The following is a 458,529-nucleotide window of genomic DNA, read 5'->3' on the forward strand; positions in this document are numbered from 1 at the left end:
GTGAGCTCGTCGTGCGGCAGAGGACACAGCTGGGGAATATGCTCCGCGGACTGCTGGCGGAGTTCGGGATCACCCTGCCGCAAGGCCTGGAGAAGGCGACGGGCTTTGCTAGGGATGTCCTGGGCGGGTCTGCGCCGGACATCCCCGAGATCGGGCAGGACGTCATCCGCGTCCTGTGCCGGCAGCTCCTGTCGACCGACTATCTCGTGCGTTGGCATGATCTGCGGCTGCAGGCCGTGGCGCGGGCGGACCATCGGATGAAGCTGCTGCAGACCATTCCAGGCGTCGGACCGGTCACGGCCTCGGCGATCGTCGCGACCATCGGCAGCGGCCGTCAGTTCCGCAACGGACGTGAGTTTGCTGCATGGCTGGGGCTGACACCAAGGAACAATTCCAGCGGCGGCAAGGAGAGGCTGGGCAGGATCACGAAGATGGGGGATCAGTACCTCCGAAAACTCCTCGTGGTCGGTATGACCTCCCGCGCCATCCAGGTGAAGGTCCGACCGGACAAGGGGGACCCGTGGCTGAGACAACTGCTGGAGAGAAAGCCCTTCCGACTGGCAACCATCGCTATGGCCAACAAGACGGCCAGGATCATCTGGGCCGTCCTGACACGGGAAGAGGCCTGGTCGCCGCGACCTGCCTGATGCGGCAAGCCCGGCACATAGAATAGCAAGACCGACGATATGATGGAGACACCCACAGCCGCAATCCCGGGAGACCCCGCCGAAAGTCCGGGGCGTAATCGCCCGCATACCTGACAGGGACCCGGGACGCGGAAGCCATCAGGGCCAGCGGCCGAAATGCCGCGCGAACAGGCCGGACACACGACCGCTTCTGAATGGGTGAATTAAAGTCATTTCCCGCTTGCTATGCAGGAGCCATCCACACAGGACCTTCATGGCACCGTGCAGCATGGTCTGGAATACCAAGGTCGGCATTGCGGGACCAAGCGCCACTTGAGGAATGTCGATTCAACATATTGCCATATGGAGCGCTAGCTCTTGTCGTCCGCTTGCGGACCTTGTTCAGTGAACCGGGTCACACTAGCGCCCGCTGTGTCGCGATTAAGAACAGGTGCGGCGGGCCTTGGGGCTTCGGACGGATGGAATGACGATGGACGAGCGCACATGAGCGAGACGGAACGCCCCGCCGCCGGAAAACGGCGCCTGCGCCTGCGCACACTGACCGAATTGCGGATCGCCCAGGCCCGGCTTGCGCAGACGTTGCGCCTGAGCGACTGGTTCCCGCAGGTGCCTCTGGCTATGGCGATCGGGCTGGCGGGGCTCTTGCAGCTGTTGCCGGTTTTCGGCTCGCTCCAGAAGCTGATCGCGATCATCCCGGTGCCCGCGCGTGATCTCAGCGGGATCTCGGATGGTTTCAAGACATTGGCGATCCGCGGCGTGTCGCAGGAGCTCGTTGGCGGCCTGTTGATCCTGCTGTCGGTCGGGCTTTTGTGGCGCTCGCGTCTGGCGTGGGTGCTGACAGTGCTGATGACTGCGGCGTCGCTTGCGCTGCAAATCGCGGTACCGTCGACGGGGAGCAAGGTGCTGATCGGCTACGGCCTGATCCTGCTGGTCTCGCTTATGGCGGCACGAAGCCGCTTTCACCGCGCGAGCCTTGCCATCGGCACCCTGTTCGCGCTGGTGGGCGTGCTGCTGACCATGGGCTATGGCGTGCTTGGCGGCTATGTCCTGGGCAAAGGCTTCACGCCTGCAATCGGCAATTTCAGCGACGCGCTCTATTTCACCGTCGTCACCATGTCGACGGTCGGCTATGGCGACATCACACCCAAGACGCCTGATGCTCGGCTGTTCACTGCCTCGCTGATCGTGCTGGGGCTGGTAGTCTTTGCCACCTCGCTCACCACCATCGCGGGGCCGGTGATTCACAGCCGGATGATAAACCTGCTGCAACCGAGGAGAAGGCGGATGAAACGCTCGAACCATATCATCGTGGCGGGAAATAATCCGCTGGCCCGCAATGTCATCAAGTCGCTTGAAAACCGTGGCATTCAGGTCACCGCGATCTGGAGTGCTGCTCCGCCGGCTGGGGCCGAGGCGCCCGAGGAGCTCATCGTCGGAGACGCGACCGACATGGAGGTGCTCGAAAGCGCCGGAGTCAAGCAGGCGCGCGCGGTGCTCGCACTGCAAGACAGCGATTCCGACAATGCTTTTGTGTCCCTTGCAGCCAAGGACGCCAACCCCGATCTCAAGACACTTCTGGCTGTCAATGACGCCCATAACATGGACCGGATGCGCAGGGTAAAGCCCGATGCGGTGCTCGCCCTGCCGGTGATCGGGGCTGAGCTCGTGGCGATGGCGTTGAGCGGTGAAGAGATCAAAACCGACCACCTGTTGGAACAATTGCTGCGCCTCGGCTGAGCGGATGAACCGAACGATCAAGAAGGCCACCGTCAAGCGTTTCCACTATGAAAGCCACGACCAACTCCGCACCCACGTCGCGGACGTCATCGCTGTCTAAAACTTCGGCCGCAGGTTCAAGACGCTCAGCGGGCTCACGCCCTACGAAGACATCTGCAAAATCTGGACATCATAGCCAGACAGATTCATCATTGATCCGATCCACCAAATGCCGGCACTGAACACCTGGCGCGTTTAGCAACATCAGGCCTAACACGTACTGCGGCTACGTATTATCGCCGGAATGGCAATTAAGGGCTCTCAGCCGCTACGTCGTGACCGGCCCTGACCAGACGTTCGCCTGGACCACCAACGCCGCTGCGCAGCTTCTCCAAACCGGACTTTCACAGGACCGCGCAGCATGGTCCAAGGGCACGAGGTCCACAGTGCGGGACGAAACGGACCTTTATGCGGCTCGCCAGCCCCTGCTCATCTACAACTGGAAAAGACCCAAGGCGCTCAACACATCCCGCTTTGTTGCCTCAGTGCGCTCGCGCGCCCGTGCCGTGCCTTCTTTGATTACCTCAAGAATGTAGCCTCGGTCTTCGGCGAGCTGTGCCCTACGCTGGCGAATTGGGGCTATGAACTCCTGAAGGATCGCTTCCAGACGCGCCTTGATCTTGCCATCGCCAAGCCCGCCGCGCTGATAATGTGCCTTGAGCTCGGCAAGCTCGTCCTGGTTCTGATCGAAGGCGTCAAGGTAGGTGAAGACGACATTGCCCTCAATGCAGCCCGGGTCTTCAACGCGAAGGTGGTTCGGATCGGTGAACATCGCCCTAACAGCGCTTCGGATTTGCTCCGACGACGCGGACAAAGCGATGGCGTTGCCGCCGGATTTCGACATCTTGGCCTTGCCGTCGATACCGGGCAACCGGCCCGCCTTTGGGATGATCGCCCGCGCCTCGGGCAGCACGGTGCTGCCTGCTGTTGCGTTGATGCGCCGCACGATCTCGTTCGTTTGCTCGATCAGCGGGGCCTGATCCTCGCCGACCGGCACGATGGTCGCCCTGAAGGCCGTGATATCCGCCGCCTGCGCCGCCGGGTAGCACAGAAATCCGGCGGGAATATCGCGCCCGAACCCGCGCGCACGGATCTCGTCTTTGATCGTCGGATTCCGTTCCAGCCGCGCGACCGTGACAAAGTTCAGGTAGAGCATCGACAATTCGGCCAGCGCCGGCAGGTGCGATTGCAGACAGATGGTCGTGCGCGCGGGATCAATGCCCACGGCAAGATAATCCAGTGCGACCTCGATCACGCTGCGCCGCACCTTCTCCGGATCATGAGCATTGTCGGTTAGGGCCTGAGTATCCGCCAGCAACAGGAATTGTTCATGGCTGTCCTGATAGCGCAGCCTGTTTGCAAGCGAGCCTGCATAATGCCCGATGTGAAGCGGCCCCGTTGTGCGGTCGCCGGTCAGAATGGTTGGTCTGTTCATTTGCGTCTTCCCCTGAAACGAGAGGCGGCGCATCGGGAAGCTCGGAAAACAAAAGGCCACCCATGCGGCGGCCTCGGAATGCGTTTGGTCATCCGGCCACCCTGTCAGGAGGCCAGCCACCAATTCATTGCGGTGATGATCGTGTTTTCCATGGAATACTAGCTATCGCCGGGAAGATCGCGCGTCAAACAAATGGTAGTAAGGGCTCGAAGCGGCCATGCGGCGGCGCGGCGGCCGACTCGCCCTGGTGAGACGGTCTGCCCGGCGGACACGGCCCTTTGCGCATGGGGCGGATGGCTCCCGCTCCCGGCGTCGCAATGCGCCATACTGCAGGTGTCAGAATCTGCGATCGAGAGGAGCCAACCCATGCAAGTTATCACTGTCGGCCTCGACCTGGCCAAGAACATCTTTCATGTCCGCGGAGTTACCGAGACCGGAGAGGTCGCCTTCAGAGACACAGGCGATGGGCTCCAAACACGGGATCATCCGGTTGCGGGAAGTGACTTTCGGAAAAGCGTGGGCGAAACCCCGGAATGCCGGCGGAATGCGCGGGCGAAATGCTGCGGGTTTTCGTATCCCACTGCCATCGCGATGTCGATGATCCTGACCGATCGATCGACAAGCATCTCACGCGCGAGATCGAACCTGGCGTCCTGCACAATCTCTGAATAGCTCTGGCCACATTCGCGGATCCGGCGCTGCAGGGTTCGTTCGCTCATTCGGAAGGTCTCTGCCATCTGTGGCAGGGAGGGATAACCGTCAGCCAGATAGGGCCGGATGACCGCCCTGAGTGCCGCGACCGTGTTCCAGCGGAACGGGTCCTCTTCCGGAAGGGTATCGGCCGCCAGGACTGACCGGGCAGCCACATCACCGCCACATGACACACCGCGCCTGGCAAGGACATCGCCATCGACAAGGATGGACGTACAGGGCTGCCCCATCCGGAAATGCGTGTTCGGAAATGCCTCCTGTACCGCGGGCGGCAGGCGATGGCGGGAAACGAATGTCATCTCTTTCGGACACCAGCGTGGACCTGCCACGCTTCGGATAATCGAGATCAGGGCATGGAGGTCGATCCATTCACCAATTGCGATGGATGGATCGGCGGTGAACCCTGCCATGGTGCTGATCACCCGTATCCGATCCCCCTCGGCCTGCATTCGGAGGGACAGAACGTTGTCCTCAAGTGCGGCGTATCGGGTGAGTGCCTGAAGACGCGCTATCCCGGTGGGCGCGGCGAGGATCGCGCGATGAACAGGCGCGCCGAGGGACGCCAGAGATTCGCGCCTTGCGGACCGGAACCCGAATTCCATGAGTTCGACATCGCGACTGCAACTGCCTAGCCACTCAAGGCAATGCGCGAAACTCACATAGGTATCCGGTTCCTCCAGCGCCTTTCCAGGGAGACGCGACCGGGCCCATGCCTTTTCCACCGGCACGCCGATTTCCCTGAGTTCGTCGATGTACACCTGCAAATGCGCGGCACGGACGATTGCGACTTCTGCCATCTCATCACTCCTGTTGGCGCGAAAAGGGCGGATTGGGCCGTCAATTTTTGCCATGCTACGAGTCTTCCGACAGGTTTAGCCACATGATCCTTGATGACAAAGGTCTTTCCATCGATCCCGCACGGGTCCGGGCCCTGGCGCGGGATCTTGTGCTGACAGGCCCGGTAACCGTCGAAGACCTTGCGAACCGCCTCGGCACCAGCACACGGACGCTGCAGCGTCACCTGGCGTGTCAGGGCATCAGCCTGCGCGGGCTGGTTCTGGAGAGCCGGATGGACGCCGCCTGCGTGCTGCTGCGCAAGACCGAGCTTGACGTGCAGGAGATCGCAGGTCGCGTCGGCTACAGCACCCCCAGCAGCTTTGCCCGTGCCTTCGCACGCTGGACCGGAAGTTCGCCACGCACCTACCGGAAGGCCGCAGAGCGAGGCGGCAATCAAGGTTGAGATGTGGCGTAAGATGGGCAGAACGGCTGTCCCGAGGGGTGTAGCATCAATGCCGATGTGGGCGCAGCGGGCGTTCGTGCATCCAACCAGGAGACCAACGATGATCCGGCGACCTCTTTTGAGCGGCCTCGTCCTTGCGGCATGCGCCAGCGCGGGCTGGGCCGACATACCGAAGGCGGTGACGACACCTGACGTGGTAAAGACCTCCCACGGTACGTTCGAGTTCAGGGACGGCGTGCCGACAGAAGCGACGGCGCAGGCGCTCTATGATCAGCACGACTTCACATTCGCCTACCGCGCCTATCTCGACACGATGCGCGGCGTCAGCATCCGCGCGCTGCGCCGCGGCATGGAAGACATGGGCGTCAGGAAGAACGAGGTCATGGTCTTCTCTGAGTTGATGGATTCGAAGTCGCTGTTCCTGACCCCGAACGCCGATACAATCTATGTCATGGGCTGGATCGACCTCACCGACGGCCCGGTCGTGCTCGAATCTCCGCCCGGCTTCCTTGGCATCGTGCAGGACGCCTGGTTTCACTGGGTGACCGATATGGGCGCCCCGGGGCCCGACCGCGGTGTTGGCGGCAAGTACCTTATCGTCCCGCCCGGCTATGACGGCGCATTGCCCGAAGGAGGCTACTTCACCGCCCATGCGAAGACGACCGGCATCCTTTGGTTCGGCCGCTCTTTTCTCAAGGACGGAAGCGATCCGAAGCCTTCGGTCGACGTGATCAAGGCGCATACCAGGGTCTATCCCTATGTCCCGGGCGGGTACGGCACCTCGATCGCGGAATTCCTCACCGGCGACGCGCATCTGGGCAAGATCACCGAGCCGCCGGAGACGGTCTTTCACGAGGGCACCGGCAAGGTGATGAACACGCTCCCGCCGAGCGATTACAGCTATTTCGAGCTTCTGAACCAGGTCGTGCAGGAGGAACCCGCAACTTCACTTGATGTCGAGCTGATGGGGCCTCTTGCGTCCCTCGGCATCGTGAAGGGCAAGCCGTTCGCGCCGGACGAGCGCCTGAAAGGGATCATGACTGACGCGGTCGCGGTGGCGAACGCCGCCTCGCGCAACCTTCTGATGAACCCGCGGGACCCCGACTGGTTCTATTATCCGGACTCGTCCTGGTTCAACATGCTGTTCGAAAGTGGCTACGAGTTCGAGACGCCGATCCCCGAGATCACGCAGGACGGCGCCAAACCGTTCCCGCCGACCGGTTACCGGCAGATGGACGCGCGCACGGCCTTCTTCTACGGCATCACCGGGATCACGCCGGCGATGGCGATGCGGCTGACTGGGGTCGGCTCGCAGTACCTCATAGCGGCGCGCGACGCGGACAAGGCATACTTCGACGGGTCGAAGACCTACAAGGTCACGCTGCCGAAGGGCATCCCGGAGGCGAATTTCTGGTCACTGACGGTCTATGACAACCAGACCCGTTCGATGCTCGACACACCCCAGCGTTACCCACGTGCGGGCAGCCAGAGCTATCCGACGCCCGCGGCGGAGGCGAGTGCAGACGGTACGACCACGATCTGGTTCTCTCCGACCCAACCCGAGGGGGTCGGCCGGGGCAACTGGATCCAGACAGTCCCGGACAAGGGCTGGTTCATTGCGCTCCGCCTCTACAGTCCGCTCGAACCGTTCTTTGACAAGAGCTGGCGTATCGGCGAGATCGAACGCGTCGAATGAAACCAACGGCGAAGCGGCACACAGTCGCTTCGCCATGCATCGGGTTTCCTGACGATGAGGCTCGGCATGCATAAGGCAGGAGCCCGAGCGTGCAACGAGATCCTGCGGACGTCAAAGCATCTTGCGCCCAACGTCCGCTTGTGCCAGCGGTCGGCTTCGTCGAAACCTTCCTGACTTCTGATCGCCTCGAGATCCCGTCGCTGTTTCACTCCGATCCTCTTCGGCGGCGTATCCTCATCGCGCTGAACATCGATCTCGTGGTTCAGCACGTGTTGCGCAATGTCACCCAGCAGAACAGGGAATCCCTGACGCCGGTACACGACGGGGAAAACCCGATCGGTGCAACCGGCCAGATGCGCACCTGGTACACGACCAAGCCGTGCTTCCCCACGATCAAGTCGCATATCAGCCATGTGGTGGGAGATTCCGCCTGGGAGGGCCACGCCACCAACGTTTTCGAACAGCGCGCAGACGTTCGTGCCTATGCCAAGAACGATCATCTCGGTTTCCAGATCTACTACATGTGGGCGGCGTCGCGGCGTCGTTACCTCCCGGACTTCCTGGTGCGCCTTGCCGGGGGTACGATCCTAGCGCTTGAATCAAGGGCACCGACAGCCCTCAGAACAAGGCCAAGCGGGACGCGCTGAATGAATGGGTGCATGCGATCAATTCAGCAGGTGGTTTCGAACGCTGGGCTTGGGATGTCGCGTTCCAACCAGCCGAGGTGCAGGACATCATCTCGAAACATGCAGCCGTTGCCGAACCCGTAACTTAGCCGAGCGAGGGCTGAACGCTGAAACCTGCTGTCGCACTTTGCCGATCTCGATTTCGAAGCCCCGATTCTTCCGCGTGTTGTCGTTGCCCCCGATTCCGACTGCCTCTGCCAGTTCAGCCTGGGACATCTGGGAACCGCAGGCGAACGCGCTGGATGGGACGCGGACGCGCGAAGGCGACAGCCAGGTTCAATGAACTGCCGCGCACTTCGCACTTTTTCCGTAAGGCATTGAAAAATATGGTGGGCGATGACGGGCTCGAACCGCCGACATCTTCGGTGTAAACGAAGCGCTCTACCAACTGAGCTAATCGCCCGCGACGGACGCCATAGCGCGAATTGCCGGTCCATTTCAATGCCCAAAGCGCAGACCAAGGGCCACCCTTCCACCAATCCGGATCGGCGCCCCCGACTTCTTTGGTCTTCAAATACCTCGGGGGAGTCGCGCCAAAGGCGCGGCGGGGGCAGGGCCCCCGAAAACCTTTAACGAAGGCGCAACCCTCAGAAGGGTCCGTCCTCCAGTACCCCGTCTGCGCTCATCTGCGCATAAAGCAGTCCTTCCCGCAGACCGCGATCCGCAACGGACAGGCGGTCCGTGGGCCAGATCCGCAGCAGCGCCTGCAGGATCGCCGATCCCGACATGATCAGCGCATGACGGTCCTCGCCGATCCTGGGATCCGACCGCCGCCCCTGGGGCCCCATGTCGAGGTAGCCCCGGATCACCCGGTCGATCTGGTCCGACGTCATCCGCAGCCCGTCCACCTTGGTCCGGTCGTATCGCGAAAGGCCCAGATGCGACGCCGCAACGGTGGTGACGGTGCCCGAAGTGCCGACGATCTGGAACCGTTCCCGCGCATGGTCCCGCCGGTAGGGAGAGAAGGTGGCCAGGTTCTCTTCGAAGAACCAGCTCATCAGCGCGAAACGGGCAGCATCGTCCTGCACGTCCTGGAACTGGTCGCGCAGCGTGGCAACCCCCAGCGGCACGGAAATCCAGTCGACCACCTTCGCTGCCGGGAACGGGCTTTCCGGCGGGTGGAACCCGGCGTGCAGCCGCATGATCGCCCGGGGCCGGTCCCGGTGGGGGACCGAAGTGATGTCGATCCACACCAGTTCGGTCGATCCGCCGCCGATATCGACGACCAGCAGATGATCGGTCTTGGTCGACACCAGCGGGGCACAGGAGATGACGGCCAGCCGGGCCTCTTCCTCGGGTTCGATGATCTCCAGGTTCAGGCCGGTCTCGCGCCGGACCTGGGCGATGAAGTCGCGGGCGTTGCGGGCGCGCCGGCAAGCCTCGGTCGCGACCAGCCGCATGCGGCGGACGCGGTTTCGCTTCAGCTTCTGCTGGCAGATCCGCAAAGCCTGGATGGTGCGCGCCATCGACGACCGCGACAGGCGGCCGGTATGTTCAAGCCCGGCCCCCAACTGGACCGACTTGCTGAAACTGTCGACGACGTGAAAGCCGCTGCCCTTGGGCTGGGCAATCAGCATCCGACAGCTGTTCGTTCCCAGATCCAGGGCCGCATAGAGTTCGGCCGGATCTGGCGGAGCGGGCGCCGGCTGCTCGACCACCTTGGGGAGCAGACCCGCGCCGCTTGGACGCCTGGGCGCCATGACCACGCCCTCCGGAATATCGAGTTAACTCTCAAGCTAGGCGGAAAGCCGGCCGCCCGCAAGGGAGATGGGGGCGGGCGCCGGGCGCGACGTCGGGCAACCTTGTGGAAAGATGCCCCGGTCGGACTGGCCGCGCCCCGGCCCGACGATCTGCATCACGAACTCCACGAGCATTTCAGGAACAGCCAGGTGCACGGGGGCGGTGGCGGTTTCGCCCTGTCGCGTCTAGGGTCGCTGCGCATCTGCGGAATGTCGAAAACAGCCCGCAGGTCGGATTCGGATTGGCATAGACCTGAAAACTCAGGTCAGGCCGCAAAGAGGGAATCGGTCATGCCCGAAGTCACCATCGTCTACTGGCGCGACATCCCCGCCCAGGTCATCGTCGGCAAGGGCCGCCGGGGCACCAAGAAGGTGCTGCCGGAACGGTTCGAGCAGGCCATCGACCGGGCCGCGATGAAGGCAGGGGCGCGGGATACCGATGCCTATCTGGCCGACTGGCGCAAGGCGCCCGGTCCCGCGGCAGAGGGCGACCCGGCCGAGGTGGCAGAAGCGGCAGCCGCACGACTGGACGCGGAATACGGTCCCGAACGGATCCGGACCCTGATCGACAATGGCGGATGGGCGTGAGCCCGGGTGACAGCGCGGGCAAGGGCCCGCACCGGTTATGGGAGACGGCAATGGCCCTTCTGAACTTCAAGCGGCGCGACGCAGGCAATGAACCGGGCATTCCCGGCAATCCGGACGTCGAACGCTTCCTGCAGGGCTATTCCATCGAGGTGATGCCCCGCACCGCCGAGAAGGTGGAGAGCTTCGCCGACATCCTGCCAGCCGGCACCCGGGTCTACATCGCCCATATCGCCGGCACCCCGATCGAGGACATGGTCGCCACCGCGCGCCGGATCTCGGCCGAGGGCTTTTCCGTCATGCCGCATTTCCCGGCCCGGATCATCGCCGACAAGGCGACGCTGGCCGACTGGCTGGCCCGCTATCAGGGCGAGGCCGGGGTGGAACAGGGTCTCTTGCTGGCGGGCGGCGTGGCCGACCCGGTGGGCGAGTTCGACAGCTCCATGCAACTGATGGAAACGGGGCTCTTCGACAAGGCGGGCTTCAAGCGTCTGCACGTGGCCGGTCACCCGGAAGGCAACCGCGACATCGACCCCGACGGCGGCCGCCGCAACGTCGACGCGGCGCTGCAATGGAAACAGGGCTTTTCCGAACGCACCGACGCCGAAATGGCCATCGCCACCCAGTTCGCCTTCGAGGCAGAGCCGATCATCGAATGGGCGGATGCGCTGAAGGCCGCCGGCATCACCATCCCGATCCATATAGGCATCGCGGGCCCCGCCAAGCTGCAGACGCTGATCAAGTTCGCCATCGCCTGCGGTGTCGGTCCGTCGCTGAAGGTCCTGCAGAAGCGCGCCATGGACGTGACCAAGCTGATGCTGCCCTATGAACCCACCGAGGTGATCGCGAAACTGGCCGCCCACAAGGCCGCGAACCCCGACTTCAATATCGAACGGGTGCATTTCTTCCCGCTGGGCGGTATCAAGACCAATGCCACCTGGGCCACCGAAAACGGTGGTGCGGCGGCGAAACCGGTCAACGGCTGACCACAGTCGGTGCAGGTCCCGCGCGCTGTCGGGCGCGGGGTGGCCCGCCGGTTCAACGGAACTCTCGAAAGACGACCCTGAAAGGGCTGACATGACCCGCACCGTGCTGGAAAGCAAATCCAAGACCGCCATCATCGGCTTCGATCAACCCTTCTGCGTGATCGGCGAGCGGATCAATCCGACCGGCCGCAAGAAACTGGCGGCCGAGCTGGAGGCCGGCGATTTCTCGACCGTCGAGAAGGACGCGCTGGCCCAGGTCGCGGCCGGGGCCACCGTGCTCGATATCAACGCGGGCGTCGTCTACAATTCGAACCCCAACCCGAACGAGACCGAACCGCCACTGATGCGCAAGATCGTCGAGCTGGTGCAGGGGCTGGTGGACGTGCCGCTTTGCATCGACAGCTCGGTTCCCGGGGCGCTGGAGGCGGGGCTGGAGATCTGCGAGGGCCGGCCCCTGGTGAATTCCGTCACGGGCGAGGAGGAACGGATGGAATTCGTCCTGCCGCTGGTCAAGAAGTACAACGTGCCGGTGGTGGCGATTTCGAACGACGACACCGGCATTTCCGAAGATCCGGACGTGCGCTTTGCCGTCGCCAAGCGGATCGTGGAACGGGCCGCGGATTACGGCATTCCGGCCCATGACATCGTGGTCGATCCGCTGGTGATGCCGGTGGGTGCCATGGGCACTGCCGGTGTGCAGGTCTTCACCCTGGTCCGGCGCCTGCGCGAGGAACTGGGCGTGAACACGACCTGCGGGGCGTCCAACATCTCGTTCGGACTGCCGAACCGGCACGGGATCAACAATGCCTTCCTGCCGATGGCGATGGGTGCGGGCATGACCTCTGCCATCATGAACCCGGTGGCGCTGCCGGTCACACAGGCCAAGATCGCCGAAAAGAAAGCAGAGCTGGAAGCGTTGGGGATCTCGGTCCCGGAAGGGATCGACGACGAAACCTTCGTGACCGTCTTCGGCATGGGATCGACCCAGTCGCGCCCGGGCAAGGAAATGGAGGCGATCCGCGCCGCCAATTTCCTGTCGAACCACGATCCCCACGGTGCCAACTGGATCGCCTTCAACAAGCCCCCGGGCGAGGCCGGAGAGGGACGCCGCGGCGGGCGGGGCGGCGGCGGACGTCGGCGCCGCGGCTGAGCTTTTGCCGGGTCCAGGGCCCTTTGAACGGGCCCTGGCAAGAGCATTCGAAATGCACTTCGCAAGCCGCTTGACGGCGGCTTCGCGTTCGGGCCGCGGCCCGAAGTCCCTTCGCGTTGTGGCCCCGTCCGGTCTATCCTGCCGGGACCAGTGACGCAGCGCCGAAGGATTCCCCCATGACTGACACTGCCGACGGCCCGCGGATCGAGCGCCGTGCGCTTGTCCTTGCGATGTGGGGCAATCTCTTCATGGGTGTGACCGGCGTCCTGTGCGCGATCCTTTCCCATTCCAACGCGATCCTGGTCGACGGCCTGTTCTCGACCATCGGCTTCACCGCCGCCATCGCCGGGCGCCGCATCTCGGCCCGGGCCGAGGACGGGCCCGACCGTCTGCGCCCCTTCGGCTATGCCGCGGACGAGGCGATCTTCACCACCTTCCGCGCGCTTTCGCTTCTGGGGCTGATGCTTTTCGCCATGGCCTCGGCGTTGTCCAACATCTGGTCCTATCTCCGCGGCCACCCGCCCGAGGAACTGGTTTTCGGCATCGTTGTCGTCTACTTCGTCGTCATCGGTGCGACTTGCCTCGCGCTCTGGTATTCCCACCGCAAGTCCTGGATCGCCGGCGGCCGGCGCAGCGAAATCCTGAGGATGGAAGCCAACGGCGCCGCCTTCGACGGAATCCTGACCGCCGCCGCAGGTATGGGCCTGGCAGTGGTGCACGTGTTCCGGAACGGGATCCTGGCGCCCGTGGCCCCGGTGGGCGACTCGATCATCGTGCTGGTCCTCTGTGCGGCCGTCGTCGGCCGCTATGTCTTCGACTTCCGCGCGGGGCTGAAGGAACTGGCCGGCGTCACCGCAGGCCCGGCCGAGGTCGCGCTGGTCCGCCGCGCCCTGCGGCCCCTGCTGGTCGCGGATGGCGGGCGGCTGGTCGACATGTCCGTCAGCAAGCTGGGCCGCAGCTACATGGTCGCCGCCTATTACAATCCGCGCCGAAAGATGACAGCCGCCGAAGTCGACACCCTGGCCCTGGCGCTGGACAGGGCGGCGCAGGACGTTCTGCGCGGGTCGATGGTGATCCTGATCGTCACCGAATACGGCCGCGCCTGGCCCGAGGCCCTGGTCCGCGATTTCCGCACGCCCACCAGCCTGGACGACCCCGAGGATTTCACCCCGTCGCCCGACGCGCCCGACTGACACCGTTCCGGGCGGTCCCGCTCTGGCCTCCGGGCCGCCCTCCGTGCCATGTTCGCGCCGAAAACGCACGAACCGCAGGAAGGCATCCGCCCATGAGCTTCACCACCAGACCCGAGATCCAGGGCACCTTCGGTGTCGTCACCTCGACCCACTGGATTGCCAGCGCGGTCGGGATGGCCATGCTGGAACGCGGCGGCAATGCCTTCGACGCCGCTGTCGCCGCCGGTTTCGTCCTGCAGGTGGTCGAGCCGCACCTGAACGGCCCCGCCGGAGAATTCCCCGCCATATTCCGTTCGGCCGCCACGGGTCAGACCCAGGTGCTGTGCGCCCAAGGCACTGCCCCGGCCGGCGCCACCATCGACCATTACCGCGGGCAGGGCCTGTCGCAAATCCCGGGCTCTGGCATGCTGGCGACCGTCACCCCCGGCGCCTTCGACGGCTGGATGATGCTGCTGCGTGACCACGGCACAATGCCGCTTCGGACGGTTCTGGAACCCGCGATCCACTATGCCCGCGCCGGCCATCCGATCCTGACGCGGGCCGCGGCGACCATCGCGGGCCTGGCGGACTTCTATACAACCCACTGGCCCACCTCTGCCGCAACCTGGATGCCCGGCGGCCATGCGCCCGCGGGCGGGGCGCTGTTTGCCAACCCGGTCCTGGCCGACACCTGGGACCGGATCCTGACCGAGGCCGAAGCGGTCCCCGGCCGCGACGCCCAGATCGAGGCCGCCCGCCGTGCGTGGTCGCAGGGTTTCGTGGCCGAGGCTGTCGATGCCTTCGTCCGCCGGACCGAAGTCATGGATGCATCGGGCGCGCCGCACCGGGGCGTGCTGACGGCCGACGACATGGCCGGCTGGCAGGCCAGTTACGAGGCGCCCCTGTCGGGCGACTATCGCTGCTGGCAGGTCCTGAAGACGGGGCCCTGGGGGCAGGGGCCTGTCCTGCTGCAAAGCCTGGCGCTGCTGGAAGGCTTCGACCTGGGCGCGATGGATCCGGACGGGGCCGCGTTCATCCACCTGGTGATCGAGGCGCAGAAACTCGCCTTCGCGGATCGCGAGGCCTATTATGGGGATCCCGCCTTCGTCGACGTGCCGCTGGACACGCTGCTGTCAGCGGCGAACACCACCGCCCGGCAGACCCAGATCGGCGCCATTGCCTCGATGGAGCAACGGCCCAGCCTGCTGGACGGCTACGAGGCGCTGACCCGGGGTGTGGTGGACCGTGCCGTGCGCCTGACCGGCGACCGCGACGCGGCCGAGCCCACGATGGCCCACCTGTCGGAAAAGCGGGGGGATACGGTCCATCTGGACGTGATCGACAAGCTGGGTAACATGATCTCTGTTACGCCGTCGGGCGGCTGGCTGCAATCCAGTCCTGTGATCCCTGAACTTGGCTTCTGCCTGAATTCCCGTGCACAGATGTTCTGGCTGGAGGACGGGCTGAACCAGTCCCTGCGTCCCGGCGCGCGGCCGCGAACGACGCTGACCCCCAGCCTGGCCTTCGGGCCGGAAGGGCAGGCGCTGGCCTTCGGCACCCCGGGCGGCGATCAGCAGGACCAGTGGCAGCTTGTCTGGTTCCTGCACCACGTCCACCACGGCATGAACCTGCAGGAGGCGATCGACGCCCCACTGTTCCATTCACAGCATTTCACCGGATCTTTCTACCCGCGATCCGCCCTGCCGGGGCAGATGATGATCGAGGAAAGTGTCGGCGCCTCGGTCATTTCCGAACTTCGGGCCCGGGGTCATGTGGTAAATGTCACCCCGGAATGGACGGCCGGCCGCTTGACGGCAGCTTCCATCTCGCCGGACGGCATCCTGCGTGCAGCGGCCACCCCGCGGCTGATGCAGGCCTATGCAGTGGGGCGGTGATCCGGCGCTGCGGCGGTCACCAAGGTTTCGTTTCGGCTGAACGTTGCGGCGTTGGAGGGAAGGCCGTTTGAACGGCCTTGCCCCGGACAGGACGTCAGGCGCGGAATCATGGATCAAGGCCCTTTGGCCCGCGGCAGCGTAGCGCCCATCCAGGTCGTCGGGAGGTGGCGAACGCTACGGCCCACGGCAAGGCCCTTTGAAAGGGCCTTGCCGTGGGCGGGACGTCGAGCGCCGGTCGAAACCGTCAGCTGCGCCGACGGCGGCGGCGACCGCTGCCATCCTCGCCCGAGCCATGGGTATTGAAGGACACGTCCGGCAGCGACACGATCTTCGACAGTTCCGGAAAGGGATCGGTCTTGTGCGGGATCGCGTTGGCGGCCACGAAATGGTCCTGAAACTTGGGCTCGATCGCCGTTTCGACCTTGGTGATCTGGCGCACGGTCGCCTCGATCTCGGCCCTGGCGTCGATATTGCACAGCGCGATCCGCGCGCCGGTCCCTGCGGCGTTCCCGGCCGAGGTCACCTTGTCCAGCGGCACGTCCGGGATCATGCCCAGTACCATCGCGTGCTTGGGCGAAATATGCGCGCCGAAGGCTCCGGCCAGCACCACGCGGTCGACCTTGTCGACGTTCCGCTCATCCATCAAAAGCCGTGCCCCGGCATAAAGTGCCGACTTGGCCAGCTGGATCGCCCTTATGTCGCCTTGGGTGACCGAAATCAGCGGTCCTCCGGCCTCGGTCCCGTCCCAGATGACATAGGCCTGCGTGCGCCCGTCCGGGATGCAGCGCGGGGTCCCGGTCTGCGCGGCAGAGCCGATCAGGCCGGACCCGTCCAGAAGGCCGGCCATCCGCATCTCGGCCACCGCCTCGATGATGCCGGACCCGCAGATGCCGGTGATCCCGGTCTTGCCGGCCGCCTCGGTAAATCCGTCCTCGTCCGACCACAGGTCGACCCCGATCACGCGGAAGCGGGGTTCCTTCGTCGCCGGGTCGATCTCGATCCTCTCGATGGCGCCGGGGGCGGCCCGCTGGCCGGAACTGATCTGCGCGCCCTCGAAGGCCGGCCCGGTGGGCGAGGAGCAGGCCAGCACGCGGCTGGTATCGCCCAGCAGGATTTCCGCATTGGTGCCCACATCGACGACCAGCACCAGGTCTTGCGACCGGCCGGGCTGTTCCGACAGCGCCACGGCCGCAGCATCGGCGCCGACATGGCCGGCGATACAGGGCAGGACATAGATCCGTGCGCGCGGGTTCAGGCCCCGAAGCCCCAGATCCGACGCGGCCAGCGTTATGGCGTTCGAGGTCACCAGCGCAAAGGGTGCCTGGCCCAGTTCCACGGGATCGAAGCCCAGCAGCAGGTGATGCATCACGGGGTTGCAGACAAAGACTGTCTCGACGATCCGCTCCGCCTCGATGCCCGCCTCGGCGGCCAGTTTCCCGGCCAGTTGCCCGATGGCTTCGCGCACGGCCGCCGTCATCTCGGCATCGCCGCCGGGGTTCATCATGGCATAGGAGACCCGGCTCATCAGGTCCTCGCCAAAGCGGATCTGCGGGTTCATCGCCCCGGCCGAGGCGGTGACGGCTCCCGTCGCAAGGTCCGTCAGATGCGCCGCGATGGTGGTGGATCCCAGGTCGATCGCCAGCCCGTAGAGCGGCCCTTCCTGCAGTCCCGGCCAGATCTCTACGATCCGCGGTGAGGCGCCTGTGTGATCGTGGTAAAGCGCCACGGTCACCTGCCAGCTACCCTTGCGCAAGACAGGTTGCAGCCGCGCCAGCAGCGACAGATCGGCGGTGACGCCCTCGACCTGCCATTGCTCTTTCAGCGCGCGGGCCAGCCGTTCGAAATCGCCGCTGGGCACGTGCATGTCGGGTTCTTCGACCTCGACCAGAACCAGCCGCGTGGCGGGGTTCATGGCGATATCGCGCATGGTGGCGGCCTTGCGGACGACCTGCTTGTGAACCTGGCTTTCGGGCGGCACGTCGATGACGATATCGCCCTGGATCTGCGCCTGGCAGCCCAGGCGGCGCCCCTTGGGCAGGCCGCGGATCCGGTCGTACCGCTCCTCGACCGCGTTCCATTCCGACAGCGCATCCGCGCCCGCATGGACCCCGTGCTTGGCGAAATCGCCATAGGCCGGTGCCACCTGGCACTTGGAACAGATCCCGCGTCCGCCGCAGACCGAATCCAGGTCGACGCCCAACTTCCGCGCGGCCGCCAGCACCGGCGTGCCGCGCGCGACGCGCCCGCGCTTGCCCGAGGGCGTGAAGACGACAAGGGGATCGGTGGTCGCGTCGGTCATGATGTGGCCTTCGTTACAGTTTGGCGCGCAGGATAGAGCTTCTCCGGCCCGAAGAAAGGGCGGCGGAACGGAAAAGGACTCATGTCGATCTGCCTATCCCGTTCCACCGCACAGGCTGTTCCCGCGGCGACCTGCACAAGGCTGGCAGCGTCACGCGAGGCCAGGCTCTCCATGGGTACTCCCGCCTGTCACGGTTGAATTGAGTATTTCTAAAGAGAAGAAGGGCAGGACGCGCTACATCCTGGAGAGTGCGCCCGCTTCTTTGATCTTCAAATACCTCAGGGGTGTGGGGACAGCGTCCCCACGCGTCAATGGCCAATGGGCGCGCCCGCCGGGAGCGTCCGGACCGCAAGACATGCACCCGAAGCATAGCGGCTTGCCGCAGGGGCCAGTCCAAGATTTGGTGGAACCTCTTCCGTCTGCCGACTAACCGTGCGATAGGCTACGCGCCAAACGCCATTCTGCCGCGGGGGACCAAGATGCAGATTCGTGAGGCTCTCACATTCGACGACGTATTGCTGGTTCCGGGGGCCTCCTCGGTCCTGCCGGCACAGGCTGACACCCGCACAAGGGTCACCCGCGACATCGCGATGAACATCCCGCTGCTGTCCAGTGCGATGGACACGGTGACCGAGGCCCGGATGGCCATCGCCATGGCGCAGGCAGGGGGGATCGGCGTGATCCACCGAAACCTGGATATCGAGACGCAGGCACAGGAAGTGCGCCGGGTGAAACGGTTCGAAAGCGGGATCGTCTACAACCCGATCACCCTGACCGCCAACCAGACCCTGGCCGATGCCAAGGCGCTGCGCGAACGCTACAACGTGTCGGGCTTTCCGGTGGTGGACGAGGACGGCCGCGTTGTCGGCATCGTCACCAACCGTGACATGCGTTTCGCCACCTCGGACGATACGCCCGTCCGCGTGATGATGACCGGCAAGGATCTGGCCATCCTTCACGAACCGGCGGACCGGGACGAGGCGATCAGCCTGATGAAGGCGCGCCGGATCGAGAAGCTTCTGGTCACCGACGGGTCCGGCAAGCTGACGGGTCTGCTGACGTTGAAGGACACCGAACAGGCCGTGCTGAACCCGACTGCCTGCAAGGACGAGCTGGGCCGGCTGAGGGTCGCGGCGGCCTCGACCGTGGGGGACGCGGGCTTTGAACGAGCCGAGGCGCTGGTCGACGCGGGCGTCGACCTGATCGTGATCGACACGGCGCACGGCCATTCGGAAGGCGTCGCGCGCGCCGTGGAACGGGCCAAGCGGCTGTCGAACGAAGTGCAGGTGATCGCCGGCAACGTGGCCACCGGCGAAGCCGTGCGGGCGCTGATCGGCGCCGGCGCCGACGCGATCAAGGTGGGCATCGGGCCGGGGTCCATCTGCACGACACGGATGGTCGCGGGCGTGGGCGTGCCGCAGCTGACGGCCGTCATGGATTGCGCCGCCGCAGCCGGCGACACGCCGATCATCGCCGATGGCGGCATCAAGTATTCGGGCGATTTCGCCAAGGCCATCGCCGCTGGTGCCTCCTGTGCCATGGTGGGTTCGATGATCGCCGGCACCGACGAGGCGCCGGGCGAGGTGATCCTGTACCAGGGCCGCAGCTTCAAGAGCTATCGCGGCATGGGCAGCCTGGGCGCCATGGCCCGCGGGTCCGCCGACCGGTATTTCCAGAAGGACGCGGCGTCGGACAAGCTGGTGCCCGAAGGGGTTGAAGGCCAGGTGCCCTACAAGGGCGCTGCCTCGGCCGTGATCCACCAGTTGGTGGGCGGTCTGCGCGCGGCCATGGGCTATACCGGCTGCGCCACCGTGGACGAGATGCGCAAGAACTGCGAGTTCGTGCGGATTTCCAACGCCGGTCTGTCCGAAAGCCACGTGCATGACGTGCAGATCACCCGGGAAAGCCCGAACTACCGGATCATGTAAGCCATGACTCCGGCCGCGCGGGCCCAGACCGCCATCCAGATCCTGGACGAGGTTCTGGCGGGAGCAGCCGCCGAACAGGCGCTGACTGCCTGGGCGCGGCGCAGCCGCTATGCCGGGTCCGGCGACCGGGCGGCGGTGCGCGATCTGGTCTTCGATGCGCTGCGGTGCCTGCGGTCCTGTGCGGCAGCCGGGGGGCGGCCGGCCGGCGGGCTGGGACCCGAGACGACGGGCCGGGCGCTGATCCTGGGCCAGTTGCGCCTCTGCGGGACAGATCCGGACACCATCTTCACCGGCGAGCGTCATGCGCCCGAGGTGCTGACTGCCGCTGAACGCGAGAGCGGGGCATCATCGCTCGACGAGCTGCCGGCCGCGGAGCGCCGCGACCTGCCGGACTGGGTCTGGCCCGAAGTGACCCGCAGTGCGCGCGGCGCGGCCGAGGAGACGGCACAGGCGCTGCGCCACCGCGCGCAGGTGCACCTGCGCGTGAACCGCGCCCGTGCGGATCTGCAATCAGCAATCGGCCTGCTTGCCGCCGACGGGATTACGGCCGTGGCCCATCCTGCGGCACCGATGGCGTTGCTGGTCACCGGCGGGGCCCGCAGGATCCGCAATTCCGCCGCCTATCGCGACGGGGTGGTAGAGCTTCAGGATGCCGCCAGCCAGGCGATCTGCGCCACGCTGCCCCTGAAGGACGGGATGAGGGTGCTGGACTATTGCGCGGGCGGGGGCGGCAAGACGCTGGCGATGGCGGCCGAGGCGAAACTGGATCTGTTCGCCCACGATGCCCAGCCCCAGCGGATGCGCGACCTGGCCGACCGTGCCGACCGCGCCGGTGTCGTCGTGACCCGGCTGGCGACCGGGGACCTGGCGCGTCAGGGGCCTTTCGACCTGGTCCTGTGCGACGTGCCCTGTTCCGGTAGCGGGGCCTGGAGGCGGGCGCCCGAGGGCAAGTGGCGCCTGACGCCGGACCGCCTGGCCGAGATCCGCCGGATCCAGGCCGCCATCCTGGCCTCCGCGGCCGCGCTGGTGCGTCCGGGCGGCACGCTGGCCTATGCCACCTGTTCGATCTTCCGCTGCGAGAATACCGAACAAATTTCAGAATTTGTCGAAAGGAATAGCCCCTGGAAGGCTGAAACCGAACGACATTGGGCGCTTTCGTCCGGATTGAGTGGCACGGACACACCGGAAACGGACGGATTTTACTTGTCAATGATTGAGCGCAGTTGACGCAGATCGCCTAATTTGGTGACAGTCTCCGAACGAATTTTCATACACGGTCTCCTTGTTGCTCCGTGCGTGGTTCACCGATCGTTAACCGGTGCCGCGTGATATGTCCCAAAGTCCCATCGGACGGAGGCAACGGTGTACAACGACACAGCTTTTCCCGTGCCCGACCTGCGCATTGTCGCGCTGTCCCCAATCCGGTTTGTACTGGCCCTGCTGGTATCGTCTGCCTGTATCGTGGCCGGCATCGCAAGCGAGCTGCCTCATCTTCTGGCACTTCTCATGTTTTGCGCCGGGGTGACGGGCATCGTCATCGTGGCGTTGGTGGCGTTGCGGGCGCGCATCCGGGTCCGGGAACACCAGGTGGCGATGGCCACGCTGGACAGCTTCATCCAGCACGACGCGGCCCCGGCCTTTGTCACCGACGAAACCGGCGCGATCTGTACGTGCAATGCCGCGGCCCTGCGGCAGCACCCGCAGGATGGAGGCGACGCGCAGCCGCTGTCCACGGTGCTGCGGGGGCTTTTCGCCAATCCGGCGGCGGTGCTGGTGCGGCTGCAAAGCCAGGCGCGGACCGACGGAACAGCACACGAGGATGTTCTGACCAGTCGCGGGCATGTCCGGTTGTCGGCGCAGGCCATCGGCGACAGCGGCTATCTTTGGCGGCTGCACGATATCGCCCGGTCGGGGCAGCTGTCGGGCCCCGACCAGTACCGCCTCCCGGTCCTTACCGTCGGCCGCGGCGGCGCGATCCTGGCCATGAACCAGCAGGCGCGCAAGCTGGTGGGGACTCAGGCCTCCAGCATCGACCAGATCTTCCGCCAAGCCCCGCGCAACAATGCCCTGAACCGTGTCGACGGGTCCGACGGGCCTACGGATGTCGCTGTCGCGCGGCTGGGTGGCCCGGCCGGGCGCGAGGACTGGCTGATGGTCCCCGTGGGCGAAAGCGCCACCGGGCCTGCCGGGCTAGATACGTTGCCGGTGCCGCTGGTCGAGGTCGACGCCGACGGGCGGGTCGTGCAGGCCAACTGGCTGGCCGCGGCGCTGCTGTTGATGGAGCCGGGGGAAAAGGTCCATATCGAAGATCTGATGCAGGGCCTCAGCCGTCCGGTGACGGACTGGATCCGGGACGCAGCCCATGGCCTGACCTCCAAGAACACCGAATTCCTGAAGCTGAAACGCCCCGAGCGCGAAGTCTTCGTCCAGGGCTCGCTGAACCGCGTGGGTCAGGGCGAAAGCGCGCGGCTGGTGGCGGTCCTGAACGACGCAACAGAGCTGAAGACGCTGGAAGCGCAGTTCGTGCAAAGCCAGAAGATGCAGGCCATAGGCCAGCTGGCCGGCGGCGTGGCCCATGATTTCAACAACCTCCTGACCGCCATTTCCGGCCATTGCGACCTGTTGTTGCTGCGCCACGACCCGGGCGACCAGGACTATGGCGATCTGGTGCAGATCGTGCAGAACGCGAACCGCGCGGCCTCGCTTGTGGGGCAGTTGCTGGCGTTTTCGCGGAAACAGACGCTGCGGCCGGAATCTCTCGACCTGCGGGACACGCTGGCCGACCTGACCCATCTGCTGAACCGGCTGGTGGGGGAACGGGTGACACTGACCCTGTCCCATGATCCGATCCTGAAATCGATCCGCGCCGACAAGAGGCAGCTGGAACAGGTACTGATGAACCTTGTGGTGAACGCCCGCGATGCCATGCCCGACGGCGGTGAGATCCGGATCGAAACCGAGGTGGTGAGCCTGGACGAACCGCTGGTCCGAGACCGTGCCACGGTGCCGCCCGGCGAATACGTGACCTTGCGGGTGTCGGACGAAGGCATGGGCATCGGCGCCGACAAGCTGACCAAAGTGTTCGAGCCGTTCTACACCACCAAGCGCACCGGCGAAGGCACCGGCCTGGGCCTGTCGACGGCCTATGGGATCGTGAAACAATCCGGCGGCTTCATCTTTGTCGACAGCGTCGAAGGGCAGGGCACGGTCTTCACGCTGTACTTCCCGTCCTACAAGGCATCGTCCGATGCGCCGGAAGTTCCGTTGCCGGCCGAACCCGCTGCCGCGCCGCGGCAGGGCGAAGGCGTGGTCCTGCTGGTCGAGGACGAGCCGCCGGTCCGGGCCTTTGCCTCGCGCGCGCTGCGCCTGCGCGGCTATACCGTGCTGGAGGCGGAATCGGGAGAGGATGCGCTGCGCCAGCTGGAGGATCCGGACCTGGCGGTCGATGTCTTCGTGACCGACGTGGTCATGCCGGGGCTGGACGGTCCCAGCTGGGTGCGGAAGGCGATGCAGAATCGCCCCGACGTCCGCGTCGTCTTCGTGTCGGGCTATGCCGAGGACGCGTTTGGCGACAACGGTCCCAGCCTGCCCAATTCGGTCTTCCTGCCAAAGCCGTTTTCGCTGAACCAGCTGACAGAGACGGTCTACCAGCAGCTGGCGTGACGAAATCTGCATCGTGACACTGTCCCGGCCGCAGGTTGGTAACCTTGCGTTAACCCAATTCGTAAAAAATGATTTCAGGCTTCGGGAGGTTGCTTTCCCGGCCGCGCGGTTCCCCCAGCCGTGACCGGCGCATCCGGCGCCAGATCGCGCCCGGCTCTCCCCCCTCTGAGCCGGCGCGATCAGCACCGGCTGGTCCCGGTGCGTCCGGGTGCGCCTTGCCTGCCTCTGGCAGGTCCCGCGACTCATCTCCCTTAGGCACCCGTGCGAAGGGGAGATTTCAATTGAAATGTTCTCCTTTTGGTCCTATTGAGAACAAGAGGCGAACGAAGCAGCAATTGCCGCCCCCCGACGGGTGTGACAATAAGAGAAGGACCGATAGGCAATGGCGGATCTCCTGACGATGGGCAGCAAATCGAACCCCGACAAGCAGAAGGCGCTGGACAGCGCCCTGGCCCAGATCGAACGGCAGTTCGGCAAGGGCTCGATCATGAAGCTGGGCGGTGAAAACCCGATCCAGGAAATCGAAGCGACGTCTACCGGCTCGCTGGGTCTGGACATTGCGCTGGGGATCGGTGGGTTGCCGATGGGCCGCATCATCGAGATCTACGGGCCGGAAAGCTCGGGCAAGACGACGCTGACGCTGCACTGCGTGGCCGAACAGCAGAAGAAGGGTGGCATCTGCGCCTTCGTCGATGCCGAACACGCGCTGGATCCGCTTTACGCGCGCAAGCTGGGCGTCGATCTGGATGAACTGCTGATCTCGCAGCCGGACACGGGCGAACAGGCGCTGGAAATCACCGACACGCTGGTGCGGTCGGGGGCGGTGAACCTGGTCGTGGTCGATTCGGTGGCCGCCCTGACGCCCAAGTCCGAGCTGGAAGGCGACATGGGTGATTCCAGCGTCGGCGTCCATGCCCGCCTGATGAGCCAGGCCATGCGGAAACTGACCGGTTCGATTTCCAAGTCGAAGTGCATGGTTATCTTCATCAACCAGATCAGGATGAAGATCGGTGTCATGTTCGGCAGCCCGGAAACCACGACAGGCGGCAACGCGCTGAAATTCTATTCCTCGGTCCGGCTGGATATCCGCCGCATCGGGTCGATCAAGGACCGGGACGAGGTGGTGGGCAATTCGACCCGCGTGAAGGTCGTCAAGAACAAGGTCGCGCCGCCGTTCAAGCAGGTGGAATTCGACATCATGTATGGCGAAGGCATCTCCAAGACCGGCGAACTTCTGGACCTGGGCGTGCAGGCCGGCGTGGTGAACAAGTCCGGCGCCTGGTTCAGCTATGGCGACGAACGGATCGGGCAGGGGCGCGAGAACGCCAAGCAGTTCCTGCGCGAGAACAAGTCCATCGCGCTGGAGATCGAGGACAAGATCCGCGCGGCACATGGGCTGGAGTTCGACTATTCCGAAGGCGACGCCGAGGACGGAGACATCCTCGAAGCGTGATCCCCGGATGCGGCCGCCTACCGGGGCGGCCGTTTTCCCGGGGCGTGGCCTGATCGCCCCGGGGGTCACGCGCCCGGTGGACAGGCCCTGACAGGGCGGATATGTGGAACGACACCCAGACATCCGCGCCGAAGGTCAGCCCGCACATGCCCACCGTCAACGACATCCGGTCCGCTTTCCTGAACTACTTTGCCAAGAACGATCACGCGGTCGTTCCGTCGAGCCCGCTCGTCCCCCGGAACGACCCGACACTGATGTTCGTCAACTCGGGCATGGTTCAGTTCAAGAACGTCTTTACGGGCGTGGAAACGCGTGACTATTCCCGCGCGACCACCGCGCAGAAATGCGTCCGCGCCGGCGGCAAGCACAACGACCTGGACAACGTCGGTTACACCGCGCGTCACCACACCTTCTTCGAGATGATGGGGAACTTTTCCTTCGGGGACTATTTCAAGGAACAGGCGATCCCCTTCGCCTGGGAGATGGTCACCAAGGAACTGGACATCCCGGCCGACAAGCTGCTGGTCACCGTCTTCCATACGGATGACGAGGCCGCGGACCTGTGGAAGAAGGTCGCGGGCCTGCCGGACGAGCGTATCATCCGCATCCCTACCAGCGACAATTTCTGGATGATGGGCCCGACCGGCCCCTGCGGTCCCTGTTCCGAAATCTTCTATGACCACGGCGATCACATCTGGGGTGGCCCTCCGGGTAGCCCGGAAGAAGACGGCGACCGGTTCGTCGAGATCTGGAACCTCGTCTTCATGCAGCACGAGCAGTTCGAGGACGGCACCCGCACCGACCTGCCGCGCCCGTCGATCGACACCGGCATGGGGATCGAACGCGTGGCGGCCCTGCTGCAGGGCACCAACGACAATTATGGCACCGACCTGATGCGCTCGCTGATCCTGGCCAGCGCGGATGCCACCAGCACCGATCCCGACGGAACCGGCCGCGTGCATCACCGGGTCATCGCCGATCACCTGCGGTCGACGTCCTTCCTGCTGGCCGATGGCGTGATGCCGTCGAATGACGGCCGCGGCTACGTCCTGCGCCGGATCATGCGTCGCGCCATGCGGCATGCGCACCTTCTGGGCGCCAAGGACCCGTTGATGTATCGCCTGGTGCCGGCGCTGGTTCGCCAGATGGGCGCCGCCTATCCGGAACTGACCCGGGCGCAAGCCTTGATCGAGGAAACGCTGAAGCTGGAGGAAACCCGCTTCAAGCAGACGCTCGACCGTGGGCTGAAGCTGCTGGACGACGAACTGGATCTTCTGCCCGATGGCGCAAACCTGCCGGGCGAGGCTGCGTTCAAGCTGTACGACACCTATGGTTTCCCGCTGGACCTGACGCAGGATGCTCTGCGAGAGAAAGGCCGGGCGGTCGACACCGACGGTTTCGACAAGGCCATGGAAGAACAGAAGGCCAAGGCGCGCGCCGCCTGGGCCGGTTCTGGCGAAACGGCGGATGCGACCGTCTGGTTCGACGTGGCCGACAAGCACGGTGCCACCGATTTCCTGGGCTATGAAACCGAAACGGCCGAAGGCCAGATCGTGGCGCTGGTCGAAGGCGGCGCACTGGTCGACAAGGCCCAGAAGGGCGCAACGGTCCAGATCGCCCTGAACCAGACGCCTTTCTACGGCGAAAGCGGCGGTCAGGTCGGCGATACCGGTATCATTCGGACCGAAGGCGGCGTGGCGAAGGTCACAGACACGCGCAAGACTGCCGGTGTCTTCATCCACTTCGCCGAAGTGACCGAGGGCTCGATCGCCACGGGCGATGCCGCGGCGCTGGAGGTCGACCACGCCCGCCGGACCGCGATCCGCGCCAACCACTCGGCCACGCACCTGCTGCACGAAGCCCTGCGCGAGGCGCTTGGCGATCACGTCGCGCAGCGCGGGTCCCTGAACGCGGCCGACCGGCTGCGCTTCGACTTCTCGCACACCAGGGCAGTGACGGCCGAGGAACTGGCCCGGGTCGAACGCGATGTGAACGCCTTCATCCGCCAGAACGCTCCGGTGGAAACGCGGATCATGGCGCCCGACGATGCCCGGGAACTCGGGGCGCAGGCGCTCTTCGGCGAGAAATACGGCGACGAGGTCCGCGTCGTGTCCATGGGTATCCTGCCGGGATCCGGAAAGGGCGCGGACAAGCAGACCTATTCGCTGGAACTCTGCGGCGGCACGCATGTCAGGCAGACTGGCGACATCGGTGCCTTTGTGGCGCTGGGGGACAGCGCATCCTCGGCCGGCGTCCGCCGGATCGAGGCACTGACCGGACAGGCGGCGCTGGACTATCTGGCCGGTCAGGGTGCGAAACTGGCCGAAACGGCCTCGGTCCTGAAATCTTCGGTCGCCGAGGTGCCCGAGCGGGTGAAGGCCCTGATGGACGAACGCAAGGCGCTGGCGGCCGAGGTCGCGCAACTCAGGCGTGAGCTGGCCATGTCGGGCGGAGGCGCGGCTGCGCCCGAGGCGAAGGAGATCGGTGGCGTGCCGTTCCTCGCGCAGGTGCTGACCGGCGTCACGGGCAAGGACCTGCCGCCACTGGTCGACGAACACAAGACGCGCCTGGGGACGGGCGCGGTGCTGCTGATCGCGGATGTCGACGGCAAGGCGGCCGTGGCGGCCGGCGTGACCGCCGACCTGAAAGGCAAGGTCTCTGCGGTTGACCTCGTTCGCGCCGCGGTCGAGAAACTGGGCGGCAAGGGCGGTGGCGGCCGTCCGGACATGGCACAGGGCGGTGGACCCGATGCCTCGGCCGCGCCCGAAGCCATTGCGGCAGCGGAATCAATCCTGGGAGAGAAATGATGGGTGCACTCTGGATCGCCAATGTCCATGTGACGGACGAAGAGGCCTATGGCAAATATGCCAAGCTGGCCGGACCGGCCATCGCCAAGCACGGCGGCAAGTTCCTGGCCCGGGGCGGGCGCTGCGAGCAGCTGGAAGGCCGGGCGCGCGCGCGCAACGTGGTGGCCCGGTTCGACAGCGTCGAGGCGGCCGTGGCCTGTTACAACTCGCCCGAATACCAGGAGGCGCTGAGCCACGCCCGGGATGCCTCCGAACGCGACCTCGTGGTCGTCGAAATGGTCGACTAGGACTTCGAATAGGGGTCCTTGGGCCCCCGGTCTTCGGACAACGTCCCTTGCCGGCGCAGAACCAGACCTTCGATGGCGTCGGCAAGGTGCACTTCGGCGATATTGTAGTCGCCCCGTTCGACGCGCAGCTTATGCGCTTCGATCATCACATCCGCATGGGTATGGCCGACGGGCGGTTCGAACTTGTAGGTCGCCAGTTCGATCAGCAGACCCATCGGATCCTTGAAATATATCGAATCCATGAAGCCGCGGTCCTTGACCCCGGAATGGCCGATCCCCCGTTCATCGAGGCGTGTCACCGCCTGCGAGAAACTCGCGCGCGACACGTTGAAGGCCAGGTGATGCACGCAGCCGGGTTCGGTCGGCGTACGGCGCGGGTCCGGGGTGCGGGTCTCGTTGGTGAAGACGGTGATCAGGCGCCCGTCGCCCGGATCGAAGTACAGGTGGCCTTCGTCCGGATTGTCGAGATTCGGCTGGTCGAAGACGAAGGGCATGCCTAAAAGCCCCTCCCAGAAATCGATGGACGTCTGCCGGTCGGTGCCGGTCAGCGTGATATGGTGCACGCCCTGGGCCTGGATCTTGCGCATGTCGGATCTCCCTCTCCATGGGTGAGGATAGCACGTTCTCCAGGCGGCGCATGCGACGCGGGCGGAGAAGGGTGCTCTGGTCACCACGGAGATAGGCCCGCCATTCCCGCGGATCCACCATCGCCTCTGTGCCTGAGCGATCAGGATCTCTGCATCAAGGGCAAGCCGCGCGTGCCGCGCGGGGCTGGCGCCCCCTTGACACAGAGCTCCCGACCGCTCTGACAGGCACCGGCGACGGTGGCTCCGCGGAGATGGCTTTCAGGCGATGTGGAGGAGCCCCAAGGTTTCGGGCGGGGGAAAGGCCCGTGAAGAGGGCGCCACGGTGGCGCCTTCTTCTTTTCACAAATACTCCCCGCCGGAGGCACCCGCCGAAGCGCGGCGCCGGACCGGCCGGACGGTTCAGGCGCTGGCCTTGGCAGCGCGCTTGCGTTCGTGCGGGTCCAGGAAGCGCTTGCGCAGGCGGATCGCGCTCGGTGTGACTTCGACCAGTTCGTCATCGTCGATATAGGCGATGGCCTCTTCCAGCGACATGGTCACCGGGGTGGTCAGGCGCACCGCCTCGTCCGTGCCGGAGGCGCGGACGTTGGTCAGCTTCTTGCCCTTCAGCGGGTTCACTTCCAGGTCGTTGTCCCGGCTGTGTTCGCCGATGATCATGCCGGTATAGACCGGGGCCTGCGCGCCCAGGAACAGCTTGCCGCGCTCTTCCAGGTTCCACAGCGCATAGGCCACCGTCTCGCCGTTTTCCATCGAGATCAGGACGCCCTGGCGCCGGCCCGGGATCGCGCCCTTGTAGGGCACCCAGCCGTGGAACACGCGGTTCAGCACGCCGGTGCCGCGTGTGTCGGTCAGGAACTCGCCGTGATAGCCGATCAGGCCGCGCGACGGCACGTGTGCGATGATCCGGGTCTTGCCCGCGCCCGCCGGCTTCATTTCCACCAGTTCGCCCTTGCGGACGCCGGTCAGCTTCTCGATCACGACGCCCGAATATTCGTCGTCGACGTCGATGGTGGCTTCCTCGATCGGCTCTTCCCGGCCGCTCGGCCCGTCGCGCAGGATCACCTGCGGGCGAGAGATCGACAGTTCGAACCCTTCGCGGCGCATGTTCTCGATCAGGACGCCCATCTGAAGTTCGCCGCGGCCCGACACCTCGAAGGCTTCGCCGCCGGGCGTGTCCGCGACCTTGATCGCGACGTTGGATTCGGCTTCCTTCAGCAGCCGCTCGCGGATCACGCGGGACTGGACCTTCTTGCCGTCGCGGCCCGCCAGCGGAGAATCGTTGATGCCGAAGGTCACGGTGATCGTCGGCGGATCGATCGGCTGGGCGGGCAGGGCGCCTTCGACCTGGGGCGCGACAAGGCTGTCGGCCACGGTGGCCTTGGTCATGCCGGCGATGCTGACGATGTCGCCGGCTTCTGCCACGTCGATCGGCTGTTGCGACAGGCCCCGGAAGGCCAGGATCTTGGACGCACGGAAGTTTTCGATCATCTTGCCGTCGCGGGCCAGGGCCTTCAGCGCGTCGCCGGTCTTCAGCGTGCCACTTTCGACGCGGCCTGTCAGGATGCGGCCCAGGAACGGGTCGGCGCCCAGGGTCACGGCCAGCATGCGAAAGGGTTCGTCCTTGTGGGCGGCCTGCTTCGGCGCCGGCACGTGCTTGACCACCATGTCGAAGAGCGCCGACAGGTCCTTTCGCGGACCGTCCAGTTCCATGTCGGCCCAGCCGTTCCGGCCCGAAGCATACATGGTGGGGAAGTCCAGCTGGTCGTCATCGGCGCCGAGGTTGGCGAAGAGGTCGAAACACTCGTCCAGCGCGCGGTCGGGTTCGGCGTCGGGCTTGTCGACCTTGTTCAGCACCACGATGGGCCGCAGGCCCAGGGCCAGCGCCTTCGAGGTCACGAACTTGGTTTGCGGCATCGGGCCTTCGGCCGCGTCGACCAGCAGCACAACGCCGTCGACCATCGACAGGATCCGTTCGACCTCGCCGCCGAAATCGGCGTGGCCGGGGGTGTCGACGATGTTGATCCGGGTGCCTTTCCATTCGACCGATGTCGCCTTGGCCAGGATGGTGATCCCGCGTTCGCGTTCCAGGTCGTTCGAATCCATCGCGCGTTCGGCCACGGCCTGGTTTTCGCGGAAGGCGCCAGACTGTTTCAGCAGTTCGTCGACGAGGGTGGTCTTGCCATGGTCCACGTGGGCGATGATGGCGATGTTGCGAAGATCCATATGGGGGTGCGTCCGGCTGTGTCTCTGGGTTGGGGCGCCCTTACCGTGCCGCGGTGCAGAAAGCCAGAGCCAATCGGTCCCGGCCCCTGTCCCGCAGCGTCCTAGTGGGTGCCCGCCTTCGAGAAGAGGTTGATCACAACTATCCCCGCCACGATCAGCGACAGGCCGATCTGCGCGGCCAGATCTAGCTTCTGGCCATAAACGAAGTAACCCATGCCGGCGATCAGGACGATCCCGGCACCCGACCAGATGGCGTAGACAATGCCGATCTGCATCGTCCGGAAGGCGAAGGACATCGAATAGAAGGAGATCGTGTAGGACACGACGACGACGATGGCGGGCATCAGGCGCGTCATCTCGTTGCTGGCCTTCAGGGCGGTGGTGCCGATGACCTCGGACACAATGGCGATGGCAAGGAAGACATAGTGCATGACGGGCCTGCGGCTGTTCCGGGTGCTGGCCCGTCCATGGCGTGTCGTGCGGGCCGCCGCAAGGGCGATCCGGGGGCGGCGTGCGACGCTCCCGGTGCCCGGATCAGCCGGCCAGCGCCTTGTTCAGGTTCTCGTCGATCTTTTCCAGGAAGCCCATGGTTGTCAGCCAGCCCTGGTCCGGGCCGACCAGAAGGGCCAGGTCCTTGGTCATGAAGCCGGATTCGACCGTCTGGACGATCACCTTTTCAAGCGTGTCGGCGAAGGTCATCAGCGCCGCGTTTTCGTCTAGCTTGGCCCGGTGCTTCAGGCCGCCGGTCCACGCGAAGATCGAGGCAATCGAGTTGGTCGAGGTCTGCTCGCCCTTCTGGTGCTGGCGATAGTGGCGGGTGACGGTGCCATGTGCGGCCTCTGCCTCGACGATCTTGCCGTCGGGGGTCAGAAGTTGCGAGGTCATCAGGCCCAAAGAACCGAAGCCCTGTGCAACCGTGTCGGACTGCACGTCGCCGTCGTAATTCTTGCACGCCCAGACATAGCCGCCGGACCATTTCATGGCCGAGGCCACCATGTCGTCGATCAGCCGGTGTTCGTACCAGATGTTCTTGGCCTTGAACTGGTCGGCGAACTCGGCGTCGTAGATTTCCTGGAACAGGTCCTTGAAGCGGCCGTCATAGGCCTTCAGAATCGTATTCTTGGTGGACAGGTAGACCGGCCAGCCCAGCGACAGGCCATAGTTAAAGGACGCGCGGGCGAAATCGGCGATCGACTGGTCCAGGTTGTACATCCCCATCGCCACGCCGGCGCCGGGGGACTGGTACACCTCCTTCTCGATCACGGTGCCGTCGTCGCCGGTGAATTTCATCGTCAGCGTGCCGGGCCCGGGCATCAGGAAGTCGGTGGCCTTGTACTGATCGCCAAAGGCGTGGCGGCCGATGACGATGGGCCTGGTCCAGCCCGGCACCAGACGCGGCACGTTCTTGCAGATGATCGGCGCGCGGAAGACGACGCCGCCCAGGATGTTGCGGATCGTGCCGTTCGGCGACTTCCACATCTGCTTCAGGCCGAATTCCTCGACTCGCGCTTCGTCAGGGGTGATCGTGGCACATTTCACGCCGACGCCGACCTCCTTGATCTTCAGGGCGGCGTCGATCGTGATCTGGTCCCCGGTCCGGTCGCGTTCCTCGATCCCCAGGTCGTAATAGAGCAGATCCACGTCCAGATAGGGCAGGATCAGCTTCTTCTTGATGAAGTGCCAGATGATGCGGGTCATCTCGTCCCCGTCGAGTTCCACGACGGGGTTCTCTACCTTGATCTTGGTCACGGGCACGCCCTTTGATCGGAGTGAGTCGGATGGTCTGGGGTCTACCCCATTCTGTGTTACGAATAGATGGGTATGCAATGGTATACAAACTGCCATCGCGTCGCATGGCGCAGATTTCGGCGCTCGCGGGGCAGGTCGACCCGTTCCTTTGCAGCGTGTGGGCGATGCGGTCAGCGGACGCCGATACGGTGTGACGGTGACGCCGGCGAAGGTGCAGGCGGTCATTCCGCCGTCTCTTGTCCGGGACGTCCGGAGGGACCCCCGGTTTGCGGAATAAGGGTAGTGCCGCGCCGTTGAGCGGCGCAATGTCGCCTCGACCGCCGGCATTGGCGTCAAATGGTTAAGTTGCTATGAGACGGTCATCGGCCGGGCGTATTGTCTGCGGGTCGGCCAAAGGTAAAACTTAGCGTAATCCGACCTGTCAGGAGTCCACCAGTGCGTACCCCGGTTTCCACCCTTTCCGTCCTTTTCCTGTCCACCGGCCTGGCGGCCCCGGCGCTGGCCCAAAGCGACTGGAACTACGCCGTGTCGTTCTATGCCTTCGCGCCCGAGACGACGACGACGATCCGGTCGCGGACGGCCAAGCTGAGCTTCAGCGACGCGTTGGAAAACCTCGACTTCGCCTATATGGGCTATGCCTCTGCCTCCAACGGAACGTGGAGCTTCTTTGGCGACTATGTCTATACCGACCTGCAGTACACCGCGGCGGTGGGTGCGCGGGGCGGTCTGAAAGCGGTCAACAAGACCCAGTACCTGAGCGGTTACGCGGCCTATCGGATCTACCGGGCGCCCAGGGCTTACGTCGATCTGGCCGGCGGTTTCCGCTGGTTCAAGACCGATACCTCGCTGCAGCCGCAGTTCGACGGCCAGTCCGTGGGCCGCAAGCTGGAGGCGGTGGACGACTGGATCGACCCGGTCGTGGGCCTGCGCGCGCATGTCAACCTGACGGAAAAGTGGAGCATGATGGCCCTGGCGGACTATGGCGGCTTCACTTCAGACAGCACGACCTGGCAGGTCACGGCCAACGTCGGCTATGCGTTCAACGACAACTGGATGGCCTGGCTGGGCTATCGCGAGGTGAGTTTCGACCACACTCTGAACGGACAACCCTTCAAGTACGAACAAAGCGGCCCGCTGTTCGGCGTGACCTACAAATTCTAGATCGCGTCCGCGGGGGCAGATCCACAGGTCCCAGGCGGTGCGACGACCCAAAGAAAAAGGCAGCCGTCCGGACCCGGACGGCTGCCTTTTGAATGTCACGCTGCCGAAGAACTGTCAGCGGGTCGTTTCGGTCAGGCGGCGTTTGACGTAGGTGGTCACGTTCTCCATCAGGATATCCATGTTGTCGTCCTGAAAGAAGTGATCGGCGCCTTCGACCTCCTTGTGGGTGATCGTGATGCCCTTCTGTTCGTGCAGCTTGTTCACCAGCGAGGTCGTGTCCGCGGGCGGGGCCACGCGGTCGGCCGAGCCGTTGATGATCAGGCCCGAAGACGGGCAGGGCGCCAGGAACGAAAAGTCGTACATGTTCGCCGGGGGCGAGACCGAGATGAAGCCGGTGATTTCCGGACGGCGCATCAGAAGCTGCATGCCGATCCAAGCGCCGAAGGAAAAGCCGGCGACCCAGCAGTGCTTCGAGTTGTTGTTCATCGACTGCAGGTAATCCAGTGCCGACGCGGCATCGGACAATTCGCCGATGCCCTGGTCGTATTCGCCCTGGCTGCGGCCGACGCCGCGGAAATTGAACCGCAACACGGTGAAGCCCATGTTGTAGAACGCATAATGCAGGTTGTAGACGACCTTGTTGTTCATCGTCCCGCCGAACTGCGGATGCGGATGCAGCACGATGGCAATCGGCGCGTCACGTTCCTTTTGCGGGTGATAACGGCCTTCAAGGCGGCCTTCAGGTCCGGGAAAAATGACCTCGGGCATGGGAGGAGGAGTCCTGTCTGTCCATCGTTCGGGTCTGTCCGGCGGGTGGCCTCGGTTTCTTGACGAAAACCCTTGGCTACCTTAGAACGCTTCTAATCGCAGGGACCACGGCCCTGCAACGTCAGCAGGACTTAGGCGCTGGTGGCGAAAAGGTCAACGATGCATGACATTTGTCGATGCAACGAAGCGAAAGGGAGGAGCGGACGGTGAAATTGTCCACCAAGGGCCGCTATGCCATGGTCGCGCTGGCCGACATCGCGCTGCAGCCGGCCGACAAGCTGGTGACGCTGAACGAGATCGCCAACCGGCAAAGCATATCGCTGCCTTATCTCGAACAGCTGTTTGTGAAGCTGCGCCGGGCAAAGCTGGTGGCTTCGGTGCGGGGGCCGGGCGGCGGCTACAAGCTGGCGCGTCCCGCCTCTGAAATCCGCGTGATCGAGATCCTGGCGGCCGTGGACGAGACCATCGACGCGATGCATACCGGGGCCGGGGCGTCGGGCGGGCTGTCGGGCAGCCGGGCGCAGTCGCTGACCAACCGGCTGTGGCAGGGCCTGTCGGCCCATGTCTATGTCTTCCTGCATCAGACCCGCCTGTCGGACGTGATCTCCAACGACCTTGCGCCCTGTCCCGCGGTCCCGTCGCTGCTGTCGGTCGTCGACGAATGACGCGCGCCTATCTCGACTGGAACGCCACCGCGCCGCTGAGGCCGGAGGCGCGGGACGCCATGCTTGGCGCGATGGAGCTGGTGGGCAATCCGTCCTCGGTCCATGCCGAGGGGCGGGCCGCCAAGGGGCTGGTCGAGAAGGCAAGGGCACAGATCGCGCAGGCCTTCGGGGCGGACGGGGCCGATATCGTCTTCACCTCCGGCGCGACCGAGGCTGCGGCGCTGGCCATGGGCTGGATCGCCCCGGGCGCCCAGCCCGAAAGGCGGGCTGTCATCGCATCACCCGTCGAACACGATTGCATCGAAGCCCATGCCGGCGATGCGCCGCGTCTACCGCTGGACCCGACAGGCCTGGTGCAACTGGACGGCTGGTCGGGGCTTCAGGACTGGACCGATGGCGGCCACGTCTTCGCGATCCAGTCGGCCAACAGCGAAACCGGCGTCCTGCAGGACACCGCGGCGCTGTGGGGGCAGGTGAAGGCGGTGGACGACAGCCGCACCTTCTGCCTGACGGATGCGACGCAAAGCTTCGGCAAGGTGCCCTTTGCCTTTCACTGGTGCGGTGCAGACGCGGCCATCATCTCGGCCCACAAGCTGGGCGGGCCCAAGGGGATCGGTGCGCTGGTCTTCAGGCGCGGCACCGATCTGGCCGCCCGGATCACCGGCGGCGGGCAGGAAATGGGACGGCGGTCCGGCACCGAAAACATCGTCGGAATCGCCGGTTTTGCAGCGGCTGCGGAAGCCGCGCAGCGCGATTTGACCGATGGCGCGTGGGAGCGCGCTGGTGTACTTAGAGATATTCTAGAAAAGGCTCTTGTGGCCGACGAAAACAAGACTATTTTTGTCGGAAATAGGGTGGCCCGATTGCCGAACACTTCGTGTATCGCGACACCCGGCTGGAAGGCGGAAACGCAGGTGATGCAGATGGATCTGGCGGGTTTTGCCATCAGCGCGGGGTCGGCCTGTTCCAGCGGAAAGGTACGGGTCAGCCGGGTGCTGACGGCGATGGGACACGATGCGGATACCGCGGCTTCGGCCATCCGGGTGTCGATCGGGCCGGAAACCGCGGAAGACGATGTGCTGCGCTTCGCAGAAGCGTGGTGCGCGCGCCGCAAGAAACATTTCGCCCGCGTGGCCTGACGCCCGACGGGGGCCTGGCCAGCAATGCGGACAAAGACACAGACAATGCCGGAGAGATCCGGACCAGATGGAGGGGCCCCGATGGCCGACACGACCCAGGCAACGCCCAACCTCAAGGCCACCGTCAAGGAAGGTGTCGATCAGGAAACCGTGGACGCCGTCCGCGAAGCCGGCAGCTACAAGTACGGCTGGCAGACCGAGATCGAGACCGAATATGCCCCCAAGGGCCTGACGCCGGACATCGTGCGGCTGATCTCGTCCAAGAACGGGGAACCGCAGTGGATGACCGACTGGCGGCTGGCCGCTTACGACCGCTGGCTGCAGAAGGAAGAGCCCGACTGGGCGATGGTCGACTATCCGGAAATCGATTTCCAGGACCAGTTCTACTATGCCCGGCCCAAGTCGATGGAGACCAAGCCCAAGTCGCTGGACGACGTCGACCCCAAGCTTCTGGCGACCTATGAAAAGCTGGGCATCCCGCTGAAGGAACAGATGATCCTGGCGGGCGTCGAAGGGGCCGAGAACATGCCGGCCGAAGGCCGCAAGGTGGCCGTCGATGCCGTGTTTGATTCCGTGTCCGTCGGCACGACCTTCCAGGCGGAACTGAAGAAGGCCGGTGTCATCTTCTGTTCGATTTCCGAAGCGATCCGCGAACATCCGGAACTGGTGAAAAAATACCTCGGCTCGGTCGTTCCGGTGTCGGACAATTTCTACGCCACGCTGAATTCGGCCGTGTTCTCCGACGGGTCCTTCGTCTACGTCCCGCCCAACACGCGCTGCCCGATGGAATTGTCGACCTATTTCCGGATCAACGCGGAAAACACGGGCCAGTTCGAACGCACGCTGATCATCGCCGACAAGGGCAGCTATGTGTCCTATCTGGAAGGCTGCACGGCACCCCAGCGCGACACCTCGCAGCTGCACGCGGCGGTGGTGGAAATCATCGCCGAGGAAGACGCCGAGGTGAAGTACTCCACGGTCCAGAACTGGTATCCGGGGGACGAGAACGGCAAGGGCGGGATCTACAACTTCGTGACCAAGCGCGCCGATTGCCGGGGCGACCGGTCCAAGGTGATGTGGACCCAGGTCGAAACCGGGTCCGCGGTGACGTGGAAATACCCGTCCTGCATCCTGCGCGGCGACGACAGCCAGGGCGAATTCTATTCGATCGCCATCACCAACAACTACCAGCAGGCCGATACCGGCACCAAGATGATCCATCTGGGCAAGAACACGAAGTCTCGGATCGTGTCCAAGGGCATTTCCGCCGGCCATGCGCAGAACACCTATCGGGGCCTCGTGTCGATGCACCCGAAGGCCACGAACAGCCGCAACTATACCCAGTGCGACAGCCTGCTGATCGGCTCCACCTGCGGGGCCCACACGGTGCCCTATATCGAGGTCAAGAACAACTCGAGCCGGGTGGAGCACGAGGCGACCACGTCCAAGGTGGACGAAGATCAGCTGTTCTATTGCCGCGCCCGCGGCATGGACGAGGAAGAGGCGGTGGCGCTGGTCGTCAACGGCTTCTGCAAGGACGTTCTGCAGGCGCTGCCGATGGAATTTGCCATGGAAGCGCAACAGCTGGTCGCGATCTCGCTGGAAGGTTCGGTGGGCTGAACTGAAAGGGATTCCGGGATGAGCATTGAAGGTGCCAAGGGGCTGTTGCGTGCATCGGGGCTGCCGCCGCTCGAGATTGTCGATGTCGGCGCCAATCCGATCGAGGGGGATGCTCCTTACAAGGCCATGCTGGACAACGGTCTGGCGCGGGTAACCGGGTTCGAACCCAATGCCGAGGCTTTCAACAAGCTGCAGGCGCGCAAGTCCGAGGCCGAAACCTATCTGCCCCATGCTCTGGGCGATGGCCAGCCGGCGACGCTGCACCTGTTCCAGCATTCCGGCTTTACCTCGCTTTTTCCGATCGACACGACTGCCGCCCAGCGGCTGGGATTCGGCAAGTCCGCGGAACCGCGCGGATCGTTGCAGATTGACACGAGCCGCCTGGACGACCTGGATGACGTTCCGCTGGCATCGCTGCTGAAAATTGATGTTCAGGGCGCCGAAACCATGATCATCGGGAACGGTCGCAACAAGCTTTCGCGCGCGATGGCTATCTGGACCGAAGTGCGCCTTGTCCCGCTTTACCAGGGCGAGCCGACTTTTGGCGACCTTGACGCGGAACTGCGCAGCCAGGGGTTCATGTTCCACGATTTCGCCTTCCTGAAACGCGTGCCATTGGGCGGGCGCACCTCGCGCCGCGCGATGCGCAAACGGTTCTTCCGGCAGGTCGTCGATGGCGATGCGATCTATATCCGCGATCCCGAAGGTCCGGGTATCGACAATGCCCAGGTCGTGGCGCTGGCCGTGTTGGCGGCAGGCGTGCTTTTGAGTGCCGAGCTTGCCTTCCACTGCGCCGACATCCTGGTCCGCAATGGCGCGCTGAACGAGGCGGACCATGCGGCCTTCGTGGCGGCCTTGCCCGCCGGCAGCGTCAGAGCGGAACAAGCGCTTTGACCTCCTGCATCGGAATTCGCACCAACAGCTGGGGCCCCGCCGAAGAGGCGATGGCCGCCCATCTGACGCTGGTCTTCGGCGAAGCGGTGCACGCAATCTATCACGACCGGCCTCAGGGGGTCGAACTTTCGGTGCCGGTCATCGATCTGACGACCGACTGGGCCTTGTCGCAGGGCCTGCGCTGCGTGGGCGACTGGGGATGGCGGTGCGGCGACTATGCACATTATGCGCAGCGGCAGGCCTTTCCGGACTTCGACCATTACTGGCTGATCGAATCCGATGTCCGCCTGTTCGGCGACGTGGCCGACCTGTTCGCGCGTCTGGACGGGGTGACGGCGGATGCCCTGGCCTTCGGCATCGGGCTCAACCCCCGGACCGACGCCAGATTCGTCAAGGGCTGGCGCGCCTTTTCGGACATGCCTGCCTATCAGGGCCTGTTCCCGATGACCCGGTTTTCCGCCCGCGCGCTGGACCATCTGTTGCCGGCGCGGGTCGCCTATGGTCAATGCGGCGTGTCGGACTGGCGCTATACGAATGACGAGGTGTTCTCGCTCTCGGTGCTGGCCGGCGAGGGGACGATGCAGCTGGTCCCGCTGGAACAGGTCGTCCCGGACTGGTTCGACCTGTCGCTGTTCCGGACCGATCCCGATTTCCTGGAACAAGAGGTGGTCGATCTGGTCGGCGACCGAAACCAGATCTGCCATTCGGTGCGCAGCATCGAAAGCTACCAGAAATCCCTGGCTGCGCGCATGGCCGGCAATGTCGAGCAGTTCGCCCGCAACACCGGGCCCGCGCTGCGCTACATGTCGGAAGAGGACGTCGATCACCTGGCCGCGATGGCCACGACCCACATCCGCAAGACGCTGATGCAGGCGCGCAAGCGGCAGATCCGCCGGGCCAGGGGGTCGTGACGATGGAGGCCGTCTTCTTCGATACTGGCGCGGACAGGACGGGCGCGCCCCGGGCATGCAGGAGTGACCGTGCGTGAGCGTAGGAACATATCTGCCCTGGCTGGCACCGATCGTGCTTCTGATCCTGTCGAACGTGTTCATGACCTTTGCCTGGTACGGGCATCTGGGGAACATGGCGACGCCGCTGTGGATCGCCGTCTTCACCAGCTGGGGGATCGCGTTCTTCGAATACTGGCTGGCGGTGCCGGCCAACCGGATCGGCCATTCGGTCTATTCGGCGGCACAGTTGAAGACGATTCAGGAGGTGATCACGCTGATCATCTTCGCGGGTTTCTCGGCCTTCTGGCTGAAGGAGTCGATCAGCCTGAACACGGTGATCGGCTTCGGGTTGATCGCGGCGGGTGCCGCTTTCGTGTTCAGGGGATGACATGGGCAACGGACCGTGGGAACACCGCAGCGCAGCGCCAACAGATGGGGGCAAGGGAATGATCATCACGACCACCAACAGCGTCGAAGGCCATCCGATCACCGAATACAAGGGGATCGTCGTGGGCGAGACGATCATGGGCGCCAATGTCTTCCGGGACTTCCTGGCCGGTGTCACCGACGTGATCGGCGGCCGGTCGGGCGCCTATGAAAGCAAGATGAACGAGGCCCGGCAGGTGGCCCTGCGCGAGATGGAAGACCATGCCCGCGCATTGGGGGCCAATGCCATCGTGGGCGTCGATCTCGATTACGAAGTGGTCCGCGAAGGCATGTTGATGGTGTCCGCTTCGGGCACGGCCGTCATCGTGTCGTAGGGATCCGACAAACTGAATCAGACAAGTCCGGCCGCGATACGCGTGGCCGGCCCGCCATGAAGGAACGAACCGATGCTGAAGATCGAAGATCTCCATGTCAGCCTCGAAGCCGAGGACAAAGAAATCCTGAAGGGCGTCAACCTGGAGGTTGGCCCCGGGACCGTGCATGCGATCATGGGGCCCAACGGGTCCGGCAAGTCGACGCTCAGCTACGTGCTGTCCGGCAAGGACGGGTATCGGGTGACGCAGGGAGACGCGACGCTGGACGGCGACAGCCTGCTGGAGATGGAGCCCGAGGACCGCGCCGCGGCGGGCTTGTTCCTGGCGTTCCAGTACCCGGTGGAAATCCCCGGCGTCGGCAACATGACCTTTCTGAGGACCGCCGTGAACGCGCAACGCAAGGCGCGCGGGGAAGAGGAGATGTCGGCCACCGAGTTCCTGAAGAAAGTCCGTGAAAAGGCCAAGGCGCTGAAGATCGACGCCGAGATGCTGAAGCGTCCGGTGAATGTCGGATTCTCGGGCGGCGAGAAGAAGCGCAACGAGGTGCTTCAGATGGCGATGCTGGAGCCCAGGATGTGCATCCTGGATGAAACCGACTCTGGCCTTGACGTCGACGCGATGAAACTGGTCGCCGACGGCGTGAACGCGCTGCGCAGCGAAGGCCGGGGATTCCTGGTGATCACGCACTACCAGCGGCTTCTGGATCACATCAAGCCGGACGTGGTGCACATCATGGCCAATGGCCGTATCATCAAATCCGGAGGCCCCGAACTGGCCCTCGAGGTCGAGAACAACGGCTATGCCGACATCCTGGCCGAGGTGGCCTGATGGCACTGGAAAATCCAAGACAGACCGCGACCGAGGCGCGGCTGGCCGCGCTGACCGTGCCGCAAGGCGGCTGGACCGGTCCGGCCCGTCAGAATGCGCTGGCCCGCCTGACCAAGATGGGCTTGCCGCTGCGCCGCGACGAATACTGGTCCTTCACCCGCCCGGATTCGCTGATGGCACCGGATGTGCCCGTGGCGAAGGTCTTCGATACCGGTGAAGAATCCCATCTCTTTGCCGCACGGGACCGGCTGCGCATCGTCTTCGTCGACGGGGTCTTCGATGCCGAAGCCTCGGACGAGCTGGCGCTGGACGGGATCGAGATCGGCCTGTTGTCGCGCGAAGCCAATGCGGACATCCACTGGGCCCGCGATCTTTACGGCGTGCTGGAAACCGCGGGGCAGGACCCCGTCGCCCGGCCTTTCGCCGCGTTGAACACGGCGGCGGCGACCGAAGGCGTTCTGATCCGCGTGACCAAGACGCCTTCGAAGCCGGTGAGCCTGGTCTATTACCACGCCTCCGAAACCTCGGACGCGGTGATGCACCATGTGGTGCGGGTCGAATCCGGGGCGGAACTGACGCTGCTGGAAAACGGGCCTGCCGCTGCGCGTTTCAACAAGGTGACCGAGGTCGACGTCGCCGATGGCGCGAAGCTGCACCATGTCCGGGCGCAGGGCCGCGACCATGATCGCCGCGCGGTGACCCATATCTTTGCCCGGCTGGGCCGGGAGTCGGTCCTGAAAAGCTTTACCATGACCGCCAATGGCCGGCTGACCCGGAACGAGGTCGTGGTCGACCTGAAGGGCGACGATGCCGTCGTCCACGTGGCCGGCGCCTGTGTCGGCGATGGCGCCAATGTCGGCGAATTCCACCACGACGATACCGTCTTCATCACCCACGACGCGCAGGGCTGCGAAAGCCGGCAGGTGTTCAAGAAGGTGCTGCGGAACGGGGCCACGGGCGTCTTCCAGGGCAAGATCCTTGTGAAGGCCGGTGCGCAGAAGACCGACGGCTACCAGAAAAGCCAGTCGCTGCTGCTGGACGGCGACAGCCAGTTTCTGGCCAAGCCGGAGCTGGAAATCTATGCTGACGACGTCGCCTGCTCCCACGGATCGACCTCAGGCGCGATCGACGAGGGGGCGCTGTTCTACCTGCGTGCGCGCGGCGTGCCACATGGGGAAGCCACCGACCTTCTGACCCTGGCCTTCTTGGGCGAGGCGATGGACGAGATCGAGGACCCGGACATCGCGGCCGAACTTCTGGCCCGGGTCGAGGCTTGGCTGGCCCGCCGGCGCTGACATGACGATCTCGCGCGATATCGTGGCCACCTACCGGGGGCCCGGCACGGTTTTCCGCCGCATTCTTGCAGCGGCGACCGAGGCACGGGCGCTGGTCTACCTGATGGCGGGCTGCGGGCTGGTCTTCGTGGCGCAGTTGCCGCGGCTGGCCCGTCAGGCGCATCTGACCGGGGAAGACCTGAACCCGCTGATGGGCGGCAGCCTGATGGCGTGGCTCTTCATCGCGCCGCTGATCTTCTACCTGATCGCCACGCTCAGCCACGTCGTGGCGAAGGTGTTGGGCGGGCAGGGCGATTTCTTCGGGGCGCGGGTGGCGTTGTTCTGGGCGCTGCTGGCCTCCAGCCCGCTGATGCTGCTGAACGGTCTGGTCGCGGGCTTCATCGGCCCGGGCACGCCGCTGCAACTGGTCGGCATCGCCTGGCTTGCCGTTTTCCTGTGGTTCTGGTTTGCAGGTCTCAGGCAGGCGGAACGGGCAGGAGAAGCGAAATGATGACCGGCGCGGACTTCAGACAGCTGATCTGGACCTCGATCGTCAATCCGGCAGAAGGCGCAGAGCAGGTGGCGGCGCTGCGGCCCGGACGCGACGTGCTGTGGATGGCGCTGGTCCTGATGGCCGCGCTGAACACGGTTCTTCTGATCTTGGCCAACTTCCTGGTGCCGGGCCCCTGGCCCTTGCCGGGCATTCTGGCCAATCCGCTGGTCTACATGGGCGTGCTGGCCGCATTCCTTGCGCTGTCGGCCTGGCTTTTGTTCTGGGTCGGACGGCTGCTGGGCGGGCAGGGCAGTTTCGAGGACCTGCTGGGCACCCTGATCTGGCTTCAGGTCCTGCGGGTGGCGGTGCAGGCGGCCTCGCTGATCGTCCTGATCGTCTCGCCACTGCTGGCCGGGGTCTTCGGGATCGCCGCCGCGGTCTACGGCATCTATGTGGGTCTGCATTTCGTGAATGTGGCCCATCGCTTCTATTCTCTGGGCCGGGCCGGGCTGGCGCTGGTCGGCGCCGCGGTGGCGTTGATCCTCGTGCTGTCGCTGTTGCTCTCGGTCTTTGGCATCCCCGGCATGGAGGCCGCCTATGTATGACGTCGAAAAGATCCGCGCGGATTTCCCGATCCTGGCGCGCGAGGTCAACGGCCAGAAGCTGACCTATCTCGACAACGGGGCCTCGGCCCAGAAACCGCAGGTCGTGATCGATGCGATCACGCAGGCCTATTCCATGGAATATGCCAACGTGCACCGGGGTCTGCATTACCTGTCCAACCTTGCGACCGAGAAATACGAGGCCGTGCGCGGCACCATCGCCCGCTTCCTGGGCGTGAAGAACGAGGACGAGATCGTCTTCAACTCTGGCACGACGGAAGGCATCAACCTGGTGGCCTATGGCTGGGCCATGCCCCGGATGCAGGCGGGGGATGAAATCGTCCTGTCGGTGATGGAACACCATGCCAATATCGTACCCTGGCATTTCCTGCGCGAACGGCAGGGCGTGGTTCTGAAATGGGTGGATACCGAACCCGACGGCAGCCTGGATCCGCAGAAGGTGATCGACGCCATCGGGCCCAGGACGAAATTGGTCGCGGTCACTCATATGTCGAACGTGTTGGGCACGGTGACTGACATCAAGGCCATCGCCACGGGCGCGCAGGCCGCCGGCGTGCCGGTGCTGGTCGACGGGTCCCAGGCGGCTGTCCACATGCCGCTGCACCTCGACAGTCTGGGCGTCGATTTCTATGCGATCACCGGGCACAAGATCTATGGACCCTCGGGATCGGGCGCGATCTGGATCAGGTCCGACCGCATGGCCGAGATGCGCCCCTTCATGGGCGGTGGCGACATGATACGCGAGGTCCACAAGGACGCCGTCAGCTATGCCGATCCGCCGATGAAATTCGAGGCCGGGACCCCCGGCATCGTCCAGACCATCGGGTTCGGCGCGGCGCTGGAATACGTGATGGCCGTCGGGATGAAGAGCATCGCGGCGCACGAGGCGGGCCTGCGGGATTACGCGATTTCTCGCTTGGGCGGGCTGAACTGGCTGAACGTGCAGGGGCAGGCGCCGGGCAAGGGGGCGATCTTCTCGTTCACCATGGACGGGGCGGCCCATGCGCACGACATCTCGACCATTCTCGACAAGAAGGGGGTCGCGGTACGCGCCGGACATCACTGCGCGGGGCCGTTGATGGATCACCTTGGGCTGACCGCGACCTGCCGGGCATCCTTCGCGATGTACAATACCACGGCCGAAGTCGACAAACTGGTCGAGGCGCTGGAACTGGCCCACGACCTCTTTGCCTGATCGTCCCACGGCGGGGGGCAGGGTGAACCTTGTGCCAAGCGCCGTAGCAAAGTTTTCGGCCTGGGCGTGCGGCGGCGGATTTTCCCGTTGCGGGGGTCTTTCCGGAACGGTATAGCCTGCCCCTACACAGGCGCCCGGATGCTTCGGACACCGGGCCTTGCGTTGCGCGCCGGATGGCAGCAGTGCTTCGAAGGCGGACGTTGTGGATTGCCTGTGTAAAGTCGAGTGAATGTAAATGTTTCAGATCAGTGGCTTGCGGGGGCTTCGATCGTGGCTTTAATCCCGCGTAGAATTGAAGTAAGTACTGCGTCAGCAGTTTGCACCCATAGCTCAGCTGGATAGAGTGTCGCCCTCCGAAGGCGAAGGTCGTAGGTTCGAATCCTACTGGGTGCGCCATTAACCTCGAAATTCTAAGATGTTAAGCTGTGAGCCGGATTGTCCATGCGCAGCTGGGCTTGCCGCGCGCTTTCGCTCATCCAGTGATCGGTTGGATGGATTGATCCTGAATATATTTTTATAATCAATACACTAATAGTTCAGCTTGTGTGCCAAGTACCAAATTTTTCGCGGATGCCTTTTGTGAAGATCGAGGCGACGGCATCTTAGGGCTAGCCTAAGTTTGCCCTGCTGCACCTTCAAGGCCACCGCGGCGTTGTTGCGGAAAGGTGGCTTGAGGTGTGACGGCCCCTTTAACGGTCTTTGTCAGGCGATGCAGACGGTCCCGGCGGTGCCGTGGGACGATAAGTGGTTCATCAGTGCAACGCGGATCTGGATTTCGGCAGTCTGGCGGCCTGGGTCTCTAGCGGTAATGCGTTCTCCGAAGGCTTTCAGGCAGCGCATTCTTGCCTCGATCCGGCTCCGTCCAGTCCAGGTCCACCATCTTCAACAGGCTGGCCACCATACCGGTCTCTTGCCGTGACGGCAACAGGGCCTGCGTCGCGACCGCCCTTTACCGTTGCAAGATCGAGGGCAAGCTGGCGCCATTCCCTTATCTGATCCAAATGGAGGACTACGGGATGAAGCTGTTTAGTGGACTGGATGTGTCGCCTGAGAAGACCGCAATTTGCGTGATCAGCGAGCACGGGAAGGCCCAAGCGACAGCAGGGCGCGACGGAACTCAGGCTCGCTCAGCACCACCTCGCCGGCGCCGAGCGCCTTCGCGTGGCTGAGTGCACGGGCGGTGAGGGTCTGCGCCATCTCGACGGCGCGGGGCAGGGGCAGGCCCCGCCCGATCCCGGCGAGCACCAGCCCGGCGAAGAGATCGCCGGTGCCGGGCAGGGCAATGGGCAGGCGTTCGGTCGGGTGGCGGCTGATGCCGTCGGGGCCAAGGATGACCGTTTCAAGCTGACCTTCGGCGGTGTCGTCGAGCACGCAGCCGGTGGCGACCAGATGCGCTTCGGGTGCGATGTGCAGCGCCTCGCGCGCGGCCTGAAGATCGGCCGACGTGTGGATCTGCTGCCCGGTGAGCCAGGCGAGTTCGAATGGGTTCGGCGTGGCGATGTCGGCCATCGGCAGCAGCCGGTCGCGCATCACGCCGGCGATGGCTTCTGGTACATAGAGGCCGGGACCGGTGTCGCCCATCACCGGGTCGCAGATGTAGCACAGGCGCGGGTTCGCGGCCTTCGCCTCGGCCACGAAATCGGCCACCATCTCGGCCACGTCGAGCGAGCCGATATAGCCGGTGAGGATATAATCCGCCCGCTCGGGCAGACCGCGTTCGCGCGCGCCTTGCAGCAGGTCGGAGAAGAATTCGGGCGGCAGGGCGCGGCCGCGCAGGGTCGGGTAGTCGGGGGTGTTCGAGAAGACCACCGTGGGGATCGCCGCCACCTCCAGCCCCGCCGCCTGCATCGGGAAGAGCGCCGCGGAATTGCCGACATGGCCGAAGACCACCTGGCTCTGGATCGAAATGACGAAAGGGGGGCGTTTCATGCGGTGCCGTCCAGTCTTGCGCTCCAGTCCTCGACCCGGCGGCTTTCCAACCGTCGGACTGCGTATTTGCGCCAGCCCTCGGCCAGGACATCGAGCGCGGCGATGCCTTCAAGTTCCACAAGGTTCATCCGGTCCACATAGAGCGCGTGCCAGAGCCGCCGCAAGGTCCAGTCCGGGGCCAGACGGCCGATCAGCTCCAGCCGGTCGCCGGGCGCGACTGTGCCGGTCTGGAGCACCCGGTAATACCACCCGGTGCGTCCGGTCTGCTGCACGCGCCGCGCCATGTCGGGCACGCCGAAGCGGTGGTTGAGCTTCCAGCAGGGCTGGCGCCCCTGCGAGACCTGGATCAGCGCGCCGCCCAGCCGGAAAGTGTCGCCGACGGCGACCTCCACTTCGGTGAGCCCGGCGGTCGAGATGTTCTCGCCGAACCCGCCGGGAGCGGTCAGCACCGGAAGGTCACCGAATTCCGCGCGCCAGTCGGTGTAGTGTTCGAGCGGATAATGATGGACAGCCTTCTCGATGCCGCCATGCACCCGCCGGTCGGCCTGTTCGTCGCCTTCGAACCCCTGCGCGCCAAGCGTCAGCGGGTGGGTGACCGGCGTCTTGCCGATTCCGCTCAGCGTGTCGCTTCCGGGCAGGGGAGCGGCGCGACCTGTCAGGAATGTGACGGGCCTCATTCTTCCAGCTCCCGCAGCCATTGCTCCAGCATGGCCTGGCCGGCGGTCCGCAGGGCCGGGCCATGCGCCCTGGCATCCTGCCGCAGGGCCTCCGGGGCAATCCCCGCCTGCGCCAGTTCTGCGCTATGGCCGATCAGCCAGCGTTCGAAGTCCGGCAGCATCCCGGCCTCGGGATGGAATTGCAGGCCGAGAATGTTGCGGCCCCGGGCGAAGCCCTGTGTTTCGCAGGCGGGGGTCGCGGCGAGGCGCTCTGCTCCGGCAGGCAGTTCGAATCCCTCGCCGTGCCAGTGCAGCACCGGAATGTCCGAGAGGTGGACTAGCGGGCCGGCCCGGCCGGGCGCGGTTAGGGTCAGGGGCGCGAAGCCGATCTCCTTCTCGGCAATGGGCGCGACACGGGCTCCGAGGGCCGCGGCCATGAGCTGTGCGCCGAGGCAAATGCCGAGGGTCGGGCGATCCGCCGCCAGCCTCATGGCCAGCCAGTTCCGCTCCTCTGTCACGCAAGGATAGGCGGCGCCGTCGTTCACGCCGATCGGGCCACCCAGCACCACGACCAGATCCGGTCCCAGCGGGTCGGGCAGTGGGTCCACCGCCGCCTCGATGTCTCGGAGCTGGTAGCCGGCTCCCCTCAGAACCGGGGCAAAGGTCCCGAGGTCTTCAAAGGCCAGGTGGCGCAGGATCAGGGCGGATTTCATCGTCGAAGCCTCTTGCGTTTCTCGCCTCTGTGGCAAAACACTGGCCTATTCAAAAGTGCCAGTATGAAAGATTGAGATAGGCCGGTTTTAGACATGCGCGAGCCTCTTGCCCTCGAGATGGAGCCGGACCATGGCGGCCCGCTGTTCCTAGCCATTGCCGAGGCCATCACCCGTGACATTACCCGCGGGCGGCTGCGGCCAGGGGCGCGGCTGCCCGGCACGCGGGCACTGGCGCGCGAACTGGGGGTGCATCGCAACACGGTGGATGCGGCCTATCAGGAGCTGCTGACCCAAGGCTGGCTGCAGGTGGAACCGGCGCGAGGTACCTTCGTCGCGCAGGATCTGCCGCAGGGGATGCTGGTCCGCAGGCCCGCGCCCGTGCCGATGGACCCGGTGGCGCCACGCGCGGGGCTTGCCTTCTCTGATGGTGCGCCGGACCCCAAGCTGGTGCCCGACAAGGCGCTGGCCCGGGCCTTTCGCCGGGCGCTGCTGTCGCCCGCCTTCCGCGCGGGGGCGGATTACGGCGATGTGCGCGGCACGTCCTCACTACGCGAGGCACTTGCAGGCTATCTCGCCACGGACCGGGGCGTGGTGGCGGAGCCATCGCGGCTGCTGATCACGCGGGGCAGCCAGATGGCGCTGTTCCTGGCCGTGCGGGCGGCGCTGTCGCCGGGCGAGGTCATCGCGGTGGAGGAACCGGGCTATCCGCTGGCATGGGAGGCGTTCCGCGCGGCGGGGGCAGAGGTGCGGGGCGTGCCGGTGGATGGCGGCGGCCTCAGGATCGACGCGCTGGAGGCCACGCTGGCCCGCGATCCGCGAATCAGGGCGGTCTGCGTCACGCCACATCACCAGTATCCGACCACGGTGACCATGGGCGCGGCGCGGCGGTTGCAACTGCTGGAGATGGCGCAGCGCCATGGGCTCACGCTGATCGAGGACGACTATGACCACGAGTACCGGTTCGAAGGCCGCCCCGTGCTGCCGCTGGCCGCCCGTGCGCCTGAAGGCCTGCCGCTGATCTATGTGGGTTCGCTGTCCAAGCTGCTCTCGCCGGGCATCCGGCTGGGCTATGCGCTGGCGCCCGAGCCGTTGCTGCGGCGGATGGCCGAGGCGCGGGCCGCCATCGACCGGCAGGGCGACGCGCCGCTGGAGGCGGCGCTGGCGGAACTGATCCGCGATGGCGATCTGGGCCGTCACGCCCGCAAGGCGCGGCGGGTCTACCGGGCACGGCGGGATCTGCTGGCGGCGCTGCTGGGCGAACACCTCGCCGGGCGGGCGACATTCGACTTGCCCGCCGGAGGGTTGGCTCTGTGGCTGCGTTGCGAGGGGTCAGCCGAGGATTGGGCCGAAGCCGCGGGGCAGGCGGGTCTGGCCCTGCTGCCGGGCACGCGCTTCGCGCTGGAGGGCCCGGCGCCGCAGGCCTTCCGCCTGGGCTATGCGGCGCTGGACGAGGCGCAGATTGCCCGGGCGGTGGAAATCCTCGCCCAGAGCGTTCCGGGCTGACCCTATTCCGCCGCGACCCGGGGCCGGGCCTGCGCGGGGGCGACATGCATCCCCAGTCGGGTCAGCAGGTCCTGATCCTTCCATGCCGCCGGGTTGCCGGTGGTCAGCAGCTGGTCTCCGACGAAGATCGAATTCGCCCCGGCGAGAAAGCACAGCGCCTGCAACTCGTCACTCATCCCCGTGCGCCCGGCCGACAGCCGCACGACAGAGGCGGGCATCAGGATGCGGGCCAGCGCCACGATGCGCACCAGCGCGAAGGGATCGACCGACTGGGCCCGCGCCTGCACCGGCACGCCCTCGATCTCGTTCCACAGGTTCACCGGCACGCTGTCGTGATGCGCGGGCAGCGTGGCCATCTGCGACAGCCAGGAACGTCCTCTGAACCTGTTCGTAACGGGAAGTCAAGTTAGCGACTACATCGGCGCGCGGGCGCTTAGTGACAGCCTGCCGGATGTCGATTGACCACTCGGAGATCGCGGCTATGATGCCCACTGGTTCCGGGAAAAGTTGAAAGACAAGGGGATACGCGCCTGCATCCCCGGCCGGAAACAGCGGAAGACACCGGTGAAGTATGACGACATGCGCCGCTACAAACGCCGAAATCGCCCCTCTCGTGACATTGCTTCCCAATGCACTGCCGGGCAGTGATAGAGATCATGTTCCGCAGGCTGAAGGATTGCCGACGGGTCGCCACGAGCTACGACCGGTGCCCCAAGGTCTTCCTCTCGGCCATCGCTCTCGCGGCTGCCGGCATCTACTAGCTATGAGCCCTGACACTTGTAGGTCTTGCTGCTTGCCAGATTTCTCAATGAAATCAATGGCAAGTGGCGGAGAGACAGGGATTCGAACCCTGGGTGGGCTTGCACCCACAACGGTTTTCGAGACCGCCCCGTTCGACCACTCCGGCACCTCTCCGCGGGGGTCTGGGAGGTCCGTTTAGCGATGATCTCGGGGGGGCGCAAGCGCCTATTGAAGCCAAAATGCGCCGTTTCCGCCGGGGACACCAAGAATTGCGTTGCCGGCCCCCGCCAGTCCGCTAGATTTGAGCCATCATGCGCTACTCCAAAGCTCTTTCGCCCCTGTTTCAGGGTGCTTCGCGGGTCCTCTCCGCGGTCGTGTTGTCCGTCGGCCTGTCGCTGGGCGCGGCCCCTCCGGTCGCGGCCTTCGAACATGTCAGCCGGGACGGGATCGAAACGTTCCTGGACGTCACCGGATTCGACGTGGCGCTGGATTCGGTCGCCCAGGCGGCAGATTCGGCGCCCGGCATGCTGGGACTGGACCCGACCGACCTGGGCCCGGCCTGGACCCTGACCACGCGTGAGGTCTTCGCCCCCGAACGCCTGCACGGCATGGCGCTGGAATTCCTGGAGGCGACGCTGAGCGCGGAACAGGCGAAACACGCGCAGGACTTCTATGGCAGCGAACTGGGCCGGAAGCTGGTCGAACTTGAAAATGCGTCGCACGTCATGGAGGACGACGAGGCCAAGTCGGCCGAGGGCGAGGAACTGGTGGCAGAGATGGTGCGCGACGGATCGCCCCGGCTGCAGATCCTGAAGCGCATGAACAAGGCCATCGATGCCTCGGGCAGTTCAGTCACCGCGATGCAGGAAGTGCAGATGCGCTTTCTGCTGGCGGCCAGTGCCGCGGGGCTGATCGATCTGGACCTGGACGCGGATATGCTGGCCGACATGCAGAAGGCTCAGGAGGGCGAGATGCGGCGGTCGATGCAGACATCGGCGCTGGCCAATGCCGCCTATACCTATCGTGAACTGTCGGACGCCGAGCTGGAACAATATGCCGAAGCCCTGGAACAGCCGTTGATGCAGGAGGTCTATGCCCTGCTGAATGCGATCCAGTTCGAGATCATGGCCAACCGCTTCGAGGTGCTGGCCGGCCGCATGTCGGACATGGCGCCGGGACAGGATATCTGAGCGGCTCCCGGACCGTGACAAATGCCCGCAAAAACGGGCGCCAACGCGCTTGACATCCGTACGGCTTCACCGGATAAGGCGCGCTCCGGAAGCGGGTCGTCCGCTTGCGGTTTTCATCGTCATGACGCCCGTTGAAGGGCGCGCTGTCCGCGGTGGCCGGGGCCCGAGGGTCCATATGGCCGCAAACGCCCGCAAGGGGACCACAGGACGCGGGAAAGTAAGAAGGAACACGCGATGTTCGCGGTATTCAAGACCGGCGGCAAGCAATACAAGGTTCGCGCCGGCGACAAGCTGGAAGTCGAGCGCCTGTCTGCCAATGCTGGTGAAACGGTCCAGTTCAACGACGTGCTGATGCTGGGCGGCGACTCGCCCGTGCTGGGTGCTCCCTTGGTCGACGGCGCAGCCGTTCAGGCCGAAGTGGTCGAGCAGATCCGCGGCGAGAAGGTGATCCACTATGTTCGCCGTCGTCGTAAGCATTCGTCGAAGCGCACCAAGGGCCACCGGCAGCACCTGACCGTGCTGACCGTGACCGAGATCCTGGCCTCGGGCGGCGCAGACACCGGCGTGAAAGCTGCCATCGGAACCGGCAAGGCGCCGATGCCCGAAGCAGCTGCCGCTCCGGCCGCCAAGAAGGCGAAGAAGGCAGCCCCGGCCGCCGACGCGCCCGTCGCCGAGGCCGCAGCCCCCGCTGCCGGCGCCGACGATCTGAAGAAGCTGTCGGGTGTCGGCCCGGCGCTGGAGAAGAAGCTGCTTGCCGCAGGCATCACCAGCTTCGCTCAGATTGCAGCATGGACCGAAGAGGACATCGCTGCTATTGACGAGCAACTTTCGTTCAAGGGTCGGATCGAGCGTGAAGGCTGGGTCGAACAGGCCAAAACCCTGGCTGGCGCAAGCTGAGCCTGTCGAGGTTAAGGAGAAACCCAAATGGCACACAAGAAAGCAGGCGGCTCTTCGCGTAACGGACGCGATTCTGCAGGCCGTCGTCTCGGCGTGAAACTCTATGGCGGCCAGAAGGCCGTGCCGGGCAACATCATCGTGCGGCAGCGTGGCAACAAGTTCTGGCCCGGCGAAGGCGTCGGCCAGGGCAAGGACCACACCCTGTTTGCAACCGTCGAAGGCGCCATCAGCTTCCGCAAGGGGCTGAAGGGTCGTACCTTCATTTCGGTCCTGCCAGTGGCGGAGGCCGCAGAGTAAGCCGAACCCGACGGGTTATGACATTGTTCAGGGGGATCGGCGCAACCGCCGGTCCCCCTTTGCAGTTCCGCCATATCGTTCCCCTAGGATCGGGCGGAGGAAGGGCCAGGGGATGGCGTCTGGCGAGGCCCGTTCCTCGCACCAGTTCGGAGGAGAGCCCGAATGATACACGACCAGATCGTTCCGCAGGCGATCATCGAGACGGAACGTTTCACGCTGCGTCCCCTGCGCAAGTCGGACAAAGGGCTGATCGAGCTCTATGCCAGCGATATCCGCGTGGCGCAGATGACGACGTCGATCCCGCACCCGCTGCCCCCCGGCACCACCGAGGCCTATATCACCCGTGCGCTGGCCGCGGACCGGACCGAGGATATCTGGGCCATCGACGGCACCCAGGCGAACGGGTCCGAAATCATGGGCGTGATCTCTCTCGACCGGCAGGGCGGGAACCAGTCGGAAGTGGGCTACTGGATTGCGCCGCCATTCTGGAATACGGGTCTGGCAAGCCAGGCGGTCGAGGCGCTTGTCGCGGCCAACCCGCTGGGCGACCGGACCTTTTTTGCTTCGGTCTTCCAGGACAACCCGGCATCCGCCCGGGTTCTGATCCATGCCGGATTCGAGTATCTGGGGGACGCGGAAAATTTCTCGGTGTCGCGCGGCAAGGTCGTGCCCACCTGGACCTATAGTCGAAAACTCTGACCCCGACCGGACGAACCGGCTGAGGGGCGCAAGTCTTGGGAACGTGACATGAAATTCCTCGATCTTACTAAGGTTCATGTCCGCTCCGGGGCGGGCGGCAACGGGTGCGTCAGCTTCCGCCGCGAGAAGTTCATCGAATACGGTGGCCCCGACGGCGGCGATGGCGGCAAGGGCGGGTCGGTCTGGGCCGAGGCGGTCGAGGGGCTGAACACCCTCATCGACTTCCGCTATCAGCAGCATCACTTCGCCAAGAACGGACAGCCCGGCATGGGCCGCCAGCGCACCGGCAAGGACGGCGACGACATCGTGCTGCGCGTGCCTGTGGGGACCGAAATCCTGGAAGAGGACGAGGAAACCGTCGTGGCCGACCTGACCGCGCCCGGCGACCGGGTGCTGCTGGCCAAGGGCGGCAATGGCGGCTTCGGCAACCTGCATTTCAAGAGCGCGACGAACCAGGCGCCGCGGCGGGCGAATTCCGGGCAGGACGGCGTGGACCGCACGCTGTGGCTGCGGCTGAAGCTGATCGCCGATGCCGGTCTTCTGGGCCTGCCCAATGCGGGCAAGTCGACCTTCCTGGCTGCGACATCCAATGCCCGGCCCAAGATCGCCGATTATCCGTTCACGACGCTGCACCCGAACCTGGGCGTGGTCGGCGTGGACAATGCCGAAATGGTCATCGCCGACATTCCCGGCCTGATCGAAGGCGCCAGCGAAGGCAAGGGCATCGGCGACCGGTTCCTGGGCCATGTCGAACGCTGCTCGGTCCTTTTGCACCTGGTCGACGGGATCACCGACGACGTGCTGGGCGATTATGAAACCATCATCGGCGAGCTGGAGGCCTATGGCGGCCATCTGGCGCAGAAGCCCCGGGTGACGGCGCTGAACAAGGTGGATTCCATGGATCCCGACGCCCGGGCCGAGGCGCTGGCAGCGCTGGAAAAGGCGTCCGGCGGCAAGGTTTACGCCATGTCCGGCGTATCGGGCGAAGGGGTGCAGGACGTGCTGCGGGCGCTCAAGGCGGAAATCGACGCCGACCGCATCGCCCAGTCCCCCGTGACGGAGGACGAGACGTGGAAGCCCTGAGCGTGACCCGCGAACGCCCCGGCCTTGCCAGTGCGGCGCGGGTGGTGGTCAAGATCGGATCTGCCCTTCTGGTTGACCGGGACACGGGCGCGCTGCGCCGGGACTGGCTGCAATCCCTGGCGGACGATGTCGCGGCACTTCGGCGGGCGGGGTGCGACGTTGTGCTGGTATCGTCGGGATCGATCGCGCTGGGGCGCGGCGTGCTGGGCCTGCCGATGACGGCGCTGGCGCTGGAACAAAGCCAGGCGGCAGCGGCCGTGGGTCAGATCCGGCTGGCGCGCGCCTATGAAGAGGCGCTGGACAGGCACGGCATCACCGCCGCCCAGGTTCTTGTGACGCTGGAAGACAGCGCCGACCGCCGCCGTTACCTGAACACCCGCGCGACACTGGAGATGCTTCTGTCGCTGGGCACCGTTCCCATCGTGAACGAGAACGATACCGTCGCTACGGACGAGATCCGGTATGGCGACAACGACCGGCTGGCGGCGCAGATGGCCGTGACGGTGGGCGCCGACCGGCTGATTCTTCTGTCCGATGTCGACGGTCTTTATACGGCGAACCCGGCACAGGATCCTACGGCGCGCCGCTTCGACGTGATCGACCAGATCACACCGGACATCGAGGCGATGGCCGGCGATGCCGGATCTGGCCTGTCCAAGGGGGGCATGAAGACCAAGGTCATGGCCGCGCGGACGGCGACGGCCGCGGGTTGTGCCATGGCGATCTGCAAGGGCGCCGACATGAACCCGCTGAAGCGGCTTGAGGACGGTGCGCCGGCGACGTGGTTCACGGCGCTGACCGACCCGCAGACGGCGCGCAAGCGCTGGATCGGGGCGATGAAGGCGCAGGGCGAAATCCGGATCGATGCCGGCGCGGCCACGGCGCTGTCTGCCGGGAAAAGCCTGTTGCCCGTCGGTGTGACGGCGGTCAGCGGCGAGTTCGGCCGGGGCGAGCCTGTTGTGATCGTCGGTCCCGATGGCGCGCGGCTTGGGCAGGGGCTGACGCGGTATACCGCCGAGGAGGCCGGCCTGATCCGCGGGCGTAAACTGGCCGAGGTGGAAGAGTTGCTGGGCCATCCGGGCCGGTCCGTCCTGATCCACCGGGACGACATGGCGCTTTGACGTCACGCGGCCGGCGCGCGCCCATGACGGCCCGCCCGCCCAACCCGACCACCGTCACGGGCGCATACCGCCGGACGGAAGTTCACGGGGCCTTGAGGGCCTGAAGTTGGTGAAGAAGGAGAGAGAGATGAAGGATCTCGACGATATCCAGACGGTAATGGCCCGCATCGGTGCCAGGGCCCGCGCAGCGGCAACCGAACTGGCTTTCACCGACCCAGAGCACAAATACGCGGCCCTTGTCGGCGCCGCCCACGCCGTATGGGACCGTCGGCAGGAAATCCTCGACGCAAATTGCGAGGATCTGGTCTATGGCGAGGAGAAGGGGCTGAGCCCTGCGATGATGGACCGCCTGACCCTGGACGAGGGCCGCATTCGCGGCATCGTCGACGGGTTGCGTGCCGTGGCGGAACAAACCGATCCGGTGGGTCAGGTGATGACGGAATGGGACCGGCCTTCGGGCCTTCATATCCGCCGGGTCCGCACGCCCCTGGGCGTGGTTGGCGTGATCTATGAAAGCCGTCCCAACGTGACCGCCGATGCGGGCGGACTGTGCCTGAAATCCGGGAACGCGGTGATCCTGCGGGGCGGATCGGAAAGCTTCCATTCCTCGACCGCGATTCATTCGTGCCTGGTTGACGGTCTGAAACAGGCGCATCTGCCGGAAGACGCGATCCAGCTGGTGCCGACCCGCGACCGCGAGGCGGTGACCTGCATGCTGAAGGACACGGCCAATATCGACGTGATCGTGCCCCGCGGCGGCAAGGGCCTGGTGGGCCTGGTCCAGCGCGAGGCGCGGGTGCCGGTCTTTGCCCACCTGGAAGGCATCTGCCACGTCTATATCGACAAATGGGCCGATCCCGAGATGGCGGAAAAGATCGTGGTCAACGCCAAGACCCGGCGTACCGGGATCTGCGGTGCCGCCGAATGCCTGCTGATCGACTGGAAGTACTATACCGAACACGGGCCCCGGCTGATCGAGGCGCTGCTGGAAAAGGGTGTCGAGGTCCGCGCCGACAAGGAACTGTCCAAGATCCCGGGCACGGTGCCGGCCAAGGACGACGACTGGGGCCGCGAATACCTGGACAAGATCATCGCCGTGAAACTGGTCGATGGTGTGGACGATGCGATGGCCCATATCCGCAAGTACGGCTCGCAGCACACCGATGCCATCGTGACGCGGGACCAGCCGACGGCCGACCGGTTCTTCCAGCGACTGGATAGCGCGATCCTGATGCACAATGCGTCCACCCAGTTCGCCGATGGTGGCGAATTCGGCATGGGGGCGGAAATCGGGATTGCCACGGGCAAGATGCATGCCCGCGGGCCGGTGGGCGCCGAACAGCTGACCAGCTTCAAGTACCTGGTCAGCGGGAACGGGGCTGTGCGGCCGTAGGGGACTGCGCTGAACCCTTGCCTATCGGTCCGTCCGAGCGGGACGTCGGGCGTTTTGGCAAGAAGGGCACCGGCCGCCCACCCATTTCAATGGGGCGGGGGCATGTCGGTCGCTGCCCGGCGCGCCTCCGGGTGGGACGCCCGGTCAGCAAGGTTGCCTAGAACCGCAGCCGCAAGGTCGACAGATCCCGTTCCTGTCCTATGGTCCGGCCCAGTTCGCTGGCCGCCAGCGGCAGCAGCAGGAACTGGACCTGCGCCGGGGTGACAGTGCCGGCCCCGGCAGCCGGGCTGCCGGGGCCGGCACCCAGCAGATCCCACAGCTCGGCATTGACGTTCAGCTTTTCGCCCGATCCGGTGATGGTCCAGCCGCCGTCGTCATGGACCACGCGGACGGTGCCGCCATAGGGCAGGGCGGTCTCGAAACAGAGGATCGCCAGGAAGGCCAGGCGGACCTGGTCGCGGGGCAGGTTTTCCATCGGGTCCCAGTGGACGGCGACGCGGGCGTTCTTGCCCATGTCCTTCAGGACCGACACGATTTCCGACCGGCCGAGCGGATGGTCCGAGGAGGCACCGAAGGCGATGCGGAAGAACTGGATCCGCGCCCCGGCATTGCCGACGCTGTCGGCGATCAGTGTCATCTCCGGCCCTTTCGGGACCCCGGACATTTCCAGCAGTTCCAGCCCGTTCTGGATCGCACCGACGGGACTGATCAGGTCATGGCAGATGCGCGATCCGATCAGCGCCGCCAGGTCGTTCTTTGCATCCCCCATCGTACTCCTCCCCTTCGTGTCACATACGGGGCCCTGCGCCACCGCCCATGCCGACCTGCGGCCCCTGTTCGATGGCCCCTGTTCATCGGCCCCTGTTCATCGGCCAATGTCGCTGATATCCACGAAGCGGCCCAACAGCGGAGCGCGTCATGAGCGACCTCAACGGTTTTCTGACCCCGGGGATGTTCGTCCGACATCCCGATCACCCGGAATGGGGCACGGGCCAGGTCCAGTCGAATGTGGGCGGCAAGGTGACCGTCAACTTCCGTGATACCGGAAAAGTTGTTCTTGACGGAACCCGGATCGCCCTTCTTCCCGTTGTTGATCCCTGAAACTGGTTACGGAAAGGTTAACCTTTCTGGCCGGAACCGGGCGGTCGCGGGCTGTTGCCGGGCACCGGGTCTTTACGGTATCACCGGCCACCATTACCGACCAAGGCCCGACCGATGAGCGTTACGCGCCCCGACATCCACGCCGAGGAAGCGATCCGTATCAAGATCGCCGATACGCCGGGCGAACTGCGCGCGGCACAGGCCCTGCGCTACGATGTCTTCGTGCGCGAGCTGGGCGGCGGCGGCGAGATGGTCGACCACGCCGCCGGGCTGGAGCAGGACGCCTTCGATCCGTTCTTCGATCACATGATCGCCACCGACACGGCCACGGGGCAGGTGGTGGGCGTCTATCGCCTGCTGCCGCCGGAAAAGGCCGCCGCGATGGGGCGCTATTATTCCGAAGACGAATACGACCTGTCGGTGCTGAAGGCCTCCGGTCGGCGGCTTCTGGAGTTGGGGCGGTCGTGCCTTCATCGCGACTATCGCGGGGGCGCGGTGATGTACCACCTGTGGACCGCGCTGGCCGATTACGTGGCCCAGCACCGGATCGAGATCCTGTTCGGCGTGGCTTCGTTCCATGGCACGGACGTGCAGGCGCTGGCGCAGCCCCTGTCGATGCTGCATCATAACCACCTGGCGCCGGAAGGCCTGCGGCCGCGGGCGCTGCCGGAACACTGCCAGCCGATGGATCTTGTGCCCGCGGACCAGATCGACCGGAAGGCCGCGATGCGGGCGATCCCGGCGCTGATCAAGGCCTATCTTCGTCTGGGCGGTTTCGTCGGCGACGGCGCCTTCATCGACCGGGCCTTCAACACGACCGACATCTGCCTGGTACTGGACACCGAAAAGCTGAACGCGCGGCAGAGCAAGATCTACACCGAACGCCGCGGATGATCGCCGGGCCATGAGCGTCACACGATGAGCGTTACCTGGGGCACCGATATCGAACCGCCGAAGAGTCGCGTCACCTGGGCGGGCCGGATCCTGCTGGTGATCCGCGGCCTGTCGCTGATCCTGCTGATGCTGGTGGCGTTGGTCGTCAACATGGTGCTGCGGGGGATCGAATACCCGTTCACCGGGATCAGCCGGCCGCTGTCGGGATGGGTTCCGCATCTGACCAGCCGGTTTGCGTTGATGCTTCTGGGGATCGGCCTGACCGTCCGCGGCAAGCCAATGCGCCATGCGGGCGCCCTGGTGGCCAATCACAGTTCCTGGCTGGACATCTTCACGCTGAACGCCGGGGCGCGGGCCTTCTTCGTCGCCAAGGCCGAGGTGTCGGGCTGGCCCGGGATCGGGACCATTGCCAGGGCGGCCGGGACGCTCTTCATCGAACGCAGGTCCAGCGAGGCGCGCCGTCAGCAGGCCCTGTTCGAAAGCCGCTTCGACGCCGGACACCGCCTGCTGTTCTTCCCTGAAGGCACCTCCAGCGACGCGGTCCGGGTGCTGCCGTTCAAGACGACGCTCTTTGCCGCCTTCTTTGCCGATCACCTGCGGGATACGATCTGGGTCCAGCCGGTAACGGTCGTCTATCATGCCCCCAAGGGCGAGGATCCGCGCTATTACGGGTGGTGGGGCGACATGGAATTCGGATCCGACCTGATCAAGGTGCTGGCCACGGTTCCTCAGGGACGGGTAGAGCTGATCTATCACCCGCCCGTAGCCCCGAAGGATTTCCCGAACCGGAAAGCACTGGCGCGGCATTGCGAAATGCAGGTCCGGTCCGGACTTCGGGCCGCGCTTGGACCGGACGCCGCGACGGACTGAACGACCGCGACGCGACGGCAGACGGCTCGCCGATGGCCCGCAAGCGGCGGCCGTGATAGGGGCAGGGGATGACATCCCAATCCGTCGACCAGGCCGGCGCCCCGGTCCCCCAGGCCCTGGCAGCGGCGGGCGTCCTGTTCGCGTCCATCTGTTTCGGCATCGTGCCCTATTTCGCCCGCGGCCTGGCAGAGCAGGGGCTGGCTCCGCAGGCCGTCGCCTTTTATCGCTATGTCATCACCGGCCTGGTCCTTTGCCCGGTGCTGGTCCACCAGCGCCGGCACTGGCGCGCGATCCTGTGGGGGCTCGCGGGCGGCGCCGTGATGGGGCTGGGCTGGACCGGCTATGCCGCGGCGATCCGGGTGGTCCCGGCCTCGACCGTCGGCGTGCTTTACATGACCTACCCGGTCTTCACCGTGGCCATCGCATGGATCATGTTCGGCGACCGGCCGACGGGACGGGCGCTGATCGCCGCGGCGCTGGTCCTGCTGGCCGCCATCGTCGCGGGCAATCCCCAGGCCGTGCCGGTGGACCAGATTCCCGCGCTGATCCTAGCGCTGACGGCGCCCCTGGGCTTCGGCTTCGGGATCTGCGTGCTGGTCTTCCGCCTGTCCCGCATTCCGCCCCTGGCGCGCATCGCCTCGGCCACGCTGGGCGCGGTGATCGCGCTGGCGCCGATGATCGTGACGTCGGACGCCGCGGCGGTCATTCCGGCCAACCTGGACGTCTGGCTGATGGTCGCGGGCCTGGCGCTGGGATCGGCGCTGGTGCCGCAGCTGGTCTATACCGTCTGCACGCCCATCGTCGGTGCGTCCCGCGCGGCGGTCTTCGGCAGCATAGAGCTTCCGACCATGTTCGCCGTCAGTGTCTTCGCCCTGGGCGAACCCCTGACCTGGCCGCAGATCGTGGCCTGCATCCTGATCGTGTCCGCCATCGCCCTGACCAATGCCCGGGCGACGCGGAACGTAACGACCAATCAGACCCGCTCCTGATCCGGGGGCAGAGGTCCGGGCCGGAAAGCCGGACAAACGGGTTGCACATCCGTCCGGGTTGACGTATGGCCCCCGCATTCAATCCCGCAGGTGGGGTTGGGCCCTCGGGAGAGACATCCCCGAACGGTCCGCCGGTGGAGCGCAAGCTCTATTCCCCGCCGAGGCTAACCGGAAAGGAAAAGCAAAGCATGGCTCTGCCTGATTTCTCCATGCGTCAGCTCCTGGAAGCTGGCGTTCACTTCGGCCACCAGACGCAGCGCTGGAACCCGCGCATGGCACCGTTCATCTACGGTCAGCGCAACGGCATCCACATCATCGACCTGACGCAGACCGTCCCGATGCTGGATCAGGCGCTGCAAGTCGTGCGTGAAACCGTCGCCAAAGGCGGCCGTGTGCTGTTCGTCGGCACCAAGCGTCAGGCCGCGGCTCCCGTCGCCGAAGCTGCCGAGAAGTCGGCCCAGTACTACATGAACCACCGCTGGCTGGGTGGCACGCTGACCAACTGGAAGACCGTGTCGCAGTCGATCGACCGTCTGCGCCAGATCGACGAAGCGATCGAGCACGGTGCCGATGGCCTGACCAAGAAAGAGCGTCTGAACATGGAACGCTCGCAGGGCAAGCTGCAGGCGTCCCTGGGCGGCATCCGCGACATGGGCGGCACGCCGGACCTTCTGTTCGTCATCGACGTCAAGAAGGAAGCACTGGCCATCGCCGAAGCCAACAAGCTGGGTATCCCGGTCGTGGCCGTCGTCGACACCAACTGCTCGCCCGATGGCGTGGACTACATCATCCCGGGCAACGATGACGCCGCACGCGCCATCTCGCTCTACTGCGATCTCGTCAGCCGCGCCGCTCTGGACGGCATGACCGCACAGCTGGGCGCCGCCGGCGTCGACCTGGGCGAGCTGGAAGAGACGATGGTGGAAGAGGTCCTGGTGGAAGAAACCGCCGAGCCCGCAGCCGCCGAAGAAACCGCCGCACAGGCGTAAGATTCAGGGCTCCGCCGGGTATGATCCAGGGCGGGGCCGTCACGGAATTGACACGCAATTGACATGGGGGGCGGGTTAGTGCTGCCCCCGAATGCGAACACGTCTAGGAGACCGACAATGGCGATTACGGCTGCTATGGTGAAAGAACTGCGCGACAGCACCGGCGCAGGCATGATGGACGCCAAGAAGGCGCTGACCGAAACCGACGGCGACATGGAAGCCGCGGTCGACTGGCTGCGCACGAAGGGTCTGGCGAAGGCTGCCAAGAAGTCCGGCCGTACCGCGGCCGAAGGCCTGGTGGTCGTGGCCGTCGAAGGCGGCAAGGGCGTTGCGGTCGAGGTGAATGCCGAAACCGACTTCGTCGCCAAAAATGCCGAATTCCAGGAAATGGTTGCCTCGATCGGTCAGGCTGCCCTGGGTGTTGCCGATGTCGAGGCCCTGAAAGAGGCCAAGGTGAACGGCAAGACCGTGGCCGACATGGTCACCGACAAGATCGCCACCATCGGCGAGAACATGTCGGTGCGTCGGATGTCGACCGTCGAAGGCGAAACCGTCGTGACCTATGTCCATAACGCGGCAGCGCCGTCGATGGGCAAGATCGGCGTTCTGGTCGCGATGACCGGCGCGGATGAGGCATTCGGCCGTCAGGTCGCGATGCACATTGCCGCTGTGAACCCTGCAGCCCTGAACGAAGACGCGCTGGATCCGGCCGTCGTCGAGAAGGAAAAGCAGATCCAGATGGACATCGCCCGTGAAAGCGGCAAGCCGGAAGCGGTGATCGAGAAGATGATCATCGGCCGGATGAAGAAGTACATGGCCGAAGTGACACTGCTGAGCCAGCAGTTCGTGGTGAACCCCGACCTGACCGTCGGCGCCGCTGCCAAGGAAGCCGGCGTGGAAATCACCGGCTTCGTGCGCCTTGAAGTGGGCGAAGGCATCGAGAAGGTGGTCGAAGATTTCGCCGCCGAGGTCGCAAAGACCGCCCAGGGCTAAGCCCGGGTTCCCGGTTCCAAACGGACCTTGGGCCTCGCGCAGAATGCGCGGGGCCCTTTTCGTTTGCGGGGGGAGCTGTGGTGACCGCCCGCACCTCAGCATCCGCTCGGCGGCAAGACGCTCCGGCGATGCCTTGGGCCAGTGATCGGCCGGCGTGTAGTGCTCGGGCATCGCACCGCGGCTTCGGGTCCCTTAACCCGGACCTGTTTCGTCGCGGTGTGGATGTGGACATCCGGCGGCATGTGGTCCGGATCGTCCAGTGTTCCGACCCAGAGGAAACTGCATCCGTTCCCGCAGACCGCCGACCTGTCAATTGTTCCGGACTGTCGTGCGGCTGGACGGGCCGAGGACCAAGATCCGGGTCCGATCCGGCGGGTATGGCGGTTCGGTCGTCAGGATAGCGCCTTGCATCAGGTCGGTCCGGTCGACTTCGAACATCGCATTCCGTGCGAAGACAGCCCCGCTTCGGCTTTGGCGGCGGGTGCAGTGGCCGCACTGTCCGATCAACGGCCCTCCGGGCGCGATGGCGGACCTGTTCGCAGAGACGTCCGGCCTCGGTCGTGTCGGTCTGGCTGGTCATGATGCCCTCGTCTCTGACCCCAGGCTCGCCCGTTTTGCGCCCGCCGACGCTGCCGGAAAACGCGTCGTGACGGATCCGTGCTGCGGCAGGGCTTTAACTCTGGCCGAAACCGTGGCAACTCCCTTCCAACGAACCCATGCGAGGCATCTGATGAGCGGAAAGCGCAGCATCTTCGAGGAAGTGGGCGAGGCCGAGACGACGCGCCCGGCCGTGCAGCCCGGGGCCATCGACCGCGGCCGCGGCGGCAAGGGCCGGACGGCGATCCGGATCTGGCTGGCCGTGCTGTTCCTGCTGGTCCTGGCGATGATCGCCGTGGGCGGTATGACGCGGCTGACCGACAGTGGCCTGTCCATCACCGAATGGAAGCCGATCACCGGCGCCCTTCCGCCCATGACCGAAGCGCACTGGCAGGCCGAATTCGACCTTTACCAGACCATCGACGAATTCCAGCTGGTCAACAGCTGGATGACGCTGGCCGATTTCAAGTACATCTACTGGTGGGAATGGAGCCACCGCCAGCTGGGCCGCATCGTGGGCCTGGTCTGGGCCGTGGGTTTCCTGGCCTTCCTGGCGCTGAAGATGATCCCCCGGGGCTGGGGCGTGCGACTGGCGGCACCTGGCATACTGGGCGGGGTCCAGGGCGCCATCGGCTGGTGGATGGTCTCCTCGGGCGTGACGTCGGGTGAAGGCATGGTCGACGTGGCCAGTTATCGCCTGGCGACCCATCTGGGGCTGGCCTTCGTCATCCTTGGCCTGCTGGCCTGGGACTACATGCTGATCGCCCGCGACGACCGGGTGCTGATGCAGGCCCGGCGGCTGCGGGAGCCGGGGCTGGTGAACTGGACCACCGTCCTGCTGGTCGTGGCCTTCATTCAGATCCTGCTGGGTGCGCTGGTGGCCGGCATCGACGCCGGCCGCAGCTATCCCGACTGGCCGCTGATGGGCGGACAATTCTTCCCCGAAGATGCCCTGACGGCAGATCCCTTCTGGCGCAACTTCTTTGAAAGCGCAGGGCTGGTACAGTTCATTCACCGCTGCACCGCCTACCTGCTGCTGCTGCTGACGGTGCTGGCCTTCGCATCGTCCCGGCGCAGTGCACATCCCCGCAGCCGGCATGTCTTTTCCACGGTCCTGGCCGTTGTGATCCTGCAGGCCGGGCTTGGGATCATGACGCTTCTGTACTTCGTGCCGCTGCACCTGGCGCTGACCCACCAGTTGGGCGCCGTCCTTGTCCTGACCATGATCCTGCGCGCCCGCGTGCAGGTCAGCTATCCCGTCACCGCCTCTATCCGGGGAGATCGCAAATGACCGCCTATGACGACCTGATGACCTACCAGCGCGATACCGAGGCGCTGAAGCTGGTGTCCATGCGGCTGGGCTGGGACCAGGAAACGGTGATGCCCCGCGGCGCCGCCACCCAGCGCGGGGCCGAGATGGCCGCGATGGAAAGCGTCCTGCACGCCCGCCGCGCCGCGCCCGAAGTGGCCGAGTGGCTGGAGGTCGCCAAGGCCCCCGACATGGTCGGCGAAGCGCAACTGCGCGAGATCCGCCGCGCCTTTGACCGGGCGACCAAGGTGCCGTCGAAACTGGCCGCGACGCTGGCGGAAAAGACGTCCGTCGCGCAAGGGATCTGGGCCGAGGCGCGGTCGAAACAGGACGTGGCGGCCTTTCTGCCGGTCCTGACAGAGATCATCGCCCTTCGGCAGGAAGAAGGGGCCGCGCTGGCACAGGGGACCAACCTCTCGGTCTATGACGCGTTGCTGTCGGATTACGAACCCGGCACCTCGGCGGAGGAGATCGCGACGATCTTCGACGCCATGCGCACTCGGCTTGTCGCCCTGCGGTCGGCCATCCTTGAAAAGCCTGCACCGGCGGAACTGAAGGGCAGTTTCGACGGGGAAGTGCAGATGGCGTTCTCGAACCAGGTTGCGGCAGCCTTCGGATATGACTTCAACCGCGGGCGGATCGACCGGGCGGTGCATCCGTTCAGCTCGGGCTCCGGCAACGATGTGCGGATCACCACGCGCACCCAGGGCGAAGACCCGTTGGAAAGCGTCTATTCGACCGTGCATGAAACCGGCCACGCGACCTATGAAATGTCGATCGATCCGGCCTATCTGCTGACGCCCTTGGGGCAGGGCGTGTCGATGGGTGTCCACGAAAGCCAAAGCCGGATCTATGAAAACCAGCTGGGCCGCAGCCGCGCCTTCTCCGGCTGGCTGTTCGAGCGCATGGGCGCTACCTTCGGCGATCTGGGTGTGGCGGATGCCGATGCCTTCTATGCCGCCGCTAACCGCGTCGGATCGGGCTATATCCGCACCGCGGCGGACGAGGTGCAGTACAACCTGCACATCATGCTGCGTTTCGACCTGGAACGCGCGCTGATCGCGGGCGACCTGAAGCCGGCGGACCTGGAAGCCGCCTGGAACGACCGTTTCCTGGCCGATTTCGGTTTCGCGGTCGACAAGCCGTCGAACGGGTTCATGCAGGACGTCCACTGGTCGGTGGGCCTGTTCGGGTACTTCCCGACCTATTCGCTGGGCAATGTCTATGCCGGCTGCCTGCACGCGGCGCTGCGCAAGTCGGTCCCGAACCTGGACGCGGAACTGGCGCAGGGCGACACCTCGTCCGCGCGCGCCTGGCTGAAGGAACACGTGCAGCAGCACGGCGGCCTTTACGAACCGCGCGACCTGATCACCCGGGCGACGGGGGCCGCACCGACCGAAGGCCCGCTACTGGACTATCTGGAAGCGAAGTTCGGCGCGCTCTACGGGCTGTAATCCCCTGTCAAGGACGCCGTTTTTCCTCCATCCTTGGCCAGGGCCATGGATGGAGGCGCGGATGGCACAGATATTCGTCGAAAGCCGCGGGCCGGATGACTGGAAGTCGGGCCTGGCCGATCCCCACGTCAATGGAAGGCCGGCTTTTCCGCCATGGAGACGGCCCGATCATGGGAGGTGGCCCAGGGATTGCCGCCCGAGATCGCGGCGGTTCTTGGCCCGGAGGCCGAGCTTCTGCTGGCGATCCCGGAATACAAGGTCGCCTTGCCCGGAGGAGGGCGCCAGACGCAATGCGATGTCTTTGCTCTGGTTCGGATCGGGGGTGACACCTGCGCGGTCAGCATCGAAGCCAAGGTGGCCGAACCCTTTGGCCCGACGGTTGGTCAGTGGATGGCGGATGCGTCCGCGGGCAAGGCCAGACGCCTTGCATTCCTTGCCGCCCTTCTGGGGCTGTCCGACATTCCGCGGGATATCCGTTATCAGTTGCTGCACAGGACCGCGGCTGCGGTTCTCGAGGCTGAGCGTTTCAAGACCGACAGTGCAGCGATGATAGTGCAGTCGTTCTCGCCGGACGCGCGGTGGTTCCCGGATTATCACCGCTTCGTCCAGCTGTTCGGCAAGACGACCGAACCGGATCGAAGGGTGGACGTCGCGCTGCCATCGGGGCGGCCACTGATCCTGGGCTGGGCCTGCGCAGAAGTGGTGGGCTGAGGCCGGGGATTGCCCTGCGCGACAATTGTCTTCGCACAGGGCTATCCTTGATCGTCTGCTTGCCGACGACGCCAAAGCGGGGCATGTCAGTCGGGTCTTCGACATCGGTCGCGAAGGTATGCAGGACGCCGCGGGCGCCGAACCAGGCCTCGTATTCCTCAAGCGAACCCGCGAAGGCCTGGTAGTCGCGCTGCTCTGCCTCTTCCTGGGTGTTCAGGTGATAGAGATTGCCGAAGAATTCGTCGAAGCCGTGGGCAGTGGGCAGGTGTTCGTTCCGGTCGCCCAGGTGGTTCTTGCCGAATTGCCCGGTACGATAATAGCCTTCTGCCTTCAGCAGCTCTGCCAGCGAGGGGCTGGCGGCCTGAAGTCCCGGGGGCGCGCCGGGCTGGCCCGTTATGAAGGCCGCACGCCCCGCGGTGCAGGACGGTTGGGCATAGTGGTCCGTGAACAGTCCGACTTCCGAGCGCGGTTCCCCTGCCGCCCATGCCATGAACGGACTACAAAAAACCGGCCGCGCCGATGGCGCGACCGGTCCTGTTCGACCCCCGCAAGGGGATTGGCTTAGCCGACGACGTTGTAGCCGCGGCCGCGCATGCAGTTGCGCACGATAACTTCGCGCTGCTGGCTGCTTTCCAGTGCGGTCGCGGCAGCACCGGCCAGCGCGCCGACGGCGGCTGCGTTGCGCACGTTGTGGCCCTTGTTCGAAACGATCGCAGTGCCGGCAGCGGCCAGGCCTGCGCCCGTGGCGACGTTCCGGCCAGCGCCGGCGGTCGCGTTCTGCGTCTTGGCCAGCGCCTGGCACTGCTGCAGGTCGGCGGTATAGTTCGGACCGGCGCCGTCGACGACAGGCGCATAGTTCGCACCGCTGTCGCAGGCCGCGGCAAGGAACACCAGGGGAACGAGAGAGAATTTAGCAAGACGAAGCATTTGGAATCCTTCTTTCCAACTTGATCGGTCAGACCGACCACCGGTGCCGGCATTTGGCGATGGACCTTCTTGGCCCTGGCACCCGGACCTTCCGTTAAGATACCGGCCTGCGAAAGGCGGTACCACACACAATTGTAGCGCGGCAAATACCTACGGCAACACGTCGTGGCAAGCGGTCAAGCCGAAGCGTGGCATAACGGCAGAAGACCGCGCAACTGCAATGCCGCGCGGCCGTATTCCGTTGCGGGTCACTCTTCCGCGACGACGTCCTCGTCGCCCTGGTCGGCGATCCACGCGACCGAAACGACATGTTCGCCCTTGGCGGTCGAGAAGACCTTTACGCCCCCGGCCGAGCGCGACCGGAACGAGATCCCGTCGACCGGCACCCGGATCGACTGGCCGGTCGAGGTGGCCAGCATGATCTGGTCGTCGATCTCCACCGGGAAGGACGCCACGACGGCGCCACCGCGCATCGCACGATCCATCGCCGCAACGCCCTGGCCTCCGCGACCGCGGACCGGATAGTCGTGGGACGACGACAGCTTGCCCGATCCGCCGGCGGTCAGCGTCAGGATCAGGTTTTCGGCCGCCGACATCTCGGCATAGCGGTCCTGGCTGATCGTGGCCATGGCATCGGTTTCCTCGTCGTCGGCACCGGTTTCGGTGTCGTCGGCCAGGCCCGCCACGGCGCGGCGCATCTTCAGGTAGGCGGCCCGTTCGTCCGGTGTCGCCTCGAAATGGCGGATTACGGACATCGACACGACACGGTCGTCGCCCGACAGCCGGATGCCCCGGACCCCGGTCGAATCCCGCCCCTTGAAGACGCGGACATCGGTGGTCGGGAAACGGATCGCCCGGCCAGAGGCGGTGACCAGCATGACATCGTCTTCTTCGGTCGCGATGCGGGCATTCACCAGTTCAACCCCTTCGGGCAGCTTCATGGCGATCTTGCCGTTCCGCTTCACATTGGTGAAATCGTCCAGCGCGTTCCGCCGCACGTCCCCGGCCGAGGTGGCAAAGACGATCTGAAGATCGCCCCATTCCTCCTCGTCCCGGTCCACAGGCATGATCGCCGCGATGGAAACCCCGGTCGGAATGGGCAGGATATTGACGATGGCCTTGCCCTTCGCCGTCCGGCCGCCGGCTGGCAGACGCCAGGTCTTCAGCTTGTAGGCCATCCCGTCCGTTGTGAAGAACAGAAGCTGGGTATGGGTATTGGCGACGAACAGCGTGGTGACCACGTCCTCTTCGCCCGTCGACATGCCCGACAGACCCTTGCCGCCACGCTTCTGGGCCCGGAAATCGGCCAGCGGCGTGCGCTTGATCCAGCCGCGAGAGGTGACGGTCACCACCATGTCCTCGCGCTCGATCAGGTCCTCGTCTTCCATGTCGCCCGACCAGTCCACGATTTCGGTCCGGCGGGGGACGGCGAAAAGTTCTTTCACCTCGTTCAGTTCGTTCACGATGATTTCCAGGATCCGCTCTCGCGAGCCCAGGATTTCAAGGTATTCCTTGATCTTGCCGGCCAGTTCTTCCAGCTCGTCCGTGACTTCCTTGACCCCGAGCTGGGTCAGGCGCTGCAGGCGCAGTTCAAGGATCGCGCGGGCCTGGACCTCGGACAGGTTATAGGTCCCGTCGTCGTTCATCTTGTGCAGCGGATCGTCGATCAGGCGCAGGTAGCCTTCGATCTCGGCCGCGGGCCAGCGACGTTCCATAAGCTTGACCCGTGCCTCGGCCGCGTCGGACGATGCGCGGATCGTTGCGACGACTTCGTCCACGTTCGACACCGCAACGGCCAGGCCGCACAGGATATGGCTGCGTTCGCGCGCCTTGCGCAGCTCGAATGCGGTGCGGCGGGCCACCACTTCCTCGCGGAAGTCGATGAAGGCCTGCAGGAAGCCGTAAAGCGTCAGCTGCTCGGGCCGGCCGCCGTTCAGCGCCAGCATGTTGCACCCGAAGGACGTCTGCATGGGCGAAAAGCGGTAAAGCTGGTTCAGCACCACGTCGGGCGTGGCATCGCGCTTCAGCTCGATTACCACGCGCACGCCTTCGCGGTCGCTTTCGTCCTGGACATGGGCCACGCCTTCGATCCGCTTCTCGCGGACCCCTTCGGCGATCTTCTCGATCATCGCGGCCTTGTTCACCTGGTAGGGGATCTCGTCCACGACGATGGCGTAACGGTCCTTGCGGATCTCCTCGACCCGGGTCTTGGCCCGGATGATGACCGACCCGCGGCCTTCAAGGTACGCTTTTCGCGCGCCCGACCGGCCCAACAGCAGGCCGCCCGTGGGGAAGTCAGGGCCGGGGATGTATTCGATCAGCCGTTCCGACGACAGGTCCGGATTTTCGATCAGCGCCAGCGTGGCGTCCACCACCTCGCCCAGGTTGTGGGGCGGGATGTTGGTGGCCATGCCGACGGCGATACCGCCCGCACCGTTGACCAGCATGTTGGGGAACCGGGCCGGCAGGACCGACGGTTCGCGGTCCTTGCCGTCATAGTTGTCCTGGAAGTCGACGGTGTCTTTTTCGATATCCGCCAGCATGAAGGCGGCGGGCTTGGCCATCCGCACCTCGGTATAGCGCATGGCGGCGGCGTTATCGCCGTCCATCGACCCGAAGTTGCCCTGACCGTCCAGCAGCGGCAGCGACATGGAAAAGTCCTGTGCCATCCGGACCAAGGCATCATAGATGGCCGAGTCGCCGTGGGGGTGGTATTTCCCCATCACGTCGCCCACGGGACGTGCCGACTTGCGGTACGGTTTGTCGTGAGTGTTGCCGGTTTCATGCATCGCGAACAGAATCCGCCTATGCACCGGCTTCAGCCCGTCGCGCAGGTCCGGGATGGCCCGGGCCACGATGACCGACATCGCATAGTCGAGGTACGAGGTCCGCATCTCGGCTTCGATGGAGATCGAAGGCCCGTCATAGGCTGGCCGCTCGGGCGGGGTTTCCTCGGGAATTTCAGGGGGTTGCGTGCTGTCGGTCAACGTGCTCGGGCCCGGTTCTTTTGCATTGTTTCGCGGGTGCCATCCAGCTTTCGCCGAAGATTTGGGCAGCCCTATATCTTGTGGCAGGACTGTATCAGACCGCGCATATCGGGTGCAATGGCTACCCGACGGCCATTTTGGCAGCCGCCAGTGTTATCTGCTAACACACTGTGATTATTGATTATTAATCGGCGCCCTGCATCATCGATTCACTGATCCCAGTCAAGTGGAAAGGATGGGGCAAAGAATGCAGCAATCCGAGACCGAACTGATGCTGAAGGGCTATGGACTGACCACGGCGGAATTCTTCTACCGCATGCCCGATTTCACCAATGTCCTCAACAGCTACATCTGGCAGGACTACGACATCGCGCCGGATCATCCGCGGCTGTTCAAGTTCGTGGAGTTCTGGCAGCGCGAGATCGAGGGACCATTGCATTCGGTCAGGTTCACCCACAGGCGGCTATTGTCTTCCGGCGAATGGCGGCACGTTGTGGGCGAGTTCACGTTGCACTGACCGCCCGCCGGTCCGGCGAGCCGGTCTGCGTGCCTGCGCGCGATCGGGCCGTGTGCTGTGAACCCAGATCGTGCGGAAGGCGTGCGGCAATCCCCTGTGGCCTCCGATCCTTCCGCATACCTCCCGACCTCATGGGAAATCGCCATGAGGCAGCCGTCGCCATATCCCGGTCCGACAGTCGACGAGTCCTGCATCGCACGAAAACGTCATCCTGCGCCGCCGGGCCGTACCACTTTGACTGGATGTCCCCTCGACACGCGAAGCAGGGCGTGTTTGTGCGGACGACTCCATCTTTCCGTGTGGTCAAGTGAGGGGCGTCGGTGTTAGGACTTTGATAATTTAAACAAAAGCTCGGCTTCTGCAGATCACAGAGCTTTTTGACTGGGGGGGGTGACATGACACTCATAATGCGCACGTGGCTGACGAATAGGGTCGTTCTGACCGGGAACGACGACCTGTTCATCTCCGAAGGATACGGGGTCGAAACCAAGCGCGGCAAAGCCGTGTCCGCCACCGAGGGAGACCACAAGATTGTGGTGGACGGGTCCATCGTGTCCGGCGGCATCGCGGTGTCCATGACTGAAGACGTGGGATCGATCGAACTGCTGATCAACAAGACCGGTGTGATCCGCGGCTTCGACAAGGCCATCGTCATCGACGGGGAAGGCGCGAATGTTGCCAACGCAGGCAGCATCTACGGCAGCATCCGGTTCCGCCACGAAGCCGAGGATGCGGAAGCGACCGAGTTCATCAACACCGGCACGATCACCGCCGACGGTGTCTCGATCTCCGGCAAGTCCGAGATCGACGTGATCAACTTCGGCACCATCCTGGGCGAAGTGAAGCTGAGCAGCGCAGACGATTCTTTCGCCGCGATGGAAGGCAGCCTGGTGGCCTTCGTTTCGGGCGGGAAGGGCGACGACGACTATATCACCCAGGTCGAGTATCTGGCGATCGAGGAAAGGAAGGACGGCGGCCACGACACGGTCCAGAGCTTCGTCGACTTCCGCCTGCCGCGCTTCGTGGAAGAGCTTCAGTTGGTCGGGTCGGGCGATACCGCCGGGGTCGGCAACGGCATGGTCAACACCATCGGCGGCAATGCCGGCGACAACTTCCTGGATGGCCGGGGCGGCGACGACTTGATTCTGGGTCGGGGCGGCGACGATTACATCGACGGCGGCACGGGCGACGACAAGCTGAACGGCGGCGCGGGCGACGACATCGCCTATGGCGGGATGGGCGAAGACGAGCTTTACGGTAGGCAGGGCCGCGACCAGCTGTTCGGCGGCGGCGGCGAAGACGTCCTTGTCGGCGGCGGCGGGGCCGACCTGCTGGAAGGTGGCGTGGGCGACGACATCCTGAACGGGCAGGCCGGGAACGACGTGCTGGAAGGCAACCAGGGCAGTGACGTCATGCTGGGCCGCAATGGCTCCGACATCCTGATCGGAGGCCTGGGCGGCGACACGATGTTCGGCGGCTCCGGGGCGGACAGCTTCGTCTACATGCGCCAGGCGGATTCGCTGAGGTCGGACATGGACGATATCCGCGACTTCACCAGTGGCAAGGACGTCCTGGATTTCAGCGACTTCGCGGTCGAGATCCTGGCGGTCGAGATCGGCGGCGGTTCTTCTGCCGATCCGGTTCTGGGGCCCAGCATCGGCACGACATCCAAAGGCGGAAACACCATCGTATTCGTCGACACCGACGGCGACGGCCAGCGGGACGACATGGCGATCTTCCTGGACGGCACCGCATCGGTCAGTGTCAGCGATTTCGTCCTCGTCTGACCCCGTCCCATCCTTGAAAGGGCCCCGGATCGAACGACGTCGTCCGGGGCCTTTTTGTGGATCTAGGGTTTCAGCCCGCGCAGCTGGCGCCGCCCAGGACGCAGAACTTGGCGCAATGCGGATGGTTCAGCGACACAGGCCGCAACGATCCCGCCAGCGTCGGCCCAAGGTCGAAATCGGGCTCGAAGGGCAGAAGCGTACAGGCAGTCACGGTGGCGCGCGCCTCGCCCTTGCGGTGGACGACCATGCGGCTGTCGGCGCACATGACCGAATCCGGCGACTTGTCCAGGATCCCCCAGCAGGCGGTCGTGATCTCGGGCACGTCGGTCTTGCCGTCCATTTCCGGGAACAGAACCGTCTGTGCCGGGTGGGTCGCGTCGATGTTGAACCCTTCGCGGGCAAAAAGCCCGGCAAAGCCAGCGCGGGCCTGTTCCTGGGTTTCGCCCCACTTGCTGCGGCCGGCAACGGTCATCGTGAACCCTGCGCCGGCCAGCCAGCGCATCCCTTCCAGCGTCCGTTCGAAGCTGCCCTTGCCCCGTTCCTGATCGTGGTGGGCCGAGGAATAGTGATCCAGCGACACCCGCAGGGTCAGCCGGTCGCCATGGGCGTCCAGCAGGTCGATCAGCCCGGCCATGATCGGCGGTCGCATCATCGGCCGCATCGCATTGGTCAGGATCAGCACCCGGAGGCCCCGGTCCAGCGCCGCACCGGCCATAGTCAGGATGTCCGGGTTCAGGAAGGGTTCACCCCCTGTAAAGCCGATTTCCCCGACCGGCAGGCGGGCTTCGGCGATTTCGCCCAGATAGGATTGCACCTCGGCCGCGGTCAGGTAGATCAGCGCGTCGTTGGTGGGGCTGCTGTCGATATAGCAGGTGGCGCATTCGATGTTGCACAGCGTCCCGGTGTTGAACCAGACGGTGCTCAGCCGCGCCGGCGCCACATGGGCGCGTCTCTGGCCGTCGGCCGTCAACTCCGGATCGCGAAACTTGGCCGACGTGCCGGTCAGGGCAAGATCTTTCATTCGGGTAAACACCTTGGGGACAAAGACGTGCTAGGTTGTGGAAAGGGTAGCCCGAAAGCGCAAGGATTGGACAGTCCCTGCGACCGAAGTGTGACGGGTTGTGAAGTTTGGTCACGGCGCCGTTGACCTGTGTTCCACGCTAGGCTCTGTCAGGGACGCCGCAATTCATGCAGAAGGCAGGACGACAGATGGTATCGCGTGTCATTCCGGTAGACCCGTTCGACCTCGTGATCTTCGGGGGTACGGGCGATCTTGCGCGGCGCAAGATCCTTCCGGCGCTGTACCGGCGCTTCTGCGCGGGTCAGATACTCGACTGCTGCCAGATCATCGGCGCCGCCCGGTCGGAGCTGAGCAATGACGGCTATCGCCAGATGGCGGCCGAGGCGCTTCGGGAATTCGCCGATGTGTCCGATATCGACGCCGTCGAAGTGCAGGAGTTCCTGGCCCGGCTGCATTATGTCCAGCTGGACGCGCGGGGCGAGGATGGCTGGCAGGAACTGGCGCGTCTTCTGTCCGAGGACCGTATCCACGCATTCTATCTGTCGGTGGCGCCATCGCTCTTCGGCGACCTGGCGGAACGGATCGCGGGCCACGGCCTGGCCCGGGGAGAGGCACGTGTCGTCGTGGAAAAGCCCTTCGGTCATGATCTGACCAGTGCCAAGGCGCTGAACCAGTCCCTGGCCAACCATTTTGACGAAAGCCAGATCTACCGGATCGACCATTACCTGGGCAAGGAAACCGTCCAGAACCTGATGGCGATCCGCTTCGGCAACCTGCTGTTCGAGCCGCTCTGGAATTCGCGCTATGTCGATCACATCCAGATCACGGTGGCCGAAACCGTGGGGGTTGGCGGACGCGGCGAATACTACGACCGGGCCGGCGCCATGCGCGACATGGTCCAGAACCACATGATGCAGCTTCTGTGCCTGATCGCAATGGAGCCGCCCGCGCGCTTCGAACCCGACGCGGTCCGGGACGAGAAGCTGAAGGTGATCCGCGCGCTGAAGCCCGTGGCGGCCCATGACGTGGTCCGCGGGCAATACGCGGCCTTCATCAAGGACGGCACGGAATATCCCAGCTACCGCGACGCGGTCCACGATCCGGCGTCGACCACGGAAAGCTATGTCGGGCTGAAGGTCGAAATCGAGAACTGGCGCTGGATCGGCACGCCGTTCTATCTGCGGACAGGCAAGCGGCTGGCCGCGCGGTCCTCGGTGATCGAGGTGGTGTTCAAGGACACGCCCTATTCGATCTTCGGGGCGGATGCGGGCGATAAAGCCAATATCCTGTCGATCCGGCTGCAGCCCAACGAAGGCATCACGCTGGAGGTCACAATCAAGGAACCGGGTCCGGGCGGGATGCGGCTGATCAACGTGCCGCTGGACATGTCGTTTTCGACGGCGCTGGGGGACAACGAACCGGTGGCCGATGCCTATGAACGGCTGATCATGGACGTGATCCGCGGCAACCAGACATTGTTCATGCGCGGTGACGAGGTCGAGGCCGCCTGGGCCTGGACCGATCCGATCATCGACGGCTGGGAAATCCGTGGCGACCGGCCCGAAGTCTATCCCGGCGGATCTACAGGCCCGACCGGGGCCGATGCCCTTGTCGCCCGCGATGGCCGCGTCTGGCGGACGATCCGTCCGTGATGGATCTTCGGATCGCCCCCGACCGCGAAACGGCGGTGGCCCGGTTGGCCGACGAAATGGCGGCGGCGCTCCATTTGGCGATTTCGACCGAAGGGCGGGCGACCCTGGCGGTGGCGGGAGGCACGACGCCCGGGCCGGTCTTCGACCGGCTGTCGACGGCGGGCATTGCGTGGCCCCGGGTCACGGTGATGCCCACCGACGAACGGTGGGTTCCCGAAGACGACCCGCGGTCCAACGCCGGGCTGATCCGGGACCGGCTGCTGATCGGCCCGGCCTCGGTCGCGCGATACCAGTCGCTTTATGCCCCGTCGCCAGCGCCGGAAAGCGTGCTGCCGCGCCTGTCGGCCGAGGTGGCCGGGGTGCTGCCGGTGTCGGTCATGCTGCTGGGGATGGGGGCGGATATGCACACCGCCTCGCTCTTTCCCGGCGCGCCCGGACTGGCCAATGCGCTGGCAGCGGACGCGCCGGCCGTGGTTGCCGTCCGCCCCGCAGACCAGCCCGAGGTCCGCGTCAGCCTCAGCGCGCCGGTCCTGCGGGGCGCGCGCGCCCTGCACATCCTGATCTACGGCGATGACAAGCGTGCGGCATTGGAACGCGCGTCGGACCTTTCCCCGGAACAGGCGCCCGTCCGGATCGTTCTGGACAAGGCCATCGTCCACTGGGCGCCATGATGCGTTCCGTGCTGGGTCATCAATCTGTTGCGAACCTGCGCCAATGGCTGCGGGCAGATACCAAGGAGAGTATTTCGTGTGGTATGACCTGAAGGTCTGTGCGGCCGGGATCGGCGAACGGCGGATTGCCGATCTGTTCGAGGCCGATCCGAAACGGGCAAAACGGTTCAGCGCCCGCGCGGGCGAGATGCTGTTCGACTATTCCAAGACCAATATCGACGACGCGACGCTGAAGGCGTTGCTGACACTGTACGAGGCCAGCGGTGCCGCCGCCAAGCGCGAGGCGATGTTCACCGGAGAAACGATCAACGTCACCGAAGACCGGTCGGTTCTGCACACCGCGCTGCGCAATCCGAACAAGGGACCGGTCATGGTGGATGGCGCCGACGTCATGCCCGACGTGCGCGAAACGCTGGGCCGGATGCATGCCTTTGCGGATGCAGTCCGCTCTGGCGCGATCCAGGGGGCAGGGGGCAGCATCACCGATGTGGTGAACATCGGCATCGGCGGGTCCGACCTGGGCCCCGTCATGGCGGTGCTTGCGTTGGCGCCCTGGGGCGATGGCCCGCGCTGCCACTTCGTGTCGAACGTGGACGGGGCGCACCTGGCCGACACGATCCGCGACCTGGACCCGACCCGCACGCTGGTGATCGTGGCATCGAAGACCTTCACCACAATCGAGACGATGACTAACGCCTATTCCATCCGCCGTTGGCTGGAGGCGGGCGGCGGGTCCACGCGGGACCAGTTCGTAGGCCTGTCCTCGTCGCTGGAGAAGACGGCCGAATTTGGCATTCCTGACGACAGCGTTTTCGGCTTCGCCGACTGGGTCGGCGGGCGCTATTCGGTCTGGGGGCCGATTGGCCTGTCGCTGATGCTGGCCATAGGGTCCGATGATTTCGACGACTTCCTGGCCGGCGCGGCCGAAATGGACGACCATTTCCGCACCGCCGCGCCCGCGGAAAATCTGCCGGTCCTGCTGGCCCTTGTCGGCATGTGGCACCGGCAGGTCCTGGGCTATGGCACCCGCGCGGTTCTGCCCTACGATCAGCGGTTGCAACGCCTGCCTGCCTATCTTCAGCAGCTGGAGATGGAATCGAACGGCAAGCGCGTGACCATCGACGGCAATCCGCTGGAAATTCCATCGGGCCCCGTCGTCTGGGGCGAACCTGGCACCAACGGGCAGCACGCCTTCTATCAGCTAATCCACCAGGGCACCGACATCGTGCCCTGCGAATTCATGATCGCCGCCGAAGGGCACGAACCGGACCTGGGCGTCCATCACAAGTTGCTGATCGCCAATTGCCTGGCTCAGGCCCAGGCGCTGATGAATGGCCGCAGCTTCGAGACCGCGCGCGAGATGATGGCGGCCAAGGGTCTTTCCGGCGACGAGATGGACGCGGCCGCGCGTCACCGGGTGTTCCCGGGCAACCGGCCATCGACCATGCTGGCCTATCCGAAACTGACGCCCCACGTGCTGGGCATGATCCTGGCGCTGTATGAACACCGCGTCTTTGTCGAAGGGGCGATCCTGAACATCAACTCCTACGACCAGTTCGGGGTGGAACTGGGCAAGGAACTGGCGACCTCGCTGGGGCCGGTTCTGGACGGGACTGCGCCGATGGATGCGCTGGACGGGTCGACGCGGGCGCTGATCGGTTTTCTGAAGGGCCACGTATCGCCCGGGGGTTGGGGCGCGGCCTGATCGCCGCGGCCCGCGACTGCCATTCACGGAAACGAAAAACGGCCCCGGAAGGGGCCGTCCTCTCATCGAACCGGATGATGGGCACCCGGTTCCGATCTGATCGTCAAAGCGTTCAGGCGCCCCAGCTGCGGACCGGGCCGCAGTCCATGTGGACGAAGTCCGACCGCGAATACCGACCGACACCGCCGGCATGGCAGGCCAGAGCTGCCTTTGCCATCTGGTTTACCGACCGCGAGTTCAGCCGCAGGTCGGCCGCCTGACCCTTCATGTGGAGCGAGTTCTTGGCCACGCCCCGCGACCGCGAGCGAAGCATCGCGTTGGTCTGCGGGCTGCGATAGCCGGAGAGGAGCATGTAAGGCTCGTTCACGTCCATCAGATTGTGCGCCGCGGCCATGATATCCAGCGTCCGCAGGTCGATCGACTTGATCTGATCGGTGCGCCAGTCCCGCATGAAATGGTGGATTTCCTTGACCGAGTCCTTGATGTACTCGCCATCGATCCAATATATCATGTCAAGACGCTCACCCGTGCGCCCGGAATACATCCGGAGACGCCGGATGTCGCCACCACCGCGCAGGAAACCCGCTGCGTTGGCATAATTTGGTGCTGCTACGACTGCACTGGCCGCGAACGCTTTGAGAATCCCCCGCCGGGAAAAACCCGGCATTCCCGTGACTTCATGCATATTCTGCGCCGTCCTGTACGCTGTTGTTCTGCCTAGGCGCGATTTTCGCGCTTATTTTTTTATCCACACCCAGATCCCGGCAAAGATATGACACAGCGGGAATCTTGGGCCAAGTGTCGATTCACAAGATCGCATTTGGTTCCTAAAAATCGGCAAAAAATTGCGCACTTTTACGTGAGAGTCCGGGTTTCCACCATTGCCAATCGTCCAGGGCCCTCTGCCGCCGGTTGATTTTCCGGGCGCTGGTGCTGATCGGCCACGCTGGCTGAATTGTGATGTCACATCAATCCCATAACCGGCATTCTTCTGGCAGAGTGGGGAACACGAGAGGGCCTGCGGCGTTGCCATGCAGGCAGAACTGGAGCACGGGACCATGACACTGATGACGCGAACCGGTCTGGCGGCACCGGCACGGGCGAAAAGGCGCCTTCGGGCCGCGACTATCGTGCTTGCCGCAGTGTCAACCCTGGCCCTGATGCCGATGATGTCGCGTCCTGCGGAAGCGCAGGTCACCGCATTCAAGCAGGGCGTGGCCGAATCTGCCTATGGCCAGGACGGTGTCGCCACCTTCTATCGCGAACGGAATTACGAGCCGCTCTGGACCGCCGACACCCAGGCGGGGCAGGCGCGCCGTGCCGCGCTGATCCAGGCGCTGCGCACTGCCGACCGGCACGGGCTGCCGCTGTCGCGCTACAATCCCGATGGGCTGATTGCCCAGATGCAACAGGCCCAGACCGCCCGCCAGATGGGCGCGCTGGAAATCGCGCTGAGCGACGCGTATCTCGGCTATGCCCGCGACGTGCAGTCGGGGATCCTGGTGCCCCGGAAGATCGACAGCCAGATCGTGCGCGAGGTGAACTATCGCAATCCGGACGAGCTTCTGGAGATGCTTGCCGCCGACGATCCCGACCGGATCCGCTCTGCCGTGGCAGCGCTTCCGCCCCAGACAACCGAATATCGCAACCTGATGAAGGCCCGCCTTGTGCTGGCCGATGCGGCGCGGGACGGGCTGTGGGGTCCGACCGTGCCAGAGCGCAAGATGGAGCGTGGCGACCAGGGGCCGGACGTGCTGAAGCTGCGCGACCGGCTGGTGCGGATGGGATACCTGTCGCCCAGCCCTGCCGGCATCTACACTCAGGAGGTCGAAAGCGCCGTCCGCCAGGTCCAGATGGACAACGGGCTGGAGGCCGACGGCGTCGCCGGGCCGGAAACCATCCGCCAGCTGAACGTGTCGGCCCAGGATCGCCTGCAATCGGTTCTGGTCGCGATGGAACGGGAACGCTGGCTGAACCAGGACCTGGGCGCGCGCCATATCTGGGTGAACCTGACCGACTTCACGGCCCGGATCATGCAGGACGGCGATATCGCATTCGAGACCCGGTCGGTCGTGGGGGCCAACCGCGACGGACGCCGGACGCCGGAATTTTCCGATGCCATGGAATACATGATGATCAACCCCAGCTGGTACGTGCCGCGGTCGATCGTCACCAAGGAATACCTGCCGAAGCTGCGCGCCAACCCGAATGCCGTCAGCCATATCGAGATCACGGACAGCCGGGGCCGTGTGGTCAACCGCAGCGCCGCAAATTTCGCACAATATTCGGCCGCGTCCTTTCCCTACGCCATGCGCCAGCCGCCGTCGCCGCGGAATGCGCTGGGTCTGGTGAAGTTCATGTTCCCGAACCCCTACAACATCTACCTGCACGACACGCCGCAGAAGAACCTGTTCGACCGCAATGTCCGCGCCTACAGCCACGGCTGTATCCGTCTGGCGGACCCGTTCGACTTTGCCTATGCGCTGCTGTCGGCCCAGACCGACACGCCCGAGGAAGATTTCCAGCGGATCCTGAAGACCGGGCGCGAAACGCGGGTGAACCTGGAACAGCCGGTGCCGGTCCACCTGGACTATCGCACGGCCTTCACGGACCAGCGCGGCCACCTGCAGTTCCGCCGCGACATCTATGGCCGGGACGCCAGGATCTGGCAGGCGCTGTCGAACGCAGGGGTGGCGCTGGACACGGTTCGCAGTTAAGCCTCCCCCGGTTGCCACTGATCGGGAGCAATGACCCATGGAGTTCAGCATCGGCGCCCTGGCCCAGTCGCTTGGGCTGAAGGCGGACGGCGATCTTGACCTGACCATCCTTGCCGCGTCCGAACCGGCCGATGCCGGGCCGGACGACTTGGCGGTTGCGATGTCGCCGAAATATGCCGGGGATCTGGGCAAGGGCCAGGCTCGGGCGGCGATCCTTTGGGACGGGGCCGACTGGAAGGCGATGGGACTGAGCGCTGCGATCTTTGCCCCGCGTCCTCGTCTGGCCATGTCGGGCCTGACCCGGCAGATGGATCTGGGACAGGGCTATGCCGCCGGCATCCATCCGTCGGCCGTCGTCGATCCTGCGGCGGTGATCGGCGAAGGCGTGTCGATCGGACCGATGAGCGTGGTCATGGCCGGTGCGCGCATCGGCGACGGCACGGTGCTGGGGCCGCAGACCTTCGTCGGCATGAACGCGACATTGGGGCAGAACTGTTTCCTTAGGGAACATGCCAGCATCGGCGCGCGGGTGACCGTCGGCGACCGGGTGATCCTGCAACCGGGCGCGCGGCTGGGTGGCGACGGCTTTTCCTATGTCACGCCCGAAGTCTCGGCGGTGGAAAACGTGCGCCACACGCTGGGCGATGCGGGCGATGCCAAGGCCCAGGCCTGGGTCCGTATCCATTCGTTGGGCAGTGTCCGCATCGGCAACGACGTGGAAATCGGGGCCAATGCCACAATCGACAACGGCACTATCCGGGACACGACCGTGGGCGACGGGACCAAGATCGACAACCTGGTGACGCTGGGCCACAACGTGATCGTGGGAAAGGACTGCCTGCTGTGCGGTCAGGTCGGCATCGCCGGTTCGACCCATATCGGCAACAATGTCGTGATGGGCGGGCAGGCCGGGTCCACTGACAACATCTTCATCGGTGACAATGCGGTGATCGGCGGCAAGGCCGGGCTTTTGACCAATGTGCCCGCGGGGCGCGTCATGATGGGCTATCCGGCAGTAAAAATGGAACTTCACACGGAAATCTACAAGGCGCAGCGCCGCTTGCCGCGGCTGCTGAAGGACGTGGCCGACCTTAAGAAGGCTGTTTTCAACGGGGACCCGAACGGGTAAACCCGCGCCAGATCAAGGCAGGCCCGTGGAGGGGATCATGAGCGTCAAGGACCGGGTCATCGCGATCATCGCCGAACAGGCCGTTCTGGAGCCGTCCGACGTGACGATGGACAGCACGCTGGAGGATCTTGGCATCGACAGCCTGGGGCTGGTGGAAAGCATCTTTGCGATCGAGGAAGAGTTCGACATCGCGGTCCCGTTCAACGCAAACGAACCGACCGAAAGCGATTTCGACATCTCCAACGTCGCGGCCATCGTGGCCGGCATCGAGAAGCTGGTGGCCGAACAGGCATGAGCCGCACCCTGACGGCCGCTGGGAGGCGGTGCATCCCATGAAACGCGTTGTCATCACCGGGGCGGGCACGATCAACGCGCTCGGCCATTCGGTTCCAGCCACGCTGGAGGCGATGCGCGAAGGGCGTTGCGGCATCGGCGAGCTGGAGTTCCGGGACGTCGACCGCCTGGCCATCCGGATCGGCGCGCAGGTCCGCAATTTCGATCCCGAAACAGTCTTCAACCGGCAGCAGATGGCGCTTTATGACCGGTTCACCCAGTTCACCCTGATCGCCGCGCGCGAGGCCATCGCCCAGTCGGGCTTGGTCTTCGAAGGCGAACTGGCGGCACGGTCCGGCGTGGTGCTGGGCACTGCCGGCGGCGGCGTGTCGACCTGGGACGACAATTACCGGTCCGTCTATGAAGACGGCAAGAACCGGGTCCATCCCTTTGTCGTGCCCAAGCTGATGAACAACGCGGCCGCCAGCCACCTGTCGATGGAGTTCAACCTGAAGGGCCCGACCTTCACCGTATCGACCGCCTGCGCGTCGTCGAACCACGCGATGAGTCAGGCCTTCGCCATGGTCCGGTCGGGCATGGCGCCGGCGATGGTGACGGGCGGTTCGGAATCGATGTTGTGCTTCGGGGGCGTCAAGGCCTGGGAAGGGCTGCGGGTCATGTCCAAGGATGCGTGCCGCCCGTTCTCGCTGGGGCGGAACGGCATGGTCCAGGGCGAAGGCGCGGGCGTCTTCGTCTTCGAGGAATACGAACGCGCCACGGCCCGCGGGGCCGAGATCCTGTGCGAGGTGATCGGTTTCGCCATGTCTTCGGACGCGTCAGATATCGTGATGCCGTCGAAACAGGGCGCGTCGCGTGCGATCGCGGGCGCGCTGGCCGATGCGCAGATCAACCGCGACGAGGTGGGCTATATCAACGCCCATGGCACGGGGACGGCAGCCAACGACAAGACCGAATGCGCCGCGGTGGCGGATGTGTTCGGTCACCATGCCGACCGGCTGATGATCTCGTCCACAAAGTCGATGCACGCCCACCTGATCGGCGGCACCGGCGCCGTCGAGCTTCTGGCCTGCATCATGGCCGTCCGGGACGGGGTGATCGCGCCCACCATCGGCTACGAGGAACCGGACCCGGAATGCGCGCTGGACGTCGTCCCGAACGAGGCGCGCGATGCCGACGTATCGGTCGCGCTGTCGAACGCTTTTGCCTTCGGCGGCCTGAACGCCGTGCTGGCGGTGCGCCGGGTCTGACGACCCGGCTTCCCTGATCACGGCCCAAGAAAAAAGGCGCCGCCCCGACAGGGACGGCGCCTTTTTCGGTCCGTGAACCGGATCAGTTGTTGCTAACGACGTCCACGAGGTCATAGCCGGCGGTGAAGCCTGCCAGCGACATTTCCAGTTCGACCACCTGATCGGGGGCCGGGGCTGGCACCAGCGAGATCTTGGCGACACTGCCCTTCTTGAACGCGGCGATGTCGTCGGCGGTCAGTCCGATCTGGGCATAGCAGCCCACCGGGTTGCAGAAGTTGTAGTTGTAGCGCTTGCCCTTGTTGCCATCGACGGCAATGGTCAGCTGCGCAGGCAGAAGGGTTTCCAGCGGCACGATGACCGTCGCGGCGGCCACGGCCTGGCCCGCGCCTTCCAGTCGGAACAACGAGATTTCGGCGACGGAATTGCCCGACTTGTCGTTCAGGATCTGCATGATCGAGCAGGGATCGGTTTCCAGATCGGTCTTGATGCAGGCCAGGCTCCAGTCGCCGATGGTCTCTTTCAGATAGCGTTCGCCGTTCTGGGGCGCGTCGTTGACCGGCTGACCCAGGTCAAGGCCGCTGTCCGCCGTCTGCGACGGGGTTTCGGATGCGGTCGAATCCGTGCTGTCCTGCGCCAGGGCGGGCAGGGTGCCCAGACAAAGCGCGGCGGCCAGAAGCGGTGTCAGATATCGAACCATGGGACTCTCGCAGAATGATGTATTGTTCCGCGTCCTTAGCACGCGCGCGCGCGGCTGTCAGGGGGCGATCACGGGCTGGTCCCGAACTTGTGCACGGCAGGCGCAATGCGGCGCAGGGCATGTCCCGAAATCCGTCGCAAGTATACAGGTCCCGGGCATGAAACGGACCGGGAAACGGTCTTGCCGCGGGGCGTTCCTGCGGTTTCAGTCCGGATGCTTAACAACACATGTTTAAGATAAGCGAAAAGGGGACCGTGCGGCCCCCTTCTGCAGTCTTTCTCCCCGTCGGACCGGCCGACTTAGTATTGTTCGCGACGTTACGAAACAACCTGCGTGCGGTCAACAGTCCTGCGTTGAATTGTGATCGGCGCGACGAAGAAAAAAAATGCTGCAGAAGCATAACTTATGCGGAAAAAAGCCGTGCCCGAAGGCACGGCCAGTCTGACAGGGAGGAAGAAGTCCGCCACGCCGGAGAGACGCCGGCGGACTGGCTTAAAATGACAGCAAAGTCCTAACGAAAGCTATCCGAAGAGAACGAATTCTTCGGAAATTTCGCTAAAGCAGAATGTAGCTATTTTTCTGGTATCAACCCACGCGGGAAAAACCGAAGGACCAGAAGCAGGACCAGACCCATGGTCAGCATCCGCATATGGGCCGCACTGTCCAACAGATTGGCCTTGATGGCGCTGTCGTCGGCCATGCCGGACGTGACCAGCGACATCAGGACATGGCCCATCGGCTCGACCTCGACCCAGAGGAACCAGATCAGGAAGCCCCCCAGGACCGACCCGAAATTGTTGCCAGATCCGCCCACGATCACCATGACCCAGATCAGGAAGGTAAAGCGCAAGGGTTGATAGGTGCCAGGCGTAAGCTGGGCGTCCAGGGTCGTCATCATCGCGCCTGCCACGCCCACGACGGCGGACCCCAGCACGAAGATCTGCAGATGGCGCCTGGTAACGTCCTTGCCCATCGCCTCGGCCGCGGTTTCGTTGTCGCGGATGGCGCGCATCATGCGGCCCCAAGGGCTTTTCAGCGCAAGCTGGGCACCGACCAGCACCACGACCAGCACGGCCGTGAACAGCGCGGCATAAGCCAGTTTCACCACCAGGGCCGAGGCGATGACCGGATCCATCCCGAAATCGGCGGCCGCCTGAACGAAGCCTTCGCTGGCCTGCAGGTCGACCTCGTAAGGGACCGGACGGGGCAGGCCCACCACGTTTTTCACGCCGCGTGCCAGCCAGTCCTCGTTCTTCAGGACAGAGATCGTGATTTCGGCAATGCCCAGCGTCGCGATGGCCAGGTAATCCGATCGCAGGCCCAGCGCCGTCTTGCCCACCAGCCAGGCCGCGCCGGCCGCCAGAAGACCGCCCACCGGCCAGCCGATGATCACCGGCAGGCCCAGACCGCCCAGATACCCCGTGCCGGCGGGGTTCACCGCCTCGACCGCGGACGTTGCCGGGTCGAACACGCTCCGGTAGAGAAAAAAACCGCCGATCAGGATCACCAGCATCGCCAGAAGGCGCAGCGGTCCCTTGGGCATGCGCAACCGGACCAGGACGGCCAGGACCACGGTCGCGGCGCCCAGCAGCAACGCCACGATGACGCCCAGACCGCCGGCGGCCCAGGCCTCTGTCGTGGGGGGCATGGCGATCAGCACGGCGGCCAGACCGCCAAGCGCGACAAAGCCCATAACCCCGATGTTGAAAAGCCCGGCAAAACCCCATTGCAGGTTCACGCCAATGGCCATGATGGCCGAAATCAGGCCCATGTTCACGATCAGAAGCGCCGTATTGGCGCCCTGGATCACGCCGGCTCCCACGATCAGCAGGGCCACCGCCCCGAACAGCAGCGAATTGCGCAGACCGTCCGACATCAATGCGCCCTCCCGTCGAAAAGGCCCGTCGGCTTGAACAGCAGGACGATCAGCAGGATCACGAAGGACACCGCGAACTTGTAATCGGTGCTCAGAAGCTGGACCAACCCGTCGGGCGCCAGGCTTTCCGGCAGCAGATAACCCAGCACCTTCTTCAGCGGATAGGTGATCGCGACCTCGGCAAAGGCGATCAGGTAGCCGCCGGCGATTGCCCCCAGCGGGTTGCCCAGGCCGCCCACAATGGCGGACGCGAAGATCGGCAGCAACAGCTGGAAATAGACGAAGGGCTTGAAGCTCTTGTCCAGGCCGTAAAGCGTGCCGGCAATGGTGGCCAGCGCCGCCACGATGATCCAGGTCACCATCACCACGCGTTCGGGGTTGATGCCGGACAGCAGCGCCAGATCCTCGTTGTCGGAATAGGCGCGCATCGACTTGCCTGTGCGGGTCCGGCCCAGGAACCAGAACAGAAGCGCCACCACGATCACGGCGGTCACGACGGTGATGCCCTGGGTCGTGCGGATCGCCAGGGGCTCGGCCAGGCCGCTCCACTCCTTGAAGTCGCGGGCCGAGACGATGAAGCGTTCGCCATCGGCAAAGCGTTGGTCGCCGGGGCCAATGATGAAGCGGACGATGCCGTTCATGATGAACATCACACCCATCGAGACGATGACCAGGATCACCGGCTTGGCCTTCTGGGCGCGATAAAAGCGATAGACCAGCCGGTCGGTGATCAGCACAAGCACGATAGTGCCCAAGATCCCGAACGGGATCGCCAGCAGCGCGGTGGGAAGCGGGTCGATGGACACGCCCGCGCCCTGCAGGCCCCAGGTCACCAAGACGACGATCATGGCGCCGAAGGCCATCGTGTCGCCATGGGCGAAGTTGGAAAACCGCAGGATGCCATAGACCAGCGTCACCCCCAGCGCGCCCAGCGCCAGCTGGCTGCCATAGGCCACTGCCGGCACGATCACGAAATTGGTGAGCGCCACGAGGGCGTTCAGAGCGTCCATGCGGCCCCCGGAAGGTTGCGTCGGTTGATATCGCCCGGCCGGGCGCCCGTTGGCGGACGCGCGTACAGCGCGCGGTTCCCATGTCGGATCGGGTAACTCATCCTCATCCCCCCAGGAAACTGCGCCGGACCTCGGGGTCCGCCAGCAGATCCTGTCCGGTCCCGGAATGAGCATTGCAACCCTGCACCAGAACATAGCCCTTGTCCGCGATCTCCAGCGCCTGGCGGGCGTTCTGTTCCACCATCAGAATCGGGATGCCGGTGCGGGCGACTTCGATGATCCGGTCGAAAAGCTCGTCCATCACGATGGGACTGACACCGGCGGTGGGTTCGTCCAGCATCAGGACCTTGGGCCGGGTCATCAGCGCGCGGCCCACGGCCACCTGCTGACGCTGCCCGCCCGACAGCTCGCCCGCTTTCTGGCGCCGCTTCTCCTTCAGGATCGGGAACAGGTCATAGACCTGCTCCATCGTGCCGCGGAAGTCGTCTTTGCGGATGAAGGCACCCATTTCCAGGTTCTCCTCCACCGTCATGGTGGTGAAGATGTTTTGGGTCTGGGGCACGAAACCCATGCCCTTCACGACCCGTGCCTGGGGCGACAGGCTGGCGATGCTCTCGCCGTCCAGCCGGACGTCGCCGCCCCGAAGGTCCAGCATGCCGAAGACTGCCTTCATCGCGGTCGACTTGCCGGCGCCGTTCGGGCCCACGATCACCGCGATTTCGCCCTTTTCGACGGCGATGGTGCAATCATGCAGGATGTCCGGGCCCTTGCCGTAGCCGCCGGTCATGGCGGAGCCGATCAGGAACGGCTCGTCCGACGCGGCCGGACCCGGCTGGCCCGAATAGCGGCCTGCCTGCAGCGTGCTGCTGCCGCCCTTCGTGATCGAGCGGTCCTTGTTGCCGCGGTCGCCGTAGGGGTCGCTCATCCTGCCGATCCTTGCGCGTCCCGGGCCGGAAAGGGGGGCTCTGCCCCCCACGACCCTGCGGGCCGTTCCCCCCGGAGGATTTGGAAAGAGAAGAAGTCAGGGGCGCGCGCCGCCCACGCCAGGCCCGGCATCCGGAAGGCGCGTGCGCGCGGTGCCAGCTTCTCCTCTTTGCAAATACTCACACTTGCGACGCCCGCTGTCCCGCTCATACCGCCACCTTGTTCTTGAGACCGGTGCCCAGATAGGCCTCGATGACGTGCTCGTTGGCCTTGATCTCGGCCAGGGTGCCTTCGGCCAGGACCTTGCCTTCGGCCATGCAGATCACCGGATCGCAGAGGCGTTCGATGAAGTCCATGTCGTGTTCGATCACCACGAAGGTATAGCCGCGTTCCTGGTTCAGCCGCAGGATAGCGTCGCCGATCGTGTTCAGAAGCGTGCGATTCACGCCGGCGCCGACCTCGTCCAGAAAGACGACCTTGGCATCGACCATCATGGTGCGGCCCAGCTCCAGCAATTTCTTCTGGCCGCCGGAGATCTGGCCGGCCTTCTGATCGGCGAGGTGCGAGATGGTCAGGAAGTCCAGCACCTCGTCCGCCCTGGCCCGAAGGGCGCGTTCCTCCTCGGCAATCCGTTTGCGGCCGAACCAGGTGTTCCACAACGTCTCTCCCGATTGGCCGCCGGGGACCATCATCAGGTTCTCGCGGCAGGTCATGGACGAGAATTCGTGTGCAATCTGAAAGGTGCGCAGGAGGCCTTTGGAGAAAAGCTCGTGCGGGGGCAGGCCGGTGATGTCCTCACCATCCATGGTGACGGTGCCCGAGCTGGGCGGCAGCACGCCCGCGATCACGTTGAAAAGCGTCGTCTTGCCCGCGCCATTCGGGCCGATCAGCCCGGTCACCGATCCGCGGCGGATCGAGAGCGTGGCCCCATCGACCGCGTGGAAGCCGCCGAAATGCTTGTGCACCCCGTCGACGACGATCATCGCGTTCCCTGTTGGCACCGTGAATGGTCCCCTGTTCGGTATCGACCCACTGCGGGGCCTTTTCGATTGTTCCGCCGATCCATCCACGACGGGCTGCGGATGGCAAGAGGAAGAGGCGGAGAATTTCATCATTCGACATCATTTGCTACGCAAATCGCCCGTTGACGTGGCGGAGGCGGCGTTCAGCCTTGGGTTGTTATTTGTGACCTGCCTTCAATTGAGTGACGATGAGCTGGCCGTGTTCCGGGGATGTCGCCATGGTTTTCGACGTCGTGCTTTTCCTCAATGTCGTTTGCGCCAGTGTCATCATCGGCACCGGAAGCACCATTCTGGTGATCATCTTCCTGGCGCACCGCACCGCGGATCCGGTGCTGGTGGCTCATGCCGCGGCCAGCGCGGTTCAGGCGGCGGTGGCCCTCGTGGTCCCGGCCGCGTTCCTTCAGTTCCTGACGGGCATGGCGCTGACCCTGCAGGCCGGGCAGGGCCAGTTCGGCACCTGGATGGTTGCGGCTATGCTTCTCAATGCGCTGGTGGGGGCGGTCTGCCTAGTCAACGTGGTATTGCAGGTCTGGATGCGGAACGTGGCGGCGCTGGCCCGCGATACGGGCGGCGGGTTGCCGCGGATCTATCGCCGTGCCTATCGCATCTGGGTGGTCTTTGGCGTGCCCGGACTGGGCGGGGCGGTGGCCATCCTGGGCATTCTGGCGACAGGCATCGCGCTCTGATCTTGGATCACGTTTTGATGAGACGGTTCGACCGGCGGGACACGTCCCCTAGAACGTGAGGGGAGCCGAAACTGCCGGAGTCCAAGCCATGCGCCTATTGATCAGCCTGATCCTGTTTCTGGAATGGACGGGTCCGGCCCAGGCGGAACCCGTGGACACCAGCGCGGGCCGCGTGCGGATCGACGCAGTCCTGCAGGGGCTGGAGGAACCCTGGGGCATCGGACTGCTGCCAGGCGGCGGCGTCCTGGTGACCGAACGCGGCGGACGCCTTCTGCACGTTCGGGACGGTCGCAGCACGCCGGTCTCGGGCCTGCCACGGGTTTGGGCGAACGGGCAGGGCGGCCTTTTGGACGTCACGGTCCCGCGCGATTTTGCCAGGAGCAGGGAGATCCTGCTGACCTTCTCCAGTCCCCAGCCGCAGGGCGCAGGCACCGCACTGGCGGCGGCCAGGCTGGGCCCCGATTGCCGGCGGCTGCGCGATGTCCGTGTGCTGTTCGAGGCGGCGCCGGTGGGTCGCACCAACCGGCATTTCGGTTCGCGCGTCGTCGAGGCATGGGACGGCACGTTGTTCCTGACTGTGGGCGAACGGGGCGACCGGCCGTCGGCGCAGGACCTGTCGAACCACAATGGCACGGTCCTGCGGCTGAACCGCGACGGGACGGTGCCGGCCGACAACCCTTTCGTGGGCCAGGCAGGGCATCGGCCCGAGATCTGGAGCTATGGCCACCGCAACCCGCAAGGTGCGGACCTGGATCTGCAGGGCCGGCTGTGGGTGTCCGAACACGGCGCGCAAGGTGGCGACGAGGTGAACCTGATCCGCAAGGGCGCCAATTACGGCTGGCCGGTGATTTCCTACGGGCGGCACTATTCCGGCGCCAGGATCGGCGAAGGCACGGCCAAGGCGGGGATGGAGCAGCCGGAGTTCTATTGGGATCCGTCGATCGCGCCGTCGGGGTTGCTGGTCTATTCCGGCAAGCTCTGGCCCGAATGGCGGGGCGACATCTTCGTGGGGTCGCTGAAATTCAACCACATCGCGCGTCTGGACGGTCGGCCATTGCGGGAACGCGAGAGGATCGAAAGCGCAGAGACCGGACGCGTGCGGGATATCGTCGAGGGCGAGGACGGGTCGATCTGGTTCTTGTCGGTGACGGATGGCGCATTGTACCGGATGGTGCCCGACTGATATCGGATTGAGGTATGCCTACCGCCGCGCGCGGGCCTGGAAATCCAGCGCAGGGCGGAAGACCGGCGATGTCAGGCAGGCGACGAACAGGCCCGCAACGGCGCCCGCGCCGGCCCCCAGCAGCCCGACATGCCACAGCGGCCAGTCCGCGCCTGGAATCGCGGCCGCGACCGCCAGAACGGCGGCAGCGGGCGCCCAGCCAGAAAGGTTGGCCAGCGCCCAGCTGGCGCGCGACATGGTGAATGGCAGGGCGACCAGCTGGACCAGTCCCATCAACAGGCCCAGGCCGGCCCCCATGGCCGCACCCATCCCGGCCAGCATCGCGATGTCCGGCCGGACCATCGGGTCGACGGCAACCGTCGGGTCCGCGGCAGTACCCATACCCGCAAGGATCGACAGGCCATAGCTGGCCGTGGCGGCCAGAACCGTCACGGGTGTCCAGGCGCGGGCGGGATATCCCAGGCGGCGCAGGCGGTGGCGCTGAACCGTGCCCAGAAGCAGCCCCTGCAGCGCGCCGGCCGCAAGGATCCACGCCGGATATGCCAGGATGCCCCGGACCAGTGCGGCATAGATCAGCGCGATAAGGGCAATCGCCATGGCCTCTGCCAGGACCATCTGGACCAGATAACGCGTCACACCGGACCTCCTGCAAGGAGGTTAACACGTTCCGGACCAGGAAAAGGATCCTCTTTCCGCCGGGGCATGTCCTAGACGGACAGCCGCGTCGTCTGGTTTCCGCGTGCGCCCCGCTCGCGATATGGTGTGGTCTGGTAGTGGGCGCGGTAACATTTCGAGAAATGCGAGGGCGAGGCGAAGCCGCAGGCCAGTGCCACGTTGATCACGCTCATGTCCGTCTGCATCAGTAGGTTCCGCGCCTTCTGAAGCCGCAGTTCCATGTAGTACCGCTTGGGCGAACGGTTCAGGTAGCGGCGGAACAGGCGTTCCAGCTGGCGCGTCGACATACCGACCTCTGCCGCCAGGATCGCGGGGCTGATCGGTTCCTCGATATTGGCTTCCATCATCTGGATGACCAGCGACAGTTTCGGATGCCGCACGCCGATCCGCGTCGGCACCGACAGGCGCTGGGTGTCCTGGTCGGTCCGGATCGAGGAATAGATCATCTGGTCGGCGACGGCATTGGCCAGTTCCTCTCCATGGTCGTCGGCAATCAGCTTCAGCATCAGGTCGATGGAGGAGGTTCCGCCGGCCGTGGACAGCCGGTTGCCATCGACGACGAAGACCGATTTGGTCAGGCGCACGTCCTCGAATTCCTCGGAGAAGCTGTCCTGGTTTTCCCAGTGGATCGTCGCCCGGCGCCCGTCCAGAAGGCCGGCACGGGCCAGCGAATAGGACGCGGTGCACAGACCGCCCATGGCCAGGCCCTTGCGCGCCTCGCGCCGCAGCCAGTTCATCAATGTGCGCGTCGTGGCGGTCTGGATGTCCAATCCGCCGCACAGAAGCACCGTGTCGTCCCGCGACAGGACGCCCAGGTCATTGTCCAGCTTGAAGGCGGTGCCGGCGGAACACTGCACCGTGTCGCCGCCTTCGCCCACCAGTGTCCAGGTGTAGAGCGTGGCCTTCGACATCCGGTTGGCGATCCGCAGGCATTCCAGCGCGGAAGAGAAGGACAGGAGGCTGAACTTGTCGAGCAGCACGAAAACGAAACGGCGCGACTTGGTCGCGCCCTGATCTGCGGAAAGGAAGGATCGGTGCTCGGTCATGTCTGGCGTTTCGGTATGGCGCATGCGCGACGCATTTTATCCGGAAAGCATGGTCAGAGCTTGCGGCTCAGGTCAAGGGTCGCCGGCACCTCTCTGGGGCCCGGTCCTGTGCCCGCCGGCGTTGAAAGACGCGGACCGTTGCGTCGGGTGCAATGTGCCGATGCCGCCGGGTGGCACGGTCGTCACGCGGGCGTATCCCCGGATAGGCCCGGATCACACCGTCCCGCGGTGCGCGCGGCCAAGCCCAACTGCCGGGAAAAGCAGCGAAACGCTCTTTGTTGTGCAGGACCCGGGCAGCGGTCGAAAACTGTGGCCATGGGGACCCTACGGGTCTATAGAGGCCGCCTTACGCCTTTTCGGAACGGAGGAAAGACGATGGGCGAGTGGCAAAAGACGGCATGGCGCAGCAAACCCCGCGTGCAGATGCCGGATTATACCGACGCGGCAGCCCTGGCTGCAGCCGAAGCTCAACTCGCCAAGTATCCCCCGCTGGTTTTTGCAGGGGAAGCTCGGCGCCTGAAATCGCTTCTGGGCTCGGCCGCCCGGGGCGAGGCATTTCTGCTGCAAGGCGGAGATTGCGCTGAAAGCTTCGACCAGTTTTCGGCCGACGCGATCCGCGACACCTTCAAGGTGATGCTGCAGATGGCGATGGTGCTGACCTATGGCGCCAAGGTTCCGGTGATCAAGGTGGGCCGCATGGCCGGCCAGTTCGCCAAACCGCGCAGCGCGCCGACCGAGGTGATCGACGGCGTCGAACTGCCGTCCTATCGCGGCGACATCATCAACGATCTGGCGGCCACGCCCGAAGCACGGATCCCGGATCCGCAGCGGATGCTGCAGGCTTATACGCAGGCAGCGGCGACGCTGAACCTGATCCGCGCCTTTTCAACCGGCGGCTATGCCGACGTGAACCGTGTCCACGGCTGGACGCTGGGTTTCACCGAAGGCGAAAAGGCCGAACGCTTCCGCGAGATGGCGAACCGGATTTCCGACACGCTGGACTTCATGCGGGCGGCGGGCGTGACCCGCGAAAGCGCGCACACCCTGTCGACCGTGGAATTCTATACCAGCCATGAAGGGCTGCTGCTGGAATACGAAGAGGCGCTGACCCGTCTCGATTCGACCTCCGGCAAGTGGCTGGCTGGCTCGGGCCATCTGATCTGGATCGGCGACCGCACGCGGCAGCCGGACGGTGCCCATGTGGAATTCTGCAGCGGCGTCCTGAACCCGATCGGCCTGAAATGCGGCCCGTCGATGACGACGGACGATCTGAAGAAGCTGATGGCCAAGCTGAATCCGGAAAACGAGGCCGGCCGGCTGACCCTGATCTCGCGTTTCGGTGCGGGCAAGGTGGGCGACCACCTGCCCAAGCTGATCCGCGCGGTGCAGGAGGAAGGCGCGAACGTGCTGTGGGTCTGCGACCCGATGCACGGCAACACGATCAAGTCCTCATCGGGCTACAAGACCCGGCCGTTCGAAAGCGTCCTGCGCGAGGTGCGCGAGTTCTTCGCCGTCTGCGCAGCCGAAGGTGCGAACCCCGGCGGCGTGCATTTCGAGATGACGGGCCAGGACGTGACCGAATGCACCGGCGGCGTCCACGCCGTGACGGATGCGGACCTGTCGGACCGGTATCACACGGCCTGCGACCCGCGCCTGAACGCTTCCCAGTCGCTGGAACTGGCCTTCCTGGTCGCGGAAGAACTGACCGCGTTGCGCAGCCAGAACAACGGGCAGAATTCCGGCCCGTCGATGATGGGCGCATTCTGAACTCGGGCGGCCCCGCCCATGCGGCGGGGCGGCTTTCCGGCCGGCGGCTGGGGTTCCTAATGGGCCCCCGATCAGGCCCCGTCAGGCCCCCGGCGTGACGATACGCCAGTAGCCATTCCCATAGAGCACCACGCAGGACGACGACGTGATCGGCGGCATCTTGTCGTTCAGCGCCGGCGGGACCGACGCGCGGACAGCATCGCTGCACCGCGGTAGCGACAGGGGAGCATAGCCCCGCTTCATCATGCACTGATCGGTCAGCCGCGACCGCAGGGGCGCATTGGGATCATAGGTCTCGACCCCGCCATCCACCCAGTAGCCGGGCGTGGTATAGCAGTTCTGCCCACCGGCACCGTTGGGATAGCACTGAGTATAGCCAGGCCAGAACACGGGCGGCAGCTGCCGGACCTGCATGGCCGCAGGCGCATCCTTCAGCGCGCTGACCTGGCAGGCGTTGATGTCGTCCACCGTCCGCGTGCCGCTGACGCCCTGCTGATAGTAGACCGAAACCGGGCCGCATCCAGCCAGGGCACCCAGCCCCAGGAGGCCGAGAAGAAGTTTGGTTTTGCGGCCTTTGCGCCGGGTCATGTCGATACTCTGCACCAGATCACACCTGTCGCCGGATATTCTATCGCGGCCGCGGGCGAAGTCCATCCAATGCCGGATTTCGATGGACGGGCCATATGTTGGCCGGTGAGTCGACAGGTGTGGCGACAATTGAATTGACCCCACAGCGGCGACCTGTCAGACAGCGAAACTGGCAGCAAGCCGGGAGCGCGAAGGCCCATGAAGGTCATCATTTGCGGCGCCGGTCAGGTCGGTTGGCAGATTGCCCGCCACCTGTCGGGCGAGCAGAACGACGTCACGGTCGTCGACAACAACCCCGATCTGGTCCGCCGGGCCACGGATACGCTGGACGTCGCGGGCATTGCCGGCTTCGCCTCGCACCCCGATGTCCTGGACCGGGCAGGGGCACGCGATGCGGACATGGTCATCGCCGCCACCTATTCCGACGAAGTGAACATGGTCATCTGCCAGGTGGCCCATTCGGTCTTCGGCATCCGGCGCAAGATCGCCCGCCTTCGGGCGCAAAGCTATCTGAACGTCATCTATTCCGACCTCTATCGGCGCGATCACCTGCCCATCGACGTCGTGATCTCGCCCGAGAAGGAAGTGGCGGCGGCCGCGCTGCAGCGCCTGTCGGCGCCCGCGGCCTTCGACACCGAAACCTTCATGGGTGGCAAGGCGCAGCTTCTGGGCATTGCGCTGGACGATTCCTGCCCGGTGGTGAACACGCCGCTGCGCCAGCTGACCGACCTGTTTTCCACGCTGCGCGCCCGGGTGGTGGGAATCCGCCGCGAGGGGACGCTGTTCGCGCCCGAGTCCAACGACCAGCTGTTCGTCGGGGACGAGATCTATGTCTTCGTCCATTCGGCCGATGTCAGCCGCACGCTGGAAGTCTTCGGCAAGCAGCACGGGAAACAGGACCGCGTCGTCATCGCCGGCGGCGGGAACGTGGGGCTGGCCGTCGCGCTGGAGCTGGAACGCAACAAGGAAGGCCGGATCCGCGCCAAGGTCATCGAACGGGACCGCGCCAAGGCCGAACGTGCCGCCGACCGCCTGGAGCGGACGATCGTGCTGCACGGCGACGGGCTGGATGCCGCGCTGCTGTCCGAGGCCGGGATCGAACGCGCCGACGCGCTGCTGGCGGTGACCGATGACGACAAGACCAACATGCTGGTGGCCGTGCGCGCCAAGGCCAGTGGCTGTCCACTGGCCATCGCGCTGATCAACGATCCCACGCTGATCCCGCTGATGGGACCGCTGGGCATCGACGCTTATATCAACCCGCGGGCAACGACCGTGTCGTCGATCCTGCGCCACATCCGCCACGGCCGCGTCCGCGAGGTCTATTCCATCGGCGATGCCGAAGCCGAGGTGATCGAAGCCGAGGTTCTGTCGACCTCGCCGATGGCGGGCCAGAAGATCCGCGATATCGATTTCCCCGAAGGCGTGCTGGTCGGGGCGGTGATGCGCAAGGGCGAGCTGCTGAAGACCTCGGGCGAGATCCGGATCGAGGAGGGCGATGTCGTCGCCATCTTCGCGATGGCTGACGACGTGAAGGAAGTGGAACGTCTGATGCAGGTCTCGATCGACTTCTTCTGATTTGGAAATAGTGCGCAACTTTCTGATCTTGCAGGAGAACCCCGCCGATGCCGCCCCCCGTCGACCCGCCGAACCGATTGCCTGACGGCCCCGGCCGCCGCGGCGCGGGCCGGATCGGCTCTCCTGGGGTCACGCCGCGGGGGCGCCGGCCGGGGAACCTGGCCGCGGGGCCGCTGCCGCCGGGAACGTCGCAAAGGAGCGGGCAGGCGACCGGGTTGATGCGCCTGCCGCTTTTCGTGCTGATCTGGGCCGTTGCCGCGGCATCGATGTACATTCCCGCGATCCACGCCCTGGCGCTTTACGACTACGACATCTCGCGCGTGTTCTTCTATGGCGGGACGATGGGGCTGTTCGTCGTGGCACTGGTGTCGCTGGCGGTGATCAACCATCCGGCAAAGAACGGCACGCTGGGCCAGCTTCTGTCGCTTTTCGCGACCTTCTCGGTACTGCCTGTCTTCCTGGCAGTGCCGCTGCAGGAATCGATGCGCAACACCACGTTCCTGAACGCTTATTTCGACATGGTCAGCGCCCTGACCACGACCGGGGCGGACCTGTTCGCCGACCCGAACCGCCTGGCGCCTTCGCTGCACCTGTGGCGCGCGCAGGTGGCCTGGCTGGGCGGCTTCCTGATGTGGGTGGCCGCCGCCGCCGTCCTGGCCCCGCTGTCGCTGGGCGGGTTCGAGATCACGGCCCGCGGCGAGGTCGGCCATGCCAACCATGTGGGCGGGGCCATGCGGCAGGACCGGATCGACCCGCAGACACGCCTGTGGCGGACGACCAAGATGCTGGCGCCGATCTATGCCGGGCTGACGCTGGCCTGCTGGGTGCTGCAGCTGATGCTGGGCGAGGCGACGCTGACCGCGCTGATCCATTCCATGTCGGTCATGTCGACCTCGGGCATCTCTCCGGTGGGTGGGATCGACGGCGGTGTCGCGGGCCGCGCGGGCGAGGCGGTGATGCTCTGCTTCATGGTTTTTGCCCTGTCGCGGATCACCTTCAGCAGCGACACCGTTCTGCCCGGCACCCGCCGCATCGTCCAGGACCCGGAGGTCCGGATGGGCCTGGCCCTGGTCGGCGGCGTAACGGTGCTGCTTTTCCTGCGTCACTGGGTGGCCGCGCTGGACTTCATGGATGGAGAGAACCTGCGCGCTGCCATGCGGGCGCTGTGGGGCACGCTGTTCACCGTCATGTCCTTCCTGACGACAACCGGTTTCGAAAGCGCCGACTGGCAGCTGGCGCGGAACTGGTCGGGTATCGGCACGCCCGGTCTGATCCTGCTGGGCCTGTCGCTGATCGGCGGCGGGGTTGCCACCACTGCGGGCGGCGTCAAGCTGCTGCGGGTCTTCGCCCTGTACCTGACCGGCGTGCGAGAGATGGAGCGGCTGGTCTATCCGTCCTCGGTCAGCGGGGCCGGCGCGCGGAACCGGCGGATCCAGAAGGACGGCGCCTTCATCGCCTGGGTGTTCTTCATGCTTTACGCGATGTCGCTGGCGCTGGTCTCGGCCGTGCTGGCGGCCCTGGGGTCGGATTTCGAACAGGCCATCGTGCTGGCCATCGCGTCGCTGTCGACGACAGGCCCGCTGATCGAATTCGCGCCCGAAGTTCCGATTCGCCTGGTCGAGCTTGGACCATGGACCAAGGGCGTGATCTGCGCCGCCATGATTCTGGGCCGGCTGGAGGCGCTGGCCATCATTGCATTGCTGTCACCGGATCTTTGGCGCAGCTGAAGGCATGTCACAGGCGCATGGCTGCTGTGCGGGTGGACGCAAAGCACAGTGATTTATGACCAAATGGTCAGGCATTTCGGGCTGGAATCTCCCCGGAACGCCCTTCATACTCTGGCCGAAGCACGCAACGCATGGCGATGTGCCACAAGAAAAAAGGCGAGACTTCGGCAATATGGCATCGGACAGACAAAACCTGCAGGACGCGTTTCTCAATCACGTCAGAAAAACCAAGGTTCCTGTAACCATCTTCCTTATCAATGGCGTCAAACTGCAGGGCGTCATCACCTGGTTCGACAATTTCTGCGTGCTCCTGCGCCGCGACGGACAGTCGCAGCTGGTCTACAAGCACGCGATTTCGACCATCATGCCGGCACAGCCGATCAACCTTTACGACGGTGACGAAGGATCTTGAGCGAAGAACATCGCGACATCCTGAACGACGCGACCCCGCTGGGCGAGGAACCGGCCGGGCGCGACACGCCCACCAGAGCTTGGGTCCTGCACCCCGAGATCACATCAGACAGGGACCGCCGCGCCGCAGGGCCGGCGCTGGAAGAGGCCGTGGCGCTGGCCGCGGCGCTGCCGCATCTGGAGGTGATGGGCAGCGATATTGTGCGCCTGCCGAAGCCCCATCCTGGCGAATTGTTCGGATCCGGCAAGATCGAGGAGCTGAGGGCCACCTTCAAGGCCGCCGATGTGGAACTGGTGCTGATCGACGGATCGCTTAGCCCGGTGCAGCAGAGGAACCTGGAAAAGGTCTGGAAGGTCAAGATTCTGGACCGGACCGGGCTGATCCTGGAAATCTTTTCCGACCGTGCCCGCACGCGGGAAGGCGTGCTGCAGGTGGAAATGGCGGCGCTCAGCTATCAGCGCACCCGGCTGGTCCGCGCCTGGACCCACCTGGAGCGGCAGCGGGGCGGGCTTGGCTTTGTCGGCGGCCCTGGGGAAACCCAGATCGAGGCCGACCGCCGTGCCATCGACACGCAGCTGGTGCGCCTGCGCCGGCAGCTGGAAAAGGTCGTGAAGACCCGCGCGCTGCACCGCGCGGCGCGGGCCAAGGTGCCTTATCCGATCGTGGCCCTTGTGGGTTATACCAACGCCGGAAAGTCCACGCTGTTTAACCGGTTGACGGGTGCGGACGTGATGGCGAAGGACATGCTTTTCGCCACGCTGGACCCGACCATGCGCCGCGTGCAGCTGCCTGACGGCCCCGAGGTCATCATGTCTGACACGGTGGGGTTCATTTCGGACCTGCCGACGGAACTGGTCGCGGCCTTCCGCGCCACGCTGGAAGAGGTGCTGGCCGCCGATCTGATCCTGCACGTCCACGACGCCAGCGCGGAAGAAGCGGACATGCAGGCCCGGGATGTGGAAACGATCCTGACCTCGCTGGGTGTGGAAAACGACCGGCCGCGGCTGCAGGTCTTCAATAAGATCGACCGCCTGCCGGAAGACGAGGCCGCGGCGCTGCGCGCCCGTGCCGAACGGATGGAGGAGGTCTTTCCGATCTCGGCCATCACCGGCGAAGGGCTGGAGGCGTTGCTGGAGGCGGTGGCCGTCAGGCTGCAGGGCCGGCGGGAACGGGTAGAGCTGCACCTGTCCTATGCCGACGGGCGTCGCCGCGCGTGGCTCTTCGAACGGGATCTGGTGGAGACCGAGACCCAGACCGAGGACGGGTACGACATCACCGTTCGCTGGACCGAACGTCAGCGCGACCAGTTCGCGGCACTTTAGGAAACGACGCGGGGCAACAGGCTGCCCCGCGGTTTTCACCGACCTTCCCCAAAGATCAGCGGATCAGCTTCGACGGCACGATGCGTCTGGCAAAGCCGTGCACGGTCTGGGCCAGCGCCGCTTCGCCCGGGCACGACGGGATAGAGGCAATCGTGCCATCCAGCGTCTTCTTCAGCCGTGCCATGGCGCCTTCGACGCCAAGGTCGTGGACGGCGTTGGGACGGCCGAGTTTCTCGTCCTGGCCGACGGGCTTGCCCAGCGCGCCGGCGTCGCCCAGCGCGTCGCGCAGGTCGTCGGCGATCTGGAAGGCCTCGCCGATGCGCGCGCCCAGTTCGCCCCACGGCGCCGGATCCTGTCCGGCGGCAATGGCGCCCATCTGGGTCGCTGCCATGAACAGCGCTCCGGTCTTGGCGCAATGATAGGCCGACAGGTCGATCTGGTCTTCGCTTTCCCAGCCCTGGCCGGCACAGATGCCCCCGGGCATGCCGGTGCGCGCGGCCAGCACCTGGACCAGCGCCGGCAGCCGCATCGCGCTGTCGCCGGTGGCCCCCTTGGCCAGCACGGCAAAGGCCAGCACAATCAGGCTGTCGCCGGTCAGAACGGCCAGCGGTTCGGAAAAGGATCGGTGCAGCGACGGGCGCCCGCGCCGCGTTTCCGCGTTGTCAAAGGACGGCAGGTCATCATGGACCAGACTGGCACAGTGGATCAGTTCCAGCGCAACGGCCGCGGCTTCCGAAAGCGCAGGCCGATCCTCGCCGCAGGCGGCGGCCACAGACAGCAGGATCGTCGGCCGGATCCGGGCGCCGCCCGGGTTCACGGCATAATCGATGGCGCGGGCCAGCTTTTCAGGCGCAGGGGCCGCCTGTGCCCCGGCGATGGCGGTGGCCAGACCCTGTTCGATCCGGGCGCTGATGCGGTCGAGATCCGGCACCGCACGCAGATCATCATAGCCGCCCGTGGCGGAGAAGACCCGCTCAGGCTGGGCGGAGGAGTGAGGAGCCAATCCGGAATCTCCAGTCCGTAGGGACGCGGGGCAATGCCAGCGCCAGTTTCAACACCTACGGGCCGCGTCCCGTGTTGGCAATGGCGGGGCAGCCCGCAGGGTTAAACCGCCGGCCGGATCATGCCGGGCGTATCCAAGGCGCAACGCAAGTGCACCGGCCCCTGCCGCCGGTTGAAAGGGGCCGGCCCGCGGCCGGATCGATGCGAACGGGACCCGATTGCCGAGGAGGGCACGGCTCCGGCCGGGGACAGGGACAGCGACAGGCCGGGGTTCCGACCCGACACATGGAAAATGCACGACCGGGCCGGACAGGTCAGAGAGCCTTGAAATGGCAAGGGTCAGTCCCCGATGTTCCCAGGCCAAAGCCACCACTCACGGAACACCGAAAGGTTCGCAAAAGGTCGTTAATTTTGGAAGTGTTGGATTCGTGACTGGTCAGGCCCTTGCCGAATCGATTCGGGGCCTCATGCCTCGACGACGTACATCTGGTTCAGAAGCGACGCCTTCATCACCGCCTGGGCCGTGGTTTCAACCGACAGCGTTTCGCGTGCCAGCCGCAGGTGCTTTTCCACGGTGGCGGCCGTCAGGCCCATCAGCAGCGCGATATCCTGCGTTGTCTTGCCGTCGCCGACCCATTGCAGCGCCTCGCGCTGGCGGCGGGTCAGGCTGCGGTTCGGGGGCGAATAGGGCAGGGTCAGGACCTTCAGGTGCATGACCTGGTTCATCAGGTGAATGTCATCGCCGCGTTCCGCCCAGATATCGTCGATTTCGCCCTGGCTAAGGCCGTTCCTGGCGCACAGCGACAGGGCGCCTTTGGACCGACCGGAAATCGACTTGAAGCTGATCGTGTAGCCAACGGTCACGCCCATCTTCTGATTGAACTCGAAAACCCGCTTCAGATCCTTGCTGGTGCTGTATTTGGCGATCATGTCCGGGATCAACCGCCAGCTGGCCGCCCCTTCGTTTTCCAGCGCCCACTGGAACATCGGCGCGTGGTAATAGCGGCCTGCATGCAGGAAGCCGTCGACATAGGCGGAATCGTGGTTCGTCAGGATGACGAAGTCGTCGGGATCGCCCAGAGAGGTTTCAGTTCGATACCGGGTGCAGCCATAGAATAGCCGGTCGAAACCGAAATCTTCCATCTGGCTTGTATGGGCGTCCCACAGCTCTTCCAGCGTGCGGGCATTCACGACATAGGACAGGTAATCGCGTAGGGTCATCGTTCGGTCCGTGGCCTGGGAAAACACCAGATGCAGTCACGGCAGAACGGAAATAGGTCCGCTCCGGCAAATTCGGAGCGGCGTTCTGTGAAGCCCCAGTGTTAACAAACGGACAATGCAACGCTTGTCCGGCTAAAACAAGGTTTTAGGGATCTTTCGCGGCAAAGCCGATCATTCCGCAGGCGGAAAGATCGTCAGGCCCAGCCATTCGGCCACCAGCGCCGGGGTTTCCTCGCCTTCGATTTCCACCGTGAAAAGGTTCGTGCGAAGGATTTCGTTCGGCTTTCGCTTCTTGATCGATTGCAGGACGAAACGACCGCGGACCCGCGATCCCGACTTGACCGGGTTCAGAAAGCGGACCTTGTCGAACCCGTAATTCAGGCTCATCAATTGCCCGGGCATCGGTGTCGCGCATTCATAGGCCATGGTCGAGCCAAGCGAGAGTGTCAGGAACCCGTGCGCGATCGTGGTGCCGAAGGGCGTCTCCTTCTTCGCGCGTTCCACATCGACATGGATCCATTGGTGGTCGTCGGTACATTCGGCGAAGGTGTCAATCATGGTCTGATCGACGGTGCGCCACTCGGTGACGCCGGTTTCCTTGCCGATCAGCGGCTCGCTGGCTGCGAGCACGTCGTCGATTGCTGCCATCTCTGGGTCTCCTTATTGGGGTCTTTCGGGGTGTCTTGTTCAGGCAGGATCCGGGGCAACCCGGACCATCCGCTTGCCGCGGTTTTCGCCAGCCAGCAGGCCGATAAGGGCTGCGGGTGCGTTTTCCAGACCCTCGACGATGTCTTCCACGACCTTGACCTGGCCGCTGTCGGTCCAGGTCTTCAGCGCCTTCACGGCAGCGGCGTCGTTCTGGGCAAAGTCCATGACGATGAAGCCTTCCATCCGCAGGCGCTTCACCACGACCATGCCGGGCACGTTGCGCGGGCCGGCGGGGGCCGCGCTGTCATACTGGCTGACGGCGCCGCAGCAGGCGATGCGGCCCTTTTCGTTCATCTGGAACAGGACAGTTTCCAGGACCTTGCCGCCTACATTGTCGAAATAGACGTCGATCCCATCCGGGGCTGCCTTCTTCAAGGCCTTGAAAAAGCTGGGATCTCGATAGTCGACGCAGGCATCGAAGCCCAGTTCGCTGACGACCCAGTCGCATTTATCGGCCCCGCCGGCGATGCCCACGGCGCGGCAGCCGATCGCCTTGGCGATCTGGCCCACGAACATGCCGACCGACCCGGCCGCAGCAGAGACGACGACGGTTTCCCCGGGCAGCGGCCGACCCACGCCTATCAGCCCGTGGAACGCCGTCTTGCCGGCGATGCCATAGGCGGAGTGAAGATGTGAAAGGGGGCGTACATCCGGTTGTTTTACAAGGGTTTTCGCGGGGCGCACGACATAGTCCGCCCAGCGGCTTTCGGCGGCCACGATGTCACCCGGCCGAAACCTGTCCGACTTGCTTTCGACCACCTCGCTGACCGCATAGGTGTGCATTGCGTCGCCGGCCAGAACCGGCTCGCGATAGGTGGCGCCCTGCATCCATGCGCGGTTGGCCGCGTCGATGGACATCAGGATCGTCTTCAGCAGCACCTCACCGTCTCCGGGGACCGGCATCTCGGTCTCTTCCAGCCGGAAATGTTCGGGCGTCAGCGCGCCTTTCGGCAGTTCAGCGATCACCACCTGGCGATTTTTCATACTCTATCTCCTCCCATGCGCGATCGGGCGATCCCGCAATCACGTTGTCAAATCGGCTGCCTTGCGGCTAGGTGCGGGCAACCGGATCCATCCGAATGACCGAGGGAGCGCGCCGCATGTCCGACACCAAGACCGAGACCAAGGAATACCATCAGACGAAATATGCCCCGCCTGCAGGGGCTTGCGACATGCTGTTGATTCGTCATGGCCGCACCATGCCGGCCATTCCCGGCGAAAGCTTCGAAACCATCGACGGCCACGGCAACCCGCTGCTGCACCCCGAGGGCGAGGAACAGGCGGTGAAGGTGGGCGAACGGCTGAAACACATGCCGATTTCCGCCATCTACGTCACCACGCTGACCCGCACCCACCAGACGGCGGCCCCGCTGGCCGGTCACCTGGGCCTGACGCCCAGGGTCGAAGGCGACCTGCGGGAGATCTTCCTGGGCGACTGGGACGCAGGGCTTTATCGCATCATGGCGGCCGAACGGCACCCGGCCATCCTGCGCGCCCATGAAAACCATGAATACGGCGAAATCCCGGGGGCCGAGACCACCGCCGATTTCCATGGTCGCGTCCGCGCCGGCCTTCTGCGGATCGCCCAGGCGCATCCCGACGAACTGGTCGCCGTGGTGGTCCATGGCGGCGTGATCGGTGCCGCCATGTCCATCGCGTCGGAATCCCGGCCGTTTTCCTTCCGCGGTGCGGAAAACGGATCGATCTCGCGCCTGGTGATCCAGGGCGAGACGATGACGATCCGTGGCTACAACGACATCGGGCATCTGGACTGATCCGGGCCTCGTGCTCACTCGGTGGTGAGCACGACCTTGCCCAGAACCTTGCGGTCCATGAACAATTGCAGCGCTTCGCCTGCCTTTTCCAAAGGCAGGGTCGCACTGATCCGCGGCTTGATCTTGCCTTCGGCATGCATGGCGAACAGGTCCTTCACGTTCTGTTCGTGCAGGTCGGGTTCGATCTTCGTGTGCGCGCCCCAGAAGACGCCGACGATCTGGCAGCCCTTCAGCAGGGTCAGGTTCAGCGGGATTTTCGGGATGCCGGCAGGGAAACCCACGACCAGGAACCGGCCCTTCCAGTTCAGCGCGCGGACCGCGGGTTCGGCATAGGCGCCGCCCACGGCGTCATAGACGACATCGACGCCCCCGCCCGAAACCTTCTTGATCTGGTCGGAAAACGCCTTCTGCCCGTCCTTGTCGAGGTCGCGGTCATAGATGATGACCTCGTCCGCGCCCAGTTCCTTGCAGAAATCCGCCTTGTCCTGAGACGACACGGCCGCGATCACGGTGGCGCCCATGGCCTTGCCCAGTTCGATCGCTGCCGTGCCTACGCCACCGGCTGCGCCCAGAATCAGCAGCTTCTCGCCCGGCTGCAATTCGGCCCGGTCCTTCAGCGCGTGATAGGAGGTGCCGTAGGTCAGGGTCAGACATGACGCATCGTCATATGGCATCGTCTCGGGGATCTTGGCCAGGCGCTCTGCCTCGACGTTCAGATGGGTGGCGAAACCGCCATGCCCGGTCATCCCAAGTACCCGGTCTCCAACGGAAAAACCCGTCACGCCGTCGCCGACGGCCAGCACTTCGCCGGCGATTTCCCCGCCCGGGGCGAAGGGGCGTTCCGGCTTGAACTGATACAGGTCCCGGATGATCAGCGTATCGGGAAAGTTGACCCCGGCCGCGTGAACCCGCACAGTAACCTGACCTTTGTCAGGTGTGGGATCCGGGAGTTCCGTCAGCTCGAGTGTTTCGGGGCCGCCGGGGGCGGTGCTCAGCATCGCTTTCATGATGTCCTCCTCCTTCCGGCACGTCCTGTGCCAGAGCGTTGACGGGACTGTCCCGCTGGACTACCACGTTGTCAATCAGATTTCGGAATGCAATTTTGCACTGCGAAACAGTCAGGGGATTCCCGTAGAAAAGTCGGGGGGAGGAAAAATGTTGGACGATCTGGACCAGTTCCGGTCCGAAACGCGCGCGTGGCTGGAAGAAAACTGCCCGCCCGAGATGCGCGATGGCGGCCGCACCGAGGACAGCATCTGCTGGGGCGGGCGCAATTGGGTCTTCACATCTGACGCGCAGAAAACCTGGCTGGACCGGTGCGCGGCCAAAGGCCTGACGGTGCCGACCTGGCCCGTGGAATATGGCGGGGCCGGCTATAGCCGTGAACAGGAAAAGGTTTTCCTGGAAGAACTTGCAGCCATCGACGGCCGGGTGCCGCTGCGCAGCTTCGGCATCTGGATGCTTGGCCCGGCGCTGCTGAAATTTGGCACCCACGACCAGAAACTCGAGTTCCTGCCCCCCATCGCACGGGGCGAGATTCGCTGGTGCCAGGGCTATTCCGAACCCGGTGCAGGGTCGGACCTGGCGAGCGTCCAGACCAAGTGCGAAGACAAGGGCGATCATTACCTGGTGAACGGCCAGAAGATCTGGACCTCCTATGCCGATCAGGCCGACGCGATCTTTGCGCTGGTCCGCACCGACAAGGACGCGCCCAAGCACCTGGGCATCACCTTCCTGCTGATCGACATGGAAACGCCGGGCGTCACCACCCGTCCGATCCGCCTTATCTCCGGCAAGTCCCCGTTCTGCGAGACTTTCTTCGACGACGTGGTCGTGCCGAAGGAAGGTCGTGTCGTGGGCACCGTGAACCGGGGCTGGGACGTGGCGAAGTACCTGTTGACCCATGAACGCACCATGATCTCGGGCGGCGGTGGCGGCATCACCGGGGGCGGCCGCAGCCTTGGCGCCGTGCTTGCGGAAGAAGGCGACGCACTGGACGATCCGGTGCTGCGGACCTCGGCCATGAAGACGGAACTCGACACGCTGGCCATCGGACTGACGATCGAGCGTTACAAGGACATGGCCAAGGCCGGGCAGGGCACGGGCGATGCTTCTGCCATGCTGAAATACATGGGCACCGAGCTGAACAAGAACCGGTTGGAGCTTATGATGAGCGTCGGCGGATCCGACGCGCTGGAATGGGACGGGCCCACGGGGTCGCGCCCTGCAGACTGGCTGCGGACCAAGGCCAATTCCATCGAGGGCGGCACGTCCGAGGTGATGCTGGGCATCATTTCCCGCCGTGTTCTGGGACTTCCGGGGTAAGACGACATGGCAACGCTTGTGAAGACCGAAGAGGAACAGATGCTGGCCGACAGCGCCCGCGGGTTCCTGGACGAAAAGGCGCCCGTAGGCCACCTGCGCGCGCTGCGCGACGCGGGCAAGACCCACGATCCGGCGCTGTGGAAGGACATGGCCGAAATGGGCTGGGCTGGGATCCTGGTTCCGGAGGAGGCCGGCGGAGCCGACATGGGCATGGCCGCGGCCTGCATCCTGGCCGAGGAAATGGGCAAGACGCTGGTGACAAGCCCGTTCCTGTCCTCGGCCGTGATCGCGGCCACGGCGCTGAAGCATGTGTCTGACGACCGCGCGAAAGCTGCCCTGTCGGCCATTGCATCGGGCGAGCTGACCTATGCTCTGGCGGTGGACGAAGGCCGCAAGTTCGCGCCCGAGAAGATCGAGACCGAAGCGCGCCGCGATGGCAACGGCTTCCGCCTGTCGGGGACGAAGACCTTCGTTGTCGATGGCGGTTTTGCCGACCGGCTGCTGGTCTTGGCCAAGACCGAAGGCGGGCTGACGCTGTTTGACATCCCGGCGGATCGTGCAGGTATCACGAAGACGGCGCGCAGCATGGTCGACAGCCGCGACGCGGCCGAGATCGTCCTGGCGGATGTCGAAGCCACGGGCGAGGACGTGCTGGGCCAGGTCGACGACGCTATGGCGGTGCTGAAGCCCGCGCTGGAAGCGGGCCAGGCGGCGCTGGCGGCCGAGATGACGGGCCTTGCGGCCGGCGCCTTCGGCATGACCACGACCTACCTGAAGGAGCGCAAGCAGTTCGGGCAGCTGATCGGGTCCTTCCAGGTCCTGCAGCACCGCGCCGCGCATCTGTGGTGCGAGATGGAAGTCACCGCCTCGGCCATCGCCCATGCGGGTCGCAAGCTGGACGAGGATCCGGCGAATGCGGCGCTGGCGGTGTCGCTGGCCAAGGCCCGCGCGGCTGAGACGGCGAAACTGGCTGTGATCGAGGGCGTGCAGATGCATGGCGGGATCGGCATGACCGATGCTTTCGACATGGGCTTCTTCATGAAACGCGCCCGCGCGGCCACCGAATGGCTGGGCGACTACGGTTACCACGCGGCCCAGGTGGCGCGGCTGCGCGGCTTCTGACAGGGTCGGACCGCCGGGTCCGGGTACGCCCCGGACCCGGCGGTCCGACGTTCGAACGTTCCGGCAACGGTTGCCGGCAAGGAGGATGAATGAGCATCAGGTTTGACGGCCGCGTGGCTATCGTGACGGGGGCGGGCGCCGGTTTGGGCCGCGCCCACGCGCTGGGTCTGGCAGAACGCGGGGCGAAGGTCGTGGTGAACGACCTTGGCGTGGCACGGGACGGCGAAGGCCGGGCGGCCACGGCGGCCGAGGCCGTGGCGGAAGAGATCCGCGCCGCCGGTGGCGAGGCCATCGCCCATGGCGCCGACGTGTCGAATGCCGAGGAAGTGGCGGACATGATCGCCAAGACGATGGAGGCCTGGGGCCGCATCGACATCCTGATCAACAATGCCGGCATCCTGCGCGACAAGACCTTTGCCAAGATGACGATGGACGACTTCCGTAAGGTGGTCGATGTCCACCTGATCGGGTCGGCCAATGTCACCCACATGGTCTGGCCGATCATGCGGGAACAGAAATACGGGCGGATCGTGCTGACGGCCTCGTCCTCCGGCCTTTACGGGAACTTCGGCCAGTCGAACTATGGCGCTGCCAAGGCCGCCATGATGGGCCTGATGAACGTCCTGCACCTGGAAGGCCTGCGCGACGACATCCGCGTGAACACGCTGGCCCCCACGGCCGCGACCCGCATGACGGAAGAGCTGCTGCCGCCCGAAGCGGCCGAACTGCTGAAGCCCGAGACCATCACCCCGGGCGTCCTGTACCTGGTCAGCGAAAACGGCCCCAACCGCGTCATCCTGGGCGCCGGTGGCGGCGCCTTTGCGCAGACCCGCGTCTATGAAACGCCGGGTGTCTGCCTGACGGGCGACGACCTGTCGCCGGAAGGCGTGGCCGCGGCCTTTGACAGGATCACCGATGCCGAAGGCCAGCAAGAGCTGACGCAGGCCTTCATGCAGACCAGGAAATTCGCCCAGATGGCAGCCGAGGCACGTGGCCTCAAGCTGGACTGGGCCTGAGAATCATCAAGGGAGGAAGACCCCAATGCGTGACGCCGTAATCGTCTCGACCGCGCGCACCCCGATCGGCAAGGCCTATCGGGGCGCGTTCAACGCCACCACCCCGCAGGCGCTTGGCGCCCATGCCGTGAAGAACGCCGTCGAGCGCGCCGGGATCGACCCCGGCGAGGTGCAGGACACCGTCTTCGGTTCCGCCCTGCAGCAGGGCTATCAGGGCGGCAACATCGCCCGCCAGGTCGCCATCCGCGCCGGTCTGCCGGTGACGGTGGGTGGCATGTCGCTGGACCGCCAGTGCGCGTCCGGCATGATGGCGATCGCCACCGCGGCCAAGCAGGTCATCACCGATGGCATGGAGGTCGTCGTCGGCGGCGGCGTGGACTCGATCTCGCTTGTCCAGACGCCCGATATGCGCGTGAACCGCGATCCCTGGCTGGTCGAGCACAAGCCGGAAATCTACATGTCCATGCTGGAAACGGCCGAAACGGTCGCCGAACGCTATGGCATCAGCCGCGAGGCGCAGGACGAATACGCCTTTAACTCGCAGCAGAAGACGGCCGCCGGTCAGCGGGACGGCAAGTTCGACGACGAAATCGTGCCGGTGTCCACCGTCATGAAGTTCCAGGACAAGGCCACCAAGGAAATCAGCGAGATCGAGATCACGCTGGACAAGGACGAGGGCAACCGGCCGTCGACCACGCTGGAAAGCCTTCTGGGCCTGCAGCCGGTCTTCAAGGACGGGATCCACATCAAGGAAGGCAAGTACATCACCGCCGGCAATGCTTCGCAGCTGTCGGACGGGTCGTCTGCTGCCGTGATCATGGAAGCCAAGCTGGCCGAGAAGAAGGGCCTGCAACCCCTTGGCCGCTATGTCGGCGTGATGGCCGCTGGTTGCGAGCCGGACGAGATGGGCATCGGCCCCGTCTTCGCCGTCCCGAAGCTTCTGGAAGCGCATGGCCTGAAGATGGACGACATCGGCCTGTGGGAACTGAACGAGGCCTTCGCGGTCCAGGTCCTGTACTGCCGTGACAAGCTGGGCATCCCGGACGAACTGCTGAACGTGAATGGTGGCGCGATTTCCATCGGCCACCCCTATGGCATGTCGGGCGCCCGCATGGTCGGCCACGCGCTGATCGAGGGCAAGCGCCGCGGGGCCAAATACGTCGTCTGCACCATGTGCGTCGGCGGCGGCATGGGTGCTGCGGGCCTGTTCGAGGTCTTCTGATCCTCGCCCAAGAACGACAGGCCGCCGGGGGATAGCTCCCGGCGGCCCAACCATGGAACATGACAGGGAAGACATGGCCGAACTCCTCGTTGTCCGGCACGGGCAGGCGTCCTTCGGGACGGACAATTACGACAAGCTGTCAGAGCTGGGACACGAACAGGCGCGCCTGACGGGCGAGGCCCTGCGCGGCGCCGGCTGGATCCCGGACCGCACCATCACCGGGACGCTGGTCCGCCAGAAGGAAACGCTGGAGTCGATGGGCTTTGGCGGCGCGGCCGAGGAACATTCCGGCCTGAACGAATACGATTTCCACGACATCCTGAACGCGCGCTTCGGCGGCGACGTGCCCCATGACGTGCGCAAGGATCGCAAGACCCATTACCAGACCCTGCGCGACACCATCCTGGAGTGGCAGGAAGGCGGGATCGGGACGGCCGCCGAAAGCTGGCTGGACTTTTCGGGCCGCGTCGAAGCTGCGCGCAAGTTCGCTGTGGATACCGATGCGCGCCGCGTGCTGGTCGTGTCCTCGGGCGGGGTGATCGGCCAACTGGTCGCGTCCGCTGTCGGCGCGCCAAACCCGATTATGATGACGTTGAACCTGCAGGCCAAGAACACCGGGATGACCAAGTTCATCTTCAACAAGTCGGTCTTCTACCTGCACGAATTCAACGCGACGCCGCAATTCGCCACTGCGGAAAAGGCGAAACTTCTGACCTACAGCTAGGGAGGGCCTGGTCATGAGCACGGATACGCAGACGCTCGATACGGACGCGGTCGCGGCATACCTGACGAAGGTGCTGCCGGATTTCGAAGGTCCGATCGAGGCGCAAAAATTCAATGTCGGCCAGTCGAATCCGACATTTCTTTTGAAGACACCGAAGAAGAACTATGTCCTGCGGCGCAAGCCCCCGGGGATCCTGCTGAAGTCGGCCCATGCGGTCGACCGGGAATTTCGGGTGCAATCAGCGCTTTACGGGACGGATGTACCGGTCGCCAGGATGCATGTCCTGTGCGAGGACGACGATGTCATCGGTTCGGCATTCTACGTCATGGACCACATCGACGGCCGAAATATCGGCCAGCCGGCGATGGAAGGTGCAAGCCCCGAAGAACGCGGCGCGGTGATAGACGAGATGAACCGCGTGCTGGCCGCGCTCCACAGTGTCGACGTCGACGCGGTGGGTCTGTCGGACTATGGCCCGCCCGGCAATTATTACGAACGCCAGATCGGACGGTGGACAAAGCAGTACCGGGCGTCCGAAACCGACGACATCGCGGCGATGAACACGCTGATCGCGGAACTGCCCGCGCGGATGCCGGACGTGACCGAACGGCGCCTGGTCCATGGCGACTACCGCATCGACAACATGATGTTCGAACGGAACGGCCCCCGCTGCCTGGCGGTGCTGGACTGGGAATTATCGACGATCGGCCACCCGCTGGCGGACCTGGCGGCGGTCATCATGCAGTGGCAGATGCCGGCCACCGCCGAAGCCAGGGGCTTGGCGGGCATCGACCGCAAGGCGCTGGGTCTGCCCACTGACGAAGAATTCGTGGCAAAGTACTGCGAGCGCAGGGGCTTGGACGGGATCGACGATTTCGGTTTCTATCTGGCATTCTGCTTTTTCCGCATGGCCGGGATCATCCAGGGCGTCTACAAGCGGGCGCTGGATGGCAATGCATCGAACCCGGAACGCGCGATGCGCATGGGCCAGAGCGTGACCCTCTTTGCCGAGAAAGGTCTCGAAGCTCTGGAAGGCTGAGGGATCCGACAACTCCGCGGCCCGGAAGGAGCCGGCCCAATGACCGATATCGACATGGCATCATCGGAGGAAGAGGCGAAGGACCGTAACTTCGTCACCGCGCTGGCGCGCGGGCTGGATGTGCTGCGCGCCTTCCAGCCCGGTGAATCCCAGTTGTCGAACACCGATATCGCGGAACGAACCGGCTTGCCCAAGCCCACGATCTCGCGCCTGACGCATACGCTTTGCAAGCTCGACTACCTGGTGGCCGATGCCAGTTCCGGAAATTACCGGCTGGGGGCAGGGGTGCTGCGGCTGGGCTTCGGCGTCCTGTCGGGGCTGGAAATGGCGGACCGCGCCGCAGACCTGTTGAAGTCGTTGATAGAGGGGCCGAATTCCTATGTCACCGCGGCGCTGGGGGAACGGCATCGTCTGGAAGTGCTCTATGTCGCCGTGCAACGGTCCAGAGAGAACGTGACGCTCGCCATGCATGTCGGATCGCGGTTGCCACTTTTCGAATCCGCGATGGGACGGGCTATTCTGGTGGCCATGTCGGAAGAGGAACGCGCCTCGGTCTTTGCCGATGCCCGCGCCGAAGAGCCGGAACTGTTCGACGTGCGAATGGAGATGTACCGCGCGGCCGAGGCGGAGTTCCGCGCCCATGGCTTCTGCAGTGGCTATGGCGACTGGCGTAAGGACGTGAACGGGATTTCAGTCCCGGTGCATGCGCTGGACGACCGTCGGATCTTTGCCGTCAATGTCGGCGGACCGTCCTTCCACGTGAAAAAGAAGCAGCTGGAAACCCAGTATGCCGAGAAACTGATCGAGGTCTCGGACATGCTGAGTTCACGCCAAGGTCGCCCGGAACGGGAATCGGGTCCGACGTCGGATTAGCGTTCCGTACAGCAAAACTGCCTGTGGATATCGCAGCCGGCCCCGGGGCCGGCTGCAGTCGTTTTCGGGCACCGGAACGACCAAAGGTGACGCAAGGTCAGTCTTGGATTGATGCCTAACAAAATTGCGATCCATTCACCCAATCCGAACTATTCGGTCGCGCACTAAAATTTCGCCTGCTGAAACAAGCGTGAAAGTGCGTCATATTTATCGTATTTAAATCAGTGAGTTGCGGCTCATCCTTCGAGCTTACACGTTTTGTTTTGAACCTCTTCCTGAAATTTGTCAGGAATCCGAACCTATTGAATGTCAGGTATTGAAACTTACCGCATGGTCAACGCTGAAATAGTGACCTTTGGGGCGTCCTTGGGGTGCTTGACTTCGTGGGCGGTTGTGCAAGGGTTTGCTTACGCTGGCGCGACAAATGCCAAAGGCAGGTCGCGCTTCGTGCTATGGGAGGAAATCATGCACTACACCGCAAGGTGCGGCCTCGGGGCCGCCATGGCCCTTTTTTTGGGGACCACCGCTGCTTTCGCCGATAACGTGAAGATCGCGTTCATCGATCCGTTGTCGGGCGCCTTCGCCGCCACCGGGACCAATGGCCTGAACCAGTTCGAGTTCGCCGCGCAGACCCTTGTCAACGACAAGGGCGGCGTCCTGGATGGCGACATGTTCGAGATCGTGGCCTTCGACAACAAGGTCAGCCCCAAGGAATCGCTGATCCAGCTGCAGGTCGCCATCGACCAGGGCATCCACTATGTCGTGCAGGGCAACAGCTCGGGCGTTGCCAACGCGCTGACCGAGGCAATCGACAAGCACAACCGCCGCAATCCCGAGAACCAGGTCCTGTTCCTGAACTATTCCGCCGTCGACCCCGCGCTGACGAACGAGAAGTGCAACTTCTGGCACTTCCGCTTCGACGCCAATGCCGACATGAAGATGGACACCCTGACCGACGCGATCGCCGCCGATCCGAACATCAAGAAGGTGTACATCATCGGGCAGGACTACAGTTTCGGTAAGGCGGTTTCGGCCGCGGCGAACCAGATGCTGGCCGAGAAGCGCCCGGATATCGAGGTCGTGGGCGACGAACTGCACCCGATCGGCAAGGTGAAGGACTTCACCCCCTATGCCCGCAAGATCCAGTCCTCGGGCGCGGATGCGGTCATCACCGGCAACTGGGGCGCCGACATGTTCGGCCTGGGCAAGTCCATCCTGGACAACGGCTTTACCGGCCCGATCTACACCTACTACGCGGCTGCCGACGGCATGACCGCGGCCTTCGGGGAAACCGGCGACGGCCATATCCGGCTGGTGTCGGAAGGCGCGTCGAACCCGCCGCCCACTCCGGAAGCCGCTGCCTATATCGAGGCGTTCAAGACTAAGTATCCCGATGGCAACGTGTCCCAGAGCCGGATCACCAACACCATCGAGATGCTGGCCGCAGCCATCAACGAGGCTGGTACTGCGACCGACGTGGTCAAGGTGGCAAACGCGCTGGAAGGCATGGAGCACAAGAACATGTGGGGCGGCACCGTTTACATGCGGCCCGAAGATCACCAGGGCATCCAGGACCTGCATGTGTTCGTGCACACCAATGACGGCATCACATATGACTACGACAACTCGGGCTACGGCATGTTGACCGAGACGACTGTCCAGAATGCCGGCATGGATTCTCCGACGACCTGCGACATGAAGCGTCCGTAACACGGAACGGCATGGCTGGCCGGAACGGGTCTTCCCGTTCCGGCCGGTTTGCAGACGGCCCGGGTGGGGCCGCAACGAAATAGACAAATCGCAAAGGGGAGGGCGCATGGACCTCGTACTCGTCAACCTGATCGACGGGCTGGTGACTGGACTCTTGCTGTTCATGCTGTCGGCCGGTCTCACGCTCATCTTCTCGATGATGGGCGTGCTGAACTTCGCGCACGCCAGTTTCTACATGCTGGGCGCCTATTTCGCCTATCAGATCAGTGTGTATCTTGGGTTCTGGGTCGGCCTTCTGCTGGCGCCACCGCTGGTCGGTGTCCTGGGGGCACTGGTCGAACGATACGGCCTGCGCCGCGTGCACCAGTACGGTCACGTGCCAGAGCTGATCTTCACCTTCGGCCTTGCCTTGATGATCGAGGAACTGGTCCAGTTCATCTGGGGCCGGAACGCCGTGAATTACGTTTCTCCCGAGATCCTGAACTTCACCGCCTTCTCCATCGCCGGAAACGCGATCCCGGCTTACAAGGTCTTCATGATCTTCATCTCGCTGGGGATCTTCATCGCGCTGCTTTACGTGCTGACCAAGACACGCGTCGGCATGATCATCCAGGCGGCGCTCAGCTATCCTCGCACGGTCGAGGCGCTGGGGCACAATGTGCCGCTGATCTTCATGGGCGTCTTCGGCGTGGGCACCGCCCTGGCCGGCGTGGCCGGTGTGATCGCAGGACCAGTCCTTTCGACATTCCCGGGCATGGCCATCGTCCTTGGCTCCATCGTCTTCGTGACCATCGTCATCGGCGGTCTGGGATCGCTCGGGGGTGCGCTGGTTGCGTCGCTGCTGATCGGGTGGCTGACGACCTTCGCCAAGGCCTACAACATCCGCATGGAAGACATCCTGACGGGCGTGGGCTTTTCCAAGCCCGAACCGATCTGGGACAGCATGTGGCAGGACCTTTGGACGATCACCTCGCCGCAGATCGCCGACATCCTGCCGTATCTCCTGATGGTGCTGATCCTCGTCTTCCGTCCCTACGGCCTTTTCGGGAAGCGTGACGCATGACCGATCTTACACAGAAAACCGCACACGTGCCCCCCGCGGTCACGCTGGGCAACACCCTGCCCTGGATCCTGTCGATCGCCTTTCTGGCCATCGCACCGCAGATCTTCAGCTCGAACTCGGCCATCACCATCATGAACCAGATGGGGATCACGATCGTCTTCGCGCTGGCCTACAACATGCTGCTGGGCCAGGGCGGCATGCTGTCCTTCGGTCACGCGGTCTATATGGGCGTCGGCGGCTTTGCCTGCGTCCACATCATGAACATGGAGACGTTCTTTTCCTACCTGCCGCTGCCGTTCCTACCGATCTTCGGCGGTGTCGTGGGCATGCTGCTGGCCGTGATCGTCGGGTCCTTCTCGACCCGCCGGGCGGGTACCGTGTTTGCCATGATTTCGCTGGGCGTGGGCGAACTGATCGCTGCCTGTTCGGTGATCATCGTCGTCTTCTTCGGCGGCGAGGAAGGGATTTCCGGCGACCGGACCTATGGCATGCCGTTCTTCGGGATCGAGTTCCTGCAGCATATCGAGGTCTATTACCTGACCGCCTTCTGGCTGCTTCTGTCGGCCTTCCTGATGTTCATGTTCTCGCGCACGCCGGTGGGCCGGATGGCCAACGCGGTCCGCGACAACCCGGAACGGGCGGAATTCCTGGGCTATTCCTCGCGCTGGGTGCGGTTCTACAGCTTCGTGGCCTCGGGCTTCTTCTGCGGGATCGCAGGCGGGCTTTTCGCCATCAACTATGAAATCCTGACGGAAGAGAACCTGAACCTCGCCACTTCGGGCGGCATCCTTCTGATGACCTTCCTGGGCGGCGCCGGCTTCTTCTTCGGACCGGTGATCGGGGCCGTGGTCTTCATTCTGCTGCAGACGGTGCTGGGACTTCAGACCGATCTTTGGGCGCTGTATGTAGGCGCGCTGTTCCTGGCGACGGTGATGTTCTTCCCCGGCGGTTTCGCGGGCTTGCTGATGATGCATGTCACGCCGATCCGGCTGGGCAAGATGCACGTTCTCTATGTGCCGTACCTGAAGACCTTCATCCCGGGCATCCTTGCCGTGCTGGGCATCTGTTCGGTGATCGAGATCGTGTTCCACGCCCGCCATGCGCCGTTGGGGGACGAGGACATGACCATCTTCTGGACCACCTTCAACAGCCATTCCATCGTGGCCTGGATCGTGGCCATAGCTATTGCCGTGATCGGGGTCTGGCTGACCAAGAAGGCAGCGCCGGGCCTGGTCGAGGCCTGGCACGAAGCCAACACGCCGGACAAGGGAGCCTCGGCATGAACGCGATGACCAAGACCGGCGTGGCAGCCCTGAAGCTTGACGACCTGCGCAAGAATTTCGGCAAGTCCGAGATCATCCGCGGCATCGACCTGGAGATCGGCGATGGCGAACGCCATGCCGTGATCGGGCCGAACGGGGCGGGCAAGTCGACGCTGTTCAACCTGATCACCGGGCGGTTCCCGCCGACCAGCGGCAAGGTCTACCTTCACGGGCAGGACCTGGCCGGCAAGGCACCGTACGAGATCAACCGGATGGGCCTGTCGCGGTCGTTCCAGATCACCAACATCTTCCCCAAGATGACGGTGTTCGAAAACGTGCGCTGCTCGCTTCTCTGGTCGGAAGGGTACAGGTATTCCTTCTGGAACATCGTCAACCGTGCCCAGCACCTGACGGAAGAGGCCGACCGGATCCTGGAGCAGATCAACCTGACCGAACGACGCGAACTGCCGGCGGGGGTCCTGTCCTATGCCGAACAGCGCGCGCTGGAGATCGGGATCACGATGGCCGGAGGCGCCGACGTGATCATGCTGGACGAACCCACCGCCGGCATGAGCCATTCCGAGACCGATTACATCGTCGACCTGATCCGCAAGGTGACGGAAAAAAAGACGCTGATCATGGTCGAACACGACATGGGCGTGGTGTTCGGCCTGGCGGACCGGATTTCCGTCCTGGTCTATGGCGAGATCATCGCGACCGGTAAACCCGAGGAGGTGCGCGCCAATGCGCGCGTGCAGGAGGCCTATCTGGGCGCGGCACTGGAGGCCGAACACTGATGCTGGACGTTACCGATCTGCATGCCTTCTATGGCAAGTCGCACATCCTGCAGGGCGTGAACATGACGATCCGCGAAGGCGAGATCGTGGCGCTTCTGGGCCGCAACGGCGTGGGCCGGTCCACCACCTGCAAGGCGGTGATGGGCGAGGTCCAGCCGCAGGGGTCCGTCATGTTCAAGGGGAAGGAGATCGCGGGCAAGAAGGCCTACGAGATCGCGAACCTCGGCATCGGCTACGTGCCGGAAAACCGCGACATCTTTCCGGGGCTGACGACGCGGCAAAACCTGATCCTGGGCCTGAAGCCGGGCCAGAAGGAAGGACAGGGGCGCTGGTCGATGCAGAACATGTTCGACATGTTCGAGAACCTGCAGCGCCGCGCGGATGTCGAGGCCTCGGTCCTGTCGGGCGGAGAGCAGCAGATGCTGACCATGTGCCGTACGCTGATGGGGGATCCGGATTTCGTCATGATCGACGAACCGACGGAAGGCCTGTCGCCCCAGATGGTGCAGCGCGTGGCCGAGCTTCTGAAGGAGATCGCCTCGCGCGGGATCGCCACGCTGCTGGTGGAACAGAAGCTGTCCATCGCGCTGGATATTGCCGACCGGGTCTATGTCATGGGACACGGGCACATGGTGTTCGAAGGCACGCCGGAAGAGCTGAAGGAGCGCGAGGACGTCCGCAAGGAGTGGCTGGAGGTCTGATCCTTCCGGCCGGTCGCCGGCAACGCGCGGCGGATGCCTCCGGCGGGAGGTATTTGGGAAGAGAAGAAGGGGCGCGGCCTGCCGGTTGCGCCCCTTTCTTCGTCCGGCCGCAGGGTTGCGTGGCCTCCACGCACTGCCCCGGAATTGGCCCTGCTTTCAGCCGCGGGACAGGCCTGCGTGGTGGCGCGCCAGAGTGTGGCGGTCGTCGAGCGACGACAGGAGCACTGCGATCACGATGGCGATGCCTGCGCCCACCAGCGTGTCGACGATGCGTTCGGGGACCATGGCGGTGCCGGCCGCGGGGCCCGCGGCTAGGCGGCTCATCAACAGGGCCATCGGCGTGACCAGGATCAGGCCCAGGCCGTAGTTCGAACCGATGACCAGTTCGGTCCCGAATTGCAGCAGAACCAGAAGACCGATGATCTCCCAGGGCGACGGATCGAGAGCGAGGAGCGCCCAGGCAAGGAGCGCGCCCAGGACGGTGCCGGTCAGCCGCTGGAGCGCGCGATTCATCGAGATGTGAAGATGCGTGCCCTGCAGCACCGCCATCGCGCCCATGCAGGCCCAAACCGGATGCGCGGCGCCCATCGCATGGCTGACAAGGCCGGCGATGGCGGCGCCGACCGTGATCCGCAGGGCCACGGTCACGCGGTCGGGCGCCGGCAGGACGGGCTCGACCGGCAGAGGGCGCTCCGCCGATGGGGTGATGCGGAAGATCTCGGTCGCCGCACAAAGGGCCACGGCCAGGACGGCCACGGCCGCAGTGGCGGCGGTGCGGGACAGGACCATGTCGAAAGTGGGAACCGCGCTCATCGAGGCGCCGGCGGCGAAGACGAAGACCAGTGCGCCCGGGCCACCGAAGCGGCCGGTCATGGCAATGTAGAAGAAGATCCCGCAGCAGAGCGCGACGGCCAGAAGCAGGCCCATTGCCGGCATTCCGGCCCAGGCGAGCGTGGACATGGTCAAGACCGCCATGACCTGGCAGAGGGCGGCAGCGATCAGGACCTTCATCCGGGCGCCGGTCGGGGCGAAGCGGCCAAAGAGCGCCGCCAGCGCCCCCAGGGCGGCATAGCCCACGAGGTCCGGCCAGGGGGACAGCATCACCAGCGGCAGGGCAATCGCCATTGTCAGCGCCGTCTGCACCGCCGTCAGGACAGAATTCCCGATCGCCGTCTGGCGCCGGATGTGCAGACTGTCACGGACATGGCCGGGATGGATCAGTTGCCGGGCCGCCGTGATGCGGCCGGGATGGGGCGTGGTCATTCCGGTTGCTCCTTGCTTGTGGCCCGGTCCAGCGTGTCGAGGCCCCGATCGATCCGCGCGAAGCCCGTCAGCATCGTGGTGATGTCCGTGTCCGACAGGTCGGCCAGAATGGTCTTTTCCACCCGGGCGAGTTCCCTGCGGATCTCGGCCACGCGGGCTTCGCCGGCCAGGGTGAGGTGGATCAGCCGGGTTCGGCCGTCGGTCCGGTCGCGGCGACGTTCGACCAGACCGTCCCGGGACAGGATGTCGAGCACGCGCACCAAGCTGGAGCCGTCGACGCCCACAAGCATCGCCAGGCTTTTCTGCGAGATGCCGCCGCCGGTTTCCTGAAGGTGAACCAGCGGCACCCAGGTGGCGTCCGTCAGGCCGGAGGCCGCAAGATGCGCGTCCAGCGCGCGGCGCCAGCGCCGGGCAAGCAGCGAGAAGCGGATGCCGAAGCGCAGCTTGGGGGACTCGGGGGGTGTGTTCATGACGCCTGCATATCGGATCTAAATTGATTTGCAATTCAAATTATATTGCAGTGCAGCGAACACTTTTCCATCGGATGCAGCATATGCCGGAGGGCGTATTGCACGCCGTCCGGCACATCGGGGCGCGGGGCAGATGACCCGGCGCCGGCGTCGGGGTCACGTCGTCAGTTCGCGAAGAGATCGCGGAAGACATAGCGCGGGATGTCCTCGCGCGTCAGACCCATCTGGGCGAGTTGTTCGTCGCTTTTCTCGAAAAGCTGTTCCATCTGGCCGATGTGGTCATTGGTGGTCAGGTAGGCGTTGAAGCCCTGGCCGATGCTGGCAAAGAACATGTCCAGCGCGGCCGTGACACGAGTGCCGATGTTCTGCTGGTGGCTGTGCGAGCTGGTTTGGTCCGTCATTTGGAAACCTCTGTCGGTCCTTGTTTCGGTTTCCTCCCACGAGTGGACACATAGAATTGCTGCGGTGCAGCAACAACGCATTCTGCCGTAAAGCCCCTATGACCGGACTGCATGGCTGGGCCGGAGACGTGCGCCGGATGCATGGCCCGCCGCCGGATCGAACGGGTAGGGTGGGCGGTTCCCCACGCACCGCTGGCTCAGGCGCTTTCAGCTATGAAATGTTCCAGCTCGGTCAGGCTGTCCTTGCCGAAGAACATCTCGTCGCCCACGAACATGGTAGGGGCGCCGAAGACACCGCGGCCAACGGCGGCTTCGGTCGCGTCGATCAGGGCCTTCTTGACGGCCGGGTCCTGGACTGCCGCGATGATGTCGTCAACCGGCAGGCCGGCTTCGGCCAGGACGGCGCCTATGACGGCCGGGTCGTCCATCTTCCTGCCGTCGCGCCAGACGGCGGCCCACATGGCGGCGGTGTAGTCCGCCTCCCACGGCTTGCCTTGTGCGTATAACGCACCGCGCATCAGGTTCAGCGTGTTGACCGGAAAATGCGGGTTCTGGTTCTGGGCGATGCCGTGCCGTTTGGCATAGCGCTGCATCTCGTGCCAGGTATAGGCCAGCTTCAGCGGGACGCCTTCGTCCTTCTCGATCGGGCTGCGGTTACCGGACAGCTTGAAGACGCCGCCGATCAGAACCGGGCGGTTGACCAGCGTCGCCCCGGTGCGCTCGGCAATGCCGGACAGGACGTGATAGGCCAGATGGCTGTAGGGACTGCCGAAATCGTAGTAGAATTCTATGGTAGTCATGACCAGCTTTCTCCGTAGGGGCGAAGGTCCATCTCAAAGGTCCAGGCATCGCGGGTCTGGTTGTGAAGTGTCCAGTAGGCTTCGCCCACAGAGGCCGGGTTCATAAGCGTGTCCGGGGGCAGGCTGTCTGGGTCTTTGCCCATCTTGGTCCACAGATCGCGGACAAAGGCCGTGTCGACGCCCGCGTCGATCACCAGGTGGGCGACATGGATGTTCTTGGGCCCCAGTTCCTTGGCCATCGACTGGGCCAGCGCGCGCAGGCCCGCCTTGCCGGCGGAAAAGGCCGCATACCCGCTGTTCCCCCGCAGGGAGGCCGAGGCGCCGGTAAAGAAGATCGACCCCCGGCCCCGCGGCACCATGTAGCGCGCGGCCTCGCGTCCCGTGAAGAAACCGGCAAAGCACGACATTTCCCACACCTTGCGGAACACGCGGGATGTGGTGTCGAGGATCGGGAAACGGACATTGCCGCCGACATTGAATATCACGACCTCCAGCGGGCCGACCTCGGCTTCGATCCGGGCGAAGACCTCGGCCACGACGTCCTCGCTGCGGGCGTCGAGGGCGTAGGCGTGGGCGGTAGCGCCCATCGCTTCGATCTCGGCCACCAGTGGCGCCAGCTTGTCGGCGTTGCGGCGGCCCAGGCAGACGGTATAGCCGCCGGCGGCAAAGCGTTTCGCGATGGCGGCGCCGATATAGTCTCCGGCGCCTACCACCAGTGCCACTGGTGCATCTGTCACAGAGTGTCGGCCTTCTGGAATGCGGGCCGGGCCGCCAGACGGTCGGCATAGGCATCGACATTGGGCTTGTCCGACAGGTCGGCGCCCAGCCGTTTGGCCATCATGCAGGCGTGGCCCGTCATGATGTCGGCGCCGGAGAAATCACCGGCCAGGTACTCACGGCCTTCCATGTGCAGGTCGACGGCGTGCAGCATCTGCGACAAGAGCTTCACCGCGCGCTTTGCGTGGACCTCCGACCGGCGGTCGGGGGGCAGAAGCTTGGTTTCGACGACGATCTGATTCATCGGCGGCATGATCATGCCTTCGGCATAGTGCAGCCATTGCAGGTAGGTCGGGAAATCGGGCGATTCCACCGCCGGCTGCATCCGCCCGCCGCCATGGCGCGCGAGAACGTACTGGACGATGGCCCCGGATTCGAAAAGGCGGACATCGCCGTCTTCCAGCACCGGCACGCGGCCCATCGGGTGCACGGCGCGGTATTCCGCCGACCGCATCGCCGGCTCGCCCAGTTCGTACTTCTCGATCACGTAGTCGAGGCCCAGTTCTTCCAGCAGCCAAGCAATCCGGACTGCACGACTGGCTTGTGCATAGTATAGTTTCATCGGGAACCTCGTCTCTCCTCCGCGGCGTGCTTATCTGTATGATGTTGCAAGCCTTCGGGGAAAGGCTAGCTTCCGTATTTGAAGGGAGTCAACATGAGCCGAAATGACCTTGCGTCCTCTGCCTGTTCTGTCGCGCGCAGCATCGAGAAGGTCGGCGATACCTGGTCCCTGATGCTTTTGCGGGAATTCTTTCTGGGCACCCGCCGGTTCGAGGCGCTGCACAAGAACACCAGCATTTCGCCCCATGTGCTTAGCGGCCGGCTGAAGGCCATGTGCGAGGAAGGCGTGATCGAGAAGCGCCAGTATTCCGAACATCCGCCCCGCGACGAATACGTGCTGACCCAGAAGGGCCGCGACCTGTGGCCCGTGGTGCTGGCGCTGAAGGCCTGGGGCGACCGCTGGCTGGACGGACCCCAGGCGGTGACGTTGCGGCACCGCAGCTGCGGCCAGGTCATGCAGCCGGTCATCACGTGCCAGGCCTGCGGCCAGGCCGTGACCCCGCGCGATGTCGTCACCGAAATCGGCGAGGAATTCGCAGGCGAGCGTTGCACTTGCCGCAGCGAAGGCTAGGATCGCGCTTGGCCCTGACCGCTGTCAGGGCCGAGATGTGTCGCCAGCGGTGGGGGGAGGAACCATGGCCGAGGACATGATCCTTGTAAGGCAAGAAGGCGCGGTCGTTGAACTGGTTCTGAACCGGCCCGATCGCATGAACGCTTTGTCGCGCGCACTGATCGCGCGGCTGATCGAGATTTTCGAAGATCTGGCCGACGACCCCCAGGTCAGGGCCGTGGTGCTGACCGGGGCCGGCAAGGCGTTCACCGTCGGGGTCGACCTGAAGGAACTGGGCGCGGCCGACGATGTCGGCACCTTCTTTCACGGGCAGGCCAATCCGCTGTTCGAAACCGTCCGCGGGGCAGGGATCCCGGTGATCGCCGCCGTGAACGGCTTTGCCATCACCGGCGGCCTGGAACTGGCTCTGATGGCGGACATGATTCTGGCGGCCGACACCGCCGTCTTCGCCGATACACACGCCCGCGTGGGCATCACGCCGTCCTGGGGGATGACCCAGATTCTGCCGCGGCTGATCGGACCCAACCGTGCCCGGCAAATGAGTCTGACGGGCGAATTCGTCCCGGCCGCCACTGCCGAACGCTGGGGTCTGGTGAACGAGGTGACGGCACCGGCCGACCTGCTGCCCCGCGCCCATGCGCTGGCGGCCCAGATCGCCGAAACCGATCCCGTCACGATGACCCGCGTCCGCGGCCTCATCGCGACGTCGCAGGAGGTGTCGCTGGCCGAAGGCCTGGCCGCGGAACGCACCGTCTTTGCCGAGCATATCGCCACCGTCACCCCCGACGCTGTTTCCGCAAATCGCGACAAGGTCGTGGCACGGGGCCGCGCGCTGAACAGCGGCTGACGAAACGGCGCCCGCCCGGACAGAACACGGGGCCCCGAGGCCCGACAGACGACCGCCAGAAAGGACAGCTTCATGCTTGCTGCACGCCCCCAGGACATGGGATTCGATCCCGACCGACTGACCCGCATCGCCGACTGGCAGGACCGCTATGTCGCCGAAGGCAAGTACCCGGGGTCCAGTGTCCTGATCACCCGCATGGGACGCGAGGTCTATTTCAACGCCACGGGCAAGCGGAACATCGAGGCGGATCTGCCCTTCGAACGTGACACCGTCGCGCGCATTTTCTCGATGACGAAGCCCATCACTTCGGCCGCTGTCATGATGCTGATGGAAAAGGGGCTGTTCCACCTGGATACGCCGGTTTCCGAATTCATCCCCGGTTTCGCCGACTGCACCGCGCTGGTCCCCGGTGCCACCGGGATCGAGCAGACCGAACCCTGCCGGCCGCCCACGGTGATGGAGCTTCTGACCCATACCTCGGGCCTGACCTATGGCTTCAACCCCGGGCTCGTGGGGAAGGAAATGAACGCCAGGCGGATTTCCTTCCCGGCGCGCACGGGCGTGCTGGGCGAAGCCTGCGACCGGCTGGCCGAACTGCCGCTGGCCTTCAAGCCGGGCACGGCCTGGGAATATTCCGTGGCGATCGACGTTCTGGGCCGCATCGTCGAGGTCGTGTCGGGCAAGACGCTGGACCTCTTCTTTGCCGAGGAGATCTTTGCCCCGCTGGGCATGACGAAGACCGGATTCACCGTTCCGGAAGGCACCGGAGACCGTTTCGCTGCCTGCTATTCCTCGCTGCCGGAGGGAGAGCTGACGCTGGATACGTCGGGGCGCGAGGGCATCGTCATGCGCCTGGAAGACGCGCCGGAAGGATCCCGCTATCACCAGACGACGCTGTTTTCCGGCGGCGGCGGGCTTGTCGGCACCATCGACGATTACATGAAGTTCTGCGAGATGATCCGCACCGGCGGCATGGGGGACGGAACGCGGCTGCTGTCGCCGTCGACCGTGCGGCAGATGATGTCGAACCACCTGCAGGGCGACATCGCATCCATGGGGCAGAACAGTTTTTCGGAAACGCCGATGACCGGCACCGGTTTTGGCCTGGGCGGCTCGGTCATCCTGGACCCGGCGGTCGCGCATCTGGCCGGCAGCGTCGGCGATTTCGGCTGGGGCGGGCTGGCGTCGACCGTCTTCTGGGTCGATCCGGTCTACGAGATGTGCGTGGTCTTCTTTACCCAGCTGATGCCGTCCTCGACCTATCCCTCGCGCCCGGAACTGCGCGCGCTGGTGCACGGAGCGCTGGTGGAATGACCGAAGCCAACCCGATCCTGTGGCAACCGACGGCCGAACGCGCGGCGGCGTCCACCATGGCCACCTTCCTGCGTTGGGTGGAAGAAGCGAACGGCGTGACCTTCGCCGACTACAACGAGGCCTGGGAATGGAGCGTCAGCGACCTTGAAGGCTTCTGGCAGGCGATCTGGGATTACTTCCAGATCCCGCATTCGAAGCCCCACAGCACGGTGCTGGCCGACCGCAAGATGCCTGGCGCCGTGTGGTTCCCGGGAGCCGAGCTCAACTATGCCCAGTCGATCCTGGAGGGGCCCGGCAAGGAGGACGCAAAGCCCGCGCTGATCGTCCAGTCGGAAACCTTCGGCCGCACCGAGCTGGGCTGGGCGGACCTGCGGGCGCGGGTCGCCAGCGTTGCGGCAAAGCTGAAGGCGCTGGGGATCGGGCAGGGCGACCGGGTGGTCGCGGTCCTGCCCAACACGGAAACCGCCGTGATCGCCATGCTGGCCACCGCCAGCATCGGGGCCGTCTGGTCAATCTGCGCGCCCGATATGGGGCACGTGGCGATCCTGGACCGGTTCCAGCAGATCGAACCCAAGGTCCTGATCGTGCAGGACGGGTATGTCCACGCGGGCAAGACCGTCGACAAGCGCCCGGTGCTGGACACGATCATCAAGGACCTGCCGACGCTGACCCACACCGTCTGGCTGCCGGTGGTGGGCGCGGTGCCGGACGGCGGCACCCCCTGGGCCGACATGATCGCCGAACCGGCCGATCTGACCTTCACCCAGGTGCCCTTCGATCAGCCGCTCTGGATCGTCTATTCCTCGGGCACCACGGGCAACCCCAAGCCCATCGTTCACGGCCATGGCGGCATCATGGTCGAAATGGCGAAACAGTCGCTGCACCAGGACGTCACGGCCAGGGATCGCTTCAGCTGGCTGACGTCCTCCGGCTGGATCATGTGGAATTCGCAACTGGCGGCCCTTGCCCAGGGCGCGACCGTCGCGATGTTCGACGGCGCGCCGAACTTTCCCGACATGAACGTCGTGTGGGACTTCGTGGCGCGCGAGAAGCTGACCTATTTCGGCGCAGGTGCCGCCTATTACGAAGGCTGCCTGAAGTCCGGCATCGCCCCGGGCGAGACGAAGGACCTGTCCAACTTGCGGTCCATGGGCGCGACGGGGTCGCCGCTGTCGGCCGACGGTTATGCCTGGATCTATTCGAAGGTGAAGCCCGATATCTGGCTGGCGCCGATTTCCGGCGGCACCGACCTGGCCGGCGCCTTTGTCGGCGGCAATCCGATGCTGCCCGTCCGCGCGGGCGAGATGCAATGCCGTTTCCTGGGCAATGCCGTGCGCGCCTATGACGATCAGGGCAACCCGCTGATCGGCGAGGTGGGCGAACTGGTCTGCACCGAACCCCTGCCGTCCATGCCGCTTTATTTCTGGGGCGATACCGACGGAACGCGGTTCTTCGAAAGCTATTTCGACACCTATCCCGGCATCTGGCGTCATGGCGACTGGATCGAGATCACGGCCGAAGGCGGCGCCATCATCTATGGCCGGTCCGACGCCACGATCAACCGAAAGGGCCTGCGGCTCGGCTCGTCCGAGATCTACCGCGCGGTCGAAGGGCTGGAAGAGGTGCGCGACAGCCTTGTCGTCGATCTGGAATTCCTGGGCCGCGAAAGCTTCATGCCGCTGTTCGTCGTGCCGGCCGAAGGAGTGGCCTTCGACGATGCCCTGAAGGACAAGATCAACATGGCGATCCGCGAGACCGTCAGTGCCCGCTTCATCCCGAACGAGATCGTCCAGATCGCCGAGGTGCCGCGGACGTTGTCAGGCAAGAAGCTGGAAGTGCCGGTCAAGAAGCTGCTGCTGGGCGGTGACCCGGCCAAGGTGGTGAACCGCGACAGCATGGCCAACCCCAATGCCTTCGATGCCTTCCTGGACTATGCTGCGGCGCGAAACCACGCTGCGGACAAGGACTGAACCATGACTGACGACAATTCGAGCCTGATCGACCTGCTGAAGGTCGAACAGCTGGAACTCGACCTGTTCCGCGGCATCGGCAGCGGTGGCGAAACCGCGCAGCGGATCTATGGCGGGCAGGTGATTTCCCAGGCGCTGGCCGCGGCCTGCAAGACGGTGACGGATCGCCCCTGCCATTCGCTGCACGCCTATTTCATCCGTCCGGGCGACCCCTCGATCCCGGTGATCTACGAGGTCGACCGATCCCGCGACGGGGGGTCCTTCACCACGCGGCGGGTGGTGGCGATCCAGCATGGGAAACAGATCCTGAACATGTCGGCGTCTTTCCATGTCGACGAAGCGGGCTGGGACCACCAGCACGTGATGCCCAATGTGCCGGGGCCCGAAGGCTTCCTGACCCGCGAAGAGGCGCGGCTGGAGATCGCCGAGAAGATCCCCGAAAAGCACCGCGAAGAATGGACCCGCCCGCGCCCCTATGACATGCGCGAAGTGGACGGTAACAGCCTGATCGACCCGCGGGTCATGGACGACCGCAATCATGTCTGGGTCCGGGTCGAGGCCGCCCGGGGCACGTCGCAAGTGATGCAGAAACTGCTGCTGACCTATGTGTCGGACCTTCAGCTTCTGGGATCTTCGCTGCGTCCGCACGGTCTGTCGTGGCTGAAGGGCGAAGTCATGACGGCAAGCCTGGACCACGCGATGTGGTTCCATGCGCCAGTGCGTCTGGAGGAGTGGCATCTTTATGTCATGGACGCGCCGTTCACCGGCAAGGGTCGCGGGCTGAACCGCGGTTCGTTCTACAGACAGGACGGGACGCTTGTCGCCAGCGTGGCACAGGAGGGGCTGATACGGCCCGTGCGACCGAAGACCTGAGGGAGGAACTTCATGACCCAACTCTGGCAACCGGGGATGGAACGACGCGACGACTGGCTGGCGCAGGTCAGCGAAGACATCGTGGACCCGGAGCGCGAGATCGTCGATCCGCATCACCACCTGTGGCAGCGGGGCGGCCCCGGCTACATGCTGGAAGACCTGTGGGCCGACACCGATACCGGCCACAACGTGGTCCAGACGATCTATATCGAGTGCCGGTCGTTCTATGACGAAGATGCGGCGCCCGAACTGCAATCCGTGGCCGAGACGCGGACCGTGGCCGGTATCTGCCGGGCCTCGGAAGAGGCGCCTGACAAGGCCCATATCGCCGGTATCGTCGCCCACGCGGACCTGAGCCGCGAGGACCTGCCCGCACTTCTGGACGCGCATCTGGAGGCAGCGGGGGATTACCTTGTGGGCTTTCGCCATTCCGGCGCACGGGATGCCGAGCCCGAAAACCTTTATATCCCGGGTCGGGGATACGAAGGGCAGTACACCGATCCCGCCTTCCAGCGCGGGGTGCAGTTGCTGGGCGAACGCGGGCTGACCTATGATACCTGGCACTATCATCACCAGGCCGACGATTATCTGGCGCTGGCCAGGTCCGCGCCGGAAACGGTGATGGTGCTTGACCATTTCTCGACCCCGCTGGGCGGCGGCCGGTTTGCCGGTCAACGCGACGCCATCTTCGCGACGTGGCAGAAGGATATGGAAACATTGGCGAAATGCCCCAATGTCCGGGCCAAGCTGGGCGGGCTGGCAATGCCCGACAACGGCTGGGGCTGGCTGGAGCGCGAGGTTCCGGTAACCTCGGACGAATTCGTCGAGGCGCAGGGCAAGTGGTACACCCACATGATCGACCTGTTCGGGCCCGAACGCTGCATGTTCGAAAGCAATTTCCCGGTTGATCGGACGGCGATTTCCTACCCGGTGCTGTGGAATGCCTTCAAGAAGATCGCCGCCGCCTATCCGGAAGAGGCGCAGGCGCAGATGTGCGCCGGCACCGCGAGGTCTGTGTACGGATTGCCTCAGCCTGCAGGCTAAGCAACCAAAACCGCGGTTCGGGTGTTGCACTTGAACCGCGGCCCGGCAAGATCGGGCCTGAACGGAGTCGTCCGGAAAGGCTTATCCCCATGCGAAAGATCGTCGTCTACGTTGCATTGTGCCTTGGCCTTTTGAGCCTTGCCGCCTGTCAGGAAGAAGGCATCGTTTCGCCCGACAACATCTTCGTCAGTTCCGATGTGCGTCAGGCCTGTGCCGCCCAGAACGGTGTCCTGGTGCACGGATCGCAGCCCGGAACGGTGGTCTGCGCCGAGAAGCTGCCGGATGCGGGCAAGACCTGCCGCTATTCCGGCGAATGCGCCGGCGTCTGCATGGCCAGCGAACTGACACCCACCGCCACGACCGGCATGTGCCAGCCGGCCAGGCCGTATTACGGCTGCGTGACCATGGTGGGCCTTGTCGAGGAAAACAAGCGCGTCTGCCTGGGCGGCTGACGCGTCGCACATCAGGTGAAAAGGCCCGCCGCGATCTCTCGCGGCGGGCCTTTTTTTTATTCAGTAACTTGTCAGGCTTCGTTGAAGCGCGGGAACTTGCGGTTCAGCTTGCGCATGCCGCCGATCCAGCGGTCATAGTTGTCGGTCTTGTTCTTCATGTAGGTCTCGACCTCCTTGTGCGGCAGCACCAGGAAGGTTTCGGCCCGGATCGTTTCCACACAGGCGTCCGCGACCGCATCCGGTTCCAGCATCCCGTTGATCGAGGCGACGCCGTCCTCGTTCCCGCGGGTCATGTCCGTGCGGACCGCCTGCGGGCACAGGACCGATACCTTGATCCCGTCGTCGCCATGGGTCAGCGCCAGCCATTCGGCCAGGCCCACCGCGGCGTGCTTGGTCACGCCATAGGGGGCCGACCCCACCTGGTTCAGCAAACCCGCGGCCGAGGCGGTGTTCAGCAGGTAGCCGCCGCCGCGTGCCTTCATCAGCGGAACCAGATGACGCGCAGCCCAGACATGGGCCATAACGTTGATGTCCCAGATCCGCTGCCAGTCGTCGTCCGGCACCTCGGCCCCGCCGACCACGAAGATGCCGGCGTTCGAACAGAAGAGGTCGATCGGGCCGACCTCTGCCTCGGTCCGGTCGATCAGGGCCTTGATGTCCTCCTCGCGCGCCACATTCACCTCGACGGCGATGCCATCGATCATGTCCGCGGTTTCCTGCGCGCCGGCCAGGTTCAGGTCGGCACAGACGACCTTCTTTGCCCCTTCGGCCGCATAGCGGATCGCCATGGCCCGACCGATGCCGCCTGCGGCACCGGTCACGACGATGATCTTGTCCTTCAGTTCCATGGTCTCAGGTCCACATCACGCTGCCACCGTCGACCGTGAAGGCCTGCCCGGTGATGTAACGGCTGGCGGGCGCCGCAAGAAAGACCGCAAGGCCTGCCAGATCCTCTGGATTGCCAAGGCGGCGCAACGGAATTTCCTTTTCCGCCCGTTCCTTGGCGGCCGGATTGTTCCAAAGCTCCTTCGCGAAGTCGGTCTTGATCAGGCCCGGACAGATCGCGTTGACCCGGATGCCCTTGGGCCCCAGTTCCAGCGCCAGGTTCCGGATCAGCCCGATCAGGGCCAGCTTCGACATGCCGTAGACGCCCAGCATGCTGGACGGCTTGAACGCCCCGATGGACGACGTGAACGCCATCGAGCCTTCGCCCTTTTCGATCATGTCGGGGGCCACCGCATTGGCCAGCCACAGGTCCGACTGGACGTTGGCCTGCATGGTCTTTTCATAGGCCTCGTCGGGAATATCCAGGATCGACCCGTAATAGGGGTTCACCCCGGCATTGCCGATCACCACGTCGATGGGCCCGGCATCGGAACGGGTCTTGGCGACCAGCGCCTCGATCTGTTCGCGATAGCCGATATTGCAGGCGACGCCCGACACCAGATCCTTGCCCACGGCGGCGTTGATCACCGCTGCGGCCTCGTCCAGCTGGTCCTGCTTGCGGGCGGAAATCACCACCCGCGCGCCGTGTTCGGCCAGGGCCGTGGCCATGGCCAGCCCCATGCCCTTGGAGGCGCCGGTCAACAGCGCCACCTTGCCGGTCAGATCAAACATCTTGCTCATGTTCTTACGGCCCCTGGAATTTCTGTCCGCCGACAACCAGTCCGGTGATCGCCGACTGCCGGTCGTTGGAGCTTTCGAACGCCTTGCGTTCGGCGCGAGCGACGACGGCATGGTGCACCTCGTCCGGGCCATCGGCCAGGCGCAGCGTGCGCTGGCTGGTGTACATGCCGGCCAGAGGGGTCCACTGGGAAATGCCGGTCGCGCCATGAACCTGGATCGCCTGGTCGATGATCTGGCATGTCTTTTCCGGCACCATCGCCTTGATCATCGACACCCAGACGCGGGCTTCCTTGTTGCCGAGCGTATCCATGGCCTTGGCGGCCTTCAGCACCATCAGGCGCATCGCCTCGATCTCGATCCGCGCGCGGCTGATCGTTTCCATGTTCTTGCCCAGGTCGATGATCTTCTTGCCGAAGGCCTCGCGGCTGATGCCCCGCGCGATCATCAGGTCCAGCGCCTTTTCGGCCTGACCGATCGAGCGCATGCAGTGGTGGATCCTCCCCGGCCCAAGCCGCAGCTGAGAGATTTCGAACCCGCGGCCTTCACCCCACAGGATGTTCTCCTGCGGCACGCGCACGTTGGTAAAGCGGATGTGCATGTGGCCGTGGGGCGCGTCGTCCTCGCCGAAGACCTGCATGCCTTCCAGCACCTCGACCCCGGGCGTGTCCATCGGCACCAGGATCTGGCTTTGCTGGCGGAAGGGTTCCGCGTCAGGCGACGTCTTGACCATGGTGATCATGATCTTGCACCGCGGATCGCCCGCGCCGGAGATGTAGTACTTGTCCCCGTTGATCACCCATTCGCCGTTTTCCAGAACCGCGCTGGTCGAGATGTTGCGCGCATCCGACGAGGCATGATCCGGTTCAGTCATGGCAAAGGCCGACCGGATTTCGCCCGCCAGAAGCGGTTTCAGCCACTGTTCCTTCTGTTCCGGCGTGCCGACCCGTTCCAGCACTTCCATGTTGCCGGTATCCGGCGCCGAACAGTTCATGGTCTGAGAGGCGAGGGGGTTCTTACCCAGTTCCACCGCGATATAGGCATAGTCGAGGTTCGACAGGCCTTCGCCGGTTTCCGCATTGGGCAGGAAGAAATTCCACAGGCCCGCCTCGCGCGCCTTGTCCTTCATCTGCTCCAGCAGCGCCAGTTGTTCCGGCGTATGTTCCCAGCGGTTCGGGCGGTTTTCGCCCAGGCGGTAGAATTCCTCGGTATAGGGATCCACGTTGTCGCGGATATGCCGGATCACCTTCTCGAGAAGCGGCTTCGCCTTCTCCGACATCTCGAGGTTCATCATGTCGAACGTACTTTCCATGTTCACTCCTTCAGGGCGTATCAGTGCCCGACCCATTTGGGCGCGCGTTTCTCGACAAAGGCGGTGACGCCTTCCTTGAAATCATCGGTGTGCCGCAGGTCCATGATGACCTCGCGGCTGTATTCGATGCTTTCGGCAAAGCTGTGTTCGGTATCGAGCGCGTTCAGCACGCGCTTCGATGCCTTGATGGCAGAGGGCGAGACACTGGTAATCTCGGCCGCCTTGGCCATGGCGGCATCCATCAGCCCCGACTGCGGGACGACGGCGTTCACGATCCCGATCTCCTTCGCCTCGGCCGCACTGATGTGACGGCCGGTCAGGATCATCTCGTTCGCGATCTTGCGCGGCACGAAACGGGTTAGCATCTGGACGCCGCCCGCGGCTGCAAAGAAGCCGACCTTGACCTCTGGCAACGCAAAGGTCGCGTTTTCAGCCGCGATCAGGATATCGCAGGCCATCGCCGTTTCGAACCCGCCTCCCATGGCAAAGCCGTTCACAGCGGCGATGATCGGCTTTTCCCGGGTGAAGTTGCTGGTCAGCCCGGCGAAGCCACTGTCGGGGCCCTTCATCTTGCCACCCGAGGCCGTGTATTTCAGGTCGTTTCCGGCCGAAAACGCCTTTTCGCCCGCGCCGGTCAGGATCGCGCACCACAAGCTGTCGTCGGCCGCGTATTCCTCCCACGCCCCGTGCATTTCGTGATGCATCGGCGGGTGAACGGCGTTGTAGACTTCGGGGCGGTTCATCGTGACGATGAAGACGTTGCCCCGGCGTTCGGTCGTGATGAATTCGGTCATGCTGCCCCCTTGCCGGTCTTCAGACCGCCCGTGTCGATTTCCGTGAATTTTCCGCCACTTGCTGCAAGGTCCCGAAGCGTTTTCGTGGGCTGCAACTCGGGGTCGTCGGAGTTCAGCGCCTCCATCGTGGCCAGCACGGCTTTTGCACCGACCATGTCGCCATAGAACATCGGCCCGCCCTTGTCGGCCGGCCAGCCATAGCCGTTCAGCCAGACCACATCGATGTCGGATGCACGCTGGGCCTTGTTTTCCTCCATGATCCGGACGGCGGTATTGATCATCGGATAGACCAGCGTCTCGATGATCTCGTCCTGGCTCATGGTGGTCGGCTCGGCGCCGGTGATCTCGCGGATGATCTGCGCGGTCACCTCGGACGGCACGCCCTTGCGGTCATCGCCATAGTCATAGAAACCCGCCTTGGTCTTCTGGCCGCGGCGGTCCATTTCGCACAGCGCGTCCCGGATCGGGTTCTGCGTCTTGGCGCCCTTGGACCAGCCGATATCCAACCCGGCCAGGTCCGCCATTTGGAACGGTCCCATCTTAAAGCCAAAGGCATTCAGCGCGCTGTCGACGTCCCAGGGCAAGACACCCTTGTAGACCAGCGCATTCGCCATTTCCTGACGAGACCGCAGGATGCGGTTGCCCACGAAACCCGGGCAGACACCGACCAGGACGGCGATCTTGTGGATCTCTTTCGCCAGATCCATCGTCGTGGCCACGACATCGTCCGCAGTGTGGTCGGCACGTACGATTTCCAGCAATTTCATGATGTTGGCAGGCGAAAAGAAATGCAACCCGATCACGTCCTGCGGCCGGCTCGTGACGGACGCGATCTCGTCGATGTCCAGTGCCGAGGTATTCGTCGCCAGGATCGCGCCCGGTTTCACGATGCGATCCAGTTCGGTGAAGATCTGCTTTTTCAGGTCCATGTTCTCGAACACGGCCTCGATCACCAGATCGCAGTCGGCCAGCGCCTCCATCGACAGGGCGCCGGTATATCGGCCCATGCGCTCGTCCACTTCCTCGACCGGGAAGCGTCCGCGTTCGGCAGAACGTTGGTAGTTCGTGCGCACGACGCCCAGGCCGCGGTCCAGCGCGTCCTGCTTCGTCTCCACGATGGTCACAGGATACCCGACAGAGGCGAAGTTCATCGAGATACCGCCACCCATGGTACCGGCCCCGATGATGCCCACGGTCTTGATCGGTCGGCGCGGGACGGATGCATCGATGCCCGGGACGTCCCAGGCAGCGGCACCGGCCTTTGCGATATAGGCACCGATCTCGGCGTCGCTCGGCGTGGTGGTCATGTCGTTTCCTCCTCCTTCAAGGTGGACAGGCAGGCGGCGCGCAAGGAACGCCGGTCGTATTTGTCAGTGGCGATGCGGGGCAGGGGCTCCGCCTGAAGCCAGATGCGATCCGGCACCTTGTAACGTGCGATGTGGTCCTTCAGGAACGCGCGCAATGCGTCCTCCGTCAGGGTCGAACCCGGACGCAGTTGCACACCGGCGCCCACTGTTTCGCCCAGACGTTCGTCGGGCATCGAAAAGGCACAGGCCTCCAGCACGTCGGGGTGCCGGTGCAGTGCGCCTTCAACATCCAGACAAGCGATGTTCTCGCCGCCGCGGATGATGATGTTCTTCTTGCGGTCGACGATGGTGACGATCTCGTCCTCGTCGATGAACCCCAGATCGCCGGTGTGCATGAAGCCGTCCTTCAGCACCTCGGCCGTGGCTTCCGGCTTATTCAGGTAACACCGCATATTGCAGACGCTTTTGACAGCGATCTCGCCGATCTGGCCGACCGGCAGCGGGTTGCCGGCATCATCGACGATGCGAAGCTCCTGCAGGGGCCGGTGCAGCCGTCCCGCGGCGCCTGGGTGTTCCAGGTATTCAGGACCCGCAAGACCGATCCCGATCGAGCTTGTTTCGGTCATGCCCCAGCCGGTGGCGATGGACGCGCTGGGAAAGGCCGTGGCCAACGGCTCGACCTGCGCCGCGGGTCGCTTGGCACCGCCCGACGCGATAAAACGCAGCGAGTCCAGCGTGACGTCCATGGATCGCGCGGCTTCCACCAGTTCGGCAGTCTGGGTCGGCACACCGACCAGCTTGGTGATGCTTTCCGCCTGGATCACGCGCACTGCCTCGGCGGCATCCCACTTGTACATCAGGGCGATCTTCGATCCGCCAGGCAGGCTGCCGAAGAAGGCCGCATGGGTCGCGGTGACGTGGAACAAGGGTGTCACGATCAGGGCGGCGGGCCGCGGTGCAGGTGGCGCATCCGGATCCGGCGGCGTTACCAAAGGTGCCGCAACCAGCTGGAAATAATGCGAATACCCGGAATGGACCGCACCCCGATGGGTCAAGACGACGCCCTTGGGGTGGCCCGTGGTGCCGGACGAATACATGACGGCGAAATCGTCGTCCGGGTGAATCTCAACCGCCGGCGCCCCGGTTGCCGTTTCCGCCGCGCAAAGCGCCGAATAGCCCAGATCGGCCAGCGCTTCGCCTTCGCGCACACCAACCAGCGTCAGGCCGCTTTCGGCCGCGATGGGCCGGATCCGCTCGATCCGCTGGCCGTCCGCGAAGACCAGCCTGGCGCCGCTGTCCTTCAGGGCATAATCCATCTCCTCTGTCGTCCACCACGCGTTCAGGAAGACGACGACGCCACCTGCAGCGGCGATTGCGCACATCAGGATCAGGATTTCAGGGTAGTTGCGCATCCCAAGCGCCACCGGCGTCCCCTTGGTGACGCCCAGGCGGCTCACCATGACATGGGCCATCCGGTCCACATCGCCCAGGAATTCATCAAAGGTCCAGCGTTCGTCCTGGTAAACCAGGAAATCCGCGGCACCGTTGTCCATCGCCGGGCGGCACGCATCCAGAAAGGCGCGCAGATGCGGCGGCGCGTTCTTGAAGGCCGGATAGGTCACACCACGGACCGTCACCGTTTCCAGTGCAAAGGCGGGCTCCGTCTCGGTCAGGTGCCGGACGGCCTCATCCCGGGTCATGCCGGTGGACGGCACCATGGTCATGCAGAAACCCCCGGGTCTTCCGGGTGCTCCACGCAAGGGCTGCGCATTTCGAATGTCCTCCCATAGTCGCGGTTGTCAAAAGCCACCGCGACTCTTCCTCCGGCAGGATGTTAGTCCGGAACGAACAAGCTGCCAATACCGCATGACGGAACGGAATTTCGCAGAAAGGCGTGCCATCCTGACAAGTGCCAGCCAATTCTTGGCATGGGTTGCCACGAAGCGCAACGGGGTGATCGCGGGTGCACTGGGCCGAATGTCATGCACCGCCGGTGGGAAGACGGGAATCCGATCATGCCACCGAACTGCGGTCCACTGCCGGGACCGTTGCCAAGGTCGTCTCTGCCTCCAGTACGCCTGGTGCGACGCGGCCGGTGACACCTTTCATCCGATGTGGAAAACTGTGTACGAAACTGTGTGGAAGATGTTTGGATACATCATTTTGTTAAATCATTACGAATAGTTGCTTAGCATACCGCAAGCGGGGAACTGCCTGTGGACATCGGCGGTCCGGACAGATTCCTGCCATCCATCATGTCACTATTTATTCATAATACGGATTACGGGATCAATCGATGTGACTGCAAAGGTAGAATGTCCCACATGTGCAAAGTTGAAGTGTGACACTTCCCTGTAGGTGCAGGACTGGAGCGTGGCGGTGGGATGGATTGCGATGAGCGAGCGCGTTGAACCGGATCGAGGTATTGAGCCGGGTAACGCAGGACCAGATGACGACGGTCGCGGCTGCGAATGTGCTCGGACTGAACCGTCATCGGGCGCGCGGTATCAGGCGCACCGAACGGACGGCGCAATACCGAGGGCTGGAACTCCCGACTGGTCCGCCGCGCCAAAGGTGACACTTCTACTTTGCGAAACCGGCGACATTTCTATTTAGGTGCGACAATCGACAGGCCCGCGCCGTGGCCTAGCCGGCCGAAGCCCGCAAGCTCTGGATCGCGTCGTCCTGCGTCGCGAAAACCTGCCCGCTAAGCGTGGTCAGGAAATCGCTGCGGGCCAGCCGGTCGCGAACCTCGCCCTTCATTTCCGTCAGGTGCAGCGCGACGCCCATGTGCTGCAATCGCTGGTCAATCACGGTCAGCGAGTCGAGCGCGCTGAGGTCGACATCGTTGATCCCGGCGAACATCAGCAACACGTGCTTCACCCCCGGCCGGTTGTGCACGTGCTCCATCACCATGTCCTCCATCCAGCGGGCGTTGGTGAAGTACAGGCTGGAGTCGACCCGCAGGCTCAGGATTTCAGGATCGATGATCACCTCCTGCCGTTCGCGGTTGCGATAGAGGCGCGTGCCCGGAACTTGCCCAATCTCGGCGACATGCGGGTGCGAAAACTTCAACGCCAGCAAGACAATTGACAGAACAATGCCCGATCCCAGGCCCAGTTCGACCCCCGCGATCAGTGTCATGACCATAGTCGCGGCCACGGCCAGGAAATCGTCGCGGGAATAGGTCCAGCTGCGCGTCAGGACCTGGATATCGATCAGGCGCAGGATCGAGACGATGATCAGCCCGGCCAGCACGGCCAAGGGCAGATAGTGGAGCAACGGCGTCAGGAACATCGCAGCCAGAAGAATGATCGCCCCGGTCATCGCCCCCGCGGCTGGCGTGCGCGCGCCGGCGTCGAAGTTGACGCTGGTCCGCGCGAACCCTCCCGCCAGCGGGTATCCCCCGGCGATGCCGGCGGCCAGATTGGCAGATCCCAGTCCGATCAACTCCTGATTGGGAGAAATCTTGGCGCCGCTTTTCGCTGCAAAGGTCTGTGCAAGCGAGATATTTTCGACATACCCCACCAGAGCCAGCATGATCGCGGGCCCCAACAGGGCCTGCAGGTGCGACAGTTGCATATGCGGGATGCCGATGGGTGGCAGCCCCTGTGGCACCTTGCCGACGATCTGGACGCCCAGATCGGCCAGGTTCCAGTGCCAAGCGGCGAATGTGCCGGCCGCAACGGCGAAGATCGGCGCAATCCGGGTCAGCGTGGTCGCAACGACGGCCCCCATGCCCAGGCTCTGCAGCAGCTCTGCCAGGTAGCGACGGACCAGCACAAGAAACAGGATCGTCCCCAGCCCGATGACGACCGAGGGCGCATTGACCTGCCTCAGCTTCGGCGCAATGCTGGCCACCAGTTCCGGCAGCGTGTGGCCTTCGGTGTGGATGCCAAGGATGTGCTGCAACTGGCTGGTGGCAATCACTATGGCCGACGCCGAAACGAAGCCCGACACTACGGGATGGCTGAGGAAATTGGCCAGCACCCCCAGCCGCAGCACACCCATCAACAACAGGATGCCGGCGGTCATAAGTGCCAGCACTCCGGCCGCAGTCACCTGCGCGGTGACCGTATCCAGTTGCAGGTGCCCAAGGGCCGAGGCAGTCATAAGCGACAGCAGCGCCGCCGGGCCGATGCCAAGAAACGGGCTCGTGCCGAAGATCGCATAGAGAAACAGCGGGAAAATCCCGCAATAGAGGCCCATGTAGGCGGGCAGTTCCGCCAGCAGCGCATAGGCCAGGGATTGGGGGATCAGAAGAACTGCAACGATGACCGCCGCGGTCAGGTCGCCGCCCAGTTCGGCCCGGCCATAGCGGGGCCCCCAATCCAGGATCGGCAGCAGACGCGCCAGACCCGATGCCCGCGCGCCTGCCATGCTTCCTCAGACGTCCAGCGCGGGCGCTGTCATCCGGTACAGGTTCTCGCTGCGTGCGCCGGAACGGCAGAACAGCAGAACCGGCTTCGGAAGCTCGTCCCACATTGCCTGCAGCGCGGCGGCGTGGTCCGGGATCGGGCCCGTCGCGCCGGAAACCGGCAGATAGCGCGCCTCGATCGTGCAGTTGGCCGCGGCCTTCTCGATATCGGCAAAGAGCGGCTGGTCGCCGGCTTCGCCATCGGGACGATTGCAGACCACCGACTTGAAGCCCATGGCGTGAACCTGCGGCATGTCGGTGGGCAGGATCTGTCCCGCGACCGAAACGGTTTCGGTGATCTTCTTTGTCTGCATGGTGCGGTGTCCCCTCAGGCGGTCCCAGATGCGTCGCATGTTCAATCCAACATATTCAGGATCGGGCGGATGTGAAGCCCCGGCCGAACGGGGCGTATCGCCGCCCTGCCCGGCCCGAGCCCGATGCGTTCCGGTCAGAAGAAGGCCTGCAGGCCGGTCTGGGCGCGGCCCAGGATCAGCGCGTGCACGTCGTGGGTGCCTTCATAGGTGTTCACCGTTTCCAGGTTCACCATGTGCCGGATCACCTGGAATTCCAGACTGATGCCGTTGCCGCCATGCATGTCGCGGGCCTGCCGCGCGATATCCAGCGCCTTGCCACAGTTGTTGCGCTTCATGATCGAAATCATCTCGGGCGCGGCCTTGGCCTCGTCCATCAGGCGCCCCACGCGCAGAGATCCCTGCAGGCCCAGCGTGATCTCGGTCTGCATATCGGCCAGCTTTTTCTGGAACAGCTGCGTCTGCGCAAGCGGACGGCCGAACTGGTGCCGGTCCAGACCGTACTGGCGCGCGGCGTGCCAGCAGAATTCTGCCGCGCCCATCGCACCCCAGCTGATGCCATAGCGCGCGCGGTTCAGACAGCCGAACGGACCTTTCAGGCCTTCGACATTGGGCAGCAGCGCATCTTCCGGCACCTCGACATTGTCCAGCACGATTTCCCCGGTGACCGAGGCGCGCAGCGAGAGCTTGTTCTGGATCTTCGGCGCGGTCAGGCCCTTCATACCCTTTTCCAGGATGAAGCCGCGGATCTTGCCACCGTGCGCTTCGGACTTGGCCCAGACGACGAAGACATCGGCGATGGGCGCGTTCGAAATCCACATCTTGGCGCCGTTCAGGACGTAACCGCCCTGCACCTTCGCCGCACGGGTCTTCATGCCGCCCGGATCGGAACCGGCATCCGGCTCGGTCAGGCCGAAACAGCCGATCCACTCGCCCGACGCCAATTTGGGCAGGTACTTCTTCCGCTGCTCTTCCGAGCCGTAGGCATAGATCGGGTAGATCACGAGGCTGGACTGGACCGACATCATCGAGCGATATCCGCTGTCCACACGCTCCACTTCGCGGGCGACCAGGCCATAGGTGACGTAACCGGCACCCAGCCCGCCGTATTCTTCCGGCAGCGTGGTGCCCAGAAGGCCCATCTCGCCCATCTCGGCGAAGATGCCGGGTTCGACGCCTTCTTCCTCGAAGGCCTGGGTGATGCGCGGCTGCAGCTTTTCCTGCGCATAGGAGCGGGCGGACGACATCACCATGCGTTCGTCTTCGGTCAGCTGGTCTTCCAGGCGGAACGGATCGGTCCAGTCGACAGTGCCCAGATCGGGCGCATCCTTGGCGCGAAGCGTCGGGCGCGGGGCGGTCTCGGTCATGGGGGTAATCCTTCCGTTCGGCTGATGGATGTCAGATCCATAAAGGAACCGGATCCGAATGCAATATGCGCAGCACCCCTGCCCCGACCGGCACCTGGGGGGGCGCTGCCCCCGCCCGCCCGTTCCGGGCGGCCTCCCCCGGAGGTATTTGGAAAATGGAGAAAGCAGGGGCGCGCGCGCTGGCTTCTTCTCTTCCCAAATACTCCCGCCGGAGGCACCCGACGGCGCGGCCAATGACCGGGCGTGGATATGGCAGGAGATCCTCGCGGGTCAGCCCAGTGCGTAACCGGCGCCGCGGACGGTACGAACGGGATCGGGCCCGCCATACTGAGTCAGTGCCTTCCGCAGGCGGCCGATATGGACATCCACGGTGCGCGTGTCGACATAGATGTCGCGACCCCAGACCCGGTCAAGAAGCTGTTCGCGGCTCCAGACCCGGCCTGGCTTTTCCATGAAGGTCGACAGCAGGCGAAATTCTGTGGGGCCAAGCTTCAGCGGCTGGTCGGACCGGCTGACCTTGTGGGTTTCGGCATCCAGCACGATGTCGTCGAATTCCAGGCGCAAGCCCACGGTCGACGGCCGCACACGGCGCAACTGGGTCCGCACGCGGGCCATCAATTCGATCACCGAATAGGGTTTCACGACATAATCGTCGGCGCCGGTTTCCAGGCCGCGGACCTTGTCCACCTCTTCCGACCGGGCCGACAGCATGATGATCGGGATCGAGCGCGTTTCCGGCCGTGTCTTCAGCCGGCGACAGACCTCGATGCCCGACAGGTTCGGCATCATCCAGTCCAGCACGATTATGTCCGGCACATCCTCGTCCACCAGCAGCAGCGCCTCGTCGCCATTGCCGGCCTTCAGGACGCGGAACCCTTCGGCTTCCAGGTTGTAGGACAGCACTTCGCGTTGGGCCAGTTCGTCTTCAACGACCAGGACCGTGGGTTGATCGACAGACATGGGGTCTTCTCCTAGGACGTCACCGACGTGGTATCGGCCTTGGGCCGGTTGTCATCCGGCCGGTCGCCCGACACGAGATAGACGACCTGTTCGGCAATCGCCGTGACATGGTCGCCCATCCGTTCGATGTTCTTGGCAATGAAGTGCAGGTGCATGCAGGGCGTGATCGACCGCGGGTCTTCCATCATGAAGGTCAGGAATTCGCGGAACAGCGCGTTGTACATCTGGTCGACTTCCAGATCGCGCTCGATCACGTCGCGGGCCAGTTCCTGGTCCCGCATGATATAGGCGTCCAGCGCATCGCGCAGCATCAGCTCGACCTCGCGCGCCATCCGGCGCAGCGCCGACGCACTGTCCGACACCGACGGCACCTGCACCAGGACCGTCGTCCGCTTCGCGATGTTCTTCGCGTAATCGCCGATCCGTTCGAGATTTCCGGAAATCTTCATCACCGTCAGGATCACCCGCAAGTCGACGGCCGTCGGGCCTCTGAGCGCGATCAGGCGAGAGGTTTCTTCCTGGATCATCTCTTCCAGGCCATCGATGGCCAGGTCGCCCTTGCGGACGCGTTCGGCCAGTTCCTCGTCGCGCATTTCCAGCGAAAGGGCGCTGTCCATGATCGCGGCCTCGACAAGGCCGCCCATCTTCATGATGCGGGCCTGCACGGTCTCCAGCTCGCGGTCGAAGGACGACACGATGTGCTGTTCGTTCGGTTTGTCGGCCAGGGTCGGCCGGGTCGGGGTTCCGGCCCCTGCGGTCGTACCACCCTGCCCGCTGTGTTCAGCGGCGGCGGGTGTGACCTTCGGGTCCTGATCTTCGGGGCGGTCGGGCATGTCTTTTCGCGCTCCCATGGGCGCCGGGCTCAGCCGATGCGGCCGGTGATGTAGCTTTCAGTCCGGGGATCGACCGGATTGGTGAAGATCTGGCCCGTCTCGCCGTATTCGACAAGGTGGCCCAGGTGGAAGAAGGCGGTCTTCTGGCTGACGCGTGCCGCCTGCTGCATCGAGTGCGTGACGATCACGACCGAAAAGTTCTGCCGCAGTTCGTCGATCAGTTCCTCGACCTGGGCGGTGGCAATCGGGTCAAGCGCCGAACAGGGTTCGTCCATCAGCAGGACTTCCGGTTCGGTCGCGACTGCGCGGGCGATGCACAGGCGCTGCTGCTGACCGCCCGAGAGGCCGGTGCCGGGGGCCGACAGGCGGTCCTTGACCTCTTCCCAAAGGGCGGCGCGGCGCAGGGATTTTTCGACGATCTCGGCCAGTTCGGTCTTGTTGCGGGCGAGGCCATGGATCTTGGGCCCGTAGGCCACGTTGTCGAAGATCGACTTGGGGAACGGGTTCGGCTTCTGGAACACCATGCCCACGCGGGCGCGCAGCTGCACCGGGTCGACCTTGCTGTCATAGATGTCCTGCCCGTCCAGCTTGATCGAACCCTTGACGCGGCAGACGTCGATGGTGTCGTTCATGCGGTTCAGACAGCGCAGGAAGGTCGATTTCCCGCAGCCCGAGGGGCCGATGAAGGCGGTCACGGTGTTGTCTTCGATATCGACGTCCACGTCCTTGATGGCGTGGGTGTCGCCATAGAACACCTGAACTTCGCGGGCAGAGATCTTCACGGTTCCGGTTGTCACTTTGCGATCCATCAGCGTCATGTCATTCATTTTCATTGCTCCCGTTACCAGCGACGTTCGAACCGGCGACGCAGGATGATCGCCAAGGTGTTCATCAGGACGAGAAAGACCAGCAGCACGATAATGGCACCGGAGGCGCGTTCCACAAAAGCAGGGTCCGACCGCTGGGTCCAGTTGTAGACCTGCACCGGCAGCGCCGAGGCGGGATCCAGCAGGCCGGCGGGCGGTGCTTCGGGAAAGTCGCGGACGAAGGCCACCATGCCGATCAGCATCAGCGGCGCGGTTTCGCCAAGCGCCTGCGCCAGGCCGATGATCGTGCCGGTCAGGATGCCCGGCATGGCCAGCGGCAGGACGTGGTGAAAGACGGCCTGGGTCTTCGACGCCCCCAGCCCCAGTGCCGCGTCGCGCAGGGACGGCGGCACCGCCTTCAGCGCGGCCCGGGTCGAGATGATGATCGTCGGCAGTGTCATCAACGTCAGGACCAGACCGCCCACCAGCGGCGCCGATTGCGGCAGGCCGGCCCAGTTGATGAAGATCGCCAGACCCAGGATCCCGAAGACGATGGACGGCACGGCCGCCAGGTTCGAGATGTTCACCTCGATCAGGTCGGTCCAGCGGTTCTGCTTGGCAAATTCTTCAAGGTAGATCGAGGCTGCGACCCCGATGGGCAGCGCCAGCACCAGCACCACCATCATCATGTAGAGCGACCCGATGATCGCCACGCCCATGCCCGCCGCTTCCGGACGGTTGTCCGAGGCATCGGGCCCGGTGATGAACCGCCAGTTGAATTTCTTCTGTACCAGACCAGCCGCGCGCAGCTTGTCGACCAGCTGCAGCTGCTGGGGAGAGATGTTGCTGTCCAGCGCGGCGCTCTCCATCGTCACCCGGCCCTTCAGGTAGCCGTCGACGCGGCCGTTCGCCAGGAAACGGAATTCGATCGTCTCGCCCAGCTTCTTGGGATGGGCCAGGACATAGTCGCGCAGCTGCGCGGCGGCGCCCTTCGACACCAGCGCCGCGACCTCCTTGGCGGTCACGCCTTCCTTGTCCAGCCCGCGCTTGACCAGATCGGCCTGCAGGCCCGCGGCGATCAGGGGGCTGTAGCCGAAGGTCAGGACCTTCTTCATCTCTTCCGGGTCGCGGTTGCCGTCGGGGTCCAGCTTGGCCGGGTCCAGATAGACCGGCACGTCGATGAAGGTCTGGCTGAAGGCCGGCAGGCCCTGCTTCAGGACCGACCCCACCAGGACGACCAGCGCCAGCACACCGATGCCGACGGCGATCATGCCGAAGGTGCGGAACCGGCGTTCCTTTGCGTGACGACGGCGGATCTTGGGGTCCGGTTCGATCAGGGACGGGCGGACGGGCTTGGAAGTCGGCGGTACGCCGCTTCCCGGCGGCAGGCCAAGCGTGCTGTCGCTCATTCGTACTGCTCCCGGTACTTGCGGACAATGATCAGGGCCAGGACGTTCAGTCCCAGCGTGACGACGAAAAGGGTCAGGCCAAGTGCAAAGGCCACCAGCGTCTCGGGCGAGGAAAAGTCGGTATCGCCGGTCAGCTGGCTGACGATCTTCACGGTGACAGTGGTCATCGCCTCGAACGGGTTCATGTCCATTCGGGCCGCAGCCCCTGCCCCAAGGACGACGATCATGGTCTCGCCGATGGCGCGGGATGCGGCCAGAAGGATGGCGCCGATGATGCCCGGCAGCGCCGCCGGAATGACGACCTGGCGGATGGTTTCCGAAGAGGTGGCGCCAAGGCCCAGCGACCCGTCACGCAAGGATTGCGGCACGGCGTTGATGATGTCGTCGGACAGCGAAGACACGAAGGGGATCAGCATGATCCCCATGACCAGGCCCGCCGTCGCGACAGAGTTGGCGCTGTTGCCCAGGCCCATCGGCTGGGCGAAGTAGTCGCGTAGCAGCGGGCCCACGGTGGTCAGTGCGAACAGGCCATAGACGATGGTCGGGATGCCGGCCAGGATCTCGATCAGGGGTTTGGCCACCGCGCGGACCCTGGGACCTGCATATTCCGACAGGTAGATGGCGGCGAACAGCCCCACCGGAACCGCGACCACGAGTGCGATCAGCGAGACATAAGCCGTGCCCCACAGCAGAGGCAGGATCCCAAGGTCGGAATCGCCGCGGAAGTTGGGCGACCAGGTGGTGCCGAAGAAGAACTTGTACCACGGGTACTGCGAGAAGAAGGACCGCGACTCGAACACCAGGGACAGGACGATGCCGACGGTGGTCAGGATGGCGATGCCGGCCGCCATGATCAGCAGGATCTTCAGGCCGCCCTCGACATATTTCCGGGCGCGGAAATCCCGGCCGGTCAACCAGTAGGCGACGCCGAAGCCGCCGATGGCCAGGCCCAGAACAACCACGCTCATCAGCATGCGGCCGGTCGCGGCGATGCCCCGGAAGGATTGCGCGGCATCCAGGACGGCGGGGTCGACATCGGCGGCCAGCGGGACGCCGACCTCTGCCAGGCGGGCGCGGATGTCGGTTTCCTCGGTGCGGATTGTGTCGGCGAATTCGGACGTCATGGCCCCCTGCGACACGGCACGGTCCAGCCCTTCGGCGATCCTGTGCACGTCGCTCATCACCAGGTTCAGAGCGCCGACCTTCTCGACGACCGAGTCGGGCACCTGCTTGGACACCATGCTCTCGATCACCAGCGGCTGGGCAAGCTGCCAGACCAGAAGGACGACCAGTGCCGGTACGGCGGCAGCCATGGCCACGTTCAGGCCGTAATAGATGGGCAGCGAATGAAGCTTGCGGATGTCGCCGTCGGCGTCATGCATCGCCCGGGCGCGGCCGATGAAGAAACCGGCAACGGCCAAGACAAGGATCACCGCGAATAGCCAGGTGGCGGACATGTTTCCTCCCGCTCGGGATCCGGTCGCGTTGTGGCCAGGGCCAGGACGACCGTGCGGAAAAGGGGGACCATCTTAGGTCCGGAGTAGAGGAAGGGCGGCACCTCCAGACGGCGCCGCCCCGGGATCGTGTCAGAGATCAGGCAATCCGGAGATTACGAGTTCGAACCCATGGTTTCTTCGTCGGCCACGGCCTTCTGGGTCTTTGCCAGTTCCGGATCCGGCACCAGGCCATAGTTCGACAGCGGACCGCCATTGCCGGCCATCGCGTCGGACACGAAGAACTCGGCATATTCCTTCAGGCCCGGGATGATGCCGATATGCTGCTTCTTGACGTAGAAGTACAGTGGGCGCGACACCGGGTATTCGCCCGACGCGATCGAAGCGACGGTCGGGGTGACGTCGCTCATGGTGGCGACGGTCAGCTTGTCGGTGTTGTTTTCATAGAACGCCAGGCCGAAGACGCCGATGGCATCCTTGTCGTTGTTCAGCTTGGCCAGCGTTTCCGTGTAGTCGCCGTCGATGTCGACCGACACGCCATCGGTACGGATCGCCATGCAGGACTTCTCGGCCGCTTTCTTGTCTCCGCCGGCATCGGCCTTGAACTTCTCGAAATCTCCCGAGGCTTCGCAGCCGGCCAGGATGACCTTCTCTTCAAAGACTTCGCGGGTGCCGTGCTTGGTGCCCGGGATCAGCGCCAGGATGGTCTGGTCGGCCAGCGCCGGGTTCACGTCTTTCCACGACTTGTTCGGGTTCGCCACGGCAGCACCGTCGACATAGACGTTGGCGGCCAGCGCCTTGTACCAGTCTTCCGGGGTGAAGGCGAAGCTGGGACCATTGATGTCCGAAGCGAAGACGATGCCGTCATAGCCGATGCGGACTTCCATGATCTCGGTCACGCCGTTGTCGGCGCAGGCCTGAATTTCCTTGTCGCGGATCTTGCGCGATGCATTGGCCACGTCGATCGTGTTGTCGCCGGTGCCTTCGCAGAAGTTTTTCAGGCCCACCGACGAACCGCCGCCCTGGACAACCGGGCTCGGGAAATCGAAGTTTTCGCCGAAAGCTTCGGTGACGATCTGTGCGTAGGGCAGAACGGTCGACGAGCCGGCGATCTGGATTTGATCGCGCGCGGCGGCGGCAGTCGCGGAAACAGCGGCGACGGCCAGTGCCGAAGCGGTCGCGGTCAAAATACGCATTGTGTTCTCCATGTGTCTTTCAATCCACCGGGCTTCGCCCCGGGTTCGGGACGGGTCCTATCGGCTGCGCGCGATGCTCTTGTGACACTTACGTAACCGTTTTGTGACGATCCTCGCTGCAGAGCAGAAATTTCCCGGATTCAGGCTGAATTTTTTATCAACTGGTCAAAATTTCCCGGAAAACGTGTCGATTTTCGGGGGTCGATCTCTTCTGAATTGCAGATTCCTTGGAAAAACCGCGATTCTTCCGCGTTTCACGAATCTGTCGCCCGACCGTCACGGCGCGGGTGAACTCCCTGCAATGAAGGAATGTGACGGAACGCCTGTCCGTCAGATCGGCAGGATTACCGTGAAGGTTGCACCCTTGCCCGGTTCGCTTTCGACCCTCAGCCGGCCGCGGTGGCGGTTGATGATGTGCTTGACGATGGCCAGGCCCAGCCCGGTTCCGCCCAGCTCGCGGCTGCGATGGCTGTCGGCACGATAGAAGCGTTCCGTCAGACGCGGGATATGAACCGGATCGATACCCGGCCCCTTGTCGACTACCTGCACCCGCGCCGCGGCCGCGCGTACAGCCGGATCCCGGTCTGACACGGACAGCACCACATCGACCACTCCGCCCGATCCGCCATATTTGATCGCGTTCTCGATCAGATTGGTAAAGACCTGCTGCAACTGGTCGGCGTCGCCAGTGACCATCACCGGGTCCTCCGGGCTGCTCAGCGTCAGTTTGACACCTGCGTCCTCGGCCAGCGGCCGGATGGACCGCAGCGTCGATTCCAGTTGTCCGGTCAGGTCGACCAGGCCCTTGGGGCGGACCCGCTCCTCGCTCTCTACGCGGCTGAGGGACAGAAGATCGCCGACCAGCCGGTTCATGCGGTTCGCCTCGCCGTCCATGATGGTCAGGAACCGTTCGCGGGCGATGCTGTCGTCCCTGGCGGGCCCCCGCAGCGTTTCGATGAAACCCATCAATGCCGTCAGGGGCGTGCGCAGTTCGTGGCTGACATTTGCGACGAAATCCCGACGCATCTGGCCCGCCTGTTCCATGTAGGTGACGTCCTGGAAGGTCACCAGGACCGCCCCACCCTGCACCGCGCCGATACCCCGGACAAAGCGGCAGTAGACCTCGTAGATGATGTCCTGCGCGCCGTCGCCCGCGATGTGGCGGGCCTTGCGCGGATTGCCGTCGTGCAGCCCCGACTCGATCACGTCGATCACCTGGGGCTGGCGCAGGATCGTGGCATAGTGCCGGCCGACAATGCGCCGGCCCAGAAGACCAAGCGCGTCGTCGTTGGCGGCCATGATGCGCTCGGTCTGGTCGACCAGAAGCGCCGGCAGCGGCATGGCACTCAGGAACTGGAAAATCAGCTCGTCAGGCATGGGATGGTCCCGGCCGGCCGTCAACCGGCCCTGTTCGCGGCATCTACGGCGGCGGTGATAACTTCGATCAGCGCCTCCGTCTCCTCCAATCCGACCGACAGCCGGAAGAAACCTTCCGAGATGCCAAGGGCACCGCGTTCCTCGGGCGTCAGTGCCCGGTGCGACGACGATGCCGGGTGCGAGATCGTGGTGCCGACATCCCCCAGCGTGGGCGCAAAGTTCAGCCCCCGGGCCGCCGCGGTAAAGGCATTGGCTGCCGCCCGCCCGCCGGTCAGTTCGAAGCTGAGCATGTTGCCGCCCTGCCCGCCCACCAGCGCCGCGGCGCGGTTGGCATCCGGGTGATCGGGCCGCCCGGGATAGATCACGCGGGCCATGCCCGGCAGGTCCACCATCGCCTCGGCCAGTGCCCTGGCGTTTGCCTGCGCCTTTTCGAACCGCAGCGGGAAGGTCAGCATACCGCGTTCCGCCAGCCAGCAGTCGAAGGGGCTGGGCGTCAGCCCGGCGGTGACGGCAAAGACATCCAGACGCTGGGCGATCGCCGCGTCCCTGGCGCCGACCCAGCCCAGCATGACGTCGGAATGCCCGGCCAGCAGCTTCGTCAGCGAGTGGATGACGATATCCGCGCCATGCTCGAAGGGCCTGAGCGCGCGCGGCGTCGTGAAGGTATTGTCCACGACCAGCAGAACGCCCGCCTCGCGGCAGACCCTCGCGATTCCATCCAGGTCGGCAATCCGCAAGGTGGGGTTGGCCACGACCTCGATCAGCACGGCCCTGGTTTCGGGCCGGATCGCGGCCTTCACCGCGTCAGCATCGCCGGCATCGACGAGGCTGACACCGAAGCCCAGCCGCGGCAGGTCTTCCTTCATCATGCGCAGGGACCGGCCGTAAAGCTGGTTCCCCCCGATGACGTGATCGCCCGACTTGAACAGCCCCATCAGCACAGCGGTCACCGCGCCCATGCCGGACCCGGTCAGCGTACCGCCTTCGATCCCTTCCATGGCGCCCACCAGGTTCGCCACGACATCCGCGTTCGGATGGCCTTCGCGCGAGTAGGTATAGCCCGACACCCGGCCTTCGTACTGCGCGTCCAGCGCATCCGGGGTTTCGGAGGCATAGACGACCGACGGATAGATCGGCGTGACAACCGGCCAGCTGGCACTGCCAGGCGCCGGAAAAGGCCGCATCAGCGAGCCCCCAAGAGGACCCTTGTCTTTCGTCATCTGCCGACCTCTGTCAGTTCCGCGCGGAAGCGGCGCATGTTTTCCTGATAGTGCAACGCACTCATCCGCAGCCGTTCGATCGCGGACTCGTCGAGTTGGCGCACGACCTTGCCAGGTGATCCCATAACCAGCGAACCGTCGGGGATTTCCTTGCCTTCGGTGATCAGCGCACCGGCGCCGATCAGGCAATTCCTACCGATCTTCGCACCGTTCAGAAGCGTTGCCCCCATGCCGATCAGCGTGTTCTCACCGATGGTGCAGCCGTGCAGCATGACCTTGTGGCCGATGGTGCAACCCGGCCCGATGGTCAGCGGAAAACCCTTGTCGGTATGGCAGACGGTATTTTCCTGCACATTCGACCCGGCGCCGACACGGATTTCCTCGTTGTCGCCGCGCAGCGTGCAGCCGAACCAGACAGAAGCGCCTTCTTCCAGGACGATGTTGCCGACCAGGTTGGCGTCGGGCGCCACCCAGGTATCGGCGTGAAGCTGGGGCGCAACGCTGCCCAGGGCATATATGGTCATGTCATCTCCTCGAATTCGGCCTGCAGCTTGCGCACATGCGCCAGAAGGCCGGGTTGCTGGGTCCGGCGCAGGCGCGTGGCCTCGATCACCGTCCGCAGCTGTCGTTCCGTCTTGTCCAGATCCTCGTTCACCAGGACAAAGTCGTAATAGCCCCAGTGACTGATCTCGGCCCAGCTCTTCTCCATCCGGCCGGCGATCGTTTCCACGCTGTCCTTGCCCCGGGCGATCAGGCGGTTGCGCAGTTCCGGGATCGATGGCGGCAGCAGAAAGATCGACAGGGCATGGGGCGCCAGGTCGGAATTCCGGATCTGCAGTTCCCCCTGCCAATCGACATCGAACAGGACATCGCGCCCCGCCTCGATCGCGGCCTGCACCGGCGCCTTGGGCGAGCCATAGAAGTTTCCGAAGACATGCGCATGTTCCAGCATCTCGCCCTGCGCGACATGCCGTTTGAATGTCTCGTGGCTCATGAAGTAATAGTCTTCGCCATCCACCTCGCCCTCGCGCGGGGGACGCGTGGTCGCCGACACCGAAAAGGTGATCGACGGATCCCACTTCCGCAGCTTGCCGGCGAGTGTCGATTTGCCCGCGCCCGAGGGCGAAGACAGGATGATCAGAAGGCCGCGCCGATCTGTCATGATGTCCGTCCTTTGAAAGGCTTATTCGACGTTCTGGACCTGTTCGCGCATCTGGTCAATGACCGCCTTCAGCTCCAGTCCGATCTCTGTCAGGGCCACCGACTGTGCCTTGGAACACAGCGTGTTGGCCTCGCGATTGAATTCCTGCATCAGGAAATCCAGCTTGCGCCCCGCGGGGCTGCCCGCCTCGATCAGCGCGCGCGCCGCGTCAACATGCGCGCGCAGGCGGTCGATCTCCTCGGTCACGTCGGCCTTGACCGCCAGCAACGCCAGTTCCTGCGCCACCCGGTCGGGATCGGCGCCATCGGTGGCCTCCAGCACGCGGGCAAGGTTTGTACGAAGCGTCTCGGCCACCGTCTCCTTGCGCGCCTCGGCCCGTTTCGCGGCCTCTTCCGTCAGCGCCGCGATCTGGCCCAGTTGCCCCGCCAGCACGGCCTGCAATGCCGCGCCTTCCTGGGCCCGCATCCCGTCGAAGGCCCGGGCCAGGGATGCACAGTCGGCCTTCAGTTGCTTCAGCAGCGGCGCATGATCCTCTGCCTCCGTCGCCTGGACCATCACGCCCGACACATGCAGCAGGTCCGCGGCCTTTGTCGGCGCCAGCGTTACGCCCTTGTCGGCAGCCAGCGACTCGATCTGGCGGATCGCAGCCAGCGCGGCGTCCAGCGCCGACGAATTGATCGCCAGGGACGCGGTCCCGTCACTGCGGGTCACACGCAGACTCAAGGTAACGTTTCCCCGAGTCACCGTCTTCGAAAGTTCGGCCCGGACGGCGGCTTCCAGCCCGTCGATCCAGTCGGGAACCCGCAGGCGCAGGTCCAGACCCTTGCCGTTCACGCTGCGCAGATCCCAGCCCCAGCTATAGCGGCCCAGTTCGCCCTTGGCGGCCGCAAATCCCGTCATCGATTTCAGCATGGGGCGCCTTTCGATTAAAATTTTCTTTGCCATGGCGGCACATAGGATGCTGCGCTGCCGCATGGGCCGCACCTAATGCCAAGGACTGCCTGAGGGCAAGGCCCCCGCCGGGGACGCCGGAATCGGTCGTGGCCCGCATACACCGCGCGGTAAGATTCAGTTAAGGTGAACGCCGCGTTAACCAGATCTTATCAATTCTATCCAAAATCAGTCTAATTGGTGGCAATTTAGTATAGTCATCACGCCCCAGAGGACAGGTGTCCATACCGAAGAACCCGGTCTTTGGCGAACAGATGGACGCGTTTTCCCGCTATAAGAAAGCGGCCTGGACTCGCCCAAGTGACAATAGAGACGCGAATTCTTCTTCGGACCTGAGAGGTAGAGATGTCCAAGCGCACGACGGGAAGCGAAACACTGAATTTCAGGGCTGCCGCCTCGAAGGTGGTCCCGCTGTTCCGTTCGGGCGGCGGTCCGGGCCTGACACCCCTTCGCCAGGCCGAGGCCTATTGGGCCGCGCTGCGCGAAGATGGCGGCGTGCCCCGTCGCTCGCAGATTTCACCGCGCGGGCTGTCGAGCCTTCTGCCTGACACCTTCATCCTGGAACGGGTGGCCCAGGGCGAGGCACGGTTCCGCATCGCCGGCTCGCGCTTCACCGAATATGCCGGGACCGAACTGCGCGGCCTGCCGATGACCGCGCTTTTCTCGGCGGTCGCCCGTCGCCAGATGGCCGCCGTGCTGGAGGAGGTCTTCTCGGCCCCTGCGGTCGTGGAACTGCACCTGTCCTGCCGCCCGGCGGCGACGCTGCGGGGCAAGCTGGCCGCGTCCTTTACCGGCACTGTCGAAGCGCGCGCGATCCTGCTGCCGCTGAAAAGCGACCTGGGAGAGGTCACGCGCTGCATGGGCGTGATCCTGTTCGACAAGAAGCCGGTCGCGCCGCTGCGGCTGGATGTCGACACCGTGTCGATCCGGTCCGTCACCGGCCGTCCGGGGGACGAGGACATGGTCCGCAAGCCCCAGACCGTCTTCGAACCGGCGCCTGCGGCCGAACCGCCCCAGCGCGACCAGCGCCCGCCGCTGCGACCGGCTGCACCGGCCGTCCCCGTGGCACCCAAGGCCGCCGCGGAACCGGCGGGCATGGCCGAGCCTACAAGCGGTTTCGCAACCCGTCAGGCCCCGTATCTGCGGCTTGTCAGTTCCAGGGACACGCTGGAACGCAGCTGACCCCGCGGCATTGACGTCCCCACCAAAGGTGGGGGCTTGCCGAACGCTGCCGGCGGCGCCACATCCGGCGCATGGCCCGCAAACGTGACACTGTCGTTCTTGCCCGCCGGTCTGTCCTGACCGGCGGTCTGGCTCTTGCGGCGACCCGGTCCGTCTGGGCGCAGGGCTTTGCCGGATTGTCGGACGACGCCGACGGTTTTGCGCTGCCCGATCCCGCCTATCAGCTGATCTTCCCCCACGATCACGGGGCACATCCCGAATTCCGCACCGAATGGTGGTATCTGACAGCGACGCTGGTCGATGCCTCGGGCCGCCATTGCGGTGTCCAGTGGACCTTGTTCCGGTCCGCCCTGGAACCGGTCGAGGCCAAGGGCTGGACCAGCCCGCAGATCTGGATGGGCCATGCGGCGCTGACCTCTTCCACCGTCCATCGCTTTGCCGAACGCTTTGCCCGTGGCGGCATCGGCCAGGCCGGCGTCACGGCCGATCCCTTTGCCGCCTGGATCGACGACTGGACCATGAAAGGCCGCGCCGGAGAGGGGCTGAGCCACCTGGACCTGACGGCGCGCGGCGATGATTTCGCCTATAATCTGACGCTTTCGGCGGACGGCCCGCTGGTCCTGCACGGTCAGAACGGCTTTTCCGAAAAGGCACTGGACGGGCGCGCCAGCCATTACTATTCGCAGCCCGCTTTCACGGCACGCGGGGTCGTGACCTTCCCGGGCGAAGATCCGGTGGCGGTGACCGGGCGTGCCTGGCTGGACCGCGAATGGTCCTCGGCCCCCATGGCGGTCGACCAGAAGGGCTGGGACTGGTTCGCGCTGGATTTCACCGATGGGACGCAGCTGATGGCGGCGCGAATGCGCGGGACCGGTACGCCCTTCACCGCAGCCACCTGGATCGGCGCCGACGGCAAACCCGATCCCTACCCCGACGGCGCGCTGAAGCTGACACCGGGCCAGAAGGCCAGTGTGGCCGGCCGCGAGGTGCCCGTCGAATGGCATCTGGCCCTGCCCGCCCGCGGCATCGACGTGACCGTCCGGGCGCTGAACCCGGACGCATGGATGGGGACCGCCTTCGCCTATTGGGAAGGACCAGTCGAGATCACCGACCGCCGGTCCGGCGAGGCGCTGGGCCGCGGATATCTGGAGATGACGGGCTACGACTAGGGTCCGGGCAATGCGGGTATATTCCACCCGACGCTCCCTGAACCCGGACGTCTGACGCGGCAGTTCTGGTACACAGCAAGAAGGGTTCGGCCGCAAACCGGCCCGGGGACCGGCGGGGCGGTACCGAAGTGTGTGCATTCATTCCGAAACCCGTTGCAAACATGTTTGCACAAGAGTTCCCGCTAAAGCTGTGCTAGCACTATGGCGAACGGCCCGCACGGGCGGGTGTTCACCAGTACTGCAAAGGGGGACAAATGCGCCTATTGATTTCGACCGTAATCGCCGCGGCCCTGTCCGCGACCCTGGCCTTTGCCGATCCGCTGCCCTCGTGGGAACCCGGCGCCTCGAAGACCGCAATCCTGGATTTCGTAGCCACCGTGACCGACCCGGCGTCAGACGATTTCGTACCGGTCGAGGACCGCATCGCCACTTTCGACAACGACGGCACGCTCTGGGCCGAACAGCCGGTTTATTTCCAGCTGCTCTTCGCGATCAACCGTCTGCAGGCCATGGCCAAGGACGATCCCAGCATCCTGAAGGACGACGTCCTGACCGCCGCCGCCAAGGGCGACATGAAGGCGCTTGCCGCCTCGGGCGAAAAAGGCCTGCTGGAGGTCATCGGCGCCACCCATTCCGGCCTGTCGGTGGACGAGTTCAAGACCTATGCGCGCGAGTTCCTGACGACCCAGAAGCACCCGGAAAAGGACATGCTCTATATCGACATGACCTATCAGCCGATGATCGAGCTTCTGACCTATCTGCGCGACCAGGGCTTTTCGACCTATATCGTGTCGGGCGGGGGTATCGACTTCATGCGGTCGATCACGCAGACGGCCTACAACATCCCGACGCAACAGGTGATCGGATCGTCATCCAAGTCGACCTATACCGTTGCGGGCGACAAGCCGGTGATCATGAAGGAACCCGGCATCCTGTTCATCGACGACAAGACGGGCAAGCCCGTGGGCATCGAATCCCATATCGGCAAGCGGCCGATCCTGGCGGTGGGCAATTCCGACGGCGATTACCAGATGCTGCAATGGACCACGTCCGGCGACGGCAAACGGCTGGGCATGATCGTGCACCATACGGACGCGGCGAGGGAATGGGCCTATGATCGCGACAGCCACGTGGGCACGCTGAACAAGGCGATGGACGATGCGCCGAAATTCGGCTGGGTCCTGATCGACATGAAGGACGATTGGTCCCGGATCTGGTCCGGCGGCAACGAGTAGGGCTTACTCGCCGCGTTCCTTCCAGCGCACCATCTGGCGCATCACGCCGTGCAGCATCTGCACATCGGCGCGAGTCAGCGGCATTCGGGACCAGAGGTTGCGCAGGTTGATCTTCATCCCCTCCGCCTTGTGCTCGGGGAAGAAGAAACCCGCGTGGCCCAGCCGGTCCTCGTAGTGCTCGGCCAGCTTTTCGATCTCCAGGCCGGTGGCCCATTCGCTGCCGGCCAGTTCGACGGTCGACGCCACGATCGTTTCCGTGGCACGGCGCCATTCATAGGCGGTCAGAAGGGTGCATTGCGCCAGGTTCAGCGACGGGAAATCCGGGTTCACCGGCACCGACAGGATCGCGTTCGCCCGGGCGATGTCGTCGTTTTCAAGGCCCGCGCGTTCCGGGCCGAATACCACCGCGACGCGGCCGCCTTCGTTGATCTTTTCCGCCCCTTCGGTCATCGCCTGTTCGGGCGACACGACAGGCTTCGTCAGCCCGCGCTGCCGCGCGGTGGCAGCATAGACATAGGTACAGTCGGCCAGCGCCTCGGCCGTCGTTTCGAACACCTGCGCCTCTTCCAGCAGGCGCCCGGCACCGGAGGACATGGCGACGGCCTTCGGGTTCGGCCAGCCGTCCCGCGGCGCCACGATCCGCATCCGGTCCAGGCCGAAATTCCACATCGCCCGGGCCGCGGCACCGATGTTCTCGCCCATCTGGGGACGGACCAGCACGAAAACGGGTTGTGGGCGGTCGGTGGGCATGGGCTCTCTCTGTCGGTGGATCGGGCCGCCTTAGCGGTGTGCGAGGCGAAGGACAAGCGCCCTGCCCCATTTCCAAGCGCCCGCCAATCGGATAAGCCCCGCGGAACCCATTTCCAGGAGACGGCCATGGACGCGCCCGAGACCCCGCAGATCTATCTGATCACCCCGCCGGCCTTCGACCTGCACGTGTTCCCGGATCTTCTGGCCCGGGTCATGGACCGAGTCGAGATCGGCTGCCTGCGCCTGACGCTGTCGACCCGTGACGCGGACGAGATTTCGCGCGCCGCCGACAGCTTGCGTGAAACGGCCCATGCCCGCGACATAGCGCTGGTGCTGACCGACCATATCCAGATCGCCCAGCGGCTGGGCCTGGACGGTGTCCACCTGAGCGACGCCGCCCGCTCTGTTCGCGCCGCCCGCAAGGAACTGGAGCCCGATTCCATTGTCGGAAGCTATTGCGGCACCTCGCGCCACGACGGGATGTCGGCGGGCGAAGCTGGGGCGGATTACATCAGCTTTGGCCCCGTGACGGCGGGCGGTCTGGGTGACGGATCGATCGTCGAGGACGAGCTTTTCGGCTGGTGGTCGGAAATGATCGAACTGCCGGTCGTGGCCGAAGGTGCCCTGACGCCTGCACGGGCCGCCGAACTGGCGCCCTTCGTCGATTTCTTCGGGATCGGGGACGAGATCTGGTCGGCCGAGGATCCGGCAGATGCACTCGCCGAACTGGCAGCGGTGTTCAAGTAGAGCCCCTGGCCGGATCGGGGCAGGACGGGCGGCGCCCGACACCCGGGCCTGCCACCGAAGCGGCCGCGGGTCGGCGATGAAGAATGACAGCCCCGGCATGACAACCCTGAACCTCGGGCGGGGCCGGACCGTGCGGTCACGGTCCACCGCGACGGACGTCCCGGTGCCTTTCTGGGCCGGTTACGGGTCGAGACCAGACAGGAATGCCTTGGCCAGCGAACGGATGTCGACAGCGATCATCCTTTCCGGGATCCAAAGACCGGCCGGCCGGCGGTGGTACTGCGCACCGGTCTTACTCTGGCATCAGGGCCGGCCAAAGGCTTGACACCGGCCCGGTGACACGCAGGGTGTGGGCAATTCTCAGTGGAGCGCGTTTCATGGCCATCGTCCCTGTCACAGACTGCCTGCCCCGGCGTGCGTCGGCCGGCCCGGTCTGGACCGGACACGGCCCCGTGACGCCGGCCACCGCATGACGCCTCAGGTTCTCTGCATCGGTGCGCTTCACTGGGACAATATCGCCATGGCGTCCGAGGTTCCGGCGCCCGGCGCCGACCTGCCCGGCCGCATCGTGCGCCGCCCGGGCGGCGTGGCCTTCAACGTGGCGCGGGCGCTGGTCGGGCACGGCATTCCCACCTCGTTGCTGGCCGCGCTGGGCGGCGACACCGATGGCGAGGCCCTGCAGACCGCCGCGATCGAGGCCGGGATCGGCACGCAAGGTCTTGTCCGCCTGCCGGGCAAGCGTACCGATGCCTACCTGGCCATCGAATCCCCGGCCGGTCTGCTGGCGGCCGTGGCCGATACCTCCACTCTGGAAATCGCGGGCCCGGCCCTGGCCGCGCCCCTGTCGAACGGCCGGCTGTCCGCACCCTGGCCCGGCATGGCGGTGATCGATGCCAACCTGCCCCGGGAAACGCTGACCGCGGTCATCCACTCGCCGGGGCTGGCGGATGTGCCCTTGTGTCTCGTGCCCGCCTCGCCCGCCAAGGCGCCGCGCTTCCTGCCGCATATCGCCCGGCCCCGCACCACGCTTTACGTCAACCGGGCCGAGGCCGGCGCGCTTCTTGGCGATCCGCACGTCACCGCCCCCGATGCCGCCCGCCGCCTGCGCGAGGCGGGTGTTGAAACCGTTGTCGTCACCGACGGCGCGGCCCCGGTGACGGATGCAGCCCCCGAAGGCACCCTGTCCATGGCCCCGCCCGTCGTGTCGGCCCGGCAGGTGACCGGCGCAGGCGACCTGTTCCTGGCCGCCCATATCGCCTCGCTCATCCGCGGGAATGACCGTAAGACCGCCCTGAAAGCGGCGCTCGACGCCGCCGCCCGCCACGTATCCGGAGCAGCCCCGACATGATCACTCCCGTCCTTTCCGCCGAAGTGCAGGCCGCCAGGGCCGCAGGCACCCCTGTCGTCGCGCTGGAAAGCACGATCATCACCCACGGCATGCCCTATCCCCAGAACATCCAGACGGCCCGCACAGTCGAGGAGGATATTCGCACCGAAGGCGCCTGCCCCGCGACTATCGCGGTGCTGGATGGCCGGCTGCATGTCGGACTGGACCCCGATCAGCTGGACCGGCTGGGACAGGCCCGGAACGTCGCAAAGCTGTCGCGCGCCGACATGGCCGTCTGTCTGGCCGAAAGCGGCACCGGTGCCACCACGGTGGCCGCCACGATGATCGCCGCCCGGCTGGCGGGGATCGAGGTCTTTGCCACCGGCGGCATCGGCGGCGTCCACAAGGGCGCGGAACTCAGCTTCGATATCTCGGCCGACCTGCAGGAACTGGCGCAGACGCCGGTCACCGTTGTCTGCGCAGGGGCCAAGGCGATCCTCGACCTGCCCAAGACGCTGGAGGTGCTGGAAACCCTGGGCGTGCCCGTCATCGCCTATGGCCAGGACGAATTGCCGGCCTTCTGGTCCCGGACCTCGGGCCTGAAGGCGCCGCTGCGGCTGGACAGCCCCGATGCCATCGCCCGCGCACAGCGGATGCGGGCCGCGCTGGGACTGCCCGGCGGGCAGCTGATCGCGAACCCGATCCCGGCCGAGGATGAAATCGAGCTGTCGACGCTTCAGCCGATCATCGACGCGGCCCAGGCGGCGGCCGATGCGGACGGCGTCGCCGCCAAGGCGGTCACGCCCTTCCTGCTGCAGAAGATCTTCGAACTCAGCGAAGGGCGATCGCTGGTGGCCAATATCGCACTGGTCCGCAACAATGCCCGGCTGGCGGCACGGATCGCCCAAGCCTTGGGCGGGATCGACGGATGAGCCGTCGCCGTCGCGCTTCATGCAGCGCCGCCGCATTGTGGCCGGGCGACCGACTGCTTACCTTTGCATCGTGACAATTCAGGACGTGCCATGACGACGCCCTTCGAAGACGACAAGCGACGTCGCGGCCTTCTGGCCGCACTGCGCTCTTCCTTCCTGACCGGCATCGTCGTGATCATGCCGGTCGCCATGACCATCTGGCTGCTGTGGACACTGGCCGGCTGGGTCGATGGCGTCGTACTTCCGCTGGTGCCGTCGCGGTTCAGCCCCGAGGAGTATATCGGCATCAACCTGCGCGGCGTGGGCGTGATCATATTCCTGGTGTTCACGGTCATCGTCGGCTGGATCGCCAAGGGCCTGATCGGCCGGTCGCTGATCCGTTTCGCCGAAAGCCTGGTCGACCGTATGCCGGTCGTCCGTTCGATCTATTCCGGGATCAAGCAGATTTCCGAAACCGTCTTTGCCCAGTCGGAACGCAGTTTCGAAAAGGCCGTGCTGGTGGAATATCCACGCCGCGGCATCTGGGCCATCGGCTTCATCTCGACCGAGGCCAGGGGCGAAATCGTGGCCCGCGCCCATACCGGGGGCAAGCTTCTGTCGGTCTTCGTGCCGACAACGCCGAACCCGACATCCGGCTTTCTGCTGTATTTCCCGGCCGAGGACGTGATCGAACTGGACATGAGCCTGGAGGATGCCGCGAAGCTCGTGATCTCTGCCGGGCTGGTCTATCCCCCCGAATCCGCAGAGCCGGAGGATGTGCCCCATGTGCGCCGGCGCCGGCTGCGCCGCGGGGGGGACGACGCGAATGGCGAAACGCCGCCCGCCAACGGCGCCGCCCGCATGGCCGCCGGCCGGATCGAGTAACCCGGCCCGCAGGCCCCCAGACCGGAAAATTCAGGGACACCGGGTCCCGACCGTCACAGGCGGGTGGACCGGGCGCCGGACAGGATCCGGCCCCCGAAGCCCGGATCAGGCGAACATGGTCCGCAGGTTGATGGTGCTGCGTTCGCCGATATCGTCCTTGTGACGCTTCAGGAAGGATCCGGCCGACTCACGCCCGGCCGCCTTCAGCTTGCTCAGCACCACCGGGTTCGGCACCAGCTTCGTCGCCACCGACAGCGTGTTCATCAGCGCATCGTCGGAAATCATGTGGACCAGCACCCGCGACATCCGCCCCTTTTCCAGGGTCCCGTCCAGGATCAGCCGCTGCACAAGGTCGATGGCACGCAATTCGCGCAGAAGCGACGAGTTGAAGCTGATCTCGTTGATCCGGTTCTGGATCTGGTGCGCCGTGACCGGGATCACCTCGCGCTCCATCGGGTTGATGTTCACGATGACGATGTCGTCGGGGTATTGCGGTTCGAACATCGGGAAGAGCGCGGGATTGCCGGTAAAGCCCCCGTCCCAGAAGGCCTCTATCCGTCCGGTCTGGCTGTCGTGGATCTTCACCGCCTGAAACACCGTCGGCAGGCAGGCGGATGCCATGATCGCCTGCGCCGTGATCTCCTCGCCCTGGAAGACGCGGATCTTGCCGTTGCGCACCCGGGTGGCACAGATGAACAGCGCCGGCCCCGACTCGTGGGCCACACAGTCGAAATCGAACTTGGCCAGGATCGGTTCAAGCGGATTGCGGTAGAACGGGCCATAGCTGTAGGGCGACACCGCCCGGCTCCAGAAATCGGCTATGGCGAAGCCAGGGGAATACTCGATCGCCTGGGCCATCGACCACAGGTCGACGCCTTCCATCCAGGCTTCCATCCTTGTGTCGTTTACGGCGCCGACCTCGCTCCAGACCCAGTCCAGCATGTCCTTGGCGCCCTGACGGCCGTCCTTGGCATAGCCCGCCTTGAAGGCCGACGCGTTGAGCGCACCGGCCGAGGTTCCGGAGAGGGCGGCGACCTCCACATCCTCTTCTTCCAGGATCCGGTCCAGGACACCCCAGGTGAAGGCGCCGTGCGCCCCGCCGCCCTGAAGGGCGAGATTGATCTTCTTCGTCGTCTTGGCCATCACCGATTGTCCCTGTTATCCGGACCTCGTCCGATGCCCTCCCCGCACCGGACCGAAGCGCCAATTCCTATTTGGTCTGCACGTCTGCGGGGGCCGCGATGCGGTCACCACGGCCCCCGATCATTCCTCTTCCGTCAGCGCCCCGGTCAGAGCGCGGTCCAGCCCCCGTCGACGCTGATCGTCGTGCCGGTGATCTGGTCCGCCGCCGGCGAACACAGGAACGTCGCAACGCCGCCCAGCTGTTCCACGGTGGCGAATTCCTTCGACGGCTGGCGGTCCAGAAGGACGTTCTTCACGACCTCGTCGCGGGTCATGTTGTATTGCTTCATCGTGTCGGGGATCTGTGCCTCGACCAGCGGGGTCAGGACGTAGCCGGGGCAGATCGCATTGGCGGTGATCGGTTCCTGCGCGGTTTCCACGGCCACGACCTTGGTCATACCGACAATGCCGTGCTTGGCCGAAACATAGGCCGACTTGAACGGCGACGCGACCAGACCGTGGGCCGATGCGATGTTGATCACCCGGCCCCAGCCGGCCTTGCGCATCATCGGCAGCGCCGCTGCCGTGGTGTGGAAGGCAGAACTCAGGTTGATCGCGATGATCGCGTTCCACTTGTCGACCGGGAACTCGTCGATGGGCGCCACGTGCTGGATGCCGGCATTGTTCACCAGGACATCGCAAGACCCGGCCTTTTCGATCAGTGCGCGGCAGTCTTCGCCGTTCGACATGTCAGCCTGGATATAGCGCGCGGTGACCCCGAACTCCTTGCCGATCTCCTCGGCCAGGGCGTGATCCTCGTCGCGGTCGGTGAACGAATTCAGGACGACATTCGCGCCGTCCTTGGCCAGTTCGCGGGCGATCCCCAACCCGATCCCCGAATTCGACCCCGTCACGATGGCGGTTTTTCCTGACAACGACATGGCAAACCTCTGCACTTTGTTGCGTTACGGTCCGTACCGACACGGAGCCCGTGTCAGCGGTAACACGCTAAGGTATCAGGCGTATTGCGCTGCCGCAGCAAGAGCTATTTTGACAATCAGCCAATTCGGGCCCGTTCTCGCCCTGCGTGCCTCGAAGGCAGGCAGACCGGTCCTTGGCAAGGATCCGCCCATGCGCGCCCCCCGCCCAAGATCGCCCCTCGCATCCCGGCGGAAACTGGGCCAAAAAAAACGCCCGCACGAAGCGGGCGTTAAGTTATTGAGGCAGGTTTCATACAGGCAAGAAACCTATCGAGCAGTGACCTCTTTATAAGCAATCTGCCGCCATCGTCCAACCGAAAAGTTTGAAATCGCGCCGGAACGCGGATAGCTTTGCGGTCAACAAAACAAGGCCGAACTGGGATTGTTGCTTCTGTGCCCCCTGATTTTTTCCAAAACTTGCGGGCGGCGGCAACGCTTGGCCTGTGCCTCCTGACCCTCTCAGCCGGGGCGATTCCCGCTGCCGCAGAATCGGCCCATGGCATCGCTCTTTATGGTGAACCTGCGCTGCCGGAAGGGTTTACGCACCTTCCTTATGCCAACCCGGATGCGCCCAAGGGCGGCCGGGTGGTGTTCGGAAACTCTGGCAGCTTCGACAGCCTGAACCCCTTCGTCGCCAAGGGCCGCGTGCCGTGGCAGATGTCGTTCTGGGGCTATGAAAGCCTGATGGGCCGATCCTGGGACGAACCCTTCACGCTTTACGGACTTCTGGCCGAAAGCGTCGATACTCCCGACGACCGGTCCTGGGTCGAATTCACCTTGCGCCCGGAGGCGCGGTTTTCCGACGGCACACCGGTCACTGTCGACGACGTGATCTGGTCGTTCGAAACGCTCGGCCGCGAAGGCCATCCCCGCTACATGGGATTTGCCAGCAAGATCGAAAGTATAGAACCGACGGGCCCCCACAGCGTCCGGATCGCCTTCAACGAGGACAACCGCGAACTGGCGATGATCGCCGGCCTGCGCCCGATCCTGCAAAAGGCCCAATGGGAAGGACGAAGCATCGCCGATGGCGGGATACAGGACATTCCCGTCGGCACCGGACCGTATGTCGTGGCAGATTACGACATCGGCCGGTCGGTCACCTTTCGCCGCAATCCCGACTACTGGGGCCGCGATCTGCCCTTCCGCGCCGGCAGCTCCAATTACGACGAGCTGCGGATCGAGTATTTCGGCGACGAAACCGCCTTGTTCGAGGCCTTCAAGGCCGGAGAGATTTCTGCCGTCCGCGAATTCAACGCCGAGAAGTGGGATACCCAGTACGATTTCCCCGCCGTCCAGCGCGGCGACATCGTCAAATCCGAAATCCCGCATCGCAAACCGTCGGGCATCACCGGCTTTGCGATGAACACGCGGCGCCCGCCCTTCGACGACTGGCGCGTGCGCGAGGCGATGCTGCAGGCGTTCAATTTCGAATTCATCAACGACACGATGACCGGCGGCGGGCAGAAGCGGATCACCTCCTATTTCTCGGGCTCGGATCTGGCGATGCGGCACGGCCCTGCCGATCCTGCGGTGCGCGCCCTGCTGGACCCCTTTGCCGACACGCTGCTGCCCGGCGCGCTGGACGGGTACGACCTGCCCGTGGGCGATGGCACCGCGCGCAATCGCGGCAACCTGCGGCAGGCTGCACGGATGCTGGCCCAGGCCGGCTGGACGGTCGACCAGGGCCGCCTGGTCGATGCCGAAGGCCGACCCTTCCAGTTCACCGTTCTGCTGCGCCAGGCGGACCAGTCCATGGCGCGCGTGCTCGACATCTATACCCAGGCGCTGGACAAGCTGGGGATACAGGTGCGGGTCGACCGGGTCGATGACGCCCAGTTCGTCCAGCGCGAGGCCGGGCTGGATTTCGACATGATCCCGATCCGTCGAGAGCTGTCGCTGTCGCCCGGCAACGAACAGCGGTTCTATTGGGGATCGGGCGGGGCGAATGCCGAAGGCACGCGCAACCTGCCGGGAATCGCCTCTCCCGCTGCCGACGCCATGATTGAACAACTGGTGCAGGTCACGACCCCCGAGGCGTTTTCTAACGCAGTGCATGCATTGGATCGTGTTCTTACAACCGGACGTTACGTGATTCCGATATGGCGGTACGAGGTCGGACGAATCGCACATGTCCGGCAAATGAAGTTTGGCCATCCGCTGCCAATTTACGGCGACGGGCCCTATTTCATGCCCGATTTTTGGTGGTGGGAAGACAGCTGAACCTGTTAATATCCTGACCAGCGCGGACCTCGGCCCGCGCTGCCTCGCCGCGCCTATGGTTGAATTGTCTCTGCGCCGTTAGCGCGATGGCATCGCCATGGGCGTTGACTTCGGTAACGATTTCTATATTTCGAGAAACATGAAAACGTCTCTTCATAACAAGTTCGCTGCGCTGTCGCATCCCAACCGGCTCGATATCTTCCGACTGCTGATGCGCCGTTTCCCCGACGCCCTTCCCGCCGGGCAGATCGCCCAAGTGCTGGACTTTCCGGCCAGTACGACGTCGACCTACCTGGCAGCCCTGCGGCAGGCCGGGCTGATCGACCAGTACCGGGCCGGGACGTCGCTTCAGTACCGGGCCGCCCTGCCGGCGATCCGCAGCTTCTTCGATCACATGGTGTCCGACTGCTGCCAGAACCGGCCCGATCTTTGCCTGGCGCCGGGCGGTCTTGACCTGCCGCTGATCGCGGAAACCGGCGGCCGGATGAACGTCCTGTTCGTGTGCACCGCCAATGCCGGCCGATCCCTGATGGCCGAGGCGATCCTGCGCACGGCCGCCGGCGACCGCTTCAACGTCTTCTCTGCAGGCACCCATCCCGCGCCGGCCCCCCATGCCGACGCGGTGGCGACACTGGCCAGCCACGACATTCCGGCCGAAGGCCTGACCCCAAAGACCATCGCGACCTTCCTGAGCGACCAGGCGCCGAAGATGGACCTGGTGATCACGGTCTGCGACATGGCCGCGAACGAAGACGTTTGCGCCTGGCCCGGCCGTCCGCTCTGCGCGCACTGGAGCATGGAGGACCCGGACGCCGTGAAAGGCAACGCCACAGCCCGCCGGAACGCCTTCCGCCATGCCTTCGATCTGCTGGATGCCCGCATCCGCGTCTTTGCCGCCCTGCCGCTGGAACGGCTGGACCGGGTCGATCTGCAGCACCGCCTGGACGACCTTGCCGGCCTCCGGACCGAAATTCCCGCCTAGCACCGCCTGAACGCCATCCGTCCCCAGCCCCGGCCATCTACACCATGAACATCCTGGTTCTTTGCACGGGCAATTCCGCCCGCTCCATCATGCTGGAAGCGATCCTGAACGCCCTTGGTCAGGGCCGTGTGCAGGCCTGGTCCGCCGGGTCCTGCCCGACAGGCCGCGTCCATCCCCAGGCTCTGCGCCAGATCGCGGCCGCGGGCATGGCGGCGGGGACGGCCCGGTCCAAAAGCTGGGACGAGTTCGCCCGGGCGGATGCACCGCAAATGGACATGGTGATCACCGTCTGCGCCTCGGCCGCGGGGGAAACCTGCCCGATCTGGCCCGGCACCCCGGTCCGCGCCCATTGGGGCGTGGACGACCCGGCCGCCGCGCCGGAAGACGCGTGGGAGCCCGCCTTCCGCACCGCCTTCGAGACGCTGCACGCCCGGGCCCGGGCCTTCCTGGCCCAACCGGTCGAGGCCCTGGACCGGGCCACCCTGGCACGCGTCGCCGCGGACGTGGCGGAACCGGCATGATCCCCCGGACGCTGGCGGCCGAAGGGCTGGGCACCGCGATGCTTCTGATCGGCGTCGTGGGGTCCGGCATCATGGCCGACACGCTGTCCGGCGGAAACGTCGCGCTGGCACTTCTGGGCAATGCGGTGGCCACCGGCTGCATGCTGGTGACGATCATCACGGTACTGGGTCCGATCTCGGGCGCCCATTTCAACCCGGCGGTGACGCTAGCCTTCTACCTTCAGGGCGGGATCGGCCGGCGCGACGCCGTGCTCTATACACTGGTCCAGATCGCCGGCGGCCTGATCGGCGTCTGGGCCACGCATTTCATGTTCGATCTGCCCATTTTCGAAACCGCTGCCACGATGCACCGCACCGGCCCGTCCCAGTGGTTCTCGGAGCTCCTCGCCACGCTGGGCCTGCTCTTCGTGATCTTCGGCGGTCTTCGCGCCCGTCCCGACGCGGTGCCGGCGCTGGTGGGCCTCTACATCACCGGTGCCTATTTCTTCACGTCCTCGACCAGCTTCGCCAACCCGGCCGTGACTATCGCCCGCAGCTTCACCGACACCTTCGCCGGCATCTCTCCCGGCCACGCGCCGATGTTCATCGTGATGCAGATCTCTGCCGTCTTCCTGGGCTACCTGACCCTCCGCCCTCTCTTCGACGACTGACCCCACCGCCACCTCCAAAGCCATCTTCGCGGAGCCACCGTCGCGCTGCCGTCCCGGAGGTATCCCGGCGCCTGCGTCAGGGCGGCGTCAGCCCCGCACGGCACGCGCGACTTGCCCTTGATGCGGAGGGCGGATGTCTCAGGCAGCACAAGCGATGGCGGGTTCGTGAAGATGGCGGGCCCATCTTCGCGGTGGGACCAGAGCATGCCCCCCGAACGCTTACACCAGGGACGTCACCCAAAGGATCGTCGCATCCTCGACCGATACGGACACGACATTGTGGCCCATGGCCGCATCGTAATAGGCACTGTCCCCGCGCCGCATCTCCAGCGGTTCGTAGAATTCCGTGTAAAGCCGGATGACCCCGGTCAGGACGTACAGGAACTCTTCCCCATCATGGCGGACCCAGCCATCGAATTCGTCCATCGACCGCGCCCGGATCCGCGCGCGATAGGGCAGCATGTTCTTCCTTGTCAGGCCTTCGGCCAACAGGTCGTGTTCATAGGTCGCCGTCGCGAGCGCCGTGCCCTCGCCCGCGCGGGTGTTCACCATCCGACCGTTCACCTGGCCACGCTTGGGCGGCGTGAACAGCTGCGGCACCGAAATCTCCAGCCCGACGGCCAGCTTCTTCAGGGCGTCATAGGTGGGCGACATCTGCCCGTTCTCGATCTTCGACAGGGTCGACCGGGCCAGCCCGGCCTGGCTGGCCGCCTGTTCCAGCGTCCAGTTCCGGGCCTTGCGCAGGTCGCGCACCCGCTGGCCCAGGTCCAGCGGCTCTCCGAAATGCTCCTCGCCGCTGCCGCGGGCAATGCGCAGGATGGCGGGCTGGTCGCTGTCGTCTTCGGGCTTGGCTGGGTGCAATGTCGGGGTCCTCATCTGCCGGCGGCTACGGCGTATCCGGGCGCAGGACTGATTGCCATGGAAACGCAGTCCGTTCAACTCGGGCCGCACCGGCACGGGAACTCTCACAGGTGGTCCCTCACATAGGGACCGTCATCCGGGAGGCCTTCATCCGGCTTGCATCGGTTGCATCCTCGCGCTAGCCGGGGGCGCATGGTGTCCCTCTACGATCGCGGCGCCCCGGCGCCCTGCCCCGCTTCCTTCAACATGGCCGCTCATGTGCTGGGCCGTGCCGCCTCTGTCCCCGACAAGACGGCGCTTGCCGTGCTTGGCCCCGACGGGGCCCGGACCTGGACCTATGCAGCGCTGGAAGCGGCCGTCCGCGGCACCGGCACGGGCCTCTTGCAGGCAGGCCTTGCCCCCGGCGACATCGTCCTGATGCGGCTGGGCAATACGGTCGACTTCCCCATCGCCTATCTGGGCGCGCTGGCCGCCGGCCTGGTGCCGGTCCCCACCTCGTCTCAGCTGACAACGCCGGAAGTCGCCAAGATGCTGGCCGACCTGTCCCCCGCCGCCGTGCTGCACGCGCCCGAGGCCGCGACGGCCCCCCACGACCGGACCATCCCGCTGGACCAATTGCAGGCCATGCGCGCGCTGCCGCCCTGCGACTGGCAGATGGGGGATCCGGACCGGCTGGGCTATATCGTCTATACCTCCGGCACCTCGGGCAAGCCGCGGGCCGTGGGCCACGCGCACCGTGCGATCTGGGCGCGCCGGATGATGATCGACGGCTGGTACGGCCTGACGGGCGAAGACCGACTGCTCCATGCCGGCGCCTTCAACTGGACCTTCACGCTGGGCACCGGGCTGATGGATCCCTGGACCATGGGCGCCACGGCGCTGATCCCGGAACCCGGCACCGATCTTGGCGCGCTGCCCGATCTTCTGGCGCAGCACCAGGCCACGATCTTTGCCGCGGCCCCCGGGGTTTACCGCAAGATCCTGACGGGCCGCGACCGGATCCCGCTGCCCGCGCTGCGCCATGGTCTGACGGCCGGCGAAAAGCTGTCGAAGCCGCTCCACATGGCGTGGAAGACCGCCACGGGGACCGAGCTTTACGAGGCTTACGGCATGTCGGAGTGTTCGACCTTCATCTCGTCCAGCCCATCGCACCCGGTGCGGGGCGACACGCTGGGCCGGCCGCAGAAGGGGCGTCGCGTGGCGATCCTGAAGGCCGGCGACACCGACGACACCCAGCCCCTTCCCAATGCCAGCGAGGGTGTGATCGCCATCCACCGGTCGGATCCGGGGTTGATGCTGGGCTATCTGAATGCGCCGGAAGACACCGCCGCCCGCTTCCGCGGCGACTGGTTCGTCACCGGCGATCTGGGCGCGATGGCGGAAGACGGAGAGATTTCCTATCTGGGCCGGGCGGACGACATGATGAATGCCGGCGGCTTCCGGGTGTCCCCGCTGGAGGTAGAGGCCGCGCTGGCGCCCCATCCGGGCATCACGGCCGTCGGCGTCACGGATGTGGAGGTCAAGGCCGACACAAGGATCATCGTCGCCTTCTATACCGGTCCCGAACCGCTGGACGAGTCAGCCCTTGCAGCTTATGCTGAGGAACGGATCGCGCGGTACAAGCTGCCGCGCGCCTTCGTGCACCTGTCGGAATTGCCGGCAGGCGCCAATGGCAAACTCTCGCGTCGTGCCTTGCGTGGACTGTTCCCCAAACGCACCTGATCTGACGAGACCCGGCCGACTGCACCGGCAAGGCATAAGTGTGCCCTGACGGGGAAACGGAGCATGATGAGCGACCAGACCGACACCGTGGAGACCGCCGACGGCACCGGACCGTCCGTCCCGCCCGTGCGCCTGGACATCCTGTCGGACCCGATCTGCCCGTGGTGTTTCATCGGCAAGACGATGCTGGACCAGGCCCTGGCGCAGGTGCCGGACCATCCGTTCACCATCGAATGGCATCCGTTCCAGCTGAACCCCGATATGCCCGCCGGCGGCATGGACCGCCGCGACTATCTGGAAGCCAAGTTCGGCGGCCAGCAGGGCGCGGTGAAGGCCTATCTGCCCGTCGTCGAAAAGGCGGCCGAGGCCGGGCTGACCATCGACTTCGAAGCGATGGAACGCACGCCCAACACGCTGGACGCGCACCGGCTGATCCACTGGGCCGGGATCGAGGGCCACCAGCAGGAAGCCGTCGATGCCCTGTTCCGCGCCTATTTCCAGGAAGGACGCGACATCGGCGACCACGAGGTGCTGGGCGACATCGCCGACACGATCGGGCTGGACGCGGCCGTCGTGCGCAGGCTCCTCGATTCGGACGCGGACAAGGACGACATCCGCGCGCGCGATGCCCACAGCCGCAAGATGGGCGTGACATCCGTCCCGACCTTCATCGTGGCAGGCAAGCATGCCGTGCCCGGCGCCCAGCCGGCAGAGCTGTGGGTCAAGGTGATCGAGGAACTGAAGTCCGGCGCCCTGGCCTGAGGTCGCGGCCGGGCCACGGGCCCGGCTTCACAAAGGTTTCGCGCCGACCATCCGAATATTTCGCGCGGGCCGTCCGCTGTCTGGTCGTCACACGCGGACCCGGCCTGCCGAATGCGCACAGATGTCCCGAGCATTCCCGAAATGCTGCTGTGCAGAATTGCGCAGATGCATCAACTTCGTTGATAGTGGTGTCGTAACGGCCGCCGTGCTACCGCCAATGGCAATGTGAAAGGCTTTCCAATGAACGTCGGTATTTCTCGTGTCGAGCTGGTCGCTCTGCTGGCGGTGATGTTCGCGTCCATCGCGTTTTCGATCGATGCCATGCTGCCGGCCCTGCCGGACATCGGCGCCGAGCTGAGCGCCGGGCACACCAACCGGGCGCCGCTGATCCTGAACATTTTCGTCATCGGTCTTGGACTGGGAACGCTGATCGTGGGACCGGTGTCCGACGCCATCGGGCGGCGCACGACGATCACGATTGGGATCCTGATCTATATCGTGGGCGCGGTGCTGTCCTGGCAGGCGCAGTCGCTGGAAATGCTGCTGGTTGCGCGTCTTCTGCAGGGTGCGGGCGCTGCGGCCCCGCGCGTGGTGGGAACCGCCGTCCTGCGCGACCTGTTCCACGGGCGCGAGATGGCCAAGCTGATCTCGATCGTCATGATGATCTTCGTGCTGTTCCCGGCCTTCGCGCCGCTGATCGGCACCGCCATCATCTCGGTCGCGGGCTGGCGCGGGATCTTCCTGGGCTTCGTGATCTTCGCCGTCGTCCAGCTGATCTGGGTCCGCATCCGCCTGCCGGAAACGCTGCCCCCCGAACGCCGCCGCCCGATGCGCCGGCACGAGATCGCGGCCGCCGTCCGCGAACTGGCGTCGAACCCGACCGTGCGGCTGTCGACCGTGGTGCAGGCACTGGCCATGGGCACCATGTTCACCATGCTGATGATGGTTCAGCCGGTCTTCTTCGACCTGTTCGACATGGCGGAAAGCTTTCCCCGCTGGTTTGCCATGGTGGCCCTGTTCTCGGGCGCGGCCAGCCTGCTGAACGCCAGTCTGGTCGTTCGGCTGGGCATGCGCCGGCTGGTCATCGTGTCGATGTCCGGACAGGTGGTCGTCGGCACGGTCATCGCGATCTATGCCGCCTACAACCCGACCATGACGGGGGCCTTCCCGCTATACCTGCTGTGGATGTGTTCGGTCTTTGCCATGGTCGGCCTGACCGTCGGCAACCTGAACGCCATCGCCCTGGAACCGGTCGGCCATATCGCGGGCACCGCGGCATCTGTCGTGGCGGCGCTGTCGACGATCACGGCGTCGGTCCTGGCGATCCCCGTGGGCATGACCTTTAACGGCTGGCTGACACCGCCCGCGATCGGCATCGTCATCATGTGCGCCGTCGGCGTCTGGCTGATGCGGGTCATGGAACGGTCCGAAGGCCGGCTGGGCGGCGCCCCCAGCGCGGCGCACCACCCACACTGAACGTGTTGCGACCGCGACCCCTGACCGGGCCGCGGCGTTTGCGCCCAGCGGAGGACATTCCGCCAGCGGGCAGAGTGCGCTAGGTTTCCCGTACTCACGAGGGAGCGCGCCCATGTCCGGCTATGACTACGATCTTGGCACCTACAGCTGTCCCGTCACCACGACCTCGGTCGAGGCGCAGGCCTGGTTCGACCGCGGCCTGATCTGGACCTATGGCTACAACCATGGCGAGGCGGTGAAGTGCTTCCGGCGCGCGCTGGAACACGACCACGACTGTGCGATGGCGCATTGGGGCGTGGCCTATGCCTCGGGCCCCAATTACAACATGCCTTGGAAGCGTTACGACGACGCCGGCCGGGCCGCGGCGCTGGCGGAATGCCGTGCAGCGACCAAGGCGGCGCTGGGCGCCATGGCCCGGCGACAGGTGACCCCGGTCGAGGCCGCGCTGATCGATGCCCTGCCCGCCCGCTATCCGCAGTCGACGCCCGAACCCCACATGCACGACTGGGACCACGATTTCGCCGACGCGATGCGGCAGGCCTTCGCGGCCCATCCCGATCACATGGACCTTCGCACGGTCTATGTGGAAGCCCTGCTGAACCTGACACCCTGGCAGATGTGGAACCTGCCCAAGGCGGCGCCCGCCGACGGTGCCGCGACCCTGGAAGCGCAGAAGGTGCTGGAAGATGCCTTTGCCAGTGTGCCCGGCGCCATGGCGCATCCGGGGCTGCTGCACCTTTATGTCCACCTGATGGAAATGTCGCCCTTCCCGGAAAAGGCGCTGAAGGCGTCGGACGTTCTGCGCACGCTGGTGCCCGATGCCGGGCACCTGGTCCACATGGGCACCCATATCGACGTGCTGTGCGGCCACTATCATAATGTCGTCCACTGGAACCAGGTGGCCGCCGCGGCGGACCGCAAGTACTTCGACCGCGAAGGCGCCTACAACATCTATTCCGGCTACCGGATGCACGACTATCACTTCATCATCTACGGCGCGATGTTCCTGGGCCAGTTCCAGCCCGCGATCGATGCCATCCGCGAAATGTGGGAAACGGTGCCGGAGGAGATGATCCGCATCGTTTCGCCCCCCATGGCCGACTATTACGAAAGCTACCTGGCGATGGAGCCGCATATCCACGTTCGCTTTGGCCGCTGGGAAGACGCCATCGCCATGAAGCTGCCCGAGGATCCCGAGCTCTACTGCACCCTGACGGCCTATACCCACTATGCCCGGACCGTTGGCTATGCCGCAACCGGACGCGTGGCCGAAGCGGAACTGGAGGAGCAGAAGTTCCTCGACGCCTGCGCGCGGGTGCCGGAAAGCCGCCTGATGCACAACAACCGCGTCGTCGACCTGCTGGCCGTGGCCCGGGAAATGGCCCGGGGCGAGATCGAGTATCGCAAGGGGAACTATGACGAAGCCTGGGCCGCTCTGCGCCGGTCGGTCGCGCTGGACGATGCGCTGCCCTATGACGAGCCCTGGGGCTGGATGCAGCCCACCCGCCATGCGCTGGGCGCACTGATGTTCGAACAAGGCCTCGTGGCCGAGGCCGAGGCGGTCTATCGCGAGGATCTGGGACTGGGCGGGCAGCTGTCCCGCGCGACCGTGCACCCTGATAACGTCTGGAGCCTGCGGGGCCTTTACGACTGCCTGAAGGCGCGCGGCGAAACCGTGGAGCTCGTACAGATCCGGCAGCGGCTGGACCTGGCGCTGGCCCGGGCCGACCGGGCGGTTGCGGCGTCTTGTTTCTGTGCACAGGCCGCGATGAAGGTCGCGGCACCGGCCTGCTGCGCCAGCTGAAGCATTCCGAATACTGGCCGGCCTACGCCGACCGGATCGGCGCAGGACCGGGCGTGGCCCTAGCGGGCCAGCCCCTGCCGGAAGGTGCGATAGAACGGGGTCCAGTCCAGCAACTGCTTGGCCCGCACATTCGACAGCCGGAACGACGGCAGCGTTTCCGCCCCGCCTTCCCGCATGCCGATGTGACCCGAGGATTCCATCACGTGGTGGAACAGCGTCCGCCATGTGACCGGTTCATCGTCGCAGACGATCATCGTGCCGCCCGCGGGCCAGAGTTTCAGCGCCGCCGCGGCCGCATTGGCCATGTCGGCGACATGGACCAGCGAGACATAGCCGCTGCCGTCGCCCGGCAACTTCATCCGGCCGCGGGCGGCCTGTTCGAACCAGTGATCGTCCTTGCCGGTGCCGGGGCCATAGAACAGCCCGCCCCGCAGGATCAGCCATTCCAGGCCGGAACTGCGCACGCGGTCTTCCATCGTTAGGGCCGCGGCAAAGGCACGGGTCGCCACGGTATCCTCGTTCGACTGGTAATACTGGTCCTCGTCGCCCCAGCGATCGTCGCCGGTGGCGTTGACCATGCCGATGCTGTGCTGAAGCATCCGGGTGGTGCCGGCGCGGCGGCAGGCCTCGATCAGCGACAGCGTGCCCTTTTCCCGCAGGATGTCGTTGGCGGCAAAGTTGCCGCGCCCCGACGGGCCCGGCAGGGCCGAGGTCAGGTTGACCACCGTGTTGCAGCCTTCGATCGCATAGGCCACGGCGTCGGTGTCGAAGATGTCGGCAGTCCGGATTTCGCACCCGCACGCACGGGCGGTGCCCGCGGCATCGGGGCGGCGGACGATGGCCCTGACGGAATGACCGGCATCGCAGAGCACCGGGATCAGGTGCCGGGCAAAGACGCCGTTGGCGCCCAGGATTGCAATGGTTTCGGTCATCGGCAGCACTTTCCCCGGGTCCGAACTCTTTTTCAGCCTTGCTGTCCAGCCTGTCGGCCGGGCGCGCAAAAGGTATGGCGACGGTTGAGTTCTGCCCGCCGTCGCCTTTCCGTGTCCTCTCGAAGCGTCACCCGTCCCGATGCCGCCTGGGCCCCGCCGGTCATGCCGGCAGCGCCAGTCACCTCACCTGTGCAACCGCACCCAATGCGGCCGCCGATGTCCCTTGCCGGTTGCCCGGTGACAGAAGATCTCCACCCCTTCTGCGGGGACCAGGTTCGGTATGGATCCGGGCACCGGGGCGGCGGGGTCGTCCCGCCGGCCGCGGCCGGCCGGATCCGTCAGTATAGTCCGCCGGAACTGATCGTTCCGACACTGGCCCGAGGACCGACATAGGCCTTCTTGCCAGATGTGCTTTCTACCGTCCCGCCCTGACGACCGGCCAGCACCTCGTCAAAGAGACGCGTATTGGCCGTCATCGCGAAGCCGCCATCGTAAGTCCGGCCGAAGATCGTGTTGACCCCGTCGCGGAAGTATTCGGCCACGACGTAATCGCCTTCGGCATTGTCGGCCATCTGCTCGCCGGTGATGCGGTTGATCTTAATGAAGTGGCCGCCCGGCGGCACCTCGAATTCGCCGCCGCCGTATTTCTTCACGGCTTCGGTCATGAACGCCTGGAATACCGGGCCGCACATGCCGCCGCCGGATGCGCCCCGTCCCATCGAATGCGGAGAATCGTACCCGATATAGCAGCCCGCGACGATGTTCGACGTGAAGCCGATGAACCAGACGTCGCGCGCATCGTTGGTGGTGCCCGTCTTGCCCGCGGTGGGCACCGGCAGGTTTACCGTGCGCGAGGCGGTTCCGCGTTCCACCACCCCCTGCATCATCGAGGTCAGCTGGTAGGCGGTGATCGGGTCCATCACGCGTTCGCGGTCCGACACGATCCGGGGCGCTTTGCCGCCGTCCAGTTCGACCATCTGGCATTCCAGGCACTGGCGCTTGTCGTGGCGATAGATCGTGCGACCATACCGGTCCTGGATCCGGTCGACCAGCGTGGGCTCCACACGTTCGCCGCCGTTGGCGAACATCGCATAGGCCGCAACCATGCGGTACAGCGTCGTCTCCTCGGACCCCAGTGCGGAGGCCAGGTAACCGCCCATCTTGTCGTAGACACCGAATTTTTCAGCATAGCCCGCGACGATGGGCATGCCCACCTCCTGCGCCAGACGGACGGTCATCAGGTTCCGCGACCGTTCGATGCCGGTCCGCAGCGGCGCGGGCCCGTAATACTTGTTCGATGCGTTCTTCGGACGCCACAGGCCCTGGGGCGTGTTCACCTCGATCGGCGCATCGACGACGATGGTCGCGGGCGTATAGCCGGAATCCAGCGCCGCGGCATAGACGAAGGGCTTGAACGACGATCCCGGCTGACGCATCGCCTGTGTCGCGCGGTTATAGACCGAATCCTGGTACGAGAAACCGCCCTGCATCGCCAGAACGCGGCCGGTGTTGACATCCATCGCCATGAACGCGCCCTGCACCCGCGGGATCTGCCGCAGCGTCCAGCGGATGAACTCGCCCGTGTTGTCGTCGGTCATCCGCCGGACATAGACGACATCGCCGACGTCCAGCAGATCGCCCGCCACCTTGGCCTGCCGGCCGCGAGAGCCGTCCTTGTTGACCTTGCGTGCCCACTGCACGTCCTTGGCGGGGATCCAGTTTCCGCCTTCGGCATTCGGCACGCCTTCGATCCCGATGCGCGCGTCGGAACTTCCGACCTCCAGGACCACGGCGGGGAACCAAGGCCCTTCGGAGGTGTCGATGTCGCGCGGGATATCCGCGGCGGCCAGCGCCTCGCGCCAGTCACCGGCCAGCTCCTCGGGCGTCAGGGTCGCTTCGGTCCCGTGCCACAGGCCCAGGCTGCGGTCGTATTTTTCCAGCCCGTCCCGCAGCGCATAGGCGGCCTTGACCTGCATTTCCTCGTCGATGGTGGCGCGCACCGTCAGACCGCCGGTAAAGAACTCGCCCTCTCCGAACGTGTCGGTGACCTGGCGCCGGATTTCGTCCGTGAAATAGTCCCGCGGCGGCAGAGCCATGCGGAAGCTTTCGAAATCGCCGTTCTGCACCGATTGCAGCGGCGCGGCACGCTCGACCTCGTATTCTTCCTTGGTCAGGTAGCCGTTCTGGTACATTTCGCGCAGCACGTAGTTGCGGCGCGCCAGCAGGCGCTCCTTGCGGCGGACCGGGTGATAGTCCGACGGCGCCTTGGGCATCGAGGCCAGCATAGCCGCCTCGTGCGGGGCCAGTTCCGCCAGCGTCTTGTTGAAATAGGTCTGCGAGGCGGCGGCCACGCCATAGGAGTTCTGACCCAGGAAGATCTCGTTCAGATAGAGCTCCAGGATCTGGTCCTTGGTCAGCGTGTTCTCCAGCCGTGCGGCCAGGATGATTTCCTTGATCTTCCGTTCCGCTTGCCGGTCGCCGGACAGAAGGAAGTTCTTCACCACCTGTTGCGGGATGGTCGAGGCGCCCCGCACGTTCTGGCCGCGGGACTTCACCGCGTCGAACATGGCCGACAGGATGCCCCGCGGGTCATAGCCGGCGTGGTGATAGAAATTCTTGTCCTCGGCCGAGATGAAGGCCTGCTTCACAAGGTCGGGAATTTCGTCGGCAGAAGCGAAAAGGCGCCGTTCGCGGGCGAATTCGTCGATCAGGTTCCCTTCGCCCGAATAAATCCGGCTGATCGTGGGCGGCTGGTACTGGGCCAGCGATTCGTGGCTGGGCAGGTCGCGGGCATACATCCAGAAGATGCCGCCGATGGTCAGCGCGACCATCAGAATGCCCAAGGCAACGAAGGAAAAGATCCCTCCGAAAAAAGACAAGACGAACCGTGTCACGAAAGCTGCTGCGCCTCTCAGGGAGACCCCGAGCACAAGGGGTCGGAACCTCATTGTATAAAGCCGCAGGCACGAAGGGTCAAAACCGTTCCTTGCCCGTTTCGGCCGGATTATTCCGCACTGCGGTATCGGAGCGTTCTACTGTCCCTGCCCATCCGGCCGCAACCCGATACAGCCGGTTGTATAGCGCCACGCCAGACACCCCTGCGTGATCGCATCGTGTTGCACCGGCAGCATGGGCCCGACAAGAGCCGGACGCGGCCGATCTCACGCCACGTTTACCGTGATGGTGACCCAGGGGGCTGAAGATCGGATTAACGTAGCGTCCTGCCCTATTGGCGGACCAGCGAATGCCGGGCGGCGTCCTGGACGCGCCAGGAGTCCAGCCCGCGCCGGATGCCGCGGGCCAGTCCAAGGCGCCAGTTCGGGTCCTGCAGGTTGCGGAAATCCCGCGGGCTGGACATGAAGCCGATTTCGATCAGGACGGACGGGACATCGGCCGATTTCAGAACCGAAAAGGCGGCCGACCGCAGCGGGCGGCGGTTCATCGGCCCGCCCGCCTGGCTCATGCCGCTGACAAGGTTCTGAGCCAGGGCCCGCGACCTGGGCTGCGTTTCCTGCCGGGCCAGATCCAGAAGGATCCCTGTCACTTCGTCATCCGTGCGGGTCAGGTCGCTGCCCGAAAGGATATCGCCCCGGTCATGCCGTTCCGCCAGCGTGGCACTGGCGATGTCGGATGCGTCCTCCGACAGGACATGCACCGTCGCCCCGTGGGCCAGGCCGTCCGAAAGCGCATCGGCGTGGAGAGAGATGAACACGTCCGCCCCCGCCGCCCGCGCCATCGAGACGCGCGTTTCCAGCGAGACGAAGCGGTCGTCGTTTCGGGTCAGGATCACCTTGTAGCCACCCGCGCGCAGAAGCTCCTCCTGCAGTTCGCGGGCGAAGGCCAGCATCAGGGACTTTTCCTGAAGCTGCCCGGCCTCGGCCCCAGGATCGATGCCGCCATGGCCCGGATCCAGCACCACCACCAGGGGCGCGTCCGGGTCCCTGGGCGGCATGGGCGACAGGCTTACCGGCGGCAGGTCCCAGCGCGGATCCTGCGGCACCCCAGCGGACGCTGCGAAGGCCGGCGACGACGTTTCTTCCAGAAGAACGGTCAGGGTGGCCGCTCCGGTCGTGTCGTCGACCGTCATCTGGGCCGTCTCGACCGCCAGGGGCGTGGCCAGTTCGGCCACCAGCCGCGACCAGCCGGGGATATAGGTCCCGGCATGGACAGCGGCGATGCGGCCCGGTTCCAGAAGGTCGGACGGGCGGATGCCGGACCAGTCGAGCTTGCGGAAGTCGATCACCAGCCGGGGCGGCGCGGTCAAGGTAAAGATCCGGTACGGCACGGGCCGGGCCAGGTGCAGCACGATTTCCGCCCGGCCGCGGGACAGGTCCCGCAGGTGCGAGCCATCCGAGTCCACGACTGCAGACGCCGTTGGCGTCGTCGGCGCGGTCGTGCCCTGTGCCGGCACGACGCCGGCCGCCGCCAGCGCCAGCACCGCCGCCAGCGCCAGTGCGCGCATCACAATGCGGGGATAACCCTGCGATCCGGTTGAGTTTCCCATGCCCATCTTTCAATGTGCGGCCATGTTTATCGACCGCGCCTTTTGGCCGCCGACACTCCTGCCTCTCCGGGCGAAGGTCAACGGGGCCCGCTGCATCGCACTGGGTTTCCTTGCCCTTCTGTGCGTTCTTTGCGCCCGTCCGGCCCAGGCCGTCACGCTGTTGCGTGATGCCGGCATGGAATATGGGCTTGGCCAGATCTCAGCCCCGATCCTGCAGGCCGCGGGGCTTAGCCCCAATCGCGTGCGGGTCCTGATCATCGACGATTCCAGCTTCAATGCCTTCGTCATCGACCGGTCCACCATCTTCATCCATTCCGGCCTGATCGCGAAATCCAAGGATGTCGAGGTGCTTCAGGCCGTCATCGCGCACGAGGCCGGGCATATCGCCAACGGCCATATCGTGAGGCGCAACCTGAACATGGCCAATGCCCGGACCGTGGCGGGCCTGGGCTCGGCGCTGGGATTGATCGCGGCGACAGCCGGCGGCGGGGAGGCCGCCGCAGGCCTGGCCATCGGCATCCAGTCTTCTGCCACGCGGTCCTTCCTGGGCCACACCCGGGCCGAGGAATCTGCCGCGGACCGGGCCGCGGCGGATTACCTGCGCCGGGCCGGTATCGGCGCGCAGGGGCTGATCAACCTGCACGAGACGTTCAAGGGTCAGGAAGTGTTAAGCGTGGGGCGGCAGGATCCCTACATGCAGTCGCACCCCCTGACCCGTGACCGGATTCGCGCGGCCGAGGCCTATGTCGCCGCCAATGGCGCGGGCCCCGGGCCCAGCGATAACGACCGTTATTGGTTCGCACGCGTCAAGGGCACGCTGACCGCCTTCGACCGTTCCCCGAAATGGACGCTGGCCCGCGCGGCCGAGGAACCCTGGCCCGATGTCACCAAGCTGCGCGAGGCGATCGCTTGGCACCAGAACCGCAACCTGCCCAAGGCGCTGGCCGCCATCGACGCCGCCATCGCCATCCGCCCGCAGGATCCCTTCTATCGCGATCTGAAGGGCCAGATCCTGCTGGAAAACCGGCAGTGGTCCGCCGCGCTGGCCGCATACGGCAAGGCGGTGAACCTGGATCCCGGCGATGCGCTGCTGCGCGGCGACTATGGCCGTGCGCTGCTGGCCAACAAGCAATACAAGGACGCCCAGATCCAGCTGGAAAAGTCGGTGTCGCTGGATCCCCGCAACCCGCCTGTCCTGCGCGATCTGGGACAGGCCTATTCCCGGCTGGGCCAGAATGGCATGGCCTCGCTGGTGACCGCCGAACGCTATGCCCTGGCCGGGCGCCTGGACGATGCCGAAATCCATGCCCGCCGGGCCTATGACCTGCTTCCCAAAGGCTCGGCCGCATCGCGGCGGGCCGACGACATTCTGATTGCCGCCAAACAGAGCAAGAAAAGGAAATGACGATGATGCGCCACCTGCGTCCCGGCCTGATGGCCCTGACGACCGCCGGCCTGCTGGCCGGCCCGGCCCTGGCCTTCGACCCCGTCGACATGACGCCCGCGGAACGCGATGCCTTCCGGGCCGAAATCCGCGCCTACCTGCTGGAAAACCCCGAAGTGATCTTCGAGGCGGTCAGCGTCCTGGAAAACCGCCAGGCACAGGAACAGGCGCAAGCCGATTTCGATCTGGTGTCCGATAACGCACAGGAAATCTTCGACGACGGCTTCTCGTGGGTTGGCGGCAATCCCGACGGCGACATCACGCTGGTCGAATTCATGGACTATCGCTGCGGTTACTGCCGCAAGGCAGTGCCCGAAGTGGCCCAGCTTCTGCAAAGCGACGGCAATATCCGCTTCGTTGTCAAGGAATTCCCGATCCTGGGCCCGGCTTCGCTGGTGTCCTCGCGCTTTGCCATCGCGACCAAGCAGGTCGCCGGGGACGAGGCCTATGGCCAGATCCACGACGCACTGATGGAGTTCGGCGGCGAACCGGACGAGGTGACGCTGGCGCGCATGGCCGAAGGGCTGGGCCTGGATCCGCAGCCGATCCTCGATCACATGAACAGCGACGAAGTCAGCCTGGAAATCGCCAAGACCCGCGCGCTGGCGCAGAAGCTGAACATCAGCGGCACGCCGACCTTCGTGCTGGGCGATGAACTGGTCCGCGGCTATGTGCCGGTCGACCGGCTGCAGGACCTGGTGGCCGAAAAACGCGGCTGACATTCGCTGACAACCGATCTCGAGAGGGGGCGTTGTCATGTGCCCCCTCTGGCCGCAGACCGCCACCGAGCATATATTAACCCTGTAAGGTCGTGCGGACGCCGCGACCGGAAAGGGCTTCTGGACCATGCGCAGCCGGCTGGCGGTAATCCTCGTTGCGGACGTGGTGGGCTATACCCGTCTGATGGCGGAAGACGAGGCGCGCGCCATTGCCGCCGTCACCTCCCTGCGGGACAGTCATCTTGAACCCCGGGTCGAAACCCATGGCGGCGAAGTGCTGAAGCGGCTGGGCGACGGCTGGATCCTGGCTTTCGGGTCGGTCACGGCGGCCGTCAAATGCGCCCGCGACGTGCAGGAAGCGCTGGCCGCCGACCCGTCCCTGACCCTGCGCATCGGCGGCCATCTGGGAGAGATCGTCGAGGACGAGTCGGACTTCTACGGTGCCGGCGTGAACCTGGCGCAACGTCTGCAGAACGAGGCGCCGCCGGGCGGCATCATGGTCAGCCAGGACCTAGTGCGGCAGATGACCGGCGACCTGGCCCACGGGTTCGAGGACGCCGGCAGCTTCGAATTGAAGAACATCCCCTTTCCCGTGCAGGCCTATCAATGGCGCCCGGCCCCCGCCAACCGCAAACAGGCACCGGATTCGGTGCCCAAGATTGCCATCGGCCAGATCGACTGTGCCCCCGACACGGCGGATGCGCAGGCCGCGGCGCAGGATCTGCACGACCAGATCGTGCTGCTGGTCTCGCGCAGGACCGGTGTCCAGGTCGTCGATGAAAAAGCCGACCCCGATTACCTGGTCCGCGGCCGCCTGCGGCTGGCGGGCACCCGCGGGCGGCTGACGCTGTCGCTGCTGGTGGGGGCCGAGGAACGCACTGCCTTTTCAAGAAATTACGAGGGCGACACGTCGGATCCCTTCGCCTTCTGCGACGAGATCGCGGGCTTGGCCGCATCGGACCTGCGCATGCAGACCAGCCGGCTGGACGCTGACCGCGCTGCCCAGATGCCACTGGAACAGATGAGTGTATCGGAGCTGCGCGCGCGTGCCGTCGGCCACATCTATCAGGCGTCGGTCGAAGGGTTCATGGACGCGCGCAACGTCATCGAACGCGCGCTGGAACTCAGCCCCCGGGACCCGGTGTCGCTGGCCATGCGTGCCGGCGCCACCCAGTGGCTGCAGGCCGCCGGCTATGCCGACGTGTCGGACGAGGAATGGGAAGCTTTCGCCGAAGACGTGGCCATCGCGCTGGATGGGGCCCCGAACAGCGACTTTGTCCTGCACACGATGTCGGTGATCAAGATTGTCCACGACCGCGACGCGGCGGCGGCAAAGCACTTTGCCGAACGGTCGCTGGCGATCAGCCCGAAATACATGCTGGGGCAGATGAGCCTGGCCTGGGCCCACCTTCTGGGCGGCGAGATGGAGGCCGGGATCGAGGTGCTGAAACGTGTCGCCGAGCAACTGGAAAACGATCCCTTCCAAGTGAAGATCCTGTTCCAGCTGGCCGCCGCGCAATACTGCCATGGCGACTATGCCCAGGCGCTGGAAACGATTGACCGGGTGATCACGGTGAAGCCGCGGAACCCGCCCTATCACAGGTTCCGCGCGCTGTGTTTCGAGGCAATGGGGGACGAGGCCGGCGCCGCCCGCGCGCGCGAGGCTGCGCGGAACGCCAGGTCCGACCAGATGGAACACTGCGTGCTGCCGCCCCTGCCCGGCCCCTTCGCAGAGCTTCAGGCCAAGATCGGCCCGTCACGCCAGAGCCGCATGTCGCAGGTCCGCGGGCAGGTCATCGATCTGCCCCCGCGCGAAGCCGTCTGACGGAAAAGGGCCGGTCTTGTGCCGGCCCGGCTGACCTATTCGGCAGCTTTCGGCGCTGCGTCGAGTTCCGCGGCCTTCTTCTCGACCTCTTCCACGATGTGATCGATCATCTTCTCGTTCGACATCTTGTGGCTGGCCTTGCCCGCCAGATAGACCATGCCGTGCCCGGCGCCGCCGCCGGTAAAGCCGACGTCAGTCATCAGCGCCTCTCCCGGGCCGTTCACGACGCAGCCGATGATCGACAACGACATCGGCGTCTTGATGTGTTCCAGCCTCTTTTCAAGGGCTTCCACGGTCTTGATGACGTCGAATCCCTGTCGGGCGCAGGACGGGCAGGAAATGATGTTGACCCCGCGATGGCGCAGGCCAAGGCCTTTCAGGATCTCGTAGCCGACCTTGACCTCTTCCACCGGATCGGCGGACAGGCTGACCCGGATCGTGTCGCCGATCCCCATCCACAGCAGGTTGCCAAGGCCGATGGCCGATTTGATCGTGCCGGATGTCAGGCCCCCGGCTTCGGTGATGCCCAGATGGATCGGCGCGTCGGTCGCGTCGGCGATGCCCTGATAGGCGGCAGCGGCCAGAAAGACGTCGGACGCCTTCACGCTGATCTTGTAGTCGCGGAAATCGTTGTCTTCCAGGATCCGGATGTGGTCCAGGCCGCTTTCGACCATCGCCTCGGGGCAGGGTTCGCCATATTTTTCAAGCAGGTGCTTTTCAAGGCTGCCGGCATTCACGCCGATGCGGATGGAACAGCCATGGTCCCGCGCCGCCGCGATCACCTCGCGCACGCGGTCGGGGCTGCCGATGTTGCCCGGGTTGATGCGCAGGCAGGCTGCACCTGCCGCCGCCGCTTCGATGCCCCGGCGGTAGTGAAAGTGGATGTCGGCCACGATCGGAACCGGGCTTTCCGGCACGATTTCCTTCAGCGCCCGCGCCGATGCCTCGTCCGGAACCGAGATGCGGACGATGTCCGCGCCGGCTTCGGCCGCGCGCTGGACCTGCGCCACGGTGGCGGCGACATCGGTCGTGGGCGTGTTGGTCATGGTTTGCACCGAAATCGGCGCGTCGCCACCCACGGGGACATTGCCCACCATGATCTGCCGCGACTTTCGCCGCTCGATATTGCGCCAGGGTCGGACGGGATTATGCGTCATGCGCCAGCCTCCTTGGAGGATCGGGTGAGCGTTGGCGCCTACATAGAACGCCAAGGGGCGCGCCGCAATGCGGGCGCGCCCCTGTTCGCGGCCTGATGCCGGTCGGAATAGTTTATTCGCCGTCGGCGGTGCGAAGCTGCTGGGCCATGGCGTATTGCTTCAGGTCGGCGTCCCGGTTCGGATTGGCCGGGCTGTAGCGTTCCTGCACATCGGCGACGGTCAGGTTCACATCGCTGACCACGGTGCCATTGCCCACGGGGCCGTAAAGCGTGCCTGCGATTTCGAAATAGGCGCCATCGCTGGCCCCCGTCCGCAGCTTCGGCGTGCCTTCGAACGGCGGCAGGTCGAAATGATCGCCCCGCTTCAGCGTGGCCGAAAACAGGACCGATCCATCCGGCGCGGTGATCCGCATCCAGGCATCCCGGACCGCCACGATGCGCAAACCTTCTGGCGCGGCTTCAACAACCTGAGGCTGAGTGACCGGCGGCGGCAGGCCGTCTTCTGTCCGGGCCACCTTGGCCGGGTCGAACATCGAAGAGGTGGACGCGACAGGCGGCAGGCCACTGCCCCGGAAGGTGCCCACGGCGTTCGGATCCAGCGAGGCAATCGGCGCATCGCGCGATACCAGGACCGGCACATCCAGCGCCTGCGGGCGGTAGATCCGGCTAAGCTTTTCCTCGTCCACCGCACGATCGCGTCCGGCCATGGCCTGGGCGCCTGCCCGGTCGATGGCGCCGTTCAGCGGGTCCAGGTCAGTCAGCACAACCGGCGCCTGATCCAGCGGCGCCAGCTGAACCTGCTGGACCTGACGCAGCAGCGTCCAGCCGCCGAAGACCAGCCCACCGATCAGCGTCAACAGAACGACGCTTGACCCGATGGCCCGGAAATCAATGTGGTCGCGCATCTGGCTGCGGCCGCCGCCAAGCCCCGCAAAGGGCTTGTCGGGATCGCCGAAAGGATCACGGTCCTTGCGCATCGTCCCTTGCCGGCTGATCCCGTCCTGCAGGCCCGCCTTGGCGCTGGACGCCCGTTCGGACATGCCGTGGGACACGCTGAAGCCGCTTTCCTTGCAGAATTGCTGGAAAGCATAGTCAGGATCCAGATCCAGATAGCGCGCATAGGATCGCACGTAGCCGGCGATGAAGCCGGGCGTGTCAAAGGCCGAAGGGTCGGCATTCTCGACCGCGGCGATATAGGTCGCCTTGATCCTCAGTTCGCGCTGAACGTCGAGAAGCGACTTCCCGCGGGTCGCGCGTTCGCCGCGCATTACGTCGCCAATCCGGAAGTCATAGTCGTCGAAGCCCTTGGGGCCCTCGACCACTTGGTCATCCGACTCGCGTACAGGTTTACGCCTGATCATCCCAACCAGTTCCTGCGCCCCGCCCCAGTTTCACCCAAACATGCGGCCCGTGACGGGCTTTTTCGCCCTGAAACCACGCTGCCACGTGCACTTAACATTAACAGATTGAATCACTCAGTGATTCCAATTCACTGCCTTTGCAGGTTTTTAGTAGCACAGGCACAGGGCTTTGCACACCGGTCGATACAGGGGACCGCGGGTCCCCGCCTATTCTTGCAGCTTAGCCCGCAAGCTCGGCACGGTTGAGCGCGCAATGCGACCATAGGTTGTCCATGGCATGGACCAGCGCGTCGATTTCGTCCGGACCGTGGACCGGCGACGGGGTGAAGCGCAGCCGTTCCGTGCCCCGCGGGACGGTCGGGAAATTGATCGGCTGGACATAGATGCCGAAGTCTTCCAGCAGCATGTCCGAGATCATCTTGGTATGGACCGGGTCGCCCACGATGACCGGCACGATGTGGCTGCCGTGGTCGATGATCGGCAGGCCCAGCCCCTTCAGGCGGGTCTTCAGGATCTTGGCCTGGGTCTGATGAACCTCGCGGATTTCCGGCGACCGCTTCAGCACGGCAACGGACGTCGCAGCCCCCGCCGCCACCGCCGGCGGCAGAGAGGTGGTAAAGATGAAACCCGGCGCGTAGGATCGCACTGCGTCGCACATCTTTTCGGACGCCGCGATATAGCCGCCCATCACGCCATAGGCCTTGGCGAGCGTCCCGTTGATGATGTCCAGCCGGTGCATCAGCCGGTCCCGTTCCGCCACGCCGCCGCCCCGCGGGCCGTACATGCCCACGGCATGCACCTCGTCGATATAGGTCAGCGCGCCGAATTCGTCGGCCAGGTCGCAGATCGCCTCAATCGGGCCGAAGTCGCCATCCATGGAATAGACGGATTCGAAGGCGATCAACTTCGGCGCCTTCGGATCGTCGGCTGCCAGAAGTGCGCGCAGGTGGTCGGTATCGTTGTGCCGGAAGATCCGCTTGGCCCCGCCATTGCGGCGCACGCCCTCGATCATCGAGGCATGGTTCAGTTCGTCCGAATAGATGATCAGGCCCGGGAACAGCTTCGGCAGCGTCGACAGCGTCGCGTCGTTCGCGATGTAGGCCGAGGTAAAGAGCAGCGCCGATTCCTTGCCGTGCAGGTCGGCCAGCTCTGCCTCCAGCCGCTTGTGATAGACGGTGGTTCCGGAAATGTTGCGCGTGCCGCCCGACCCGGCGCCGGTTGCATCGAGAGCCTCGTGCATCGCCTCCAGGACAGCCGGATGCTGGCCCATGCCCAGGTAGTCGTTGCCGCACCAGACGGTGATCGGACGTTTCGTGCCGTCGGCCCGAGTCCAGGTCGCATGTGGGAACTGGCCGCGATCACGCTCGATATCGATGAAGGTGCGATAGCGGCCCTCGGTGTGGAGTTGCTGAAGTGCGTTGTCGAGCTGGGCAGTGTAATCCACCTGTCGTCTCCGTTCCTGGCCGCGCAGTTTGGCGCGGCGTCCCGTCTTGTGCAGCAACCTAGCCGTATTCAACTTTATGAATTATTAGTTTCAGCCAGATCCCGCAACCTGCGATATGCGGCGGACCCGCCATTGCTTCCTTGACGTCGATCAAATTTGACCCGTCGCGTGGGCGCCAGACTTGCCCCGCAGTGATACGGAAATCAAGTTTGGAACGGAAAAGTGACCGGTCCGTGCGAAAAAGGGTGCCCCGGTCCCTGCCCGCAGCCGACGGGGCGACGTTGCGGCACCGGGCCCTATCCCGGCGGGCGCTGGACACTGCCCTTCCGCCTGCTAGGCTCCGCCGCGACCGCCGGCAGCGGCATCGGCGACCTGCCCACCGCGCCTCCGGCCCAAGGCCCATCATCCCTGAACAGGAGATCCCGCATGACCCTAGACAACGTCCTGTCCCAGATCGACGCCGACCTTCCCCAGGCGCTTGATCGCCTGATGGAACTTCTCCGGATCCCCTCGATCTCGACCGACACCGCCTACAAGGCCGACTGCGACCGAGCCGCCGACTGGCTGGTCGAAGACCTGAAATCCCTGGGCGTCGACGCCGAAAAGCGCGCCACGCCGGGCCATCCGATGGTGGTGGGCCATATCGACGGGCCCGGGCCGCATGTCCTCTTCTACGGCCATTACGACGTGCAGCCGGTCGATCCGCTGAACCTCTGGGACCGCGATCCCTTCGATCCGGAAATTCAGGACACGGCCAAGGGCCGCGTCATCCGTGGCCGCGGTTCGGCCGACGACAAGGGCCAGCTGATGACCTTTGTCGAGGCCTGTCGCGCGTGGAAGGCAATCCACGGATCGCTGCCCTGCAAGATCACCTTCTTCTTCGAAGGAGAAGAGGAATCGGGTTCGCCCTCGCTCGTTCCCTTCATGAAGGAAAACGCGGCCGAGCTGAAAGCCGACATGGCCCTGATCTGTGACACCGGCCTGTTCGAAAGCCGGGTGCCCGCGATCACCACCATGCTGCGCGGCCTTCTGGGCGAGGAACTGACGATCAAGGCAGCCGACAAGGACCTGCATTCCGGCTATTTCGGGGGCGCGGCGGCGAACCCGATCCGGGTCCTGTCGAACGTCATATCGGCGCTTCACGACGAGAACGGCAAGATCACGGTCCCCGGATTCTATGACGGCGTGCCCGAGGTGTCGAATTCCATGCGCGCGCAATGGGACGGCCTGGGCTTCGATGCCGAGGCCTTCCTGGGCGGCGTCGGCCTCTCGGTCCCCGCGGGCGAAAAGGGCCGCTCGGTCCTGGAAATGATCTGGTCGCGCCCCACCTGCGAGGTCAACGGCATCTGGGGCGGCTATACCGGCGACGGCTTCAAGACCGTGATCGCGTCGGAAGCCCACGCCAAGATCAGCTTCCGCCTGGTCGGCGACCAGGACCCGCACGCGATCCGCGAAAGCTTCCGCACCTTTGTCGAAGGCATGCTGCCGGCGGATTGCGCGGTCGAATGGCACGCCCATGGCGCATCGAAGGCGGGCCGTTTCGACACCGACAACCCGGCCTACGAGGCCGCGCGGCAGGCGCTCAGCGACGAATGGCCCGACACGGCCGCCTATATCGGCTGCGGCGGCTCGATTCCCATCGCCGGCCATTTCCAGAACCTGCTGGCCACGCCTCCGGTGCTGATCGGTTTCGGCAAGGACGACGACCAGATCCACTCGCCGAACGAGAAATACGACCTGGAGAGCTTCCACAAGGGCACCCGCAGCTGGGCCCGTATCCTGGCGGCACTGCAACAGGCCGGCTGAACATTTTCGTGGCGGCGGGGCAATCCCCGCCCTACGGGATGCGTCAGCGCCGGCATTGTGGGTTCTGCGGGGGCTCTGCCCCGCCCGCGCGTTGCGCGGACTCCCCCGGAGTATTTGAGAAAAGGAGAAGCCCGGGAGGCGCCTGCCTTCTTCTCTTTCCAAGTACCTCCGGGGGAGACGCGCGCGCGCCCCGCGTGCGCGGCGGGGGCAGCGCCCCCATGCCGGCGGTGGCGAAAACCCCGGGCCGGGATCTGCTCCCAGGGCTTGGGCCCGACACTGGAAAGCGATCGGCCGACACGACACTGCCCCTGAGTATTCAAGGTCGGCACACATCCTTGACGACTCGTGTCACGGCCAATTCCCGAAGAAACCGGCAGGACACGATTACGGTCCAAGCTATTGAAATGAAAGAAAGGCCCGGGGCGGGGGCTAGGCCCCCGTCTCCGGCATTTCGTGAACCGATGTCCATGAAATCAAGCAGCAGTGGCGCGGTTGACGGGGCTCGAACCCGCGACCCCCGGCGTGACAGGCCGGTACTCTAACCAACTGAGCTACAACCGCCCGCTGCTTGCTTCGGTGTCTGCCGTGGCGTCCGTCCGAAGCGTTGGGGTGTATTATTGTCAGCCCCCTGCCCCGTCAAGCGCGTTTTGCCGGAAAAATCATCCACGCGCGATTTTCTCGATTTGACGTTTGGGCAACCTCGGAGTCCCGCCGTTACCCGCATTCCGCCAGAAGCCCGGCAATCGCCTGGTTCGACCCACCCAGCGGCGTTTCCAGCGCCGCCCCGCCGGCAGGCGCTGCCACCAGCGCCCGTCCCCGCCGCAAGGCATAGACCAGCGGATCGGTCGGCCGGACCACGGTCTCGACCGCGCAAAGGCTGCTGGCTTCGTCGAAACTGGCGGTGCCCAGGCGCGGGAAGGAATCGGAATCGACCCGGAACAGGATCTCGACCGCCGCGGGACACGACACGCCGGTGGCCGGCAGGGATGCCGCCGGCGCGATGCGGACGCCGCCCGGTACGCAAGCCAACACCAGCCGCGCCTGGGCAGAGGCGCAGTCGGCGCAGTCTGCCAGCATGATCGATGTTCCGCCGGCCGGGTCCGGCATCCACAGCGGCTCCTCCGCCATCGCGGGGCCCGCCAGTGCCAGCCCGGCCAGTACCGGCACGGCGAATGCCGGGACCGTCAGTCCCGCCAGGATCCGAAACATTGCCTCTACCCCCGATACCCTGTGCTCCGGGCATGCTAGCGCCGGTGCGGCGGCGCCGTCCATGGGCACCGTGTGACAAGGGCGAGAGGGACGCGCGGCGGGGCGTACCCCGCGCTACAGCCGCAGGTCCGAAGCGCCGGGGGGAAGAATCGATTTCAGATCATAGAGAACGTGTTCCTGGGTGCCATAGGCACGGATGCCTTCGACCCCTTGCGCCAGATAATCGGCATGGGCCACGGCCACGATCACACCGTCATAGGTGCGGGGCGCAGGCCTCTCCGTCAGGGTCAGGCCATATTCCAGCTGCGCCTCGGCCGGATCGGCCAGTGGATCGTGGACGTCGACCCGGATGCCATAGTCCTGCAGCTCCCTCACTACGTCGATGACGCGGGTGTTGCGCAGGTCGGGGCAGTTCTCCTTGAAGGTCAGGCCCAGCACCAGCACCCTGGCGCCGTTCACCTGGATCTTCCGCTTCAGCATCGCCTTGATCATCTGGCCCGCCACATAGCCGCCCATCTGGTCGTTGATCCGACGCCCCGCCAGGATCACCTGCGGGTCATAGCCCATCTCCAGCGCCTTGTAGGTCAGGTAGTACGGGTCCACCCCGATACAGTGCCCGCCCACCAGGCCGGGCCGGAACGGCAGGAAGTTCCATTTGGTTCCCGCCGCTTTCAGCACCGCCTCGGTATCGATTCCCATCCGGTTGAAGATGATCGCCAGTTCGTTGATCAGCGCGATGTTCAGGTCACGCTGCGTGTTCTCGATCACCTTCGACGCCTCGGCCACGCGGATGCTTTCCGCCTTGTAGGTTCCCGCCGTGATGATCGCGGCATAAAGCGCATCGACCCTCTCGGCCGCCTCGGGGGTCGAGCCGGACGTCACCTTGCGGATCGACGGCAGCCGGTGCCCCTTGTCGCCGGGATTGATCCGTTCGGGGCTGTAGCCGCAATGGAAGTCGCGGTTGAAGACCAGGCCCGATTCCGCCTCCAGAACCGGCACGCAGACCTCCTCGGTCGCGCCCGGGAAGACGGTGCTTTCATAGATGACCAGGTCGCCGGGCTTAAGCACCCGACCCACGGTTTCCGAGGCGGCGCGCAGTGGCCCCAGATCCGGCCGCTTGTCGGCATGAATCGGCGTGGGCACGGTAACGATATAGATCGTGGCATGCGCCAGATCTGCCGGGTCCGCACTGAACCGCAGACCTCTGGCTGCGGCCAGGTCTTCCGGCTCCACCTCTCGCGTCTCGTCATGGCCGGCCTGCAGCGCGGCGATCCGGGGCGCCTTGATGTCGAACCCCAGCACGGGACGGATCTTGCCGAACTCCACCGCCAGCGGCAGGCCGACATAACCCAGCCCGATCACGGCGATCAGCGGTTCCTGGTTCGACATGGGTCACCTCCTGTTACCGATGGGGCCCGAAAACCCGGTCCGCCGGGGCGGACCATAGGCGGGCGATCCCGGAAAGCGAAGGCCCCGCGCCCGCCAAAACGCGGCCTTCAGGACTGCACGGAAACCGGACCCGTGCCACCCGGGCGGCAGGCCCTGAACCGCCGAGATGATTTCCATTGTTTTCCCGGGGATTTCCGCCTTGCAAAGCGCGCGACGATACGGCAAATATCCGCGCCACGGAGAGGTGGCCGAGTGGTCGAAGGCGCACGCCTGGAAAGTGTGTAGGCGGGAAACCGTCTCCAGGGTTCGAATCCCTGTCTCTCCGCCACCTTGGTATAAAACCGGGAACGCCGGTTGCCGCCGATTTCCCTCCTTTTGTGGCTACCAGCGTCCGTAGCTGGGTGTTTTTATTGCCCTTGATGTAGATCGCGTCGTCGGCGACCTCGACGCGCTGGGCGAAGGCCAGGACGTGTTCCCGCCGATAGCCGCCCCTTCCGAGACGCAATCTGCGGCGTGCTTCGTCTGCCAATTCGCGCACGGCTGCGCCGGTGAGGCGCTGAAGGGTCGAGCTTGCCAGCATGGCTTCGATCCGCGTTGCATCGGCGTGGGCCTGATCGCGTAGCGCCGTGAGGCCCGCTATGCGCTCGCCCAGGGCAGATTCGGATGGATCGAGTGAACTGGATTCGATGGCGTCGTGGAGCCGCTTGAGGCGCATGTCGGCCTCGGCCGCACGTTGGTTCAGCTCGGCGATGTGCTGGCTGCGGCGTTCGACGCCTTCCTGGCGGCGGTCCAGCAATGATGCCAGCACATCCTCGATCCGCTCCGGGTCCAGCAGGCGTTCCTCGATATGGTTCACCACCATCCTGTCGAGCTTGTCCATCGGGATCGCGCGGCCCTTGCAGCCGGTCGCGCCCTGTCGCGCCCGGATCGAACAGGCGTAGTAGCGGTAGCGGCCACTCTTGCCGGTGCGCAGCGTCATGGCGCCGCCGCAATTGCCGCAATAGCAGATGCCGGTCAGCAGATTCGGGCCGCTGACCACGCGCGGCGGCGTGACCTTGGGGTTGTTCGCCTGCAGGCGGCTCTGCACGGCGTCGAAGGTCTCGCGGTCGATCAGCGGTGGCACGGGGGCGGTGACGACCTCCTTCTCCGTCTTCACCTCGCCCCGCTTGTAGCGTTTGTTGCACTGATGCTCGCCCATATAGGTGCGCCGGGTCAGGACGCGGTGAAGCTGGCCGATACCCCAGCGGCCCCCATTGCGGGTGTAGATATGATTGCCGTTCAGGTGATTGACGATGGCTTTCACGCCCATCGGCCCGGACATGCCGTCGGGGCCGGGTTCGCCGTGGGCGTTCCCATCATCGGCGCATGGGGCCGGTTGCTGAACAGTTCCGCCAGCCCCGAGTCTTTCATCGCCTTCCGCGCACCCGATCCGCCCTCCAGACGGATACCGCCCTGCTGGGACTGGGCGACGGGCGTCGGCAAGCTGGCCGGAATCATAGCCGATAAGCCAGGATCGCTTGCGGATTGGTTGGCTCCGACAGCCGAAGCACCCACCACGCACGGCTCGCAGGCGTAACCGCCTACGACGAACGACATTTCGTGACGTATCTGCGGCTGCTGGACGACACGGCCGAGGGTGCGGACTGGCAGGACGTTGCTCAAATCGTCCTGCATCGCGACCCGGCTACCGATGAACGGCGAACCTACCGCTGCTGGCAAAGCCATCTCGAACGCGCGCAATGGCTTTCACGCGAGGGGTATCGGCGGATATTGGAACAGGGCGTTGCCAAGCGAATTTAGACTATTGATTGCTCTGCCGTCGCCACGACCGGACAGCGCTATCGGTTCCACCCAAAGGCTCTGCATCACGCCAGCGATCCCAGAAATCAACAGTTGCACTGTTCGGCTTGAATCTTGGTTCCGCAACCACCACCCGTGTAGGAAGTAGGCTCGCGTCGCCAACAACTAACGCCTCGCCAATGTCAAGAACGGGCAAAAGATCGCCAAAACCACCAAGGCTGTCGGCCAACAGGCGCTTAATGACGGACTGGTCATCCCCATTCGTCAGTCGCATGGCCATTACGTTGTTGCACTGGCTGAGAACAGTCCGATTGACCTCGGAGGGCCTTTGACTGATTACTACCAATCCAACACCGTATTTGCGACCTTCCTTGGCGATGCGTTCGAAAATTCCAACCGAAATTTCGTCTGATGAATCTGACGATACACGTCCAAGAATATACAAATGGGCTTCATCACAGAAAAGCGCGATTGGATGTCGATTTTCTGGCGCAGTCCATTGGCTCACCGTAAAGACTAGCCGCGCTATTAGGCTTACCATGAGCGGTGGAATATCCGACGGAACTTCTGAAAAACTGATAATCTTAATGCCGCCGTTCTTATCCTCTTGTGACCCGCGACCACCAATTAAAAGGTGTGTGACCTCGCAATTAAAAGGTGTGTGACCTCGGACAACCAAGCCATGTCCATACATGTAGCCTGCGGCTGAAATATAAACTCGAGCCGTCTATCATCCCGCTTGGCTTCAAACCGAGCGATCAAACGACTTAATTTGTCAAAGTATGGCCCTTTCTTTTCTCGATTGTTTGCTCCTGGAGCCATTTGTTCATTTAATTTGGCGAGCTCCTGGTGGACACCATCAATGTCAAATGACACCGGACTGTCTATAGTGAAGTTTGCCAGGATGTCTGCGTGATGCGCCGGATCAAGCATCGCCCGCTGTACATCAGTGATGCAGCGCGTCATTAACATCTCTTGATTTGGCGCATTTTGATCGGAGCGAACTACAAATAGTGAAACCAGGGCCTCATACCCAGGCAACCAGAATGGCAAGTGCAGTACGCCGTCTGCGAGACCTTTATCTTGTCCGATATCTCCCGGCCCCGCGATTCGCAGATTTCGAAACTCATCACTATCCAAGTCTTGGCATTCGCCATGGATGTAAAACAGGATAACATTGGCCTCCGGAAGTTCGGCAATTTGATCGAGAAGGCGGGCAATTGTGAAGGATGTTCCACTTCCTGTACTGCCCACGACGATGGCATGACGTTGAAACAGGCGGTTGCCGTTCAGCAATGCCCGCGCATCTTCGTCCAAAGCATACCGACCAAGGTCAAGCTGCGGCCCATTGCCGGCAACCTGTGAGATAACCTGCATGAAGTCTGTAAGGCGCTGGCCTTCCGTTGAAAAGCAATCGGCATCAATCTCAGGAACAGTTTCAAGCGTTCGCTTGAACACGTTCTCCTTGAGACCTTCCTTGTCTACGAGTGTTCCGATCAAGGCGATTCGAACAAGATTGTTTTCGGGTAGTACAGCCTCCGGGTCTCCTTCAGCACCTTCACCTGCAACCTCGTCTCCCGCCTTTCGTGTGATGCGCGATACGATTCCAATCAAATGCTGACCGGCCTTGGAACTTCTTAGCGCCGTCAGCCTGTACACTTGGATTCTTTTCAGGCGTTCCAACTCGTCCACTCGGACAGTTACGGTCGCGGTATCAACGGCAATAATTTTGCCCAGGCTTTCTTCGTCCTGGAAGTCAAGAATGCTCAGTACTCGCCCCTAATACCCAATAAGTTCAAGTAGTGATGGTAGCTCCCAGTAGCTTGCACCTTCAATAGCTACGCCGCCTGGGTATTCGACGTTATATATCATGGTTCCATTTTCATGATATTCGAGTGTAAGATAGCGCCGTCCGGCGTTATTTTTCAAAAAGTCTTTCGCCTCGGGAGTCAGCGTTCGCGCTGCCACTAGAATCGGCGTATCATGCACACGACAGCGCGTTACAAGTTTTGGGTAAATGTGGCTGTCGCGGAAACCGTACCAATGCGGATAAACGCATCGGCGGATGCTTAGAACGCGATCAGCGCCCTGTATGGCACTTAGAATAGGCTCATCGTGGGTTCGCTGATATTTGCTCACTCCTGGGGTAACAATAAGCGGAACAAGCCCATCGGGAAGTTCACTGGTCATTGGAAGCGACATCACGCCGCCATGAGGGTCAGAGAACCAATCTAGCGAGCCGCGGACCTTCCAGACCGTGACGGTCCGTGCAAGGTTGTTTCCTTGCTTAAAGATCATATTTTCTGCGCCATCTGCGCGCCGCACGTTTCCGGGAAGAAAACCCGTGTTATGAATGTACCCGCCTGTATCAGCCGCATATTCAACAACCCGATCATAGTTGGTAGTGACAACATGAATGTTGCGATTGGTGCTGTGGAATAGTCCTGCGAACATTGATCGCGGTGGGAAGGCTATATTCTCGGTGATTGCCGACTTTAACAGGCTGTAGTCATCCTGTGCAATAAAATCCCACGTGGATCGAACAATCTTCACTACCAGTGAATCGGGCAAGGCTCTCCCTTCCAGCGCCGCTTCTAGGTGGTCGCCTGCCACGAGCGCCGTTCGAACCAAAGCCCAAGCATCAACCTCTGATTCATCAGCGGGTTGCACGTTTTCACGAAGCCAGTTCGCTAAGTCGTCCATGCCGCGAATGCCGTGGGGAATAGATGCACCACTGCCAAGAACAATTACAGGTTTTTTTGTGCGCAGCCTTGGCATTGATTGCGAGGTCTTCGAGTTCCGTTTCCGTTAAAGTCTTTATGTCTTGATCGCACCGGTGAGCCGCATGACGTTGGCACAATACAGGATGACCTGCAATTAAGTGGTTGGATTTTCTGCTTTTCCCATCAAGGCTTCTCACAGCGTTCCAGCACTCTGCACTTTGATTGGATAGTGCAGCAATAGACGATAACCACCGCGCATCATCTTGACGCCATGTGCGACCAGTCGGCGAGCCTTGTTCTTGCGCGGGGCCACCTCGAAATCCTCCTTTGCACCGCGAAACCCCAGCAGCGTTTCGGCGATGGAGCGATAGCTTTCACCGTGCTGCTGGGCATCCGGAGCCCGTAACGATAGCATGTGCCATTGCCTGCGTTGGGGTGGAAGGGCGCGGAAATCAGGACCGGGCTTGCGGCCGTTGAGGGATCGCCAGAAGCGGCGGGCTGCGTGAGCGCGCAGTTCCAGAAACGTATCAATCGGCAGAATAACGGCGTAGAACGCGCTAGCGTCCGGTGTCGTGCCAGGCAACCAGAATTGATGCGTGGTGCCTTCCACCTGCCAGATGCCGTGCCAGCCATCGGGGGCACGGCGCAGATCGAGGCCATCAAGATGCGCCAGCGACATGACAGGCTGTGTAGCGCTCCGTTTGTGTTCGGTCGGGGACAACATCACGGCCTGCGGTTGAAGGTCGGGACTCCAGATGGGGATTGTCGGTCAGGCGGGGCGTCGGGGTCGCACGGGAAATCGCAAGCCCCTGAGATCTGCGAAGGCTTCAAGTATGGAACCGCCCGGCCGCCGGGTTGCCGCGACGGCCTGAAAGTCACGCCGATAATCGTCATTCCGGCGCAGGTATTCCCAGGCGAAACCGGCGGCCGGGATGTGCTTCGCATGTCGGTATGCCGCCGGTGAACGCCAGTCGATGCCTTTCAGCATGGCGTCACCTCTCAAACCGGAGCGGATGGAACGCGCCCCGACTGGAGATCGTGAAAGGCTGACTGGAACAACGGAAGTTACTGAAATCAGATAGCCTGATCGGCTAACCCGATCATATTTGGTTACTTTTTTTGCATCATTTCGAGGATTCCGCCATATGCCTGCCCGCTTCTTCGCGGGCAGGCGGCGCCGTTTCACCTACTGGAAGACACATGCACCTCGTCATAGCTGGTCTCGACAGTGAAAAACTCGCCGTTCAGTTCGGCGTCGCGGGCCATCGCCTTCCAGTCGATATAATCCAGTCGATATAATAGCGCAGGGCTTCGGGGATGGTGATGCAGTCGGATGTCAGCTCTTCCATGTAGTCCGCAAGGCTGGTGAACTGGCCATGATAGCAATCTTGCAAAGCGGTTTCGGCCTGTTCGATGTCGTCGTCCAGCTCCGCCAGCACGCCAGCGCCGAGCGCGCCATGTTTGCCAATGAAAGCCGCCATGCGCGCGACAGTTTCGATCCTCGAATATTCGTGGATGGTGACGCCCTCAAAGCCTTCATAATCGTGGATCGCGTGTTCCTCGGCGCCCTTGATGGGGGACCGCGCCAGCATCGCGGCAATCTCGTCCCTGATCGAACCGGCGTCCTGGTCCGCGTCGATCCAGACGCCATGCAGATAGCCACTATTGTAAGCCGCCAGACAGGCAACATAGATGCGGGGGCTCGTGTCGGAATGGTTGGTCATGTCTCTGATCCTCGGGTCTGAAGGTCAGCGAAGCGGAACGCCGCGCCTGACCTTCTGGCCGTCGCCGAGACTGGGGTAGCAACGAGCAAGGGCGACCGGGGTGGTGGGGGATCACCCGGCCTGCACAAGCCCCCTGGGGCGCGGAAGGCTGGGGAAACCACCCCGGACGGTTCCACTTCCCTTGCTGGGCGCGAGGGCAACGCCCTTACAAGTCTATGAAGGGAAACGTGTGGCGATAGCTGCGTACCGCTGGTAGTTAAAAATGACGATATGAATCTGAATTCTCGAATGAACGGCGCTCGAACGAGGTAAAGAATTTATGGCGGAAAGACCTTACTTCAAGAAGTCAATAGCAGAGCTGGAGGCGGTATTTGCGAACAGTCGAAGCAGCAGTGAAATACTACACCGACTCTTGCATGAGCTAGAATTCCGCAACACGCAACGCGCCATTGCTCTCAAAGACAAAGTTCTTGCTGCCAACGACAGCAAAAATCTGGGCCCGGCTCCGCCCCCACTTTCCCGTAAAACGGTCGACTTGAAACCAAAGATGATTGACAAACCTGCCCGGAATGATGGGCTGGTATTTCCTTCTGGCCCAGAGCAACCAATAGCAAAGCCCGGTGCCAATCCGCCGGTCACAAACGATCCGCAGAACATTCTACGCACCTGGACGGCACTTGAGGTGCTGTCGCCACAAGGCTATCGCCGCGAAACCGATCTGGTGGCCGGCGACAGGTCGCGGATCGCACGATTTGAAGATGCTGAACTGCCATGGAAAGCGGGCGAGCGCTCACGTCCGAAAAAGCGGCTTTACTACGAGTTGATGTTGGGGGCTGTTGCCCTTGGCCCAGCGGTTGAAAGCCTGCTTAAGGTCTATGCCGACAAACGCCCTGATAAGCCGAGCATGAGGGGATACTGCCCGGTTGCCAGCATTCTTCTAGACAAAGAAGGCAGGCCGCTCGAAGAAGAAAACAGTTTGGCCATTTCCAGCTTCGCCTGGGGCGCGCCGATTGCACTGAAGGGCGATCTGAAGGCATTGGCGGAATGGCCTTGCCATGAAAGGAGCCTCAAGGAGGCGCTCCGCAAAATCCTAATCCGGCGCGGCCGTCAGGATGAAGTTCTCCCGCTGACGAAAAAACATATTGATGAGCTTTTCGCGTTTCTTGTCGATGTGATGGGCTTGGCCGCACTTGAGGTGAAGTCACCATATTTTGCGCTGCGTCGCTATGAGTTCTTTGCCAGAAAAAACCCGCCCGAACCCGGCTTGCTCAACTCGTTCTTCCTGGAAGACCTGGCAGCGGCGCGAACCCACGCGCAAAAAGGGAGCCTTCCGCACGCCCTGAAGCACTACTTGGGGGTCGAGAAACCGCCTCACAAAACCGATCTTCTTCAGGATGATGCTGGCTTGCAGCATTTGCTCCAGCCTGCCCTGACGCCCCTTGGGCGATGGCCGGGCAATGGGCGTTTCCCGCTGGCTTTGTTGCAGCAAGCCGCTATGAACGCGACGGCGCCCATCTTAATGAAGACCGGGATACTGGCGGTGAATGGTCCGCCGGGCACAGGTAAAACGACACTTTTACGGGATGTGGTCGCCGCCCGCGTCGTTGAACGTGCCGAGGTGATGTGTACCTATAAGCGTCCCGCTGATGCGTTTTCACCCACATCTCAAAGCCTACAAAGAAGCGGCGCGAAAATCACCCTTCACAAGCTTGATGAGAAGTTGAAGGGCTTTGAGATGATCGTGACCTCTTCTAACAACAAGGCGGTCGAGAATGTAAGTACTGAACTTCCGGCGCTGGACGCCATTGCTGGAGATGCACCGGACCTGCGTTACTTCAAGACAGTTTCTGACAATTTGCTGGAACGCGAGACCTGGGGGGCAATCGCGGCTGTTCTTGGAAATGCCACCAACCGCTATGTGTTTTCGCAAAATTTCTGGCGTGATGACGAAAACGGCCTATCCACCTACCTGAACCATGCCAGCGGCATCCCGCAGATCGTTTCGGAGCCGCAGAAGGACGGCCTGCCGCTTAGACGCAACCGAGAAATCGTTGATCGGGAACGCCCCCCGGCAAACGCTAGGGAAGCAGCTGTTCGTTGGGAAAAGGCCCGCACAGATTTTCTGCAAGCTTTGAAGACATCCGGGGAGAACCAGAAGAGATTGCAATCGCTTCACGTCCAGCTTTTGCGTCTGGTCGCGGTCTCTGCCGAGATCACTGACATTCAATCAAGGCAACCAGAACTTCAGGATGAAGTGGCTGCGCTTCAGCTCAGGCTATCAGAAGCCCAAGGGGGGATTCAGTGCGCGGAATCTGCTGCGGCTTCAAGCCGCCAGCGGAAGGAGTCTCATTTCGCCATACGACCGGGACTTCTAGCCCGTTTGTTCCAGACGCGGCGTTTCAAAGACTGGTTGACCGGGTTCCGCACCCTGGAGAACCAGGAGAGAGAAACCGCCGGAGCATACGCCGCCTCAAAACGGAATTTCGATACACTCCATTCTGGCCTGGCAGCAAAGCAAAACCTGATTGAACAATCGGTCCAACAGATCAAGGCATTGGAGACTGAGAAAGAACGAATTGAAGCGCAGACGGCTGAGGCATGCCGACAGTTAAAAGCTTCAGTGCCCGATGCCGCATTTTTCGCCAGCGCACATGAGGATATTCAGACGGCCCATGTCTGGTTCGATCAAGCCGCCAGAATCCTGCGCGATGATGTGTTTGAAGCGGCCATTCATCTGCACCGCGCCTTTATTGACGGCGCTGCCGATCCGCTGCGGCAAAACCTGTCTGTCTTTGTCGAATCATTCGGAACACGTTCCCTCGGCACACCGCAAAAGGATGATTTGATCGCCGACCTTTGGTCGTCGTTCTTTCTGGTGGTGCCGGTCGTTTCCACGACATTCGCGTCCGTCAACAGGATGTTCTCGCGTCTTGCTCCGGAAGCTCTCGGGTGGCTGCTGGTGGACGAAGCTGGCCAAGCAGTTCCGCAGGCCGCTGTTGGAGCAATGCTGCGCACAAAACATGCAGTTGTTGTTGGTGATCCGCTCCAGATTGAACCTGTGGTCACATTGCCGAACAGTCTGACAGAAGAGGTCTGCGCTTTCTTCGGGATCGATCCTCTCAAATACAATGCACCGGAAGCCTCCGTGCAGACGGTGGCCGATGCGGCCAGTATTTATTGCGCCCGCTTCCCTATCGGCAGCGGTCACCGGGACGTGGGTGCTCCCCTTCTTGTGCATCGGCGCTGCGATAGCCCGATGTTCGATATCTCAAACGAGATCGCCTATTCGAACCTGATGGTGCAGGCCAAGAAGCCCACTCCGGAGAATCCCATCCTTGGCTCGTCCGCTTGGATCGACGTTCAAGGAAAACCGGGACCGGATAAATGGTGTGCCGATGAAGCCGCTGTCCTGATTGACATGATACAAAAACTGAAAAGCGGCGGGGTGGATGCCGACCTCTATGTCGTGACGCCTTTCGTGATCGTTCAGGACAATCTGCGCCGAGAAATCGTTCAGAGCCGTGTTTTGGATGGATGGGTTGACAATCCGAACGCTTGGGTTTCGGAACATGTCGGGACGGTTCATACCGTTCAGGGCCGGGAAGCCGGAATCGTGTTCTTTGTTCTGGGGGCGCAGATGTCTTCGCAAAACGGAGCGCGCGCCTGGGCTGGGAGAAGGCCAAACTTAGTCAACGTGGCCGTTACCCGCGCAAAAGCTTCCTTGTACGTGATTGGCAATAGGCAGCTCTGGAAATCCGCAGGCGTGTTCGCTGTGTTGGATCGGTATCTTCCCGACGGCAAAAGCCTCCGAGCGCCAGAATGAACGAAAGCTGGCTGTGGGTCACTCAGAACTTTAACAACCGTGAAATTGTGGGAGCCGCTTGGGTCGTTCTGATCCTTGGCCTTGTCTCGATAAAGAAAGACGTGCGCAAATCGCTGTTCGGGGTCGTCCGAGCGTTAGCGGACAGAAAATTGCCGGTTATCTTCGGATCGTTTGTCGGTTGGATCGGCTTTCTTGCATGGTTCGGGAGCAGGACCGGGCTTTGGACATCCAGCCAAATCGCGCCGACGGCTGTCTGGTACTTTGTCGGCGGCCTACCATTGTTGTTTCGCGCATTCGAAGCCAAAGAGGGAACGCAGCATTTTCGTGGATATGCTACAGCCGTTCTCAGCGGGGCGACTTTGATCGAGTTCATATATGTTGCGAAGACATTTAGTCTGCCCACCCAGTTCATCCTGACACCTGTTGTCACATTCATCGCGCTACTTGCTGTCTTCTCGGAGCGCGATCCTGAGCACGCTGCGGTCAAAAAACTGCTTACATGGGTACTGGTCATCGCGGCTTTGACCGTTCTGTGGCATCCCGTCTCTCAAATCTGGGCGGAGCCGGAGACATTCTTCACGATAGAAACAGCACGAAACTTTATCCTGCCAATCTACCTCACAGTATTTTCCATCCCATTTTTCTATGCACTTCATTGCTATTCTCACATTAAAGGCGCTCGTATCCAGATAGACCAGAAGACTTTTCACTCTGATGAGTTGAAGGCTTACGCCAGGAAACGCTTCATTCTGACGTTCCTAGCGCGACCGTGGTTGTTGAGACGAGCCATCAGGCAATTCCACATCATGCCAGCCAGAGTCGCGGCTGATGTCGATAAAATTATCCTGGATATCCTTCACTATGAGCGGCAGGAGGAAAATCCCCCCGAAGTTGATGACTTAAAAGGCTGGAGTCCTTTTCCGCGCGAGAATTTCTTGCAGATGAAGGTCTTCGAACGAACGACTATCATGCAAGCGGCGACGGAGAGGAATGGTGGTCAGGTGTAGCAGCCCGCCATCTGGATGAAGGCATCCTTCCCAGTATTGGTAACTACTCGTTTTCGGGCATCGAAGGAGCTGTAAAGCAGATCAAGTTTCGCGGACATTTTGTCGACCAATATCTCGCCGACGAAGCGTTGGCTGAATTTAGAAGGCTTGCTTTGGAACTTTCCAATAAGGCTTTGAAAGGAAATTCCGGCGTCATTCAGGAACAGCTTGCGCGGTGCGAACCTTTTGAAATGAGTATTGGTGAAACGAAAGTAAAGCTAATGCTTGATAGGTTTAGCAGCGATAAAGGGTTTGAATCAAGACTATCTTTGATGAGGTAAAGACTTCTGCCATCACTAAGCGCGCAAAATGCGGCGCGTGCGCGGGAGAGCGTGACGCACCGAGTTTCGCTGAAGGCACGGCGACCTGGGAAGTTTTCCACGTTTACAAGAGATCAGCGTGACGAAAGGGCTTTATCTACTTTGTAGGGTTATAGCGTAGGTGTAGTTCTCGGTTTCACCGTCTTCGGCCCGCCACTTGTCTTGGATTTCATTGAGAAATCTGGCAATTCTCTAAATATATTGATGCTCTATTACACTTTTTCAGCCGGTGTTTATGCCGGTTTGAAGGTGTAAGTTGTACGTTGGCATTTGGCTCCACTCTACGTTTGGTTAATCGCGAGATCTCTCGCACAATGCGAGTTTGTAATGCGACGCTACAGTTCGGCTCCCGAAGACAACGTTTTCAACAAAGGGGCGATTGGTTTGCCACGCAGAACGCCTGGAAGAATAAGCTAGGTGTTCATAAGGGCCCGCGACGGTGGGGCGGTCAGCGAGCGGCAATGCCCGCAGGGACATCGCCTCTTTCACAGAGTGGGCGGCGGAAGGATCGGCGGGGTCGGCACAGGGTTGAAGGGCGCCCCTGCCGGCATCACGCCGGACAAGGTTCCCCATGCGCTGGACCTGCCGCGTCCGAAGGCCCTGCGGGACGAACCCCAGGATGCCGGCTGCCATCCCCGTCGTCGCGGCATCCGTTATGGCCCGGTCAGCACCCATATGGTCAGGCTCGAAGCCGGCAACCGCAATCTTGCGCCCCGTGTCCATTGCCAGTTCCGGCTGTCTGGGCCATGAGGTCCATGACAATTCCGTCTCGCCGGTCACCGGCAACGTGCGAAGGCACTGCCCCGACCCTGCACCATTTCCTTTGCCCGGGGAGGGCCGATCCCATGTCCGATTTTGCCGATGTCGAAGCTGTCCTGTGGGACTATCTTGACGGTCTCTATGAAGGAGACGTCGACCGTATCGCCTCGGCCTTCCTGCCGGAGGCCAACCTGTACGCCGTAAAGGACGGCGCGCTGAGCGTCCTGTCGCGCGAGGACTGGCTGAACGCAGTCCGGGGGCGGACATCGGCACGGGACAACGGACATCCGTCCACGAACAAGGTGGCCTGGATCGACATTGCCGGGACGACGGCGGTGGCGCGGGTGCTGTGTTCCTTCCCGCCCAATGCCTTCACCGACACGCTGAGCCTGCTGAAGACCTCGGACGGCTGGAAGATCATCGCCAAGACCTACCACGTCGCGCCCGTGTAACTGTCCTGACCGGCTTTGCCGGCCCAAAGGCACCGCGCAAGGTTTGCGCCCTGCCCATGGGCAGGCGCGAAGATGTCGGATGTCCTGGTACGTCGCAACGCTTTTCCCGTCGCGCGCGCAGTTGGGGGCCGGTCTGGTCCAGACGGATCGCGTCGGGGACTACCGGGCACGCGACCCAGAAGCAGCCCGACCAGAGGTGACACCATGAAAGTGCCCCTGCCTGCCGCCCTCCTCGACCACATCGCCGTCTTCCCGGCCGATGCGGCAGGCACAAGTCCCGGACGGCGCGGACGTTAGTCCGCCCCCCCCGCCCGTGACTTCGTCAACGACCGACGATCAGTCCAGACCAAAGCTGGTGGGGTTCACCGCCTTGCCGCCCGCCACACGGGTGGCCGCGATGCGGGATCCGGTCACGGAATCGCGCAGGTACACTGCGCCGCCTGTCCGTTCGACCGCATAGGTCGCAGCGCCCACTTTCACGCTATCCGACTGGGCGGAAAACGTCACCGGCGAGCCGCCGACGGTTTCCATGCGGTACATGACGACGGGCATGTTTGCGTCCAAGACCCAGGGCTTGCCCAGGTTCGACAACACGTCACCGTCGCTGTCGCGCAGATAATCCGAAGCCATTGCCGGACCGGCGGCCAGGGCCGCGATTGCGGCCAGAACCTTGAAACCGAAGATGTTCATTCTCGTCATCCCTCTCATGCCGCAAACAGCGTCACACTCAGAATCTGGCCAGCGTCACCGCGATGGAACCCGTCAATCGAGGACCGTCGCCGGAGTAATCCGTCAAGTCGCGCACACCCAACCTAAACGATACTGGCGTATCAGGGAATACCGTTGCGACCCCCATGGTCAGATTGCGACCGTTCCAGTCGGCGATGACATTGAACCGGTCGCTGACTTCCCAGGCCAGGGCCCCGAAAAGCATCGTTGCATCGTCGTTGCGGCCTTCAGCGCGGTCCCGTTCTGTCTGCTCCGCAAAGCGGCCCGTCCCGATACCCAGCGTTGCGACACCGTTGAAGGGCATCGCGCCACGGTCGAAGGCCCAGGATCCGACGAAGTAATAGCTCTGATCGCCATCGGTTTCCTGCACGAACAGGTTTTCGCCCCCCATGGCTATGGACAGGCCGTCCCACAGATAGCGGCTGACCTCGATACTGCCGGATATCCGGTCTGTATTGCCGGGATCAGAAAGGTCGTTCAGCGAAATTCCCACCGAAACGCCGACGGTTTCAAACGCGTTGCCAAAGCCTATGCCCAGCCCCACGCCACCATCGGGATCGTCGGTATAGGGCACCCGGCTGACGCCGCCCACGCCCAGGCCCACGGTCACGCCGCCGTCCTGGTTGGAAAAGATCGCGGGCCCGTAGCCCGACGGGATCGTCATTACATGGGCCACGCCATTGGGCAGCGGCACCTTGTTGGCACGGTAAAGATCGCGCACCGCCCGCGGGTCGGACAGGCTCTGCCCCCGCAGCGCGCGCCGCAGTATCCGTTCGGACGTGACCGACGGCCCGAAGGAAAACCGCTGACGGTCGGGGTCGAACCGCAGGGTGCCATTGGCCAGCAGCGTTTCGACATCCTGAACCGGCACCAGAAAGCCCGCGATCTCGACCGTTTCGTAGGCACCGCCGCCGCTGAGGTCGGGCGCCTGCGCGCCGGCCCCCTGCGGAAGGACGGCAATCAGGCCAAGCGCCAGCCCCGTCATCGTGATGCGCGGCACCAGCGCCTCCCCACCTGAAATCGCCCCGGCAGGGTATGAACCCACCGGGGGTCAGGCAAGTTTGACGAAGACAGCGCCGCGATACAACCGGCCGGTGTGGGGAACCGGCCGCAGAACGGGGCGTGCGGGGTCGGCTTACTTCGCTTCGAAGACCGACACGACCATGTCGTCGGGGTGCCCGATGCAGCTGTCCAGGACGGTATCGGTCAGTTTGGCGATGGCATCGACGTCGGCCTTGCGGGTGCCGGCGGAACCGGCCTTGTAGCCGTGCATGTAAATCAGCGTGAAGTCGCGGTCTTCCGGGGACATCCGCAGAAGTGCGCGGCAGGAGATCGAGTCGATGTCGAAGACCATGCTGTCGGCGGCAAAGGCGGCGGGTGCTGCAACGGCAAGGCCCGCGGCCAGGATCAGGGCATTTTTCATGATGTCAGTTCCACTTGTTAAAAGGATCTACAGGGTTGGAAAGGGTCACAGACGGCCGGCCATGCAGGCATCGTAAACCGTGGTATAGTCGGTGCCGCGGCGGGCGGCGCCGCCCACGGCCCCGATGGTCGCGCCGATGCCGGCCCCGCGATGACGACTGCCGGGCGTGTCGACAATGGCGCCCAGGACGGCGCCCCTTGCCGCACCGCGCGCGGCCGTTGCCGTCGCACCGGTGCCCACGGTCACCGACCGGGCATAATTCTGGCAATAGGCAGCGGTATATTGGGCGCGGGCCACGGACGGCATGGCGACGCCGGCCACACAAAGGAAAAGGCCGCCCAGGGCGACCTGTCGGATGACATGTTTCATACTCGCTAACTCCCGTACAACGGCCCCGGGACAGATCCGCAAACCCCTGCGGCACAGCACCCGAAGCTGTCTTTCCTTCCAGCAGGTCGGCATGGTCGCTGTCAAGTGCCAGATGCGCCCGCGCCCGGTGGCATGAGCGGTCGGCAACCGGGAGGGTGCGGAAGGCCCCTACCCTTCGGAACTTCCACACGGTATCGCACAGGCCCTGTGGCCAGGGTGCCGTCCGGCCGTATCGGGCGCGACGATGGCAACTGCGTAAGACGGAACACAGCCGGGACAGGAGCGACATGAACCCCATCGAAACGGACCGCCTGATCCTCCGCCCCTTCCGCGAGGGCGATGCGGAGGGTCTATTTGCCTATCTGCGCGCGCCGACGGCATCGTGTTTCTTTTCGCTTCGGCTTGCGGATCTGGCAGCGGCAGAGGCAGAGGTCGCAAAACGCGCGCAGGACGACGGTGCCCTCGCGATCTGCCTGAAAGAAACCGGGCAGGTCATCGGCGATCTGTTCGGCGGCGCCGGCGCGCATGAAGAGGATGAAACGGCCTCTGTGGGCTGGCACCTCAACCCGTGCTTCGGCGGACAGGGATACGCGTTCGAAGCCGCCAGGGCCCTGTTCGACCATCTTTTTCGCGACCGGGGCTTTCGCCGCCTCTATGCCTATGTCGAGGATCACAACACGCCCTCGTGGCGGCTGTGCGAAAAGCTGGGCATGCGGCGCGAAGGCGTCTTTGTCGAATTCGTGTCCTTCACCAGGGACGACGCGGGCAACCCGATCTACGAAAACACCATGCAATATGCCATCCTGCGCCGGGAATGGATGCCCGACGCCACCTGATACCCGCCTGCCAGGCCGAGGAACGGGCATCCCGCCGTCAGCGCTGTTCCGCCGCCAGGAAGCGCGCCACAGCGGCCTTGTTCTCAGGGTCGATCAGCCGCGCGCCGTCGGCCACAAGATCCTGGACGGTCTGGGCCTTCAGGGCATCGCGCCAGACCTGTTCGGCGGCCAGCATCCGCGTCTTGATGAAGCAATCGGTCTTGTAGACGCAGGGATCCTGCCCCTTGCCCGGCCCGCGCCGGCGGATCTCGCGGCAGACGAAGGCGGGTTCGGGCCCGTCTATCGCTTCCACGATGTCGAGCAAGGTGATCAGGGCTGGCGCACGCGCCAGCCGGTAGCCCCCGCGGGGTCCAGGCACCGCGTCGACGACGCCCGCTGCGGCCAGGGCACGCAGATGTTTCAGCAGGTAGGATTCCGAAACGCCGTGCAGCGCCGCAAGACTGCGGCCTGTCAGCACACGTCCGTCCGGCAGGCCCGCCAGAACCAGCGTACAATGCAGTGCGGCCTCTACCCCGTCGCTCATCCTGCGCACCGGTATCTCCCCTTCTCGATCGACCTTGCCCCGCTCAATCATGGATATATATTATCCATGATTCTGTGCAAGCCACCTATAGGAACGACGACCATGTCAGCCCGGATGAACATCGCCCGCCTCGCCCCCGACCTTTACCAAGCTGTCCGCGCCCTGGACGCCGCGGTGACGGCTGCAGGGCTCGACAGCCGTCTCTTGCATCTGGTCAAGCTGCGCGCCTCGCAGATCAACGGCTGCGGCTATTGCGTCGATCTGCACGTGAAGGAGGCGCTGGCCGACGGCATCGACGCACAGGTCCTTCACCTTGTCGCCGTCTGGCGCGAGTCGCCGTTCTTCGATGCGCGCGACCGGGCGGTGCTGGAATGGACGGAAAGCGTGACGCGGGTGGCCGACACGGGCATTCCCGATGCGGCCTACGACGCGGTCCGTTCACAGTTCACCGAAGGCGAAATCGCCCGACTGGCCATCGCCATCGGAACGATCAATATCTGGAACCGCATCGCCGTCAGTTCCCGGATGCAGCATCCGGTCCAGGGGCGCTAGATCTCGGGCCGACGCCACAAGACCGGCAAACGGCGGTTGGAAACACCCTGCCTCGCCTCATTATCGCTCCGGTAACTTCGCCCGGGACCACCTGGCCAGTCAGGCACAGGCGCGGCAGATCGAAAGAAAGGCGGCGCGAGATGACGAAGACTACATCCACCCGGATCGTCGCGGCGGCAGAGGCACTATTCTACGAACACGGGCTTCGCAGCGTCGGTGTCGATGCGATCGCCGAAAGGGCCGGGGTGACGAAACGCACCCTCTACAATCATTTCCAGAGCAAGGATGCCCTGATCGCGGCCTATCTGGACGCGCGCGACACCGCGACGGTGGAACGGTATCGCGGCTGGCTGGGCGATCCGTCCCGGCCGATGGAGGAGCGGATGGCGGGCCTCTTTGCCGCGCTTGCGGATCACGCCGCCCAGCCCAGATGGCGCGGTTGCGGCTTCACCCGCGCGGCGGTCGAACTGGCCGGGCAGCCGGGACACCCCGCGGTCCGGATGGCCGCGCGCCACAAGAAACGCTTTGCCGAATGGCTGGAGCAGGAACTACGTGACGGCGGTGCGACCGATCCGGCGCACCTTGCCCGGCATATCTCGCTGCTGATCGAGGGGGCGATCGCCCAGATGCTGATCCACGGCGACACGTCCTATGCACTGTCGGCCGGGGACGCGGCCGTGACACTCGTGGCCGCGGACAGGGCCCTCGCGCCCCCCCAGCCGGGCAGCGCCGCCGCGTCCCCGGAACGGGCAGCCTAGGATCAGACCCTGGGCCGCCGACAGCAGGTATACCCAGGAGTGAATGTCCAATTTTCCGCAGATGCCTAGGATCGGCAATCCAACAAGCTGGAATGCACGATGCCGACATCTTCCCGCGGGGACTGGACCCCTGCGCTTCTGATCTCACTCGTCGCGGCAGGTACGATTCTGTCGCTCTCCATGGGGCTGCGCCAGAGCCTGGGTCTCTTCATGGACCCCATGGCCCGCGGCAGCGTCGTGACCGTCGCAACCTTCGGCTTTGCCATGGCCCTCCAGAATCTCGCCTGGGGCATCGGACAGCCCTTCATGGGGGCGATCTGCGACCGGTTCGGCGGCCGCCTTGTGGTGATCGCGGCAGCCCTGTTCTATTGTGCCGGGCTGGGATTGATGGCCGCGGGCGGGGCCATTGGCCTCTATCTTGGCGGCGGCCTGCTGATCGGGCTTGCCGTCGCGGCGACATCGCACGGCGTGCTGGTCGGCATCGTCTCGCGGCTGGCCTCACCGGCTGTCCGGGCCACTGCCGTCTCGATCCTCGCCGCTGTCGGCTCGCTGGGAACCTTCGTCGTCGCGCCCGCCGCGCAGGCGATGATCGAACGCTGGACCTGGCAGGGCGCGCTTGCGGGCCTTGCACTGCTGGCGGCCTCGATGACAGCGGTCGCACTTTTGTTTCGCCGCGCGGCGCCGCAGGGCGAAGGCGGGACGCCGCGCCCCGACGCCCGGCGGGCAATTGCCTTTGCCCTGTCGGACCGCCGCTTCGTGATCGCGACGCTGGCCTTCTTTGCCTGTGGCTTCCAGCTGATCTTCATCGCCACGCATCTGCCGAATTTCATTGCCATCTGCGGCCTTCCCCCGTCGGTCGGCGCCAATGCGCTTGCGCTGATTGGCATCTGCAACGCAGTCGGCACGCTGATTGCGGGATATCTCTGCCAGCGTTGGGGAAACGAGATTGTGCTGGCGCTGATCTACCTGCTGCGGACCCTGTCCATCGCGCTGTTCTTCTCCCTGCCCGTCACGGTCGAGACGACGCTGGTGTTCGCCGCCGCGATGGGCTTTCTGTGGCTCAGCGTGGTGCCGCCGGTCAGCGGGATGATCAACAGCCAGTTCGGGCCTGCGAATTTCGGCACGCTTTTCGGCGTGATGTTCCTGAGCCACCAGGTCGGCGCCTTCCTGGGCGCCTGGCTTGGCGGGCTGAGCTTTCAGATCAGCGGCACCTATTCCATCGGCTGGCTGGCGCTGATCGCGGTGGGCACGGCGGCCGCAGCCCTGCAGTTCTGGAGCGGGACGCAGCGCCCGGCAGAATCATGATCCAAAGGCCCTGCCCCACTGCGTCCCGTGGTAAGGGGGAGTCCTCCGTTCGGCAGGGGCGTCTCGCCGGGTCCGTCATCCCGCGCTTCAAACGGCCGCGGCCGACCGCGCCAGGAAAATGGCCCCGGCGCGCCCAGGTCTTTGGGGACTTACACACTGTATCCGCCGCTCTGCAGCACAAGTGCTGGAGCGCGGCATGCGGCCGAAGATCTGTTCGCCCGACGTTATCCGGGCGCGGTTGACCGACCCGCCGAGCCGACCGGAGCCGACCGGAGCCGACGCTTGCCGCGCAATTTGGCCGCCGCGCAATAGGCGCCGGACGTCCCATAGGTTCTCACGAAACCCGCCGAGTGCCGCAGCCCGGCGGCCATCGTCTGACCGCCGCTGCGGCGCCAAGACCGACTTGGTCGCAGGCGCAGGCGATCAGGACCGCCTGACCATCAGGTGCCTCAACGGCCGCCCTTTTGCCTCTCGACTTCAGCCTTGCGCAACAAAAAGCGCTGGATCTTCCCGCTTGGCGTCTTAGGCAAATCGTCGACAAAGTCGATGACGCGCGGATAGGCATGGGCCGAAAGCCGCTTCTTGACGTATTGCGTCAGTTCTTCCCTCAGCTCGGGCGTCCCGTCATGGCCCTTGCCAAGAACCACGAAGGCCTTGACGATCTCGGTGCGCTCCGGGTCCGGCACGCCGATGACGGCGGCTTCCGTCACCGCGGCGTGTTCAAGCAACGCGGATTCCACGTCGAAGGGCCCGATCCGGTAGCCGGAAGAGGTGATCACGTCGTCGTCGCGGCCGACAAAGCTGATAGACCCGTCGGGTTCCATCTCGACCATGTCGCCGGTGCGATAGTAGCCGCCCGCAATCGCCTTGGTTTCGGTCTGGTGATACCCGTTGAACCAAAGAAGCGGAGAATTCGCCATGTCCACCGCCAGGACGCCGGCCTCGTGGACACCCAGTTCGTTGTCCTGGGCATCCAGAACCGCGACCCGGTATCCCGGCATCGCCAGCCCGGCGGATCCGGGACGCACGGGATGTTCCAGACCGTGGTGGTTGTTCACGCACATGCCCAGTTCGGTCTGGCCATAGTGGTCGTGGATCGCGACGTCCAGATGCTCGGCAAACCACCGGATGACCTCGGGGTTCAGCGGCTCGCCGGCCGAGGACACGACTCGCAGCCTGCCCTTGATCGACGATGTCGCCTCGGGGCCTGCAGCGATCAGCAGCCGGAAAGCCGTCGGGGAACCGGCAAGGCTGGTCACCCCCAGTTCGTTGATGATGCGGCAGGTGCTTTCGACGCCGAAGCCGCCTTCGAAAAAGGTCGTGGCCGCGCCCAGCAACAGGGGCCCGGTCACCGCATAGTAAAGGCCATAGGCCCAGCCCGGGTCCGCGATGTTCCAGAACACGTCATCGGGCCGCAGATCGATGGCGTGGCGCATGTAGCTTGAGAAGGACAGAAGCGCCCTCAGCGGCACCGGCACCCCCTTGGGCAGGCCGGTCGTGCCGGAGGTCGACATCATCAGGAACAGGTCATCCCCCTTGCGCATCACCGGTTCGAACGTGTCGGCCGCCTGACGGCACTTGGCCCGCAAATCGATGTCGCCAGGCGCGATGGCCTGGCCGTCGGCGGCGACCACGGCAACAGGGGGGCAGCCCGCAACGGTATCCAGCTTTTCGCGATTGGCCGGATCGGTGACCACCAGCGCGGCTTGCGACATGTTCAGGCGATGTTCGATGGCTTTCGGGCCGAAGGCGGTGAACAGCGGCTGGTACACCGCCCCGATCCGCCAAGTCCCCAAGATCAGCGCGACCAGATCGACGGTCCGCGGCAGAAGCCCGGCGACCGCATCCCCCGGACCGACGCCCTCATCCCGCAGGACATTGGCAACCCGGGCGGACATATCGCGCAGGTCCTCGAAAGTGTAGGTCGTCAGGGTTTCCTGCGCATCGATGCAACGCAGGGCGATCCGGTCGGACCCGCAGTGCCGGTCGCAGCATTCGACACAGGCATTGACCGAAGATGCGATATCGCCGGCAAGGCGCTGTTCTTCCTCGGCAAGGACGAACCCCGCTGCGACGTCCGAATAGGCGGGACGCAGGTCTGTTTGTTCAGTCATTCTTACACTCCTCCCAGGATTGGCCCGACAGCGACACGGATGGGGGCCGCACTGGTCATTGTTATTCAGGCGGGACGGCCGACCGCCCCGCCCGCCTGTCACTTGCCGTCAGGCATCACTCCCCCGCCAGGGCGGCGTAGACGGCGCTTTCGAAATCCATGTACCCGGAAAACGAGATACCGTCCGCGAAGGGCAGGATCTGGGTCGCCCAGTAGCCGCCGACACCGTTCTTCCGGTCGATCCAGAAATAGCTGTTGGCCAGCCCGGCCCACCCGAGAGATCCCGCAGGCCGGCCCGTCGGCGCATCTTCCGTGTTGACCATGAATGTGTAGGACCAGTCCTTGCCCTGACCGGGAAAGAACTCGGCGTCGTTCGACAACGTCGGGATGGTGCTTTTCAGCATCGTGACCTTCTGCGGCGGCACCAGCGCGCCCTTGGCCGCCCAGTCCACCGTTTCCGCCTTCAGCACCCGGCCGTTCGGCCCGGCACCGTCGTTCAGCCACATGCGGATGAACTTCATGTAGTCGGGAACCGTGCCGTAAAGGCCCTGACCGCCCATGTCGACTTCGGGGTTGTCCTGCAGTTCGAAACTGTCCACCGGGTTCAGGCTGCCATCTGCGCCCCGCGCATGGATCGTCGCGGTGCGTTCCTTCATGGCGGGTGTCCGGGTGAAGGCAGTATCCGTCATGCCCAAGGGATCGAAGATCCGCTCCTTCATGACCGCACCCAGCCGTTTGCCGCGGATGCCTTCGACCACCTGGCCGACCCAGTCGATATTGGTGCCGTATTCCCAGCGCGTGCCCGGGTCGAACAGCAGCGGCGTGCGGATGCAGGCGTGGCTGGCGGTGGTGATCGGCGCCTGGCCATGTTCGTGGGTCAGGCGCTTGTAGACCTCGTTGAAGAAGTCATAGCCGAACCCCGCCGTGTGCAGCATCAGCTGGCGCGTCGTGACATCGGTCTTCGGGGCCCGCAGCTTGGGCTTGCCCTCGTCATCGAAGCCGTCGATCACCTGAAGTTCGCCGATGGCGGGCGCGTATTCCTTCGCCGGTGCATCGAGGTCGAGCAGCCCCTCCTCGACGCATTGCAGCGCCGTGGTGCCCGCGATGGCCTTGGTGGTCGAAAAGATGGCAAAGACCGTGTCTTCGGTCATCGGCTCGCCGTCCAGGCGCCGCTCTCCTTCGGCGCCGGAATAGATGTCGCGGTCGCGGTCGGTCACCATCGCGACCACCCCGGGCACGCGGGACGGACCGGAGGACAGGTTCCTGAGGATGCTGTCGCACCGGGATTTCAGATCGTTCGTGTCGAGGTCTTTCATTGGTTCCTCCCTTGAAGACATCCAGACGAAGATGACATAGCCGCGGCCGCCGCGCTGTCCGGAATCGGCACAGTCTGTCCGAAATCGGAAGCGGATTTAAGCGCCGCCAAATGCCCCGGTGCAGCGGGCCCGCGTCTGCGACGGCGTTTCGCCGAACCGTTTTCGATATCGGCCGGCCAGTGCCCCGAAGTTGGAAAACCCCCAGTCCGCCGCGATCCCGGTGACGGTCTGGTCGTTCGGCCGCGTTTCAAGATCGGTCCGAAACCCTTCCAGCCGCCGCGCGATCAGGAACGCGCGTGGCGGGGTTCCCCGGAACTTCTGGAATCCGCCGGACAGGGTGCGGGCCGATACGCCGACCCTCTGCGCGATGTCGCCTATGGTCGGCGCCTCTCTCGCCTCGGCCTCCATGATCTCTTCGGCCGCACGCACATAGCCGGGCGCCGCGCTGCGTGCACCGGTTTCAAGGCTGAAACCCGCGGCTGCCGCCCATTGGCGCAGCAGTTCGACGCAAAGCAGCTCCTCGATATGTCGCGACAGAAGGTCGTCCGCTGCGATGGTCCCGTCCCGGGTCAGGGCACGCGTCGCATAATCCAAAAGCGCAAGCCAGGCCGAGTTGGGTCCACCGATTTTCACCCGGCTTGTCCACAACCGGTCGTCCGGCACGAACCCGAACCACCGTTCCGCCGTATCGGCCACCAGCTGGTGCGAAATCGTCAGGTTCAGCTGCAAGTGGTCGGGATCCCCCGTGAGCCAGTAGTCGGCCCGCGAACAGTCCACGACGTAACTCTCACCCGCGCCAGTCCCAACGGACCCACCATCGGCCGAATGATCCAGAGCGCCCCGCAACGTGGTCAGGACAAGGATCTTTCCCGCATCCGGATCGAACCGGTCCAGATGAATGCCGGTGCCATAGGAAAACCGGGTCATGGTAATTCCCCCGGCCGGGGCCGGGATCATCGTGGCATCCGGGCACGCCAGCCTGTCCAGCGGACGCACACGGAACGGCATGTAGTTCGACCGGCAGAATTCCTCGACCTCGTCCCAGTCGGCCGACCATGTCTTGCGGCCGTGCCGGATCGGTGCCCCAAGCGCATCGAGAACAAGCGCATGTTCCAACAAGACCCCGCTCCTCCCCCTGGCTTCCGACGGGGATCTTAGCACCATCCGGTCCGGTGTGAAGCGACCCGTTTTCCCCGAGCGGGCAGACCCGGGAAAGCCGCTCTTCTGTCGTTCTGTCATGTGCATCGGCCTGATGACAATCCGATGCGGCAGCCATTTATGCGTTTCCCACCAAGAGTTGGAAGACGTCAGGCAACCCGGCGATCCGAATTCCGATGACATCGGCCCCCGGGCGCAGGAAAGCACCGCTCCGCAAGGGCCTGTGGCCCATCGCGTGGCCGGGGTGAGCGATCGACGAGGAGCAGGCGACACGGACTTCGAAGTTCAAGGCAGGGAGCTCCAGCCATGTGGACGTGGGCACCGCACCGGGCCATTTGCGGGCAAATCGCAATTCCCATTATCTGACCAGCCTTGCGGGCAAGCATGTCACGATCTCGGTTCAGGCAGATGGCTTCGCCGCCGCTCAGGGAACCGTGGAGAAGGACCCGGGCGGTATCGAAACCGCGGACCGATCATCTGGGCATTGAAGAAGAAGCCGTCGTCCAACAAAATAGCGACGCGGCCGATGATATTTGCGGCTCGCAGAAGAGAGGCGCGGACGCCGATCTGATCGGCTTCGCGACCCGACCACACCAGATCCCAGAAGACGGAGGGCTCATGCATGACGGATGAAACTGGCGAACACCCTTATCACGTGAGAGCTGGTCGGCATTTCAATTGGCCGACGCACCACGCCTCTTCAGTCTTCGGCGATGGTTGGTTCGGAAAACGCGCCGAAACTTTTGCGCGCTTCTTCGGAACTCCTGTCTTCCTCATTGCGCAAACTGCCATCGTCGGCGCATGGATACTCATCAACATTGGGGGATGGACCAAGTTCGATCCTTATCCCTTCATCCTTTTGAACCTCATGTTCAGCCTGCAGGCCGCCTATGCTGCTCCGCTCATCCTTCTGGCCCAGACACGCCAGGCGGATCGGGACAAGCTGGACGCAGCTGCCGATGCACAGCACCGCGAGGATTTGGCTGCCGCAACAGAGCAGCGCCAGATCATTGCCGCGCAGCAGGCAGCCCACCTTGTCGAGCTGATGAAACAGAATACCGAATTGACCCAACTTACCCGTGACCTCAGCGAGCGCATCGAAAAGATGACGAGCGAGATGCACGGAAAGGTTATCTCCGGCAGGGTGTAACGTACTTGCCGCCCCGAAAGCCCGAACCGCCCGTCACCAGATAGCGCCTGCGGACACGCGCGCCCGCGGCTGCCTCGCCCTGCGCGTACACCGGGCGTTCCTCAGTTCCTGACGTCGTTACCTGCAGCTTGCCTTGTCGACCTGGGCGCCCATACCCGCCAGCCAATCCCCCTCTCGGGACCTTGCTTCGCAAGGCCCTGCCGGGCAAGGCACGGCGCGGGGCTTCATCTACCTTGCTGCCGTGGTCGACTGGGCCACGCGCCGCATCTTGGCCTGGCGGGTATCGATTACGCTGGACGCCGGCTTTTGCATCGAGGCCTTGGCCCGGCACGGTCAGCCCGAAATCTTCAAAAGCGATCAGGGCAGTCAGTTCACATCTACCGACTTCGTCAAGGTTCTGGCTTCGCGCCAGATCAAGATCAGCATGGATGGGAACGGAGCGTGGCGCGACAACGTCTTCGTCGAGCGCCTGTGCCGGAGCATCAAGTACGAGGAAGTCTACCTGCGAGCCTATGCCAGTGTATCCGAAGCCCGCGCTGGGATCGGGCGTTACATCGGCTTCTACAAAGGGCGCCGCCCCCATTCATAGCTTGACGGCAGGGACGCCCGATCAAGCCTACTTCAACCCACTACTGCCCAATCTGGCAGCGGCGTAACCGAGGCGGAAAACCACTTAGAAGACGCTCGGAAACTGTTCAGACAAACCGAACCGCCTCACGGGTGCACTGATGGACTGCTACGACGAAGCGATGCCGATAGCTGCGCGCCAGGACATATCGCGTGAACGTGCCCGGACAGCTCTCCAGGCCGAATTGTAAGAACCCGCCCCCGGCAGTTGCGCCGGGCACGGGTCCAGTCATTCGGGGGGTACGGCCCTTGTTTGGGCCGACCCTGCGATCAGAAGATGAAATCGTTCGCCGACAGGTCGTCCAGGCTGGTATGCAGCAGGACGATGACGTTTTCTCCGTCGCCGTCCACGTCATAGATCACGCGGCCGTTCTTCTCGGTCGCGGCATCCATGAACGCATCGAAGCTGGTCGCCTCTCCCGCGAAATCAGAGAAGTCCAGTTTGTCCTTCCCGCCGAAGTCGGTGATCGTGGTCTTCTTGAAGTCTTCCGAGAAGACGAAGGTATCGGCGCCCTTGCCGCCCGTCACCTTGTTCCTGCCGGCGCCGGCATCGATCGTGTCCTTGCTGCCGCCGCCATCGATGGTGTCGTTGCCGTTGCCGCCGAAGATCGTGTCGGGACCCTTGCCGCCAAAAATGGTGTCCTTGCCATTCCCGCCGTAGATCGTGTCGTGGCCCTTGCCACCGTAAATGGTGTCCTTGCCGTTCCCGCCGTACAGCGTGTCGTGGCCGTTCCCGCCATAGATGGTGTCCTTGCCGTTTTCGCCATAAAGCATGTCGTGGCCGGCACCGCCCTTCAGCGCGTCGCCGCCGTCGCCACCATGCAACGTGTCGCCGCCGCCCTTGCCCACCAGCACATCGGAATAGGAGGTGCCGGTGAACGTGTCGTCGCCGCCGGCGCCATAGAAGGCCACATCGCCCGGGATCAGCAGGTCGATCATGGCGTCGATTTCGGCATCCGTAGCTTTGCCCATGTCCAGCAAGCCATAGATCAGTTCGACCGCCGCGTCGCCGTCCAGTTCCGGCGACAGTTCGACCTTGTAGTCCAGGTTGGCCAGCGAAAGGTTGGTGCCGTCCTCGGTCGCCGTCAGGCCCGAGCCGAAGTCGACAGAGGTGACCTGACCGTTCAGCGTGTGGCTGGTCATGTCGTAGACGATATTGTCGCGCATCACGAAGCCCAGCGATTCCAGGTCCGGCGTCTCGGTGATTGCGGTTTCGGAGGATCCGTAATCGCCCATGATCCCATTCGAGAACATGCCGCGGCCCGACGGATCGAATGCGTCGTTGAAGCTTTGAAGATAGGCGACGAAGTTGGTGCTGCTGTTGTTGCCTGTGGTGATCGTGGTGGTCATGACGTCTCCTGTCGTGCCTTGCCCGCCCGGGTCGGCATTTGCCAAGGACAGCCGCCGACAGCGGTTCCGCCGGGCGCCTGTGCTGGAATTGAAATGTCGGCTGGGGTCGTGGAACGGCCAAGGATCCGTCGCGTTGGCGCCCCTTCCGACCGCATGTCGGCGCGGGGCAACCGCCTAGCTGCGTGCTTGCTAGAAAATCCGATTGAAACTGTCAAGAATTTCGGAGGCGGAAGTCCCGCCTGTCACGCAAGAATGTTGCGCCCGACCTTCCACCTTTCCGGAAGAAGGGCCCGCGCATCGACGAGATGCCCACGGCCCAGGCACCACCGTCGCAGGGTGCGCGGTGTCCACGCACCGCAGCCCAACCGGCCCGGGCCTGGGCCTATCGCCGCCGCGCCATCCACACGGCCAGCACCACCGACAGCGCCAGCAGGATCAGCGCCACGGGATGCTGCACCAGATTCTTCGGATCGCCGTTCAGGATCGACAGCGACTGGGACAAGGCCGTCTCGAACCGGCGGCCCAGGAAGAAGGCGATCAGCAGGACCACGACGGGGATCCCTGCCCCGGTCAGGACCAGCGATACCGCGGCCGAAATGAACATGACCGCGACGCCGAAAAGCCCGCCGGAAGACAGGTAGACGCCCGCGATGCAGAAGATCAGCGCGCCCGGAAAGATCAGCGAGGCCGGCGCCTTCACCGCCGTCGTCCAGGCCCGCAAGGACAGGTGCCCCACCAGAAGGTTGCAGAGGTTGGCCATCAGCATCGCACCGAACAGGCCATAGATCAGCTCTCCCTGGGTGCGGAACAGCAGGGGCCCCGGCTGGATCCCGTGAATCACGAAGGCCGAAATCAGCAGCGCCGCGGACACCGACCCCGGAATGCCGATCCCCAGCAGCGGGATCAGGTTCGCCCCCATCACGGCGGAATTCGCGCTTTCAGTCGCGGCGATGCCCTTCAGGTTGCCCTGCCCATAGGGCACCCCGCCCGGATCGGTGCGCTTGGTTGCGGCATAGCTCATGAAGGCCGCGGCGGTCGACCCGATGCCAGGCAACGCGCCAAGGGCTGTCCCGATCAGCGCGCCGCGCGCCATGGCGCCGCGGCAGGACCAGTATTCGGCCCAGCTGACGGTCTTGGCCGCGCGCGTGTCGATCTGCGGCGTCGCGGCCGGCATCGGCGGGCCGCCCGCGGTCGCGATGCGGCGCACGATTTCCGCCACGGCCAGCATGCCCACGGCCACGGCCACCAGGTCCAGCCCGTCGTAAAGCTGGAAATACCCAAAGTCGAACCGGGGCGAAAACTGCTCGGGATCCAGCCGGATCGTCGACATCAGCAGGCCCAGGAAGGCGGCCACAAGCCCCTTCAGCAGGGAATCCCCCACCAGCCCGGCGATGACGGCGAAGGCCAGGATCATGACGGCGCAGATCTCGACCGGGCCAAGCTTCAGGGCCAGCACCGCGATAGGGGCCGAGGCCACGATCAGAACGAGGTCGGAAAACGTGTCCCCCGTGACCGAGGCATAAAGCGCCATCTTCGCGGCCTTGCGCGGCTTGCCGCTGGCGGCCAGCGGATAACCGTCAAAGGCGGTGGCAGCCGCGTCGGGCGTGCCGGGCGTGTTGATCAGCACCGCCGGGATCGCCCCACCGAAGAGGCCGCCCTTGTTGATGCCGACAAGGAAGGAGATTGCGACCAGCGGGCTGAGCGAGAAGGTGAAGGGAATGGCGATGGCCATAGCCATCACGGGGCCGATGCCCGGGATCGCGCCCACGAACTGGCCGATGGCCACGCCCATGATGACGAAGGCCAGGTTCAGAACAGTGAAGGCATCGGCAAAGCCGGCTAGGATGGTTTCTATCGGGGGCATGGATCGGTCTCAGGGAAGGGCGCGGCCCAGAAGAGGTTCGACCACCAGCCAGATCGCCAGCGGCAGGGCCAGGGTGGCGATGGCCAGCCAGAACAGGCGGCGTTCGCCAAGGCCAAGCGCCAGGATCAGCGCCAGCACGGGGGCCACGATCAGGAACCCCCAGTAGCCCATGGCCCAGACGGCCAGACTGCACAGCGCTAGGACACCGGCGCCGCGCAGCACCTCTCGGGGGTCGGACCGGCCCATTTGGCCGCCGGGGAACAGGACCAGCAGCGCGCCGCAGATGCCGATGCCGCCGGCACAGATGAGGGGCAGCGTCTGGGGCCGCATGAAGCCCTGGTCGTAGAATTCGATCTGCGCGGGGATCAACCCGAACCAGAGAAGACCTGCAAGGCACAGCACCGCCAGCCCGACCAGACGGCCGGCTGCGGGCGACAGCGAAGCGGCGGCCGGATCGCGGCCGCCGTCCATCTCACTTGCCGAAGAGCGTTTTGACATTCGCAAGGCCCGCTTCCATCATTGCCCTAGTTTCGGCCGGGCCCTTGAAGACCGGTTCGGTGTGCATCGTGTTTTCGATCGCGGTCTTCACCGTGTCGCTGTCAAGCGCTGCCTTCAGCGCGTCGCCGATCGCGGTCTGCGCCTCTTCCGGCAGACCCTTGGGCGCGGCGATATAGTACCACGGATCGACATAGACGCCGAAACCCGCCTCTTCGACCGTTGGCGTGTCGGGGGAATAGCTGGGCCGGGTTTCGTTGGCACCGGCGATCATCTTCAACTCGCCCGTCTCCAGATAGGGAATGTGCGACCCGGCGTTGAAGGCCGCGGTCACGTGACCGCCCAGCAGGTTCTGCACCGCCTCGGCCGAGCTTTCCATGGACACCAGCCGCATGTCGGCGCCGGACTGTGCATTGACCACGTCGACCAGCAATTTTTGTGGCGGCGCGTCAAAGCCGATGGTGGCCCCGCCGTTGGCCTTGGAAAACTCGATCAGCCCTGCCAGGTCGTCGAAGGGGGCGTCGGCCGGGGCCACGATGGCCAGTTCGGCCAGCGCCACGGTGCCGATATAGGTGAAGCTGTCCAGCGTGAACGGCACCTCGTCCGGGCGGATGGTCAGGTTGACCAGCACCGGCATCGTGACGCCCATGCCCAGGAACTGGCCCGTGGGCGGCATCTTGTTCAGTTGCGTGAACATGGCCATACCGCCGCCGCCCGGCTTGTTGTCGACGACGATGTTCCAGCCGGTGCTCTGCTTCATTTCCTCGGCCACCAGGCGGCCCAGCGTGTCCGTCTCTCCCCCGGCGCCGAATCCGATGTAGAGGTTGATCGGGCCCTTGGGTGACCAATCGGCCAGGGCAGGGGCTGCGGTCAGCGCCAGGGCGGCAAGCCCGGCAAGCAGTCGTTTCATGTCAGTTCTCCCTGTTTCACTCTGTTCATCTGCACCCGGCCGGGCGCCGGCCGCGCCGCGGGAAGGTCGGGATCGGCGGGCCGTCCCAAGATCTGCCCCGCCGCAATCCACGCCGGCACCGGGGGTCGTCTGTACGCCGTAACCGCCCTGCCCGACCAGCCCGAAGACCTCGGGCACGGCGAGATTTACGCCCGTGACCTGCGCCCGGTCAGCCACAAAGTGGCGCAGGCCCGCCCGGCCGGACCGGAACCGGCGGACGCCGCCCCGGAAAACGACCACGACCCGGCCCGCGACATTGGCACGTCGACCCAGCGCGGCAGGCCAGTGAAGCACGACAGGGTCGGTTTCGCCAGGCGCCGGATCGGGCCGTTCCGATCATACTGCGCCAGGATCGCGGCGGCACTTCCGTCCCGACCGCCGCACGCCGCATCGCACAGGCCCGTGCCGCGACGTTGTACAGGCCAGCAATTTTGCCCCCGACTTTTCCCCCGCCAGCGACGATTTCGCAAGACTCGCTCATGCCTGGCAGGCTACGGCACTTTTCCAATCGGAAAAAGAGCTTATATTGGGCCCCCAGGAAGGGGCCGGCGACCGGCCCGGAGGCCAAGATGACGACACCGGCAAAGACCCTGACCGAAAGCCGCGCCGCGCTGGCCAGACGTGCGAAGGACCTGCGGCACAGAAAGGGCCTGACCCTTCAGGACGTGGCCGACCGGTCGAAACTGGCGGTGTCGACAGTCTCAAAGATCGAACGCGGCCTGATCTCTCCGACCTACGACCGATTCTCGATGCTGGCCGAAGGGCTGGAGGTCGATGTCAGCGAACTTTTCGCCGAGGCGGGCAGCGCCTTTGCCCAGGGCGAACTGGCGGTCAGCCGGCCGGGCGACGAAGGCTATCTGGAGACTGAAAACTATACCTACGAGATGCTGTTCCCCCATGTCCGCGGCAAGACCATGGTGCCGATGCTTGGTACGCTGAAACCGCTGGAACAGATGCGTTTCGACCGGATGGTGCGCCATCCGGGACAGGAGTTTTTTCACGTCCTGGAAGGCCGCGTTCTGGTCCAGCTGGACGGGGCCGACGACGTGGTGCTGGAAGCCGGCGAAAGCCTCTATTTCGACAGCCGGCGGGGGCACCTTTATGCGTCGGCCACGGACGGGAACGCCCGGATCCTTGTCGTCTGCACAGAAATCGATCCTGCCCCCACCCGGAAAGACTGACCCGTCACGGCGGTAGGGGCTTTTCACCCGGCGCGGATCGGGATCTAGTCGCGGCGTTTCCGGTTTCGAAAGGGTCTGCCCGTGCTGATTGCCCACCTCTCCGATCCCCACCTGCGCGAGGCGGGGGTTCTGTATCAGGGACTTGTCGATTCGAACGCAATGTTCGACCGGGCGCTGGAGACGCTGGCGGCACTGGACCCCGCGCCCGACATCGTGATCATCGGCGGCGACCTGGTGGACGAAGGCCGTCCCGCGGAATATGCCAGCGTCATCAAAGCGTTGAGCCGGCTCCGCCAGCCCGTCTTCGCGATCCCCGGCAACCACGATGAACGCGTGGCCTTCCGGTCCGCCCTGGGCGATTTCGTCCCCGTGACCGACAGCGGCCCGCTGCACTTCGACACCGGGACCGAACGGCCGGTCCGCATCCTGGGCTGGGACATCACCGTGCCGGGCGACCATCACGGCCAGATCGACGAGGACGCTATAGCCTGGCTGGAAACCCGGCTGGCCGAAGCGCCGGACCAGCCGACCGCGATCCTGATGCACCAGCCGCCGGTGAACACGGGCATCCACTTCATCGATGCCTACCGCTGTTTCGGAGAGTCGCGCCTGGGCGCCCTTTTGCCGCTGTTTCCCAATGTGGAACGGATCCTGTGCGGCCATGTCCACAGGTCGATCCAGACGCGCTTTGCCGGCGTTCCGCTGACCATCGCGCCCAGCACCTCGTCCTCGATCGCGTTGCGCCTGGCCGAGGATGCGGAACCTGCGTCCTATGTCGAACCGCCGGCCTTCCTGCTGCACGACTGGCGCGGCCACGGGCCCATGGTCACCCATTGGGTGCCGGTAGGCCAGCACCGCGGACCCCTGCCCTATTTCTGACGCTCAGCCCGGCAGCGGCCCTGCCGGTCCACGATACTTGGACAACAGCTCGTCCGGCGTGCCTTCGTCTCCGTAAAGACCCAGCAGGATCCCCCGCCGCATGGCCCCGCCGCGACGCGCCAGGATCTGTGTGTCGGAAATGGCAGTCCGCTGCGACATCCGGCGCGCCCATTCGAACAGGCGGTCGTACATGGCCTCGATCTCCTGCGCATGATCGGGACTGTCGCCCAGGTCGACCAGTTCGTCCGGATCGTTCACAAGATCGAAGAGCATGGGCCGGAACCCGCCTTCGGCGTGCATCAGTTTCCATTCCTTCGTGGCGACCATGAACAGCCGGCAATCCTTCGGCGGCAGGCCCATGGCAACGCCCGCGCCATGGCCGGAATAGTCGTATTCGCTGACGACGTAATCCCGCCGCTCCGGGCTTTCCCCACGCAGGCACGGCAGCAGAGAATGCCCCTCCAGAATATGGCCTGCAGGCGCGCCACCGGCCCATTCGACGAAGCTGGGGGCCAGATCGATGGCTTCGACCGGTGCGTCGCAGACGGTGCCGCGGGTGGCGTCGGCCTCGGCCCGGGGGTCGACGACGATCATGGGGATCCGGGCGGAAGCGTCGTGGAACAGGTCCTTTTCGCCCAGCCAGTGGTCGCCCAGATAATCGCCATGGTCCGAGGTCAGGACCAGAACGGTGTCCTTGTCGCGCCCCGTCTCCTCCAACCAGTCCAGAAGCCGGCCCAGCTGGTCGTCGCATTGCGCGATCAGGCCCATATAGGCGGGTATCACGGCCTGGCGCACCTCTTCCCGGCTGAAGCCGCGGCCGATCTGGCCCTGCATGAAAGCCTTGTAGACCGGGTGCGGGTCCTGCCGTTCGCAGTCGGATTTCACCGCCGGAACGATGTCGTCGGTCCCGTACATGTCGTGGTACGGCGCCGGCACGATATAGGGCCAGTGCGGCTTGATATAGGACAGGTGGCACAGCCAGGGTGCATCCCCCTGCGCCTCGATGAACTTCATCGCTTCGGACGTCAGCCAAGGGGTTTCGCTGTCCTCTTCCCGGATATGCGCCGGATAGACCGCGTTCTGCATCAGGAATCCGGACGCGATTTCCCCGTCCACGTCGGCCGCATTGGCATTGTCGTGCCAGGGGTTTTCGGACGCGTACCCCTTCGACTTCAGGTATTCGTTATAGGGTGAGCGGCGCTGGTCATAGAACCCGGCCGGCCCCTCCGCCCACAAGCCGTCGTCCCGCGCCCAGACGTCGAAGCCGCATTCTGCCAGACGCGCGCCGATGATCCCGTCGCGGGCGATACCCAGACGTTCCATGCCGGGAAGGTCCGCCTCCATATGCGTCTTGCCGACCAGCCAGGTGCCCATGCCCAGCGGGCGCAGGTGATCGCCCAGGGTCATCTCTCCGACCTTCAGGGGATAGCCGTTCCAACTGGCCCCGTGGGACGACACGTAGCGCCCGGTATAGAAGCTCATCCTGCTGGCACCGCAGACGGGCGACTGGCAATAGGCGCGGCTGAAACGGACGCCCCTGGCCGCCAGCCGGTCCATGTTGGGTGTTCTGATGGTCGGGTGACCGGCGCAGGATAGGTAGTCGGCGCGCAGCTGGTCGTACATGATGAAGAGTATGTTCATGGGTCCAGTTACGGCCAGCCTGCGCGCTTGGGCAAGACGCGATTGGCCATCCGCCTCCCGGGCCGGGCAAGGCCCGGGCCCGCCACTCCGGACTTGCCGCAAGGTCAAACGGATGCTCTCATGACCCCGGGGGGCCAACGGACACGGCATGCGGACACCTTGGAGAGGATGCCGCAACGGAGGAGCGTACCATGGCCACAGTCAAGCTGAAGGCAAGTTTCGATGGCGTCACCGACGTGGCGCGGCTGGACGGGCAATCGGCCGTGGGCTGGGACGACCGGTCCATGGGCCATTACAGCGTGTGGGAGACGGACCCGACCGCCGCGCTGGTGGCCGACGTCACCTTCAAGGACGGCGGCTGGTCCATCAAGACCATGCACTTTGGCGGTGCAGGGCTGGACAACCTGACCCGGATCCGCGACGCCGACGCGAAACCGAACCGCAAGATCGACTACCTGGACCTGGGCTACAACTCGGACGTCGTGCTGAAGGCGACCCGGGTTCTGAACCTTTACGGCGGCGATGGCGATGCCCATGTCGTGAGCCTGGCCGAAAGCCTGATCGAGTCCGTCTATTCCATCGTCCTCTTCGCCGCCCGGAACACGGTGACGACCGGCGGTGGCTGGGTGTCCAACGTCTTTACCGGGTCCCGGAATGGCGATGGCGATACGATCATCGTGGGATCGGGCGGGGTGAATTCGATCCTGACCGGACAGGGCGATGACAAGGTCGTCGTCAATGCGGGCGGCCCTACCGGGCTGATCACCACCGGCGACGGGCATGACAGAGTCACGGTCGGTAACGGCTATGTCGGGCAGATCGACACCGGCAAGGGCAAGGATACGGTCAAGACCGGCGCACAATGGGTGGAATCCGTCCTGACCGGCGACGGTAAGGATCACGTCACCCTGGGCAGCGCCGGCGTCACGCGCGTGGGCACCGGGGGCGACCGGGACGTCGTTGTCACCGGCACCGGTGGTGCGGGCTACATCACCCTGGACGCGGGCAACGACCTACTGAAGGTGGCGCCAACCGTCGGTGGGCGGGGCGTTAGGGCCCAGGGCAGCGACGGGACGGACACCATCAATTTCACCCTGATCAGGTCTACCGGCGTCGACATCTCGCTGGAGCGGGTCGGCACATGGCAGCTGCTGGGACAGGGCGACGATCATGTCGGCGCAGTGTCCATCGGCCAGTTCGAGAACACCGTGGGCACGAGGCGCAGCGACACGCTGACCGGCGATGACGGGGACAACACACTGACCGGCAAGGGCGGCCGTGACGTGCTGACCGGCAAGGGCGGCGACGACCTGCTGATCGGGAACGGCGGGCGTGATGTCTTCGTCTTCGGACCGCACGGCGGCAACGATGCCATCAGGGGGTTCAAGGACGGCAAGGACCGGATCAAGATCGTCGGCACTGGCGAGAGTTTCGCAAGCCTGACCATCGAAAAGGACGCCGGCGACCTGTTGATCGACTACGATGGCGGTACGATCACACTTTTGGGCGACGCCGCAACGACGCTGACCGCGTCCGATTTCATCTTCGCCTGAAGGGGTGCGGACCCGGTCCTGCCCCGGATCCGCGATATGCCTTAACCGACGCGGTTCGACACGTAGCTGCCGGGCGATGCCGGGAAGACCACAGTCTTTTCACCGTTCAGGAACACGCGGCGATGGATATGGGCGTGGACCGCGCGGTGCAGCACCTGGGTTTCAACGTCACGCCCCAGCGAAACGTAGTCTTCCGCGCTTTGGGCATGGGTCACGCGGACCGTATCCTGTTCGATGATCGGGCCTTCGTCCAGATCGGCGGTGACATAGTGTGCCGTGGCCCCGATCAGCTTCACCCCCCGCTTGAAGGCCTGGCGATAGGGGTTCGCCCCCTTGAAGGACGGCAGGAAGGAATGGTGAATGTTGATGATCCGGCCCGACATCTTCTTGCACAGCTCGTCCGACAGGATCTGCATGTAGCGGGCCAGTACGACCAGATCGGCGCCGGTATCCTCCACCACATCCATCATCCGCTTCTCGGCCTCGGGCTTGTTCTCCGGGGTGACCTTGATGCAGTGGAACGGGATGTCGTGATTGACCACCAGTTTCTGGAAATCCATGTGATTGGAAATCACCGCCACGATGTCGATGGGCAGCGCACCGATCCGCCAGCGATACAGGATGTCGTTCAGGCAGTGGCCGAAGCGGCTGACCATGATGACCGTCTTCATCTTCTCGGCCTCGTCATGGATGGCGTATTCCATGCCGAAGGGACCGGCCAGCGGTGCGAAATCGCGATCGATCTCTTCCGGCGGCACGTCGTTTTCGGACACGAAGCTGATGCGCATGAAGAACTTGCCCGTCTCGATATCGTCGAACTGCGAGGCGTCGATGATGTTGCAGCCCTTGTCGGCGAGATAGGTCGACACGGCGGCCACGATTCCGCGCGTCGAGGGGCAGGCCACGGTCAGGCAGTATTTGGTCATGAAGGTGAGTCCTTGGCGCATGTCGGCATTTGCGCCTTTATCTGGGCGTCGCGGACCCAAGGATATCCAGTAGGCGGCTATTGGCGGCAGCAAATGTCGCTTCCAAGCCATTTTCGTTGCCGGCGGTGTCGGATCGGATCGTGATTCCACGCATCGGCTCCATCTGTGTCAGCCTGCGTCGACCGCGCCTTCGCTGACGATGACCAGCGGACGGGCGTCGTCGGGCAGGTCCCCGGCCAGCGCCGCTGCCACCCCGGCCACGCCCGACGGCGTGCTGGCCAGCCCAGCCGATGCCAGTTTCGCCGCCGTCGCTTCCGCCACCGCGTCCGAGACGGTGACGAATTCGTCCGCCGTCCGCGTCAGGATGTCGAAGGCCAGCATCGACGGCACCTTGCAGTCAAGTCTGCCCATGGAAGATACCGGCCCTTCTACCTCGACCACCTTGCCCGCCCGATGGCTGGCGCCCAGGCAGGGCGCGGCCTCGGGCTCCACCACCACGATCCGCGGCTGGACGGGCCAGGACGCGCGAATCCGGTCGGCAACCGCGGCGGCCAGCCCGCCGACACCGGCCTGAAGGAAGACATGGGTGGGCCATTCGCCGCCTTCGAATTCCGCCGCCAGTTCCGAGGCAATGACGGTATAGCCTTCCATCACCAGAAGCGGCGGACGTGTGTAGCCGGGCCAGGATCCGTCGGCCAGGTGGATGGCACCCGTGCTCTCGGCGTCCTCAATCGCGGCGGCGACGCTTTCCTCGTAGATGGCCCCCCGCCGGGCGACTTCTGCCCCCCTTGCGCGCAGGCGGTCGGCGAAGGCCTCGGGCACCGGGTCCGCCAGGATCACCCGCGCCTTCGCCCCGAAGAGCCGCGCCCCCGCCGCCACCGCCATGCCGTGATTGCCCGCCGAGGCACAGACAAAGGTCAGATCCCCCGCCCTGGCGCGCAGGGCGTCAATGAAAGCCATATCGGGCGTGACCTTGACCCCCGTCGCCTCGGCTGCCAGCCGGGCCACGGCATAAACGCCGCCAAGCGCCTTGAACGCGCCCAGCCCCATCCGCCGTGTTTCGTCCTTGACGCTCAGCACGCGGCCCGCCAGCGCCATGTCGACCAGCGGCGACGGCCGGTAGACCGGGCAGGCCCGGATCAGCGAAAGCGGCAGATCCGGATCGAAGGCAGACGTGTAGGTCATGGGGCGGTTCTCCTCCGGGCTCTGCCCCCTTCATGCCATCCGCCCGGTGCAAATGGAAAGGGCCGGTCGCCCGGCCCCCATTTTCAGCTGCCGTCAGCGCATCCGCGCCAGCAGGTTCGTCTTCCACCAGAACTGGTGCACCGCCACGGCCGCGACATGCAGGATCACCAGCGCCAGCAGGGCATTCGTCAGAACTTCGTGCACTTCGGCCACGTTGCCCACCTTGCCGAACCAAGCGATCAGGCCGGTCACCGGCAGGACCAGCATCAGCAGGTAGATCGCGGCATGCGCCAGTTTAGACACTTTGCGCAGCGCCTCCGGCTCGGCCTCGGGCGCCGCAGGCGCCCCATGACGGGCCCGCAGGACCAGGCGCCAGAGCGCGAAGACCAGCACGGCCAGGCCGATGGCGATATGGGCGATGACGGTGGTGGTATAGGTCGCGACACCATCCATCAGTTGGTGGAACGGGCGGCCCATCCCGTCGAAAACGAAAAACTGGAAGCCCAGCAACACGACGACGGCCCAGTGCAGGGCCTTCTGCACTGGCGTGAAGGCGGCGGATTTTTTGGAAAGGCCCATGGCGAAACTCCTGGCTTGGTCCTGGTTCCCTGATACGCCCATTGCCCGCCGGATCCGTCGCGGAACCGCTGCGTCAGGCTGTCACGGTCTAGAACAGGATGCCTGCACCGACCCCGAACAGCACCTGGTCCCGCGCGCCGCGCATGCTGACGATCGGGCTGTCCTGCGCGTCGCCCAGGATCCGGTCGTAGAGGACGCCGGCCCCGACAAAGAACTTCTCGGACAGGGGCTGGATGAAAACCGCCGACAATCGCACGTCCCGCAGCCCCGCGCCCGCCTGATAGGCCGGCAGGCCCGTCGTCGCCGACCCCTGCGGCGTGACCGAGAAATAGGTGTCCATATAGTTTCCCGACCCATAGGTCGTGGCCACCGACAGCCCCACGGCGGAATAGCGGAACACCGGCAGCCAGCGGTTCACGGACAGACCCACGGTATAGCCGTCATGGACCCCGCCCACGTCATAGGTGATGTTGCCGCCGATCCGCAGCCGGTCGCGCACGTCTTCGCTGGGCCGGTAGACCCGGGCCAGGAAAACGCCCAGTTCGGTCGTGTCGTCGATTTCCGGCAGGCCGTTGACCACCTCGTCGATCACGTCGTCCCGTCCGAAGCGATAGACCAGCGCCGGCCCCGCCCGCCAGTGCGGATGGTCCAGGACGTTCGCGCTCAGGTAATTGCCGACCAGGTCGACATAGCGCCGCCCCCAGCTCAGATGCACGCCCGGCGCCGCCCCGGCCTTATAATCCGAGGACCCGAAATAGTCCGGCGTGGCCCCGACGCCGATGCCCGCGAAGTTCGGCGCATAGCCCGGCGCGATCACCAGCGGAGAGGTCTGGGCCATTGCCGCCACCGGAAAACTGCCCGCAACAGCCACGGCCAACCTGCCGAAAAGGTTCCGAATACCCACCGCCGACCTACTCCGCTACAGTACAATTCCTGGCCCCGGACGCTGACGCCCCGGATGCCGGCTACCATGTGGCACGGTGCAACCTCCGCGGTCCAGACCTCCGCGGCCGAAAGTCGCGAAACCTTGCCCGGCGCACACCCGATCCATCCTTCCTGGGCCCCGGATCGCCGGTTCCGCACATCCGCGCGCGCACAACTTCTTTGGTCTTCAAATACCTCGGGGGGAGTCCGCCTCAAAAGGCGGACGGGGGGCAGCGCCCCCCTGCCCGATCAACCGATCAAAGCCGCCGCAGAAGATCCAGCGACGGATCCCCGTTAACCGGCAGCCCGTTGACCCGCTGGAAGTCTTCGATCGCCGACACGGTCTTCTTGCCGATCACCCCGTCTGGCGTCCCGGCATCGAAACCCTTGGCATTCAGCCCCGCCTGCAAAGCCTTCCGGTCGTCGATCGACAGGCCGTACTGATCGTCCGGGAACTCTGTCCTCAGCTTCGATCCGCCCTTCAGCCGGTCCGACAGGTGCCCTACGCCGATGACATAGTTCACGGCGTTGTTGTAGCGTGCCAGCACCTCGAAGTTCCGGAACACCAGGAAAGCCGGCCCGCTGGGTCCTTGCGGGATCAGAAGCGATGCGGACCCGTAATCCGGCACCGCCCCGCCACCTGCCAGCCGCACGCCCAAAGACGCCCAGGACGCAACGCTGCGGTTCTTGCCGCGCCCCGCCAGCCCGGTGTTGAAACCGCCGGGCAGCGCCACCTCGACACCCCAGGGCTGACCCGTGCGCCAGCCCGCCTTGGCCAGGTAATTCGCGGTGGACGCCAGCGCATCGGCCGGATTGCTGTCCCAGATGTCGCGCCGCCCGTCGCCGGTGAAGTCCACTGCATAAGCCAGGTAGGAGGTCGGGATGAACTGGGTATGGCCCATGGCACCCGCCCAGCTGCCCTTCATCTTGGCGGGGGTCGTGTCGCCCGCCTGCAGGATCTTCAGCGCGCCCATCAGCTGGCTTTCGAAGAACTCGCCCCGCCGCCCGTCATAGGCCAGCGTCGACAGGGCGGAAATCACGGGGGCGGACCCCATGCGCGTGCCGTACTGGCTTTCCACGCCCCAGATCGCCGCCACGACCGCCTTGTCAACGCCATAGCGCGCCTGGATCGCGTCCAGCGTCCGGCTTTCCCGGCCCATGGCCTGGCGGCCCATCGCCACGCGCTGGTCGTTGGCGGTGATGGCCAGGTAATCCTCCAGCGTGCGGGAAAATTCGGCCTGGTTCCGGTCGCGCTCGATCACGCCGGGAAGGTAGCCCGCGCTGCGCAGCGCCGGGTCCAGCGTCGCCGCGTTGATCCCCCGGGCCGAAGCGCGGGCGCGGAACCCCTGCAGCCAGGCGTCATAGCCGCTGTTGGGCACCGCCTGCCACGCAGGTTCTGCCACCGGGGCCGGACCCCCGCCGCCCACGCCGCAGGCCGAAAGACCTGCCGTTGTCATCAGCGCCGCCATCCCGGCCAGCGCCCGTCGTCTGTCAATCTGAATGCTCATGCCTCGTCCCGTTCTGCGACAGGGTTTTTGTTGCCCCGACCCTACAGCCATTCGCGTTCCGGTGGAAGCATTGCCCGCTTGCCGTGGTCCATCTGCCGACCCATATCTTGCACATGCTGAAGCTGACCCCGATCCTTCTCGCCGTGCTTTACGGTCTGGCCTACTACCGCTTCTCGGTCTGGCGCACCCATCGCGAGCTTGACCAGCGGTCTACCCCGCTGGCCGATCCACGCCTGAAGGTGCTGACCGACCGGCTGGCGCGCGCGCTGGACCTGGACCGGATCCCGGTTCACATCTACGAGATCGAGCCGGTCAACGGCCTGGCCGCCCCCGACGGGCGGATCTTCCTGACCCGTGGATTCTACGAGAAATACCGCACCGGTGCGGTGACGGGCGAAGAGATGGCCAGCGTCATCGCGCACGAGCTGGGTCATGTCGCCCTAGGCCATTCGCGCCGGCGGATGATCGACTTTTCCGGGCAGAACGCGATCCGCACGGCGCTGATGATGGTGCTGGGCCGGCTGATCCCGGGGGTTGGCATCATGGTCGCCACCCTTCTGACCTCGCTTCTGTCTGCGCGCCTGTCACGCGGCGACGAATACGAGGCCGACGCCTATGCCGCGGCCCTGCTGACCAAGGCCGGGATCGGTATCGAGCATCAAAAGTCGCTGTTTCGCAAACTGGACGGGCTGACCGCCAACATGGGTGGCGCGCCGGCCTGGCTGCTGAGCCACCCGAAGACCGACGAACGCATTGCGGCGCTGGACGCGCTTGAAGCCCGCTGGCAGGCCTAGGGTCAGGCCCCTGGACCCGTCAGGGCCTTGCCAAAGCGCGGCAGGCGCGCCTTCTTCATCAGCGCGCGCATCTCCCACGACCGGCCGGACAGGCGGTTGGCCTCGTCCAGAACGGCCCGGGCCGCCTGCCGCATCTCGTCAGGATATTGGCCGAAGGCATCCAGCAGCAGCGCATCGGGATCGATCCGCAGCAGGCCTTCCTCTGCCAGGATGTTGCGGGGGAAATCCTTGGCATTGACCGTGACGATCCCATCGGCCGAACCAGTGACCGCCACCGCCAGAACGTGAAGATCCGCAGGGTCCGGCAGCCACAGCCGCGCCTCCAGCCCCGGGGCCGGTGCGATCAGCGCACCGGGCCAGTTGGCCCGCAGCAGGGCGATTTCGCCCTCGGCCTGCATCGTGCCGGTGGGTCCGTGCTTGGCCGCGGCGCGGACCCATTCGCCCAGGATCCGGTCGGACCAAAGCGGCACGAAGGAGCCCGCGCGCGCGGCCCCCAGCAACAGGCCTCGCATCGCGGTCGGGAACAGGACGCAGGTATCCAGGACCAGCCGCATCAGGGCAGCCGGTAGAAGACCGCTTTCAGGTACCCTGTCTCTGCCAGTTGCGGCAGCTGCGGGTGGTCGGCCCCGGCAAAGCCGGTATGGATCATCTGCGCCGTCCGTCCCGCCCGGCCCAAGCCCCGGGCCGAGGCCTGCCGGAACGCTGTCAGGTCTACCGCATGGGAACAGGAACACAGGCCCAGGTAACCGCCCGGCTTGACCAGCGGCGCGGCCAGCCGCGCCACGCGTTCATAGGCCCGAAGGCCCGCCTCGAGCGCCTGCTTCGACGGCGCGAAGGCCGGCGGATCGCAGATCACCAGGTCGAACTGCAGCCCGTCTTCGTAAAGCTGGTTCATCGCCTCGAACGCATCGCCGGTGCGCGTCGCAAAGCGATCCGCCACGCCAGAGGCCTGCGCGCCCTCTTCCGCCAGGCTGAGGGCGGCGGCAGAGCCGTCGACCGCCAGCGCCCGGTCCGCGCCTGCGGCCAGTGCCGCAAGGGCGAAACCGCCGACATGCGAGAAGACGTCCAGCACCTTGGCCCCGCGCGCCAGGCGCGCGGCAAAGGCATGGTTCGGACGCTGGTCATAGAACAGGCCCGTCTTCTGGCCGCCGGTCAGGTCGGCCATGTATGTGGCACCGTTCATCGGCACCTTGACCGGCCATTCCGGCGCCGAGCCGGCCAGGACCGTGCTGACATCGTCCAGACCTTCCAGCTTGCGGGTCCGGCCGGATGCGTTCTTCAGCACGTTGGTGCAGCCCGTCACCTCGATCAGCGCGCGGGTCAGCGGCTCCAGCAGGCGGTCGGCCCAGGCGGCATTCGGCTGGATCACGGCGGTGTCGCCGAAGCGGTCGACGATGACGCCGGGCAGGCCGTCGGCCTCGGCATGGACCAGGCGGTAGAACGGCGCCTCGTAAAGCCGGGTGCGCAGCGATTGCGCCAGCGCCAGGCGGTCGGCAAACCAGGCCACGCCGATCTGAGCCAGGGGATCGCGGTCCAGCATCCGGCAGGCGATCCGCGACTGGGTGTTGACGGACACCAGGCCCAGCGGCTCGCGCCCTGCATCCTCCAGCACCGCAAGGGTGCCGGGGGCCAGGTTCTTGGTCCGCCGGTCGATCACCAGTTCGTTGTCGAAGGCCCAGGGGCTGCCATGCCGGATCGCGCGGGCATTGGCCTTGGGCTTCAGACGCACCACGGGACGGCTGGTCCCATTGGTCGTCACGGCATCGTCGGCCGCGCTGTCGGAAAAATCGTCGCTCATGCGCGCGCTCCTACTAGGATCGGCGGGGGTGCGAAAGGAAAACTATTCCGGGTGCCGCGCACGATAGCCGCCGCGCCGCTTCGCCTTTTCCGCCGTTTCCGTACCGGCGCGCAGCACGCCCGTCATCGGATGGTCCGGTGCCTGACGGTCGTAATGCGCCAGCAACTGCGCCGACGCGTGCTGCATCGGCACATCGTCCTTCAGGCTAAGCGCCCAGTCGAGGAAGATGGTCCGGCATTCCGGTTCGGTGATGCCATCGATCCGGTAGGCCTCGGCGATCAGGCGCCGCGGGTCCAAATCTTCGATGCTGTCTTCGGTCTCGCTCATGCGGGTGCCCCTTCGCCGACGATGGCCTCGATGGCGTCGGCTACTGCGTCATACCGGTCTTGCAGCGCCTGTTCCAGTTCCTCCATCGACTCGAAGCCGGTGCTGCGGGTCAGGAAGGCGGCCCCGCCTTCGCCCAATTCGTCTGCGGTCAGCGGCACATCGGAAATCAGGCGCATCGCCATGCGCACCGCCCAGAACAGGTTGAAGCTGACCGTCAGCCTTTCACGGGTGGCGGTGGGCATCCAGCCCGCGGCCTCGGCCGCGCGCAGTCCCGCGGGCACGTCGCGGTCGGGCAGGCCCGCCAGCAGCGTCCCGGCCTGGGCGATCAGTTCGATATCCTGCAGGCGGCCCGGCCCGGTCTTCAGGTCCAGAAGTCCCCCCGGCCCCCGCGCCTGGGCGATCCGGGCGCGCATGTCGCGCACCTCGTCCAGGACGGTCCTGACCTCGCGTTTGCGGGACAGGATCCGGGTCCGGAAGTCCTCGACATCGATGGCCAGTCCCGGATCGCCCGCGATCACCCGCGCACGGGTCAGGGCCAGGTGTTCCCAGGTCCAGGCATCGTTTTCCTGATAGTGGCGGAAGCTGGGCCAGCTGGTCGCCACGGGCCCCTGGCTGCCCGACGGACGCAACCGCATGTCGACCTCGTAAAGGCGCCCGCGCGCCATCGGTGCCGTCAGCGCGGTGATCAGCGCCTGGGTCCAGCGGGCGTAGTAAGTCCGCGGCGCCAGGGGCTTCGGCCCGTCCGAGCTGTCCGCCTCGGCCGGGTCGTAGACGACGATCAGGTCCAGGTCCGAGGTCGAGGCCAGCTGCCGCGCGCCCAGGGACCCCATGCCCAGAATCGCCGCCCCGCGCCCCGGCGGCGGCCCGTGCCGGATGGCGAACTGGTCGGTCACCACCGGCACCAGCGCCCGGATCGTGGCATCGGCCAGGTCGGCATATTGTTCACCGGCCGTATTCGCGTCGATCAGCCCCCGCAGGAAATGCACGCCAACCCGGAAGCGCCATTCCCGCGACCAGCCGCGTACCGCGTCCAGCTGGGCTTCGTAATCGGCCTCGCGCAACAGCATGTCCTGCAGGCCCGCCACCAGCCGGTCGCAGCCCGGCCAGTCGCTGAAGAAGTCGCCACCGATCACCCCGTCGAAAACGGCAGAGTTGTTCGCCAGATACCCCGCCAGCGCCGGCGAGGTGCCGACGATGTCGACCAGCAGATCGATCAGCTGGGGATTGGCTTCGAACATGGAAAAGATCTGAACGCCCGCGGGCAGCCCGGCCAGAAAACGGTCCAGGGCGATCAGCGCCTCTTCCTTCTTGGCGGTGCGGGACAGGCGGGTCAGCAGGTCGGGCTTGATCCGTTCGAAAATCCGCACGGCACGTTCGGTGCGGAAGGCCGGATAGGTGCTCCACCTCCGCAGGATTTCCTCGTCGAATTCGAAATCGGGCAGTTCGGCGGCCGCCGGGGGCACGAGGTCGGGGGCAAAGAAATCTTCGGTCAGCCCGTGCACCTCTGTCAGGCGGTGGTGCAGGTCTTTGACCAGCGCCGGCACGTCGGTGCCCATCAGGCAGGCGATACGCTCGATCTCCTCGGGGGACTTGGGCATGGTGTGGGTCTGGGCGTCGTGGACCATCTGGATGCGGTGTTCGACGTCGCGCAGTGCACGATAGTGGATGCCCAGGCGGCCGGCCGTCTCGATCGGGATCCAGCCCTTGGACGCCAGCGCCCGCAGAGCCGGAACCGTGGCCCGGATCCGCAGTTCGGGATCGCGGCCGCCGGCGATCAGCTGGCCGGTCTGGGTGAAAAACTCGATCTCGCGGATGCCGCCGCGGCCCAGCTTGATGTCGTGCCCCGGGATAGAGATCGGCCCGTGCGAACGCTTCGATTCCCGGATCCGCTGCAGCATGCGGTGCGCGTCCTCGATCGCGGCGAAGTCCAGATGTCGACGCCAGATGAAGGGGCGGATGTTTTCCAGGAACCGGTCCCCGGCCGCCAGGTCCCCCGCCGCCGGGCGCGCCTTGACATAGGCGGCCCGTTCCCAGCCGCGGCCCAGGCTTTCATAATACTGTTCGGCCGCCGCGAAGGACAGGCAGACCGGGGTGACCGAGGGATCGGGCCGCAGGCGCAGGTCCGTCCGGAAGACATATCCGTCCGACGTCCGGTCCGACAGCATCGCGCTGACCGAACGGGTGATGCGGACCATGGCCTGCCGCGCCTCCTGGAAATCGTCGGGGTCGTACCGGGTTTCGTCGAAAAGCGAGATCAGGTCGATATCCGAGGAATAGTTCAGTTCATGCGCGCCCATCTTGCCCATTGCCAGCATGACCAGGCCCGCGCCGGTGGCGACGTCGTCGACGGTCTGGCCCGGCAGCTTGCCGCGGCGGACCAGTTCTCCCACCTGGGCGCGGATCGCGACCGTCAGGGCCAGGTCGGCGAAGTCGGTCAGCGTGCCGGTCACCGTTTCCAGCGACCAGGCGCCGGAGAGATCGGCCATCGCCGTCAGCAGCGCCACCCGCCGCTTGGCCTGCCGCAACCCCTTCGGCACCACATCGGGCGCCAGTTCGTGCAAGTCGGCCGACATGCGCTGCAGTGCCGCGGCCGTATCCTCGGCCGCCTCGACGAACCAGGCGCCCTCCTTCTCGACCAGGCTTTTCAGAAAGCTGCTGGACCCGCCGGCACCGCGCACCAGTTCGGCCATGTCGCCCGACAGTTGCGGCACTGCGTTCGCGGCATCCTGACCAAGGTCGGCATCGAAGGCGCGGGGCAACCGGGTGATGCGATAGGCCAGGGTGTGGGTCTGCGGCATGGGTCGTCCATCCTGAGCAAGACCGGCATTCGCGTCACGCGAACGAACCGGCCGTTACGGGCGCACAGCTTGTGCGCATTCGAAAGCTTTTCGTCAACGCTTGTAGAATACCAATGGTTACGGGAAGACCAATGCCGGCTTGCCTTTGTCTTGTCCCGGCGCCATGGTCCGGCGCCATGAGCAAGAGCCTGAAACGCGTTCGTGCCGCGCTGGAAACTGCCGGCATCGACCCCGATATCCGCGAAACCGCGCTGGCGCGCACGGCGGCCGATGCCGCCGCGGCGCTGGATTGTGACGTAGACCAGATCGCCAAGTCGATCATCTTTGCCGGGAAGACCAGCGGACAGGCGATCCTGTTCCTGACCGCCGGCGCCCACAAGGTGGACCCCGAAGCGGCCGCCGCCCTTGCAGGCGAGCCGCTGGGCAAGGCCGACGCGGCACTGGTCCGGTCCCAGACAGGCTTTGCCATCGGCGGCGTCAGCCCGGTGGGCCACCTGACGCAGCCCCGCGCCTTCTTCGACCGGCGCCTGACGCAATATGACGTTGTCTGGGCCGCCGCCGGTACGCCGCATCACGTCTTCCCGGCCGAACCGAACAAGCTGGCCCAGATCGCGGGCGCGGAACTGGCCGACTTCTCGGTGCCCTAGGGCCATTCTTCGGGTCTGCCTTGACCGCAGGATCGACCCGGCCGCAGGCCGGGAAGCGACCGCCCCCGCCGTTTGACTAGGAGGTCGCGGCCCCCGGGTCGGCCGTCGCCCTTATCGCTTTGTCGACGGCCCTCCGGTCCCGGAAACAGCCTGTAGCGCCGACAGTCGACGCCCCCCCCGGGCGCTCTCCCTCTTGACCGGCGCCGCGGAAGGCGTACATGCGCCCGGCGGGCCCGGTGGCGGCCCGTCCTGCCCCGGGCCCCACATGATTCCCGTTTCGATGTCGTCCGGCGACCTGCTCGCCGACCGCCGTGCCGACTATGCCGAAGGGCTGTTGCCCGGCGATCCCGCGGCCGCCGCCGATCTGTATGCACAGGCGCTGGAACGTGCCCCCGATTGGGCCGCCGGCTGGTTCCGGCTGGGCGAGATCCGGGCCCAGGCCGCCCTGCCCGGCGCCGATACCGCATTCGAGGCCGCCTTGCAGGCCGATCCCGCCGACCGGCTGGGCGCAAGCCTTCAGCTGGACCTGCTGCGCGACCGCTCACTGACCGACACGATGCCGCCCGCCTTCGTCGAAACGCTTTTCGACCAATACGCCCCTGAATTCGAAACAGCCCTGGTCGACCGGCTGGACTATCGTGCGCCCGCGCTGCTGAAAGCCGGGCTGGTGGCGCCGCTTGGCCGGGTGCTGGACCTGGGCTGCGGCACCGGACTGATGGGGCACGACCTGCGGGACGGCGCCAGTTGGCTGGAAGGCTGGGACATATCGGCCGAGATGCTGCGGATCGCGGGCGACAAGGGCCTCTACGACCGCCTCGACAAACGCGACCTGACGGCGCTGGAGCCGCAGGCCGAAGCCTGGGACCTGATCACGGCGGCCGATGTCTTTGCCTATCTGGGGGCGCTGGAAAACATCGTGGGCTGGGTGGCGCGCGCCCTACGGCCCGGCGGGCGTTTCGCCTTCACCGTCGAAGGCCATGACGGGGCCCAGGCCTATGTGCTGCGGGACAGCCGTCGTTATGCCCATGCCCGCCCTTATCTGGAAGCGTTGATGGACCAGGCGGGATTCGACGCGAAGATCGGTCAGGACGTCCTGCGCCAGGACCGGGGTGCTCCGATCCGGGGGTTCATCGTCCACGCCGTGAAACGTGCAGCCCCCGGGGGACCGGCCGACCGCGACGGTACGCGGCGGGAACCGGCCCTCCTCTGAGGCGCTGCCCTAGTCGACCGTTTCGGCCGATGTATCGACGCGGGCCACCCGGGCCCCCGACTTGGACGAGGTCACGACGCCAAGCGACTTCAGCTTGCGGTGGAGCGCAGAGCGTTCCATCCCGACGAAAGAGGCCGTCCGGCTGATATTGCCGCCGAAGCGGTTGATCTGGGTCAGCAGGTATTCGCGTTCGAACGCCTCGCGCGCCTCGCGCAGGGGCAGCGTCGCCAGCGCACCGGTCAGCACCACGCGGCCGTCATCGGTGGGCCGCGCCTCGTCGCCCGGAAGCTCTCGCGCCTCGATCGGGCCGGTGCCGTCGCCCAGGATCAGCACTCGTTCCACCAGGTTCTTCAGCTGACGCACGTTGCCCGGCCAGATCATCGTCTGCATCAGCGCGATGGCCTCGTCGCTCAGGGACCGCTTCGGCAGGCCCTGGGCTTCGTGGCACTGGGTGATGAAATGTTCCGCCAGAAGCGGAATATCCTCGCGCCGTTCCTCGAGCGAGGGCACGGCAATCGGCACCACGTTCAGGCGATGATAGAGTTCCTCGCGGAACCGTCCGGCGGCGATTTCCGATTCCAGGTTGCGGCTGGTCGACGAGATCACGCGCAGGTCGACCCGCACCTTGTCCGTTCCGCCCACACGCTGGAATTGCTGGTCCACCAGCACCCGCAGGATCTTGGACTGGGTGCCCAGCGGCATGTCCGCGACCTCGTCGAAATAGACGACGCCGCCATGGGCCTGTTCCAGCAGGCCCGGTTCGACCCCGCGGGCCGCGGTTTCCCGACCGAACAGAACCTCTTCCATCCTCTCGGGTTCCACGGTTGCGCAATTGACCGAGATGAAGGGGCCCCGCGCCCGGTTCGACCGCGCATGGACATAACGCGCCGCGATTTCCTTGCCGCAGCCGGCCGGGCCCGACAGCATCACGCGGCCGTTCGACTTCGTCACCTTGTCCAGTTGCCCGATCAGCCCGCGATAGGCCGGGGACGACCCGATCATGTCGGCTGTAGAGACACCGCGCCGCTTCAGCGCCGAATTCTCCCGCCGCAGGCGCGAGGCTTCCATGGCGCGCTTGATCACCACCATCAGCTGGTCGATGTTGAACGGCTTCTCGATGAAATCGTAGGCGCCCTGCTTGATGGCGGCGACCGCGATCTCGATGTTGCCGTGGCCCGAGATGATGACGACCGGCACATCCGGGTTGTCGCGCTTCACCGTCTTCAGGATGTCGATGCCGTCCATCCGGCTGTCCTTCAGCCAGATGTCCAGAATCAGCAGCGCCGGCGGTTCGGTGTTGATCGCCGCCATGCAGTCGTCGGAATTGCCGGCCAGGCGCGTGGCATAGCCTTCGTCTTCCAGGATATCGGACACCAGTTCCCGGATGTCCCTTTCGTCGTCGACAATCAGAATATCGCTCATATCGGTCCTGCTCTCGCTGTTGTCGGTCTGTTATTGCACCCCGGGAAGGGGCAGACGGATGACGGCCATCGCCCCGCGATGGGGCTGGTCGTCCTGCAAGGGCGGCGCGTCCTCCAGGGTCAGCGTGCCGCCATGTTCCTCGATGATCTTCTTCACGATGGGCAGGCCCAGGCCGGTGCCGGCATCGCGGGTGGTGACATAGGGTTCGAACAGCCGGGCGCGGTCCTCGGGCAGGCCCACGCCATTATCCGCAATCGTGATTTCGGCGCTGCCGAAATGGCCGTCGTCGATCCGGCGCAGGGTCACGCGGATCCGCGGGACATGGCCTTCGGGCGCGCCCTTCTGCTTCAGCGTCTCGATCGCCTCGCCCGCGTTCTTGATCAGGTTGGTCAGCGCCTGCGACAGCATCGTGGCATCGACATCGGCAACGATGGACCCGCCCGGCAGATCCGCCGAAATCTCGACCCCCGGCTGGCCGTGCTGCTGCAGCAAAACCGCAGCCTCAACCAGCGCCTTCACGTCCTCGCTGCGGCGGTCCGGTTCCGGCATCCGCGCGAATTTCGAAAACTCGTCGACGATCCGGCGCAAGTCGCCAGTCTGGCGCACGATCACATCGGTCATGGCTTCCAGCCGGTCCGAATCCTCGCCCACCATCGGCGCGAACTTGCGCTTGATCCGTTCCGCCGACAGTTGAATCGGCGTCAGCGGATTCTTGATCTCGTGCGCGATGCGGCGGGCGACATCGCCCCAGGCCGCCATCCGCTGGGCACTGACCAGATCGGTCACATCGTCGAAGGCCACCACGTAACCGTCCAGATCGCCCCCGGCGCCGCGCCTCACGGCGACCCGGACCAGCAGGTTTTCCAGCCGTCCGGCCCGTGTCACCTTGACCGAGCCCTGCACGCTTTCCGCGCGGTCAGCCTTCATGTTTTCGAACAGCGGCCCGAATTCCGGAACCGCCACGGCCAGCGACGTCGCATGATCCGCGCCGTCCCAGTCCAGCAGGCGCCGGGCGGACCGGTTCACGAAGGTCACCCGCCCGTCGCTGTCCAGCCCCACGACGCCCGAGGTCACGGAGGAAAGCACCGAATCGAACAACCGGCGCCGGTCCTCGATCTGGCGGGTGTTGTCCAGAAGGGTCTGCCGCTGGGCCTTCAGCTGCCGCGTCATCTGGTTGAAGTACCGCCCCAGCATCGAAATCTCGTCGTCGCCGGATTCTTCCGGCACGCGGACGTCCAGATCGCCCGCACCGACCTTCTGCGCGGCATCCGTCAGGCGGCCCACGGGCCGCGACAGCCGTTCGGCGAACCACAGGCCCAGCCAGACCGCGGCCAGGATCAGGATCAGCGCGAAACCCACGTACAGCAGGCCGAAATTGAACAGGACCCGCCCGCGTTCCTGTTCAAGCTGCTGGTACAGCCGGACCGTTTCCTGCGTTTCGTCCAGAAGATTCAGGATCTGCCCGTCCACCGTCCGGCTGATGTACAGGAACCGGTCGACAAAGGCCGTCAGCCGCACCAGCGCGCGGAATTCGTTGTTGTTCCAGTCCTCGATGATCACCAGGCCTTCGTCCCGGGCGATATCGATATCTGCGCGGCTGGGGCGTTCGAAATCGAAAAGATAGGAACCTTCGCCCCGCGCCCGTACCTCGCCCGCGCTGTCGATGACAAAGGCCTCTTTCAGGCCGCGCTGGACCAGGTTCTGACCGGTGCCCAGAAGCTGCCGGATCCGGCCCGAATCCATGAAGAAGGTGCGCGACCGTTCACGGTCGAGGAAATTGGCCAGGGCCTGCGCGTCTTCGGACAGGCCGTCCGTCAGCTCGGACTTGTAGGCCTGGGCCGCAGCCAGGGACGAGCCCACCACATTGCGTACCCGGTCGGAAAACCAGCCTTCCAGCCCGATGTTGATCGTCAGCCCGGCAAAGACGGCGACCGTGATGGTCGGGATCAGCGCCAGAAGGGTGAAGACCCCGATCAGCCGCAGGTGCAGGCGCGACCCGGCAGACTGTGCACGGCGGGCGATCAGCAGGCGGCCCACCTGGCCCAGCACCAGCGCGGCAACCACCAGCACATAGACCAAATCGGCAAGCAGCACCGCCCGCTGCAGCAGCGCGGACCCTACCCCGCCGCCGTTGAACGGACCGATGACCAGGAAGGTCGCGAAAGCCAGGACCGGTCCCAGAACGACCAGCCCCAACGTCGCAAAGGTCTGGGCGCGGCGGGTGTTCCACCAGCGCCGGACGACCGGCAGCGTTCCTGATTGTGACAGACTTGCCACTCGACGACCTCATTCATGATGCGTCGGCTGGCTTGCCAGACGCCACATGTCGTGGCTGGCCCCTCTAACGGGGACTCTGCGCCACGCTTCTGTGGCGCATTTACATCATCTTGCGCCGCCGTGTCACGTGAATATCGAGGTTCGTGATCTTCTTTCTCAGCGTGTTCCGGTTGATACCCAGCAATTCGGCACATTTTGCCTGGTTGCCGCCGGTTGCTTCCAACGCAATCTCGATCAGAGGTGTCTCTACCTCTTTCAGGATGCGGCCGTAAAGCCCCGGAGGTGGCAACATATTGCCGTGCAAGTCAAAATACCGCCGAAGGTGCCCCATGACTGATGCCGAGAGCTTTTGCGTGTCGCCCCCGCCGGCAATCGGCGTGACGTCCGGCTGGGCGCCCAGCACCGCCTCGACCTCGGCCTTGCCGATCTCTTCGGTGCGGCTGGTCAGGACCAGGCGGCGGACGGCGTTTTCCAGCTGACGGACGTTGCCCGGCCAGACATAGGACCGGAACAGCGCCACGGCAGGCGCCGACAGCCAGCGTTCCGGCGCACCGTCGCGGCGGGCGCGTCCCAGGAAGTGTTCCGTCAGAAGTGCGATGTCGTCGACCCGTTCGCGCAGCGGCGGCACCTCGATCGTCGCACCCGACAGGCGGTAATACAGGTCGTCCCGCACCCGGCGGCCGCTGCCCGAGGCATCGGGCGACAGGTCGCGCTGGGACGTGGCGATGAACCGGGCCGAGGTTTCGGACGGCGCGTCGATCATGCGCACGATCCGGGCCTGGATCTCGTCCGGGATGTCGGCGATTTCCTCGATCAGGATCGTGCCGCCGCGGGCCCGGGCCATCACGCGGGCCGGGCCTTCCAGATCGGTCAGGTCATTGGCGTCGACCGACACGAAGGGCAGACTGCGCCGGTCGGAAAAGTCGTGCAGCACGCGCGCGATCAGCGACTTGCCGGTCCCGCTTTCGCCGGTGATCAGCACCGGCAGGTCGGTGTTCATGACCCGCGCGACCAGCCGGTACAGCGACTGCATCGCGGGCGTGCGGCCCACCAGCGGCAGATCTTCGGGGCCGTCGTCGTCGATGGAGGTCGAGGCGACCGGCTGCGGCACCGGCGCGCGCTGGCGCAGTTCCAGCGCCCGCGCCGTCCGCTTCATCAGATCCGGCAGGTCGAAGGGTTTCGGCAGGTAGTCATAGGCGTCCGCCTCGGCCGCCTGGATCGCCGTCATGATCGTGTTCTGGGCGGAAATCACGATGACCGGCAGGCCGGGCCGTTCCTGGCTGATCTTTGGCAACATCTCCAGCCCGTTGCCGTCGGGCATCATGACGTCCGAGATCACGACGTCGCCTTTTCCCTCGCCCACCCAGCGCAGAAGCGTCGTCAGCGAAGAGGTCGCATGCACCTTGCAGCCCGCGCGGGTCAGCGCCTGGGTCAAGACCGTGCGGATCGTCCGATCGTCGTCGGCAACAAGTACCGTGCCATCCATCAGTGAGCCTCCTTATCGGCACGGTCCGTGGATTGGCCGTGCCCGCTCGATTGTGTCCCTGTCGCCCCGCCGGCCTTCTGGCGCGTGCCGGTCGCGGAGAAACTGCTGTTGTCGGGGGAATAATCGTCCCCATCCTGCATGTCGGTGTCAAAGCCCTTGTCGCGCCCACCCTTGCCCGGCTTCGGGCTCGGCACCCGCGGCAGCGACAGGCGGAAGACGGTGTGCCCCGGGACCGAGCTGATGGAGATCCAGCCACCGTGGTCCGACATGATCTTGGACACCAGTGCCAGTCCCAGCCCGGTGCCGTTCTCGCGTCCCGAAACGAAGGGTTCGAAGATGTCCGCCTTGATCTGTTCGGGAATGCCGGGACCATCGTCGATGATCTCGATCTGCAGGGGCAGCGGCTGCCCCTCGCCGTCCGACCGGCGCAGCGAGAAGGAATGTTCGAAATAGGAATGCAGCCGGATCGTGCCGCCCTTGGGATCGGCCGCTTCGGACGCATTCTTCAGCAGGTTCAGCACCACCTGAAGCAGCTGGTCCGGATCGCCAAGCGCCAGCGGCAGAGAGGGGTCGTAATCCTCGATGATCTTCATGTGGGCGCCAAAGCCCAGCAGCGCGGACCGTCGCGCGCGATCCAGCACATCGTGCAGGTTCACGGGGCGCAGGTCGGGCGGCGACAGGTTGCCGAACTGTTCGACCTGCTCCAGCAGCTTCACGATGCGGCGGCTTTCCGCGACGATCAGGTCGGTCAGCTCCTGGTCCTCGGCCGAGAGGTTCATCGACAGAAGCTGCGCCGCCCCGGTGATGCCGGCCAGCGGGTTCTTGATCTCGTGCGCGAGCAATTCGGCCATGCCGATGGCCGACTGCGCCGCAGATTTCACCGACAGGCTTTGCGATACGCGGCCGGCCAGTTCGCGCGGGTTGATCATCACGATCATCTCGCCCGGGCGACCCTGCACGGGGGCGATCTGAAGCGCGCATTGCATCGGCGGGCGGTTGCCCGTGCCCACATCGATGTCGTTCACGAACAAGGGCGAGCCCGAGGTACGCGCCCGTTCGAACGCTGCCTCGATCGGGGCGTCGATGGCGATCTGGTCCCAGACCGGTATGCCGACCATGGACTTGGCCGAAGCGTTGAAGAAGCCTTCACCCGCCGGGTTCACGTCGGCAATGCGGTCGCCTGCGTCGATCAGCACCGCCGGCACCGGCAGCGAAGCCCAAAGCGTCGCGTCCCCGTCGATGGTTGAAATGGCCGCCGCCAACTGCTCCTCGTCGAAGGGGCCGGGGTCGGTCACGCCGGTTGCAAGGGGTTCGATTCCGGTCACCTGGTCCGCTGCCTTCTTGTCCTTGACCGCCTTGCCCTTCGCAGCCGATTTCCGGGCCTTGTCGCTCATGCTGCTGCCCGGGTCTGTGCCGGGTCGGCCGCTGCCGCCGGCAGGACCTTGCCCAGGATTTCGTGGATCAGCGCGATGGCCCGCGCCGGATCCGTCGCCGTCAGAAGCGCACGGCGCATCGGCGCCGGAACGGCCGCCCCGGCATCCTCGGCCGCGGCATCCAGATACCAGCCCAGATGCTTCCGCGCGACGCGCAGGCCCAGGTCGGTGCCATAGAAATCCAGCATCGCCCGATAATGGTCGGCGACAAGATCCGCGCGCGCCGCATCATGCGGCACGTCGGGCCGGGCGGTCTGATAGAGTTCGTGCGCCACAAGTCCGGGCAGCCACGGCCGCCCCTGCGCCCCGCGCCCGATCATGACGCCTGCGGCACCGGACGCCGCCAGTGCCGCGCGGGCCGAGGCCGCATCGCGGATATCACCATTCACGATGACCGGAACCGTCACGGCCCGGACAGTCGCGGCCACCGCCGACCAGTCGGCGCGGCCCTTGTAGAACTGGCAGCGCGTGCGGCCGTGTACCGTGATCAAAGCTACGCCTGCCTCTTCCGCGCGGCGTGCGATATCGGGCGCGTTCAGGCATTCGTCATCCCAGCCCAGCCGCATCTTCAGCGTGACCGGCACGTCGACCGCGGCCACCACAGCCTCGACAAGCGAAAGTGCATGGTCGGGCGTGCGCATCAGTGCGGACCCGGAATAGCCATTCGTGACCTTCTTTGCCGGGCACCCCATGTTGATGTCGATGATCCGCGCCCCGCCATCAGCCACGCGGCGCGCAGCCTCGGCGATCCAATAGGCATCCCGGCCCGCAAGCTGGACCGAGGTGCCAAGCGCCCCTGCCCCCAGCTCCGCCTTTTCGCGGACGCCGGGCTTGGCCTGAACCATCTCCTGGCTGGCCACCATCTCGCTCACGACCAGTCCGGCGCCGAAACGGGTCGCCAGGTCCCGGAACGGCCTGTCCGTGATTCCCGCCATCGGTGCCAGCAGGACCGGCGGCCAGATGTCCAAGTTCGAAAGATGGAGCGCCAATGCCTAATCCCTGTGCAGTTTGTCCCGAATTAACGGCTGAGAGGTCTCGTTACAATGAATCGTGGATGACAAATTGGGCCGGGTCAGCCGTATGCCTAATTATTGAACACAAATGACCCGCTGATTGCCCCTCGCTGCGCCACCGCGTAAAGAGTGCGTCAACAAAAGCCGGAGCCGGGATGCTGCGCGACGCATCGCCGCGCGTATCACTCTTTGGGGTCCGGTCCGACAGCCATCACATCCCAACGCGAGCCCCCGCCATGCCGTCCGACCCGACCGCCGCCCTGATCGTCGCTGCAGGCCGCGGTACGCGGGCCGGCGGCGGGCTGGCCAAGCAATGGCGGATGATTGCAGGTCGGCGCGTAATCGACTGGACTATCGATGCTTTTCGCGCCGCCCCATCGGTCGGGCCGATCGCCCTGGTGCTGCCCCGGGACGATGCGGACGCCCGTGCCGACTTTGCCGGGACCGACCTGATTCTGGCGGCAGGCGGTGCGGAACGCGCCGACTCGGTCGCCGCCGGGCTGGCCGCGCTGAATGGCACCGGCGCGACACGCGTCCTGATACACGATGCGGCACGGCCCTGCGTTTCCGTCGACCTGATCGAAGCGGTGGCGCACGCGCTGGACCACGGCCCGGCGGCGGCGCCGGGGCTGGCCGTCACGGACGCGCTGTGGACCGGGGGCGACGGCAAGGTGACCGGAACGCGGGATCGCGCCGGTCTATATGCCGCACAGACTCCGCAAGGATTTCACATAGATACGATCCGCGCAGCGCATCGGGCGCGCCAGGCCCCTGCTGCCGACGACGTAGAGGTGGCGCGCGCCGCCGGGATGGAGGTTACCATCGTGCCGGGACAGGCCGACAACATGAAAATCACCACGCCCGAAGATTTCGCCCGGGCCGAGCGCATCCTTGCCGCGCGCAGCGAACCCGACCTGCTGCCCATCCGGGTCGGCAACGGCTTTGACGTGCACCGTTTCGCGCCCGGCGATCACGTGATCCTGTGCGGCGTGGCCGTGCCCCACGACCGGACGCTTTCCGGCCATTCGGATGCCGATGTGGGCATGCACGCCGTGACCGACGCGATTTATGGCGCACTGGCGGATGGCGATATCGGCCAGCATTTCCCGCCCACGGACCCGCAGTGGAAGGGCGCCGACAGCGCCGTCTTCCTGCGCCATGCCGTGGCCCTTGCGGCCGAACGCGGCTACCGCATCGGCAATGTCGACTGCACCCTGATCTGCGAACGCCCCAAGATCGGGCCCCACGCGATGGCCATGCGCGAAGCGATGGCGACGATCATGGGCATGTCGCCGGCCGACGTCTCGGTGAAGGCCACGACGACGGAACGGCTGGGCTTTGCCGGCCGGGGCGAAGGGATCGCGGCGCAGGCCACCGCGATGCTGGTGCGGGCATGAGCAACCTGGCGACCATGGTGGGCACTGTCTGCGGCGTGGGCCGCCTGCGCCCGGCGCCCGGCACCTGGGGATCGCTGGCGGCCTTCCCCATCCTGTTCCTGGTCCACTGGATCGGCGGTCCGCTGCTGCTGGTGGCGCTGATCTGCGTCCTGATCGGCGCAGGCCTCTGGGCGGCAGACCGGATGCACCGCGACGGCTGGCAGCACGACGCGCCCGACATCGTCATCGACGAGGTCGCGGGCCAGCTGGTGACCCTTCTGCCGATCTCTTTCGGCGCGGCGGGCAACGACGTGTCGTTGCTGGCGCTGTGGCCGGGCCTGGTTTCGGGCTTCATCCTGTTCCGCCTGCTGGATATCTGGAAACCCGGTCCCATCGGCTGGGCCGACCGCAAGGACGGCGCCATCGGCGTGATGAGCGACGACCTGATTGCCGGTGTGCTGGCAGCCTTGGGCGTGATAATCATGGCCGGGATCGCCCACGGAGTAATGCGCCTGTGACACAGCCCGGTTCCGCCGACATCCCCGCCCTGCTGGAAGCCGCGAAGGCAAAGGGCATCCGCATCGCCACTGCCGAAAGCTGCACCGGCGGCATGGTTTCTGCCGCTATGATCGACGTGCCGGGGTCGTCCCTGGTCGTGGAACGGGGCTTCGTCGTCTATTCCAACGAAGCCAAGCGCGAGATGCTGGGCGTCACCGCCGAAACCCTGAAGGCACACGGCGCGGTATCCGAGGAAACGGCGCTGGAAATGGCCGACGGCGCGCTGGCCCATTCCCGCGCCGACCTGACCGTCGCCATCACCGGGATCGCGGGCCCCGGCGGGTCGGGCAACAAGCCCGAAGGCCGCGTCTGCTTTGCCATTGCCGGCAAGGGCCTGACCACCCGTGCCGAAACCTGCGATTTCGGCTCTCTGGGCCGGGCCGCCGTACGCGCCGTGTCCCGCGACCACGCGCTGGACCTTCTGGCGGCGGCATTGTCCGAAATGGGCTGATCCAGCTTGGTTTTTCGGCACGGGCGCGAATACGTCCGCCCTGAAAATCATCAGTTGGCAGGGCGCGGAAAAAACGGGCTTCGGTCCCGCGCCTGCCAGTCGATTTGATCAAACCGTCACCACCCGAAAGGCGCCTCTGACGTCCCCTGTCAGCCGTAGAGCTTGTGGGCGCGTTGTTCGAAGGCGCGGACGATGCGGGTCATCGCCTCGTTGAAGACGACGCCGATCAGGCGCTGCAGCATGGCCGACTTGAATTCGAAATCGACATGGAAATGCACCTCGGACCCGCCGTCGATGTCGCGAAACGACCAGACCGATTCCATGTACTTGAAGGGGCCGTCGATATAGGTCGTCTCGATCCGCTTCTGCTCGGGGAAGAGGCGCACGCGGCTGCCGAATTTTTCCCGGAAGACCTTGAACGAGATCACAAGGTCGGCCTCGATCTCTTCGCCGCCTTCGATGGGCGTGCGCTTGTTGATCCGCGCGGCCGAGCACCACGGCAGGAACTCGTTGTAGCGGGCGACATCCGCGACCAGATCGTACATCTGCTGCGCGGTATAGGGGAGCGTGCGGGTTTCCGAATGGGTGGTCATGAGATCGGGCAGGCGCGGCCTTTTTCGGGATCGGGACGGGTGACAGTGGGCCGTTCTGTCGTATGTTGGGCCCGAAAGATCAAGGGGGGCCACGGTTTGCACAAGGTGCACACGTGGCCCCGAAACCAGTTGGGGGTGCGCGCATGGGCGCGGAACAGAAGCCGTATGTAATCGACCAGATGATCTCGGCCAAGGCCATCGCGGCAAGGATCGAGGAACTGTCGGCCGAGATCGAGGAGGAATACGCGGACACGAACAAGCTGGTGGTGGTGGGCCTGTTGCGGGGCAGCTTCATCTTCATCGCCGATCTGGTGCGCGAACTGGACCTGGCGATCGAGGTCGATTTCCTGGAGGCGTCGTCCTACGGCAGCGGGATGGAATCGAGCCGCGAGGTGAAGATCCTGAAGGACCTGCGCGGCGCCATCGAAGGGCGCGACGTGCTGGTGGTCGAAGACATCGTCGACACGGGCCACACGCTGAACCATGTCGTGAACCTGCTGCGCAGCCGCCAGCCGCGGAAGCTGAAGACCATCGCCCTTCTGGACAAGCCGTCCCGGCGCGAGGTGGATTTCCGCGCCGACTGGATCGGGTTCGAGATCCCGGACGAATTCGTCGTGGGCTACGGCATCGATTATGCCCAGCGGAACCGCAACCTGCCCTTCATCGGCAAGGTACGCTTCACATGATGAGTCCCCGCCATTTCGTCCGGCTGTCGCGGCTGGCCAAGAACCCGCCGGGCCGGCGCCGGATGATCGTGATGGCGATCATGCTGGGGATCAGCTTCCTGATCGCAGGGCTGGAAAAATGGGATATCTGGCCTGACTGGGCCACCGCCGACCGGTCGCGCAAGATCCATACGACCACCGTTCCGACCGACGGATCGCAATCGGGCGACTAGGGTCAGGACCCGCGCAGGGCGCAATGGGCCTGCCGGGCGCGCTCGCGAAAAAGTCAGGGACGTTCCGCGGCAGAGGTGCCTTCGGCCGGCTGCAAGGGCTGGACAGGTGGGCGGGATACACGCAAGCTCGGGTTCGAGATGAAAGCCAGTTTTCGGTGCCCGGCCTGACCGGTCCGACCAATCAGGAGCCATTCATGAAGTCGCTTATTCTGCCCGCCGTCACCGCCGCCACCCTGGGGCTGTCCTTCCAACCGGCCCTGGCCGACGAGGCCGGAGAGGCCGCGATGGCGGCCCGCCATGGCGAAATGAGCCTGATGGCCCACGCCCTGGGCATCCTGGGCGGCATGGCCAAGGGCCAGGTCGAGTACGAGAAGATCAAGGCCGAAGCCGCAGCCGAAACGCTCTATGTCGTCAGCAGCATCGACCAGCACCTGCTGTGGCCCGAAGGCAGCGAGGCCGGCGCCCTGGACGGCAGCCGCGCCAAGGCCGAGATCTGGACGAACATGGACGACTTCACCGCCAAGTGGAACAGCCTGCACACCGCGACCGAAGCGATGAAGACCGCCGCCGGCGAAAGCCAGCAGGCCATCGGCGCGGCCATGGGGGCTGTCGGCGGCGCCTGCAGCGCCTGCCACAAGGCCTATCGCACACCGGCCAGCTGATCGCCGGCTGACGGATGGAACGGATCCTGCGTGTCCTTGTCGTCCTGGCCCTGGTCGGGGCGGCGGCCTTCTGGTATCTGACCCGGCCCATCGGCCTGGACGGCGAGTCCGTTGCCGCGATCGACGCGCTGACGCCCGACGTGGCCCATGGCGAGACGATGTTCTGGGCCGGAGGCTGCGCCAGTTGCCATGCCGCGCCAGGTGCGACCGGCGACGACATGCTGGTGCTTTCGGGGGGCGACAGCCTGGCTTCGCCCTTCGGGACCTTTTATGCCCCCAATATCTCGCAGGATCCGACCCACGGGATCGGCGATTGGTCCGTCATCGACCTGGCCAATGCGCTGACCCACGGGATCGGGCCGGACGGCACCCATTTCTATCCGGCCTTCCCGTACACCTCCTATGTCCACCTGGAACGGCAGGACATCGTCGACCTGAATGCGTTCCTGAAGACGCTGCCAGCGGATTCCACGCCGAGCAAGGCGCACGACGTGCCGTTCCCCTTCACCATCCGGCGGGGGATCGGGTTGTGGGACAGGCTGTTCCTGACCCCGGACTGGGTGATGACGGGCGATCTGTCGCCGGAACTGGAACGCGGCCGCTACCTGGTCGAAGGCGCGGGCCATTGCGGCGAATGTCACACCCCCCGAAACGCCATCGGCGGGCTGGACCGGAACCGGTGGCTGGCCGGCGCGGCCAATCCTTCGGGCGAAGGCACGGTGCCCGGGCTGACCCCGGACAAGCTGGACTGGAGCGCCCAGGACATCGCCTATTACCTGGAAACCGGGTTCACGCCGGATTTCGATTCTGCGGGCGGTCACATGGCGAATGTCGTGTCCAACATGGCCCACCTGCCACCCGAAGACCGCGCCGCCATCGCGGCCTACATCAAGGCCCTGCCCGCCTCTGGTTCGTGATCTGCGATCCCGTTCGGCTGCGTCCGGGTTGATCGGGCGCGCCATTTCTGCGCTGCGACATCAGCCGAAAGACGCAGCCCGGTCAGGTTAGCCCGGGCCTCGCACAACCAGCCGCGAGAGTGAGACGAAGCATCCCACAGCACCTTAAACCGAAGGGGGATGCACGTCCGGGCGCCCCCCTCTTCCCGTTTTCTGCAAGAGGGATCGTGACCCAACCGAACGCCCAAAAGAAGAAGACCATCATCGTGGCGCAATTCTTAATCTCGATGATGATGGCCTTCCTGATGACGCTGATCTTCACCAGTGTCCCGACGGGCTTTGCCGCCGGGTGGGTGGGCACTTGGCTAAGCCGGCTCATCACCGCCTGGCCCGTCGCCTTCGTCCTGTCGCTGGGTTTGGGACCTCTGGCCTTCATTTGGCCAGCCTGGTCATCCGCCGCCCGGTCACACTGGACTGACAAAAAAGGCGGCCGTCCCGGGCCGCCTGATCTTGCCTTTATTCCCTGCCGCAGTCCTCAGGCCGTCGTGCCCAGCCTTGCCTGCCGCGCGGCGCGCAGGCGGGCGAAGTCGTCGCCGGCGTGGTAGGAGGACCGCGTCAGCGGCGTCGCCGACACCATCAGGAAGCCCTTTCCATAGGCCGCCTTTTCATGCGCCGCGAATTCCTCGGGCGTAACGAAGCGGACGACGGCGTGGTGCTTCGGCGTGGGCTGCAGGTACTGGCCGATGGTCAGGAAATCGACGTCGGCCGCCCGCAGGTCGTCCATCACCTGGCGGACGGGCTGGGTTTCCTCGCCCAGGCCCACCATGATACCCGACTTGGTGAACATCGACGGGTCCAGTTCCTTGACCCGCTGCAGCAGGCGCAGGGAATGGAAGTAGCGCGCGCCGGGCCGCACCTCGGGGTAGAGGCCCGGAACGGTTTCAAGGTTGTGGTTGAAGACGTCGGGGCGCGCCTCGACCACCGTTTCCAGCGCGGACGGCGCGCATTTCAGGAAGTCGGGGGTCAGCACCTCGATCGTGGTGTCCGGGCTGCGGTGGCGCACGGCGCGGATCGTCTGGGCCATGTGCTCGGCGCCGCCGTCCTCCAGGTCGTCACGGTCGACCGAGGTGATCACGACATGGTTCAGGCCCAGCTTTTCGACGGCATGGGCGACGCGGCCCGGTTCGAACGCATCCAGCGCCTGGGGCTTGCCGGTGGCCACGTTGCAGAAGGTACAGCCGCGGGTGCAGATCTCGCCCATGATCATCATGGTGGCGTGACCCTGGGACCAGCATTCGCCCACATTCGGACAGCCCGCTTCCTCGCAGACGGTGACCAGGCGATTCTCGCGCATGATCTTCGCGGTTTCGCGATACCCTTCGCTGCCAGGCGCCTTCACCCGGATCCAGGCCGGCTTTTTCGGCTGGGCATTGTCGGCGCGGTGCGCCTTTTCGGGGTGACGCTGATCGGGAAGCTTTAGGTCGCGCACGGGTCGGGCCCTTTGCATTGGCTGTGAGCGGGTCTGTTCCAATATAGGACAGCCCGCGCCAGACAACCAGCCGCCGTTTCGCCGTGCCTGTGCCAGATCGCCCGGCCCGGCCGTGTGGCAGATGCAGCACGGAAAATCGGTCAAAAGATAAGCGGTTGGCGCATGATCCTGTTCCCAGGCGGGCCCGATTGCCGCAGTGCGGCGGGCTGGATCTTGCACCTAATTGGAAAAGTTCTAAGTTGCCGCCGTAAACCCAACTGTTTTACTGGAGATTGACATGAAGCCAGGCGACAAGCTCCCCGACGTGACCTTCAAGACCCGCGTGCGCGACGAGAGCGTCGGCGGCCCGAACCCCTATCGCTGGGAAGACAAGACCACGGCCGACTACTTTGGCGGCAAGCGCGTGATCCTGTTCTCGCTGCCGGGCGCGTTCACGCCGACCTGCTCGACCTACCAGCTGCCGGGCTTCGAGAAGATGGCCGCCGACTTCAAGGAAAAGGGCATCGACGACATCTATTGCATGTCGGTCAACGACAGCTTCGTGATGAACCAGTGGGCCAAGGCCCAGGGGATCGAGAACGTGAAGGTCATCCCGGACGGATCGGGCGAGTTCACCGAAAAGGTGGGCATGCTGGTCGCCAAGGACAACCTGGGCTTCGGCAAGCGCAGCTGGCGCTATGCGGCGATCATCAATGACGGCGTGGTCGAGGCATGGTTCGAAGAGCCCGGCCGTTGCGACAACCACGGCGAAGATCCCTATGGCGAAAGCTCGCCCGAGAACCTGATGAAGTCGCTGGCCGCCTAAGCGACCGGTCGACGCTGCGGAACGCCGTTTGAAACGGCGTTCCAAGCGCCTGTGAAAGGCGCTTTTCAAGGCCCTTCGAAAGGGCCTTGGACCCCGCCCTCAGCCGATCATGCGATCCTGCAGGGCCGTTTCCTCGTAATGCCGTTTCAGCCGCTGCAGCGCGATCCGAAGCACGATCTTGCCAGACCGTGCCGACCAGCCCAGACGCTTTTCCGCTGTCTCCAGCCCCTCCAGCATGCAGCAGCAGCGCAGCGCCACGTCGCTGAGGCCCGGACCCAGGTCGCCAAGCGCCCGGCGCAGGCGGTCCCGCGCCCCGGCCGTGCCCCGGCTGGCCCCCTCGCCCGCCACGATCGACCGTACCCCGCCGGTCAGGAACGATTCCCAGTTCTGCGCGATGGATGGTCCCATCTGGGACAGCTCAAAGTCCTCTCGCAGCCGTTCTCCCGCGCGCACCAGGTCCGGCGTCAGGAAGGGCTGCCCGTTGCCATCCCTGCGCCGCGACAGTGCCGTCAGCGGGCTTTCCACCGCAACATAGCGCATGCGTCGCGCCGACCGATCGCCCGGCCCGCAGTCCGCATCGTTCCGGAACCGCGCAGGCCCCGACCCGAAGGGCCGTTGCGCATCCGCAAAGCCATAATCGCTTTCTTCCCGCGCCGCGTTTTCCTGCGCCGCCAGAAACCGGTTCAGCGCCGATCGCCCCATGGCGGTGATCCGGTACTTGCTGACCCGGCCTGGGGACGGGCACAGGATCCAGTCCTTCAGCGCCATGCCTTGTGCGACGGCCGCATCCACAATGGCGGTCCGTGTGCTGGTCCCGTCGCTGTCGTCGCGCATCACGACGGCCTTTTCCATGTTCTCGGCCACCGCCAGAACCGCGCCCGGTTCGCACAATCGGCGCAACACCCGCAGTGCCTCACGTTCGAAATGGGCCTCGCTTTCCGCGCTGTTCTGCCCCGCGCCGCATTCGCCCCGGAAGTCGGACCGTCGGTCCGGTCGGGAAGCGATGGCTGCGCGGGGGCCGGTCTGTCGTTCCGCCGGCAGGCCGGAACTTGTCTGGGGGACGGTCATTGCCTCTTGATCCTTCGCATTGTGGCCGCATGACCCATGCCGTGCCGCCAACCTGTCCAGTGCCGCATCCACCAGCGGATCGTCGCGTCGCTGCTCGATCCGCCGGATCTGCCGCAGGACGGTCGATGCATGACATCCGGCATCCCTTGCCAGGGTCCTGATCGTCCGTCCGAATACCGTGTGAGCAACATAGCGCCGCACCTCTTCCGGCACCCAGGCCGGAAGCCCGTCTGCGGCCGGATCGGCACTGGGCATCTGCCCCTCCGCCCGAGGAATGCGCACAGTTCCAGTCAAATTATCCCTTTTTTTATCCACAACTTAGAGGGGCATGCATTACCAAAGGATTAACGCAGCACGGTGACCCAGAGCATTGTATGCAAATGATAAACCAAGCTGAATCCATCGTTCGCAACTCTGGCCCGATGCGCAACACCCCAGAGAGTTGTGTAAGATGCCTCCCCATTGACAACCGCAAGGGAGAGCTCGGAGATGCAGGACATCCTCAGCATGTTGAACGGTTTGCGCCGGCCTCGGCTTTTGATCCGGGCTGCGCGCTTTGGTGCCCGGGACTATCGCCGGGAACGCCATCTGCAACGGCTTCTGGGCTATGGCGGGCTGCCACGACCGGCATCCGCGCTGATGCGCCTGATGGAGCTGGAACGCGAGCAGGACTTGCGACGCCTGACCGACGACGCCAGCTACTCGCTGCCGCGGCACGTGGATCTGCTGATCGCGATGATGGGCGAGGCAGAGATCCTGCGCACCGCCCGGGCCGAGGCCACGACCCCCGAAATCGCGCCGGTCGCGGGGAGCCCTTCGATCTGCGTGGCGGCCGCAGGCTAAGCAGCCGCCACGGCACCTGTCCGGGTCAGGTGAAAGCGTCCGGCATGGCTGCCTTGCGCTCGGCGACATAGGCGGCCAGCTGGCCCGCGATTTCGGGGTCGAGATGCGGTTGCTGATAGGTGTTCAGCAGGTGATCGACCCGGCGCGAGGCCAGTTCGAACGTATCGGGACTGCCGTCTTCCATCCAGGTTTCGAAAGGCTTCGTGTCATAGATGTCGGAAGACCAGAAGGCCGTCTTAAAGTTCGCTTGGGTATGGGCGCAACCAAGGAAGTGGCCGCCCGGACCGACTTCGCGCAGGGCGTCCATCGCCTGGGCATTGGCATCGGTGGCCACCCCTGCCGCCATCCGGTGCAGAACGCCCAACTGGTCGGCATCCATCACGAACTTCTCGAAGCTGGACACCAGTCCGCCTTCCAGCCAGCCACAGGCATGCAGCATGAAGTTCACGCCGCCCATCAGCGCCGCGTTCAGCGTGTTGGCGGTTTCATAGGCCGCCTGCGCATCCGGCAGTTTCGACCCACACAGCGCGCCGCCCGACCGGAACGGCACTCCCAGGCGGCGCGCCAGCTGGCCGGCACCGTAAAGAACCTGGCTGGCTTCGGCCGTGCCGAAGGTGGGCGCACCGGAATGCATGTCGATCGAGGTTACGAAGGCCCCGAAGATCACTGGCGCACCGGGGCGCACCAGCTGCGAATAGGCGATGCCCGCCAGCACCTCGGCCAGGACCTGTGTCAGCGTGCCCAGCACCGAGACCGGCGACATCGCGCCGCCCACGATGAAGGGCGAGATGATGGAGGCCTGCCCGGCCTCGGCATAGACTTCCATCGCGCCCATCATCGTGTCGTCGAAGGTCAGCGGCGAGTTGATGTTGATGAGCGACGTCATCACACAGTTCTGGGCCACGAAGTCCTTGCCGAAGAGGATTTCGCTCATCTCGACCGAGTCGCGCGCACGGGACGGTTCGGTGACGGACCCCATATAAGGCTTGTCCGACAGGGTCATGTGAGCGTGCAGCATGTCGAAATGGCGCTTGTTCACCGCGACATCGGTCGGTTCGCACAAGGTCCCGCCCGAATGGTGCACGTATTTCGACATGTAGGCCAGCTTCACGAAGGTTCGGAAATCCTCGATCGTGGCATAGCGGCGTCCCTGCACCCGGTCGCGCACGAAGGGCGGTCCATAGACCGGCGCCAGCACCAGGGTATTGCCGCCGATCTCGACACTTTTCTGGGGATTGCGGGCATGCTGGGTGAACTTCGCGGGCGCGGTGGCACAGAGCTTGCGCGCCAGGCCGCGGGGGATCCGCACGCGCTCGCCCTCGATCTCGGCCCCGGCATTGCGCCAGCGGTCCAACGCCTTGGGGTTGTTGACGAAGTTCACGCCGATCTCGGCCAGGACCGTTTCGGCGTTGGTTTCGATGATCTCCAGAGCTTCCTCGTCCAGAAGCTCTGTCACCGGGATGTTGCGTTCGATGAAGCGGGCCGTCTCGATCCGGACGGCCGTCCGCTCCGCCCGGCGTGCCGCACCGCCACCGCCCCGGCCCCGCCGGCCGCGGCCGGCCACTTCGCCTGTGTCACCCAAGTCGCTCATGTCAGGTCCTCATGGCCTCCTCCGCCGCGGGCTTGCCGCGGACTGACCCGTGATAGCCCGGATCGGGCGGGCCCCGACGCGGTTTTTGCGGCGCGTCAGGGGGGAAAGCGACATGGACGGGCCTGCCAGCGACAGGAACGGGCCCCGAAGGGCCCGCAGAAGACCGGTACAGCCCGGCACAGAAAGGGAACGGGGGATCTCGTTCAGCCGCGCACGATCAGGACGTCGCAGGGCGGATGACGAAGGATTTCCTCGGTGAAGCTGCCCAGCACGGTCGGTGCCAGTCCGGCGCGGGCATGGGCACCGACGGCCAGAAGTTCGGGGTTCACGTTCGCGATGGTTTCGGCCAGCGCCTGCGAGCGACCGACCGAGCGCGGGATCGGCTTGGCGATTCCCGCCGGAAGCGGCGTTTCGGCCCACCACTTGTCCAGCGCGCCCTGGGCTTCCCTTTCGAACGGCTCGAAGGCCGACGCCGCCTGGCTGGGGGCGACCAGCCCGCGGTAAGGCACGTGATAGGCATGGAAGGCGGTCATCGATGCGGAGGGCGCCAGCATGTGGGCCGCGCGAATCGCGGCCGAGCACGACTGCGACAGGTCCACACCCGCGGCGATGCGTTCGTAATCGTGGTCGGCCGGGTTCTTCACCAGCAACACCGGCACCCGGCAGGCGCGCACGATCCGTTCCATCGTGGTGCCGGAAAACAGGTCCCAGAAGGGCCGCGGGCGATGCACGCCCATGCACAGCAGGTCGACGTCGTCCGCCATCGTCGCCTCGACGATGCTGCGGACCGGGTCCGCCACGGCCACCCGGATCTCGACCGCGTGGTCCGAAATCGACGCGCAGAGCTTGGTCAGCGCGCTGGTGGCTTCTTCCTTCATCTGCTCGACGATCTTGACCGGCAGGTCATCGTCCACGACCGACAGGACCGTCAGGCGCGCGCCGGTCGCCTCGGCCACGCGATAGGCGCGGCGCAGCGCCCGCTCCGATCGAGTGGACAGATCCGAAGCCATCAGAATGTGCTTGAACATCGCAAAATCTCCTGTCGCGAAAAGCGGCAAGGCAACGGGCCGCGCCAAATTTTCCAAGACTTAGGAACGAAATGCCTGCGTACAACCGTACGACGTGTCGCAACCCCCGTCCGCGACCTCTTGCGCAGGACCTTGCGGCGGCTTAGTGCGTGTCCATGTCCCAGATCTCGCACGAACTCCTTCTGATCATCGACTTCGGCAGCCAGGTGACGCAGCTGATCGCGCGGCGCCTGAGAGAGCTGAATGTCTATTGCGAAATCCGCCCCTACCAGACGGTCACGGCCGATCTGCTGAAGGAGCTGGCGCCAAAGGCGGTCATCTTCTCGGGCGGGCCGGAATCTGTCACCAATCCCGACAGTCCCCGCGCCCCGGCCGAGGTGTTCGACCTGGGCGTGCCGATCCTGGGGATCTGCTATGGTCAGCAGGTGATGATGCACCAGCTGGGCGGCGAAGTGATTTCCGGCCACGGCACCGCCGAATTCGGGCGCGCGAAGGTGACCGAGGTGGAACCGCTGGAACTGCTGGAAGGCTGGTTCCAGGACGGCCCCGAACAGGTCTGGATGAGCCATGGCGACCATGTCAGCCGGCTGGCGCCGGGCTTTACCGTCTACGGCACATCGCCCAATGCGCCCTTTGCCATCACCGCGGATGTCGAACGCCGGTTCTTTGCCGTGCAGTTCCACCCGGAGGTACACCACACGCCCAACGGCAAGGTGCTTTACGAAAACTTCGTGAAGCTGGCCGGCTTCAAGGGCGACTGGACCATGGCCGCCTACCGCGAGGAGATGGTCAACGTCATCCGCGAACAGGTGGGCGATGCCAAGGTCATCTGCGCGCTGTCCGGCGGCGTCGACAGTTCCGTGGCCGCGGCCCTGATCCACGAGGCGATCGGCGAGAACCTGACCTGCGTCTTCGTCGATCACGGCCTGCTGCGCCTGAACGAAGCCGAGGAAGTCGTGGGCATGTTCCGCGACCACATGAACCTGTCGGTCATCCACGCGCAGGAGCAGGAGCTGTTCCTGGGCGAGCTTGACGGCGTGTCGGACCCGGAAACCAAGCGCAAGATCATCGGGCGCCTGTTTATCGACGTGTTCCAGAAATACGCCGACCAGATCGAAGGCGCGCGTTTCCTGGCGCAAGGCACGCTTTACCCCGACGTGATCGAATCGGTCTCGTTCTCGGGCGGGCCGTCGCACACGATCAAGTCCCACCACAACGTGGGAGGCCTGCCGGAAAAGATGGGCCTGAAGCTGGTCGAACCGCTGCGCGAGCTGTTCAAGGACGAGGTCCGCGAACTGGGCCGCGAACTGGGCCTGCCGGAGCATTTCATCGGCCGCCACCCCTTCCCCGGGCCCGGCCTTGCGATCCGCTGCCCCGGCGAGATCACCCGCGAGAAGCTGGAGATCCTGCGCCGCGCCGATGCCGTTTACATCGACCAGATCCGCAAGCACGGTCTTTACGACGAGATCTGGCAGGCCTTCGTCGCCATCCTTCCCGTCCGCACCGTGGGCGTGATGGGCGATGCGCGCAGCTATGACTTCGCCTGCGCTCTGCGGGCCGTGACATCGGTCGACGGGATGACGGCGGATTACTATCCGTTCAGCCACGATTTTCTTGGCGAAACCGCGACCCGCATCATCAACGAGGTCAAGGGCATCAACCGGGTGACCTACGATATCACCTCGAAGCCTCCGGGCACCATCGAGTGGGAATGATCGATGGTCCGGGGCACCGCACCCTTCGGCCGCACTGACAGCGGACACAGCGCATGAGCCCGATCGTCAAGGCCGGGTTCTGGATGATCGGCGCGATCGTCGCTTTCTCGCTGATGGCGGTGGCGGGCCGGTCGGCCTCGGTCGTGCACGATACGTTCGAGATCATGTTCTATCGCTCCATCGTCGGCGTGCTGATCGTCAGCGCGGTGCTGACGGTGCGCGGCCGGTGGTCGGATGTCACCACACGACGCTTCGGCGAACAGCTGCTGCGGAACGGCGCGCATTTCACGGCGCAGAACCTGTGGCTCGCCTCGGTCACCATGATCCCGCTGGCGCAGGTCTTCGCGCTGGAATTCACCTCGCCCATCTGGGTTCTCCTGATGGCGCCCCTCCTGCTGGGCGAGCGGCTGACACAGGTGCGCATGGTCTCGGCCCTGCTGGGCTTTGCCGGCGTGCTGCTGGTGGCGCAGCCCACCGTGTCGAGCATCGATCCCGGTATCGTCTACGGTGCCGTGGCCGCGATCTTCTTCGGGCTGTCCTTCATCTTCACCAAACGCCTGACCCGGACTGAAAAGGTGGCCTGCATCCTGTTCTGGCTGACATCCATGCAGCTGGTCTTCGGGCTGGTCGCTTCGGGCATCGACGGCCATATCGGCCTGCCGACGCTGGCGACGCTGCCCTGGCTGGTGGTCATCGGGCTGTGCGGACTGGGTGCGCATTTCTGCGTGACCAACGCGCTGGCGCTGGCGCCGGCCACGACCGTGGTGCCCTTCGACTTCGTCCGCCTGCCGGTCATCGCGGTGGTCGGCATGTTCCTTTACAACGAGGCATTGAATCTCTGGGTCTTCGTCGGTGCCGCGCTGATCTTCGGCGGGAACTACATCAATATCGTTGCGGAAAATCGCAAGCTCCGGGTCGCCGCAGCGGCGGGCGCGGAATAACCTTGCGGGCATGACCCAGCAAAAAACCCTGTCGCCCCGCGACTGGTCCCTTCTGTTCCTTCTGGCCCTGATCTGGGGCGGCACCTTCCCATCCGCCCGGATCGTGGTGATGGAGATCCCGCCCCTGACAGCGGTACTGCACCGAACCTTCTGGGCCGCCTGCGCGCTGTGGATCGTGGTTCTGGCAACCCGCCAGCCGGTGCCGAAGGACCCCAGGGTCTGGGGTGCCTTCCTGGTGATGGGGATCATCAACAACGCCCTGCCCTTTTCGCTTCAGGCCTGGGCACAGGTCCATATCGAAAGCGGGCTGGCCGCGATCCTGAATGCCTCGACCGCGATCTTCGGGGTGCTGGTGGCGGCGCTGGTCTTCGCGGACGAGAAGCTGACCGCGCGGCGGACCGTCGGCGTGGTGCTGGGCTTCCTGGGCGTGGCCACGACCGTAGGCCTGACGAACCTGATGGCGCTGGACCTGCGCAGCATGGCGCAGATCGCGGTGATCGCGGCCACGGTCAGCTATGCCTTTGCCGGCGCCTTCGGACGGATCTACCTGTCGAAGATGCCGCCCATCGTGGCCGCCGCCGGAATGCTGACTGGCGGCGCCGTCTGCATGGCACCCGCGGCGCTGTATCATGACGGCGTTCCCAGCCTGGACCTGACGGCCGTGACCTGGACCGCGCTTGGCTATTACGCGCTGGTCGCGACAGCCGGGGCCTTCCTGCTCTACTACAGGATCCTGTCCACCGCAGGGTCGGGCAACCTATTGCTGGTCACACTGCTGGTCGCGCCCGTCGCCATCGTGCTGGGGACCGTCATTCTGGACGAGGCGCTGGCGCCGCGGGCCTTCATCGGCTTCGCGATCCTGGGGGCCGGGCTTCTGACGTTGAACGGCACGTTCTTCCGCGGCACGCTTCTGCGGCGGTTTCGCAAGGTTCCCCCGCCAGCGTCCGCTCCGGTGCCGCCCTGCGATTGACCCTCGCGGCCGCTCTGCTAATCAGGCTGCGGGAAAGCGACGGGGACTGGCCATGATCTACAATTCCGGGGCGGAATGGCGCGCCGCGCCGCAAAAGCGCATTCTGGTTTTCGGGATGTCGGGCCTGGGCAAGACCCATCTGTCCCACATGCTGCGCGAAAGCGGCGAGTGGTTCCACTACTCCATCGATTACCGGATCGGCACCTGTTACATGGGCGAATACATCGCCGACGATGCCCGCGCGCACATGATGCAGATCCCGTTCCTGCGCGGCCTTCTTCTGTCGGACTCGATCCAGGTGATCCCCAACATCTCGTTTTCCAACCTGAATGCCGTCACCGCCTATCTGGGCAAGCCCGGCGATCCGGACAAGGGCGGCCGGCCCATCGACGAATTCCGCGAACGGCAGGCCCAGTTCCGCACGGCCGAGATCCGGGCGCTGCTGGATACCGATTACTTCATCCGCCGGTCGGAACGGCTCTACGGCTATCCGCATTTCATCTGCGATACCGGTGGATCGATCTGCGAATGGGTGGATCCAGAAGACCCCGACGACGTGGTGCTGAAGGCCCTGTCGGACACCACGCTGATGATCTGGCTGAAGGGGGACGAGGAACACACCGCGTCCCTGATCCGCCGCTTCGACAAGGCGCCAAAGCCCATGTCCTACCAGGCGGAATTCCTGGACCGGACATGGGCCGCCTATCTTGCGGAATCGGGTGCGTCACCGGACCGTGTGGATCCGGACGCCTTCATCCGTTACGCCTATGCGCGTGCCCTTGCGCATCGCCAGCCAAGATACGAGGCGATGGCCCGCTGGGGCGTGACCGTGCCGGCCGCCAAGGTCGAAGGGATCTCGGACACCGGGACCTTCATCGACGTGATCGCCGAGGCCATCGACGACCGCGTGGCGACCGGCGCATAGGACCCGGACCGTTCCTTCGGTCCAACACGGGTCTGCCCCTGACAGACGGTCCCGCAAAGAAGGATCGCACCTGCGCCCGACGCCCCCGTGCAACCCTCTTTCCCGAACGGAACATGGGTTCGCGCGCGGTGGTGCATCCGATCTTGCGGGGTCATCGGGCGGGGCCTGGCGGTCGGCATGCCGCGCACACGATCCGGGACAGCGCACCCGTTCGTTCCCGCCGCGTGGCAGATCGTGCCAATTGCCCGTAAGGGACACAGCTCCGGGCCGTTGACACCGGCACGGGCAGGACTATTTCGAGCGAGCCAATCACAAGGATATCTTCCGATGCCCATCAAGCTTCCATCCGATCTGCCAGCCTTCGACGTGCTTCGGCGCGAAGGCGTCATGGTCATGGCGGAAGACGCGGCAATGCGGCAGGACATCAGGCCGCTGAAGATCGGCCTGCTGAACCTCATGCCCAAGAAGATCCAGACGGAAACGCAGTTCGCCCGCCTGATAGGGGCCACGCCACTGCAGATCGATTTTCAGCTGATCGCGCTGAACGGGCACAATCCCAAGAACACGTCGTCCGATCACATGGACAGCTTCTATCGCACCTTCGACGAGGTCCGGGGCGACAAGTTCGACGGCTTCATTATCACTGGCGCCCCGGTGGAAACGCTGGAATTCCCGGAAGTCACCTATTGGGACGAACTGAAGACGATCATGGACTGGACCCAGACCAACGTCCATTCCACCTTCGGCGTCTGCTGGGGCGGAATGGCGATGATCTCGCATTTCCATGGCGTGCAGAAGCACCTGCTGACGGAAAAGGCCTTTGGCTGCTTCCGGCACGACAATCTTGTGCCGGCCTCCCCCTATCTGAACGGGTTTTCCGACAACTTCGTGATCCCGGTCAGCCGCTGGACCGAGATGAAGCAGGCCGAGATCGACACCGTTCCCGGCCTGACCACGCTTCTGGGCTCGACCGAGGTCGGCCCCTGCCTGGTCGAGGATCCGGGGCATCGCGCGCTCTATATCTTCAACCATTTCGAATACGACCGGGACACGCTGAAACAGGAATATGACCGCGACGTGGCCAATGGCACGCCGATTGCTATTCCGGTGAACTATTACCCGGACGACGATCCGTCGAAGCCGCCGCAGAACCGCTGGCGGTCGCAGGCGCATCTTCTTTACGGGAACTGGATCAACCAGATCTACCAGACCACGCCCTACGAAATGGATGAGATTGGCCGTTAAGATCCTCCTCGCGCTTGCCGCATGCCTGATCGCGTTCTGGGCCTTCGTGCTCTGGCGCGCGGGCGAGCGGGAAGCGCGGGCCGAGGCGGCGTTTCCGCCCCAGGGCCAGTTGATCGAGGTCGACGGCAACACCATCCACGCGCTGGTGATGGGCGAAGGCCCGGACGTGGTGCTGATCCACGGATCGGGCGGCAACCTGCGGGACATGACCTTCCGTCTGGCCCCGGCGCTGGCCGACCGGTATCGCGTGATCGTCCTGGACCGGCCCGGCTTCGGCTATTCGCCCCGGATGCCGGGCCGGGAAAGCATCGCCGACCAGGCCAATATCCTGTCACAGGCGGCACAGGCACTGGAGGCGGACAAACCCGTCGTCCTTGGCCATTCCTATGGCGGCGCCGTGGCGCTGGCCTGGGCGGTTCGCCATCCCGACCGGCTGTCGGCCCTGGTGCCGGTCGCCTCGCCCTCGCAGACCTGGGACGAACCGCTGGATCCGCTGTATCAGGTAACGTCCTCCGGGATCGGGCAGGTCGTCGCGGTGCCGCTGCTGACGGCCTTCGTGCCGGACACCACCGTCGCCGATGCCCTCCTGTCGATCTTCGCTCCCGAAGAGCCGCCCGAAGAGTACGCCGCTCACGTGGGTCCCGGCCTGACGCTGCGCCGAGCCTCGATGGCCGCCAACGGCGTGCAGCGCGCCACCCTGCGGGACGAGATCGCCGCCCTTGTTCCCCGTTACGGACAGATCGCCGTCCCGACCGAGATCGTGCATGGCACGGCCGACACCACAGTCGGGCTGGAACGCCATGCCGTGCCATTGGCCCGGGCCGTGGACGGCGCGAACCTGACCCCCGTGCAGGGCGCCGGGCACATGCCGCATCACACCGCGACAGACCGGATCGCCGCGGCCGTGGACCGGGCCGCACGGCGCGCGGATTTGCGTGAAGCGGATTAACATTCCATATAGAGAAGGGTAGCAAGGTGCACCGCCCGTCGGCCGCGCCGCCCGAAAGGAAACCCCATGGACCTGCCCTTCGACGGCGCCATCTCCCGGTATTTCAAGAACGACGCGCCGGCGGACCTGCGCCGCGCGATCAAGGATGCCTCGGCCCGCGATATCCTGAGCCCCGGCTATCCCTATCCCGCGCGGATGCCGTCGAAGGACTACGAACGGGAATACGACCAGCTTCAGATCGAACTGGTGCGGATGCAGGCCTGGGTCAAGGAAACCGGCCAGCGGATCGCGATCCTGTTCGAAGGCCGCGACGCTGCCGGCAAGGGCGGCACGATCAAGCGCTTCGTGGAAAACCTGAACACCCGCGGCGCCCGCGTGGTGGCCCTGCCCAAGCCCACGGACGAGGAAGCCACCCAGTGGTATTTCCAGCGCTATGTCGAACACCTGCCCGCCGCCGGTGAAATCGTGTTCTTCGACCGCAGCTGGTACAATCGCGCCATCGTGGAAAAGGTCTTCGACTTCTGCACTGTCGAACAGCGGGAAAAGTTCTTTCGCCAGGTCCTGCCGTTCGAACAGATGCTGGTGGGCGACGGCATCCGGCTTTACAAGTTCTGGATCAGCATCGGGCGGGCCGAACAGCTGCGCCGTTTCCTGGCCCGCGAACAGGATCTGCTGAAACAGTGGAAACTGTCCCGCGTCGATGTCGAAGGCCTGGCCAAGTGGGACGACTACACCAAGGCGATCGAGGAAACCTTCCTGCGCAGCCATTCCGAACTGGCGCCCTGGACCGTGGTCCGCGGCGACGACAAGCGCCGCGCGCGGCTGGCGGCGATCCGGCGGGTGCTGGTGGACCTCGACTACGACCGCAAGGATGCCCAGGCGCTTGGCACCCTGGATCCGCTGTTGTGCGGGGGTCCCGACCTCTACGATGACTAAGCGCGGCTATCACCACGGCAACCTGCGCCAGGCCCTGATCGACGCCGCCCTGCCAATGATCGAGGAACGCGGGCCCCAGGGCTTCACCCTGTCCGAGGCCGCGAAGCGCGCGGGCGTCACCCCGGCAGCCGTCTATCGCCATTTCGAAGGGCGCGAGGACCTGATTGCCGAGGCCGCGCGCCAGGGGTTCGAGATCTTCGCCGACCTGATGCAGCACGCCTATGACAGCGGCCAGCCGTCCGCCCTTGCGGCGTTCGAGGCGACGGGCCGCGCCTATCTGGCCTTTGCGCGCAAGTTCCCGGGCCACTACATCGCGATGTTCGAAAGCGGCCTGTCGGTGAATCGCACGCCGGAACTCGCCGCCGCCTCGGCCCGCGCCCGGGGCGTGCTGGAAAAGGCCGCCATCGACCTGTCGAAACACATTCCCGCCGACCGCCGGCCGCCTGCGTCGATGTTCAGCGCGCATATCTGGGCGCTGAGCCACGGTGTCGTCGAGCTTTACGCCCGCGCCGCCCCCGGCGCCCAGTCGCCCTATACGCCCGAGGACCTGCTGGAATCGGGCATCGGCATCTACCTGCGGGGCCTGGGCCTGATCCCGCCCGACGCGTGACGGCACGCACCCGCGGTTGAACCCGCCCTGCCCGGCCACCACCATTTCTTGCCCCATTCCGGCGCTGCGGCTATCCTTGGCCCCGGTGACCTGAGCCCGCGCCGCCCGCGTCAGGTGTCGATATCAGGCCTGCAAGACGTCGGACCCAAGCGTGGAGGCCCCCATGAAGCCGCTGTCCCTGAAATTCCTTCTGCCCGTCCTTGCCGCGCTGTCGCTTCTGACCGCAGTCCCGCCGGTCGATGCCGGTGTCACGCTGAAGGGCAAACACGTGAACCTGAACCTGGGCAAGAACGGGGTCAGTGGCGCCACGCTGAAAAGCAAGCATGCCAACGTGAATGTCGGCGCGAACGGGGTGAAGGGCGGCAAGGTGAAGGGCAAGAACGCCAACCTGAACGTCGGCAAGAACGGCGTGAAGGGGGCCACGCTGAAGGGCCAGAATGCCAACGTAAACGTGGGCAAGAACGGCGTCCAAAGCGCCACGCTGAAGGGCGATCATGCCAACGTGAAGCTGTCACCCGACGGGAAGAGCTGCCTGACGGCGAAGGGGAAGTCGGTGAATATGTCGAAGTGTGGGAAGTAAGTGCAACAACCTCCCACAAAATTATTCGTCACGCATACGATTTAACGACCGCTAATATGTCATCGGCAAACCTGTAAAGATCTTCCGGCCCGCTTACCTTGTGCTTAACCTCGTTCTTGTCTGAGTCGAAGATGCCGATGTGACGTGTCGTTGCCGAATTGAAGTACAGTCTGCACACAGGTTTCCTGTTGTTGTCATCCATCAATATTGCGCAATAGCTTTTGGAATCTCGAATATAAATCCTATCAAATGGAACAATTCGTGCGGCAATTGCGCGAACGATCAGATGCCCTGAAATCTCTTCACCGGTGGTATCGATGCCATCATCGGCTACCGCTTCACTTCCGACTGCCTCATCGGGTTTGGACGACTCGGTCTTCTTGTCCCCGTTGAATGTGATGCTCAGCTTGTCTTGAATCCGGTCGCGGATGATCTCATCCAAAGCAGATTGGATCGCTGGGCGAATTTGTTCTGACACGCTCTTTGTGATCGACCCATCATGAATTCTTCGACCCACCAGCTTGATGAAATCTTCGTCAGGATCCTCCAGCTGACTTTTGATGTAGCTCGCGGCTGCCCGAATATACTTCAGATTTGAAGCAGCCTCCACAATCGCGTCTATCGCAAAGTTGGGCTTCTGAAACCTGGCCAACTCGTCGACTTGGCCTTTGTCAAAATTCTGAAAGTCAAACTTGAAGAATGGCCGCTTATCCATTTTGTTCGGCTCATCTGTATCCGAAAAGAACCACGCTTCTCGTCCGTTCGTGAGTATCGCCAAACGCGCTTCGGTCACAGAAAAATACCGAAACAGCTGATTGTACTGCGAGTCGCCCAACTTCGAATTCGATGGCTTTGCTTCAATCAAGATCGCAATCTTGCCGTCGATCTTGACAGCAAAGTCAACCTTTTCGCCCTTCTTGGTACCGACATCAGCAATGAACTCTGGTATGACTTCATCGAGGTTGAATACATCGAAGCCGAGCGTCTGCAAGAACGGCAAAATGACCGATGTCTTTGTCGCTTCCTCAGTAAGTGCCTGTCGTTCGGCAACCTTTGATCTGTTTGAGATTTGTACGACTTGGTCGAAAAAGTCAGTCATCGTGCGCTCCCTTCCGCAGATTTTAATGCTGATCCGCGAGGAACCGCCGATCAAGAACTTTCTGCAATCTGGAAGGGAGACGCGCCGCACGCTTAGCGGATTAGGTGCATAAGATTGAGGCGCAGGCGACGCGTCGAAGGGTGTTGTGTTGCGCCATCGACCAAAGCGCCCCACAAAAAAATGGCCCCACGAGGGGGCCATTTCCAAACCTTGATCCTGTAAGGGATCAGCGCTTCGAGAACTGGAAGCTCCGGCGCGCCTTGCGCTTACCGAACTTCTTGCGTTCCACGACGCGGCTGTCGCGGGTCAGGAAGCCTGCGGCCTTCAGCGACGGGCGCAGGGACGGGTCGTACAGCTGCAGCGCCTTCGAGATGCCGTGCTTGACCGCACCGGCCTGGCCCGAGAGGCCACCGCCCTTGACGGTCGCCATCACGTCGAACTCGCCATCGACGCCGGCAACCTGGAACGGCTGACGCAGGATCATCTGCAGCACCGGGCGGGCGAAATACACCGCCATTTCCTTGCCATTGACGACAACCTTGCCCGAACCCGGCTTGATCCAGACGCGAGCGATCGCGTCCTTCCGCTTGCCGGTGGCATAGGAGCGGCCCAGCTCGTCGCGAACGGGTTCGCGCGGGGTCAGGTCTTCGACGACCGGGGTCGCCTCGATGCCGGCCACTGCGGCCAGCTCTTCCAGGGAATTGATCTGATCGGCCATGGTCGGTGTCAGCTCCGGGTGTTCTTCTTGTTCATCGCCTTGACGTCCAGCACTTCGGGCGCTTGCGCCTCGTGGGGGTGCTCGGCGCCGGCATAGATGCGCAGGTTGGTCATCTGCTGGCGGCTCAGCCGGTTGCCCGGCAGCATGCGCTTGACGGCCTGATAGACCACGCGCTCGGGGTACTTGCCTTCAAGGATCTGCGCCTTGGTGCGCGACTTGATCCCGCCCGGATAGCCGGTGTGCCAGTAGAAGTTTTCTTCGCGCTTCTTGCCGGTCATCTGCACCTTGTCGGCGTTGATGACGATCACGTTGTCGCCCATGTCCATGTGCGGGGTAAACGACGGCTTGTGCTTGCCGCGCAGACGCATCGCGACGATCGAGGCAAGACGGCCCAGAACAACGCCTTCGGCGTCGATCAGGATCCACTTCTTGTCGATGTCTGCAGGCGTTGCAGAAAAGGTTTTCATTGCGGTCGGTCCTGGTTCTAGTGGAAGGGCCGGCGCAATCTGGCCCGGCCCGACATTCGGATTGCGGCGATGTACGCGGCGGATCGGATGCCGTCAATAGGGCGGTACGCGAATTAATAAAGCGTTTTCAATGGCTTGAAAATTAGGTATATTGATACCACAAAAAATCAGACCTCTATCCGCTCCGGCGGCTCGTCCAGCAGGCGGCGCAGGCGCTGAAGGGCGGCTTCGAAGGCTTCCATGGGCACGCCCGCGTTGATCGCCATGCGCACCGCGTGGGGCGTATTGGCGGACCGCATGGCAAAGTCCTCGGCCGACCGGATCTGGACGCCCGCGGCCTCGGCCGCGCGGCAGAAGGAACCGGCACGCCAGCCCAGCGGAAGGGACAGCCACAGGAAGGGCGCGTCGGACCGCCAGGACAGATCGTAGACGCCCAGGATGTTCACGGCGCTTTGCACATAGCGGCCGATCGTGGCGCGGACCTGGTCGACCACGCCGTCGATCCGGGGGTGGGACAGAAGCATCGCGGTCAGGTCGGCGGTCGGCGTCGCCACACCGAAGAACCCGTGTTCGGCCGCGCGCCGCAAGGGCGCGACGCCCCCAACGGGCGCCACCGCAAAGCCCACGCGCAGGGCCGGCGTGATCGTCTTGGATATGGACGAAACGTACCACGACCGTTCAGGGGCCAGCATGCGGTAGGACGGGATCGTGGCCTGGGACACGCCATAGCAGTCGTCTTCCAGGATACCGATGTCGTGGCGCCGGCAGACCTCGACGATCTGTTCGCGGCGCTCCAGCGGCGTGCAGATCAAGGTCGGGTTGTGCACCTCGGGCGAGGTACACAGGATCTGCGCATCGCAGGACCGGATCGCAGCCGCCAGCGCCCGGGGGTCGATCCCATGGGCATCCATCTTCACCGGCACCACATCGGCCCGCAAAAGTTCGGCCGCGCGGCGGAAGCCGGGATAGGACAGTTCCTCGACCAGCACGGCCGGACGGCGCCCCATCAGCACCGCCTGCAGGATCAATGAAATGGCATTCTGCCCGCCATTGGTCAGCACCACGTCTTCGGCGGATGCGGGCCCGATGGGCGCCCCGCCCAGGAAACGCAGCACCGCCTCGCGCGCAGGGCGCGAGGAGGCGCGGCTGGGATAGTGCATCAGCCCCGAGGGCGGATTGTCGGCGAATTTCCGAAAGAGGTCACGGATCAGCCCGGTCTGCCCCACCGTCGGCAAATGGGGCGAAAACAGGTTCACGTCGTGATCGTGCCGGTGTTCGGTGCCATGGGCGATCACGTCGATCTCGACGGGTCGGTCGACCAGCATGTCGTCCTTGGGCCTTGCCACGAAGGTGCCGCGACCGACCTCGCCCACCAGCAGGCCCTGGTCCGTCAACACCGAGTAGGCCCGCGCCACCGTGCCCGGCGTGATCCCCAGCGTATAGGCCAGATCCCGTACCGGGGGCAGCTTCGATCCCGGCGGCATCCGCCCTGCCTCGATCTCTCTCCGGATCGTGTCGGCGACCAGGGTGTACTTCGGGCCCTTGGCGTCGGGCAGCGGCTGGGTCCAAATTGTATCCATTACAATCTTTTTCTGTTCTCGGTACATTTTCGAATGTACTGATTAATGTACCGACAAATGGTAATTGTGTCAATACAATCGAAAGGAAAACTCCGATGACACGCGCACTCACCGCACGGACCACCATGTCCCCGATGCTCGGCAGCGCCCGCCTGCCGCTGACCGCCGTGCTTGCCGTGAAGTTCGCGACCCTGGTGACCGAGTGGCATTTCCGCCAACGCAGCCGAAAGATGCTGTCGCGACTGGACGACCGGATGCTGGAGGATATCGGAGTAAGTTACAAACAGGCGATGAAGGAAGCCAAACGGCCCTTCTGGATGATTTAGCATCCCGCCCTTCCGACCTACCTCTACTTGCCGGGGCTTTGCCCCGGCATTTTTTTGCGCAGCGGCCTGATTTCACGAAATTTCTGGGCAATGCTGCACTTGCGCGGCGAAACTTATCCCACGGCCGGACCCGACGTCGCGAAGATTTCGTGACAGCGCGAAACAGGGGGTTGCGCGAACCGGCCCATACCCCTATCTGCCGCCCTCACAGAGGGACCGATCCCAACCTGGGCAACCGGGGGGCGCTAAGGGACCGACGGATTGTCATCTACTGGAACGAAGGGGAGCGCCATGAAGGACGCCAACCTCTTCCAACTGGGGATCGGTCTGGAGACAGGCGCCCATGAGGAAGGATCCGCCCGCGGTGTGAAAACCGCGGACATTGTAACTGTACCAAGCGGCCTGATGGCCGACGACAGGCTTGACCATTTCATCCATCGCGATGGCGTGACCTTTGCCGGGACTCACCTGATCGTCGAGGTGATCCAGGGCACTGGTCTTGACGACGAAGGCCGCATCCAGCGCGCCTTCCGCGAGATGGTCGAGGCGTGCAAGGCCACGCTGCTGCACATCCACACGCACAAGTTTTCGCCCCAGGGCGTAAGCGGTGTGGCGGTGCTGTCGGAAAGCCATATCAGCGTCCACACCTGGCCCGAAATCGGCTATGGGGCCTTCGACATCTTCATGTGCGGCGATGCGGAACCCTGGCGTGCCGTGCCGATCCTGAAGAATGTCTTCGCGACGGACGACGTCAGGGTGAAGGAACTGCGCCGGGGCGAATGCCTGTTCGCGCAGCCCGAGGTCGCGGCATGAGCGACTGGTTCACCGAAAAGCTGCACGATGATTTCGCCCAGGCCCTGAAGGTCGACCGCGTGCTCTTCGACAGCGAGACCGAACATCAGCGCCTGCGCGTGATCGAGAACGCGCGCTTCGGCCGTGTCCTGACGCTGGACGATGTCGTGCAGACGACGGAAGGCGACAACGCGATCTATCACGAGATGATGGTCCATGTGCCGATCCTGGCGCATGGCAATGTCAGGCGCGTACTGATCGTGGGCGGCGGCGATGGCGGCATTGCGCGCGAGGTGCTGCGCCACAAGGGCGTTGAACACGTGACCATGGTGGAAATCGACGCCGGTGTCGTCGATTTCTCGAAACAGTACCTGCCGATGCTCAGCGACGGGGCCTTCGACGATCCGCGCCTGAACCTGGTCATCGCCGACGGCGCCGATTTCATGCGAGAGACCGAGGGCGGCTTCGACGCCATCCTGGTCGACAGCACCGACCCGATCGGTCCGGGCGAGGTCCTGTTCACCGACACCTTCTATGGTCACGCGAAGCGCGCGCTGGCCGCGGGCGGTATCCTGGTGACCCAGAACGGCGTGCCTTTCCTGCAAGGGGAAGAGCTGACCAATTCGATGCGGGCCTTCAAGGCGCTGTTTGCGGACGCGACCTGTTATCTGGCGACAATCCCCACCTATGCCGGCGGCCCGATGGCCTTTGGCTGGGGCACGGACGGCAACCATCGCGCCGTGTCGCTGGATACGCTGGCCAACCGCTTTTCCACACTGGGTTTCGAACCCTATTACTACAATCCCGAAGTGCACAAGGGCGCCTTTGGCCTGCCCGGCTATGTCCGGCGGCTGATGCCTTAAGGTGCACGCTCCGGAAAACGGATCGCCGGGCCGCAGGCCGGGCAGCGGCCGACCCGCCCGCTGGGGCGGCCGCTTCGCGACGGTCCCGCAGGCCGGTCGCTGCCCTTCTCGCCAGTAAATCGGACGTGCTGCCCTACCCCACCTTCACCGGCGGGATGGAATAGGTCATCGACGACCGCGCCACGACGCCATCCGATCCCTCCGAATGGATCAGCACGTCGCAAACCGCCAGAACCCGGCCCAGCTTCAGCAACCGGCATTCGGCGATCAGGTCGCGCCCTGCCTCGGGCTTGCGCATGAAATCGATCGAGGCATTGGTGGTAACCGTCAGCGCCTCGCGCCCGATACGGGCCAGCACCATCGCATAGACCGCAACGTCCGCCAGCGAGAACATCGCAGGCCCCGACACCGTGCCCCCGGGCCGCAGGTCCCTGGACCGGACCTTCAGACGCATCCTGACCGTCGTCTCCGTCACGTCATCGACCTGGTACTGGTCCATCACCTCGGGAAAGACCTCCATCAGGAAGGCCTGCAGCTCGTCCTTGCCAAGTGCCAGTGTCATTCTTTTCCTTCTCCCTCGTTCCGCCTAGACTTGAGCCCGGGCCACAAGGGAGAGGCAAGATGGCAATTCTGGAACGTCACGACACCGGGGCAGTGGCACATCTGCACATGAATGCGCCGGAACGGCTGAATGCCCTGTCCGACGAGATGCTGGCGGACCTGTCTGAGGCCTTCGCCACCCTGAAAGAGGACCGGTCGATCCGCGTCGTGATCCTGTCAGGTGCGGGCAAGGCATTCTGCGCCGGCCACGACCTGAAGCAGATGACACAAGGGCGGCAGGCCGAAGATGGCGGCAAAGCCTATTTCGCCGACCTCTTCACCCGCTGCGGCAGGGTGATGACGGCGATCCGCGATCTGCCCCAGCCGGTCATCGCCCGCGTCCATGGCATCGCCACCGCGGCGGGCTGCCAGATGGTCGCCTCGTGCGATCTGGCCGTTGCGGCCGAGGGCACGCGGTTCGGCGTCAACGGCGTGAACATCGGCCTTTTCTGTTCGACCCCCATGGTCGCCCTGTCGCGCAACATCCCCCGCAAGCAGGCGTTCGAGATGCTGACCACCGGCGAATTCATCGACGCCCACCGCGCCCGCGAACTGAGTCTGATCAACCGCGTCGTTCCCGCCGAAGATCTGGAGAGTGCGACGGCAGATCTGGCTGGCACGCTGGCCGCGAAACTGGGATCCGCAGTCAAGATCGGCAAACAGGCCTTCTACAAGCAGCTGGAGATGCCGCTGGATGAGGCCTATGCCTATACGGGCGAGGTGATGGTCGAAAACATGATCCACCGCGACACCGCCGAAGGCATCGCCGCCTTCCTGGAAAAGCGCGCGCCCGACTGGGATCAATAGGCACCTGTTGCGCGGAACGCCCGCCTGCCCTACATGCGCGCCATGACACAGACACTCCACATCGTCGGCGGCGGCATGGCCGGATCCGAAGCGGCCTGGCAGGCGGCGAATGCCGGCGTGCCCGTGGTCATCCACGAAATGCGCCCCCTGATCGCCACCTTCGCACACAAGACCCAGATGCTGGCCGAAATGGTCTGTTCCAACTCGTTCCGTTCGGACGACAGCGAACAGAACGCCGTGGGGCTGCTCCACTGGGAAATGCGCGAAGCCGGCGGCCTGATCATGGAATCGGCCGACCGGAACCGCCTGCCCGCCGGCGGTGCCCTGGCCGTGGACCGCGATCCCTTTGCCGAATACGTGACCGACAAGCTGCTGTCGCACCCGCTTATCTCGCTCTCGCGCGAGGAAGTGACCGAGCTTCCGGCAGACGGTCACTGGATCTTTGCCACCGGTCCCCTGACCTCGACCGCCCTGGGCGAGGCCATCGCGAAGGAGACGGGTGCCGAGGCGCTGGCCTTCTTCGACGCCATCGCGCCCATCGTCTATTTCGATTCCATCGACATGTCCCGCGCTTGGATGCAATCGCGCTACGACAAGGGCGAGACGGAAGAAGAGCGCACCGCCTACCTCAACTGTCCGATGGACAAGGCCCAGTACGAGGCCTTCATCGACGCCATCCTGGCCGCGGACAAGACGGAATTCCACGAAGGCGAAACCGCCGGCTATTTCGACGGCTGCCTGCCGATCGAGGTCATGGCCGAACGCGGGCGTGAAACGCTGCGCCACGGGCCGATGAAGCCCGTGGGCCTGACCAACCCGCACCAGCCGGACGTGAAGGCCCATGCCGTGGTCCAGCTTCGCCGGGATAACGCATTGGGAACGCTCTACAATATCGTGGGCTTCCAGACCAAGATGAAGTACGGCGCCCAGACCGAGGTCTTCCGCATGATCCCCGGCCTGGAAGACGCACGTTTTGCCCGCCTGGGCGGCATCCACCGCAACACCTTCCTGAATTCGCCGACCCTTCTGGACGGCGAGATGCGCCTGAAATCCCGCCCCAACATCCGCTTCGCGGGCCAGATCACCGGCGTCGAAGGCTATGTCGAAAGCGCCTCCATGGGGCTTCTGGCGGGCCGTCTGGCCGCAGCCGGGATCCTGGGCCACAGGGTAGACGCCCCGCCCCCCACCACGGCAACGGGCGCGCTGGTCACCCACATCACCGGCGGCGCGGATGCGAAAACCTTCCAACCGATGAACGTGAACTTCGGCCTCTTCCCGCCGGTCGAGGGCCTGAAGGCCGGACGCCGCGGCCGCCGCGACCGCTACAAGGCCTATACCGACCGCGCCAAGGCCGACTGGCTGGGCTGGCTGGGCCGGGTCCCGGTGGACGCGGCCTGACCCCCTGCTAGACTGGCCCCGACACAGCCCGGAGGCCCCATGTCTGATGCGTTTCTCAACAAGGTCTATCAGGCCCGCACGGCCGACCAGACCCGCGCGCTCTATGACGACTGGGCCGAAGGTTACGACGCCGAAATCGCGCTGAACGGCTATGCCACGCCCACTCGGTGCGCGGCCGCGCTGGCCGGTTTCGCCGATGTCGCGGCGCCGCTTCTGGATTTCGGCTGCGGCACCGGCCTGTCCGGCCGGGCTTTCGCGGAACAGGGATTCACCCTTCTGGACGGCCTCGATCTGTCGGACGAAATGCTGGCCCATGCCCGCGCCAAGGGTCATTATCGCAGCCTGACCCGGATCGATCCCGGCGCGCCCTTGCCCTTTGCCCCCGGCACCCATCCCGCCATCGCGGCCGTGGGTGTCATCGGCTGTGGCGCGGCACCTGCGGCGGTGCTGGACCAGTTGATCGACGCGCTTCCCCGGGGCGGGCACTTCGTCTTTTCCTTCAACGACCACACACTGGAAGATCCGTCCTGCCTCGCGCGGATGAAGGCCCGGATCGGCGACGGGGCCACCAGGCTGATCTTCGAAGAATACGGGCCCCACCTGCCCGGTCAAAACATCAAATCCAAAGTCTACGTGCTTGAAAAGACGTGACCTTCACGACCCGCTTTGCCCCGTCGCCCACCGGTCCGCTGCACCTGGGCCATGCCTATTCGGCGCTCCTTGCCCATGACATGGCACAGGCGGCTGGCGGCACGTTCCTCCTCCGGATCGAGGATCTGGACCGCTCCCGCGCGCGCCCGGAATGGGAGGTTCAGATTAAGGGCGACCTCCGCTGGCTTGGCCTGGACTGGCCCGAACCGGTGGTGCGCCAGTCCGACCGCGCCGACGCCTATGCCTCGGCCCTCGACCGGCTGGCCGCCCGGGGCCTGCTCTACCCCTGCTCGTGCAACCGCGCGGATATCGGAGCGGCGGCCGGCGCCCCGCAGGAAGGCGTGCCCCGGTTCGGCCCCGACGGCCGTATCTATCCCGGCACCTGCCGCGACCGCCCTTTGGCAGACCGGGGCCCGAACGATGTCATCCGCCTGAACATGGGCGCCGCCACCCGCGCCCTGCCCGCGCCGACCTTCACCGAAACCGGCCCGGCCCATCTGGGGACCCATGGGCTCGACGCCCAAGACCTCGTCACGACGGTCGGCGATGTGATCCTCGAACGGCGCCAGATGGCCGGTTCCTACCACCTCGCCGTCGTGGTCGACGACGCGGCGCAAGGCGTCACCCATGTCGTCCGCGGCGAGGACCTGTTCGACGCCACCCGCATCCACGTCCTGCTCCAGCACCTGCTGGACCTGCCGACGCCGCAATACCATCACCACCGCCTGATCCGGGACGAGGCCGGCAAGCGACTCGCGAAACGCGACGACGCCCGGGCAATCGCCCGCTACCGCGACGACGGCCTGACCCCATCCGACATCCGCGCACGCGTGGGACTTTAGGCGCCCCCATCTTCTTCTCTTCCAAAATACTCACGCCGAAGGCATGGCCCGCAGGGCCACCGATGTCACTCCATCGGCGACATGATCTCCACCTCGGCCCCGTCCCGCACCGCGGTGTAGAAGCAGCTTCGCCGGTTGGTGTGGCAGGCCGGGCCGGCCTGGTCGACCAGCACCAGAAGGCAGTCGCGGTCGCAGTCCACACGCATTTCCACCAGCGTCTGCAGGTGCCCCGACGACTCGCCCTTCACCCAGAACGACGCGCGCGACCGCGACCAGTAGGTGACCTTGCCCGTCGCAAGTGTCCGCGCCACGCTTTCGGCATTCATCCAGGCCATCATCAGCACCTCGCCCGTGCCGTGGTCCTGTGCGATCGCCGGGATCAGGCCCTTGTCGTCATAGCGGAGCGTTGCGGGGTCGAATGTCATTGCGGAAAACCTTTTGCCGGGGCGCACGGGGCCTTATGTATGGGTCGCACAGCAAGGAAAAGCCAGATGTCCGGCAACAACGACCTCATCAAGCTCTATTCGTCGCGGATCCTGGCCCTGGCAGCGGACATCCCGCATCTGGGCCGGCTCGACGCGCCGGATGTTTCGGTCAAGCGCCGGTCCCCGTTGTGCGGGTCGACCGTGACCGTGGACTTGAAGATCGAGGATGGCCGGATCGCCGATTTCGCCCAGGACGTGAAGGCTTGCGCGCTGGGTCAGGCCGCGGCCTCGGTCGTGGGCAATGTCGCCATCGGCCGGACGCGGGCCGAGATCGAAACAGCCCGCGACCAGTTGCGCGACATGCTGAAATCCGAAGGTCCGGCGCCGGATGCGCCCTTTGACGGGTTGGACGTATTGATGCCCGCCCGGGACTATCGCAACCGCCACGCCTCGATCCTGCTGACGCTGGACGCCACGGCCGAGGCCATGGGCCGGGCTGAAGAACACCGGGCCTGCGCGCCCGACTGATTTCCTTCGAAAACCGGACAAAAAAAACCGCCGCACATCCCGGACAGGATGGCGGCGGCAGGCTGTGCGTGTCTCGCGAGGGATCCGGGTGCTTCGGGTCGAAACGGCTGAGGCGGCCATTTCGGCAGAACGGGGTCAGGCGGCCCCGGTGCATCGGTTGGGACAGGATGCAGACAGAAGCGCCGGCGCGAGATCGCAGGCAGAACCGTGAAAGACGTGGGTCAGATGAGCGCTGGCAGGTGCAGACCGGCCACGAGAAGCACACCGATGGACAGAACGCCGGCGGCATCCTGAAGCAGCGTCGCGCGGGAGCGGCTGAGGGCGAAGCGGAATTCCTGGAACATCGTGGCCTCCTCGGCAAGTCATCCTCTGTTAATGTTTTGTTCTCATATGAGCTGAGTCGTGTAAAGAACTTTTTGAGAACATCCGCGAACATTCCGGAATGTTCCATACGGTTCAGGGGGGCTCTGCCCCCGCCCGACCCTTACGGGCCGGACGCCCCGAGGATACCTGAAGATCAAGGAAGCGGGGGCCGCGTGCCCGGTTTGGAGCGTCAGCCCACGCCGATCAGGCGGATGGCGCGATCCTGGCGCAGGAGCCAGAGGAGAAGGCGCGCGGCCTCTCCCCGTGGGGTCTTCAGCGCAGGATCGGCAGCCAGAAGCGCACGGGCATCGGTCTGGGCCACGGCCATCAAGCCGGTCTGACGTTCGAGATCGGCCACGCGGAATTTCGGCAGGCCGGATTGCGCGGTGCCGATCAGGTCGCCGGCGCCGCGGATTTCAAGGTCGGTTTCCGCGATGCGGAAGCCGTCCTCGGTCTCACGCATGATGTCGAGGCGGCGGCGGCCGGTGTCTGTCAGCGGCCCCTGGTACATGAGAAGGCAGGTAGACGCGGCGGTGCCGCGCCCCACCCGTCCGCGCAGTTGGTGCAATTGGGCCAGGCCGAAGGTTTCCGCGCGTTCGATCACCATGATCGAGGCGTTCGGAACATCGACGCCGACTTCGATCACCGTGGTGGCGACCAGCACCCGGGTGCGCCCGGACTGGAAATCCGCCATGGCGGCATCCTTTTCCGTGGGCGGCATCTGACCGTGGACCAGGCCCACGACGCTTTCGCCCAGCCGCGCGCGCAGATGCTTGAACCGTTCCTCGGCCGCGACAAGGTCGGAGACCTCGGATTCCTCGACCAGCGGACAGACCCAGTAGCATTGCCGCCCTTCGCCGATGGCACGTTCCAGATGGGCGATCACCTCTTCCGTCCGGTCGGTCGACACGACAGCGGTGGTGATCGGCTGGCGGCCCGGCGGTTTCTCGTCGAGGATCGAGACGTCCATGTCGCCGTATTGCGCGAGCGAGAGAGAGCGCGGGATCGGCGTGGCGGTCATCACCAGGACATCGGCCGCGATGCCCTTTTCCGCCAGCTCCATCCGCTGGCGGACGCCGAAGCGGTGCTGTTCGTCGACCACCGCCAGGCGCAGGTCATTGAAGACCACATCCTCCTGAAAGACGGCATGGGTGCCGACAAGGATGTCGATCATGCCCCCTGCCAGCGCCGCCAGTTTTTCCGCCCTCTGGCTGCCCTTGTCGCGCCCCGTCAGCAGTTCCATCCGGACGCCGGCCGCGGCCGCGAGCCCCGCAAGGCCGGCCATGTGCTGGCGAGCCAGGATTTCCGTGGGCGCCATCAGCACACCCTGCCCGCCGGCCTCGACCGCTATCAGCAGCGACAGGAACGCCACCAGCGTCTTGCCCGCGCCCACATCGCCCTGCAGCAGGCGATTCATCCGTTGGGGGGACAGCATGTCGCCCGCGATTTCCGACACGGCCCGCGTCTGGGCATTGGTGGGACTGTAGGGCAGCGAGCTCAGGACCCTGTCCTGCAGCTTGCCGGTGCCGCGGCTGGCGATGCCCTTGCCCTTGCGCGCGGTCTGGCGGGCCAGGGCAAGGGTCAGCTGGTGGGCCAGCAATTCGTCATAGGCCAGGCGCGCGCGCGCCGGGGCTTCGGCCATCACGTCGGCCAGGCCTTCGGGCGCGTGCGCCTGTTCCAGCGCCGCCTTCCGGTCGGGCCAGCCTTCGCGCTTCATTACGCCCTGATCGATCCATTCGGGCAGCTCCGGAACCCGCACCAGGGCCGAACGCGTGGCCTTGAACATCGCCTTCTGGGTCACGCCCTGAGTCAGGTGATAGACGGGTTCATAGGGCGGGATGTCGGCGGCTTCGTCGACGGGCATCATGTGGTCGGGATGGACCATCTGGGCCATCCCGTCGAACAGTTCGACCTTGCCCGATACGAGGCGGCGTTCGCCGGGGGGCAACAGTTTTTTCAGGTATTCGCCGCGGGCATGAAAGAAGACCAGCTGGAATTCGGTATCGCGATCTTCGACATGGATCCGGTAGGCGCCGCCGCGATTGCGCGGCGGGCGGTGGGCGCCGACCGTGACCTCGACCGTAAGGGTCGCCGGCAGGTCCGCGCCGCGGATCGTTTCCCGCCGCCGCCGGTCGATCATGGCATAGGGCAGCGACATGAGCAGGTCGCCCGGGCTTTCGATGCCCGTGGCCTCCAGCAGCTTTGCCGTCTTGGGACCGATCCCGTCCAGCGCTTCCAGGCTGGCAAAAAGCGGGAAGAGCTGTTCGGGCCGCCCCGCCACCTCAGCCGGCCCCGATCAGGGACAGCCATTCGTCCTCGTCCAGGGTCTCGATCCCCAGTTCGGCGGCCTTCTTGGCTTTGGACCCCGCACCGGGCCCGGCCACGAGGATGTCGGTCTTGGCACTGACCGAGCCCGAGACCTTGGCCCCCAGCGCCTCGGCTCGGGCCTTGGCTTCGGCGCGGGTCATCTTTTCGAGCGTTCCGGTAAAGACCACGGTCTTGCCCGCAACCGGGCTGCCGTCGGTCGCCGGGCGCTTCACGTCTTCGACCGTCAGAAGGTCGACCAGCTTGTCGATGGACGCGCGCTCCGCCTCCTGCGCCATCGTGGTGACAAGGGTCGTGGCCATCACGTTGCCCACGCCGTCGATGGAGAGGAGTTCGTCCCAGGACGGGCCTTCCATCGGCGCGGCATCGGTCATGGCCTGGGCGAAGATGTCCCACGTGCCGTAATGGCGGGCGAGCAGATTGGCGCTCTGTTCGCCTACATGGCGGATGCCAAGGGCAAAGATCAGGCGGTTCAGCGGGATCCTGCGACGTTCCTCGATCGCGGCAAAGAGGTTCTCTGTCGATCTTTCGCCCCATCCCTTGAGCTGCGAAAGCGGTCTCTCGGCCAGATGCCGGATGGCGGAAATCACATGGTCCGGGTCCTGGTCGTCCACGGGAACGCCGACCGTCCTCAACATCTCGGCAATCGTGGCGAGCGCTTCGGCCCTGCGCATCTCGTCCTGAAGGATACGGGCCAGACGGGCGTCCGGCTGAACCACCAGACGTTCGCCGGCAGCATCGCGGGCCGGCAAGGTGAAAATGTCTGCCGGCTCAGCGATCCAGCACATCGCATACAGGAATTCGACCTGCTTGGCGCCCAACCCTTCGATGTCGAAGGCCGCGCGAGAGACGAAATGCTTCAGTTTTTCAATGGCCTGAGCGGGGCAGATCAGCCCCCCCGTACAGCGGCGGACGGCATCGCCTTCCTCGCGCACCGCCTCGCTGCCACATTCCGGGCATCTTTCGGGGAAGATGTAAGGCACGGCATCTTCAGGGCGACGCGACAGGTCGACATCGGCGACCTTGGGGATCACGTCGCCCGCGCGGTAGACCTGCACCCAGTCGCCGACACGGATGTCCTTGCCGTCGCGGATCGGGTTGCCGTTGCTGTCGCGGCCAAGAATGTAATCCTCGTTATGAAGCGTCGCGTTCGACACCACGACGCCACCCACCGTCACCGGCATCAGACGGGCCACGGGGGACAAGGCACCGGTGCGGCCGACCTGGATGTCGATGGCTTCCAGCCTGGTCCAGGCGAGTTCGGCGGGAAACTTGTGTGCGATGGCCCAGCGGGGCGTGGTCGACCGGAAGCCCAGCCGGCTCTGCAGGCCCAGGTCGTCGACCTTGTAGACGACGCCGTCGATATCGTAGCCGAGCGTCGCCCGCTGCGCCTCGATCTTGCGGTAATGGGTCAGCATGTCGTCCGTGCTGCCGCAACGCACTGTCAGCGGATTGGTGACAAAGCCAAGGTCTGCCAGTCGCTCCAGGGCGCCTGTCTGGGTGTCGGAGAGCGGCTCGGACAGCTCTCCCCAGCTGTAGGCGAAGTATTTCAGCGGGCGCGCCCGGGTGATTTCCGAATCAAGCTGTCGCAGCGAGCCCGCCGCGGCATTCCGCGGATTGGCAAATGTCTTGGCGCCGGCCTCCTCCTGCCGGGCGTTCAGCGCGGCGAAATCGGCGTGGGACATATAGACCTCGCCCCGGACTTCCAGCACGGCAGGCGCGCCGGTCAGCTTTTCGGGGATGTCGCCGATGGTGCGGGCATTGGCAGTGACGTTTTCGCCCACCGTGCCGTCGCCCCGGGTCGCGGCCTGGACCAGCACGCCGTCCTCGTACCGCAGCGACAGAGACAGGCCATCGATCTTGGGTTCGGCCGTATAAGCCAGGGGCGCATCGGGCCCAAGGCCCAGGTAACGGCGGACCGAACTGTCGAATTCCGCGATATCCTCGTCCGCGAAGGCGTTCGACAGGGACATCATCCGGACGGAATGGGTAACCTTGGCAAAGCCTTCCGAGGGCTTGGCGCCCACCTGTTCCGACGGGCTGTCGTCGCGTTTCAGGTCGGGAAACCGCGCCTCGATCGCGGCATTGCGCAGTTTCATCGCGTCGTAAGCGGCATCGGTGATCTCGGGTGCATCCTCGGCGTGATAGGCTTGGTTGGCCCGGCCCAGAAGGGCGGCCAGGCGCGCCAGCTCGGTGGCGGCCTCTTCGGCGGTCAACTGGTCGACGTCGATTGTGTCGGTCACGGGCCCCGGATCCTTCTGGCTGCGCCCGAAGGTGATAGGCCGCGTCCGCCCTCAGGTCCAGATGGAGCGCGGCTTTCGACCGCCGTAAATACCCCCTGGAAAGACCGGAACCGTCACCGGATCGCCCGCCGCGGAAACCGGTTCCGCAACGCGCATCAAGGTCTTACTCTCGATAGGTTTCTGCCCCGCCGCCTCAGGCCCCGATGGCCACCCGCGGGCTGGGCATGTCCACGTTCTGCGGATCGCGCAGCACATAGCCGCGGCCCCAGACCGTTTCGATGTAATTGTCGCCGCCGGTGGCATTCGACAGCTTCTTGCGCAGCTTGCAGATAAAGACGTCGATGATCTTGAGTTCCGGTTCGTCCATGCCGCCATAGAGATGGTTCAGGAACATCTCCTTCGTCAGCGTGGTGCCCTTGCGAAGGCTCAGAAGCTCCAGCATCTGGTATTCCTTGCCAGTCAGATGGACCGGCTGGCCTTCGACCTCGACCGTCTTGGCGTCGAGGTTCACGGAAATCTTGCCCGTCCGGATGATCGATTCCGAATGTCCCTTGGACCGGCGGATGATTGCGTGGATACGGGCCACCAGTTCTTCACGGTGGAACGGCTTGGTCAGATAGTCGTCCGCGCCGAAGCCGAAGCCCTTGATCTTGTTGTCGGTGTCATCGGCGCCCGACAGGATCAGGATCGGCGTGTCGATCCGCGCAGTGCGCAATTGGCGCAGCACCTCGTGCCCGTGCATGTCCGGCAGGTCGAGGTCCAGGATGATCAGGTCGTAATCGTAGAGCTTTGCCAGATCGACCCCTTCTTCACCGAGGTCGGTTGCATAAACGTTTAGATTCGCATGGGTCAGCATCAATTCGACGCTCTTCGACGTCGTCGGATCGTCCTCGATCAAGAGTACCCGCATGGCTTGTAGCTCCGCCTTGTTTTCGCCCTTCCCTTAACCATGGAGAACAAAAGTTAACCTGACGTTACCAGAGCACCACCGTAGTTCACTCGTCTTTTGGTTGTCTATACTTTTTGAGGGCAGTGGCCTTCAGCGCGTCGCGCCCGTGTTCGGCCATGGCAGAGACCCAGCCCTGGAATTCCTCCTCGCTCAGTTGGTACATGTCCAGCGCGTCTTCCCGGGTCATCAGGCCATAGATCACCCCCCGAACGACAGCCAGCTTGCGCGACGCCACCCAGCGAACCGTACCGGGCGGCGGCAGGTCGGCACGTGACAGGACGCTGCCATCCGGCAGGGTCACGGCACGCACGCCTTCGACTTTCCTCAGATACATCGCGGACCCATCCATTTACGCCAATTTCACCCAAATCTTGACCAGAGCCCTTAAGGCCACGTGAAAGCGGGCCTTGAGAATGATGCGAATTTTCCTATATTTCGCCCCTCACTCCCCCGAACTGCAGGAGCCGTCATGGCGCTGGACCAGGAAACCAAGCTGAACTCGCTGGGCTTTGCCAAGCCGCCGGCGGAAACGCGCGTGGTCGTGGCCATGTCGGGCGGCGTCGACAGTTCCGTCGTGGCGGCGATGCTGCACGAGGAAGGTTACGATGTCGTGGGCGTGACACTGCAGCTTTACGACCACGGTGCAGCACTGGCCAAGAAGGGTGCCTGCTGCGCCGGCCTCGACATCCACGATGCCCGCCGCGTGGCGGAAGAACGTGGCTTTCCGCACTATGTCCTGGATTACGAAAACACGTTCCGCGACGCGGTGATCGACGAATTCGCCGACAGCTATCTGGCGGGTGCAACGCCCGTGCCCTGCATCCGCTGCAATGAACGGGTGAAGTTCAAGGACCTGCTGGAAACGGCAAAGGATCTGGACGCCGACTGCATGGCGACCGGGCATTACATCCAGCGCATGACGGGGGCCGAAGGGCCGGAGCTGCATTCCGCCGCCGATGCCCGCCGCGACCAGAGCTACTTCCTGTTCTCGACCACGCCGGAACAGCTGGAATACCTGCGCTTCCCGCTGGGCCACCTGCCCTCGAAGGACGCGACGCGCGCGCTGGCAGCCCGGTACGGGCTGGCGGTGGCGGACAAGCCCGACAGTCAGGACATCTGTTTCGTGCCGAACGGCGACTATGCCGCGGTGATCGAGAAGCTGCGCCCCGGTGCGGGCGAACCGGGCGAGATCGTCCATGCCGACGGCCGCGTGCTGGGCACCCATCAGGGCGTGATCCATTACACCATCGGCCAGCGGCGCGGGCTGGGGATCGGCGGGCTGGCCGATCCCTTGTACGTCGTGCGGCTGGACCCCGACGCCCGCCAGGTGATCGTCGGCCCGAAAGAAATGCTGTCGACCCGGACGGTGCCCGTGCGCGAGATCAACTGGCTGGGGGACGAGCCCCTGACCTCGCGCCCGGAATGGCATCTGTCGGTCAAGGTGCGGTCCACCCGCCCGCCGCGCGCGGCGATCCTGCGCCCCCTGTCCGAGACCGAGGCCGAAGTGGAACTTTTCAACCCCGAGGACGGCGTGTCCCCGGGCCAGGCCTGCGTGTTCTATGAAACCGAAGGCAGCCGCATTTTCGGCGGCGGCTGGATCTGGCGCGGGCGCTGAGGGGCCTTCGTCCTTCGGGACGGTCCCTGAGGCCTGTGGCGGAGCGGGGGGGCTGTCCCCGCACCCCTGAGAGTATTTGAGGACCAAAGAAGCGGGAAGCGGCGTGCCACGATTGGCGGCGCGCATTCCTGTGCGGGCCCACGCGCCCCCTTTCGGGACGGCGGATGCGGACGGCCTTTGCCGGGCTTTGTCGCAGCGCCGCGGCACGGGCGTGGCCGCATTGCTGCGACAAAGCCCGGATATTCGTGCCAGAGCACCTTCCGTTCCGCGCCCCGACGGGCCTTGTGCCAGGTGGGTGCCGGTCGCAGATCGTCTGCGTGACCCCAACCCACGACAGGAAGAAACCCGTTCCAAGACCGTGAGGCAGACGGGCCCCCTTCAGGCGACCTGTGCTGCAATCGCAGGCTCGTCAGACGTGTCCGCATCCCGCGCCAGGTAGACGGTCGAGGACGGGAACGCGAAATCGGCACCGCTGGATTCGACGATAGAGCGAATCTCGTAGAGCAGTTCCTCCTGCAAGCTCGTGAACTCGTCCATGTTGCTGGCCTTGATGTTGGCATAGACGTCTATCACGATGGCGTAGTCCCCGTATTCCACCAGCCGGACACGCAACGGATCGTCCGCCACCCGCTCATGCGCCAGCATATGGTCATAGACGCGGGAGGAAATCGTCTTGACCGTTTCGGACGGGGTTTCGTAGCGCAGGCCGATCTTGTGGCGGAAGAGGAACACGTCGCGCTTGCTGTAGTTCACGATCTTTCGCTTCGACAGGTCGCCATTGGCCACCACGATCAGGGTCCGGTCCAGCGCCCGGATCCGCGTGGACCGAATGCCGATTTCTTCCACCGTGCCGGCAAGATCGTCGAATTCGCAGAACTCGCCCACGCGGACGATCCCGTCGGCATAAAGGATGAGCCCGCCGATAAAATTCTCCAGCGTCGGCTGCGCGGCCAGTGCGATGGCCAGACCGCCGACACCCAGACCGGCGACGACACCGTAGATCGGGATACCAATCTGCGTCGCCCCGTAGCCAAGCACCAGCAGAGAGATCACCAGCGACAGCACCTTGAACCCGGTCCGCAACAGGCTGGCATCAAGGCTTGTCTTGCTGATCGACGGATTATGGACGGCCCAGATGTAGATGAGTTGGAGGATCTGGTAGGTCAGCCAGGCCGTGGTGATCCAGAAGATCACACCGGCAATGGTGGCCAGGTAGAGCAGCGTGGTCCCCGTGATGTTGATCTGTTCGTTGCAGACGTAAAGCGTCAACCGCACCGCCAGCATCAGCAGCAGCGGGTGGATGATGCTCCGGAACTGCCGTCTTGCAAGGTTCAGCGGCAATGGCCGGACCGAATTCCACCGGATGTACAGCACGGTCGCCAGCAAAAGAAGAAACAGCGACAGCGCCATTCCCATCCATTGCCAAACTGTCTGCCCGCCGAAACGGAACATCAGCCAATCCGGGCCGGCCTGGATGATTTCGAACCATTGCGGCGGGATCAGGTTGCCAGGCGTATAGATGTAGTAGGCATAGGTATCTTCGCCCCTGTCCGAAACAATCGGAAGCTCTTGGATCGTATGGTAGTCCTCCGGTATGCGTTCGACACTGGCGGCCGTGAAAAGGTATTCGCCGTGCCGCGGCCCTTCCTCCTGAAGTTCGATCGTCATGTTGGTGCCGGGCACAGTCCACTTCGGCCGTGTCGACTCATCGTTATCGGTCAGAACGGCACCGATTTCGATACCGGGAATATCCTCCATCACCGGCAGGTAGATACGGTCAAAGATCTCCTGCAACTGCAGAACCAGTTCCGTACTTGTTCTTTGAAGCGTGGTTGCCGGGATCGCCGACAGATCCATGGTTCTGGACGCCTTTTCGATAAGCGCCATCACCTTGACAACGTTATCCTGCTCTTGCCCGGTCAGTTTAATGTTGCTGGTCTGCAGATATGCGTCGCGTGTCTCGAACCAGATCCGGTTGGCCTCGTGCATGATCAGCAGGAAGCTGGCCAACGTTGCGCGCGGACTGCGGGTGTCCGGCGGAGAGATAGGGTTGTCGACGATGCGATCGTACTCGGCCCGGAGGTCCGGGTTGTGGTCGACGGCTTCCAGCATCTCCCCGACCAGCGTCGTCACGGTCATGACTGCCGCTTCGGCATCCGACTCGCCGATGGGCCTCACATCCACGACCACTTCTTCAGCCGTGGTTCCGGTGGACTGTTCCAACGCGGCGTCCGGCGCCTGCGCGCTCCCGGGTCCGGTCATGCCGACGATCAGAAGAAGAGCCGGGAGCCAGGTCCAGCAGCTCCACCCGCGAAACGTTGCGGGAATCGCGATCGCCCCGATACGGCGGGACCGCAATGCGTGGCAGGTCCGGTTGATCGCGGAAGGCAGCATCACTCGACTCCTTGTCAAACGAGGTCGATCCGGTCCGATCAGGGGAGGGTCAGGACGGGTCCGCACACGATCACGGTCTCTCTGCCCTCCTGCTTGTCGGAGCGCGGTCATTCTTACCAAGGCAGCGTCGGCCAAGGCCACGCTTCTGGTCAACCAAATGTTACTGGTCAACCGGATTTTCCTTTCAGAACCGTCTTTTCCGCCGCGTCGGCCGAACAGGTCGACAGCCTCCCGAAGGTCTTGCCCGCTCAAGGTCTCAGGATGGGGTGCGGTACGCCCTTGGCCCTGCCCTGGCTGGAGGCGACGGGCATCCAGCCCCTGTACGAACGCCACGTCGGCACCTGCAGGGCCAGAGCGCCCGGCCCCTGCCCTGTTCCGGCCCCTGCCCTGTCCCGCGAAGGCACCTCCGCTCGGTCAAGGGCGCATGTCGCCCGACGGGGGCATGGATGCTGTCGAATACTGTTGCTCGCCTGCCCGCCTACGTGACGGGGCCCGGACCAGGTCTGCTTCGAAGCGACCGCCTTGGCGCAGACGAGGAAGGGACCAGCCGCAACCGCGCCTGTATCGCATCACCCCGCGCCGCTGACGTCCAGCCCGGAACCGCCCAGGTACTTTCTCATGATGGGCCGGGTTTCGGATCGCCGCGCAACTTCGGTGAACCCCGCCTTCCGGAACGTCCCTAGGAACCCGGTCCAGGCATAGACCGCCGGGTACTTTTCTTTCGGCGTGTCCACGGGATAGCCTTCGACAATGGTTGCCCCGCACGTCGCCGCCCGGTCGACGGCCGCGTTCAGCAGGTCAACCGACAGGCCGCCGCGTCGATACCGCTTGTCAATGTAGAAGCACGAAACCGACCAGACATCCTGATCGTCCACCGGCTTCAGCACTCGCGATGTCGCAAGTCGGTGAAAGGCCGACCTGCGGTCGATCTGGATCCAGCCGACGGTGTCGGCGCCCGCCCTGGCGACCAGCCCGGGCCCTTCTCCCCGGTCGAACAGGGCTTTCATCGCACGCCGATTGCCGTCGCCTTTGCCCGCCGCCATCTGTTTCGCGGTGCGCCGCCACAACATGCACCAGCAGCCGCCGCAACCGCCCCTTTCGCCCATCAGGGATTCGAAATCCGGCCAGGTCGCGGGCACGATTTCGACAGGTATCGTCATCGCGGTTTCATGGGTCACGCTGAATGCTCCATTCTTGCGGCCGTGTCGGGCTTCACGGACCACCACGGGCCTTGTCCCGCAGGATCGTGAAGACACCGCTGGCGATAATGATCCCCGCACCGATCATCGTCATCATGTCGGGGCTTTCACGCCAGAAAATCCATCCAAACACCGTGGCCCACAGAAGGCCGGTATAGTCCAAAGGGGCCACGACCACGGCCGGGGCCAGGCGAAAGGCCTGGGTCATCATTGTCATGCCTGCAGTGCCCGCCACGGCAATGGCCGCGAACAGCCACAGATCGCCGGTCCGGACCGGAACCCAGACAAAGGGGACGATCGGCACGCTCAGAACCGCGGCGGTGCCCGTCAGATAGACAAGCAGCGTCCAGACGCTTTCGCGTGGATCCACCCAGCGCGCGCTGAGCATCAGCATGGCCGCCACAAGCGCCGTTGCGACAGGCAAAAGCGATATCGGCTGGAACGTCGCCGCACCTGGGCGGATGATCACCAGTACCCCGATGAAACCCGCCAGGACCGCCAGCCAGCGCCGCCAGCCGATATCCGCGCCAAGGAACAGCGCCGAGATGACGGTGATGAAGAAGGGCGCCACGAAGAAAAGCGCCGTTGCCTCGGCCAGGGGAAGATAGATGAAGCTGGTGAAGAACATCATCGTGGCCACGACCCAAAGCGCGCCGCGCAGCAGGTGCGCAAGCGGCCGATGGGACCGCAAGGCCGACGGCCCCCCCATGACCAGCGCGATGACGACGGTGAACGGCAGGGCGATCACGTTTCGCAGGAACAGGATCTGAAGCGGGGAATAGCCCGACGTCAGCGCCTTCGCGATGGCGTCATTGGCGCTGAGAAAGGCCACGCCGGCACACATCAACAAGACGCCCTGCATCTGGGGGACATGGCCGCCGGACGTTGCAGAATTCATGTCGCCCCCCTTGGCGGTGCCCGCCCCCGACCGGCCTCCGGCCCCACGATTTCGGACAGCCCAGGAGCCGCGACCGGGGCACCTTCGACGGTCACTCTATGCGGAAATTACGGATTTTTTCTTGCTTTATCACCCGGAATTTGTCCTATTTGTGCATAGACCTGCCCCAAACCGTCAGAAAGGAGGTCGGTTCATGCACGAACTGGACGAAGTCGACCGTCGCATCCTGCGCGTCATGCAATCGGACGGATCCCTTTCGGTCACCGAAATCGCCGACCGGATCGGTCTTTCCCAGTCCCCTTGTTCGCGGCGTGTCTCGCGGCTGACGGAAACCGGCATCATTCTTGGAAAATCCGTCATCCTCGACCGCAAGAAGCTTGGGTTCAACGCGATCATTCTGGTGCGCATCAAACTGACATCCCATGGCCGCCAGTCCTTCAAACAGTTCCAGCAGGCCGTCCTGCGGATCCCAGAGGTGCAGGTCGTCCAGCTGATGCTTGGCGACTATGATTTCAACGTCCGCGTGGTCGTGCGCGACCTGGACCACTTTCACGTACTGCTGCAGGAGCAGCTTGTCCTGCTGCCCGGCGTGCAGGAAATCCAGAGCTCTGTCCTTCTGGACGAGCTGAAATACACGACCCAGCTTCCGTTATAGGCCAGACGTCGCAAACGAAAGATGACCTTGGCCGCGAGGGCAACGGCCAAAGGCACGACCTGTGGACATCCGCCCCCCTGTGCGGGCGGATCCAACGTCCAAGCGATGCCGACCGTCAACAGCGTGACGACGAAGACGATGTCGTCCGAAAGGCGCTGGCCGATCGAAATAAGGGGCCAGTTCATACAGCTTCTGTCGCGACTTGAACACACGGCTTCATCGATGACGCTTTTGCCCGTGAGCTGGCGTTTCTGCGAATTGCCTGCGGGAAACGGCGAAGCCTGGCTGTCAGTTGGCGAACTCTTCGCGGCGCAAACCGTGTTTCTGCATCTTGTCGTACAGCGTCTTCCGCGACAGACCGAGAACCTCGTATGTCGCCTTGAGGCTTCCGTTCTGTGCAGCCAGTGTTGCAGCGATGATACCGCGCTCGATGCGGTCCATGCGTTCCGCAAGCGTCCGTCCGCTTGCAGTCTCGATCGGTCTTTCGTTCTCCAGACCCAGAACGAAAAGCTCCGCCGCGTTGCGGAGTTCGCGCATGTTGCCCGCCCAGGTCCGGTTTCCCAACTCGATGAGTTTCTCGGGCGTAATTGCCGGTTCGGGCTTTTTGAAGCGCCGGGCTGCATCGGTCACGAACCTCTGGAACAGGCTTGGCAGATCTTCGGGCCGGTCGGACAGAGCGGGAAGATGGATCGTGACTGGGTTGATCCGGTAGAGCAGATCGTCCCTGAATTCGCCGGCCGCGACCAGCGGCTCCAAGGGCATGCGGCTGGAGGCGACGAAGCGTGCATCCAGTGGCACGCGTTCGGTGGCGCCCAAAGGCAGGACCGCGCGGTCCTCGATGACGCGCAGCAGTTTGGCTTGCAGGGACAGGGAGATCGATCCGATTTCATCCAGAAAGATCGTGCCGCCCCGCCCGTGTTCGAGCCGACCGATCCTGGATCGGGTGGCCCCGGGAAAGGCGCCGGAAACGTAGCCGAAAAGCTCGGTTTCGATCTGCGCTTCCGGCAGAGCGGTCAGGTCAATGGTGACGAAAGGTTCCTCGCGCCCCCGCTCTCGGGTACAATGGATCGCGCGGGCGACGTGTTCCTTGCCGGTTCCCGTCGCGCCGACGATCAGGACGTCGATATCGCTCTGGGCGATGGTCTGGACCTTGCGGCGCAGTTCGACGATCGGGGCGGACTGTCCAAGGATCAATGCGTCGAGTGAACTGTCGACCGTTGCGGTTTCGCGCAGTTCGCGCAGTTCCAGAACCAGTCTGCGGTGCTCCAGACCACGCTCGATGGCGCTGGTCATGCGATCCTTGGCGAAGGGCTTTTCGATGAAATCGAAGGCTCCCTTGCCAAGAGCTTTGACCGCCAAGGGCACATCGCCGTGACCGGTGATCATAACGACCGGGATTGTCATGTCGACTTGGAGCACGGCGTCGAGAAATTGCAGGCCGTCCATGCCGGGCATCTTGATGTCGGACACGACGATGCCGCCGAAATTCGGGCCGATCCTTTCGACGGCCCGTTCAGCGCGGGCAAAGGCCAGGACGTCGTGCCCCGCCAGTTCGAGTTGCTGGCTGAGTGACCGACGGATTTCTTCGTCGTCGTCCACAAGGATGATGTCAGGATCGCTCATGCGTTGCCTCGCTCCGCTTTTGCAAGACGCAACGTCACGGTTACCCGTGCGCCGCCTTCGGCCCGAGTTTCGGCCACCATCGTACCACCGAAATCGCGAATGATGTTGTAGCAGATCGACAGCCCGAGCCCGAGCCCGCGCCCCACCTCCTTGGTGGTGAAGAACGGATCGAAGATCTTGTCCGCGACGTCGCTTGGAATGCCCGTCCCGTTGTCTTCGACAATCATCTGCGCGCAATCGTCCTTCAGCTCCGTTCGGATGGTGATCTGCGGCGCGCGGTCGCCCGGAACCGCATCGATCGCGTTGCCGATCAGGTTCATTGCCACATGCTGAAGACGGGCCTCTCCGCCCAAAACGACAAGGCCCCGCGCGCCCTCCTGGTTTATCCGGGTATCCGAACGCTCGATCCGGCCAGACAGGAGCGCCAGCGCTTCGTCGATCACGGCGTCGATCTCCACCGCATGCACGTCATTGTCGGACTTCCGGGCGAAGCGGTTGAGGTGTTTCGACAGCTGCGCCATGCGCTCCGTCAGTCTCAGCACCCGTTCGAGATTGTCGGTCGCCCGCTCTTTCTTGCCGGCTTCGTGAAAGGCGACGGCGTTCTCGACATAGGTGCGAATGGCCGTCAGCGGCTGGTTGAACTCGTGACTCAGCGCCGCCGACATCTGCCCGAGTGCCGCAAGCTTGCCGGCCTGTACTAGTTCGTGCTGGGTCTGGCGAAGGGTTGTCTCGGCCGCGCGGCGCTCTTTCACCTCGGTCTCAAGATCGGCGGTCCGGACCGCGACACGGCGTTCCAGTTCGCGCTCTGCCCGTTCGCGTTCGTTCAGCCGTTCGATCAGACGCCGCCGCCGCCCAAGCGTAAGGGCGACCAGGGCCAGGGCCGCCAGACACAGAGAGAACCCCACCAAGCTCCATGACAGGGCCGAACTTCGGGCCATCGTCGTGTCGTGCAGAAGGTGCAGCGTCCATGGGTTCTGGGTCAGCGGTTCGGTCAGGTGCAGATAGGTGCGCTGCCCCTGGCCGATCTCTTTCGACGGTCCGCGCACCAGCGGCCTTCCGGTCCCCCAGCTTCCCGCAGAGACAATCGGGCTCTGGTCCAGACGATCCAGGTCGAAGCGGCGGGTCCGGGCGATTTCGGCTTCGGCTTCCGGCGTGAGGGTCCCGAGGGACGAAAGCCGCAGGTCTTCGATGCTGGACATGATGATCACGCCCGTCTGATCGGTCACGAAGGCGCTATTCGGGTTATTGGCCAAGGCCAGCTCCAGCGGTTCGATGGAGATCTTGACCACGGCGACCCCGACGACGTCTGCGCCGTCGCGTATCGGCGCCGAAATGTAGTAGCCGCGCAGACCCGATGTCGTGCCCAAGGCGAACAGGCGGCCCGTCTCACCCGCCATCGCCTCTTGAAAATAGGGGCGGTACGAGAAGTTCTGGCCGACGAAACTGACATCCGTTTCGGCATTCGAGGCCGCGACAGTGGTGCCATCGGGTGCCATGAGGTAGATGTCCGAGGTCTGCGTATAATCTTTCCAGACTTCCAGCTCGCGGTTCAGCCAGCCAAGATCGGCGGCATCGACTTTGTTCGCCATGACAGCGATGACACGTGGATCGCGGGCCAGAAGATAGGGCAACGGGGCGAAATGCGAAAACCAGTCATCCACCAGTTCGGCCATGCTGGTCGTCGCTGCACGGGCGCGCTCGGTGGCCTGTTCCTGAAAGAAGCCGAGCAACAGCGTCAGAACCAGAATGCCAAGCGCCCCTGCGAATAGTGCAAGAAGCGTCAGCCCGCGCCAGGCGGACGACCGGCTGCGCCGCCGCACCTTCGCCTGCCGCCGCGCGGCGCCGCCCAGCCCGGCCATGCCTTTGCGGTGCGGTTCGAATGCGCCGGCGGCAGTTTCCTCACTCATGACCTGTTATCGCGCTTTGCCATGTTCTCATTTTCGATTGGAATTTTCGTCCGCGCAACGGAAAGCGACCGGACAGCCCCTGGCCATCCCGTTACTTGAAGGTGTTGGCGTGCGCCCCGTTTTCGGGGGCGCACGCCGCAACACGATCAGATGGTGCTGGGCTTGTCCTGATCGCTCAGCAACTTCGATGCCGTGATGTCCACGTCCCGGAACCGGTGCATCGCGTAGCCGGCAGCGACGAGTGCCAAGCCAACAAGGTCGCTCAGCACCCCGCCCTCGATCAGGAACAGCGCCGCCAGGACAAGAAAGGCCCGTGTGACGTTGCTGGCACGGCCCAGAAGGAACCATCCCTGAACGCCGGCCGACAGCAGGTAGACGCCGACGATCGAGGTGATGGCCGCCCGGATGATCTCGAACCACGTGCCGTCCATCAGGATCGCCCCGTTGTAGAAGAACATGAAGGGCACGATGAAGGCCGCGATGCCGATCTTGAAGGACGCGACCGACGTCTCCATCGGGTTGGCACCGGAAATCCCCGCAGCGGCGTAGCTGGCCAAGGCGACCGGAGGCGTGATCGCCGACAGAACGGCGAAGTAGAAGACGAAGAAGTGCGCCGTCAGCGGCCCGATCCCAAGTTGCACAAGCCCCGGCGCCACGACAGAAGCCGCAACCGCGTAGGCCGCCGTGGTCGGCATGCCCATCCCCAGCAGGATCGAGATGCACATCGCGAAGAACAGCGCCAGGAACTGCGAGGCCGAGGCAAGGTCCAACAGCACCGACGAGAAGCGCGCACCGACGCCGGTCAGGCTGATGACACCCACGATGATGCCCGCACAGGCGCAGACCGTGATGATCTGGATCGACATGATGCCGCCCATCTCGAACGCCTTGGCGATCTTCTTGGGCCCCATGCGGTTGACCGTCAGCCAGCTGACCGCGACAGCGGCGACTGTGGCGTAGACACCGGCACGGATCACCGAATAGCCAAAGAACAGCGCGACGATCAGGATGATGATCGGAATGAAGAGGAAGATCTTCTTCATCAGGGCCCGAGTCGACGGGATCTCGTCCTCGCTCATGCCCTCCATACCCAGCTTTGCAGCTTCAAAGTCGACCATGAAGTAGACGGAAATAAAGTAGAGAGCTGCCGGAATGATCGCGGCAATGGCGATATCGGTGTAGGGGATGCCCGTGATCTCGGCCATGATGAACGCACCCGCGCCCATGATCGGCGGCACGATCTGTCCGCCGGTCGAGGCTGCGGCCTCGATCGCGCCGGCGGTCTTCTTCTTGTAACCGACCTTGTTCATCAGCGGTATGGTGAGCGAGCCGGTCGCAACCACATTGCCCGCCGACGTGCCGTTGATCATGCCCATGAGGCCGGAGGCGAAGATCGCCACCTTGGCCGGGCCGCCCCGCGCCCTGCCCGCCAGAGAGAAGGCGAAGTTGACGAAATAGTCGCCGACCTTCGACGCCTGCAGGAACGCGGCGAAGATGATGAAGAGGATGATGTAGGTGGACGACACCGCCGTCGTCGGCCCAAGGATACCGGCGTCGGTATAGAGCTGGCTGAAGAACCGTCCCCATTGGATCGGCGGGGAATTCAGGAAGCCCGGAAGGAACTGCCCGGTGAACACGTAGATCAGGAAGACCGCCGAGATCACGACCAGCGCAAGGCCCGCGACGCGGCGCGTCACTTCCAGGATCAGCGCACTGCCTGCCACGGCCGCCATAGAGATGCCGATGGGCGCGAAGGGCGTGCCGGTCGAGTTGCGCATCAGGGTGCCGTAGATGGTCACCAGATAGACGGCCACCGAAACCGCGCAGACCGAAAGAACCAGGTCGGGAATTGCGAAGCCCGAGCGGACGCGCCGGTGCCACCAGCTCAGTCCGATTCCCCCGAAGGTGGCAACCCAAAGCGGCGCGCCAAAGAGCCAAGTTTCGCGGAACTTGATCGTCGCATCCATCCCGTTCCACATGACGCCGGAGCTGATCTGAAACGCGAACCAGATCGCCATGATCAACGACAGGATCGCCGGGATCCCAAGGGCCAGGGCAAGAATGCCGATTAGCCGCGTTTCGTCGTTCTTGTCTTCGGGAAAGGCATTGGGCGCGTATAGCAGAAAGCCAAGGATCAGCGCACCGGCCACGTGGACGATGCGGAAGTTCCAGGTTTCCATCGGAAAAGTCGGCAGGAAGGGCAGATTGATCCCCGTCACGGACGAGATCGACAGCCCCGTGAGGGCCGCCATGTGAAACGCTGCGTAAAGGCCGGCGGCCACGGCGATGGCGGTATAGCGCCATCCTTCGAAGACCCGCCGGTTGCCTTCGACGATCTCGTCGTCGACGCCCTCGGCGATAGTGCGTTCGTCATCCATTGTCGTCTGGGACATCTCGTGCTTCCTCCCAAGATGGTGATGGATCCGGGCCTGTCCGTATGGGCCCGGATCAAGCTGCTTTCGCGCGTGTCAGCCGCCAAAGACTTTGTCGTCGGAAATCTCGACGTCGGTATTTTCGCGGAACCAGGCAGCTGCACCGGGATGCCACAGCAGAACGGTGTTCTTGTCCGCGTTCTCGGGCAGTGTCGTCCGGGCTGCACGGTGGATGTTCACCATCCGCTCGTTGTCGGACATGACGGCGCCGACCACAGCTTTCACGAAGCTTTCGGGCAGGTCACAGTTCGCAATCGCGAAGTTCCACATGGCGACCGACGCCGCGGGCTCTTCCAGCGTCGTGTAGGTTTCACCCGGAATTTCGAAGGCCGAGACCGGGAAGGCGTCCATCAGCTGCTTCTGTTCTTCGTCGGTGAATTCGATGATGTTCACATCGGTCTGGACTTCCAGCTGGCTCACGGCCGGAACCGGGATACCCGCTGCAAACGCGATCACGTCCAGAAGTCCGTCCTGCAGCTGACCGCCAAGGTCGGACCAGCCACCGTTGCGGCGTTCGTAATTGACACCCAGCGTGTCCATCATCCGCGGGAAATACGTGTCGGAGGTCGAGCCCGCCGGACCGAAGCCGATCTTCGCACCGTCGGGGATGTCCGAAATGCTCTCGATACCCGACGAGGTCAGTGCGGTGACCGAGAACGGCGTCTGGTACATCGGGAACATCGCGCAGGCATTGGTCATCTTCAGACCGGGCGCGATCGGGTTGGTGCCTTCCATGCTCTCGCGTGCGGGGCCAAGCGTCGTCATGCCGAAGGCCAGATCACCGGTATGAACCAGGGCCATGTTCTGCATGGGCCCACCCGTCACCTCGGCGCCGCCGGAAATGCCCAGTTCGTCGGCGACAAGATTGGCCCAACCGGAGCCGTAGGCGAAATAGGTGCCGCCCTGGCTTGCGGTGCCGACCGTGAAGCTGGACGGCCAGTCCGAGCGGTCGACCTCTTGTGCTTGGGCCGTGCCTGTGATGCCCAATGCAAGGGTAAAGCTGGCCAGGATCGCAACGTGCGTATTCATGTAAACTCCTCCGATTTCGACTGAACTGCGCAATGTGCGCGCTCCCGTCGACGAAGGATTGAGCAGACGAATACCGGCTATGCAAAAGCTGCAGAGCGGAAAACTCGCTGTATTTGGGCATGAGGGGCCACGACGTTTCTTCGCTCACCCATTCGGTGGTTCAGAGCGTGTAAGATTGTCTACATACCCCAGACCAGACCCGCCTGAGGGCCGGTGTTTCGGACTCTCGGACCGGACGTGTCATCAGCCTGTTTCTGCGGCGGATGCGCGATTCGGCAAAGCTGATCTGTTGCGCCGCAATTATGGGCATCGCCTCGGTTTCCAGGTCATCACCCCGTGCCCATCGCTTTCAAAAGGAGTTTCTGCCTTCGCTTTCAGTCGACTGGGCGAACTCCGGTTGCTTGGGGCCAAATCAGCTCACCGGATACTGCGGCTCAAGGGTCAGGACTCGTTCTCATCTCTTAGCCAGAACATCACGGCTCGGCGCGGGCCTGCCAAAGCTTCATCCTGCGCGGGCTAGCCCAGATACACCTTGCTCGGCGGGTAGCCGACCCGGGGTTTCGAGCGGGTTGCAAGGAAGAAGCCCAGCGTCAGCGGCCCGACCCTGCCGATGAACATGATGGCGATGATGACCGCACGGCCGAAGCCGTCCAACTCTCCCGTGGTGCCCCGCGACAGGCCCACGGTGCCGAAGGCCGAGGTCACCTCGAAGGCGAGGTCCAGAAAATCGCCGTCATGGGACAGCGTGATCAGGAAGATCGCCAGGAAGACGGTCAGCATGCTGACCATGGTGAGAGCCAGCACCTTCATCACCTCTTCGGCCCCGATGCTGCGACCGAAGACGTGCAGCTGCGTCCTGCGCCGGAAGAAGGCAACGGTCGCGACAAGCAGGACGATGAAGGTGGTCACCTTGATGCCGCCGGCGGTCGACGTGCTGCCGCCGCCGATCACCATCAGGGACATGAACATCATCGCGGTGCTGTCATGGATGCCGCCGATATCGACGGTATTGAACCCGGCGGTGCGGGTCGTCACGCCCTGGAACCAGCTGGCCCATAGCCTGTCGCCAGTGCTCTCCAGCCCGCCGAGCGTGGCGGGGTTGGTCCATTCCAGCGCGGCGAAGCCCAACACCGACCAAACGATCAGCGCCATAGTGCCGACCACCATGAGCTTGGTGTGGAGCGAGAACGCCCGCCAACGGCGCTTGCCGTAGGCCTCGGTCACCACGATGAAGCCAAGCCCGCCGAAGATGAACAACGCCGGGATCGTGAGGTTGACCACAGGATTGCCCACATAGCGCGAGAGGCTGTCGGGGAAGAGAGCGAAGCCCGCGTTGTTGAAGGCCGAAACGGTGTGGAAAAGCGCCTGCCACAGCCCCCTGGCCCAGCCGAATTCCGGCACGAAGACGAAGGACAGCAGAGCGACCCCCAGAAGTTCGCAGGCCAGCACGGTCTTGAGGATGCCCCGGACCAGCACCAGCAGGTCGCTGATCGAGGTCTGGTTAAGATCCTCGCGGAGGAAGATCCGCTGCGAGATCGTCACCGGAAGACCCAGCATCGACAGGAGCAGCACGGCGAAGGTCATGAGCCCCAGCCCGCCCATCTGGATCAGCACCATTATGACGCCTTGCCCGAACAGGGTGAACTGGCTGCCTGTGTCCGAGATCACGAGGCCCGTCACCGTAACCGCCGAGGCGGCGGTGAAGATCGCGTCGGACCAGGTGATCGGCATCGCGGTAGCCACCGGCAACTTGAGCAACACGCCCCCCACGGCGATCAGCACAGCGTAAAGCCCGGCGAGGATCGCGGGCGGGGGCAGATGCATGCGCCATACCCCCCTGGACCAGACAGGTCGCATGGGCGCCTAGAGCCCGTCCGCGAAGCGGCGCAGGTTTTCCCGGCGCCCCAGCAGCAGCAGCTTGTCGTCGGTCCTCAGCTCGGTCGCACCCGACTCGCAAGAGATGTAGTCGCTGCCGCGCATGAGCCCCAGAGCGCGAAGCTCGAATCTGTCGGACAGGCCGACCTTGTCCATGCGCTGGCCGTCGAGGCTTTTCGGTACACGGAAATCGACCACGTGGAAGCCGTTGCCAAGGCTGACATAGTCCCGGACCTGCGGATTGTGCAGCATCTGGGCAATGTGGCGGCCTATTTCCTGCTCGGGCAGGATCACGCGGTCCGCGCCAAGCTTGGACAGGATGCGGTGGTGGGTGCGGTTCATAGCCTTCACCCAGACTATGGGCACGCCCAGCATCTTCACGTTCATGGTGCACAGGATGTTGGCGTCCAGTTCTTCACCGATGGCGACGACCGCCACGTCGTAGCTGCCGACCCCGATCTCGCGCAGGGCCTGTTCGTCACGGCCGTCGGCGATCACCGCCTCGGCCAGGGTATCGGCCACGCGCGCCACGTTGCGCTCCTGCAGGTCGACCCCAAGCACATGGTTGCCGAACCGGGCAAGCTCGGACGCGACGGTAGTGCCGAACGTACCGAGTCCGATGACGGCGAAACTGCGAGACTTCGCTTTGGGCATAATGGCCTCCTTGCAGCCAGCGGGAAGTAGGCCGAGGCCGTGCAGGAGTCAATAATCGGGCCCGTGCCCAGCGACCCGGTGCCATCTGCATCGGCCCGGGCGCGCGGTTGCTGCCCTGAAAAGCGGCAATGATCTGAGAGTGCATGAACGGCAGATATGGACCGTTCCTGAAAAACTCGAACGCAGGTCTGCGCCGGGGCATTTGGCCTTCAGGTTTGGGGTCTCGGGCCCCAGCACTGAACTGTCGAGGTGGATAAGCGGACACCTGGCCCTGGCCGGGGTCCTGATCAGCAACTCGGTCATCCTGGCCGACCGGAGCCAGGGCCTTCGTGCCGAAGGCGTCGCGGTCGTGGAGGTGACCGAGACCCGGATGCGCCCGCATCCTGTTGACGGCGGCGGCGAGCCGGGCCCTGATCCCAATCTCGCGCCAGATCTCTTGGGGCCCGACGGCCTATACCATGATGGGTAGCATCATCCTCGGCACCGCCCTGACGCTCCTGTGCCTGCCTGCTTTCCACGTGGTCTGGTTCGGCATTCGCGAGTCCGACACCACCACAAGTGAGACGTAACCTGGCCGCCACATCGTCCGCAGGCGTGGGCACGCCGCTGTGGGTCGGTGAGACCGCCCCCGCTACTTTGGCCGTGCAGCGGGGACGCCTAAATCTTATGGCTCAGGCTTCCGCATCGACGCGCCGCGGCACAAGCGCCCGGACTAAGGACTGCATATCTATATAGCCCAACGTTTCGCCGTTTTTGCTGACGCTGAAGGCGCGGTCCAGATTGCCCTCTGCCAGCGCGATGACGCTCTCTAGGTTGTCGCCCGGGGCAACCTCCCCATCGACCGGAGCGTCCGGCTTGCGATCTGTCATCACCGAACGGACGCGCAGCACGCGCGCGCGGTTGATGTCAGCGACGAAGTCCTCGATGTAGGGGTCTGCAGGGTTCAGCAGGATCTCCTGTGGCTGCCCTTGCTGGACCACCGCGCCGTCTTTCAGGATCACCAGATGGTCGGCCAGCTTCAGCGCTTCATCAAGATCGTGGGTGATGAAGACGATTGTCTTCTGCAGTTCGGCCTGAAGTTCGAGCAGCAGGTTCTGCATGTCGGTCCGGATCAGCGGATCCAGGGCCGAGAACGCCTCGTCCATCAGCATGATGTCCGAGTTCGATGCCAGCGCCCGCGCAATGCCAACCCGCTGCTGCATCCCCCCCGAAAGCTGACGGGGATACTGTTCGCCCTGACCGGCAAGACCGACCCGATCGAGCCACTTGTTCGCCTCGCCCTCGAAGTCGCGGCGCGCCATACCGCGGGTGGCGAGCGCCATACCTGCGTTTTCCAGTACCGTGCGGTGGGGCAGCAGTGCGAAATTCTGGAACACCATCGACATGGATTCGCGGCGCAGGGTGCGCAACTGCGCATCATTCCACGACAGAATGTCCTCGCCATTGACAAGCACCTCGCCGGCCGTTGGTTCGATCAGGCGGTTGAGGTGGCGGATCAGTGTCGACTTGCCCGAGCCTGACAGGCCCATGATGACGGTGATTTCACCTTCCTTCATGTCGACGTTGATGTCCTGCAGGCCCAGCACATGGCCCGTCTGGTCCAGCAGCTCCGCCTTCGTCATCCCCTCGTGAACCTTGGCGAGGGCCGCCTGCGGGTCCGCGCCGAAGATCTTGTAAAGGTTCCTGATCGAGACTTTCACGTTCTTTGTCATGCCCATCTCCTCAGCGGCTGGTCTGGCTGGCGTCGATGCGTGCGAGCGAGGCTTTGGTCACGCGATCCAGCGCGATGGCCAGCACAACAATACCCAGACCGGCGATGAGGCCGACGCCCAGTTCAAGGTTGCGGATGCCGCGCAGCACGAGAATGCCAAGGCCCGGGGCCGAAACCATCGAGGCGATGACCACCATCGCAAGGCTCATCATGATCGTTTGGTTCACGCCGGCCATGATGTTGGGCAGCGCCAGCGGGATCTGCACGCCGAAGAGCTTCTGGCTCTTGGTCATACCGAAGGCGTCCGCCGCTTCGATCACGTCCGGATCGACCAGCCGGATGCCGAGGTTGGTCAGGCGCACTACAGGCACGATGGCGTAAAGGATTACGGCAATACCATAGAGCTTGGGCTCGGTCACCGAGAAGAGGAAGATCAGCGGGATCAGGTAGACGAATGGCGGCAGTGTCTGCAGCATGTCCAGCACCGGGGTTAGCACCCCCTGCAACCGATCGCTGCGCGACATGGCAATTCCTATGGGCACGCCGAACAGCACGCATATCAAGGCGCAGACGAAGATGATCGCGAGAGTCTGCATCGCGACCTCGTAGTGATCGACGAAGGCAAGCCCCGCGAGCACCAGAGCCACGAAGCCCACGACCTTCCACGACCGCGCCACAGCGTAAGTGATCAGCAGAAGAACCGGGACCATCACCCACCAGGGGGTTTCGGTCATCACCCAGAGCATGTCTTCAAGTGCCCAGCTCAGCGGCTGTGTCAGCGGATCGACGACCACGCGCAGCGCGTCGCGGATGTCCAGAAAGCCGGTTTCAAGCCCTTTTGTCAGATCGCGTGACTGCGGGATGGCCTGGCAGGCATCGTGAAGGGCATCGAGCGAGGGAAATGGGAAATCGCGCAACGAAGTGGTCGCTTCGCTGCCGCTTGATTTGGCCAGCAAGTCGGCCATCGACATTGGCCCGTCGGACTCCTCGGTGCCGCACCAGTCCCGCAGGCCCAGAGTGTCGAACAGACGATCGTAGGTTGCCATATCTGTATCGGGCCCGTGCAGGCCCTTCCTTGTTGTGGAAAATCAAAACGGGGCCGGTTGCCCGGCCCCGTTGAAAATCACTGTCCCTAAGGACGCATAACCGGATTACTTGACCAGTGCCGACAGTTTCTGGCGCGCGTCGTCGTTGACCCAGCCGCTCCAGGTGTCCGACGCGGTCGTCAGGAAGTAGACGGCAACTTCCTCGTTCGACGCGTTGTTTGCGTCTTTCCATGCCAGCAAGCTGGACATCTCGTCGGTCGCGAAGGTCATGTTGGTGAAGAACTCGGTCACCTCGGGGTTCTCTTCGGCGAACTTGGCGGTGACGGATGTCAGGATCGGGGCCGCGGGAAAGTCCGAAACCTTCGGATCCGGGGTGTCCGGGTTCTGCAGCGGGGTAAAGGCCGCTTCGTCATAGCCGCCCAGGTCCACCTTGGTCATGTCGTACTTGCCCAGCGGAACGGTCGGGCCCCAGTAGTAGCCGAACCAGGGTTCGCCGCCGGTGACCGCTGCGCCCATGGACGTCGCAAGAGTCTCGCCCGAGCCGTGGTTGAAGACCTCGATGCCGTGGCCCTTCAGATCCAGTGCGCGCGACAGGTTGTCGGACACGACACGGCAGCCCCAGCCGTCGGGGCAGTTGTTGAAACGGTTGCCGACCAGCTCGGGGTTTTCAAGGATGCCCTCGATGGTCTTCAGTTCGGGATATTCTTCGGCAAGCGAAGTGGGGATCCACCAGCCTTCGACACCGCCCGGTTCCAGCACCGAGGCGAGACGCTTGATGGTGCCGCCCTCTTCAAGCTTGGTGTAGGCGTCGCCGGTCGAGTTGAGCCACAGGTTGGTCACAACGTCCGGTTCGCCGTTTTCGGCCACCGAAGTGATCGCCGGGATGGTGTCCGATTGCACCAGGGTGACATCGCAGCCATAGCCTTGTTCAAGCAGGAACTTGGCAATGTTGGTGGTGACTTCGGCGGCAGCCCAGCCCATCTGGGCGATGGAAACTTCTCCGCACTGGCCGGCCTCATTCTGAGCCTGCGCAGCGAGCGGCAGGGCGAGTGTGGCGGCGAACGCGGTTGATGCGAGCTTCATCGAGCGCATGAAGTTCTCCTTCTGGTATTTGCATTTAAATGCGAAAGTGAGAACGGACAAAACAACTGCGCGGCGTGCCCATGGCGAGCTGCGCCGTTGAATTGGTGTTTCTCTTTCAGCATCTCCGCGATGGGTAACAGGCCCAGCGATGAACCGCAAACAGTCGGGCGCGGGCGGCCGCAGGTGACATGAAGGCCACCACTTATGCTGAACCGACATCTGTGAACCAACCGATGCTGCACCCGGAGGTGAACGGTCGCTTCGGGGAAACCGAGCGCGGCACACGGTTCCATGCGAACGGCAGCTTCCGAGCGACGCCACCGTAAGCCCCCCCGATGCCATCCGGCGCCGGGGCAGTTGGTCTTCAGGTTCGGGGTCTCGACTAACGCGGGCGAACGCGCGCCTGGTGGATCTCAGGTGGCCTTTCCCCACCGCAGCCGTCGCCGTATCGACCGGCGTGGTCTGCGGGACCGGTGCGGCCGAGGTGCCCACCTCCAGCGCCGCCCCGGTCACCCGGCCGACCATGCCATCGACGGGCAGGCCCGCGGCACTCTGCAAGCGGCGGACCGTCCGGTCCGTCTCGGGGCCGAAGCTGCCATCCACCGTGACCTGCAGGGCGGCCTCCAACCGTTTGACGGCTGGGCCAGACGCACCCAGCCGCAGGACCTGCGGCGACGTGGTGGCACCGCTGTGCCGGCGATACGCGGCTTCCATCTTCCGCGCATATTGCCCTGCCCAGCTTCGCACCTTCGTGGAAGCGCTGCCGGTCAAGGGCGCCCACATCCTTGCCAAGAACCTGTCGGAGCCGTTGGGCTACAACGCGGTCGAGAAAGCGTTTCGGACATGGCGGACGACCCTCGGGCCCGAGGCCTCGCCCTTCAGCCTGCACGGGCTCAGGAAACTGGCGATCATCGAACTGGCCGAGGCTGGAGCGACCGATGCGCAGATCCAGGCGGTCACCGGACAGTCTGCGGAAATGGTCGCCTACTACCGGGCGCGCGCCAACCGGTTTGCCCTCAGCCGAGCGGCCCAGAAAGGCCGAGAATAGAACATGAACAGAACGGCAACCGGTGAATCGCACCGGTGAGTCACACAACCGGTGAATGCGGAAATGACAGCTAAGTCATTGGTACCCAAGGCCGGACTCGAACCGGCACGCCCGAAGGCGGGGGATTTTGAATTAGACCGATTCGATTTTGGATCAACGGCTTGGCTTCGTTTGGGTCGCATGAACAAATCGAAAACATCATAGGAACGTGTGACCCTTCTGGAGCAGGGAAATCTGGCGGACCGATGAGGGGTTTGAACCTGTAACCTATCCCTTAGGAGGGGACAGGGCCCATCGCAGAATAAGGCGATTTCCCGGAAAAAGCGCTTTCTTGGACACGGATGTTCCACGTTTGTGCAGAGAAATCAGGTTTGCGCAGGTCCAACGAACCAAAGAGCAAACCCCAACCTAGGCGCCATCCTGCATCCTCGCCCCATCCAGAGCGTTCGCCTCCGGTTCCCAGATGATCCGCATAGCCGATCACCAGCATCCGGATGATGAGATCAGGATCGATGGAGGGGCGGCCCAGGTGGCCATAGAAGGGACGCAGTGCATCCCGCAGACCGTCGCAATCAAAGAACAGATCGATCTCTCGCAACATGTGATTGACCGGGACATGCCGCTCCAGATCGAACCCGCAGAACAGCTGTGCCGGAGCCTCCTGCCTGCCCATCATCCCGAAATCCTCCCATCCCCTCAAAGTTGGGTGAACCGAAAGACTTGCCGCACTGCAACACAGACTTTTTCAACAGCATCGGCGGACAGCCGACCTTCGCTGCGCTCTGGACGAGCGGCGGCTCTGCGCAGGAAGCAGACTTTGCACAGTCCAGCGAGGATCCTCAACAGGCTGTTACGTTGGGTGTCGCACTCGAAACGAACTGTAAATCTTGTTTCAGGTTGAGTTGCGGCAATTGTGGGTGCGGATAGTGAATAAGAGAACGATCAAAGTATCGTTCGGTATCAATTTCTGTGTCCAGCAGTATAGTCCCGACATCAACCAGATTATGTTCTTTGGGTGTTTCTGTCTGGATTGAGATTTCTAGCGGCCCATCTGGATGGGTTATCGCAAGATAGCCTCCGCTTGCTAGGAGTTCGGGGGCGCCGCCGGATACTCTTGTGTGCCTTTGTTTGCTGACCCCTATGCTGATGTTTGCAGTCACACCTTCTGCCAACTCAACCTTCATCCCATTTAATATTGTCGCGGTCCCTATCAGGAAGTCATCAATGTTTATTGATGCTATGCCATTTTCCTTAAGCGCCTTCTTTAGTTCATTCTTGACCTTGCCCGCCTGGAAAGCAGCATTGTTGCCCATCAACCTGCAGAAGAAGTTTACTACATCATAAAACTCAAAGGGATTGAGTGCTTCAATCCTTTTGGGAAAGCGTTCTTTGCAAGGGAACCAAGAATTGATTTTCTTCTTCAGTTCAGACTTGGACATCTTAAGTTTATCCTTAAGCACTGTTGGAGGATAGCATTCAACCTTTCGGTCAAGGTAAGGTTTCAGCCACCACTCACAATCCCCGATGGGCTCCAATGGCTTTTTGTCCTTTCCTTGATATCTCTGAAAAAAAGCTACTTGCGAATAGATACCAATTGCGGCATCAAAGGAACCTCCTTTGTTGCGTTTCGGGTGGGCAATAAAATCCCCAACCTCGCGAATGAAGGGTCCGAAGTCGTACCTCTTTTCTATGTAGAATGCCTTGATGTCAGAGTCAGTGTAGTTGCCTGATTTCAACCGTGCGAGATACGCCATTGCTTCGCCCCTCTAGCCCTTCCATTCGTTTGCAAGGGTTTAATCCTAATTCCTTTGAGGTGCCATGAGAACTAGTTATTTTTCGGTTAACTGGGCATCCCGGATGTTCGTGCTGGGGGCTGAATTCTGCCTGTCATGACGAATGAACAGGTCTGCTATGGGCTGGAAGCGGCCATCTGCCGCTCCTGGCGCGAAGGTCGGCTCAGGGCAGGTAGGCCCCGGTCAGCTTAGATGGATCAAAGGTCGGCTCTGGGCCGGTCACGACGTTGCGACACAGTCGGCGGTGAGCCGACATTCTCTGCGTCCTCGGCGCACGGCTGGAACGCGCAAGGAGTAGAATTTTGCTTAGGGTATGTGATAGTACAACGGCCACATCGCCGGTCATGACGCACATACAGCCCAACCTAAAATAGCATTGAAACAAGGAAAATTTCCGGAACCTTCCCGTTCTAGAAACGGGCGCTAGCGACCTTTTCGTGCGGGAGAAGAGACGATGACCCCGAAGCAGCTGAGAAGACGGATACGCTATCTCCACGCGGATCTCCCCGCTCATCAAGAGCTTGAGAGACAACTAGGTGAAGGCGTCGGATTTGGAGCTTGGTACTCAAGTCAGAAAGAACACTGGATGGGCTGGTTGTCAGAGTATAGCGGGCCGGGAGCCTACGGTCGAACTGTTGGGAGAAATCGCAGTGCCGAATATGTATATAATCACATCCAGTGCGCGCCCATGCTATTGTGGTTGGCTGAGGCGCTGAACGTACCGGAGGCCGAGCTTAGGCTAGCCGCAAAAGCAGCTGTCGCTGCACCGGCTCGCAACGCCAGCCAGTGCGCTGCCCTGCGGCGAGTAATCCCTTGGAGTTCGATACAAGCCCGACTGGTCGCCGAGAAGTCCTCAAAGCCTTGGGGCTGGGCGCTATTGCACTATTCTGCTGGCTGCACCACGAAGATCGGGCGGCCATAGCCAGACCTCTTCTAGCTCGCCGCAGCACGACGTCCGGAATCGAGATGAGTCGGCGGCTTCCGGACCTTCTCTGTGGATGCGAACGCACCCTTGCCAAGACATGGAAGCAGACATTCCGCCAGGATCATGTCTCTGAGCCTTGAATACATACGACTGATGACTTGGGCACACTCGTGCCCCTGCGTCAGTCGTTCCGGGCCAAGCGCGCGATGCAGAAACTCTTGACGAGCGCTTCAATGCTTTTTGGGTAATGCCGTCAATTCATTCAAGGGTGCGGTCAATTAAGGCGAAGTCCCGTGCCGTGGGCATACAAAAAAGACAGTGCCCATTGCTGGCGTCTTGCCAAACGGCTCCAATCTGCCGTTTTATCGTCTCCCCTTCATAGAGATGCTCCCCCTTGTATTCCACAACAAGAATGCGGCCATCGGTCAGCATTGCGATAAAGTCGGGGTAGAATTTCCCGTGGGGCAGTTGCAGCCAGAAGGACGAGTGCTTCCGGTCAATATTGCGCACCCAGTATCGGACTTTTTCGTGCCGGTCGATGTACAGTGCGCAGTCCCGCTCTTCGTCGCTGTCAAACGCGCCAATCAGCGAGAAGTAATGCTTGTTGAACTTTGTCGCGCCGGAATAGGGCCGGTTTGGCGCGTAGCTCTGCTCATCGAAGATGATGGACAGGTCCGCGCTGGTCTGAAAGTCCTCGGCGTTGGCCGCAAAAAGGGCGTTGTACTGGCTTGTCTCACGCTCGCCGCGCAGGTCCTTGATAAACTGCGCAAGTGCTTTGCGAAGATCATACTTGTTGCGGGCCATCAAATCCAGCGCGATACCAGACGCCACTAATTCGTCTATGGCCTTGGATATGAAAACTACCGCGCTTGGCTTGGTGATATCGGGATGAACGATTCCGCTGTCCAGCCAGTTGGCGAGGCGCGGCAAGGTCCAAGTCGGCTCCCGAATGACGCCCGCCAATTGGCCTTGTAGCTGGTTGATGAAGTTGATTTCGACCTTGCCCTTATCGCTGACATTAATCGTACCGGTTCGGCTCGTATCAGAGGGCCGGAACCGATTTTTTATGTCGCTCACATCGCACGCGTCCAGCCGCCACGGCAGGTCCAGAAATTGCTCCTGTGAAAACAGTTGAAGCTCGCCTTGTTTGCGGAACCCCAACATCGGCACAATGAAAGGCGGCTTGTCCTCATCATCGGCGACGCTGGTCTGGAAGTTGTTTGTCTTCGCATAAAGCCGGTCGATGGCCTTGCCCACGTGGGGGACGGCGGCCAGTCCGAGGTGCAGCATGTTGCGGCTCTCGCGGGTCATTGGCCCGGTGTAGGACAGTGTTCGCGTATCAGCGTCAAACGAAACCCGCGTTTTCACCGAAGGCGGCAGTTTGGCGATGGCCGCGATGATCGTCTCGGGCTGCGCGGTATCCTCCGGCAAGGGATCGGACTTGTGCTGGTATTTGTCGGCCTGTTCCGAGAACCCCAAATTCTGCTGCGGCGCGACGATATCGTCGGCCTCCATGCGGTTGAACCCGGCCCCTTCCACAAGGCCGGTTTTGAGCTGTTGCGCCGTCGTGTCAAAGCTGCGCGACACGATATAGGCATAGGACTGGTTCAGCGCGTCTCGCCGTTTCCGCTTGGCCTGCGGCATACGCAGGATGCGGCCCAGGATTTGCTCCACCGCCACGGGCGAAACCTGATCGGCCACCGAACACAGCACATAGGCGAACGGGCAATCCCAGCCTTCTTTCAGCTTCGACACGGTGATGATGTAGCGCACCGGGCATTTCGGGTCCCGGATATCGTCAATCGCATCAAGGTCTTTGCGCGGCCCCGTGTGAACCGCGATCTGTTCCTTCGGGATGCGCTGGTCCTCCATCAAGTGCTTTTCGATGGTCTCCCACGTCAGGCGCGTTGGGTCGGTCTTTGACGCGCTTTGCGCCTGAAACAGGGTGATCGGGCGGATGTATTCGCCGGTCTCGGCCTCTTCGGCCTTGGCCGCTTCCTCCAGCATCCGCTGGCAATCCAGCGCCGCGCCCACGGTCTTGGCCCATTCCCCGTCCGTGGTCAGGCGGATCGGCATCTTGATCATCTCTTCCGCCTTCAGCTCGGCGGCGGAAACGGAATAGAGGATGTTGGACGCGTGCTGGCCCCTCTCGGGCTTGTGCTCGGTCTGCGGTGTGGCGGTCAGCTCCAAGATCAGCGACGGGCTGAACCGCGCCAGCGTGCGGAAGGACAGATCGCTGCGGCTGTTATGCGCCTCGTCCACGATCACCATGGGCCGGTGCAGACGCAACAGGTTGGCCAGCGACGCCACCGGGCGGCTCGTGCCCTCCACCAGATCAAGCGGCGATTTCTGTTCTTCGGTCAGGCTGGCGAAGTGATCCATCAACGCGCCCGCGTCTTCATAGACCTTCAAGCCCTCGGGGTTTTCCTTGCCGCTGTCATCCTCGCGCCGGAAGGATTGGATGGTGGACACGATCACCACCGCTCCGCCGGTCGCGTCGGCGCGCGACATGGCCAAGGCCTCGGTCTTGGTCATCACGGTGAAATTGCGGTTGAAGTCGCGGGCAAGGGCTGCGCGGTACGGGTGGCCCTCGGTCTTCAAGGCTTCAATCGTCTGATCAAGGATGGCGCTGGACGGCACCAGCCACAGAACCATGGGGTTGGCGACGGTCAGCAATTCGCGCGCGGCGATGCCGATGGAATGCGCGGCCAGCAAGGTCTTGCCGCCGCCCGTGGGCACACGCAGGCACACATAGGGCGTGCCTTGTGCCACGGCGGGCGCATTGCGGAACGGGAACTTGGTCGCCTTGTAAAACGCCAGATCCGCGCCTTGCTCGGCGGTGTCGCGCAGGTAAGAGGTCAGCCGATCAAGCGAGATCTGTTGGTATTCTTTCAGCTCGAAATTGGTCGCGGCCATGTCACACGCCCTCGACCTGATAGGGGATCTGCTTGAACACGACGCCTTCGGATTTCAGGCGGTCGGGCGCGACGGTGCAGCCTTCGGCATAGACAACGCGGCTGCCCTCGAACCCGTCTGGCGGCGCGGGCAAGTTCGCCAGCGCGTCGGGGGTTAGCACATTGCCCATGGACTCGCGCGGTGTGCCCTCTTGGCCGGGCGCGAAAAGCAGGTAGACCACCTTTTCGCCATGCTTGCCAAGATAAGGCGAGCCGCCATCGGCCTTGGACGGGATCGGCACGCCGGTTTCGGCAAAGAAGATATGCGCGGCCAGATCAGGGAAGTTCACGGCGCTGTCGATATCGCCAAACTCATTGAAGAGCGGCACCCCAAGGCGACAATAGCGGAAGCCGCCGCCCAGCCCTTCAACGGGATTCTCGGCGTCACCGCCTTTGTCGTAGCCACAGATCACACGGCGCAGGCGTTCGGCAGTTATCTCTGGTGCGATTTTCTTGTCCATTTCAACAAGGATGAAGCGTCGGTTGCCAGCGTCTTGACGGTTGAGATCCAGAATGGCTTGGCCCGTGGTTCCTGAACCTGCAAAGGAGTCCAAAATTAGATCATTTGGTCCGGAGGCAATCTGAACTATACGTTTCACCAGACGTGTCGGTTTCGGTGTGATGAAAACAGATTGACTATCGGCGAAGGAAACCGCTTCCAGCAGCTCCTTCTTCGCTTCTTGGGTATTCCCAACATCTTTGTGGAACCACAGGGTTTGCGGCACCACGCCCTGCTTTACTTCGCTCAAAAACCGTTTGAGCCTCGGAACATTGTCCCCTCGCTCTCCCCACCAAAGGCGGCTATCAGCATCGAGCTCGTCAAATTTTGCTTTCGATACTCGCCAATACATGCCTGTCGGGGGGCCAGAAATGACACGACCCGAGGGGGTTTGTATTGGGTAAGTACCCTCTCCGTAATAATTTCGCGCAGATAAATCGCCCGACGTCCAAGGCCCTCTTGGATCATTGTCCGGGTTTTTGTAGCGGGCGTCTTGATCAGAACCTCTCTCCAAAAGCCGCAGCTCACATTTTTCCAAAGACTTCGCATAAACAAAAATATACTCGTGGTCGTCAGAGAAAAAGCGGGCAGAATTCTTTGGGGAAAACACTTTTTGCCAGATTACGGTCGCCAGATGATTTCTGCGCCCGAATATCTCGTCTAGAAGCATCCGAGCGGTCCCGCCCTCACTATCGTCCATAGAGACGAAAATAACGCCATCTGTACGAAGAAACTCTCTTAACAGGCGAAGCCTTGGATACATCATGCAAAGCCACTTATCATGGCGGGACAAGTCGTCCGCTTCCTTGCCAACCACCTTGCCCAGCCAAGCCTTGATCTCGGGTGAGGCGACATTGTCATTATAGACCCAGCCTTCGTTCCCGGTGTTGTACGGCGGGTCGATATAGATGCATTTCACCTGCCCTCCGTAATACGGCAACAGGGCTTTCAGAGCCTCCAAGTTGTCGCCCTGCACCAGAAGGTTGCCCGCGTCCGGGTCACCAGCGGACAGATCGCCATCACAATGCACCAACCGATACGGCACCTCCGCATGGTGGTGTTCGACGGCGTCTTTCCCGATCCAGTTCAAAGTCGGCATGATCTGTCCTGCTCGCACTGCCTCAGATTCGGGCAGGTCGTTGATTTTTTGCAAGTCTAACCGTGCCAGTCTGACGCGCAACCATGCCGCGCCCAGTGGTCCCTGAGCGGGCAGCGGCTACGGGTGAAAAAGTTGAAGAATTTTCAAATGTTCGCTCCCGCGGTTGCGAGCGAACGTCAGTTATGGGCTGAGGACCTGTCATCGGCCGCGCTTGGTCCGAGTGACGGCAAAGGGCCGAGCACGCCGCATACCTTCCATCGTGGCCCTTCTCGGCCTGTCCCAGGGCCGCCAGGCTGTCCAGCAAGGGGGCGACCGATGCTGTGCGGAACCGGGGCGCTCTTCGTAGCTCAACAGCCCTCCTGCGTCCTCTCCCCGTCCAGGGCGTTCGCCTGCGGTTTCCAGATGGCGTTCGTGTCCCCTGCCGGCTGACCGCAGGCGAAGTACCTAAGGCACTCCGCACTATCCTTTCGTATAGTCGGATATGCGCAGGAGCGGTTGGCAGTCTTCTTACAGTCGAATAGCTGTGCTTCTGGTAAGTGCCTTCCAAGTCTAGGGAATGATCGAGATGAGCGACGAAGTCCAATGGGTGCTTTGGAACTTCCTTAGAACCACTCACGCCAGCGAAAGCGAGCCCGATTTCGACCAGCTTCTGGCTCAGCTGAGTGAGCGAGAAACGCTTGAACCGGCGTCCGTGGAGGCATGGCCAGACCCTGCACTGGTCGCTTTCCGGAACGTGGTCACGGACTTTCTGGAAGATATCCATGAAGCCGAACTGTCCGGCTCGGGCGCCTACTGCGACAGAAAGTTCTTTCGGGATGGGATGCTGAACAACCTGTCCGGCCCAATACTGACCGAGATCCGGGAACGGGCGGGCGGGTCTGAAAAGGTGCTGCCGATCAGGAAATGCTCGTGAAGGCTGCGACAGAAACTTGGCACCCGTCTCGCGTGACGGTAGAGTCAACCTTTCAGATCTAGACTTTCCCACCCAAGTCAGTTCAGGTGCTCCGCTGCACTGAAGCTATCCACTGCCTTTTCCACGACACGCAAAAACCAGAAATTAGTCGAAAATACGGGATAGTCGAGGAGGAAAGCCATGGGAACTTTCAACATCAGCGACGTTGGCGGCCAAACCGCTGGCGGAGGATCGAGTTCCCTCGACACGTGGACGGCCACGCTGGACATCACCAACGGCCGCCCCTCCACCGTTTCGGGCAACTTCGACGTAGTGACCCTCGGTGGCGATGACCTTGGCGATGCCAGCGGCGGATACACGTTCGGAAACCTCAGCCAACCCGGCCTTGGCACACTGGTGACGAATACTACCACGGGCACCTACACCTTCACCGTGGACTGGGATGCGGTGCTGGACACAGAAAACAACCAGGTCGTGACCTTCACTGTTACCGGGACGCAGGGAACCAGCCAGGACCAGGATACGGTCATCATCAACCTGGTCATCTGCGTGGCCCGGGGCACGCTGATTGCCACGCCCACGGGGCCCCGGCGTGTCGAGGACCTGGAAGTGGGAGACAACGTGACCACGCATGACGGCCCGCCGGCGCCGGTGCGCTGGATTGGCAGCAAGCCTATATCACCGGACGAACTGGCCCGGTCACCGAAGCTGTGGCCTGTGGTCGTGTCCGCCGGTGCCCTGGGACCGAACCATCCGCGCCGCGCACTGACGTTGTCCCCCCAACATCGCATATTGGTGTCCGGTACGGGGGTGGATCTGCTCTTTGGGGTGCCCGAGGTCCTGGTCCCGGCGAAGGCCCTAACCAACGGCGACACGATCCGGCAGGTGCCGCTGGACGGCGGGGTGGAATACTTCCACGTCCTTCTTGACAAGCACGAGATCATCTTCACTGAGAACTTGCCGACGGAAAGCTTCCACCCCGGAAACTACTGCACCAAAGGCTTGGCGCCAGATGACTACGGACGGCTGATGGCCGCACTGGCGGGCCGCAGTTATGGCCATACGGCGCGGCCCGTTCTGCGGGTCTGGGAAGGGCGGCTGCTTGCCCCACTTCCCCAGAATGCTTATTCCTGATGCGAACGCTGGTGGACGCGACCGGCAAGGAGCTGCCGCAGATTGAGGCACCCGAGCCCGAGAAGTTACGCATCTATGGGGATCTCTTCTTTCTGCTCCTGCGCAGCCCCCGGCATGCGGCAGTCGGCATGTCCTCAGTGCGCCTGTCATTCGAGCCGCCGCTTGAACTGGGACAATTCCAGCTGTTCCGCTTCGACGACGTGCCCCGAGGCATCTTCACCTGGGCACGGCTGAGCCGAGATGCAGAACGCCGCATGGTGGAAGGTCAGCCACTGCGCCCCGAGGACTGGAATTCGGGCAACACTTTCTGGATCATGGATCTGATCGCGCCCTATCGCGGGCTCGCCAAGTCGCTGGTACGCGGGATCATGGGACCGCACGGCCTCCCCACCGACCGGTTCTGGTTCCGCCGAATGGAAAACTCCGACCACCGGCCGGAACGCATCGTTCGTATCGACAAGACAGCCAGGCGCAAGGCCAAGGTGATGACACCGGAGACCTTCTTGGCCAAGCGAAACTACGAGGTGTGACGCGCCCTCCAGATGTCCTCAAAAGGCAACGGTCTGTTCCCTGTTCGTTTCGAAAGGGTCAAGCAGCCGACCAGCGCCTCGGGCTTCGTGACATGGATCGGAATGGGCGAATCCGCTCACCCTGATGAGAGCCCTTGGCCACATTCGGCAATGTTGTCGAGTCTTGGTCACATTTTCCGCGTGACAATGAGGCCATGCGGTTTCAAATCCCCCGACGCCATCAGGCGCCGGGGCAGTTGGTCTTCAGGTCTGGGGTCTCGAGTCCCAGCTATCCGGCGGGAACGCGGGCGAACGCGCCCCTGGCGGATCTCGTCAGTCGTTCAGCTGCCGCATCAACATCTCCATTTCGACGCGGTGGCGCTCGGTCTTTCGCCTGTCTTCCCTGCGACGGAACACAAGGTTCACAAAGAACGACGCGACCAGCACCAGCACGCCGATCAGGGCGATCCAATCGACGGACGCAGCCCACCCAAACAGGGTGCCGACGGATCCGATGGCCATGCCGCCGCGCGAAACCAGATCAGCCTGTTGGTCCATTCCCGGCCTCCCTCAGACGCTTCACGATGCCTATCGCCAGATGCCAGGCAAAGACGACGAAGAACATTTGCGCAATGGCCGGATCGAATCGGATGTCGGTGTATCCAGGCGGCATGGCACGGAAAGACATGCATGTGCCGCCGGCGCCATAGATCGCGACGAATGCGAAATCCTCGACAGTGTCGAACCCGTTCCAGCGGTCGATGATGATTTCCTTGGCGGCGTACAGAACGGCAATACCGATCCAGATGCGCCAGCGGTACGGGTACTCTCCAATCATCCATTGGGCCGCCTGTGCGGCCATCAGAACGGACCCGATTCCGATCAGCACATGCGCCGCGACGTTGCCCGCATAGCCGTAAGCGTCCCCCGAAAACCGGCTCGCGCGACCGAGAGACCGGATGAAGTCCAAAACCATGCTTACCACGCGCAACCCGCCTCAGCCGCCAGCACGACGTCGGTTGCCGCCTCGCCAACATCGGCCGGTGTCTGATCGACATTTCGGTTCAGCGCGCCGCGCAGGGCCGCCACCGGCCGCCGCAGCCCCGCACACAGCCCGGTGGGTTCAACAGGCGCCGTGCAGGCGGTCAGGCCAAGCGCAGCCGTCAGGACGATCCAGCGCATTGTCGATCCTCTCGCGTGTTTCGATGTGGTCTTGCAGGTCCTGCACCCGGTCGCCCCGGGCCCGGAACATGGCACCGGCGGCAAAGGCCGCGATGATCGCAGCCGCGCCGATGCCGATCAGTGCGGGCCTCATTCCGCCGGCCGCCTCATCAGCATGATAATCGCCCCGACAGCCGCCAGGACCAGCACGGCCGACAGCGCATAGGCCAGCGGCCCGTCCCCGTCCGCCGCCGCGATGACGGCTGCGACGGTCGATCCGACCCCGCCCAGGGCGGCCGGACTCTTGATTGCATCCAGCACCGGCTGCAATGGTCCCTCAGGCCCCGCCCCCGCACCGGGTGCGGCAGCGACCTTCGGCGGCGCCAGCCCTTCGTCGGATGCCCATATGTGGGCCAGCTCGCGGACGTCGGCCACGCGCCGGGTCCAGCCCCGGCCGAAGGTGGGCCAGGTGCGCAGCCGTTTCAGGAATGCCATGCGCGCGTCGCACATGGCGTCGATCACCAGATGCGCCGGCGCCTTCGCTGCCGCCGCCAGGGTCTGCATTCCGATCACGCCGTCCGCCGCCACGCCCACCGCCGCCTGCAGCCATTTCGCGGCGCGGGCCGGCCCGCTGTTCACGGCCGCGTCGAACACGGCATAGGCCACGCCCGCCGGCAGGTCGTCGCCGCGGATCGCGTCCCAGTATTGCACCCGGTAGATCGCGGCGACTTCGGCATCCGTGACGTCCCGGACCGGCCGCGCCCCCCGCCCCTTCGATTTCAGCCACCCGTTGTAGGTGGCCTGGGTGATGCCCCGGTTCGTGGCGCCGCCAGGATCGGCCGGGTGGTTCACGAAGCCGCCTTCATGGGACAGGATCCGGGGCAGCGCCCGGGCGAAACGGTCTGTCATGGTGTTCCTCCAATGCGGAAAGCCTCGCGCGACGGCGAGGCGAATGGTCGAATTGTCGGGATGGATCCCCCGTCCCTCAAATGAAGGTGCCGCCGTCGGCGGATGGCAGCGCCCACAGCGTCACGTTGTCGACCAGGCAGATGTCGTCGATCGCCACGGTCTGGCCATCGAAATAGTGGGTGAAAAGCAAGCTCCCCGCTTCCTTCGCAAAGAACATGTGCGCCGCCGTAGCCCAGCCGGTCATGCTGCCATCGACCCCGCCGGGGATGGTGAAGTCCGTGCGCCTGCTTTCTCCGGCGACGGGGACGACCTCGGTCGCGGGGTCTCCCGCGCCGCTGACACGCAGGCGGCTGCGCAGCGTCCCCGCGTCGCCGAACGTGCCGCCCACCTGCTTGCAGGCAAACTTCGTCGTGATCATGAAGAAGTGGCCCACCATGTCGGGCCGGATCTCGAAGCTGAAGCCGTAGGCGCTGGGCGTCGACACGCCATCCCCGGTCAGTTTTAGTGCCGAACCCGCCGTCAGATACTCGCCAGCGGTCGTCGAAACGTCGGACGTGCAACCGTTGTCAAAGAAATCGGGCAGCGCAATCGTCGTCCCGTCGGCAAGGATGGATACCAGCGACCGGCCATCGAAATCGATGCCGAGCCTGCCGACGATTGCAGGGCACTGGATGAAGCTCACCCAATCCGTGGTGTCGAATTCGTTGCTGCCGTTGGATGTCGAACGCACCGCCGGAACACCGCCGAACCGGACGGTGCCAGGAACGCGCGCGCTGTCCGACACCTCGTTATACATGCTCGCATCGAAGGCCCCGGCCGTCGTGAACGGGCATTGGTCGAACTTCGGCGAATAGATGGTGCCACCGTTTTCGATCAGGAAACCCGGGTCCGGCACGTAGATGTCGACATCATAGGGTGTGGTTTCCGCCTTGGCGACCTCGGCAAATCCGCCCTGGTCCAGGGTCGCGTTGACGTCCTGGAAGATCGTGGGTGCCATGCCCCTGACATAGACCTGCCCGCCGTCCAGCCCCTGCGCCACGTAGTCGGCCTCGCGGCCGAATGCCTTCTGGTACAGGTCGACCTCGATAAGCGCGCCGGGGCCTTGTGCGACGAGGGACGAGACAACATTGTTGTTGGCCGTGATACCGCCTTCCAGCAGGCCGGGGTTTTCCAGGTAAACGTTCTGAAGCACGGCGTTGGCCTTGTAGTTGTGGTCATAGGCCACAACCTTCAGCAGCCCGTCATACCCCGTCTGGATCCGGCCCCCGTTGAATTCCAGCCGGCATTCCTCGGTCGCATCGGATCCGGTCAGCAAGATCGTGCACCCGGTGGCGGACGACACGTGGCATCCGGTCATCCGGAAGATGCTTCGTATCTCCAGCGTGTGGCGGTCGTGGTCCGTGACAGATCCGGGGCTGCCTTCCTCGCGCGCGCCGGCCTGGCTGATGATGGAAAACTCGGCATAGCCATTGGAATTCTCCATGGCGCGCAGGGTCCTGACCCCGCCACCCTCAAGACGGCAATCGCTGATTTTCGCGTCGAAGCCGAAGGCCGATCCTTGCGTGCCATCGCCGATGTCGACCAGGTAATCGACCGAGAAGTCTGAGTAGATGCCAAGTGACTGGACGGTCGCACCCGACCCCATGAGCCGAAGGCCAAATTCCATCGTGGCGGAAAAGTTGATGCCGGTGCGGCGCTGACCGCGCCCCACGATCTTCTGGCTTGTGAGAACCAGCAGTTTTTCGGCATTCATCCATCCACCCAGCGTGACATCGTAGCCCGCAGCAGTGATCGCATGAATGATATCGACACCGCATTCTGCAGCCGGAGCATCGTCCCGGTCGGCGACGATTTCGGCTCCCCACGACGCGGCCGCCATGGACCCGTCGGGCAGCGCGGAAGCGTACAGCTTGACCGGTGTCGTCGGGCGCGACGTGACAACGTGATGGTCGGTCGCGTCGGATGCCGCGACCTCGTACGCGAAACCCTGAGCTTCGGCGACCAGCGTCTGGCCTTCTACAACGGAAAACGGCTGGCCGTCGGTGTAGGTCCACAGCGTGTCCGCCAGGACCTGAACCGCGGTCTTGCGGCGATAGCGCGATGCGCGGTCCACCTGACTGTAATCGCCCCGAACCCAGTTGCCGGCATAGGTCGTTGCCGACGGGTCATCCACCAACGCGACCAGCCAATCGCCAACGGCGAAGCCCTGGCTGTCGACCGTACCCGCGCCGTTGACGAAATAGGCATCCCCGCGGGTAGCGCCTGCGGGGAACGCCCCGCCCGAAGCGTCCCAGTCGCCCACGACCACAGTCCCGGTCAGCTGGCCGGAAAACTCGTCATATATCTGATCGGTCGCGCGGCGCACCATCGCCTCGGCCTTGGCCTTGGTCGACTGCCGCGGGTCGGTGCCGGTGGTTTCCAGGTAGGGATTGGGACGGGCCATGGTATTGCCTCGCGTGTGGCGACGACCGCGGGCCCGGCCAGCCGGGTACGGTCGTCTGATGGATGGTCGGATGTTGGGGCGCGGGTTTCGCCCCTATGCAGTGGTCACCGGTGCGCTGGTCACCCAGTCGCCGACGCTGCCAAACTGCCCCAGCGTCCGGGCGAAATAATAGATCGTCACGCCGGACCCGAGGCCACCCTCGGCAAAGCCGATGGTCGTATTGGCCCAGGCCGAAACCGGCGCCCCGAACGGATCGGCATTGGCCACATCCGCATCCGGACCCGACCGAACTTCAACCCCGCGGGTCTGGCCATCGTTCGACATGATCACGTTGAACTCTACCGAACCGGGCGACGTCTCTATCGGGTTGGTGATCACCGGATTGCCCAGAGTGAGCGACACGGTCGGCGTGACACCCGTAATCGTGACCCATGCCGACCGTTGTTCCACACCGTCGATCATGGCGACTGCCAGCACCCGCCAGTCCATGGGCACATCCGCCTCGCCCTCGACATAGCGAAAGATGTCGTCGTCGCCGTCCACCGCATCGGTCGGGATCGTTCCGCTGATCTCACCCCACGTGCCGCCCGTCGTGGCACGCCCCTGCCATTCGTACCGGACCACGCCAGCCGATGGCGAAGGGGCGAAGGTGAAGAGCGCCCGGGGAATGATCTGGTCCCCCGTGGTCCGGTTCACGCTGTTGCCGGTTTCGGCGCTGATTGCACCCGGGACCTGGACGCCGTTGATCGCGACTTCATAGGGCGGATCGAACACCGGTTCTTCGTCGTCGGTCGACCAGGCGAACACGGCGGCCGATGTGCCGCGCAGGGTCACCGGAATGCGCAGGGCAACGCCCTCGTCATCGCCAAGCGGGGACACGAACGGATTCATCTCCTCGACCTCATAGGCCCCGTCGATCCGGGTGTCGAAGGGCGCCCCCAGGGCCACGGTCACGCCAGCCCCCGGCACCAGGTCCAGGGCTTCGGGCGGCAGGACCCCGCCCAGCTCTTTCTGCTGACGGCTGCGCAAGCCTCTGATCTGTCGCAGGCGCATGGCGCGGGTGGCCGACGTGGTGAACGGCAACCGCTGCGTCAGAACCCGCGGTTCCTCGCCATCCGCAACGCCCGGGATATCCCACAGGGCCAATTCCGCATCGGCAAAGCCCCGGCCGGCCGATGTGTAGACGGTCTTGATCTGCGTCGGCAGGTCACGCGCCTTGGCCATGTTCGTGAACGTCATGGCGCCCAGCAGATCCGTCACCGTGTAGACGGGGGCCGATGCCTCGCCCGGAACAAATCCGATCCGCCCGCCGATCCGGGCGATCTGCGCCGCTCCCGCTTCCATGATCGGCGCCATGATCTGTTCCAGTTCGGCACCGTCGAAGACGACCGTTCCGTCCAGCGTGTAACGTGCCTCCGACCCGCCCGAGGCCAGCGCGACGGTCTCTTCATCCACGTCCGCCGCTGCCGCGATCATGTCCATCATCAGGTACTTGTCGGCATAGGGCCGGAACGGGTTCATCCGCAGAACGTCCAGCGCGTTCAGGCTGAAGGTGGACGTGCCGGCCCAGGTGTCGGGGTCATCCGGATCCTGACCGCTGTCGCGCGGGTCATAGACAGGCGTCCGCAGCCCCTCGACCTGCAGCCGTGGCGGCACGCTGGGCCAGCGCTGGCTAATGGTCCCGGGATCCCCGCCGCGATACAGCAGGTAGACCACCGTCAGCCCGGCGCCGGCATCCGTCGACCGGAAGCCCAGCGGTTGGGTCGCCGGGTCATAGGGGCATTCGTTGACATAAGTGTCCGGCGGACCGCTCTGGTCGCCAAGGCCGATCCAGACCTGCAGGTGGTCCACCAGGTCGCCCGATGCCGGCACGGCCCCGTTTCCCGTGAAGTCATAAGGATCGCCCGTCAACGGAATCTCGCGCCCGTCCAGGTGGATCACCGGCGTACCGTCCGAAGGCCGGCTGTTCACCAGGTAGACGCCAAAGCCGTATTCCCCGATCACCGGGTGCGGCAGGATCGTCCCCGTGGCCCGGGTCTCGCCATAGACGAAGCGATAGACCGGCAGATCGGTCGGGAACGACAGGTCACGCTCCTGTTCCCGGGATTGAACCTCCCCCTGATCGTCCCCCATCACCGCTTGCAGGGCGTAGGAAAATGCCAGCCCGACGCCGATCTCGATCAGCGCGAACGCCAACGTGCCGGCCTGCGCACCCACAGCACCGGCGATTGCGGCCACGGCCAGTCCCGTCATCGAATTCCCCAGATCGTCACGGCATCCGTCGCAATGCCGAATCCTGTTTCCGTGCGCCCGGCCCAACAGCCGGGGCGAATGCAGATGCCCGCCATCACGCCGCCGAACCGCGCGGCCGTCTCGGTCCGGATCAGCCCCAGTGCGCCCGGGTGCTCGAACCGCTGGACCAGACCGGCCCGGGCCACCACCGCGGACGCAACGACTGCAAATCCCCGCGGCCCGATCAGGCGCAATGCCGCCCCCGCAGACCGGACATCGGCCGTCCCGATCTCTGCGACCCACGCCGCGCACAGATCGATACCCCACAGGCGCAGGAACACGTCGGCCGCGGCATGACAGCAATCCGACCCGCCATAGATCAGCGGGCCGGCCATGATGTCGGCCACGGCCTCCACGACCCGGGCCGGCGTCACCCCGGATTCGGGAACTGGATCCGCGTCGAACGCCATTGCGTCGCAACCGCCGCCCGTTCCAGCAGCGTGTCGCCCGGGTGCCGGGCCTTCTGGTCCTCGGGGCTGTGATAGAGCGCGGCATGTTCCCGCGCGGCCGGGCCCGTGCCGGCCGTCACCGTCAGGGATGCATCGCCGGTCGCCGCGTCCAGGACCGCGCTGTTGGCGTCCAGGTATCCCGTGAAGGCCAGGTGCGGGGTCCCGATCAGGACCGTGCCGCCGGGCTCTGTCGTCGCCGCGACGTACATCTGCACCAGCCCGTTCCGCGCGGCGGGATCGGCATAAGACAGAACCGCCTCGAACGTGCCGCGAACCGTCAGCGTCCCTTCGCCCGGCACCAGCCCGGACCGCTCGCCCGGAACCGCAGCTTCGGCAATCGGCGCGATGCCCGACCAGATCTCGCCGTTCCACGGCAGATCACCGTCGCCGCTGTGAACCCAGGCCGTGCCATCCGGCCAGACCGAAGATATCAAGACGGCGGGATAGAACCCGGCCGGGTTCGATATCGCCGTCAGCAGAACGGGGTCGATCCCGCGCGTCAGCTCCACGGGTCGACCTCGACAAAGGCGTCGGGAAAGTCGGTCGCGAAGACCTGGCGCATGCTCATCTTCATAACCTCCTGCCCGAACGACACGCGCGGCGTGAACCAGTCCGTGATTTCCATGACGCGACTCTCCAGGGCCCCGATCACGACCTCGCCCGCCGCCAGCGGACCATCCAGGCGGATCACGGCCCCGCCGCCGGCGTCAGACCGTTCGGCCTTCAGGACCCGCGCCGTGGCACCGGTTGAATCCCGCACGATCTCGTCCGGATAGGCGATCATACGGTTCGGCGGCAGGCCGGTGCAGCGGATCGCGTTCCAGCTGCCGTCAGATTTGACCGTCGCGGTGATGACCACGCCGTCACGCCACGATAGATCCCATGTCAGCGTCCGGCCGTCGGCGGTCCATTCCAGATCCGTGGCACCTCGCAGCCCAAGCAGCGGCGCCCAAGCAGCCCAGTGCAGGGCGGAAAGCGGGCGGATCATGACCAGCGGGACCTGTCCGTCCAACTGGCGCCGCAGAGCCGTCAGGTATCCCAGACCGTCCTGCGTCGTGCTGACGCTCAGAACGTCCACATCGTACTGCTCGCGCGCCGCCCGGTACTGGCTATAGTATGGGTTGCCCCTCATGCCGTAGCTGGTCGACCCGGGTCGCGTCGGGCCGACGCCGTATGCCGCGATGGACACCGGCGGCCAAGTGATGACCTGCGGCACTATCGGCGCCCCCCGCCAAAGGTTCGTGTCTCACGCATGGCGCTGTCCACGTCGGACACAGCGCCACGGCGGGCGGTCTGGATGATCGATGCGCTGGCCTCGCCGACGACCTGACCGGCGATGTTCCTGACCAGAACGGCAAGGTTCCCGGCGCCGTCGATCCCGACATCAACGCGGCCCATTTGATTGCCGCCCCCGAACGCATCCTTGTTGGATATGACTTTGGCAGGACCAACGACTGGCTCGATTCCCCGTTCGCCGGCAAAGCCCCACTCACCGGCCCCCAGCACTCCGCCATCGGCAAAGAAACCCTTGAAGCCGCTGAACAGGCCAGAGACCGCCGCGCCAATTCCCCCGAAGCTGGTGCCTGAGAACAGCCCTTTCCCGGATTGACCAACAATCAAGTTGGCCAGTGCATCTTCAATCGGCGCAAAAGCCTTGTCGATCATCCGGTCCGCCATCCGCTGCATGATCGATACAGCCGCATCTGCGAAGCTCCTGAACTCGAATTCGCCGGACTTCAGGGCATCCTTGATCGGCGTCGTGATTTCGGACGCGACCGTCGCGGCTTCGGCCGCTGTTTCCTGCATCGCTTTCTTGGCGGCCTCGGCAGCTTCCTTCGCGGCCTTCCCTGCGCCCCCTCCGCCACCTGTAACGCTCTCAAGGTCCGGGATGTCCTTGATTGCCTCACCAAGATCGGCAGTCGCCGCGGCAGCGCCGCCCGCCTCTTCCGCGGTGGCCGCCATCACTGCCTTAAGGGCATTGAGCGATTCCATCGGAGCCGTCGCAGCCCCTTTCAGCAAGGCGCCGCCTTCGGCGATGTTTGCAACCGCATTGCCGCTCCACTCGTCGGCAATGCCGCCAAGGGCCTCCCCGATCTTGCTGGCGCCGATTTGCGCGTCGATCCCGAGGCCATCCATGATGCGATTGAACGGAGCGGCCATCCCGTTCACAAGCGAATCCCACTTTCCCGCGATCCACGCGAAGGCCGACACGAATGCGGCTGCAATGCCGTCGGCTGCGCCCTTGAGGATCAGGTAGAGGCCCCGGCCGCCCTGGCCGATCCTGCTCCATGTCTCTTGCGCCACGTCGCCAAGGAGGCTCAGAGCCTCCGAGAACCCGCCGGCCTTGTTCACCAGCTTCGTGAACCAGTTCGCCAGAACACCGGCAGCGACGACCAGCGCACCAATACCGGTCGCAAGCATTGCCCCGCGCATAGTGAACAAGGCTGCGACCATCGCACGGACAGCGCCAATCGCCGTTGCCATCCCGGATGCCATCAAGCCAATCCCCAACGTGACGGGGCCGATGGCAGCCGCGGCTGAAACGGAGACTGCGATGAACTGCTTCATCTGAGGTGAAAGGTTGCTGAACCATGCAGCCACATTCGCGATAGCCTCGGCGATGCGCTTCAACGTCGGGGCCAAGGCGACAGTCATCTGATTTGCCAGCCCCGTCGTGACCAGGCCAAGCGCGGACATCGCGTCGTTTGCCTCTTCGATCTTGTCGGCATCGATGTCGGAGACCTTGACGCCGAACCTCTCAAGTTCAGCGTTCGCCTTGTCGATGGTCGCGGCGTCCAGCCGCTGCATGGCAAGGCCGGTCCTGTCCCCGAAGATCTGCGAAGCAACCGCGGCCTGCTCCGCCGCCGGGATCAAGGCGGCAATGCGCTCCTGAATCAACTTCACCCGCTCGGCGGCATCAAGACCCGCGAGGTTGCGCGCCTCGATACCAAGGCGCGCGAAAGCCTTCGCGCCCGCGCCTGCACCCTGCTCTGCCAGGCTGATCCGCCGCGTCATGCGCAGGAGCGAACCTTCAAGCTCGCCCTGCGAAATCCCCGCCATATCGGCCGCGCGCGTCAGCGTCTGGATACTGCTGGTCGTGGTGCCCAGAGACTGCGCGAACTTTGCCTGCGCATCGACGGTGCGCAGAGAGGACCTGACCATGAGCCCGCCCGCAGCCACCAACGGCGCCGTCACGCGGGCGGACATGGTCTTGCCGACGCTGGTCATTTTTGCGGCCGCCTTCGACATGAACCGCTCCAGCTTGCCCATGCTGGTCTGCGCCCGCTTCGCCCCCTTTTCGAAGGCCGCGCTGTCGAGGCTCAGGAGCGCCCGAAGTGCGCCGATTTCAACTGCCACTGCCTGCCCCTTTACTCACTGCCCTCATCCAGGCGCGGGCTTCCACGACATCCGCCTCGCGGTTGACGCCTTCCTCGCGCTCAAAGCCCGGCTGGTCCGGCATGTCGTTCGGCTGGTGGACGGCGAACCGATGGTATGTCGCCGCCTGCCAGGCGATCCGCGCATCCCGCAACGCGGATGCTTCCAGGATGATCTGGGCTTCCCGCAATGTGGCCCGGGGCCATGCCTCCGGATCCTGCCCTGCCACGACCCACGCCCGAAGCCGGGCGGGCCAGTCTATTTCGACCGGGCCGCCCGCTTCGAGTTTTTTGCCGCGCCCTTCTTCGGCTCAGGAAAAGCGGCTTCCGCCACTTCGCCCATAAGTTCGCCGGCACCATCGATACCAAGGGCATCGACGATTTCGCCCGCGGCATCCATGTCAACGCCGGCGCCATCGCAGGCGCATTCCGAAACGATCCTGATCAGATCGCCGATCCGGAAACCCTCCTTAAGGCCGGAAAGCACCTCGGCAATGCCCTTGCCGTAGTGATCTTCAAGCGCCATCATCGCACGGCTGGCCATGCGGAACGTCTCGGATGTCCCGCCGATGTCTCTGGTCACGCCGCTGATCATGCCGCCGTCCCTTCAGTGAAGGTCGGTTGACCGGTGGTCCGGACGACAAGGTTCATGGCGATGATATCGCCGACCTCGTTGCTCTCCAGCTGGGGCGCCACATAGCCGGTGAACTCGAAGACATCGCCGGTCGCCTGCCCCGTTTCCTTCGGCAGCGTGGTCTGAAAATGGACCAGCGTTCCGGCCATCATGTAGCCATGCGCCTGCGCATAGCCCGCGCTGGAATAGCCGCAAGGCAGGGTGATCGATCCCTGATCCTTCAGGCCCGGAACGTATTCGCGGAAACCCCCGGGGCTCTGAAGGTGGGTCGCATCCTGATAGTCCACCTCGATGGTCGGCACCGCGATGCCCTTGCACTCCGGGATATCAGCCCAGGTGCTGCCGTCGGTGCCCCATTTCGTTGTGGAGCCGAAGACAATACGCTGCTTGGTCGCCATGGCGATCTCCTTTGCTCAGCGATGTGTGATTGCCGGTCCCCCGGCGGCTAGTCGTTGTGCGTGACCGCGAATGTCAGGGACACGCGCTTCAGCAGCTGATCCACGTCCCGATAGCCGATCCGGCCTTCCTTTGCGGTTTCCGTCCCGTCGCGCGTGCTCTCCAGGAAAACGCCCTGCACCACGCCGCCCTGATAGCCTTCGAGCAGACCGCGCACCTCGCGGGACGCGCCAAGCGCCTGCCAGAACGTCTTGCCGTAACAATCGATCTGCAGTCGGGTTTGCATCAGCCCCGTGCCCTTCTGGTGCATGGATCGCACGCCGCTGGTCCGAAAGATGGCTGCCCGCGGAAGGTCCGTTCCTTCGCCCAGGCTTCCCCACCAGACGCTAAAACCGACCCCGCCCGTGAGCAGGTCGAAGATCTGCTCTTCCATCATCCCCTCGCGGACCGCTTCGCGCGTCGGGCGACGGTCTTTTCGATCTCTTCCCAAAGCTCCTTGCCCAGGCCCTCCAGCATGCTGGCCTTGTGGATGTCCCAGGCGGGCTGCAGCATCGGTGTCGGCGCCACGGACCCGGTGAACCGCCCGCGTTTCTGGAACCGGGGGCCGGTTCCGAATTCGATCAGATGCGCTTCCGGCGTGCCGTCCCGCCCCCCGGGTGCCCCGACGAACAGGTTCAGGACGCTCTTGCCCTTTTCGGCATAGCTGTCGCCAAGCTGGCTGGCCGCGATCCGGGACGTGATCCGGAACACGTCATCCTCCGACCCGGGCCAAAGGGCGTTCGCCGTGGCGGCCACCGGCGCCAGCTGCTTCTTCATCGACCGCCGCGCCGCCCCTTTCGCGGTGCCCTGCGGCAGCGCAGCCAGAGCCTTCTCGATGTCGCGGAAGCCGGTCATCTTGAAACCCATGGACATGCCGGATCACTCCTCGTCGCGGTCGGTGTCGATGCGCCGAAGGACGTCCACGTGGTAAAACGCCCGTCGGCTGCCCCCGGCGGACCGCTTGCCCGCAATCTCCCAGGTGGCCCCGCGAAAGCTGAGACGGTCCCGCGTCGTCATGGCGTCCGTCAGGGAGTTGCGCCTCATCCGAAGCGAAGCCCGTTCGAAGGCCATTTCCTGCCCTACGGCTGCGGTCTCGTCCGATGACACCGGCATTTCGGCGGCATAGACCTTTCCCGCCTCCGGCCAGGTCACCTCTGGCTCATTGAACGATCCGCGCGCGCCTTTCGTATGGCGCAGCACGGTCACCAGCACATCCAGCAGCATCAGCAGGGCGCCGCCACGCGGGGACGCGCATAGCGCACCTGCTTGATCAGCCGCTTCCCGGTGAAACCCAGGCGCGGGGCCGGTCCCTCGCCCTCGATCAGGATGCCGGCGTTGTGCCATTCGCGCGCGATCAGGGTAATCGCCTGCCCGAGCTGCGGCGGCGGCGCGTCACTGCCTACCGTGGCCTGAATACGGATCGTGTGAACATCGTCGCCGAAACCTGACCAATTCGCCGGCAACAGCAGCTGAGGTTCATCGTAACCCTGCACAAGCTGCATGCCGTCGAGGCTTTGCGCCACGAATGCGCCGGTGGCATCGTTCACCGCCACTTCGACTATCCCGGTGACAGGGCGGCACGGGAACCACCACCGCCGCCATTCCCGGCCCATGACAGGCCAGGTGAATTCGTAAAGGCCCGCGGCAGGCGGGATGCCGGTCGCATCGCAGACCACGGCCTGCGCAACGGCCAGCAAGCTTTCCATCGGCGCATCGTCGACGACGTCGTCGGCCCCGATATGGCCCGCGCTCTTGAAATCCGCCACGCTCACAAGCGCGGGGGTTTCGCTTTCACCAATGTATCGCATCCCGCCAGACCGACCTCAGCTCCGCCTGCCCTGCTTCGGCGGCGCGCCGGCGGATTGATCCGCGCCATCCCCGGCCGAAGCGGCAGCATTTCCGTCGCCCGAAGCCTTTCCAAACGCCACCGTCCCACCGGACAACAACGGCGCGCTCAGGGCATCGGACGACACCCTGTCCGGCGTTTCCGTCTTGACCGGCGCGGCCGTCCCGGGGGCGCGCGCGATCCCCCGGGCTTTCAGGTCATCGGCCTGCTTGGCGGGAAAGCCCGCCGTCTCACCCTTCTGGTACATCCGCCAGGTTCGGTTGAACGTCACGGCCACCCGGATCATTGCGGCAACCGATCCATGCCGCCACAGATCATCAACGCCGACAGCGCCGCCGTATCCGTGCCGGAGGCGCTCAGGTCCGGGGTATAGTTGGCGCGGACGTAACGCGCACAGCCGCGCAGCTTCACGTCCACGTTGAAGCACCCGGTGACGGTGCCGCCACCGGTCGGGCCGGTGGCCACGACGGCGCTGCCGCTGGCGAAGCTGGCGGCATCCGACAGGTCGTCTTCGTCGCCGTGCTCGATTTCCCAGCCGACGGTCAGCGTCTCGCCTTCGGCCAGCGCGGCCGAAAACGGGATCGCGAGAACCCCGGAACTGGGCGATGCGATGCTCAGACGGTCGATGATCGCCCCGGTCACTTCGGTGGAATCGCCCGACCCGCCCGCGGTCGCGGCGGCGTTGGCGGCAGCGCGGATCGGCAGGATCAGCGCGCCGATGTCCTTTTTCTGGATCATGGTCTTGTCCTCTTTCGGGAAGGTGTGGATTCGCCCCCCGGTCATCCGGGCGACGTCAGGTCAGCCGCGGATCACGCGCCCCAGGTCACGGCCTTCAGCCACGCGACGGCCGGGATATGGCGCAGCCCGATGTCGTGCTGCATGATCAGCCGCATCAGGGTTTCGTCGCGGCTGAAGGACGACTGCAGCGTGCCTTGGGCATCGCGATAGGCCGCATCGCCAGACATCGCGATGTTGACGCCCATGTGTTCGCCGACGGCCACCTGGCGCGGTGCGACCAGGCCGATTTCCGACTCGTCCCCGTCCCCGCCCAGGTTGTCGGGAATCTCGGTGGTCACATGCACGCGCTTGCGGCGCAGCATGCCGTCCGCCATCTCCGGATAGACCTTGTTGCCGTTGCCGTCGCGCAGGTTGGTCAGGAACATGGCCACCCGCGGGGACATGACCCAGTGCGCCCCGGAATAGGGCACGTTCGCGTTGGCCAGCGCCAGTTCCAGCTTGCCCAGATCGTTGTCGACGTTCTGCAGGTTCACCGTGCCGTTCGCGTCCAGGATGTGGCTGGCTTCCCAGCTGGTCCCGACCGCCTGCCAGCGCAGGCCCTTGGGCGCGAACTCGGTGCCGGTTCCGCGCAGGAAGTAACGGTCCTGGATCTGTGCCGCATCTTCGATGGCGTCGTCGCGCACCATGCGGTCCACGGCCGTGGAAGCCGAGCGCAGCAGGTCGTTGGAAATCGGCACGATGCCCCGCAGCTTCTTCGCCGACAGCTTGAGCTGGCCGAAGGTCATGCCGGTGGCCGGCGCATCGTCGGTTTCGTCGCCATAGCCGAAGTCGGCGCCGGTCGCCCGGCGGTTCTGCGTGAAGTTGCCGTTCGGCATGGGGATGAAGCGCGGCCCCATCGCGGTGACGACCGAAGCCGGGCGCAGAAGCTCGATCACCTCGCTGCCCACGTCCTCGGGCACCAGGAACCCGCCCGCCTCGCCCGTGCCCATGTTCTGGCCCGCCGCGAACAGACCGGACTGGCCGTTTTCCTCGGCAATGGCCCGCGCCTCACGCACGCTGCCGCCAGCCGCTGCCAGCGTCCGCAGCATCGCCCCGAAGCGCAGACCGGGCTCCTTGGCCATCGCGGCCACGGCCGCACTGCCCTGCCCCGCCGGTTCCTCTTCCGCTCCGGGCTCCGGAAGTGCGCTGGCCGCCTGTGCCGCTTCGACGGCTTCGGCCCGCTTCACGTCCTTGTCGGCCTTGCCGAACGCGGTCTGTGCGGCCTCGAACGCGGCTTCGGCGCCCGCAATCGCTTCGTCCGTGGCGTCGTCCTGGTCGCCAAGCGCGGTCAGCGCATCGGCCCTGGCCTGCATGTCGTCCGCCGCGGCCTTCCGTTTGCGGCGCAGATCGTTGATGTCACCCATCGGTTTTCTCCTTTCGATGGTGGTGCCGCGCCCGCGCGCAGCCATGCTTTCCGCCGCAGCGGAACGAAGGGGCGCGCCGGGAACCCCCGACGCGCTGCGTGCTGTCTCGAATGTTCGCCGGCGTCAGAGCGTGGCGCGCGCCATCGCTGCCTGGGCGGCTGCAGCGGCAGCCCGGGCCGACCGTCGGACGCGCGGCTGGCGCGGCGCATAGGCCGCACCGATGCGGGCCCAGAAATCTGCATCGGTTTCGACGCGATCCGCCAGCCCGCGCGACACCGCCTCCTGCCCCCAGAAGATCGCGCCCCCGTCCGCCGGATCACCGGTCACGCTCAGCCGCGCGGGCAGATCTGCCAAGGGAATGCTTCGCCCGGTCGACACTGCCGCGTGGAATTCAGCTTCCATCGCATCCACGACGCGTTGCGCCTCGGCCTGGCCCGCCTCGGTGGTCGGATCGGGGCGCTTGGCACGGGCATGACCGGAAACGGTGACGAAGTCCTGCCAGCCGCGCGCCTCGCCCGCCTTCACGGGATGGCTGGCACCGCCCAGGACGCCAATGGACCCAAGAAACGATCCCGGCGTGATCGTGATGTCGGTGGCCTGCGAAGCGATCCAGTATGCAGCCGATGCCGCCAGAGGATGAACCAGCGCGTGAACGGGTTTGACAGAGGCAGCGGCAGCAACGGCACGGCCGGCGCCGGTACATCCGATCACCAGCCCGCCGGGCGAGTCCATGGGAAGAACGATGGCTGCCACATCCTCGTTGGCCGCCAATTCGCCAAGCGTGGCCTCCAACCCCTGATAGGTGGTCCAGCCCAGCCACCGCTCCAGCGCGAAGGCATTCGGCGTCAACAGCCCCCGTACGGGAACCACGGCAACGTTGCGGGTGATCGCGTAACGCTCCCCGGGCTCCAGCATGGCCGCGGCCTGCGCCCCCTGGGCCGTCGCCTCGGCCGGCAGATGCGCCGACAGGAAGGGCCCGGCCTGTTCCGGCGCAAGCGCCACCGGGGCCCCGGTGAACAGCCCCGCCACGGTCGTGGAAACGGTCATTCGTCGTCCTCCTGTTGCGCCGCCGGCGCCCCGCTGTCGCGGGTCATGTTCGGCGCGGGGTTCAGCATGGCGCCTTCATCGACCGGCCCTTCGCCGATCTTGGCGCGGGCTTCGTTGGGGCGAAGGAACGGGCCGCCGACCGCCCTGCTCAGGGCGTCGTATTGTTCCTTCGTGGTGGTCTGCAGAAGCGCCCCGAAATCATGGCGAAGAAACAGCCCGGCTTCGCGCTCCTCACGGGTCAGGATCGCCATGTTCATCTGGGCTTCGACCAGCTCGGACCAGTGCATCAGGCAGTCGGTCTTGTAATCGATGGCCTGCTGCTGCGAATTTGCCTTCACGCCCCCTTCGACGCTCATCAGCTTGAAGAGCGGCATCCGATACAGGCCCGCGATCATCTCGCGGTCGAACTTCCGCCCGGCCAGCAGTTCCGAATCCGCCGCCGACACGTCCAGCCGCTTCACGTCTTCTTCGGCCTGCGTGACGATCCACCCATCGGCGTCCGGATCGGTCATCGCGGCCTTGATGCGCCGGGCGTTGCGTTCGCGGTCTTCGTCGGTGTCGTAGACGTCCGCCAGCTTGATCACGCCCTTGGCGGTGCCGCCGGAGGCATTCCGCGCCGCCGCGCGCTGGCCCGCCAGGGCGATGCCCATGCTTTCGGCCGCAACGCTGATCGGACTGCGGCCGGTCCACCCGTCTTCGGCCATGTAGCGCATATGCACCATGGACCGTGCCGGCACCGTGCGATGCGTGCCGGCCCCATCCTCGAACTGGTAGAAGCGCTGCAACCCGTCGCGCAGGATCGTCACCCCACCCAGGCGCGGCAGGTCCAGCCGCATCAGCTCGCCACCGCTGTCCCTCGGCGCGTAAATGTGCCCATTGCCCCGAAGGGCGTAGGCATAGACCGCAGCGAACCGCACCACCTTGCCAGGAACGCCGGGCGCCGCCTCCACGTTCAGCAGATATGTCGCGGGATGTTCACGCACCCGCACGTCCAGCCCATCGCCCCGCTGCCAGAGCTTCAGCGGCACCTTGGCAAGGTCGCCGGAGATGTTGTTGCAGCAGGAAAACACGGTTCCGTGGTTCGCCGCACTCTGCGGCGTGACCGGCGGCAGGCCCCGAACACGCGTGGCGGATCCGCCCCATCCTGCCGACAGGAAGCCCGAGATCCCCGCTTGCGCAGCGGCGCCCACCGCGACATCGGCTGTCATCGGCGGCTCACTGCGTGGCACGGCCGGAACAGATGCCGCGCCGACGCGCGTGATTTCCAGCCCGAGAATCTTCATACGATGATCACATCCTTTGCCTTGCGTTTTTGGGCGCCGAACTCGGCACGGCCCACGGCCATGATCGCGGCGACGGCCGGATCGATCCGCCCGGTGGCCTTCTTCTTGTTCGGCTTCACGTTCTCGGCCGCGTCTTCGTCCAGGACCACGTTGCCGACCGCCCAGGCCAGGACCGGGTTGGCATTGTGCCGGATCCGGCCCTGCATGACGGCCCGCTCGAACCGCTTGGTCGGCTGCGACATGCTCTTGTAACCCTGTTGATGCGACACCAGCGGAACCCGCATCTTGTCGATGGCCTTCTCGACATTCTCGAAGCGCCAGGGGTCATAGGCGACTTCCTGGATGTCGAACCGGTCGGCCAGCCATTTCACCCGCTGCACGACCTGGTCTTCATCGATGACCCCGCCCTGGTGGACCTCCAGCCAGCCGTCATCGCGCCACGCCACATAGTCGCGGTTCTCCGTCTGCGCCCGGGCGATGAACCCCTTCGGGCCGCTGGGGATGAAGGAATAGACGATCAGGAAGATCTGATCCTCCACCGGCACCGCGACGGCGATGGATGTCAGGTCGGTGGTGCGGCTCAGGTCGACCCCCAGCCATGCCTTCCGCCCGAACAGGTCGGACACATCGAACGGTGCTGTGGCCAGCCCGCCGTCCCAAAGATCGCGACCGATCCAGCTTTCGCTGCCTTCCGTCCAGAGGTTCAGGTGCAGCCTCCGGAAGTTGGGCATCTTGCCCCGGATCGCCTGCGCTTCGTCGTGAATGCGCCGGAAATCCGCTTCGGTGAACGCCACCCCGATGTTCGGATTGGCCATCGCCCAGGTTACCGGGTCCGACGGGTCGGCATCCGCGGGCGGCTCGGCGACATAGGCGAAGAACGCGTCGTCCTTCACGTCCCCCCGCAACACCCGCTCGGCATATTGGCGGATCTCGCCGCAAACGCTGGCCCGGTCTGCCCCCGCGGTCGTGATCGCCCAGTCGATGGGCTGCGACCGGGCGATCATCGAGTTGACGACCACCTCGGCCAGTTCCCGGTCCGTCCAGCGGTGCACCTCATCCCGCGCCGCGAAATGCGGGTTGATGCCGTCCGCGCTGTTCCCGTCGCGGCTCAGTGCCCGGATGTACCCCCCCGTCCGGTCGCAGGATATCTGCGCCTTGTAGACGTCCAGCAGCTCGCCCAGCACGGGCGAAGCGCGGATCATCCGCTTCATTTCGTTGAACAGCAGCCCGGCCTGGTCCCGTGTGGTGGCGGCGCAATAGCCTTGCGGTGCCCCTTCCCCGTCGAACAGCTGAGTGAACAGCATCGGCACCGCCGTGTCCGTGGTCTTGCCGTTCTTCTTGGCCACCTGGTGATAGGTGGACCGGAACCGGCGCAGCCCGGTTTCCTCGTGCTTCCAGCCGAAGACCGATCCGTGCCGGAACACCTGCCAGGGCTGCAGGTCGAAACTTGCGCCTGCCATCTTGCCCGTGGTGTGGCGCAGCAGCCCGGCGAAGTTCACGATCCGGTCGGCCGCGCGGGTATCGAAGAACAGCCCGCGATCCGCGGCGGTTTCCAGGTCCAGCAGGTGCCGTTCACACGCCATCCGAACCATGGGCCCGGCGACAACTTCCCCCTCAACGACGCTGATCGCGTACCGGGTGACCGGGTGATCAACCGGATCCATCGAGCTGCCGCATGATCTGGTCGAACAGATCCCCCTGCGCTCCGTTCGCCAGTCGCGTATCATCCACAGGCGACATCCCGAACAGCGCGCCAAGCTGGCGCATGTTGGACAGCGCATCCTGGCGCGCCTGCCAGTTCGCCGTCTTCTTCTGCTGCAGACCGTTGCGGGTCCGAACGGTATAGGTCCGCCCCTCCAGCGTGATGTTGCTGGTCAGTTCGACCACGTCGGCCACAGCCTCGCAGTAAGCCGCGAAAGTGTCTTCCCAGATCGGTTCCAGGCGGTCCTTCCGAACCAGCTCCGGGGCCAGGCGCTCCCAGACCTGCTTCGCGCTCTCGGACATCAGGTCGTGCGGCTCAGGCACCGGCTTGGGCACATCGCCACGCATCGGCACGACGTTGTCGAGCGTCGGCTTTCGTCCACGCATGGTCTTGTCTCCAACTCGGCCACCTGCCGATAAGACCTGATCAGGTGGGCTTTTTTCCTCAATTCAGCCCGCACAGAAACGGAGGTCTGACGGTCGGTTTCGGGCAGGGTGCACAGGTTTTTCACCTACCCCCGGTCCGCGTGCCAAACCTCACGGGCTGTCTTCCGGCTGTGGCAGCGATGACAGAGCGGCTGCCAGTTGGATCGATCCCAGAAACGCCGCCGATCACCCTTGTGCGGGACAATGTGATCAACGTCCGTTGCCGGCTCGATGACGCCCAGCTCCCCGCAGTCCCCGCAAAGCGGATGCCTGGCGAGGAACGCACGCGCCGCCGACTTCCAACGCGGATCGGCATAGAGCGCGCGCGCCGCGGCGGCATGTGGCGTTGCCTGGGCCGCAGCCTTCTGCGCGGCGCGCCTGACATCCTGCTCTTTTTGATGACGGGCGCAGCGGGCGCCGCCTGCGTCCGCGAATTCTTCGCACCCAGGTGCTGCACAGATTTTCAGAAGAGCACTCCCCCAAACGCAACGCGCCCGGTCGGGATGTCCCGCCGGGCGCGCGTGTGGTGCTGGCATCCTGTCTAGTACCCCCGGGATTCGACGGTCAAGAAGAATTTCGCCAGGGGGTCATCGGCGGCAGGTCGTCCGTGAGTTCGACCCAGGTCAGGGGCACATGCTGCAGCGCCGCCAGCACCGTCATCAGGTGCCCGATCCAGTCGAGATAGCGCCGCCGGGCCGCCCCGATCTCGCGCGGGGTCCGTTCCCACCGGCACGGCGTGTAGCGCACAGCATCCGCGACGATCACCCCCTTGCGGTTCCGCCGGGGCTGCGGCCGCCAGCCGCCCGGGCCCAGCTCTGCCGCATCGGCCGTGGCCGGGCGCCAGCCGTTCTGGTTCTGGTGCCATCCCTCCGGGACGATCCTCGGAACAGCCCCCACCAGCGGATCCGGCGTGGTTCCCGACCGGGCGAGATCCGCCAGCCAAAGCGCCTCAGCCCGGGGCAGCGCCCCCTGCACCGCCGCCGCGATCAGTTCCGCATCGTCCGCCGGCCGCGACCGGCCCCAGCTGACATCGACCCGCCGCCCCAGCTCCGCCTGCTGCAGCAGGATGTATTCCATCCCGAAGCCCGGGCCGGTCTCGCCCAGACCCTCGCCATAGCTCAGCCGCGCATGTTCCGTGCCGAAGGCCCATTCCAGCGCCTCGCGCACCCCCATTTGGCGAACGGTCCGCGGCTCCGGTCCGGGGCGGGTGTTGGATGGCGTTGCCGGGTCCACCGGTTCGAACCGGGCCACCTCTTTCCCGGCCCTGTCCGTGCAGCGGGTCACCTGGCCGCCATCGGCCAGGAAGGCCGCGATGGCCGCCTGTTCTTCCGTCGTGAGAGGTTTCATGCGGATGTTCCTTCCCTGCGGGCCGTCTCGCCCGCGGCCACGATGGCCAGCGCCCGTCGTTCGATGTCGTCATGAGCATCAAGGCTCGCCCGGTCGGACGCATCGGCCCGGTTCTCGTCCACACGGGAACGCAGCCGCGCCGCGGTGTCCGCGATCTCGCGCGCCCGCATGTCCAGCGCCCGCCGCTCCGCGTCGTGGATCGGGGGCCGCCGGTGGCGTTCGATGAACTGGAACTCCGCCACCAGCCGCCCCGGCACCGCCCGTGCCTCGGCGCCCGCCCGGCTGCCGAACCAGCTGGCAATCGCCGGCAGCTGTTCCAGCGGCCGCGGCTGGTAGCGCTGCGCCGTGGCCAGGAACCCCACCCGGCCCGGCCACCAGCTGCGCCGCGTACCCTCGCCGCTGGCCTCGGCCCATTCGCGCAGGCCCGCCAGAACCCGGTCGCTGCAATAGCCCAGCTCGTCCGCCAGACCGTCCAGGAACGCCCGTTCCCGGGCCTCGCGCTCGGCCGGACGCTCGCCCTTCTTCGGTTTCATCCCCATGCCTGCCTCCTGCAGCGGGCGGATCAGGATCCGTCTCACCCGGTCGCGGCTGGTTTCCTGTCCATCGCTTGCCATCGTCTTCCCCCTTTCTCGGCCCTTCGCCGGTGCCATCTTGTCCACAGGTTCGGGCGACAATGTCCCTTTCCCTGTTTTTTCCCTGTCCCTGTCCCTGTCGGTGTGGACAGTCCAAGACTGTCCGAGACTGTCTTGAAGTGTCCTTCGGACAGTTCGGGACAGTTCAGGACAGGGTCGTCAGCGTCGGCGGAGGCCCAGGTCCGCCATGTGGTTCGACCAGGCGCCGATGGCCCGTTCGATCCAGGCCGCGCTGCGATAGTCGCAGCCCTCGTCCAGCAGCCACTGGTCCATCCAGAGCACCGCCGCGTCGTTCTTCGACAAATCGACATGGTAGCCGGCCACGGCACTGCGCAGCCGCATCTGCCGCTTGCTGGCGCTGGCCCGGTCGTTCCGGGCGCGGTTGTCTTCCTTCCGCGCCATCGCGTCCCGCATCATCGCCAGCACCGTCGGGTGATAGAGCCTGACCGTGCCCTCGCCGGCGTCGTCGCCATCGCAGATGCACCGCTTCCAGCGATGCAGCGGCCCAAAGGGCAGCCGGCACAGGTTCACGAAGTGGGCGTGATCGCACATCGCGAACTTGGCCAGCTGCTCGGTATCGTCGGGCAGCGTGCCGATGGGCGAATGCCCATAGGATATGTTGATCAGGTCGAAGTAATAGGCCCGCGCCTCGGGCGTGCCCTTCAGGCGCATCTCGCTGTTCAGCCAGCGCTGCCGGTGCCAGGGCATGAACCAGTGGCTGTCCAGCCGGTCGTCGCTGGTGAAGGGATAGACCGGCAGATCCTCGTCCCCGCCCACCACCGAGAGATATGCCGCATTCATGCCCCGCCCCCCTCAGAAGTCGATCTCGCCGGTGACAAAGACCGGCCGGCATTCCACCAGCGACAGCCGCTGCGGCGGCGCCACCAGCGCGCAAAAGCCGGTGACGGCCTCCAGCACGACGAAAGTCCGCCCGGGGCTCTGCCGGGCCAGCTCCTGCGCCTCGCCCTCGGCCTCTTCCCGGCTGTCATGCGCGGTGCGCGGCGCGCGGCCCTGCAGGCTGCAGACGATCCAGAATTGGCCCTCGGTCATGTTGCGTCCTCCAGCACCAGGACCGGCACGTTCACGGCGACCGCGGCGCGCAGAACCGCCCAGACCTCGGGGCTGTCGTCCCAGCCGGGAACGGCCAGGACCGCCACCACCGCGCAGGCCCGCTGCAGCGGCATCGTCCAGCCGGTCCAGAAGACCGTGTCATTGGGGGTCAGCTGCGGGTCGACCAGGTCGAGCTGCAGCATCAGCGACTGGATCGCGGCCACAGGCACCGCGCAGACGCCCAGAAGGGCCAGCGCCCTTGCATGCCAGGCCGCAACCTCGCCCGCCGCGATGGCGGCATCGAGGTCCCAGCCGACGCCATAGTCGTCCACCGCCAGGTCCCCGGCCCAGGGCATCGCGAGATAGACCAGTCGGCCCTTGGCCACCTTGGCCACGTCCGCGAAAGCCGCAGAGCGCCGGACAAGGCCCGCGCGTTCGCAGGCCGCCACGCCCGGGGCCTGCCAGTCGGGGATCGCCGGCAGCGCCATCATCAGGCCGCCCCCTTGCCCAGCGTGAAAAGTTTTTCCGCGGCGCGGCGCATCAGGGCCGCCCGCCGCGCCCGGCCCCGGCGCATCGGCCGGCGCGAAAAGGCAAGAAGGGCGTGCGCGCCCCAATGGGCGGCCGCGTGAAAGGTGGTCCGGATCATTTGTCACCACGCCCCAGCCAGTGGCCCAGGAACATCGCCGGCTGCATGATCACCAGCGCCGACAGGTGCACCGCACTCGGCAGCGTCTCTTCCCGCAGCCAGTACCGCACCGTCCGAGGCGAGATCGGATCGCCCTTCTTGTCCCGGAAATAGTGACAGGCCTCCTCGGCCAGCCCCTTCTCGCTCTGGTGCCCAGGAAACTCCGTCCACAGCGCCTTCACGACCAGCTTCTTCAGCGCCCGCTCCTCCGCCGACCCCGTGCACTTCTGGCAAGATCTTTCCACACCGTCCGCCCTATGATCGCCCCGTGACGTGCGAACTGGAACGGAACCGGGAAAGGGAGAAACGGAGGTCATGCACTGGCCTCCGTTTTTGCATCAGCCCATGCCGAAAGCGGCACTTGCTTGCCCGTGATACGCTCGATTGCAGCCGCTTTTTCCCAGGACGGCTTGGATCCACTGAGCCAGCGGTTCACAGTCGGCTGGCTGACACCAACCGCTTCCGCGAACGCCTTTTGCGTTAAACCACTGGATTTGAGGTACTGTGCGAGTGTGACCATGGCCAATAAATACGCTCAGCGTATGAATTGGTCAATCCGCTCAACGAATATTTATCCGGATGCGGGTATGGCCGGAATCGTGCCCATCTGAAACACAGAAGCTATGAAAAACCTGAAGCGGATACGGCAACACAGGGGCTGGTCCCAAGCGAAGCTGGCGGAGGCCGCCGGTGTGAAGCAGGCGACCATTTCCAGAATAGAGAGCGGGACCAACAACCCCTCCCTCGCCGTCGCTGACAGCATAGCAAAGGCCCTCGGGGTCAATACCGTTGAGCTCTTTGGCATTCCTGAGCTCGAGCAACGCTTTCTTGAAGCCTTTCGCGCAGCAACGCCAAAACGGCGCGCCGCGCTTCTGACGCTCCTGGAGAGCGATCAAGAATAGTCGATTCACCTTCACCGGTCACAAGATATCGCGCTCCAGCCAAGACCTGACGGGCATATTCTGCCTGCATCCCCCAACCCCCCAATGTTCTTGGTACGTTCTAACACAGCCGAACTCATACTGCGCGGATAAATCTCTGGCAATATACGCTGTACGTATTTACACAAGTATACGTTACGAGTATTTTTCGGCAGGATGCGACGCACCTCAATTCGGGCCGCCCATGTACGCCAACCGCTCAATATCGACGTTTCGAGGTAACCATGATGACCAGGAGCAAACTCTCCGACCTGAACGAACACCCGTTCGCCCAGCTAGGGCGCCTGAACGGGCGCTTCGGCCGTGGGTACGATGCTGCCCCAGCCGAGCTGAAGCCCACCATCCTCGCCGTCACCGAGCTGGAACACCAGGCGCGGACGGCGAGGAAGTAGACCGATGGCCGAGTTGTCACCCATAGCTGTCAGAGAAAAGCACGCCGCGGCCATGCTCGACATGCCGGTGACGGACTTCCGCCGTCTGGTCAGCCAGGGCGCCCTTCCCCGCCCGGTCCGGATCGGCAGCTTTGATCGCTGGCGGGTCGACCAGCTCCGGGCGACACTGGACGGAACCGCCGCACTTCCCGACGAGGGCTTCGAACTATGAGACCGCCAAAACCACGGATCACCAAGCCACGCCTCCTTTGGCGCTGGAAGGGCGACACGTGGATCCCGGTCTATCGGGTCACCTGGACGGAAAACGGTCATCAGAGGGCCAGGCAGACGGCCTTGGCATGGAAGGGTGATCCCGAGGAACTGGACCGCCTCTACTGGCTGGCGCAGTCCGGAAAGCACGAAGCCCAGCAGGCACCCGCGCGCTACACTTGGCAGGAATGCGTGGAAGCGTGGCGGCGCGATTCAGTCAAAGGGCAAGGCAAGCTCGCGGCCAACACGAAGACCAGCTATCGGCGCACCATGGACGCGATCCTGGAGAAGAACGCCGCCAAGGACATGCGCAGGACCACACGGCAGGCGGTTCGGGCCGCGCTGGAAAAACTGGCCGACACCCCGAGGAAGGCCAGTCGCTATGCCCAAACCGTCAGCCTGCTTTGGAACTATGCCGAACGGGAACTGGACTGGCCCATGGGGCAGAACCCGGCCAAGGGGCTGGCAGCCTACAAGCCTGCCCGTGAATACGCGCCGTGGCCGGAGTGGATGTTGAAGAAGCTGACCAGCGCCCCGCAGAACGTCCAGATCGCTGCGGCGCTGATCCGCTACACCGGTCAACGCCCGAGCGCGGCCATCGCCATGCGGCATGACCATTTCGCGGGCGAGTGGATGACGGTCACCGACGAGAAAGGTCGCAGGGAATTCGACGTCTACTGCCCTGCGCCGTTGCGCGATTTTCTGTCGACCCAGCCCAAGGGCGGCGCCCATATCCTCGCGAAGAACCTGCGCGAACCAGTGGGGTACGATGGCATCGAGAAGGCATTCAGGACGTGGCGCGCGACTCTCGGGGACAGAGGCGCGCCCTACACGCTGCACGGCCTCCGGAAGCTTGCAGTGGTCGAACTGGCCGAGGCTGGGTGCGGCGATGCCGAGATCCAGGCAGTCACCGGGCAGAGTGCTGAAATGGTGGCCTACTACCGCCGGCAGGCGAACCGGAAACGGCTCAGCAAGTCCGCTCAGGAGCGTCGAAAATAGGAAGAACGGAACGAAAACGAAACAGGACTCTGTGACCCTGCCCTGTGACCCGCAGGTCCACGGATGAACCGAGAACCTGCTAAGTCATTGGTACCCAAGGCCGGACTCGAACCGGCACGCCCGAAGGCGGGGGATTTTGAATCCCCTGCGTCTACCATTCCGCCACTTGGGCCCATTTGGCATCCCTACCGTGCAGTCCCGGGCCCGTCCAGCGGCATTTTGCCAGAGCGGACGCCGCAGCCGTTGACCCGGCCCGCCCTGCATGGTTTGTCCGTCCCAGGCCCCGCGGGACGGCGGCCCCGAGCCTCCTAGGACCTGCCCATGCTGAAACGCCTCTACGACGCGACCATGCGGCTGGCAGACCATCCCAAGGCAATCTGGTGGCTGGCGCTCGTCTCCTTCGTGGAAAGCTCGTTCTTCCCGATCCCGCCCGACATCCTGATGATCCCGATGATCCTCGCCCGCCCGAATCGTGCCTGGCTGATCGCGGGAGTAGCCCTGGTGTTCTCGGTCCTCGGGGGGCTTCTGGGCTATGCCATCGGCGCCTTCGCCTTCGACAGTATCGGCCGCCCTATCCTTGAGGCCGCCGGCAAGGCCGACGCGATGACGGAATTCAATACGCGGTTCAACGATGTCGGCTTCTGGGCCGTTCTCATCGCGGGCGTGACCCCCTTCCCCTACAAGGTCATCACGATCATGTCGGGCTGGACCGCCATGCCGCTGCCGACCTTCATCGTCACCTCGATCGTCGCGCGCGCCATCCGTTTCTATGTCGTGGCGGGCCTGCTCTATGCTTTCGGCGAACCGATCCGGGATTTCATCGAAAGACGCCTGGGGCTCGTGTTCACCGTCTTCGTCGTGCTGTTAATCGGCGGATTCATCGTGGCAAAGAACCTGTGACCCGTCGTTTCCTTGTCCTGCTGGCCACGGCCGGCTCTGCCGCGCTGCTGCTGGGCGCCCTTGGGTTCCAGTACATCGGCGGCCTCCCGCCCTGTCACCTGTGCGTCTGGCAACGCTGGCCGCACCTGGCCGCTCTGGTGATCGGCCTGATCGCCGCCATGGTTCCGGGCAGGCTACTGCCGCTTCTGGGCGCTGCCGCCACGCTGACGACTGCGGGCGTGGGCCTCTATCATACCGGGGTCGAACGCGGCTGGTGGGAAGGCCCGACCACCTGCACTTCCGGCTCGATTGAGGGGATGAGCAGCACGGACCTGATGGCCCAGATCATGAACGCCCCAATCGTCCAGTGCGACGTGGTTGCCTGGCAGTTCCTGGGCCTGTCCATGGCGTCGTGGAACACGGTCGCAGCACTGGTCCTGACATGCATCTGGATCGCGGCCGCGCTGAAGCGCGACTGAGCCCCGTCAGGCCTGCAGTTCCGCGTCCCAGTAGAGGAAGTCCATCCAGGAATCGTGCAGATAGTTGGGCGGAAACTTCCGGCCCACGTTCCGCATCTCCTCGGCCCCCGGCTGGCGCGGCGGCTTGCGCAGCGACATGCCCGCCTTGTGCAGGGGCTTCGAACCTTTCTTCAGGTTGCAGCTGGAACAGGCCGCCACGACATTCTGCCAGCTGGTCACGCCCCCGGCCGACCGCGGCACGACATGGTCGAAGGTCAGATCACCTTTCGCGCCGCAGTACTGACAGCGAAATTCGTCCCTCAAGAAAAGATTAAAGCGCGTGAAGGCCACGCGCTTTTGAGGTTTGACGTAATCTTTCAGGACAACGACAGAGGGTATTCGGATCACCGTGCTCGGGCTGCGGACCACCTCGTCATAGACGGCGACGATGTCGACCCGGTCCAGGAAGGCCGCCTTCACCGCCTCCTGCCAGGGCCACAGTGACAACGGATAATAGGACAAGGGCCTGTAATCGGCATTCAGCACCAGCGCGGGGTGCTGTTTCAATGCCGCCGGTTCCCGTACAAACTCGGTCCTGAACTCTGCATTCATCGTCGTCGGTCGCCCCTTGTTCGTCCCGGTCCGCGTCCGGCGGACAACGGTCCGCAGGGCGCCCTCGGTGGTCGGTCTGCGCCCGGGGCCAGGGTGACAGGTGCCCGGCCGGGGCGCTGGTCTGCCTGCCGGACATGGGCCGTTCGATCCCGTCGGGGGACCGCCTTGGCGGTCCTGCGGGACCAGCCGGTCGACTGTCCGCTTCACTTGACTATATATCGCGGTCAACTACGGGCAAGCGCCAAGTTGCCACAAGATGTCGCTTGCCTGATAGGGCGTTTCCATGACACGAGAATGACGGTTCTCCACATCCTTCGCCTCAACGGCCCGCCGGCCTGCGCCAGGAAATCATGACGCGACTGATCCGCCTCAACAAGCCCCATGGCGTGCTCTCGCAGTTCACCGACAAGGGAACGGCGGGCAGCGGCCGACCGACGCTCTCGGGCCTGGTCGACGTGCCCGGCGTCTACCCCGCAGGCCGCCTCGACCGCGACAGCGAAGGTCTCCTGCTCCTGACCGACGACGGCCGCCTCCAGGCCCGTATCGCGGAGCCGAAACGCAAGATGGAAAAGACCTATCTGGTGCAGGTCGAGGGCCTTCCCGACGCCGCGGCCCTTACCGCCCTGACGAAGGGCGTCACGCTGAAGGACGGCCCGGCCCGCGCCCTTCGCGCAAAGCTGGTGCCCGAACCCGACTGGCTCTGGCCCCGCAATCCGCCGATCCGTGTCCGTCCATCGATCCCGGACTGCTGGCTGGAAGTGGTCCTGAACGAAGGCCGCAACCGACAGGTCCGCCGCATGACCGCCGCCGTCGGCCACCCCACGCTCCGCCTGATCCGGACGCAGATCGGCCCGTGGTCCCTGGACGACCTGCCCCCCGGCCACTGGGCCGACGCGGACCCATCCCTGGCCCGCCGCCCCTGACTTCTTTGGTCTTCAAATACCTCGGGGGAGTCGCGCCAAAGGCGCGGCCGGGGGCAGAGCCCCCGTCGTCGAGAACACGTTCACGAACACCGAAATCTGGCCCGCGCGACAGGCCCAACCCGTAGGATGCGTGCGCCGCGCGCACCCCTCCTCAAAACGACAGCTTGTCCCGCAGGAAGGCCAGCGCCACACCCAGCCCGTCGGGTGCGATCCCGTGTCCGGTGCCCTTCATCACATGGGCAAAGACTTCCTTGAACCCCGCCTCCTGCAGCGTTTCGGCGGCCTCCGGCAGCGCCTGCGGCGGCACCACGTCATCCATGTCGCCATGGACCAGCAGCACCGGCATGCGCGAGACGACATCGTCCGCGAAGGTTTCCCGCGCCAGCATCCGGCCGGAAAAGCCCACGATGCCTGCCACCGGGTCCGGGCGGCGCGGCGCCACGTAAAGGCTCATCATCGTGCCTTGCGAAAACCCGATCAGTGCCACCTGTTCGGGCATGACGTCCTCGTCCACCATCAGCGCGTCCAGAAACGCGTTCAGGTCGGCCGCGGCCATGTCCAGCCCGCGGGCCGCTTCCTCTTCCGAGGATCCGTCCAGCCAGGGGATCGGAAACCACTGGAACCCCATCGGCGCGCCCGGCACCCGTTCCGGGGCATCGGGCGCCACGAACAGCGTATCCGGCAGATGCTCGCCCAGCGGATCCGCCAGTCCCAGAAGGTCCGCCCCGTTTGCCCCATAGCCATGCAGGAACACCACGACGGATCGCGTTTCCCCCGATACCGGCTCTACTCGTCCGGCCTGCAACACCCGCGTCATCGGATCCCTTCCCTGTTCCTGACCACCCGGTAATAGGCCCAGAGCGTGCGCGCGGCAACCGAGCGCCAGGGGCTCCAGTCTTCCGCCATGGCACGGAAGGCACGTTCCTTCGGCCGCTCGTCCAGGTCGAACAGCGCCCGCGCCGCCTCCTGCAGCGCAAGATCGCCGGGCGCAAAGACATCGGCCCGACCCAGCGAGAACATGGCATAGATCTCGGCCGTCCAGACCCCGATCCCCGGCACCGCGACCAGGGTCGCGATCACCTCCTCTGTCGGAAGGATGCGCAAGGCGGCATAGTCGATGCCCGCCTCGGCCAGCGCCCTGGCATAGCGCATCTTGGGCCGCGACAGGCCCACGGCGCGCAGGTCGTCCTCGGTCGCGGCCCGGATCCCGGCGGGCGAGGCAAGTCCCGCCGCCTGCACCCGTCCCCAGATCGCCGCGGCCGAGGCGGTGGAAACCTGCTGGCTGACGATGGCGCTCAACAGTTCGGCGAAGCCGTCGGGCTTGCGGCGCAGGGGCAGCGTTCCGACCTGTTCAAGCGCCGCGGCAAAGCGCGGCTCGCGCGTGGCCAGCCAGGCGGCGCCTTCCGCGACGCAGGCATCGCTTTCGATGATCCGGCCGATGGGCGCCGCATCCGGGTTCGGGACAAATGTCATGGCCTGCACCCTACGTAACGTCGCAGGTTGATCAAGGTCCTTGTCGGACACGATGACCCGGCCTACTCCCTTCACCATGACTGACATGACCGCCCCCCTTCCGACCGTCGATTCCCGCGCCCGCCGAAATGTCATCGTTCTGGTGATCGCGCAGGCGACCATCGGATCGCAGATGCCGATGATCTTTACCGTGGGGGGGCTGGCAGGCCAGTCGCTGGCAACCAATCCCTGCCTTGCGACCTTGCCGATCTCGCTGATCGTTCTGGGCTCGATGTGCGCCGCAACCCCGCTGTCTGCGATCATGCAGCGTTTTGGCCGGCGCACGGGCTTCTTCGTCGGCGCGGGCGCGGGCGTTCTGGGCAGCGCGACCGGGGCGGTGGCGCTTTACCTTGCGTCCTTCCCGCTGCTGCTTCTGGGCAGCTTCATCACCGGCACCTACATGAGCGCGCACGGCTTTTACCGCTTTGCCGCCACCGACACGGCGCCGCCCGCCTTCCGGCCGCGCGCCATCTCCTATGTCATGGCCGGCGGTCTGCTATCGGCCGCGATCGGGCCCAACCTCGCCACGATGACGATGGGGGCGACGGTGATCCCGTTTCTGGGCACCTACCTTGCGGTGATCGTGGTGAACCTGATCGGCGCCACCGTCTTCCTGTTCCTAGACATCCCCAGGACCGCCCCGGTCCCCGCGGGTGGCGATGGCGGTCGCACCCGGTGGGAAATGCTGAAGACCCCCCGCATCGCGGTGGCGATCCTATGCGCCACGGTTTCTTATGCGTTGATGAGCCTGATGATGACCTCGACGCCCCTGGCCGTCGTGGGCTGCGGCTTTGCACCGACGGATGCCGGCCATGTCGTGTCGGCCCACGTGCTGGCCATGTATGCGCCGTCCTTTTTCACCGGCTTCCTGATCAACCGCTTCGGCGTCGAGAAGATCATGGGCCTGGGCCTGGCGATCCTGCTTTGCGCCGGTCTGGTTGCCATGTCGGGGGTCGAACTGACGCACTTCTTCATCGCCCTGATGCTCTTGGGCGTGGGCTGGAACTTCGGGTTCATCGGCGCCACGACCATGCTGACCGCAAGCCACACCGATGCCGAGCGCGGCCGCATGCAGGGCCTGAACGACCTGATCCTGTTCGGCGGCGTGACCCTGGCCTCGCTGTCCTCGGGCGGACTGATGAACTGTTCCGGCGGCACGCCGCAGGAAGGCTGGAACGCCGTCACCATGGCCATGGCCCCGCCGCTGGTCCTGGCCGGTGCCGCCCTGCTGTGGCTGGTCCTGCGCCCCGAAGCCCGCAGGCCCGGCTGATCCCACCCCCGGCCACACCGTGACCGGGCCGGTAGGGTGCCGTGCTTCGCACGCACCGTTACCTCATCGGATGTGAGCGCTGCGTACAAGTTACGCACCCTGCAACGGCAACCCGGCATGACCAGCACCGTAGGGTGGCTGCTCTGTACGCACCATCGCCTCATTGTCAGAGAGCGGAGCATGCTCCGCACCTGGCCCACGCGGATCACCAGCGACCGGTTAAACCGGTCACCATCAGCGACAGCTTCCGCCGGGCTTCGGACAGGCCCAACGATCCGTCGGCGACCCGCGACGGTGCGGCACTGGCCTGCGCCAGGATCGGCCCCGCCTGCCATACGGACCACAGGACAGGTCGCGCGGATGCCGGCACCTTCGACCGTCCGGCCCGCGCCCGCGCAAGGCGTATCAGGCCTTCGTCCGCCAGCATCTTCAACGCTTCGACGCGACCGTCGACAAGCGGCTTCCGGCCTGCGGCCTCGAACTCCGGCACGGCGCGCAGCCATGCGGCCAGGCCTCCGGCCCAGGCCGCGTCGCGCACCGCGCTCTCAGCCTCAGGTCCTGCGCCCAGGATCCGTGCCGCGGTCCACAGCAAGGTCCCAGCCGTCCGGTCCAGATGCGCGTCGAATTCGGTCTGATCCCCGAACGGATCGCGATAGATGTCCCAGCGCCGCGCCAGGACGGCCTCGTCCAGCGCCTCGGCCCCGTCCCGATCCAGCACCGCGGCCAGCGGCGTCACCACTTCGTGCCGCCGCACCGTCCCGCCTTCGGCGATCTCTGCCAGCGCGTCTCGCCACCATTGCAGGCGCATCTCGGCGATCATCGCTTCCTGCGTCACCCAGGGCGCGCGCGCGATTTCCACGTTGAAGGCATAAAGCGGGAACATCACCTTCCGCGCCGCCACCGGGGCGGCCATGGTCGCAAGGAAGCGGTCGGGGTCGCCCTGGTGGACCAGCCCCGCACAGCCGTTCAGATCGTCGTCAAGGCTCACGCCGCCCTCATGTCTCCGCGGCCGCGCGCAGGGGCGCGACCTTTCCGGCGTCATGTACCAGCTTCCACCGGATGGCGTCGAGCAGCGCTTCGAAACTTGCGTCCACTATGTTCGGGCTGACGCCCACGGTCGACCAACGCTGCCCGGCGCCATCCTCGCTGTCGATGATGACGCGCGTCACGGCCTCGGTCCCGCCTTGCGTGATCCGCACCTTGAAATCGACCAGCCGCATATCCTCGATCTGTTCCGAGAACCGGCCCAGATCCTTCGCCAGCGCCTGGCTCAGCGCATTGACCGGACCCCGGTCGCAACCGCTCTCGTCATAGCTCTCGCTCACCGACAGCCGCTTCTCGCCATCGACGGTCACCACGACCACGGCTTCGGACACGGTGATCTGCTGGCCGCGCGCGTTCTGCCGCCGTTCCACCGTCACACGATAGCGGTCGACGTGGAACAGCTTCGGCAACTGCCCCAGTTCCTCGCGTGCCAGCAGTTCGAAGGACGCCTGCGCCGTGTCATAGGAATAGCCTTCGGTCTCCCGTTCCTTCACCCGGTCCAGGATTCGCGCCAGCGCCGGGTCGTCCTTGGCGACCTCGATCCCGGCCTCGGCCAGCCGGCGGCGGAGGTTGGATTGCCCGGCCTGGTTCGACATCGGGATGATGCGGGCATTGCCCACGACCGACGGATCGACATGTTCATAGGTCGCCGGGTTCTTCAGGATCGCGCTGGCATGCAGCCCCGCCTTGTGTGCAAAGGCCGATGCGCCGACATAGGGCGCCTGCCGCTGCGGCACGCGGTTCAGGATGTCGTCCAGCATCCGGCTGGTCCGCGTCAGCTTCTTCAGCGCGTCTTTCGACACACCGATGTCGAAGGCGCTGGCATAGGGCTCCTTCAGCAGAAGCGTCGGGATCAGAGAAGTCAGGTTGGCATTGCCGCACCGCTCCCCCAGCCCGTTCAGCGTGCCCTGGATCTGGCGCGCGCCGGCCTCGACCGCGGCCAGCGAACAGGCCACCGCCATTTCGGTATCGTTGTGGGTGTGAATTGCCAGCCGATCGCCGGGGACGCCCGCCGCGATCACCTCCCGCACGATCCGCCCGATCTCCTCCGGCACGGTGCCGCCATTGGTATCGCACAGCACGACCCAGCGCGCCCCGGCCTCCAGGGCGGCCTTCAGCGTCGACAGCGCATAATCCGGATCGGCGCGGTAGCCGTCAAAGAAATGTTCGGCATCGAACAGCGCCTCGCGGCCCGAGGCCACGATATGCGCCATCGAGGCGCGGATGTTCTCGACATTCTCGTCCCGCGGGATCCCCAGCGCCTCGTCGACATGGAAGACATGGGACTTGCCCACCAGGCACACGGTCCCGGTCCCGGCATTCATCACCGCCGCCAGCACGTCGTCATTGTCCGCCGACCGGCCCGACCTCTTGGTCATGCCAAAGGCTGCCAGCCTGGCCTTCGTCTTCGGCGCTACCTCGAAAAACCCGCTGTCGGTCGGGTTGGCCCCGGGCCAGCCGCCCTCGATATAGTCCACCCCCAGCGCGTCCAGCGCCGTGGCAATCGCCACCTTGTCGTCGACCGAGAACTGCACGCCCTGGGTCTGCTGCCCGTCCCGCAACGTGGTGTCATAGAGATAGAGCCGCTCAGCCATGTGCCCGCTCCTCCTTCGCGCAAGGGCCTGTGGACCCGACCATCATCGCAGGAAAGGCCGTGCCACCAGGCACCCCGCCCCTGCTTCTTCTCTTCTGAAATACTCTCGGGGGGAGTCCCGGACATGGTCCGGGACGGGGGGCAGACAGCCCCCCTCCTCGCGCGACGCGCTTGCGCCCCGCAAAGATCAGGCACAGCCGCCCGAAACCGATCCCGCCCGGAGCGCCTGCCCCTTGGGCAGCGCCCGGCCGCCTTCGCGGTCGGGCGCTTCGCACACCCCGGCCGCCGGACAAGGCCCCCTGTCGCTCCAGGACCGTCATCCCAGCGCCTCCACCTTGGCCGCATCGAAGCCCGGCCCCGGCATCAGTTCGACGCCTGTCTTGCTCATCCGCACCTCGACGCCCGCATCCAGAAGCGCCGCCTTCAGCGCATCCACGGCCGAGAAATCCTTGGACGCCATCGCCGCCTCGCGCAGCGCGGCCAGCCTGTCCGCCAGCCCGCCGAGGTCCGGCCCCGCAGACGCCCAGCCCGACATCTCCTCCGTCATCAGCCCCATCATCCGGGCCGAGGCCAGAAAGACACCTTTCTCGAAAAAGCAGTCCTTCTGCGGATTGCCCGCAATCTCGCGCGCCATGGCGTGCAACCGTGCAATGGCGCCCGCCGTGTTCAGATCGTCCGCCAGCGCATCGACGATGCCCTGGTCGACGCCTGCAGGTTCCGCCCCCCCGACCAGCCGATGCCAACCGCGCAGCGTCGCCTCCGCCGCCTCCGCCTTTGCCGCGGTCCAGTCCATTGGCTTGCGGTAATGCGTCGACAGGAAGACGAAGCGGATCACCTCGCCCGGGATCCCCTGGTCCAGAAGGTCCCGCACGGTAAAGAAATTGCCCAGCGACTTGGACATCTTCTTCCCTTCCACCTGCAGCATCTCGTTGTGCAGCCAGTAGCGGGCAAAAGTGCTTCCCGGATGGGCGCAGCGGCTCTGCGCGCATTCGTTCTCGTGGTGCGGGAACATCAGGTCGTTGCCGCCGCCATGAATGTCGAAGCTGGGGCCCAGGAGCGCGTGGCTCATGGCCGAGCATTCGATATGCCAGCCCGGCCGCCCGCGGCCCCAGGGGCTTTCCCAGCCCGGCAGGTCGGCGGCCGACGGCTTCCACAGGACGAAGTCCATCGGGTTCTTCTTGTAGGGTGCCACCTCGACCCGGGCGCCCGCGATCATGTCGTCGACCGACCGGCCCGACAGCGACCCATAGTCCCCGTCGCTTTCGACGGCGAACAGGACATGGCCTTCCGCCGCATAGGCATGGCCCGAGGCCACCAGCGCCTTGATCATCTCGACCATGCGGTCGACATAGTCCGTTGCGCGCGGCATCTCCCCCGGCTCCAGCGCCCCCAGCGCGCCCATATCTTCCAGGAACCACTGCGTCGTCTCGGACGTGATGTCGCCGATCGGCCGCCCGGATTCTTCGGCCCGGGCGATGATCTTGTCGTCGATATCGGTGAAATTTCGTACATAGACCACGTGCTCCGCCCCGTAGACATGCCGCAGCAGCCGGTAGAGCACGTCGAACACGACCACGGGCCGCGCATTGCCCATATGCGCCCGGTCATAGACCGTCGGCCCGCAGACATAGAGACCCACCCGATCCGGGTCGAGCGGCTCGAACCGCTCCTTCGCCCGCGTGCGGGAATTGGTCAGCTGGATCTCGGTCATCGTTCAAGGCTCCTTCGCGCATTTCCACTGGTCGTGGGACCACTGTTCAGGGGCGCGGGCCTGTCACGGTATTCTGGGGAAAAAATATGAAGAAGACCGGCCCGCTGAAGTGATCAGCAGGGAATAATGCAGCAGATAATGATCAGGCCGGTACGGTTCATGTCCGGCCCATACCATGGGCCGGACCCGCCGCCAAGTCCAATCGCATCGCTGGACACGCCCCACGGCATGCGTCAGGCTGGTGCCCATGACGCGCGCCCTTGTCGACCAGATCTGCGAAGCCCTGCCCGGCGCCACCCGCGCGCTGGCGGCGGAAGGCGAGCTGGACTCCTGGAAGGTGGGCGGCAAGATGTTCGCCTGTTTCGGTCCCACCAGCGGCGATGGCGTTTCGGTCAAGACCGCCGGCACCGACACAGCCACCATGCTGATCGACGCGGGCATCGGCACCCGCGCCCGCTATTTCCACCGCAGCTGGATCCGCCTGGGATTCGACCTGGACGAGGCCGAACTGCGCCACCGGATCGAGACCTCCTACGACCTGATCCGCGCCGCGCTGCCCAGGGCGCAGCGCACGGCGCTGCCGGACCGTACCTGAGACGCGGGCACCGCCAGCCGCCTCTGCCGCGCCATGCCCGGCCCGGCGCGGCGCGGTGACGCCGGGCCGAAAGGCCCCGCTCCCACCATGCCGGCGGGGTCCTCCTGTCGCCCGCCACAGCAGAAAACAACGCCGCCGTCCTCATCGCTCAGGGACAAGATCACTGCCGAACGCCCCGGGTGGATCCGCGCCGCACCACCGCGCGCGCCCCGAACAGCGCCCAACGTCCTCTTCGTGGTGAGCCAGGGCAACCCGCGACATCAAGACCATCCCGACATCTGCCGATTGACTTCCCTAGCGCCGTTAAGCGACGTGGCGCCATGGAACTCTCGACCCGTATCCGTACCATGGCCGGCAGCGTCTCCGGCGCCTGGGACATCTTCTTCCGCGCCCGCGCTCTGGCCGAGGCCGGGAAGACCATCGTCGAACTGACCATCGGCGAACATGACGAACGCACCGATCCGGCAATCCTGGACGCGATGTACAACGCGGCGCGCGCTGGCCACACAGGCTATGCCGCGATGCCCGGGACGGATGCGCTGCGCGATGCCGTGGCAGACCGGGTCACCCGGCAGACCGGCGTTCCCACCGCCCGCAGGAACGTCCTGATCACCGCCGGCGGCCAGTTCGCACTGTTCTGCGCCCATCACGCCGTGCTGGACGAAGGCGACACCGCACTGATGGTGGAACCGTTCTATGCCACCTATCCCGGCGTCATCCGGTCTGTTGGCGGGCGCCCCAGGACAGTGGCGGCCCGGCCCGAAGACGATTTCCAGCCCCGCGCCGATGCCATAGACGCGGCCGTCACCGCCGCCGCCGATGACGGGGCGCCGGCGAAATCGCTGCTGATCAATTCGCCCAACAACCCGACCGGCACCGTCTATGGACCCGCGACGCTGGGGGCACTCGCCGATGTCTGCAAGGCCCGCGATCTCTGGCTGATTTCAGACGAGGTCTACGAGACCCAGGTCTGGGACGGGACGCACCTGTCCCCCCGCGCCCTGCCGGGGATGGCGGAACGGACGATGGTCGTGGGCTCGGTCTCGAAGACCTTCGCGATGACCGGATCCCGCTGCGGCTGGCTCGTGGCCCCGGAAGAGGCGATCGCCCACATGATCGAACTGACCACCCAGACGACCTATGGCGTGGCAGGTTTCGTCCAGGACGCCGCCCTTTACGCGCTTCAGGCCGGCCCGGAATTCGAGGCGCGGATCGCCGCGCCCTTCCACCGCCGCCGCGACCTGGCGCTGAAGGTTCTGGACGGCCAGAACACCGTCACCGCGGTGCCGCCCCTGGGCGCAATGTACGTAATGCTGGATATCCGGCAAACGGGCCTGTCGGGCATCGACTTTGCCAACCGCTTGCTGGACCGGCACGGCATCGCCGTCATGCCCGGCGAAAGCTTCGGCCCCGCCGCCGCAGGGCATGTCCGGATTGCCCTGACCGTAGCCGACGACCTGCTGGAAGCATCGCTGCGGACGCTCTGCACCTTCGCCGCCGATCCAGACAGCTGAGCCGCCTGCTTCTACGACACAACGGACCGCCCGGCCAGACGGCGCGGTGGCGGTCCGTTCCCCGGTCACGACCGGCGTTCGGGCAAACCCGGGCAGACGTGAGCCGCCTGCCCGGCATGGGCCGAAAGCGGGCCCCGGTCAGGCCAGTGCGCTTTTCGCGCCCTCGATGGCGGCCTTGGCGTTTTCCAGCTCTACCGGGTCCTTGCCGATATGGGCCTTGTGATCGCCATTTCTGGTCACAACGACCAGCGTGTAGGGCCGCATCACGACGCGGCTTGCGACGACCAGCGCGATCACCACGCCGCCCATCAGGATCGCAAGGTCCGCGGCCGGGTTGATCAGGTCTGCCTCGGTCGACAGGACCGTCTTCGCATGCAGCGCCAGAAGCACGAGCATCACGGCCAGGACCACGGTCCAGACAATGTCGAATCGCTTGCGCGAAACCGACACCTCGGCCACCTCCGCCAGGGCCGTTTCGCCCTCGTCCATCACGACGGTCCGGGCCGTGACCGTAATCCCGCCCGCGCTGTAGATCGGCTGTTCACTCATGGCACTTCTCCCGCCGCGGCGGGCCTCTCTGGTCAAGGATATCCGCCGGTGGTCCCGGGCGGTCACAGACAAACTAGCAGCGCAATCGCCCCACCGCACCCTTCACGCCACAGCCGCGTCCAGATTTCGCAGGATTGTCGAGGATGAACCGGTCCGACGACAAACGGATCCCGACAGATGTCACCTGCCCCGGACGCATCGGGAACCCACAGGCGATCCCCGCAGCCGGGCGACGGCGGCTGGATCGGCCTCTCCGAACAAGATGAACATCCGCCCGGCGTGCCGGAAAAAAACGGCCCGGACGGCGCCCGGACCATACTCTTCCAGACCCTCGGACATGCCGGGAAATACAGACACCAAGACGTCGACGTCCGGTATCCGGGCGGCGGTGACTTCGTCTTCCGGAACCCTCTGGCCAAAACAAGAGAGGGGGGCCAAAGGCCCCCCTAGTTTCACCATCCGGACTCAATTCGTTGACCGCCCGATTTTACTTCTGCCTGCGGTCCGGAGGCTTTGGGGCAAGCGCACTCGCCCCGGGTCTGAGTGGGAAGGACCAGACTTCCGCCCCACCCGTTTCCGGCGGATCCGGGCAGATCCGCCGTGAGAGCCTGCGCGATGGTCTTGGACACCGCACTGGCCCCTGTTCGTCGGGGCAGAAGCGGCACGCACGGCGCGGCCCCTGCCCCTCGGCGCCATCTCCGGCGCCGTCGTTCCCTTAGCTGCAGCCCGTGGTGGAGCCGCAGGTATTGCACTTCATGCAGGTCCCGTTCCGGACCAGCGTGTAGTTACCGCATTCGCCGCAGGGATCGCCTTCGTAACCCTGCATCCGCGCCTTGGTGCGCGCATCCGCAGAGGTCGTGGTGATCGCCTCGACCGACACGGAGGCTGCCATCGCCGTCACCGTTTCCGGTGCAAGCGACTTGACCGGGGCGATGTTGCCCGTGACCGGCACAGCCTTCGTCTGGCCGCCCTGCAGCACCACCAGTTCCTGCGGCAGACGCTTGCGCAGGTAGCCGGTGGACGAGATCTGCTTCAGCACTTCCAGCGACCGCGACGCCGACGTCTCGGACATTTCCTTGACGTTGGACACGCCCTCTTCCTCGCCGCGGCCGATATCGTCGAAGGTCGCGCCTTCGGGCTTCACATGGGCCAGGTCGGTCCGGTCGAGGTAGGACACGGCCAGTTCCCGGAATACGTAGTCCAGGATCGAGGTCGCGTTCTTGATCGAGTCGTTGCCCTGGACCATGCCCGCGGGCTCGAACTTGGTGAAGGTGAAGGCGTCGACGAATTCTTCCAGCGGCACGCCGTACTGAAGGCCGACCGACACGGCGATGGCAAAGTTGTTCATCATCGCGCGGAAGCCGGCGCCTTCCTTGTGCATGTCGATGAAGATTTCGCCCAGGTTGCCGTCGGCATATTCGCCGGTCCGCAGGTACACCTTGTGGCCGCCCACGATGGCCTTCTGGGTATAACCCTTCCGGCGCTGGGGCATCTTCTCGCGGTGGGACCGGACGATCTCCTTCACGACGACCTTTTCGACGATCTTCTCGGCCAGGACCTGGGCCTTTTCGGCCGGCGAACCGGTTTCCAGGATCTCTGCCGCGTCGTCGTCATCCTCGACCAGGGCTGCCGCCAGCGGTTGCGAGAGCTTGGAACCGTCACGGTAGAGCGCGTTGGCCTTCACCCCCAAGGACCAGGACAGTTCATAGGCCTTCTGGCAGTCCTCGATGGTCGCATTGTTCGGCATGTTGATCGTCTTGGAGATCGCGCCCGAGATGAACGATTGCGCCGCCGCCATCATGTAGATGTGGCTGTCGACCGACAGGAACCGCTTGCCCTTCTTGCCGCAGGGGTTGGCGCAGTCGAAAACGTTCAGATGTTCGTCCTTCAGGTGCGGGGCGCCTTCCAGCGTCATCGTCCCGCAGACATGGTCGTTCGCCTTGTCGACATCGGCCCTGGTGAAGCCCAGATGCTTCAGCATGTCGAAGGTGGGATCGTTCAGCTTGGCCGCCGGCACCTTCAGGACGTCGGTGCAGAACTCCTTGCCCAGCGTCCACTGGTTGAAGACGAAGCGGATGTCGAAGGCCTGCTCCAGCGCCGCTTCCACCTTGGCCAGCGTTGCCGCGTCAAAACCCTTGTCGGCCAGCGCTGCCAGGTTCAGACCGGGCGCCTGCGCCAGCGAGCCGTGGCCCACCGCATAGCGGATGATGTCCTCGATCTCGGTCGAGGCATAGCCCAGACCTTCCAGCGCCGCCGGCACCGAACGGTTGATGATCTTGAAGTAGCCGCCGCCGGCCAGCTTCTTGAACTTCACCAGGGCGAAATCGGGCTCGATCCCCGTCGTATCGCAGTCCATGACCAGGCCGATCGTGCCGGTGGGCGCGATGACGGTGGCCTGTGCATTGCGATAGCCGTGGGCCTGTCCCAGTTGCAGGGCTTCGTCCCAGGCAGTCTTGGCCAGTTCCGACAGGGTCTTGTCGGGGCAATTGGCGTGATCCAGCGGCACCGGCTTTACGGCCAGTTCCTCGTAGCCGTTCACCTCTCCATGGGCGGCGCGGCGGTGGTTGCGGATCACGCGCAGCATGTGGTCGGCATTCCGCGGATAGGACGGGAAGGCCCCCAGTTCCGCGGCGATTTCGGCCGAGGTCGCATAGGCCACACCGGTCATGATCGCGGTCAGCGCGCCGCACAGCGCCCGGCCTTCGGCCGAGTCGTAGCCATGGCCCAGCGTCATCAACAGGCCGCCAATATTGGCATAGCCCAGACCCAGCGTCCGGAAGTCATAGCTGAGCTGCGCGATTTCCTTCGACGGGAACTGCGCCATCGTGACTGAAATTTCCAGCGTCAGCGTCCACAGACGCGCCGCATGCATGTAGGCATCGGCCTGGATCTTCCCGTCCTTCAGGAAGGTCAGCAGGTTCATCGACGCCAGGTTGCAGGCGGTGTCGTCCAGGAACATATACTCGGAACAGGGGTTCGATCCGCGGATCTCGCCATCTGCCGGGCAGGTGTGCCATTCGTTGACGGTGTCGTGGAACTGGATGCCCGGATCGGCACAGGCCCAGGCGGCATGGCCCACCTTGGCCCAGAGATCGCGGGCCTTGACGGTCCGCGCGACCTTGCCGTTCACGCGGTTGATCAGTTCCCAGTCCGCGTCTTTCTCGATCGCCTTCAGGAAGGCGTTGGTCACACGGATCGAGTTGTTCGAGTTCTGCCCGGATACCGAAGCGTATGCTTCGCTGTCCCAGTCGGTATCGAAGGTCGGGAACTCGATGGACGTGTGGCCCTGCCGGGCGTAATCCAGCACGCGCTTGATGTAGGTTTCCGGGATCGACGATTTCTTGGCGGCGCGGATTGCGGATTTCAGGCCCGGATTGACGGCCGGATCATATGCGTCGACCTCGGCCCCGTCCCAGGCACGGATCGCGGCGAAGATCTCGTTCAGCCGTGCCTCGTGCATCTTGGAACCGGCCACCAGCGAGGCGACCTTCTGTTCTTCCAGGACCTTCCAGTCGATGAAGGCCTCGATATCCGGGTGGTCGGCGTCGACGATGACCATCTTGGCCGCGCGGCGGGTGGTGCCGCCGGACTTGATGGCGCCTGCGGCGCGGTCGCCGATCTTCAGAAAACCCATCAGGCCCGACGACTTGCCACCGCCCGACAGGGGCTCGCCCTCGCCTCGCAGGTGGCTGAAGTTGGTGCCGGTGCCCGAGCCGTACTTGAACAGGCGCGCCTCGCGGACCCACAGGTCCATGATGCCGCCTTCGTTCACCAGGTCGTCGCCGACGGACTGGATGAAGCAGGCATGGGGCTGCGGATGTTCATAGGCCGACGCCGACTTTGTCAGCTTCTCGGTCTTGTGGTCGACATAGTAGTGGCCCTGGCTGGGACCGTCGATGCCGTAGGCCCAGTGCAGGCCGGTGTTGAACCATTGCGGGCTGTTCGGCGCGGCCATCTGGGTGGCCAGCATGTAGCGCATCTCGTCGTAATAGGCCTGGGCGTCTTCCTCGGTCGAGAAATAGCCGCCCTTCCAGCCCCAGTAAGCCCAGGCGCCGGCAAGCCGGTCAAAGACCTGCTTGGACGAGGTTTCGCCCGTCTTGGGCGTGTCGACGCTGGCGGGAACGGAACGCCACAGGAAGGCCGGCACGCCCTTTTCACGGACCTGCTTCAGTTCGGTCGGCACGCCTGCCTTGCGGAAGTACTTCTGGGCTATCACATCAGACGCGACCTGGCTCCAGCCGGCCGGGATCTCGATGTTTTCCAGCCGGAAGACGATGGTCCCGTCCGGGTTGCGAATTTCCGAGGTGGCCTCGACAAAGGCCACGTCCGCATAGGCATCCTGCCCGGCCTTGGTAAATTTGCGTTCGATTTTCATTGTCGCTTGTCCGCACTTGGTCGCGCGTTCGCCCGCGCTTGATTTCTGGTGTCTGGAACTCCGGTCAACCTGCCATCAACCGGACCCTTGCGTGGCGACAGGCAAACCGCCGCCGGTCCCGGCCGGGCCGAAAACACGCCGCCACCGGGTACAAAGCTAAGAAAACGCGAGATCTTGTAGACCTGGTTGTCGTGGTACAATGCTGCGTCTGGTTTGATACCAGATCTAGTGGCCTCCCCGCCGACCCGTACTACTAGACGTATAGCGCTCCGATTCGTCTACGCCGAATTTTTTGTTTTTTCGCAGCTCGACGGCTTGACCGGGACTGTGTGCAACAGGTTCGCGATTCTACCCCTGGGGACATCATGTGGATAAACTCCACAAGCAGGATACACCATGTAGGGGGATGAAAGTCACGATGCGCCGGGCGACCCAAAGCGGACCGCAGATCACAGAGCACGACCGCGCAGACCGCCCGCGGTGCCGGAACTCAAGATACTACATATGGTTAGGAAGAATGGTCGGGGCGGCGAGATTCGAACTCACGACCCCCTGTACCCAAAACAGGTGCGCTACCAGACTGCGCCACGCCCCGGACCGTGGCTGTCTCTAGCGCCGTGGCGACGGATTGAAAAGCCCCAGCGCGCAATGATCCCGCCGCGGTGGCAAACCTGACGTGCGGGAAGGCTCTTGCCAGAGCCGTCCCGAACGGCAACCGGAAGGACGTGCCGCCACGCCCAGCCTGTCGAACGGACCTAGCAGGGCCAGACTGCGTCGTCGCCGAAGGTCGGATTGCGGACCTGGGTGCCAGGTCCGATACCGTACCGCTTGGCCAAGCCGCCGTTGATCTCGATCACCACTTTCACACCGGGGCCACCATCGATGGCCGTCAGGTCGCCGGGGACCGCATTGGAATGGACGCGGGTGACAGTGCCCGTTTCGTCGATGAACAGCATGTCGAGCGGGATCAGCGTGTTCTTCATCCAGAAACTGACCCGGCCGGGCCGTTCGAAGATGAAAAGCATGCCCGCCCGCTGGGCCATGTCCTCGCGGAACATCAGCCCCTTGGCGCGTTCGGCAGGGGTTTCGGCCACTTCGACCTCGAACGCGGTTTCTCCCCAGGGTCCGCGCAGCTGGGCCAGATCGGCACGGCAGGCCTGTTCGGCCTGCGCGACACCCGCACAGGCGAAAACCGCAAAGCACAGAGCCATCACGAGAGTCGAAAACCCCCGCCCAGGCCGCCATGCGGCTGCTTTGCGACCCGATACGAAAAAGCGGCCCCTGTCAGAGGCCGCACCGGATATGTGGATGTCTTTCAAGATTTCCTCCGGTGGCGACAGACGATCACTCGTCCTTCAGAACCACCGCAGTCTCCCACGCATGTACTTCGACGGCCATGCGACCCCTTCGCCCGTCGATCACCCGCAGGGCCAAGGCCTCGCCCGGTTGCAGGTCGGCCAGGCCGGACTGACGCAAAACTTCGATATGCAGGAAAATATCCTCGGATTGCCCAAAGATATTGGCAAAACCGAAACCTTTGCCTTTGTCGAACCATTTGACACGCGCAGGTTGCAATGGCGCATTCTGAATGATGTCCGGTTCCAGACCGGCAAAATCGGTCAGTACAGGCGCGGCCTCGTCCCGTGCCGGAGGCTCGATCGATACGACCTCCACCGCCTGGATGCCACGATCCGTACGGTGGGTCACGACTTCGATTCGCGACCCATCGGCAACCGAACTCTGTCCGAAGTTGCGCAGAACATTGACGTGCAGAAGGATATCAGGGCCGCCGGTATCGGCCACAACGAACCCAAACCCCTTGTTGGGGTCGAACCACTTCACTTGCCCTTTGACCTGCAGCAAACTGTTGAGATCGTCGGCCACTTCCCCTCCGGATCCGCCATTTACACTATTGTTACATCTCATGTGGACGATGTGACGCGTAGGATGCAAGCATAATTAATTCCAATGTTTCATAAAATCGTCATATTCGGAACTTGGCAATCATGGACTCAGCCGGGTTACGGACCATGTCGAACCAACCTGCTGGCGGCGCCAGACAAATCGGTCATGAAGTCGAAAGGCTCCGTCGGCCCAGAACTCGATTTCCACAGGGTTGATTCGGTATCCTCCCCAGAATGCGGGACGCGGCGGATTCATACCATGACGTGCCGTCATTTTGGCAACTTCCGCCATCAGCTCGCTGCGGCCTTCCAGGGGACGCGACTGCTTTGACGCCCAGGCGCCAAGCCGGCTTTTCAGCGAGCGGGACGCATAGTACGCATCGGCCTGCTCGCCCTCCTCACGGGTGACAAGGCCCCTCACCCGGATCTGCCGGCGCATGGATTTCCAGTGCATGACGAAGGCCGCCTTTCCGGCTCCTTCAATTTCATTGGCCTTTGCACTCTCGTAATTGGTGTAAAAGACAAAGGCGTTGTCTTCGATCTCTTTCAGCAGGACCATGCGGACGTTCGGCAGGCCGTCGGAGTCGACCGTGGCCAGCGCGATGGCGTTCGGATCGTTCACTTCCGCCGCCTCGGCCTCTGCCAGCCAGCGCCGTGCGATGACGAAGGGATCATCCCCTTCGAACTTGCCGTCACGATCACTCATCACACACCTCCTGTCCGCCAATTCTTTGCCGGCGAGATCGCAGAAGTAATGTATCTGTCGGCCCCCGCAAGTCGAACAACCTCGGCCGCATGTATAAGTTGACGTAACGTTATCCGGCCTGCCCTGCCGAAGGGTCCAGTACTTGAAGCGGCTTGGCCAATCGCCTAAAGCTCCTTTCAAGATGCGGCGAATTTCGGAAGAATAAGATGTCACAACAGCTGATGGCCGGGAAGCGCGGTCTGATCATGGGCCTTGCCAACGACAAGTCGATTGCCTGGGGCATTGCCAAGGCCTGTTCCGCCGCAGGCGCCGAACTGGCGTTTTCGTATCAGGGCGACGCCCTGAAAAAGCGTGTCGACCCGCTGGCGGCAGAGCTGGGCAGTTCGCTGGTCCTGCCCTGCGACGTGGGCAGCGAAGAATCCATCGACGCGCTGTTCGAGAAGCTGAAGGCCGAATGGGGCACGCTCGACTTCGTCGTCCACGCCATCGGTTTTTCCGACAAGAACGAACTGCGCGGGCGCTATGTCGACACGAGCCGTGCGAACTTCAAGCTGTCCATGGACATCTCGGTCTATTCCTTCACGGCTGTGGTACAGCGCGCCGAGAAGATGATGAACGAAGGCGGCTCCTGCCTCACGCTGACCTATTACGGCGCCGAAAAGGTGATGCCGCATTACAACGTCATGGGCGTGGCCAAGGCCGCACTGGAGGCATCGGTGCGGTACCTGGCCGAGGACCTGGGCAAGGACGGCATCCGCGTGAACGCGATTTCGGCCGGGCCGATCAAGACGCTGGCGGCCTCGGGCATCGGCGACTTCCGCTACATCATGAAGTGGAACGAATACAATTCGCCCCTGCGCCGCAACGTATCGATCGACGATGTCGGCAATTCGGCGCTGTACCTGCTGTCCGACCTCGGTTCCGGCGTCACGGGCGAGGTGCTGCATGTCGATGCCGGCTATCACGTGGTTGGCATGAAGGCGGTCGACGCCCCGGACATCGCCAAGGGCTGACGGCATTCGCCGGCCCGGGTCACGGGCCGGCCTGACGCATCGCCTGTGCGGCACCCGATCCATCGTTTCATGGTGCGCGATTGCAAAGACCGGACGGTTTTCGCAATCGCGGCGGATGACCGGGCCGATTTCCATCTTCCCTCATCCACACGCTGACGCTATCAGACCCGCCATTCCAGAACCGAAAACCGGGTGCACGCCATGAACGACCGTCTGCCGCACGAGAAGGGTTTCCACGTCAGCTGGGACCAGATCCACCGCGATTCCCGCGCGCTGGCCTGGCGGCTGGACAAGCAGGGCCCGGGCGATGGATCCTGGCGCGCCGTGGTCGCGATCACCCGCGGCGGCATGGCGCCCGCGATGATCGTCGCGCGGGAGCTGGACATCCGCACCGTCGACACGATTTCGATCAAGTCCTACGACAACCAGACCCAGTCCGAAGCGCGCGTTCTGAAGGCCCCCGATGCAGATCTGATGGGCGACGGCACCGGCATCCTGATCGTCGACGACCTGGTCGACAGCGGCAAGACGCTGGAAGTGGTGCGCAAGATGTACCCCAAGGCGCATTTTGCCACCGTCTATGCCAAGCCCAAGGGCCGCGCCCAGGTCGATACCTTCATTACCGAGGTCAGCCAGGACACGTGGATCTTCTTCCCCTGGGACATGGCCCTGCAATATGTCGAACCCTATCGCGGCACGCGCTGACAGCTCGAGCGCCGATTGAGCACCTTCCGGTTTCGTGACCGGCGACAACCGGACCGCATCCTGCGGGCCGGTTTTTCGTTTCCCGACATCTGCTACGCTTTCGACGACCGGCGGAGGGGTATCCCACGCACGCCGTTGTCGCGCAGAGGTGATCGCCACAGCTGATGACCGGGATCTTGCACTGCCGAGCCGCCTTCGCCCCGCCTTAGATCCGTTGCAAAGCCGCCCGAAACCGGCAAGCTGCCCCGGACCTCGACGAAACGGTGGGCGCCCATGAACATCGCGCGGCTTCTTGCCCTTCTCGCGGCGCTGAATTCCGGCGTCGCAGTGGTCTGGCGCCTGACGCTCGACCTGAAGGACACAAGTTTCGGCACGGCGCTCTGGGATCTTTCCGGCTTTTTCACGATCTGGACGAATACCGCCGTGGCGCTTGTCGCGCTGGCCATGGCGCTGGCGCCGAACATCCGGCTGGCCGCACCGCCCGTCCGCCATGCCGTCGCGGTGGCGATCCTGGGGGTGGGCATCGTCTATTCCGTCGCCCTGCGCCACGTGATGGACTTCACGGGCGCGGGCGCCGTGGTCAACCACATGTTCCACGACCTCGCCCCGCCCCTGTTCCTGCTGGCCTGGCTGGCGGCCGGCCATGGCACGCTGAAGCCGGTCTCCATCCCTCTCGCCTCGGTCTTCCCGGGGATCTACCTTTCGGTCGCCATGATCCGGGGGGCCGCGACGGGCTGGTATCCCTACTGGTTCCTGAACCCGGACAAGATCGGGCTTGCACATCTGGCGCTGACCGTGGTTCTGATCTGCGGCCTGTTCTCGATCCTTGCGGCGGTCCTCTGGGCCATCGACCGCCTGATCGCCCGAAACTCCATCCGGAAGACCGCATGAGCCGTACCGCCGCAACCTTCGCCCCCCCAATCATGGCCGCTCGCGGCTGGCTGAAGGGGGTGACCTTCACGCCCGACCGTCCGCTGATCGACGTCAGCCAGGCCGCCCCGGCCGAACCGCCGCCACAGGCGTTGCGGGCCGAGATCGCGCGGGTCGTGACCGAGGTTCCATCGGCCCACCTCTATGGCCCCGTCCTGGGCCTGCCCGCCCTGCGGGAGGCACTGTCGGGTCAGATCGCCAGCCACTATGCCGGGACCGTCGCCGCCGAACAGGTCGCCATCACGGCCGGCTGCAATCAGGCCTTCTGCGCGGCCATCCAGGCAGTCGCCGGCGAAGGGGACGAGATCATCGTGCCCACTCCCTGGTACTTCAACCACGCCATGTGGCTGGACATGCAGGGCGCCCGCGCGGTGCCCCTTCTGACGGGCTCGGACATGCTGCCGGATCCGGTCCATGCTGCGGGGCTGATCACCGAACGGACCCGCGCCATCGTGCTGGTCACGCCCAACAACCCGGCCGGCGCGGAATACCCGGCCGGCCTGGTCCGGGCCTTCTATACGCTGGCGCAGAACCACGGGCTTAAGCTGATCCTGGACGAGACCTATCGCGATTTCGACAGCCGTCAGGGGCGGCCGCATGGCCTGTTTTCCGATCCCGACTGGCCGGAAACGCTGGTCCATCTCTACTCCTTCTCGAAGGCCTACCGCCTGTCGGGCCACCGCATCGGCGCTCTGGTCGCAGGAACACCCTTCGTGGCCGAGGTCGAGAAGTTTCTGGATACCGTCACCATCTGCGCCAGCCAGATCGGACAGCACGCAGCGCTTTGGGGCATCAACAACCTGTCCCAGTGGCTGGCCGAACAGCGCGACGAGATCCTGGCACGCCGCGCCGCGATCGAAACCGGATTTCCGGCGCTGGAGGAAACCGGCTGGAAGCTGAAGGGCGTCGGCGCCTATTTCGCCTATGTCGAACACCCGTCCAAACTGGCCTCGCCCGAACTGGCGAAAAAGCTGGTGCAGACCGCCGGCGTGCTGGCCCTGCCAGGCACCATGTTCACGCCCCCGGGCGATCCGTCCGGGCAACGGCACCTGCGTCTGGCCTTTGCCAATCTGGACCGCCCCGGCATATCACGGTTGTTCGAGCGGCTTGCAGATCGCCGCTTCTGACCTTGCCCCAGCCCTTCGCGGCGTCGTAAAGACGGCCCCACCCACACCGACCAGAGAGCCGAGACGAACCCTATGGCCGAGCGCAAGAACTCCTTTTCCAAGACCCTGGTGTGGGGGCTTCTGGTCCTCCTCTTCGTCGGCCTCGCCGGCTTCGGGGCGACCAATTTCACGGGGACGATGCAGACCATCGCCTTTGTCGGCGACCGGACAATTTCCATCCAGGACTATGCCCGCGCCCTGCAGCAGGAACAGCAGGCGATCCAGGCGCAGACCGGGCAGGCCGTCACCATGTCCCAGCTGCAGGCCAGCGGCGTCGACCAGCAGGTTCTGGGCCGCCTGATCGGCCTGGCCGCCATCGACAACGAGGTGTCGCGCCTGGGCATTTCCGTCGGCGACGACAATCTGCGCAAGGAAATCCTGGCCATCCCCGCCTTCCAGGGCGTGAACGGCAAGTTCGACCGCAATGCCTACAACTTTGCCCTGCAACAGGCCGGCATCAGCGAATCCGAATTCGAGGACGACGTCCGCATCGACACTGCGCGCACCGTGGTGCAGGACGCCGTGGTCTCTGGCGTGGCGATGCCCGCCACGATGACCGACACGCTGCTCGATTTCATCGCCTCGCGGCGCAGCTTCTCTTTCGTGCGGCTGGGCCCCGACAGTCTAGAAGCCGCGGTAAGCGATCCGTCCGAGTCCGACCTCCAGGCATTCTACGATGCCCACATCGACCGGTTCCAGCTGCCCGAGACGAAGCAGATCACCTATGTGATGCTGACCCCGGAAATGGTGGTCGACAGCATCGACATCGAGGAAGACGCCCTGCGCCGGCTTTATGACGACCGGGCCGAGGAATACCTCCTGCCCGAACGCCGCCTGGCCGAACGGCTGGTATTCAACGACGAAGCAGCGGCGAACGATGCGCTGGCCCAGCTGGAAGTCGGCGGCACCACCTTCGAACAGCTGGTCGCCAATCGCGGGCTGGAAATGGAAGATGTCGACATGGGCGATGTGACCCGCGACGACCTGGGCAGCGCGGCCGATATCGTCTTTGGCGCCGACACCGGCAGCGTCGTAGGCCCCGTCCCGACCCCGCTTGGCCCCGCGATCTTCCGCATCAACGGTCGCCTGGAGGCGCGCGAAACCCCGTTCGAGGACGTGCAGGACGACCTGCGTTCGGAACTGGCGCTGGAACGCGCCGGCCGCGCGATCGAAGCGCGGATGGACGACATGAACAACCTTCTGGCTGAAGGCATGACGCTGGAAGAACTGGCGGCCGACCAGGGCATGGAACTGGCTCAGTTCGACTGGACCGCGGACAGCACCGAAGGCCCTGCCGCCTACGAGGCCTTCCGCGAGGCTGCGGCCGCCGTGTCCGCCGACGACTATCCGGAAGCGATGCCGCTGGAAGATGGCGGAGCCTTCGCCATGCGCCTGGACGCAACCCTGCCTGCCCGCCCTCAACCCTTTGCCGACGCCATCGACAACGTCGAGGCCGCCTGGCTGCAACAGGCCACGCTGGATACCCTGAAGGCCGAAGCGGACGAAGCCGTGGCCCAGATGGGGGCCGATGCCGATTTCGTCGCCGCCGACATGACGCCCGAAATCCAGCTTGGCCTGACCCGGAATGCCTTCCTGGAAGGTTTCCCGCCCGACTTCATGACCCAGGTCTTCCAGATGGACGTGGGCGAGGTGCGGGTGGTCGAAGGGGCCGAGGACGTCTATATCGTCCGCCTGGACGAGGTGCTGCCGCCCGAGGACTCGCCCCAACTGACCCAAATGCAGGGTGCGCTGTCGACGCAGTTCAACCAGTCACTGGCCGAAAGCCTCTATCTGGCCTTCGCCTCTGACGCGCAGCGCCGCGCCCGGCCGGAGATCGACCAGAACGCCGTCAATTCCGTAAATACCAGCTTCCGCTGACCTGACTGGCCGTGATTTCCGGTCACAGAAGCATCGCTTCGACGCCCCTCGCCTTGCAAGGCGGGGGGCGTTTTCCTTTCTGCGGGTCACGGTCGGCAATACCCGAGGCGTCGCTGTCCGCTTCGCGGGGGTGCTAAACCTGCCCTGACATCCATCGCAGCACATGTTTCGTCCGGTGCCGCGTCGCAAGCCTGCGACCACGACAGTTTTTCTGTGGCCCAGAGGATGCGACATGACACGTACACCCATTCCCCTGTCGACGCCCGGCCTGCCCCGCATGACCCGGGCGCTGTCGGCATAGCTGAAGACCCACGTTGACCCGCCCACGCACCCGGAGCTGATGAACATGCTCGCGCGGGCCAGGGGGTTCCGCAATTTCCAGCACCTGCGGGCGTGCCGCGCCGCGGGTGCCCGGCTGGAAACCGTCGCCGAACCCGCCATGATCGACCATGCCCTGGTCGAACGCACTCTGCGTCAGTTCGGCGGTGCGGTCCAACTGGCGCAATGGCCGTCACGCCGGAAGGCGCGGGCGATCTGACTCTGGCCGCTCTGGTCCGCCCTCCTTTCGGGCGCGTCCATGCCCGAGACAGAGGTCAACGCCCGCCTGCAGGCGGTGCACCGTTTCGGCGATCCGGCAACGCTGCGCCGAGAGCTGTAAGGCGCCAGGCTGGTCAGCCGCTCGCCCGACGGGTCGGATTATCGCCGGCTGGAACACAAACCCCCGACAGAGGCGCGGGACCTGATCCGTCGCGTCACCGCCCGGCGCAGGATCGTGCAGGTCAAGCCCCCGGAGCCGGCCAGAAGGCGGGCCAGTACAGCCATTCACGCGCGCTTGTCGAGGCATGCAAAAACGCATGTCCCGACATGCAGCCCCCAAGCGCTTAATTCGACGCGGTTTTCAGAAGCGCCGAAACCGGTGCAAGGGCCACGCGGTTCGCCCGGTCCTGCAGGCCCCAGATCACAAGGGCACTGATCGTTTCGGGCCGGATCCGCCCGGTCAGGATCACCCCGTCCTCGGACGTCGCGCGCCCCGCGGCCTGATCCAGGAAGCGGCGCATCACGTCCAAGCTTTGCCCGTCGCCATCAAGGTCGCGGAATACAACGGCCGAGGGCACACCATCCTGCGCCGCCAGCTTCTGCGCCGTGTCCAGCCCGTTGGGCTGCAGGATCAGCCCGCGTCCCGAGGCCTTCACGGCCTCTGTCGCGCGGTCCGACACGGCGCGGCTGGATTGCAGACCGGTCCCCGGCGCCTCCATCACCGCCACCGTTTCGGGCAGCACCGCCAGATCGGTCGACAGCACATTGTCCACCTCCTCGGCCGAGACGCCGTCGGGCAGATCGGCCAGGGCCACGACCTCGAACCCGGCGGCGCGGTGGCGGGCCATGCGTTCGGCCGCATCGGGCAACGAGGGGTCGACGGCGAAGGTCAGCGGATAGGGAAAGCCTGCCAGGGTCTCGGTCCCCGCCGCCTCGGCATCGTCGATCAGAACGACGGCGACGGCAGGACGGCGGTCGGTGTTGTCGAAGCGCGCGGCATAACGGTCGACCGGCTTCAGGGATGGATCGACCGCGCTGGCAGGCACGACGACGCCGTCAACGGGCACCTGGGGCACCAGCGGCAGCACATCCTCGGCCTGCGGGAGGAAGACATTCATCCGGTCGCCGGTTTCGGACGGGTCAGCAACCGCAAAGGTCGGAGCGATGGTGTCGGGATCGGGCTTCGGCGCCGGATCCAGGGCCGCGTCGTCGATGGGACCGGCCCCGGAGGCCGGGATGACGGCGGGGGCCGGCGGGTTGGCCTGCACGCCCATCTCGGGCGCCGGGAACTCGATTTCAGGACGGTCCGGCAAGACAGAGGCCACGGGAGACATGGGCATTGTCATCGTGTCCGCCAGCGCCGGACTGGACAAAAGCCGGGGCGCTGCGGCCTCATCCTCCGGATCAGCCGCGGCACCGTCCGTTGGATCGGGCGCGCTGTTCCGACCGGGCGCACTATCGGGCCTATCAGTCGGCGCGGCCTCGGGTGCATGGTCGGCCGGATCAGCCTCGGACGCAGAACTCTGCGTCTCGGTTGCACCATCGGTGGCGGCTGGTGAGACGTCGCCCTTGTCTGTCGCGGTCTCTGCGGGAACGGCCTGCTCCGGCGGCGCTGAAGGGACCGGCTGCGACGGCGGGGCGGCAAGGTTGCGCGGCGTGGGTTCCGCCTTGGTCTCTGCCACGTCGGGCTGGGCTGTGGCCTCCGCTTCGGGCGGGGTCATGTCCGCCGGTTCCGTCACCCGGGGCTGTTCGACCGGGGTGGTGTCAGTGGACGGCGCCGGGTCGGTCTCTGCCTCTGTGGGCGGGGCCGGTTGCGGGTTGACGTCGCTCGGCGCTGCTTCCGGTTCCGGTGCCTCGGGCGATACGGTCGCCGGTGCCGGAAAAGGCGCCGGGCTGGGGGCGTCGTCCGAGACTTCGGGCGCGTCCACCGGGACGGACGAAGGTTCCGGGGGCGTCGCGTCATCCGGGGCGGCGGACATTTCAGACCCTGGTGCGTCCATCCGGTCCGTCGCCGGCACCACGCCGGTCGCGGTGCCTGTCCCTTCCGTCGCGTCGGCAGACACGTCCGGCACGTCGGCTGTCGGGGCGGCATCCCTCATCTGCGGCGGCTCAACCACGGCCCTCTCCATCTCGACCACGGACAGGACCGACAGGGCCAGCGCACAGCCCACGCCGCCGACAAGAAGTCCACCGATGAATCCACGCATGCCCGAGTTCGCCTGTCCGTTGCCTTCGCCGCTTCTGCCCCTTGCCGCACCGGGACGAGGCCAAGCCGCCGGGATCTGATGTCCCGTAGGGCGTCGGTCGTGCTCCGGTTCGGTGCCACGCTGGCCATGGGTCGGTCCCGGACCGCAGCGGCCTTGACGCTGCCGGCCAAGCCTGACCATGGTGGCGCCACTATTCTAATGCCGGCCGGCCCGCTCCGGCCAGCCCCATTCGACGGAAGACGCCATGCCCCAGACCTGGACCCACACGCCCGCAAGCACTCCGGTCGCCATCCTGTGGGGCAAAGGGGCATGAAGGACGGTCTGAAACCCCTGATCGGGACCGCCGCCGACCGCGCCCTGACCCGGGCCGAGGCCGAGGAGGCCTTTCGCTGCCTGTTCGAGGGCGAAGCCACACCCAGCCAGATGGGCGGTTTCCTGATGGCCCTGCGCACGCGGGGCGAAACGGTCGACGAATACGCCGCAGCCGCGGCCGTCATGCGGTCGAAATGCCACCATGTCCGCGCACCGCAAGGCGCCATCGACATCGTGGGCACCGGCGGCGACGGCAAGGGCACGCTTAACATCTCGACCGCCACGGCCTTCGTGGTGGCGGGCGCCGGCGTGACCGTCGCCAAGCACGGCAACCGCAACCTGTCGTCCAAGTCGGGATCCGCGGATGCGCTGGGGCAGATGGGGATCGACGTGATGGTCGGGCCCTCGGTCGTCGAAAAGGCCCTGGCCGAGGTGGGGATCGGGTTCATGATGGCCTCGATGCACCATCCTGCCACCGCCCACGTGATGCCCACGCGGGCCGAGCTTGGCACAAGAACGATCTTCAACATCTTGGGACCGCTGACAAATCCGGCTGGCGTCACCCGCCAGCTGACCGGCGCATTTTCCCGCGACCTGATCCGGCCGATGGCGGAAACGCTGCTGCAGCTGGGGTCGGAAAAGGCTTGGCTGGTCCACGGATCCGACGGCACGGACGAACTGACGATCACCGGGATCAGCTGGGTCGCGGCCCTTGAAGACGGCACCGTCACCGACCGCGAGCTGCACCCCGAGGAGGCCGGCCTGCCGGTCCATCCGTTCGAGGCGATCCTGGGCGGCACGCCCGAGGAAAACGGCAAGGCTATGCGGGCGCTGCTGAACGGCGCGCCGTCGGCCTACCGCGACGCGGTGCTTCTGAACACGGCGGCGTCGCTGATGGTCGCGGGCAAGGCCCGTGATCTGCGCGAAGGCGTGGCCATGGGCATCGAAAGCATCGACAGCGGTGCCGCCCTGGCCAAGGTCGAGGCGCTGGCCCGCGTCACCCAAGCGGCGAAGGCCAAGGGATGACCGTGACGCGGGCGCAGCCGGACCTGTTTGCCGCGCCCGCGGATGCCTCCGGGAAGGTGCAGGTGCCGGAAGCTTGGGCGCATTTGCCCTTCTTCGCCGACGGCCACCACCTGGCCATCCTGGAAAAGATCGGCGACCGAACCGACATCCTGCCGCCCCGCGATCAGGTCTTCGCGGCGCTGGAGGCCGTGGCACCCGGCGACGTGCGCGTCGTGATCCTGGGACAGGACCCCTATCCCACGCCCGGCCATGCCCATGGGCTGGCCTTTTCCGTGGCGCCCCGTGTCCGACCCCTTCCCGCATCGCTTCGCAACATCTTTGCTGAACTGCAGGAGGAGTTCGGCACCGTGCCGCCCGATGGCAACCTGGGCTTCTGGGCGGCGCAGGGCGTGCTTTTGCTGAACACGGCCCTGACGGTGGAACCCCACAATGCCGGCGCCCACGCCAAGCTGGGCTGGGACGCCCTGACGCGCGAGGTCCTGCACGAGGTGTCGGGCCATCCGACGGCCTTCGTCTTGTGGGGGCGTCATGCCCAAGGTTTCCGCCGTGACATCCGCGGGGACCGGCATCTTGTGCTGGAAACCCCACATCCTTCGCCACTCTCGGCTCGCAGGGGCTTTTTCGGGTCGCAACCCTTTTCCAAAGTGAATGCGTGGCTTAAGGCTGGTGGAAATCCGCCAATCAACTGGACGACGCCATGACCGAGACCATCCTCGACCGCATCCGCACGTACAAGCTGGAAGAGATCGAGGCCGCCCGCGCCGAAAAGCCCCTGGAACAGGTGGAAGACGAAGCGCGCGCTGCCGGCCCCGTCCGACATTTTGCCGACAGCCTTCGCAAGGCCGGCCGCGAAGGCTATGCCCTGATTGCCGAGATCAAGAAGGCCAGTCCCTCAAAGGGCCTGATCCGCGACGATTTCGATCCCGTCGCCCTGGCCCAGGCCTACGAGGCCGGGGGCGCGACCTGCCTGTCCGTCCTGACCGACACGCCCAGTTTCCAGGGCGCCAAGGAATATCTGACGCTGGCCCGCAATGCCTGTTCCCTGCCCGTTCTGCGCAAGGATTTCATGTACGATCCCTACCAGGTGGCCGAGGCCCGCGCGCTGGGAGCCGACTGCATCCTGATCATCATGGCAACCGTCACCGACGAACAGGCCCATGCGCTGGAAGAGGCCGCACACGGCTGGTCAATGGATGTGCTGATCGAAGTGCACGATCAGGCCGAACTGGACCGCGCCACGCAGCTGAAAAGCCCGATGATCGGCATCAACAACCGCGACCTGAACACGTTCGAAACCTCGCTGGACGTGACGCGCGGCCTTTGCAAGTTCGTGCCGCCCGACCGGACCATCGTGTCGGAAAGCGGACTGGGCGGGCCGAAGGATCTGGCCGACATGGCGATGTACGGCGTGCGCAGCTTCCTGATCGGGGAATCGCTTATGCGCCAGGACGACGTGGCCCAGGCCACGCGCGACCTTCTGGCCAATCCGCTGATGCCGGGCGGCGGGTTCTGATCCCCATGTCCGCCGGCGGATCCCCGGACAAGCTGACCCATTTCGACGCGTCGGGCCAGGCCCACATGGTCGACGTCTCGGCCAAGCCGGACACGGACCGGGTCGCCACGGCGACCGGCTGGGTGAAGATGCGCCCGGAAACGCTGGCGCTGATCGTCGAAGGTACCGCCAGCAAGGGCGACGTTCTGGGCGTGGCGCGGCTGGCCGGCATCATGGGCGCCAAGCGCACCGCCGACCTGATCCCGTTGTGCCATCCCCTGCCCGTGACCAAGGTGACCGTCGATCTGGAACCGGACGACGCCCTGCCGGGCGTGCGGATCGCGGCGACCGTCAAGACTTCTGGCAAGACCGGGGTCGAGATGGAAGCGCTGACCGCCGTCTCGACCGCCGCGCTGACGGTCTATGACATGACCAAGGCTGTGGACAGGGCGATGGAGATCGGCGGCATCCACGTGACCCTGAAAGACGGCGGCAAGTCCGGCCGGTTCGAGGCGCCGTGATCTCGGTCGATGAAGCCCGGGCACTGATCTTCGACCTGGTCCGCCCGACCAGGGTCGAGACGGTGCCGCTGCGCGAGGCTGCCGGCCGGGTGTTGGCCACCGACGCCGTGGCACGGCGCGATCAGCCGCCCTTCGATGCATCGTCGATGGACGGCTATGCGGTCCAGACGGTCGAGGTCGAAAAGGACGCGATGTTCCGCGTCATCGGCGAAGCTGCCGCCGGTCACCGGTTCGAAGGCCGCGTGGGGCCCGGCCAGGCGGTGCGGATCTTCACCGGCGCACCGGTGCCCGAGGGTGCCGGAACGGTCGTGATCCAGGAGGACGTCCGCCGCGACGGCCAGTTGATCACGATCACGGAACCTTGGGACGGCAGCCACAACATCCGCAAGCAGGGCAATGATTTTGCTGTCGGTTCAACGGTTTCCGCGCCAAAGCTTCTGCGGCCGCAGGACGCGGCGCTTCTAGCCGCAATGAACATCGACCGTGTCGAAGTCTTCCGCAGGCCGGTTGTCGCCTTGATCTCGACCGGTGACGAGCTGGTCTTTCCCGGCGCCAATCCCGGGCCGGACCAGATCGTAGCGTCGAACACCTTCGGGCTGGACGCGTTGCTGCGGGCCGAAGGGGCCGACGTGCGGATCCTGCCCATCGCGCAGGACAACGAAGCCTCGATCGAGACGGTGCTGGTCATGGCGGCCGAAGGTGGCGGAAGGCGCAGCGCGGACCTGGTCGTGACCATTGGCGGTGCATCGGTCGGCGATCATGACCTCGTGGGTCAGGTCGCGGCGTCGATGGGGCTGGACCGCGCCTTCTACAAGATTGCCATGCGGCCCGGAAAGCCGCTGATGGCCGGGCGTCTGGGCGATGCGGCGATGGTCGGTCTGCCGGGAAACCCGGTATCGGCCATGGTCTGCGGCCGGATCTTCCTTGTGCCGATGGTGCATATCCTGACCGGGCGCGGCGCTGCGGCGCCGGGCCTTCGGCCGGCCCGGCTGGGCGAAAGCGTCGGACAGAACGGCCCCCGCGAGCATTACATGCGTGCCGTGGTCGAAGACGGGACGATCACCGCCTTCGGGAATCAGGACAGCGCCGTGCTGACCCTTCTGGCACAGGCCAATGCGCTGCTGATGCGCCCGCCGCACGATCCGGCGCGCGAGGTCGGCGAAGAGGTGCTCTACCTCCCGTTCTGATGATCTGTTCGCACTATCCCGTTCCAATTGTTGACACAAAACGGGAACAGCTGTAGAACAAAAGTTAACAGAGACCTCGGAGGATGCCCCATTGCTGACCAAGAAGCAGCTGGACCTGCTGGAATTCATCCATGTGCGCATGCAGCGCGACGGGGTCCCTCCCAGCTTTGATGAGATGAAGGAAGCCCTTGATCTGCGGTCGAAATCCGGGATCCATCGGCTGATTACGGCGCTGGAGGAGCGTGGCTTCATCCGCCGCATGCCCCACCGGGCCCGCGCGCTGGAGGTGGTCAAGCTGCCCGATGCGCTGGCCCAGCGGCTTGGACCGCCCAGCCGCAATTTCCGTCCCCAGGTGATCGACGGCGACCTGCCGACGGAAGATGCGCCGCGATCCGGCGACAATTTCGGCCGTGACGGTCAGGGCGGTGTCACCCCGCTGAACCCGGTCGAGGCGACAAGCGTTCCGGTCATGGGCCGCATAGCGGCCGGTGTGCCGATCGAGGCGATCAACCAGATGTCCCGCAGCATGGCGGTTCCGGACGCGATGCTGGCCGGGGCGGGCAGCCACTATGCGCTTGAAGTCAAGGGCGATTCCATGATCGACGCCGGCATCAACGACGGCGACATCGTGGTGATCCGCGAAAGCTCGGTCGCCGAAAATGGCGAGATCGTGGTGGCCCTGATCGACGACCAGGAAGCCACGCTGAAGCGGTTCCGGCGTGAATCCGGCGCGATTGCGCTGGAAGCGGCGAACCCCGCCTATCCCACCCGGATCTACCCGGAAAACAAGGTGAAGGTGCAGGGCCGGCTGGTCGGTCTGATCCGGACCTACTGATCCTGCCGTTCCGCCACGCGCCGGTTCCGGCGCGGGCGCGGGGTCCACAGGCGCTGTCCCGCGACTTCGGTCGCGGAAAGGATGCCCTGGGGTCCGACTGCAAGGCTGCCGGTCTGCTGCAGCCGCGGCGGATCGAAGATCTGGCAATCCCCCGACAGCTTCAGCGGGACCGAGGCGATGACGATCTGATCCGCCCGGCATTCGGTCCAGCTTTCGGCAGTGCGCTTGCCCACGACATGCAGGATCTCCAGCCCCGCGGCGTGCAGCCTGGGGACCCTCTCGCCGCCGCCCGGCCAGCGCCCTGCGGCCTGGACCTGATCGGCGGAGTCGCCGTCGTTTTCCAGCCAGATCCGCGCGATGAAACCCGATCCCCTCTCGCGGCTCAGCGCCCGGCCCTGCCCGGTCATCGCACCGACCAGCCCGCCGGTCTCGGCGATCAGCACCGCCGGCCGGTCCGTCCCGGCCCAGAGCACCAGGGCCACGGCCATGGGCACCAGCCCCGCCAGCCTTGCACGGCCCTGCCACAGGACGACAAACAGAAACCCGGCCGCGATCAGGGGCAGCACCTCCCACGGCGGGCTAGGCACAAAGCGACGCGCGCCTTCGATCCCGGCGACGAAATGGGCGACATACAGGATCCAGCGCAGCCCCAGCCCCATCAATTCCAGCCCCAGCCAGCCCAGGCCCACAGGCGTCAGCAGCGCCGCCAGCACGGCAGACGGCATGACCAGCGCACCCATCACCGGGACCGACAGCAGGTTTGCGGGCAGACCATAAGGCGCCAGCGCGTTGAAATGGGCGGCGGCAACGGGCGCGGTGGCGGCCCCGGCCACGAAGGACGACACTAACAGCGCCAGCGCGCCTTTCAGCGGATGACCCACCAGCGTGATGCCGCGGTCCCGCATGGAACCGAAGACGGCGACCAGCGCGATAGTCGCGGCAAAGGACATCTGGAAGCCGGGACCCAGCAACGTTTCGGGCCTCAGCACCAGCACGACGAGCGCAGCCAGCGCGACGGCCCGAAGCGAGATCGCGCGGCGGTCCAGGATGACGGCGGTCAGCATGACGGCGACCATGACATAGGCGCGCTCTGTCGCGACCGACCCGCCCGACAGGGCCAGATAGCACGCGCCGGCGATCAAGGCCCCGCCCGCGGCGATCTTGCGGGTGGGCCAGCGCAGCGCGATCCATGGAATTGCCGCCAGCCCTATCCGCAGTGCGCCGAAGATGAACCCGGCCAGCAACCCCATGTGCAGGCCCGAGATCGCCAGCAGATGCGCCAGGTTGCTGGCGCGCAGCGCGTCGGTGGTGCTCTGGTCGATGCCGGACCGGTCGCCCGTGGTGACGGCGGCGGCAAAGGCCCCGACCTGCCCGCCCAAGGTCTTTTGCACCGCGGTCGAAATCCTCATCCGCAGGGTATAGATCCACAGGCCGGCCTGCCCTTCCTCTGGCGGCGCCACGGTCAGGACCGCGACGCGGGTATAGCCCACGCCGCCCATCCCTTCGAACCAGGACTGCCGACGGAAGTCGAAGCCGCCGGGTTCGACCGGCCCGCCCGGGGGACTGACATTGGCGGTGGTCATGACCCGCTGGCCCGGCCGGAACGTGGCCTCGGGTCCGTGCAGCGACAGGCGCACCCGCAAGGGCTCTGCCCCGAGCCGCATCCTTGCCATCCGCACCTGGTCCAGCGTGATCCGCATCGCGTCCGAGGCAGAGCGGTCGATTTCGACCACCCGCCCCTCGACCGAGCCGTAATACCGGAACTGTAGCACCGGCCCCGCCACCGCGTGGGCCCGCGCGCCCGCAAGGCAGAACCCTGCAGCCACAAGCGCCGCCGCCCATAAAATCACGCCGATCCCGCCGCCGTAGGGTGCGTGCTCTGCACGCACCGCCCCTATCGCCAGGACAAGACCGATGCCACCCACGGCCCAGAAGACCCACACCTCCGGTTCGACCTTCAGAAGGAAATAACACCCGATCCCGCCCGCCAGACATACCGGCACCCAGCAGAACAGGTGCCCCCGCTGCCCGGTCAGGATCCGGTCGATCCCGCCAAGGACCCCCATGCTTGCCTCGCCTCCGCCGGGCCGGTAGACAGGCCCGAACAACAGATCCGGGCCCCCGGCGGGCCCATTCCCGGCCCCATCAAGACCCGTCCCGTCCCTGCCTCAGGTATGGTGGCGAACTGGTTACCAGAAGGTTAATTTCCGATGTCCTCGACGCCGCCCGTCGTCACCCGTTTCGCCCCGTCGCCCACCGGTTTCCTGCATATCGGCGGGGCGCGGACAGCGCTGTTCAACTGGCTTTACGCCCGCGGTCACGGTGGCACCTTCCTGCTGCGGATCGAAGATACGGACCGCGCTCGGTCCACCCCCGAAGCCACCGCCGCGATCCTTCAGGGCCTCGACTGGCTGGGCCTCGACCACGACGGCGATGTGATCAGCCAGTTCGACCGCGCGGACCGTCACGCCGAGGTGGCGCTGGACCTGCTGGCACAGGGCAAGGCCTACAAGTGCTTTTCGACCCAGGACGAAATCGCGGCCTTCCGCGAGACGGCCAAGGCCGAAGGAAAAAGCACGCTGTTCCGGTCGCCCTGGCGCGATGCGGATCCGTCGACCCATCCCGATGCGCCCTACGTCGTGCGGATCAAGGCGCCTCAGAACGGCGCCACGGTGATCCGCGACCGGGTGCAGGGCGATGTCACGATCCGCAACGACCAGCTGGACGACATGGTACTGCTGCGGTCCGACGGGACGCCGGTCTACATGCTGGCCGTCGTCGTGGACGATCACGACATGGGCGTGACCCACGTGATCCGGGGCGATGACCACCTGAACAATGCCGCCCGGCAGATGATGATCTATGACGCAATGGGCTGGGACGTTCCGGTCTGGGCGCATATCCCGCTGATCCACGGGCCCGACGGCAAGAAGCTGTCCAAGCGCCACGGTGCCCTGGGCGCACAGGAATACCAGGCCATGGGCTATCCGGCCGCCGGCATGCGCAACTACCTGGCCCGCCTTGGCTGGTCCCATGGCGACGACGAGTTCTTCACCGACGCCCAGGCACAGGACTGGTTCGATCTGGACGGCATCGGCAAAAGCCCCGCGCGCTTCGATCTGAAGAAGCTGGAAAACCTCTGCGGCCAGCACATCGCCATCGCCGAAGATGCTGCCTTGCAGAAAGAACTGCATGCCTATCTTAACGCGGCCGGCCTGCCCGCCCTAACGGAGGCGCAGGATGCCTGTCTGGCCGCGGCCCTTCCCTACGTCAAGGAACGTGCCAAGACTTTCCCGGATCTGCTTGAAAAAGCGCATTTCGCTCTGGTTTCACGGCCCGTTCTGCCCGACGAGAAGGCCGCCAAATCGCTTGGCGCGGATACCTGTTCGATACTGTCGGAATTGACGCCGCAACTGCAAAATGTTAATTGGTCCCGAAATGATCTTGAAGCGACGCTCAACTCCTTTGCCGAAGGTCTCGGGACGACATTCGGCAAGCTGGCTGCCCCTCTCAGGGCCGCGCTGGCGGGGCGTTCGGTGACGCCTTCCGTGTTCGACATGATGATGGTTCTGGGCCGCGACGAAACGCTGGCCCGGCTGGATGACGCTGCGACGCGTGCACCGGCAGGGGATGTTGCGGGGTAATGTGCACCCGTGAGATGGGGCAAGATAACCAGAAGGGACAATTTTCATAATCGAGTCACGCCTTGCCGCTAACACAGCGCCATTCGAGTGACCCAGGTTCGATGAATTTGCCGTGCCGCGGGGCATGGCGATCCCCACCGTGCGAGAGATCCGGGTCATTCCGGACCGACACCGGCGGGTGCTTCTCAGAGGAGGTACAGTGATGACTGACTTTTCCGGCGAAACCAAGAAGGCCGCGACGCTGACAATCGGCGACAAGACCTATGAACTTCCGATTCACAGCCCGACTGCCGGTCCCGACGTGCTGGACATCCGCAAGCTTTACGGCCAGGCGGGTGTCTTCACCTACGACCCCGGCTACACCTCGACCGCAAGCTGCGACAGCACCATCACCTTCATCGACGGTGAAAAGGGCGAACTGCTGCACCGCGGCTATCCGATCGACCAGCTGGCGGCCAAGTCGCATTTCCTGGAAGTCTGCTATCTGCTGCTTTACGGGGAACTGCCGACCGCGGCCGTCCTGGAAGATTTCGAAACCCGCGTGACCCGGCACACCATGCTGCACGAGCAGATGGTGAACTTCTTCCGCGGGTTCCGTCGCGATGCGCACCCGATGGCCGTCATGGTCGGCGTGGTCGGCGCAATGTCGGCGTTCTACCACGACTCCACCGACATCCACGATCCCTGGCAGCGCGAGGTCGCCTCGATCCGCCTGATCGCCAAGATGCCGACCATCGCCGCATGGGCGTTCAAGTATCACGTCGGCCAGCCCTTCGTGTACCCGCGCAACGACCTGGACTATGCCTCGAACTTCCTGCGGATGTGCTTCTCGGTTCCGGCCGAGGATTACGAGGTGAACCCGATCCTGAGCCGCGCGATGGACCGGATCTTCACGCTGCACGCCGACCATGAACAGAACGCCTCGACCTCGACCGTGCGTCTGGCCTCGTCCTCGGGCGCGAACCCGTTCGCCTGCATTGCGGCCGGCATCGCGTGCCTGTGGGGCCCTGCCCACGGCGGCGCAAACCAGGCCTGCCTGGAGATGCTGGAAGAGATCGGAAGCGTCGACCGCATCCCCGAATACATCGCCAAGGCCAAGGACAAGGACGATCCGTTCCGTCTGATGGGCTTCGGTCACCGGGTCTACAAGAACTTCGACCCGCGCGCCAAGGTGATGAAGCAGTCGGCGGACGAAGTGCTCGACCTTCTTGGCATCGAGGACAACCCCAAATTGCAGGTCGCGAAGGAGCTGGAACGCCAGGCTCTGGAAGATCCGTACTTCGCCGAGAAGAAACTGTTCCCGAATGTCGACTTCTATTCGGGTATCATCCTGGAAGCCATGGGTTTCCCAACTTCGATGTTCACGCCGATCTTTGCCGTCTCGCGGACGGTCGGCTGGGTGTCGCAGTGGAAGGAAATGATCGGCGATCCGCAGAATCGGATCGGCCGTCCGCGGCAGCTCTACCTTGGGGAGACTCTCCGCGACTACGTGGATATCGAGAACCGCTGAGTATCTGCACAAAATTTATGCGACGTCAAAACGGCCCCGTGCGAGATCGTACGGGGCCGTAATCGTTCCGATCCGAACCATATTTTGTTCACCAGAATGCCGTTCCGGGCCGGGATTGAGTCATTTTGTGTTAACCTCTGACACAAACGGAACAGTTTCTTTCGCCGCGCGTTCTATTGACAGTCCAGTTTCCTGGTCATCCAAATGAAACCAAGAGATTACTTGGAGGTCAGCCGTGGAGATTTTACTGTATCTCGCCCTGGGGTCCGTTGGTGTTTACGGAGCTATGGAGATGTTCGATGGCGTCCAGGAGCGCATAGACGAGTACCGCGAAAGGTTCGGCCAGGATACCGACAAGGATGACATACTGATCGGTACATTTGACGACGACACCCTGAACGGTGGCGATGGCGACGACAGACTGTACGGCCTGTCCGGCGACGACATCCTGAACGGCGAAGCCGGGGAAGACGACGTCTATGGCGGCAGCGGCGACGACCTGATGGACGGTGGCGAAGGCAACGACTGGATGCGCGGCGGCGATGGCAGCGACACCCTGTATGGCGGTGCCGGCGACGACATGGTCCTGGGCGAAGGCGGCAACGACACGCTTTATGGCGGTGACGGCGACGATGTCGTCGACGGCGACAGCGGCGACGACACCATCTTCGGCGACGACGGCGACGACATCCTGCGCGGTGCCGATGGCGAAGACAACATCTTCGGCGGACTGGGCAACGACGTGATCCGCGGCGAACTGGATGACGACACCATCCATGGCGGCAACGGATCCGACATCCTGGAAGGCGAAAGCGGCGACGACACGCTGCTGGGCGATGCCGGCGACGACTGGGTCCGCGGCGGTATCGGCTTCGATGATCTGAGCGGCGGTGAAGGCGACGACATGGTCATCGGCGGTGTGGGCGAAGACGAGATCAACGGCAATGCCGGCAACGACATCCTGTTCGACGCCGACTTCCTAAGCCGTCACCTGACCGAAGACGAGCTGCTGCTGATTAACGACAACATGGCCAACGGCGAGCCCCTGGACCTGCCCGACGACGTCGACATCAACATCGTGTCCGACGGCCAGGCCGACATGCTGAACGGCGGCGACGGCGACGACACCATCTACTTTGGCCCGAACGACGTGGTCACCGGTGGCGAAGGCGAGGACCTGCTGTTCCTTCTGGAGCACCACAAGGACGCCGCGGCCGAGATCCTCGACTTCAACACCGACGAGGACACGCTGACCTATGTCTACGATGCCGGCATGCCGGAACCGGCGCTGGAACTGACCGACAATGCCGATGGCACCCAGACCCTGTCGGCAGACGGCGAGGCAGTGGCGATCATCACTGCAAATTCGCCGCTGACGGTAGCGGACGTGGCACTTTACGAACGCGACAGCGACGCGTCGATGATGGTCTGACGGTCGGGGGATTGTCCCTGTTCCCCCGGCAGCCAGCCTACTGCAACTCTCCCTGCAGCACCTTCCAGCGGCCCTTCAAGGCCGCTGATCTTTTTGGGCGGCATCCCAACTAGATCTCTCGGATCAACGGCCTTCGAAGGACGCCTGTCTCTTTTGCAGGAAGGACACGACGCCTTCCTGGAAGTCACGGGTATTGCCACACTTGCCCTGAAGATGCGCCTCTGTCGCTAGCTGTTCTTCCAGCGTTGCCCCCTGCGAGGCCCGCAGCGCCCGCTTGACCCCATGGAACGCCACCGTGGGACCCTTGGCCAGGTATTCGGCACGGGCCTTCCAATGGCCTTCGAAATCGGCGTCGGCGACCACTTCCCAGATCAGGCCCCACGCCTCGGCCTTGCGGGCGGGGATCTTTTCGGCAAAGAGGGCGGCGCCCATGGCCTTGGCCATGCCGATCTGGCGCGGCATGAACCAGGTCCCGCCTGCGTCGGGCATAAGGCCGATCCGGGTAAAGGCCTGCAGGAAATAGGCGCTTTCCGACGCGATCACCACATCGGCGGCCAGCGCCAGGTTGGCCCCTGCCCCGGCCGCGGCCCCATTGACGGCCGCCACGGTCGGCACCGGGCAGTCGGTGATTGCCTGGATCATCGGTGTGTATTCGTCGCGCAGAGTACGTTCCAGGTCGGCATTGGCGGCGTCCGCGCTGTCGCCCAGATCCTGCCCGGAACAGAAGGCACGGCCTGCACCGGTCAGCACTACGGCGCGCGCTTGGTTGCCGGCCTCTTTCATGGCAAAGGCGATTTCGGCCCGCATCTGGCGGGTCAACGCGTTCATCTTGTCGGGCCGGTTCAGGGTGATCACGGCCAGACCGTCGGTCAGGTCGTAGGTAATCGTCTCGTACTGCATTGAAACCTCCGGAACAGGCAATGCGCGCGGGCCGCGCGGAATGCGTCAGCCCTTCAGGATATCGTCCAGCCGAGCCTGCTCCTCGGCGCTCAGCCGGTCGGGCTCGCCCCCCGAGGCCCGCTGGCGGCCACGCAGGAACATCAGCCCCATTCCCGCCGCCAGAACGAACATCGCGGGACCTGCCGCCCACAATATCCAATTGGCCCCTTGGCCCGTCGGTTGCAACAGGACGTATTCGCCATATCGCGCGACGATGAAGTCGACCACCTCGGTATCGCTGTCGCCCGCGGTCAGCCGTTCCCGCACCAGAAGTCGCAGGTCCCGCGCCAGCGAGGCATGGCTTTCGTCGATGCTTTCGTTCCGGCAGACAAGGCAGCGCAGTCCCTTGGAGATGTCCCTTGCCCGCGCTTCCAGCGCGGGATCGGACAGCATCTCGTCCGGCTGGACGGCCAGGACAGGGCTGGCCACGGGCGCAAGGGCCAGAAACAGAACCAGCAGCAGGCGTTTCATTCGGCGGGAAGCCCGGCTGCGGCCGGGGCCCTGCGGGCGCCGGCGGCGACGCGGAACCTCCGGTCGGTCAGGGACAGCAAGCCGCCCAAGGCCATCAGAAGCGCCCCGCCCCAGATCCAGTTGGCCAGGGGCTTGATATAGACCCGCATCACCCAGCCGCCGCCCGCCTGCGGATCGCCGATCACGACATAGACGTCGCGCAGGAAGCGATAGTCGATCGCGGCCTCGGTCGTGGGCATGTTGGCCACCGGGTAGACCCGCTTTTCCGGGTACAGCGTCGCGATGCTGCGGCCCTTGGCCTGCAGGTCCACGGTGCCGACGGTCGCCAGATAGTTCGGGCCCTGTTCGCGGTTCACCTCTTCAAGCGTCAGGCGATAGTCGCCGACGGTATAAGGTTCGCCCAGTTGCGCCACGCGGATGTCTTCCTGCTGCCAGGCGGTCAGGCCGGCCACGGCGAAGATGGTGACCCCCAGCCCGGCATGGGCCACGGCCTTGCCCCAGTCGGCCCGCGGAAGCCGTGTCAGGCGGCCCAGGCGTTCGTTGAAAGTTCCGCGCCCGGTACGCGCCGCCAGGTCCACCAGCGACCCGAAGACGACCCAGGACCCCAGCATCAGCGCCACGGGGCCCAGCCCGCTGCGGCCGGTCTGCATGGCCCAGGCAAGCACGCCAAGGGCCACGGCCAGCACCAGCGCATAGCGCAGCGCGTAGAGCGTCCTGCCCAGCGTCCCGCGCTTCCACGGCAGCATCGCGCCGACGGGCAGGATCGCGCCCAGAACCACCATGAAGGGCGAAAATGCCATGTCGAAGAAGGGCGGCCCCACCGACAGTTTCCGGTCGAAGGCCATTTCCGCCACCAGCGGCCACATGGTGCCCACGAAGACCACCAGCGAACTGACGGCCAGCAGGACGTTGTTCGCCACCAGCGCGCTTTCACGGCTGATCACGCCGAACACGCCCTTGGCTTCCAGCACATGGGACCGCGCGGCATACAGCGTCAGCGCGCCGCCGGTGAAGAAGGCCAGGATCATCAGGATGAAGATGCCGCGTTCAGGATCGTTGGCAAAGGCATGGACGGACGTGATGACGCCCGAGCGCACGATGAAGGTCCCGATCAGCGAGAATCCGAAGGCCAGGATCGCCAGAAGAATGGTCCAGCTTTTCAGCGCCTCGCGCTTTTCGACCACGATGGCGGAATGGAGCAGCGCGGCAGCGAAAAGCCACGGCATGAAGGACGCGTTTTCCACCGGGTCCCAGAACCAGAACCCACCCCAGCCGAGTTCATAATAGGCCCACCAGGACCCCAGCGCGATGCCGACGGTCAGGAAGATCCAGGCGGCCAGGGTCCAGGGGCGCACCCAGCGCGCCCAGGCGGCATCGACCCGGCCTTCGATCAAGGCGGCGACGGCGAAGGAATAGGCCATCGAAAGGCCGACATAGCCCAGATAGAGAAACGGCGGGTGGAAGGCGAGCCCCGGGTCCTGCAGCAGCGGGTTCAGGTCCTGCCCGTCAAAGGGCGGCACGGCCAGCCGCAGGAACGGGTTCGACGTCCACAGGATGAAGGCAAAGAAGGCCACGGCGATCGACGACTGCACCGCCAGCACCCGTGCCTTCAGCGTCGGCGGCAGGTTGCCGCCGAAAACCGCCGCGGCGGCGCCGAACAAAGTCACGATCAGCACCCACAACAGCATGGAGCCTTCGTGATTCCCCCAGGTTCCCGCGATCTTGTAGAGCATGGGCTTCAGGGAATGGCTGTTCATGACCACCAGGCGAAGCGAGAAGTCCGAGGTCACGAAGGCCCAAGTCAGCGCCGCGAAGGAAAAGGCGGTCAGGATGAATTGCAACAGTGCCGCGGGCTCTGCCACGGCCATCCAGCCGGGCCAGCGTTTCGCGGCACCCACCATGGGAACCACCATCTGGACGATGGCGACCATGAAGGCGAGGATCAGGGCGAAGTGGCCAAGCTCTGTAATCATGGGGTCGTGTATATGCGCCCCGGCCCGACCCTCCAAGCGACATTCGGACGCCGTTCACGCAGATCTGAGCGCGCGCCAGGCCTCAAGCGCCGGATTGGCTTCCGGTTCGGTCGCCACGGCGGTCGCCGCCGCGTCCGGTCCGGTATCCGCGGCCCCCGGCCGTTCGGGCTGATCCGATCCGCGCAGGGCTTCCAGGATCCCCACCTGCCGCACGGCCTCGGGCGCTATGGCAGCGGTGCGCGCCACCTCCAGCTCGAAGTTCTGTTTCTTCAGCTGGTGGCGGGCCCCGAAATAGAAGGACACGATCACGCCCAGAAGCCACCACAAAGGTTCGGGCACCAGCGCGATGCCCTGCATCCGCGCGGCGAACCAGACCGGATCGGCCATGGCCGCAGCAAAAAGGCCCAGCGTTCCCAGCGCCATGGCGGGGCGCGGCAGACGGTTGATTCCGTCGATCAGCCGGTCGAAGAAACCTTGCCGGGGCGTGACGAATTCGGCCCCAAGCTGGGTCATCGCCTGCGCCTGCAGCGCGACGTCGCGCGCTGCGCCGGCCTCGGCGTTCTCGCGAAAGATGCCCACCGTTTCGCGTACCGCGTTGCGCCCGCGGCCGAAGACCAGCGCAAACAATCCGTCGATCAGCCCCATTGGGATACCCTTTCGCGAAAGGCCTCGTCGCTCAGGTGATACCGGGGCGAGACGAAGGACTCTGCCCGCGTGATCCACCCACCCTTTCCACCCGTCTTTGTCCGCGCGTATTTGCGGCTGGCCGGGCGCGTGTCGGCCAGGCGGAAATAATAGTTCCGGCGGGAAATTCCGTAGGCATCCCGCAATAGCTCTGCCGACGGCGACGCCGCATCCTGCGCCGCGGCCTTCGTCTGGGGCCCGATCACCCCGTCGACCGCCACGGCATAGCCCATGGCCCGCAACAACCGCTGCAGGATCTTCACCGCATTGGTGCCCGCGTTCACGTACATGTCGAACAGGCTGGGCTGCAGCACACCCGGCATCTCGCCGATCTTCGGACGCTGGAAGTAGTGGGTGATGAAGATATCGACCGCCTGTTCGCGTGTCAGACGCTTCACGTCGGCCGTGGTCACCGCACCATCGCCGGTCAGGTCCAGCTTCAGCCGCTGCAGCGTGCCCAGTGTCACGCCATACTTGGTCGCGCCACCCGGATCGTCCGGATCGTTCACATAGCCGCCTTCGCGCGCCACGATCTCTTCCGCGATTTCCCGCACCGTCTGCATCCTTGCCCTCCCACCGCCATGTGCAGCGTTCGAAGGCAAGATGCTATGACAAGGTTAACAAGGGCTGAGACCAGCGCGCGCCGGCCCTATCCGCCGGCCTTCGGGTCCTTGTAGATGCCCTGTTCCTTCAGCGCATCGACGACTTCCTTGGGCATATAGCTTTCGTCGTGCTTTGCCAGGATCTCGGACGCCTCGAAGACGCCGTTCACGTACCGGCCCGTGCCGATCATGCCCTGGTTCTCGTCGAACAGATCCGGCAGAACGCCCGAGAAGACGACCGGCACCGTCGCCCCGCCATCGGTCACGGCAAAGCGCACCTCGTGCCCCTGGCCGCGGACGATGGACCCTTCTTCGACCAGACCGCCCAGGCGGAAGACCTCGGACGATTGCGGCGGTTCGGCCACGACCTGGCTGGGGGAACGGAAGAAGTTGATCCCGTCGCGGAAGGCATAGCCCACCAGCGCCACCGCCAAGACCAGCGTCACCGCGGTGATGGCAAGGATCTGGATCCGGCGCTGTTTCTTCAGGTTCTTCATGTCTCCCCCAGTCCCCTGTTTTGCGCCGTTACGGGAACAGCGCCGGCGCCATCAGGCCCGTCGTCTCGGCCTCGCCCAGCATCAGGTTGGCGTTTTGAAGCGCCTGCCCGCTGGAGCCCTTGCAGAGGTTGTCGAGCGCGGCAAAGACTGTCGCCCGGCCCGCCTGCCGGTCGGCGGCCACGCCGATATGGCAGAAGTTCGACCCGCGCACGTCATGGGTGCTGGGCGCCGTGCCGAAGGGCAGGACGACGATGAAGGGTTCGTCCTTGTAGGCCTCGGCAAAGGTCTGGTGGATCTTTTCGGCATCGCCCTTGACATATGTCGTGGCCAGGATCCCGCGGTTGGCAGGGATCAGGTGCGGCGTGAACTGGACCGTCACCGGCCGGCCCGCCAAGGCACTGAACTCCTGATCGAATTCGCCCAGGTGCCGATGGGTGGACCCGATCGCATAGGCGTTGTAGCCCTCGCTCAGTTCCGCATGAAGGATGTTTTCCTTCAGGCTGCGGCCCGCACCCGACACGGCGCACTTCATGTCGAGGATGATTTCGTCCAGATCGATCACGCCCGCAGAGATCAGCGGCCGCAGGGCGAACTGGCCCGTGGCGGCATTGCAGCCCGTGCCGGCCACCAGCCGCGCCCCGGCGATGTCGTCGCGGTAGAACTCGGTCAGGCCATAGACGGCCTCTTTCTGCATTTCGACCGCCGCGTGATCGTTGCCGTACCATGTCTTGTAGGCCGCGGGATCGCTCAGCCGGAAATCGGCCGACAGGTCGACGATCTTCAGATCCTTCGGCAAGGCCCGGATCACCTCTTGCGACGTCTTGTGCGGCAGGGCACAGAAACACAGGTCGATCTGGCTGAAATCGATTTCGTCGATGGTGCACAGCGTCGGCAGGTCCAGGTGGCGCAGGAACGGAAAGACCTCGGCCATGGTCTGGCCGGCCTTCCGTTCGGCGGCCAGGGCTGCGATCTCGATACTCGGATGCAGCGCAATCAGCCGGACAAGTTCGGCGCCGGTATAGCCGGACGCACCAAGAATGGCGACTTTATGGGTCATGTCGGACCTCGTATCGGTGCGCGGAGTGGAGATCGTCCATACACCGCGCCTGTGGATCAGGAAATAGGGGTTCGCCTAGGCAGCTTCAAACGCGATGTGTCGTCGCAGAAACTGCATGGCACGGTCGCTGACATGGCGCGGGTTGCCCGTGGTGCGATAGCCGGGGCTTCCCGACCCGATCAGGTCCGGATGACGCGCCAGATAATCGGCCAGGCTTTCGGCCACGATGGCAGGCTGGCTCAGGACCTTCACGTCGGGGCCAAGGGCCTCGCGGAAGGTGCTTTCCAGCAGCGGATAATGGGTGCAGCCCAGAATGGCGGCCTGGGGCTTCGGCATCTTGCGCTTCAGCGCGTCCACATGGGACCTGACCAGCGCCTCGGCCAGAATCATGTCGCCTTCTTCGATCGCATCGACGACGCCACCGCAGGCCTGCGCCTCGACATCGACACCGATGGCGCGGAAGGCCAGTTCCCGGCTGAAGGCGCGGCTGGCGACCGTGGCAGGTGTGGCGAACAGGGCCACGTTCTGGATCGCCACCTGCCGCGGCGGAGAATTGTCGCCCCAGTTGCGTTCGGTCAGCGCCTCGATCATCGGAACGAAGACGCCCAGCACCCGCTTGCCCTTCGGCACGCCGGCCTCCTGGATGCGCCGCAGCGCAACGGCGCTGGCGGTGTTGCAGGCCAGGACGACCAGTCCGCAGCCCGCGTCCCACAGCGCCTCGACACCAGCCTTGGTCAGATTGTGGATGTCGTCGGGTTCACGCACCCCATAGGGCGCGTTGCCGGCATCGGAGTAGTAGACGAAGTCCACATCCGGAAGCCGGGTCTGCGCGGCCGTCAGGACGGTCAGGCCGCCCAGGCCGCTATCGAACATGCCAACTGCCATTTTCTTGCCCATGGGCCGGGGCCTGCTGATCTGGTGAAACCGGGTATTCCCTTGCTTCACCATGTCCGGTCCCCCGGCGCAACCGGAACTTGACGCAAGGGCGCCCCTTCGGGAGCTTTGTGACCTAATAGACCCGAGTCTCGTGCGCACGTTTTTCCTTCGTGCGCGCCTTGTCCCTGGTCTTGTCCTTCGGCCTGTCCCCGGATTTGTCCTTGTACTTCTCTTCGAATTCGAACCCGACCTCGTCGGAACGGAGGGGCGTGGGCGAAAGGGAATAGGTGGCGTGCCGCAGGAAGTCCATCATCTTCCTGGAATCCGACGCCAGCGGGTCCAGCACGTCGCGCCCGATCGGATCACCCACATGGACGCGGACCGGCGTGTCGACGCGGCTGCGGAATTCCTTGATCAGAAGCCCCATGCGCAGGGTGACGTGCAGGTGGCTGGCGACCTGAAACAGGCGCGAGGTGTGACCTTCGAAGAAGACCGGAACCACCGTCGCGCGGGATTTCGCGACCATGCGGGCCGTGAAACCGCGCCAGCCGGGATCGAGCGGGCGCGAGAAGGGCTTGGCCGCCGTCGACACAGTGCCGCCCGGGAAGATCCCGATGGCTCCGCCATCGGCAAGATAGTCCAGCGCGACCTTCCGCGTCTCGATATTCTGTTTCACCGCCTCTTTCGTCTCCTCGAACGAGATCGGCAGGATGATGCGATTCAGGTCTTCGGCCTTGCGAAAGACGCGGTGGGCCAGGATGCGGAAGTCTCCCCGGGTTTCAGACAGGATATGACCCATCATCAAGCCGTCCAGGATGCCGTAGGGATGGTTCGCGATCAGGATCAGCGGACCTTCCCTCGGGATGTTGTCCAGCGATCCGCGCACGGTTTCCAGCGACAGTCCATAGCGTTCGACCATGACCGACCAGAAAGTCCTGCCCTCGGCCACTTCGCGTTCGTAGCCGTCTGCGCGCTTGATCAGGCGGATGCGGCCGGTGGTGTTTTCCATCAACCGTATCATGGCCCGACCGCCCTTGGTTTCGGCGGAGTGGGCGTAGGAAATGTCTCGGGCAATGTGTCTGCGCGACTGCATGCGAAACCTGTATCTAACCCTTCATAAGGTAAGGCCGGGCCATGGTTTTGCAAAGTCCCGATGACAGGATTATGACATCCCGCCCCGATGCGGCAGACCGTTGCCTGCCCGCATATGTCCCAACGGGCCAACCTGGCCCGTCAGGGTAATCACGATCGGTTTCCCAAGGGTTAACCGCGGATCGGCGGACGGGGAAACCGTTCAGCCCGAAGATCAGGCCAGAGCCAGGTTGATGGCCTTGGCGCGGCCGTCACGGCCCTTTTCCAGCTCGTAGCTGACCGCCTGGCCGTCTTTCAGGCCGGTCAGGCCCGCGCGTTCCACTGCGGTGATGTGGACGAAGACGTCCTCGTTGCCTTCGGCCGGCTGGATGAAGCCATAGCCCTTGGTGGCGTTGAACCACTTGACGGTTCCATTTGCCATAAGATCAGTTCCTTATGTCTTGTCGCCCACGGTATGCGGCGACTTGGCAGCGCAAACGTAAGAGGCTGGCCGGAAAGGAACAGGTCTCGGTAGTTAGGTGCGCGCGCCGAATGCACCGGAACGTGAAAAAAATCAACGATTTTCTTAAGCGTTGGGCCGGTTTTCACCGGCCCGTGGCATGAATTTTTCATGACCCGGCAACAGTCCGCCGGCTGACCTTGCGTCGTGTTATTCCGCGGCCCTGGCCATGTCGTTTCCGCCCGACCGGAAGGCCGCCAGCAACTCCTCCCGCCGTTTCGCGGCCTTGGCCTCGTTCGCCATCTTCACCGGGCCATAGCCGCGGATATCCAGCGGCAAGGCCGCAAGCGCCACCACGATATCGCGAGTGTTGGGCGTGACCTTGGGCAGGATGTCGGCCATGTCCTTTTCGTACTGGTCGATCAGCGCACGTTCCATGCGGCGCTCCTCGCTGCGGCCGAACGGGTCAAGGAAGGTTCCGCGCACGAACTTCAGCGACTTCAGCATCCGGAACAGCACCAGCGAGCGTTCGGTGAACTTGCGCTTTTTCGGCCGCCCGTCCGGATCCGTCCCGCCCATCACCGGAGGCGCCAGGTGGAATTCCATCGCGAAGTCACCGTCGAAGGCCTCTTCCGCCTTGGCGCGACTTTCCAGAAGCATCCGGGCGACCTCGTATTCGTCCTTGTAGGCCAGAAGCTTGTGATAGCCCTTAGCGACCGCCTCCTTCAGGGCCGGATCCGAAATCCCGTCGACCAGCTTGCGATACTTCTTGGCCAGTCGCCTGTTCTGATAGGTGACCAGCTTCGCCTCGCGCACGGCGATCTTTTCGTCGAGCGTGGCCGGCAACTGTACGACGTTGGGCTTGGCCAGGTTCGCGGCCTCTTCGGTGTGCAGCATGGCCCAGCGGCCGATTTCGAACGCGCGCTTGTTGGCGTCGACCGCTGCACCATTCAGCTCGATCGCCTCCAGGATCGCCTCGTGCGAAATCGGGATCAGGCCCTGCTGAAAGGCCGCGCCGAAGATCATCATGTTCGAATAGATGGAATCGCCCATCGTCGCCCGGGCCAGTTCCGACGCGTCGAAAAGGTTCAGGCGCTCCCGCATCCGGGCCTGCAGCGCCACCGTCAGCCGGTCGGTCGGCAGGGAGAATTCGGTATTGCGGGTGAAATCGCCGGTGATGATCTCGTGACTGTTGATCACGGCGCCGGTGCGGCCGGTGCGCGTCAGGCCCAGCGTCTTGGCGCCGGCGCTGACCACAAGGTCGCCGCCGATCAGCGCGTCGGCCTCGCCCGTTGCGACGCGTACCGCGCTGATATCGTCCGGCTTTTCAGCCACGCGGCAATGGATGTGGACCGCGCCGCCCTTCTGTGCCAGGCCCGCCATTTCCATCATGGCGGCACCCTTGCCGTCGATCTGGGCCGCCTGGGCCAGCACGGCACCGATAGTCACCACGCCGGTGCCGCCGACGCCGGTGATGATCACGTTATAGGTGCCGTCGATGACCGGCAGGACAGGGGCCGGCAGATGCGGCAGGTCCAGCGTCGTGGTCGCGGCCTTCTTCACCTTGGCGCCCTTCACCGTCACGAAGGACGGGCAGAAGCCCTTGAGGCACGAGAAATCCTTGTTGCACGACGACTGGTCGATGGCGCGCTTGCGGCCCAGTTCGGTTTCCACGGGCACGACCGACACGCAGTTGGACTGCACCCCGCAATCGCCGCAGCCTTCGCAGATGTCGGTGTTGATGAAGACCCGCTGATCGGGATCCGGGAACTTGCCACGCTTGCGCCGGCGGCGCTTTTCCGCCGCGCAGGTCTGGATATACAGGATGACGGACACGCCGTCCTTTTTTTCAAAGTCCTTCTGGACGTCCATCAGCTCGGCGCGTTCGCGGGTCTCGATCCCCTTGGGGAAGGCGGAAAAGTCGATCTCTTCCTTCTCGTCATAGACGACGGCCAGGTTCTTCACCCCCATTGCCTTGACCTCGGCCGCGATCCGCTGGGGCGACAGGCCGCCTTCGTTGTGCTGCCCGCCGGTCATGGCGACGGCATCGTTGAAGAGGATCTTGTAGGTGATGTTGGCCTTGGACGCCAAGGCCGCGCGGATCGCCTGCACGCCCGAATGGTTGTAGGTGCCGTCGCCCAGGTTCTGGAAGACATGGGGACGATTGGAAAACGGCGCCTCGCCGATCCAGTTGGCCCCTTCCCCGCCCATGTGGGTATAGCCCACGGTCGACCGGTCCATCCACTGCACCATGTAGTGGCAGCCGATCCCGGCATAGGCGCGGCTGCCATCGGGCAGCTTGGTGGACGAATTGTGCGGACAGCCCGAACAGAAATAGGGCACGCGGCTGGCGATTTCCTCGGCATTGTCGGCGCGGCGAGTTTCGTCGAGCGAGGCCAGACCGGCACGGATGCCGTCGGTGTCGCGTCCCTCTTCCACCAGGATCCCGCCCAGCTTTTCCGCGATCCAGATCGGATCCAGCGCGCCCCGGGTCGGGAACAGTTCCTCGCGGTGCATGGCGCCCGAGCCGCCCTTGTACCAGCCATAGACGCGGCGGCCGCGGCGGTCGTCGAAGATCGCTTCCTTGACCTGCACCTCGATCAGCTTGCGCTTTTCCTCGACGATGACAATCAGGTCCAGGCCTTCGGCCCAGTCGTGAAAGCCCTTCATGTCCAGCGGGAAGGTCTGGCCCACCTTGTAAAGGGTGATGCCCAGCCGCTCTGCCTCGTTCTCGTCGATGTTCAGCAGGGACATGGCGTGCAGCAGGTCCAGCCAGTTCTTGCCCGCGGCGACGAAGCCGATCTTGGCACCCGGCTTGCCCCACATCCGCTTGTCCATGCGATTGGCGTGGGAATAGGCTTCAGCCGCAAAACGTTTGTGGTCGATCATCCGCGTTTCCTGTTCGACCGGAGTGTCGCCCAGGCGGATGTTCAGACCGCCCGGCGGCATCGGATAGTCCGGCGGCGTGACCAGGTTCAGGCGGAACGGATTGCCGTCCACGACCGCCGTGCTTTCGATCGTGTCCTTCATGGTCTTGAGACCTGTCCATAGGCCCGAGAACCGCGACAGGCCGATACCGTAAAGGCCGTAGTCCAGGATCTCCTGCACGCCGGCGGGGCTGACCACGGGCATGTAGGCATCCAGAAGCGCCCATTCGGACTGATGCAGCACGGTCGAGCTTTCCCCGGTATGGTCGTCGCCCATCGCCACCAGCACACCGCCCAGGGGCGAGGTGCCGGCCATGTTGGCGTGCTTGAACGCGTCGCCCGACCGGTCGACCCCCGGCCCCTTCCCGTACCAGAGCCCGAAGACCCCGTCATATTTCCCCTCGCCTCGCAGTTCGGCCTGCTGGCTGCCCCACAGCGCCGTGGCGGCCAGATCCTCGTTCAGGCCGAACTGGAAAACGATATCGTTCTGGGCCAGCAGCTTCTCGGCCCGGCTCATCTGAAGATCGACGGCGCCCAGGGGGGACCCCCGGTAACCGGTCACCAACCCTGCGGTGTTATGTCCTGCCGCGCGGTCGCGGGCCTTCTGCGTCAGCATCAGACGCACCAGCGCCTGCGTGCCATTCAGAAGAACGGGACTCTTTTCGATGTCAAACCGGTCATTCAGGCTGATTTTCTGCGTACTCATCGGTCACCTCCCAGTGTCGGATCAGCGTCGGCTGCCTTATTCTCCGCTCTTGCAGGAATTTAGGTCAAAATTGCTGACCTGTATAGCCGGATTATCCGGCAAGGCCTAAGACCTGTATCGTACAACTGTTGCTTGCCTGCGAACTTGCACCTCTAATATGTAGAACCTTCCCCGGGGATCGAAAGCAGAAACATGGATTGGGACAAGCTCAGGATTTTCCACGCGGTCGCGGATGCGGGGTCGCTGACCCATGCAGGTGAGCGTCTTAACCTGTCGCAGTCGGCGGTCAGCCGCCAGATCCGCGCGCTGGAAGAAAACCTGAACGCCACGCTCTTTCACCGTCACGCCCGCGGGCTGATTCTGACGGAACAGGGAGAGCTGCTGTTCGACGCGACGAAATCCATGTCGCGCCGGCTGGATACCGCGTGGGCGCGGATCCGCGACAGCGCGGACGAGGTGTTCGGCGAACTGCGTGTCACCACCACCACCGGGTTTGGCACGCTGTGGCTGGCGCCGCGGCTGGGCAAGTTCTACGAGATGTATCCGGACATGAAGGTCGACCTCATGCTGGAGGAGCGGGTCATGGACCTGCCCATGCGCGAGGCCGACGTGGCCATCCGAATGAAGGAGCCCAGCCAGGCGGACCTTGTCAGGAAGCGGCTGATGGGCGTGCAGATGCGCATCTATGCCTCACGCAAGTACCTGGAACAGAACGGCGTGCCGCAGACGCTGGAAGACGTGACGCGGCACCGGCTGATCTGCCAGAACCCGTCGACCCCGCAGGTTAGCGCCGGGGCGGTGATGATCCAGCACCTTCTGGCCTACAACCCGCATTCGCTGCTGACGGTGAACAACTATTTCGGCGTCTTGCAGGCTGTGCTGTCCGATCTGGGACTGGGCATCCTGCCCGACTACCTGATCGAGGACTTCCCCCAGCTGGTCCGCGCCTTCCCGGAAATCGAGTCGGCCGAAGTGCCGGTCTACCTCGCCTACCCCGAGGAACTGCGCCAGTCGCAACGGATCGCCGCCTTCCGCGAATTCGTCCAGGACGAGGTCATCGCCCACCGCCGGCAGCTGCGCCAGATGGGCGAGCTTTGACCTGACCGCGTAGCCCCCGATAGGGAAGCCCCCTTGTGCCGAAAGGACAAGCACTCCGAAGAGATGCGGCAAAGTGGATTGCCGCCCTCGGAACCATCACGCTGATATCATTCGGTTATCTTGTGTTGACCTCTGACGGACAGGACCACGTGCTGGCAGCGGTGGAAGCTGTGTCAACGTCCATGGCCTGCTCCGCAATCGTCTTTCTTCTCCTCAGCTTGACCGGCAGACCCCGCCTTGTCGCGGTTGTCTGGGCCATTTACTGGGTCGCGGCCTTTGCAATCCTGCTGATCGCCTACACTGTCTATTCGGCGGCAGCGTTGCCGCTGTCCTTCATGCTGCGCGCGACAGCCACGGATATCCTTCACCCCTTTGCGGGCGGGACCCTGACGGCTGTCTTCGTGCTACCCGTCTGGACGATGTACCGGCTTCTTGAATGGTGTGCTCAAGACCGCAGCCGCTAGGACGCGCTGCCCCGCGCACCATCCCCCGCTCACTGAACGCCCAGGTCCTGATATCCCCGGCATGAAACCCGTCCGACCAGGCGCGGGATCAGGCCGGCGAACCCCCTCCCGACCCTGATCGGCAAAAAACCGCCAGAGCGCCGAAAACTGCGCCATTCTGAGAATTCTCCCGAAAACCCGACCCCTAGAAGCTTTGCGACCAATGAAATAAGACAACCTGAGCGGGATTCCGTGCGGCAGCCAAACCGGTTTCTGAATTAGCCATGCACACAGCGCATGGCGGTGTTGACAGACTGCACGAGAATTATGCTTGAAACAGAGACCCTTGCCGCATAAATCGGCTCTTGAAGGCGGACGGGTTTACCCGCTCATCTTCATACCTCCCTGTTGGACCTCGGCCGAGCTTAGTGCTCGGCCTTTTTTTTGGTCGTTCGCCCAAGCGCGCTGCCCTTGGGGCATGCGGAACTGTGCGCAGGGTTACAGTTGTGTCCGTATCCCGTTGCGGCTTGGGCACGTTCCCTGTTTCAAAACCGTTTCACCACCTGAACCGGCAATACAATCGGGCCCGCAGATGTTAGCAATTGCGCCGACAACCGCCTAAGTGTGAGGCCGAAATGAAGTTCCTGTTCCCCGATCGCATGGGGTCGGCCATGCGATCCCTTTTTGTAATCTGCCTCCTGGCGCTGACAGTTGTCAGCCTACCCGCCAAGGCCTCTGCCCAGGCCGCGCTTCTGGCAGCCACGCAGTCGGCAGAAGCCAGCGGCGACAAGACGACGGCCGACCCGTCCCCCGACATGTCCAAGGAAGCCATCGACGCGATGGTCGCCCGCATGTCGGACGACCAGGTTCGGTCGATGCTGCTGGACCGTCTGGACGCCGTCGCGGCCCAGGAAGCGGCCGCCCCCGCGAAACCCACGCTGTTCCAGCAGCTGACAGTGCTGGCCCAGGCCTTCGTCAGCCCGCTCGTCGCCACTGCTACCGGCTTTGGCACCATGATCGAGATGGAAAAGAACGTCCTTCAGCAGATCCATGCCGAACTGGGCTTTGTCGGGATCTGGAAGCTGCTTCTGATGCTCGCCATCTCGCTCGCAGTCGGCTTCGCGGCCGAAGCCGCGGTCCGCAAGGTGCTGCAGAGGATGCAGGGCGACGTTGCCCCGCCCGCGGGCGACACGCTGCGCGATTCCATCCTGTACCTGGCCCGGCGCCTGTTCCGGCAGCTGATCGGCCTGATCGTCTTCTTCGCCGTGGCGCGCCTGGTGGGGATCTTCCTGCACACGCGCGTCGGCATCTCGATCGCGCATCCGTTCCTGCTCTACATGATCATGATCCCGCGGATCAGCGCCACGCTGACCCGGTTCGTCTTCGCGCCCGAGCATCCCGAGCTGCGGCTGGTGAACTGTGCCGACCATTGGGCCAGATACCTGCAGCGCAACCTGACCGGTCTTTTCGCCCTGATGGGACTGACGCTGTTCATCCCGGCGATCAACTTCCTGTTCGGCGGCCATGCGGGTGAAGGCATCTCGCTGTCGTTCCTGATGAACCTGGCCGCGCAGCTGTATCTGGCGGTCATCGCCTGGACGGCACGCGAAGGTCTGCGCGACATCATCCGCGGCACCGATCCGGACCGGACCCGGTTCGACGAGAACATGGCCTATGTCTATCCCTACTGGATCATCGGCGTCGACGTCTTCATCTGGGTCGTGACGGTGCTGGCCTTCGGGTTCCAGAAATGGGCCCTTCTGGGCGGCGGCGCGACCTATGTGACCCTGTTCTGGCTGGTGGTCCTGCCCGCGCTGGACACCGTGATCCGGGGCGTGGTCCAGCACCTCGTGCCGCCGATGACGGGCGACGGCGCCGTGGCCCGGTCCGCCTATCATCAGGCCAAGCGCGCCTATGTCCGTATCGGCCGGATGGTCACCCTGATCCTGGTCCTGATGATCATCGCCGAAACCTGGGACATGAAGTTGATCTCGTTCTCGGGCGGTGTCGGTCCGGCGGCGCATTTCGTCAACTTCCTGTTGACGGCCGCGGTGGGCTTCGTCCTGTACGAGGCGGTATCGCTCTACATCAACCGCAAGCTGGCGCGGGAAAGCACCGACGCACAGACGCTGGAAGAAGGCGGTTCGATCCCCGAGGCCGCGGCGGGCGGCGAAGGCGGCAGCCATGGCGGCACCTCGCGGCTGGCGACCGTCCTGCCTCTGGTGCGCATGATCGCACAGGCCGGCATCATCGTTCTCTTTGCGCTGCTGGCTCTGGGGAACCTTGGCATCGACATCACCCCGCTTCTGGCTGGCGCCGGGATCATCGGCCTGGCCATCGGCTTCGGCGCGCAGAAGCTGGTGTCGGACATCGTGTCCGGCGTCTTCTTCCTGGTCGACGATGCCTTCCGAGTGGGTGAATACGTCTCGGTCGGCAGCGTCATGGGCACGGTCGAGAAGATTTCGATCCGGTCGATGCAGCTGCGCCACCACCGCGGCATCCTGCAGACGGTTCCGTTCGGGGGGATCAAGGAAATCTCGAACATGAGCCGTGACTGGGTGATCATGAAGCTGAAGTTCACCGTGCCTTTCGACACCGATCCGAACCTGATCAAGAAGCTGTTCAAGCAGATCGGCAAGGACATCCAGGCGGATCCGCTCGCTTCGGACGGGCTGATGGAAACCTTCAAGAGCCAGGGCGTCTTCGACTTCAACGACGTGGGCATGATCGTGCGCGGCAAGTTCATGGCGCGCCCGGGCACCCAGTTCACGATCCGGAAAGAGATCTACAACAAGGTCAAGGAAGCCTTTGCCGAGAACGGTATCGAGTTCGCCCGCCGCGAGGTGCGTATCGCGATGCCCGAGGGCCAGGACTTCGAGGACATGACCGACGAGGAACTGGACGAGTTGAGGGCCAAGATCGCAGCCGGCGAAGCTGCACGGGCAGCGCGGGCCGCATCCGAATAACGAGGGACGGACCGGGGCACGAACCCCGGCCACCAGGCGCGCGCGCCCCGACGGGAAACCGACGGGGCGCGCGCTGCATTTCCGGGCTTCGCTGCCGCGGTTGCACCGAATGCGGTGCCCTGCCCCTTCCCCCGGTCGCGCCCCTGTCGTAAAGGAGGCCGCAATCATCCGCGGGGGACATGATGCAGGAACCGGCCATCACCGAAGAGCTGATCGCAAGCCACGGGCTGAAGCCAGGCGAATATGCCCTGATCCTGGAGATCATCGGGCGCGAGCCGACCTTCACCGAACTCGGCATCTTCTCGGCCATGTGGAACGAACACTGTTCCTACAAGTCGTCGAAGAAATGGCTGCGCACCTTGCCGACAAAGGGCCCGCAGGTCATCTGCGGCCCGGGCGAAAATGCCGGCGTGGTCGATATCGGCGACGGTCAGGCCGTGGTCTTCAAGATGGAAAGCCACAACCACCCGTCCTACATCGAACCCTATCAGGGCGCGGCCACCGGCGTCGGTGGGATCTTGCGGGACGTCTTCACCATGGGCGCGCGGCCCATCGCGGCGATGAACGCGCTCAGCTTCGGGCGGATGGATCACCCCAAGACCCGGTCGCTGGTCGCGGGCGTCGTGGCCGGCATCGGCGGTTATGGCAACGCCTTCGGCGTGCCGACCGTGGGTGGCGAGGTGCGATTCCACAGCGCCTATGACGGCAACTGCCTTGTGAACGCCTTTGCCGCCGGTCTCGCAGATGCCGACAAGATCTTCTATTCGGCCGCCTCTGGCGTTGGCATGCCGGTTGTCTACCTTGGCGCCAAGACGGGCCGCGACGGCGTCGGCGGGGCCACCATGGCATCGGCCGAATTCGACGAGACGATCGAAGAGAAGCGTCCCACCGTCCAGGTCGGCGACCCCTTCACCGAAAAGCGCCTGATGGAAGCCTGCCTGGAACTGATGCAGACCGGCGCCGTGATCTCGATCCAGGACATGGGCGCCGCGGGCCTGACCTGTTCCGCGGTCGAGATGGGCGACAAGGGAGACCTGGGCATCCGACTGGACCTGGACCTTGTGCCGGTGCGCGAAACGGCGATGACAGCCTACGAGATGATGCTGTCGGAAAGCCAGGAACGCATGCTGATGGTCCTGCGTCCCGAGAAGGAGGCCGAAGCCAAGGCCGTCTTCGACAAGTGGGACCTGGACTTTGCCATCGTAGGCGAAACAATTGCCGAGGACCGGTTCATCATCCTCCATGGCGGCGAGGTGAAAGCCGATCTGCCGCTGAAGGCGCTGTCGGGCAATGCGCCCGAATACGACCGTCCGTGGGAACCGACGCCAGCGCCCGCGCCGATGGACGACGTGCCGACCATTGACCCGATCGACGGTCTGAAGGCGCTGATCGGCTCGCCCAACTATGCCGAAAAGGCCTGGGTCTACGAACAATACGACAGCACCGTCATGGCCGACAGCGTCCGCACGCCCGGCTGGGGTGCGGGCATCGTGCGGGTCCATGGCACCGACAAGGCGCTGGCCTTCACGTCGGACGTGACGCCCCGCTATGTCCGCGCCAACCCCGAAGCCGGTGGTGCGCAGGCCGTGGCCGAGGCCTATCGCAACCTGACCGCGGTGGGCGCCCTGCCGCTGGCCACGACCGACAACATGAACTTCGGCAACCCCGAAAAGCCCGAGATCATGGGCCAGTTCGTGGGCGCCATCAAGGGCATCGGTGCCGCCTGCATCGCGCTCGACATGCCCATCGTGTCGGGCAACGTGTCGCTTTACAACGAAACCGACGGGCAACCGATCCTGCCGACGCCGACCATCGGCGCCGTGGGCCTGATATCCTCGGTCGAAGACGTCATCGGCCGCGCCGTGCGCGACGGCCTGGTGGCGCTGCTGGTGGGTGAAACGACCGGCCACCTGGGCCAGTCCGCCCTGCTGGCCGAAGTCTTCCACCGCGAGGACGGCGATGCCCCCGCCGTGGACCTGCAGGCCGAAAAGGCCGCCGGCGACTTCATCCGCGCCAAACACGCGCTGATCGCGGCCTGCACCGACCTGGGCGATGGCGGCCTGGCGCTGGCGGCGTTCGAGCTGGCAGAGGGCAGTGGCGTGGGCGTTCACATCGACAGCGGCGAGACGCCGTTCCTCTTCGGTGAAGACCAGGCACGCTACCTGATCGCCGCCGACTTCGATTCGGCCGAAGCGCTGGTGCTGGCCGCATCCGCCGCGGGCGTGCCCATCGCAACCGTCGGCAAGTTCGGCGGCGACACGGTAAAGTACGGCGGGTCCGAGGCTTCGCTGGCGGAACTTTCCGCGCTGTATCGCGGTGCCTTTGCCGGGGCGCTGGCCTGACGGGTCCGACCGGAATGGAACGGCAACTGGTCATCCATGTCGGCGACTGCAAGACGGGATCCACCGTGGTGCAGACGATGCTGGCCTCGGACGCCGTGACCGTTCCTGGCCGACGCTGGATCTATCCGACCGACCGCAACCATTCCGGGCTGGCGCGCAGCCTGAACGAAAGGCCGGCCACCGCCCCGCAGCGGTGGTCGAACCTGGCCCGCCGGATCGAGGGCCGCCCCTGGGACATGGCCGTCCTGTCGAGCGAGCTTTTCGAATTCTCGGCCCCGCGCAAGCTGGCCGCGGCGCTGCAAACCTACCTGCCCGACCTTGCCGAAACCGCCCGCGTCATCGTCTATGTCCGCCCCCATGCCGGGCGCGTCCTGTCCCAGTTCGCCGAAAACCTGAAGCTGGGGCACGAGACCGGATCCTTCGCCGATTTCTACGACCGGTTCGAAGCCGCCGGCCGGCTGCGCTATGCCCCGCGGATGGAACGCTGGCGCCGCGTCTTCGGCGACCGGCTGACCGTGCGCCCCTTCGTGCGCGAGCGCCTGGCCCGGGGCGATATCCGCCACGACATCCTGGAACAACTGTTCGGTGCCGGCGGTTACGCGCTGGATGAGGCGAAGCTGTCGGTCGACGAAAACCCGTCGCTGACGCTGCCGGACCTGGTCCTGCTGCGCCGCCTGCAGCAGAAGTTCCGCGCCGCGAAGGGCTACAGGAACGAAATGCCCGTCATCTTCGGCAAGCAGTTCGGCCGCATCCTTGCGGAAATGCCATCGGCCGGCGAGGGCGAACCGCTGCGCCTGCCGCAGGAGCTTTACGACCGGATGGCCGAACATGCGTCGGGCGATGCGCAAGAGATGGACGACACCTGGATCGGCGCCCCCTGTTTCGTGCCCGCCCTGCAAGAGGCCGGACAGAAGACCGTACCACAGGCCCAATCGCTGGAGGCGGAAGACCATCACGACGCATTCATGCTGCGGATGACCGACGCCTGGGCCGAACTGCAGCTGCGCCAGATGACCGGCGGGGAAGACGACTTTGCCCGCCGCCTGCGCCCGGACGACCCGCGCACACCCCATGGCCCCGCCGGGGCCGGCGCGCGGGCCTGACATGCCCTGGCCACGCGCCCCGCACCGGGAATGTCAGGTGATGACGATGACAATGCGATGCGCCGCCCCGCTTGCGCGGCGGCGGCGCGCGTCCTATTTCTGAAGCGACAAACAAGGATGCTGACATGGCGATGCAAGCCCACGAAATCGAGGACCTGATCCGCGCCAGCTTTCCGCAGGCGAAGATCACGATCACCGACATGGCCGGAGACGGCAACCACTATGCGGCCGAGGTGGTGGACGAAAGCTTTCGCGGCCAGAACCGGGTCCAGCAGCAGCGCGCCGTGATGAAGGCGCTGCAGGGCAAGATGGACGGCTCGCACGGGGAACTGCACGCGCTGGCCCTGACGACGCGGGTGCCCGAGTAGGCGGATGGAAACCAGCGCGTTTCATATCGTGGCGGCCGTACTGATCCTGGCCGTGCTGGGCGCCGTGGCCGAGGCATGGTTCCGCCGCCGCCGCAGCCGTGCCCCCTTCGGGCCGGAATTCGACGCCAACGACCCGACCGCCCGCCGCGCGCCGCCGGCCGAGGAAGCAGGCGAACGGATCGGATGACGGGACCGGAAGACCGGTCGCCCATGACGACCGGACGATGACATTGACGCCGGGCCGCTGCCCGGTATTTCACCGGATCCCGCCCGCGGGGCTAGGATCCGAACAGGATGAAGGATAAGCAAATGACCGACGTGAAGACCCGTATCGGCGATACCGTGGCCGCCAACGATGTCGTTCTGTTCATGAAGGGCACCAAATCGATGCCGCAATGCGGCTTCTCCTCGCGTGTGGCGGGGGTGCTGAACTACATGGGCGTCGAATTCCTGGACGTGAACGTTCTGGCGGATGAAGGCGTGCGCCAGGGGATCAAGGAATTTTCGGACTGGCCGACCATCCCGCAGCTTTACGTGAAGGGCGAATTCGTGGGCGGCTGCGACATCATCACGGAAATGACCCTGTCGGGCGAACTGGACACGCTGTTCGAACAATCGGGCGTGGCCTATGACAAGGACGCCGCCGACAAGATCCGCGAAGCCAACGCCTGATTTCGGCCTGATCGGCAACGGTCCAAGGCGCTTTGAAAGCGCCTTGTGCCCTTCGATAACGGCCCGCCCTGCGACCGGCCGACGCCGCGAAGACGCGTTCAAAGCGCCCTCCCTGCCTCTGGCCGGTCTGACGACCTTCCTGAATATCAGGACGCCTGCGCGGCCTTCTCCTCGGCCCTCTTTTCCAGCCTCAGAGCATAGGCTTCGGCCTGATCAGCCATTTCGGTCATGGCGTCAGTCACTTCTTTCGGGACGAAGGGTACGTCGATCTTCACCGGCTCCGGCGGCGGCGCGGATTTCAGCCGGACCAGTTCCGCGTCGCGTTCGGCCAGTTGTGCTTCGACTTCCTTGATCCGGTCCTCGACCGCCGCGGTCTTGTCCGCCAGCAGCAGCCCCGCCATCAGCAGCATCCGCGCCTCGGGCATCCGGCCCAACTGGTCCGCCAGGACCTGAGCCTCGTCGTCCAGCATCTTGGCCGCCGACTTCAGGAAGCTTTCTTCGCCCGGCTGGCAGGCCACGTCGAAATCGCGCCCGCCGATCTGGATCGTCACTTCCGGCATCAATTCACCTCCGCCGCGGCAAGAAGCGGCTCAAGCTTGGCCAGCACGGCGCCGGCCTCGGCCATGTCGCCGGCCCGAAGCGCACGCAGCGCCTCCAGCTCGGCCAGCATCGCGCGGTTGATCTTTGCGGCCATCGCGTCGGACCCGGTCTCGGCCGTGCGCATTCCCTCGCTGGTGGCCAGCAACTGTTCGCCGGCCGCGCGCAGGCGCTGCATCTCCATGTCCAGGCGCACCATCGCGTCAGACTGCGCCGACAACTGCGCCTTCAACTGGTCCAGTTCCGCCGTGCGGTCGAGTTCGGCCTTCAGCGCCTCGATTTCCTCGGCGTGGCGGGTCTTCAGCCCTGTCAGCCGTTCCTCCAGCTGGGCATTGGCCAGCTTTTCGTCCTCCAGCGCGGTTTCCAGCGCCTTCAGCGGTCCTTCATCCGTGTCGGCCTCCAGCGCATCGATCTCCTTGCCGATGCGCGCCAGCGCCGCCGTCAGCCTGCCTTGCAGGTCTTCGATCTGGCTCATGCCCGTTTCACCTTCCCGAGCGTATGGTCAGCTCTGTGCCTCTGGTTCCCGTCCCCGCGCGGCCGGTTTCCCCCGGCCTGCCCCAACCGGCACTGCCCGCATTCAAGACGCGAATCGCAGGGCCCGGCCGGTCCGCATACATTAGCCAATGCGCGGGGAAAATGCCTCCCCTTAGGTTTCAAGGGCTTGCTGGAACCTGCTGACCCGCACCGCGCGCCCGGTGCTCCGCTTGCTTGATCTTTGGGGCGCGGATGCTATTGAGCGCCCACGATCAAGGCCCGCTTCCACCGAAGCGGCGCCCTAGCCCGCGCATCGTCGCAGACCGATTGCCGCCGCCCCCGACCTGACCACGGGCCGGCGGCACGAGCCGAAGGAACAGAACGCCGTGAACGCACCCCTGGATCTGAACGTCCTGCGCACCAAGAACCCGGCGCACTGGATGAAAGCCGCCGCCATCCGCACGCTGACGCTGGATGCCGTTGCCGCCGCCAACTCGGGCCATTCCGGCATGCCGATGGGCATGGCCGACGCCTCCACCGTACTGTTCGAAAAGCACCTGAAGTTCGACGCCAAGGCCCCCAACTGGCCCGACCGCGACCGTTTCATCCTGTCGGCCGGCCACGGGTCGATGCTGCTCTATTCCCTGCTTTACCTGACCGGGAACCCGGACATCACGCTGGAAGAGATCAAGAACTTCCGCCAGTGGGGCGCCAAGACCGCCGGTCACCCGGAATACGGCCATGCTTCGGGCATTGAAACCACGACCGGCCCGCTGGGCCAGGGTCTGGCCAATTCGGTCGGCTTCGCCATTGCCGAAGAGATCCAGCGCGCCCGTTTCGGTGCGCGGCTGGTCGATCACTACACCTATGTCATGGCCGGCGACGGCTGCCTGATGGAAGGCGTCAGCCAGGAGGCGATCAGCCTTGCCGGCCGCCTGGAACTGGGCAGGCTGATCGTCCTTTGGGACAACAACAACATCACCATCGACGGCACCGTCGATCTGGCCTGCCGCACCGACCAGGTGGCCCGCTTCCGCGCCTCCGGCTGGGAAGTGTTCGAAGTCGACGGCCACGATCCGGACGCCATCGACGCGGCCCTGACCAAGGCCAGGAAATCGGCCATGCCCACGATGATCGCCTGCAAGACGCATATCGCGCTGGGGTCGTCCGCGCAGGACACCTCCAAGGGCCACGGCGCCCTGACCGACGCCAAGCTGATCGCCGACACCAAAGCCGCCTATGGCTGGGCCCACGGCCCGTTCGAGATCCCGGCAGAGGTGAAGGCCGAGTGGGAAGCCATCGGTGCCCGCGGTGCCGATGAACGCGCCGCCTGGGAAGAGCGGATGGGCGCCATTTCCGAACGCAAGCAGGCCGAATTCCAGCGCATTTATGATCGTGCCCTGCCGCCGAAGGTCACCTCCACCATCCGGGCGCTGAAGAAACAGGCCTCCGACGCGGGCAAACCTGCCGCGACGCGGAAAAGCTCGGAAGAGGTGCTGGAAGTCGTTAACCCGATCCTGCCGGAAACCGTGGGCGGGTCTGCGGACCTGACCGGATCGAACAACACCAAGACGGGCGATCTGGGTATCTTCGGGCCGGAAAACCGCAAGGGCCGCTACATCCACTACGGCATCCGCGAACACGGCATGGCCGCCGCGATGAACGGCATGGCGCTGCATGGCGGCGTGCGGCCCTATGGCGGCACCTTCATGGCCTTCACCGATTATGCCCGCCCCTCGATGCGGCTGGCAGCATTGATGAAGATCCCGACCGTCTTCGTCATGACCCATGATAGCATCGGCCTGGGCGAAGACGGCCCGACCCACCAGCCGGTGGAACACCTGGCGATCAGCCGCGCCACGCCCAACACCTGGGTCTTCCGCCCGGCCGACACGGTCGAAACCGCCGAAGCCTGGGAACTGGCGCTGACCTCGACCGAAACGCCGTCGGTCCTGGCGCTGACGCGTCAGAACGTGCCGGTCGTGCGCAAGGACCACAAGGCCAAGAACCTGACGGCCCAGGGCGCCTATGTACTGGCGGAGTCGGACGGCAAGCGTCAGGCGATCCTGATCGCCACCGGGTCCGAAGTGTCCATTGCGCTTGCGGCCCGAGACATCCTGCAGGCCGAAGGGATCGGCACGCGGGTTGTGTCGATGCCATCGATGGAGCTTTTTGCGGCGCAAGACGAAGCCTATCGCAAGCGCGTCCTGCCGGCCGGTCCGGTCCGCGTCGGCGTCGAGGCCGGCGTCCGCTTCGGCTGGGACCGCTGGCTCTGCGGCGAACGCGGCCGCGACGCCAAGGCGGGCTTCGTCGGCATGGACGGCTTCGGCGCCTCTGCCCCGGCCGAAGTCCTGTTCGATAAGTTCGGCATCACGCCCGAAGGTGTCGCCGCCGAGGTGCGCCGCCTCCTGGGCTAGGCACTCCATCCGCCACTGGCGCCAAGGCCCTGTCAAAGGGCCTTGGAACCGGGCCGTTCAAGGCCCGGTCAAAGCCGATTCCCGAAAGCGGCTTTCTTCCTTTTCCCGACGTTCCGTCCCTACTCTGCCGGCTTGCGACCCGTCACCGCCTGCCAGACCGCCGGGACGGCCCGCGTCAGGACCGGCAGCAGGGCCAGCCCCAGCGCCAGACCGAAGATCCCGTCCATCGCCGCCTTGGCGATCCAGGTCAACGCCGGCTCGACCGTCCCGGGCCCCGCAGCGCCCACGATTTCCGATATGTGGATGATCAGGTGGTCCAGACCGCCAAAGCCCAGCTCGGCAAAGCCGTGCAGGATGATGTTGCCGCCCACCCACAGCATCGCGGCCGTGCCGACGATGGTCAGAAATTTCATGAAGGGCGGCATGACGCGCACAAGGCCCCGGCCGAAGCGCTGCATTATCCCGGTCCGCGCATGGGTCGCCAGGTGCAGCCCGATATCGTCCGCCTTCACGATCAGCGCGACGGACCCATAGACGGCCGCGGTGATGCCCACCGCCACGACGGCCAGGGTCAGCGCCTCCATCCAGATCGGCCCGTCCGGGATCGCCGCCAGCGCGATGGTCATGATCTCGGCCGACAGGATGAAGTCGGTCTTGATGGCGCCGGCCGCCTTCGTCTCCTCCAGGTGGGCCGGATCGCCTTCCGCGTCCTCGGGGAACACTGCAGGTTCCGGCCCGTGGTGCCAGGCGTGGTGGATCTTTTCCGCCCCCTCGAAGCACAGATAGCAGCCGCCCAGCATCAGCAGCGGGGCAATCGCCCAGTCCGCGAAGGCCGACAGCAGCAGCCCGGCCGGCAGCAGGAACACCAGCTTGTTCCGGACCGAACCCTTGGCGATCTTCCATACTATCGGTAATTCCCGCGCGGCAGAAAACCCGTGCAGGTATTTGGGCGCGACCGCGGTATCGTCGATCACGGCGCCTGCGGCCTTGGTCCCCGCCTTCAGCGCCTGTGCCGCGACATCGTCGACCGAGGCCGCCGCCACCTTGGCGATCCCCGCCACGTCGTCCAGCAGTGCCAGCAAACCGCTCATCGCATTCCTCGTTCCAGACAGGGTTCCGTGCCGGGAATCCTAGCGCAGGATCCCCCGGGGACAACCGTTAGCGCCATCTTCACGCCAGGGAAGCACAGGCTTTGCCGACTGCGGCAACCCGTCCTGCCGGATTTCCGCTCAGTTTGCGCTAACATACTCATAACACAGACATTTCACCTTTCAGCAATGCCATGCAGGCGCTATATCCCGGATCAACTTCATTCGACCCATCCGCTTTCGTCAAGGAGTGCGCCCGCATGAGCATCAACGTCGGTATCAACGGATTTGGCCGCATCGGCCGCTGCACGCTGTCCCATATCGCGTCGAGCGGCCGCAACGACATCAACGTGATCAAGGCCAATGCCACCGGCCCGATCGAGACGGCCGCCCACCTGATGCGCTATGACAGCGTCCACGGCCGCTATGGCGACCAGATCCGCATTAACGGCAACACGATGGACCTGGGCCGCGGCGAGATCGAGATGTTCTCGACCTACGACCCCGCCGAACTCGACTGGTCCGGCTGCGACGTGGTGCTGGAATGCACGGGCAAGTTCAACGACGGCGCCAAGGCCAGCGTGCACCTGGAACGCGGCGCCAAGTCGGTGCTGATCTCGGCCCCGGCCAAGAACGTCGACAAGACCATCGTCTACGGCGTCAACGACGGCCTGCTGACCGCCGGTGACAAGATGATCTCGAACGGGTCCTGCACCACCAACTGCCTGGCGCCGCTGGCCAAGGTCCTGGACGAGGCGATCGGCATCGAATCCGGCGTCATGACCACGATCCACTCCTATACCGGCGACCAGCCCACCCTGGACCGCCGCCACAAGGACCTCTACCGCGCCCGCGCGGCCGCCATGGCGATCATCCCCACCACGACCGGCGCCGCCAAGGCCTTGGGCGAGGTGCTGCCATCGCTGCAAGGCAAGCTCGACGGCTCGTCGCTCCGGGTGCCGACGCCCAACGTGTCCTGTGTCGACCTGACCTTCTATGCCGGCAAGGACGTCACCGCCGAAGACGTGAACGAGATCGTCCGCGAAGCCGTCGCCGGCGAGATGGGCCGCGTCATGGCCTATGACCCGGAACAGAAGGTCTCCATCGACTTCAACCATACCGAGGAAAGCTCGATCTTCGCGCCCGACCAGACCCGTGTCGTCGGCAAGCGCATGGTCCGCGTCCTGGCCTGGTACGACAACGAATGGGGCTTCTCGTGCCGGATGGCCGACGTGGCCGTCGCCATGGGCCGCCTGCAGGCGTAAGCCGTCATTCCGGAACGGATCGAACGGGGCGCCTTGCCGCCCCGTTTTTCATGCGCCATGGTCGCCCCGACATGACCAATCAGCTTGCCCTGGCTCTCGGCCTCCTGATCGTCGCCGCCCTGATCGGCGACATCTCCGTCTATGGGGACGAACATATCGTCTTCCTGGGCAAGAAGCTCTACGCCCTCATCGACTGGCTGGCCTTCTGGCGCTGATGACATCTGGCCGGTGCCGCCCCCACGCGCCCAGCCTCTGCTTCGGAGATGCGGTCATTGTGGGATTTGCGCCCTGATCGAAGGTTGGCGCAGGCTGACCTGGTTTCTGACCAGGGGGAATGGCCGAGGAAGTCCCCTGCAGGACTGGATGTCTCGTTGTCGGCGACGGCAGTCGCGCATTGTCGATCCGGACAGGCAGATCGTGTCCGAAGCGACGGTGGAGAGCCATTCGGGCATGATCGCCGATGCTCTGGTGCCCTTTCGGGATGGCCTGGAGATCCTGGGCCTGGAAGCGGGCCGATGTCGGAACGGCTGGCCCGCGGCCTGCTGGCCGCAGGGTTTTCCCTGACACAGATGGAGACGCGCCGGGTCGCCCCCGACCGTGCGGCCCAGATGGACAAGACCCGCCGCAACGATGCGCGCGGGATCGTCAGGCTCCTGCGGCTGGGCTGGTTCCGTCCGGTCCGCCTGACGAGAGCCATGAAGCGCGCCAGAGGCGCCTGGTCGATGTCGGCTCGCAAGTCCCTGCAGGGGCGCCCGGTCGATGCCGGGAACAGCCTGCGAGGCCCGGCTCGCGCGGCTTTGGTCTGCGGCCCGGGCGGGTCCTGCGCAGGCGGTGGGACGCAGAGATCCGGGACCTGATCTAGGGGCATCCTGGCCTTGCGATTGCCCTGTCCCCGCGGATCGCAGGGCGCGAGAGTCTGCGCCCCGCCGTCGGGGAACCGACCGCCCGGGTTCGGGAAGAAGTGTCGAACGATCCGGTGTGCCAAAGGCCGATGACGGCGCCGGGGGCCATTCCTGCTTGGCCCCGTCGTGGCGCCGACCTCTGTGGCAACGATTGACGATCCGGCGCGGTTCCGGTCCCCGAAGCAGGGGGGCGCCTGCGCAGGCCTCACGCCGCACCGCTGCCGGTCCGGCGAACGGGACCGGGCGGGGACGCTCGCCAGATGCGGCGCCCCTGCCCTGCGGGTGGCACCGTTCGAGGCGGCGAATGCGATGCGGGTCCAGGTCGAGACGCCGGTTCCCGCTCCCCTCGATCCGCAGGGCGCGCCCTGTCAGATTGGCATCTGCAACCCGACCTCGACCACCCGGTCCCGTGGCAGGTGGTAATAGTCGCTCGTATCCGTCGCCAGACGCGAGACCAGGACATAGATCCGCGCCTGCCACAGGGGCAGGCCGACATGGGCCTCGGCCACCAGCTTGCGGCGGCTGACGAAGAAAGTGGTCTTCATACCCTCCATCTTCAGCCCCTGCTTGCGGCAGACATTCAGCGCACGGGTCACGTTCGGCGTCTGCATGAATCCGTAGCGGATCCGGACCTTGGTGAAACGATCGTCGATCTTCTCGATCACCGCGCGGCGTTCGTCCGGGACATGGGGCTCGTCCATTGTCTGGAACGTCATGACGACGACATGTTCGTGCAGAACATAGTTGTGCTTCAGATTGTGCAGCAGTGCCGGCGGCGTGACCGTCGGGTCGCCGGTCAGGAAGATCGCCGTGCCCGGCGCCGTCAGGACCTGCCGCGCCTCGATCTGGGGCACGAATTCGTCCAGGGGCACGGTCCGGTCCTGGTCGCGCTGGTACAGGTACCTGGTCCCGCGGTGCCAGATCCACATCGTCACGAACAGCACCATCGCCAGCATGACCGGGACATAACCGCCATCCGGCAGCTTCAGCAGGTTGGCCGACAGGAAACACATCTCGACACACAGAAGCGGCAGGCAGATCGCGGCAGCCGCGGCCTTGGTCCAGTTCCAGACCCGGGTCAGCATGACGAAGGCCAGCGCCGTGGTCACCACCATGGTTCCCGACACCCCAATTCCATAGGCCGCGGCCAGCGCATCCGACGACCGGAACGACAGGACGAGGATCAGAACCCCCGCCAGCAGCATCCAGTTGATGGCGGGCAGATAGATCTGGCCGGTGGAATGCTCGGATGTATGCCGGATCTCGAACCGGGGCAGCAGACCCAGCTGGATCGCCTGCCGGGTCATGGAAAAGGCCCCCGTGATCACCGCCTGGCTGGCGATGACCGTGGCGACCGTGGCCAGCCCGACCAGCGGCGGCAGCAGCCAGGTGGGCACCAGCAGGAACAGCGGGTTCTTCAGGGCGGCCGGATCGTCCAGCACCAGCGCGCCCTGGCCCAGATAGTTCAGGACCAGCGACGGGAAGATCAGCAGGAACCAGGCCAGCTGGATCGGCTTGCGCCCGAAATGGCCCAGGTCGGCATAAAGCGCCTCGGCCCCTGTCACGGCCAGGAAGACCGCGCCCAGCACGACGAAGCCCACGGTGCCCTGTTCGGCGACGAAGGCCACGGCATGGAACGGATCGAAGGCCAGCAGGACCTGCGGCTTGTGCACCATCTGGGCCAGCCCCGTCCCCGCCAGCGTCAGGAACCAGACCGCGGTGATCGGCCCGAACCAGGCCGCCAGCCCGCCCGATCCGCGCTTCTGGACGAAGAACAGACCAACCAGGATCCCCACTGCGATGGGCAGGATCCAGTCGTCCATGTCCGGGTGGATCAGTTCCAGCCCCTCGACCGCGGAAAGGACCGAAATCGCCGGCGTGATGATCGCATCGCCAAAGAACAGCGAGGCGCCGACGACACCCAGGAAGAATATCAGCCCGGCCCGCCGCGCGCGGGTCTGGACCAGCGCATAAAGCGACAGGATCCCGCCTTCGCCCTGGTTGTCCGCACGCAGCAGGAACAGCACGTATTTCAGGCCGACGATCAGGATCAGCGCCCAGATCAGCAGCGACACGACGCCCAGAATCTCGGCTTCGGTCACGCCATCCCGGGCTGCGGGGCGAAGCGCCTCGCGGAAAGCGTAAAGCGGGCTGGTTCCGATATCGCCATAGACGACGCCCACCGCGCCCAGGGCCAGCCACCAGGTGCCGTGTCCCTTCTTGGCGTCCTCTTCGACAAAGCCGTCGTCAAACAGCGGGTCGCTGTCGGTCGGGCCGGGACCCAGCGGCGGTTCGGGAACCGGATCCCTGGGGTCGCGGGACGGGGGCGTCTGGGTCGACATCGATACGCTCGCATAACCGGCACAAGCACCCGGCGCACGACCGTGGCTGGCCGGCCGCCTGGGTCGCGCCGCCAACCTAGTCCAAGGTCCCCAACCGTCAAACCGCGCAATGCGTCCGGCCCGGGACGACCTGTCGCGTGATGCCCGCGGGCCACGCTGGCAGCCCGTCCGCACCCGCCCCCCCATTGGCGCATTCCGCGACCTGCCCTAATGTCACGCAACCGGGGCCCATGGTGCGCGCCCCGTGGTGTGGGACAGGTAAAGATGAGCAAGCTGGACACATTCGGGCGTGCATTGCTGGAACGCCCCCTCTGGCTGGCGGCGGTGGTCATCGTGTCGGTGCTGGGGCTTCCGCTTGTGGTCTGGCTGGACCTCGAGGAGATGTCGGAAATCTCGCTCTATCACCAGGCCGAGAACATCCACCGCATCGTCAACACGATGAGCCAGTACTACGACGACAACGTGATCTCTCGGGTCGACACGGCCACGGGGCAGGTCGTGTCGGTCCACAATTTTCGCGACGTGCCGAACGCCATTCCGCTGTCGGCCACCTTTTCCATCGAACTGGGCAAGATGATCAGCCAGTTGGAAGGCGGCGCCGACTTCCGTTTCGTGTCCGACCTGCATTTCGATCACCGCACCTCGCACAAGCTGACCGATTTCGAGGAACGCGCGCTGACCCATTTCCGAGCCGATCCCGAAGATCACCATTCCATGGTCGAGGAATCCGGCAACCTGCTCAGCCATTCGCTGTCGCTGGCGACACCGGTCCTGATGGAGGGCGATTGCGTCGCATGCCACAACAGCCACCCGGGCAGCCCCAAGACCGACTGGAAGGTGGGCGACGTCCGCGGGCTTCAGGTGATCACGGTCAGCCAGCCCGTGGCGCTGAACATCTGGTCCTTCCGCTTCATCCTGATCTACATCCTGGTCGCGGGCACCATCGGTGCGCTGGTCGCCATGGTGCAGTTCCGGCTGGCCCGGACCTATTCCGACATGAACAGCGAACTGGCCCAGAACAACGCCTTCCTGGCCGAGATTTCCCGCAAGATTTCCAAGTACCTGCCGCCACAGGTCTTCCGGTCGATCTTTGCCGGCGAACGCGATGCCGCCATCTCGACCGAGCGCAAGAAGCTGACGGTCTTCTTCTCCGACATCAAGGACTTCACCTCGACCAGCGAAGGGCTTCAACCCGAGGAACTCACCCGGATCCTGAACGAATACTTCACCGAGATGACGCGCATTGCCGAACATCACGGGGCCACCATCGACAAGTTCATCGGCGATGCCATCGTGGCCTTCTTCGGCGACCCCGCCTCCATGGGCGTGGCCGAGGACGCGCGCGCCTGCGTGCGCATGGCACTGGAGATGCAGGCCCGCATGCGAGAACTGGAAGGCAAGTGGAAGGACCGCGGCATCGACCGGCCCTTCCGGATCCGGATCGGCATCAACACCGGCTTTTGCAACGTGGGCAATTTCGGGTCCGACGACCGTATGGATTACACCATCATCGGGGCCGAGGTGAACCTGGCCGCCCGTCTGGAAAGCCAGGCCGAACCCGGCGGGATCGTGATGAGTTCGGAAACCTATGCCTATGTCCGCGATTTCGTGCCGGGAACGCAGATGGACCAGGTGTCGATGAAAGGGATCTCAAGACCGGTGCATCCCTACAAGGTCGACATGGACCGTCTGGGCGTCGCCCGCCCGCCCGTCGACCTGGCCGAAGACGGCACCCGCATGGTGATCGACCTGACCAAGGTCGACGCGGTCACGCGGGAAAAGCTGGAAAGCGCGGTGGCGGGCCTTCTCGCCCCGGGCAAGGTCGCGCCGGACCCGGCAGAATAACCGCGCGGCAGATCCCGCCCGCCTCTCCCGGATGCGGGGTGGCGGGCCTTGATCGGTCGGGCATCGCTTGTATCGTTGACCTTGATGCCGCGGGACAAGCGGTGCCGAGTCGGTCCGCCGGGAAGAGGAGCCCGGTCCCGCCAGCGCCTGGGTCCCGCCCCGTGAACCGGCCGGAAGCGCCGGACGGGTCTGCCCGCCGGGGTCCACCGGAAGGGCGCGGTACGACCTGCGGTTCGGGCGCAACGGGCGCCGGACCCCCAATGGGAGGAGAGACCCGTGCTGAGAACCAGCCTGATGGCAGGCGTGCTTGCGCTTGCGCCCTTGGCCGCCATGGCCGAAACCATCACCGCCACCGTCGTCGCCGGCCACCCGCCTGTCTTCCGCTGGGTGCGCGTGCTGCCCGAAGTCTTCGAACCGGCCGTGAACGCGGCCCTTGAAGGCAGCGGATACGACGTGGCCTTCGACAACCAGTTCGGCGGTGCCATCGCCAAGGTGGGCGAGGAACTGGAAACCGTGGGCGAAGGCCTGGCCGAGATCGGGACGATCCAGGCGCTGTTCGATCCGGCGAAGCTGGCGATCCAGAACGTCACCTACTACACCCCCTTCGTCACCGCCGATCCCCGTGCGATACAGGAGTTGATGGGCAAGCTGCACCTTGAGGCCGAAGGCATGCAGCAGGCCTATGACGACGAAAACATCGTCTATCTGGGCGCCCCCACCGTCATCGACGACTACCTGCTGATGACAAATTTCCCGGTCAATTCCATGGCCGACCTGGAAGGACGGCGGATCGCGGCCCCGGGTGCTGCGGTGAACTGGCTGTCCGGCACAGGGGCCGTCGGCGTGTCGGGAAACCTGACAACCTACTACAACGAGATCCAGACTGGCGTTTATGACGGCGTGCTGGTCTTCGCCTCGGCCGCCCTGCCCGGCAAGCTTTACGAGGTCGCGCCCTACATCACCAAGCTGGGCCTTGGCGCCCAGTTCGCGGGCGTGATCGGCGCCAACAAGGACTGGTACGACGGCCTGCCCGAAGAGGTGCAGCAGGCGCTTCGCACCGGCGCCGATGCGGCGGCCGACTGGTACATGGCTGACCTTGAGGCCTTCGTGGATGTGGCCTTCACCAAGATGGCCGAAGCCGGCGCCACGATCACCGAGGCCAGCCCCACCATGCGCGCCGAATGGGCGACCAACATGGACAACGTGGCCAGGACCTGGGCCGCGCAGCTGGATGGCCAGGGTCTGCCCGCAACCGCGATGCTGAAGACCTACATGGACGGGATGCGCGCAGCCGGTGCCACGCCGCTGCGGGACTGGGACAAGGAATGACATCGGGAATGATCCTTGCCTCCCGGATCCTCGACGGCGTGACGCAGGGGCTGAACATTGTCGGTTCAGCCCTGATCGTCGGGCTGATGGCGATCATCGGCGCCGACGTGATCGGCCGCGGCGTCTTCGGGACGCCCCTGCCGGGCGTGCCGGAAATGGTCAGCCTGTCCATCGTCGCCATCGTGTTCCTGCAGATCCCGGCCGCCATGCGCGGCGGCCGGCTGACCCGGTCGGATGCCGTCATCGACCGCCTGGCCGCCGCCCGCCCCGGTCTAACCCGCTGGATCGAGACGGCCTTCGACCTGACCGCCATCTTCATCATCTGGGTCATCGTCTCGTCTACATGGCCGCTGTTCGAACGGTCCTGGCGGCGGGGCGATTTCGTCGGCGCCATCGGCGATTTCACCGCGCCTACATGGCCGGTGAAGTTCATCATCATGCTGGGCTGTTCGGTCATGATCCTGCAATTCGCGGCCCGCATCCTGCGCCGCTTCCTGTCCGATGGGGAACAGCCCGCGTGACCCCGTTCGAGATCGGCCTGATCGCGCTTGCCGCCATGGGGGTGCTGGTCCTTATGGGCCTCTGGGTCCCTATCGCGCTGATGGTCTGGTCCTTCGGCGGCGTCTGGGCGATCCGCGGCAATGCCACGCTGGCCGGCAAGATGCTGGCCCTGTCGGCCAACGACACACTGCAAAGCTATTACTTCGGGGTCGTGCCCCTGTTCGTCCTGATGGGTTTCGTCGTTTCGGAATCGGGCATGGGCCGCGATGCCTATGACGTGGCCAACACGGTCTTTCGCCGGATCCGCGGCGGGCTGGGTCTGGGCACCGTCGGCGCCAACGCGATCTTTGCCGCGATCACCGGCATCTCCATCGCATCGGCCGCCGTCTTCACCCGCATCGCCGTGCCCCAGATGCTGCGCCACGGCTATACCGCGCGTTTCGCCGTGGGGGTCGTGGCGGGGTCCAGCGTTCTTGGCATGCTGATCCCGCCCTCGCTTCTGCTGATCCTCTACGGCGTGATCACGGAACAGAGCATCGGCCACCTGTTTCTGGCCGGCGTCGGACCCGGGCTGCTTCTGGCCTGCGTTTTCGGCATCGGCGTCGTCCTGGCCGCAACCTTCCTGCCGACGAGGGTCCAGCCCGGCCGCATGGACGGGGACGAGATTGCGGGCCTGCCCCCACGCGAGATGCTGATCAAGGGGCTCCCCATCGCGCTGCTGATCGTCTTCGTCCTGGGCGGCATCTACGGCGGCTGGTTCACACCGGTCGAGGCGGGCGCCATGGGGGCCATCGGCGCGCTGGTCATCGGTTTCGCGAAACGGTCGCTGTCGCTGGCCGGTCTCTGGCGGATCCTCGTCGAAACCGGCCTTGTGACGGCGGCCGTCTGCTTTCTGATCATCGCGGCGCAGATGTACGGCAAGATGCTGGCCTTTTCGGGCATTCCCGCGGGGTTCGGGGAACTGGCAGCCCACGCCAACCTTGGCCTTATGGGTCTGATGATCCTCTACATCGCCATCGTGGTGGTGATGGGCATGATCCTCGATTCCTCCTCGATCATGCTGATCCTCGTCCCGATCATGCTGCCGGTCCTTGCGCCGATGAATGTGGACCTGATCTGGTTCGGCATCGTCACCGTCATCGCGATCGAGATCGGGCTACTGACCCCGCCCTTCGGCCTGTCGGTCTATGTCATCAAGTCGACGCTGGACGACCCCACCATCACGCTTGGCGACATCTTCGCCGGCGCCTTTCCCTTCGCGCTGATGATGCTTCTGGTGCTGGCGCTCGTCATCGCCTTCCCCGTCATCGCCACCGGACTTCTGTAAGGAGTGACCCCATGCCCCGCAAATTCATCGACATCTCGGTCGCGCTGGAGGCCGGCATCGCCTCGGACCCGCCGATGGCCCTGCCAGAGATCGACTATATTCCCCATTCCGATTCGGCCGACCAGATCCTGGCCTTCTTCCCGGGCCTGAAAAGGGAAGACCTGCCGGGCGGCGAGGGCTGGGCGGTCGAACAGCTGCGCGTGTCGACCCACAACGGCACCCATATCGACGCCCCCTATCACCATCATTCGACGATGAACGGCGGCGAACGCGCCTGGACCATCGACGAGGTGCCGCTGGAATGGTGCTTCAATCCCGGCGTGAAACTGGACTTCCGCCACCTGCCCGACGGCTATGTCTGCACGGCGGCGGATGTGGAGGCAGAGCTGAAGCGTATCGGCCACGAATTGCAGCCCCTCGACATCGTCGTCGTGAACACGGCCGCGGGCGACCGATACGGCCAGCCCGACTATGTCGGCCGCGGCTGCGGCATGGGGCGCGAGGCAACGCTTTACCTTCTGGAACGCGGCGTGCGGGTGACCGGCACGGATGCATGGAGCTGGGATGCCCCCTTCCTCTTCACCGCCCAGAAATTCGCGGAAACCCACGACCCGTCGATCATCTGGGAAGGCCACCGCGCCTCGATGGAGATCGGATATTCCCATATCGAGAAGCTGTCGAACTTGGACAAGCTGCCGGATACGGGCTTCACCGTCTCGTGCTTCCCGTTCAAGATCAAGGGCGCCTCGGCCGGGTTCTGCCGTGCCGTCGCCATCATCGAGGAATAGACCCATGCGCCTTGCCACTGTCGAGATTGCCGGCGAAATCGCGGGCGCGCCCCGCGTCGTCGCCCTTCGCGAAGACGACCTGCTGCTGGATCTGGCGGCCGAGGCCGCGGCCCGCGGCGAAAGCACGGCCGCCTTCGCCGACATGCTGACCCTGATCCATGCCGGAGACGCCGGACTGGATCATGCGCGCGCCCTGCTGGACGGTCACGCGAAAAGCGCCCCCCTTGACCCGAACGCCGTCCACTACCTGCCGCCGATCCTGCCGGTACAGTACCGCGACTGCCTGGTGTTCGAGGAGCACCTGGCCAATTGCCTGGCCGCTTTCGAGAAGATGGGTGGCGCCAAGGGCGCGATCCCGCCGGTCTGGTACGATCAGCCGATCTATTACAAGGGCAACCGGCTGTCCTTCATCGGCCATGGGTCGGACGTGATCTGGCCCTCCTATGCCGAATTCCTGGACGTGGAACTGGAACTGGCCATCGTCCTGAAGAAGAAGGGCAAGGACATTCGCCCGGAGGAGGCCCAGGATTACATCTTCGGCTACACGATCCTGAACGACGTCTCGGCCCGCGACGCGCAGTCGAAGGAAATGCCGGGCCAGCTGGGCCCGGCCAAGGGCAAGGATTTCGACACCGGCAACATCCTGGGCCCCTATATCCTGACGGCGGACGAGGTCGCTCACCCCGTGGCGCTGGACATGGAGCTGAGGGTGAACGGCGAACGCTGGGGTGGCGGCAATTCCGGCCAGATGCAGCACGATTTCGGTGCGATCCTGGCCCATATGTCGGCCTCCGAAACGCTTTACCCCGGCGAGGTGATCGGTTCCGGCACCGTCGGCACAGGCTGCGGTCTGGAACTGGGCCGCCGCCTGGCCCCCGACGACGAGTTCGAGCTGGAGATCGAGAAGATCGGCACGCTGATGAACCGGATCGTGAAGCCCTGAGCGGCCGGCGGTGCGTGCAGAGCGCGCATTCCGCGATCTGCCCCGGAAAGGGGCCCGTGCCCCTTGCCGCGTCCGTCGGATGCCTCCGGCGGGAGGTATTTGGGAAGAGAAGAAACCGGGAACGCCCCCTGACTTCTTTGATCTCCAAATATCCTCGGGGGGAGCCCGCAGGGCGTGGGGGGCAGAGCCCCCCGCGTCAGTCACGGAAGGTACAACGCGCAGGACGGGATTTACCCGGCCGTCCCCGTCCCCACCGTCACGAATGCTCTTCCGCAGCAGTCGCCGCCAGCATGCGGTTGTAGGCCTTCAGGGCATCGATGTGAAACAGCGCGCCGATGGGGTCCGTACCGTCCTTTTCCAGCACAGGCAGGAACGCCACCTCGGCCCGGTCGAAAAGCGGCATCGCGGATTCCAGGGAATCCGAGGCAAGGATCCAGAGCCCCTCCTGAGCCATCTCGCGGCAGCGATCGGGATCGGCGCTTCGGGCCCCGCCCGCAGGCCGCATGACGCCCCCCGCGCGCAGCATCGCCAGCAGATAGGCCTGCGGCCCGGCCGCCAGGTGCACGCCGCGACGTTCCAGCTGGGTCAGGAAGAAGGACCGGTGCACCAGGCGCGTACTGATCGCGGTCGACATCGACACCGCCAGCATCACCGCAAGCCCGATCTCCCAGTCGCCGGTCAGTTCGAACACAATCAGCGTGGTCGAGATGGGCGCGCCCAGAACCGCCGCCGCCACCGCCCCCATGCCGGCAAAGGCATAGAGCGTACTATTGCCCGACACGTCGGGCAGGACGCCCGTCGCCACCAGCCCGAAGGCCAGGCCAGTCAGGGCACCGATCATCAGGGATGGAGAGAAGACGCCACCGCCCATGTGGCCGCCGAAGGTGATCGCCACCGCGATGACCTTGATCACCGTGAAGATCACCACCTCCGACAGGTGGAAATCGCCCGACAACGCGCGGACCGTCGTCTCGTAGCCCACGCCGATGATGTGCGGATAGAAGATCGCGATGGCGCCCAGCAGCGCGCCGGAAATCCCGGGCCGAAGCCAGCGCGGCAGTCCGATCCGGCGCTGGGTCGCCGAAGCCACGTCCTCGGCCAGGAAGATCGACCGGATCAGGATCACGGCGACGATGCCCGACACCACGCCCAGCAGAAGGAAGGCGGGGAGTTCGACGTAGAACTGCAGAGAAACCGATTCCGCGAGCGCGAATTCCACGTTGTTGCCCAGGCCGATCCGCGTGATCACCGTGCCTGCCACGGATGCGATGACGATAGGCGCGAAGGCATGGACCGCGAAATGGCGCAATACCACCTCGAGCGCAAAAAGGGCGCCGGCGATGGGGGCGTTGAAGCTGGCCGAGACCGCCGCCGCCACCGCGCAGCCCAGAAGGTCGCGCCCCGTGATCCCGTCCGCATCGATCCGGCGGCAGACCCAGGAGGAGATCATGCCGGCGATATGGACCACCGGCCCCTCGCGCCCTGTAGACCCGCCGGAACTGAGCGTGATCAGCGAGGCGAACATCGACGCCACGCCGGCCCGTTTCTCCATCCGGCCGTCATAGAGCGCCGCCCCCTCGATCACGTCCCCCACCGAGCGCACGCGCCCGTCGGGGGTAAAACGGTTCAGAATCAAGCCCACGATCAGACCGCCGACAATGGGCGTCAGAAGGATCGTGTACCAGGGCAGCGTTTCGGCAAAACTGTGCAGGTGGCGGATATTGTCTGTACCGTAGACCCAGCCCTGCAGGTTGATGATGCCCAGCCGGAAGGTCAGCGCGGCAAGGCCCGAGGCCACACCGATGGCCAGGGCGATGAACCAGAACTGCACCTGCCCCGGCCCACGGCGTTGCAAGGTTTCCCAGATGCGGCGCAGTTCCGAAAGACCGTGCTGCAGGCGACGCCGGAGAAGGGAACGGGGCGGGTTGGTCATGATCTCCGGGGACTATGCGGCGCGGGGGTTCATCCGTCTTAGGACAGAAGCCCGCGCCGGGGAAGGCGCCCGGCACGCACCAGCCTGCGGCATGGTGCAAGACCGGGACACATTTCCGCCGATGGCGTCCGCCGCTGCCCCCAGCCAGAGGCGCCGGTCAGGCGCGCAGGCGCAGGCCCCTGGGATCGAAGGGCGGTTCCGCCAGCACCGTGGCTCTGTGGGGCCGTCCCAGGACCATCACCTGGACCTCTGCCCCCGCCTCGACCCCCTTCAGGTAGGCCAGCGCCAGAGACTTGCCCACGCCATAGCCGTAGCCGCCCGAACTGACCCGGCCGACGCCCGCTCCGTTCAGGAAGATCGGTTCTCCGCCGGTCGCATCGGCGCCGGAGGCCGTGACATCGGCATCGTCCAGTGCCAGCATCACCATCCGCTCGCGCGGGGGCTTCTCCATCGTCGCTGCCGCTGCGTCGCGGTTCAGGAAGGGTTTGTCGAGTTTCACCAACTGTTCCAGCGCCACTTCCTGCGGCCAGTATTCCGGCGAATATTCCCGGCCCCAGGACCCATATCCCTTTTCCAGACGCAGGCTCATCAACGCCCGGCTGCCCACGGGGCCGGCGCCGACGGCCTGTCCGGCCTCCAGCAGCGCCGCGTAAAGCGCCGGCTGGTCATCGGCCGAACAGTGCAGTTCCCACCCCAGGTCGCCGGTGAAGGAGACCCGCAGCGCCATGCATTGGAGACCCGCGATTTCGATCCGTTTCGAACGGAAGAAGGGAAAGTCCGCCGTTTCCAGCGAGGTGTTGGTCAGCCTTTGCAGCAAGGCCCGGGATTGCGGACCAGCCACGTTGAAGCCGCAGACAGCATTGGTCAGCGACGTGAAGGTCGTCCCCTTTGGCAGCGCGACTTCGTTGAAGTACCGGCGGTGATAGCGTTCGGCCATGCCGGACCCCAGGATCCAGTACTCATCCTCGGCCAGCCTGGTCACTGTGAAGTCGCCCGCGATCCCGCCGCGGGTGCCGATCAGGGGCGTCAGGCAGGACCTGCCGACCTGGGTCGGCATCTTGTTGGCAAAGACGGCGTCCAGCCACTCTCCCGCGCCCGGGCCCTTCACGCTGTACTTGGCGAAGTTCGAGATATCGATGATGCCCGCAGCCTCGCGCAGCATCCTGGCCTCGCGGCCGACGATGTCCCACCAGGGCTGGCGGGTGAAACCCGCGGTGTCCCTGGTCCCCGGCTCGTCGGCAAAGTAGAGCGGATGTTCCCACCCCGAATTCAGGCCGAAGACAGCGCCCATGCCCTTCTGCATCTCGTAGACCGGGCGCGTGCGGACCGGACGGCCGGCCTCGCGTTCCTCGTTGGGGAAATGGATGGCGAAGCGGTGGGCATATTGGTCCTTCACGCGGGCCTTGGTGAAGGGCACCGTGGCCCAGTCGCCGAAACGGGTCAGGTCCCAGGCGAACATGTCGTATTGGGGCTCGCCCTCGACGATCCATTGCGCCGCCATCAGGCCCAGGCCCCCGGATTGCGAAAAGCCCGGGATGATGCCGCAGACGCAGAAGTAGCCGGGATGTTCCGGCACGGGCCCGTACAGCGCGGAACTGTCCGGCGACCAGATCATCGGTCCGTTGATCACCCGTTTGACCCCGGCGGTACCGGCGGCCGGCACACGCTCGATGGCGCGCATCATGTTGTCTTCGATCCGTTCCAGATCGTCGGCAAAGAGTTCGTGGCCGAAACCCTGGGGCGTCCCGTCCTCGGCCCATAGCCGCACGTCGCGTTCATAGGCGCCGATCAGCAGGCCTTTGCCTTCCTGCCGCAGATAGTACTCGCCATCCCGGTCGGCGATGGACGGCAGGCGGCGGTCCATGGCGGCGATCTCGGGGATGGTTTCGGTCACGAAGTACTGGTGTTCGGTCGGCTGCAACGGCAGGAAGATCCCGGCCAGCGCGGCAACCTCGCGCGCCCAGAGGCCCGCGGCATTGATCACCCAGTCGGTGCGGATCTCTCCTTTCGGCGTTTCCACGATCCATCCGCCTTCCGGCAGCGGCCGAGTGGCGGTCACCGGCGTGAAGCGGTGGATTTCCGCGCCCAGCGCCCGGGCACCCGCGGCATAGGCGTGCGTGACACCGGAAGGGTCCACGTTGCCGCCATCGGGTTCGTACATGATACAGCGGATGCCGTCGAAATCGGCCAGCGGGTGCAGGCGTTCCGCCTCGTCCCGGCCGATCTCGTGAAAATTCATGCCGTAAAGCTTGGCCTTGGCCGCCTGCAGGCGCAGCTGATGTTCGCGCGCCTCGGTCTGGGCCAGGTACAGCGACCCGGCCTGGAAGATGCCGCAACCCTGCCCCGTTTCCTTCTCCAGCTCCTTGTAGAGCGTCATCGTATAGTGCTGGATGCGGGAGATATTGGTGTTGTCGTGCAGACCGTGAATGTTTGCGGCCGCATGCCAGGTCGACCCCGACGTCAGTTCGTCCCGCTCCAGCAGGACGACGTCACGCCAGCCAAGCTTGGCCAGGTGGTAAAGGATGGAACATCCGACAAGACCGCCGCCGATCACGACGGCCTGGGCATGGGTTTTCATGAGATACGGGCCTTTTGGCTGATTTGACCCGACTTTCACCCCTGTGAGCATGTCGGGATCGTCCGATCCCGACATCCCCTGTCGCTTGTCTGCCAGTTCGCGCGGCTGCATCGGCGCGTGGCAGATGCGGCACCGAACCGATGCCGCGCCGGGCTCAGGCCGCGGCGGCTTCCTCGGCCGGGGCGCGCATCGGCTTCAGCGCCGCGCCCCACTTGACCAGTTCATCCAGCAGCGCGTTGGCACCCTGGCTCATCTGTTCGTTGGGGGTCAGGACGCCATCTTCGCCGATGAAGGACGGGAAGAACGGAACCGGCACGGTCCCCGGCAGTGCCACGACCGACAGGTTCGACAGCAGCATCCGCAGTTCCTGCGCCGCGCGCAGACCGCCAGACACGAAGGCATAGCTGACAACGCCTGCGGGCTTGTAGTTCCATTCGCGCGACAGCACCTGCACGGCGTTGATCAGCGAAGCCGGCGGGTAATAGTCGTATTCCGGTGTCACGAAGATGAAGGCGTCGCCATCGGCGATGGCCGCGGCCCAGCGCTTGGTGTGGTCGTGGTGATACTGCTGCATCATCGGGTGGTTCGGTTCGTCCAGCAGCGGCAGTTCGAAATCCGCCAGGTCCAGGACCTCGACCGAGAATCCGCCATGCACTTCGGCTTCCTTGGCAACCCATTCGGCGACCTTCGGACCGGCGCGGCCCGGCCGGGTGGAACCGATGATGATCTTGAGGTTAAGCGACATCTGTCCGCTCCTTGTCTGTTGTGTCCACTTCCGTCGGGCATACCTATTCCGGGCACCGGACCCAGACATTTCGGGCACCGGCGCGTACCGGGGTTCGGTAGCGGTCGGAAACTGTGGTATCCATTCGATACTGGCGCTAACCTAATCATATGCTGCAGCGCCGCAAGACGGCACATTCCGGAAACCGAGGTATCCTCCATGAAACGCCTGCGCACCTCCCTGCCCCAGCACGACGATCCGAAGTGTTCGCCGGTCCGCCACCTGCTCCAGACGGTGGGCAGCAAGTGGTCGATGCTGATCGTCTCGCACCTGGCCGAAGGGCCGAAACGGTTCACCGACCTGAAGCACTCGATCGGGGGGATCACGCAGAAATCACTCACCGCCTCGCTGCGGGATCTGGAGCATAATGGCCTTGTGGAACGGACAGTTACGCCCGTCGTGCCGCCCCGTGTCGACTATAGGTTGACGCCTCTGGGACAGACGCTTCTTGGGCCGCTGCAGGCGCTGACGGACTGGGCCGTGGCAAACGAATGCGCTGTTGCCCAGGCCCGCGCGCGGTTCGAAACCCGGACGTCTGCCGCGTGACCCGCTGGTCAGGACTGACCGTCCTGGCACAGGCCCTGCGCTTCCCTGCACAGGGGAATTGGGCAGAAACCGGGCAGTCGGCCGCGGGGGGGCCCGCACCATGCGGTCGCATGACACCCGGCAAGGCAAGGACTCAGCGGTCGGACCTAGCCATTACAGGCGCAGCCCCGCCCGACCCGGCACGATTTTTCCCGAGAGATGCAGCTGTCGCCGCAGGCCTTCCCCTTCCGGCAGGTCTTGCAACACGATGCGTATTGCACCTGCGCGCCGCCCAGATCGTGCAAGCGCAGGACAAGGTCGCTCATCAGATCGGTCGCCGGCAGCACGGTCGACGTCTGTGGCGCCGCTCCTGCCAGCGACCCCATCAGACAGACCGCGACCGCAATCCCTAAACGTCTCAACCGCATTCCCCACATCCTCCCCTGGATGCAGATATCCTGCAGCGTTAACGAAATATTAATCAATTCAATTCTTGCGATACTTCGCGGAACCGGATGCGCGGGGCGCGCGCGCCCTTCCGGCCTGCGGTTTCCCGGGCGCCGGCCCTACATGCCCGAGCGGTCCAGCCAATCGCGATCCGGGCCATCGGGCACGGCCGCTTCGGCCCGTTCCCTGCAGCGCCGTGCACAGTCACGGGCTGCCGTCTGCAAGATACCTGGACCCGCTTCCGCCAGCTGGTCCAGGGCGACGGCCAGCGCCCGGTGCACCTCGACGCAATGCCCGGCCTCGCGGGCAATCGGGTCGAAGGCAGCCCGGAACATCCGCTCCGGATCCAGCGGCCGGATGTAAAGCCTGTCCCGTTCCGGAAGATCCGCACAGTCGGAGGTATCGGCGGCAATGACCCGGGCCAGCCGCGCCACGACGTCGACGGCCGTGCCGGGATCGTTGATCCCAGGCGACAAAGCCTTCTCCGCCACCTCGGTCAGCAGCGTGACGGCAAAGATCGGGTCTTCATCGAAACTCCTCAGGGGCCGCAGCGGCAGCGCCTGCCGCAGATGTTCCGCATCCGCCTTGCCCAGCTCGCTCACGCCCGACACCCGTGCCAGGACGGTCCCGGCCAGGACGTGATCCCCCACCTGCACCTGCAGCAGGACCCGCGCGTCATGTTGATCGGCCCATTTCTGAAGCATGTCCTCGAAGATCTGCTGCAGATAGCCGTGACAGTCGGACCTCAGCACAGTCCCGGCAGCGTCCCAGTCTCCGTCCCAGTCCGCCGCGTCACGGCCGCCATGACAGGGATGGGCCACGGCCTCGGCCACGGTGGCGCGCGCCTCGTCCTCCAGCGCGTCGAGCGTGGCCGGCAGGCTTCCCAGCCCTTCCAGATGCACGATCCAGCGGATCATGTTGACGACGACCAGCGCCGCGACAAGAATCGTGGCCCCGAACAGCACCACGGTCCCGCGTTCGTCGAAGAAATGGGCCGCCCGCAGGATGATACCGATCAGCGCGAACAGGAACGAACCCACGAAGGTCCCCAGCACGGTATGCACCACCGTGTCCTCGCGCAGCACCAGGTGGGATCGCGGCGTCCAGTTCCCGGCCGCATTGGCCAGTCCCGACGCCATGATCGTCAGCGAGAACGTCGTGACCGCCAGCATGGAACTGGCCAGGACCTGCAGAATCGTGTCGACCGCATCGGCACCGATCTTGAAGCCCAGATCCTCGGGGATGAACGGCTCCAGCGCTATGGCAATGCCCAGCACCGCGACCGAGGCCACGGCATAAAGGATCACACGCACGTAGATCCGTCGCGAGATCTGTATCGCCGTCCGAAGCAGGGACCTTAGCATCAGAACCGTCCTCCGCGACGACCTGGGCGGCCGGGGCCACCTCTTTCCTGCGCAGCACCTGGCCGCAGCTGTGAAATGCCTCCGGCGGGAGGTATTTGGAAAGAGAAGAAGGGGCCCGCGCGCCCGGACTTCTTCTCTTCAAAAATACCTCCGGGGGAGCCCGCCCGGCACGGGCGGGCGGGGGCAGAGCCCCCGCTTTCGCCGCCTGCCCCGACGCGACTGGCCTGACTGCGACAGATCCTGTCGTCTTTCCGCTTGCTCACATGTCGCTCCGTGCAGAAGGTCCCGCCACAAGGTTTACCGGAGCTCACCATGAAAACCACCACCCGAGTCGCTGTCATCGGCGGCGGCGTCGTCGGCTGCAGCGTTCTTTACCATCTCACGAAACTCGGCTGGTCTGACGTCATGCTGTTGGAACGCTCGGAACTGACCTCCGGTTCCACGTGGCATGCGGCTGGCGGGTTTCACACGCTGAACGGCGACACCAACATGGCCGCCCTTCAGGGCTACACGATCCGGCTCTACCGGGAACTGGAAGAGCTGACGGGCATGTCCTGCGGCCTGCACCACGTGGGCGGCGTGACGCTGGCGGACAACCGCGACCGGTTCGACATGTTGCTGGCCGAACGCGCCAAACACCGGTTCATGGGACTGGAAACCGAGATCGTGAGCCCCGAGGAAATCGCCGAAATCGCGCCGATCACCAACCTGGATGGTATCATCGGCGGGCTGTACGATCCGCTGGACGGGCACCTGGATCCCTCGGGCACCACGCAGGCCTATGCCAAGGCCGCGCGCATGGGCGGCGCCGAGATCGAGCTTCACTGCATGGTGAAGGAGACCAACCAGCGCCCCGACGGCACCTGGGACGTGGTCACCGACAAGGGCACCATCCACGCGGAGCACGTGGTGAATGCCGGCGGTCTCTGGGCGCGCGAGGTGGGCGCGATGGCGGGTGTCTACCTGCCGCTGCACCCGATGGCGCACCAGTATCTGGTCACCGACGACATTCCAGAAATCTACGAGCGCGGCAAGGAACACCCCCACGTGATGGATCCTGCCGGCGAAAGCTATCTGCGGCAGGAAGGCAGGGGCCTGTGCATCGGGTTCTACGAACAGCAGGCCGAACCCTGGGCCGTCGATGGCACACCATGGACCTTTGGTCATGAACTCCTGCCCGACGATTTCGACAAGATCACCGATTCCGTGGCCTTTGCCTACAACCGCTTTCCGGTGCTGGAACGCGCGGGCGTAAAATCCGTGATCCACGGGCCCTTCACCTTTGCCCCCGACGGCAATCCGCTGGTGGGTCCGGTCCCGGGCCTGCGCAACTACTGGTCGGCGTGCGGCGTGATGGCCGGCTTCAGCCAGGGTGGCGGTGTCGGTCTGACCCTGGCGCAATGGATGATCGAGGGCGAGCCCGGGCGCGATGTCTTCGCCATGGACGTGGCGCGCTTCGGCAAGTGGATCAGCCCCGGCTATACGCTGCCAAAGGTGACCGAGAACTATCAGAAGCGCTTCTCGGTCTCCTACCCGAACGAGGAGTTGCCGGCCGCCCGTCCCAACCGGACGACGCCGATGTACGACGTCTTCACCAGCATGGGTGCTGTATGGGGCCAGCAATACGGGCTGGAAGTCGCGAACTATTTCGCGCAGGCGGGAGAGCCCGCCCATGAAACCCCGTCCTTCCGCCGGTCCGACGCCTTCGGCGCCACCGCGCGCGAGGTGAAGGCGGTGCGCGAGGCCGTGGGCATCAACGAGCTTCAGAATTTCGGCAAGTACCGGGTTACCGGTGCCGGCGCGCGGGCCTGGCTGGACCGGATCATGGCCGGCCGGATCCCGAAAACAGGCCGGCTGTCGCTGACGCCGATGCTGTCGCCCAAAGGCAAGCTGATCGGGGATTTCACCGTGTCCTGCCTGTCGGAGACAGAGTTCCAGGTCACCGCCTCCTATGGCGCGCAGAACTTCCATACCCGGTGGTTCGATGCCAACATGGACGAAGGCGTGACGGTCGAGAATGTCTCTGACTCCCGCACCGGATTTCAGATCGCGGGCCCGAAGGCGCGCGAGGTGCTGCAGGCCTGCACGCGGACCGATATCTCGGACATGAAGTTCCTGGATGTCCGGAAGATGACCGTGGGCATGACGGACTGCCTCGTGCAGCGGGTCAGCTATACCGGCGATCTGGGCTATGAAATCTATTGCGACATCACCGCCCAGCGGCAACTGTGGTCGGCGCTATGGGGGGCTGGGAAGCCTTTGGGAATGACCCCCTTCGGGATGCGGGCGATGATGTCGCTTCGGCTGGATCGCCTGTTCGGATCGTGGATGGCCGAATTCTCGCCCGACTATACGCCCTGCGAGACCGGGCTGGACCGGTTCATTTCCTGGAAGAAGAACACCGATTTCATCGGGCGCGCGGCGGCCGAGGCCGAAAGGGCCACAGGGCCGTCCCGCAAGCTGGCGGCCTTCATCGTCGATGCCGACGACACGGACGTGAACGGGTACGAGCCGATCTGGCTGGACGGAGCGGTCGTGGGCTTCTGCACCTCGGGCGGCTATTCGCACTGGACCGGGCAGTCAGTGGCCCAGGGCTTCCTGCCGGTGGACAAGATCGCGCCGGGCCTTGAGGTCGAGATCGAAATCCTGGGCCAGAAGCGGCCCGCCAGGGTGGTCGAAGGGTTCCTGTGGGATCCCGAAGGCCTGCGGATGCGCGGATGAAGGTCCGATGACCGACGGCGCCCTGGCCACGGTGATCCTGGCCGCGGGGTCTTCGTCCCGCATGGAAGGGCGCGACAAGCTGATGGAGCGGGTGGAGAACCAGCCGCTCCTGCACCTGGTGGTGTCCCGGGCCGTTGCCGCCGGTCCCGGACCGGTTGTGGTGGCGCTGCCCGTGCCTTCGGCCCCGTTCGGGCCGGCGCGATGGGCCTGCGTGGAGGATCTGGAGGTGCGGCCGGTTTCGGTGCCCGATGCCGCCGAGGGGATGAACGCCAGCCTGCGGGCCGGGATTGCGGCGCTGCCGAAGGGCATTGGCGCCGCGATGATCCTGCTGGCCGACCTCCCGGAATTGACGGAGGACGACCTGCGCACCGTGCGCGCGGCTGTCGCGTCCAATCCCGGGCACCAGGTCTGGCGCGGCGTGGACGAGAGCGGCAAGCCGGGGCATCCGGTCGTCTTCTCTGCCGATCTGTTTCCCGACCTGCTGGCGCTGGAAGGCGACGGCGGCGCGCAGGGCGTGGTCAGGGCACATGCCGGTGAAGTCTGCACCGTGGCCCTGCCCGGCCGGCATGCCTCACGCGATCTGGACACGCCCGAAGACTGGGACGCCTGGCGGCAGGATCGGGGTTGAAGCCGGTCAGAGCAATCGCGACATCCGGAAATTGGTCAGCTCGACCTCCCTTCGGACCACGGTCTGCTGTTTCTCGACGGCGAAGCCCCGGGCCTCGAAGAAGGGGCGCGCCTTCAGGCTGGCATCGACCGACAGGCCGGTGACACCCCAGGCGCGGGCCTGTGCCTCGACCGAGTCATAGAGCCTTTGGCCCAGGCCCTGCCCGATGATGTCGGCCCGCACGAAGGCCAGGTCGATATACCCGGTGCGGTCGATGGTCATGAAGCCCGCGAGCCGACCCTCTGCGTCTTCGGCGGCAAAGCCTTCGACGCCCTTCAGCCGGTCGCGCCACAGGTCCAGGTCGGGCGTGTCGCCCGCCCAGGCGCGGCGCTGGGTTTCCGTGTAGTGGTCCCGGGTGCCGTGGTGGACGGCGTCGAAGAACAGCTGGGCGGCGGCAAGGCCGTCGTCGTCACGAAGCGGGCGAAGAGTGATCGCGGTCATCTCGGGGGGCCTTTCGGATCGCGGCACGGGGGGCCGCGGGGACCCTATCTAGGTCGTGCGACGTCCCGCGCCAAGGCCGTTCGAACGGCCTTGGATCAGGCGATTGCAAATCGCCTGATCAAGCCGCTTTCGAAGCGGCTTCACCCCGGTTTTCGGACCCCAAGCTCAGAGGCAAGGCTCAGACACGGGGGCCGATCGGCGTGCGGATGTCGTCCAGTCCGGCCACGCCGCCGGTGATCACGTCGCCCGGCACCACGGCGCCGACACCGGCGGGCGTGCCGGTCATGATCAGGTCGCCGGCTTCCAGCGTCATCGACTGGGACAGGATCGAGACATGTTCCTTCACCGACCAGATCAGGTCGGCCAGGTCCGCGTCCTGTTTCACCACGTCGTTGACCGCCAGCCAGATCCGGCCTTCCTCCAGCGAGGCCACGTCCGCCAGCGGAGTGATCGCCGTCACCGGCGCCGACATGTCGAAGGCCTTGCCCCAGTCCCAGGGGCGCCCCATCTCGCGCGCGACCAGTTGCAGGTCGCGCCGAGTCAGGTCGATGCCGACGGCCGCGCCGAAGATGTGGTCATAGACCTCTTCCTGCGGGATGTTCCGGCCGCCCTTGCCGATGGCCACGACCAGCTCGATCTCGTAGTGCAGGTTCTCCGTCTCCGGCGGATAGGGTACGGTCACGCCGTTTTCGACCACCGCATCGGCCGGCTTGGTGAAGAAGAAGGGCGGTTCGCGGTCCGGGTCTCGGCCCATCTCGCGGGCATGGGCCGCATAGTTCCGCCCCACGCAGAAGATCCGGCGCACGGGAAAGCGCGCCTCAGTCCCCTTCACGGCCACCGAGGCCTGCGGGTACGGCGGAAAGACATAGTCGGTCATGGTCGTCAAAGCTCCTGATGTCGCGCGGTGCCGCGGGCGTGACTGCGTCCCGGATGGTTCATGCGCCACCCGGGGGCCCGGGCGGAACCACGAAGTCGCGGCGCCCTGCCCGGCGCCGCACCTGCGGACCCTAGCCGCCCGAACCTTCGACGAAAAGCGTTTTGCATCACGAAATCCCATCTGCCTCGGCAAGGTCGTCAAACAGGCGACGGCCTGTCCCGGACCAGCCGCGGGAAGGTCCCGGCGGCGCGGTCCAGCATCGGAAGATGGCCGCGCCCGTCGGGGACGCCCGTTCCGCGCCCCTTCATGGCAAGTCCGGGCCTTTCGCCGCCGCAGGCCTTAGCCAGACGATACAGCACCGGGGTCGATATCGGGCCCAGTCGGCGCGGCGGGCGGGCCGCGCAGATGACTTCGGTCCCGAGGCCCCTGCAGGCCCTTAGGTCCGGAGTTTTCTCCCCGCCCGGACGTCAGCCGGCCAGCCCCTGCCAGGCCATCCGTGCCGCCATCACGGCAAGCAAGATCAGGATGATGCGATCGAAACGCCGGGGAGAGATGTTCCGGGCCAGCCGCCCGCCAAGGCTCATGGCGATCAGCTGGCCGATCAGGCCGAACAGGCTGATCGCGGCCAGCCTAGGGGTCAGGACCTGGTGGCTGACCTGCACGCCGATCTGGCTGACCGACATGGCCACGAAGAAGAGCGAGATCGTCGGCACGAAGACCGACCGATCCAGCCGCAGCGCATTCACGAAGCTGATCGAGATCGGGGCGGACAGACCCACAGCCCCCTGAAGGATGCCGCCGGCAATCCCCGTCGGAAGGGACAGTTTCTTCGCCAGCGACAGCGGCAGGGCAAAGTCCGGCCGGAACAGCCGCAGCACAATGTAAAGCGCGACGATAACGGCCAGCGACAGCGTCAGCGCACCTGCCGGCAGGCCGATCAGCATCAGCGTCCCGATCCAGGCCCCGACGAAGCCCCCGCCCGCAAGAAGCCAGGGCAGCGGGCCGGTCATCCGCGTCTTGCGGAATTGCCAGAGCTGGACGAGGTTCGATACCAGGTTCGGCAGCACCATGATCGCCACGGCATCGTGCAGCGACAGGACGGCAGCGATCACCGGCACCGCGATCACCGGTGCACCTGCCCCGGTCACGCCCTTGACGAGCCCGCCAAGCGCCATGGCCGTGGCCACGATGGCAATCTCGGGTCCGGTCACGGTCGGGCCTGGTCGGTCATGGCGTGGCTCCTTCTGTCGGCGGATGGGTAGACCCGCGGCGCGCAGGCGGCAAGGCGCCACGTGCAGGGAGGAGTGCAGAAAGGTCTGCGCCCTGTCGCGCGGGTCCCGGTTGCGGGGCGCTCGCCCGATGGCCGACGCAGAGTGGGGACGCTGTCCCCACACCCCTGAGGTATTTGAAGATCAAAGAAGCGGGGGCGCCGGACATGGATTGGTAAGGGGTGCGGTGTATCGGGTGCGGATGCGATTTGATCATCCTTCATTCCGGATTTGCCGTGCGACGGGGCGGCATGGCTGAGCTACCGACCTGGCTTTGGGCGGCAGTGGCACTGGCGGCGTTCCTGCAGGCGGGCGGCGGCGCGGGCTTCGGGCTTCTGGCGGTGCCGGCGCTGGTGGTTGCGGTCGGCGGGGCGGCGGCGATCCAGATCGCGCTGCTGCTGGGGCTGATCGTTGCGCTGGCGCTTCTGCCGGCGGCGCTGCCCCATGTCGACCGGGGCATGCTGCGACAGCTTCTGGCGGGGATCGTACCGGGCGCTCTGCCGGGGGCGGCACTGCTGGCTCTGATGCCCGGCAGCGCCTTGCCGGCTCTGGTGGCCTTCGGATTGCTGGCGGCCGCCGTGGTGTCGAGCGGGCTGGCCGCGCGGGTCGCCGGTGCGAAAGCCGGGTCCATGCGGTTCCGGCTGGTGCTGGGGGCCACAACCGGGGCCATGGCGGGCGCATGCGCCCTGCCCGATCCGCCGCTGGCTGCCCTGCCCGCCGGGCCCGGTGCGGCAGGTGCCCGGGTTGGGGCCACAAGACGCGCGGGCCTGGCCGCAGCCTTTCCCGCCGGCTTCCTGGCACAGGCGGCTGTCCACGGGGTCGCGCCCGAAGTCTGGCTGGCCACCGCCGCACTGACCCCGGCCATGGGGCTGGGCGCCATGGCGGGCTTTGCCTACGGGCCGCGGGTGCCTGCGATCTATGACCCGCGGAACGTGACAGCCGCCCTTCTGCTGGGGGCCGTGGCGCTGGTGCTGTAAGGGATCAGAACTCGATCCCCTTCTGGGCCTTCACCCCGTCTCGGAACGGATGCTTGATCAGCGTCATTTCCGTGACCAGATCCGCGGCCTCGATCAGTTCCGGTTTCGCGTTGCGGCCGGTCAGCACGACGTGGGTCATCACAGGCTTCTCGGTCAGCAGAAAATCGACCACCTCGTCGATGTCCAGATAATCGTAGCGGAGCGCGATGTTGATCTCGTCCAGCAGAACGAAGCCGATCCCCGGGTCCAGGATCTGTTGCTTGGCGATTTCCCAGCCCTTGCGGGCCATCTCGATATCGCGGTCGCGGTCTTGGGTTTCCCAGGTGAAGCCTTCGCCCGTCACGAAGAAGCGGCATTCGGCGGCGAAGCGGGTGCGCAGGAATTCCGCTTCTCCCGACTGCCGGCCGCCCTTGATGAACTGGACCACCGCGACCGGGATGCCCCAGGCGATGGCCCGCATCACCATGCCGAAGCCCGAAGAGGACTTGCCCTTGCCAGGGCCGGTATGAACGACGATCAGGCCCTTCTCTTCGGTCTTGGTCGCCATGATCCGGTCGCGCGCGGCCTTGATCTTCTGCATCTTCTGCTTGTGCCGTTCCGCCTGTTCGTCCACCACGTATCGCCTTCCCTTGACATGTGCCGTCTGTCGGGCGCATTTGGGCCCGTGCTGGTGCCCGTTGTAAACGGGTGAAAAGGGAATGTGCAGACGGTTGCCGGTCAGGCCACCGCGAAGCGCAGCCGCCCCCGCGACCGTGACCGGAGAGGTCGCCCAGGAGCCACTGACAAGCGCGTCGGGAAGGCAGGGCGACCGCAGGTGCCGCAAGGCGCCGGGATCCGCAAGCCGGGAGACCTGCCAGCCCAAGACGACGCGAACCGGGCGGGGTGTTCCGGTGTCGGGACGCTGTTGCCGGCCGATCCGGACCGATGCGCCCCGCCCTTCCCCCCGTCCCCAGGACAAAAGGCACCGGACCGGTGAACGACATGACCCATCCCGCGGCCAATGAGGCCCAGGACGACCGGCCGGCCCCGGTGGAGCTGCTGGTCTGCACCCGCTGCCGGCGCGGCACCGAAGCGACCGAGGACGGCGAACGCCCGGGCACAAGGCTTTTCGCGGCACTGGAAACCGGCGACCTGCCCGACGGCGTGACGCTGAAGCCGGTCGAATGCCTGCAGAACTGCGACAACGGTTGTTCCGTCGTGCTGCGCGGCGGGGCGACGCGGTGGACCTATGTCTATGGCAACCTGCATGAAGACCGGCATGCCGACCTGCTGCGCGAAGGCGCGGCCCTTTATCGCGATGCCGCCGACGGGCTGATCCCCTGGCGCGCACGCCCCGACCATTTCAAGAAGAACTGCATCGCCCGCATTCCCCCGCAGGAGACCTGAGCCCATGGCCGATCTGGAAAAACTCCCCGTCACCGTCATCACCGGCTTCCTTGGCTCCGGCAAGACGACGCTGATCCGTCACCTGATGCAGAACGCGGGCGGCAAGAAACTGGCCGTGGTGGTCAACGAATTCGGCGACGTGGGTGTCGATGGCGAGATCCTGAAAAGCTGTGCCATCCCCGACTGCCCCGAAGAGAACATCGTCGAACTGGCCAATGGCTGCATCTGCTGCACCGTGGCCGACGATTTCATCCCGACGATCGAGGCGCTGATGGCGATGGAGCCGCGGCCCGACCATATCGTGATCGAAACGTCCGGCCTGGCGCTGCCGAAACCGTTGCTGAAGGCCTTCGACTGGCCGGCGATCCGGTCGAAGATCACCGTCGACGGCGTGATTGCCGTGGCCGATGCCGAGGCCGTGGCCGCCGGCCGCTTTGCGCCCGACGTCGCGCGCGTGGATGCCCAGCGGGCCGCCGATGACAGCCTGGACCACGAGACCCCACTGTCGGAGGTGTTCGAGGACCAGATTTCCTGCGCAGATATCGTGCTGCTGACCAAGCCCGACCTGGCAGGTGCCGAAGGGCTGGCCAAAGCCCGCGCGGTGATCGAGGCCGAAGCACCCCGTCCGCTGCCGATGGTCGAGGTGGCGGAGGGCGTCGTCGATGCCCGCGTGATCCTGGGGATCGGCGCTGCGGCCGAGGATGATCTGGCGGCGCGGCCCAGCCATCACGACGGGGCCGACGATCACGACCACGAGGATTTCGACAGCGTCGTCATCGACCTGCCCGAAATCACGGACCCGGCAGATCTGGTCGCACGGATCGAACGGCTGGCGAAAGAACAGAAGATCCTGCGGGTCAAGGGCTATGCCGCCGTGGCGGGCAAGCCGATGCGCCTGCTGGTCCAGGCCGTGGGCGCGCGGGTGCGGCACCAGTTCGACCGGCCGTGGAAACCGGGCGAGGCGCGGGCCGGCCGCATGGTCGTGATCGCGGAACATAACGACATCGACACGGCCGCGATCCGCGCCGTCCTGGCACCGGAGGCCGTCGCGGCGCAGTAAGCGCCCGCGTTCCCCGCCCATGCACGTCGTCTTCCGCGAAAGCCACGGTCTGGAAGAGACCGAGACACCGACGGATCTGGCCCAGGACCCGGCCGATCTGGTGGTGCTGTCGTTCTCGGACAGCGACCTGGGCGCTTTCGCGGCGGGATGGCATCGGGCGAAGGAGACGGGGCGTGTGCCGCCGCCTTCGCTGCGCTTGGCGAACCTGTCGGCGCTGAAGCACCCGCTGTCCGTCGATGTCTATGTCGAACAGACCCTGTCGGGCGCGAAGGGCATCCTGATCCGGCTGATTGGCGGCGCGCCCTACTGGGCCTACGGGCTGCAAAGCGTGGCCGCGCTGGCGCGCGCGCAGGGCATTGCACTGGCGGTGCTGCCCGCGGACGGGCGCGAGGATCCGCGGCTGGACGAGGTATCGACCCTGCCCGTCTCGACCCTGCGGCGGCTGGCGCATTTTTGCGATACGGGCGGCGCGGTGGCAGCGCAGGCAGCGCTTCAGCAACTGGCGCTGGCCGCCGGGATCTATGCCCCGCCGGTCGCGGGCGCGAAGGCGCTTCCCGTGGTCGGGGCGTGGACGCCGGACGCCGGGGTGACGTGTCCGGCCGCCGCATCCCTGACGGCGCCCAGGCGCCTTATCCTGATCGCGTTCTACCGGGCCTACCTTTCGGCCGCCGACCTCGGTCCCGTGGAAGCGCTTTGGAAAGCGCTTCAGAGGCGGGGTTATACCCCGCTTGGCCTCTTCGCCCCGTCGCTCAAGGATCCGCAGGCCGCGGGCTGGCTTGCCCGGCAGGTCAGGACGCTGAAGCCCGTGGCCGTCGTCAACGCGACCGCCTTCTCGGGCAAGGGCGCGAATGGCGCCTCGCCGCTCGACGCCGCCGGCGTGCCGGTGTTCCAGGTGGCCTTGTCCACCGCCTCGCGGGATGCCTGGGCCGACTCCGACCGGGGACTTTCGCCGGCAGACCTGGCCATGCATGTCGTCCTGCCAGAGGTCGACGGACGCATCTTTGCCGGCGTGGCGTCGTTCAAGGAGGCCGGCGCCCGCGATCCCGATCTGCAATTCGCCCGCACCGCCCACGAGGCAGAGCCGGACCGGATCGACGCCATCGCCGACAGGATCGATGCCTGGACGACCCTGGCCGAGACACACGCAGCCGACCGGCGGGTGGCCATGGTCCTGTCGACCTATCCGGGCCGCGACTGGAACATGGCCCATGCCGTGGGCCTGGACCCGCTCGCCTCGGTCGAAGCCATCCTGCGCGACATGAACGACGCGGGCTATGATGCTGCACTAGCAGGGGAAATCGAGAGCAGACTTGGCGGAGAAACCATCGCCTGGCCGCTCGATACCTACCGGGAAACCCTCGCGTCGTTGCCCCGATCCCTGCAGGATCAGCTGGCACAGGCCTGGGGCGCGCCCGAGGACGATCCCGACATCACCGGCGGCGCCGTCCGCTTCCGCGCCATTCGGCAGGGAAAGACCCTGATCGCGCTGCAACCCGAACGCGGGCGTCGGGCGCAGCGGGACGACGACTATCACGACCTGTCCCGCACGCCCCGGCATGGCTATGTCGCCTTCTACCTGTGGCTTCAAACCCAGGCCGACGCGCTGGTTCATATCGGCGCCCATGGCACGCTGGAATGGCTGCCCGGCAAGGCCGTGGCCCTGTCGGCGGACTGCTGGCCCGAAGCGCTGACCGGCCGCCTGCCTGTGATCTACCCCTTCATCGTCAACGATCCGGGCGAAGCCGCGCAGGCCAAGCGCCGGATCGGCGCCGTGGCGCTGGGCCATGTCCCCCCGCCTCAGCGGGTTGCCGACACGCCCGACCGCTTTGCCCGGCTGGAATCGCTTCTGGACGAATTTTCCAACGCCGACGGGCTCGACCCGCGCCGCCGCGACCGGCTGCAGGCCGACATCCGCGCCGAGGCGCAGGCGCAGGGGGTCGAGGACGACCTGGGCCTGGACCGCGCCGCGTCGACCGCCGAGGCGATCACCCGGATCGACCGCTTCGTCTGCGACGTGAAGGAAAGCCAGTTCGGCGACGGGTTGCATGTCTGGGGCCGCGCACCGGACACGGCCACCAGTTTCGACGTCACGGCATCGGCCGCCGCCGAACGGCAATCCCTGCTGGACGCGCTGGACGGCAAGCGCATTCCCGCCGGGCCCTCCGGATCGCCCTACCGCGGGCGGACGGACGTGCTGCCAACGGGGCGGAACCTCTTCACCACCGACCCGCGCACCGTGCCGACCCGCGCGGCCCACGCGCAGGGCGTGAAACTGGCGGAGGAACTGGTCCGCCGCCACCTGCAGGACGAAGGCGACTGGCCCCGGGGGCTGGTGGTCGACCTTTGGGGCTCTGCCACCATGCGTACGGCGGGCGAGGAATTCGCCATGGCGCTGCACCTGATCGGCGTGAAGCCGGTCTGGGACAAGGGGTCGGAGCGTGTGTCCGGCCTTGAAGTCATCCCGCTGACAGAACTCGACCGGCCCCGGATCGACGTGACCCTTCGTGTCTCCGGCCTGTTCCGGGACGTTTTCCCGACGCTTTCGGCCCTTTTCGCGCAGGCCGTCCGCGTGCTGGCCGACCGGGACGAGGCGCCGGACTGGAACCCCTTCGCGGGCCAAAGCCAGACGACCCGCGTCTATGGCCCCGCGCCGGGCAGCTTCGGCCTGTCCATGGGCGAGGTCCTGGAAGACCTGACCGACGATGCGCGCCGCCGCGCGGGCCAGGCGTGGCTGGACGCCAGCGCCTGGGCGCTGGACGGCGACACGGCGACGCAGGACCCGGAAGGGATCCGTGCCCGTGTCGCAGGCGCCGACAGCTTCGTCCACCTGCAGGACCTGCCCGAAACAGACCTTCTGCTGGCGGAAGACTATGCCGCGCACGAGGCGGGTTTTGCCGCCGCGCAGGGCATCGCGGGCGGTCAGGCGCGGCTTTACCACCTCGACAACACCGATCCGGCGCGTCCCGCGGCCAGAACGCTGGCCGAGGAAGTCGCCCGCGTCGTCCATGCCCGTGCCACCCAGCCCGCCTGGATCGCCGGGATGCGCCGACACGGTTTCCGCGGGGCCGCGGAAATCGCAGCAACGCTGGAACACATGGCGGCCTTTGCGCACCTGGCCGATGCGGTGGGCCCGCATCTTTTCGATGCGTACCATGATGCCACGGTGGGAAATCCGGACGTGACGTCCTTCATGGAAGAGGTTAACCCCGAAGCGCTGGCCCGGATGCGGGCACGCTTCGCGGCGCTTCATGCGGCGGGGCTTTGGCAGACCCGGCGGAATTCCATCCTGGCCGGGCTGGTTGATGTGGAGGCCCGGCAGGCATGAGCGTGGAACCGCAGGTCAAGGGATGGTGCCCCGGCGCGCACCGGCCGATGCTGTCGGGCGACGGGCTTGTGGTACGGGTCCGCCCACGTGCCGGCCGGCTGGAACGCGATCAGGCCGTGGCGCTGGCGGGCCTTGCGCTGCGCTTCGGCAACGGCACGCTAGACCTGACCAGCCGCGCCAACCTGCAGATCCGCGGCGTGGCGGAAGACCGGTTCCCGGACCTGCTGTCGGCACTGGCCGATCTCGACCTGCTGGACGAAGACGCAGAGATCGAAAGCCGCCGCAACATCATCGTCACCCCCTTCCGCGAACTGGGCGATCTGACCGACCGCCTGGCCGAGGCGCTGGCCCGCGCGCTGCCGCGCTTTCCGGCCCTCCCCGCCAAGATCGGCATGGTCGTCGACACCGGTCCCGCGCGGGTGCTGACGGAGGCCTCGGCCGATTTCCGTCTGGAACGGTCCCGCGAAGGCGGGCTGATCCTGCGGGCCGATGGAGCCGACCTGGGGACCGAAGTCACCGAACAGAGTGCCGTCGATGCCGTAGTCGACATGGCCCATTGGCTGGCACAGCGCGTCACCGCCTCTCGCCGGCGGATGCACGCCGTGCTGGCGGTCGACCCCGAAGGCTATCCCGGCGCCCGCACGCCCGCCGCACCCGCGGCCCCGGCCCAATTCCCCGGCGCCGTGGCGCAGGGGAGCCTGGTGGGCGCGCCCTTCGGGCAGCTGCCGGCCGAAGCGCTCGCCCGGCTTTTGAACCACACCGCCACCACCGGCCTGCGCCTGACGCCCTGGCGGATGTTCCTGCTGGAAGGCGTGGCCGTGCCCTATCCGGCCGACGAAGCCGGCTTTGTCACCCGTCCCGGCGATCCGCTGCTGGCGGCCGATGCCTGCCCCGGCGCGCCGTATTGCCCTTCTGCCTCGGTAGAAACCCGCGGCTTTGCCCGCAGCCTGGCACCCCATGTCACCGGCGGCCTGCACGTGTCGGGCTGCGCCAAGGGTTGCGCCCGCGCGCGCCCGGCCGGTGTTACGCTGGTCGGCCGCAATGGGCGCTTCGACCTGGTCCGCCAGGGCCATGCCTGGGACGAACCCGAACTGCTGGACCTTACCCCGGACCAGATCCTGAAGACCCTCATCTGAGACGACACCGATGCCCTACGCCTATGAAACAGACGGAGCGGCGATCTATCGCCAGTCCTTCGCCACCATCCGCGCCGAGGCCGACCTGGCCCGCTTCGACAAGGACGAGGAACAGGTCGCCGTCCGCATGATCCATGCCGCGGGCATGGTCGGGCTGGAGACCTTCGTGAAGTTCTCGCCCGGTTTCGTGACCGCCGCGCGCGCCGCGATGGAGGCCGGCGCACCGATCCTCTGCGATGCGCGGATGGTGTCCGAAGGGGTGACCCGCAAACGCCTGCCGGCCGACAATCCCGTGATCTGCACCCTGCAGGATCCGTCCGTGCCGGACCTTGCGGCGCAAATGTCGAACACCCGCTCTGCCGCCGCGCTGGAACTGTGGCGGCCGCATCTGGCAGGGGCTGTTGTGGCCATCGGCAATGCGCCGACGGCGCTGTTTCACCTGCTGAACATGCTGGAAGACCCGGACTGCCCGCGCCCCGCGGCGATCATCGGTTGCCCCGTGGGCTTTGTCGGCGCCGCCGAAAGCAAGGACGCCCTGTGGGACGCGCAACCGGTGCCGTCCTGCATCGTCGAAGGCCGCCTGGGCGGCAGCGCGATCACGGTCGCGGCCATCAACGCCATCGCGAGCCGCGCGGAATGACCGGCACGATCCACGGCGTGGGCCTGGGCCCGGGCGCCCAGGACCTTCTCAGCGTCCGGGCCGACCGCCTTGTGCGCGGCACGAAGCACATCGCCTTCTTCCGCAAGGCCGGGCGCGCCGGGCAGGCCCGGCAGATCGTCAACGGCATGTTGCGCGAGGATGCGGTCGAGCACGCTATGGAATATCCGGTCACGACAGAAATCCCGGTGACCGATCCCCGCTACAACGCGATGCTGTCCGCCTTCTATGCCGACTGGACCAAGCGCCTGACAAAGCTGTCGGAATCGGGCGAGGACATCGTCGTTCTGTGCGAAGGCGATCCGTTCTTCTACGGCTCCTTCATGCACCTTCATTCCCGACTGAAGGGCAAGGTGCCGCTGCAGGTCGTGCCCGCGATCACCGGCATGTCGGCTGCCTGGACCGCGACGGACATGCCTGTCACCTGGGGCGACGACGTCCTGACCGTGCTGATGGCGACCCTGCCCGAGGAATCGCTGGCCGCACGCATGGAAGAGGCCGACGCCATCGTCGTGATGAAGTTGGGCCGGACGCTGGACAAGGTGCGGCGCGCGCTGCGGAAGGCCCGGCGTTACGATGATGCCTGGCTGATCCAGTACGCGGCGATGCCGAACCAGACCGTCGCCCGACTGGCCGAAACCGAAGGCCAGCCCACGCCATATTTTTCGATCATCGTGGTTCACGGACAGGGGCGCCGGCCATGAGCGGATCGGTCACCGTCGTGGGCCTTGGCCCCGGGTCCGAGGCCATGGTCACCCCGGAAGCCACCGCCGCGCTGGCACGCGCCACCGATATCGTGGGCTACATCCCCTACGTCGCGCGCGTGCCCGACCGGCCCGGGCTGGTGAAGCACGCGACCGACAATCGGGTGGAGGCCGAGCGCGCCGCCCATGCCCTGCAAATGGCCGCCGAAGGCCGACACGTGGCGGTCGTGTCCTCGGGCGATCCCGGGGTCTTTGCCATGGCCTCCGCCGTGTTCGAGGCGCTGGAGGCCGGACCGGCCGACTGGCTAACGCTGGAGATTTCCGTGCTGCCCGGCATCACCGCAATGCTGGCCGCGGCCGCCCGCGCTGGGGCGCCGCTGGGGCATGATTTCTGCACCATCAACCTGTCGGACAACCTGAAGCCCTGGGACCTGATCGAACGCCGGCTGACACTGGCCGCGAAGGCCGATTTCGCCATGGCCTTCTACAATCCCCGCTCGAAGAGCAGGCCGGAAGGCTTTGGCAAGGCTCTGGAAATCCTGAAGGCAAGCTGCGGCGACGACCGGCCCGTGATCTTCGCCCGTGCGGTGTCCACGCCCGAGGAACACATCCGCACCGTTCCCCTGACACAGGCGGAACCGGAAATGGCGGACATGCGGACGGTAGTCATCGTGGGCTCGTCGCTGACCCGGATCGTGGAACGCCCGGGGCTTGCACCCATCGTCTATACCCCAAGGTCCGTCCCGGCATGAGCCAACCAGGTCATCACGGCATCGACATCATGGACCTCCATCCGGTCCGGCAGGTCGGGCCGGTCGATCATCACGACCGGCAGGCCAAGGGCCCGCGCCGCCTCCAGTTTGGCGCGGGCGCCCGTGCCGCCGGCATTCTTGGACACGACGATATCGATTGCGTAGTCTTCCATCAGGGCCCTGTCGCCCTCGACGGTGAAGGGCCCGGTATCGACGATCGCCTGCGCGTCCGGCAGCGGCAAGGGGCCGGGTTGATCGACCAGGCGCAGAAGATAGAAGTGCTGCGGCAGACGCGCGAAGTCGTCCAGGTGCATGCGACCGATGGCCAGAAAGACCCGTTTCCGGTCACCGCCCAAAGCTTCAGCTGCGGCCCCTATGTCATTGACATGTATCCAGTTATCTCCCACTTCGGGCACCCATGGTGCACGCGTCAGGGCGACCAGTTGCGTACCGGTCGCAGCACAGGCCGCGACCGCATTGGCGCTCATCTGCGCCGCGAAGGGATGGGTCGCGTCGACCACGTGCGTGATGCCGTTGTCCCGGATGTAACGGGTCAGGCCTTCAACGCCGCCAAATCCGCCGACCCGCGTCGGCAGCGGTTGGGCCTTGGGCGCTGCCACCCGGCCAGCGTAAGAGAATGTCGCCGCAATACCCTGTTCATAAACGATTTTCGCCAAGGCACTGGCTTCGGTCGTGCCGCCCAGGATCAGAAGGTGCGGCATGTCTGAAACTCCGTGGCTGACGGTCATCGGTCTGGGCGAAGATGGACCCGAAGGCATGGCGCCCGCAAGCCGTGCCGCGCTGGAAATGGCAGAGGTCGTGATGGCGCCGCCGCGCCACCTGGCACTGGTGGCCGATGTGCTGGATCCCGAAACGCCCTGCATTCCTTGGCCAGTGCCTTTCGCCGACGGCATTCCTCAGCTTATTGCGCTGCGTGGTCAACGTGTTGCGGTCCTTGCTTCCGGCGATCCGTTCTGGTTCGGCGCGGGCTCCGTTCTGGCCCGGCACCTGGCACCGGGTGAATGGCAGGCATTGCCGGGACCGTCGGCCTTCTCGCTGGCCGCCGCCCGCCTGGGCTGGGCGCTGGAAAGGACCGTCTGCCTGGGCCTGCACGCCGCGCCGCTGGACCGGCTGCGCCCCCACATGGCCAATGGCGAACGCGCCATCGTCCTGCTGACCGGTGGCGCGGCGGTCGAAGCCCTGGGCGAATGGCTGACCAACCGCGGCTTCGGCCTGACCACGATCCACGTGATGGAGGCGCTTGGGGGCCCGCGCGAGCGTTTCACCACAGCCACTGCCGACACGGTCGTCGGCGACGACCTGGAAACCCCGTTGTGCGTGGCGCTGGAATTCCGGGGCACTGGCGAGGCGCTGACCACCGCCAGCGGCCGGGCCGACGACCTGTTCGACCATGACGGCCAGATCACCAAGCGCCCTGTGCGCGCGCTGACCCTGTCGGCGCTGGCCCCCACACCCGGCGCGCATCTGTGGGATATCGGCGGCGGGTCTGGTTCCGTCTCTGTCGAATGGTGCCTGTCCCACCCCCGCACCCGCGCCACGACTGTCGAACGCGACAGCGACCGGGCCGAGCGCATCCGTGCCAACGCCCGGTCTTTCGGTGTCGACAACCGCATGGCGCTGGTCGAGGCCGATGCTTTGACCGCGCTCCACAGCCCCGAAATGTGGGAGGACCTGCCCCAGGCGGTCTTCATCGGCGGCGGGCTTTCGGCCGACGTGCTGAAGATCCTGACCGCGCGCCTGACCCGTGGCACCCGCATCGTCGCCAATGCCGTGACGCTGGAATCGGAAATGCTTCTGACCGACTGGCATGTCCGCCTGGGCGGTGACCTCATGCGGATCGAACTGGCCGAGTCCCGGCCGCTGGGCACACGCCACGGCTGGCAGGCGGTGCGCCCCATCGTCCAGTGGAGTGCGGTCCTGTGATCGTCGCGGGCTTCGGGTTCCGGGCGGCCGCCACGGCGGACTGCCTGCGCGATGCGCTGAAGGCGGCAGGTGGGGGCGAACATGTCTCGGTCCTTGCCGCGCCGGAAGACAAGTGCGACCATCCCGCGATCATCGCGCTGGCCCACGACCTGGGCGTGCCGCTGGTCCACATCCCGCCGCGCGACCTGCGGTCGGCGCCTGTTGAAACGCGGTCCGCGGTGGCCTTCCTGTTCCGCGGCACCGGGTCGGTGGCCGAGGCCGCCGCCCTGTCCGCCGCCGGCCCCGGCGCGCGCCTTCTGGGCCCCCGCGCGATATCCGAAGACCGCATGGCCACCTGCGCCCTGGCCGAAGGAGACGAGGCATGACCGTCCATTTCATCGGCGCCGGTCCCGGCGCCCCGGACCTTCTGACCCTGCGCGGGCGCGACCTGATCGCGGCCTGTCCAGTCTGCCTCTATGCCGGGTCGCTGGTGCCGGAGGCCGTGCTGGGCCATTGCCCGGATGGCGCCAGGATCGTGAACACCGCGCCGCTGGATCTGGATGCGATCATCGCGGAAATCGTTGCGGCCACCGAAAAAGGTCAGGACGTCGCGCGGCTTCATTCCGGGGACCTTTCGGTCTGGTCCGCCATGGGCGAACAGATCCGCCGGCTGAAGGCGCTGGAGATCCCCTTCACCGTCACACCGGGTGTGCCTTCCTTCGCCGCGGCCGCCGCGGCCCTGGGCGCGGAACTGACCCTGCCGGGTGTCGCGCAATCGGTCGTGCTGACCCGAACCTCTGGCCGGGCCAGCGCCATGCCATCGGGCGAAACGCTGGCCAATTTCGGCGCCACGGGCGCCACGCTTGCCCTTCACCTGTCGGTTCAGAACCTGGGCCACGTCGTTGAAGACCTGACGCCCTTCTATGGCCCCGACTGCCCCGTCGCCGTCGTCTTCCGCGCCTCGTGGCCGGACGAACGCATCCAGCGCGGGACGCTGACCACCATCGAAGGCCTGTTGGCCGACGACATCAAGCGCACAGCCCTGATCCTTGTCGGCCCGGCGATCGGTGCGGAAGGCTTCACCGAAAGCCGCCTTTACGCGGCCGACTACGACCGCCGCTATCGACCGCAAAGCGCCGACAGCCCCTGGTCGGAATGGCGGCACGGGGATGACTGAGGTGACAATGCTGCTTTCCACCAGACACACTATCGCACCGACGCCAGGTTCGCGCCCGTCCCCGAAGGTGGGCGCAGATGCGCCCGGACATCCGCTTGGCAGGCGAGCAGCGTCGAAGCTGCGCCCAACGTGTCATCCATTCGCGCCCTCCCTGGGCGGCGGTGTCGGGTGCGAACCGGATCGCAAGCGATCCGGGGTTCATTTTCAAGCGGCCCTCTTCAACGATTTCGGAGGGCAACCATGACCCTTCCCCCCGGCCTTCTGATCACGGCCCCCGCCTCGGGCACCGGCAAGACCACGGTCATGCTGGGCCTTCTGCGCGCGCTGGCCGACGACGGGCTGACCGTCCAGCCCTTCAAGTCCGGCCCGGACTATATCGACCCGGCCTTCCACCGGGCCGCCGCGGGGCGCGCGTCCTTCAACCTCGACAGCTGGGCCATGGCGCCCGACCTGCTTTCGACCATCGCGGCACAGGCTGAAGGAGCCGACATCGCGGTGGCCGAAGGCTCCATGGGCCTCTACGACGGCGTGGCGACCCAGGGGCTGACCGGCTTCGGCTCCAGCGCCGAGACGGCAAAGCGTATGGGCTGGCCGGTGGTGCTGGTCCTCGACGTCGGCGGTCAGGCGCAATCGGCCGCGGCAACGGCCCTGGGCTTCCGTGCCTACGACCCGGATCTGCCCTTCGCCGGCGTGATCCTGAACCGCGTCGCCAGCCCCCGCCACGAACGCCTGATCCGTCGCGGCATGGAACAAGCCGGCCTGCCGGTCCTGGGTGTCCTGCCGCGCCGCGGCGACCTGGCCCTGCCGGAACGCCATCTGGGCCTGATCCAGGCGGTGGAACACCCCGACCTCGATGCCGCCATCGCGGGCTATGCCACCTTCCTGCGCGACCATGTCGACCTGGCCACCATCCGTTCGGCTGCCGGGGCCACTGAACAGCCCGCCCCCGGCACCCTGCCCGGGCCCCCGGCCCAGCGGATCGCCCTGGCACAGGACGCAGCCTTTTCCTTTACCTATCCGCATCTGCTGGAAGGCTGGCACGCGGCAGGGGCCCAGATCCTCCCGTTCTCGCCCCTTGCCGACGAAGCGCCCGACCCGGATGCGGATCTGGTCTGGCTGCCCGGCGGCTACCCGGAACTTCATGCCGGACGACTGGCCGCGGCGTCGCAGTTCCTGATCGGCCTGAAGGCCCATGCCGAAACCCGCCCTGTCCACGGCGAATGCGGCGGCTACATGGCGCTGGGGGATGTCCTGATCGACAAGGACGGCACGCGCCACGCCATGGCGGGCCTTCTGGGCCTGGTAACCAGCTACGAAAGACGCAAGTTCCACCTGGGCTATCGCCGTGCAATCCTTGAAGCACCCATGCCCGGTCTTGCCCCCGGCACGGCGCTGCGCGGCCACGAGTTCCACTATTCGACCATTCTGGATCAACCCGACGCGCCGCTGGCGCAGGTCTTCGATGCCGACGGCACCCCCGTGCCCGAAACCGGATCCCGGCGCGGTCACGTGACCGGCACCTTCTTCCACCTCATCGCCGGAGAGACCAAATGACCGGTTTCGTCAGCTTCGTGGGCTCCGGCCCGGGCGACCCCGAGCTTCTGACGCTGAAGGCCGTCGACCGCCTGAAACAGGCCGACGCGGTCTTGTTCGACGATCTGTCGGCCGGTCCGATCCTGTCCCATGCCCGTCCCGGCGCAGATCTTGTGGGCGTAGGCAAACGCGCCGGCCGGCCTTCGCCCAAGCAACACCATGTCAGCCAGCTTCTGATCGATTACGCCCTGCAGGGCGGCCGCGTCGTGCGCCTGAAATCGGGCGATGCGGGCCTTTTCGGCCGGCTGGAGGAGGAACTGGTCGCCATCCGAGACGCGGGCATCGCCTATGAAATCGTGCCGGGCGTGCCGTCGGCCTTTGCCGCCGCCGCCGCCGCCGGCATCCCCCTGACCCGCCGCCTGACGGCGCGGCGCGTGCAGTTCGTGACCGGCCACGATGTGACTGGCCAACTGCCCCACGACATCGACCTGAAGGCGCTGGCCGACCCGGCCGCCAGCACGGTCGTCTACATGGGCAAGCGCACCTTCCCGGCGCTGGCCGACCTGCTTTTCGCCCGGGGCCTGCCCACCGAAACCCCGGCGCTTCTGGCCGAGGCGGTCAGCACCCCGCATCAAAAGCTGGTCCGCACCACCGTGGCCGAGCTGGCACGACACCTGACCGGAGACTCGGGGCCCCACCCGGCCCTGATCCTCTACGGACCGCTGGCAGAAGGCGACGCCTGAATGTTCGACCTCAGCCTCATCGGCATCGGCACCGGCAATCCGGATCACGTCACGCAAGAGGCACGCAAGGCCCTGCGCGAGGCGGCACTGGTCCTCATCCCCCGCAAGGGCGAAGGCAAGGACGATCTGGCCTACCTGCGCCACCGTATCCTGGACGAGGCCGGCGCCACGGCGCAGGTCGTCGAATTCGACTATCCCGTCCGGGACCCGTCGCTGCCTTATCTCGACCGGGTGAACCGCTGGCATGACGAGATCGCAGGCCAGTGGCGCGCCGCCATGGCCCGCGCTGCGGCCGAGGCGCGCGCCGGCCAGCCCCTGCCCGACAACGCGCCGTCCGTCCCAGGCCCGGTGGCGCTGCTGGTCTGGGGCGACCCCTCGCTCTACGACAGCACGCTTCGCATCGCGGCCCGGCTGGACCCGGCACCGCGCCTGCGGGTGATCCCGGGCATCACGGCACTCCAGGCCCTGACGGCCGCCCATGCGCTGCCCTTCAATACGCTGGCCGGATCGGTCAAGGTCACCACCGGCCGCCGGTTGGCCACCGAAGGCTGGCCCGCCGATTGCGACAGCGTCGCGGTGATGCTGGATGCCGACGGCACCTTCCGCACGCTCGCGGAGCCCGATCTCGACATCTGGTGGGGCGCCTATCTGGGCATGGAAGAACAAATCCTCCGCAAAGGCCCCCTTCCCGACGTGACCGATGACATCCTGACCACCCGCGAAAAGGCCCGCGCCCGTCACGGCTGGATCATGGACACCTACCTGCTGCGCCGCCGCGGCAAGACCTGACGCCGCCACGGGCGCCCCATCCACCCCGAAATGAAAAGGTCCTCTTCGCGGAGCCGCCGTCGCGCTGCCGGTTCGAGCTGTCGGGGGGATCGCGTCAAGGGTGCGCAGCACCGCGCGCAGGCGCGGCTTGCCCTTGATGCGCTCGCTCCGATGGCTCAGGCAGCAGAAGCGACGGTGGACCCGTGAAGGGGACCACCTCTTCGTGGTGAGCCAGAGCCCTTCCCGACCAGAATCTCACGACAGACCGTCCGTGTCCCGCGGGGTGGGCGCGGGACACGGACGGTCCATCCACGCGTTCACAGGGCCCGAAGGCGGCCCTCTTCCAGAACCAGCCGGTCCGGAGCCACGGCCTGTTGCAGCCCGTCGTCATGGCTGACAAGGACGATGGCCTGGTCCAGCCCCTGCAGAATCTCGATCAACCGCGCGCGGTTGGCCGTGTCGAGCGCATTGGTCGGCTCGTCCAGCAACAGCATGTCCGGCTCCATCGCCAGGACGCAGGCCAGCGTCACCAGCCGCTTTTCGCCGCCCGACAGACGATGGGTAACGCGGGTCCTCAGGTGGCCCAGTTCCAGCCGTCCCAGAACGTCGTCGACAATGGCCAGCGCCTCGTCCCGGGTCCGGCCAAGGTTCAGAGGTCCGAAGGCCACGTCCTCGGCCACTGTCGGACTGAAAAGCTGGTCGTCCGGGTCCTGAAAGACCAGTCCCGCCCGGCGCCGGACCTCGACGAAATCCGCCTCGCACGTCCTTACCGACCCGAAGGCCCGCACAGTGCCCTTCGCCGGTTGCACCAGCCCCACCGCCAGCTTCAGCAGGGTCGACTTGCCGGCCCCGTTCGGACCCGTCACCGCCACGCGCTGCCCGGGCTCGACCGAAAGCGTGGCACCTTCCAGAACCGTCGCCCCGCCGGGATAGGCGAAATGGATGTCCCGAAGCTCAAGCAGGGTCATGGACCAGCCAGACATTCGCCGCCAGAAGCGCCAGCATCACCGACGCCGCCAGCGCCGCAAAAACCCAGTCGCCGGCCCGCATCCGCGGCTGTTCCAGCAGCACCAGACGGCCGGAAAAGCCCCGGCACTTCATCGCCGCCAGGATCCGCTCCGACCGTTCCACCGACCGAACCAGCAGCATCCCCACCAGATAGCCATAGCTGCGATAGGTGTGCCAGTTTGTCCCCGGCCGGAAGCCGCGGACCTTCATCGCCACCCGCAACCGCTGGGTTTCATCCCGCAACACGTCGACATAGCGGATCGTGAACATCATCAGGTGGACCAGCCGCTCTGGCACCTTCAGCGCGTGAAGCGCGTGGCCCACCGTCACCGGCTCCATCCCGCCCACCAGCGTCAGAAGCGCCAGCACGGCGGCATTTGCGGTCAGTCCGATCTCCACCGCGTGAACCAGCCCCTCGCGGCTTGCGGTGAGCCCCCAGACCGAAAAGAGCGGCGTCCCCGGAACCGAGAACGGCAGCAGCAGCAGCATCGCGATGACGAAGCCGTCCATCGCCAGCATCCGCCGCAGGGTCAGTCCGACCGGCAGCCCGGACAGCGGCACCAGGCAGCCGGCACAGGCCAGCGCAACCACCAGCACCCGCAGGTCCGACAGGCTGACAACGGTGATGGCAAAGGCCACGGCCAGCACGATCCGCAGCCGCGGATCGCGGTCGGACAGGCCCGGCAGATGCCGGGCCCCCGCTTCTGTCTCCGCTCCGGTCAGGACATGGGTCATGGGGCCCCTGCCAGCTTGCGGCGCGCGGCCAGGAAAAACCACAGCCCGAACAGGCCCAGAACATAGCCCATGCCGCCCAGGATGGACTGGATGTCCTTTGCCCGCTTCAGATCGGACATCTCGCGACGCAGCGGACGCAGCTCGTTCCGGACCAGGTCGGCGATCTGGGCCTGAACCTCCGCCGACAGGGCCACCGGCACGACAACCTCTGTCGGGGCAGCGACGGCCGGCGCAACCTTGTCCGCCACCTTGACCGGCGCCGGGGTCGCCCCCCCGGACGCCGTAGGCGCCGACAGAATCTGCGCGACCTCCTCGGCCGGCATCTCGACCAGGGCGACATGGCCGGAACCGAGGTCGGCGCGGAACACGTGGGTCACAGGTTTTTCCGGCACGAAGCGGAACAGGCCGGTGTCATCCGTCACCGTCTCGCCCAGCGGCGCGCCGGTGTCGTCCAGCACCTCGACCCGCTGGTTCTTCGAGAACTCGCCATTGGAAAAGCCGATCTCGCCCTCGATCGCATGGCCTGCGGGAAACAGTTCGGCAATGACGTCATGGGCCGCGGCGGGGCTGGCCAGCAGGGCCACGGACAGGGCCAGAAGCCGGATCATGACGCAACCCGCCCGGGCACGGCGAAGAGGTCGGGCTTGACCACCCGGGCAAAATAGACGGCCGCACCGGTCAGCAGCCCCTCGACCGCCATCACCGGCACGTGCGCCAGCAGGACCAGCTTCGCGGCCGGAAGAAAGGCATCGCCGCTCAGCGCCAGGGCGGCCGCCACGGCCAGGGCGGTCCCGGCGATCGAGGCTGCGCCCGCGATCCCGCCCCAGACGGCCCCGGCCATGGGCGATCCGCGCCGGACCATCGCACCGAAGACCAGCCAGACCAGAACGGCGGGCCCCGCGATGTTCAGAAGGTTTACCCCCAGCACCGTCAGGCCGCCGAAGCCGAAGAAGGCCGCCTGCAGCACCAGCCCGACGAAAAGCGCAGGAAAGGCCGCCCAGCCCAACACCAGGCCCGCCAGCCCGTTCAGCACCAGATGGACCGAGGACGGCCCGATCGGCACATGGATCAGGCCCGCCACGAAGAAAGCGGCCGACAGGACACCCGCGGCCGGGATCCGTTCCATCGGCAGGCGGGACAGGCCCATGGCCAGGCCGCCGACCGCCAGCACGGCCTCGGCGATCACCACCGGCGTGGCCAGCGCACCGTCAACGATATGCATGGATCACCCCCGACGCGGAAGGAAAGAAGCGGGCCGCGCCCGTCTTCGGGACGGCGGATGCGGCGCGCATCCGTCGGGGATGTAACGGCGGATCCAGGGCATCCGCCCGGGGCAGGACGGCAGCGGGCGCAGGCTGCGGCCCGACCTCCCGTCCGCGGGTGACGCCCACGCGATGCGCCCGGGCCTCAACCGTCCAGCGCATGGGCCCGGATCCAGATTACGGCGTCCTGCGACAGTTCCTTGCCCTCGTGCTCGGTCACCGGGCCGACGCCCAGCGCCGCAAAGCCCCACCAGCCCGCCTTCGGAATGCCGAAGGTGAAAACGCCGTCCGGCCCGGTCTTGGCCACCAGGGTCCCGCCCGGCGGCGGCGCCACCAGCGGTGCGCCCGCCGTGGCGGTTTCCAGGTCCGGCTCGGCCGCGACGAACTCGATTTCGATCTCGGCATCGGGGACAGGCTTGCCTTCTGACAGGACAATGCCGGAAAAGGTCGACCCGGCCAGCACGTTGTAGGGCCGGTTCAGCGGCACGATCTCGGCCGGCAAGCCCACGACCGTGTCCCAATCCGTCGGCAGCGTCGCGCGGTTCAGCACCGTCTTCACGAACTGCTGGATATAGATGTCCTCGGTCACTTCCAGATAAGGGCTCTGCTCTGTCACCAGCACATAGTCCCCGGCCCGCTTCACCGGCACCTGGCCCAGGAAACCGCCCGCCTCGTTCTCGGCCCCGCGGAACGACATCGGCGCCAGTGTGCCAGCCAGGTCGGTCCTCTCGCCCCGGTGGATGACATAGAACGCTTCGGGGGGGTCGAGTTCCATCACCGGCCCGTTCGCGAACGGGTGCCAGAAGATCATCCCCACCGGTACGTCGCCCGGACGGTCGATCACGGCATCAGACGTGTAGTTCAGAAGGAAATGCGCCTGCCCCTGCTGGGGCGCCGCCGCCAGGCCCAGCCCGAAGGTCAGCCCCAGTCCCGCGGCAAGCCGCTGTCGCCAGCCTTGTTTGCGCCAGCCTTGTTGTCTGTCGTCACGCAGCAGGCCCGGCCCGCATGTTTCACGTTGCATCTCTGCCCTTCCTTGGGCGGCGCCGCGGCCCTCGGGCACACGGAAACCGCGTTAGGGACGGAAAGGGGGGTCGGAAAGCACGGATCAGGCGCCAGGCGCTGTCCCCGGCCAGACGCGCACCCCGGCGTCCGTTGGAGTGGGCCGCGGGCGAATGCCCACGAACCGTCATGGCCGGCAGGTCTCCTGGCTCGCGGCTTGAACGCCGGGCTGGCCTTCCCGGGAGATATCCCCCAGTGGCATCGTCAGCCCTGCTCGCCGCTTACAGTTGCGGGGGCAGCCGCAGAATTGGCACCATGCGATGCCGCACTGCGTTCCCTCTTGCCTCCCCTCCGTGCAGGCACGGACGGGAACCGATCATGTCGGATCACATGCCTGTCGGGGCGGACCCTTGTCAATGGAAGGTTGTCGGAGGGCATCCGCGAAAAGGTCCGCAGCCCTGCCCGTGGCGACGCCGACCACCCGACCGGCCCTGTTCCGGCCGCGCGTTCGTGCCAGGCTGCCGGCACAAATCGCAGCGGCCCGGACGCCGTGACAGGCGCCATGAGAGGGTCCATGACAGCGGTGTGACGGGGGCTGTGAAAGGGGCTGTGGCTGGGCCGCCGCCGTCAGGGCATCTCGACCAGGCTGCCAAAGACGTGGCTGACCTCGCCTTCCGCGTCGAAATGCGTGTGGCCCTGAAGGTGGACACGGCGGCCCTTTCTGTCCGGGCCGTGCATCAGCGCCTTCAGATCCAAGGGCGTTCCCTCCGTCTCGGCCGCCCGGAACGCGGCCGATACACGGTCGCGGTCTTCGGGCACGAACAGGTCGACCAATTGCTCCAGCCGCGACACCTGCGAGGTCTTGGTCCCCAGAGACTGGAACAATTGCCCAGCCAGGAAAGGAATGTCGTTGGCCGTGTCATAGGAGAAGAAGCCCGTCTCGCGATCCCCGGGCGAATCCAGAAGGTGTTGAAGGATCAGCATGTTGCCCGCCGCTTCGGTGGCATTGCGGGCCACGCCGACCATCCGCGCAGGCGACCCGTTGCCCCCACCCAGCGTCGACCCGGCAAGTTCCAGAAGGAAGGTGCTGTCGTCCTTGCGCACGCCCCGCGCCGTGGTGCGAAAACTTTCGCCGGTGTCTATTGCATCGTCGATGGCCTTGCGCAGGCGATCATGGTCCAGCGGAAAGAACTCCTCCAGCAGGTCGCCGATATTCTCCATCCCCTCGGCGGGCGCGGCACCGAACATAGCGTAAAGCTCGTCCGACCAGGTCATGCCCTCGGTCGCGATGTCCACTTCCCAGGTGCCAATGTCACCGAAGGCGCGGATCGTGCGCGACACCATCTCGACCTGGGGCATGCCCAGCAACACGATGGTCAGGCCGGCCAGCTCCTCGTTCCGCAGGAAATAGGGCCCGATGCGCAGTTCGAAATGGGTGCCCGCAGAGGCAAAGACCGAACTGTGCCCGTTGCGGGTCTTCAGCACCTCGGCACAGATGTCCAGCACCCGTGGAAAGCCGTCGGGCAGCGATACCTGGCTGAGATGGCCGAAATGGTTGCCCTTGTCGGTCAGCCCCAGAAGCTCGCGCGCGCCATAGGACGCATTGCGGATCACCAGCCCCTGGTCGACCGTCAAAAGCGGCAGCGGCAGCGCCACCAGGATCCCCACCCGTTCCGCCGCCGTGGTGTTCAGCTCGTCCGAGTTGATCAGCAGTTCCTCGTTGACCGTGATCAGTTCCTCGTTCGTGGATTGCAGTTCCTCGTTCGAGGTCTCAAGCTCCTCGTTCGTGGATTGCAGCTCCTCGTTGGCCGATTGCAGCTCCTCGTTCGTCGACTGCAGTTCCTCGTTCGAGGTCTGCAATTCCTCGGTCGTGACCTGAAGCGCCTCGCGGGCGCGGGCCAGTTCGTTTTCAAGATGGGTGGTGTATTCCAGATCCTCGTTGTCCTTGCGGACCGGCTGTACCTTCTCGGCCATCTCGGTCTCGATCGAGACCAGCACCAGCGCTTCGGTATCGTCGCTGTCGCCAACCGGATAGGCATGCAGGCGCACCCGGTTGAAGCCCTTGCCTTCGATGTTCCGCCAGGACCCGTGCCGGGTAATGTTGTGCTTCAGCGCCAGCGGGATCAGGCTGGACGCCTCGGCCGCCAGGGGCGCGCGCAGGATGTTGGTGTTCAGCCGGTCGCGCAGCGAATCCGTCATCGCGGCGAATTCAGTCAGGTCGCCGAAGATCTTCAGGATCTCGCGCCGCGTATTGGTCAGGAAACCGACGGGCGCCACTGCAGTGCAGACCTGTTCGAAACGCCGCCGGAACTGGTCGCTGCCCTGACCCGTGTCGCGCGCCCTGGGCCGCGGCGCCGGCATGTTCCAGCTGGACGGCATCATGCCGCCGGGGCTGCCGAAACGGGTGCGCACGTTCTGGCGATAGACCCGGGCCCGTTCCGACACCGGTTCGAAGAACGGTTCGATCGAGCCCAGGTTTTCCGACATGCCCAGGAACATCAGCCCTTCGGACCGCAACGCGTAATGCAGCCGGCCCAGCACGCGTTCCTGAAGCGACGCGTCGAAATAGATCAGCGTGTTCCGGATCGAGATGATGTCGATATCGACGAAGGGCGGATCCTGGAACACGTTGTGCTTGGAAAACAGCACCAGCTTGCGCAGTTCAGGCAGCACGGTCAGCGCGCTTTCCGACACGGTGAAGTAGCGCGAGATGTATTCGGCCGGAATGTCCGCCTGTGCGGACAGCGGATAGACCCCCGCCCGGCCCCGGCCCAGCGCGGCCTCGTCGATATCGGTGGCGAAGATCTGGATCTTCGACGGATCCACCTGCCCCGGACCGCCCAGCGCCTCGCACAGCAGGATCGCGATGGAATAGACCTCCTCGCCGCTGGCGCAGCCCGGAACCCAGACGCGGATCTTCTCCTCGCCCCGGTCGTAGACCAGCTTGCGCACGGAATCGCCCAGCGTGACGAACTGTTCCGCGTCCCGGAAGAACCGCGTGACCGAGATCAGCAGGTCGCGATACAGCGCATCGACCTCGTCCGGCGACGACCGGCACAGCGCGACATAGTCGTCGTAGCGCTCGATCCCCTTTGCCACCATGCGCCGCTGGATGCGACGATTGATGGTGTTTTCCTTGTATTCGCGGAAATCCACCCGGGTTCGGGCCAGCAGGATCTGGAAAAGGTCGTTATGTTCGGAATGGACGTTCAGGGAATCCTGCAGAGCCTTCAGATTCCGCGGCCGGGCCAGGATCGTGGCCAGATGTTCGCCCATCTGGCGGGGCGTCAGCACCAGGTCGATGCAACCGGTTTCCACCGCCGATACAGGCATGGTGTCGTACTTGCAGGACGCAGGGTCCTGGCTGATCGTGATGCCCCCGGCCTCGCGGATGTCCTGGACGCCATAGGACCCGTCCGATCCCGTCCCCGACAGCACGATGCCGACGCTGGCCTGTTTGCTTGACCGCGCGATGGACGCGAACAGCCGGTCGGCCGACGGTTTCGGTTCCGCCGGATGCCCGCGTGGCAATTCGCGGTGAACCTGCCCTTCGGTGACCGTGATGTCATAACCCGGGGTCGAGACATAGATCGTCCGCGCCTCGAGCGGCATGGCATGGGTGACCTCGACCACGTTCAGCGGGGTTTCCCGCGACAGCAGCGTGGACAGAAGGCTCTTGTGCTTGGGCGACATATGCTGTGCCAGGACATAGGCACAGGGCAGATCCGTGCTGAGATGCTGCACGAGCGAGGTCATGGCCTCGAAACCGCCGGCGGATGCGGCGATTCCGACCACGACCTGTGGCAGAGCGTTCTCGTCCATCGATATGACTCTCCCCGGCCCTGCGGCCCCACATCATGCCTGATGTCCGTCCCGGGCGTTCGACGCACCCGTTCAGACGGTCCGATAAGCCGGTCAGACCCGAATGTTCATGCGATACCGTACATTTTCCCGGTTAAGCAGAGTATATTTTGCGACAGTATCGCAAAATGCTAACTCTTTTCAGTTATGGCTGACAACGCCAAACATTTCCGAAGAACCAAATCACGGCCGCCATCGGGCGTTCCCGGATACCTCCAATGCCGACACCGCTTTAAAGACACATACAAAATGTATCTATTGCAACCTGACATTGCATCGGTACATTAGACTGGACAAACATGGTTAAGCACACCTCACCGCAACGCCCGGTCGGCTAACGAGTTGTTAACCATCCGGGCCTACTCCTTTTCAGACCAAGAACAGGTTCCGAGGTTCCCGTTAAATGACCGACCCCGTCCGCGCCGGCACTGGCAAGAAAATCACGGTCACCCTGCGCCGGCAGCGCGATCGCGACGGCTGGTGGGTGGAATCCGTGCAACTGAAGCATCCAAACCACTATTCTCGCGTCTATTTCCAGGGCAAACCGCCCCTGCGCACCGTGCTGGGCGGTCCGATCTGCGACTCTATAGAACCGAACCTTCCGCGCGATTTCGAAAAGGGCGCCACCCTGTCGTCCGACGCTC

At 64.9% G+C, this 458,529-nt stretch carries 418 protein-coding genes, 7 tRNA genes, 11 pseudogenes and 2 riboswitches (1 of these 438 only partly in view); of the genes and pseudogenes, 216 read left to right on the plus strand and 220 right to left on the minus strand.

Features of this window, described 5'->3' with window-relative positions; translation table 11 throughout:
- The 3 genes and pseudogenes from FQK05_RS00005 to FQK05_RS00015 form a co-directional block, all read left to right on the plus strand.
- The coding region (locus tag FQK05_RS00005) for an IS110 family RNA-guided transposase (RefSeq protein WP_158963406.1) at positions 1-647 on the plus strand (647 nt) is incomplete at its 5' end.
- A 939-nt stretch (positions 648-1,586) separates the two neighbouring features.
- Positions 1,587-2,384 (plus strand): NAD-binding protein, encoded by a 798-nt coding sequence (locus FQK05_RS25945; protein WP_325063851.1) that lies wholly within the window; start codon positions 1,587-1,589, stop codon positions 2,382-2,384.
- Positions 2,359-2,559 (plus strand): annotated as a pseudogene (locus FQK05_RS00015) (IS481 family transposase); the annotation flags it as partial. The gene FQK05_RS25945 and the pseudogene FQK05_RS00015, both read left to right, overlap by 26 nt.
- A gap of 297 nt (positions 2,560-2,856) precedes the next feature.
- On the opposite strand, the gene trpS reads toward FQK05_RS00015, so the two are convergent.
- Together trpS and FQK05_RS00025 are read right to left on the minus strand one after the other, a co-directional pair.
- Entirely contained in the window at positions 2,857-3,858 is a 1,002-nt protein-coding gene (gene trpS / locus FQK05_RS00020; RefSeq protein ID WP_158963407.1) for a tryptophan--tRNA ligase, read from the minus strand.
- 482 nt (positions 3,859-4,340) lie between these two features.
- A complete protein-coding gene (locus tag FQK05_RS00025; protein ID WP_233270288.1) occupies positions 4,341-5,366 on the minus strand; it encodes a helix-turn-helix transcriptional regulator in 1,026 nt (341 codons plus the stop codon).
- Positions 5,367-5,449: 83 nt separating this feature from the next.
- Between FQK05_RS00025 and FQK05_RS00030 the strand changes: the two genes are divergently transcribed.
- The 3 genes and pseudogenes from FQK05_RS00030 to FQK05_RS00040 form a co-directional block, all read left to right on the plus strand.
- On the plus strand, positions 5,450-5,809 hold the full coding sequence (locus FQK05_RS00030) for a helix-turn-helix domain-containing protein (protein ID WP_158963409.1): 360 nt from the start codon (positions 5,450-5,452) through the stop codon (positions 5,807-5,809).
- Between the two features lie 49 nt (positions 5,810-5,858).
- Positions 5,859-7,505, plus strand: a complete 1,647-nt coding sequence (locus tag FQK05_RS00035; protein WP_233270289.1) for a DUF1254 domain-containing protein — start codon at positions 5,859-5,861, stop codon at positions 7,503-7,505.
- Positions 7,506-7,654: 149 nt separating this feature from the next.
- A pseudogene (locus FQK05_RS00040) lies at positions 7,655-8,280 on the plus strand (restriction endonuclease); the annotation flags it as partial.
- A gap of 238 nt (positions 8,281-8,518) precedes the next feature.
- On the opposite strand, the gene FQK05_RS00045 reads toward FQK05_RS00040, so the two are convergent.
- Together FQK05_RS00045 and FQK05_RS00050 are read right to left on the minus strand one after the other, a co-directional pair.
- Positions 8,519-8,594: transfer RNA gene (locus FQK05_RS00045), tRNA-Val, on the minus strand.
- Between the two features lie 184 nt (positions 8,595-8,778).
- Positions 8,779-9,891 carry a Ppx/GppA phosphatase family protein gene (locus tag FQK05_RS00050; RefSeq protein ID WP_158963410.1) on the minus strand — a complete coding sequence of 371 codons (1,113 nt, stop codon included), beginning with the start codon at positions 9,889-9,891 and terminating at the stop codon, positions 8,779-8,781.
- Positions 9,892-10,221: 330 nt separating this feature from the next.
- On the opposite strand from FQK05_RS00050, the gene FQK05_RS00055 reads away from it, so the two are divergent.
- The 5 genes from FQK05_RS00055 to FQK05_RS00075 all read left to right on the plus strand — a co-directional run bounded on the left by FQK05_RS00055 (position 10,222) and on the right by FQK05_RS00075 (position 15,718).
- Positions 10,222-10,518: a virulence factor gene (locus FQK05_RS00055; protein ID WP_158963411.1), complete on the plus strand. Its 297-nt coding sequence runs from the start codon at positions 10,222-10,224 to the stop codon at positions 10,516-10,518.
- Between the two features lie 50 nt (positions 10,519-10,568).
- Entirely contained in the window at positions 10,569-11,501 is a 933-nt protein-coding gene (locus FQK05_RS00060) for a methylenetetrahydrofolate reductase (RefSeq protein WP_158963412.1), read from the plus strand.
- 91 nt (positions 11,502-11,592) lie between these two features.
- On the plus strand, positions 11,593-12,651 hold the full coding sequence (locus FQK05_RS00065; protein ID WP_158963414.1) for a methyltetrahydrofolate cobalamin methyltransferase: 1,059 nt from the start codon (positions 11,593-11,595) through the stop codon (positions 12,649-12,651).
- A gap of 176 nt (positions 12,652-12,827) precedes the next feature.
- A complete protein-coding gene (locus tag FQK05_RS00070) occupies positions 12,828-13,844 on the plus strand; it encodes a cation transporter (protein WP_158963416.1) in 1,017 nt (338 codons plus the stop codon).
- Positions 13,845-13,936: 92 nt separating this feature from the next.
- The gene (locus FQK05_RS00075; protein ID WP_158963418.1) at positions 13,937-15,718 is read left to right on the plus strand and encodes a gamma-glutamyltransferase family protein; all 1,782 of its coding nucleotides are present in this window, start codon (positions 13,937-13,939) and stop codon (positions 15,716-15,718) included.
- A 244-nt stretch (positions 15,719-15,962) separates the two neighbouring features.
- On the opposite strand, the gene FQK05_RS00080 is transcribed toward FQK05_RS00075, so the two are convergent.
- Positions 15,963-18,017 (minus strand): ASKHA domain-containing protein, encoded by a 2,055-nt coding sequence (locus FQK05_RS00080; RefSeq protein ID WP_158963420.1) that lies wholly within the window; start codon positions 18,015-18,017, stop codon positions 15,963-15,965.
- 479 nt (positions 18,018-18,496) lie between these two features.
- On the opposite strand from FQK05_RS00080, the gene guaB reads away from it, so the two are divergent.
- From guaB to FQK05_RS00110, 6 genes are all read left to right on the plus strand, one after another.
- A complete protein-coding gene (gene guaB, locus FQK05_RS00085) occupies positions 18,497-19,945 on the plus strand; it encodes an IMP dehydrogenase (RefSeq protein ID WP_158963422.1) in 1,449 nt (482 codons plus the stop codon).
- 3 nt (positions 19,946-19,948) lie between these two features.
- Positions 19,949-21,172 (plus strand): RsmB/NOP family class I SAM-dependent RNA methyltransferase, encoded by a 1,224-nt coding sequence (locus FQK05_RS00090; RefSeq protein WP_158963424.1) that lies wholly within the window; start codon positions 19,949-19,951, stop codon positions 21,170-21,172.
- Between the two features lie 135 nt (positions 21,173-21,307).
- The gene (locus FQK05_RS00095) at positions 21,308-23,608 is read left to right on the plus strand and encodes an ATP-binding protein (RefSeq protein WP_407644475.1); all 2,301 of its coding nucleotides are present in this window, start codon (positions 21,308-21,310) and stop codon (positions 23,606-23,608) included.
- Between the two features lie 382 nt (positions 23,609-23,990).
- Positions 23,991-25,061 (plus strand): recombinase RecA, encoded by a 1,071-nt coding sequence (gene recA, locus FQK05_RS00100; protein WP_158963426.1) that lies wholly within the window; start codon positions 23,991-23,993, stop codon positions 25,059-25,061.
- A 146-nt stretch (positions 25,062-25,207) separates the two neighbouring features.
- On the plus strand, positions 25,208-27,868 hold the full coding sequence (alaS, locus tag FQK05_RS00105) for an alanine--tRNA ligase (protein WP_158963428.1): 2,661 nt from the start codon (positions 25,208-25,210) through the stop codon (positions 27,866-27,868).
- A complete protein-coding gene (locus FQK05_RS00110) occupies positions 27,868-28,155 on the plus strand; it encodes a DUF1330 domain-containing protein (RefSeq protein ID WP_199252564.1) in 288 nt (95 codons plus the stop codon). The genes alaS and FQK05_RS00110 overlap by 1 nt, the downstream gene beginning before the upstream one ends.
- On the opposite strand, the gene FQK05_RS00115 is transcribed toward FQK05_RS00110, so the two are convergent.
- From FQK05_RS00115 to FQK05_RS00130, 4 genes are all read right to left on the minus strand, one after another.
- Positions 28,152-28,742 carry a VOC family protein gene (locus FQK05_RS00115; RefSeq protein WP_158963432.1) on the minus strand — a complete coding sequence of 197 codons (591 nt, stop codon included), beginning with the start codon at positions 28,740-28,742 and terminating at the stop codon, positions 28,152-28,154. The two genes, FQK05_RS00110 and FQK05_RS00115, sit on opposite strands and share 4 nt — an antisense overlap.
- Before the next feature lie 399 nt (positions 28,743-29,141).
- The gene (typA, locus tag FQK05_RS00120) at positions 29,142-30,962 is read right to left on the minus strand and encodes a translational GTPase TypA (protein WP_158963435.1); all 1,821 of its coding nucleotides are present in this window, start codon (positions 30,960-30,962) and stop codon (positions 29,142-29,144) included.
- A 101-nt stretch (positions 30,963-31,063) separates the two neighbouring features.
- Positions 31,064-31,393: a DMT family transporter gene (locus FQK05_RS00125; RefSeq protein ID WP_158963437.1), complete on the minus strand. Its 330-nt coding sequence runs from the start codon at positions 31,391-31,393 to the stop codon at positions 31,064-31,066.
- A gap of 103 nt (positions 31,394-31,496) precedes the next feature.
- Complete coding sequence (locus FQK05_RS00130; protein WP_158963439.1) at positions 31,497-32,711, minus strand: NADP-dependent isocitrate dehydrogenase; 1,215 nt, start codon at positions 32,709-32,711, stop codon at positions 31,497-31,499.
- Between the two features lie 435 nt (positions 32,712-33,146).
- On the opposite strand from FQK05_RS00130, the gene FQK05_RS00135 reads away from it, so the two are divergent.
- Positions 33,147-33,872, plus strand: a complete 726-nt coding sequence (locus FQK05_RS00135) for a porin family protein (RefSeq protein WP_233270290.1) — start codon at positions 33,147-33,149, stop codon at positions 33,870-33,872.
- A gap of 114 nt (positions 33,873-33,986) precedes the next feature.
- Here FQK05_RS00135 and FQK05_RS00140 read toward each other — a convergent pair whose 3' ends face one another.
- Complete coding sequence (locus FQK05_RS00140) at positions 33,987-34,640, minus strand: alpha/beta hydrolase (protein ID WP_158963441.1); 654 nt, start codon at positions 34,638-34,640, stop codon at positions 33,987-33,989.
- A 206-nt stretch (positions 34,641-34,846) separates the two neighbouring features.
- Between FQK05_RS00140 and iscR the strand changes: the two genes are divergently transcribed.
- From iscR to FQK05_RS00205, 13 genes are all read left to right on the plus strand, one after another.
- Positions 34,847-35,305 carry a Fe-S cluster assembly transcriptional regulator IscR gene (gene iscR, locus FQK05_RS00145; protein ID WP_158963443.1) on the plus strand — a complete coding sequence of 153 codons (459 nt, stop codon included), beginning with the start codon at positions 34,847-34,849 and terminating at the stop codon, positions 35,303-35,305.
- Positions 35,302-36,444, plus strand: a complete 1,143-nt coding sequence (locus FQK05_RS00150; protein WP_158963445.1) for a cysteine desulfurase family protein — start codon at positions 35,302-35,304, stop codon at positions 36,442-36,444. The genes iscR and FQK05_RS00150 overlap by 4 nt, the downstream gene beginning before the upstream one ends.
- Before the next feature lie 81 nt (positions 36,445-36,525).
- Entirely contained in the window at positions 36,526-38,064 is a 1,539-nt protein-coding gene (sufB, locus tag FQK05_RS00155; RefSeq protein WP_158963447.1) for a Fe-S cluster assembly protein SufB, read from the plus strand.
- An 18-nt stretch (positions 38,065-38,082) separates the two neighbouring features.
- Entirely contained in the window at positions 38,083-38,958 is an 876-nt protein-coding gene (locus FQK05_RS00160) for an FkbM family methyltransferase (protein ID WP_158963449.1), read from the plus strand.
- Positions 38,955-39,869 (plus strand): hypothetical protein, encoded by a 915-nt coding sequence (locus tag FQK05_RS00165; protein WP_158963451.1) that lies wholly within the window; start codon positions 38,955-38,957, stop codon positions 39,867-39,869. The genes FQK05_RS00160 and FQK05_RS00165 overlap by 4 nt, the downstream gene beginning before the upstream one ends.
- A gap of 73 nt (positions 39,870-39,942) precedes the next feature.
- Positions 39,943-40,296: a DMT family protein gene (locus tag FQK05_RS00170; protein ID WP_407644476.1), complete on the plus strand. Its 354-nt coding sequence runs from the start codon at positions 39,943-39,945 to the stop codon at positions 40,294-40,296.
- A gap of 58 nt (positions 40,297-40,354) precedes the next feature.
- On the plus strand, positions 40,355-40,669 hold the full coding sequence (locus tag FQK05_RS00175; RefSeq protein WP_158963453.1) for a YbjQ family protein: 315 nt from the start codon (positions 40,355-40,357) through the stop codon (positions 40,667-40,669).
- A gap of 72 nt (positions 40,670-40,741) precedes the next feature.
- Entirely contained in the window at positions 40,742-41,497 is a 756-nt protein-coding gene (sufC, locus tag FQK05_RS00180) for a Fe-S cluster assembly ATPase SufC (protein WP_158963455.1), read from the plus strand.
- Complete coding sequence (locus FQK05_RS00185; protein ID WP_158963457.1) at positions 41,497-42,792, plus strand: SufB/SufD family protein; 1,296 nt, start codon at positions 41,497-41,499, stop codon at positions 42,790-42,792. Before sufC ends, FQK05_RS00185 begins: the two co-directional genes overlap by 1 nt.
- 1 nt (position 42,793) lies before the next feature.
- Complete coding sequence (locus FQK05_RS00190; protein WP_158963459.1) at positions 42,794-43,282, plus strand: YIP1 family protein; 489 nt, start codon at positions 42,794-42,796, stop codon at positions 43,280-43,282.
- Entirely contained in the window at positions 43,279-43,869 is a 591-nt protein-coding gene (locus FQK05_RS00195; RefSeq protein ID WP_158963461.1) for a Yip1 family protein, read from the plus strand. The genes FQK05_RS00190 and FQK05_RS00195 overlap by 4 nt, the downstream gene beginning before the upstream one ends.
- Entirely contained in the window at positions 43,862-45,082 is a 1,221-nt protein-coding gene (locus tag FQK05_RS00200) for a cysteine desulfurase (RefSeq protein WP_158963463.1), read from the plus strand. The genes FQK05_RS00195 and FQK05_RS00200 overlap by 8 nt, the downstream gene beginning before the upstream one ends.
- 319 nt (positions 45,083-45,401) lie before the next feature.
- Positions 45,402-45,478 (plus strand) — tRNA-Arg (locus tag FQK05_RS00205).
- A gap of 306 nt (positions 45,479-45,784) precedes the next feature.
- On the opposite strand, the pseudogene FQK05_RS00210 reads toward FQK05_RS00205, so the two are convergent.
- From FQK05_RS00210 to FQK05_RS00225, 4 genes and pseudogenes are all read right to left on the minus strand, one after another.
- Positions 45,785-45,961, minus strand: a pseudogene (locus FQK05_RS00210) (IS5/IS1182 family transposase); the annotation flags it as partial.
- A gap of 192 nt (positions 45,962-46,153) precedes the next feature.
- Positions 46,154-47,011, minus strand: a complete 858-nt coding sequence (gene pdxY / locus FQK05_RS00215; protein WP_158963465.1) for a pyridoxal kinase — start codon at positions 47,009-47,011, stop codon at positions 46,154-46,156.
- Positions 47,008-47,688 carry an MOSC domain-containing protein gene (locus tag FQK05_RS00220; protein ID WP_158963467.1) on the minus strand — a complete coding sequence of 227 codons (681 nt, stop codon included), beginning with the start codon at positions 47,686-47,688 and terminating at the stop codon, positions 47,008-47,010. Before FQK05_RS00220 ends, pdxY begins: the two co-directional genes overlap by 4 nt.
- Positions 47,685-48,380, minus strand: coding sequence for a glutamine amidotransferase (locus FQK05_RS00225; RefSeq protein ID WP_158963469.1), 696 nt, complete (start codon positions 48,378-48,380; stop codon positions 47,685-47,687). Before FQK05_RS00225 ends, FQK05_RS00220 begins: the two co-directional genes overlap by 4 nt.
- 93 nt (positions 48,381-48,473) lie before the next feature.
- On the opposite strand from FQK05_RS00225, the gene pdxR reads away from it, so the two are divergent.
- The gene (pdxR, locus tag FQK05_RS00230) at positions 48,474-49,883 is read left to right on the plus strand and encodes a MocR-like pyridoxine biosynthesis transcription factor PdxR (protein ID WP_158963471.1); all 1,410 of its coding nucleotides are present in this window, start codon (positions 48,474-48,476) and stop codon (positions 49,881-49,883) included.
- Positions 49,884-49,885: 2 nt separating this feature from the next.
- Here the strand turns inward: pdxR and FQK05_RS00235 are convergent.
- Positions 49,886-50,248: pseudogene (locus tag FQK05_RS00235) on the minus strand (biotin synthase BioB); the annotation flags it as partial.
- On the opposite strand from FQK05_RS00235, the pseudogene FQK05_RS00240 reads away from it, so the two are divergent.
- Positions 50,235-50,644, plus strand: a pseudogene (locus tag FQK05_RS00240) (transposase); the annotation flags it as partial. The pseudogenes FQK05_RS00235 and FQK05_RS00240 sit on opposite strands and share 14 nt — an antisense overlap.
- 64 nt (positions 50,645-50,708) lie before the next feature.
- On the opposite strand, the gene FQK05_RS00245 reads toward FQK05_RS00240, so the two are convergent.
- A tRNA-Ser gene (locus tag FQK05_RS00245) sits at positions 50,709-50,798 on the minus strand.
- A gap of 137 nt (positions 50,799-50,935) precedes the next feature.
- Here FQK05_RS00245 and FQK05_RS00250 point away from each other — a divergent pair.
- The 7 genes from FQK05_RS00250 (at position 50,936) to FQK05_RS00280 (ending at position 57,304) form a co-directional block, all read left to right on the plus strand.
- On the plus strand, positions 50,936-51,814 hold the full coding sequence (locus FQK05_RS00250; protein ID WP_158963473.1) for a DUF2059 domain-containing protein: 879 nt from the start codon (positions 50,936-50,938) through the stop codon (positions 51,812-51,814).
- A 234-nt stretch (positions 51,815-52,048) separates the two neighbouring features.
- Entirely contained in the window at positions 52,049-52,711 is a 663-nt protein-coding gene (locus FQK05_RS00255; RefSeq protein ID WP_158963475.1) for a 50S ribosomal protein L21, read from the plus strand.
- 27 nt (positions 52,712-52,738) lie between these two features.
- Complete coding sequence (rpmA, locus tag FQK05_RS00260; protein WP_158963477.1) at positions 52,739-53,008, plus strand: 50S ribosomal protein L27; 270 nt, start codon at positions 52,739-52,741, stop codon at positions 53,006-53,008.
- A 162-nt stretch (positions 53,009-53,170) separates the two neighbouring features.
- A complete protein-coding gene (locus tag FQK05_RS00265) occupies positions 53,171-53,707 on the plus strand; it encodes a GNAT family N-acetyltransferase (protein WP_158963479.1) in 537 nt (178 codons plus the stop codon).
- Between the two features lie 48 nt (positions 53,708-53,755).
- Entirely contained in the window at positions 53,756-54,790 is a 1,035-nt protein-coding gene (gene obgE, locus FQK05_RS00270; protein WP_158963481.1) for a GTPase ObgE, read from the plus strand.
- Positions 54,778-55,911: a glutamate 5-kinase gene (gene proB, locus FQK05_RS00275; protein ID WP_233270291.1), complete on the plus strand. Its 1,134-nt coding sequence runs from the start codon at positions 54,778-54,780 to the stop codon at positions 55,909-55,911. The genes obgE and proB overlap by 13 nt, the downstream gene beginning before the upstream one ends.
- Positions 55,912-56,038: 127 nt before the next feature.
- Positions 56,039-57,304 (plus strand): glutamate-5-semialdehyde dehydrogenase, encoded by a 1,266-nt coding sequence (locus FQK05_RS00280; protein ID WP_158963483.1) that lies wholly within the window; start codon positions 56,039-56,041, stop codon positions 57,302-57,304.
- A gap of 157 nt (positions 57,305-57,461) precedes the next feature.
- Here the strand turns inward: FQK05_RS00280 and FQK05_RS00285 are convergent, their stop codons facing one another.
- Positions 57,462-58,073: a histidine phosphotransferase family protein gene (locus FQK05_RS00285; RefSeq protein WP_158963485.1), complete on the minus strand. Its 612-nt coding sequence runs from the start codon at positions 58,071-58,073 to the stop codon at positions 57,462-57,464.
- Between the two features lie 149 nt (positions 58,074-58,222).
- On the opposite strand from FQK05_RS00285, the gene FQK05_RS00290 reads away from it, so the two are divergent.
- From FQK05_RS00290 to FQK05_RS25785, 9 genes are all read left to right on the plus strand, one after another.
- Positions 58,223-58,405, plus strand: a complete 183-nt coding sequence (locus tag FQK05_RS00290) for a DUF3553 domain-containing protein (RefSeq protein WP_158963487.1) — start codon at positions 58,223-58,225, stop codon at positions 58,403-58,405.
- A gap of 114 nt (positions 58,406-58,519) precedes the next feature.
- Complete coding sequence (locus FQK05_RS00295; RefSeq protein ID WP_158963489.1) at positions 58,520-59,299, plus strand: GNAT family N-acetyltransferase; 780 nt, start codon at positions 58,520-58,522, stop codon at positions 59,297-59,299.
- 24 nt (positions 59,300-59,323) lie between these two features.
- Positions 59,324-60,169: a lysophospholipid acyltransferase family protein gene (locus tag FQK05_RS00300; protein WP_158963491.1), complete on the plus strand. Its 846-nt coding sequence runs from the start codon at positions 59,324-59,326 to the stop codon at positions 60,167-60,169.
- A 68-nt stretch (positions 60,170-60,237) separates the two neighbouring features.
- Positions 60,238-61,158, plus strand: coding sequence for a DMT family transporter (locus FQK05_RS00305; protein WP_158963493.1), 921 nt, complete (start codon positions 60,238-60,240; stop codon positions 61,156-61,158).
- A 188-nt stretch (positions 61,159-61,346) separates the two neighbouring features.
- Positions 61,347-62,147, plus strand: coding sequence for a 30S ribosomal protein S2 (gene rpsB / locus FQK05_RS00310; RefSeq protein WP_158963495.1), 801 nt, complete (start codon positions 61,347-61,349; stop codon positions 62,145-62,147).
- 117 nt (positions 62,148-62,264) lie between these two features.
- Positions 62,265-63,140 carry a translation elongation factor Ts gene (gene tsf, locus FQK05_RS00315; protein ID WP_158963497.1) on the plus strand — a complete coding sequence of 292 codons (876 nt, stop codon included), beginning with the start codon at positions 62,265-62,267 and terminating at the stop codon, positions 63,138-63,140.
- Between the two features lie 730 nt (positions 63,141-63,870).
- Positions 63,871-65,028 carry a heme A synthase gene (ctaA, locus tag FQK05_RS00320; protein WP_158963499.1) on the plus strand — a complete coding sequence of 386 codons (1,158 nt, stop codon included), beginning with the start codon at positions 63,871-63,873 and terminating at the stop codon, positions 65,026-65,028.
- Entirely contained in the window at positions 65,025-66,500 is a 1,476-nt protein-coding gene (locus tag FQK05_RS00325; RefSeq protein WP_158963501.1) for a carboxypeptidase M32, read from the plus strand. Before ctaA ends, FQK05_RS00325 begins: the two co-directional genes overlap by 4 nt.
- A gap of 177 nt (positions 66,501-66,677) precedes the next feature.
- Positions 66,678-67,211: a DUF6946 family protein gene (locus FQK05_RS25785; protein WP_233270380.1), complete on the plus strand. Its 534-nt coding sequence runs from the start codon at positions 66,678-66,680 to the stop codon at positions 67,209-67,211.
- A gap of 190 nt (positions 67,212-67,401) precedes the next feature.
- Here the strand turns inward: FQK05_RS25785 and FQK05_RS25950 are convergent.
- The 3 genes and pseudogenes from FQK05_RS25950 to gyrA all read right to left on the minus strand — a co-directional run.
- A pseudogene (locus tag FQK05_RS25950) lies at positions 67,402-67,701 on the minus strand (sulfatase-like hydrolase/transferase); the annotation flags it as partial.
- A 71-nt stretch (positions 67,702-67,772) separates the two neighbouring features.
- Positions 67,773-68,138: a glycine zipper family protein gene (locus FQK05_RS00340; protein ID WP_158963505.1), complete on the minus strand. Its 366-nt coding sequence runs from the start codon at positions 68,136-68,138 to the stop codon at positions 67,773-67,775.
- 248 nt (positions 68,139-68,386) lie between these two features.
- Positions 68,387-71,125, minus strand: a complete 2,739-nt coding sequence (gyrA, locus tag FQK05_RS00345) for a DNA gyrase subunit A (RefSeq protein ID WP_158963507.1) — start codon at positions 71,123-71,125, stop codon at positions 68,387-68,389.
- A gap of 247 nt (positions 71,126-71,372) precedes the next feature.
- Here gyrA and FQK05_RS00350 point away from each other — a divergent pair, with 247 nt between their 5' ends.
- Positions 71,373-71,642, plus strand: coding sequence for an usg protein (locus FQK05_RS00350; protein ID WP_158963509.1), 270 nt, complete (start codon positions 71,373-71,375; stop codon positions 71,640-71,642).
- A gap of 395 nt (positions 71,643-72,037) precedes the next feature.
- A complete protein-coding gene (locus tag FQK05_RS00355; RefSeq protein WP_233270292.1) occupies positions 72,038-73,429 on the plus strand; it encodes a calcium-binding protein in 1,392 nt (463 codons plus the stop codon).
- Positions 73,430-73,499: 70 nt separating this feature from the next.
- Here the strand turns inward: FQK05_RS00355 and FQK05_RS00360 are convergent, their stop codons facing one another.
- Positions 73,500-74,450 carry a radical SAM protein gene (locus FQK05_RS00360; RefSeq protein ID WP_158963513.1) on the minus strand — a complete coding sequence of 317 codons (951 nt, stop codon included), beginning with the start codon at positions 74,448-74,450 and terminating at the stop codon, positions 73,500-73,502.
- A gap of 188 nt (positions 74,451-74,638) precedes the next feature.
- On the opposite strand from FQK05_RS00360, the gene zwf reads away from it, so the two are divergent.
- From zwf to pgi, 3 genes are all read left to right on the plus strand, one after another.
- Positions 74,639-76,102: a glucose-6-phosphate dehydrogenase gene (gene zwf, locus FQK05_RS00365; RefSeq protein WP_158963515.1), complete on the plus strand. Its 1,464-nt coding sequence runs from the start codon at positions 74,639-74,641 to the stop codon at positions 76,100-76,102.
- A complete protein-coding gene (pgl, locus tag FQK05_RS00370) occupies positions 76,102-76,773 on the plus strand; it encodes a 6-phosphogluconolactonase (protein ID WP_158963517.1) in 672 nt (223 codons plus the stop codon). The genes zwf and pgl overlap by 1 nt, the downstream gene beginning before the upstream one ends.
- Positions 76,774-76,849: 76 nt before the next feature.
- Positions 76,850-78,478 carry a glucose-6-phosphate isomerase gene (gene pgi, locus FQK05_RS00375; protein ID WP_233270293.1) on the plus strand — a complete coding sequence of 543 codons (1,629 nt, stop codon included), beginning with the start codon at positions 76,850-76,852 and terminating at the stop codon, positions 78,476-78,478.
- A gap of 112 nt (positions 78,479-78,590) precedes the next feature.
- On the opposite strand, the gene FQK05_RS00380 is transcribed toward pgi, so the two are convergent.
- A complete protein-coding gene (locus FQK05_RS00380) occupies positions 78,591-79,163 on the minus strand; it encodes a YcbK family protein (protein WP_199252565.1) in 573 nt (190 codons plus the stop codon).
- Positions 79,164-79,545: 382 nt separating this feature from the next.
- On the opposite strand from FQK05_RS00380, the gene FQK05_RS00385 reads away from it, so the two are divergent.
- The 4 genes from FQK05_RS00385 to FQK05_RS00400 are packed head-to-tail and all read left to right on the plus strand — an operon-like array spanning position 79,546 to position 83,865.
- Entirely contained in the window at positions 79,546-81,195 is a 1,650-nt protein-coding gene (locus tag FQK05_RS00385) for a L,D-transpeptidase scaffold domain-containing protein (RefSeq protein ID WP_199252597.1), read from the plus strand.
- Positions 81,196-81,232: 37 nt separating this feature from the next.
- A complete protein-coding gene (lpxD, locus tag FQK05_RS00390; RefSeq protein ID WP_158963523.1) occupies positions 81,233-82,324 on the plus strand; it encodes a UDP-3-O-(3-hydroxymyristoyl)glucosamine N-acyltransferase in 1,092 nt (363 codons plus the stop codon).
- A 37-nt stretch (positions 82,325-82,361) separates the two neighbouring features.
- A complete protein-coding gene (locus tag FQK05_RS00395) occupies positions 82,362-82,619 on the plus strand; it encodes an acyl carrier protein (protein WP_158963525.1) in 258 nt (85 codons plus the stop codon).
- A 37-nt stretch (positions 82,620-82,656) separates the two neighbouring features.
- Positions 82,657-83,865 carry a beta-ketoacyl-[acyl-carrier-protein] synthase family protein gene (locus tag FQK05_RS00400; protein WP_158963527.1) on the plus strand — a complete coding sequence of 403 codons (1,209 nt, stop codon included), beginning with the start codon at positions 82,657-82,659 and terminating at the stop codon, positions 83,863-83,865.
- Positions 83,866-83,947: 82 nt separating this feature from the next.
- Here the strand turns inward: FQK05_RS00400 and FQK05_RS00405 are convergent, their stop codons facing one another.
- The 5 genes from FQK05_RS00405 to FQK05_RS00425 form a co-directional block, all read right to left on the minus strand.
- Positions 83,948-84,562 carry an invasion associated locus B family protein gene (locus tag FQK05_RS00405; RefSeq protein WP_158963529.1) on the minus strand — a complete coding sequence of 205 codons (615 nt, stop codon included), beginning with the start codon at positions 84,560-84,562 and terminating at the stop codon, positions 83,948-83,950.
- A gap of 571 nt (positions 84,563-85,133) precedes the next feature.
- On the minus strand, positions 85,134-86,438 hold the full coding sequence (locus FQK05_RS00410; RefSeq protein ID WP_158963531.1) for a branched-chain amino acid ABC transporter permease: 1,305 nt from the start codon (positions 86,436-86,438) through the stop codon (positions 85,134-85,136).
- On the minus strand, positions 86,438-87,448 hold the full coding sequence (locus FQK05_RS00415) for a branched-chain amino acid ABC transporter permease (protein WP_158963533.1): 1,011 nt from the start codon (positions 87,446-87,448) through the stop codon (positions 86,438-86,440). Before FQK05_RS00415 ends, FQK05_RS00410 begins: the two co-directional genes overlap by 1 nt.
- A gap of 103 nt (positions 87,449-87,551) precedes the next feature.
- Positions 87,552-88,373, minus strand: a complete 822-nt coding sequence (locus tag FQK05_RS00420; protein ID WP_158963535.1) for an ABC transporter ATP-binding protein — start codon at positions 88,371-88,373, stop codon at positions 87,552-87,554.
- 205 nt (positions 88,374-88,578) lie between these two features.
- On the minus strand, positions 88,579-89,355 hold the full coding sequence (locus FQK05_RS00425) for an ABC transporter ATP-binding protein (protein ID WP_158963537.1): 777 nt from the start codon (positions 89,353-89,355) through the stop codon (positions 88,579-88,581).
- Between the two features lie 257 nt (positions 89,356-89,612).
- On the opposite strand from FQK05_RS00425, the gene FQK05_RS00430 reads away from it, so the two are divergent.
- Together FQK05_RS00430 and FQK05_RS00435 are read left to right on the plus strand one after the other, a co-directional pair.
- Positions 89,613-90,080: a DUF2269 family protein gene (locus tag FQK05_RS00430; protein ID WP_158963539.1), complete on the plus strand. Its 468-nt coding sequence runs from the start codon at positions 89,613-89,615 to the stop codon at positions 90,078-90,080.
- Between the two features lie 88 nt (positions 90,081-90,168).
- Positions 90,169-91,263 carry a PQQ-dependent sugar dehydrogenase gene (locus FQK05_RS00435; RefSeq protein WP_158963541.1) on the plus strand — a complete coding sequence of 365 codons (1,095 nt, stop codon included), beginning with the start codon at positions 90,169-90,171 and terminating at the stop codon, positions 91,261-91,263.
- A gap of 18 nt (positions 91,264-91,281) precedes the next feature.
- On the opposite strand, the gene FQK05_RS00440 is transcribed toward FQK05_RS00435, so the two are convergent.
- Together FQK05_RS00440 and FQK05_RS00445 are read right to left on the minus strand one after the other, a co-directional pair.
- Positions 91,282-91,899, minus strand: a complete 618-nt coding sequence (locus tag FQK05_RS00440; RefSeq protein ID WP_158963543.1) for a hypothetical protein — start codon at positions 91,897-91,899, stop codon at positions 91,282-91,284.
- Between the two features lie 71 nt (positions 91,900-91,970).
- Positions 91,971-92,984, minus strand: a complete 1,014-nt coding sequence (locus FQK05_RS00445; protein WP_158964745.1) for a GlxA family transcriptional regulator — start codon at positions 92,982-92,984, stop codon at positions 91,971-91,973.
- Between the two features lie 375 nt (positions 92,985-93,359).
- Here FQK05_RS00445 and FQK05_RS00450 point away from each other — a divergent pair, with 375 nt between their 5' ends.
- The gene (locus FQK05_RS00450; RefSeq protein WP_158963545.1) at positions 93,360-94,751 is read left to right on the plus strand and encodes a class II 3-deoxy-7-phosphoheptulonate synthase; all 1,392 of its coding nucleotides are present in this window, start codon (positions 93,360-93,362) and stop codon (positions 94,749-94,751) included.
- An 81-nt stretch (positions 94,752-94,832) separates the two neighbouring features.
- On the opposite strand, the gene FQK05_RS00455 is transcribed toward FQK05_RS00450, so the two are convergent.
- Complete coding sequence (locus FQK05_RS00455; protein WP_158963547.1) at positions 94,833-95,339, minus strand: hypothetical protein; 507 nt, start codon at positions 95,337-95,339, stop codon at positions 94,833-94,835.
- Positions 95,340-95,537: 198 nt separating this feature from the next.
- Here FQK05_RS00455 and trkA point away from each other — a divergent pair, with 198 nt between their 5' ends.
- From trkA to hflX, 4 genes are all read left to right on the plus strand, one after another.
- On the plus strand, positions 95,538-96,917 hold the full coding sequence (gene trkA, locus FQK05_RS00460) for a Trk system potassium transporter TrkA (protein WP_158963549.1): 1,380 nt from the start codon (positions 95,538-95,540) through the stop codon (positions 96,915-96,917).
- 218 nt (positions 96,918-97,135) lie between these two features.
- Positions 97,136-98,644: a TrkH family potassium uptake protein gene (locus FQK05_RS00465; RefSeq protein ID WP_233270295.1), complete on the plus strand. Its 1,509-nt coding sequence runs from the start codon at positions 97,136-97,138 to the stop codon at positions 98,642-98,644.
- Positions 98,645-98,816: 172 nt separating this feature from the next.
- Entirely contained in the window at positions 98,817-99,056 is a 240-nt protein-coding gene (hfq, locus tag FQK05_RS00470; protein ID WP_121065231.1) for an RNA chaperone Hfq, read from the plus strand.
- Positions 99,057-99,094: 38 nt separating this feature from the next.
- Positions 99,095-100,378, plus strand: a complete 1,284-nt coding sequence (gene hflX / locus FQK05_RS00475) for a GTPase HflX (protein ID WP_158964747.1) — start codon at positions 99,095-99,097, stop codon at positions 100,376-100,378.
- Between the two features lie 55 nt (positions 100,379-100,433).
- Here the strand turns inward: hflX and FQK05_RS00480 are convergent, their stop codons facing one another.
- The 4 genes from FQK05_RS00480 to FQK05_RS00495 form a co-directional block, all read right to left on the minus strand.
- Positions 100,434-101,267: a polyprenyl synthetase family protein gene (locus FQK05_RS00480; protein ID WP_158964748.1), complete on the minus strand. Its 834-nt coding sequence runs from the start codon at positions 101,265-101,267 to the stop codon at positions 100,434-100,436.
- A 578-nt stretch (positions 101,268-101,845) separates the two neighbouring features.
- Positions 101,846-102,601 (minus strand): LuxR family transcriptional regulator, encoded by a 756-nt coding sequence (locus tag FQK05_RS00485; RefSeq protein ID WP_158963550.1) that lies wholly within the window; start codon positions 102,599-102,601, stop codon positions 101,846-101,848.
- Positions 102,602-102,772: 171 nt separating this feature from the next.
- Positions 102,773-103,249 carry a MaoC family dehydratase gene (locus FQK05_RS00490; protein ID WP_158963551.1) on the minus strand — a complete coding sequence of 159 codons (477 nt, stop codon included), beginning with the start codon at positions 103,247-103,249 and terminating at the stop codon, positions 102,773-102,775.
- A gap of 39 nt (positions 103,250-103,288) precedes the next feature.
- On the minus strand, positions 103,289-104,293 hold the full coding sequence (locus FQK05_RS00495; RefSeq protein WP_158963552.1) for an NADP-dependent oxidoreductase: 1,005 nt from the start codon (positions 104,291-104,293) through the stop codon (positions 103,289-103,291).
- Positions 104,294-104,409: 116 nt separating this feature from the next.
- Here FQK05_RS00495 and FQK05_RS00500 point away from each other — a divergent pair, with 116 nt between their 5' ends.
- Positions 104,410-105,084 (plus strand): histidine phosphatase family protein, encoded by a 675-nt coding sequence (locus tag FQK05_RS00500; protein ID WP_158963553.1) that lies wholly within the window; start codon positions 104,410-104,412, stop codon positions 105,082-105,084.
- Positions 105,085-105,098: 14 nt separating this feature from the next.
- Here FQK05_RS00500 and FQK05_RS00505 read toward each other — a convergent pair whose 3' ends face one another.
- Positions 105,099-106,091, minus strand: coding sequence for an NADPH:quinone oxidoreductase family protein (locus tag FQK05_RS00505; protein WP_158963554.1), 993 nt, complete (start codon positions 106,089-106,091; stop codon positions 105,099-105,101).
- Positions 106,092-106,239: 148 nt separating this feature from the next.
- Between FQK05_RS00505 and FQK05_RS00510 the strand changes: the two genes are divergently transcribed.
- The 12 genes from FQK05_RS00510 to FQK05_RS00565 all read left to right on the plus strand — a co-directional run bounded on the left by FQK05_RS00510 (position 106,240) and on the right by FQK05_RS00565 (position 118,938).
- Positions 106,240-107,409: an acyl-CoA dehydrogenase family protein gene (locus FQK05_RS00510; protein WP_158963555.1), complete on the plus strand. Its 1,170-nt coding sequence runs from the start codon at positions 106,240-106,242 to the stop codon at positions 107,407-107,409.
- A gap of 6 nt (positions 107,410-107,415) precedes the next feature.
- On the plus strand, positions 107,416-108,531 hold the full coding sequence (locus FQK05_RS00515; protein ID WP_199252566.1) for an acyl-CoA dehydrogenase family protein: 1,116 nt from the start codon (positions 107,416-107,418) through the stop codon (positions 108,529-108,531).
- Between the two features lie 89 nt (positions 108,532-108,620).
- Positions 108,621-109,547, plus strand: coding sequence for an SDR family NAD(P)-dependent oxidoreductase (locus FQK05_RS00520; RefSeq protein ID WP_158963557.1), 927 nt, complete (start codon positions 108,621-108,623; stop codon positions 109,545-109,547).
- A 25-nt stretch (positions 109,548-109,572) separates the two neighbouring features.
- Positions 109,573-110,769: an acetyl-CoA C-acyltransferase gene (locus tag FQK05_RS00525; RefSeq protein ID WP_158963559.1), complete on the plus strand. Its 1,197-nt coding sequence runs from the start codon at positions 109,573-109,575 to the stop codon at positions 110,767-110,769.
- 52 nt (positions 110,770-110,821) lie between these two features.
- Positions 110,822-111,493: a histidine phosphatase family protein gene (locus FQK05_RS00530; RefSeq protein ID WP_233270296.1), complete on the plus strand. Its 672-nt coding sequence runs from the start codon at positions 110,822-110,824 to the stop codon at positions 111,491-111,493.
- Between the two features lie 13 nt (positions 111,494-111,506).
- A complete protein-coding gene (locus FQK05_RS00535; protein ID WP_158963563.1) occupies positions 111,507-112,532 on the plus strand; it encodes a phosphotransferase family protein in 1,026 nt (341 codons plus the stop codon).
- A gap of 39 nt (positions 112,533-112,571) precedes the next feature.
- A complete protein-coding gene (locus tag FQK05_RS00540; RefSeq protein WP_233270297.1) occupies positions 112,572-113,405 on the plus strand; it encodes an IclR family transcriptional regulator in 834 nt (277 codons plus the stop codon).
- A 501-nt stretch (positions 113,406-113,906) separates the two neighbouring features.
- The gene (locus FQK05_RS00545; protein ID WP_233270298.1) at positions 113,907-115,115 is read left to right on the plus strand and encodes a branched-chain amino acid ABC transporter substrate-binding protein; all 1,209 of its coding nucleotides are present in this window, start codon (positions 113,907-113,909) and stop codon (positions 115,113-115,115) included.
- A gap of 106 nt (positions 115,116-115,221) precedes the next feature.
- Positions 115,222-116,178 (plus strand): branched-chain amino acid ABC transporter permease, encoded by a 957-nt coding sequence (locus tag FQK05_RS00550; protein ID WP_158963568.1) that lies wholly within the window; start codon positions 115,222-115,224, stop codon positions 116,176-116,178.
- On the plus strand, positions 116,175-117,461 hold the full coding sequence (locus tag FQK05_RS00555) for a branched-chain amino acid ABC transporter permease (protein ID WP_158963570.1): 1,287 nt from the start codon (positions 116,175-116,177) through the stop codon (positions 117,459-117,461). Before FQK05_RS00550 ends, FQK05_RS00555 begins: the two co-directional genes overlap by 4 nt.
- On the plus strand, positions 117,458-118,237 hold the full coding sequence (locus FQK05_RS00560) for an ABC transporter ATP-binding protein (protein WP_233270299.1): 780 nt from the start codon (positions 117,458-117,460) through the stop codon (positions 118,235-118,237). The genes FQK05_RS00555 and FQK05_RS00560 overlap by 4 nt, the downstream gene beginning before the upstream one ends.
- Complete coding sequence (locus FQK05_RS00565; protein ID WP_158964752.1) at positions 118,234-118,938, plus strand: ABC transporter ATP-binding protein; 705 nt, start codon at positions 118,234-118,236, stop codon at positions 118,936-118,938. Before FQK05_RS00560 ends, FQK05_RS00565 begins: the two co-directional genes overlap by 4 nt.
- A gap of 156 nt (positions 118,939-119,094) precedes the next feature.
- Here the strand turns inward: FQK05_RS00565 and FQK05_RS00570 are convergent, their stop codons facing one another.
- The 6 genes from FQK05_RS00570 to FQK05_RS00595 form a co-directional block, all read right to left on the minus strand.
- Positions 119,095-120,201 (minus strand): FUSC family protein, encoded by a 1,107-nt coding sequence (locus FQK05_RS00570; protein ID WP_158963572.1) that lies wholly within the window; start codon positions 120,199-120,201, stop codon positions 119,095-119,097.
- Positions 120,198-120,671, minus strand: a complete 474-nt coding sequence (locus FQK05_RS00575; RefSeq protein ID WP_158963574.1) for a MarR family winged helix-turn-helix transcriptional regulator — start codon at positions 120,669-120,671, stop codon at positions 120,198-120,200. Before FQK05_RS00575 ends, FQK05_RS00570 begins: the two co-directional genes overlap by 4 nt.
- Before the next feature lie 164 nt (positions 120,672-120,835).
- Positions 120,836-121,072, minus strand: a complete 237-nt coding sequence (locus tag FQK05_RS00580; RefSeq protein ID WP_158963576.1) for a hypothetical protein — start codon at positions 121,070-121,072, stop codon at positions 120,836-120,838.
- A gap of 197 nt (positions 121,073-121,269) precedes the next feature.
- Positions 121,270-121,872 carry a 2-hydroxychromene-2-carboxylate isomerase gene (locus FQK05_RS00585; RefSeq protein WP_158963577.1) on the minus strand — a complete coding sequence of 201 codons (603 nt, stop codon included), beginning with the start codon at positions 121,870-121,872 and terminating at the stop codon, positions 121,270-121,272.
- Positions 121,869-122,594: an SDR family oxidoreductase gene (locus FQK05_RS00590; RefSeq protein ID WP_233270300.1), complete on the minus strand. Its 726-nt coding sequence runs from the start codon at positions 122,592-122,594 to the stop codon at positions 121,869-121,871. Before FQK05_RS00590 ends, FQK05_RS00585 begins: the two co-directional genes overlap by 4 nt.
- A gap of 11 nt (positions 122,595-122,605) precedes the next feature.
- Complete coding sequence (locus FQK05_RS00595) at positions 122,606-123,211, minus strand: glutathione S-transferase family protein (protein WP_158963581.1); 606 nt, start codon at positions 123,209-123,211, stop codon at positions 122,606-122,608.
- A 93-nt stretch (positions 123,212-123,304) separates the two neighbouring features.
- Here FQK05_RS00595 and FQK05_RS00600 point away from each other — a divergent pair, with 93 nt between their 5' ends.
- From FQK05_RS00600 to FQK05_RS00630, 7 genes are all read left to right on the plus strand, one after another.
- The gene (locus tag FQK05_RS00600) at positions 123,305-123,781 is read left to right on the plus strand and encodes a winged helix-turn-helix transcriptional regulator (RefSeq protein ID WP_158963583.1); all 477 of its coding nucleotides are present in this window, start codon (positions 123,305-123,307) and stop codon (positions 123,779-123,781) included.
- Between the two features lie 64 nt (positions 123,782-123,845).
- Positions 123,846-124,628, plus strand: coding sequence for an enoyl-CoA hydratase (locus FQK05_RS00605; protein WP_199252568.1), 783 nt, complete (start codon positions 123,846-123,848; stop codon positions 124,626-124,628).
- A 72-nt stretch (positions 124,629-124,700) separates the two neighbouring features.
- The gene (locus FQK05_RS00610; RefSeq protein ID WP_233270301.1) at positions 124,701-125,942 is read left to right on the plus strand and encodes a serine hydrolase domain-containing protein; all 1,242 of its coding nucleotides are present in this window, start codon (positions 124,701-124,703) and stop codon (positions 125,940-125,942) included.
- Positions 125,939-127,912 (plus strand): acetoacetate--CoA ligase, encoded by a 1,974-nt coding sequence (locus FQK05_RS00615; RefSeq protein ID WP_158963585.1) that lies wholly within the window; start codon positions 125,939-125,941, stop codon positions 127,910-127,912. Before FQK05_RS00610 ends, FQK05_RS00615 begins: the two co-directional genes overlap by 4 nt.
- A 3-nt stretch (positions 127,913-127,915) precedes the next feature.
- A complete protein-coding gene (locus FQK05_RS00620) occupies positions 127,916-128,785 on the plus strand; it encodes an acyl-CoA thioesterase (protein ID WP_158963587.1) in 870 nt (289 codons plus the stop codon).
- Positions 128,786-128,797: 12 nt separating this feature from the next.
- A complete protein-coding gene (locus FQK05_RS00625; protein ID WP_233270302.1) occupies positions 128,798-129,829 on the plus strand; it encodes an amidohydrolase family protein in 1,032 nt (343 codons plus the stop codon).
- Positions 129,830-129,918: 89 nt separating this feature from the next.
- Positions 129,919-130,281 carry a hypothetical protein gene (locus FQK05_RS00630; RefSeq protein ID WP_158963589.1) on the plus strand — a complete coding sequence of 121 codons (363 nt, stop codon included), beginning with the start codon at positions 129,919-129,921 and terminating at the stop codon, positions 130,279-130,281.
- Between the two features lie 71 nt (positions 130,282-130,352).
- Here FQK05_RS00630 and FQK05_RS00635 read toward each other — a convergent pair whose 3' ends face one another.
- The 20 genes from FQK05_RS00635 to FQK05_RS00730 all read right to left on the minus strand — a co-directional run bounded on the left by FQK05_RS00635 (position 130,353) and on the right by FQK05_RS00730 (position 152,741).
- Complete coding sequence (locus FQK05_RS00635; protein ID WP_158963591.1) at positions 130,353-131,129, minus strand: SDR family oxidoreductase; 777 nt, start codon at positions 131,127-131,129, stop codon at positions 130,353-130,355.
- A gap of 4 nt (positions 131,130-131,133) precedes the next feature.
- Positions 131,134-131,907 (minus strand): SDR family NAD(P)-dependent oxidoreductase, encoded by a 774-nt coding sequence (locus FQK05_RS00640; RefSeq protein WP_233270303.1) that lies wholly within the window; start codon positions 131,905-131,907, stop codon positions 131,134-131,136.
- A 4-nt stretch (positions 131,908-131,911) separates the two neighbouring features.
- The gene (locus FQK05_RS00645; RefSeq protein WP_158964757.1) at positions 131,912-133,198 is read right to left on the minus strand and encodes an acyl-CoA dehydrogenase family protein; all 1,287 of its coding nucleotides are present in this window, start codon (positions 133,196-133,198) and stop codon (positions 131,912-131,914) included.
- A 38-nt stretch (positions 133,199-133,236) separates the two neighbouring features.
- Positions 133,237-134,010: an enoyl-CoA hydratase-related protein gene (locus tag FQK05_RS00650; protein ID WP_158963593.1), complete on the minus strand. Its 774-nt coding sequence runs from the start codon at positions 134,008-134,010 to the stop codon at positions 133,237-133,239.
- Positions 134,007-135,317 (minus strand): 3-hydroxyacyl-CoA dehydrogenase, encoded by a 1,311-nt coding sequence (locus tag FQK05_RS00655; protein ID WP_158963595.1) that lies wholly within the window; start codon positions 135,315-135,317, stop codon positions 134,007-134,009. The genes FQK05_RS00650 and FQK05_RS00655 overlap by 4 nt, the downstream gene beginning before the upstream one ends.
- Complete coding sequence (locus FQK05_RS00660) at positions 135,314-137,041, minus strand: class I adenylate-forming enzyme family protein (RefSeq protein ID WP_233270304.1); 1,728 nt, start codon at positions 137,039-137,041, stop codon at positions 135,314-135,316. Before FQK05_RS00660 ends, FQK05_RS00655 begins: the two co-directional genes overlap by 4 nt.
- Before the next feature lie 922 nt (positions 137,042-137,963).
- Entirely contained in the window at positions 137,964-139,697 is a 1,734-nt protein-coding gene (locus FQK05_RS00665) for a SulP family inorganic anion transporter (protein ID WP_158963597.1), read from the minus strand.
- Between the two features lie 6 nt (positions 139,698-139,703).
- Positions 139,704-140,048, minus strand: a complete 345-nt coding sequence (locus FQK05_RS00670) for a beta-lactamase hydrolase domain-containing protein (RefSeq protein WP_158963599.1) — start codon at positions 140,046-140,048, stop codon at positions 139,704-139,706.
- 134 nt (positions 140,049-140,182) lie between these two features.
- Positions 140,183-141,412 carry an acyl-CoA dehydrogenase gene (locus FQK05_RS00675; protein WP_158963601.1) on the minus strand — a complete coding sequence of 410 codons (1,230 nt, stop codon included), beginning with the start codon at positions 141,410-141,412 and terminating at the stop codon, positions 140,183-140,185.
- Positions 141,413-141,682: 270 nt separating this feature from the next.
- Complete coding sequence (phoB, locus tag FQK05_RS00680) at positions 141,683-142,372, minus strand: phosphate regulon transcriptional regulator PhoB (RefSeq protein ID WP_158963603.1); 690 nt, start codon at positions 142,370-142,372, stop codon at positions 141,683-141,685.
- Between the two features lie 11 nt (positions 142,373-142,383).
- The gene (phoU, locus tag FQK05_RS00685; protein ID WP_158963605.1) at positions 142,384-143,205 is read right to left on the minus strand and encodes a phosphate signaling complex protein PhoU; all 822 of its coding nucleotides are present in this window, start codon (positions 143,203-143,205) and stop codon (positions 142,384-142,386) included.
- Positions 143,206-143,234: 29 nt separating this feature from the next.
- A complete protein-coding gene (pstB, locus tag FQK05_RS00690) occupies positions 143,235-144,032 on the minus strand; it encodes a phosphate ABC transporter ATP-binding protein PstB (RefSeq protein WP_158963607.1) in 798 nt (265 codons plus the stop codon).
- A 14-nt stretch (positions 144,033-144,046) separates the two neighbouring features.
- Positions 144,047-145,420 carry a phosphate ABC transporter permease PstA gene (pstA, locus tag FQK05_RS00695; protein WP_158963610.1) on the minus strand — a complete coding sequence of 458 codons (1,374 nt, stop codon included), beginning with the start codon at positions 145,418-145,420 and terminating at the stop codon, positions 144,047-144,049.
- Positions 145,417-146,877, minus strand: a complete 1,461-nt coding sequence (pstC, locus tag FQK05_RS00700) for a phosphate ABC transporter permease subunit PstC (protein WP_158963612.1) — start codon at positions 146,875-146,877, stop codon at positions 145,417-145,419. The genes pstA and pstC overlap by 4 nt, the downstream gene beginning before the upstream one ends.
- A 152-nt stretch (positions 146,878-147,029) precedes the next feature.
- A complete protein-coding gene (locus FQK05_RS00705; RefSeq protein ID WP_158963614.1) occupies positions 147,030-148,070 on the minus strand; it encodes a PstS family phosphate ABC transporter substrate-binding protein in 1,041 nt (346 codons plus the stop codon).
- Positions 148,071-148,400: 330 nt separating this feature from the next.
- Positions 148,401-149,447, minus strand: coding sequence for a sensor histidine kinase (locus FQK05_RS00710; protein WP_158963616.1), 1,047 nt, complete (start codon positions 149,445-149,447; stop codon positions 148,401-148,403).
- Between the two features lie 20 nt (positions 149,448-149,467).
- The gene (locus FQK05_RS00715; protein ID WP_233270305.1) at positions 149,468-150,667 is read right to left on the minus strand and encodes a trans-sulfuration enzyme family protein; all 1,200 of its coding nucleotides are present in this window, start codon (positions 150,665-150,667) and stop codon (positions 149,468-149,470) included.
- The gene (locus tag FQK05_RS00720) at positions 150,664-151,191 is read right to left on the minus strand and encodes a gamma carbonic anhydrase family protein (protein ID WP_158963618.1); all 528 of its coding nucleotides are present in this window, start codon (positions 151,189-151,191) and stop codon (positions 150,664-150,666) included. Before FQK05_RS00720 ends, FQK05_RS00715 begins: the two co-directional genes overlap by 4 nt.
- Entirely contained in the window at positions 151,188-151,829 is a 642-nt protein-coding gene (gene gmk, locus FQK05_RS00725) for a guanylate kinase (RefSeq protein WP_158963620.1), read from the minus strand. Before gmk ends, FQK05_RS00720 begins: the two co-directional genes overlap by 4 nt.
- Positions 151,830-151,850: 21 nt before the next feature.
- Positions 151,851-152,741 (minus strand): YicC/YloC family endoribonuclease, encoded by an 891-nt coding sequence (locus FQK05_RS00730; RefSeq protein ID WP_158963622.1) that lies wholly within the window; start codon positions 152,739-152,741, stop codon positions 151,851-151,853.
- 384 nt (positions 152,742-153,125) lie between these two features.
- Between FQK05_RS00730 and FQK05_RS00735 the strand changes: the two genes are divergently transcribed.
- From FQK05_RS00735 to FQK05_RS00745, 3 genes are all read left to right on the plus strand, one after another.
- Complete coding sequence (locus FQK05_RS00735; protein ID WP_158963624.1) at positions 153,126-153,962, plus strand: PAS domain-containing protein; 837 nt, start codon at positions 153,126-153,128, stop codon at positions 153,960-153,962.
- 71 nt (positions 153,963-154,033) lie between these two features.
- Entirely contained in the window at positions 154,034-155,131 is a 1,098-nt protein-coding gene (locus FQK05_RS00740; RefSeq protein ID WP_158963626.1) for a lipocalin-like domain-containing protein, read from the plus strand.
- A 254-nt stretch (positions 155,132-155,385) separates the two neighbouring features.
- On the plus strand, positions 155,386-156,366 hold the full coding sequence (locus tag FQK05_RS00745) for an HAD family hydrolase (protein WP_158963628.1): 981 nt from the start codon (positions 155,386-155,388) through the stop codon (positions 156,364-156,366).
- A gap of 3 nt (positions 156,367-156,369) precedes the next feature.
- On the opposite strand, the gene FQK05_RS00750 is transcribed toward FQK05_RS00745, so the two are convergent.
- Positions 156,370-157,116 (minus strand): RNA methyltransferase, encoded by a 747-nt coding sequence (locus FQK05_RS00750; protein WP_158963630.1) that lies wholly within the window; start codon positions 157,114-157,116, stop codon positions 156,370-156,372.
- Positions 157,117-157,242: 126 nt separating this feature from the next.
- On the opposite strand from FQK05_RS00750, the gene FQK05_RS00755 reads away from it, so the two are divergent.
- The 4 genes from FQK05_RS00755 (at position 157,243) to FQK05_RS00770 (ending at position 160,986) form a co-directional block, all read left to right on the plus strand.
- Positions 157,243-157,863: a thiamine phosphate synthase gene (locus FQK05_RS00755; protein WP_158963632.1), complete on the plus strand. Its 621-nt coding sequence runs from the start codon at positions 157,243-157,245 to the stop codon at positions 157,861-157,863.
- Between the two features lie 469 nt (positions 157,864-158,332).
- Positions 158,333-159,211 (plus strand): PfkB family carbohydrate kinase, encoded by an 879-nt coding sequence (locus FQK05_RS00760; protein WP_158963634.1) that lies wholly within the window; start codon positions 158,333-158,335, stop codon positions 159,209-159,211.
- The gene (locus tag FQK05_RS00765) at positions 159,208-160,122 is read left to right on the plus strand and encodes a pseudouridine-5'-phosphate glycosidase (RefSeq protein ID WP_158963636.1); all 915 of its coding nucleotides are present in this window, start codon (positions 159,208-159,210) and stop codon (positions 160,120-160,122) included. The genes FQK05_RS00760 and FQK05_RS00765 overlap by 4 nt, the downstream gene beginning before the upstream one ends.
- A gap of 90 nt (positions 160,123-160,212) precedes the next feature.
- On the plus strand, positions 160,213-160,986 hold the full coding sequence (locus FQK05_RS00770; protein WP_158963638.1) for a DUF502 domain-containing protein: 774 nt from the start codon (positions 160,213-160,215) through the stop codon (positions 160,984-160,986).
- A gap of 105 nt (positions 160,987-161,091) precedes the next feature.
- Here the strand turns inward: FQK05_RS00770 and FQK05_RS00775 are convergent, their stop codons facing one another.
- Together FQK05_RS00775 and FQK05_RS00780 are read right to left on the minus strand one after the other, a co-directional pair.
- Positions 161,092-162,129 carry a patatin-like phospholipase family protein gene (locus tag FQK05_RS00775; RefSeq protein WP_158963640.1) on the minus strand — a complete coding sequence of 346 codons (1,038 nt, stop codon included), beginning with the start codon at positions 162,127-162,129 and terminating at the stop codon, positions 161,092-161,094.
- Positions 162,130-162,275: 146 nt separating this feature from the next.
- The gene (locus FQK05_RS00780; protein ID WP_158963642.1) at positions 162,276-163,049 is read right to left on the minus strand and encodes a 3-hydroxybutyrate dehydrogenase; all 774 of its coding nucleotides are present in this window, start codon (positions 163,047-163,049) and stop codon (positions 162,276-162,278) included.
- 432 nt (positions 163,050-163,481) lie between these two features.
- Between FQK05_RS00780 and FQK05_RS00785 the strand changes: the two genes are divergently transcribed.
- The 4 genes from FQK05_RS00785 to FQK05_RS00800 all read left to right on the plus strand — a co-directional run bounded on the left by FQK05_RS00785 (position 163,482) and on the right by FQK05_RS00800 (position 167,464).
- The gene (locus tag FQK05_RS00785; RefSeq protein ID WP_158963644.1) at positions 163,482-165,311 is read left to right on the plus strand and encodes an extracellular solute-binding protein; all 1,830 of its coding nucleotides are present in this window, start codon (positions 163,482-163,484) and stop codon (positions 165,309-165,311) included.
- Positions 165,312-165,450: 139 nt separating this feature from the next.
- A complete protein-coding gene (locus FQK05_RS00790; RefSeq protein ID WP_158963646.1) occupies positions 165,451-166,293 on the plus strand; it encodes an arsenate reductase/protein-tyrosine-phosphatase family protein in 843 nt (280 codons plus the stop codon).
- A gap of 44 nt (positions 166,294-166,337) precedes the next feature.
- Positions 166,338-166,814, plus strand: a complete 477-nt coding sequence (locus FQK05_RS00795; protein ID WP_158963648.1) for an arsenate reductase ArsC — start codon at positions 166,338-166,340, stop codon at positions 166,812-166,814.
- The gene (locus tag FQK05_RS00800) at positions 166,811-167,464 is read left to right on the plus strand and encodes an aquaporin (RefSeq protein ID WP_158963650.1); all 654 of its coding nucleotides are present in this window, start codon (positions 166,811-166,813) and stop codon (positions 167,462-167,464) included. The genes FQK05_RS00795 and FQK05_RS00800 overlap by 4 nt, the downstream gene beginning before the upstream one ends.
- Before the next feature lie 219 nt (positions 167,465-167,683).
- Here FQK05_RS00800 and FQK05_RS00805 read toward each other — a convergent pair whose 3' ends face one another.
- Entirely contained in the window at positions 167,684-168,283 is a 600-nt protein-coding gene (locus tag FQK05_RS00805) for a helix-turn-helix domain-containing protein (protein ID WP_407644484.1), read from the minus strand.
- Between the two features lie 234 nt (positions 168,284-168,517).
- Here FQK05_RS00805 and FQK05_RS00810 point away from each other — a divergent pair, with 234 nt between their 5' ends.
- From FQK05_RS00810 to FQK05_RS00825, 4 genes are all read left to right on the plus strand, one after another.
- Positions 168,518-170,047, plus strand: coding sequence for a class I adenylate-forming enzyme family protein (locus FQK05_RS00810; RefSeq protein ID WP_158963654.1), 1,530 nt, complete (start codon positions 168,518-168,520; stop codon positions 170,045-170,047).
- A gap of 66 nt (positions 170,048-170,113) precedes the next feature.
- The gene (locus FQK05_RS00815) at positions 170,114-170,809 is read left to right on the plus strand and encodes a DsbA family oxidoreductase (RefSeq protein ID WP_158963656.1); all 696 of its coding nucleotides are present in this window, start codon (positions 170,114-170,116) and stop codon (positions 170,807-170,809) included.
- A gap of 240 nt (positions 170,810-171,049) precedes the next feature.
- Positions 171,050-172,285, plus strand: a complete 1,236-nt coding sequence (locus FQK05_RS00820) for an MFS transporter (RefSeq protein ID WP_158963658.1) — start codon at positions 171,050-171,052, stop codon at positions 172,283-172,285.
- A 112-nt stretch (positions 172,286-172,397) separates the two neighbouring features.
- Complete coding sequence (locus tag FQK05_RS00825) at positions 172,398-174,089, plus strand: tetratricopeptide repeat protein (RefSeq protein ID WP_158963660.1); 1,692 nt, start codon at positions 172,398-172,400, stop codon at positions 174,087-174,089.
- A gap of 59 nt (positions 174,090-174,148) precedes the next feature.
- On the opposite strand, the gene FQK05_RS00830 is transcribed toward FQK05_RS00825, so the two are convergent.
- The 3 genes from FQK05_RS00830 to FQK05_RS00840 form a co-directional block, all read right to left on the minus strand.
- Positions 174,149-175,021, minus strand: coding sequence for an NAD-dependent epimerase/dehydratase family protein (locus tag FQK05_RS00830; protein WP_158963662.1), 873 nt, complete (start codon positions 175,019-175,021; stop codon positions 174,149-174,151).
- Between the two features lie 338 nt (positions 175,022-175,359).
- A complete protein-coding gene (locus tag FQK05_RS00835; RefSeq protein WP_158963664.1) occupies positions 175,360-177,915 on the minus strand; it encodes a penicillin-binding protein 1A in 2,556 nt (851 codons plus the stop codon).
- 332 nt (positions 177,916-178,247) lie between these two features.
- Positions 178,248-179,525, minus strand: a complete 1,278-nt coding sequence (locus tag FQK05_RS00840; protein WP_199252569.1) for an N-acetylmuramoyl-L-alanine amidase — start codon at positions 179,523-179,525, stop codon at positions 178,248-178,250.
- Between FQK05_RS00840 and FQK05_RS00845 the strand changes: the two genes are divergently transcribed.
- The 3 genes from FQK05_RS00845 to FQK05_RS00855 all read left to right on the plus strand — a co-directional run bounded on the left by FQK05_RS00845 (position 179,524) and on the right by FQK05_RS00855 (position 183,513).
- Positions 179,524-180,930 (plus strand): M48 family metalloprotease, encoded by a 1,407-nt coding sequence (locus FQK05_RS00845; protein ID WP_158963666.1) that lies wholly within the window; start codon positions 179,524-179,526, stop codon positions 180,928-180,930. The genes FQK05_RS00840 and FQK05_RS00845 overlap by 2 nt on opposite strands.
- A 2-nt stretch (positions 180,931-180,932) precedes the next feature.
- Complete coding sequence (locus tag FQK05_RS00850; RefSeq protein WP_407644485.1) at positions 180,933-181,688, plus strand: DsbA family protein; 756 nt, start codon at positions 180,933-180,935, stop codon at positions 181,686-181,688.
- 127 nt (positions 181,689-181,815) lie between these two features.
- Positions 181,816-183,513: an adenylate/guanylate cyclase domain-containing protein gene (locus tag FQK05_RS00855; protein WP_158963668.1), complete on the plus strand. Its 1,698-nt coding sequence runs from the start codon at positions 181,816-181,818 to the stop codon at positions 183,511-183,513.
- 35 nt (positions 183,514-183,548) lie between these two features.
- On the opposite strand, the gene ispG is transcribed toward FQK05_RS00855, so the two are convergent.
- The 3 genes from ispG to hemA form a co-directional block, all read right to left on the minus strand.
- Positions 183,549-184,670, minus strand: a complete 1,122-nt coding sequence (ispG, locus tag FQK05_RS00860; RefSeq protein WP_158963670.1) for a flavodoxin-dependent (E)-4-hydroxy-3-methylbut-2-enyl-diphosphate synthase — start codon at positions 184,668-184,670, stop codon at positions 183,549-183,551.
- Between the two features lie 112 nt (positions 184,671-184,782).
- Entirely contained in the window at positions 184,783-186,030 is a 1,248-nt protein-coding gene (locus FQK05_RS00865) for a helix-turn-helix domain-containing protein (protein ID WP_158963672.1), read from the minus strand.
- A gap of 220 nt (positions 186,031-186,250) precedes the next feature.
- On the minus strand, positions 186,251-187,474 hold the full coding sequence (gene hemA / locus FQK05_RS00870) for a 5-aminolevulinate synthase (protein ID WP_158963674.1): 1,224 nt from the start codon (positions 187,472-187,474) through the stop codon (positions 186,251-186,253).
- Positions 187,475-187,900: 426 nt separating this feature from the next.
- Here hemA and FQK05_RS00875 point away from each other — a divergent pair, with 426 nt between their 5' ends.
- Positions 187,901-189,280, plus strand: coding sequence for a M20/M25/M40 family metallo-hydrolase (locus tag FQK05_RS00875; protein WP_158963676.1), 1,380 nt, complete (start codon positions 187,901-187,903; stop codon positions 189,278-189,280).
- Positions 189,281-189,764: 484 nt separating this feature from the next.
- Here the strand turns inward: FQK05_RS00875 and FQK05_RS00880 are convergent.
- The 3 genes from FQK05_RS00880 to tviB form a co-directional block, all read right to left on the minus strand.
- Positions 189,765-189,841: transfer RNA gene (locus tag FQK05_RS00880), tRNA-Asp, on the minus strand.
- Between the two features lie 153 nt (positions 189,842-189,994).
- Complete coding sequence (locus FQK05_RS00885) at positions 189,995-190,489, minus strand: hypothetical protein (RefSeq protein ID WP_158963678.1); 495 nt, start codon at positions 190,487-190,489, stop codon at positions 189,995-189,997.
- Between the two features lie 114 nt (positions 190,490-190,603).
- The gene (gene tviB / locus FQK05_RS00890) at positions 190,604-191,878 is read right to left on the minus strand and encodes a Vi polysaccharide biosynthesis UDP-N-acetylglucosamine C-6 dehydrogenase TviB (RefSeq protein ID WP_158963680.1); all 1,275 of its coding nucleotides are present in this window, start codon (positions 191,876-191,878) and stop codon (positions 190,604-190,606) included.
- A gap of 238 nt (positions 191,879-192,116) precedes the next feature.
- Between tviB and FQK05_RS00895 the strand changes: the two genes are divergently transcribed.
- Positions 192,117-192,206, plus strand: a tRNA-Ser gene (locus tag FQK05_RS00895).
- Between the two features lie 576 nt (positions 192,207-192,782).
- Here FQK05_RS00895 and FQK05_RS25955 read toward each other — a convergent pair.
- A pseudogene (locus tag FQK05_RS25955) lies at positions 192,783-193,199 on the minus strand (recombinase family protein); the annotation flags it as partial.
- A 278-nt stretch (positions 193,200-193,477) separates the two neighbouring features.
- Here FQK05_RS25955 and FQK05_RS00910 point away from each other — a divergent pair.
- Positions 193,478-193,678, plus strand: a complete 201-nt coding sequence (locus FQK05_RS00910) for a hypothetical protein (RefSeq protein ID WP_407644477.1) — start codon at positions 193,478-193,480, stop codon at positions 193,676-193,678.
- Between the two features lies 1 nt (position 193,679).
- On the opposite strand, the gene FQK05_RS25790 is transcribed toward FQK05_RS00910, so the two are convergent.
- The 6 genes from FQK05_RS25790 to FQK05_RS00935 all read right to left on the minus strand — a co-directional run bounded on the left by FQK05_RS25790 (position 193,680) and on the right by FQK05_RS00935 (position 198,125).
- The gene (locus FQK05_RS25790) at positions 193,680-194,372 is read right to left on the minus strand and encodes an ATP-binding protein (RefSeq protein ID WP_233270381.1); all 693 of its coding nucleotides are present in this window, start codon (positions 194,370-194,372) and stop codon (positions 193,680-193,682) included.
- Positions 194,306-195,361 (minus strand): helicase HerA domain-containing protein, encoded by a 1,056-nt coding sequence (locus FQK05_RS25795; RefSeq protein WP_199252572.1) that lies wholly within the window; start codon positions 195,359-195,361, stop codon positions 194,306-194,308. The genes FQK05_RS25790 and FQK05_RS25795 overlap by 67 nt, the downstream gene beginning before the upstream one ends.
- Positions 195,362-195,457: 96 nt before the next feature.
- A complete protein-coding gene (locus FQK05_RS00920; RefSeq protein ID WP_158963684.1) occupies positions 195,458-196,456 on the minus strand; it encodes a hypothetical protein in 999 nt (332 codons plus the stop codon).
- A gap of 138 nt (positions 196,457-196,594) precedes the next feature.
- Positions 196,595-197,080 carry a DUF2285 domain-containing protein gene (locus tag FQK05_RS00925; RefSeq protein ID WP_233270308.1) on the minus strand — a complete coding sequence of 162 codons (486 nt, stop codon included), beginning with the start codon at positions 197,078-197,080 and terminating at the stop codon, positions 196,595-196,597.
- 90 nt (positions 197,081-197,170) lie between these two features.
- On the minus strand, positions 197,171-197,389 hold the full coding sequence (locus FQK05_RS00930) for a transcriptional regulator domain-containing protein (RefSeq protein ID WP_199252573.1): 219 nt from the start codon (positions 197,387-197,389) through the stop codon (positions 197,171-197,173).
- A gap of 256 nt (positions 197,390-197,645) precedes the next feature.
- Positions 197,646-198,125, minus strand: coding sequence for an antirestriction protein ArdA (locus tag FQK05_RS00935; RefSeq protein ID WP_233270309.1), 480 nt, complete (start codon positions 198,123-198,125; stop codon positions 197,646-197,648).
- Positions 198,126-198,444: 319 nt separating this feature from the next.
- Here FQK05_RS00935 and FQK05_RS00940 point away from each other — a divergent pair, with 319 nt between their 5' ends.
- From FQK05_RS00940 to FQK05_RS00950, 3 genes are all read left to right on the plus strand, one after another.
- Positions 198,445-201,948 (plus strand): AAA domain-containing protein, encoded by a 3,504-nt coding sequence (locus FQK05_RS00940; protein WP_158963688.1) that lies wholly within the window; start codon positions 198,445-198,447, stop codon positions 201,946-201,948.
- On the plus strand, positions 201,945-202,955 hold the full coding sequence (locus FQK05_RS00945) for a hypothetical protein (protein ID WP_158963690.1): 1,011 nt from the start codon (positions 201,945-201,947) through the stop codon (positions 202,953-202,955). The genes FQK05_RS00940 and FQK05_RS00945 overlap by 4 nt, the downstream gene beginning before the upstream one ends.
- A gap of 1,204 nt (positions 202,956-204,159) precedes the next feature.
- Positions 204,160-204,525 (plus strand): nuclear transport factor 2 family protein, encoded by a 366-nt coding sequence (locus FQK05_RS00950; protein ID WP_158963692.1) that lies wholly within the window; start codon positions 204,160-204,162, stop codon positions 204,523-204,525.
- A 336-nt stretch (positions 204,526-204,861) separates the two neighbouring features.
- Here the strand turns inward: FQK05_RS00950 and FQK05_RS00955 are convergent, their stop codons facing one another.
- The 4 genes from FQK05_RS00955 to FQK05_RS00970 all read right to left on the minus strand — a co-directional run bounded on the left by FQK05_RS00955 (position 204,862) and on the right by FQK05_RS00970 (position 207,046).
- Positions 204,862-205,215: a hypothetical protein gene (locus FQK05_RS00955; protein WP_158963694.1), complete on the minus strand. Its 354-nt coding sequence runs from the start codon at positions 205,213-205,215 to the stop codon at positions 204,862-204,864.
- A gap of 37 nt (positions 205,216-205,252) precedes the next feature.
- Positions 205,253-206,254: a hypothetical protein gene (locus FQK05_RS00960; protein WP_158963696.1), complete on the minus strand. Its 1,002-nt coding sequence runs from the start codon at positions 206,252-206,254 to the stop codon at positions 205,253-205,255.
- A gap of 135 nt (positions 206,255-206,389) precedes the next feature.
- Positions 206,390-206,677: an HdeA/HdeB family chaperone gene (locus tag FQK05_RS00965; protein WP_158963698.1), complete on the minus strand. Its 288-nt coding sequence runs from the start codon at positions 206,675-206,677 to the stop codon at positions 206,390-206,392.
- A 45-nt stretch (positions 206,678-206,722) separates the two neighbouring features.
- The gene (locus FQK05_RS00970) at positions 206,723-207,046 is read right to left on the minus strand and encodes a hypothetical protein (protein ID WP_158963700.1); all 324 of its coding nucleotides are present in this window, start codon (positions 207,044-207,046) and stop codon (positions 206,723-206,725) included.
- 287 nt (positions 207,047-207,333) lie between these two features.
- Here FQK05_RS00970 and FQK05_RS00975 point away from each other — a divergent pair, with 287 nt between their 5' ends.
- Complete coding sequence (locus FQK05_RS00975; protein WP_158963702.1) at positions 207,334-207,882, plus strand: GNAT family N-acetyltransferase; 549 nt, start codon at positions 207,334-207,336, stop codon at positions 207,880-207,882.
- A 37-nt stretch (positions 207,883-207,919) separates the two neighbouring features.
- On the opposite strand, the gene FQK05_RS00980 is transcribed toward FQK05_RS00975, so the two are convergent.
- Entirely contained in the window at positions 207,920-208,405 is a 486-nt protein-coding gene (locus FQK05_RS00980) for an Rrf2 family transcriptional regulator (RefSeq protein WP_233270310.1), read from the minus strand.
- Between the two features lie 102 nt (positions 208,406-208,507).
- On the opposite strand from FQK05_RS00980, the gene FQK05_RS00985 reads away from it, so the two are divergent.
- From FQK05_RS00985 to FQK05_RS00995, 3 genes are all read left to right on the plus strand, one after another.
- Entirely contained in the window at positions 208,508-208,957 is a 450-nt protein-coding gene (locus tag FQK05_RS00985) for a carboxymuconolactone decarboxylase family protein (protein WP_158963706.1), read from the plus strand.
- Between the two features lie 140 nt (positions 208,958-209,097).
- Positions 209,098-209,715, plus strand: a complete 618-nt coding sequence (locus tag FQK05_RS00990; RefSeq protein ID WP_158963708.1) for a TetR/AcrR family transcriptional regulator — start codon at positions 209,098-209,100, stop codon at positions 209,713-209,715.
- A gap of 99 nt (positions 209,716-209,814) precedes the next feature.
- Positions 209,815-211,020 (plus strand): MFS transporter, encoded by a 1,206-nt coding sequence (locus tag FQK05_RS00995; protein WP_158963710.1) that lies wholly within the window; start codon positions 209,815-209,817, stop codon positions 211,018-211,020.
- A gap of 449 nt (positions 211,021-211,469) precedes the next feature.
- On the opposite strand, the gene FQK05_RS01000 is transcribed toward FQK05_RS00995, so the two are convergent.
- From FQK05_RS01000 to FQK05_RS01010, 3 genes are all read right to left on the minus strand, one after another.
- Positions 211,470-213,134 (minus strand): acyl-CoA synthetase, encoded by a 1,665-nt coding sequence (locus tag FQK05_RS01000; protein ID WP_158963712.1) that lies wholly within the window; start codon positions 213,132-213,134, stop codon positions 211,470-211,472.
- A 115-nt stretch (positions 213,135-213,249) separates the two neighbouring features.
- Positions 213,250-214,449: a serine hydrolase domain-containing protein gene (locus tag FQK05_RS01005; protein WP_158963714.1), complete on the minus strand. Its 1,200-nt coding sequence runs from the start codon at positions 214,447-214,449 to the stop codon at positions 213,250-213,252.
- A 96-nt stretch (positions 214,450-214,545) separates the two neighbouring features.
- Positions 214,546-215,565, minus strand: a complete 1,020-nt coding sequence (locus FQK05_RS01010; RefSeq protein ID WP_233270311.1) for an AraC family transcriptional regulator — start codon at positions 215,563-215,565, stop codon at positions 214,546-214,548.
- 664 nt (positions 215,566-216,229) lie between these two features.
- On the opposite strand from FQK05_RS01010, the gene FQK05_RS01015 reads away from it, so the two are divergent.
- Both FQK05_RS01015 and FQK05_RS01020 read left to right on the plus strand, forming a co-directional pair.
- On the plus strand, positions 216,230-216,757 hold the full coding sequence (locus FQK05_RS01015) for a DUF1003 domain-containing protein (RefSeq protein WP_158963718.1): 528 nt from the start codon (positions 216,230-216,232) through the stop codon (positions 216,755-216,757).
- Between the two features lie 214 nt (positions 216,758-216,971).
- Positions 216,972-217,413 (plus strand): annotated as a pseudogene (locus tag FQK05_RS01020) (transposase); the annotation flags it as partial.
- Positions 217,414-217,654: 241 nt separating this feature from the next.
- On the opposite strand, the gene FQK05_RS26335 reads toward FQK05_RS01020, so the two are convergent.
- From FQK05_RS26335 to FQK05_RS01040, 4 genes are all read right to left on the minus strand, one after another.
- Complete coding sequence (locus FQK05_RS26335) at positions 217,655-218,734, minus strand: calcium-binding protein (protein WP_158963720.1); 1,080 nt, start codon at positions 218,732-218,734, stop codon at positions 217,655-217,657.
- A 382-nt stretch (positions 218,735-219,116) separates the two neighbouring features.
- Entirely contained in the window at positions 219,117-220,598 is a 1,482-nt protein-coding gene (locus tag FQK05_RS01030; RefSeq protein ID WP_158963722.1) for a tripartite tricarboxylate transporter permease, read from the minus strand.
- A 9-nt stretch (positions 220,599-220,607) separates the two neighbouring features.
- The gene (locus FQK05_RS01035; RefSeq protein ID WP_233270312.1) at positions 220,608-221,069 is read right to left on the minus strand and encodes a tripartite tricarboxylate transporter TctB family protein; all 462 of its coding nucleotides are present in this window, start codon (positions 221,067-221,069) and stop codon (positions 220,608-220,610) included.
- Position 221,070: 1 nt separating this feature from the next.
- On the minus strand, positions 221,071-222,003 hold the full coding sequence (locus tag FQK05_RS01040) for a tripartite tricarboxylate transporter substrate binding protein (protein ID WP_158963725.1): 933 nt from the start codon (positions 222,001-222,003) through the stop codon (positions 221,071-221,073).
- A gap of 608 nt (positions 222,004-222,611) precedes the next feature.
- Between FQK05_RS01040 and FQK05_RS01045 the strand changes: the two genes are divergently transcribed.
- Positions 222,612-223,223 carry a helix-turn-helix domain-containing protein gene (locus tag FQK05_RS01045; protein WP_158963727.1) on the plus strand — a complete coding sequence of 204 codons (612 nt, stop codon included), beginning with the start codon at positions 222,612-222,614 and terminating at the stop codon, positions 223,221-223,223.
- Between the two features lie 81 nt (positions 223,224-223,304).
- Complete coding sequence (locus FQK05_RS01050) at positions 223,305-224,102, plus strand: phosphodiesterase (protein WP_158963729.1); 798 nt, start codon at positions 223,305-223,307, stop codon at positions 224,100-224,102.
- 3 nt (positions 224,103-224,105) lie between these two features.
- On the opposite strand, the gene FQK05_RS01055 is transcribed toward FQK05_RS01050, so the two are convergent.
- A complete protein-coding gene (locus FQK05_RS01055; protein WP_158963731.1) occupies positions 224,106-225,743 on the minus strand; it encodes a sulfatase-like hydrolase/transferase in 1,638 nt (545 codons plus the stop codon).
- Between the two features lie 191 nt (positions 225,744-225,934).
- Here FQK05_RS01055 and FQK05_RS01060 point away from each other — a divergent pair, with 191 nt between their 5' ends.
- Positions 225,935-227,296 (plus strand): calcium-binding protein, encoded by a 1,362-nt coding sequence (locus FQK05_RS01060; RefSeq protein ID WP_158963733.1) that lies wholly within the window; start codon positions 225,935-225,937, stop codon positions 227,294-227,296.
- A gap of 41 nt (positions 227,297-227,337) precedes the next feature.
- On the opposite strand, the gene purU is transcribed toward FQK05_RS01060, so the two are convergent.
- The 5 genes from purU to FQK05_RS01085 all read right to left on the minus strand — a co-directional run bounded on the left by purU (position 227,338) and on the right by FQK05_RS01085 (position 232,412).
- Positions 227,338-228,222 (minus strand): formyltetrahydrofolate deformylase, encoded by an 885-nt coding sequence (purU, locus tag FQK05_RS01065; protein WP_158963735.1) that lies wholly within the window; start codon positions 228,220-228,222, stop codon positions 227,338-227,340.
- A 168-nt stretch (positions 228,223-228,390) separates the two neighbouring features.
- Entirely contained in the window at positions 228,391-229,407 is a 1,017-nt protein-coding gene (locus FQK05_RS01070; RefSeq protein WP_158963737.1) for a pyridoxal-phosphate dependent enzyme, read from the minus strand.
- A 93-nt stretch (positions 229,408-229,500) separates the two neighbouring features.
- Positions 229,501-229,986 carry a cytochrome b gene (locus FQK05_RS01075; protein ID WP_158963739.1) on the minus strand — a complete coding sequence of 162 codons (486 nt, stop codon included), beginning with the start codon at positions 229,984-229,986 and terminating at the stop codon, positions 229,501-229,503.
- An 88-nt stretch (positions 229,987-230,074) separates the two neighbouring features.
- Positions 230,075-230,824: a MipA/OmpV family protein gene (locus tag FQK05_RS01080; RefSeq protein ID WP_158963741.1), complete on the minus strand. Its 750-nt coding sequence runs from the start codon at positions 230,822-230,824 to the stop codon at positions 230,075-230,077.
- A gap of 343 nt (positions 230,825-231,167) precedes the next feature.
- Positions 231,168-232,412, minus strand: coding sequence for a lytic murein transglycosylase (locus tag FQK05_RS01085; protein WP_233270365.1), 1,245 nt, complete (start codon positions 232,410-232,412; stop codon positions 231,168-231,170).
- Positions 232,413-232,531: 119 nt separating this feature from the next.
- Here FQK05_RS01085 and FQK05_RS01090 point away from each other — a divergent pair, with 119 nt between their 5' ends.
- The gene (locus FQK05_RS01090) at positions 232,532-233,212 is read left to right on the plus strand and encodes a M48 family metalloprotease (RefSeq protein ID WP_158963745.1); all 681 of its coding nucleotides are present in this window, start codon (positions 232,532-232,534) and stop codon (positions 233,210-233,212) included.
- Positions 233,213-233,214: 2 nt separating this feature from the next.
- Here the strand turns inward: FQK05_RS01090 and FQK05_RS01095 are convergent, their stop codons facing one another.
- Genes FQK05_RS01095 through glnE form a run of 4 tightly spaced genes read right to left on the minus strand, consistent with a single transcriptional unit; the run spans position 233,215 to position 238,135 of the window.
- A complete protein-coding gene (locus FQK05_RS01095; protein ID WP_158963747.1) occupies positions 233,215-233,766 on the minus strand; it encodes an RSP_2648 family PIN domain-containing protein in 552 nt (183 codons plus the stop codon).
- On the minus strand, positions 233,766-235,010 hold the full coding sequence (locus tag FQK05_RS01100) for an RSP_2647 family RNA methyltransferase (protein WP_158963749.1): 1,245 nt from the start codon (positions 235,008-235,010) through the stop codon (positions 233,766-233,768). The genes FQK05_RS01095 and FQK05_RS01100 overlap by 1 nt, the downstream gene beginning before the upstream one ends.
- A 42-nt stretch (positions 235,011-235,052) precedes the next feature.
- Positions 235,053-235,337: a hypothetical protein gene (locus tag FQK05_RS01105; protein ID WP_158963751.1), complete on the minus strand. Its 285-nt coding sequence runs from the start codon at positions 235,335-235,337 to the stop codon at positions 235,053-235,055.
- On the minus strand, positions 235,334-238,135 hold the full coding sequence (gene glnE / locus FQK05_RS01110) for a bifunctional [glutamate--ammonia ligase]-adenylyl-L-tyrosine phosphorylase/[glutamate--ammonia-ligase] adenylyltransferase (protein WP_158963753.1): 2,802 nt from the start codon (positions 238,133-238,135) through the stop codon (positions 235,334-235,336). Before glnE ends, FQK05_RS01105 begins: the two co-directional genes overlap by 4 nt.
- Before the next feature lie 176 nt (positions 238,136-238,311).
- Here glnE and FQK05_RS01115 point away from each other — a divergent pair, with 176 nt between their 5' ends.
- Positions 238,312-238,782 (plus strand): YbaK/EbsC family protein, encoded by a 471-nt coding sequence (locus FQK05_RS01115; protein ID WP_158963755.1) that lies wholly within the window; start codon positions 238,312-238,314, stop codon positions 238,780-238,782.
- A 265-nt stretch (positions 238,783-239,047) separates the two neighbouring features.
- Positions 239,048-239,992: a class I SAM-dependent DNA methyltransferase gene (locus FQK05_RS01120; protein WP_158963757.1), complete on the plus strand. Its 945-nt coding sequence runs from the start codon at positions 239,048-239,050 to the stop codon at positions 239,990-239,992.
- 9 nt (positions 239,993-240,001) lie between these two features.
- Here the strand turns inward: FQK05_RS01120 and ntrX are convergent, their stop codons facing one another.
- The 5 genes from ntrX to dusB form a co-directional block, all read right to left on the minus strand.
- The gene (gene ntrX, locus FQK05_RS01125) at positions 240,002-241,414 is read right to left on the minus strand and encodes a nitrogen assimilation response regulator NtrX (protein WP_158963759.1); all 1,413 of its coding nucleotides are present in this window, start codon (positions 241,412-241,414) and stop codon (positions 240,002-240,004) included.
- A gap of 30 nt (positions 241,415-241,444) precedes the next feature.
- A complete protein-coding gene (locus tag FQK05_RS01130) occupies positions 241,445-243,691 on the minus strand; it encodes a sensor histidine kinase NtrY-like (protein ID WP_158963761.1) in 2,247 nt (748 codons plus the stop codon).
- Between the two features lie 100 nt (positions 243,692-243,791).
- Positions 243,792-245,177: a response regulator gene (locus FQK05_RS01135; protein ID WP_158963763.1), complete on the minus strand. Its 1,386-nt coding sequence runs from the start codon at positions 245,175-245,177 to the stop codon at positions 243,792-243,794.
- Positions 245,177-246,571, minus strand: a complete 1,395-nt coding sequence (locus tag FQK05_RS01140; protein WP_407644478.1) for a two-component system sensor histidine kinase NtrB — start codon at positions 246,569-246,571, stop codon at positions 245,177-245,179. Before FQK05_RS01140 ends, FQK05_RS01135 begins: the two co-directional genes overlap by 1 nt.
- Complete coding sequence (dusB, locus tag FQK05_RS01145) at positions 246,568-247,599, minus strand: tRNA dihydrouridine synthase DusB (RefSeq protein ID WP_407644479.1); 1,032 nt, start codon at positions 247,597-247,599, stop codon at positions 246,568-246,570. Before dusB ends, FQK05_RS01140 begins: the two co-directional genes overlap by 4 nt.
- Positions 247,600-247,859: 260 nt before the next feature.
- Between dusB and FQK05_RS01150 the strand changes: the two genes are divergently transcribed.
- The 3 genes from FQK05_RS01150 to FQK05_RS01160 are packed head-to-tail and all read left to right on the plus strand — an operon-like array spanning position 247,860 to position 250,008.
- The gene (locus FQK05_RS01150) at positions 247,860-249,020 is read left to right on the plus strand and encodes a bifunctional 2-C-methyl-D-erythritol 4-phosphate cytidylyltransferase/2-C-methyl-D-erythritol 2,4-cyclodiphosphate synthase (protein WP_158963765.1); all 1,161 of its coding nucleotides are present in this window, start codon (positions 247,860-247,862) and stop codon (positions 249,018-249,020) included.
- A complete protein-coding gene (locus FQK05_RS01155; protein WP_158963767.1) occupies positions 249,017-249,517 on the plus strand; it encodes a phosphatidylglycerophosphatase A family protein in 501 nt (166 codons plus the stop codon). The genes FQK05_RS01150 and FQK05_RS01155 overlap by 4 nt, the downstream gene beginning before the upstream one ends.
- Positions 249,514-250,008 (plus strand): CinA family protein, encoded by a 495-nt coding sequence (locus FQK05_RS01160; RefSeq protein WP_233270313.1) that lies wholly within the window; start codon positions 249,514-249,516, stop codon positions 250,006-250,008. The genes FQK05_RS01155 and FQK05_RS01160 overlap by 4 nt, the downstream gene beginning before the upstream one ends.
- A 149-nt stretch (positions 250,009-250,157) precedes the next feature.
- On the opposite strand, the gene FQK05_RS01165 is transcribed toward FQK05_RS01160, so the two are convergent.
- Positions 250,158-250,601, minus strand: coding sequence for a type II toxin-antitoxin system RatA family toxin (locus FQK05_RS01165; RefSeq protein WP_158963769.1), 444 nt, complete (start codon positions 250,599-250,601; stop codon positions 250,158-250,160).
- A gap of 143 nt (positions 250,602-250,744) precedes the next feature.
- Between FQK05_RS01165 and hpt the strand changes: the two genes are divergently transcribed.
- The 5 genes from hpt (at position 250,745) to FQK05_RS01190 (ending at position 253,662) form a co-directional block, all read left to right on the plus strand.
- On the plus strand, positions 250,745-251,287 hold the full coding sequence (gene hpt, locus FQK05_RS01170; protein ID WP_158963771.1) for a hypoxanthine phosphoribosyltransferase: 543 nt from the start codon (positions 250,745-250,747) through the stop codon (positions 251,285-251,287).
- The gene (locus FQK05_RS01175; RefSeq protein ID WP_158963773.1) at positions 251,284-251,499 is read left to right on the plus strand and encodes a hypothetical protein; all 216 of its coding nucleotides are present in this window, start codon (positions 251,284-251,286) and stop codon (positions 251,497-251,499) included. The genes hpt and FQK05_RS01175 overlap by 4 nt, the downstream gene beginning before the upstream one ends.
- Positions 251,500-251,693: 194 nt before the next feature.
- Positions 251,694-252,161: a c-type cytochrome gene (locus FQK05_RS01180; protein ID WP_158963775.1), complete on the plus strand. Its 468-nt coding sequence runs from the start codon at positions 251,694-251,696 to the stop codon at positions 252,159-252,161.
- Between the two features lie 14 nt (positions 252,162-252,175).
- Positions 252,176-253,078 carry a c-type cytochrome gene (locus FQK05_RS01185; protein ID WP_158963777.1) on the plus strand — a complete coding sequence of 301 codons (903 nt, stop codon included), beginning with the start codon at positions 252,176-252,178 and terminating at the stop codon, positions 253,076-253,078.
- Positions 253,079-253,284: 206 nt separating this feature from the next.
- On the plus strand, positions 253,285-253,662 hold the full coding sequence (locus tag FQK05_RS01190) for a DUF2798 domain-containing protein (protein WP_233270314.1): 378 nt from the start codon (positions 253,285-253,287) through the stop codon (positions 253,660-253,662).
- Here FQK05_RS01190 and lipA read toward each other — a convergent pair.
- A complete protein-coding gene (lipA, locus tag FQK05_RS01195) occupies positions 253,593-254,546 on the minus strand; it encodes a lipoyl synthase (RefSeq protein WP_158963779.1) in 954 nt (317 codons plus the stop codon). The genes FQK05_RS01190 and lipA overlap by 70 nt on opposite strands.
- A gap of 277 nt (positions 254,547-254,823) precedes the next feature.
- On the opposite strand from lipA, the gene FQK05_RS01200 reads away from it, so the two are divergent.
- Positions 254,824-255,351, plus strand: a complete 528-nt coding sequence (locus tag FQK05_RS01200; protein ID WP_158963781.1) for a peroxiredoxin — start codon at positions 254,824-254,826, stop codon at positions 255,349-255,351.
- 99 nt (positions 255,352-255,450) lie between these two features.
- Here FQK05_RS01200 and FQK05_RS01205 read toward each other — a convergent pair whose 3' ends face one another.
- Entirely contained in the window at positions 255,451-256,674 is a 1,224-nt protein-coding gene (locus FQK05_RS01205; protein ID WP_158963791.1) for a DUF6456 domain-containing protein, read from the minus strand.
- A 234-nt stretch (positions 256,675-256,908) separates the two neighbouring features.
- Between FQK05_RS01205 and FQK05_RS01210 the strand changes: the two genes are divergently transcribed.
- Positions 256,909-257,262: a DUF6477 family protein gene (locus tag FQK05_RS01210; protein ID WP_158963793.1), complete on the plus strand. Its 354-nt coding sequence runs from the start codon at positions 256,909-256,911 to the stop codon at positions 257,260-257,262.
- Between the two features lie 25 nt (positions 257,263-257,287).
- On the opposite strand, the gene FQK05_RS01215 is transcribed toward FQK05_RS01210, so the two are convergent.
- Together FQK05_RS01215 and FQK05_RS01220 are read right to left on the minus strand one after the other, a co-directional pair.
- A complete protein-coding gene (locus tag FQK05_RS01215) occupies positions 257,288-258,853 on the minus strand; it encodes a trimethylamine methyltransferase family protein (protein WP_158963795.1) in 1,566 nt (521 codons plus the stop codon).
- 203 nt (positions 258,854-259,056) lie between these two features.
- Entirely contained in the window at positions 259,057-259,881 is an 825-nt protein-coding gene (locus tag FQK05_RS01220; protein ID WP_158963797.1) for a universal stress protein, read from the minus strand.
- Between the two features lie 155 nt (positions 259,882-260,036).
- On the opposite strand from FQK05_RS01220, the gene guaA reads away from it, so the two are divergent.
- The 9 genes from guaA to FQK05_RS01265 all read left to right on the plus strand — a co-directional run bounded on the left by guaA (position 260,037) and on the right by FQK05_RS01265 (position 268,752).
- Positions 260,037-261,596, plus strand: coding sequence for a glutamine-hydrolyzing GMP synthase (gene guaA / locus FQK05_RS01225; RefSeq protein WP_158963799.1), 1,560 nt, complete (start codon positions 260,037-260,039; stop codon positions 261,594-261,596).
- A 53-nt stretch (positions 261,597-261,649) separates the two neighbouring features.
- Positions 261,650-262,537 carry a DMT family transporter gene (locus FQK05_RS01230; RefSeq protein ID WP_158963801.1) on the plus strand — a complete coding sequence of 296 codons (888 nt, stop codon included), beginning with the start codon at positions 261,650-261,652 and terminating at the stop codon, positions 262,535-262,537.
- A 10-nt stretch (positions 262,538-262,547) separates the two neighbouring features.
- Positions 262,548-263,507, plus strand: a complete 960-nt coding sequence (locus FQK05_RS01235; protein WP_158963803.1) for a DMT family transporter — start codon at positions 262,548-262,550, stop codon at positions 263,505-263,507.
- A gap of 52 nt (positions 263,508-263,559) precedes the next feature.
- Positions 263,560-264,432, plus strand: a complete 873-nt coding sequence (locus tag FQK05_RS01240; protein WP_158963805.1) for an ATPase — start codon at positions 263,560-263,562, stop codon at positions 264,430-264,432.
- Positions 264,433-264,759: 327 nt separating this feature from the next.
- The gene (gene metA / locus FQK05_RS01245; RefSeq protein ID WP_158963807.1) at positions 264,760-265,677 is read left to right on the plus strand and encodes a homoserine O-acetyltransferase MetA; all 918 of its coding nucleotides are present in this window, start codon (positions 264,760-264,762) and stop codon (positions 265,675-265,677) included.
- Positions 265,661-266,626, plus strand: coding sequence for an alpha/beta fold hydrolase (locus FQK05_RS01250; RefSeq protein ID WP_158963809.1), 966 nt, complete (start codon positions 265,661-265,663; stop codon positions 266,624-266,626). Before metA ends, FQK05_RS01250 begins: the two co-directional genes overlap by 17 nt.
- Positions 266,627-266,692: 66 nt before the next feature.
- Positions 266,693-267,562, plus strand: coding sequence for a polyphosphate kinase 2 (gene ppk2, locus FQK05_RS01255; protein WP_158963811.1), 870 nt, complete (start codon positions 266,693-266,695; stop codon positions 267,560-267,562).
- Entirely contained in the window at positions 267,555-268,172 is a 618-nt protein-coding gene (locus tag FQK05_RS01260; protein ID WP_158963813.1) for a TetR/AcrR family transcriptional regulator, read from the plus strand. The genes ppk2 and FQK05_RS01260 overlap by 8 nt, the downstream gene beginning before the upstream one ends.
- Before the next feature lie 163 nt (positions 268,173-268,335).
- Positions 268,336-268,752 carry a hypothetical protein gene (locus tag FQK05_RS01265; protein ID WP_158963815.1) on the plus strand — a complete coding sequence of 139 codons (417 nt, stop codon included), beginning with the start codon at positions 268,336-268,338 and terminating at the stop codon, positions 268,750-268,752.
- A gap of 28 nt (positions 268,753-268,780) precedes the next feature.
- On the opposite strand, the gene FQK05_RS01270 is transcribed toward FQK05_RS01265, so the two are convergent.
- From FQK05_RS01270 to FQK05_RS01285, 4 genes are all read right to left on the minus strand, one after another.
- Positions 268,781-269,851, minus strand: coding sequence for a type I restriction endonuclease (locus FQK05_RS01270; RefSeq protein ID WP_158963817.1), 1,071 nt, complete (start codon positions 269,849-269,851; stop codon positions 268,781-268,783).
- A 226-nt stretch (positions 269,852-270,077) separates the two neighbouring features.
- Positions 270,078-270,569: a 30S ribosomal protein S9 gene (rpsI, locus tag FQK05_RS01275; RefSeq protein ID WP_158963819.1), complete on the minus strand. Its 492-nt coding sequence runs from the start codon at positions 270,567-270,569 to the stop codon at positions 270,078-270,080.
- Between the two features lie 8 nt (positions 270,570-270,577).
- Complete coding sequence (gene rplM, locus FQK05_RS01280) at positions 270,578-271,036, minus strand: 50S ribosomal protein L13 (protein ID WP_158963821.1); 459 nt, start codon at positions 271,034-271,036, stop codon at positions 270,578-270,580.
- A gap of 167 nt (positions 271,037-271,203) precedes the next feature.
- Positions 271,204-272,616: an aminotransferase-like domain-containing protein gene (locus FQK05_RS01285; protein ID WP_158963823.1), complete on the minus strand. Its 1,413-nt coding sequence runs from the start codon at positions 272,614-272,616 to the stop codon at positions 271,204-271,206.
- 95 nt (positions 272,617-272,711) lie between these two features.
- On the opposite strand from FQK05_RS01285, the gene FQK05_RS01290 reads away from it, so the two are divergent.
- The 3 genes from FQK05_RS01290 (at position 272,712) to speE (ending at position 274,597) form a co-directional block, all read left to right on the plus strand.
- Positions 272,712-272,942 carry a DUF1127 domain-containing protein gene (locus FQK05_RS01290; protein WP_233270315.1) on the plus strand — a complete coding sequence of 77 codons (231 nt, stop codon included), beginning with the start codon at positions 272,712-272,714 and terminating at the stop codon, positions 272,940-272,942.
- Positions 272,943-273,233: 291 nt separating this feature from the next.
- A complete protein-coding gene (speD, locus tag FQK05_RS01295) occupies positions 273,234-273,755 on the plus strand; it encodes an adenosylmethionine decarboxylase (protein ID WP_158963825.1) in 522 nt (173 codons plus the stop codon).
- The gene (gene speE / locus FQK05_RS01300) at positions 273,752-274,597 is read left to right on the plus strand and encodes a polyamine aminopropyltransferase (RefSeq protein ID WP_158963827.1); all 846 of its coding nucleotides are present in this window, start codon (positions 273,752-273,754) and stop codon (positions 274,595-274,597) included. Before speD ends, speE begins: the two co-directional genes overlap by 4 nt.
- A 133-nt stretch (positions 274,598-274,730) precedes the next feature.
- On the opposite strand, the gene FQK05_RS01305 is transcribed toward speE, so the two are convergent.
- The gene (locus FQK05_RS01305; RefSeq protein ID WP_158963829.1) at positions 274,731-275,159 is read right to left on the minus strand and encodes a PaaI family thioesterase; all 429 of its coding nucleotides are present in this window, start codon (positions 275,157-275,159) and stop codon (positions 274,731-274,733) included.
- Between the two features lie 59 nt (positions 275,160-275,218).
- On the opposite strand from FQK05_RS01305, the gene FQK05_RS01310 reads away from it, so the two are divergent.
- From FQK05_RS01310 to gluQRS, 4 genes are read left to right on the plus strand one after another with little or no spacing between them, the layout of a single operon-like run.
- Positions 275,219-276,004, plus strand: a complete 786-nt coding sequence (locus FQK05_RS01310) for an enoyl-CoA hydratase (RefSeq protein ID WP_158963831.1) — start codon at positions 275,219-275,221, stop codon at positions 276,002-276,004.
- A 42-nt stretch (positions 276,005-276,046) separates the two neighbouring features.
- On the plus strand, positions 276,047-277,402 hold the full coding sequence (gene trmFO, locus FQK05_RS01315) for a methylenetetrahydrofolate--tRNA-(uracil(54)-C(5))-methyltransferase (FADH(2)-oxidizing) TrmFO (protein ID WP_158963833.1): 1,356 nt from the start codon (positions 276,047-276,049) through the stop codon (positions 277,400-277,402).
- Between the two features lie 39 nt (positions 277,403-277,441).
- Positions 277,442-278,053, plus strand: a complete 612-nt coding sequence (locus FQK05_RS01320; protein ID WP_158963835.1) for a class I SAM-dependent DNA methyltransferase — start codon at positions 277,442-277,444, stop codon at positions 278,051-278,053.
- Entirely contained in the window at positions 278,050-278,895 is an 846-nt protein-coding gene (gluQRS, locus tag FQK05_RS01325) for a tRNA glutamyl-Q(34) synthetase GluQRS (RefSeq protein ID WP_158963837.1), read from the plus strand. Before FQK05_RS01320 ends, gluQRS begins: the two co-directional genes overlap by 4 nt.
- Before the next feature lie 65 nt (positions 278,896-278,960).
- Here gluQRS and hisI read toward each other — a convergent pair whose 3' ends face one another.
- Positions 278,961-279,320, minus strand: a complete 360-nt coding sequence (gene hisI / locus FQK05_RS01330; RefSeq protein WP_158963839.1) for a phosphoribosyl-AMP cyclohydrolase — start codon at positions 279,318-279,320, stop codon at positions 278,961-278,963.
- Positions 279,321-279,386: 66 nt separating this feature from the next.
- Here hisI and FQK05_RS01335 point away from each other — a divergent pair, with 66 nt between their 5' ends.
- On the plus strand, positions 279,387-279,848 hold the full coding sequence (locus FQK05_RS01335) for an iron-sulfur cluster assembly scaffold protein (RefSeq protein WP_158963841.1): 462 nt from the start codon (positions 279,387-279,389) through the stop codon (positions 279,846-279,848).
- 221 nt (positions 279,849-280,069) lie between these two features.
- Here the strand turns inward: FQK05_RS01335 and FQK05_RS26340 are convergent, their stop codons facing one another.
- From FQK05_RS26340 to sciP, 5 genes are all read right to left on the minus strand, one after another.
- Positions 280,070-280,192, minus strand: a complete 123-nt coding sequence (locus FQK05_RS26340) for a hypothetical protein (protein ID WP_267902344.1) — start codon at positions 280,190-280,192, stop codon at positions 280,070-280,072.
- A 209-nt stretch (positions 280,193-280,401) separates the two neighbouring features.
- Positions 280,402-282,492 (minus strand): ATP-dependent DNA helicase RecG, encoded by a 2,091-nt coding sequence (recG, locus tag FQK05_RS01340; protein ID WP_158963843.1) that lies wholly within the window; start codon positions 282,490-282,492, stop codon positions 280,402-280,404.
- 1 nt (position 282,493) lies between these two features.
- Positions 282,494-284,779 (minus strand): NAD-dependent DNA ligase LigA, encoded by a 2,286-nt coding sequence (gene ligA / locus FQK05_RS01345; protein ID WP_158963845.1) that lies wholly within the window; start codon positions 284,777-284,779, stop codon positions 282,494-282,496.
- 193 nt (positions 284,780-284,972) lie between these two features.
- Positions 284,973-285,689, minus strand: a complete 717-nt coding sequence (gene ctrA, locus FQK05_RS01350) for a response regulator transcription factor CtrA (RefSeq protein ID WP_158963847.1) — start codon at positions 285,687-285,689, stop codon at positions 284,973-284,975.
- 85 nt (positions 285,690-285,774) lie between these two features.
- Positions 285,775-286,062: a CtrA inhibitor SciP gene (gene sciP, locus FQK05_RS01355; protein ID WP_158963849.1), complete on the minus strand. Its 288-nt coding sequence runs from the start codon at positions 286,060-286,062 to the stop codon at positions 285,775-285,777.
- Positions 286,063-286,197: 135 nt separating this feature from the next.
- Here sciP and mnmA point away from each other — a divergent pair, with 135 nt between their 5' ends.
- A complete protein-coding gene (gene mnmA, locus FQK05_RS01360) occupies positions 286,198-287,343 on the plus strand; it encodes a tRNA 2-thiouridine(34) synthase MnmA (RefSeq protein ID WP_158963851.1) in 1,146 nt (381 codons plus the stop codon).
- A gap of 378 nt (positions 287,344-287,721) precedes the next feature.
- Here mnmA and FQK05_RS01365 read toward each other — a convergent pair whose 3' ends face one another.
- The 3 genes from FQK05_RS01365 to FQK05_RS01375 form a co-directional block, all read right to left on the minus strand.
- Positions 287,722-289,872 (minus strand): mechanosensitive ion channel family protein, encoded by a 2,151-nt coding sequence (locus FQK05_RS01365; RefSeq protein WP_233270316.1) that lies wholly within the window; start codon positions 289,870-289,872, stop codon positions 287,722-287,724.
- Positions 289,873-290,306: 434 nt separating this feature from the next.
- Positions 290,307-290,915, minus strand: a complete 609-nt coding sequence (locus tag FQK05_RS01370; RefSeq protein WP_233270317.1) for a GNAT family N-acetyltransferase — start codon at positions 290,913-290,915, stop codon at positions 290,307-290,309.
- Positions 290,916-290,949: 34 nt separating this feature from the next.
- Positions 290,950-291,834: a DMT family transporter gene (locus FQK05_RS01375; RefSeq protein ID WP_233270318.1), complete on the minus strand. Its 885-nt coding sequence runs from the start codon at positions 291,832-291,834 to the stop codon at positions 290,950-290,952.
- A 193-nt stretch (positions 291,835-292,027) separates the two neighbouring features.
- On the opposite strand from FQK05_RS01375, the gene FQK05_RS01380 reads away from it, so the two are divergent.
- The gene (locus FQK05_RS01380; RefSeq protein WP_158963853.1) at positions 292,028-292,489 is read left to right on the plus strand and encodes an Lrp/AsnC family transcriptional regulator; all 462 of its coding nucleotides are present in this window, start codon (positions 292,028-292,030) and stop codon (positions 292,487-292,489) included.
- Between the two features lie 288 nt (positions 292,490-292,777).
- On the opposite strand, the gene FQK05_RS01385 is transcribed toward FQK05_RS01380, so the two are convergent.
- From FQK05_RS01385 to FQK05_RS26445, 10 genes and pseudogenes are all read right to left on the minus strand, one after another.
- Positions 292,778-294,112: a sigma-54-dependent transcriptional regulator gene (locus FQK05_RS01385; RefSeq protein WP_158963856.1), complete on the minus strand. Its 1,335-nt coding sequence runs from the start codon at positions 294,110-294,112 to the stop codon at positions 292,778-292,780.
- On the minus strand, positions 294,109-296,019 hold the full coding sequence (locus FQK05_RS01390) for a sensor histidine kinase (RefSeq protein WP_158963858.1): 1,911 nt from the start codon (positions 296,017-296,019) through the stop codon (positions 294,109-294,111). The genes FQK05_RS01385 and FQK05_RS01390 overlap by 4 nt, the downstream gene beginning before the upstream one ends.
- A 146-nt stretch (positions 296,020-296,165) precedes the next feature.
- Positions 296,166-298,412: a TRAP transporter permease gene (locus FQK05_RS01395; RefSeq protein ID WP_158963860.1), complete on the minus strand. Its 2,247-nt coding sequence runs from the start codon at positions 298,410-298,412 to the stop codon at positions 296,166-296,168.
- A gap of 75 nt (positions 298,413-298,487) precedes the next feature.
- Positions 298,488-299,480 carry a TAXI family TRAP transporter solute-binding subunit gene (locus FQK05_RS01400; RefSeq protein WP_158963862.1) on the minus strand — a complete coding sequence of 331 codons (993 nt, stop codon included), beginning with the start codon at positions 299,478-299,480 and terminating at the stop codon, positions 298,488-298,490.
- 516 nt (positions 299,481-299,996) lie between these two features.
- Positions 299,997-301,304 (minus strand): TrkH family potassium uptake protein, encoded by a 1,308-nt coding sequence (locus tag FQK05_RS01405; protein ID WP_158963864.1) that lies wholly within the window; start codon positions 301,302-301,304, stop codon positions 299,997-299,999.
- Between the two features lie 39 nt (positions 301,305-301,343).
- Positions 301,344-302,009, minus strand: a complete 666-nt coding sequence (locus FQK05_RS01410) for a potassium channel family protein (RefSeq protein WP_158963866.1) — start codon at positions 302,007-302,009, stop codon at positions 301,344-301,346.
- Positions 302,010-302,680: 671 nt separating this feature from the next.
- Positions 302,681-303,721 (minus strand): quaternary amine ABC transporter ATP-binding protein, encoded by a 1,041-nt coding sequence (locus FQK05_RS01415; protein WP_158963868.1) that lies wholly within the window; start codon positions 303,719-303,721, stop codon positions 302,681-302,683.
- Between the two features lie 10 nt (positions 303,722-303,731).
- A complete protein-coding gene (locus FQK05_RS01420; protein ID WP_158963870.1) occupies positions 303,732-304,766 on the minus strand; it encodes an ABC transporter permease in 1,035 nt (344 codons plus the stop codon).
- 105 nt (positions 304,767-304,871) lie between these two features.
- Positions 304,872-305,858, minus strand: a complete 987-nt coding sequence (locus FQK05_RS25970) for an ABC transporter substrate-binding protein (protein ID WP_233270319.1) — start codon at positions 305,856-305,858, stop codon at positions 304,872-304,874.
- A 498-nt stretch (positions 305,859-306,356) separates the two neighbouring features.
- Positions 306,357-306,632, minus strand: a pseudogene (locus tag FQK05_RS26445) (peptidoglycan-binding domain-containing protein); the annotation flags it as partial.
- Between FQK05_RS26445 and FQK05_RS01430 the strand changes: the two are divergent.
- A complete protein-coding gene (locus tag FQK05_RS01430; RefSeq protein ID WP_199252605.1) occupies positions 306,526-306,897 on the plus strand; it encodes a site-specific integrase in 372 nt (123 codons plus the stop codon). The pseudogene FQK05_RS26445 and the gene FQK05_RS01430 sit on opposite strands and share 107 nt — an antisense overlap.
- Positions 306,898-307,339: 442 nt before the next feature.
- Here FQK05_RS01430 and FQK05_RS25975 read toward each other — a convergent pair.
- The 4 genes and pseudogenes from FQK05_RS25975 to FQK05_RS01450 form a co-directional block, all read right to left on the minus strand.
- A pseudogene (locus FQK05_RS25975) lies at positions 307,340-307,573 on the minus strand (IS5/IS1182 family transposase); the annotation flags it as partial.
- A gap of 163 nt (positions 307,574-307,736) precedes the next feature.
- Positions 307,737-308,651 carry a hypothetical protein gene (locus tag FQK05_RS01440; protein WP_158963876.1) on the minus strand — a complete coding sequence of 305 codons (915 nt, stop codon included), beginning with the start codon at positions 308,649-308,651 and terminating at the stop codon, positions 307,737-307,739.
- 1,222 nt (positions 308,652-309,873) lie between these two features.
- Complete coding sequence (locus FQK05_RS01445) at positions 309,874-312,531, minus strand: DEAD/DEAH box helicase (protein WP_158963878.1); 2,658 nt, start codon at positions 312,529-312,531, stop codon at positions 309,874-309,876.
- A gap of 1 nt (position 312,532) precedes the next feature.
- Positions 312,533-314,167, minus strand: coding sequence for a site-specific DNA-methyltransferase (locus FQK05_RS01450; RefSeq protein ID WP_158963880.1), 1,635 nt, complete (start codon positions 314,165-314,167; stop codon positions 312,533-312,535).
- A gap of 565 nt (positions 314,168-314,732) precedes the next feature.
- On the opposite strand from FQK05_RS01450, the gene FQK05_RS01455 reads away from it, so the two are divergent.
- From FQK05_RS01455 to FQK05_RS01465, 3 genes are all read left to right on the plus strand, one after another.
- A complete protein-coding gene (locus tag FQK05_RS01455) occupies positions 314,733-315,080 on the plus strand; it encodes a hypothetical protein (RefSeq protein ID WP_158963882.1) in 348 nt (115 codons plus the stop codon).
- 180 nt (positions 315,081-315,260) lie between these two features.
- Positions 315,261-316,214, plus strand: coding sequence for a Hint domain-containing protein (locus FQK05_RS01460; RefSeq protein WP_158963884.1), 954 nt, complete (start codon positions 315,261-315,263; stop codon positions 316,212-316,214).
- Positions 316,214-316,744 carry a toxin-activating lysine-acyltransferase gene (locus FQK05_RS01465; RefSeq protein WP_158963886.1) on the plus strand — a complete coding sequence of 177 codons (531 nt, stop codon included), beginning with the start codon at positions 316,214-316,216 and terminating at the stop codon, positions 316,742-316,744. Before FQK05_RS01460 ends, FQK05_RS01465 begins: the two co-directional genes overlap by 1 nt.
- A gap of 312 nt (positions 316,745-317,056) precedes the next feature.
- Here FQK05_RS01465 and FQK05_RS01470 read toward each other — a convergent pair whose 3' ends face one another.
- The 34 genes from FQK05_RS01470 to FQK05_RS01635 all read right to left on the minus strand — a co-directional run bounded on the left by FQK05_RS01470 (position 317,057) and on the right by FQK05_RS01635 (position 341,098).
- Positions 317,057-317,281, minus strand: a complete 225-nt coding sequence (locus FQK05_RS01470) for a holin (RefSeq protein WP_158963888.1) — start codon at positions 317,279-317,281, stop codon at positions 317,057-317,059.
- Positions 317,265-317,699, minus strand: coding sequence for a hypothetical protein (locus FQK05_RS01475; protein WP_158963890.1), 435 nt, complete (start codon positions 317,697-317,699; stop codon positions 317,265-317,267). The genes FQK05_RS01470 and FQK05_RS01475 overlap by 17 nt, the downstream gene beginning before the upstream one ends.
- Positions 317,700-317,701: 2 nt before the next feature.
- Entirely contained in the window at positions 317,702-317,905 is a 204-nt protein-coding gene (locus FQK05_RS01480) for a hypothetical protein (protein WP_158963892.1), read from the minus strand.
- Positions 317,847-318,038, minus strand: coding sequence for a hypothetical protein (locus FQK05_RS01485; RefSeq protein ID WP_158963894.1), 192 nt, complete (start codon positions 318,036-318,038; stop codon positions 317,847-317,849). The genes FQK05_RS01480 and FQK05_RS01485 overlap by 59 nt, the downstream gene beginning before the upstream one ends.
- Positions 318,035-318,793 carry a glycoside hydrolase family 108 protein gene (locus FQK05_RS01490; RefSeq protein ID WP_158963896.1) on the minus strand — a complete coding sequence of 253 codons (759 nt, stop codon included), beginning with the start codon at positions 318,791-318,793 and terminating at the stop codon, positions 318,035-318,037. The genes FQK05_RS01485 and FQK05_RS01490 overlap by 4 nt, the downstream gene beginning before the upstream one ends.
- Before the next feature lie 76 nt (positions 318,794-318,869).
- Positions 318,870-321,236, minus strand: a complete 2,367-nt coding sequence (locus FQK05_RS01495) for a hypothetical protein (RefSeq protein ID WP_158963898.1) — start codon at positions 321,234-321,236, stop codon at positions 318,870-318,872.
- Between the two features lie 93 nt (positions 321,237-321,329).
- A complete protein-coding gene (locus FQK05_RS01500; protein WP_158963900.1) occupies positions 321,330-323,489 on the minus strand; it encodes a phage tail protein in 2,160 nt (719 codons plus the stop codon).
- Positions 323,486-323,938 carry a DUF6950 family protein gene (locus FQK05_RS01505; protein WP_158963902.1) on the minus strand — a complete coding sequence of 151 codons (453 nt, stop codon included), beginning with the start codon at positions 323,936-323,938 and terminating at the stop codon, positions 323,486-323,488. Before FQK05_RS01505 ends, FQK05_RS01500 begins: the two co-directional genes overlap by 4 nt.
- Positions 323,899-324,486, minus strand: coding sequence for a hypothetical protein (locus FQK05_RS01510; RefSeq protein ID WP_158963904.1), 588 nt, complete (start codon positions 324,484-324,486; stop codon positions 323,899-323,901). The genes FQK05_RS01505 and FQK05_RS01510 overlap by 40 nt, the downstream gene beginning before the upstream one ends.
- Positions 324,477-325,109 carry a hypothetical protein gene (locus tag FQK05_RS01515; RefSeq protein ID WP_158963906.1) on the minus strand — a complete coding sequence of 211 codons (633 nt, stop codon included), beginning with the start codon at positions 325,107-325,109 and terminating at the stop codon, positions 324,477-324,479. Before FQK05_RS01515 ends, FQK05_RS01510 begins: the two co-directional genes overlap by 10 nt.
- Before the next feature lie 83 nt (positions 325,110-325,192).
- Complete coding sequence (locus tag FQK05_RS01520) at positions 325,193-327,334, minus strand: phage tail tape measure protein (RefSeq protein WP_158963907.1); 2,142 nt, start codon at positions 327,332-327,334, stop codon at positions 325,193-325,195.
- A complete protein-coding gene (locus FQK05_RS01525) occupies positions 327,324-327,581 on the minus strand; it encodes a hypothetical protein (protein ID WP_158963908.1) in 258 nt (85 codons plus the stop codon). The genes FQK05_RS01520 and FQK05_RS01525 overlap by 11 nt, the downstream gene beginning before the upstream one ends.
- A gap of 29 nt (positions 327,582-327,610) precedes the next feature.
- Positions 327,611-327,946 (minus strand): hypothetical protein, encoded by a 336-nt coding sequence (locus tag FQK05_RS01530; RefSeq protein ID WP_158963909.1) that lies wholly within the window; start codon positions 327,944-327,946, stop codon positions 327,611-327,613.
- The gene (locus tag FQK05_RS01535) at positions 327,943-328,383 is read right to left on the minus strand and encodes a phage tail protein (RefSeq protein WP_158963910.1); all 441 of its coding nucleotides are present in this window, start codon (positions 328,381-328,383) and stop codon (positions 327,943-327,945) included. Before FQK05_RS01535 ends, FQK05_RS01530 begins: the two co-directional genes overlap by 4 nt.
- A 47-nt stretch (positions 328,384-328,430) precedes the next feature.
- Positions 328,431-328,814 carry a hypothetical protein gene (locus tag FQK05_RS25980; RefSeq protein ID WP_233270320.1) on the minus strand — a complete coding sequence of 128 codons (384 nt, stop codon included), beginning with the start codon at positions 328,812-328,814 and terminating at the stop codon, positions 328,431-328,433.
- On the minus strand, positions 328,814-329,293 hold the full coding sequence (locus FQK05_RS01545) for a hypothetical protein (protein WP_158963912.1): 480 nt from the start codon (positions 329,291-329,293) through the stop codon (positions 328,814-328,816). The genes FQK05_RS25980 and FQK05_RS01545 overlap by 1 nt, the downstream gene beginning before the upstream one ends.
- A gap of 6 nt (positions 329,294-329,299) precedes the next feature.
- The gene (locus tag FQK05_RS01550; RefSeq protein ID WP_158963913.1) at positions 329,300-329,644 is read right to left on the minus strand and encodes a head-tail adaptor protein; all 345 of its coding nucleotides are present in this window, start codon (positions 329,642-329,644) and stop codon (positions 329,300-329,302) included.
- Positions 329,644-330,228 carry a head-tail connector protein gene (locus FQK05_RS01555; RefSeq protein WP_158963914.1) on the minus strand — a complete coding sequence of 195 codons (585 nt, stop codon included), beginning with the start codon at positions 330,226-330,228 and terminating at the stop codon, positions 329,644-329,646. Before FQK05_RS01555 ends, FQK05_RS01550 begins: the two co-directional genes overlap by 1 nt.
- A 15-nt stretch (positions 330,229-330,243) precedes the next feature.
- Entirely contained in the window at positions 330,244-330,552 is a 309-nt protein-coding gene (locus FQK05_RS01560) for a hypothetical protein (RefSeq protein WP_158963915.1), read from the minus strand.
- Entirely contained in the window at positions 330,549-331,004 is a 456-nt protein-coding gene (locus FQK05_RS01565) for a hypothetical protein (protein WP_158963916.1), read from the minus strand. The genes FQK05_RS01560 and FQK05_RS01565 overlap by 4 nt, the downstream gene beginning before the upstream one ends.
- 71 nt (positions 331,005-331,075) lie before the next feature.
- Positions 331,076-332,407: a phage major capsid protein gene (locus FQK05_RS01570; RefSeq protein WP_158963917.1), complete on the minus strand. Its 1,332-nt coding sequence runs from the start codon at positions 332,405-332,407 to the stop codon at positions 331,076-331,078.
- 123 nt (positions 332,408-332,530) lie between these two features.
- Positions 332,531-333,454 carry a S49 family peptidase gene (locus tag FQK05_RS01575; RefSeq protein WP_158963918.1) on the minus strand — a complete coding sequence of 308 codons (924 nt, stop codon included), beginning with the start codon at positions 333,452-333,454 and terminating at the stop codon, positions 332,531-332,533.
- A complete protein-coding gene (locus FQK05_RS01580; protein ID WP_233270321.1) occupies positions 333,451-334,662 on the minus strand; it encodes a phage portal protein in 1,212 nt (403 codons plus the stop codon). Before FQK05_RS01580 ends, FQK05_RS01575 begins: the two co-directional genes overlap by 4 nt.
- A 71-nt stretch (positions 334,663-334,733) precedes the next feature.
- Positions 334,734-336,329: a terminase large subunit gene (locus FQK05_RS01585; RefSeq protein ID WP_456064403.1), complete on the minus strand. Its 1,596-nt coding sequence runs from the start codon at positions 336,327-336,329 to the stop codon at positions 334,734-334,736.
- 58 nt (positions 336,330-336,387) lie between these two features.
- A complete protein-coding gene (locus FQK05_RS01590; RefSeq protein ID WP_158963923.1) occupies positions 336,388-336,825 on the minus strand; it encodes a P27 family phage terminase small subunit in 438 nt (145 codons plus the stop codon).
- A gap of 125 nt (positions 336,826-336,950) precedes the next feature.
- On the minus strand, positions 336,951-337,400 hold the full coding sequence (locus FQK05_RS01595) for an HNH endonuclease signature motif containing protein (RefSeq protein WP_158963925.1): 450 nt from the start codon (positions 337,398-337,400) through the stop codon (positions 336,951-336,953).
- 28 nt (positions 337,401-337,428) lie between these two features.
- Complete coding sequence (locus FQK05_RS01600; protein WP_158963926.1) at positions 337,429-338,211, minus strand: hypothetical protein; 783 nt, start codon at positions 338,209-338,211, stop codon at positions 337,429-337,431.
- The gene (locus FQK05_RS01605) at positions 338,208-338,825 is read right to left on the minus strand and encodes a hypothetical protein (protein ID WP_158963928.1); all 618 of its coding nucleotides are present in this window, start codon (positions 338,823-338,825) and stop codon (positions 338,208-338,210) included. The genes FQK05_RS01600 and FQK05_RS01605 overlap by 4 nt, the downstream gene beginning before the upstream one ends.
- A 177-nt stretch (positions 338,826-339,002) precedes the next feature.
- The gene (locus tag FQK05_RS01610; RefSeq protein WP_158963930.1) at positions 339,003-339,644 is read right to left on the minus strand and encodes a hypothetical protein; all 642 of its coding nucleotides are present in this window, start codon (positions 339,642-339,644) and stop codon (positions 339,003-339,005) included.
- Between the two features lie 12 nt (positions 339,645-339,656).
- Positions 339,657-339,893 carry a hypothetical protein gene (locus tag FQK05_RS01615; RefSeq protein WP_158963932.1) on the minus strand — a complete coding sequence of 79 codons (237 nt, stop codon included), beginning with the start codon at positions 339,891-339,893 and terminating at the stop codon, positions 339,657-339,659.
- Positions 339,890-340,384, minus strand: coding sequence for a DUF1937 family protein (locus tag FQK05_RS01620; RefSeq protein ID WP_158963934.1), 495 nt, complete (start codon positions 340,382-340,384; stop codon positions 339,890-339,892). Before FQK05_RS01620 ends, FQK05_RS01615 begins: the two co-directional genes overlap by 4 nt.
- Complete coding sequence (locus FQK05_RS01625; RefSeq protein ID WP_158963936.1) at positions 340,384-340,539, minus strand: hypothetical protein; 156 nt, start codon at positions 340,537-340,539, stop codon at positions 340,384-340,386. Before FQK05_RS01625 ends, FQK05_RS01620 begins: the two co-directional genes overlap by 1 nt.
- Positions 340,536-340,823, minus strand: a complete 288-nt coding sequence (locus FQK05_RS01630; protein WP_158963938.1) for a hypothetical protein — start codon at positions 340,821-340,823, stop codon at positions 340,536-340,538. Before FQK05_RS01630 ends, FQK05_RS01625 begins: the two co-directional genes overlap by 4 nt.
- A 68-nt stretch (positions 340,824-340,891) precedes the next feature.
- Positions 340,892-341,098 (minus strand): helix-turn-helix domain-containing protein, encoded by a 207-nt coding sequence (locus FQK05_RS01635; protein WP_158963940.1) that lies wholly within the window; start codon positions 341,096-341,098, stop codon positions 340,892-340,894.
- A gap of 103 nt (positions 341,099-341,201) precedes the next feature.
- On the opposite strand from FQK05_RS01635, the gene FQK05_RS01640 reads away from it, so the two are divergent.
- The 3 genes from FQK05_RS01640 to FQK05_RS01650 all read left to right on the plus strand — a co-directional run bounded on the left by FQK05_RS01640 (position 341,202) and on the right by FQK05_RS01650 (position 343,159).
- On the plus strand, positions 341,202-341,480 hold the full coding sequence (locus FQK05_RS01640) for a helix-turn-helix domain-containing protein (RefSeq protein ID WP_158963942.1): 279 nt from the start codon (positions 341,202-341,204) through the stop codon (positions 341,478-341,480).
- A gap of 435 nt (positions 341,481-341,915) precedes the next feature.
- On the plus strand, positions 341,916-342,122 hold the full coding sequence (locus FQK05_RS01645) for a helix-turn-helix transcriptional regulator (RefSeq protein WP_158963944.1): 207 nt from the start codon (positions 341,916-341,918) through the stop codon (positions 342,120-342,122).
- Between the two features lie 122 nt (positions 342,123-342,244).
- Positions 342,245-343,159, plus strand: coding sequence for a tyrosine-type recombinase/integrase (locus tag FQK05_RS01650; protein WP_158963946.1), 915 nt, complete (start codon positions 342,245-342,247; stop codon positions 343,157-343,159).
- Between the two features lie 88 nt (positions 343,160-343,247).
- Here FQK05_RS01650 and FQK05_RS01655 read toward each other — a convergent pair.
- Positions 343,248-343,331, minus strand: a tRNA-Leu gene (locus FQK05_RS01655).
- 149 nt (positions 343,332-343,480) lie between these two features.
- On the opposite strand from FQK05_RS01655, the gene FQK05_RS01660 reads away from it, so the two are divergent.
- Both FQK05_RS01660 and FQK05_RS01665 read left to right on the plus strand, forming a co-directional pair.
- A complete protein-coding gene (locus FQK05_RS01660) occupies positions 343,481-344,059 on the plus strand; it encodes a YqaA family protein (protein WP_158963948.1) in 579 nt (192 codons plus the stop codon).
- On the plus strand, positions 344,056-344,517 hold the full coding sequence (locus FQK05_RS01665) for a disulfide bond formation protein B (protein WP_158963950.1): 462 nt from the start codon (positions 344,056-344,058) through the stop codon (positions 344,515-344,517). Before FQK05_RS01660 ends, FQK05_RS01665 begins: the two co-directional genes overlap by 4 nt.
- A gap of 6 nt (positions 344,518-344,523) precedes the next feature.
- Here the strand turns inward: FQK05_RS01665 and FQK05_RS01670 are convergent, their stop codons facing one another.
- Positions 344,524-345,108, minus strand: coding sequence for an HNH endonuclease (locus FQK05_RS01670; protein ID WP_158963953.1), 585 nt, complete (start codon positions 345,106-345,108; stop codon positions 344,524-344,526).
- 350 nt (positions 345,109-345,458) lie between these two features.
- Between FQK05_RS01670 and FQK05_RS01675 the strand changes: the two genes are divergently transcribed.
- Positions 345,459-346,031, plus strand: coding sequence for a pseudouridine synthase (locus FQK05_RS01675; RefSeq protein ID WP_158963955.1), 573 nt, complete (start codon positions 345,459-345,461; stop codon positions 346,029-346,031).
- A 151-nt stretch (positions 346,032-346,182) separates the two neighbouring features.
- On the opposite strand, the gene FQK05_RS01680 is transcribed toward FQK05_RS01675, so the two are convergent.
- Positions 346,183-346,848, minus strand: coding sequence for an alpha/beta hydrolase (locus FQK05_RS01680; RefSeq protein WP_158963957.1), 666 nt, complete (start codon positions 346,846-346,848; stop codon positions 346,183-346,185).
- Positions 346,845-347,504 carry a DNA-3-methyladenine glycosylase family protein gene (locus FQK05_RS01685; RefSeq protein WP_158964771.1) on the minus strand — a complete coding sequence of 220 codons (660 nt, stop codon included), beginning with the start codon at positions 347,502-347,504 and terminating at the stop codon, positions 346,845-346,847. The genes FQK05_RS01680 and FQK05_RS01685 overlap by 4 nt, the downstream gene beginning before the upstream one ends.
- An 85-nt stretch (positions 347,505-347,589) precedes the next feature.
- On the opposite strand from FQK05_RS01685, the gene FQK05_RS01690 reads away from it, so the two are divergent.
- Complete coding sequence (locus FQK05_RS01690) at positions 347,590-348,813, plus strand: MFS transporter (protein WP_158963959.1); 1,224 nt, start codon at positions 347,590-347,592, stop codon at positions 348,811-348,813.
- A 205-nt stretch (positions 348,814-349,018) separates the two neighbouring features.
- On the opposite strand, the gene FQK05_RS01695 is transcribed toward FQK05_RS01690, so the two are convergent.
- From FQK05_RS01695 to cysS, 3 genes are all read right to left on the minus strand, one after another.
- Positions 349,019-349,801, minus strand: coding sequence for a squalene/phytoene synthase family protein (locus FQK05_RS01695; RefSeq protein WP_233270322.1), 783 nt, complete (start codon positions 349,799-349,801; stop codon positions 349,019-349,021).
- Between the two features lie 7 nt (positions 349,802-349,808).
- Positions 349,809-351,452, minus strand: coding sequence for a citramalate synthase (gene cimA, locus FQK05_RS01700; RefSeq protein WP_158963963.1), 1,644 nt, complete (start codon positions 351,450-351,452; stop codon positions 349,809-349,811).
- Positions 351,453-351,767: 315 nt separating this feature from the next.
- The gene (cysS, locus tag FQK05_RS01705) at positions 351,768-353,162 is read right to left on the minus strand and encodes a cysteine--tRNA ligase (RefSeq protein ID WP_158963965.1); all 1,395 of its coding nucleotides are present in this window, start codon (positions 353,160-353,162) and stop codon (positions 351,768-351,770) included.
- Positions 353,163-353,409: 247 nt separating this feature from the next.
- Here cysS and FQK05_RS01710 point away from each other — a divergent pair, with 247 nt between their 5' ends.
- Both FQK05_RS01710 and FQK05_RS01715 read left to right on the plus strand, forming a co-directional pair.
- Positions 353,410-353,757, plus strand: a complete 348-nt coding sequence (locus FQK05_RS01710; protein ID WP_158963967.1) for an MmcQ/YjbR family DNA-binding protein — start codon at positions 353,410-353,412, stop codon at positions 353,755-353,757.
- 320 nt (positions 353,758-354,077) lie between these two features.
- The gene (locus FQK05_RS01715; protein WP_158963969.1) at positions 354,078-355,271 is read left to right on the plus strand and encodes a pyridoxal phosphate-dependent aminotransferase; all 1,194 of its coding nucleotides are present in this window, start codon (positions 354,078-354,080) and stop codon (positions 355,269-355,271) included.
- A gap of 138 nt (positions 355,272-355,409) precedes the next feature.
- On the opposite strand, the gene FQK05_RS01720 is transcribed toward FQK05_RS01715, so the two are convergent.
- The 6 genes from FQK05_RS01720 to pdxH form a co-directional block, all read right to left on the minus strand.
- A complete protein-coding gene (locus FQK05_RS01720; RefSeq protein ID WP_158963971.1) occupies positions 355,410-355,820 on the minus strand; it encodes a DUF6232 family protein in 411 nt (136 codons plus the stop codon).
- Between the two features lie 715 nt (positions 355,821-356,535).
- Positions 356,536-360,195 (minus strand): vitamin B12-dependent ribonucleotide reductase, encoded by a 3,660-nt coding sequence (locus FQK05_RS01725; RefSeq protein WP_158963973.1) that lies wholly within the window; start codon positions 360,193-360,195, stop codon positions 356,536-356,538.
- A 518-nt stretch (positions 360,196-360,713) separates the two neighbouring features.
- Positions 360,714-360,790: transfer RNA gene (locus tag FQK05_RS01730), tRNA-Pro, on the minus strand.
- A 160-nt stretch (positions 360,791-360,950) separates the two neighbouring features.
- Entirely contained in the window at positions 360,951-361,406 is a 456-nt protein-coding gene (locus FQK05_RS01735) for a DUF192 domain-containing protein (protein ID WP_158963975.1), read from the minus strand.
- A 133-nt stretch (positions 361,407-361,539) separates the two neighbouring features.
- Entirely contained in the window at positions 361,540-362,079 is a 540-nt protein-coding gene (locus tag FQK05_RS01740) for a cold-shock protein (protein ID WP_158963977.1), read from the minus strand.
- 120 nt (positions 362,080-362,199) lie between these two features.
- On the minus strand, positions 362,200-362,805 hold the full coding sequence (gene pdxH / locus FQK05_RS01745) for a pyridoxamine 5'-phosphate oxidase (protein WP_158963979.1): 606 nt from the start codon (positions 362,803-362,805) through the stop codon (positions 362,200-362,202).
- A 206-nt stretch (positions 362,806-363,011) separates the two neighbouring features.
- Here pdxH and fabI point away from each other — a divergent pair, with 206 nt between their 5' ends.
- The 7 genes and pseudogenes from fabI to FQK05_RS26450 all read left to right on the plus strand — a co-directional run.
- The gene (gene fabI / locus FQK05_RS01750) at positions 363,012-363,818 is read left to right on the plus strand and encodes an enoyl-ACP reductase FabI (protein WP_158963980.1); all 807 of its coding nucleotides are present in this window, start codon (positions 363,012-363,014) and stop codon (positions 363,816-363,818) included.
- A gap of 201 nt (positions 363,819-364,019) precedes the next feature.
- Positions 364,020-364,523: a xanthine phosphoribosyltransferase gene (gene gpt, locus FQK05_RS01755; RefSeq protein ID WP_158963982.1), complete on the plus strand. Its 504-nt coding sequence runs from the start codon at positions 364,020-364,022 to the stop codon at positions 364,521-364,523.
- 273 nt (positions 364,524-364,796) lie between these two features.
- Positions 364,797-365,414, plus strand: a complete 618-nt coding sequence (locus FQK05_RS01760; protein ID WP_158963984.1) for a Pr6Pr family membrane protein — start codon at positions 364,797-364,799, stop codon at positions 365,412-365,414.
- Complete coding sequence (locus tag FQK05_RS01765) at positions 365,411-366,580, plus strand: aminotransferase (RefSeq protein ID WP_158963986.1); 1,170 nt, start codon at positions 365,411-365,413, stop codon at positions 366,578-366,580. Before FQK05_RS01760 ends, FQK05_RS01765 begins: the two co-directional genes overlap by 4 nt.
- Before the next feature lie 72 nt (positions 366,581-366,652).
- Entirely contained in the window at positions 366,653-368,497 is a 1,845-nt protein-coding gene (locus FQK05_RS01770; protein WP_158963988.1) for a peptidyl-prolyl cis-trans isomerase, read from the plus strand.
- 340 nt (positions 368,498-368,837) lie between these two features.
- Positions 368,838-369,035 (plus strand): hypothetical protein, encoded by a 198-nt coding sequence (locus tag FQK05_RS25985; RefSeq protein WP_233270323.1) that lies wholly within the window; start codon positions 368,838-368,840, stop codon positions 369,033-369,035.
- Positions 369,036-369,047: 12 nt separating this feature from the next.
- Positions 369,048-369,155 (plus strand): annotated as a pseudogene (locus tag FQK05_RS26450) (DUF2087 domain-containing protein); the annotation flags it as partial.
- A gap of 223 nt (positions 369,156-369,378) precedes the next feature.
- Here FQK05_RS26450 and FQK05_RS01780 read toward each other — a convergent pair.
- Positions 369,379-371,241, minus strand: a complete 1,863-nt coding sequence (locus FQK05_RS01780) for a divergent polysaccharide deacetylase family protein (protein WP_158963990.1) — start codon at positions 371,239-371,241, stop codon at positions 369,379-369,381.
- A gap of 309 nt (positions 371,242-371,550) precedes the next feature.
- Between FQK05_RS01780 and trpD the strand changes: the two genes are divergently transcribed.
- The 6 genes from trpD to lexA all read left to right on the plus strand — a co-directional run bounded on the left by trpD (position 371,551) and on the right by lexA (position 376,614).
- Positions 371,551-372,579 carry an anthranilate phosphoribosyltransferase gene (gene trpD / locus FQK05_RS01785; protein ID WP_158963992.1) on the plus strand — a complete coding sequence of 343 codons (1,029 nt, stop codon included), beginning with the start codon at positions 371,551-371,553 and terminating at the stop codon, positions 372,577-372,579.
- A complete protein-coding gene (locus FQK05_RS01790; protein WP_158963994.1) occupies positions 372,576-373,280 on the plus strand; it encodes a uracil-DNA glycosylase in 705 nt (234 codons plus the stop codon). Before trpD ends, FQK05_RS01790 begins: the two co-directional genes overlap by 4 nt.
- Complete coding sequence (trpC, locus tag FQK05_RS01795) at positions 373,277-374,092, plus strand: indole-3-glycerol phosphate synthase TrpC (protein ID WP_158963996.1); 816 nt, start codon at positions 373,277-373,279, stop codon at positions 374,090-374,092. The genes FQK05_RS01790 and trpC overlap by 4 nt, the downstream gene beginning before the upstream one ends.
- A gap of 5 nt (positions 374,093-374,097) precedes the next feature.
- Entirely contained in the window at positions 374,098-374,592 is a 495-nt protein-coding gene (gene moaC, locus FQK05_RS01800) for a cyclic pyranopterin monophosphate synthase MoaC (RefSeq protein WP_158963998.1), read from the plus strand.
- Entirely contained in the window at positions 374,589-375,779 is a 1,191-nt protein-coding gene (locus tag FQK05_RS01805) for a molybdopterin molybdotransferase MoeA (RefSeq protein ID WP_158964000.1), read from the plus strand. The genes moaC and FQK05_RS01805 overlap by 4 nt, the downstream gene beginning before the upstream one ends.
- Positions 375,780-375,870: 91 nt before the next feature.
- Entirely contained in the window at positions 375,871-376,614 is a 744-nt protein-coding gene (gene lexA, locus FQK05_RS01810; RefSeq protein WP_158964002.1) for a transcriptional repressor LexA, read from the plus strand.
- On the opposite strand, the gene FQK05_RS01815 is transcribed toward lexA, so the two are convergent.
- Positions 376,608-378,680 (minus strand): ComEC/Rec2 family competence protein, encoded by a 2,073-nt coding sequence (locus FQK05_RS01815; protein ID WP_158964004.1) that lies wholly within the window; start codon positions 378,678-378,680, stop codon positions 376,608-376,610. The two genes, lexA and FQK05_RS01815, sit on opposite strands and share 7 nt — an antisense overlap.
- 144 nt (positions 378,681-378,824) lie before the next feature.
- Between FQK05_RS01815 and gltX the strand changes: the two genes are divergently transcribed.
- The 3 genes from gltX (at position 378,825) to FQK05_RS01830 (ending at position 383,200) form a co-directional block, all read left to right on the plus strand.
- Complete coding sequence (gltX, locus tag FQK05_RS01820) at positions 378,825-380,258, plus strand: glutamate--tRNA ligase (protein ID WP_158964006.1); 1,434 nt, start codon at positions 378,825-378,827, stop codon at positions 380,256-380,258.
- Between the two features lie 202 nt (positions 380,259-380,460).
- Entirely contained in the window at positions 380,461-381,768 is a 1,308-nt protein-coding gene (gene gltA, locus FQK05_RS01825; RefSeq protein ID WP_158964008.1) for a citrate synthase, read from the plus strand.
- A 292-nt stretch (positions 381,769-382,060) separates the two neighbouring features.
- Positions 382,061-383,200, plus strand: a complete 1,140-nt coding sequence (locus FQK05_RS01830) for a calcium-binding protein (RefSeq protein WP_158964010.1) — start codon at positions 382,061-382,063, stop codon at positions 383,198-383,200.
- A gap of 123 nt (positions 383,201-383,323) precedes the next feature.
- Here the strand turns inward: FQK05_RS01830 and FQK05_RS01835 are convergent, their stop codons facing one another.
- The 11 genes from FQK05_RS01835 to FQK05_RS01885 all read right to left on the minus strand — a co-directional run bounded on the left by FQK05_RS01835 (position 383,324) and on the right by FQK05_RS01885 (position 395,463).
- The gene (locus tag FQK05_RS01835; RefSeq protein WP_158964011.1) at positions 383,324-384,100 is read right to left on the minus strand and encodes an enoyl-CoA hydratase-related protein; all 777 of its coding nucleotides are present in this window, start codon (positions 384,098-384,100) and stop codon (positions 383,324-383,326) included.
- A gap of 45 nt (positions 384,101-384,145) precedes the next feature.
- Complete coding sequence (locus FQK05_RS01840) at positions 384,146-384,610, minus strand: cytochrome c-type biogenesis protein (protein WP_158964013.1); 465 nt, start codon at positions 384,608-384,610, stop codon at positions 384,146-384,148.
- A complete protein-coding gene (locus tag FQK05_RS01845) occupies positions 384,607-386,583 on the minus strand; it encodes a heme lyase CcmF/NrfE family subunit (RefSeq protein WP_158964015.1) in 1,977 nt (658 codons plus the stop codon). The genes FQK05_RS01840 and FQK05_RS01845 overlap by 4 nt, the downstream gene beginning before the upstream one ends.
- A 54-nt stretch (positions 386,584-386,637) precedes the next feature.
- Positions 386,638-387,228, minus strand: coding sequence for a holin family protein (locus tag FQK05_RS01850; RefSeq protein ID WP_158964017.1), 591 nt, complete (start codon positions 387,226-387,228; stop codon positions 386,638-386,640).
- Positions 387,219-387,830 (minus strand): holin-associated N-acetylmuramidase, encoded by a 612-nt coding sequence (locus FQK05_RS01855; protein WP_158964019.1) that lies wholly within the window; start codon positions 387,828-387,830, stop codon positions 387,219-387,221. The genes FQK05_RS01850 and FQK05_RS01855 overlap by 10 nt, the downstream gene beginning before the upstream one ends.
- Positions 387,831-387,916: 86 nt before the next feature.
- Entirely contained in the window at positions 387,917-388,366 is a 450-nt protein-coding gene (ccmE, locus tag FQK05_RS01860; protein ID WP_158964021.1) for a cytochrome c maturation protein CcmE, read from the minus strand.
- Between the two features lie 28 nt (positions 388,367-388,394).
- Positions 388,395-389,423 (minus strand): N-acetyl-gamma-glutamyl-phosphate reductase, encoded by a 1,029-nt coding sequence (gene argC / locus FQK05_RS01865; RefSeq protein WP_158964023.1) that lies wholly within the window; start codon positions 389,421-389,423, stop codon positions 388,395-388,397.
- A 75-nt stretch (positions 389,424-389,498) separates the two neighbouring features.
- Positions 389,499-390,308 (minus strand): glutamate racemase, encoded by an 810-nt coding sequence (locus FQK05_RS01870; RefSeq protein WP_158964772.1) that lies wholly within the window; start codon positions 390,306-390,308, stop codon positions 389,499-389,501.
- A 124-nt stretch (positions 390,309-390,432) separates the two neighbouring features.
- Positions 390,433-391,392, minus strand: a complete 960-nt coding sequence (locus FQK05_RS01875; protein ID WP_158964025.1) for a lysophospholipid acyltransferase family protein — start codon at positions 391,390-391,392, stop codon at positions 390,433-390,435.
- 213 nt (positions 391,393-391,605) lie between these two features.
- A complete protein-coding gene (locus tag FQK05_RS01880; protein WP_158964027.1) occupies positions 391,606-391,812 on the minus strand; it encodes a cold-shock protein in 207 nt (68 codons plus the stop codon).
- Between the two features lie 228 nt (positions 391,813-392,040).
- Entirely contained in the window at positions 392,041-395,463 is a 3,423-nt protein-coding gene (locus FQK05_RS01885; protein WP_158964029.1) for an indolepyruvate ferredoxin oxidoreductase family protein, read from the minus strand.
- 192 nt (positions 395,464-395,655) lie between these two features.
- Between FQK05_RS01885 and FQK05_RS01890 the strand changes: the two genes are divergently transcribed.
- From FQK05_RS01890 to grxD, 8 genes are all read left to right on the plus strand, one after another.
- Positions 395,656-396,561, plus strand: coding sequence for a LysR family transcriptional regulator (locus tag FQK05_RS01890; protein ID WP_158964031.1), 906 nt, complete (start codon positions 395,656-395,658; stop codon positions 396,559-396,561).
- Between the two features lie 149 nt (positions 396,562-396,710).
- Positions 396,711-397,025 carry a hypothetical protein gene (locus FQK05_RS01895; protein ID WP_158964033.1) on the plus strand — a complete coding sequence of 105 codons (315 nt, stop codon included), beginning with the start codon at positions 396,711-396,713 and terminating at the stop codon, positions 397,023-397,025.
- Between the two features lie 614 nt (positions 397,026-397,639).
- On the plus strand, positions 397,640-399,970 hold the full coding sequence (locus tag FQK05_RS01900) for a mechanosensitive ion channel family protein (protein ID WP_233270324.1): 2,331 nt from the start codon (positions 397,640-397,642) through the stop codon (positions 399,968-399,970).
- A gap of 182 nt (positions 399,971-400,152) precedes the next feature.
- Positions 400,153-402,312, plus strand: a complete 2,160-nt coding sequence (gene purL / locus FQK05_RS01905; protein ID WP_158964037.1) for a phosphoribosylformylglycinamidine synthase subunit PurL — start codon at positions 400,153-400,155, stop codon at positions 402,310-402,312.
- Positions 402,313-402,326: 14 nt separating this feature from the next.
- Positions 402,327-403,415 (plus strand): hypothetical protein, encoded by a 1,089-nt coding sequence (locus FQK05_RS01910; RefSeq protein ID WP_158964038.1) that lies wholly within the window; start codon positions 402,327-402,329, stop codon positions 403,413-403,415.
- Positions 403,416-403,540: 125 nt separating this feature from the next.
- Complete coding sequence (locus FQK05_RS01915; RefSeq protein ID WP_158964040.1) at positions 403,541-403,783, plus strand: BolA/IbaG family iron-sulfur metabolism protein; 243 nt, start codon at positions 403,541-403,543, stop codon at positions 403,781-403,783.
- Between the two features lie 4 nt (positions 403,784-403,787).
- Positions 403,788-403,970, plus strand: a complete 183-nt coding sequence (locus tag FQK05_RS01920) for a hypothetical protein (protein WP_158964042.1) — start codon at positions 403,788-403,790, stop codon at positions 403,968-403,970.
- A 122-nt stretch (positions 403,971-404,092) separates the two neighbouring features.
- A complete protein-coding gene (grxD, locus tag FQK05_RS01925) occupies positions 404,093-404,455 on the plus strand; it encodes a Grx4 family monothiol glutaredoxin (protein ID WP_158964044.1) in 363 nt (120 codons plus the stop codon).
- Between the two features lie 146 nt (positions 404,456-404,601).
- On the opposite strand, the gene FQK05_RS01930 is transcribed toward grxD, so the two are convergent.
- Positions 404,602-405,015 carry a cell division protein ZapA gene (locus FQK05_RS01930; protein ID WP_158964046.1) on the minus strand — a complete coding sequence of 138 codons (414 nt, stop codon included), beginning with the start codon at positions 405,013-405,015 and terminating at the stop codon, positions 404,602-404,604.
- Positions 405,015-405,527, minus strand: coding sequence for a nucleotide exchange factor GrpE (locus FQK05_RS01935; protein ID WP_158964049.1), 513 nt, complete (start codon positions 405,525-405,527; stop codon positions 405,015-405,017). Before FQK05_RS01935 ends, FQK05_RS01930 begins: the two co-directional genes overlap by 1 nt.
- A 397-nt stretch (positions 405,528-405,924) precedes the next feature.
- On the opposite strand from FQK05_RS01935, the gene tkt reads away from it, so the two are divergent.
- Positions 405,925-407,943: a transketolase gene (gene tkt, locus FQK05_RS01940; protein ID WP_158964773.1), complete on the plus strand. Its 2,019-nt coding sequence runs from the start codon at positions 405,925-405,927 to the stop codon at positions 407,941-407,943.
- 119 nt (positions 407,944-408,062) lie between these two features.
- Here tkt and FQK05_RS01945 read toward each other — a convergent pair whose 3' ends face one another.
- Positions 408,063-409,034 carry a DUF808 domain-containing protein gene (locus tag FQK05_RS01945; protein ID WP_158964050.1) on the minus strand — a complete coding sequence of 324 codons (972 nt, stop codon included), beginning with the start codon at positions 409,032-409,034 and terminating at the stop codon, positions 408,063-408,065.
- A 257-nt stretch (positions 409,035-409,291) separates the two neighbouring features.
- Here FQK05_RS01945 and gap point away from each other — a divergent pair, with 257 nt between their 5' ends.
- The 4 genes from gap (at position 409,292) to FQK05_RS26455 (ending at position 411,621) form a co-directional block, all read left to right on the plus strand.
- The gene (gap, locus tag FQK05_RS01950; protein WP_158964052.1) at positions 409,292-410,296 is read left to right on the plus strand and encodes a type I glyceraldehyde-3-phosphate dehydrogenase; all 1,005 of its coding nucleotides are present in this window, start codon (positions 409,292-409,294) and stop codon (positions 410,294-410,296) included.
- A gap of 71 nt (positions 410,297-410,367) precedes the next feature.
- Positions 410,368-410,511: a hypothetical protein gene (locus FQK05_RS25805; RefSeq protein WP_199252577.1), complete on the plus strand. Its 144-nt coding sequence runs from the start codon at positions 410,368-410,370 to the stop codon at positions 410,509-410,511.
- A gap of 300 nt (positions 410,512-410,811) precedes the next feature.
- A complete protein-coding gene (locus tag FQK05_RS01955) occupies positions 410,812-411,153 on the plus strand; it encodes a hypothetical protein (RefSeq protein WP_158964054.1) in 342 nt (113 codons plus the stop codon).
- A gap of 171 nt (positions 411,154-411,324) precedes the next feature.
- Positions 411,325-411,621 (plus strand): transposase, encoded by a 297-nt coding sequence (locus FQK05_RS26455; RefSeq protein ID WP_407644480.1) that lies wholly within the window; start codon positions 411,325-411,327, stop codon positions 411,619-411,621.
- Here FQK05_RS26455 and FQK05_RS01965 read toward each other — a convergent pair.
- Positions 411,567-413,540, minus strand: coding sequence for a potassium transporter Kup (locus FQK05_RS01965; RefSeq protein ID WP_158964058.1), 1,974 nt, complete (start codon positions 413,538-413,540; stop codon positions 411,567-411,569). The two genes, FQK05_RS26455 and FQK05_RS01965, sit on opposite strands and share 55 nt — an antisense overlap.
- Before the next feature lie 264 nt (positions 413,541-413,804).
- Between FQK05_RS01965 and FQK05_RS01970 the strand changes: the two genes are divergently transcribed.
- The 6 genes from FQK05_RS01970 (at position 413,805) to FQK05_RS01995 (ending at position 420,273) form a co-directional block, all read left to right on the plus strand.
- The gene (locus FQK05_RS01970; protein WP_158964060.1) at positions 413,805-415,385 is read left to right on the plus strand and encodes an adenylate/guanylate cyclase domain-containing protein; all 1,581 of its coding nucleotides are present in this window, start codon (positions 413,805-413,807) and stop codon (positions 415,383-415,385) included.
- Between the two features lie 276 nt (positions 415,386-415,661).
- The gene (locus FQK05_RS01975) at positions 415,662-416,714 is read left to right on the plus strand and encodes a C4-dicarboxylate TRAP transporter substrate-binding protein (protein WP_233270325.1); all 1,053 of its coding nucleotides are present in this window, start codon (positions 415,662-415,664) and stop codon (positions 416,712-416,714) included.
- 8 nt (positions 416,715-416,722) lie between these two features.
- Entirely contained in the window at positions 416,723-417,235 is a 513-nt protein-coding gene (locus tag FQK05_RS01980; protein WP_158964062.1) for a TRAP transporter small permease subunit, read from the plus strand.
- Positions 417,232-418,542, plus strand: a complete 1,311-nt coding sequence (locus FQK05_RS01985; RefSeq protein WP_158964064.1) for a TRAP transporter large permease — start codon at positions 417,232-417,234, stop codon at positions 418,540-418,542. The genes FQK05_RS01980 and FQK05_RS01985 overlap by 4 nt, the downstream gene beginning before the upstream one ends.
- An 11-nt stretch (positions 418,543-418,553) precedes the next feature.
- Positions 418,554-419,330, plus strand: coding sequence for a cyclase family protein (locus tag FQK05_RS01990; protein WP_158964066.1), 777 nt, complete (start codon positions 418,554-418,556; stop codon positions 419,328-419,330).
- Positions 419,331-419,334: 4 nt separating this feature from the next.
- The gene (locus FQK05_RS01995) at positions 419,335-420,273 is read left to right on the plus strand and encodes a fumarylacetoacetate hydrolase family protein (protein WP_158964068.1); all 939 of its coding nucleotides are present in this window, start codon (positions 419,335-419,337) and stop codon (positions 420,271-420,273) included.
- Between the two features lie 256 nt (positions 420,274-420,529).
- Here FQK05_RS01995 and FQK05_RS02000 read toward each other — a convergent pair whose 3' ends face one another.
- From FQK05_RS02000 to FQK05_RS02010, 3 genes are all read right to left on the minus strand, one after another.
- Positions 420,530-422,206, minus strand: coding sequence for a chloride channel protein (locus FQK05_RS02000; protein ID WP_158964070.1), 1,677 nt, complete (start codon positions 422,204-422,206; stop codon positions 420,530-420,532).
- Positions 422,207-422,363: 157 nt separating this feature from the next.
- Positions 422,364-424,784, minus strand: coding sequence for a GcvT family protein (locus FQK05_RS02005; RefSeq protein WP_158964072.1), 2,421 nt, complete (start codon positions 424,782-424,784; stop codon positions 422,364-422,366).
- Positions 424,785-424,938: 154 nt separating this feature from the next.
- Positions 424,939-425,529, minus strand: coding sequence for an NADPH-dependent FMN reductase (locus FQK05_RS02010; RefSeq protein WP_158964074.1), 591 nt, complete (start codon positions 425,527-425,529; stop codon positions 424,939-424,941).
- Between the two features lie 198 nt (positions 425,530-425,727).
- Here FQK05_RS02010 and FQK05_RS02015 point away from each other — a divergent pair, with 198 nt between their 5' ends.
- Positions 425,728-426,114, plus strand: a complete 387-nt coding sequence (locus tag FQK05_RS02015; RefSeq protein ID WP_158964076.1) for a winged helix-turn-helix transcriptional regulator — start codon at positions 425,728-425,730, stop codon at positions 426,112-426,114.
- A gap of 545 nt (positions 426,115-426,659) precedes the next feature.
- Here FQK05_RS02015 and FQK05_RS02020 read toward each other — a convergent pair.
- Positions 426,660-427,904, minus strand: a complete 1,245-nt coding sequence (locus FQK05_RS02020) for a DUF2254 domain-containing protein (RefSeq protein ID WP_158964078.1) — start codon at positions 427,902-427,904, stop codon at positions 426,660-426,662.
- A 312-nt stretch (positions 427,905-428,216) separates the two neighbouring features.
- Here FQK05_RS02020 and FQK05_RS02025 point away from each other — a divergent pair, with 312 nt between their 5' ends.
- Complete coding sequence (locus tag FQK05_RS02025; protein WP_158964080.1) at positions 428,217-430,625, plus strand: GcvT family protein; 2,409 nt, start codon at positions 428,217-428,219, stop codon at positions 430,623-430,625.
- Positions 430,626-430,632: 7 nt separating this feature from the next.
- Positions 430,633-431,253, plus strand: coding sequence for a nucleotidyltransferase family protein (locus FQK05_RS02030; protein ID WP_158964082.1), 621 nt, complete (start codon positions 430,633-430,635; stop codon positions 431,251-431,253).
- A 6-nt stretch (positions 431,254-431,259) separates the two neighbouring features.
- On the opposite strand, the gene FQK05_RS02035 is transcribed toward FQK05_RS02030, so the two are convergent.
- The 3 genes from FQK05_RS02035 to FQK05_RS02045 all read right to left on the minus strand — a co-directional run bounded on the left by FQK05_RS02035 (position 431,260) and on the right by FQK05_RS02045 (position 433,821).
- Positions 431,260-431,733: a GNAT family N-acetyltransferase gene (locus FQK05_RS02035; protein ID WP_158964084.1), complete on the minus strand. Its 474-nt coding sequence runs from the start codon at positions 431,731-431,733 to the stop codon at positions 431,260-431,262.
- Positions 431,734-431,911: 178 nt separating this feature from the next.
- Positions 431,912-432,610 carry a fumarylacetoacetate hydrolase family protein gene (locus FQK05_RS02040; protein ID WP_158964086.1) on the minus strand — a complete coding sequence of 233 codons (699 nt, stop codon included), beginning with the start codon at positions 432,608-432,610 and terminating at the stop codon, positions 431,912-431,914.
- Between the two features lie 467 nt (positions 432,611-433,077).
- Positions 433,078-433,821 (minus strand): sulfite exporter TauE/SafE family protein, encoded by a 744-nt coding sequence (locus tag FQK05_RS02045; protein WP_233270326.1) that lies wholly within the window; start codon positions 433,819-433,821, stop codon positions 433,078-433,080.
- 308 nt (positions 433,822-434,129) lie between these two features.
- Between FQK05_RS02045 and FQK05_RS02050 the strand changes: the two genes are divergently transcribed.
- Positions 434,130-434,855, plus strand: a complete 726-nt coding sequence (locus FQK05_RS02050) for a hypothetical protein (protein ID WP_158964088.1) — start codon at positions 434,130-434,132, stop codon at positions 434,853-434,855.
- Between the two features lie 4 nt (positions 434,856-434,859).
- Here FQK05_RS02050 and cobO read toward each other — a convergent pair whose 3' ends face one another.
- Positions 434,860-435,468: a cob(I)yrinic acid a,c-diamide adenosyltransferase gene (gene cobO, locus FQK05_RS02055; RefSeq protein WP_158964776.1), complete on the minus strand. Its 609-nt coding sequence runs from the start codon at positions 435,466-435,468 to the stop codon at positions 434,860-434,862.
- Between the two features lie 38 nt (positions 435,469-435,506).
- A riboswitch (cobalamin riboswitch) is annotated at positions 435,507-435,727 on the plus strand.
- A gap of 109 nt (positions 435,728-435,836) precedes the next feature.
- On the opposite strand from cobO, the gene FQK05_RS02060 reads away from it, so the two are divergent.
- Genes FQK05_RS02060 through cobJ form a run of 7 tightly spaced genes read left to right on the plus strand, consistent with a single transcriptional unit; the run spans position 435,837 to position 443,876 of the window.
- The gene (locus FQK05_RS02060) at positions 435,837-436,241 is read left to right on the plus strand and encodes a DUF1636 family protein (protein ID WP_158964777.1); all 405 of its coding nucleotides are present in this window, start codon (positions 435,837-435,839) and stop codon (positions 436,239-436,241) included.
- Positions 436,242-436,245: 4 nt separating this feature from the next.
- On the plus strand, positions 436,246-437,301 hold the full coding sequence (gene cobW / locus FQK05_RS02065) for a cobalamin biosynthesis protein CobW (RefSeq protein ID WP_158964090.1): 1,056 nt from the start codon (positions 436,246-436,248) through the stop codon (positions 437,299-437,301).
- A 19-nt stretch (positions 437,302-437,320) separates the two neighbouring features.
- Complete coding sequence (cobN, locus tag FQK05_RS02070) at positions 437,321-440,626, plus strand: cobaltochelatase subunit CobN (protein WP_158964092.1); 3,306 nt, start codon at positions 437,321-437,323, stop codon at positions 440,624-440,626.
- Positions 440,623-441,762, plus strand: coding sequence for a cobalamin biosynthesis protein CobG (locus tag FQK05_RS02075; RefSeq protein ID WP_158964094.1), 1,140 nt, complete (start codon positions 440,623-440,625; stop codon positions 441,760-441,762). Before cobN ends, FQK05_RS02075 begins: the two co-directional genes overlap by 4 nt.
- A gap of 10 nt (positions 441,763-441,772) precedes the next feature.
- Entirely contained in the window at positions 441,773-442,402 is a 630-nt protein-coding gene (locus FQK05_RS02080) for a precorrin-8X methylmutase (RefSeq protein ID WP_158964096.1), read from the plus strand.
- Complete coding sequence (gene cobI / locus FQK05_RS02085) at positions 442,399-443,124, plus strand: precorrin-2 C(20)-methyltransferase (protein ID WP_158964098.1); 726 nt, start codon at positions 442,399-442,401, stop codon at positions 443,122-443,124. Before FQK05_RS02080 ends, cobI begins: the two co-directional genes overlap by 4 nt.
- The gene (cobJ, locus tag FQK05_RS02090) at positions 443,121-443,876 is read left to right on the plus strand and encodes a precorrin-3B C(17)-methyltransferase (protein WP_158964100.1); all 756 of its coding nucleotides are present in this window, start codon (positions 443,121-443,123) and stop codon (positions 443,874-443,876) included. Before cobI ends, cobJ begins: the two co-directional genes overlap by 4 nt.
- Here the strand turns inward: cobJ and FQK05_RS02095 are convergent.
- Positions 443,849-444,598 (minus strand): cobalt-precorrin-6A reductase, encoded by a 750-nt coding sequence (locus FQK05_RS02095; protein WP_158964102.1) that lies wholly within the window; start codon positions 444,596-444,598, stop codon positions 443,849-443,851. The two genes, cobJ and FQK05_RS02095, sit on opposite strands and share 28 nt — an antisense overlap.
- On the opposite strand from FQK05_RS02095, the gene cbiE reads away from it, so the two are divergent.
- The 6 genes from cbiE (at position 444,597) to cobF (ending at position 450,041) form a co-directional block, all read left to right on the plus strand.
- The gene (gene cbiE, locus FQK05_RS02100) at positions 444,597-445,820 is read left to right on the plus strand and encodes a precorrin-6y C5,15-methyltransferase (decarboxylating) subunit CbiE (RefSeq protein WP_158964104.1); all 1,224 of its coding nucleotides are present in this window, start codon (positions 444,597-444,599) and stop codon (positions 445,818-445,820) included. The two genes, FQK05_RS02095 and cbiE, sit on opposite strands and share 2 nt — an antisense overlap.
- Positions 445,817-446,185 carry a cobalamin biosynthesis protein gene (locus tag FQK05_RS02105; RefSeq protein WP_158964106.1) on the plus strand — a complete coding sequence of 123 codons (369 nt, stop codon included), beginning with the start codon at positions 445,817-445,819 and terminating at the stop codon, positions 446,183-446,185. Before cbiE ends, FQK05_RS02105 begins: the two co-directional genes overlap by 4 nt.
- Complete coding sequence (cobM, locus tag FQK05_RS02110) at positions 446,182-446,976, plus strand: precorrin-4 C(11)-methyltransferase (protein ID WP_158964108.1); 795 nt, start codon at positions 446,182-446,184, stop codon at positions 446,974-446,976. The genes FQK05_RS02105 and cobM overlap by 4 nt, the downstream gene beginning before the upstream one ends.
- Positions 446,977-447,216: 240 nt before the next feature.
- Complete coding sequence (locus FQK05_RS02115; RefSeq protein WP_158964110.1) at positions 447,217-448,530, plus strand: cobyrinate a,c-diamide synthase; 1,314 nt, start codon at positions 447,217-447,219, stop codon at positions 448,528-448,530.
- On the plus strand, positions 448,527-449,252 hold the full coding sequence (gene cobA / locus FQK05_RS02120) for a uroporphyrinogen-III C-methyltransferase (protein WP_158964112.1): 726 nt from the start codon (positions 448,527-448,529) through the stop codon (positions 449,250-449,252). The genes FQK05_RS02115 and cobA overlap by 4 nt, the downstream gene beginning before the upstream one ends.
- On the plus strand, positions 449,253-450,041 hold the full coding sequence (gene cobF, locus FQK05_RS02125) for a precorrin-6A synthase (deacetylating) (RefSeq protein ID WP_158964114.1): 789 nt from the start codon (positions 449,253-449,255) through the stop codon (positions 450,039-450,041). It abuts the gene before it with no gap.
- 296 nt (positions 450,042-450,337) lie between these two features.
- Here cobF and FQK05_RS02130 read toward each other — a convergent pair whose 3' ends face one another.
- From FQK05_RS02130 to FQK05_RS02155, 6 genes are all read right to left on the minus strand, one after another.
- On the minus strand, positions 450,338-450,988 hold the full coding sequence (locus FQK05_RS02130; RefSeq protein ID WP_158964116.1) for an energy-coupling factor ABC transporter ATP-binding protein: 651 nt from the start codon (positions 450,986-450,988) through the stop codon (positions 450,338-450,340).
- Positions 450,975-451,763 carry a cobalt ECF transporter T component CbiQ gene (gene cbiQ / locus FQK05_RS02135; protein WP_158964118.1) on the minus strand — a complete coding sequence of 263 codons (789 nt, stop codon included), beginning with the start codon at positions 451,761-451,763 and terminating at the stop codon, positions 450,975-450,977. Before cbiQ ends, FQK05_RS02130 begins: the two co-directional genes overlap by 14 nt.
- A complete protein-coding gene (locus FQK05_RS02140) occupies positions 451,760-452,371 on the minus strand; it encodes a cobalt ABC transporter permease (RefSeq protein ID WP_158964120.1) in 612 nt (203 codons plus the stop codon). Before FQK05_RS02140 ends, cbiQ begins: the two co-directional genes overlap by 4 nt.
- Complete coding sequence (gene cbiM, locus FQK05_RS02145) at positions 452,368-452,985, minus strand: cobalt transporter CbiM (RefSeq protein ID WP_158964122.1); 618 nt, start codon at positions 452,983-452,985, stop codon at positions 452,368-452,370. Before cbiM ends, FQK05_RS02140 begins: the two co-directional genes overlap by 4 nt.
- Positions 452,986-453,170: 185 nt before the next feature.
- On the minus strand, positions 453,171-454,046 hold the full coding sequence (locus tag FQK05_RS02150; RefSeq protein ID WP_158964124.1) for a DUF4198 domain-containing protein: 876 nt from the start codon (positions 454,044-454,046) through the stop codon (positions 453,171-453,173).
- Between the two features lie 156 nt (positions 454,047-454,202).
- Positions 454,203-454,416, minus strand: a riboswitch (cobalamin riboswitch).
- A gap of 235 nt (positions 454,417-454,651) precedes the next feature.
- Entirely contained in the window at positions 454,652-457,846 is a 3,195-nt protein-coding gene (locus FQK05_RS02155) for a chemotaxis protein CheB (protein ID WP_158964126.1), read from the minus strand.
- Positions 457,847-458,288: 442 nt separating this feature from the next.
- Here FQK05_RS02155 and FQK05_RS02160 point away from each other — a divergent pair, with 442 nt between their 5' ends.
- Positions 458,289-458,529, plus strand: the start of a protein-coding gene (locus FQK05_RS02160; RefSeq protein WP_158964128.1) for a hypothetical protein. It continues 491 nt past the right edge of the window; only the first 241 of its 732 coding nucleotides appear in the window; the start codon lies at positions 458,289-458,291; the stop codon falls past the right edge of the window.

The organism is Chachezhania sediminis, from assembly GCF_009765275.1.
Classification (GTDB): domain Bacteria; phylum Pseudomonadota; class Alphaproteobacteria; order Rhodobacterales; family Rhodobacteraceae; genus Chachezhania; species Chachezhania sediminis.

Bases quoted from the DNA above. Each gene is read 5' to 3' on its own strand.
- FQK05_RS01505 (WP_158963902.1), bottom strand. From the start codon at position 323,938: ATGGCGTTCGACGCGGATCCAGTTCCCGAATCCGGGGTGACGCCGGCC.
- FQK05_RS01120 (WP_158963757.1), top strand. From the start codon at position 239,048: ATGATTCCCGTTTCGATGTCGTCCGGCGACCTGCTCGCCGACCGCCGT.
- FQK05_RS00990 (WP_158963708.1), top strand. From the start codon at position 209,098: ATGACGAAGACTACATCCACCCGGATCGTCGCGGCGGCAGAGGCACTA.
- FQK05_RS02130 (WP_158964116.1), bottom strand. From the start codon at position 450,988: ATGACCCTGCTTGAGCTTCGGGACATCCATTTCGCCTATCCCGGCGGG.
- FQK05_RS00035 (WP_233270289.1), top strand. From the start codon at position 5,859: ATGCCGATGTGGGCGCAGCGGGCGTTCGTGCATCCAACCAGGAGACCA.
- FQK05_RS01055 (WP_158963731.1), bottom strand. From the start codon at position 225,743: ATGAACATACTCTTCATCATGTACGACCAGCTGCGCGCCGACTACCTA.
- FQK05_RS01155 (WP_158963767.1), top strand. From the start codon at position 249,017: ATGAGCAACCTGGCGACCATGGTGGGCACTGTCTGCGGCGTGGGCCGC.
- FQK05_RS00720 (WP_158963618.1), bottom strand. From the start codon at position 151,191: ATGACCATATATGCCCTGGGCAGCGTTGCGCCCCAGCTTCACGCCGAT.
- FQK05_RS01625 (WP_158963936.1), bottom strand. From the start codon at position 340,539: ATGATCCGGACCACCTTTCACGCGGCCGCCCATTGGGGCGCGCACGCC.
- rpsI (WP_158963819.1), bottom strand. From the start codon at position 270,569: ATGGCCGATCAGATCAATTCCCTGGAAGAGCTGGCCGCAGTGGCCGGC.
- FQK05_RS01095 (WP_158963747.1), bottom strand. From the start codon at position 233,766: ATGCGGCTGGTCCTGGATACCTGCGTCCTGTTCCCGACCGCGATGCGA.
- FQK05_RS01115 (WP_158963755.1), top strand. From the start codon at position 238,312: ATGAGCAAGAGCCTGAAACGCGTTCGTGCCGCGCTGGAAACTGCCGGC.
- FQK05_RS02000 (WP_158964070.1), bottom strand. From the start codon at position 422,206: ATGACCAACCCGCCCCGTTCCCTTCTCCGGCGTCGCCTGCAGCACGGT.
- FQK05_RS01930 (WP_158964046.1), bottom strand. From the start codon at position 405,015: ATGCCGGAAGTGACGATCCAGATCGGCGGGCGCGATTTCGACGTGGCC.
- FQK05_RS01490 (WP_158963896.1), bottom strand. From the start codon at position 318,793: ATGACAGACCGTTTCGCCCGGGCGCTGCCCCGGATCCTGTCCCATGAA.
- FQK05_RS00485 (WP_158963550.1), bottom strand. From the start codon at position 102,601: ATGACCCTACGCGATTACCTGTCCTATGTCGTGAATGCCCGCACGCTG.
- sufB (WP_158963447.1), top strand. From the start codon at position 36,526: ATGGCCGACACGACCCAGGCAACGCCCAACCTCAAGGCCACCGTCAAG.
- FQK05_RS00360 (WP_158963513.1), bottom strand. From the start codon at position 74,450: ATGAAAGATCTTGCCCTGACCGGCACGTCGGCCAAGTTTCGCGATCCG.
- FQK05_RS00965 (WP_158963698.1), bottom strand. From the start codon at position 206,677: ATGAAAAATGCCCTGATCCTGGCCGCGGGCCTTGCCGTTGCAGCACCC.
- FQK05_RS01285 (WP_158963823.1), bottom strand. From the start codon at position 272,616: ATGGATACAATTTGGACCCAGCCGCTGCCCGACGCCAAGGGCCCGAAG.
- FQK05_RS00285 (WP_158963485.1), bottom strand. From the start codon at position 58,073: ATGGGGGATGCAAAGAACGACCTGGCGGCGCTGATCGGATCGCGCATC.
- FQK05_RS01855 (WP_158964019.1), bottom strand. From the start codon at position 387,830: ATGCAGACGGTGCGGGAAATCGCGGAAGAGATCGTGGCGCGCGAAGGC.
- fabI (WP_158963980.1), top strand. From the start codon at position 363,012: ATGTCACAACAGCTGATGGCCGGGAAGCGCGGTCTGATCATGGGCCTT.
- FQK05_RS00175 (WP_158963453.1), top strand. From the start codon at position 40,355: ATGATCATCACGACCACCAACAGCGTCGAAGGCCATCCGATCACCGAA.
- FQK05_RS02095 (WP_158964102.1), bottom strand. From the start codon at position 444,598: ATGCCGCACCTTCTGATCCTGGGCGGCACGACCGAAGCCAGTGCCTTG.
- FQK05_RS25985 (WP_233270323.1), top strand. From the start codon at position 368,838: ATGAACATGCTCGCGCGGGCCAGGGGGTTCCGCAATTTCCAGCACCTG.
- FQK05_RS01140 (WP_407644478.1), bottom strand. From the start codon at position 246,571: ATGAGCGACAAGGCCCGGAAATCGGCTGCGAAGGGCAAGGCGGTCAAG.
- FQK05_RS00715 (WP_233270305.1), bottom strand. From the start codon at position 150,667: ATGACGAAAGACAAGGGTCCTCTTGGGGGCTCGCTGATGCGGCCTTTT.
- FQK05_RS00545 (WP_233270298.1), top strand. From the start codon at position 113,907: ATGGCCCTTTTTTTGGGGACCACCGCTGCTTTCGCCGATAACGTGAAG.
- FQK05_RS01845 (WP_158964015.1), bottom strand. From the start codon at position 386,583: ATGATTACAGAGCTTGGCCACTTCGCCCTGATCCTCGCCTTCATGGTC.
- FQK05_RS00090 (WP_158963424.1), top strand. From the start codon at position 19,949: ATGACTCCGGCCGCGCGGGCCCAGACCGCCATCCAGATCCTGGACGAG.
- FQK05_RS00615 (WP_158963585.1), top strand. From the start codon at position 125,939: ATGACCGAAGCCAACCCGATCCTGTGGCAACCGACGGCCGAACGCGCG.
- FQK05_RS01675 (WP_158963955.1), top strand. From the start codon at position 345,459: ATGACGCGACTGATCCGCCTCAACAAGCCCCATGGCGTGCTCTCGCAG.
- alaS (WP_158963428.1), top strand. From the start codon at position 25,208: ATGCCCACCGTCAACGACATCCGGTCCGCTTTCCTGAACTACTTTGCC.
- FQK05_RS00415 (WP_158963533.1), bottom strand. From the start codon at position 87,448: ATGGACGCTCTGAACGCCCTCGTGGCGCTCACCAATTTCGTGATCGTG.
- FQK05_RS01955 (WP_158964054.1), top strand. From the start codon at position 410,812: ATGTCGGAACGGCTGGCCCGCGGCCTGCTGGCCGCAGGGTTTTCCCTG.
- FQK05_RS00050 (WP_158963410.1), bottom strand. From the start codon at position 9,891: ATGGCGCCCAGGCGTCCAAGCGGCGCGGGTCTGCTCCCCAAGGTGGTC.
- FQK05_RS01250 (WP_158963809.1), top strand. From the start codon at position 265,661: ATGAGATTGGCCGTTAAGATCCTCCTCGCGCTTGCCGCATGCCTGATC.
- FQK05_RS02015 (WP_158964076.1), top strand. From the start codon at position 425,728: ATGAAACGCCTGCGCACCTCCCTGCCCCAGCACGACGATCCGAAGTGT.
- FQK05_RS01200 (WP_158963781.1), top strand. From the start codon at position 254,824: ATGAAGCCAGGCGACAAGCTCCCCGACGTGACCTTCAAGACCCGCGTG.
- FQK05_RS01565 (WP_158963916.1), bottom strand. From the start codon at position 331,004: ATGATCCAGAAAAAGGACATCGGCGCGCTGATCCTGCCGATCCGCGCT.
- FQK05_RS00855 (WP_158963668.1), top strand. From the start codon at position 181,816: ATGCGCAGCCGGCTGGCGGTAATCCTCGTTGCGGACGTGGTGGGCTAT.
- FQK05_RS02025 (WP_158964080.1), top strand. From the start codon at position 428,217: ATGAAAACCACCACCCGAGTCGCTGTCATCGGCGGCGGCGTCGTCGGC.
- FQK05_RS01735 (WP_158963975.1), bottom strand. From the start codon at position 361,406: ATGGCTCTGTGCTTTGCGGTTTTCGCCTGTGCGGGTGTCGCGCAGGCC.
- FQK05_RS00925 (WP_233270308.1), bottom strand. From the start codon at position 197,080: ATGTCGCTGGCGCATCTTGATGGCCTCGATCTGCGCCGTGCCCCCGAT.
- FQK05_RS00115 (WP_158963432.1), bottom strand. From the start codon at position 28,742: ATGCGCAAGATCCAGGCCCAGGGCGTGCACCATATCACGCTGACCGGC.
- FQK05_RS00635 (WP_158963591.1), bottom strand. From the start codon at position 131,129: ATGGAACTGAAGGACAAGATCATCGTCGTGACCGGTGCCGCAGGCGGC.
- FQK05_RS00745 (WP_158963628.1), top strand. From the start codon at position 155,386: ATGCGCCTATTGATTTCGACCGTAATCGCCGCGGCCCTGTCCGCGACC.
- FQK05_RS00030 (WP_158963409.1), top strand. From the start codon at position 5,450: ATGATCCTTGATGACAAAGGTCTTTCCATCGATCCCGCACGGGTCCGG.
- FQK05_RS00760 (WP_158963634.1), top strand. From the start codon at position 158,333: ATGACGCCTCAGGTTCTCTGCATCGGTGCGCTTCACTGGGACAATATC.
- FQK05_RS00840 (WP_199252569.1), bottom strand. From the start codon at position 179,525: ATGGGAAACTCAACCGGATCGCAGGGTTATCCCCGCATTGTGATGCGC.
- FQK05_RS00425 (WP_158963537.1), bottom strand. From the start codon at position 89,355: ATGATCGTCGTCGACGGGGTGCACAAGCATTTCGGCGGCTTCCACGCG.
- FQK05_RS01715 (WP_158963969.1), top strand. From the start codon at position 354,078: ATGGAACTCTCGACCCGTATCCGTACCATGGCCGGCAGCGTCTCCGGC.
- FQK05_RS02040 (WP_158964086.1), bottom strand. From the start codon at position 432,610: ATGACCGACTATGTCTTTCCGCCGTACCCGCAGGCCTCGGTGGCCGTG.
- FQK05_RS01620 (WP_158963934.1), bottom strand. From the start codon at position 340,384: ATGATGGCGCTGCCGGCGATCCCCGACTGGCAGGCCCCGGGCGTGGCG.
- FQK05_RS01590 (WP_158963923.1), bottom strand. From the start codon at position 336,825: ATGCGTGGACGAAAGCCGACGCTCGACAACGTCGTGCCGATGCGTGGC.
- cobF (WP_158964114.1), top strand. From the start codon at position 449,253: ATGTTCGACCTCAGCCTCATCGGCATCGGCACCGGCAATCCGGATCAC.
- FQK05_RS01760 (WP_158963984.1), top strand. From the start codon at position 364,797: ATGAACATCGCGCGGCTTCTTGCCCTTCTCGCGGCGCTGAATTCCGGC.
- argC (WP_158964023.1), bottom strand. From the start codon at position 389,423: ATGACCCATAAAGTCGCCATTCTTGGTGCGTCCGGCTATACCGGCGCC.
- FQK05_RS01480 (WP_158963892.1), bottom strand. From the start codon at position 317,905: ATGCGCTGGATCGTCCTGACGGCTGCGCTTGGCCTGACCGCCTGCACG.
- FQK05_RS00875 (WP_158963676.1), top strand. From the start codon at position 187,901: ATGACCCTAGACAACGTCCTGTCCCAGATCGACGCCGACCTTCCCCAG.
- FQK05_RS01030 (WP_158963722.1), bottom strand. From the start codon at position 220,598: ATGCCCCCGATAGAAACCATCCTAGCCGGCTTTGCCGATGCCTTCACT.
- FQK05_RS01980 (WP_158964062.1), top strand. From the start codon at position 416,723: ATGATCCTTGCCTCCCGGATCCTCGACGGCGTGACGCAGGGGCTGAAC.
- FQK05_RS01615 (WP_158963932.1), bottom strand. From the start codon at position 339,893: ATGACCGAGGGCCAATTCTGGATCGTCTGCAGCCTGCAGGGCCGCGCG.
- FQK05_RS00290 (WP_158963487.1), top strand. From the start codon at position 58,223: ATGAGCGACCTCAACGGTTTTCTGACCCCGGGGATGTTCGTCCGACAT.
- FQK05_RS01150 (WP_158963765.1), top strand. From the start codon at position 247,860: ATGCCGTCCGACCCGACCGCCGCCCTGATCGTCGCTGCAGGCCGCGGT.
- FQK05_RS02115 (WP_158964110.1), top strand. From the start codon at position 447,217: ATGACCCTTCCCCCCGGCCTTCTGATCACGGCCCCCGCCTCGGGCACC.
- hfq (WP_121065231.1), top strand. From the start codon at position 98,817: ATGGCATCGGACAGACAAAACCTGCAGGACGCGTTTCTCAATCACGTC.
- FQK05_RS00535 (WP_158963563.1), top strand. From the start codon at position 111,507: ATGAGCACGGATACGCAGACGCTCGATACGGACGCGGTCGCGGCATAC.
- FQK05_RS01790 (WP_158963994.1), top strand. From the start codon at position 372,576: ATGACCGTGACGCGGGCGCAGCCGGACCTGTTTGCCGCGCCCGCGGAT.
- tviB (WP_158963680.1), bottom strand. From the start codon at position 191,878: ATGTCGAACCAGGAACCGCTGATCGCCGTGATCGGGCTGGGTTATGTC.
- purU (WP_158963735.1), bottom strand. From the start codon at position 228,222: ATGACCAAATACTGCCTGACCGTGGCCTGCCCCTCGACGCGCGGAATC.
- cbiQ (WP_158964118.1), bottom strand. From the start codon at position 451,763: ATGACCCATGTCCTGACCGGAGCGGAGACAGAAGCGGGGGCCCGGCAT.
- guaA (WP_158963799.1), top strand. From the start codon at position 260,037: ATGTCCCAGATCTCGCACGAACTCCTTCTGATCATCGACTTCGGCAGC.
- FQK05_RS00660 (WP_233270304.1), bottom strand. From the start codon at position 137,041: ATGACCATGGTGCCGTCCACCGGCATGACCCGGGATGAGGCCGTCCGG.
- FQK05_RS01220 (WP_158963797.1), bottom strand. From the start codon at position 259,881: ATGTTCAAGCACATTCTGATGGCTTCGGATCTGTCCACTCGATCGGAG.
- FQK05_RS00445 (WP_158964745.1), bottom strand. From the start codon at position 92,984: ATGACCGAGCACCGATCCTTCCTTTCCGCAGATCAGGGCGCGACCAAG.
- FQK05_RS00750 (WP_158963630.1), bottom strand. From the start codon at position 157,116: ATGCCCACCGACCGCCCACAACCCGTTTTCGTGCTGGTCCGTCCCCAG.
- FQK05_RS01185 (WP_158963777.1), top strand. From the start codon at position 252,176: ATGGAACGGATCCTGCGTGTCCTTGTCGTCCTGGCCCTGGTCGGGGCG.
- FQK05_RS00655 (WP_158963595.1), bottom strand. From the start codon at position 135,317: ATGACCACCACGCCGAGCGACGCCGAGATCGGTGCCTATATCGCAAAG.
- FQK05_RS01305 (WP_158963829.1), bottom strand. From the start codon at position 275,159: ATGACACTGGCACTTGGCAAGGACGAGCTGCAGGCCTTCCTGATGGAG.
- FQK05_RS00080 (WP_158963420.1), bottom strand. From the start codon at position 18,017: ATGACCGACGCGACCACCGATCCCCTTGTCGTCTTCACGCCCTCGGGC.
- FQK05_RS01595 (WP_158963925.1), bottom strand. From the start codon at position 337,400: ATGCCAGCACCACACGCGCGCCCGGCGGGACATCCCGACCGGGCGCGT.
- FQK05_RS00455 (WP_158963547.1), bottom strand. From the start codon at position 95,339: ATGACCCGGCGCAAAGGCCGCAAAACCAAACTTCTTCTCGGCCTCCTG.
- FQK05_RS00150 (WP_158963445.1), top strand. From the start codon at position 35,302: ATGACGCGCGCCTATCTCGACTGGAACGCCACCGCGCCGCTGAGGCCG.
- FQK05_RS25970 (WP_233270319.1), bottom strand. From the start codon at position 305,858: ATGCGCTCGATGAAGCTCGCATCAACCGCGTTCGCCGCCACACTCGCC.
- FQK05_RS00790 (WP_158963646.1), top strand. From the start codon at position 165,451: ATGAAAACGTCTCTTCATAACAAGTTCGCTGCGCTGTCGCATCCCAAC.
- FQK05_RS00605 (WP_199252568.1), top strand. From the start codon at position 123,846: ATGGCCGAGGACATGATCCTTGTAAGGCAAGAAGGCGCGGTCGTTGAA.
- FQK05_RS00765 (WP_158963636.1), top strand. From the start codon at position 159,208: ATGATCACTCCCGTCCTTTCCGCCGAAGTGCAGGCCGCCAGGGCCGCA.
- FQK05_RS01450 (WP_158963880.1), bottom strand. From the start codon at position 314,167: ATGCCGACTTTGAACTGGATCGGGAAAGACGCCGTCGAACACCACCAT.
- FQK05_RS02060 (WP_158964777.1), top strand. From the start codon at position 435,837: ATGACCCATCCCGCGGCCAATGAGGCCCAGGACGACCGGCCGGCCCCG.
- FQK05_RS01100 (WP_158963749.1), bottom strand. From the start codon at position 235,010: ATGAGCGACGATTTTTCCGACAGCGCGGCCGACGATGCCGTGACGACC.
- FQK05_RS01415 (WP_158963868.1), bottom strand. From the start codon at position 303,721: ATGACAAAGAACGTGAAAGTCTCGATCAGGAACCTTTACAAGATCTTC.
- FQK05_RS01260 (WP_158963813.1), top strand. From the start codon at position 267,555: ATGACTAAGCGCGGCTATCACCACGGCAACCTGCGCCAGGCCCTGATC.
- FQK05_RS02035 (WP_158964084.1), bottom strand. From the start codon at position 431,733: ATGACCGCGATCACTCTTCGCCCGCTTCGTGACGACGACGGCCTTGCC.
- FQK05_RS00775 (WP_158963640.1), bottom strand. From the start codon at position 162,129: ATGGCCAAGACGACGAAGAAGATCAATCTCGCCCTTCAGGGCGGCGGG.
- FQK05_RS01550 (WP_158963913.1), bottom strand. From the start codon at position 329,644: ATGCTGCTGGATGTGCTGGTGACCGTGCTGCGCCATACGAAAGGCGCG.
- FQK05_RS01005 (WP_158963714.1), bottom strand. From the start codon at position 214,449: ATGAAAGACCTCGACACGAACGATCTGAAATCCCGGTGCGACAGCATC.
- FQK05_RS00295 (WP_158963489.1), top strand. From the start codon at position 58,520: ATGAGCGTTACGCGCCCCGACATCCACGCCGAGGAAGCGATCCGTATC.
- FQK05_RS00620 (WP_158963587.1), top strand. From the start codon at position 127,916: ATGACTGACGACAATTCGAGCCTGATCGACCTGCTGAAGGTCGAACAG.
- FQK05_RS01990 (WP_158964066.1), top strand. From the start codon at position 418,554: ATGCCCCGCAAATTCATCGACATCTCGGTCGCGCTGGAGGCCGGCATC.
- FQK05_RS01080 (WP_158963741.1), bottom strand. From the start codon at position 230,824: ATGGCCCAGACCTCTCCGCTGGTGATCGCGCCGGGCTATGCGCCGAAC.
- FQK05_RS00255 (WP_158963475.1), top strand. From the start codon at position 52,049: ATGTTCGCGGTATTCAAGACCGGCGGCAAGCAATACAAGGTTCGCGCC.
- FQK05_RS01575 (WP_158963918.1), bottom strand. From the start codon at position 333,454: ATGACCGTTTCCACGACCGTGGCGGGGCTGTTCACCGGGGCCCCGGTG.
- FQK05_RS00395 (WP_158963525.1), top strand. From the start codon at position 82,362: ATGAGCGTCAAGGACCGGGTCATCGCGATCATCGCCGAACAGGCCGTT.
- FQK05_RS00980 (WP_233270310.1), bottom strand. From the start codon at position 208,405: ATGAGCGACGGGGTAGAGGCCGCACTGCATTGTACGCTGGTTCTGGCG.
- FQK05_RS01215 (WP_158963795.1), bottom strand. From the start codon at position 258,853: ATGAGCGACTTGGGTGACACAGGCGAAGTGGCCGGCCGCGGCCGGCGG.
- FQK05_RS01045 (WP_158963727.1), top strand. From the start codon at position 222,612: ATGACGACACCGGCAAAGACCCTGACCGAAAGCCGCGCCGCGCTGGCC.
- FQK05_RS00940 (WP_158963688.1), top strand. From the start codon at position 198,445: ATGGCGGAAAGACCTTACTTCAAGAAGTCAATAGCAGAGCTGGAGGCG.
- FQK05_RS01885 (WP_158964029.1), bottom strand. From the start codon at position 395,463: ATGAGTACGCAGAAAATCAGCCTGAATGACCGGTTTGACATCGAAAAG.
- FQK05_RS01965 (WP_158964058.1), bottom strand. From the start codon at position 413,540: ATGTCGACCCAGACGCCCCCGTCCCGCGACCCCAGGGATCCGGTTCCC.
- FQK05_RS00630 (WP_158963589.1), top strand. From the start codon at position 129,919: ATGCGAAAGATCGTCGTCTACGTTGCATTGTGCCTTGGCCTTTTGAGC.
- FQK05_RS00070 (WP_158963416.1), top strand. From the start codon at position 12,828: ATGACTGACACTGCCGACGGCCCGCGGATCGAGCGCCGTGCGCTTGTC.
- FQK05_RS00430 (WP_158963539.1), top strand. From the start codon at position 89,613: ATGGTTTTCGACGTCGTGCTTTTCCTCAATGTCGTTTGCGCCAGTGTC.
- trmFO (WP_158963833.1), top strand. From the start codon at position 276,047: ATGACACAGACACTCCACATCGTCGGCGGCGGCATGGCCGGATCCGAA.
- FQK05_RS00850 (WP_407644485.1), top strand. From the start codon at position 180,933: ATGATGCGCCACCTGCGTCCCGGCCTGATGGCCCTGACGACCGCCGGC.
- cobJ (WP_158964100.1), top strand. From the start codon at position 443,121: ATGAGCGGATCGGTCACCGTCGTGGGCCTTGGCCCCGGGTCCGAGGCC.
- metA (WP_158963807.1), top strand. From the start codon at position 264,760: ATGCCCATCAAGCTTCCATCCGATCTGCCAGCCTTCGACGTGCTTCGG.
- FQK05_RS00950 (WP_158963692.1), top strand. From the start codon at position 204,160: ATGTCCGATTTTGCCGATGTCGAAGCTGTCCTGTGGGACTATCTTGAC.
- FQK05_RS00325 (WP_158963501.1), top strand. From the start codon at position 65,025: ATGACCGCCTATGACGACCTGATGACCTACCAGCGCGATACCGAGGCG.
- glnE (WP_158963753.1), bottom strand. From the start codon at position 238,135: ATGCCGCAGACCCACACCCTGGCCTATCGCATCACCCGGTTGCCCCGC.
- sciP (WP_158963849.1), bottom strand. From the start codon at position 286,062: ATGTATCTGAGGAAAGTCGAAGGCGTGCGTGCCGTGACCCTGCCGGAT.
- hisI (WP_158963839.1), bottom strand. From the start codon at position 279,320: ATGACATTCGACCCCGCAACGCTCCGCTATGACGACAAGGGCCTGATC.
- FQK05_RS00435 (WP_158963541.1), top strand. From the start codon at position 90,169: ATGCGCCTATTGATCAGCCTGATCCTGTTTCTGGAATGGACGGGTCCG.
- FQK05_RS01645 (WP_158963944.1), top strand. From the start codon at position 341,916: ATGGCCGAGTTGTCACCCATAGCTGTCAGAGAAAAGCACGCCGCGGCC.
- cobA (WP_158964112.1), top strand. From the start codon at position 448,527: ATGACCGGTTTCGTCAGCTTCGTGGGCTCCGGCCCGGGCGACCCCGAG.
- FQK05_RS01690 (WP_158963959.1), top strand. From the start codon at position 347,590: ATGACCGCCCCCCTTCCGACCGTCGATTCCCGCGCCCGCCGAAATGTC.
- FQK05_RS01060 (WP_158963733.1), top strand. From the start codon at position 225,935: ATGGCCACAGTCAAGCTGAAGGCAAGTTTCGATGGCGTCACCGACGTG.
- FQK05_RS00265 (WP_158963479.1), top strand. From the start codon at position 53,171: ATGATACACGACCAGATCGTTCCGCAGGCGATCATCGAGACGGAACGT.
- FQK05_RS00825 (WP_158963660.1), top strand. From the start codon at position 172,398: ATGTCCGGCTATGACTACGATCTTGGCACCTACAGCTGTCCCGTCACC.
- pgl (WP_158963517.1), top strand. From the start codon at position 76,102: ATGGATCTTCGGATCGCCCCCGACCGCGAAACGGCGGTGGCCCGGTTG.
- FQK05_RS00585 (WP_158963577.1), bottom strand. From the start codon at position 121,872: ATGACTACCATAGAATTCTACTACGATTTCGGCAGTCCCTACAGCCAT.
- FQK05_RS00065 (WP_158963414.1), top strand. From the start codon at position 11,593: ATGACCCGCACCGTGCTGGAAAGCAAATCCAAGACCGCCATCATCGGC.
- FQK05_RS01500 (WP_158963900.1), bottom strand. From the start codon at position 323,489: ATGACGGGACTGGCCGTGGCCGCAATCGCCGGTGCTGTGGGTGCGCAG.
- typA (WP_158963435.1), bottom strand. From the start codon at position 30,962: ATGGATCTTCGCAACATCGCCATCATCGCCCACGTGGACCATGGCAAG.
- FQK05_RS00995 (WP_158963710.1), top strand. From the start codon at position 209,815: ATGCCGACATCTTCCCGCGGGGACTGGACCCCTGCGCTTCTGATCTCA.
- FQK05_RS26335 (WP_158963720.1), bottom strand. From the start codon at position 218,734: ATGACCACCACGATCACCACAGGCAACAACAGCAGCACCAACTTCGTC.
- tsf (WP_158963497.1), top strand. From the start codon at position 62,265: ATGGCGATTACGGCTGCTATGGTGAAAGAACTGCGCGACAGCACCGGC.
- mnmA (WP_158963851.1), top strand. From the start codon at position 286,198: ATGGCGCTGGACCAGGAAACCAAGCTGAACTCGCTGGGCTTTGCCAAG.
- FQK05_RS00520 (WP_158963557.1), top strand. From the start codon at position 108,621: ATGAGCATCAGGTTTGACGGCCGCGTGGCTATCGTGACGGGGGCGGGC.
- FQK05_RS01580 (WP_233270321.1), bottom strand. From the start codon at position 334,662: ATGACAGCCGATGTCGCGGTGGGCGCCGCTGCGCAAGCGGGGATCTCG.
- FQK05_RS01680 (WP_158963957.1), bottom strand. From the start codon at position 346,848: ATGACGCGGGTGTTGCAGGCCGGACGAGTAGAGCCGGTATCGGGGGAA.
- FQK05_RS00710 (WP_158963616.1), bottom strand. From the start codon at position 149,447: ATGCCTGACGAGCTGATTTTCCAGTTCCTGAGTGCCATGCCGCTGCCG.
- FQK05_RS01765 (WP_158963986.1), top strand. From the start codon at position 365,411: ATGAGCCGTACCGCCGCAACCTTCGCCCCCCCAATCATGGCCGCTCGC.
- FQK05_RS01135 (WP_158963763.1), bottom strand. From the start codon at position 245,177: ATGGATGGCACGGTACTTGTTGCCGACGACGATCGGACGATCCGCACG.
- FQK05_RS00075 (WP_158963418.1), top strand. From the start codon at position 13,937: ATGAGCTTCACCACCAGACCCGAGATCCAGGGCACCTTCGGTGTCGTC.
- FQK05_RS00550 (WP_158963568.1), top strand. From the start codon at position 115,222: ATGGACCTCGTACTCGTCAACCTGATCGACGGGCTGGTGACTGGACTC.
- FQK05_RS01970 (WP_158964060.1), top strand. From the start codon at position 413,805: ATGAGCAAGCTGGACACATTCGGGCGTGCATTGCTGGAACGCCCCCTC.
- FQK05_RS01710 (WP_158963967.1), top strand. From the start codon at position 353,410: ATGACGCGCGCCCTTGTCGACCAGATCTGCGAAGCCCTGCCCGGCGCC.
- FQK05_RS01165 (WP_158963769.1), bottom strand. From the start codon at position 250,601: ATGACCACCCATTCGGAAACCCGCACGCTCCCCTATACCGCGCAGCAG.
- pdxR (WP_158963471.1), top strand. From the start codon at position 48,474: ATGCGCGAGCCTCTTGCCCTCGAGATGGAGCCGGACCATGGCGGCCCG.
- FQK05_RS00810 (WP_158963654.1), top strand. From the start codon at position 168,518: ATGGTGTCCCTCTACGATCGCGGCGCCCCGGCGCCCTGCCCCGCTTCC.
- pdxY (WP_158963465.1), bottom strand. From the start codon at position 47,011: ATGAAACGCCCCCCTTTCGTCATTTCGATCCAGAGCCAGGTGGTCTTC.
- obgE (WP_158963481.1), top strand. From the start codon at position 53,756: ATGAAATTCCTCGATCTTACTAAGGTTCATGTCCGCTCCGGGGCGGGC.
- recA (WP_158963426.1), top strand. From the start codon at position 23,991: ATGGCGGATCTCCTGACGATGGGCAGCAAATCGAACCCCGACAAGCAG.
- FQK05_RS01880 (WP_158964027.1), bottom strand. From the start codon at position 391,812: ATGGCAAATGGAACCGTCAAGTGGTTCAACGCCACCAAGGGCTATGGC.
- FQK05_RS00540 (WP_233270297.1), top strand. From the start codon at position 112,572: ATGACCGATATCGACATGGCATCATCGGAGGAAGAGGCGAAGGACCGT.
- cobN (WP_158964092.1), top strand. From the start codon at position 437,321: ATGCACGTCGTCTTCCGCGAAAGCCACGGTCTGGAAGAGACCGAGACA.
- FQK05_RS01535 (WP_158963910.1), bottom strand. From the start codon at position 328,383: ATGGCGACCAAGCAGCGTATTGTCTTCGGCTCCACAACGAAATGGGGC.
- FQK05_RS01720 (WP_158963971.1), bottom strand. From the start codon at position 355,820: ATGAGTGAACAGCCGATCTACAGCGCGGGCGGGATTACGGTCACGGCC.
- rpmA (WP_158963477.1), top strand. From the start codon at position 52,739: ATGGCACACAAGAAAGCAGGCGGCTCTTCGCGTAACGGACGCGATTCT.
- FQK05_RS00650 (WP_158963593.1), bottom strand. From the start codon at position 134,010: ATGACCGAATTCATCACGACCGAACGCCGGGGCAACGTCTTCATCGTC.
- FQK05_RS01670 (WP_158963953.1), bottom strand. From the start codon at position 345,108: ATGAATGCAGAGTTCAGGACCGAGTTTGTACGGGAACCGGCGGCATTG.
- FQK05_RS01600 (WP_158963926.1), bottom strand. From the start codon at position 338,211: ATGAAACCTCTCACGACGGAAGAACAGGCGGCCATCGCGGCCTTCCTG.
- FQK05_RS01585 (WP_456064403.1), bottom strand. From the start codon at position 336,329: ATGGTTCGGATGGCGTGTGAACGGCACCTGCTGGACCTGGAAACCGCC.
- trpC (WP_158963996.1), top strand. From the start codon at position 373,277: ATGACCGAGACCATCCTCGACCGCATCCGCACGTACAAGCTGGAAGAG.
- FQK05_RS00525 (WP_158963559.1), top strand. From the start codon at position 109,573: ATGCGTGACGCCGTAATCGTCTCGACCGCGCGCACCCCGATCGGCAAG.
- FQK05_RS00665 (WP_158963597.1), bottom strand. From the start codon at position 139,697: ATGGCAGGCGCGCGGGCATCGGGTCTGGCGCGTCTGCTGCCGATCCTG.
- FQK05_RS00405 (WP_158963529.1), bottom strand. From the start codon at position 84,562: ATGGTTCGATATCTGACACCGCTTCTGGCCGCCGCGCTTTGTCTGGGC.
- pdxH (WP_158963979.1), bottom strand. From the start codon at position 362,805: ATGAGTGATCGTGACGGCAAGTTCGAAGGGGATGATCCCTTCGTCATC.
- FQK05_RS00985 (WP_158963706.1), top strand. From the start codon at position 208,508: ATGTCAGCCCGGATGAACATCGCCCGCCTCGCCCCCGACCTTTACCAA.
- purL (WP_158964037.1), top strand. From the start codon at position 400,153: ATGCAGGAACCGGCCATCACCGAAGAGCTGATCGCAAGCCACGGGCTG.
- FQK05_RS00625 (WP_233270302.1), top strand. From the start codon at position 128,798: ATGACCCAACTCTGGCAACCGGGGATGGAACGACGCGACGACTGGCTG.
- FQK05_RS01770 (WP_158963988.1), top strand. From the start codon at position 366,653: ATGGCCGAGCGCAAGAACTCCTTTTCCAAGACCCTGGTGTGGGGGCTT.
- cobW (WP_158964090.1), top strand. From the start codon at position 436,246: ATGGCCGATCTGGAAAAACTCCCCGTCACCGTCATCACCGGCTTCCTT.
- FQK05_RS01395 (WP_158963860.1), bottom strand. From the start codon at position 298,412: ATGTCCCAGACGACAATGGATGACGAACGCACTATCGCCGAGGGCGTC.
- hpt (WP_158963771.1), top strand. From the start codon at position 250,745: ATGGGCGCGGAACAGAAGCCGTATGTAATCGACCAGATGATCTCGGCC.
- FQK05_RS01385 (WP_158963856.1), bottom strand. From the start codon at position 294,112: ATGAGCGATCCTGACATCATCCTTGTGGACGACGACGAAGAAATCCGT.
- FQK05_RS00305 (WP_158963493.1), top strand. From the start codon at position 60,238: ATGACATCCCAATCCGTCGACCAGGCCGGCGCCCCGGTCCCCCAGGCC.
- rplM (WP_158963821.1), bottom strand. From the start codon at position 271,036: ATGAAAACCTTTTCTGCAACGCCTGCAGACATCGACAAGAAGTGGATC.
- trpD (WP_158963992.1), top strand. From the start codon at position 371,551: ATGAAGGACGGTCTGAAACCCCTGATCGGGACCGCCGCCGACCGCGCC.
- FQK05_RS01460 (WP_158963884.1), top strand. From the start codon at position 315,261: ATGGGAACTTTCAACATCAGCGACGTTGGCGGCCAAACCGCTGGCGGA.
- ntrX (WP_158963759.1), bottom strand. From the start codon at position 241,414: ATGAGCGATATTCTGATTGTCGACGACGAAAGGGACATCCGGGAACTG.
- FQK05_RS00380 (WP_199252565.1), bottom strand. From the start codon at position 79,163: ATGCATGAAGTCACGGGAATGCCGGGTTTTTCCCGGCGGGGGATTCTC.
- FQK05_RS01605 (WP_158963928.1), bottom strand. From the start codon at position 338,825: ATGGCAAGCGATGGACAGGAAACCAGCCGCGACCGGGTGAGACGGATC.
- FQK05_RS01935 (WP_158964049.1), bottom strand. From the start codon at position 405,527: ATGAGCCAGATCGAAGACCTGCAAGGCAGGCTGACGGCGGCGCTGGCG.
- FQK05_RS00830 (WP_158963662.1), bottom strand. From the start codon at position 175,021: ATGACCGAAACCATTGCAATCCTGGGCGCCAACGGCGTCTTTGCCCGG.
- FQK05_RS00740 (WP_158963626.1), top strand. From the start codon at position 154,034: ATGGCCCGCAAACGTGACACTGTCGTTCTTGCCCGCCGGTCTGTCCTG.
- FQK05_RS00945 (WP_158963690.1), top strand. From the start codon at position 201,945: ATGAACGAAAGCTGGCTGTGGGTCACTCAGAACTTTAACAACCGTGAA.
- FQK05_RS00225 (WP_158963469.1), bottom strand. From the start codon at position 48,380: ATGAAATCCGCCCTGATCCTGCGCCACCTGGCCTTTGAAGACCTCGGG.
- FQK05_RS02005 (WP_158964072.1), bottom strand. From the start codon at position 424,784: ATGAAAACCCATGCCCAGGCCGTCGTGATCGGCGGCGGTCTTGTCGGA.
- FQK05_RS01920 (WP_158964042.1), top strand. From the start codon at position 403,788: ATGGAAACCAGCGCGTTTCATATCGTGGCGGCCGTACTGATCCTGGCC.
- FQK05_RS01040 (WP_158963725.1), bottom strand. From the start codon at position 222,003: ATGAAACGACTGCTTGCCGGGCTTGCCGCCCTGGCGCTGACCGCAGCC.
- FQK05_RS01830 (WP_158964010.1), top strand. From the start codon at position 382,061: ATGTTCGATGGCGTCCAGGAGCGCATAGACGAGTACCGCGAAAGGTTC.
- FQK05_RS01780 (WP_158963990.1), bottom strand. From the start codon at position 371,241: ATGCGTGGATTCATCGGTGGACTTCTTGTCGGCGGCGTGGGCTGTGCG.
- FQK05_RS01640 (WP_158963942.1), top strand. From the start codon at position 341,202: ATGAAAAACCTGAAGCGGATACGGCAACACAGGGGCTGGTCCCAAGCG.
- FQK05_RS01405 (WP_158963864.1), bottom strand. From the start codon at position 301,304: ATGCATCTGCCCCCGCCCGCGATCCTCGCCGGGCTTTACGCTGTGCTG.
- FQK05_RS00580 (WP_158963576.1), bottom strand. From the start codon at position 121,072: ATGACGGACCAAACCAGCTCGCACAGCCACCAGCAGAACATCGGCACT.
- FQK05_RS00300 (WP_158963491.1), top strand. From the start codon at position 59,324: ATGAGCGTTACCTGGGGCACCGATATCGAACCGCCGAAGAGTCGCGTC.
- FQK05_RS02155 (WP_158964126.1), bottom strand. From the start codon at position 457,846: ATGGACGAGAACGCTCTGCCACAGGTCGTGGTCGGAATCGCCGCATCC.
- FQK05_RS01560 (WP_158963915.1), bottom strand. From the start codon at position 330,552: ATGATCCGGGTGGCCGTGACGTTCAACCGAACCTGGCGGATGTACCAG.
- FQK05_RS00780 (WP_158963642.1), bottom strand. From the start codon at position 163,049: ATGTCGTTGTCAGGAAAAACCGCCATCGTGACGGGGTCGAATTCGGGG.
- FQK05_RS00355 (WP_233270292.1), top strand. From the start codon at position 72,038: ATGACACTCATAATGCGCACGTGGCTGACGAATAGGGTCGTTCTGACC.
- FQK05_RS01915 (WP_158964040.1), top strand. From the start codon at position 403,541: ATGGCGATGCAAGCCCACGAAATCGAGGACCTGATCCGCGCCAGCTTT.
- FQK05_RS00755 (WP_158963632.1), top strand. From the start codon at position 157,243: ATGGACGCGCCCGAGACCCCGCAGATCTATCTGATCACCCCGCCGGCC.
- FQK05_RS00160 (WP_158963449.1), top strand. From the start codon at position 38,083: ATGAGCATTGAAGGTGCCAAGGGGCTGTTGCGTGCATCGGGGCTGCCG.
- gmk (WP_158963620.1), bottom strand. From the start codon at position 151,829: ATGACAGATCGGCGCGGCCTTCTGATCATCCTGTCTTCGCCCTCGGGC.
- phoB (WP_158963603.1), bottom strand. From the start codon at position 142,372: ATGTCTGTCGATCAACCCACGGTCCTGGTCGTTGAAGACGAACTGGCC.
- FQK05_RS02010 (WP_158964074.1), bottom strand. From the start codon at position 425,529: ATGTCGCTTAACCTCAAGATCATCATCGGTTCCACCCGGCCGGGCCGC.
- FQK05_RS00570 (WP_158963572.1), bottom strand. From the start codon at position 120,201: ATGACCACGCCCCATCCCGGCCGCATCACGGCGGCCCGGCAACTGATC.
- gltX (WP_158964006.1), top strand. From the start codon at position 378,825: ATGTCCTCGACGCCGCCCGTCGTCACCCGTTTCGCCCCGTCGCCCACC.
- ppk2 (WP_158963811.1), top strand. From the start codon at position 266,693: ATGGACCTGCCCTTCGACGGCGCCATCTCCCGGTATTTCAAGAACGAC.
- FQK05_RS01455 (WP_158963882.1), top strand. From the start codon at position 314,733: ATGAGCGACGAAGTCCAATGGGTGCTTTGGAACTTCCTTAGAACCACT.
- ctaA (WP_158963499.1), top strand. From the start codon at position 63,871: ATGAGCGGAAAGCGCAGCATCTTCGAGGAAGTGGGCGAGGCCGAGACG.
- FQK05_RS00140 (WP_158963441.1), bottom strand. From the start codon at position 34,640: ATGCCCGAGGTCATTTTTCCCGGACCTGAAGGCCGCCTTGAAGGCCGT.
- FQK05_RS01000 (WP_158963712.1), bottom strand. From the start codon at position 213,134: ATGACTGAACAAACAGACCTGCGTCCCGCCTATTCGGACGTCGCAGCG.
- FQK05_RS01265 (WP_158963815.1), top strand. From the start codon at position 268,336: ATGAAGCCGCTGTCCCTGAAATTCCTTCTGCCCGTCCTTGCCGCGCTG.
- rpsB (WP_158963495.1), top strand. From the start codon at position 61,347: ATGGCTCTGCCTGATTTCTCCATGCGTCAGCTCCTGGAAGCTGGCGTT.
- cbiE (WP_158964104.1), top strand. From the start codon at position 444,597: ATGTCTGAAACTCCGTGGCTGACGGTCATCGGTCTGGGCGAAGATGGA.
- FQK05_RS00865 (WP_158963672.1), bottom strand. From the start codon at position 186,030: ATGATCAGGCGTAAACCTGTACGCGAGTCGGATGACCAAGTGGTCGAG.
- FQK05_RS00400 (WP_158963527.1), top strand. From the start codon at position 82,657: ATGAAACGCGTTGTCATCACCGGGGCGGGCACGATCAACGCGCTCGGC.
- FQK05_RS00200 (WP_158963463.1), top strand. From the start codon at position 43,862: ATGTATGACGTCGAAAAGATCCGCGCGGATTTCCCGATCCTGGCGCGC.
- FQK05_RS00060 (WP_158963412.1), top strand. From the start codon at position 10,569: ATGGCCCTTCTGAACTTCAAGCGGCGCGACGCAGGCAATGAACCGGGC.
- trkA (WP_158963549.1), top strand. From the start codon at position 95,538: ATGAAGGTCATCATTTGCGGCGCCGGTCAGGTCGGTTGGCAGATTGCC.
- FQK05_RS01515 (WP_158963906.1), bottom strand. From the start codon at position 325,109: ATGAGGGGCAACCCATACTATAGCCAGTACCGGGCGGCGCGCGAGCAG.
- FQK05_RS01890 (WP_158964031.1), top strand. From the start codon at position 395,656: ATGGATTGGGACAAGCTCAGGATTTTCCACGCGGTCGCGGATGCGGGG.
- FQK05_RS00185 (WP_158963457.1), top strand. From the start codon at position 41,497: ATGGCACTGGAAAATCCAAGACAGACCGCGACCGAGGCGCGGCTGGCC.
- FQK05_RS01870 (WP_158964772.1), bottom strand. From the start codon at position 390,308: ATGGCAGTTGGCATGTTCGATAGCGGCCTGGGCGGCCTGACCGTCCTG.
- FQK05_RS01180 (WP_158963775.1), top strand. From the start codon at position 251,694: ATGAAGTCGCTTATTCTGCCCGCCGTCACCGCCGCCACCCTGGGGCTG.
- FQK05_RS01440 (WP_158963876.1), bottom strand. From the start codon at position 308,651: ATGGCGTATCTCGCACGGTTGAAATCAGGCAACTACACTGACTCTGAC.
- speE (WP_158963827.1), top strand. From the start codon at position 273,752: ATGAGCGACTGGTTCACCGAAAAGCTGCACGATGATTTCGCCCAGGCC.
- cysS (WP_158963965.1), bottom strand. From the start codon at position 353,162: ATGACCGAGATCCAGCTGACCAATTCCCGCACGCGGGCGAAGGAGCGG.
- FQK05_RS00815 (WP_158963656.1), top strand. From the start codon at position 170,114: ATGAGCGACCAGACCGACACCGTGGAGACCGCCGACGGCACCGGACCG.
- FQK05_RS00195 (WP_158963461.1), top strand. From the start codon at position 43,279: ATGATGACCGGCGCGGACTTCAGACAGCTGATCTGGACCTCGATCGTC.
- FQK05_RS01875 (WP_158964025.1), bottom strand. From the start codon at position 391,392: ATGCAGTCGCGCAGACACATTGCCCGAGACATTTCCTACGCCCACTCC.
- FQK05_RS00025 (WP_233270288.1), bottom strand. From the start codon at position 5,366: ATGGCAGAAGTCGCAATCGTCCGTGCCGCGCATTTGCAGGTGTACATC.
- FQK05_RS01175 (WP_158963773.1), top strand. From the start codon at position 251,284: ATGATGAGTCCCCGCCATTTCGTCCGGCTGTCGCGGCTGGCCAAGAAC.
- FQK05_RS00770 (WP_158963638.1), top strand. From the start codon at position 160,213: ATGACGACGCCCTTCGAAGACGACAAGCGACGTCGCGGCCTTCTGGCC.
- FQK05_RS00450 (WP_158963545.1), top strand. From the start codon at position 93,360: ATGGGCGAGTGGCAAAAGACGGCATGGCGCAGCAAACCCCGCGTGCAG.
- FQK05_RS02050 (WP_158964088.1), top strand. From the start codon at position 434,130: ATGGCTGAGCTACCGACCTGGCTTTGGGCGGCAGTGGCACTGGCGGCG.
- FQK05_RS01015 (WP_158963718.1), top strand. From the start codon at position 216,230: ATGACGGATGAAACTGGCGAACACCCTTATCACGTGAGAGCTGGTCGG.
- FQK05_RS00795 (WP_158963648.1), top strand. From the start codon at position 166,338: ATGAACATCCTGGTTCTTTGCACGGGCAATTCCGCCCGCTCCATCATG.
- FQK05_RS26340 (WP_267902344.1), bottom strand. From the start codon at position 280,192: ATGTTCCAGGAATTCCGCTTCGCCCTCAGCCGCTCCCGCGCGACGCTG.
- sufC (WP_158963455.1), top strand. From the start codon at position 40,742: ATGCTGAAGATCGAAGATCTCCATGTCAGCCTCGAAGCCGAGGACAAA.
- FQK05_RS00800 (WP_158963650.1), top strand. From the start codon at position 166,811: ATGATCCCCCGGACGCTGGCGGCCGAAGGGCTGGGCACCGCGATGCTT.
- FQK05_RS01230 (WP_158963801.1), top strand. From the start codon at position 261,650: ATGAGCCCGATCGTCAAGGCCGGGTTCTGGATGATCGGCGCGATCGTC.
- FQK05_RS01945 (WP_158964050.1), bottom strand. From the start codon at position 409,034: ATGAGCGGTTTGCTGGCACTGCTGGACGACGTGGCGGGGATCGCCAAG.
- phoU (WP_158963605.1), bottom strand. From the start codon at position 143,205: ATGCCCGACCGCCCCGAAGATCAGGACCCGAAGGTCACACCCGCCGCC.
- FQK05_RS01725 (WP_158963973.1), bottom strand. From the start codon at position 360,195: ATGAAAATCGAACGCAAATTTACCAAGGCCGGGCAGGATGCCTATGCG.
- FQK05_RS01270 (WP_158963817.1), bottom strand. From the start codon at position 269,851: ATGACTGACTTTTTCGACCAAGTCGTACAAATCTCAAACAGATCAAAG.
- FQK05_RS00955 (WP_158963694.1), bottom strand. From the start codon at position 205,215: ATGAACATCTTCGGTTTCAAGGTTCTGGCCGCAATCGCGGCCCTGGCC.
- FQK05_RS00645 (WP_158964757.1), bottom strand. From the start codon at position 133,198: ATGATGAACCTCGAGATGTCGGAGAAGGCGAAGCCGCTTCTCGAGAAG.
- FQK05_RS01555 (WP_158963914.1), bottom strand. From the start codon at position 330,228: ATGCGATACATTGGTGAAAGCGAAACCCCCGCGCTTGTGAGCGTGGCG.
- FQK05_RS00595 (WP_158963581.1), bottom strand. From the start codon at position 123,211: ATGAAACTATACTATGCACAAGCCAGTCGTGCAGTCCGGATTGCTTGG.
- FQK05_RS01850 (WP_158964017.1), bottom strand. From the start codon at position 387,228: ATGGGGCTGATCGACGGATTGTTTGCGCTGGTCTTCGGCCGCGGGCGC.
- FQK05_RS00490 (WP_158963551.1), bottom strand. From the start codon at position 103,249: ATGGCAGCAATCGACGACGTGCTCGCAGCCAGCGAGCCGCTGATCGGC.
- gltA (WP_158964008.1), top strand. From the start codon at position 380,461: ATGACTGACTTTTCCGGCGAAACCAAGAAGGCCGCGACGCTGACAATC.
- FQK05_RS00730 (WP_158963622.1), bottom strand. From the start codon at position 152,741: ATGCTGAAATCGATGACGGGATTTGCGGCCGCCAAGGGCGAACTGGGC.
- FQK05_RS00280 (WP_158963483.1), top strand. From the start codon at position 56,039: ATGAAGGATCTCGACGATATCCAGACGGTAATGGCCCGCATCGGTGCC.
- FQK05_RS01090 (WP_158963745.1), top strand. From the start codon at position 232,532: ATGCTGAAGCTGACCCCGATCCTTCTCGCCGTGCTTTACGGTCTGGCC.
- FQK05_RS02075 (WP_158964094.1), top strand. From the start codon at position 440,623: ATGAGCGTGGAACCGCAGGTCAAGGGATGGTGCCCCGGCGCGCACCGG.
- cimA (WP_158963963.1), bottom strand. From the start codon at position 351,452: ATGGCTGAGCGGCTCTATCTCTATGACACCACGTTGCGGGACGGGCAG.
- cobI (WP_158964098.1), top strand. From the start codon at position 442,399: ATGACCGGCACGATCCACGGCGTGGGCCTGGGCCCGGGCGCCCAGGAC.
- gpt (WP_158963982.1), top strand. From the start codon at position 364,020: ATGAACGACCGTCTGCCGCACGAGAAGGGTTTCCACGTCAGCTGGGAC.
- zwf (WP_158963515.1), top strand. From the start codon at position 74,639: ATGGTATCGCGTGTCATTCCGGTAGACCCGTTCGACCTCGTGATCTTC.
- FQK05_RS25945 (WP_325063851.1), top strand. From the start codon at position 1,587: ATGGCGGCACGAAGCCGCTTTCACCGCGCGAGCCTTGCCATCGGCACC.
- FQK05_RS01910 (WP_158964038.1), top strand. From the start codon at position 402,327: ATGGAACGGCAACTGGTCATCCATGTCGGCGACTGCAAGACGGGATCC.
- FQK05_RS00575 (WP_158963574.1), bottom strand. From the start codon at position 120,671: ATGAACACACCCCCCGAGTCCCCCAAGCTGCGCTTCGGCATCCGCTTC.
- FQK05_RS01420 (WP_158963870.1), bottom strand. From the start codon at position 304,766: ATGGCAACCTACGATCGTCTGTTCGACACTCTGGGCCTGCGGGACTGG.
- trpS (WP_158963407.1), bottom strand. From the start codon at position 3,858: ATGAACAGACCAACCATTCTGACCGGCGACCGCACAACGGGGCCGCTT.
- FQK05_RS02080 (WP_158964096.1), top strand. From the start codon at position 441,773: ATGCCCTACGCCTATGAAACAGACGGAGCGGCGATCTATCGCCAGTCC.
- speD (WP_158963825.1), top strand. From the start codon at position 273,234: ATGAAGGACGCCAACCTCTTCCAACTGGGGATCGGTCTGGAGACAGGC.
- FQK05_RS25790 (WP_233270381.1), bottom strand. From the start codon at position 194,372: ATGTATGGACATGGCTTGGTTGTCCGAGGTCACACACCTTTTAATTGC.
- FQK05_RS00560 (WP_233270299.1), top strand. From the start codon at position 117,458: ATGAACGCGATGACCAAGACCGGCGTGGCAGCCCTGAAGCTTGACGAC.
- FQK05_RS01210 (WP_158963793.1), top strand. From the start codon at position 256,909: ATGCAGGACATCCTCAGCATGTTGAACGGTTTGCGCCGGCCTCGGCTT.
- FQK05_RS00500 (WP_158963553.1), top strand. From the start codon at position 104,410: ATGTCCGACACCAAGACCGAGACCAAGGAATACCATCAGACGAAATAT.
- FQK05_RS00670 (WP_158963599.1), bottom strand. From the start codon at position 140,048: ATGCAGACAAAGAAGATCACCGAAACCGTTTCGGTCGCGGGACAGATC.
- FQK05_RS00970 (WP_158963700.1), bottom strand. From the start codon at position 207,046: ATGAAACATGTCATCCGACAGGTCGCCCTGGGCGGCCTTTTCCTTTGT.
- ispG (WP_158963670.1), bottom strand. From the start codon at position 184,670: ATGACGCATAATCCCGTCCGACCCTGGCGCAATATCGAGCGGCGAAAG.
- FQK05_RS00975 (WP_158963702.1), top strand. From the start codon at position 207,334: ATGAACCCCATCGAAACGGACCGCCTGATCCTCCGCCCCTTCCGCGAG.
- FQK05_RS01290 (WP_233270315.1), top strand. From the start codon at position 272,712: ATGACACGCGCACTCACCGCACGGACCACCATGTCCCCGATGCTCGGC.
- FQK05_RS00920 (WP_158963684.1), bottom strand. From the start codon at position 196,456: ATGCCAAGGCTGCGCACAAAAAAACCTGTAATTGTTCTTGGCAGTGGT.
- FQK05_RS00340 (WP_158963505.1), bottom strand. From the start codon at position 68,138: ATGCTTCGTCTTGCTAAATTCTCTCTCGTTCCCCTGGTGTTCCTTGCC.
- FQK05_RS01835 (WP_158964011.1), bottom strand. From the start codon at position 384,100: ATGCAGTACGAGACGATTACCTACGACCTGACCGACGGTCTGGCCGTG.
- pstC (WP_158963612.1), bottom strand. From the start codon at position 146,877: ATGTCCGCCACCTGGCTATTCGCGGTGATCCTTGTCTTGGCCGTTGCC.
- FQK05_RS01635 (WP_158963940.1), bottom strand. From the start codon at position 341,098: ATGGTCACACTCGCACAGTACCTCAAATCCAGTGGTTTAACGCAAAAG.
- FQK05_RS01530 (WP_158963909.1), bottom strand. From the start codon at position 327,946: ATGATCAGCGGCGTGACCAGAGACATCGGCGGGACATCCGAGACGTTC.
- FQK05_RS00555 (WP_158963570.1), top strand. From the start codon at position 116,175: ATGACCGATCTTACACAGAAAACCGCACACGTGCCCCCCGCGGTCACG.
- FQK05_RS01400 (WP_158963862.1), bottom strand. From the start codon at position 299,480: ATGAATACGCACGTTGCGATCCTGGCCAGCTTTACCCTTGCATTGGGC.
- FQK05_RS00610 (WP_233270301.1), top strand. From the start codon at position 124,701: ATGCTTGCTGCACGCCCCCAGGACATGGGATTCGATCCCGACCGACTG.
- FQK05_RS00735 (WP_158963624.1), top strand. From the start codon at position 153,126: ATGTCCAAGCGCACGACGGGAAGCGAAACACTGAATTTCAGGGCTGCC.
- grxD (WP_158964044.1), top strand. From the start codon at position 404,093: ATGACCGACGTGAAGACCCGTATCGGCGATACCGTGGCCGCCAACGAT.
- FQK05_RS01390 (WP_158963858.1), bottom strand. From the start codon at position 296,019: ATGAGTGAGGAAACTGCCGCCGGCGCATTCGAACCGCACCGCAAAGGC.
- FQK05_RS00675 (WP_158963601.1), bottom strand. From the start codon at position 141,412: ATGACCGAGACCGCCCCGCGCCCGACGCTTCGCGCCAAGGATGCGCCC.
- FQK05_RS01310 (WP_158963831.1), top strand. From the start codon at position 275,219: ATGGCAATTCTGGAACGTCACGACACCGGGGCAGTGGCACATCTGCAC.
- FQK05_RS00220 (WP_158963467.1), bottom strand. From the start codon at position 47,688: ATGAGGCCCGTCACATTCCTGACAGGTCGCGCCGCTCCCCTGCCCGGA.
- FQK05_RS01375 (WP_233270318.1), bottom strand. From the start codon at position 291,834: ATGAATTCTGCAACGTCCGGCGGCCATGTCCCCCAGATGCAGGGCGTC.
- FQK05_RS00930 (WP_199252573.1), bottom strand. From the start codon at position 197,389: ATGCTGAAAGGCATCGACTGGCGTTCACCGGCGGCATACCGACATGCG.
- FQK05_RS01465 (WP_158963886.1), top strand. From the start codon at position 316,214: ATGCGAACGCTGGTGGACGCGACCGGCAAGGAGCTGCCGCAGATTGAG.
- FQK05_RS01320 (WP_158963835.1), top strand. From the start codon at position 277,442: ATGTCTGATGCGTTTCTCAACAAGGTCTATCAGGCCCGCACGGCCGAC.
- FQK05_RS02020 (WP_158964078.1), bottom strand. From the start codon at position 427,904: ATGCTAAGGTCCCTGCTTCGGACGGCGATACAGATCTCGCGACGGATC.
- FQK05_RS00110 (WP_199252564.1), top strand. From the start codon at position 27,868: ATGGGTGCACTCTGGATCGCCAATGTCCATGTGACGGACGAAGAGGCC.
- FQK05_RS00055 (WP_158963411.1), top strand. From the start codon at position 10,222: ATGCCCGAAGTCACCATCGTCTACTGGCGCGACATCCCCGCCCAGGTC.
- FQK05_RS01240 (WP_158963805.1), top strand. From the start codon at position 263,560: ATGATCTACAATTCCGGGGCGGAATGGCGCGCCGCGCCGCAAAAGCGC.
- FQK05_RS01035 (WP_233270312.1), bottom strand. From the start codon at position 221,069: ATGGACGGCGGCCGCGATCCGGCCGCCGCTTCGCTGTCGCCCGCAGCC.
- FQK05_RS00530 (WP_233270296.1), top strand. From the start codon at position 110,822: ATGGAACATGACAGGGAAGACATGGCCGAACTCCTCGTTGTCCGGCAC.
- FQK05_RS00495 (WP_158963552.1), bottom strand. From the start codon at position 104,293: ATGAAAAATCGCCAGGTGGTGATCGCTGAACTGCCGAAAGGCGCGCTG.
- FQK05_RS01685 (WP_158964771.1), bottom strand. From the start codon at position 347,504: ATGACATTTGTCCCGAACCCGGATGCGGCGCCCATCGGCCGGATCATC.
- FQK05_RS01815 (WP_158964004.1), bottom strand. From the start codon at position 378,680: ATGGGGGTCCTTGGCGGGATCGACCGGATCCTGACCGGGCAGCGGGGG.
- FQK05_RS01105 (WP_158963751.1), bottom strand. From the start codon at position 235,337: ATGAGCGAGACCGAAGACAGCATCGAAGATTTGGACCCGCGGCGCCTG.
- FQK05_RS02150 (WP_158964124.1), bottom strand. From the start codon at position 454,046: ATGCAACGTGAAACATGCGGGCCGGGCCTGCTGCGTGACGACAGACAA.
- FQK05_RS25805 (WP_199252577.1), top strand. From the start codon at position 410,368: ATGACCAATCAGCTTGCCCTGGCTCTCGGCCTCCTGATCGTCGCCGCC.
- FQK05_RS25980 (WP_233270320.1), bottom strand. From the start codon at position 328,814: ATGGAAGAGCAGATCTTCGACCTGCTCACGGGCGGGGTCGGTTTTAGC.
- FQK05_RS00190 (WP_158963459.1), top strand. From the start codon at position 42,794: ATGACGATCTCGCGCGATATCGTGGCCACCTACCGGGGGCCCGGCACG.
- FQK05_RS01410 (WP_158963866.1), bottom strand. From the start codon at position 302,009: ATGCCCAAAGCGAAGTCTCGCAGTTTCGCCGTCATCGGACTCGGTACG.
- FQK05_RS00505 (WP_158963554.1), bottom strand. From the start codon at position 106,091: ATGAAAGCGATGCTGAGCACCGCCCCCGGCGGCCCCGAAACACTCGAG.
- FQK05_RS00510 (WP_158963555.1), top strand. From the start codon at position 106,240: ATGTTGGACGATCTGGACCAGTTCCGGTCCGAAACGCGCGCGTGGCTG.
- FQK05_RS00410 (WP_158963531.1), bottom strand. From the start codon at position 86,438: ATGTCGGACGGTCTGCGCAATTCGCTGCTGTTCGGGGCGGTGGCCCTG.
- pstB (WP_158963607.1), bottom strand. From the start codon at position 144,032: ATGAATGACATGACGCTGATGGATCGCAAAGTGACAACCGGAACCGTG.
- FQK05_RS00350 (WP_158963509.1), top strand. From the start codon at position 71,373: ATGCAGCAATCCGAGACCGAACTGATGCTGAAGGGCTATGGACTGACC.
- moaC (WP_158963998.1), top strand. From the start codon at position 374,098: ATGTCCGCCGGCGGATCCCCGGACAAGCTGACCCATTTCGACGCGTCG.
- FQK05_RS02140 (WP_158964120.1), bottom strand. From the start codon at position 452,371: ATGATCCGGCTTCTGGCCCTGTCCGTGGCCCTGCTGGCCAGCCCCGCC.
- FQK05_RS00125 (WP_158963437.1), bottom strand. From the start codon at position 31,393: ATGCACTATGTCTTCCTTGCCATCGCCATTGTGTCCGAGGTCATCGGC.
- FQK05_RS00820 (WP_158963658.1), top strand. From the start codon at position 171,050: ATGAACGTCGGTATTTCTCGTGTCGAGCTGGTCGCTCTGCTGGCGGTG.
- FQK05_RS02030 (WP_158964082.1), top strand. From the start codon at position 430,633: ATGACCGACGGCGCCCTGGCCACGGTGATCCTGGCCGCGGGGTCTTCG.
- FQK05_RS01070 (WP_158963737.1), bottom strand. From the start codon at position 229,407: ATGACCTACACGTCTGCCTTCGATCCGGATCTGCCGCTTTCGCTGATC.
- gap (WP_158964052.1), top strand. From the start codon at position 409,292: ATGAGCATCAACGTCGGTATCAACGGATTTGGCCGCATCGGCCGCTGC.
- FQK05_RS01995 (WP_158964068.1), top strand. From the start codon at position 419,335: ATGCGCCTTGCCACTGTCGAGATTGCCGGCGAAATCGCGGGCGCGCCC.
- lpxD (WP_158963523.1), top strand. From the start codon at position 81,233: ATGGAGTTCAGCATCGGCGCCCTGGCCCAGTCGCTTGGGCTGAAGGCG.
- cobM (WP_158964108.1), top strand. From the start codon at position 446,182: ATGACCGTCCATTTCATCGGCGCCGGTCCCGGCGCCCCGGACCTTCTG.
- FQK05_RS01545 (WP_158963912.1), bottom strand. From the start codon at position 329,293: ATGTCCATGGGTTTCAAGATGACCGGCTTCCGCGACATCGAGAAGGCT.
- FQK05_RS01840 (WP_158964013.1), bottom strand. From the start codon at position 384,610: ATGAAACGCCTGCTGCTGGTTCTGTTTCTGGCCCTTGCGCCCGTGGCC.
- FQK05_RS01205 (WP_158963791.1), bottom strand. From the start codon at position 256,674: ATGCCCAGTGCCGATCCGGCCGCAGACGGGCTTCCGGCCTGGGTGCCG.
- FQK05_RS01335 (WP_158963841.1), top strand. From the start codon at position 279,387: ATGTCCGGCAACAACGACCTCATCAAGCTCTATTCGTCGCGGATCCTG.
- ccmE (WP_158964021.1), bottom strand. From the start codon at position 388,366: ATGAAGAACCTGAAGAAACAGCGCCGGATCCAGATCCTTGCCATCACC.
- FQK05_RS01470 (WP_158963888.1), bottom strand. From the start codon at position 317,281: ATGGACCAACAGGCTGATCTGGTTTCGCGCGGCGGCATGGCCATCGGA.
- FQK05_RS00515 (WP_199252566.1), top strand. From the start codon at position 107,416: ATGGCAACGCTTGTGAAGACCGAAGAGGAACAGATGCTGGCCGACAGC.
- FQK05_RS00465 (WP_233270295.1), top strand. From the start codon at position 97,136: ATGCGCCTGCCGCTTTTCGTGCTGATCTGGGCCGTTGCCGCGGCATCG.
- FQK05_RS00420 (WP_158963535.1), bottom strand. From the start codon at position 88,373: ATGAGCGACCCCTACGGCGACCGCGGCAACAAGGACCGCTCGATCACG.
- guaB (WP_158963422.1), top strand. From the start codon at position 18,497: ATGCAGATTCGTGAGGCTCTCACATTCGACGACGTATTGCTGGTTCCG.
- FQK05_RS01235 (WP_158963803.1), top strand. From the start codon at position 262,548: ATGACCCAGCAAAAAACCCTGTCGCCCCGCGACTGGTCCCTTCTGTTC.
- FQK05_RS01475 (WP_158963890.1), bottom strand. From the start codon at position 317,699: ATGGTTTTGGACTTCATCCGGTCTCTCGGTCGCGCGAGCCGGTTTTCG.
- FQK05_RS01900 (WP_233270324.1), top strand. From the start codon at position 397,640: ATGAAGTTCCTGTTCCCCGATCGCATGGGGTCGGCCATGCGATCCCTT.
- FQK05_RS01445 (WP_158963878.1), bottom strand. From the start codon at position 312,531: ATGGCCGCGACCAATTTCGAGCTGAAAGAATACCAACAGATCTCGCTT.
- FQK05_RS01380 (WP_158963853.1), top strand. From the start codon at position 292,028: ATGCACGAACTGGACGAAGTCGACCGTCGCATCCTGCGCGTCATGCAA.
- FQK05_RS01495 (WP_158963898.1), bottom strand. From the start codon at position 321,236: ATGGCCCGTCCCAATCCCTACCTGGAAACCACCGGCACCGACCCGCGG.
- FQK05_RS00845 (WP_158963666.1), top strand. From the start codon at position 179,524: ATGCCCATCTTTCAATGTGCGGCCATGTTTATCGACCGCGCCTTTTGG.
- FQK05_RS00250 (WP_158963473.1), top strand. From the start codon at position 50,936: ATGCGCTACTCCAAAGCTCTTTCGCCCCTGTTTCAGGGTGCTTCGCGG.
- FQK05_RS01485 (WP_158963894.1), bottom strand. From the start codon at position 318,038: ATGAGGCCCGCACTGATCGGCATCGGCGCGGCTGCGATCATCGCGGCC.
- cbiM (WP_158964122.1), bottom strand. From the start codon at position 452,985: ATGCATATCGTTGACGGTGCGCTGGCCACGCCGGTGGTGATCGCCGAG.
- FQK05_RS01610 (WP_158963930.1), bottom strand. From the start codon at position 339,644: ATGAATGCGGCATATCTCTCGGTGGTGGGCGGGGACGAGGATCTGCCG.
- FQK05_RS00600 (WP_158963583.1), top strand. From the start codon at position 123,305: ATGAGCCGAAATGACCTTGCGTCCTCTGCCTGTTCTGTCGCGCGCAGC.
- FQK05_RS00935 (WP_233270309.1), bottom strand. From the start codon at position 198,125: ATGACCAACCATTCCGACACGAGCCCCCGCATCTATGTTGCCTGTCTG.
- FQK05_RS00705 (WP_158963614.1), bottom strand. From the start codon at position 148,070: ATGCGTATTTTGACCGCGACCGCTTCGGCACTGGCCGTCGCCGCTGTT.
- pstA (WP_158963610.1), bottom strand. From the start codon at position 145,420: ATGAGCGACAGCACGCTTGGCCTGCCGCCGGGAAGCGGCGTACCGCCG.
- FQK05_RS00885 (WP_158963678.1), bottom strand. From the start codon at position 190,489: ATGTTTCGGATCCTGGCGGGACTGACGGTCCCGGCATTCGCCGTGCCG.
- FQK05_RS01570 (WP_158963917.1), bottom strand. From the start codon at position 332,407: ATGGGTGACATCAACGATCTGCGCCGCAAACGGAAGGCCGCGGCGGAC.
- FQK05_RS00385 (WP_199252597.1), top strand. From the start codon at position 79,546: ATGACGCGAACCGGTCTGGCGGCACCGGCACGGGCGAAAAGGCGCCTT.
- FQK05_RS01660 (WP_158963948.1), top strand. From the start codon at position 343,481: ATGCTGAAACGCCTCTACGACGCGACCATGCGGCTGGCAGACCATCCC.
- FQK05_RS01075 (WP_158963739.1), bottom strand. From the start codon at position 229,986: ATGGGCCTTTCCAAAAAATCCGCCGCCTTCACGCCAGTGCAGAAGGCC.
- ctrA (WP_158963847.1), bottom strand. From the start codon at position 285,689: ATGCGGGTACTCTTGATCGAGGACGATCCGACGACGTCGAAGAGCGTC.
- FQK05_RS00640 (WP_233270303.1), bottom strand. From the start codon at position 131,907: ATGAGCAAGATGTTTGATCTGACCGGCAAGGTGGCGCTGTTGACCGGC.